Source organism: Methylobacterium sp. CB376, assembly GCF_029714205.1.
Taxonomy (GTDB): Bacteria; Pseudomonadota; Alphaproteobacteria; order Rhizobiales; family Beijerinckiaceae; genus Methylobacterium.
On the sequence record NZ_CP121648.1, the window covers coordinates 2,214,052 to 2,665,111 of the forward strand.

Consider the following 451,060-nt stretch of genomic DNA (forward strand, 5'->3'; position numbering starts at 1 on the left):
TCAGAACAATTGCCGTCTATTCCTTCATTCTCCGTGTATCTCCTGCCTTTCCAGCACGGGAACCATACCCAGTTCTGGGAGATGTTTTTCATGTTTGGTGTTCGCACCGACCCAGAATGAGGAGGAGCCCATGCGAGCGGCTTCAACGCTGGTGAGCACTGTTGCCATCCTAACCCTCTCGGCGGCCGCCGCGCTGGCCGGACCGTGCACGACGGGTACGACCGGGCGCAGCGGGCAGCAGGCGGGCAATCCGGCGAGTTCGAGCGCGGATCATTCCACCAAGAACCTCGCGGACGGCCAGCAGCCCAGCTCGGCCAAGACCGTGGGGGCGATGAACAACGTGGCGAGCGACCGGGCGACTTCCCCGGCCGACGTCACGCTCCAGGCCCAGGGCAAGCCCACGATGGCGCAGCAGGGCCGGGGCGAGACGGCCGCGAACGACCGGAGTTCGGATGCCGACCGCTCGACGCGCAACACCGCGGGCGGCCAGCAGCCGAGTTCGCCGAAGACGGTCGGCGCCATGAACAACGTGGGAGCCAACGAATTGCCGGCCGGTCAAGCCGGCCAAGCGGGCGGGGGCAGCGACGAGGGCTGCTGACGCGGGAAGGCCCTGATCGGGGCGGGTCGCGCCCCGGCGCCGCGCGGACCACGACCGGCCTCGTGCAACCAAAGCCGGACCGGCGCGATTGACTCCACTGGTCTGCTCCGGACCAAGGGAGGTGCGTCATGGGTTTGGTGTTCTTCCTCGTCTTCATCGGGCCCTGGCTGGCCCTGGCCGTGCTGAGCGCGCTCGGCGTCGCCAAGCCGAAGCCCTACTGACGGTCGCGAGGCGTTCGCGACGCGACGGCGTCCGGTCCGGATCCGGGCCCTCGGGCCGGCGGGCGCATCCTCGGCCGCCGGGGGCCCGCTCCGGCGACGCCCCGGCCGCCGCCTTCGGGCGGATGAGGCCGGCCCGGCGGGCCGGCCGTCTCGCGGCGGGCCGGATCGGCGCTCATCGTCCGCGAGGGCGCCGCCCGAGCGTTCCCCGGCCGAGCGTTCGCAGCCCGAGAATTCCCTCGAGAATTCCCCTCGAGAATTCCCCCAATGACGCCCGCCCTGCCCGAGGCCCGGGCGTACCGCCTCGGCGATGCCCGCATCCCGGCCGCCTTCCTGACGGACGGCGTTCCCGCGGGGGCCGCGCGCGACCCGGACGGCAGCGCGCGCCTCGACCTCGCGGTCGGGGAGGGGCGCATCGCCGCCCTGGTCCCGGCGGGGATCATGGGATTGCCTAGCCGGCGCCCGCCCCGCTCCGCAGCGTCGCGGCGATCTCCTGCACCGCCTCCCAGGCGATCTCGACGTCCCGCCACGTGGTCGTGGTCTGACCGATCTGGAAGCGGATCACGAAGTGCCCGTCGTGCCGGGTCTGGGTCAGGTAGGTGCGCCCGTCGTCGTTGATGCGCGCCACCAGCCGCTCGTTCAGCGCGTCGAGGTCCTGCGCCCCCGCGGGCGCGTACCGGAAGGTGAGGAGCGACAGGATCGGCCCGGTCACGAGTTCGAAATCCGGATGCGCCGCGATGCGCGCCGCGAGGTCCCGCGCGAAGGCGACGTGGCGGCGGATCATCTCCCGCAGGGCCTCCACCCCGTAGGAGCGGATCACGAACCACAGCTTCAGGGCGCGGAAGCGCCGACCGAGCGGGACCGACCACTCGCTGTAATCGACCACGCCCTCGCGCTCGAGGGTGCGCAGGAAGGGTGGGCGCAGGCCGAGCGTGTCGGTGAGCATCCGCGGGTCCTTCACGAAATGCGCCGAACAGTCGAAATGCGTGAACAGCCACTTGTGCGGGTTGAAGACGAGGCTGTCGGCCAGCGCGGCGCCCCGCATCAGGTCGCGGAATTCGGGGCAGATCATCGCGCTGCCGGCCCAGGCGGCGTCGACGTGCAGGAACAGGCCGTGGCGCCGCGCCACCTCCGCCACGGCGTCGATCGGGTCGCAAGCCCCGATGCTGGTCCCGCCGAGGCAGGCCACCACGGCGGCCGGGAGATGGCCCTCCTCCCGGTCCGCTGCGACCGCCGCCTCGAGCGCCGCCGGGTCCATGCCGTGGAGCGGGCCGCGCACCGGGATGCGCACGAGGTTGCCGTCGCCGATCCCGGCGATCCGCACCGCCTTGTCGACGGAGGAATGCACCTGCGCCGAGGCGTAGACCCGCACCGCGCGCTGGCCGCTCAGGCCCTCCCGGTTGCCCGCGAAGCCGAGCGCCCGCTCGCGGGCGGTGAGCAGGGCCGCGAGCGTCGCGCCCGAGGCGGAATCCTGGATCACCCCGGAGAACTCGCCGGGCAGGCCGATCATGTCCCGCAGCCAGTCGGTGACGCGGCTCTCCAGCTCGGTGGCGGCCGGCGAGGTTTGCCAGAGCATGCACTGCGCCGCCATCGCGGCGGTGACGACCTCCGCCACCAGCGAGGGCGGGCTGGCATTGGCCGGGAAATAGGCGAAGAAGCGCGGGTGCTGCCAATGCGTCATGCCCGGCAGGATGACGCGGTCGAGATCGGCGAAGATCGCCTCCATCGGCTCGCCCGCCTCGGGCGGCGCGGCCGGGATCTGCCGGAAGACCTCGCCCGGCGCGACCTGGGCGCGCACCGGACGCTCGCCCACGCCCGCCAGATACGCCGCCGACCAATCCGCGGCCCGGTGCATCCAGGCGCGGAGATCCTGCTCGTCCATGCGGCCCTCCAGATGAGAAAATACTCGTTACAGCGGCAGGGCGCTCCTCCCGCGAGGAGGGGCTTGTACGGCATTTCGCGGGGCGGTGAAGGGCAGGCGGCCGGGGCCCGCCGGTCGACAGCAGCGTCCGAATTGTCTTCGACGAACCGGCATCCCCGTCGTCGGACAAGGCTCTATCCCGCCCGGCCGGTCCACTTGCGGGAGAAGTCGTGCGCCTCGAAATGCGCGGTCATGAACGCGATGAAGGAGCGCACCTTGGCCGAGAGGTGCTTGCGCGTCGGATAGGCGAAGTTGATCCGCAGGCGCGGCAGGTCCCAGGCATCGAGCACGGGCACGAGGCGTCCCGCCGCGACGTCGTCGTGCACGATGTAGGTGGGCTGGACCAGGAGGCCGAGCCCGTTGAGGGCGGCGGCGCGCAGGATCTGGCCGTCGTTCGATTCGAGCAGGCCGTGGGCCGGCACCCGCACGGTCTCCTCGCCGCGGGTGAAGGTCAGCTCGTTCGGATTGTTGGCGTAGACGTAGATCAGCAGGGCGTGGCGCGCGAGGTCGCGCGGGTGGGCCGGACAGCCCGCCCGGGCGAGGTAGGACGGCGCCCCCGTCAGGATGCGGCGGGTCTCGGCGAGGCGGCGGATCGTGATGGCCCGGTCCGGCTCGAACTCGCGGGTGCGGATGGCGACGTCGATCCCGGCATCGATCAGGTCCACGTAGCGGTTGGAGATTTCGACGTGCACGCGCACGTTCGGATAGCGGGCGTGGTAGGCGGGCAGGAGCGGCGCGATGTGCAGCAGCCCGAAGGAGAGCGAGGCGCTGACCCGCAGGAGCCCGCTCGGATCGAGCGCCGCCCCGGTGACCTCGGCCTCGCTGTCGGCGACGTCCGCGAGGATGCCGCGGGCGCGGGCCAGGAACTTCCCGCCCTCGTCGGTGAGCGAGAGGGTGCGGGTGTTGCGCCGCACCAGCAGCACGCCGAGCCGCTCCTCCAGCGCCGCGAGCGTCCGGCTCGCCGCCGCGACCGAGAGGCCGCGCGCCTGCGCGGCGCCGCTGATCGTCCCGGCTTCGGCGATCGCCACGAGGAGTTCGAGCTGGCCGAGCCGGTCCACGTTTCTCGCCTGCCGCAAAACTGATTCACGTTCGGCCCATCTTATCGCGCGTTTCCGAAAAACTTAAACATGCCGGCAAGGCGTGCCGGGACCACCGGCTCGCGAAGGAAGGCGTGCCGGAACCGCCGGCTCGGGGAGGAGCGCGATGATCAAGCACATCGTCATGTGGCGGGTTGCCGGGACCTCCGCGGCCGAGCAGGCCGGCAATGCCCAGCGGATCCGCGCGGCCTTCGAGGGGCTGCGGGGCCGCATCCCCGGCCTCCGGCACCTGGAGGTCGGGGTCGATCGGAGCCGCGTCGCGGAAGCCTGCGACGTCGTCCTCTACAGCGAGTTCGACACGCAGGCGGCCCTCGACCTCTACCGCGACCATCCCGAGCACGGCCGGGTGCGGGCCGAGCTGCAGGGCCTGCGGATCAGCCGCCACCAAGTCGACTACGCGGTGGGAGGGTGAGCCCATGGACCCGTTCCGGTTCGGCGGCATCCCGACCCGCGTGGTCTTCGGCCACGGGACCCTGGCGGAGCTGCCGGGGGAGATCGAGCGGCTCGGCCGCTCCCGGGCGGTGGTGGTCGCGACTCCCCGCCAGCGCGCCCGGGCCGAGGCGCTCGCCGCCCGGCTCGGGGCCCGGGCCGCGGGCGTGATCGCCGCGGCCGCGATGCACACGCCGGTCGCCGTGACCGAGGCGGCGCTGGCCGAGCTGCGGAGGCTCGACGCGGATTGCGTGGTGGCGCTCGGCGGCGGCTCGACGACCGGCCTCGCCAAGGCGATCGCGCTGCGCACCGACCTCGACCAGATCATCGTGCCGACGACCTACGCGGGCTCCGAGATGACGCCGATCCTCGGCGAGACCCGCGACGGCGTGAAGACGACGCAGCGCTCGGACCGGATCCTGCCCGAGACCGTGATCTACGACGTCGATCTCACCCTCGGGCTTCCGGTCGGGCTCAGCGCGACCTCGGGCATGAACGCGATCGCCCACGCCGTCGAGGCGCTCTACGCGCGGGACCGCAACCCGATCGTCTCGCTCATGGCCGAGGAGGCGATCCGGGCGCTCGCCGGGGCCCTGCCGGCGATCCTGCGCGATCCGGGGGACCGCGCCGCCCGCGCGGACGCGCTCTACGGGGCGTGGCTCGCCGGCACCTGCCTCGGCGCGGTCGGCATGGCGCTGCACCACAAGCTCTGCCACGTGCTCGGCGGCTCCTTCGACCTGCCCCATGCCGAGACCCACACGGTCGTGCTGCCCCACGCCGTCGCCTACAACGCGGCGGCGGCGCCCGACGCGATGGCGCGGGTCGCCCGGGCCCTCGATGCGCCGGAGGCGGCGCGGGGCCTGTTCGACCTCGCGGCCTCGCTCGGGGCGCCGACCGGGCTCGCGGCTCTCGGCATGCCGGCGGAGGGACTCGACCGCGCCGCCGATCTCGCGGCGGCGGGCTCCTCCTGGAATCCGCGGCCGGTGGAGCGCGCCCCGATCCGGCGCCTCCTCGAGGACGCCTATCACGGTCGCAGGCCCGCGGGCGCCGCCTGAGCATCCTTTGCCGAAGGGGTCACCGGTCCGGCGGCGAACATGATGCGAGAACGAGGCGTCCAGGCAAAATTGCCCCGCGCCGTTCCGCTTGGCATCGCGGACCGGACGCGGCGCGGGCGCGGCCCCGCGATGGCGAGGCGCCGCGGGGGCCGGTCAGGCGCGGCGCCGCCGGAGGAACCGAGACGAGGGACAGGCCGATGCGCGACTTCGACGAGTTCACCATCACCCGGGCGGTGATCGACCGCTTCGCCGACACGCCCGATCCGCGCCTGAGGCAGGTGATGACCAGCCTCGTGCGGCACCTGCACGACTTCGTGCGCGACGTCGACCTCAGCTTCGCGGAGTGGCAGCAGGCGATCGCCTTCCTGACCCGCACCGGCCAGATGTGCGACGCGCACCGGCAGGAATTCATCCTGCTGTCCGACACGCTCGGCGTCTCGATGCTGGTGGACGCGATCAACCACCGGATGCCGGAGGGCGCCACCGAGACGACGGTGCTCGGCCCCTTCTACGTGAAGGAGGCCCCCGAACTCCCCAACGGCGCCGACATCGCCGGGCTGCTCGAGGGCACGCCCCTCCTCGTCACCGGCTCGGTCGCCTCGGCGGGCGGAGGCATGCTCGCCGGGGCCACGGTCGATGTCTGGCACGCGGACGAGGACGGCGCCTACGACGTGCAGCAGCTCGACGCGCTCGGCGGGCTCGCCGGCCGCGCCCGCTTCCGCACCGACGCGGAGGGGCGGTTCCACTTCTGGACCATCATGCCGGCCTGGTACCCGATCCCGGATGACGGGCCGGTCGGCGACATGCTGAAGGCCGCGGCCCGTCACCCGAACCGGCCGGCCCACGTCCACTTCATGATCGCGGCCGAGGGCCACGAGACGCTGATCACCCACGTCTTCGCGGCCGACAGCCCCTGGCTCGACTCCGACGCCGTCTTCGGGGTCAAGAATTCCCTGATCGCCGAATTCGCCGCGCACCCGGCCGGCCCCGCCCCGGACGGGCGGCGCATGGAGCGGCCGTTCCGGCACCTCGCCTACGATTTCGGGCTCAAACCGGTCCGCACGCGGGACTGAGACCCCGGTCCACGGGGCACCCGCACCACGCAAGCATCACGGCAAGCATCACGGCAAGCATCACGGCAAGCACCACGGGAGGTCACCACCATGAGCGAGGCAACGACCGGCGCCGTCGGCGCCGTCCCGGCCGCGGGCCGGGGCACCTGGATCTCCGAACTCGGGACCAAGGAGAAGCGGGCGCTCGGCGCCTGCGTGGGCGGCTGGGCGCTCGACGCCATGGACGTCCAGCTCTACAGCTTCGTCATCCCGACGCTGATCGCCACCTGGGGCGTGACCCGGGCCGAGGCCGGGGCGCTCGGCACCGCCGCCCTGCTGACCTCCGCCATCGGCGGCTGGCTCGCGGGCTTCCTGGCGGATCGCTGGGGGCGGGTGCACACCCTGCAGATCGCCATCCTGTGGTTCGCCGGCTTCACCTTCCTGTCGGGCCTCGCGCAGAGCTTCGAGCAGCTCTTCGCGGCCCGCGCGCTGATGGGCCTCGGCTTCGGCGGCGAGTGGGCGGCGGGCGCGGTGCTGCTCGGCGAGACGATCCGGCCCGAGCATCGCGGCAAGGCGCTGGGCACCATGCAGTCGGGCTGGGCGCTCGGCTGGGGCGCGGCTGCGCTGCTCTACACCCTGTTCTTCTCGCTGATGCCGCCCGAGACGGCGTGGCGCGCCCTGTTCTTCGTCGGCATCGCCCCGGCGCTCCTCGTCTTCGTGCTGCGCCGCTACGTCGAGGAGCCGGACGTCTACCGGGAATCGCAGGCGAAGATCGCCGAGACCGGCGACAAGCCGTCCTTCTTCGAGATCTTCCGGCCGCCGCTCCTGCGCATCACGGTCCTGGGCGCCCTGATGGGCACCGGGGCCCAGGGCGGCTACTTCGCGGTCACGACCTGGCTGCCGACCTTCCTGCGCACCGAGCGGGGCCTGTCGGTGCTGAATTCCGGCGGCTACCTCGCGGTGCTGATCGTCGGCTCCTTCTGCGGCTACCTGTCGGGGGCCTACCTCGCCGACCGGATCGGCCGGCGCGCCACCTTCCTGGTCTTCGCCATCGGGGCGGGGGTCATCGTGACGACCTACACGATGGTGCCCTTCGGCAATGCCGCCATGCTGGTGCTGGGCTTCCCCCTCGGCTTCTTCGCCTCGGGCGTGTTCAGCGCCATGGGCGCCTTCTTCACCGAGCAGTTCCCGACGCGGGTGCGCGGTGTCGGCCAGGGCTTCGCCTACAATTTCGGCCGGGCGATCGGGGCGATCTTCCCGACCCTGGTCGGGCTGCTCTCGGCCTCGATGCCGCTCGGGCAGGCGATCGGCCTGTTCGCGGCCGCCGCCTACGCCACCATGGCGGTCGCGGCCTTCCTCCTGCCCGAGACCAAGGGCAAGGCCCTCACCGCCTGATCGGAGGCTCACCCATGCGGATCGGCTGGATCGGCCTCGGCAAACTCGGCGCGCCCATGGCGCGCCACCTCGTGGCGGCGGGACACGCCGTCCTGGCTTTCGACCGGGATCCCGGCCGGCTCGCCGCGGTCCCGGGCGCCGAGGCCGCGGACCTGCCCGGCGTCGCCGCCTGCGGCGTCGTGGTCACGAGCCTGCCCGACGACGCGGCCCTCGCGGCCGTCGCCCTCGGGCCCGAGGGGCTCCTCGCCCGGATGGCCCCGGACGGGGTCCTGGTCGAGACCAGCACCGTCTCCCCGGAGACGAGCGCGGCATTGCGCGAGGCCGCCGAGGCGGGAGGGATCCTCTACCTCGCCGCGCCGGTCTCGGGCTCGACCGCGACGGCCGAGGCCGCCACCCTCACCCTGTTCTGCTCCGGGCCGGAGACCGCCCTGGAGCGGGCCCGGCCCCTCCTCGCGACATTCGCCCGGACCATCCACGCGGTCGGTCCCGGCGAGGAGGCGCGCTTCCTCAAGCTCGCCATCAACCACTTCGTCGGCTCGACCGCGCAGGTCGCCGCCGAGGCGCTGACGCTCGCGCGCCGGGGCGGGGTCGCCTGGGACACGGTCCTGGCGGTGCTCGGCAGCTCGGTCGCGGCCTCGCCGCTCGTCGCCTACAAGCTCGACCCGCTGCGGCGGCGCGACTTCTCGCCCGCCTTCTCGATCGCCCAGATGCTCAAGGACATGAGCCTCGGCGTGGCGGCCGGGGAAGCGGTGGGCGTCGCCATGCCGGTGGCGGCCCTGGTGCGCGACCTCTACGCGGCCCAGGCCGGGACCGACCTGCGGGACCTCGACTTCTTCGCCGCCCTGCTCGCCGCCGAGCGCGGCGCCGGCCTCGGCGAGCCCGACTGATCCGCGGTCCGGACGATCACGTCCGGACCGCGGATGAGAAGCCCGCGCGGCGCGTGAGATGCCGACATCCGCATGGCGACGCAATCCGCCGGATATCGTATGACCCTCCGGGAGACGACCATGCCCCACTACGCGATCCACGCCCTCGACCACGCGGGCGCCCTGGAGCGGCGCCTCGCCCATTACGAGGCCCACAAGACCTATCTCGGCGGGACGCTGCCGGTGCGCATCGTGGTGTCCGGACCCCTCCTGGCGGAGGACGGCGAGACGATGATCGGCAGCCTGTTCGTGGTCGAGGCGCCCGACCGCGCCGCCGTGGAGGCCTTCCACGCCGCCGACCCGTTCAGGGAGGCGGGGATCTGGGAGCGGGTGACGATCACGGGCTTCCGCCTGCGCCAGGCGGCCCTGCCGGCCTGACGCCGGCGGGACTCGGGTCCCGACCAGGCGGCGGAGCAGGACCATCGGCTCGCTCTGCCGCGACGTGCCGGCCTCCGCCGGGATGTTCGTCGGGTGCGCCCTTGCCGTCGCGATGCCGCTTCGACGCCGACGCGCGCGCCCCGTCTCCGCGGGCGGCGCGACCCCCGAGGCCGTCCGGTCGACCCGCGCCTCCGGGGAGCGCGGGCCGCGGCGCGGCCCGCGGCGCTTGCAACGCGGGACGCCGATCCCGCACAGAGGCAACGACACGAGCGAGGAGAGCGCCGATGAGCTTCCATTCCGCCGAGGATCCGGTCCCGGGCGACCGCTTCTCCTGCGACGCGATCGAGACCCTGATCGTGCCGCGCGCCCGCGACATCGGCTCCTTCGAGGTGCGCCGGGCGCTGCCCTCGGCCCGGCGCCAGATGGTCGGCCCCTTCATCTTCTTCGACCAGATGGGCCCGGCCGAGTTCCTGCTCGGCGCCGGCATGGACGTGCGGCCCCACCCGCATATCGGCCTGTCCACCGTCACCTACCTGTTCGACGGCGAGATCATGCACCGCGACTCCCTCGGCACCGCCCTGCCGATCCGGCCGGGCGAGCTCAACTGGATGACGGCGGGGCGCGGCATCACCCACTCGGAGCGCACGGCGCCGGACCTGCGCGCCGCCGGCTCGCGGCTCTTCGGCATCCAGAGCTGGGTGGCGCTCTCCGCCCGGGACGAGGAGGCGGCCCCCGCCTTCGAGCATTACGACGCGGCCGACCTGCCGGTGCTCACCGGCGAGGGCAAGACCGTGCGGGTGATCGCCGGCGAGGCGCTCGGCGCCCGCTCGCCCGTGCGCACGTCGAGTCCCCTCGTCTACGCGGACGTGCAGCTGGAGCCCGGCGCGAGCCTGCCCCTCGACCCGACCTTCGAGGAGCGGGCGATCTACACGGTGTCCGGGTCGATCGAGGTCGCGGGCGACGGGTTCGGGCCGGGCCAGCTCCTGGTCTTCCGGCCGGGGGACCGCATCACCGTGCGGGCGAGCACCGCCGCGCGCCTCATGCTGCTCGGCGGCGAGCCGATGGACGGCCCGCGCCACATCTGGTGGAACTTCGTCTCCTCGCGGCCCGAGCGGATCGAGCAGGCCAAGGCCGATTGGCGCGCCGCCCGCTTCGACAGCGTGCCGGGCGAGACCGAGTTCATCTCCCTGCCCGAGGCGCCCCGCGCGCCCTGAAGGCGCGCCCCGGCGCCCTGGAGGCGCGCCTCCAGGGCCGTCACGGCACCGGCTCGGTCCGCCCGAGCAGGCAGCCCACCGCCTTGCGCCAGCCGGCGAGCTTGCGCGCGCGCACGGGCGCGTCCATGGCCGGCGCGAAGCGGCGCTCCAGGCGCCAATGGTCGGCGAAATGCTCCGGGTCCGGGTAGAGCCCGCAGGCGAGGCCGGCGAGGTAGGCGGCGCCGAGCGCCGTCGTCTCCTTCACCTCCGGCCGGTCGACCGGGGCGGCGAGGAGATCGGCGAGGCGCTGCATGGTCCAGTCCGAGGCGACCATGCCGCCGTCGACCCGCAGCACGGTGGCGCGCCCGTCCCCGTCCGGCCAATCCGCCCGCATCGCCGCGAGCAGGTCCGCGGTCTGGTAGCAGACGCTCTCCAGGGCGGCGCGGGCGAGTTCCGCCGGGCCGGTGTTGCGGGTGAGGCCGTAGAGGGCGCCGCGCACGTCCGGCTCCCAGTAGGGCGCGCCGAGCCCCACGAAGGCCGGCACGAGGTACACGTCCTGGGCCGGATCGGCCCGCTCGGCGAGGTCCCCGGTCTCCGCCGCCGAGCCCACGACCTTGAGCCCGTCGCGCAGCCACTGCACCGCCGCCCCGGCCACGAAGATCGAGCCTTCGAGGGCGTAGGTGCGCCGGCCGTCGAGCTGGTAGGCGATGGTGGTGAGGAGCTTGTTGCCCGACGCGACCGGCTGCGCGCCGGTGTTGAGGAGCGCGAAGCAGCCGGTGCCGTAGGTCGATTTCACCATGCCGGGCCGGAAGCAGGCCTGGCCCACGGTCGCGGCCTGCTGGTCGCCGGCGACGCCGCGGATCGGGATCGCGGCGCCGAACAGGTCCGGGTCCGTGGCGCCGAAATCGCCCGAGGAATCGCGCACCTCCGGCAGCATGGCGCGGGGGATGCCGAGGAGGCCGAGGAGGTCGTCGTCCCAGGTGCCGCGGTGGATGTCGAAGAGGAGCGTGCGCGCCGCGTTGGTGGCGTCCGTGACGTGGAGCCGCCCGCCGGTGAGCCGCCACAGCAGGTAGCTGTCGACCGTGCCGAAGGCGAGGTCGCCCGCTTCCGCGCGGGCCCGCGCGCCCGGCACGTTGTCGAGGATCCAGGCGATCTTGGTGCCCGAGAAGTAGGGATCGAGGATGAGGCCGGTCCGCGCGGCGACCAGGGGCTCGTGGCCCTGCGCCCTGAGGCGGGCGCAGAGCCCGGCGGTGCGCCGGTCCTGCCAGACGATCGCCCGGTGCACCGCCTCGCCGGTGCGGCGGTCCCAGACCAGGGTCGTCTCGCGCTGGTTGGTGATGCCGATCGCCGCGACGTCGCCCGCCCGCGCCCCCGCCCTCTCCAGGGCGGCCCGGCAGGTGGCGAGGGTGGTGCGCCAGAGGTCGTCCGGCTCGTGCTCGACCCAGCCCGAGGCCGGGAAGTGCTGCGGGAACTCGGCCTGGGCGAGGGCCGCCACCGACGTGTCGGCGCGGAAGAGCAGGGCCCGCGTCGAGGTGGTGCCCTGGTCGATGGCCAGGATGAGGGGAGAGTGCGGGGGCGACGCCATGGCTCGGGGCTCAGAGGGGAGGGGGCTCGGTCACCGCGAGGCCGAGGGCGAGGGCGGCCGCGCGCATCCGGACGTCGAAGGTGGCGAGGGGCAGGCCGGTCGCCTCGACGAGGGCGAGGTGGAGCGCGTCGGGCCCGCGCAGGCCGAGGGAGGCCTGCTCGACGAAGCCGCGGGCGACCGTGAAGGCCCGGCGCGTGACGACGAGGGGGCGGCCCCGGGCCTTGCGCCAGCGACCGAACAGCTCCACGTCCGTCCGTGCCTCGTCCGCCGACGCACGCCTCTCCCGAACGAGCCTGGACATCGTCGCCGAGAATTCGAGGACGACGAGGTCCGAGATGACCGGCGTGATCGCGGGGCCACGGAGCCACGCTTCAATGCGCAGACTCTCCGCCTCCGCCACGAATAGGGGAAGGAGGAGGTTGGGTCCAGGTAGACGCGGCTCAAGGGTCTTCGTCCCGCATTTCGCGGACGCGGGCGGTGAAGCCGACCGGCTCCGCGAGCGTCACCCTGTTCGCGCGCAACCACGCGATCTCGGCTTCGGTGACCGGTCCCGGCGCGACCAACTCCTGATCCTCGGCCACGAGGCGGACGGGCTCGCCGTCCGGCCGCGTGATCACCACCTCCTCGCCCTCCGCCGCCCGGTCCAGGAGTTCGGGCAGGCGCGCGGCGGCTTCCTTGGCCGTGTAGGTTGCCATGGGGGTCTCCCTGGTTCCGCCCGATCCTACCGGGGCGGTCGGTGCCGGGGAAGCGAGGGGCCGGGCGCGCCCGGCCCCGCCCGGTCAGCTGCGGCGCGGCGGCGAGGCCGGCCAGCTCTTGATCAGCGTGTCGTAATCCACCGTCTCGCCCTTCGGCTTCTCGGTGGAGAGCTTGCGCTGGGGCGCGATGGTGCCGCTCGTCTCGGCCCTCTTGTACCATTCCTCGGCCGAGGATTTGGGGTTGAGCTTCGGCCCGCACTCGCCCTGGACCTTGGAGCGTTCGAGCCGGGCCATCACGTCGTCCTGGGCGGCCGCGAGCGCGTCCATGGCCGCCTGCGGGGTCTTGGCGCCCGAGGAGGCGTCGCCGATGTTCTGCCACCAGAGCTGCGCCAGCTTCGGGTAGTCCGGCACGTTGACGCCGGTCGGCGTCCACTGCACCCGGGCCGGCGAGCGGTAGAACTCGATCAGCCCGCCGAGCCTCGGCGCCCGCTCGGTGAAGGACTTGTCCCAGATGTCGCTCTCGCGCGTGAAGGTGAGGCCGACGTGGCTCTTCTTCAGGCTCACCGATTTCGAGTTGATGAACTGGAGGTACAGCCAGGCGGCCTTGCGGCGCTCGACCGGGGTGGAGTTGAGCAGCGTGACCGAGCCGGCATCCTGGTAGCCGAGCTTCATGCCCTCCTTCCAGTAGGCGCCGTGCGGCGAGGGCGCGACGCGCCATTTCGGCGAGCCGTCCGGGTTCACCACCGGCAGGCCGGGCTTGACCATGTCGGCCGTGAAGGCGGTGTACCAGAAGATCTGCTGGGCGACGTTGCCCTGCGCCGGCACCGGCCCGGATTCCGAGAAGGTCATGCCGGCGGCCTGCGGCGGCGCGTACTTCTTCAGCCACTCGACGTACTTGGTCACGGCGTAGACGGAGGCCGGGGCGTTGGTGTCCCCGCCGCGCTCGACCGAGGAGCCGACCGGCCGGCAGCCGTCGAGGCGGATGCCCCACTCGTCCACCGGCTTGCCGTTCGGGATGCCCTTGTCGCCGTTGCCGGCCATCGAGAGCCACGCGTCGGTGAACCGCCAGCCCAGCGACGGGTCCTTCTTGCCGTAATCCATATGGCCGTAGACCCGCTGGCCATCGATCTCCTTCACGTCGTTGGTGAAGAATTCCGCGATGTCCTCGTAGGCCGACCAGTTCACCGGCACGCCGAGTTCGTAGCCGTACTTGGCCTTGAACTTCTCCTTGAGGTCGGGGCGCTGGAACCAGTCGTAACGGAACCAGTACAGGTTGGCGAATTGCTGGTCGGGCAGCTGGAACAGCTTGCCATCGGTCCAGGTGCCGAACGACTTGCCGATGAAATCCTCGACGTCGAGGCTCGGCAGGGTGACGTCCCGGCCCGCGCCGGCCATCCAGTCGGTCAGGTTGACGGTCTGGTTGTAGCGGGCGTGGGTGCCGATGAAGTCGGAATCGTTGATCCAGCCGTCGTAGATGTTCTTGCCCGACTGCATCTGCGTCTGGATCTTTTCGACGACGTCGCCCTCCTGGATGACGTCGTGGCGGATCCTGATCCCGGTGATCTCCGTGAAGGCCTTGGCCAGGGTCTTGGCCTCGTACTCGTGCGTGGTGAGGGTCTCGGAGACGACGTTGATCTCCTGGCCGACGAAGGGCTTCGCCGCGTCGACGAACCACTGCATCTCCTTGAGCTGCTCGTCCTTGGACAGCGTCGAGGGCTGGAACTCGGTCTCGACCCAGCGCCTGGCCTCCTCCATGCCGGCCCGCGCGGGGGCGGCGGGGCCGAGCGCGAGGGCGGCGCCGAGCGCGAGCGCGCTCGCACCGTGGAGCAGGGCGCGGCTGTGGCGTGTCATGGCTTTCTTCTCCTCCCTTGAAGTCTCTGCCTTGAAGTCTCTGCCTCAAGGTTGTTGCCCCGGCGGTCTCGGGTCGTCGGTGGGGTGGGCGGCGCGCGGCCTCAGGCGAAGCGGAACAGCGCCGCGCCGTACAGGAGCGAGAGGCCGAGCGCCCATTCGAGGCTCGGACCGACGAGGCCGAGCCAGGCGAGGTGGATGAAGGCGGCGCCGAGGAGCGTCAGGAACAGCCGGTCGCCCCGGGTGGTCGGGATGCGCAGGATCCCGACCCGCGGCGTCTCGGGCCGCAGGATCGCCAGCACCGTCATGACCAGGAGCAGGGACAGGATCGCCGCGAAGAAGGCGGCGGTCTCCCAGGTCCAGGCCATCCAGGCGAGATCGGGCATCGCTGTCCCCCTCACACCCGCCCGAGGGCGAAGCCCTTGGCGATGTAGTTGCGCACGAACCAGATCACGAGCGCGCCCGGAACGATGGTGAGCACGCCCGCCGCCGCCAGCAGCCCCCAATCCATGCCCGCCGCCGAGACCGTGCGGGTCATGGTGGCGGCGATCGGCTTGGCGTTCACCGAGGTGAGCGTGCGCGCGAGCAGCAGCTCGACCCAGGAGAACATGAAGCAGAAGAACGCCGCCACCCCGATGCCCGAGGCGATCAGCGGCATGAAGATCCGCACGAAGAAGCGCGGGAAGGCGTAGCCGTCGATCGCCGCCGTCTCGTCGATCTCCCGCGGCACGCCGGACATGAAGCCTTCGAGGATCCAGACCGCGAGGGGGACATTGAACAGGCAATGGGCGAGCGCCACGGACCACGGCGTATCGAACAAGCCCACCGCCGAGTACAGGTTGAAGAACGGCAGCGCGAAGACCGCGGGCGGCGCCATCCGGTTCGAGAGCAGCCAGAAGAACAGGTGCTTGTCGCCGAGGAAGCTGTAGCGCGAGAAGGCGTAGGCCGCCGGCAGCGCCAGCCCGAGCGACAGCACCGTGTTGATCGCCACGTAGGACAGCGAGTTGAGGTAGCCGCCGTACCAGCTCGGGTCGGTGAAGATCTTGCGGTAGTTGTCGAACGTGATCTCGCGCGGCCAGAGCGTCATGGCCCCGGTGATCTCGGTGTTGGCCTTCAGGCTCATGTTGACGAGCCAGTAGATCGGCAGCACCAGGAAGACGAGGTAGAGCGCCATGACGAGGGTGCGCGCGCGCATCAGGCCGCCCTCCGGTCGAGGTCGAGGCGGGCGGCGGGCGGGATCGTCGCGGCCGCTGGCTCGTCCTCCGCGCCCGCCCCGGCGCCGGTCCCGGCCTGGGTCATCACCGTGTAGAAGACCCAGCACACGCTGAGGATGATGAGGTTGTAGACGAGCGACATCGCGGCGGCGCGGCCGAGGTCGAACTGCCCGAGCGCCAGCTTCACGAGGTCGATCGACAGGAAGGTGGTAGCGTTGCCGGGGCCGCCGCCGGTGAGCACGAAGGGCTCGGTGTAGATCATGAAGGAATCCATGAAGCGCAGCAGCACGGCGATCAGCAGGACGCGGCGCATCTTGGGCAGCTGGATGGTGCGGAACACGGCGAGGCGCGAGGCCCCGTCGATGCGGGCGGCCTGGTAGTAGGCGTCCGGGATCGACTTCAGGCCGGCGTAGCAGAGGAGCGCCACCAGGCTCGTCCAGTGCCAGACATCCATGACCAGGATGGTGGCCCAGGCCGCCAGCGGGTCGCCGACGAAGTTGTAGTCGAGGCCGAGCCGGGTCAGGGCGGCGCCGAGGAGCCCGATATCGCCGCGCGCGAAGACCTGCCAGATGGTGCCGACCACGTTCCACGGGATCAGCAGCGGCAGCGCCATCACCACGAGGCAGAAGCCGACGGCGCGGCCCTCCCGCGGCATGGCCAGCGCCACCGCGATCCCGAGCGGCACCTCGGTCAGCAGCACCAGGGCAGAGAACAGCAGGTTGCGCCAGAGCGCGTCGAAGAAGCGCTCGCCGAACTGGGTCGAGGGGTCGAGCAGCTCCTGGAACCAGCCGAGCCCGTTCCAGAAGAACTGGTTGTTCCCGAACGTGTCCTGGACCGAGTAGTTCACCACGGTGATCAACGGCAGCACCGCCGAGAAGGCGACGACGAGGACGACCGGCAGGACGAGGAGCCAGGCCTTCTGGTTGACGGTCTTGGTCATGGGCGGGGCCCTCCCGGCCGTCCGACGCGCCGCGCCATCACGCCGCCTCCCCGGGCACCAGCGCCCCGTCCGCGTAGATGTGGATCCGGCGCGGATCGAGGCTGAGCGCGGCCTCGTCCCCGTCCAGGCTCTCGCCCTCGCGCAGGGTCGCCACCAGGGGCCTGCCGGCGAGTTCGACCCGGGCGAGCCGGAGGCGGCCGAGATCGTCGACGCGCCTCACCCGCACCGGCAGGCCGGGGCCGCGGGCCGTGAGCGCGGCGAATTCCGGCCGCACCCCGAGCTCGATCCGGCCCCCCGGCAGGGGCGGATAGGCGCGGGCGAGCGGGATCGCGTGGCCCTCGACCAGCGCCGTGCGGCCCTCGACCCGCGCGGGCAGCAGGTTCATGCCCGGCGAGCCGATGAAGTGGCCGACGAAGGTGTGGGCCGGGCGGTCGAACAGCTCCTCGGGCGTGCCGGTCTGGACCACGGCGCCGTCATGCATCACCACGACCGTGTCGGCGAAGGTCAGCGCCTCGGTCTGGTCGTGGGTGACGTAGATCATCGTCAGGTCGAGCTTGCGGTGCAGCTCCTTCAGCGTCGAGCGCAGGCGCCATTTCAGGTGCGGGTCGATGACGGTGAGCGGCTCGTCGAACAGGATCGCCGCCACGTCGGGCCGCACGAGGCCGCGCCCGAGGGAGATCTTCTGCTTGAGGTCCGGCGTCAGGTTCTGCGCCCGGCGGTCGAGGAGGCGGCCGAGGTCCAGGAGGCGCGCGATCTCCTCGACGCGGGCCCGGATCGTGGCCGCCGGCACCCGCCGGTTGCGCAGCGGGAAGGCGAGGTTCTCCCGCACCGTCATGGTGTCGTAGACGACCGGGAACTGGAAGACCTGGGCGATGTTGCGCGCCTCGGTCGGCAGGGCGGTCACGTCGCGGTCGTCGAACCGGATGCGCCCGCGCGTCGGCACCACCAGCCCCGAGATGATGTTGAGCAGGGTGGTCTTGCCGCAGCCGGAGGGGCCGAGCAGCGCGTAGGCCCCGCCCTGGCGCCAGACGTGATCGATTTCCCGCAGGGCGTAATCCTGCGGCCCGGCGGGGTGCGGCCGGTAGGAATGGGCGAGGTGGTCGAGGGTGATGCGGGCCATGGCCGCCCCGTCAGGCCGCCGCCTGGGCGGGCGTCGCCGCGGCCCGCCGCCCGGCCTCGTCGAACAGCAGCAGGTGGTGCGGGTCGAGGTGGACGCTCACCGCCGTGCCGGGCTCGAGCCGGCGCACGCCGGGCCGCTGCACGACGAAGCGGTGCTCCCCCGCCGCCACGTGGACGAAGCTCTCGGAGCCGGTGATCTCCGCCACCTCGACGCTGGCCGGGACCGTGATCGCCTCCGGCCCGAGCGGGTCGAGGGAGAGGTGATGGGCGCGGATGGCGAGCGTGTAGGGTCCGTCCGGCACCGCCGCGAGGGGGCCGGCGGCGCGGGCCTGCCCGCCCGTCGCGAGGGCGACGCGCCCGCCTGTCTTGGTCCCGGCGAGCGTGTTGAGGGGCGGGTCGGAGAAGACCCGCGCGGTGACGAGGTCGTCCGGCCGGCGATAGACCTCGGCCGTCGGGCCGAACTGCGTCACCCGGCCCTGGTGCAGCGTCGCGGTGTGGCCGCCGAGCAGCAGGGCCTCGGCCGGCTCGGTCGTCGCGTAGACGAAGATCGCCCCCGTCGCCGCGAAGATGCGCGGCAGCTCCTCCCGCAATTCCTCGCGCAGCTTGTAGTCGAGATTGGCCAGCGGCTCGTCCATCAGCACGAGGTCGGCCCGCTTGACCAGCGCCCGGGCGATGGCGGTGCGCTGCTGCTGGCCGCCCGACAGTTCCAGGGGCCGCCGCTGCAGGTAGGGGTCGAGCCGCAGCAGCCGCGCCGCCTCGCGCACCCGGGTCTCGATCTCCGCCCGCGGCAGCCGCGCCACCCGCAGCGGCGAGGCGATGTTCTCGAACACGGTCAGGGACGGGTAATTGATGAATTGCTGGTAGACCATCGCCACGTTGCGCCGCCGCACCGGCCAGCCGGTGACGTCCCGGCCCCCCGTGCGCACGCGGCCCTCGCTCGGGACGTCGAGCCCCGCCATCAGGCGCATCAGCGAGGTCTTGCCCGCCAGCGTCTGGCCGAGCAGCACGGTGAGCGAGCCCGCGGCGAGCGACAGGTCGACCGGGTGGAGGTGGGTCCGCGCCCCGATCCGCTTCGTCACGCCCTCCAGCACGAGGCCCATGGCGCCCTCCCTCAGGCCGCCGAGGACGCGGCCGCGTCCCCGCGCATGAACCCGTCGAGCGCCGCCGCCTCGGCCGGGCTGAGCCGCAGCCCGAGCTTCGAGCGCCGCCACAGCACGTCCTCGGCGCCGACCGCCCATTCCCGCCGCATCAGGTAACGCACCTCGCGCTCGGTCAGGTCGGCCCCGAAGACCCGGCCGAGATCGGCCGGGCCGCTGGCGCCCTGCAGGATCTCGCGCGCCTCGGTGCCGTAGGCCCGCACCAGCCGGGCGGCGTGGGCCGGGTCCAGGAAGGGGTACTCGCGCCGGATCGCCGCCGCCAGGGCCGCGTAGCCGGTCGCCGGGAAGTCGCCCCCGGGCAGCCGCGCCCGCGCCGTCCAGGCGGGCGCGCGGGCGGCGCCGAGGTGGTCGCGCAGCTGCTCCAGGGCCGCCTCGGCGAGGCGCCGGTAGGTCGTGATCTTGCCGCCGAAGACCGAGAGCAGGGGCGCGCGGTCCCCGCCCGCGTCGAGGGTCAGCACGTAGTCCCGCGTCGCCTCCTGGGCCTTGCCGGCGCCGTCGTCGTAGAGCGGGCGCACGCCCGAATAGGTCCAGACCACGTCCTGCGGCCGGATCGCCTCGCGAAAGTACTCGCTCGCGGCGGCGCACAGGTAGGCGATCTCCTCCTCGCTCGCCGCGACCGCGGCGGGGTCGCCCCGGTAGTCGCGATCGGTGGTGCCGATCAGGGTGAAGTCGCGCTCGTAGGGGATCGCGAAGACGATGCGCCCGTCCGGGTTCTGGAAGATGTAGGCGCGGTCGTGCCGGAAGAGCCGGCGCACCACGATGTGGCTGCCCTGGACGAGGCGCACCCCCGCCGCCGCGTTCGCCCGCACCACGCCGGTGAGCACCTCGGACACCCAGGGCCCGGCGGCGTTGACGAGGATGCGGGCCCGCACGGTCTCGCGCCGTCCCCCGGCCTCGACGGTCAGCTCCCAGTGCGCGGGCCCGCGCGCGGCCGCCACGACCCGGGTGCGGGTGCGGATCTCGGCCCCGCGGGCGGCCGCGTCGCGGGCGTTGAGCACGACGAGGCGCGCATCCTCGACCCAGCAATCCGAGTACTCGAAGGCCCGCCGGAACCCCGCCTTGAGGGGCGCGCCGGCCTCGTCGCGGGCGAGGTCGAGGCTGCGCGTGCCCGGCAGCAGCCTGCGGCCGCCGAGATGGTCGTAGAGGAACAGGCCGAGGCGCAAGAGCCAGGCCGGCCGCAGGCCGGGCAGGTGGGGCAGGACGAAGCGCAGCGGCCAGACGATGTGGGGGGCGCTGGCCCACAGCACCTCGCGCTCCATCAGCGCCTCGCGCACGAGGCGGAACTCGCGGTGCTCCAGGTAGCGGAGGCCGCCGTGGATCAGCTTGGTGGAGGCCGAGGAGGTGCCGCCGGCGAGGTCGCCCTGCTCGAACAGCACGACCGACGCGCCCCGTCCGGCCGCGTCGCGGGCGATGCCGGTGCCGTTGATGCCGCCGCCGATCACGGCGAGGTCGTAGAGGCCGGGCTGCTCGGGCCGCAGGCTCAAGGACGCCTCCCAGATTCAGGCCCGCCAGATTCGGGCTCGCGGGCCCTTTCGCTTCTCGCGCGAAACGAACCTAGGTGAGCCCGAAAGCGAAGACAAGCGGCGGGATGCGAAAGGCGATTGGTTTCGGATGGGCGGGCCGGCCGGGGCCCGGAGGCGCGGCGTCCCGCCCTGCCCATTCCCGCATCACGGCCCGCCCGACATTTCCGCAGCCCCACCTCTTGCGCTCGCCCCGGAGCATCGTATCGTTCGTACACGAACGACTTGCAGACATTCGGCGACGCGCCCGATAGTCGTGTCGACACCCGTCGATGCCGGAGATTCGTGTCATGAGCCTGCCCCCGCTCTCTCGCCGCGCCGTGGTCGGCGGGCTCGCCGCGGCCCCGTTCGGGCTGCGGGCCGCGCGGGCCGCCGAGGGCCCGATCCGCATCGGCGAGCTCAATTCCTACGGGCGCATGGCGGCCTTCGCGGGTCCCTACCGGAACGCGATGCTGCTCGCGCAGGACGCGATCAACCGGGCCGGCGGCATCAAGGCCCTCGGCGGACGCCCGATCGAGATGGTCTTCCGGGACGACGGCTCCACGCCGGGCGACGCCGTGCGGGTGGCCGAGGAGCTCCTCACCCGCGAGAACGTCGCCTTCCTGTGCGGCACCTTCCTGTCGAACGTGGGCCTCGCGGTGGCGGATTTCGCCAACCAGCGCAAGGTGATGTTCCTGGCCACCGAGCCCCTCACCGACGCGCTGACGATGGGCGGGGGCAACCGCTACACCTTCCGGGTCCGGCCCAGCACCTACATGCAGACGAAGATGCTCGTCGAGGCCGTGAAGGGGCGGGGCGTCAAGCGCTGGGCGATCGTCGCCCCGAACTACGAGTACGGCCAATCGGCCGCGGCGAATTTCAAGCGGCTGATGGGCGCGGCGGTGCCGGGCTTCGAGGTCGTGGGCGAGCAATATCCGGCCCTGGGCAAGATCGACGCCGGCGCGACGGTCGGGGCCCTGGCGCAGACGAGGGCGGACGGGCTGTTCAACGTGCTGTTCGCGGCCGACCTCACGGCCTTCGTGCGCGAGGGCAACACCCGCGGCCTGTTCGAGAAGCGGACCGTGGCGAGCCTGCTCACCGGCGAGCCCGAATACATGATCCCGCTCGGCGACGAGACGCCGGAGGGCTGGATCACCACGGGCTATCCGTGGGAGACCATCGCCACCCCCGGCCACCGGGAATTCGTGGCCGCCTACCGGGCCCGGTTCTCCGACACGCCGCGGCTCGGCTCGCTCCTCGGCTACGTCGTGGTCCACATGATCCGCGACCTCCTGGAGACGGCGAAGTCCACCGACACGGAGGCGCTGATCGCCGCCCTCGAGGGGCTGACCTCCGAGACCATCGCCGGGAAGGTCACGATGCGCGCCCTCGACCACCAATCGACGCTCGGCGCCTGGATCGGCGAGACGGCCCTCGACGGGCGCAAGGGCACGATGCGCAATGTCCGCTACGCGGACGGGGCGGATTACCTGTTTCCCGAGGCGGAGGTGAGGGCGGCCCGCAAGGCCTGACCCGGGATGCCGGACCCCCCTCCCGGCCGGGAGGAGGGGACACGATGAGCGACGCGAGCGCATGGACCCTTCCTTCCTCGTCCTGCAAGCCCTGTCCGGCCTCGCCAGCGCCGCGTCGCTGTTCGTGATCGCCTCGGGCCTGACCCTGGTCTTCGGCGTCACCCGCATCGTGAACTTCGCGCACGGCTCCTTCACGATGCTCGGGGCCTACCTGGCGGTCTCGCTCGTCCCGCGCCTCCTCGACCTGAGCTACACGCCCGCCTCCTTCTTCCTCGGCGTGCTGCTCGCGGCCCTCCTCGTCGGGCTGATCGGCGTCGCGGTGGAGGTGCTGCTGCTGCGCCGCCTCTACCGGGTGCCCGAACTGTTCCAGCTCCTCGCCACCTTCGGCGTGGTGCTGATCGTCGAGGATCTGGTGCTGGCGATCTGGGGGCCGGTCGACCTCGCCGGGCCGCGGGCGCCCTCCCTGCGCCACGGCGTCGAGATCCTGGGCCAGCGCTTCCCGGCCTACGACCTCGTGCTGATCGGGATCGGGCCGGCCCTGCTCGGGCTGCTCTGGCTCCTGATGCACCGCACCCGCTTCGGCATCCTGATCCGCGCCGCCACCCAGGACCGCGACATGGTCGGGGCGCTCGGCGTCAACCAGGCGCGGCTCTTCACCCTCACGCTGTTCCTCGGCGCGGCTCTGGCCGGGCTCGGCGGCGCGCTGCAGATCCCCCGCGTGCCGGCCAACGGCCACATGGACCTCGCGGTGATCACCGACGCCTTCGTGGTCACGGTGATCGGCGGCATGGGCTCGGTGCCGGGCGCCTTCCTCGCTGCCCTGCTGATCGGCGAATTGCAGGCCTTCGGCATCCTGCTCCTGCCCAAGGCCACCCTGGTCCTCGTCTTCGCCCTGATGGCAGTGGTGCTGGTGGTCAAGCCCTGGGGCCTGCTCGGCCGGCCCGAGATCGCCGCGTCGGGCCGCTTGCCCGAGGGCATCCTGCACCTGCGGCCCTTCCGCCCCGCCGAGGCGGCGCTGACCGGGCTCGCGGTCGCGGCCCTGCTGGCGGTCCCGCTCGTCGGCGACGCCTACCTCGTCAAGGTCGCGACCGAGATCCTGGTCTTCGCGCTCGCCGCCTTCTCGCTGCAATTCCTGGTCGGCGTCGGCGGCCTCGTCTCCTTCGGCCACGCCGCCTATTTCGGCCTCGGCGCCTACGCGGCCGGGCTCCTCGTCACCGGGCCGCTGCGGGCGCCGATGGAGCTCGCGCTCCTCGCCGCGCCGCTCGCGGGCGCGCTCGGGGCCGCCCTGTTCGGCTTCTTCATCGTCCGGCTGTCGGGGATCTACCTCGCCATGCTGACCCTGGCCTTCGCGCAGATCGTCTACGCGATCGGCTTCCAGTGGGTGGAGGTGACGGGGGGCGACAACGGCCTCGTCGGCGTCTGGCCCTCCGCCTGGGCCGCCGGCCGCACCACCTACTTCTACCTCGTGGCGGCCGCGACCCTCGCGTGCATCGCGGCGCTGCGCCGGATCGTCTTCGCGCCCTTCGGCTACGGCCTGCGGGCCGCCCGCGATTCCGCCACCCGCGCCGAGGCGATCGGGCTCGACACCCGCACGCATCGCTGGCTCGCCTTCACCCTGGCGGGCGGCGCGGCCGGCCTCGCCGGGGGGCTCTACGCCTTCCAGAAGGGCTCGATCGACCCGACCCTCGCGGCGATCCCGACCTCGATCGACTTCCTGGTCATGGTGCTGGTCGGCGGCATCCGCACCCTGATGGGTCCCCTGGTCGGGGCGGGCTTCTTCCACGCGCTCAAGGACGCGGTGATGCCGCTCGCGGCCTATTGGCGCCTGCTGCTCGGCCTCGCCATCATCGCCACCGTGCTGGCCCTGCCGCACGGCCTCGCCGGGGCGGCCGACCTCCTGCGCCGGCGCCGCCGGCCCGTCCCCGCGGAGGCGCGCGCGTGACCCTGCTCGCCGTCGACCGCCTGACCAAGTCCTTCGGCGGGGTCGCCGCCGCCCGGGACGTGTCCTTCACGCTGGCGGCGGGCGAGATGCTGGCGATCATCGGCCCGAACGGGGCGGGCAAATCCACCACCTTCAACATGGTGGGCGGGCAGCTGAGGCCCAATTCCGGCCGCGTGACCCTGGCGGGGCGGGACGTCACCGGCCTGCCGGCCCGGGCGATCGGGCGGGCCGGGGTCGGGCGCACCTTCCAGGTCGCCCAGACCTTCGTGTCGATGAGCGTCGCCGAGAACGTCCAGATGGCGCTCGTCGCGCATCGCGGCCGCAGCCGGGCGCTCTTCGCCGACGCGCGCCGCCTGTACCGGGACGACGCGCTCGCTCTCCTCGGCGAGGTCGGGCTCGGGGCGGAGGCCGACCGGCCGGTGGCCGAACTCGCCTACGGCGACGTGAAGCGGGTGGAGCTCGCGGTGGCGCTGGCCGCGCGGCCGAAGCTCCTGCTGATGGACGAGCCCACCGCCGGCATGGCGCCGCGCGAGCGCGGCGGCCTGATGGCCCTCACCGCCCGCCTCGCCCGCGGCCAGGGCATCGGGGTGCTCTACACCGAGCACGACATGGAGGCGGTGTTCGGCCATGCCGATCGGGTGCTGGTCCTGGTGCGCGGCGAGATCATCGCCGCCGGGCCGCCCGAGGCGGTGCGGGCCGACGCCCGGGTGCGCCAGGTCTATCTCGGCGAGGCGGGGAGTGCCGCGGCCCTGCGCGCCCGCCGGGAGGTGGCCTGATGGAGGCGCTCCTCGACGTGACCGGGCTTCGCGCCGCCTACGGGCAGGCAGAGGTGCTGTTCGGCGTGACGCTCAGCCTGCGCCGCGGCGAGGTGGCGGCGCTGATGGGGCGCAACGGGGCCGGGAAATCCACGACCCTCAAGGCGATCATGGGGCTCCTGGTGCCGACGGCAGGCCGCGTCGCCTTCGAGGGCCGCGCCGTGACCGGCTGGGAGCCCTTCCGCATCGCCCGCCTCGGCCTCGGCTACGTGCCGGAGGAGCGGCGCATCTTCACGGATCTCTCGGTCGAGGAGAACCTGGAGGTCGGCCGCAAGGGCCCGACCGACGGGCGGGCGCCCTGGACCCTGGAGCGCCTGTTCGCGATCTTCCCCAACCTCGCCGAGATGCGCCGCCGCCGGGCCTCGGCCATGTCGGGGGGCGAGCAGCAGATGCTCACCATCGCCCGCACCCTGATGGGCAACCCGCACGCGGTCCTCCTCGACGAGCCCTCCGAGGGGCTGGCGCCGGTCATCGTCGAGCAGATGGCCGAGGCGGTGCTGCGCATGAAGCGGGAGGGGCTGGCGGTGCTGCTCTCCGAGCAGAACCTGACCTTCGCGGCGGCGGTCTGCGACCGGGCCTTCGTGATCGAGAAGGGCGCGGTCCGCTTCGAGGGCGCGATGGCCGAGCTGGAGGCGAACGAGGCGGTGCGGGACGCGTACCTGACGGTGTGAGGCGGGGAAGGCGGGGCGGGACCGCGCGGCGGGACCGTTCGTAGACGAACGATCGGGGTTGCGGGATGGCCGGTCACGGAACGGGAACGGGATGCGCGACGGGCCGACGGGGCCGCGCGGGCGGAGCCGCCCGATGAGGCGCGTCGCCGGCATCGATGTCGGGGGCACCTTCACGGACCTCCTCCTCACCGAGACCGGGCCGGACGGGACCCTGCGGGTGCGGCTCGCCAAGGTGCCGACCACGGCGCGCAACCAGGCCGAGGGCGTGCTCGCCGCGATCGCGGCGGCCGGGACCGCGCCCGCCGCCCTCGACCTCGTCATCCACGGCACCACCGCCACCACCAACGCGGTGCTGGAGCGCAAGACCGCCCGGGTCGGGCTCGTCACCACGGCGGGGTTCCGGGACGTGCTCGAACTCGGCCGCCGCACCCGGCCGAAGCCCTACGGTCTGTTCGGCACCTTCGAGCCGCTGATCCCCCGCGAGCTGCGCCGCGAGGTGCCCGAGCGCATGCGGGCGGACGGGCAGGTGCACATCCCCCTCGACGAGGCGGCCGTGGAGGCGGCCGTGCGGGCGCTCCTGGCCGAGGGCTGCGAGGCCCTCGTCATCCACTTCCTGCACGCCTACGCCAACCCGGCCCACGAGCGGCGGGCGGGCGAGATCGCCCGGGCGCTGTGGCCCAACCCCTACGTCACCCTCGGCCACGCGCTCCTGTCGGAGTTCCGCGAGTACGAGCGCGGCACCACCGCGGCGGTCAACGCCGCCGTGCAGCCGATCCTCGACCGCTACCTGCGCCGCCTGCAGGACGAACTCGGGGCGGGGGCTTCGCCCGCGACCTCCTCGTGATGAACGGCAACGGCGGCACGGTGCCGGCCGCCCGGGTGGTCGAGGCGGCCGCCAAGACCGTGATGTCGGGCCCGGCCTCCGGCGTGATGGCCGCCGCCGCGACGCTCGCGCAGGCGGGCCTGTCGAACGCCGTCACGTACGACATGGGCGGCACCTCGACCGACGTCGCCCTGATCGCCGGCGGCGTGCCGGAAGTCTCGGCGGAACTGACCCTCGCCTACGGCCTGCCCATCCACCTGCCGATGGTGGACGTGCACACGGTCGGGGCCGGCGGCGGCTCGATCGCCGCGGTGAACCGGGCCGGGATGCTGCAGGTCGGCCCCGAGAGCGCCGGCTCCGAGCCCGGCCCGGTCGGCTACGGGCGCGGCGGCGCGCGGCCCACGGTGACGGACGCCAACCTCGTGCTCGGCCGCCTCGACCCCGAGGGGCTCACCGCCGTGCGGGAGCGCGTTCCCCTCGGGGCGATCCGCGACGCCTTCGCGCGCGACCTCGCCCGCCCCCTCGGCCTCTCCGTCGAGGAGGCGGCCGCGGCGGTGATCCGGCTCGGCAACGTCCACATGGCGGGGGCGATCCGGATGGTCTCCCTCGCCCGCGGCTACGACCCGCGCGACTTCGTGCTCTTCGCCTTCGGGGGGGCCGGGCCGCTCCACGCGGTGGCGCTGGCGCGCGAACTCGGCATCCCGGAGGTGCTGGTGCCGGCCCGCCCCGGCCTCACCAACGCCCTCGGCTGCCTGGTGGCGGACCTGCGCCAGGACCGGGTCAACACCCTCAACCGCCCCCTCGACGGCCTCGCCATGGACGAGGTCCGCGCCGTGCTGGCCGCGCAGGAGGCGCAGGCGCGCGCGCTGATCGAGGCCGAGCGGGCCGAGATCGAGGCGGTCACGGTGACCTACGGCGCCGACATGCAGTTCCGCGGCCAGACCCACCTGATCCGGGTCGCGCTGCCGCGGCCCGACCTCGGCCGCGCGGCGCTGCAGGAGCTGTTCGAGGCCGCCTATTTCCGGCGCTTCCAGGTCCGGCTGCCGGAGATCCGCGCCGTCCTCGTCAACCTCGTCACCTCGGTGATCGGCCGCCGCCGCGCCTTCCCGCTCGGGAGCCTGCTCGATCCCGCCGCGCGCACCGACCTCGCGGGGGCCCGGCTCGGGACCCGGCCCCTCCACGCCGAGGGGCGCTGGCACGAGGCCGCCATCTACGCCCGCGAGCGCCTGCCCGAGGGCGCGCGCATCGCCGGTCCGGCCGTCATCCAGCAGGTCGACGCCACCACGGTGATCGAGCCCGGCGCGCACGCGACCGTCGACGCCATCGGCAACCTGAGGATCCGCGCATGAGCGCCCTCGACCCCCTCACCCTGGCGGTGATCCAGGCGGGATTGCAGCAGGTCTGCAACGAGATGGACATCGCCTTCTCGCGCTCGGCCTTCTCGCCGGTGATCGCGGAGGCCGACGACCGCTCGGACGGCATCTACGACCGCGACACCGGCGCGCTCATCGCCCAGGGCGAGTACGGGCTGCCGGTCTTCGTCGGCACGATGCAGCACTCGACCGGCGAGCTGATCCGGCTGATCCGCGAGGGCCGGGCCGGCGCCCCGGAGCCCGGCGACGTCTACATCGTCAACGACCCCTACCTGGGCGGCACGCACCTGATGGACGTGCGCTTCGTGCGCCCGGTCTTCGTCGAGGGCGAGCTGTTCTGCTGGCTCCAGAATACCGGCCACTGGCCGGATATCGGCGGCATGGTGCCGGGCGGCTTCTCGGCCCACGCCACCGAGGTCGAGCAGGAGGGGCTGCGCCTGCCCCCGGTCAAGCTGTTCAAGCGCGGCGCGATGGATCCGGAGATCTTCTCCATCATCACCTCGAACATCCGCGTCGCGGACCAGCGGATCGGCGACATCCGGGCCCAGGCCGCGTCCCTCGCGGTCGGCGAGGCCCGGCTGCGGGAGCTCCTGGAGAAGGTCGGCCGCGCCACCCTCGACGCGGCGATCCGCGAGATCCGCATCCGCTCGGCCGAGCGGATGCGGGCCGAGATCCGCCGCATCCCGGACGGCACCTACGCCAGCGAGGCCTTCGTCGATTCGGACGGGGTGGTGGACGCGCCTTTGCGCATCGCCCTCACGCTGACCAAGCGGGACGACACCCTGCACTTCGACTTCTCCGGCTCCTCGCCGCCGTGCCGGGGGCCGATGAACTCGGTCCTGGCGACCACCGTCTCGTCGGTCTACCTCGCGGTGAAGCACGTCTTCCCGGACGTGCCGATCAATGCCGGCACCTTCGAGCCCCTGGTGATCCGCCGGCCCGAGGGGACCTTCCTGGATGCCCGCTACCCGCGCCCGGTCTCGGGCTGCGCCGCGGAGGTGAGCCAGCGCATCGCGGAAGCCGTGTTCCTGGCCCTGGTCCAGGCGATCCCCGACCGGGTGACGGCGGCGCCGGCCGGCACCTCGGGCAATTTCGCCCTCGGCGGCTTCGACCCGCAGAAGCAATCCCCCTACGTCATGTACCAGATCACCGGCGGCGGCTACGGCGGCAATGCCGCGCATGACGGGCTGTCGAACGGCTGCTCGACCATCGGCATCTCGAAGACCGCGCCCGTCGAGGTGATGGAGCAGTATTACCCGGTGCTGTTCCGCCGCTTCGCGCTGCGGGAGGGCTCGGGCGGGGCCGGCGCGCACAGGGGCGGCTTCGGCGTGCATTACGAGGTCGAATTGCTGCGCGGGGAGGCGCGGGCCTCCTTCGTGATGGATCACGGCCGCTTCGGCCCGCCCGGGGTGCGCGGCGGCGGCGACGGGGCGCCGAACGTGGTGCGCATCCACCGCGACGGGGAGACCTTCACGCCGGCCCACCTGTCGAAGGACCAGAACATCGCCATCCGGGCCGGCGACCGGGTCGAGATCATGACCCCCGGGGGAGGGGGCTACGGCGATCCGCGGGAGCGCGATCCGGCCCTGATCGCGCGGGACGTGCGGCGCGGCTACTACACGGCCGAGGAGGCCGAGGCGCTGTGGGGGAGGCGGGAATGAGGGCGGGATCTCCGATGCGCGGCATTCCGGTCTCCCGCCCGCCGGCCGCGGAGGCCGCCTGATGCGCTACTTCCGCCCCACCACCCTCGCGGAGGCCCTGGCGATCCGCCGCGCGCAGGCCGTCACGGTTCTGGCCGGCGGCACCGACCTCTACCCGGCCGCCGCCTCCCGGCGGGCCTGGGGCGACCCCGCGCAGCCCGACATCCTCGACATCTCCGCCATCCCCGAACTGCGCGGCATCGCCGAGGAGGGCGGCCACTGGCGCATCGGGGCGCTCGCGACCTGGACCGACCTGATCCGCGCCGACCTGCCGCCCCTCCTCGACGGGCTCAAGCGGGCGGGCCGGGCGGTCGGAGGGGTGCAGATCCAGAACCGGGGCACCCTCGTCGGCAATGCCTGCACGGCCTCGCCGGCGGGGGACGGCATCCCGAACCTGCTCGCCCTCGACGCGGTCTTCGAGGTCTCCGGCCGGGACGTCCCGGCGCGGGATTTCTTCACCGGCTACCGGACCAATGCGGTCGGGCCGCAGGACCTCGTCACGGCGATCCGCATCCCGAAGCGCGCCGGGCGCGGCCATTTCGAGAAGCTCGGGGCGCGGCGCTACCTCGTGATCTCCATCGCCATGGCGGCCCTCGCGGTCGAGACCGGGCCGGACGGGCGCGTCCGGGAGGCCCGGATCGCGGTCGGCGCCTGCGGGCCGGTGGCGCGCCGCCTCACCGCCCTCGAGGCCGATCTGCGCGGGGTGCCCCTGGCGGCGGCGCCCGGCCTCGTCGCCGCCCATCACCTCGCGGATCTCGCGCCGATCGACGACGTGCGGGCGAGCGCCGCCTACCGGCGCGCCGCCGCCCGTGCCCTGGTGGCGGACGGCCTCTCCGCCCTGATCGAGACCGACCGGAGGGCTGCCTGATGCGCGTCACGCTCCTCGTCAACGGCGTCTCCCACGTCGTCGAGGCGCCGCCCCTGGCGACCCTCGCCGACACGCTGCGCGAGCGCCTGCACCTCACCGGCACCAAGATCGGCTGCGAGGCCGGCGATTGCGGCACCTGCACGGTGCTCCTCGACGGCGAGCAGGTCTGCGCCTGCCTGGTGCCGATCGCCCAGGCCGAGGGCCGCGCCGTGACCACCATCGAGGGCCGCGACCCCGAGGGCTGGATCGACCGGCTGCGCGAGGCCTTCCTGGCCCGCGGGGCGGCGCAATGCGGGATCTGCACCCCGGCCATGATCCTCGCGGCCGCGGACGGCCTGCGGCGCCAGCCGCGGCCGGACCGGCGCGCGATCGAGGACGCGATCGGCGGCGTGCTCTGCCGCTGCACCGGCTACGCGGCGATCGTCGAGGCGATCATGGACGTGGCCCGCGGCGGCGGCGCCGCCGCGCCCGCGCCGGAACCCGGCGCCGCGGTCGGAACCCGGATGGCGCGCGTCGACGGCCGGCCGAAGGTCGAGGGCACCGACCTGTTCGGCGCCGACCACCAGCCCGAGGGCGCGCTCTGGCTGCGCCTCGTGCGCGCGCCGCACGCCGCCGCCCGCTTCACCCTCGGGGAGCTCGCCCCCGTCCTCGCCCGGCATCCGGGCCTCGCCCGCATCCTCACCGCCCGCGACATCCCGGGCGAGAATTCCTTCGGGGTCTTCCCCCACATCAAGGACCAGCCGGTCCTGGCGGACGGCCTCGTGCGGATGCGCGGCGATCCGGTCGCGGCGCTGGTCGGCAGCCGCGAGGCCGTCGAGGGCTTCCCCGATTCCGACCTTCCGATCGCCTACGCGCTGCTCCCGGCCCTCTCCGGCACCGCGGCGGCGCTCGCCCCCGGCGCCCCGTCCCTGCACGCTTGCGTCCCCGACAACGTGCTCACCCACGGCAGGCTGACCCGCGGCGACGTCGAGGCCGGCCACGCCGAGGCCGCCGCCACCGCCTCGGGCAGCTTCGAGACCGCCTTCGTCGAGCACGCCTACCTGGAGCCCGAGGCCGGCTTCGCGCGCCGGGTCGGCGAGCGCATCGAGGTGACCGCCTGCACCCAGGCCCCGGTGATGGACCAGGAGGACGTCGCCCGCGTCCTCGGCCTGCCCGCGGCCGCGGTGCGGATCGTGCCCACCGCCTGCGGCGGCGGCTTCGGCGGCAAGCTCGACGTCTCGCTGCAGCCGATCCTGGCGGTCGCGGCCTGGCTGACCGGGCGCCCGGTGCGGATGGTCTTCACGCGCACCGAGAGCATGGCCGCGACCACCAAGCGCCATCCGGCGACGATCCGCGCCCGGCTCTCGGCGGATGCGCGGGGGCGCTTCACCGCCTTCGAGCTCGACGCCGATTTCAACACCGGCGCCTACGCCTCCTGGGGGCCGACGGTCGCCAACCGGGTGCCGGTCCACGCGCCCGGCCCCTACCGGGTGGCGCATGTCCGCAACCGCACCCGGGCCGTCTACACCAACGACACCCCGGCCGGCGCCTTCCGGGGCTTCGGCGTGCCCCAGGCCACGATCGCGGCCGAGACGCTGATCGACGACCTCGCCCGGGATCTCGGGATCGACCGCTGGACCATCCGGCGCCGCAACGCCCTCGACCACGGCGACGCGACGGCGTCCGGGCAGGTGCTGCACGCCTCGGCCGGCCTGCCGCAATGCCTCGATGCCCTGCGCGACGATTTCTTCCGGCTCGTCGCCGAGGCCGAGGCCGCCAATGCCGGGGGCGGCCGGATCCGGCGCGGGGTCGGGCTCGCCTGCATGTGGTACGGCTGCGGCAACACCTCGATGTCGAATCCGTCGCGGATGCGCATCGCGCTCGGGCCGGACGGCGCGCTCACCCTCCTCAACGGCGCCGTCGATATCGGGCAGGGCTCCTCCACGGTGCTGCTCCAGATCGCCGCCGACGCGCTCGGGCTGCCGCCGGACCGCTTCCGCCAAGTGGTCGGCGACACGGACCTGACCTACGACGCGGGGAAGACCTCGGCCTCCCGCCAGACCTTCGTGTCGGGCAACGCGGCGCGGCGCGCCGGGGAGGATCTGCGGCGGCGCATCCTGGCGCTCGCCAATGCGGGGCCGGCGGCGCGGCTCTCCCTCGACGGGGCCTGGCTCACCATCGCGGACGGGCCGGCGAGCCGCCGCATCGACCTCGCGCGCCTGACCCCCGACGCCACCGGCGCGGTGCTGGCCGGCGAGGGCTGGTACGACCCGCCGACCACGGCGCTCGACGCCGAGGGCCAGGGCATCCCCTACGCCACCTACGGCTTCGCCGCGCAGCTCGCGGAGGTCGCGGTCGACACGGTGCTGGCCACCGTGCGGGTGAGCCGGATCATCGCCGCGCACGATGTCGGGCGGGCGATCAACCCGACCCTGGTCGAGGGCCAGATCCACGGCGGCATCGCGCAGGGCCTCGGCCTCGCCCTGATGGAGGAGTTCATCCCCGGCCGCACCGAGAACCTGCACGACTACCTGATCCCGACCGTCGGCGACGTGCCGGAGATCGCGGTGCGGATCATCGAGGATCCCGACCCGGAAGGCCCCTACGGCGCCAAGGGTGTCGGCGAGCCGGCCCTGGTGGCGACCGCGCCCGCGATCCTGTCGGCCATCCGCCACGCCACCGGGGCGCGGCTCACCCGGGTGCCGGTGCTGCCGCACCGGCTGCACGCGGCGCTCAACCGGAGGGAGGCGGCGGAATGAGACTCGCAGGCGCGCCCGCGCCGTCCGGACCCCGGCCGCACCGCGCCCGGAGCCGGCCATGAGCGCCGATCCCCTCTCCCCGGACGCCCGCGCGAACAAGTTCGGCGCCGCCGAGGGCGACGGCATCGTGCGCTGCGATGCCTGCCCGGTGCTGTGCCGGATCCGGCCCGGGCGCGCCGGCGCCTGCGCGCGCTACGCCAACCGCGACGGGCGGCTCGTGCGCACCGACCCGGTCGTGCTCCTGCACGACACCGTCGAGGCGGGCGGCCGGCTGGTGCCGTTCGGGGCCGCCGCCTGGGACGGGCACGGGGCCGATCCGGCCCGAACCTTCGTGACCGGGATCGGCGCGGGCACGACCTATCCGGACTACAAGCCCGCCCCCTTCATCGTCGCGAGCGAGCACGAGGGCGTCGAGACCGTCACGGTCGTGACCGAGGGCATCTTCAGCTATTGCGGCGTGAAGGTGAAGATCGACACCGACCGCCATCTCGGGCCCGAGCGCGCCGCGGTCCGGGCCGGCGCCGAGGAGGTCGGCCACGTCACCACCGCCGAGTACGGCTCGCAGATGCTCTCGATCGGGGGCGTGCGCCACCTGACCGGCGGCTCCAAGAAGGAGGGGCAGGTCACCTGCGAGACGCTGCTCGCCCTCTGCTCCGGCGCGCCGGCGACGCTCGCCATCGACGGGGGCCACGCGGTCGTGGTCCAGGCCGGCCGCGCGCCGATCGTCGACGGCGTGCCGGAGCGCCGCATGCGGGTCGGCTGCGGCTCGGCCACGGTCGGCATCTTCGCCCGCCAGTGGCTCGGCCACGCCGACGAGGTCATCGTCGTGGACGACCACATCACCGGGGTCCTGACCGAGCATCAGGCCGGCAAGGTGCTGGGCATGCGCCCCGCGGGGATCCGCGTGCGGGGCCGGCGCTCGACGCCGGGGCGCTACTTCCAGGTGGCGAATCCCGGCACCGGCTGGGGCGGCACCGACATCGCCGACCCACTCGCCATCATCCAGGCGATCGATCCGGCCGTGGCCTGGCCGGGCCTGCGGCTGCTGATGACCTCGACCACCGGCGAGCACGCCCTCTGGCTCGTCCTCGACGAGCGCCTCACCCCGGTCCCGGCCGAGATGCCGCCGGCGATCCGCGCGGTGGTCGCGCGCATCGGCGAGAATTGCGAGCCCTCCCTCTGCACGGTGCTGTTCGTGGCCGGCGCGGGCGGGTCCCTGCGGGCGGGGGTGACCGAGAACCCGGTGCGCCTCACCCGCTCGGTCGCCTCGGGCGAGACCCGCGTGACCATGGGCGGCGCGCCGGTCACGGTCTGGCCGGGCGGGGGCATCACCGTGATGGCGGACGTCACGCGCCTGCCCGGCAACGCCTTCGGCGCCGTGCCGACGCCCGCGCTCGTCGCCCCGATCGAGTTCACCCTGCCGCGCGCCCTCTACGCCGATCTCGGCGGCCACCTGGGCGAGGTCGTCGCCATGGCGGACCTCCTGCGGGAGGTGGGGCCGGGCGCCCGCCACGAGGCGTGGCGGCCGGACAATCCCTGGCCCGCCCGCCCCGCCGCGAAGGGAGGGGGGCCGTGAGCGAGCCCCGGCGCCGCGAGGGGCTGCGCGTCGACCCGGAGGCGGTGCGGATCTACCGGCTCGAGGAGCAGATCGGCTACCTGATCCGCCGGGCGCACCAGCGCGCCTCGGCGATCTTCGAGAGCGTGATGCGCGACTTCGACGTGACGCCGGTGCAGTTCGCCGCCCTGGCGAAGCTCCACGACCTCGGGCCGACCTCGCAGAACCAGCTCGGGCGGCAGGTCGGCATCGATCCGGCGACGATGAACGGGGTGGCCCGCCGGCTCGCCGCCCGCGGCCTCCTGCGGCCCTCCCCCGACCCGGACGATGCCCGCCTCGTGCGCCTCGCCCTGACGGCGGAGGGGCGCGGCGTGGTCGAGGCCATGAAGAACCGGGGCGCCGAGGTCACGGCCCGCACCCTCGATCCCCTGACCCAGGCGGAGGCGAAGGATCTCACCCGCCTCCTCGCCAAGCTCGGCTGAGCGCCGTGGAGGGGCCGCGCGTCCAGGCGCTGCCCGGCGGGCGGGTCCACCTCCAGCACGGGCCGATCGACGTGGTGCTGCGGGCCCACGGCGCCGAGGCGGCGGTGCGGGAGGCCTACCGGGCGGCGGCGGCGCGCTTCGCGCCGCTGCTCGGCGAACTCGTCGCCGAATTGCCGGCCCTGCGCCGGCCGATGCGCGCGCGGCCGCGCGTCGAGGGGGCGGTGGCGCGCCGCATGGTGGCGGCCTGCCGCCCGCACCGGGAGTTCCTCACCCCCATGGCGGCCGTGGCCGGGGCGGTGGCGGACGAACTCCTCGCCGCCATGCTGGCCGCGGCGCCCCTCGCCAAGGCCTTCGTCAACGACGGCGGCGACATCGCCCTCCACCTCGCCGAGGGCGAATCGATCGCGGTGGGCGTGGCGGGGGATTTCTCCCGCGGCCCGGTGCCGGCGCTGAACGGCCGGGTGCGGCTCTCGCACGCGGACGGGATCGGGGGGCTCGCGACCTCCGGGCGGCAGGGCCGCTCCTTCTCGCGCGGCATCGCCGATTCGGTGACGGTCCTCGCCCGCGACGCGGCCGCGGCGGACGCGGCCGCGACGCTCATCGCCAACGCGGTCGACCTCAAGGGCCATCCCGGCATCCGCCGCGCGCCGGCCGACAGCCTCGATCCCGATTCGGATCTCGGCGCGCGGCTCGTCACGGTGGGGGTCGATCCGCTGCCGCCCGAGGCGGTGGCGGCGGCGCTGGAGGCGGGCCGCGCCCGCGCCGCCGCGATGCGCGCCGCCGGCCTGATCCGCGACGCCGCCCTGATGCTGCAGGGGCGGAGCGTCGTCCTCGGCGGGATCGGGCGGATCGGCGCGGGCGCCTGAGCGGCGCGGTCGATCCACCTATCGCAGCTGCTCCAGGTTCTTGGCGGCCGCGAGGTTGCCGTTGGCCTTGGCTTGGCTGAACCAGGCCCGCGCCTGGGCGAGGTCCCTCGGCACGCCCGCGCCGCGCGCGTAGGCCACGCCGAGGGCGTTCTGGGCGGCGGCGTTGCCGTTGCGCGCCGCGCGCTGGTACCAGGAGACCGCCTCGGCCGGGTTGGCCGCCACGCCGTTGCCCTGGTCGTACATCGTGCCGAGATAGTACTGCGCGAGCGGCTGGTTCTGCTGCGCGGCGCGCTGGAGCAGGGGCAGGGCCGCGGCCGGATCGCGGGGCCCGCCCGTGCCCAGGAGCAGCGCCTCGCCGGTCCTGGCCTGCCCCAGCGGGTCGCCGTGCTCCGCGGCGCGGCGATAGAGGGCGAGGGCCTGGCCCGGGTCGCGGGGCAGGCCGGTGCCGGTCTCGTAGGCCGCGCCGAGTTCGGCCTCCGCGAACCCGTCGCCCGCCTCGGCGGCGCGGCGGAACCATTGCAGGGACAGGCCGCGGTCGGCCGGCACGCCGGACCCGTCGCGGTAGGCGAGGCCCATGCGCCGCTGCGCGAAGGTGTTGCCCTGGTCCGCCGCCTTCTGGAACCAGGACACCGCCTCCTTCGGGTCCATCGGCTTGCCGTCGCCGGTGAGGAAGGCGTAGCCGAGCCGGGCCTGGGCCTCCGCGTCGCCCCGTCCCGCCGCCCGGGCGAGGTGCTCCATCGCCTGGGCCTTGTTGGCGGCGATGCCGCGCCCCTCCAGCAGGTGCACCCCGAGCAGCCGCTCGGCCCCGGCATTCCCCTGCGCGGCGGCCTTCTGGTACCAGCCCACCGCCGCGGCCTGATCGGCGGGGAGCCCGCCGAGCCCCCGCTCGTAGGCCCAGCCGAGCTCGGCCTGCGCGAAGGCGTCCCCCGCCTCCGCGGCCCGGCGGAACCACGACGCGGCGCGGGCCGGATCGGCCGCCATGCCGACGCCGCGCTGCGCCGCGAGGCCGGCGAGGCGCTGGGCCGGCACGACGCCCTGCTGCGCCGCCTTCTCGATCCAGGGCAGGGAGGCGGCCGGGTCGGCCGGCACGCCGCCGATACCCCAGTAGAGCGCGTTGCCGAGGTTGAACTGCGCCGCCGCGTGGCCCTGCTCGGCCGCGGCCCGGTAATGCGCCAGCGCTTGGCGCATGTCCGGCGCCGTGGTGGCGCGCCGCAGCGAGAGGGTCGGATCGAACAGGGTGCCGAGGCTGAACTGCGCCTCCGCGCCGCCCTCCGCCGCCGCCGCCCGCAGCTGCGCGAGCGCGGCCGGGTCGCCGAGGGCGCGGTCGCGCAGGGCCGTGCTCTCCGGGCCGGTGAGCGGCGCCTTCGGGCGCGCCCAGGGGGCGGCCGGCTCGGGGACGGGGAGCGCGCCGCCGAGGACGAGCCAGCCGGCGGCGAGCAGGGCCGCGGCCTGCGGCCAGATGATCCAGGCCCCGCGGTACCAGGGATCGCCGCTCCACAGGAGCGCGTGCTTGAGGGCGAGGGACGAGCCGGCCATGCCGTCAGCTCCTCATGCCGATGGCCGCGTCCAGGTCCGCCGCCTCGATCCGGCGCAGGTCGGCCTCGGGCTCGCGGGCGAGCCGCACGGCCTGGGCCTCGCGGGCGCGCTCCAGCAGCGTGCGCATCGCGCGGGCGTTGCCCCAATCCTCGCGCCTGGCATTCTCGGCGAGCCAGCCGGACAGCCGCGGCCCGAGCGGGTCGGGCAGCGCGTAGGCCTGGGCCGCCGCCATGCGCCGGAGGATCTCCTCCAGCTCCGCGACCGAGTAGGCCGGGAAATCGATGGTCTTGGTGAAGCGGCTGGCGAGGCCCGGATTGGTGCCGATGAACCGGCGCATCTCGCTCGGGTAGCCCGCCACGATCACGATGATGCGGTCGCGGTGGTCCTCCATGAACTTCAGCAGCGTGTCGATCGCCTCGCGCCCGAACGAGCCGCCCTCCTGCCCGTCGGCGAGGGCGTAGGCCTCGTCGATGAACAGGATGCCGTCGAGCGCCTCCTTGCACTTGTCCAGGGTCTTGGTGGCGGTCTGGCCGACGTAGCCGGCCACCAGCCCCGCGCGGTCCGTCTCGACGAGGTGGCCCTTGCGCAGGACGCCGACGCCCCGGAAGATCTCGCCGAGCGCGCGCGCGACCTGGGTCTTGCCGACCCCGGGCGGGCCGGTGAACACCATGTGCAGGCTCATGGCCGAGACCGGCAGGCCCTGCTCGCGCCGCTTCTGCTCGACCTGCAGCCGGGAGATCAGGGTGTTGACCTCCTCCTTCACCGGCGCGAGGCCCACCATCGCGTCGAGGTCGGCCAGCGCCGCCTCGGCCGGGCGGGCGCCCTGCGCCCGGGTCGGCACGCGCAGCAGCGGCAGCGGCGCGGTCGCCTGCCGGGCCTGGCCGGGGAGGGCGAAGCCGAGCGCGCTCTGGAAATCCTCGATCTCGATCCGGGAGAGATCGGCCTGCGGCTGGCCGGCGATGCGCAGCGCCTGGGCCTCGCGGGCCTTCTCCAAGAGGGTGCGCATCTCGCGGGCATTGCCCCAATCCTCGCGCCTGGCGTTCTCGGCGAGCCAGCCGGACAGCCGCGCCTCGATGTCCTCGGGCAGCTGGAAGGATTGCTTGGCCGCCATGGCGCGCAGGATCGCCCCCAGCTCGGCCGGGTCGTAGGCCGGGAAGGCGATGGTCTTGGTGAAGCGGCTGGCGAGGCCCGGATTGGTGCCGATGAACCGGCGCATCTCGCTCGGGTAGCCCGCCACGATCACGATGATGCGGTCGCGGTGGTCCTCCATGAACTTCAGCAGCGTGTCGATCGCCTCGCGCCCGAACGAGCCGCCCTCCTGCCCGTCGGCGAGGGCGTAGGCCTCGTCGATGAACAGGATGCCGTCGAGCGCCTCCTTGCACTTGTCCAGGGTCTTGGTGGCGGTCTGGCCGACGTAGCCGGCCACCAGCCCCGCGCGGTCCGTCTCGACGAGGTGGCCCTTGCGCAGGACGCCGACGCCCCGGAAGATCTCGCCGAGCGCGCGCGCGACCTGGGTCTTGCCGACCCCGGGCGGGCCGGTGAACACCATGTGCAGGCTCATCGGCGCGCCGGCATGGCCCTGCTCGCGCCGCTTCTGCTCGACCTGCAGCCGGGAGATCAGCTTGTTGACCTCCTCCTTCACCGGCGCGAGGCCGATCATCCCGTCGAGTTCGTCGAGGGCGTCCTGGATCGGGCGCACCGGCGGCTTCTGGGAGGTGCGCAGGAGCCGCAGCGAGCCGACGGCCGCCCCGCCCGTGGCGAGGAGCACGTCCTGGCTCTGCGCGAGCCGGGCCGCCACGTAGGTGAGGGCCGCGCCCGCCGCCAGGATCGCCAGCACCGTCGCGACCTTGAGCAGGAGCGGGCCGGCCGTGCTGCCGGCCGCCGCGAAGTAGGCGAGCGGGCTGCTCTGCGGGTTGATGAGCCACGCGCTCAGCACCGCGGCCGCCACGGAAATCAGGAAGAAGCCGAGCATCGGCCGGTCCCGGAAGAACGTCTTCATCGCCGAGTCCTCGTCGTGTCGGGGCGGAAACCGGGTCGGAAACCGGCGCGCCGCGGCGTCAGCAGATCTTGCCAGGCATCCAGACGACCGGGATCGAGGCCGCCCCGGTCGCCGGATCGAAGCGCCAGCCGGGCGACAGGAAGAGCCCGAGGCCGGCGAGGTCGCCCTCGACCGACAGGCTGCCGCGCCCGGCCGGGTAGGGGGACGGGAACGGGAGGGCGACCCGCTGGGGCGCCTCCCCCGGGACGATCTCGGGCGAGACGTAGGGGCCCGAGCGGATCCGGATGCCGCCCCGGCCCGCGCCCGCCCGGGTCACGCTCACCACCGCCAGGGGCGCCGCGCAGCTCCTCGCCTCCTGGACGAGCTGAGGCGCCCGCGCGACCGCGAGCGTCCCGGCCGCCGCGGCGATCTCGCCGGGGGCGACCTGCGCGAGCGTGAAGGAGGCCGGCCCCGCGGCGGTGCCGAACAGGGTCACCAGCAGGGCCGCGGTCGCGAGACCACCCGCGCCGGCGACCAGGGCCGGCGCGACCGGGCCGGCTTTCCGATCTCGCTCCTTCCCAGGCTCCCGAGACCCGGCGACTTGCGCGATCATCCGAGCATCCTCCCAAGCGAAGGCGGCGGGTTGCACGCGACGATTACGACGATGATAGGCGAAAAGCCTGTCGGTGAGAATGTGCGCCCGCGGAGACTTGCTGAATCCTGGGATCGACTTGCGCCCGTCGGGCGCGACGCGGCGATCCCGCCCGCCGCCGCGGCCGCATTCGCGCCGGCCGAGGATACTCCCCTAGAGGATACTCGCCGGGCTCGGCCCTCCCCTCGCCCGAACGGGCACGATTTCCTTTGGGAACTATTCCATCGCGCCCTCGATTAGTGCGGCGCGACGTCGACCGGTCCGCCGGGTCACCCTCGCTCCCGTCCTGCACACCCCCTCGCGGAGATCGTCATGAGCGACCTGCGCCCCTCCGCACGCGCCGCGGAGCCGAGCCCGTCGCGCCGGGCGCTGCGCGGCCTCGACGCGCTGAACTTCTTCCTCGCCGACGTGCGCGACGGCCTCGGGCCCTACCTCGCGATCTACCTGCTGGCCGTGCGCGGCCCCGCCCAGGGCTGGAACGAGGCGACGATCGGCCTCGTCATGACGGTGGCGGGCGTCGCCGGCCTGGCGGCGCAGACGCCCGCGGGCGCGCTCATCGACCGGACCCGGCGCAAGCCGGCCATCGTCATCGCGGCGGCCCTCGCCGTGACGGCGAGCTGCCTCGTCCTGCCCTGGATCTCCAACGTCTACCTCGTGGCCGGCACGCAGGCCCTCGCCCACGTGGCCGGCGCGGTCTTCCCGCCGGCCCTCACCGGCATCACCCTCGGCCTCGTCGGGCCGCGGCTCTTCGCGCGGCGGATCGGCCGCAACGAGGGCTTCAACCACGCCGGCAACGCGGTCTCGGCCCTCCTCGCGGCGGGCCTCGCCACCGTGTTCGGGCCGGCCATCGTGTTCTGGCTGATGGGCCTCCTCGCGGCGCTCAGCATCGGCGCGATGCTGGTGGTGCCGCGGGCGGAGATCGACGACGACCTCGCCCGGGGCCTTGACGGCCGCCAGCACGATCCCTGCGAGCAGCCCTCGGGCCTCGCGGTGCTGCTGCGCAACCGCCCCCTCCTGCTCTTCGCCGCGCTCTGCGCCGCCTTCCACCTCGCCAACGCGGCGATGCTGCCCTCGGTCGGCCAGCTGCTCACGAAGGTGGTGGGCAAGGACTACGCCACCTCGCTCATCGCGATCTGCATCGTGGCGGCCCAATGCGTGATGGTGCCGATGGCGATTCTGGTCGGCGCCAAGGCCGACCGTTTCGGGCGCAAGCCGATCTTCCTCGCCGCCTTCGGCATCCTGGCCCTGCGCGGCATTCTCTACACGCTCTCGGACGATCCCGTCTTCCTCGTGGCGGTGCAGTGCCTCGACGGGGTAGGGGCCGGGATCTACGGGGCCCTCTTCCCGATCGTGGTCGCCGACCTGACCCGCGGCAGCGGCCGCTTCAACGTCGCGCAGGGCGCGGTCGCCACCGCGCAGGGCGTCGGCGCCTCCCTCAGCGCCGCCCTGGCGGGACTCGTGATCGTCTCGGCCGGCTACGCGGCGGCCTTCCTGGTCCTGGCCGGGATCGCGGCCCTCGGCTTCGCCCTCTACCTCTTCGCCATGCCGGAGACGCGCGGCCTCGCTCCGGGCCATCCGTCCCCGGCCGCGGCCCCGCTCGCCGTCCCGGCAGAGTGAGGGATCCCGCGCGGGCGCGACGCGACGCCGGGGCACCCGAACCAGGCGCGTCCTGGGCAGGCTTGGCCTTCGATGGCTTGGCCCTCGATGGCTTGGCCTTTGACGGCTTGGCCTTACAAGGCTTGGCCTTGGAAGGTTTGGCCGGAGCCGCGAAGGCCGGCACGGCTGGCCCCACCGCACCGATCCGGGAGATCCGTCACCATGGGCGCGCTCGGCGTCACACCCCACCTCGCCACCTGGGGCATCGCCGCGCTGGCGACGCTCGGCGTGATCCTGCGCCCCCTCGGCTGGCCGGAAGCGGTCTGGGCCGTGCTCGGGGCGATCGTGCTCGTCGCCCTCGGCCTGCTCCCCGCCGGCACCGCCTGGGACGGGGTCCTGAAGGGCACGGACGTCTACCTCTTCCTGATCGGCATGATGCTGCTCGCCGAGGTCGCCCGGAAGGAGGGGCTGTTCGACTGGCTCGCCGGCATCGCGGTGCGGCGGGCGCGGGGCTCGGCGACGCGGCTCTTCACCCTCGTCTACGCGGTCGGCACGGTCGTGACGGTGTTCCTGTCGAACGATGCCTGCGCGGTGGTGCTGACGCCGGCGGTCGCGTGCGCCGCCAAGGCCGCCCGGGTGCGCGACCCGCTGCCCTACCTGCTGGTCTGCGCCTTCATCGCCAACGCGGCGAGCTTCGTGCTGCCGATCTCGAACCCGGCCAACCTCGTCGTCTACGCGGCGCACATGCCCCCGCTCGCCGAGTGGCTCGCCCGCTTCACCTTGCCCTCCGCGCTGGCGATCCTGGCGACCTACGCGGCCTTGCGCCTCACGCAGGGCCCCACCCTGCGCGCCCAGGAGGTGGCGACCGACGTGCCGCGCGCCGACCTGTCCCGCACCGGGCTCGTCGCCGGGCTCGGCATCCTGGCGACGGGGCTCGTGCTGATCGCCGCCTCGGCGCGCGGCCTCGCTCTCGGCCCGCCGACCTGCCTTGCGGGACTCGCCACCGCGCTCCTCGTCCTGGCGCTGCGGCGGGAGGGTTTGGCCGAACTGGTCCGGGACGTGTCCTGGAGCGTGCTGCCACTCGTCGCCGGGCTGTTCGTGCTGGTCGAGGCCCTGGAGAGGACCGGGGTGCTGCGCCTCGTCGCCGACACCCTGAGGGTGCAGGCGGGCGCCCATCCGGCCGGCACCGCCTGGGGGGCGGGCGCGCTCGTCGCTTTGCTCTGCAACCTCCTCAACAATCTGCCGGCCGGGCTGATCGCCGGCGCGGCGGTGCAGGCGGCGGAGGTCTCCGACAGGATCGCGGGCGCGATCCTGATCGGGGTCGATCTCGGCCCCAACCTCTCGGTCACGGGCTCCCTCGCCACGATCCTCTGGCTCACCGCGATCCGGCGGGAGGGGCAGCATGTCGGGGCGTGGCGCTTCCTGGCGCTGGGAGCGCTGGTGATGCCGCCCGCCCTCCTGCTGGCGCTCGCCGGCCTCCTCCTCGTGCCCTGAGGCCGCCCCCGACCGCCGCGCGCCCGTATCCCCTCATCCTGGCGGCGGGCGCGCTCCGGGCGCGGCAAGCCCGTGAAGGCGCAGCCGCGCGGGGCGCCGGCCACCGAAGGCCCTTCGGTCCCTCAGTGCTTCTCCTCGCCCGGCCGGTGCGTCTGCGGCCGATGGCCGTCCTGGCCGGGATTGTTGTGCTTGTTGTGGTCGCGGCTCTCCTGATGGGTCGTCGGCGGCCGCGCCGGGTCCGCGCTGCTGCGGACGCGGTCGCCGCCCGCCGGGACGTTCCGCCCCTCCCGGTGCTCGATGATCCGCTGGTGCTGGGCGTGGGTCTTGTCGCCGTGCGGCTTCTCGCCGGCCATGGGTGTCTCCGTCGCGCGAGGGGTCAGGCCGCCCCAACCCCCGGCGCGCCGCGCCTGTTCCGGCCACCCCGCGCGGCCCTCAGGAGGCGAGGGGGACGGCGCCCGGGCAGGGCGGCAGCGGCGCGCGCAGGACCTCGAAGGCGGAGAGGATCGGCTTCGGCTTGCCGAGGAAGTAGCCCTGCGCCTCCCGGCAGCCGACCTTGCGCACGAAATCCAGGTGGTCGGCGGTCTCGATGCCCTCCGCCGTCGTCGCCATCCCGAGTTCGTCGGCGAGCCCCACGATGGCGCTCACGATCGCGAGCGAGTTCGCCCGCGTCGTCATCTCGCGCACGAAGGATTGGTCGATCTTGATCTTGTGGAACGGGAAGGTGCGCAGGTAGCTCAGCGAGGAGTAGCCGGTGCCGAAATCGTCGAGCACGATCCGTACCCCGAGGGCGCGGATGCGCTCCAGGAGCTGCACCATCCGCTCGCTGTCCTCCATCAGCGCCGTCTCGGTGATCTCCAGTTCGAGCCGGGCCGGAGCGAGCCCGGATTCGGCGAGGGCGGTCGCGATCCGCTCGACGATGTCCTCCGCCCGCAGCTGCACCGGCGAGAGGTTGACCGCGACGCGGATGCCGGGCGGCAGGGCGGCCGCATCCCGGCAGGCCCGGTCGAGCACGAAGGCGCCGATCGCCTCGATCTGCCCGGTCTGCTCGGCGATCGGGATGAACTGCGCCGGGCTGACGAAGCCCCGCACCGGGTGGTTCCAGCGCACCAGGGCCTCGAAGCCGCTGACCCGCCCCCCGGCGAGGTCGAAGACCGGCTGGTAGGCGAGGACGAGCTGGCCGCCCGGAACCGCCTCGGCGAGGTCGGATTGCAGGGCCAGCCGCTCGTGCAGGCGCGCGGCGATCGACTTCTCGAACACGCAGGCCAAGCCCCGGCCCCGCCCCTTGGCCTCGTAGAGGGCCATGTCGGCGTGGCGCAGCAGCGTGTCGGCGTCCCGCGCCTCCGGCCCGGACACCGCGATGCCGACGCTCGCCCCGACCTGCACGGTCCGGCCCGCGAGCGCGTAGGGCGCGCTCAGCTGCGCGATGATCCGCGTCGCCAGCGCCTGCGCGGCGGCCTCGCCCTCCGCGCAGGCGACCGCGAATTCGTCGCCCCCGAGGCGCGCGACGACCCCGCCCTCGCCCACGCAGGCGCCGAGCCGCGCCCCCACCGCTGCCAGCAGCGCGTCGCCGACCGGATGGCCGAGCGTGTCGTTCACGTTCTTGAAGGCGTCGAGGTCGAGGTAGAGCAGCGCGGTCGCGTCCGGCGCGTCGGCGCGCATCATCGCGTCCAGGCGCTCGCGGAACAGGACGCGGTTCGGCAAACGCGTCAGCGGATCGTGCTGGGCGAGGAAGCGGATGCGGTCCTCGGCCTGCTGCTGCTCGGTGACGTCCTCGTAGATCGCCACCGAGCCGCCATCGGCCATCGGCCGCTGGGTGATCGAGAGGGTGCGCCCGTCCTGACCCGAGATCTTGAAGGTGCCGGCACCCTCGCGGGTCGCGATGTCGCGCTGCAGCGCGCGCATCCGGGCGAGGGCGCGCCGGCCCAGGGAGCAGCGGGCCCCGATCTCGGCGAAGATCACCTCCATGCTCTCGCCCGGCGCCAGGGTCTCGGGCGCGGTCCCGAGGAGTTCGGCGAGGCGGCGGTTCGCCACGATCAGGCGGCCTGCCGCGTCCGCCATCAGGAGCCCGTGCGACATGTTGCCGAGGGCGGCGTCGAACAGCCGGTTCTGGGTGCGCAGGGAGCGGTCGCGCTCCAGGAGGGCCGTGTTCTGCGCCTGGACCTCGGCCATGGCCTGCCCCGCCCGGGCATTCGCCGCCGCGAGATCCTCCAGGGCGGCCTTGAGGGCGGTGATGTCGGTGCGAATGCCGACGGTCTCCCCGGTCGCCGTGCGGCGCTCGGTGATCAGCACCCAGCGGCCGCCGGGCAGCAGGCGTTCGAGCGTGCCGTGATCGTCGCGGTGCCACGCCACCACGTTGCGCACGAAGGCGTCGAGGTCGCTGCCGGCCTGCGGGTACTGGCCGCGCTCCGCCCCGTACCGGATGATGTCCTCGAAGCGCGCGCCGGGCCGCAGTGCCGGTTCGCTGAGGGCGTAGAGCGCGCGGTAGCGGCTGTTGCAGGTGACGAAGCGGTCGTCGCGGTCCCACATCACGAAGCCGTCCGCCATGGCCTCGATGGCGTTCTCCAGCATCCTGTGAGCGCGGTCGCGCGCCGCCTGAAGCTCGTGGTAGACGCGCCACCCCGCCAGCAGAGCCGCGGCCGCCGCGAGGAGCAGCGCCTCGATGAGGCATGTCACCGCGACGATGCGGGCGCGGTCGCGCGACCAATCCGCGAAGGCCTGCGCGGTCTCCAGCGTCACCGCCACCGCGACGTCGCCGTACAGGGTGGACCGCGCCGCCGCCAGGACGGGGCCGTGCCCGGGGCCGGCCGGGAGGGCGAAGGCCCGGTCGTCGCGCTCCCGCGCGCTGATCCGCTGGGGCAGGATCCGGCCGGTGGCGAGTTCATCGTGCGGCAGGCTCGCCAGCAGCCGCCCGTCCGCGCGCTCGAGCGTCACCCGCTGCCCGGGCGCGTCGCCCGCCTCGGCGAGCAGGCCCTGCACGGAGGAGAGCGGCACCTCGGCCACGGCCACGAGCTCGCCCTCGCCCGGCAGCGTGACGGTGCGGGCGAGGTGGAGCACCCACTCGCCCGTGCGCCGGTTGTGGGTCGGGCCGGCCAGGGTCATCATGCCCCGGCTGCGGTCCGGGATCGTTTCGTCGAGCGGGAAGCGGGCCGAGCGGGCGCGGGCCGACGTCCACAGCGTGCCGTCGCGCCGCACCAGCATCAGGTCGCGGAAGGCGAAGCTCTGCACGTTGAGGCCGCGCAGGAGCCGGCCCGCCCGTTCGGGCGAGATCGCCCCCGGCGTCGCGGCCAGCGTCGAGAGCAGGACCGGCAGGCTCGCGAGCGCGCTGTCGATCTGCAGGAACTGCCGGTTGATCGTGTGGGCCAGGGTCTGGGCGGTGCGCTCGACCGAGCGCTCCGCCGCCACCCGGACGGTCTCGTGGGTCTGCTGCAGCAGGAGGACGCTGCCCCCGAGCAGCGCGCCGGACACCAGCGCGACGACGCCCAGCACCGTCAGGACGAGGCGCCGCGGCAGCCTGGCGCGGGCCGCCTCAGCGCTCATCGGCCCGGATCCCGGTCGTGGCGGCGAGCGCGGCGTTCCAGGCGGCGCCGCAATCGCGGCCGCAGCGCTCGATCCAGTCCGGCAGCACCCGGCGCTGGAGGAGGCGCAGGCGGCGCTCCTCGTCCTCCGCGCTGACCGGCACGAGGGTGAGACCGGCCCGCGACCCGGGCGGGCACTCCGCCGCCCCGGTGCTGCAGGCGAGGCCCCGGGCCGTGTCCGCCTCGGCCATGCGCCAGATGCGCTCCTCGAGGTCACCGACCCCGCGCCGGATCGCCTCGCGCAGGTCCGGCGCGATGGCGCCCCAGGCGTCGCGGTTGGCGCCGAAGATCGAGAGCCCCCAGTTGATCGGCAGCGCGTGGACGTGGGAGGTCACCGCCGTCAGCCCGATCTCCAGGCCGCTCAGGGTGCCGGTGATCGCGCAATCCGCCACGCCGCGCGCCACCGCGCCGGTCGTCTCGCTGAACGGGACGATGATCGGCACCCCCCTGAGCGCCCGCACGAACTCGGACTGGTTCACCGAGGAGATGCGCACCCGGCGCCCCGCCAGGTCGTCGAGGCCCCGGAACGCCTCGGCGCAGTAGAGCACCTGCGCCGGATAGGCGTAGACGCCGAGGAGCTCGATGCCGTAGCGCTCGTCCAGCACCCGCCGCATATGCGGGCGGAAGGCCGCCAGGCTGCGCCGCAGCGCCCGCGTGTCGGGGTTCAGGCCGGGCAGGTCGACCGCGGTCAGCTCCGGGTCCTCTCCGGCGGCGAGGGACAGGAGCACCGTGCCGAACGGGACGACGCCGAGCCGCATCAGCTGCAGCATGTCCTCGCCGCGCAGGCCGCTGCGGTCGAAGGCGTGGATGCTGGCGACGACGCGCCCGCCCGAGCGCTCCGCGATCTCGCGCGACCAGAACGGCTCCTCGAACTGGGTGAATTGCCGGACGCCGGCGAGGCCGCCGACCACGCGCAGCGCCAGGGGGGTTTGCGCGGCGCCAGCCCCGGTGGCCGCGAACAGCATCAGGGACGCGCCGACGCCCCGCGCCCGGACGCGCCCCAGCCAGCCTCGTCGCCCCGCGCTGACGCTCATCGAACGCCGCTCCCGACGGAGCCCCCGCATGGCGGCAGGCCCTCTTCGCCCTCGTCAGACGCACCATGCGCGGCGGGCGTTAAGGAATCCCCCATCGGGCGGAGACGAGCAACGAAGAGCGGCCGGTCGTCTCCGATCCGGCCAAGTCGGTCCCAGATTTCTCCGGATGATCCTGGACTTCTGAGAACTCGCGGTTGTGGTGCGATGTAAGATCCCGCCGGAGTTTACCTGGGAAGGGGCGATGCCCGGGAGCGGTCACCCTGGCTTTACGTGAGGGCGCGACTCGCCGCAGGCCGGGCGCCCGCCGCGGCCCCGCCTGGTCATCCGACATCCGGTTGATTGCTTCGCCATGCGGATGTCGGCTTCGCTCAGGCGCCGCGCGGGCTTGGCATACGACATCCGGTTGATGGCTTCGCCATCTCCGATTTCGGCCATGCGGATGTCGGCTTCGCTCAGGCGCCGCGCTCGGGCGCCGCGCGGGCTCGTGAGACGGGAGCCGCTTCGATCGAGCGGATCCCGGATCAGGCCACCCCGACCTGGAGCAGGTCGTGGATGTGCAGGATGCCGATCGGCCTTCCGCCCTCGACCACGAACATCGCGGTGATCTGGCGGCGGTTCATCATCTCCAGGGCCGCGCTCGCGAGCCCGCCCGGCAGCACCGTGATCGGGGCGGGGGTCATGATCGCGTCGACCGGCCGGTGCAGCAGGTCGCTGCCCATGTGGCGGCGCAGGTCGCCGTTGGTGATGATCCCGACGAGCCGCCCGGCCTCGTCGACCACGCCCGCGCAGCCGAAGCGCTTGCCCATGATCGCCAGCAGCGCCTCGGACATCGGGATGCCGCGGGGCACCAGGGGCATCTCGTCGTCGGTGTGCATGAGCTGGCGCACGGTCTTGAGCCGGGCCGCGAGCTTGCCGCCCGGATGGAAGACCTTGAAGTCGCTCGCCGAGAAGCCGCGGCGCTCGAGCAGCGCGATGGCGAGCGCGTCGCCGAGCGCGAGCTGCATCACGCTCGACGACGTCGGCGCGAGGTTGTGCGGGCAGGCCTCCTTGACCAGGGGCAGCGGCAGCAGGATGTCGGCCGCGAGCCCCAGCGTGCTCTGCGGGTTCGAGGTCAGGGCGATCAGCGGCACCGTGAAGCGCTTGGCGAAGCTCACGATGTCGCCGAGTTCCGCCGTCTCCCCCGACCACGACAGGGCGATGACGATGTCCTGCGCGGTGATCATGCCGAGGTCGCCGTGGCTGGCCTCGGAGGGGTGGATGAAGGTGGCCGGCGTGCCCGTCGAGGCCAGCGTCGCGGCGATCTTGCGGGCGATGTGGCCGCTCTTGCCGATGCCCGACACGAAGACGCGCCCGGGGCTCGCGTGGATCGCCGCCACCGCCTCCGCGAAGCCGGCCCGCAGCTCGCCGTCGAGGGCGCGGGCCAGCGTGTGGAGGGCCTCCGCCTCGGTGCGGATGGTGCGGATGGCCGAGAAATGGCCGGCCTCGACGATCTGCGCGGCGCTGCTCTCCGCGGTCTCGGCCGTGTGGGTACGCTCCATCCTGCTTCCTCGTCGCGACGGGCCCGCGCCGATTCGGCGCGGCCCGGGAAAGGCGGGAGCTTAGCGCCGGATTTGCGGCCAGATTGCGTGCGCGACGTCAGGGCACCTCGACGGCGATGTTGGGCAGGCGGATCGCGAAGGTCGAGCCGGCCCCGGGGGCGTGGCTCTCGGCGGTGGCCCGGCCGCCGTGCAGTTCGGCGATGCGCTTGACGATCGACAGGCCGAGGCCCGTCGAGCCCTCGCCGCCGGTCGGCTTGGCCGAGAGCCGCTGGAAGCGCCCGAACAGCCGGCCCTGATCCTCCGGCGACAGGCCGGGGCCGAAATCCCGCACCGCGAAGACCGTGTCGGTCTCGTCCTGGGCCACCCCCACGACGATCTCGCCGCCGTTCGGGCTGTACTTGATGGCGTTGGAGACCAGGTTGTCCATCGCCTCGCGCAGGCGCTCGCCGTCGCCGCAGATGAACAGGCTCGCGGGGATCTCGGTGCGCAGGTGCTGCGCCTTGGTCTCGGCGAGGGGGGCGTTCGATTGCGCGACCTCGCGGGCCAGGGCGGCGAAGTCGACCGGCTCGCGCCGCAGCGTGATGTCGAGGGCGTCGTTCATCGCGTCGGCGATCAGGCTCTCGATCATGCCGGTCAGGCGCCGGGCCGATTCGCGGATGTGGCCGACCTGGGCGCGCATCGCCTCCACGGGCTGGGGCAGGGTGCCGACGAGGTCGCCCAGCATCTCGGCCCGCCCGAGGATCACCGCGAGCGGGTTCTTGAGGTCGTGCGCGACCGTGCCGAGGATCTCGGTCTTGAGCTGGTTGGCCCGCCGGAGGTCCGAGCGCTGCAGGGCGAGGCGGCGGTTGGCCCGCATCAGCTCGGCGGTGCGCTCCACCACCCGCTGCTCCAGACCGACATTCGCCCGCTGCAATTGCTCGTACAGGATGACGTTGTCGAAGGCGATCGACAGGCGCGAGGTGAAGAGCGCGATCAGCGCCCGGTCGGTCTCGGACAGCGAGCGGTCGGCCTTGAGGAGGGCCACGATCTCGCTGCCGCTCGCGGTGTGCACGTAGAGCGTCGACCACCGGTCGCCGAAAGTGTGGCTCCGCTCCGCGAAGGCCCGCTCGACGATCCCGCGCACCTCCCCGTCGAGGGCCACGGCCCGGGCGGGCGCGACGAGGTGCTGGTAGCAGCCCGAGCCCGCCAGGACGCAGAAGCTCTCGTCCGGCGCGGCGCGTTCGCGCAGGACCAGGATGCCCTCGCAGGCGACGTTGAGCAGCGAGGCGACCTGCGTCAGCACGCCCTCGGCCAGCCGCTGCATCGACTTGTGGTCGAGCAGCATCGGCGCCGCATCGATGATGATCTCCAGTCCCCGCCGCGTCTCCTCCAGGCGCTTGAGCTGCTGGTAGGCCCGGAGGGCGGCCGTCAGGCTGGTGAACAGCTTGTCGGCCGTGAGCTCGGTCTTCGCCTTGTAGTCGTTGATGTCGTAATCGACGATGACGCGGCGCTCGGGGGCCTGCCCCGGCTGGCCGGTGCGCAGGATGATGCGGACGGTCTCGTCGCGCAGGTCGCGGCGGATGTAATCGACCAGGGTGAGGCCGGCATCCTCGGTCTCCATCACCACGTCGAGGAGGATCACCGCCACGCCGCCGCGCCGCGCGGCGAGCAGCGCCCGCGCCTCCGCGGCCGAGTGGGCCGACAGGATGTCGAGCCGGGCCCCGTCGAGGGCGTAGCCCGCCAGCGCGAAGCGGGTGCCCTCGTGCACCGCCGGGTCGTCGTCCACCACCACCACCGACCATTGCGGCGAGGCGGCCTCCTCCGGCGCGGCCTCGTCGTCGGGTACCAGAAACAAGAAATCGTCGTCGCTCATCGACCGTCCGCCAGCATCCTTCCAAGGTGCGCGGCCGCATCCTGACCGGACGGGGCCGCCCGAACAAGCTTACCTTGCCGAAAATGCCGGAATGACATCGCCGAGCGCGCGATCTGATCGATGACGGGCGGTCGAGGCGGCGGCCCGCATGGTCGATCGCGGCCGAATCGGGTCGGAATGTGCGTCAGAGCACAGCCCAGGGTTGGCGATCGGACGCAATCCGCTTGTAACAGTCCTTGCTTACATCGCGCCGTCGTCGCGACGCGCGACGGGCCAAGCACGGGAGATCGGCGATGCTCTGCACGACCCAGTCAGGTCTTCACGCGACGCAGAGGCCCGCGACCCCGGGAGCCGAGCCCTGGCGCGCGGATCTGGAGGCCCTGCGCCGCCTGCTGCAGGATTCGCGGCCGGCCGAGCCGAGCCGCGGCGAGATCGCCGACCTGATCGAGGACGAGGCGCCCGGCGCCCTGCCGCGCCGGGCCCGCGAGCGGATCGCGGAGCGGCTGACGGCCACGCTGCGCCGCCTCGCCTGAGGGACCCGGGCGCGGCGTCGCGCCCGCCCCCGCCGTGATCGCCGGCCCACTAGACGAGCCCGCGGCCGGGACTGATCAAGACTGTAAACCTCTCGGAAAAGGGCGCGGGCACAAGGTTCGAACCGTCATGCCCGCCCGCAAGCGTCCGTGACAATGCTGGCTTGATCTGTTATCGCCAGCGCGTCCAAGCCTGGACACGCCCTGCTTTGTCATTTGCCATGATGCTCACCTCGGATGCTCTCGCGGGAGCCGGCCTCGGTCCCTGGCGCCGACGCCGCATGATCGCGCGCGGGGCCGGCATGGACGCCGGCCCGGTTCGGCGCCATTGTGGTGCGCGGCCTCTCGACGCGCGCGTGTTGTTTCCGGTGCCGATCAGACCCGATTTCCTCCGCCCGGCCCTCGTGGTTCCACCGGAGGCCGCGCCATGACGGGCGCCGCCCAGCGGATCTACGTGGTCGACGACGAGCCGGACGCCCGCGCGATGGTCGGCGACTACCTGCGCCTGCACGGGTTCGAGGTGGATCTCTGCGACGGCGGCGCCTCCCTGCGCCGCCTTCTCGCCGCGCGCCCCCCCGACCTCATCGTCCTCGACCTCAACATGCCGGACGAGGACGGGCTCTCCATCGTGCGGGACCTCAAGGCGCGCAGTCAGATCCCCATCATCATGCTCACCGCCACGGCGAGTCCCATCGACCGGGTGGTCGGCCTCGAACTCGGGGCCGACGACTACCTGCCCAAGCCCTGCGAGCTGCGCGAGCTCGTGGCCCGGGTGCGCTCCGTCCTGCGCCGCGCCGCGCAGACCCGTCCGGCCGGGGCGCCCGAGCCCCGCGAGCCCGGCGGCGTCCGCTTCGGGCGGATGCGGGTCGATACCGAGACCCTGCGGCTGCGCGACGAGAGCGGGGCCGAGCAGCTCCTCACCCGCTCCGAATTCGCCCTGCTCAAGGCCTTCCTCGACAATCCCAAGCGGGTGATGAGCCGCGAGCGGCTCCTCGACCTCGCCGATGCCCGCGACCCGGACGCCTTCGACCGCGCCATCGACGTGCGGATCAACCGCATCCGCAAGAAGATCGAGCCCGATCCGGCCAACCCCCGCTTCATCAAGACCGTGCGCGGCCTCGGCTACGTGTTCCGTCCCGACGGCGATTGACCCTCCCGCCGCGATCCGGTGGAACTCAAGTCTCGCTTCCCCGTTCATGCTCCAATCTCGGCATTGAATTCGATGGAGGCGAAGATGCTGAAAGGCGGACTCCTGTGGCTGATCGGAATTCCCCTGCCGATCATCCTGATCCTGTTCTTCCTCGGCTACCTGCATTGAGGTTCTGAACCTGGCCTGAGCGGTCGGCGGTGTCCGGGCGGAGCAGCCCGGGCACCGTCTCGGCGCGCGCCTCGGCCGCCGCGCGCCGCCGCGTGGAATCCCGCTTCCCCTCCTCTTGAAACCGCGCGGGGGCACCCGCATGTAAATGTCGTTCACATTCACATCTCCTCGGGAGACACGACGTGACCTTTTCCTCCGCCCCCTGGTCGAACGGCCGCTCCTGCCGAGGCGCCGGTCCGTTCCCGCGCCGCTCCCTGGAGATCGGCGCGATCGTCCTCGGTTTCATCTATGTCTGGCCCGTCGCGGCCGGCTACGTGGTGTGGAAGCTCATGGGATACCCGGCCCTCGACGAACTGAAATCCTTCGCTGAGCGCAACCTCCGCGGCGGGTTCGTCCGCCGGGAGGCGTTCCGGCAGGGCACCGGCAACTCGGCCTTCGAGGAGTACCGCCGGCGCGAGCTGGACCGCCTCGAGGAGGAGCGCCGCCGCCTGGAGGAGGAGAGCCGCGCCTTCATGGACTTCGTGGAGGAACTGAAGCGCGCCCGCGACCGCGAGCAGTTCGACGCCTTCATGGCCCGCCGCAAGGCCGGCACGAACTACTGAGGGCCCGGGCGGGCTCGCACCGTCCCAACTTGACGCTCCGGCCGGCATCGGCCATCGTCAGCAAGGTCAAGCCAACGAGGCTCTCCGCGCGGACAGCGCGGAGAGCCTTCGCCGTTCAGGATGAGGCGGGACCGCATGACCACGTCCAACCGCTCGACGCATATCCGGCTCACCTCGCATCCGGAGCCGGGCGCCGCCCGCTGGCCGATCCGCTGGGGCGCCGCCGATCCGCGCGAGCGCGGCCCCGTGATCGGCACCGTCACCAACCCGGCCGACCGCAACGTGATCGGGGCGAATGGCGGGGCCTATTCCCTCTACCGGGCGCTCGCCATCGCCGGGCGCGCCCTCAACCCGCTGGCCCGGCCCGACCTGACGAACACCCATCCGGTCGTGCCGATCGGCCCGCACCCGCAATGGAGCGAGCCGGACCGCATCGTCTCCCTCGACCCCTGGGGCCACCTGCCGGGCGAGGTCTTCGCCCGCGAGATCGCCACCGGCGCCGACATCCGCCCGACCATCGCGATCACCAAGGCGCGGCTCTCGCTGCCGGAGATCCTGGCGGCGATCGGCGCCCACCGCCTCGCGCCGGACGGCGCGATCCTGCATCCGGGCGGCGACATCTCGGTGGTGAAGATCGCGGTCGATCCGGTCTGGCACCTGCCGGGCGTCGCGGCGCGGTTCGGGACCAGCGAGACGGCCCTGCGCCGCACGCTCTTCGAGCAGACCGGCGGCATGTTCCCGGAACTGGTGACGCGGCCCGACATGCAGGTCTTCCTGCCGCCGATCGGCGGCTGCACGATCTACATCATGGGCGACGCGGCGCGCATCGCCGAGCCGCGCACCCGCATCGCCTGCCGGGTCCACGACGAGTGCAACGGCTCGGACGTGTTCGGCTCGGACATCTGCACCTGCCGGCCCTATCTCACCCACGGCATCGAGGAATGCGTGCGGGAGGCGCAGGCGGGCGGCGTCGGCGTCATCGTGTACAATCGCAAGGAGGGGCGGGCCCTCGGCGAGGTGACGAAGTTCCTGGTCTACAACGCCCGCAAGCGCCAGGAGGGCGGCGATTCCGCGGCCACCTACTTCGAGCGCACGGAATGCGTGGCCGGCGTGCAGGATGCGCGCTTCCAGCAGCTGATGCCCGACGTGCTGCACTGGCTCGGCATCCGCCGCATCGACCGGCTGATGTCGATGTCGAACATGAAGTACGACGCGATCACCGGTTCGGGGATCGCGGTCGGCGAGCGGGTGCCGATCCCGCCGGAACTGATCCCCCCGGACGCGGCGGTGGAGATCGAGGCCAAGAAGGCGGCCGGCTACTACACGCCCGGCGAGGCGCCCGATGCGGGGGCGCTCGACGCCGTGAAGGGGCGCGACCTGGAGCGGTTCTGAGCCGGACCGCCGCCCGGCCGGCCGGGGCTGTCCGGCACGCTCCCGGAACCCGCACCGGGCCCCGCGCCGGCGGCGTCCCCGATCCCGAGTGCAAGGAGAGTGTCGTGAGCGGACAGCCCGTCAGCATCGAGGCCGCCCCGGGGGTGCGCTGGCTCCTCACCCCGGAGGCCGTGCGCGCCCGCGCCGAGGGCCTGCTCGCGCTCGGGCTCGACGGGGCGCTCGATCACTTCGCGGTCCATCCCGAGAAGCTCGGGGCCTGCGCGGACGCGGTCGTGGAGACGATCCGGGCGAGCTACCCGGACCTCGCCATCCCGTACCACGCCCGCTGGCGGCACTTCTCGGTCGGCGGCTTCGACCGCTGGGGCAGCCTCGCCGAGGCGGCGCCCTGGGAGGAGGCGGCCGCGCGGGCGCGGGCGGCCTTCGACCTCGTCATCGTCAGCGTGCTCCTCGACGCCGGCGCCGGCCCGACCTGGCGCTACGAGGAGGGCCGGACGGGCGAGACCTACGCCCGCTCGGAGGGGCTCGCGGTGGCGAGCTTCGACCTCTTCATCTCCGGCCTGTTCTCCGAGGTGCCGGAGGATCCGTTCCGGGTCGATGCCCGGGCGCTGGCGAGCCTCTCCGTCGCGGACCTCGCCCGGGGCTTCCAGGTCTCGCCGACGAACCCGCTCGTGGGTCTCGACGGGCGCACTGCCCTCCTCAACCGGCTGGGGCAGGTCGTGGCGGCCGACCCGGACGGGTTCGGGCCGCAGGCCCGGCCCGGCGGCCTCTACGACCTCCTCGCGGCGCGGGCGGTGGACGGGGCCCTGCCCGCCACCGCGCTCCTCGCCGCGCTCCTCACCCATCTCGGGCCGATCTGGCCGGGCCGCATCGCCCTCGATGGGGTCGATCTCGGCGACACGTGGCGCCACCCGAAGGCGGGAGGGGAGGGGGAGACGGCCGGGCTCGTGCCCTTCCACAAGCTCTCGCAGTGGCTCGCCTACTCGCTGCTGGAGCCCCTGGAGGCGGCGGGCCTCTCCGTGACCGGCCTCGACGCGCTCACCGGCCTGCCGGAATACCGCAACGGCGGCCTGTTCCTCGACAGCGGCGTGCTCTCCCTCAAGCGCCCGGACGAGGCCGCGCGGGCGCATCCGGTCGAGTCCGAGCTGGTGGTCGAGTGGCGGGCGCTCACCGTGGCGCTCCTCGACCGGCTGGCGCCGCTCGTGCGCGAGCGGCTCGGGATCGCGGATCCGGCGGCGCTGCCGCTCGCCAAGGTGCTGGAGGGCGGGACCTGGGCGACGGGGCGGCGGCTGGCCCGGTCCCTGCGTCCCGACGGGACGCCGCCGCTCACCATCGCGAGCGACGGCACGGTGTTCTGAGATGCCGGACCGGCCTAAGCTTCGGCCAGGAATCCGGCAGCTTCGGCCAAGAATCCGGTCAAGAATCCGGCCAAGGCTGTTTCGAGGGCGCGCCTGCTTCGAGGGCAAGGCTGCTGCAGGGGGATGACGAGGATGCAGGTTGCGAGCACGCGGGAGACGACGGGCGCCGCCCCGGTGACGGTCGTTTCGCATCCGCTGGTGCAGCACAAGCTGACGCTGATGCGGGACAAGGCGCGCTCGACCAAGGGCTTCCGCCAACTCCTGAACGAGATCGGCACGCTGCTCGCCTACGAGGTGACGCGCGACCTGCCCCTGGAGCCGGTCGAGATCGAGACCCCGCTCACGACCATGCAGGGCGTGCAGATTGCCGGCAAGAAGCTGGTCCTGGCCCCGATCCTGCGCGCCGGCATCGGCTTCCTGGACGGGATGCTCTCGCTCCTGCCCTCGGCCCGCGTGGCGCATGTGGGCCTCTACCGCGACCCGGACTCCCTGGAGGCGGTCGAGTACTACTTCAAGGCCCCGTCCGACCTCGCCGACCGCACGGTGCTGGTCCTCGATCCGATGCTCGCCACCGCCAACTCGGCCATCGCGGCGGTGGACCGGCTGAAGGAGCGCGGCGCCCGCGACCTGCGCTTCGTCTGCCTGCTCGCGGCGCCCGAGGGGCTCGCCAAGTTCCAGGGCGCGCATCCCGACGTGCCGGTCTGGACCGCCTCGGTCGACAGCCACCTCAACGAGCACGGCTACATCATCCCGGGCCTCGGCGACGCCGGTGACCGGATGTACGGCACGCGCTGAGGCGCGCGGGCCGAGGGACTTGCGCCGAGGGACTTGCACCGAGGGACTTGCGGGCTGAGGGGCTTGCCAACCTCGGCCGAGCTGTCAGGTAGTGCGGCGAACGACCCGCGAGGAGACGCCCCATGCCCGCCATCCCCGAGACGATGCGCCAGGTCCGCTTCACCGGGGCCGGCGGGCCGGAGGTGATTGGCATCGAGACCGCCCCGGTGCCGAGGCCCGGCCCCGGCCAGGTGCTGATCGCCGTCGCGGCCGCGGGCGTGAACCGGCCCGATTGCCAGCAGCGCGCCGGCAAGTACCCGCCGCCCCCCGGCGCCACCGAGATCCCCGGTCTCGAGGTGGCGGGCCGCGTCGTCGCGCGCGGCGAGGGCGTGACCGGGCTGTCCGAGGGCGACGAGGTCTGCGCCCTGGTGATCAGCGGCGGCTATGCCGAGTACTGCGTCGCCGAGGCGCCGCTCTGCCTGCCCCGGCCCCGCCCGCTCTCGCTCCTCGAAGCCGCGAGCCTGCCGGAGAACATCTACACCGTCTGGACCAACGTGTTCGAGCGCGGGCGGCTCGCGCCGGGCGAGCGCTTCCTCGTCCATGGCGGATCGAGCGGCATCGGCTACACGGCGATCCAGCTCGCCAAGCACGCCGGCGCCACAATCTACGCCACGGCCGGCTCGGCGGAGAAGTGCGCCTTCTGCGAGACGATGGGGGCGGACGCGGCCATCAATTACAGGGAGGCGGATTTCGCCGAGGAGGTGAAGCGCCTGACCGGCGGCAAGGGGGTCGACCTGATCCTCGACATGGTCGGGGCCGCCTACCTGGAGCGCAACCTGAAATCCCTGGCCCTGGAGGGCCGGCTCGTCGTGATCGCCTTCATGCAGGGCTTCAAGGTCGACGGCTTCAACATGACGCCGATCATGGTGAAGCGCCTGACCTTCACCGGCTCGACGTTGCGCCCCCGCACCACCGCCCAGAAGGCCGCCATCGCCGAGGGGCTGCGCCGCGAGGTCTGGCCCTGGCTCGAATCCGGCGGCTTCAGGCCGGTGATCCACGCGACCTTCCCGCTGGAGCAGGCGCGGGAGGCCCACGCGCTGATGGAATCGAGCGCGCATCTCGGCAAGATCATGCTGACGACCGGCGCCTGAGGCCACCGCTCCGAGGAACCGTGGCTGCCCGGCATCCGTTGCCCGGGCAGAGCGCCGCCCGCGAGCGGCCCCCATTCCCGGAGAGATCCCATGGCCCTTGACGATCGCGCCCGCATCGAGACGGCGACCGAAGCCCGCCAGGGCGCCCGCGGCAAGCCCGTCCTCTACGTGCTCCTCGGCAGCCTCGCGCTCCTGGCGATCGCCACCGTGGCGCTGCTGACCTGGAACGGCGCCAACGCGCCCAAGGATTACGCCAGCAAGAGCCAGGACGCCTCGCGCGCCCAGATCACCGGCTCGGCGGACGGCAAGGGCAACGCCGCGAACCCCTCGGCGAACAGCGCCGGCGTCCCGGCCGGCAACCCGGCCTACCCGTCCCCCTCGCAGCCGGCGACGACGGGTTCGACCAACCAGCGCTGAGGGGCTGACACCAACGGCCCGGGATGCCGAGGCATCGGGCCGTTGACCGCCTCGCATTTTCGACGGGCGCCATCTCGACAGGCGCCGAGAGCGTGACGACACGTCGAGAACGAACCCGACGGTCATGTTTCATGACCGTCGATGTTCGATCGCCCTGCCGCCTGCGTGGGACGGGGCCGGACGGTGCCCGGCCCGCCGGCGCGTCGGGATCCCGCCCGCCTCAGCGCGTCGGCACCGGCTCCGGCCCGCGGTAATCGTAGAAGCCGCGCTTGGTCTTGCGGCCGAGCCAGCCGGCCTCGACGTACTTCACCAGGAGCGGGCAGGGCCGGTACTTCGAATCCGCCAAGCCCTCGTAGAGCACCTGCATGATCGACAGGCAGGTGTCGAGGCCGATGAAGTCGGCGAGCTGCAGCGGCCCCATCGGGTGGTTCGCCCCGAGCCGCATCGCCGTGTCGATCGAATCCACCGAGCCGACGCCCTCGTAGAGCGTGTAGATCGCCTCGTTGATCATCGGCAGCAGGATGCGGTTGACGATGAAGGCCGGAAAATCCTCCGACACCGTCACGGTCTTGCCGAGCCGGCTGACGAAGGCCCGGGCCGACTCGAAGGTCGGGTCCTCCGTGGCGATGCCGCGGATCAGCTCGACGAGCTGCATCACCGGCACCGGGTTCATGAAGTGGATGCCGATGAAGCGCTCCGGCCGGTCCGTCGAGGCGGCGAGCCGGGTGATCGAGATCGACGAGGTGTTGGTCGCCACCATCGTCTCGGGCCGCAGCGACGGGCACAGGGCCGAGAAGATGGTGCGCTTGATCGCCTCGTCCTCGGTCGCCGCCTCGATGACGAGGTCGCAGGGGCCGAAATCGTCGAAGCTCTCGACCGGGAGGATCCGCTCGATCGCCGTGCGGCGGCCCTCCTCCGAGATCGTGCCCTTGCCGACCTGGCGCTGCAGATTGCCGTTCACCGTGGCGAGCCCGTTCTTCAGGCGCTCCGGGTCGCGGTCGTTGAGGCGCACGTTGAGCCCGGACAGCGCGCAGACATGCGCGATGCCGCTGCCCATCTGGCCGGCCCCGATGATCCCCACGGTCTTGATCTCGATGCCCATCGCCCCGCACCTCACAGGGACCCAACCCGCAGCGGGGCCCTCTCGCACATCACGATTCTATCACGCCATGCGGGGCCGCGCCGTCGCAGCAACACGACAGCCGGCCCCGCTCTCATCATCCGCGAGCCGCCCCGCGCGGGGCCGTGCCCGTCAACCCTTGGCCCGTCAACCCTTGGCCATCAACCCTTGGCCATCAACCCTTGGCCCATCAACCCTTGGCCTTGGCGATCTCCTGGCGCAGCTCCGGCACGATCTGGAACAGGTCGCCGACCAGGCCGTAATCCGCGACCTGGAAGATCGGCGCCTCCTCGTCCTTGTTGATCGCCACGATCACCTTCGAGTCCTTCATGCCGGCGAGGTGCTGGATCGCCCCCGAGATGCCGACCGCCACGTAGAGGTCGGGCGCCACGACCTTGCCGGTCTGGCCGACCTGCCAGTCGTTGGGCGCGTAGCCCGCATCCACCGCGGCCCGCGAGGCGCCCACCGCCGCCCCGAGCGCGTCCGCCAGCGGCTCGATCAGCTCCTTGAACTTCTCCGCGGAGCCGAGCGAGCGCCCGCCCGAGACCACGAACTTGGCGGAGGCCAGTTCCGGACGATCCGATTTGGCGATCTCCTCGCCCTTGAACGCGGATTTCGCCTCCGGCGCCGCCGCGGCGGCCGCCGCCTCGATCGGAGCCGCCGCGCCGCCCGCCTCCGCCGCCTTGAAGGCGGCCGTGCGCACGGTGATCACCTTCTTGGCGTCGGTCGCCTGCACGGTCTGGATCGCGTTGCCGGCGTAGATCGGCCGCTCGAACGTGTCGGGCGACACGACCTTGATGATGTCCGACACCTGCGCCACGTCGAGGAGGGCGGCCACGCGCGGCAGCACGTTCTTGCCCTCGGTGGTCGCGGCCGCGATCACCGCGTCGTAGCCCGCCGCGACCTCGGCCATCAGGGCGGCGGTCGGCTCGGCGAGCAGGTGGTCGAAGGCGGAGTCCTCGGCCAGCAGCACCTTCTCGACGCCGTCGAGGGCGGCGGCGGCCTCGGCGGCCTGCCGGCCTCCCGCGCCGGCCACGAGGGCGTGAACGGGGGCGCCGAGCTGCTTGGCGGCGGTCAGCGCCTTGAGGCTGGCATCCTTGAGCTTGCCATCGGCGTGCTCGACCAGGAGGAGGGTGGCCATGTCGCTTGTCCTCGATCTCGGGAGGCGCGTCAGAGGACGCCGGCCTCGACCTTCAGCTTGTTGACGAGTTCGGCCGGCGAGCCGACCTTGACGCCCGCCTGCCGGCCGCCGGGCTCCACGGTCTTGAGCACCTTGAGCCGCGGGCTCACGTCGACGCCGAGCGCCTCGGGCTCGACCGTGTCGAGGGGCTTCTTCTTGGCCTTCATGATGTTGGGAAGGCTGGCGTAGCGCGGCTCGTTGAGGCGCAGGTCGGTGGTGACGATGGCCGGCAGCTGCAGCGTGAGCGTCTGCAACCCGCCGTCGATTTCGCGGGTCACGTCGAGGGCGCCCTCGCCGGCCTCGATCCGGTAGGCGAAGGTGCCCTGGGGCCAGCCCAGCAGCGCCGCGAGCATCTGCCCGGTCTGGTTGGAATCGTCGTCGATCGCCTGCTTGCCGAGGATGACGAGGCTCGGACCCTCCTTGTCGACCAGCGCCTTCAGGATCTTGGCGACGCCCAGCGGCTCCACCGCGGCGTCGGTCTTGACCAGGATGCCGCGGTCGGCACCCATCGCCAGCGCGGTGCGGATGGTCTCCTGGGCCTGCTGCGGCCCGATCGAGACGGCGACGATCTCGGTGACCTTGCCCTTCTCCTTCAGGCGGATCGCCTCCTCGACGGCGATCTCGTCGAAGGGGTTCATCGACATCTTGACGTTGGCGAGCTCGACGCCCGAGCCGTCCGGCTTGACCCGGATCTTCACGTTGTAATCGACGACCCGCTTCACGGGCACCAGGACCTTCATGACCGTCGTTTCCTTCCGGGCCGGGAGGCCGTGCCGTCGCGCGCGCCGCGCGCAAGCCCGCCGACCATCCCTTTTGGGAGCAAGGTGCCGGACCGTAACGGCCGATTTTCCGAAATGTCAACGCGGGCGAAAGCCCGGGCCGGGGCCGCCGCGCGGGCGGCGGGGGCCCGGCCGGGGGTTGGTTTCGAAAGATCGGTACGGTCCCGGCAGGGCGGCGGCGGCGCCTCAGGCGCGGTTCTGGCCGGGCACCCAGAGCACGTCCCTGGCGCCGCCGTCGTTGGCGACGCGCGAGGCCACGAACAGGAAGTCGGAGAGGCGGTTCAGGTACTGGATCGCCACCGGCGAGACCCGCTCGCCCGGCGTGGCGGCGAGCGCCACCGCGAGCCGCTCGGCCCGGCGGCAGACCGTGCGGGCGAGGTGCAGGGCGGCCGCGGCGGGCGTGCCGCCCGGCAGCACGAAGGAGCGCAGGGGCGTCAGCGCGGCGTTGAGCGCGTCGATCTCCCGCTCCACGCGCTCGACCTGGGCGGCGACGAGGCGCAGGGGCTCGTAGGGCAGGGGCTGGTCGCTCTCGGGCGTCGCGAGGTCCGCCCCGAGATCGAACAGGTCGTTCTGGGCGCGCGAGAGCATCGCGTCGAGCTCGCCGGTCGTGTGCTGGCGGGCGAGCCCCAGGCAGGCATTGGTCTCGTCGACGGTGCCGTAGGTCTCGATGCGCAGGTCCGCCTTGGAGCGGCGCTCGCCACTCGCCAGGGCGGTGGTGCCGGCATCGCCGGTGCGCGTGTAGATGCGGTTGAGGACGACCACGGCTTCTCGCTTCCCGACGCTTGGCGGCTGTCGGGACCGTCTACACGAGGGGGCGCGCGCTTCCAATTGGACAGAGGGCGCGCGGCCGCTGCCGTCCGGCCGGCGAGCGGAGGGTCAGAACGTGTAGGCCACCTTGCCGCCGACATTGGTCAGGCCGCGATTGGCGACGCAGAGCCCCGCATTGGACTGGTGCTCGATCGTGGCGAGCACGCTCCAGTGCTCGGTCAGGCGGAAGCCGAGCGAGGCGGCCTCGCGGAAGAGCGGCGAGCAGCCGAGCGCGTTGAAGTTCGGCGGCACGAAGCGGCCGGTGGCGCCGTTGTGGAACGAGGCGCCGAAGAAGCCCTCGACGAAGATCCGGTCCGTGATGTCGAAGGTCCAGGTCGCGCCCAGATAGGCGTAGCTGGTGCGGCCCGCGGTGTTGTAGCTGCCGCCGACGGTGGGCCGCGGCACGAACTGGCTCCAAAACGGGTCCGCCGGGACCACCGGCTTGGCGAACAGCACCTCGCTCACGACGTTGCCGCTGCCGGCCTCGGGACTCCAGGGGTCCTGCGCCGAGCCGCCGATGCGGAACTCCGACACGATGCTGAGCGGCTGCACCGGCGGCCGATAGGCCGGCACCGGCACCGGCGCCGCGAGATCGGCCGCGACGGCCGGCACCGCCGCCGCCGCGGCGGCAAGACCCAGAAGGTTGGCACGCATGTCGTCGAGAACCCGAAGCAGCCCTGCGGGGAGCCGGGGCGAGCCTAGCCCCGGCCCGGTCCCGGCGTCCCAGGGATGCGTGCCCGCCCGCGTCCTTTTCCTCTGGTTGCGTCCGGCATGCCACACTACTCCTGGGTCAGGTCCGGCGCCGCCGAGGACCCGGGCTCAGCGGCCCGGCGCGCGCAGCCCCAGGATCCGGATGACGAGGTAGACCGCGAGCGCCGAGCCCCCGGCGATGCCGAGGGCGAAGAGGGAGGCCGCCTCGTGCTCGGCGAAGAACAGGCCCTTGGTGTTCATGCCGAACACGCCCGTCACCAGGGTGGGCGGCAGGAACAGGGCGGTGAGCACCGACAGGGTGAAGAGCTGCCGGTTCGTCTCCTCGGCGAGCCGCGCCGAGAGCTCCTCCTGCAGGAGGCGGCTGCGATCGGCCATGGCCAGCATGTCGCGGTCGAGGGAATCGAGCCGCTGGGCGATGCGGGCCGCCGCGGCGACCTCGCGGTCGGGCAGGCCCTCCGCCTCGCCCTCCTCCTCGAAGCGGTGGAAGACCGCCCGCAGGCCGAGGAGCTGGCGGTGCAGGCGCACGGCGTCGCGGCGGATCGGGCCGAGGCGGCGGCGCTCGACGCGCGAGGTCTCCTCGATGACGTGGTCCTCGATGGCGTCGAGCTCCTCCGAGAGGGCCGCGCCCTCCTTCGCCATGGCGCCCACGACGTGGCCGATCAGCGCCTCCAGCAGGCGCACCGGCGAGGTGATCGGCAGGCCTTCCTGGGCGGCGTCGCGGGTCGCGTCGGGGCCGACGACCGGGTGGCGGCGGCCGCTCACCAGGAAGCGCGGCCCCATCACGACGTGCAGGCGCCCGGCCGGGTCGACCTTCGCCCGCGCGCCGTCGCGGGCGAGGTCCGCCACGACCCCGCCGACGAAGCCGCCCTCGACGGCGATGCGCTGGTGCGCGTCGCGCCCCAAGGCCGAGGCGGCGAGCCGCGGCGGGCCGAGCCGGCCCTCCGCGATCATCGTGTCGAGGCGCGCGTCGACGAGGTTGAGGTGCAGCCAGAGGAAGCCCTCGCCGAAGCTGCCGAGGGCCGGCAGATCCTCGTCGTGCCCGACGAGCCGGCCGCGCCCCGTCTCGTCGAAGATCATCGCGAAGAGCAGGCCCGGCAGGGCCGGCTCGTCGCACAGGAGCCGCGGCAAGGCGGCCGGGGCCGGCGCCGCCATGCTCAGAACACCTGCGAGGAGACCGCGTAGAGCAGGCCCGACAGGAGCATGGCGACCGGCAGGGTGAGCAGCCACGCCATGGCGAGGTTGCGCAGGGTGCCGGGCTGCAGCCCCGAGCGGTTCGCCGCCATGGTGCCGGCGGCGCCCGAGGACAGGACGTGCGTGGTCGAGACCGGCAGCACGCCCAGGAAGTTGAACAAGCCCGACCAGACCACCGCGACGGTGGCGGGCAGCGAGTGGCTGCAGATGACGGTGGCGACGGCGTTGGCGGTGTCGTGGAAGCCGGTCACGAACTCGAAGGCGAGCGCGATGGTCAGTGCCACGAAGGGCAGGATGACGGGCAGGGAGGTGACGACCGCCGTTCCGGTCTCGATGACGTCGATGCGGATGCCGCAGGCCGCGCAGAGCAGCGCGCCGCCGAGCACCGCGACGAAGATCGCGGCGGCGAGGACGGAGGTCCGGCCGTCGAGATTCGGCCGCCCCTCCTTCGGTTGCGGCGTTCCGGAGGGACCCGCCACCGGACCCAAGCCGCCGACCGCCGAACGCGACATCGCCGCTCCCCCGTTCTGGCCGGACTCACGCGCGAGTCCTTGCGCGGACCCTGATCCGCGGGGGGCGACACCCGTGTGACAGGCGCGGGCAGGTGCCGCGGGGGCCGGAGGGATCAGGGCAGGCGCGGCCGTCATCCGAAATCCGGCGGATTGCTTCGCCATCTCCCATTTCGGCCATGCGGATGTCGGGTCGGCTTCGCTCAGGCGCCGCGCGGGCGTGTCATCCGCTGCCCGGAACTGATCGTCCGGAAAGCGGATCGCGGGCCGTGAGGCGGGGCCGCCGCGGCCCTCGCCGCGGCGGCCCTTCAGCCCCGTCCTGCGTCATGCCGGCGGGACGCGCCTACTCCATCATGCCCATCAGGTCGCCGACGCGCATGTTGCGGATGGAGTCGAGGGACATGCCGCCCATGCCGCCTCCCATCCCGCCCATCATGCCGCCGATCTGGCGCATCCAGTAATTGGCCTGCCGCATGGCCGAGCGGCTGCCGGGCCCGCCGAGCCCGGCGAGGCCGGCCGGGATGCCGTAGCCGCGCCCGGCGACGTGCCGTCGCGACGCCGCGCGCGGGACCGGGCGGTCCATCATCGCGGTATGGGCGTAGCCGCGCCGCATCGCCAAGCGCGTCGGAGCCGGCCGGGGCGTCATCATCCGGGGGACGGGCCGGGCGGTCATCAGGCGCGGGGCGGGCCGGGCCTGGGCCATGCGGCGGAGCTGGACCGGCCGCGCGGCGGCTTGACGCTCCGCGATCCGCCGCTCGGCGACTCGGTGCCTGGTGATTTGGCGCTCGGCGACTTGCCGCTCGGGGCCACGCGCGACCGGGCGCGGCGCCGCTGCCTGCTGGGTCGGGGCCTGCACCTCGTTCATCACGGTGCGGCAGGCGGGACTCAGATTCGCGGATTCCCGCCGCAGGCAGGAGGTGATCGCCCCGATATTGGGGATCGCCGAGGCGCAGAGGCGCCAGACGTCCGGCGTGCAGGCAGCCCGCTGCTGGGCGGTGCCCTGCGCGAAGGCGGGCGGGCCCGCGAGCAGCAGCGTGACCGCTGCGAGGACCGAAGAGGATCTCATGCGCGTGTTCCTCTACCAAGTGAGGCTGACAGCTTCCTCGAAGAAGCCGCCCTTGTCTCGCGCCCCCTCAACAACGCGGCGGTGTGGCGGCGCACGGCCTGCGGCGCTTTTCTTCGAACAACACAGTCCGATCTGGTCGTATCGAGCGCCCGTGGTCAGGCCGTGCGGGTCCGCGGGCGGGCGGCGTGGCCGACGCGGCTGTAGCGGCGGCCGTAGCCGAAATAGATAGCCCCCGAGCAGCGCGGCGAAGACCATGAAGAACAGGTTCGAGCGGTAGGGCGTGCGCCAGGTCGGGTGGATCGCCGCGAAGAAGCGCGGCAGCAGCCGGTCCTGCGCCATGGCGTAGAAGACCCGCGACTGGCCGTAGAGCAGCACCAGCATGACGGTGCTGAAGCCCGCGATGACGCCGAGCGTCACCAGCGCCTGCAGGGACGGGAAGGGTGTGCGCGCGATGGCGGTGGCGACCGGGGCGGCATCGCCCCGCATCGCGTCGGAGCGCACGAGGCCGGTCAGCACGGCCGCGAAGGCGATGTACAGGACGGTGCAGATCGCGAGGGAGCCGAGGATCCCCACCATCATGGTGCGCTGGGGGTTCTTCACCTCCTGTGCCGCCGTCGAGACCGCGTCGAAGCCGATATAGGCGAAGAACACCACCCCGGCCGCCCGCATGATCCCGCTGCAGCCGTACTCCCCGAAGGTGCCCGTATCGTCCGGAACGAAGGGGACGTAGTTCTGCGCCTTGACGTAGAACAGGCCCACCCCGCTCACGGTGAGCACCACCGCGACCTTGACGACGACGACCACGGCGTTGACCCGGGCCGACTCGCGCGCGCCGCGCATCAGCCGGAGGGAGATCACGCAGACGATCAGCACCGCCGGCAGGTTGACGAGGCCGCTGGTCCGGGTGCCGTCGGCGAGCGCGACCGTCTCGAAGGGCGAGTGCAGCAGCCGCGGCGGCAGGGCGATGCCCCAGCCCTGCAGCAGCGTCGCGACGGATGTCGACCGGCTCACCGAGACCGTGGCGGCCCCGACCGCGTATTCGAGCACGAGATCCCAGCCGATGATCCAGGCGACGAACTCGCCCATCGTGGCGTAGGCGTAGGTGTAGGCGCTGCCCGAGACCGGGATCATGCTGGCGAGTTCGCTGTAGCACATGCCCGCGAAGGCGCAGCAGAGGGCCGCGATGGCGAAGGAGATGACGACCGCCGGCCCGGCATGCTCGGCCGCCGCGATGCCGGCGAGCGAGAACAGGCCCGCCCCGATGATCGCCCCGATCCCGAGCCCCACGAGACTCCAGGGGCCGAGGCTGCGGTGGAGCCCGTTCTCGCCCGCCGCCGCGTCGGCGTTGAGCCGCGCGAGCGGCTTCGTCCGCAGCAGCCCGCCCGTCGCGCTCGCCATCGCCACCTCCCCGGACGATCAGCGCGCGCGGATGATGGGCCGGCCGATCAGCCGCTCAACGCGCGAGCTGCCGCAGGGACCGCCGGACTTCGCCGGTCCGGGGCGGGTGCCTCAGGGGGCGGCGGCGAGGTCCGCCGGCGCGCCCGCCTCCTCCTCCGCCTCCGGCTCCTCGTCCCAGATCGCGGCGCGCGCGGGCAGCAGCCGGGCGACCAGGGCAGCGATCTCCTCCGGGAACGTGCCGCTGCGGTCGAGGGCGAAGGCCGTGTCGAGGGCGGGGACGAGGCTGTCGATCAGGGGGCCGGGCGATCGGTCGGCGCGCGGACTCGCCGCCGTCTCGGACAGGGGCGCGCGGGCGAGCATGGCGGGGCCGCTCCTGGGCACGCGCCGCCGCGCGCGCCGGGCCGGGGCGGCGCGCGGGAGGCTGCGACTGACGACGATCGATGAAGCGGGACTATAGGGGCGCTGCATGAACGGCGGCTGACACGACCGGCCCGGCGGCGTTCAGGGAGCGTGGCTCCGGGGATGTCGCGCGGGATTCCGCGCCGCGGCGCGCCCCGGGGCCGGTCGGGCGAGGGGCCGGCGATGAGCGGGCGGAGCCGCGACCCCGCCCTCGCCGCCCCTCAGGGGAACTGGACCGCGTCCACCACCTGGCGGAACCGCGGCAGGGTGGCGTCGCGGTCCTGCGCCCGCACCACCCCCACCGCCCGGAAGTAGCCGTCGGGCTTGAAGCGGATCGTCTGCGACACCACCACCGCCATGCCGGAGGGGATGTCGGTCGCCCGCGCCACCAATTCGTGCCAGTCGGCGCCGCCCTGCCGGAAGCTCTGCGCGCGCTCGATGGCGAAATCCTTGAGGGTCTGGTTGGAGTAGAGCGCCGCCTTGGCGAAGGCGTCGCGCTGGTCGGGCGGGAGCGGCGGCTGCACCGCCTCGGCCAGAACCAGGATGGGCTGCTCCAGGCTGGTCATCTGGTCCTTCGGCCCGTCGGTGTAGAGCACCGAGTTGCCGGCCAGCACCCGGACCGGCCGGAAGCCCGCCGTCTCGGTCACCCGGAAGGGCAGGGCGGCGACCTGCTGGTCGAGGCTGAGCGCCGCCCGCACCCGCACGCTGGTGAGCATCTTGCGCATCGCCTCGTCGGTCTCGGCGCCGGGCAGCATCTGGCCGATCACCAGCCCGGTCACGGTCGGGTCGGCCACCAGCAGCACCCACTTGGCGATGGTCGGGGCCCCGGGCTGCTCGATCGGCTGCTCGCCCGTGAACAGGATGCCCTTGGCCTCGCCGGCGAGGGTCAGCTCCTCGCGGTTCTTCACGGTGAGCCCCTGGGCCTTCAGGCTCTCGGCCGTGAAGCTCGCCGTGAGGGCGGAGAAGTCCTGCGGCGGCAATTCGACCACCGAGACCGTGGCGCCGCCGCCCGGCCGCTCGAATCCGGTGAAGCGGCGGGAGACCTGCATGTCCTGGATCGGCTCGAAGCCGAAGCGGGAGCCGGGCGGATAGACCGGCTCGGCGGCGTGGGCCGCGCCCGCCAGGACGAGGCTCACGAACAGGGCGGCGAGGACGCGCAGGGACATGGTCGCGATCTCCTGCGGACGGCTCTGCGAGCCGACCGGGTGCAGGGCGCGATGCGTCGCCGCCCGGCCGCTGTCAAGCGCGGCCGGACAGGGTGACGCGTCGCAGTGTCAGGTTCACCCGCCCGCCCGGCGGCACCGGCTCCGGCAGGGGCGGCGCCCCGAGCAGGTCGGGCGGCTCCGGGACGATCCGGTCCACGCCGTGGAAGATCAGCCGCGAGGCGCCGCCGATGACGAGGGCGTCGCCGCTGCGCAGGCGCAGGGAGCGGGTCGGATCCCCCCGCCGCGGGCCCCCGTGGCGGAACAGCGCCGTCGCCCCGAGGGAGAGCGAGAGCACGGGGGCGTCGAGCGCGTCCTCGTCCCGGTCCTGGTGCAGCCCCATCCGGGCCCCCGGCGCGTAGAGGTTCACGAGGCAGGCCTCCGGCGGGTCGGGATAGGCCGCGAGGTCGCTCCAGGCCGCCAGCAGGGCGGGCGGGATCGGCGGCCAGGGCGCCCCGGTCCCGGGATGCGCGGGCTGGTAGCGGTAGCCGGCTTGGTCCGAGACCCAGCCGAGGCGGCCGCAATTCGTCATCCGCACCGAGAAGGGCTTGCCCGTCCGCGGCATGGTCGGGGTGAAGGCGGGCGCCCGCGCGAGCACGCGGGCGAGGTCGGCGGCGAGCGCCGCCTGGCCGGCGGCGTCGAGGTAGCCCGGATAATGGATCAGGCCCGGCGCGAGTTCGATCAGGAGCGGCCCCCTCGGCGTTCGCTCGAGCCTCCATAGCACGTCCTGCCGAAGCGGATGCCGGTTCGGCGTAGACCATGCGGCGCAATCAAACACCTGGAGCAGCGCCCGAGTGCACCGTGATCGGGCTCCGCTCCACGCAGAATCGCATGGGGCAATTCCGCTCGGTCCCTTGGTGTCGCATCATGCCTCGCCGACGCGGTCCTTCGGCTCGCCGCCGAACCGGTGACCCCCTCGGCACCGGCCGGTCCCGGCCGGCGGAAGGATGCTGAGGCCCCGGGCGGCGCCTGTCCCGCCCCTCAGCCCGGCAGCCGGGGCGATCCCTCGTCGGTCTGGCCCGCCTCGCGGGCGGCGCGGGCGCGCTCGGCCCTCAGCTCGCGCTCCGCCAGCAGCCAGAATTCCAGGTCGAAGCCGTCCGGGCGGTGGTTGCGCTCCCAGAGCTCGTGGGCCCGCTCCCGGATCTGCTCGGGCGTGATGTCGGGAAGGCTTGCCATCTCGGTTCCGATTGCCGCGCGGCGGCCGGCGGCCGCCGGGCCTGACGAGGATGCGCCGCCCGGCGCCGCGGAGCCTCGCGGCTGCGGCGGGCAGGCTCCGTCCTAACGAGGAACGCATGCCGTCGGGTCCCCGTCCGTCTCGATCCTTTCCGCGCGGGGACCCGGGTTGCGGCGGCGGCCGCGAGGGCCGCGCGATCCCCCCTCCATCCTCGCCCGGGCGAGCCCGAGGGGGCGGCCCCGGTCTCGGGCCGTCCCGGCCAAGCGCGCCGGGCAGCCATGTCCGAAAGCCCGATGGATCCTGCCGGCCGCTCCGGTTATTGACATAGGTGAAATCCGGCCCAACGGCGCAGTCTTGCCGCTCAGGTGACGACCATGACCGACCCGGTGACCCACTGCCTGCGCAAGCTCGACCACGCCTCCGGCGTGACCGCGGCGGGCGCCAGCGCCCTCGTGACCGAGGCGCTCGACGAGCTCGAATCGGCCTATGGCCGCGCGTCCGAGCGCATCGTCGCCCTGGAGGCCGTGCTCCACGACTACGACGACCGGGTCTCGCACCGGCGGGGCACGCCCTTCCACCGCTTCCTCGTCACCGCGATCGACCGCCGGCAGGGCCGGCTGGTCGAGGGCCGCCTGATCGAGGGCGACCGGTCGACGAAGCGGGCCGGCCGCCCCCTCGCGGCGATCCGGCACGGCTGAGAGGTGGAGATCCCTCGACCTCCGTCACACCACTCCGCGGTGATGCCAGAACGATAGCGTGGCCTGTCCGGTCCGCCTGTCGCGACGGGGCGGGGCCCGACAGGGGCGCGACCTCGCGGCGGCCGCCGTGATCGAGCGACGCGCTCGCGACGCGAATCGCGCGATGTCCAGCCGCTGAGGCTCCCTGACCCCTGACCCCGCCGCGTCGCGGGCCGCCGGAGCGGCGCGCCGGCCGGTCAAGGTTTTGTCCGATGCCGGTGTATCCTCGGCCCCGCGCCGCCGCGGGACGGCAGGCGACGCTGCGACCGGAGGAGAGGCATGCAGCCCGTCACGCCGGCGATCTGGTCCCCCGCCGAGGCCGCCCTGTGGGACCGGATCGCCGCCCATCCCTTCGAGGTGCCGGGCCGGAACCTCGACTTCACCCGCCGCCTCGCCCGCGACCGGGGCTGGTCCCTGGCCTTCGCCCGCGGCGCCGTGGCGGAGTATCGCCGCTTCTGCTTCCTCGCCTGCCTCGGGGCGGGTCCCGTCACGCCGAGCGAGGAGGTGGACGAGGTCTGGCACCTCCACCTCACCGACTCGCGCGACTACTGGGACGTCTGGTGCCGCGACGTGCTGCGCACCCCCCTCCACCACGAGCCGGCGGCGGGCGGACCGGCCGAGCGGGCCCGCCTCGTGCGCCAGTACGCCGAGACCCTCGCCCGCTACGAGGCCCGCTTCGGCCCGCCCGGCCCGCTGTTCTGGCCGGGCACGCGGGCGCGGTTCCGCAGGACCCCCCGCTACCGCACCGTCGACACCGACCGGACGATCGTGCTCGCCCGCCCGCGCCTGCTGCGCGGGCCCCTGCGCGCGGCCGCTGCCCTGGCGGCCCTGCTCGCGGGGCTGGGCGCGCCGCAGGCCGCGGCCCTGCCGGCCGATCCCCTCGACTTGCCCGGACCGCCCTTCCTCCAGCTCTACGCGGGGCTCGCGGCGGCCGCCCTCCTGATCGCCCTGGCGCTGCGCGCCGCCTGCCGGGGCGGCGAGGCGCCGGCCATGCCGAAGCTGAGCCTGCCCGACCTCGCCTACCTGGCGGGGGGGCCGCAGCGCGTCGCCGACGTGGTGGCGCTGGCCCTCTACGAGCGGGGCGGCGCCTCGGTCGACCCGGCGAGCCGGCGCATCCTGGTCTGGCCGCACCGCCCGCCGCTCCCCTCGGAGCTCGAACCGTTCCGGCCGCCCGCGGGGGACCGCAGCCGCGCGGAGCTGCGGGCCGCCCTCGACGCCCCGGTCGAGCGGCTCTCGCACGCGCTGGCCGCGCGCGGCCTCGCGCCGCCGCGGGAGCGGGTGCGCCTGCTGCGGGGGATCGGTCTGGCGGTGCTGGGGGCGGTGCTCGCCCTCGGCCTCGCCAAGCTCGGGGTCGGCCTGTCGCGGGACCGGCCGGTCGGCTTCCTGGCCCTGATGATGGGCGCGACGGCGCTCCTCGGGCACTGGACCCTGCTGCATCCCGTGACGCGCACCCGGGCGGGCGACCGCGTCCTGGAGGTCTACCGCTCCCACCACGCGCGGGCGGCGCGGGCCCCGCTGCCGAGCGAGGTGCTGTTCGCCTTCGCGGTCTCCGGCGCGCTCGCGCTGGTCGGCACCGAGCTGACCGGCTTCGTCGCCTTCCTGCGCCCGCCCGGCGGCAGCGACGGCGGCGGGGGCGGCGACGGCGGCGGTGACGGGGGCGGCGGGGGAGGGGGCTGCGGCGGCTGCGGCGGTGGCGGCGGGGATTAGCCCCGGGGCGCGGCGCCGGCGGGCGCGGCCCTGCGCTCCTCCTCGAAGGGGCAGAGCCGGATCGTCTCGAGGGCCAGCGCGCCGCGGGCGGTCTCGACCTCGATCCGCTCGCGCAGCGGCACCCAGCGGATCGCCGGCTCCCGGTCCGGCGGGCGCGGGACCGGCGGCACCGGCTCGGGCGGCGGCGGCGGCAGGGGGAGCGCCACGGGGCTGAGCCGCACCCGGAAGCGGCGCCCGTCCGCCTCCTCCCAGCCGCCCGCCGCGGCCTGGGCGAGGTTCACCGGCTGGACGAGGAGCGAGCGCGCCACCCGCGCGGCCGCGACCCGGTCGTCGATCCACAGCCAGCCGAGGCGCGACTGCACCAGGCCGCGCTGGAGGGCGAGGCTCAGCATCGCCACGATGGCGAAGGCCGCCAGCGCCTCGACCAGGGTGAAGCCGGCCCGGCCCGCCTCGCCCGAGATCCGGCCGGCCGCGGCGCGGATGCCGGCCCCGCGCGGGCGCCGCGCGGGGCCGGGACGCGCGTCACTCGCGGCCGATCGGGGCACCGCCGCGCTGCCCTTCGGGCCCCAGGGAGAGGATCGCGTAGGGGCCCGCCTTGCCGGGGGCCCGGTACTCGTAGGGACGTCCCCAGGGGTCGGGCGGCACATTGGTCTGCTTCAGGTAGGGACCGCCCCAGCTCTCGGCGGAGGGCGGGCGCTGCACCAGGGCCTGCAGGCCCTCGCTCGTCGAGGGATAGCGCCCGTTGTCGAGGAAGAAGAGGTCGAGGGCCGAGGCGAAGGACTCGATCTGCAGCTTCGCGGTCCGCTCGCGGGAACTCGACAGGTAGCCGAGCACCCGCGGGCCGGCGAGGCCCATCACGAGGCCGAGGATCACCAGCACGACGAGGAGTTCGACGAGGGTGAAGCCGGCGCGCGCGTCGCGGCGCGCGGGCGGCGGGGACGAGGGGCGGTCGAGGATCATGCGCCGGAACCCGGGATCATCATGGCAGCGGAGCATCCGGTGAGGGAAGAATAAGGCATCGTGTGGACAGGTCGCGGCCACGGCAGGATCAGACCAGAAGGTCGTTGATGCTCATCAGCGCCGTCATCACCGAGATGATCAGCCAGGCGATCAGGACGCTGACCAGCACCATGACGGCCGGGCCGACGATCGCGATCAGCCGGCCGAGGGCGGACTCGAGCTTGACCTCGTAGAAGGCGGCGACCCGCTCGGCGCTGTCGGGCAACTCGCCCGCCTCCTCGCCCACCCGCAGCATCTGGACGACGTGGCGCGGGAACAGCGGGCGCTGGCCGAGCGCCTCGGACAGGCGCTGCCCCTGGCGCACGTCGGCGATGACCCGGTCGATCTCCGCGCCCGCCCCGGGCAGGCGCACGACGCCGCGGATCAGCCGCAGCGCCGTCGAGATGTCGACTCCGCCGCCGACCAGGATCGCCAGCGTCCGGCAGAAGGTCACGGTGAGTTCGTGCGCGAGCAGCGTGCGCACGACCGGCAGCCGGGCGAGGAGCCCGATCCACAGGCCGCGCTCGCGCCCGAGCCGCGCCAGCACCAGGGTGCCGCCGAGCAGGCCCGCGAGCCCGATCCCGATCAGGTCGAGATGGGCGTTCACCGCCGCCGAGAGATTGAACACGAACAGGGCGGCCGGATCGATGCGGTCGCGGAAGCCCTGCAGCGCCACCTCGAATTTCGGGATCAGGTAGATCAGCACGAAGGCCAGCACCGCGAAGGCGGCCGCGACCAGGAAGAGCGGGTAGGCGATGGCCGAGACGAAGCGGCGGCGCAGGCGCTCGCCGCGCTGCCGCTCGGCCGCGAGGCTCCCCAGCGCCCCTTCGAGGCGCCCCGCCGCCTCCGCCACCTCCACCATCTTGCGATAGATCGGCGGGAACAGGCGCGGGTGCCGGGCCACCGCCTGGGAGAGGCTCCTTCCCTGGCCGAGGGAGAGGTGGAGGTCGCGCAGCACGCCGACCAGCCAGCGCCGCGTCTCCAGCTGCGCCAGGATCTGGAGCGCGTCGGTCAGCGTCACGCCGCCCCGCAGGAGCATGGCGAGGTCGAGGGTCATGGCGGTGATGTCGTCCGGCCGCGGCTCGGGCCGCAGCAGGTCGCGCCAGCCCCGGCCCCCGGCCGGCCGCGCCGTCGCCGAGAGCGGCGTGAAGCCGGCCCGGTCGAGCTGGGCGATCACCTCGGCGCGGCTCTCGGCCTCGATCGCCCCGGTCTGGACGCGTCCGGCCGGGTCGAGGGCGCGGTACTCGTAGGTCGTGCTCACGGCGGCCCGCCCGCGAACCAGACGGCGAGGAGGGCCGGCGCCAGGAAGGCCCCGAACGGGATCTTGTCCCCGCGGCCGATCGGGCGCGCCCGCAGGCGGCTCGCGGCCACGACCGCGAGCCCGCCGAGGCTCGCCAGCAGCAGCGCCCAGGCGAAGCCTTCGAGCCCGGTGAGGAGTCCCCCCGCCGCCGCGAGCTTCACGTCGCCGAGGCCGATGCCGTCATGGCCGCGCCGGCGGTAATAGGCCTCGCGGATCAGCCAGAGGCCGCCGCCGCAGACGAGGCCGTCGACCGCGAGCGCCGCCGCCTCGGCGCGCGGCTCCCCGGCGCCCAGGCGCGCCGCCGCGGCGACGAGCCCGATCGCCGCGACGGTGCCGTCCGCGATGGTGAGGCTGACCACGTCCTGCCAGACGACCTGCGCCACCGCGGCGAGGAGCGCGAGGGCGAGGACGAGGCTCAGCGCCTCGGGCGAGCCGAGCCACAGGGTCGGGGCGAGGGCGAGGGCCACCCCGGGCAGGACGAGGCGCCCGGCCCTGCGCGCGAGCGCGGCGGTGCCCGTCGGATCAGCTGCGTGCACGGCCGCTCCCCACCGGATCGTCCCGCCGATTCATGCCACGCGCGCCGCGATCCCGCACCAGGTCGGGTCCGGCGCACCACCCTCCCGGCGCACGCCGCCCGTCAGCGCTTGAGCACCGGGGCCGCCGCGCGGGCGCCGCGGCGCACGCCCGCGTCCAGGAGCTGGCCGCGGTAATCCTCGGCCACCCGCTGCGCGTCGCGGCCGCTGCGCACCACCACCGGGCGGATGAACACGACCAGCTCCGTCCGCTCGTCGGCATTGTTGGTCGAGCTGAACAGGGCGCCGATCTGCGGCAGCCGGCCGAGGATCGGGATGCCGTCGCGCTCGCGCTGGTGCTTGTCGCTGATCAGCCCGGCGAGCAGCACCGTCTGGCCGTTCGCCACCGAGATCGTGCTCGCCACCCGGCGCTTCGAGATCGTCGGCGTGAGCGTGTCGGAGCCGCCCACCACCGCGGAGATCTCCTGCTCGATCTGCATCGTCACCGCGTCGTTCTGGCCGATGCGCGGGATCACGTTGAGGATGATGCCGGTGTCGCGGAACTCGACCTGGTTGATCAGCGGCGCGTTGGCGAAGTCCACGCTCTGGGCCTGACGCGTCGTGATCGGCACCGAATCGCCCACCTGCAGCGTCGCCGGCTGGTTCTCCAGCACCACGAGCGAGGGCGAGGACAGCACCTTCACGTCCGTGAAGCCGTCGAGCGCGTTGATCACCACGTCCGGCCCGGAATAGCCGCCCACCAGGAAGTTGAAGCCGTTGCCGGGCTTGAGGACGTTGCTGGCGCCGCTCGCCGCCGCGCTGACCAGACCGACCGAGCCCTTGTTGCGGCCGAGCCCCAGGCTGCGGCTGTCGAGGAAGAACTGGACGCCGTGCTTGAGCTCGTCGTTGAGCTTCACCTCCGCGATGGTGACGTTGACGGCGACCTGGGCCGGCACCGCGTCGAGGCGGCGCAGGGCGGCGTAGACCTTCTTGTACGTGTCGCCGTCCGCGTAGGTGACGACCGCGTTGTTGGCCGGGTCGGCGCTGATCGCCACGCCGCGCCCGCGCCCGTTCGGCTGCGTCGTCAGGTCGATCATGGCGCTGTTCATGCCGCCGCCAGCCAAGCCGCCGCCCATGCCCCCGCCCATGCCCCCGCCCATGCCGCCGCCCGGATCCGCCGGGGCGGCCGGCACCGCGTCGCCGAAGGCCGAGGCGAAGCGCGCCCGCAGGAGCTCGTTGCCGTTGCCGCCCGGCTGCGAGGCCGGCAGCCCGGAGCCGCCCGGGCTCGACAGGCCGCCCCCGCCGAAGCCGGAGCCGAGCCCGCCCTGGCCCGACGATCCCGCGCCGCCGAGCCCAGACCGGCCCTGCTGGCCGAGGCCCGGCCCTGTCGGCCCCGCCGCGAGGCCGCCCTGGCCGTTGCCGAACAGGCCGTTCACGACCCGGGCGAGCTCCCGCGCGTCCCGGTAGCGCGCCTTGTAGACGAAGACGTTCTCCTCGGCCGCCTCGGTGACGTTGTCGAGCTTGCGGATGAAGGTCTCGGCACGGCGGATCAGGGCCGGGTTCTTCGACAGGACCAGCACCGCCCGCAGCCGCGAGACCGGCTTGAACTGGATCAGCCCCGAGCCGGCGCCGTTCTCCGAGGTGTCGAAGAGCTGGGCGAGTTCGGCCACCACGGCCTCGGGCCGCACGCGGCGCAGCTCGAACAGGCTGACCGACTGGCCGCGCATCCAGTCGCCGTCGAGGGACAGGATGGCGCTCACCGCCTCCTGGCGCTTGGGGCCCGGGCCCTTCAGCACGATGGTGTTGCGGGAGATGTCGAAGCGGACCCCGTCCGCCTCGGTGACGAAGCCGGAGACGAGGCGCGACATCACCGCGGCCGAGACGTGGCGCAGGGGCACGACCGACACGCCGTAGCCCGCCTGCGCGCCCGAGCCGAAATTCACCGAGCCGGAGCCCAGGGCGGTCGGGGCGATCAGGTAGCCGCTGCCGTTGCGGGTCAGGGCCAGCCCGTGGCTCGCCAGCACGCTCTCGATCGCGCCCAGCATCTCGGCCCGGGTCAGGGGCCGCGGCGAGGAGATCGTCACCTGCCCGGCGACGTCCGCCCCGAGCGTGTAGCTGAGGCCGAGCGTCTCGTTCAGGACCGTGTGCAGCACGTCCTTGATCTCGGCCCGCTCGAAGTTGAGCCGGAAGCTGCCCTCGCCCGTCGCCGCATTGCCGACGTCGAGGGGCTCGCCGAGATCGACCGGCAGGCCGCCCGTCGTCTCGATCGGCTCCGGCGGGAAATGGTAGCTGCGCCCCGGCGCGCGGTCGCGCGGGACGAGGCCGCCCTCCCGCCCCGCCTTCGCGCCGACCGGCGGGGTCGCGCGGGCGGTGAGGTCGAGGTTGAGCTCCGGCCCGGCCAGCGTCGCGCGGCCCGCTTCCTGCGACCGCAGCGGCCCGACGAAGCCCAGGAGCCCTGCAATCAACAGCGCTCCGGAGACAATGCGCGCCCTGTGCATGTGAGTTCGGTCCGAAGTGGGTTGGCGCAACCCTAGGCAGGGCCCCCGGGGGTGTCAATTTGTTTCCACTTATTAGGACTTGTGGCGAAGCGCCTGTGACTGTTTTATCACGCCATCATGAAATTGTTAGACTGCAATACTGGATAGGAAATTCGGCATTGACTGCCGAACGAGGATCTCTTGGTGCGGCGGACCTGTCGCAAGTGTTCCGCAAGTCGGAGCGTCTATCTCAGCGCGTGGCCGGGCTGCGTGGATAACATTCGCGCCAAGCCGGCCGCAGGGGCTCCGGTGGCGGAGCTTTTGGCGAACAGACGATATTCCTGCTCGCGCGGGCCGTCGCGCAGGAGGAGGCGGTCGCCCTCGATGCGGGCCACCTCCCAGCCCTCGACGCGGTCGCCGGCCCGCAGGGTGGCGGCCTTGTCGGCCGCCGCTCCCCGCACGACCGCGAAGGGCTGCTCGCTCCCCTCCACGATGCCGACGAGCCGCAGCTGCGGCGGCGGCCTCGGCGGCTCGGGCGGCGGGGGAACGAAGGCCACGACCGGCGGCGGCGCGGCGACCGGGATCGCGGGCGGCCGCCGGCTCGCCGAGAAGAGCGGGCGGGCGCGGGCCGGCCGGGCCGCCGCGCCGCTCGCCTCGGCGGAGGGCGAGGGCGAGGGCGCGGCCTGGTCGGGCAGCGCCGGCTGGCTTGGCAGCGCCGCTTGGCTTGGCAGCGCCGCTTGGCTTGGCAGCGCCGCTTGGCTTGGCAGCGCCGGCTGGCCGGGCTCGGCCGGCCCGGGCGGCGGAGCCGCGGCCGCGGGCGGGCCCGGCGCGACCGAGCCGGGAAAGAGCATCGCGCCGATCGACCCCGCCTGCGCGAGGGCGGGGCCGGAGAGGGCGAGGAGCGCCAGGGCGGCGGGCGGGCAGGCTCTCACGGTCGCTCCTCCGCGCGGTAACCCCTCACCGCGAGGGCGACGCGCAGCATCGGATCCTCCTCGGCCGCGGCTCCGCGCGCTTGGCTGCCGTACCCTTGGCCTCCATACCCTTGGCCGCCGTACCCTTGGGCACCGTACCCTTGGGCACCGTGCCCTTGCGCCGGGCGCAGGTTGAGGCCCTCGACGGTGAGGAGCGGCCGGCCGTTCTCCACGGCGGTGAGCAGGTCGAGGAGGCCGGGATTGCGGGTCTCCAGGGTGACGCGGGCGAGCAGGCTCAGGGGATCGGCGGCGGCCGGCTCCTCCTCGACCTGCACCTCGATCAGGCGCCCGCCCGCCCGCTCCACCAGGGCGACGAGGCGGGTCTGCAGCTCGGCCCGGGCGAGGCTCGGGCTGCGGGCTTCGAGGAACGGGGAGGCGGTCTCGGCCGGCGCGGCGGCCGGCGCGGCGGCGAGGCCGCGCACCTTCGCCTCCAGCCGGGCGAGCTGCGCGCCGCGCTCCCCGGCAGCCTCCGCGGCCTGCGACCAGCGCAGGGCGTTGGCGAGCGTCGTCGCGGCGAGCAGGCCCGGGAGGCCGAGGAAGAGCGCGAGCGCGGCCGGCCCGAGCCAGCGCCGGGCGGGAGTCTCGGTCACGGCACGCCTCCCGGGGGCGCCGCGCGCGTGGCGGCGAGATCGAACAGGTCGCGCCCCTCGCCGTCCCGCACGACCGGGGCGGCGAAGCGCAGGCCCGACAGGCCCGCCTGGGTCTCCAGCAGGCCCACCAGGGCCGGCGCATCGGCCGAGCGCCCGAGGAGATGCAGCGTGCCCCGGCCCGCGTCGAGTTCCCGCAGCACCGTGTGGTCCGGCAGGGCCGCGCTCAGGCGGTCGAGGAGGGAGCCCATTCCCGCCTCGGGGCGATTCGCGGCGAGCAGCGCCTGCGCGCGGCTCGCCCGCGGCCTGGTCCGGGCCTGAACCCGGGCCTGCAGGGCGGCGAGCCGCTCCTCCGTGGCCTGCAGCTCGGCCTCCGCCGAGGCCGCGAGCCAGGCCGTGCCCGCGCAGGCGAGCGCGAGGAGCGCGAGCGCGCCCGCGAGGCCGCGGCCGAGCCGTCGCCGCAGGACGGGATCGCCCGCCTCCGCCCGGCCGGCATAGAGGTCGATCGCCAGCGGCGCCGCGAGGGGCTCCTCGGCGCTGCCGAGGGCCGTCGGGCGCAGGCCCGCCGCCGCGACCCGCGCCAGGAGGGGCTCGGCCCGCTCCCGCGCGGTGACGAGGAGGTCGACCGTGACGTCGCCCCCCGGGGCGGGCGGCGCGACCCGGAACCCGTAGAGCACCCGGTCGGGCTGCCAGGGCGTGAGGCGTTCGAGCCGGTGCTCGATGATCGGCCGCAGGTAGGCGCGGCCCGCCTCCGGCACCGAGAGCGAGCGGCGCAGGAAGCAGCCGGCCGGGAGGCGTGCCTCGAGGGGCCCGCCGCGCAGGCGCTCGGGGGCGGCCTCGCCCGGCCCGAGCCGCGCGGCCAGCACCGCCTCGCCCCCGCGCGCGACGCCGTAGACGAGGAGCGCGTCCTCCTCCACCACGACCACCCGCCGGCCGCCGCCGAGGCGCGCCGCCACGGGGCCGAGTCGCCGGACGGCCTCGTCGAGCAGCGCCGCGAGGAGGTCGCGCAGGGGGCGGAGCGGCGGTCCGGCATGCCGGATCCAGGGGAGGGCCAGGGCCACGCGCGCCTCCCTAGCCGGTCATCCGCATCACCTCGTCGAGCGAGGTGAGCCCGTCGGCGGCCTTGGCGAGGCCGTCCTCCAGCATCGTCGTCATCCCGGCCTCGCGGGCGGCGCGCAGCAGCACCAGCGGGTCGGGCTCGCGCCGGATCAGGCCGGTGAGCGCCTCGTCCACCGGCATCACCTCGAAGACCCCGACCCGGCCGCGAAAGCCGCTGCCGCCGCAATGCGGGCAGCCGACCGGGCGATGGACCCGCCCGCCCCCCGGCCGCGCGAAGCCCCGGCGGGCGCAGACCGCGTCGAGCGCCGCGCCCCCGTCCGGATCCGGCGCCCGGCAGCGCTCGCACAGGCGCCGCACCAGGCGCTGCCCGACGACCCCCCGCAGGGACGCGGCGATCAGGTAGGGTTCGACGCCCATGTCGGCGAGGCGGATGACCGCGTCCGGGGCGCTGTTGGTATGGAGGGTGGTCAGCACGAGGTGGCCGGTGAGCGCCGCCTGGATGCCGATCGCCGCCGTCTCGCGGTCGCGCATCTCGCCGACCATGATCACGTCCGGATCGTGGCGCAGGAAGGAGCGCAGCGCGTTCGCGAAGGTGAGCCCGATGCCGGGCTTGATCTGGGTCTGGTGGATGCCGGGGATCTGGTACTCGATCGGGTCCTCGACCGTGACGATCTTGCGGGCCGGGTCGTTGAGGAGCGAGACCGCGGTGGCGAGCGTGGTGGTCTTGCCGCTGCCGGTCGGCCCGGTGACGATGATCAGCCCGTGCGGCTCGCCGAGCATCCGCTCCAGCGCGTCCCGGTCGCGGGCCGAGAGGCCGACCCGGGCGAAGTCGAGGAGGCGCGCGTCCTTCACCAGGATGCGCAGCACCGCCGTCTCGCCGTAGAGGGTCGGCATCACGGCGACGCGCAGATCCGCCTCGCTCGCGCGCACCCGCACATTGGTGCGCCCGTCCTGCGGCAGGCGCCGCTCGGCGATGTCGAGCCCGGCCAGGATCTTCACCCGCGAGATGATCGCCGGGGCCATGTCCTTCGGCAGGGTCTGGTGCAGGCGCAGCCGCCCGTCGATCCGCAGCCGCACCCGCAACTCCTCGCGGCCGGTCTCCAGGTGGATGTCGGTCGCCCCGACCTCGACGGCGCGCTCCAGGAGCGCGTCGATGGCCCGCACGATCGGGGCGCCCCGGGCGAGGTCCTGCAGCGCCTCGACGTCGTCCGTGAGGCCGAGATCCGCGTGGGCGGGGCGCGCCCGCGCCTCGGGCGCGGCGGTGGCGCCCTCGGCCCGGGCGATGAGTTCGCCGATCTCCTCGAAGGAGAGGACCCCGAGCCGGGGCGCGCAGCCGAGGGCGAGCGCCACGGCGCGGATCGCCTCCTCGTTTCCGGGATCGGCCACCAGGAGGAGCGGCCCCTCCGGCCCGGCGACCGGGTACAGGAAGGCGTCGGCGAGGAAGCGGCGGGACAGCCCGGCGGTCAGGTCCGGCAGGGCCGCGACCGCGTCGCGGTCGAGGCGGGGCAGGCCGTGATGCGCGGCGAGCGCCTGGGCGAGGTCCCCCGCCGGGACGCCGCCCGCGCGCCAGAGCGCCTCCGCGCCCCCCGCCTCCGGCGGCAGGGCCTCTCCCGTGACGGACCGCTCGAACGCCCCCACCCTCGCCACCCCCGGTGCCGGGCCCCGGTGCCGGCCGGCTCGACTCGTCAGCTTGCTTGTCCGGTGAAGTCTAACGGCGATCTGCCGGCCCGCGGAGGCCGGCCACGCGCCGTTAAGAGAAAAGCAAGACGTGTGTCACGGGCAGCACAGGCGGTCCCGGTGCGCCGGGGCGGCGCCTTGTGCTGGTCATTCGCGCCACTCGGTGATGAAGTACGGGGCCTCGTCGGCGGGCGCGCGGATCAGGATTGCCGAGACGGCGCCCGTGGTGGCGCCGCGCCGGGCCTCGACGCGCACCCGGAAGGCGCCGCCGGGCTTGGCGCCGACATAGGCCTGCTGGCGCGCGAACAGCCGCGGCACCTCGCCGGCGGCCCGCTCGGCCGGCATCCGGCGCAGGGCCGCCGCCGCCGCGACGAGCTGGGGCGTCGCCTCCGGCAGGGCGAGGATCACCGGATCGGGCGCGGCGAGCACGTTCACCTTCCCGGACGGATTGTGCACGGTGACGATCTCGGCCAGGGCCGCGACGTCCTCGTCGGTGAGGCCGGGGAGCCAGCGCAGGTCCTCGACCGCGCGGAAGCCGTCGCGCTTGACCGCCTGCGCCCCCGGGGCCGCCGTCCCGGCGGCCGCGCGCGCCGTCCCGGCGGCCGCGCGCGCCGCCGCGGTGGCCCCGGCGGGCGCGGGCTCGTTGCGGCCGCGCCACGCCACCACGGCGGCCGCGAAATCGGCCGGGGCCAGGCCGCGCAGGCGCAGGGCGGCGGCCGCCGCCGCCAGCAGGGCGGGCTCGGACCAGTTCAGGTCGATGAGCCCGCTCTCGTCGCGCGCCGCGATCCGCACGGTGCCGTCGTCGAGGCGGATCTCGCCGGCGATGCGGTCGGGCGCGAGCCGCAGGCCGAGGAGCTGGTGGGCGGCAAGCTCGATCCCGGCCCGGATCAGCGCGTCGCGCCGCAGCACCTCGCCCTCGGTCCAGGCGCCCTCGACGCTGCCGCGGGTGACGAGGGCCGCCCCCCCGGCGAGGCTCGCGAGCAGGGCCAGGACGCCGAGCGTCGCCACCAGGATGAAGCCCTCGCGGCCGCCCCTCATCGGCGCACCTGGTAGGGGAGGGCGCCGAGGATCGAGGCCACGGAGGGCGCGTCGTCCTCGGGCGCCTTGCGCTCGTCGAAGCGGCTGCACAGGGCCTTGCGCGGCGACAGGCAGCCGGGCTCGGCGGCGGCCCGCAGGGGCACGCGCAGGCTCCCGCGGATCTCGCCCGAGGCCGGATCGGTGAGGGCGAGGCGCACCGCCTCGGGCAGGGCGTCCTCGGCCGGCCACTCGTCGGTCAGCAGCTCGGGCAGGCGCGGCGTGCCGGGGGTGACGTAGGCGAAGCGCAGCCGCGCCCCCCCGGTCGAGAGGCGCCGCGCCTCCCCGAAGGCGACCGCGTCGAGGTCCCGCAGCGACGGGACGAAGGCGCCCTCGCGCCACAGCAGCGCCCCGCCCTCCGGCGCCGGGACGCTCTCGGCCCGCACCACCACGATGCGCAGGGCGGCGCCCTCCCGGCGCTGCGCGGCGAAGACCAGCGTGTCGCGCGTGCCGGCGAAGACGAAGCCGCGGCGCGGGGCGTCCCAGCGCGCGCGGGCCGCGCCCTCGACGGCGCGCGCGAGGGTGGCGAGGCTGCGCCCGGCGCGCTCGCGCGCCTCGGCCCCGGCCGCGACCCGCTCGGCCTGACGGGTGAGGAGGGCGACGGCCGAGGCGAGGGCGGCCAGGACCGCCCCCGCGACCGCGAGGCTCGCCAGCACCTCGACCAGCGAGAAGCCGCCCCGCGCCCTCCGCTCAGCGGCCATGGCGGCCCTCCCGCGTCACCGTGACGGCGCCCGTGAGGTCGTCCACCTCCACGGCCGCGAGGCTGCCCCCGCCGGGCCCGGCGAGGAAGACCGTGCCGCCGGAGGCGCTGCCGTCCGGCCGGAAGCGGATCGCTGTCTCGCGGGCCGCGACGCGCATGGCGTAGGCGGTCGGCACCGGCACCTCGCCGTTCGCCGCGCCCGAGCGCACCGCGCGGCGCGCGAGGTCGATCTCGGTGCGGATCGTCGTCTGCCCGCGCAGGGCCGCGTCCCGGTCGCGCCGCAGCAGCGCGGCGATCTCCTGCGCCTTCAGCCCGAGGCGGGCCGGCCCGTCGAACGGCCGCGCGCGGGGCAGGGCGAGCGCGGCGAGCAGCGCCAGGATCAGGAGCGCCAGCGCGAGTTCGAGCAGCACGAAGCCGCCGGCTCTCTCCCGCGCGGGTCCGCGGCCGGGCGGGCGGGGGCGGGCATGGGGCGAATCGGGATCATCCGGTGGTGGCCGCGCGGGGCCGCGATCCTGCCCGGGCGGCGCCTCGGGCGCCAGCCCGGCGGTGCGCCGGGCCGCTCAAGCTCTCGCCGACGAACACTCGCCGACGAACACTCGCCGACGAACGCTCGCCGACGAACACTCGCCGACGAATAGGCCGCCGGTTCGTCGCGGACGATGCGGCACGATCAAGAATCTCGGGCAGGATCCGATCGCGCCGCGATCGGATCCTGCTCTGGCCGGGAGCGGGCCGCGCCCGCCCCCGGTCTCGTCCGACCTTACGAGTTCGGCGGGAACACCGCGCCCTGGGTGCCGGTGTCGTTCGGGCAGCGCGGATGGCCGCCGGTGGCCGGCGTCGCGTTGTTGACGAAGGTCAGCTTGTCGGTCTCCGGGCCCTGCAGGTTGAGGAGCCGGCGGGTGCGCCACGCCACCGAGTGGTCGGCGCAGGCCGTGTCGCCCGACAGGCCGAGGCCGCCGACGCGGAACGGGCCGCTGTAGAGCGCGAGGCCGCCGCCGAAGGTGATCGTGCCGCCGACGCGCTGCGTCAGCATCGGGTCCTGCGTGGTGCCGAACTTGGCGTAGTCGCCCGCGTAGACGAGGCTGCTCTCGACGTTGCCGCCCTCGAGCCCGAAGAGCGGGTTGCCGCCGCTCGGGGCCGGCTGCACGAAGCCGTAGAGCTGGGCCGTCGAGAGCGGGCCCTTGGGCAGGTTGAGGCTGAAGGCGTTCGCCGTGTAGGCCTTCGCGGCCGCGATCTGGCGGCTGCCCAGCCACTGCGATTCCTGGAACGGCCCGGACTTCGCCACCGCGCAGACCTGGCCGGTCAGGTTCACCACCACCGCCCAGAAATCGTTGTCGAGGCCGGTGGAATCCGCCGCCGCCGCCTGGCGCACCGCCGATTCCAGCTGCGCCTGCTCGACCGGGCAGGGCGACTGCAGCGTGTTCAGGGTCGGAGCGGCCTGCGCCCGCGCCTCCTGCCCCCAGGCGAGCGCCCCGAGCAGCGTTCCGGCCAGCGCGGCAGTCACTCCGTGCAGAGTGCTCTTTGTCATGTGTCGCGTCCCCTATTTTGCCAGCTGATGAGCAGAGTTGCGCCCGCAGCGAACGCTCTAGCTTGGCAGCACCAATGCATCCTCGTTTCCCGAGCCGAAATCCATACGCCTCGACTGATGGAGCGCAGGTCGCGCCGGAGCCGCCCGGGCGCCGCCCTGACCGAAAAACCGCAATGGTTGAGGCATGTTAACCCTTTTCCAAGCCGGATCGGACAGGATCGGGCGGGTCCTGGCCCGCAAAAGTCGAAGCCAAGTGTTGCAACGTAGCAACAAAGCCGCATGACTCGGAGATGTTGTAGTCGATTTGCTTATTAATTATTCGTGAACATGAATTTCAGCTGCGGGCCTGACGCAAGCTGCTGATTCCCGGTGGATTCCCGGAGATTGGCTGATAAACAGCCTTCGTTCAGGATGCGAAATCGGCGGCACCAGATCACGCGGCCGTGATCCCGCGCCGTCCACTCAGCTTTGATTGTCGGTCGGCAGCGGCGCGATCTGTCGAGGAAGTGAACTGGACGACAGCGAGGGGCGGTCAGGAGCGCTCTGCCGGCGCGCCGCCGCCGCCGGATCGAGCGATCCGGCCGCCGCCGGTCTGGCCTCGGCCTCGCTCCGGCGGTATCCCGGCAATCCTGCGCGTCCCGGGTGAGGCCGCCGCCCGGTCCGGGCGGCGGGTCCGGCGGCCGGCGGACATGCGCGCGAGACGGCCCTCCGGCCGGGGGATGCCCGTGAAGAGAAGCCTCGTCATCCTGATGAACTGCCACGGTCGGGAGGTGGGACGCTACCTCGCCTCGCACCCCGTCATCCGCGAGCAGTACGAGATCACCACCTTCGTCACCTACCTGAGCGCCGACGACGCCGCGGCCCGCGCGGCCATCGAGGCGGCGGTGGCCGCCGCCGACGTCGTCATCTGCCAGAACGTCAAGAGCATCCCGTGGCTGCGCAACGAGGCCCTGCGGGCGCTCACCGGGAAGGGCTGCGCCTTCCTGCCGCTCGAGTTCTGGCGCTGCAACGGGTTCTGGCCGATCCCGCTCGAACCCTTCTCGAACTGGCTGAAATTCCCGCCGGACGACGCGCCGGGCCGCAGCTTCGCCGAGTACATCGCGCATGATCCCGGTCGGACCTGGACATTCCAGCACTTCGATCGCGCCCTCGACACCTTCCGGGAGGTCGACGCGCTCTCGGAGATCCCGATGTTCGATTACTTCGTGAACAATTACCGCAGCGACAACCTGTTCACGGAACACTTCCATCCGACTTCGCTGTTCTTCCTCGAACTGTGCCGGCGGATCCTGCGCTGGCTCGGCCTGTCGGACGCGATCGGCCTGCTGCCGAACGACGCGATCGGCGCCGACAGCTACCGGCTGATCCTGGACCCGGTGGCCGAGACGCTCGGCCTGCGGTTCGATCGGACGCTCCTGCACTTCCACGACACGGTGATCGACCGGCAGACCTACTTCGAGTTCGCCCGCCACGCGCAGCGGCAGCTCCCGCCCGACACCTCCTACGAGGCGGCGCTGCGGGCCTTCTACGCCTGGGCGGCGGACCAGGGCATGCGCAGGGAGCTGCGCGACGTGGCGGGGCTCGGCCGGCAGGGCCGGGACCCGGCCGGGCGCGCCCCGGCCGAGATCGACCTGGGCGAGATCCGCGACCTGCGGGCCGTCACCTTCACGGCGCCGGCCCCCCTCGGGCCGGGTCTCGAGGCCTACGGGTCGGTGGACGGCGTCCGCTGGGAGCGCCTCGGCCCCCCGGAGGCGACGGGGCCGCGCGAGGTCCGCTTCGCGGCCGCCCGCGCGGCGGATGGCGGCGCGGCGGATGGCGGCGCGGCCGGGGGCTCGGCCTGCTTCCGCCACCTGCGGGTCGGCGGCGGGGCGCCGCTGCCGGCGGGCGGGCGGATCGGCGCCCTCGTGGAGGCCCTGGTCCATCCCGCCTGCGACCTCTCCGCCCCGCGTCCGGGCGGCCCGGTCGCGGCGCCCCTGCGGGTCGACAGCCCGCAGGACTGCTTCTTCACGCACACGATCGAGCTGCCCGGCCACGGCCTGATGCGGGGCGAGTGGGACGCGCGGGGCCGCGTCGAATCCTGCCTCGGCCACGTCGACGTCGCGGGAAAGCGGGTGCTCGACATCGGCTGCGCCAGCGGCTTCCTCAGCTTCGAGCTGGAGGCGCGCGGGGCCGAGATCGTCTCGCTGGACATCCCGGGCGCCCGGCACTGGGACGTCGTTCCCTTCCCGGAACTCGACGGCGACGCGGCCCTCGACCTCCTCGGGCGGCACCTCGACGCGATCCGGCGGGCCTATTGGCTGTCGCACCGGGCCCTGGGATCGCGGGCGCGCTACGTGCAGGGCACGGCCTACGCCATCCCGGCCGAGGTCGGCCCCGTCGACGTCGCGCTCCTCGGCAGCGTGCTGCCCCACCTGCGCGACCCGTTCCGGGCGCTGCACGCCGCCGCCCGGATCGCGCGCGACAGCCTGATCGTGATCGAGGTCGCCCCCCGGCGCCGCTGGCCCTTCGGGTCCCCGGACCGGCCGCCGGCCTTCCTGCCCCGGGCCTCGCGGCCCGACCGCTGGGAATCCTGGTGGCGCCTCGCCCCGGGGACGATCCGCGAGATGCTCGCCGTCCTGGGCTTCGCGGACGCGGCGCTGCATCGCCACCGCCTGATCCATGCCGGCCGGCCGCGGGACTGCACCACGCTGGTGGCGCACCGCACGGCGCCGACCAACGCCGCCTTCGGCCCGGACTAGAGCAGCGCCCGATCACGCCGCACTCGGGGGCTGCTCTCGGTCCGTCATGCTGCCGTGTTGTCTCCGACGGACCGGCATCCACGTCGTCGGAGAACGCTCTCGCCGCGGGCGCCCGCTCAGTGCCGCGCGCCGGCCAGGACCGCGACCGCGTCCCCGTCCCGCCGGGCGCGGCGCGGGATGCCGATCACCCGGCCTAGATCCTCCGGCCGCGGCAGCCGGGCGTGGCACGCCCGCATCACCGCGAGGTTGGCGAGGATGTCGGGCGGGAAGGGCGTCACCCGGCGGCTCGTCGCGTCGACGTGCAGCGCCATGTTCTCGGACGACGCCGCCACCCAGCCCTCCTGGGCGTGGCGGATCTCCAGGTAGAAGTGCAGGCGCTTCTCGTCGAAATCGACCAGCTGCAGCGTCACGCGCACCCGGTCGTCCGCCGTCAGCTCCCGCCGATAGCGCACGTGAACCTCGGCGGCGAAGTAGGTGGCGCCGCGCTCCGCGATATATTCGGGCCCGAGCCCGACGATTTCGAAGGCCTCGTCGACCGCGCGATCGAAGATCACGTGGTAGTAGGCCATGTTGAGATGGCCGTTATAGTCGATCCAGGCCGGTTCGATCGGCATCGTCGACGAGACGAATGGCGCGAAGAAGAATACCGATGCGGAACGCTCGTCTGCCATGGCGGACTCCTGGCAAGCGCGGCGGGATCTCGGGACAGCGTCACCCGAGGTAGCACGCTCGGCCAAAAGGTCTACCCCCCAGGAGGAGGGGGCCGATGCGGCCAAGCCGGCCCTCAAAGACTTGACCGTGATATTTGCACAACAAATCAGCAGGCGCGACATTCCGCCGCAAAAGCAGCGGGATGGGTTCGCGGCCGGCAAGCCCCCGGCAGGTCCCCCGGCAAGCCCCCGGCAGGTCCCCCGGCAAGCCCCCGGCAGGTGCCCCGGCAAGCCCCCGGCGGGATTTCGTATGACACCGGGATGAAGGGCGCGTAGAGGGCTTTGGAAGAATCGAGGCCCGGGGACCGGACCGGGCGCGCCGGCCGCGCCCGGAGAGCCATGAGGGAGACGAGCATGAACGCCGCGAGCCCCGCCCCCCTGCCCGCGCTGCGCGAGCGCCCGAGCCCGGAGACCGTGGCGGCCGTCACGGCGGCGCTGGCGGCGCAGTTCGGCAACCGCCTCGTCACTTCCCAGGCGGTGCGCGAGCAGCACGGCAGCACCCTGACCTGGGTGCCGAACCAGCCGCCGGACGCGGTCGTGTTCGTCGACAGCACCGAGGAGGTGCAGGCGGTCGTGCGGGTCTGCGCGGCCCACCGCATGCCGGTCGTCGCCTTCGGCACCGGCACCTCGCTGGAGGGCCACGTGAACGCCCCCTACGGCGGCGTCTCGGTCGACCTCTCGGGCATGAACCGGGTGCTGGCCGTGCACGCGGAGGATCTCGACTGCGTGGTGCAGCCGGGCGTCACCCGCAAGGCGCTGAACGAGCACCTGCGCGACCAGGGGCTGTTCTTCCCGATCGATCCCGGCGCGGACGCCTCCCTGGGCGGCATGGCGGCGACGCGGGCCTCGGGCACCAACGCGGTGCGCTACGGCACCATGAAGGACAACGTCCTGGCGCTGACCGCGGTGCTGCCGAACGGCGAGATCCTGCGCACCGGCTCGCGGGCGCGCAAGAGCTCGGCCGGCTACGACCTCACCCGCCTGCTCGTGGGTTCGGAGGGCACGCTCGGCATCATCACGGAGCTGACGCTGCGGCTCTCGGGCATCCCGGAGGCGATCTCGGCGGGGATCTGCCCCTTCCCGACCATCAAGGCCGCCTGCGACGCGGTGATCCTGACCATCCAGTCCGGGCTGCCGGTGGCGCGGATCGAACTCCTCGACGAGGTGCAGGTGGCGGCCTGCAACGCCTACTCGAAGCTCTCGCTGCCCGAGACGCCGCTGCTCCTCGTGGAGTTCCACGGCTCGGAGGCCAGCGTCGCCGAGCAGGCCGAGCGCTTCGGCGAGATCGCGGCCGAGTTCGACGGCGGCCCCTACGAGTGGGCGACGAAGGCCGAGGAGCGCTCGCGCCTCTGGCAGGCCCGGCACGACGTCTACTGGGCCGCGAGCGGGATGCGCCCCGGCGCCAAGGTGATCGCCACCGACGTCTGCGTGCCGATCTCGCGCCTCGCCGAATGCGTCGACGCGACCAAGCGGGACATCGTCGAGAGCGGGATCATCGCGCCGATCGCCGGCCATGTCGGGGACGGCAACTTCCACACCTCGCCGCTGGTGATGATGGACGATGCCGACGAGATCGCCCGCGTGACGGGCTTCATCGAGCGCCTCGTCGCCCGGGCGATCGCCATGGAGGGCACCTGCACGGGCGAGCACGGCATCGGCCAGAAGAAGATGCGCTTCATGGAGATCGAGCACGGCGCCCCGGCCCTCGCCCTGATGCGCGGCCTCAAGCGGACGATCGACCCGGACAACATCATGAATCCGGGCAAGGTCCTCCCGCTCTAAGCGGCGGCCCGCCTACCCGCCCGGGGCGTGCAGGCTCAGCACCCGCGCGGCCCGCTCGCGCGGCGCCTCCTCGCCCCGCGCGCCCCGGCAATCGGCGATGGCCGCCCGGGCCGCGTCCACCGCCAGGATCAGCGCGCTCATCGTGCGGATGTCGGTGTCGTGGGCGCGGGCATGCCCGACCACGTCGACCACGAGCCCGTCGATCTCGACCGCGAGCGCGTCGAGCGCGGCCGGGTCCGGGGCGGTGCGGGCCTCCCTCAGGATGCCGAGCAGCCGGTCGAGCACGGCGTCGACGCGCGCCCGCTTCTCCCGCGCCAGCCGCTGGCCGATCCAGGCCCCGGCCGAGCCCAGCCCGCCCCCGAAGAAGGCCACGAGGTAGATCAGGTCCTCGTAGCGCTGCAGGAAGGTCTGCTGCTCGCGCTCGAAGTAATCCACCGCCCCCGGGTGGTTGGGGAGCCGCGCGCTCGTCGCCGCGACGGAACTGTCGAAATCCGGCGCCTTGACGAGGTTCGCGGTCGTGGTGCGGGCCGCGAGCCGGGAGCGCAGCTCGAACAGGTGCTGGGTCACCCGCGCGGCGGTGTCCCGGTCGAGGGAGGCCCGCGCCATCAGCCGGTAGGAGGCGCCGACCGTGCGCACGTCCTCGTCGGGGCGCTTGGGGCGTCCCCCGAAGGTGCCGGCCGGGATGGTCACGCTCTGCAGTTCGGGCAGGCGCTGGAGGATCGCCTCGCCGTCCGGCACCGCGACGAAGCTCGCGCGGTGCTCCGGCGAGGCGGCCTCCACGGCCCGGACCACGTGCCCCGCCCAGCGCGAGGACGGGGCGGCGATCACCGCGACCGCGTCGATGCGCCCGCCCGTCAGCGCCGCCGTCACCTCCTCGGCCCGCAGGGGCACCAGCGCCACGGTCCCGGGCGCGCCGGCCCGCTCCGCCGGAGCCTGGGCGAGGTCGTAATAGGTGAGGAGGCTGGCCATGAAGGGCAGGTCGGCGCCGTGCCGGGCGACGAGGCCGAGGCGCTTGCCGGTGAGTTCGGGGAGCTCGCCGAGGCCGGCGCCCGCGGGAGCGGCGATGATCAGCGCCTCGTCGTGCAGCACCGCGAGCGTGAGCCCGTTCTCGGGCAGCTTCACGTCCGGCCGCACCACCGCGAGGTCGGCGCGCCCCTCCTGCAGGGCCGCGGCGCTGTCGCGCACGTCGTCGTAGGGCACGACCTTGAGGCGTATATCCTCCTGGCCGCGGGCGAGCGCCTCCGCGTAGGCTCCGATCAGCCGGGCCTCGACGCCGTCGCGCGGCCCGACCGCGACCCGCAGCGTCGTCGGGCGGGTGAGGACGAAGGCGAGGGCGGTCACGGCCACCAGCAGGAGGCCGACCGTCAGGAAGAGGATATCGCGCCTGTGCAGTATCGTGGGCATCGCTCCTCGCAACGGATGCGCCCTATGAACCCGGACGAGCCCCGCGCGATCCCTGCTCCCGGCCAGGATGCCGACCGGGATGGCGGAAAGACGGCGCGGCCGATCACCCCGGCCTCCCTGGAGCGCGCGGCCCTGGCCTACCTGGAGCGCTACGGCGCCTCGACGGAGATGCTGCGGCGGGTGCTGCTGCGGCGCGTGGAGGCGCGCTGCCGGCTGCGGGGCGAGGCGCCGGAGGATTTCGCCGCGATGGTGGAGGCGGTGGTGGCGCGGGCCGGGCGGGCCGGGCTCGTCGACGACGCCTCCTTCGCGGATGCCAAGGTCCGCAGCCTGCGCCGCCGCGGCGGCTCCGCCCGGGCGATCCAGGCCAAGCTCGCCGCCAAGGGGGTCGACCGCGACACGGTGCGGGCGGCCCTGGCCGCGCATGCGGGCGAGGGGCAGGAAGGCCCCGAGGAGGACGAGGAAGCGGCGGCGCGCGCCTATGCGCGGCGGCGGCGGCTCGGGCCCTGGCGGCGATCTCAGGACCGGGTCGAGGCGCGCCAGCGCGACATCGCCGCGCTGGCGCGGGCGGGTTTCGCGCCGGCCCTCGCCCGCCGCATCGTCGACGAGGAGGACGAGCCGGCCCCGTGAGCGCGGGTCAGAGCGGGCGGGCCCGCAGGATCGCCGCGCGCACGGCGTTGCGCCGCGCCGTCGCGACGATCGCCTCGTCGGCGACCACGCGGCAGGCCCATTCGTGCGCCGCCACCGCCGCCGCAATGTCGAGGCGGATGCCGCGGGCGATCTCGCGCGGACCGGGCCGCGGATCGGCGAAGAAGGACGTCACGGCGGCGCTCAATTCGCCATCGGTGACAGCCCGGACCCGGAACAGCTCGCCCAGCGTCGGAATCTCGTTGCCCGTCATCAGCCCTCCTGACGGATGCCGCCGGTCCCCGCCGGCCCGCCAGCTCCTGCCCGAGTTGCGTTGCAGCAGGATTGCGTGGGCCGGGCGCCGCGTCCCTGCGCTGGCGCACGGGGCGGATCAGCGCCCCATGCTGCGGAAGACGCAGGCCCGCCCGGTATCCTCGAAGCCGCCCGGGCAGCTGCGCACGCAGGCCCCGGCCGCGACCTTGTAGCCCGGCGGGCAGGAGGAGGCCTGCGCCGCGGCGGGACCGGGCCCGGCGGCGAGCAGGGAAGCGGTGAGGGCGAGTGCGCACCGGAGGCTCGAGAGCATGACGCATCCTCTTCGGCGGGGCGCGGGCCGCGCGGCCCGGCGCCCTCTGCTGCGCGCTCCCTCCTTGGCCGCCCGGCCGGCGTGGTAGTTTAGGGCCGGCCCGGGAAAAAGGGACCCCGCTCAGCCCCGGCGGCTGACGAGGGAGCGATAGGGGCGCAGGCGCGCGTTGAGGATCGCGCGGCCCGCGACCTGCCGGCCCTCGCGGGTCTGGGCGCGGGCCTCGTGCGACCGCGCGTCCTGCGCCCGCAGCGTCTCGGCGGCGGCGAGCGGCACGATCGCGAGGCCGGCCGAGGCCAGCGCGTCGCCGTAGGCGGCGATGGCCGCGCGGGCGAGCGCCTGCGCGTCGCGGGGCTCGATCCCGTAGGGAATGACGAACTGCGCGTCCACCTCCCGGATCGCCTCCGCCACGAGATCGGTGATGACGGTGCTCATTCCCACCTCGTCCGGTATGCGCCAGGGCTGACATGAGGACAGGGTGTGACCCGGCCATGACCGTGCGCGCGAGGTCGGTGCGCCAGCGCACCGATCGCGCCCGCGCCGGGACGCCGCATCCCGCGTCGAACCCGCGGGCCCGTCCCGTCGTTTGTAGGCGGATCGTGGAGACGGAGACCTGGCGATGGCAGCTACCGGGAGGGCGCGCGCGCCCGGACGAATCGTCGAGATCGGCACCTACGGGCTCGCCCGCTACGCGCGGATGAGCAGCGGCGAGACGATCTGGTGGGGCTCCGAGGAGGACGTGCCCGACCAGGTCGCGCTCGCGGCCGGCCGGAGCGGCGCCGGGCCGGGCCGGGCGGAGGCGGGCCGCGCCGGGTCCGACGCGGCCGCCTGAGAGGCCCGGGCGGAGGGGCCGTCCCTTACCCTTAGGCCACGCCGTGCTGCCGGAACCAGGCCTGCAGCCGCTGCCAGCCGTCCCGGGCCGGCCCGGGACGGTAGCTCGGCCGGTAATCGGCATTGAAGGCGTGGGGGGTGTCGGGATAGACCACGAGATCGCAGGTCTTGGCCGCCGCCCGGCAGGCCTCCCGCATCTGGTCGACCGTGCTCACCGGGATGCCCGGGTCGGCGCCGCCGTAGAGGCCGAGCACCGGCGCCTTCAGCGCGGTCACGAGGTCGAGCGGGTTCTTCGGCTGCAGCGGCGTGGTGGCGCCCGCGAGCCGCCCGTACCAAGCGACGCCGGCCTTCAGGGCGGGGTTGTGCGCCGCGTAGAGCCAGACGATGCGCCCGCCCCAGCAGAAGCCGGTGATCCCGAGCCGCGCCGTGTCGGCCTGCCCGGATTCCTTGGCGAAGGCGACCGTCGCGTCGAGGTCGCCGAGCACCTGCGCGTCCGGCACCTTCGCGACCACGTCGCGGACGATCGCCTGGATGTCGGTCATGCCCGAGACGTCGCCCTGCCGGGCGTAGAGTTCCGGCGCCACCGCGTAGAAGCCGAGCTTGGCCAGGCGGCGGCAGACATCCTTGATGTGCTCGTGGACGCCGAAGATCTCCTGGACCACCAGCACGACCGGGAAGGGGCCGCCGCTCGCCGGCATCGCCCGGTAGGCCGGGATCGCGCCATCCTGCGTCGGGACCTTCACCTCGCTGGCGGTGAGGCCGTTCGCGTCGGTGGCGATGGCGGTCTGCGCGGCGATGGGCTGCGCGGCCAGCGCGAAGCCGGTGGCGAGGCTCGTCACCATCACGGCGCGGCGAGACGGCCGGGTCTCGCCCGCGAGGCTGCGCAGATCGGGCTCGAAGATGCTCATCGGGGTTCCCCTCAAGACAGCGGGACGGGCGGCGCCGCTCGCGCCGCGAAGCGAGGCGGAATTGCGCCGTGCAATTCTGCCTCGCCACTTGGTGTCGCATTATTCTTCGCTGACGCGGTCCTTCGGTTCGCCGCCGAAGCGGTCACCGCTTCGGCGCATGATGCGCGAGCCGTGGCGGAGGCGGCGGGGCCGGTCCGTCCTCGGGTCAGCGCGCCTGCGGCAGCAGCGGCTCGGCCGGGGGCGGCGGGGCCGGCGCCGCGACGAGCCGGCCCGCCGCCAGGAGCCGCAGCGTCCCGAGCACCAGCCAGCCGACGAGCAGATTGGCGCCGAGGAAGACCGGCGGCGCCAGGGCCGCGACCGCGGGCGCCTGCCCGGTCGCGCCGATCCGCAGGCCGAGGGACGCCAGCGCCGTCGCGCCGAACGAGAAGCTCCAGAAGGCCGGGGAGAAGCCCTGCCCGCGCAGGAAGGGGACGAGCCGCAGCATCACCAATCCCTGCAGCAGGCCGTAGCCGAACAGCCCCAGCGCCACCGGCCCGGCCGGATCGCCCCCGAGGCTCAGGAAGGCGACGCCCCCGACCGCCGGCGGCGCGAGCTGGATGCCCAGCGTCGGGCGCAGGGCCGCGCCGAGGGTCGGGCCGGTGTAGAGCCGGTGCAGCAGCACCGATTCGATCGCCAGCCACGACAGCAGCGCCGCCCCGAAGGCGAGCTGCGCGAGGTCGTGCAGGCCGAAGGCCGAGGCGGCCGCCGCCGTGACGAAGCCGCCCGCCACGGTCGGCAGGTAGAGGACCGGGGTCGTCGCGGCGACGTCGCGCCCGCCTTGCCAGAGGCCCCCCGTGCGCCAGACCGCGAAGCCGAGCGTGAACAGGCCGCCGAACCCGAACAGCACGAAGGCGAGGGGCCGCGCGTACGGGAGGGCGGCCAGGGCGACCAGCATGGTCGAGACCCCGGCGAGCCCGATGAAGCAGCACTGGACCGGGTGAAGCGCCTCGTCGAGGGCGGCCGGGCGGGCGCGCAGCCACTTGGCCCCGTAGAGCGCCGCCACGGCGGCCCAGACCGCCACCCCGAGCAGCATCACGGCCTCGCCGACGAGGGACGGGGCGCCCCAGAGCTGGGCGGCCGCCCGCCACGCATTGCCGAGCCCCACGAGGCCCAGCACCATGCCGAAGAACGAGGCCGGAACGGCCGGAAACGAACGGGGCATCACACTCTCCTGCCGAGGCGAGGCGGCGCGGACGCTGCCAGATCAACCTCGAGTTGGCGAGAGGCCGAACAGACAGCCAGTGGTCTGGGCGGCCCCGGCCCGTCCGGAGATGACCCCACCCTCGGCCTGGCCCCGGACGGGGAGCGCCTGCTGGTCGCCGCCCGCCACGTGCTGGAATTCAACGACTGGGTGATGCGGGAATGGCGCGAGCCCGCCGCCACCGGCACGCTGCGGCTCGGCGTCTCGGAGGATTTCATCCCCGGCCAGCTGCCCAAGCTCCTCGCCCGCTTCGGGCGCCTCTATCCGGGCGTGCATATCGAGCCGATGACCGGCCTCAGCTGCACCCTGATCGCGGCCTACGAGGACAAGTGCCTCGACGCGGTGATCGCCAAGCGCAGCGGAGGCAGTCCGCGCGGCCGGGTCATCTGGCGCGAGCTCCTGGTCTGGCTCGCCGCGGCCGATTACCAGCCCGACGTCGCGCGACCGGCCCGCCTCGTGATGCTGGCGCCGCCCTGCAGCGATCGGGAGATGATGATCGCCGCCCTCGATTCGGTGCGCCGGGAATGGGTGGCGGCCTGCACGGCGTCGAGCCTGATGGGCATCCAGGCGGCGGTGGCGGGGGGCTCGGCGTGACCCTGCTCGGGCGCTCCTTCGTGCAGGCGGGCATGCAGATCCTGCGCGCCCCCGAATTCTGGCCGGCCTGCCGACGACCGAACTGGTGGCGATGGGCGAGGACCGGGCCCCCGACCGGGTGCAGCCGCTCATCAGCTTCCTGACCGAGAGCCTCGCCGGCCACGACGCGCTCGCGACCTGAGGCCGCCGACTATACGCTGTCCGGACGATCACGTCCGGACAGCGTCTGCCAAGCCCGCGCGGCGCCTGAGCGAGGCCGACATCCGCATGGCGGAGCAATCCGTCGGATGTCGGATCAGGTCTCGAAGATCGCCCGGATCCTGGTGGCGAGCGCGTCGACCGCGAAGGGCTTTGTGATCATCTGCATGCCGGGCGCGATCTGGCCGTTGCCGAAGGCGGCGTTCTCGGCGTAGCCGGTCATGAACAGCACCTTCAGCTGCGCGCGCGACAGCCGGGCCTGATCGGCGAGCTGGCGGCCGTTGATGCCGGGCAGGCCCACATCGGTGATCAGCAGGTCGACATGGGCGTCGGATTGCAGGACGCGCAGGCCCGCCGGCCCATCCGGCGCCTCGAGGGCCTGATAGCCGAGTTCCTGCAGCACCTCCGTCACCAGGGCGCGCACCGTGGCATCGTCCTCCACCACCAGCACGGTCTCCCCGCGCTCGGCCCGCGGCGCCTCCCCGCGGTGGTCGCCCGCGGACTCGATCTCGCCGCGGTAGCGCGGCAGGTAGAGCTTCACCGTCGTGCCCTGGCCGGGCTCCGAGTAGATCTTGACGGTGCCCTCGGATTGCTTGGCGAAGCCGTAGATCATCGACAGGCCGAGCCCCGTGCCCTGGCCCAGCGGCTTCGTCGTGAAGAACGGGTCGAAGGCGCGGGCGATCACGTCGGGCGGCATGCCGGTGCCGGTGTCGCTGACCCCGATGCAGACGTATTGCCCGGCCCTGACGCCGATCTCGCGCGCCGCGTAGGCCTCGTCCAGGTGGGCGTTGGCCGTCTCGATGGTCAGGCGCCCGCCGTCCGGCATCGCGTCGCGGGCGTTGATCGCGAGGTTGAGGACCGCGTTCTCCAGCTGGTTCGGGTCGCACAGGGTGAGCCAGAGGCCGCCCGCCACCACGATCTCCAGCCGGACCTGCTCGCCGAGGGTCCGGCGCAGCAGCTCGTCCATCGAATTGACCAGCCGGTTCACGTCGACCGGCCTCGATTCGAGGGGCTGCCGGCGCGAGAAGGCGAGGAGCCGGTGGGTCAGCGCGGCGGCGCGCTGGGCCGAGGTCATGGCGAGGCCCGCGTAGCGGGACAGGTTCTCGGTGCGCCCCTCGGCGATCCGGGTCTGCATCAGGTCGAGGGAGCCCACGATGCCGGTGAGGAGGTTGTTGAAGTCGTGGGCGATGCCGCCCGTGAGCTGGCCCACCGCCTCCATCTTCTGCGACTGGCGCAGCTGCTCCTCGGCCTGCTCGCGCTCGGCGATCGCCTCGCGGACCCTGGCCTCCAGCGTGTCGTTGAGCTCGCGCAGCGCGACCTCGGCCCGCTTGGTCGCGGTCACGTCGTAGATCACGCCGACGTGGCGCAGGTCGGCGGTCTCGTTGTCGCGGATCGCCTCGCCCCGCCGCGCGAGCCAGCGCGTCTCGCCGCTGTCGGCGAGGCGCACCCGCATCTCCGCGTGGGGCAGTTCGCCGACCTCGCAGAGGCCGGGATCGAGGAGCGCCGGATCACCCTCGACCACGAGGGCGTTGACCGCGCTCACGGCGAGCGTCTCGGCCGGCATCAGGCCGAGCAGGCTGCAGAATTGCGGCGAGACCGCCACCGTGGCGAAGCCCGGCACGTACTCGAAGGCGCCGACCCGGCCCGCCGTCTGGGCGATGCGCAGGCGCTCCTCGACGCGCTTCTGGTCCGTCACCTCGACGAGGACGCCCGTGAAGCGAAGCGGCGCCTCGTCCGCCCCGTACAGGCAGCGCCCGCGCGCGTGGACCCAGCGCACCGCCCCGTCCGGGGTGCGCAGGCGGAACTCCTTGTCGAACACCTCGGCGCCGTTGAGCATCCCGCTCACCGCGAGGCGGATGCGGGCGCGGTCGAGGGGGTGGATGCTGGCGAAGAAGGATGCGGTCGGCACCCCCGCCGGGTCGACCGGCAGGGGAAGGCCGGTGAGGAGCGCGAAGCGCTCGTCGACGTGAAGGCGCCGGTTCGGGATGTCCCAGTCCCAGGTGCCGGCGATTCCGGCCGCCGAGAGCGTGAGGGCGAGGTGGCGCTGCACCTCGGCGAGCCGTGCCTCGGCGGCGCCGAGCCGCTCGTGGGCGGATTGCGCCGCGTGGGCCTGGCTGGCGTCGATCTGCGAGGCGAAGAAGTTGATCAGCCGGCCGGCCTCGTCGAAGACCGGGCAGACGAAGAGCTCGTTCCAGAAGCTGGTGCCGTCCCGGCGGTAGTTCAGGATCGCGACCCGCGCCTCGCGGCCCTCCGCGACCGCGGCCCGGATGCGGGCGACGGTCTGCGGGTCGGTGCCCGGACCCTGCAGCAGGCGGCAGTTGCGCCCGACGAGGTCCGCCTCCCCGTAGCCGGTGAGCGCCTGGAAGGCGGGGTTGGCGAAGACGATCGGGTTGTCGGGCAGCCGCGGGTCCGTGAAGATCATCGGCTGGCGCGTCCGCTCCAGCACGGTGAAGAACGGCCCGGCATGGCGGCGCAGGGCCGCCGCCGCCGCGGCGAGGTCGGCCACGCCCTGCGGCTCGCACCGCTCTGCGCTCATGACCTGCCGCGCCCTGGCATGCCGCGCCCTGGCATGCCGCGCCCTGGCATGCCGCGCCTTGGCGCGACCGGCCCTGGCCGCGGCGGAGCGCCCGCCCGCCGCTCGCGCCCGACGCCCATCACTCCCCCGTCTCGCCGATCGCCCGCACGATGAAGTCGTCGATGAGAATCCTCAGGTTCTCCAGCGAGGGCAGGTCCATCAGCATCGCGATATAGCCCCGGATGTCGCGCTCGCGGACCGAGAAGTTGATGTAGAGGAACAGCACCAGCGTGTCCGCGTCGGCCGCGTCGCCGGGGCGGAAGATCTGGCGTCCGTCGCCCCGCATCACCGCCGGCAGCGACATGGTCAGCGTGCGCTGGAGCATGTTCGCCATGGTGGCGAGGCAGCCGTTGAGGATGATGTTGCCGGTCTCGGTCAGCGCCTCGTCCTCCAGGGCCTCGACCTCCTCGGCCGAGAGCTCCTCGCCCGTGACGGCGCGGACGAGCTCGCGGCTGGTCTCCTGGGGAAAGATCAGCAGGGCGCGCCCCGAGAAGGCGCCCGCGAAGCTCTGATGCACCACGACGAGGTCGCTCGCCTCGCGCTCGGCGACGAGGCGGGCGGCGTCGCGGCGCGACACGATCTCGACCGACGGCACCGAGAGCAGCACCTGCACGCCGATCATCTTGCGCAGGCTCGCGGCGGCGCGGCTGACCCCGATATTCACGAGTTCCGTGAAGGCGTCCTGCTGGAGCGGCGTCAGTTCGACCGGCGCGGGGCTCACGGAGCGCCCCTGCGCAGGCGCAGGGAGGCGCCCGAGACGAAGCCGCCGAGGGATTCCTCGGTCAGGGGCTTGGCCAGGAAGGTGGCGTCGACGCTGCGCGCCCGCGCCACGACCTCGTCCTGGATGTTGGCCGAGATCACCGCGATCGGCATCTCGGGCCGGGCCGCGCGCAGGTCGGCGGCGAGGTCGAGCCCGTCCCGGCCCGGCATGTTGAAGTCGAGGAGGGCGACGTCGATCCGCTCCGCCTCCATCCGGGCGACCGCCTCCTCGGCATTGCCCGCCTCGGCGAGCGTCCAGTCCGGCCGGAGCTGGCGCAGGAGCTTGGCCACCACGAGGCGGGCGAGCTTGCTGTCGTCGACGATCAGGGCAGTCACGGACATGGGGTCATCACAGGCGGGAGCGACGTCGGGCAATGCGAGCGGTCAGCGGCGTATATGCGCCCGCGATCCGCTCAGGTGAAGCCGCAATCGAGCCGGGCGGCCTCGTCCGGGCTCGATTGGCCGGGATCGAGGAAGCGGGCGACCAGGGGATCGCCGCAGGGGCCGCGCAGCGGCGGCCGCAGGCGCAGGAGCACCTGGAGCACGGCGGTGTGGAGTCGCGTGCAGGCCGTCCAGTCGACGCGCGCGCCCGGGCGCGCCAGGAGGAGCGCGGCGAGTGTCTCCGCCTCCTCGACCGGGCAGGGGCCTTCGAGGCGGATCAGGGCGGGGTCGTCGGGATCGGGTTGGACGCTCATCGCTCACGCCTCTCCGGGCCGCGACCTGACGGCCGCACTTGGTCGCCGCACTTGGTCGCCGAATTTGGCGGTCGCACCCCGTGTCGCCCGCGCACCGCGCTCACGCCGCGCCCTCCCCGAGCGCCAGGGCGAGCAGGGCCGGGGGATCGAGGACGAGCAGCACCCGGCCGTCGCCGAGGAGCGCCGTGCCGCCGAGGCCCGGCGCCGCGGCGAGGGCCGGGAGGGGCCGCGTCAGCACGTCGAGTCGCTCGCCGAAGCGGTCGACCTCCAGCGCGAGGGCGTCGGCGCCGCTGCCGAGGACGACGAGGCGCGCCTCCCCGGACGCCTCCGCCCCCGGCGCGCCGAGCAGGGAAGCGAGCCGGACCACCGGCACGGTCCGCCCGCGCAGGACGGCGGCGCGGCCGGGACCGACCGCGCGGATCTGCGCGCGCGGCACCCGCGCCGCCTCCGCCACCGCCTCCAGGGGCAGGCCGTAGAGGTCGGGTCCGACGCCGACCAGCACGATCCGCGTCAGGGCGAGGCGCTGCGGCAGGAGCAGGCGGATCGCGGTGCCGCGGCCGACCTCGCTCTCGATCGCGACCCGCCCGCCGAGGCGCTCGGCCGCCGCCCGCACCGCGTCCATGCCGACCCCGCGGCCGGACAGGTCGCTGACCCGCTCGGCGGTCGAGAAGCCGGGGGCGAAGACGAGGTCGATCGCGGCCGCGTCGCTCATCGCCGCCAGGGCCTCGGGGGCGCGCAGGCCCGCGGCGGCGGCCCGGCGGCGCAGCCGCTCCGGATCGATGCCGCGCCCGTCATCCGCGACCGTCACCGCCAGCGTCTCGCCGACGAGCGCCGCCCGCAGGGTGATCCGCCCCGCGGCGGGCTTGCCGGCGGCGAGACGCACCTGCGGCTCCTCCAGCCCGTGATCGACGGCGTTGCGGATCACGTGGAGCAGGGGCTCGAACAGCGCATCCACCAGCGCCCGGTCCGCCGCGACCTCCTCGCCCTCCTGCACCAGCACGACCTCCTTGCCGAGGCTGCGGGCGATCTCGCGCAGGGGCCGGGGGAAGCGCCGGAACAGGGGGCCGAGCGGCACGAGGCGCAGGGCCGCCAAGCCCCGGTGCAATTCCCCGGCGAGGCGACCGAGCTGCGCGTCGGTCTCGCGCAGGGCCCGGGCCAGGGCGGCGGCCTCCGTCCCGGCCTCGGCCCGGGCCGCGAGGTGGCCGAGGCCGGTGCGGGCCGTCACGAGGTCGCCGGCGAGCGCGACGAGCCGGTCGATCCGGGCCGCCTCGACCCGAAGCAGGCGCTCGCCCGGCGCGGCCTGCGCCGCGCCCGGCGCGGCCCTCGGCCCGTCCGGGGTGGTTTCCACCCCGCCCGGGGTGGCTTGCACCCCGCCCGGGGTGGTTTGCACCCCGCCCGGGGTGGTTTGCACCCCGCCCGGGGTGGTTTGCACCCCGCGCGCGAGCAGCGCCGCGAGGCAGGCGGACAGGGCCTGCGTGCCCTGCGCGGCGGCGTCGAGGACCGCCAGGGAGGCCGCTGCCAGCCCCGCCGCCCGCAGGGCGTTGGCGGCGGACCGGGACGCGGCCTCGCGCCGGCCCGCCTCCCCCTCCGCCTCGCCCGGCGCGCCGACGAGGTCGAGCTGCTCGCGCAGGATCGCCGCGGCGAGCGGCGGCAGGGCGGGGGCGGCGGGGGCCGGGAAGGCCGCCACGCGGGTCTGGTCGCGCACGAGGCGGAACGGCGCCTCGACCTCGGCCAGGGGGGCGGCGCTGAGGAGCGCGATGTCGAGGTTGCAGGCGAAGACGTCGACCTCTTCCGGCCAGGGCCCGGCCGGGGCGAGGCGCAGGGCCAGGAGCGCGGGGACGCGCCGCACCAGGCCGATCGGGTCGTCGCCCGCGAAGAAGCAATCCGCCCGCGGGCGGTAGCGCAGGGCGACGAGGCCCGTGCCGGGCGCGACCGGCTGCGCGCCCGCCAGGAGCGCCTCCGCCCAGTCCGGCACCGCCGCGTCCGGCGGGTCGGGCGGGGCCTCGGCCTCGGTCCCGCCGCGCAGGAGCCGCCCGAGCCCGTCCGCCTCCCGGGCGGCGCCGGGCGGCAGCGCGCCGGACGCGGCGATCGCCTCGGTGAAGCGGGAGGCGGCGTCGAGGGCCTGCAGCGCGCGGTCGACCAGCCCGTCCTCCGCGCGCCGCGCGGCTCGCGCCGCCGCGAACCCGTCCTCGGCCGCGTGCAGGAGGGCCAGGAAGGGCGGGAAGTCGAACAGGCCGACCGACCCTTTCAGGGTATGGAAGGCCCGGAAGACCCGGTCGAGGGCCGCCGCGTCGTCCGGCGCCCGCTCGAGGGCGATGAGGTCGTCGGCGGCGCCCTCGATCAGGTCCCGCGCCTCGATCAGGAACTGGGCGAGGAGGTCGCTCACGACGGCTGTCCGGTCAGGGCCGCCGCGTGCGCGCGCAGCACCTCGGCGGCGATCGGCTTGACGAGGTAGAGATTCGCCCCCGCGGCCCGGGCGGCCGCCCGGTCGGCGGCGCCGGCCTCCGTGCTGGTGACGAGGACCGGCAGGCCGCGCAGCGGCGCCTCGCGGGCGCGCAGGGCGCGCAGGAAGGTGAGCCCGTCCATCTTCGGCATGTTCACGTCCACCACCAGGAGGTCGTAGGGCCCCGAGAGCAGCCGCTCCAGGGCCTCGATGCCGTTGATCGCCTCGTCCACGGCGAAGCCGCCGGCCTCCAGCACCTCGCGGTAGTAGCGGCGCACGAGGCTCGCGTCGTCCACCACGAGGATGCGCGCCGGTCCGGTCTCAGCCATCGTCCTGCTCCGGGCGCTGGTAGACGATCGCGTCCGCCAGCCGGCAGACGCGGAACAGCGGCGAGATCCGGCTCATCGACTCGGTGTGGCCGAGGCACACGAAGCCCCCCGGCGCGAGCGCGTCGTAGAGGTGGTCGGCGGCGACCCGGCGGGACGCGTCGTCGAAGTAGATCAGCACGTTGCGGCAGAAGACGACGTCGAAGCGGCCCTCCGCCGCCATGGCGGCCCGGTCCATCAGGTTGCAGGGCGAGAAGCGCACCGAGCGGCGCAGCTCCTCGATGATGCGCCAGCGCGGCGGGGAGCGCGGCCCGGGGCGCGGCCCGGGGCGTGCCGCCGCTTCCGGCGCGAAGTAGCGGCCCACGAGGTCCGGCGTCAGCCGCATCAGCGCCCTCTCCCCGTAGGAGCCCCGCGCGGCGGCGGCGAGCGCCGCGGTGTCGATGTCGGATCCCACGATCTCCACCTCGTAGCGGTCCACCTCCGGCCAATGCTCCAGCAGCCAGATCGCGATCGAGTAGGGCTCCTCGCCGGTGGCGCAGGGCATCGACCAGATCCGCACCGCGTCGCCGGGCCGCTTGCGCGCGGTCACGAGCCCCATCAGCGAGGCCGTCAGGCAGCGCAGCTGGTACTCCTCGCGGAGGAAGTAGGTCTCGTTGACGGTGAGCGCGTTGATGAGGTGCTCGACCTCGCGGTCGAGATCGGCCCGCAGCCGCGCGAAGTACTCCGCGAAGGTGGCGGTCCCGGCCTCCCGCATGCGCTCCGCGACCCGCCGCTCGACCATGCCGCGCTGGCCGGGCGCGAAGCGCAGGCCCGTGCGCCGGTAGACGAACTCGCCGAAGCGCGCGAGATCCGCCTCCGCCAGGGCCGGGATCGCGGAGGGGGCAGGGAGGGTCACGGCGCCTCGGCGAGGCGGGACAGGACGTGGTCGATCGCGCCCGGCAGGAAGGGCTCGGCGGAGAAGCGCGCCCGGGCCGCCCGCAGCGCCGGAACCGCCAGGGCGGTGCCGGTCTCGGCCAGCACCTCCACGGCCGCCCCGCAGACGTTCGGGTGCGTCTCCCCGTCGAGGAGTCCGGCGAGGAGCCGGGTCGCGGTCTCGGGCGGCTGCGCGCGCGCCACCCCGGCCGCGAGCAGCCGCACGTCCGGATCGGGATCGGCGAGGAGGTCCGGCAGGAGCGGCAGCACCGCCGCCGGCATGTCCTGCAGCGCCTCCACGCAGGCATTGCGCAGGGCCGGGTCCTGCGCGCCGAGATGGGCCGCCAGCGCCGCCGCGGCCTGCGGGTCGGCGCAGGCGATCAGCGCGCTGAGCAGGGCCTCCCGCACCCGCGGCACTCCCTCGCGGCCGAGCGCCTCGCCGAGCGCGCCCGCGGCCTCGCGGCGGCCGGACAGCGCCCGGATCGCGGCGAGGCGGCGCTCGGGCTCGGGCGCCGTCAGGTCGTCGGGCGCGGCCGGGCCGGGCGGCGCGCAGCCGGGGGGATCGCGGCGGATCAGCGGCATGGGGGGACGCCCCCTGGAGGAACCACGCTTGCGGGCACGAGGGCTGGGCGCACCAGGGTCAGGAGTTCGGCCGCGATCCCGTCGAGGGGCACGACGCGGCTCGCGCCCCCCGCCCGCACCAGCTCCCCGGGCATGCCCCAGACCACGGCGCTCTCCTCGGCCTCCGCGATGGTGCGCCCGCCCCGCGCCTTGAGCGCCGCCATGGCGCGGGCCCCGTCGCGCCCCATCCCGGTCATCAGGATGCCGATCAGGCTGGCGGGGTCGAGATGGGCGAGGGCGCTCTCGACCAGGCGGTCCACGCTCGGGTGCCAGGGATGGTCGGGATGGGCCGGGGCCGGCGCCACGGCGAGGCCCGCCGGCCGGCGGGTGACGATCACGTCCGCGTCGCCGCGCCCGAGATAGACGTGGCCCGGCGCGAGCGGCGTCGGCCGCGTCACCTCCCGGACGGCGAGCGGGGAGAGGCGGTCGAGGCGCTGGGCGAGCGGACCCGTGAAGGTGCCCGGCATGTGCTGGGCGACGACGATCGGCCAGGGGAAGCCGGCAGGGAGGCCCGACAGCAGCGCGTCGAGGGCCGGCGGGCCGCCCGTCGAGGTGCCGACGAGGACGAGCCCGGCGAGGGGGCCCGGCGCCGGGTCGGGTGCGGGGTCGAGGGGCGGCGCCTCCCGGCGGGCGGGCGCCTCGAGGCCGGCGTGGCGCGCCCGCAGCCGCGCGGCGAGGCGCAGGGCCGGGGAGAGCCGGGCGCGGGACGCCGCCCGCACCTTCTGGACCAGGGTGGGCGCGAGCGCGTCGCTGGTCAGGGAGGCGACGCCCTCGGGCTTGGCGAGGACGTCGACGGCGCCGCGGGCGAGGGCGTCGAGGCTGGTCTCGGCGCCCTCGGCGGTCAGGCCCGACAGCATCACCACCGGGCAGGGCCGCTCCAGCATGATGCGATCGAGGCAGGCGAGTCCGTCGAGCCCCGGCATGGTGACGTCGAGGGTGATCACGTCCGGCCGGAACCGCTTGAGCATCCCCAGCGCCTCGACGCCGTCCCGCGCCGAGGCGACCTCGAAATCGCCCTCGGCCGCGAAGATGCCGCCGATGACCTTCCGCATCAGCGCCGAATCGTCGACCACGAGCAGGCGGATCATGCGGCCGCCCCGGGCGGGAGGCCGGTCGGGAGCCGCCGCTCGCGCGCCACGGCCTCGCGCAGCTGCGCCGGATCGAGGCGCCGCGGGGGCCCCGCCGCCGCGTCGGGCGCCGGGCGCATGTCCCGCCCCAGGCCCGCCACCGCGTCGACCATGAGGCCGAGGCGCTCCCGCCCGTCGAGGACGAGGATGGGCCGGCCGGGGACCGCGGCGCCCGGCGGGTGGCCGAGGAGGCGGCGCAGGTCGATGACGGGAAGCGCCTCGCCGCGCCGGCCGATCAGGCCGAGGCAGGAGGCGGGGGCGTGGGGCAGCCGCGTGATCATGCCGGACCAACGCAGCACCTCGGCGAGCGCACCGGCCGGCAGGCCGTAGCGCGTGCCCGCGAGGTCGAAGGCGAGGACCGGCTCCCGCGCCGCGCCCGGGACCGGCGCCGCCCGATCGGGCGCGGCCTCGGGACGCGGCAGGCGCTCGGGCGCGAGGAGCGGGACGAGGTCGCCGTCATCGAGCCGGGCGACCGCGGCGAGCGCTCCCCCGGCGCGGCGCAGCACCCGCGGCAGCGGATCGATCGCCTCGTCCGGCAGGCGCAGCACCGGGCCGAGCGCCTCGGCCACGAGGCCGAGCGGGGCGCCCCCGATGCGCAGGACGATCACCGGGCTCCCCGGCCGCGGCGGCCCGGCCTCCTCCTCCAGGAGGGCGGCGAGGCCCAGGAGCGGCAGCCACGCCCCGCGCCGCCGCATGCGGCCGAGGGCGCCGGGCGCCGGCCCCGCCGCCGGGAACCACTCCGCCGGCAGGCGCAGGACCTCCTCCACGGCGTCGAGGGGGAGGGCGTAGGGGCGCCCGCCGGCGCGCAGGCGCAGCAGGCCGACGGCCGCGGCGCGCGCCTCGGCCTGCGCCCGGGCGAGGGCGAGCCCGGCCCGGCGCGGCGCCTCCCGGGCCGGCAGGGCGGCGAGGCGCCCGGGCAGGTCGAGCCGCTCGGCGTCCCCGGCCGCGGCCGCGAAGCCGAGGACGCGCTCGACCAGCAGGCCGACCGGGTCTCCGGCCTCCGCCACGATCAGGCGGCCGGGGGCGGCCGCCTCCCGGCCGAGCAGCCGACCGAGGTCGAGCACGGGCAGCGCGAGGCCGCGATGGGCGCAGAGGCCGAGGAGCGGCGCGGGGCTGCCGGGACAGGGGGTGAGCGGCCCCGGTTGGCGGATCTCCCGGACGAGCCCGGCCGGCACGGCGACGAGGCCGGGGCCGTGCCCGACCAGGAGGACGCGGCCGCCGGCCGGGCCGGGGCCCGCCTCAGCCATTCGCCCCCCGCAGCGCCTCGGAGAGGGCCGCGATCTCCTCGACCGCGGCGGCGAGGTCCTCGGCGGCGCGCGCCTGCTGGCGGGCGGCGGTGGCGGCCTCGCTGGCGGCCCGGTCGGCCTGCTCGGCGGCGGCCGCGATCTGCGCGGCGCCCTGCGCGGTCTCGCGGGCCGCGAGGAGGATCTCGTCGGCGCCCTCGGCGATCGCGGCATTCGCGCGCTCCAGCGCGTCCACGTCCTGCGCCACGGCGTCGAGGCTCTCCATGAGGGCGCGGTTGCGCAGCACCTCGGCCTCGGCGGCGGCGCCGACCTGCTCCAGGGCGCGCCGGATGGCGGCGGCGCCGTCCTGGATCGCCCGCACGGTCCCGCGGATGCGCTCCGCGCTCGCCCCGGCCTCGCGGGCGAGCGCCCGGATGTCGCCCGACACCATCGCGAAGCCCTGGCCGCCCTCCCCGGCGCGGGCGGCCTCGATGGCGCCGCTCACCGCCAGCATGCTGATCTGCACCGCCACCAGGGCGAGCGTGTCGACGATCGTCTCGATGCGGCGATTGTGCCCCTCCAGGGCGGCGACGCGCTCCAGGCCGGCCAGGGTCTCGGCGAGGCTCCGCGCCACCGCCGCCGCCAGCCCGTCGAGGATCCCGCGGATCTCCCGGATCGTCCCCGCCAGGGCCGCGACGCGGGCGAGCGCCGCCGCGGCGCTCTCCCGGGTGCGGCCCGCCCCGCGCTCCACCTCCACCATCGCGGCGCTCGATTGCCGGGCCGCCGCGCTCTGGATGGCGGTGCCGCGGCTGATCTGGTCGACGGCCGCGAGGATCTGGGTGGCGGTGCCCGAGAGTTCCTGGATCGTCGCCGCCAGGGTCTCGCTCGCGCCGGCGATCTCGGCGGCCCCCTCCCGCCGGCCCCGGCGGCGCCGGAGCGCGTCGGCGAGGTCCGACAGGGCCTGGGCGGTCGCTTGGCTCTCGTCGAGGGAGGCGGTCTGCTGCCCGACCGCCGCCTGGGCCTGCGCGGCGGCGGCGGATTGCTCCTCGGCGGCGGCGGCGGTCTGCCCGGCGCCGCGCTCGGCCTCCCGCACCATCGTCTCGGCCTCGACCGCGGCGGCGAGGATCGCCTGGGCGCCCTCCGCCACCACCCCGAGCCCGCTCCGCGCCTCGTCGAGGGCGTGCGCGACCCGGGTGCCGGCCGCGGCCTCGTCGGCGGCGCGGCTCGCCGCCGCCCGGACCGTGGCGCCGATCTCCCGCACCTCGGCCCGGATCGCCTCGGCGAGGGGCAGGACGTCCCGCGCATGGCTCTCTGCGGTCTCCGCGAGGGCGCGCACCTCGTCCGCCACCACGGTGAAGCCGCGCCCCTCCGCCCCCGCCCGCACCGCCTCGATCGCCGCGTTGAGGGCGAGGAGGTTGGTCTGCTCGGCGACGTAGCCGACCGCCCCCGTGACCTCGCCGATGGTGGCGGCGCCGCGGTCGAGCGCGTCCACGATCGCGACGATGCCGCTCTGGCGCTCGGCGCTGGCCCGGATCGCCGCGACCGAGCCCGTGACCTGGGTGTTCGCCTCGATCAGCAGCGCCTGGAAGGCGTGGGTGCGCTGGCGGGAGAGGTCGGCCCGGGCGCGGGCCTCGGTGAGCCGCCCGGCCATGGTGGTGACGGCGGCGAGCGATTCCTGGGCCGCGCCCGCGGCCTCGGCGGCGCCGCCCGCGATCTCCTCCATGGCGCGCCGGAGTTCCTCGGCCGCCGCGGAGGCTTCGCCCAGGCCCGCCGCGAGTTCCTGGGTGGCGGCGGCGAGGCGCTCGGTCGCCTTCTGGTGGATCGCGGGGCGCGGCGCCGGGCGGGGTGCGGGGGGCTGCGCGGGCGCGGTCTCGTCCCGGGCCGGGTTCCCGGCGGTCTCCCGGGCCGCGAGTTTCGCCTTCTTGACCAACGCCATCGCGCACCTTCACCGCCCCCGCCCGGGACGCGGCCGGACCTGATCGGACCGGTTTGCCGGAGCTTGGGCGGAGGAGCAAGCCGCCGGGGCGGGGCGGGGGTTATGGCGGGGTATGGCGCAGCCCCGGACCGGGAGAGGCCGGCCGATCCGCGCTGGCGCGGCCCGCGCCGCGCGCGACAGCTGCGCCCGATCACGGTGTTCGTCGGAAAATGCTCTAGGATGGCGCCGACCGGAGGCCCGACCGTGCGACCGAGGGGAACTGCCGCCGCCATCGGGCGCTCGCTGCGCCTCTATCACGGGCCCGGGGCGCCGCGGGACGCCATGGACGCGCTCTACGGGCGCTTCCTGCGGCCGGGCGATCTCGCCTTCGACATCGGCGCCCATGTCGGGGACCGGGTCGCCTCGTTCCGGCGGCTGGGCGCCCGGGTCGTCGCCGTCGAGCCGCAGGCCGGCCCGCTGCGTGCCCTGCGCCTCCTCCACGGCCGCGATCCGGGCGTGACGCTCGTCGCGGCGGCCGTCGCGGAGGCGGAGGGCGAGGTCACCCTCGCCATCAACCGCCGCAACCCGACGGTCTCCTCCGCCTCGGCGGAATTCGTCGCGGCGGCGCGCGGGGCGCCCGGCTGGGAGGGTCAGGTCTGGGACGAGGCGGCGGCCTGCCCGGCCACGACCCTCGACCGGCTGATCGCCCGCCACGGTGCCCCGGCCTTCGTGAAGATCGACGTCGAGGGCGTCGAGGACCGGGTGCTGGCGGGGCTGGGCAGGCCGCTGCCGGCCCTCTCCTTCGAGTTCACCACCATCGCGCGCGGGCCGGCCCGGCGCGCCCTCGACCGCCTCGACGCGCTCGGGCCCTACCGGGTCGACTACTCCCTCGGCGAGGAGCACCGCCTGCGCCTCGGCCGCTTCGTCCCGGTCGCGGCGATGCGCGGGATCCTGGAGGACCTGCCGCACGAGGCCAATTCGGGGGACGTCTACGCGGTCCTCGCGGCCTGACGGGCGCGGGCGGTCCGCGAGGGCGGGGGCGCGGCCTTCGCCCGATCGGGCGGGCGCCGCCGATGACGCCCCCGCCCGGGTTGCGATGCTGAGCCGAGCGCCGGATCATGCCAACGGCTCAGGATGCCGGCGCATCGAGCCGTTGCTCCATCTCGAATTTTCGATTTCAAGCCAGAGGCTTGGCGAACCAGAGGCTTGGCGAGCCAGAGGCTTGGCGAGCCAGAGGCTTGGCGAAAATTCGAGAGCCGCACCACCGGTACCACCGGTCATGAGAAATGACCGGTGGTATCAGCCCGCCCGCAGGGCCGAGATCCGCTCGTCCCGGCTCGCCGCGAGCGCCGCCTCGATCGTGCGGGCGAGGGTCGCCTGGTCGAACGGTTTGGCGAGCCGGGTCACCGCCGGGGCCGCCCCGCTCGGGATCTCGGCGAAGCCGGAGGCCAGGATCGCTCCGATTTCCGGCCGCGCCGCCCGCACCTGTTCCAGGAGCTGGAGCCCGGTCATCGCCGGCATGATCTGGTCGGTCAGGACGAGGTCCAGGGGCATCGCGGAGGCGAGCAGGCCGAGCGCCTCCGCGCCCGAGCGCGCCTCGATCACGCGGTGGCCGAGATCCTCCAGCATCGCCGCCGTGTTCTCCAGCACCAGGAGATCGTCGTCCACGACCAGCACGGTGAGCGCGCGCTCGGCGGCGCGGGGCAGGCTCCGCGCCGGGGCCGGCCTCTCGCTGCGCTGCGGCCTCGGCGCCGCCGGCAGCCAGATCTCCGCCAGCGTGCCCTCCCCGGGACGGCTGCGCAGCACCAGCCGCCCGCCCGATTGCTCGGCGAGCCCGTGCACCATCGACAGGCCGAGCCCGGTGCCCTTGCCGACCCCCTTGGTCGTGAAGAAGGGCTCCCGCGCCCGGGCGAGGGTGGCCTCGTCCATTCCTTGCCCGGTGTCGCGCACCGACAGGCAGACGTAGCGGCCGGGCGGCAAGCCCTCCGGGGCGGCTTCGCCGCCAGGGGCCTCGTCCGCCGCGCGCTCGCGCGCCGCGATGGTGAGCTGCCCGCCCTCCGGCATGGCGTCGCGGGCATTCACCGCGAGGTTGAGAAGCGCCAGTTCGAGCTGGTGGGCATCGGCCGTCGCCGCGGACAGGTCGGGGGGAAAGCGGGTCTCGATCCGCACCGCCGGGCCGAGGGAGCGCTCCAGCAGGTCCGACATGCCCTGGACGAGGTCGGGCAGGATCACGGTCTCGGGCCTCAGGTCCTGGCGCCGGGCGAAGGCGAGCATGCGCTGGGTCAGCGCCGCGCCGCGCTGCGCCCCCTGGACGGCGTTGTCGAGGAGGCGGGTGAGCTTCGGGTCGTCGGGGAGGCGCTTGCGCAGGAGTTCCAGGCTGCCGAGCACCGCCATCAGCAGGTTGTTGAAATCGTGCGCGACGCCGCCCGTGAGCTGGCCCAGCGCCTCCATCTTCTGCGCCTGGAACAGGGCGACGCGGGCCTGTTCGAGCGCCTCCAGCGCCTGGCGCCGCTCGGTGATGTCGCGGGTGACCTTGGCGTAGCCGATGAGGCGGCCCTCGGGGTCGCGCACCGGGTCGATGACCACGCTCGCGAAGAAGCGGCTGCCGTCCTTGCGCAGGCGCCAGCCCTCGGTCTCGAACTTGCCCGCGCCCGCGGCGATCCGCAGGGCCTGTCCGGGCAGGTCGCGGGCCCGGTCCTCCTGCGTGGAGAAGCGCGAGACGTGGGTGCCGATCACCTCGTGGTCGCGGTAGCCCATGATGCGCTCGGCGCCGGCGTTCCAGTTCGCGACCCGCCCCTCCCCGTCGAGCATGAAGATGGCGTAGTCCGTCACGCTGCGCAGGAGCAGGCGGAAACGCTCCTCGCTCTCCCGCAGGGCGATCGCCTCGCGGGAGGCCCGGTCGGCGAGGTGGCGGTCGAACGTCGCCGCGATCAGGGCGAGCATCAGGATCAGGAAGGTGGTGCCGGTGACCCACAGGGCGAGGTGGGTCTGGCGCAGGCTCGCGGCCCCGTGCCCGGGATCGATCGGGGCGCTGGCCGAGAATTCCGCGCCCTGCATCGCCGCGTAGTGCATGCCCGCGACGGCGAGCCCCATCAGGGTCGCGGCCGCGATGCGCTCGGCGAAGCCGACCGTGCGGGCGGAGAGCCGGAGGGCGGCGGTCGCGGCGCCCACCGCGATCAGGAGCGAGACGGCGACCCAGGCGGGGGCGTGCTGCAGGTCCGCCCGCATCCGCATCGCGCGCATCCCCGTATAGTGCATGGCCGCCACCCCGAGGCCCATGACGAGCCCGCTCGCCGCCAGCGCCGGCAGGCTCCGCGGCCAGCGATGGGCCACCAGGAAGCCGAGGGCGGTGACGCCGATCGGCAGCGCGAGGGAGATCAGCGTGAGGGTGAGGTCGTAGCTCACCTCCAGCCCGGGCAGGGTGAAGGCCAGCATGCCGACGAAGTGCATCGACCAGACGCCGCCGCCCATGGCGAGCGCCGCGGTGGCGAGCCATGCCAGGGCCGCCCAGCCGCTCGCCGCCCGCATCCGCGCGGCGAGGTCGAGCGCGGTGTAGGAGGCGATCATCGCGATCACGACCGAGAGCGCAACGAGCGTGGTGTCGTGGGTACCCGGATGCGGCATGAAGCCCGTGTCGGACGATCGGCGATCGCGCGTCGTTAACGATCCGTGTGGGTTGTATCAATCGCTCTCAGGTGAGGGCGGCGCACGCCGCCGGCCCGCGCCGCGCGCCGGCTGGAAACGGCCCGTGCGATCCGGTGTGCGCGGCGCGGTGTCCCGGCGTTCCATTCCGCATCGACTGCTCGGGTCGGCACCGCCGATGGCTGCCTTGTGGCAGCCTTGCCAAGGTGCGATGCCGACCGGGCCTCAGGCGCCGGTCTCGCCGCCCGGCAGCGCCGCCGGGTCCTTCACCAGCAGCCAATCCTCGACCACCAGCGCGTCCAGCCCGGTGGTGTAGAACATCAGGATCGCGTCCTCCGCCGTGTGGAGGATCGGCTTGCCCATCACGTTGAAGCTGGTGTTGAGCAGGATCGGCACGCCGGTGCGGGCCGCGAAGGCCTCGATCAGGGCCGCGTAGGCCGGGTTGCGCGCCCGCGTGACGCTCTGGAGCCGGCCGGTGCCGTCCTCGTGCACCACCGCCGGCACCCGCCCCCGCACCGCCTCGCGCCAGACCAGGGTCCGCTCCATGTAGGGACTGTCCTGGTAATCCTCGAACCAGGCGGGCCCGGCCTCGGCCAGGATGGAGGGCGCGAAGGGCCGAAAGGCCTCGCGGTACTTCACCTTGGCATTGAGAATAGCCTTCGCGTCGGCCGGGCGCGGATCCGCCAGGATCGAGCGGTTGCCGAGCGCGCGCGGCCCGAACTCCGCCCGGCCCTGCACCCAGCCGACGAGGCCCCCCGCCGCCAGGATCGCGGCCGCGGCCTCCGTCACGCCGGCCCGCCCGAGCTGCCGCAGGCGCGGCTCGGAGCCGGCCATGCGGGCGAGGGGCTCCGTCGAGACGGTCGAGCCGAGATAGGGGGTCAGCGCCGCGCCGTCCCCGGGGCCGGTCCAGTCGGGGTGGTCCTCCGCGAAGGCGAGCCACGCGGCCCCTACCGCGTTGCCGTCGTCGGCCGGCGCCGAGGGCACGTGCAGGGCGCGGTAGCCGCTGCGGGCGAGCGCCCGTCCGTTGTAGGACGAGTTGAGCGCGCAGCCCCCGGTCAGCACGAGGTTCTCGCCCGGCGCCAGGGCCTCGGCCTGGCCGAGCAGCGCGTCCATCATCTCCCCGAAGGCGTCCTGGCCGCAGCGGGCGAGGTCGGCCCAGCCGGTCTCGATCGCGTCGGCGGGGCGCATGGCCAGGATCTCCGCCACCGTCGCCCGCACCGTCTCGGCCGGGGCGAAGCGCAGCCGGCCGTCCTCGACCCGGTAGAGGCGGCGCAGCAGCCCCATCAGCGCGGGATCGGCCCGGCCGTAGGGGGCGAGCCCCATGATCTTCCATTCCTCGCCCTTCGCCTGGTCGAAGCCCGCGAGGTCGGTGACGAGGCCGAAGAAGAAGCCGACCGAGTCCCGGCCCCGGTGGCGCTTCACCTCGGCGAGGCGGCCTGCCGCCATCCGGTAGATGGCCGAGGCGCCGGTCTCGCCCATGCCGTCGACGACGAGGCAGGTCGCGTCCCGGAACGGGCTGCCCCAGAGCCCGTAGGCCGCGTGGGTCAGGTGGTGCGGGTAGCGCCGCAGGCCCGCGAGGCGGCTCGCCCCGCCATGCGCCCGGTCGAGCCCGAGCAGCGTGCCGTAGCCCGCCCGCGCCTGCGCGAGGCCGAGCTGCGCGATGAAGGTGCGCTCGGCCCGCTCGGGCACCAGCGAGCGGTTGAGCTCGGGCGAATGGGCGGCGAGCACGTCGAGCCCGAAGGCGCCCGCGGCCGCCGACTGGGCCAGGAAGGCCGAGAAATCCGGCCCCCAGCTCGTCGCCACCACCAGCTCCGCCCCGGCCGGCAGGTACCGGGCGAGCAGCTCGGCCATGCGCGGCGCTGAATCCGGCTCGCAATTGGGCGCGCGCTTGTACTGCAGGTAGCGCTCCGTCGCCTCGGCGAACAGGATTCGTCCGTCCGGCCCGACCAGGGCGAGGGCCGGGTCGTGGAAGGTGGTCGCGAGGCCGAGATAGAAGCGCATCGGTGCGGGCCAGGTCTCCGGGGGCGTGAGGCGCGCTTAACAGGCCGCTGCGGCGCTGTCAGGCCGTGGCATTCCGGCATCGCCCCCGCGAAGACGCGGGGCGCCGCCCGTGGCAGGCTGCGGATTGGGCGCTGCCGCCGATGCCGATATGCTAGCGGTGTCAGGATTCTACGGCCGCGGCCGGGTCCCGGCGGAAGGGGAGGGGAAGGCTTCTTCGTGCGCGACATCCTGACCGCCCTGGCGGGTCTCGTCATCGTCGTCCTGGTCGCCGCGCTGGCGGTGCCGCCCTTCGTGAACTGGGAGGGGCATCGGGCCGCGGTGGACGCGGCGGTCAGCCGCTCCCTCGGGCTGCCCGTGCGCAGCGACGGCCGCCTGGAGATCCGCCTCCTGCCCTCGCCCCGCCTGAGGATGGACCACGTCGTCCTCGGCAGCCCCGGCCGGACCTCCCTCGACGCCCGCTACGTCAAGGCCGAGGTGGCGCTGACGCCGCTCCTGTCCGGCGAGATCCGCTTCACCGAGACCAAGATCGGCCGCGCCGAGGTGACGGTGCCGGTGAGCGAGGCCGGCGCCCTCGTCCTGTCCCCGGATCTGGGCGCCGTCCTGGGCGGGCGCGACCTCGCCGTCGAGGACCTGCGCATCGCCCAGCTCCTCCTCACCACGGTGGTGCCGGCGACCGGGCGCACCGACCAGTTCTACGCCGAGGCGGTGCGCCTCTCCGCGCCGCGCCTCGCCGGTCCCTGGCGGGCCGAGGGGATGGCGGGCGCCCTGCCGTTCCGCCTCGCCACCGGCATGCCGCTCCCGGACGGGGCCCTGCCGGTCAAGGCGACGGCCGGGGGCGAGACCCTGCCGCGGATCGAGATCGACGCCCGGCTCGCCCTTGTGGGCGATGCCGTGCGGGGCCTCGCGCCCGAGGCGAGCGGCACCGCGCGGCTGACGGTGGCGTCGCCCCCGCCCGCCGCGGGCCCGCCCGGGGCGGGCGGGGCCGGCAGGCACGCCCCCGTCCTGCCCTTCACCCTCCAGGGCGGTTTCAAGGCGAAGGGCCGGGTCGCCACGTTCGACGCCCTGACCCTGGAGATCGACGGAGGCGGCGCGCCCCTGCGCCTCGGCGGCCGCGGCACGCTCGAATTGCCGAGCCTGAAGGCGGCCCTCGCCCTCGACGCGCGGCGCCTCGACCTCGACGCCTTCCTGGCCTCGCCCAACGGGCAGGCCCTCCTCGCCCGCGGCTTCACCGCCTTCGGCCCGCCGCTGCCCGGCACGGTCGCCCTCGACCTCGCCGTCGAGAGCGCGGCGATCGCGCAGGGCGAATGGTCCGAGATCGCGGCGGCGGCGATCCTGCGCCCCTCGGGCGCCCTGGCGCTGCGCCGCGTCGAGGCGACGGCGCCCGGCGGCGCCCGGCTCTCCCTCGACGGCGACCTCTCGGGACCGGGCAGCTTCGCGGGCCGCGTCTCGGTCAGGGCGCCGGCCTCCGAGCGGTTCGCGCGCCTCCTCCACCGCTTCGGGTTCGGCAGCCCGCTCCTGCGCCTCCTCGACGGGCGTCCCTTCGAGGCCGCCGCCGACGTAACGGCGGCCCTGCCGGTCCTCTCCCTGCGCAACGCGCGGGTGGCGCTCGGGGAGGCGCGGCTGACCGGCAGCGCCCGCTATAGCCCGGCCGCCGAGGAGGGCGGGCGCCCGCGCCTGGACGCCCAGATCGTCGCGGACGGCCTCGACCTCGCGGAACTGCCGCCGCTGCGCGGCCTGTTCGAGACCCTGCACGACCACGATCTCGGCCTGACGCTCCAGGCCCGCGACCTGCGCTACGGCCCGGGCGGGCCTCGCACGGGCGCCATCGCGGCGAGCCTGCAATCCGAAGGGACTGCTCTGCGGGTCGGCAGCCTGGAGGTGCGCGGCCTCGCGGGGGCGGAGGCGAGCCTCGCGGGCCGGATCGCCGCCGACGGATCCGGGCGCATCGCCGGGCGCATCACCGCGCCGGTGGCCGCGCCGCTAATCGACCTCCTGGAGCGCAACCTCGTCGCCGAGGCGGAGGCGGTCCCGGACTTCCTGCGCGCCGCGCCGCTCGCCCTCGACGTCACGCTGGAGCGCGACCCGGGCGGCGGGAGCGGGCGCCTGCGCAGCCACGCCCGCGGCGAGGCGGGCGGCGGGCGCCTCGGCCTCTCGATCGTGACGAGCGCCGGGCGCCTGGAGAGCGTCGAGGCGCGCCTCGACCGGGTCCGCTCGGGCGCATGGCTCGGCCGCCCGAACGACCCCGCCCTCGCCATGCCGGCCGCCCTGCGGGTCAGCGGGCGGCGCGGCGATCCGGCCTCGCCCCTCGCCGTGACCGTCGCGGGCGATCTCGCGGGCGTGCGGATCGCCACGAGCCGCCCCCTCGCCCTCGACGGGATCGCGCTCCCGCGGGACGGCGAACTGACCCTCGACAGCCCGGACCTGCGCCCGCTGGCGGGCTTCCTCGGGCCCGGCGCCGCCCCGCCGGGCCCGGTCCCGGCCCGGCTCACCATCGGGCTCGGCCGCGAGGGCGAGGTGCCGCGCCTGTCCCTGGCGGGGAGCGTGCTCGGCAGCGCGGTCTCGGCGACGGTGCTGCGGCCGGAGGAGGGCGGGCTCTCGGGGAGCGCGCGGCTGGACCAGCTCTCGCTGCCCTGGCTCGCCTCCGCGCTCGTGCTCGACGCGCGCGGCGGCCCGGCCGATCCCTGGCCGGAGACCCGCTTCGGCCCGGCGCCCGCCCCGGCCTTCCGGGGCCGCCTCGCCGTGACCGCGCAGCGCCTCGCGCTCGGGCGCGGGCTCACCGCCGAGGGCGCCCGCTTCGACCTCGGCCTCGGGCCGGACGGCCTGTCGCTCGGCCAGTTCGAGGGCGCCGTCGCGGGCGGGCGGCTCTCCGGGCGCGTCACCCTGGCCCGCCAGGGCGGGCAGGCGACGGTCTCGGGCGAGGGCTTGTTCGAGGACCTGGCGATCCCGGTCCTGACGGGTGGGGAGGCCGTGCGCGGCCGGCTGTCGGGCCGGCTGCGCGTCGGGGCCGCGGGCGACTCGCCGGCCGCCCTGGTGGGCAATCTCGCGGGAAGCGGCGAGGTCGGCTTCTCCGACCTGACGATCCGCGAGATCGACCCGTCCGGGGTCGAGCGGGCGCTGGTGCGGCTGCTCGCGGAGGAGGATCCGCTGCGCGCGGGTCGGGTCGAGCAGGTGGTGTCGGAGGAGTTCGGGCGCGGGATGCTGAGGCTGACCGGCTCGGTCTCGGTGCCCGCGGCGCTCGTCGGCGGCGTCCTGCGCACCGGCACCTTCACGGTCGATCCCGGCCCCTTCACCTGGGCCGGCATGGTGCAGCTGGACCTGCGGACGCTGCGGCTCGACGCCCGCGGCACCTTCACGGCCGAGCGCACGCCGCGGGCCTGGACGGCGCCGCCGCCGAGCCTCGCCCTCTCGCTCTCGGGCCCGCTGGCGCGCCCCGCCCGCGACGCGGACGTGACGACCCTGACGACGGCGCTCGCCGCCGTGGTGCTGCAGCGCGAACTCGACAAGATCGACACGGTCGAGGCCGACCGCAGCGAGCAGGCCCGCCGCCGCAGCCGCCTGGAGATGGACCGCGCCCGCGCCGCCGCCGAGGTGGAGTGGGCGCGCCGGCAGGCCGAGGAGGCGAAGGCCGCCGCCGCGCGGGCCGCCGAGGAGGCGCGGCGTCGGGCGGAGGAGGAGGCCCGGCGCCAAGCCGAGGAGGCCCGGCGCCAAGCCGAGGAGTTGCGGCGCCAAGCCGAGGAGTCGCGGCGGCGGGTGGAGGAGGAGTCGCGGCGCCAGGCCGAGGAGGCGCGCCGGCGGGCCGAGGAGGCCGCCCGGGCCCGCGAGGCGATGCCGGCCGAGACCAGCCAGTAGCGTCCCTCGCGGGGGCGCGGCGACCGAGCGGGTTGCGCGGCCGCTCGGCCGTCCCGCTCGCGAACCCGCCGGAGACCTCACCGGCGAAACCGGGTGCGCCCGAGCCCTGCCCCGTGATAGGCGCGGGCCATGACCGTCCGCACCGCCACCCTCACCGGCTCTGGGGCGATCCTGCTCTGGTCGCTCCTCGCCCTGTTCACGGCGGCCTCGGGCCGCGTGCCGCCCTTCCAGCTCGCCGCGATGACCTTCCTGCTCGGCGGGCTGATCGGCTGCGCCAGCTGGATCCTGCGGCCCTCCGGCATCGCCGCCCTGCGCCAGCCGCCCGCCATCTGGGCGCTGGGGCTCGCGGGGCTGTTCGGCTACCACGCCCTCTACTTCGCGGCCCTGCGCCTCGCGCCCCCGGCCGAGGCGGGGCTGATCAGCTATCTCTGGCCGCTCCTGATCGTGCTGTTCTCGGCCCTGCTGCCCGGAGAGGGCGGCCTGCGGCCGGCGCACCTGATCGGGGCGCTGCTCGGGCTCGCCGGCGTCGTCGCGCTGTTCCTCGGGCGCGGCAGCCTGAGCTTCGAGGCGGCGGCGCTGCCGGGCTACCTCGCGGCCCTGGCCTGCGCCTTCCTGTGGTCGGGCTACTCGGTGCTGTCGCGGCGGGTCGGCGCGGTGCCGACCGACGCGGTGGCGGGCTTCTGCCTCGCCACCGCATTCCTGAGCCTCCTCTGCCACCTCGCCTTCGAGACCACGGTCTGGCCCGCGACGCCGGGCCAGTGGGGGGCGGTCGCGGCGCTCGGCCTCGGGCCGGTCGGGGCGGCCTTCTATCTCTGGGACATCGGCGTGAAGCGCGGCGACATCCGGCTCCTCGGCGTCGGCTCCTACGCCGCCCCGGTCCTCTCGACGCTGATCCTGGTCGCGGCCGGCTACGCGCCCGCCACGCTGTCGCTGGCGCTCGCCTGCGCGCTGATCGTGGCGGGGGCGCTCGTCGCCACGCGGGCGGACCGAGCGGAGCGGGCGCGGGCGGCGTAGCCGGCGGCCGCGCGCCTCGCGCGCTTCCTCGGGAGGCCGCGCAGGTGCCGGCGGCTCAGCCCGAGCGGACGAACGTCCACTCGCCCAGTGCGCCGGGAAGACCGGCTCCCGACGTGCTCACGCCGTTCGCGGGCGTCTGGGCATGGCCGGATGTGAGGTCATCGAGCGCCCGTTGCGGCGTGAGGTAAGCGCCCAGATTCTCGCCGTCGCAGATGGCGAGCCAGCGCCCGTCCCGGGATAGCCGGATCGCGAAGGTTCCCCACCGTGTCCGCCGCACCCAGTAACCTCTCATTGCCAAGCCTCCAATTGCCAAGCTTCCAATTGTCGAGCCTCCAGCGGCAGTGACGAGTCCGAGATTCGCAATTTCGAGATAGTTTCCGCAGATCTGCGCTGCCAAGCCTTGATCATATCGTGGCCGGCAACGACAATGGGGATCTATGGCGGGATATGCCTGAAGTGTAGGCCCCAATCGGCAATTGATTTCGGCGCACGAAGCGGGGACGAACCCTCTCGGGTTGGTCCGGGGACCGGCGGGCGCGGCCCGGGCGGGCGCGGCATCAAGGGCACCCGCGCGTCCGCGGCGCGCGGAGCCGGGCGGTCGATCGAGGTCATCCGCCATCCAGTTGATGGCTTCGCCATCTTCCATTTCGGCCATGCGGATGCCGGCTTCGTTCGGGCGCCGCGCGGGCTCGTGATCCGGGACCCGCTTCGATCAGGCGGAGCCCGGATCGGACCCTCATCGCCGCGGCAGCGGGCGCCAGTCCTTCGGCGCCATTTCGAACCCCTCGAAGCGGAAGCCCGGCGCCACGGTGCAACTCACCAGCGTCCAGGCGCCGAGGCTGGTCGCGGTCTGCCAATGGCCGGCCGGCACCACGGCCTGCGGCCGCTGACGGTGGGCGAGGTCGGGGCCGAGATGCACCGCCTCGGCGTCGTGGCCGTTCGGGCTCACCGTCAGCACGAGCGGCGCGCCCGCGTGCCAGAACCACAGCTCGGCCGCATCGACCCGGTGCCATTCCGAGGTCTCGCCGACGTCGAGCAGGTAGTAGATCGCCGTCGAGGCGGCCCGACCCTCGATCTGGTGCGGGTCGCGGAAGGTCTCGCGGTAATGGCCGCCCTCCGGATGCGGCTTGAGGTCGAGGAGGCGGATCACCTCGGCGGCGGTGAGGCTGGAGGCTGTCACGGAACGGGGTCCTCGGCGCGGGATGAGGCGGGTTCGGGGCGGAGCCGCGCGCGATGCTGCGCGACGGGCCCGGCCAGCGGCGGCCGGCGCCGCGCCGGCCGGTCCGCCGTCAGAACCGGTTCTTCCATTCGCGCAGGGCCGTGAACACCGCGGCCGGGTCGGAGCCCGGGGCCATGCCGACGGCGCGGGCGAGGGCGGGCTCGGTGGCGCGCAGGAAGGGGTTCGTCGCCTTCTCCTCCCCGAGCGTGGTCGGGATCAGGAAGCGGCCGTCCCGCTTCACCCGCTCGGCCAGTTCGGCCCGGGCCTTGAGGTTCGGGTTGTCCGGATCCGCCGCCAGCGCGAAGCGGGCGTTCGAGAGCACGTAATCGTGGCCCGAATAGATCGCGGTCTCGTCCGGCAGGGCGAGGAAGCGGCTGAGCGAGCGCCACAGCACCTCGGGGGGGCTCTCCATCACCCGCCCGCAGCCGAGCGTGAACAGGGTGTCGCCCGCGAAGGCGATGCGCTCGCGCTCGAACCAGTAGGTGACGTGGTCGGCGCAATGGCCCGGCGTCTCCCAGACCGCCGCCACGAGGGAGCCGAGCCTGACCGCGTCGCCTTCCCGCACCGTGGCGTCGACCTCCGGCACGGCGTCGCCGGCCTTGGCGGGGGCGGTGACCCGGGCCCCGGTGCGCGCCTTCACCTCGGGAGTGCCCTCGACGTGGTCGAAGTGGCGGTGCGTGACCAGGATGTCGGTGAGCGACCAGCCGGTCTCCCCGAGGACGCGCAGCACCGCCCCCGCCTCCGGCACGTCGATCGCCGCGCAGGCGCCCGTGGCGGGGTCGCGGATCAGCACGCCGATATTGTCGCTCCGGCACAGGAAGGTGCGGATCTCGGGCATGGGCGTCTCCGTCGAATCGTCTGGCCGGGAAGGTAGGGCGGCGGGCCCGCGCGGGGATTCCGGCGGGCAGATTCGCGGCGAGTCAAGGCGGCGCCTCCCCCGACGCCTTGCCGCCGGGCCTGACAGCGCCCATTGATGACCACGACGCGACCGGCGGCGGCGCCGCGTCGCGCCCCCGGGTGCCCAGTCGTATCGCATGAGTGTCGACGTCACGGATCTTCGCGCCTTCTACGGCGGTCCCCTGGGCGCCGTGGCGCAGCGCCATGTCGGGCGCGCCGTCCACCGCTTCCTCGGCTCGGTGGCGGGGCTGCGCGTGCTCGGGCTCGGCTACGCGGTGCCCTATCTCGGCCCGGTGCGGCACGCGGCGGAGCGGACCCTCGCCTTCATGCCGGCGACGCAGGGCGTGGTGAACTGGCCGACGACCGGGCGCACCGCCTCGGCCCTCGTCGATCCGACCATGATGCCGCTCCCGGAGGCGGCGGTGGACCGGGTGATCGTCATCCACGCCATCGAGGCGGTCGAGAGCCCGGCCGAGCTGCTGCAGGAGGTCTGGCGGGTGCTCACGCCGGGCGGGCGCCTCGTGCTGGTGGTGCCGAACCGCCGCGGCCTGTGGGCGCGCCGGGACGCGACGCCGTTCGGGCACGGCCAGCCCTACAGCCGCTCGCAGCTGAGCCGGCTGATGCGCGAGACGCTGTTCTCGGCCGAGGGCTGGGCCGAGACGCTCTACATGCCGCCGGTCGAGGGCTGGGTCACCCTGCGCACCGCCAGCGCCTGGGAGCGGGTCGGGACCGGCCTGTCGCTCCCCTTCGCGGGGCTGCACGTGGTCGACGCGATCAAGCAGCTGCACCGGCCGGTCGCCGTCTTCGCCCGCCGGGCGGCGCGGCTGCGGGCACCGGTGCTGGTGCCCGCCCCCGCGCCCGCCCCGGTGCCGGGCGGGGTCTGACGCGCGATGCTGCCCGTCCCCGGGCTCGACGCGGCCCTGCAGAGCTTCCTCCTCGCCCTCCCGGCCCTGTTCTCGATCGTCAACCCGCTCGGCGCCGCCCTGATCTTCGCCGAGGTGACGGGCGGGCGCAGCCACGGAGAGCGGGCGCTGCTGGCGCGGCGCATCGGCCTCTACGCGGCGGCCGTGATGCTGATCTCCCTGTGGATGGGCGCGGCGCTCCTCAGCTTCTTCGGCATCACGCTGGCGGCCCTGCGCATCGCCGGCGGCCTCGTGGTGGCCGCGCAGGCCTGGCGCCTCCTCGCCGCGCCGGAGGAGCGCGAGGCCCGCAAGGCCGCGCAGGCCGAGCCGGCCAAGTCCCGGATCCCGAACCCCTCCCGGATCCCGGACCCGTCCCGTATCCCGGACCCGTCCCGCGCCCCCGACCGCGGCCCCGAGGGCGTCGCCGGGGCGGGCCTCGACGAGATCGCGTTCTTCCCCCTGACGCTGCCCTTCACCACCGGCCCCGGCACGATCTCGGTCGCCATCGCGCTCGGGGCGAGCCGGCCGGAGAGCGGGGCGGCGCGCTACGGCTTCCTCCTCGGCGCCTCGCTGGCGGCGCTGGTGATCGCGCTGTCGGTGCACCTCGCCTACGCCTCCGCCGACCGGGTGGTCGCGCGCATCGGCCCTGCCCGCGCCCGGGTGCTCGGGCGGCTCTCGGCCTTCCTGCTGCTCTGCGTCGGCACGCAGATCACGCTCACCGGCGTCGTCGACGTCCTGGCGCCGCTGCTCGCCGCGCGGGCGGGCTGAGCACCGGCGCCTTGGCAGAGGGGCTGCCGCCCTGTAGGAGGCACGCGGCCGGATTGGCCTTTTGGGGGAGCGAGAGCGCGATGCGTCTCGTGGTGGTGGGCGCCTCCGGGCGCATGGGCCGGATGCTGATCCAGGCCGTGACGAGCACCGAGGGCTGCACGCTCGCCGGCGCGGTCGAGCGCGAGGGCGCGGAGGCGGTCGGCACGGATGCGGGCCTGCTCGCCGGCCTGCCCCCCCTCGGCCTGGCGGTCACGGACGACCCCCTGCGGGCCTTCGCGGAGGCCGACGGCGTCCTCGACTTCACCGCCCCGGCCGCCACCGTGTTCTACGCCGAACTCGCCGCGCAGGCGCGGCTCGTGCACGTGGTCGGCACGACCGGCCTGTCGCCGGACGATCTGCGCAGGCTGGAGGCGGCCTCCCGCCACGCCCGCATCGTGCGCTCGGGCAACATGTCTCTCGGCGTCAACCTGCTCGCCGGCCTCGTGCGCAAGGTCGCCGCGGCGCTCGGCGAGGACTTCGACATCGAGATCCTGGAGATGCATCATCGCCACAAGGTCGACGCGCCCTCCGGCACCGCCCTGCTCCTGGGCGAGGCGGCGGCCCAGGGCCGGGCGGTGGCCCTGGCGGAGCGCAAGGTCGCGGTGCGCGACGGCCAGACCGGCCCCCGCGTGCCCGGCACGATCGGCTTCGCGACCCTGCGCGGGGGCAGCGTGGTCGGCGAGCACAGCGTGATCTTCGCCGGGGCGGGCGAGCGGATCGAACTCACCCACCGGGCCGAGGATCGCGGGCTCTTCGCGCGCGGGGCGATCCGGGCCGCCCTCTGGGCCGCGCCGCAGAAGCCCGGCCTCTACGACATGGACGACGTCCTGGGCCTCTGAGGGCCTCAGGCTTCACGGAGCGATACGGAAGATCATGGAGCGCCTTCTCGTCCTCGCGCGGCACGGCCAGAGCGAGTGGAACCTGAAAAACCTCTTCACCGGCTGGCGCGATCCCGACCTGACCGAGGTCGGCATTGCCGAGGCGCGGGCGGCGGGCCGCCGGCTGAAGGCGAAGGGCATCCGGTTCGATATCTGCTTCACCTCGGCGCTGACCCGCGCGCAGCGCACCGCCGCCCTGATCCTGGAGGAGCTCGGCCAGCCGGACCTGCCGACCATCGCCGACGAGGCGCTCAACGAGCGCGATTACGGCGACCTGTCGGGGCTCAACAAGGACGATGCGCGCGCGCGCTGGGGCAAGGACCAGGTCCATATCTGGCGCCGCTCCTACGACGTGCCCCCGCCCGGCGGCGAGAGCCTGAAGGACACGGTGGCCCGCGTCCTGCCCTACACGATGCGGGAGATTCTGCCCCGGGTGATGCGCGGCGAGCGCGTGCTGGTCGCGGCCCACGGCAATTCCCTGCGGGCGCTGGTCATGGTGCTCGACGGGCTCACCACCGAGACGATCCCCGGCCTGGAATTGTGGACCGGCGTGCCGCTGGTCTACCGCCTCAAGGCCGACACCACGGTCGAGAGCAAAGAGGTGCTCGACAAGGACGCGTGAGCGGGATGGTGTGGCGCGGCGGCGGCGCGCGGCCTGCTGCGCGCCAGCATCCCACGCCGTGAGACGCGGCGTTCGTACGCGGCTGCGGCACGCCCCTGTCCGGCGTGCCGCAGCCCGGCCATGGCCGGTCTCAAGCCGGTCGCTCCTCGACGCTGGAGCAGGGTTCGATCAAGTTGCAACGGAACCCTGCTCTAGGTCTTTGATTTTGCTGCATTCTCTTCGACGAACCGGCATCCGCTTCGTCGGAAAATGCTCTATACGCGAACGAAATATCAGCTATCATGTCCGTAGTTCCTGAGTCCGTTATAAAATTACTTGAGCCGCGCATCTTTGCGCCATCTGGAAGGAGGAATTTCTTTTCATCTGATGACAGATTTATTTTTGGTATGTTGTGTGCGGCGAGTGTCGTCAGCTCCCCGTTCTGAGCAAACCCATCGTGATTTGCGTCTACCCATGTTCGAGTTTTTTTGCTTCCATCGTCATTATTTACACATCGGCTCGCCTTTTACGTTTCCATCTATACGGCGTAGCCAAGTTCAAATCGGGCTTGACCGTGCAAGCAGATAACGAGATCACCAACCACCCAGTCGTCATGTTTTATGCCGTTTCTGTCCAACATATCTACCGTGACAGAGGCGAAATTAACTTCATATGTTGCATCTATAACATCGCTTATATTTGTTAACTGGCTGTTCGTGAGAACGGTGCTCTCCGCTTCAGTCTCTAGTGCTTTAAATCTAGTCCAAAAATCAGAATCTTGTTTTGCTATACGGCTCCAAAGTTTGATTTCCTCCTCAGTTGGATATCTTAGTACTTTCATATTTATCTCGTCTTTTCTTTTAAAACTTCTGGCGATGTTCGGGTTCACCCACCCTCCCGTTATCGTCCTGTCGGGGCTAAGATGCGCGTCCGTGTGCACATGCGCGATTGGCACCACATCAGGCTATTTGGTCTATGATTCTCCTCGTCTCCAGAGAACACAAACGATCTAATTGGCAAATCTAACGAGATATACGTCGAGAAATCAAGAATGTCGAAACCCTCTTCCATTTCAGGGTCGTCGCAAGTTACATTAATTTCCTTACGATGTGCAAGCGAGATACGTTGCATCCTGTGCCGAGGCGAACGGACAATCTGTTCGCCGTGCCTCCAAGTCCGTGGTGCCGATCCACGACGCGCCGAGAGGGCGCTCCCGATGGGCCTGTCCCGCGCGGTTTCGGAGGGACCGCGCACGCGAGGGCGGAAGCGCCTCGGCGGTGACGGCGACGGCCGGGCGGCCCGCGCGTCGGGCCTTCCCTGGGCTTCAACCTCAGCGGAGGCGGGACCGGCCCATCCTCCGGGCCGGACGGGCCGGGATGAGGCCGGAACGGCCGGCCGGGCCCCGCGCCGGTCAACGGGCGCACGGCTCCGGCGGCTCGCACCGAAGCGGCCCCTGGCCCGGCGGCGGGAATGATGCGAGGACGAGGACCATGGCCGAGATGCGCCGCGCCGTCTCGCTCGCGAGGGCGTCGTACCCTTGCCGGCGCGATGCACCCCGCCACATCGCCTGCCTGAGAGGCGCGCGACGAACCGCCCCCGCCCGACGGCGGATGCGCCGTGAGAAGGAGCCCGCATGATCGAAGCGGCGATGATCTGGAACGAGCCCAACAACAAGTCGCACTGGGATCCCGAGATCGATCCGGGCTGGCACCTCTTCGCCGACACCCTCGCCTGCGCGGCCCGCGCCCTGAAGCAGGAGGCGCCGACGCTGCCCACCGTGCTCGGCGGCCTCTCGCCGATCGACCCGACCTTCGTGCAGTTCCTCGAGTCCAAGCGCGCCCTCGACCACGTCGACGTGGTGGCGGTGCACGGCTTTCCCCTCGACTGGAATCTCTGGCAGATCGACGAGTGGCCCCGGAAGCTCGCCGAGATCCGGGCCGTCACCCCCAAGCCGGTCTGGGTGACCGAGGTCGGGGTCTCGACCTTCGGGGCCGAGGAGGTGCAGGTCTTCGGGCTCGACCGCACCGCCGAGTTGCTGATCGGCCGCACCCCGCGCATCCACTGGTACAGTCTCTACGACCTGCCCCAGGCCTGGGGCGCCACCACCCGGCACCGGGAGGCGGAGGGCTCCTCCTACTACCGGCACTTCTACATGGGGCTGCTGCGCGAGGACGGCGCGCCCAAGCCCGCCCTGGAGCACTTCGCCCGCCACACCCCGGCGATGGGTCTGTGCCAGTGGTTCCACTTCGAGGACCACCGGCTCGACGACGCGGTGGCCTGGATGCGCCGCCTCGGCGTGCGCTCCCTGCGCACCGGGCTCTCCTGGGCGGATTCCTTCCGGCCGAACGCCCTCGACTGGTTCGACCGGCAGATGGAGGCCCTGGCGGAGTTCGACGTGACGGTGACGTTCTGCTTCACCCCCGAGCACCGGGGCATCGCGCCCCACCACACCAGCCCGCCCCAGGTGAAGGAGGAATTCGCGGAGTTCTGCGCCGCGATGATCCGGCGCTACGCCGCCCAGCTCCGCCCGCGTCCGGAGGCGCTGGTGATGCCGGCGCCCCTCCTGTGAGCCAAGTGGTCACCGGCCCGCTGGCGCCCTCCTCGCCGGAGGCCGAGTCCTTCCTGAGCGCCCTGGCGCATCCGGCCCGCGGCCGGATCGAGGCCGGCCGGGCGGCCCTGGTCGTGGCGCATCCCGACGACGAGAGCATCGGCTGCGGGGCGCAGCTCCCGCGCCTCGCCGGGCTGACGGTGATCCACGTCACCGACGGGGCGCCGCGCGACGGCCGGGACGCGGCGCGCCGCGGCTTCCCCGACCCGGCGGCCTACGCGGCGGCCCGGGCGCGCGAGCTCGACGCCGCCCTGACCCGCGCCGGCGTGCCGCCGGAGCGGCGCCTCGCCCTCGGCCTTCCCGACCAGGGCGTGGCGGAGGCGCTGGCGCCCCTGGCGCGGCGGCTCGCCGGGCTGTTCGCCGCGCGGGGCATCCGGGTCGCCCTCACGCACACCTACGAGGGCGGGCATCCGGACCACGACGCGGTGGCGCTCGCCGTGCAGGGGGCGAAGCGGCTGATGGGCGGCGCGCTCGCGGTGATCGAGATGCCCTACTACCACCGCGGCCCGGCCGGGCCGGAGGAGGGGCGCTTCCTGCCGGCCGATCCGCCGCGGCGCGCCGTCGCCCTCCACCTCGACCCGGAGGATTGCGCCCTCAAGGCCGACCTCTTCGCCGCCCATGCCAGCCAGGCCGCGATCCTCAACCGGCTGCCGATCGCCCTCGAACGCTTCCGCGAGGCGCCCGACCTCCGCTTCGACGCGCTGCCGAACGGGGGGCGGCTGCTCTACGAGGAATGGGGACTCGGCCTGACCGGCGCGCGGTTCCTCGCCCTGGCGGGGGCGGCGGAGAGCGCCCTCGGCGAGCCTCCCGCGCCCTGACCTTGCGGAAGCCTCTCCGATGGCTCATCCTCGCCGCCCTCATCGTGAGGATTCCGGGAGACGGACGATGAGCGAGCCAGTCGCGGTCGAGATGGTGAAATGCGCCTGCGAGGATTGTGTCTGCGTCGTCCCGCTCGCCAAGGCCGTGCAGCATGACGGGCGGGCCTATTGCTGCGACGAGTGCGCGACCGGTCATCCGGACCATGCCGGCTGCGGACATGCCGGCTGCACCTGTCACGGCTGATCACACCAGGGCCGCGCGGCGCTCCTCGCTGACCACCGCCCCGCGCGGTCCATCCTCCGCCTCGTCGGCGAACCACAGGATCGTGGCCTTGAGGCCCTGCTCCAGCGGCACCGCCGGCGACCAGCCGAGCAGCTCCTTCGCCCGGGCGATGTCCGGCCGGCGGCGGCGCGGGTCGTCGGTGGGGAGCGGGCGGGTCACGACCGGCGAGGCCGAGCCCGTCATCGCGAGGACGCGCGCCACGAGGTCGGACACGGTCAGCTCGACCGGGTTGCCGAGGTTGACCGGCGGCACCGCGAGGCCCGGCGCCTCGTGCAGGGAGAGCCGGATGATCCCCTCGATCAGGTCGGCCACGTAGCAGAAGGAGCGCGTCTGCGAGCCGTCCCCGTAGACCGTGATGGCGTCGCCCGCCAGCGCTTGGCAGACCACGTTCGAGACCACCCGCCCGTCATCCGCCCGCATCCGCGGCCCGTAGGTGTTGAAGATGCGCGCCACGCGCACCGCCACCCGCCCGGCCCGGGCGTAGTCGTAGCAGAGCGTCTCGCCCGCCCGCTTGCCCTCGTCGTAGCAGGCGCGCGGGCCGGTCGGGTTCACGTGGCCCCAGTAGCCCTCCGGCTGCGGATGCACCTCCGGGTCGCCGTAGACCTCCGAGGTCGAGGCCTGGAAGAAGCGGGCGCCCGACGCTTCCGCCGCCAGGAGCAGGTGGCGCGTGCCGAGCACGCTCGTGAGCAGGGTGTGCTCCGGGTCGGCCTGGTAGTGCGGCGGCGAGGCCGCGCAGGCGAGGTTGTAGACCCGGTCGAAAGTCTGGCGCCGCAGGGCGGCCGGGAGGGGGCGCACGACGTCGTGCTCGACGAGGTCGAAGCGCGGGTCGCGCTCCAGGTGGCGCAGGTTGCGGCGGCGGCCGGTGAGGAAACTGTCGAGGGCGATCACCCGGTCGCCCCGGGCCAGGAGCGCGTCGCAGAGATGGGAGCCCAGGAAACCCGCACCGCCGGCAACGAGGACGGTCGTGGACTTGCGGTGCGTCATGGTTCCTCCTGCGGTTGCAGCGGGAAGGCCCGAGAGCCCCCACCGAAAGGTACTTAGCTCCGCCCCCTAACGCCCTCGGCAAGCGGGAGTTTCGATACTTCATGCGAGTATTTGGGCGAAGGCGCCGCCGCCTCGCGCAGCGCCGCCTCGAGGAGCGCCGCCTCGAGTTCCTGGGCCCGCTGCGCGGCGCTGTGCCGGGCCAGCACCCGGCGGCGGGCCGCCTGCGCCAGGGCGGCGCGCTCGGCCGGACTCGTCCGGGTGAGCGCCGACAGCACCGCGTCGGGGCCCTCGGCCACCACGATCTCGCGGCCCGGCGCCAGGATCGTGCCGAGGCCCGGCCAGTCGTCCGAGAGGATCGGCGTGCCGCAGGCGGCGGCCTCGAACAGGCGGACGCTCGGGCTGTAGCCGGCCGCGCGCATGTCGGCGCGGGTGACGTTCAGGGTCCAGCGGCTCAGGCCGTAGAAGGCCGGGTGATCGGCGGGGCCGACGTGGTCGCGCCGCTCGACGTTCGGCGGCCAGGCGATGTCGGCGGGATATTGCGGCCCGGCGACCACGAAGCGCAGCTCGGGCGCCCGCCGCGCGGGCTCGATCAGGAGCCGCTCCAGGGTCGGCTGCCGGTCCGGGCTGTAGGTGCCGAGATAGGAGAGGTCGTAGACCGGCTCCGCGCCGGTCGGCGCGTAGAGGGCGGGATCGACCGAGCAGTAGAGGGCGCGGGCGCGGGGCGCGCCGAATTCCCGCTCCAGGCGCTCCAGCACCGGCCCGCCCGTGAAGGAGAGGTAGAGGTCGTAGGCGCGGATCAGGTCGGGGGTGAGGTACTCGTGGTCGCCCCGGGCGAGCTTGGCGAGCGTCACCGGCGTGTCGATGTCGTAGAAGGCGGCGACGCCCCCCGCCTCCCGCATCGTCGCGACCGCCAGGGCGCCGACCGCGACGCCCTCCGGCACGTAGGAGCCGACCATCACCGCGTCCGCCCGCAGCAGGCGCGGGCGCAGGTCGCGCAGGGCCGCGAGGTCGGGATAGAGGACGAGGTCGCAGTAATCCGGCGCGGCGAGGTCGCGATGGGCCGCGTACCAGGGCACGTCCCGTTCCAGGAAGGTGACGCGGTGGCCGCGCGCCGCGAAGGCCCGCAGCAGCGCCCGGTAGGTGGTGGCGTGGCCGTTGCCCCAGGACGAGGACAGGCTGAGGCCGAGGACGACGAGGTCGAGGGGGCGGGTCACGGGGCGCGCCCTCCGCGCTTCTCCGCCAGGGCCGCGCGCAGGATCGCGTCCACCGCGGCGCCGCGGCGCGCGTAGGTGTGCTCGGCGAGGATGCGGCGGCGGGCCGCCCGCCCGATCGCCGCGGCGCGCTCGGCCGTGAGGTCGGCCAGATGCGCGGCGACGTCGGCCCCGTCGCGGGCCACCAGCACCTCCTCGCCAGGGCTCAGGAACATCTCCAGGCCCGTCCAGGCATCGGTGATCAGGCAGGCCCCGGCGCCCGCCGCCTCGAAGACCCGGGTGGCGGGCGACCAGCCGGTCGCCGCCATCGAGTCGCGGGCGATGTTGAGCACCGCGCGCGGCGTCGCGTTGAAGGCGTTGTGGTCGCGGGTGGAGACGTGGCCGAGATGCCGGACATTGGCGGGCAGCCCGCGCGACTCCCAGCCGTTGCCGCCGATCAGGAAGGCGCGTTCGGGCAGGCGCGCCGCCGGGGCCAGGAAGAACTCCTCCACCCGCGCCTCCCGGTCCGGCAGGCGGTTGCCCAGGAAGGAGAGGTCGGCGGCGAAGCGCGGATCCGGCGGCACCGGGTGGTGGGTGTCGGGATCGAGGGCGTTGTAGATCGGGATGCAGCGCCGGGCGCCGAACCCCTCGTAGGCCTCCACCACCGGCGGGCCGCCCCCGTAGGTGAGCACGAGGTCGAGGTCCGGCAGGGCCCGGCGCAGGGGGTGGTCGGGGGCGGTGCGCAGCTCCGCGAGGGTCGCCGGGGCGTCCACGTCCCAGAACAGCCGCAGGGCGTCGGGCCGGGACGCGGCGGCGAGCCCGGCGAGGAGCAGGTCGTCGAACACGCCGACGCCGGAGGCCTTCACCACCACGTCGGCCCGCGCCGCCTCGGCGATGACCGCCCGCGCCGCCTCCTCGGTCGCCGGGTAGACCGTCACGGCGGCCCAGTCCGGCGGGTCGATGTCGCGGTGCCGCTGCCGGTCGAACGCGTCCGGCTCGTAGAAGGTCGTGCGCCAGCCCCGCCCCGCGAGGTCGCGGATCAGGCCCCGATAGTAGGTCGCCGCGCCGTTCCAGTAGGAGGAGAGGAGGCTCGAGCCGTAGAAGGCGATGGTGCTCATCGGGCCCGCGCTCCGTCCGTCGATTCCACCCGCGCCCTCCTCATCCGGCCGTTCTCGCGGCCGTTCTCGCGGCCGCTTCGGCGGCCGGCCCTCGGCGCCGCGCGTCATCCGCGCCGCGCAGCCTCTCCGCCACGGCCAGCAATTCCTCGGCCCGGTGCGCGCAGGTGTGGCGCGCCCGGATCGTCGCGAGGCCGTGCGCCGCGAGCTCCGCCCGCAACGCGGGATCCTCGCGCAGCGCCCGCAGGTGGCGGGTCATCGCCGCCCCGTCCGCCGCGGTCAGGAAGTCGCGGCCCGGGGTGAACAGGCCCTCGCTGTCGCGCCAGGGCGCGCTGACGAGGGGGATGCCGCAGGCCAGCGCCTCGAAGACCCGGATGGTCGGGATGCCCGGCAGCGCCTCGACGTAGAACCGCCGCGGCACGTGGACGGTGGCGAGATGGCGGGCGAAGACCTCCGGCGCCCGGGCGTTCGGCAGCCAGCCGCAGTAGCGGATCCCGTGCCGGTCGAGGGCGGCGAGGGCCTCGGGCGGGTAGCGCACGCCCCAGACGTCGAGGGGGAGGCAAGCCGCCCCGGCCGGCCCGAACAGGAAGGTCTCCAGTTCGGCGCTGCGCTCGCCGTCGCCCCAATTGCCGATCCAGACCAGGCCCGCGCGGGCCTGCTCCCGCGGCGGCGGGCGGAACAGGCGGGTGTCGGCGGCCTCGTGCCAGACGAAGACGCGGTCGCCCCAGCCCCAGCCGCGATAGACCTCGGCCAGCGTCTCGCCGAAGGCGAGCACCCCGTCGTAGCCCGTGAGGTCGAAGGCCCGCATGGCCTCGGGCTCGCTCACCGCCCGGTGATGGGTGTCGTGGAACAGCAGCGTGAAGCGCCCGCCGGCCTTCCGGAGCGCGCCGATGCGGGCGACGAGGGCGGGCTCGTTCCACTCGTGGACCAGGACGAGGTCCGCCCCGTCGAGGAAATCGGCCGGGTCGGAGCCCGGCGGGTCGATGCGCGAGGACAGCTCCGGATAGGGCGCGAGCGAGGCGGCGGCGCCGGCCTCGCCGTGGTCGGCGCGCAGGTTGGCGAGGCTCCAGGCGCCCTCGGGCTCGTGCACGGAGACCGCGTGGCCGCGCGCGATCAGCTCGCGCAGGACGCCGCGCAGGAAATGCGCGTTGCCGTGGTTCCAGCAGGAGCGCAGGGAATGGGTGAAGACGCTGATCCTCACGCGGGGGCTCCGGCGCGAAGCGGAGCTTCGCCGAGCACGGCCTCGTAGGCCGCGAGCACGCCCGCGCCCATGGCCTCGACGGTGAGCCGGTCGGCCCTGGCCTTCGCCTCGGCGCCGAGCCGCGCCCGGATGGCCGGATCCCCGGCTACGAGCGCGACCGCCGCCGCGAAGCCCGCGTCGTCCTCCGGCTCGATGAAGATGGCGGCCTCGTCCCAGAGTTCGCGGAAGGTCGGGATGTCGGAGAGGATCAGCGGGCAGCCGGCGCTCGCCGCCTCCAGGACGCCGAGACCGAAGGGCTCGTAGCGCGCCGCCGAGACGTAGATCGGCGCGCCCGCGAGCCAGCGCGCCATGTCCTGGTCGGTGAGCCGGCCGAGGCAGCGCAGGTGCTGGGGCGAGACCCGGGCGGCGTTGGGCCCGTCGAGGGGGCCGGCGGCCAGGAAGGGGAGCGGCGCGATCCGGGCGGCGACCCGGTCGAGGGTCGCGGTGCCCTTGCCCTCGTCCCACAGGCGCCCGCCCGTGAAGGCGAAGGGCGAGGCGGCGGCGCCGCGCGGGGTGCGATGCCCGCGCTCCGCCGCGCTGCGCCGCCCGTTCGGCACCACCCGCGGCGGGCTGGCGAGCCCGTAGGTCGCCCGGGTGGCTTGCGCGAAGGCGTGGGTGGGGGCCAGCACGCAGGCGGCCCGCCGGTAGCCGGACCCCGCCAGCGCCGCCCGCCAGGCGAGGTCGGGCGGCAGCGGCCCCGGGCGATTGGCCGCCCACCACGTCGCCACGCAGGAATGCGCCACGGCGACGACCGGCCGCGGGAAGGGCACCACCCCGGCCAGCGCCGGGCTGTTGAGGTGGATGAGGTCGGCCTCGGCCCGCTCGGCCTCGCGGGCGACGCGCCAGGCCGCGGTCTCGACCTCGCTCCTCGTCAGGGCGGTCCAGTCGAGGGGGACGTCCATCACCCGCAGGTCGAGCCCCCTGATGGCCCGGGCCGCCCGCAGCTGGTCGAGGCTGGGCTCGGGGCCCAGCACCGCCAGCGTGACCCGCAGGCCCCGCCGGTCGAGGTCGAGGCAGAGGTCGAGGGCGTATTGCCAGACGCCCCCGACCGCGTCCGCGGTCATGAACAGGTTGAGGGACGGAGCGCGCGGGCGCGCGGCGGTCAGGCCGGGCAGCATGCGGATTCCAATTCGGTCAACGGGGCCGGCCGCTCCTCCTGGATCTCGCTGAAGCGGTCGAACTGCGCGAGGTAATGGGCGTGGGCCCGCTCCCAGGCCTGCCCGTCCGGCGCGCCCCACAGGCGGCGGTAATCGGGCGACGAGGGATAGGGGTAGAGCGGGACCGGGTCGTTGGCCCAGACCCCGGCGGCGCGAAGCCGGTCGCGCCACGCCGCCACGAGGTCGGGGTCGTCGCCCGCCACCTTGATCAGGTTCGCCTGCACGAAGGGCACCGAGCGCCGGGCGTGGATCAGCCGCTCGGCGAGGTCGTCGGTCGAGGCGCGGCAATTCTTGTCGAGGAGGGCGCGGCCCTCCTCGGTCAGGCTCTCCACCCCGGCCTCGATCGAGACGCAGCCGGCCCGCCCGAGGAGGTCGAGCATGTCGGGTTTCCACAGGTCGATCCGGGTCTGCACCCCGAACGCCACCTCGCGGCCGACCAACGCCTCCAGCAGCGGCTTCTGCGGCAGGAAGATCTCGTCGATGAAGTAGATGTAGGTCACGCCCTGGGCGATCAGCCTGTCGATCTCCGCCAGCACGAGGGGGAGCTCGCGGCGGCGATACGTGTCCCGAAAATCGATCTTGGCGCAGAAGGTGCAGCTGTAGGGGCAGCCGCGGGAGGCTTCGACCTCCGCGCCCGGGCCGTCCGGGGCGCGGTCGAAGCGGTGGTGATGGTGGTGGTGCCGGGCGATCCAGCCATCCGGCCAGGCGAGCGCCGGCAGGTCGGTGAAGTGCGTCGCCGCCGGCCCGCCCGTGACCGTGATCGCGCCCTCCTCCCGGAAGGCCAGGGAGGGGACCCGGGCGGGGGCGGCGAGGCCGCCGGCGGCCAGGGCCGCCACCACCTCCTCGCACTCGCCCCGCACCACGAGGTCGCAGCCGAGCTTGGCGAGCGTGGTCTCGGGCGTCACCGAGCCGTGCGGGCCGACCGCGACCGTGGTGCCGCCGCGGTCGCCGAGGGCCTCCAGGAAGGCCCGGGGCACCCGCAGCTCCGGCTGGGCACAGCGCCAGAACAGGTAGGTGGGGGCGGTCGTCACCACCGTCATGGCCGGGCGGAAGGCCGCGACCTCCTCCGCCAGCGCGTCCAGGCCGAGCCCGTCCAGGGCCCCGTCCCGCATCAGCACCTCGTGGCCCGCCGCCTCCAGCAGCACCTTGCAGGCGCCGAGCTCGATCGGCAGATGCGCCTCGCGGCAGCCGAAATAGATGCTTTGCGTGAAGGTCCAGGTCGGGTTGACGAGGGCAATTCTCACCGATTGAGGTCCTGACGCCGGCTGAATACGCGTTGCGGGAACTGGTGGGGCGATCTTCGGCGACAAGGCCTTTTCGCCCGATCCTGGTTAAGCGGAAGATACCGGCTCGGGTTCGCGGCGCGGGGCGGATTCCGGCAGGGCGAGGCCGCGCGCCTCGGCGAGCCAGCGGGCGAGGTCGGCGAGACCCCGCCGCCACGGGATCGGCGCGGCGAGGTCGAGATCGGCGCCGGCGCGGCGCGTGTCGGAGACATAGTAGCGCTGATCCCCCGCGCGCCAGTCGTGGAAGCTGAGGTCGAGGGGGCGGCCGACGATGTCGCGGATCGCGGCGAGCACCTGGCGCAGGCTCACCGCGTTGGCCGGTCCGCCGCCGAGATTGTAGGCGCGCCCGCTCACGAGGTCGATCCGGGCGAGCGCCGCCCGGTAGGCCGCCACCGCGTCCGCCACGTGCAGGATGTCGCGCACCTGGCAGCCGTCGCCGTAGATGGCGATCGGCTGGCCCTCCAGGGCGCGGATCAGGAAATGCGCCACCCAGCCCTGGTCCTCGGTGCCCATCTGGCGCGGGCCGTAGATGCAGCTCATGCGCATCACGCAGGTCGGCACGCCGAAGCTGCGGGCGTAATCGAGCACGTACTGGTCGGCGCCGCCCTTCGAGCAGCCGTAGGGGGTGTGGAAGTCCAGGGAGCGGTCCTCGCCGATGCCGTGGCGGTGCAGCCGCTCCTCCGCCGGCCGGTAGGCCTCGCCCTCGCGCCGGAAGGCGAGGTCGCCGAGGTCCCCGTAGACCTTGTTGGTCGAGGAAAACAGCAGCGGGGCGGGATCGGGCCGGCCGCGCAGGGCTTCGAGCAGGGCGAGCGTCGCCCCGAGATTGACGGCGAAATCCTCCGCCGGCGCGACGAGGCTCGTCGTCACGGCGACCTGGGCGGCGAAGTGGAACACCGCCCCCGCCCGCGCGGCGGCGGCCGAGAGGGAGGCGGTGTCGCGCACGTCCGCCACCACGGCCGAGACGCGGCGCGGGTGCCGGCGCTTGAGCCAGTCGAGATTGGCCTCGACGCCGGGCCGCAGCAGCGCGTCGTAGATCAGCACGTCGCGGCCCTCGGCCGCGAGCGCGTCCGCGAGGTTCGCGCCGATGAAGCCGGCGCCGCCGGTGATCAGGATAGGTCCCCCGTCGCTGCGCCCGCTCATGCGACGAGCCCGTGCTTCTCGAGTTCGCGCCGGGCCTCGGCGACGCGGTCCTGCGCGTCGGATTGCGCGGCGACCCAGGCCGCGAGCTCCGCGAGCCCTTCCGCGAAGTCGCGGCGGGGCGCGTAGCCGAGCTCGGTTTGCGCCTTGGTGATGTCCGGGATGCAGTGGCGGATGTCGCCCGCCCGCAGCTTGCCGGCGATCTCCGGGCGGATCTCGCTGCGGCCCATGGCGCGGGCGAGGAGCGTCCCGACCTCGCTCACCGAGCGGGAGACGCCCGAGCCGATGTTGTAGACCTGACCGGCCGCCTCCGGCCGGTCGAGCGCGAGCAGGAAGGACTGCGCGACGTCGTCGACGTGCACGAAGTCGCGCAGCTGCTGCCCGTCCTCGAACATCACCGGGGCCGCCCCGTTGTGGAGGCGCGAGGCGAAGATCGCCAGGACGCCCGTGTAGGGGTTGGAGAGGGCCTGGCCCGGCCCGTAGGCGTTCCAGAGGCGCAGGGCGACGCCCTCCATCCCGTAGGCGGGGGCGAGCATCAGGGTGAGGCGCTCCTGCGCGTATTTCGACAGGGCGTAGACCGAGGCCAGGGCCGGGCGCTTCCATTCCGGCGTCGGCACCGGGGTGAGCGGGCGGCCCGCCGCATCGAGGGGGTCCCAGGGCGCGTCCGGCCCCGAGCGGGGCTGGCGCACGACGTCCTCCACGAGCCGGCCCTCCGCGTCGCGGTAGAGCCCCTCGCCGTAGATGCTCATCGAGGAGGCGACGACGACCCGCTCGACGGGCCGCTGGATCAGCGCCTGGAACAGCACCGCCGTCCCGACGTCGTTGACCGAGACGTAGCGCTCGACCGCGTACATGCTCTGGCCGACCCCCACCTCCGCGGCGAGGTGGATGACCTTGTCGACGCCGATCAGCACCTGCGCCACCGCGGCCGGGTCGCGCACGTCGCCGCGCCGCAGGTCGACCGCGTCCGGCAGGTCGTCCGGCATGTCGTCCGGCCGCGCGAGGCCGCCATGCACCTGCTCGATCAGGCTGTCGAGGACGCGAACCCGGTCGCCTCTCGCGACGAGGGCCCGGGCGACCGCCCGGCCGATGAAACCGGCTCCGCCGGTGATCAGGATGGTCTGCGGCACGCACACGCCCTTCCGCTGCCGATCCCGCGGGGGATCGAGGTACATACATCCCGCCCGTATCTAAGTTCCCTGATCCGGCCGGACAGGCCCGGTTCTCCACCGATTTCGACGCGCCGCCGCCCGGCTCGGCGCCGCCTGCCTCACTCGTGCCTTGGCGGCGCGCGGAAAATCGGGCTCGGTGGAGCGGGAGGTGCAGGGCAGCGATGCAGCGGCACAACACAGTGTTGCGGATCGCCATCGTGCCCGCATCCGAAGTCGAGCCGCGTCGAACGGGGCGTAGCCGTGGCCGGACGAACGGCTAAGTATGCGGAAGGACGGCCGGTCGGACGAGGTCCGCCGGGGTGAGGGAGTCTGCGATGAGCGGTGCTGGGTACGCAAAGCCCTATCTTGGGGTCGGTCTCGCGGCGTTCATGGTCGCGGCGGGCGCGGCCGAGGCCGCCCAGTGCGGCAACGGTCCGGGCGGGTTCGAGGCGTGGAAGCGGGAATTCGCCGAGGAGGCGCGGGGCCGGGCGAGCGCGGCGAGCCTCCAGGCGCTGATGGGCACCTCCTACTCCTCCCCCACCATCGCGGCGGATCGCGGCCAGAAGAGCTTCCGGCTCTCGCTGGAGCAGTTCATGGCCAAGCGCGGCGGGCCGGCCATCGTCTCGCGCGGGCGGGCGCTGAGGGCCTCGAACGCCGCCCTGTTCGCCGGGATCGAGCAGCGCTACGGCGTGCCGCCCGGGCCGCTCCTGGCGATCTGGGGCATGGAGACGGGCTTCGGCGCCGTGAAGGGCAACGTGAACACCCTCTCGGCGGTGGCGACGCTCGCCTACGATTGCCGCCGCTCGGCCTATTTCACGGACCAGCTCTACGCCGCGCTGGCGCTGATCGACCGGGGCGTCATGTCGCCGAGCACCCGCGGCGCCGCGCATGGCGAGGTCGGCCACACCCAGTTCCTGCCCAAGAACGTGCTGAATTACGGCACGGGCGGCAGCCTCGACAACGTGTCGAACGCGCTCAATTCGACGGCGAACTTCCTGCGCGCGCATGGCTGGCAGCGCGGCGCCGGCTACCAGCCGGGCGAGCCGAACTTCGCGGCGATCCAGGGCTGGAACGCCGCCTCCGTCTACCAGCGCGCCATCGCCATCATCGGCAAGCGCATCGACGGAGGGGAGTAGGGGCGGTCCCGGCGCCCTCGCCCGCGCGGGCGATCGACGTCCGTCGCGCACGCCGCGGCGCGAGGGCGGCCGAGGCGGGGCCTAGGCATCATTCCGCCGGCCGGGCCCGGCCGGTGCCGAAATGGTCACCGGTTCGGCGGCCAAAACGATGCAGGAACAAGAGTTAAGCAGAGTTGCCGGGCGCAATTCCGCTTAGGCGCCCCCGCCGGTGGCAGGCCGCTCCGACAGGCCGATGCGGCGGTCGGGCGCGGCGGGCGGCCCGTCCGGGCCGCGCCCCGCCACCACGACGAGGCGCTGCACCTCGCCGCGCAGGAAGGCCTGCAGGAAGCGGTCGTAGTTGCGGAACGAGACGCAGCCGTTCGAGGCGCCGGTCGGGCCGAGCATGTAGGTGTGGGCGAGGAGCCCGACCCGGCCGTGGACGGCCCCGTTGCCGCCGACCGGGGTCAGCCGGATCGCCCGGACGCCGTGGAACAGGCTCTCGCGCTCGGTGAGGTCGTAGGTGCCGGGCGGGGTGGCGCCGCGCATCGGCACGTGGACGAAGCGGGGATCGTCCATCTTGTCGCCGAGCCCGGAATGGGCCTCCAGCCGCTCGCCGCTCGGCAGCGTCACGATGCGGGCGCTGATGTCGTAGATCGCCGTCGCCCGCGCCGCGTCGGGGCCCGGCATCGGGGCGACGAGCCGCCGGCTCGGCGCCGGGGCGGGGCTGGTCTCCAGGGCCGCGTAGGCGAGGCCGGGGCCCGCGGAGGGGCTGGCCGGGAGGCCGAACAGCTTCTCGAACAGGTTGCGGGTGTCCTCGGCCGGGGTCGCCGGGGCCGAGGCGGGACGGGCCGCGCGGCGCGCGGCGCGCTCTGCGAGGCGGCCGTCCCGCGGCCGGCGCAGCTCCGGCGGGCGCGGCACCGGCAGCGGCACCGGCTCGGCGAGCCTCGCCGCCTCCTGCGCGGGCGCCTCCTGGGCGGGCGTTGGTTCCGCCGCCGCGTCGGCGATGTCGGACGGCGCCTCGGCCGGGTCGGCGGGCCTGTCCGGGCTGGGGCGCAGCAGGGGATCGAGGAGGGCGGTCTGCCACGCGGCGGGGTTCGGTGCGGCGAGCAGCGGATCGCGCCTCGCCGCCCAGGCCGCGGGCGCCGGCAGCGCCGCTCCGGGTTCCGGCAGCGCCGCCTCCGACAGCGCAGCCTCCGGCGGCGGCGCGACGGGCGCCGGGTCGGCAGCCTCCCCCGAGGTCATCTCCCCCAAGGTCAGCTCCCCCGAGGCCAGCACCGGCGGCGCCGGGGAGGCCTGGGCCGGGGAGGCCTGGGCCAGGACGGGCGCTTCGGCGCGCCGGGCATCCGCGACCGCGAGACCCGCGAGCGCGATCACGGCGGCGGCCAGGGGCCCGGAGCGGCGTCCGGGTGACGGCAACGCCGCCCAAGGAAAGGCCGCGGACTCGAGAACCATCTTCACGCCGCCCACCTGCTCGCCTCCCCTGACACGCCCGAGGGCTCCGGGTGCAGGAGAGAGCGCAGCTGTCCCGGCATTTCTGGGGCGAGACTATGGTCAATCGAAGGAGAGTTTCGCAGTGTTGCGAACGTGTGACGTATTGATCGAACAAGCCCGGAGTGATCGCGCTCCTGTTTGCAGGACAAGCTTGGCCATAAGAGGGCATGCGGGATGCCGAATGCTATGCTCAAGCTTCGGCGGCGGGTGCCGGCAGGGGGACTCACGGCAGCCGTCGCGCGCCGTGCGGGCGGCCTTCGGCTCCGGCCGGCCCCGCCGCTCCCGTTTAACCCTCCCTCACCCCGCCGCGCGCGACCACTCACGACAGGAAGGCAGAGGGGGATGTTTCGCCGGTCGGACCGGCCGCGTTGCTGGGGGCCGGGCCCGCGGTGCGGCGAGGCGGGGCGGGACCATCGGGGATCGACCGTTTCCCTCTTAACATTTTACATGAGCGGAGCGATACGCCAGGGTCCGCGCGGCCGGATCCGGGGGCCGGCGCGCCGGGATCGCCCGGGCGGGCCGGTATCCCGTCCGCTCGGCTGCGCTACATAAGCGTCGTTACGCCCGGGAGGCCATCATCGATCGCGCCGCCACGACTCACTCCGCCACGGTACACGGCGAGAGATCCGACGGCCCGCCCTTCCTCCTCAGGGACGCGCGGCGCCTCGCGGCGCTGCGCAGCTACGCCATCCTCGACACGCCGCCCGAGGCCGAGTTCGACGACATCGCCCAGATGGCGGCCCAGGCCTGCGGCACGCCGATGGCCCATATCAACTTCATCGACGCGGAGCGGCAGTGGATCAAGGCGGCGGTCGGGCACGACCGGCGGGAGATGCCGCTCGACCTCGGGTTCTGCGCCGAGGTGCTGCGGGCACCCGACGTGGTGGAGCTCACCGACCTCGACCGTGATCCCGCCCGCGCCGCCAACCCGCTGGTGGCCGAGACCCCGCACCTGCGCTTCTACGCGGGCGTCCCGCTCCTCACGCCCGAGGGCTACGCCATCGGGACGCTCTGCGTGCTCGACCGCGTGCCGCGGGAGCTGACCGAGCCGCAGCGCTTCATCCTGCGGGCGCTGGCCCGGACCGTGATGGCGCAGCTCGCCATGCGCCGCACCGACGCGGCCCTGCGGGTGAGCGAGGAGCGCTACCGCTCGCTGTTCAACTCGATCGATGCCGGGTTCTGCCTGATCGAGGTGCTCTTCGGCGACGGGGGCAAGGCGGAGGATTTCCGCATCCTGGAGGTGAACCCGGCCTTCGCGGGCCAGACCGGCCTCGCCGACCCGGTCGGGCGCAAGATGCGCGACCTCGCCCCGGAGAACGAGCCCTACTGGCCCGAACTGTTCGGCGAGGTGGCGCGGACCGGCCGGCCCGTCCGCGTCGAGAACGCCGCCAGGGCCCTCGGGCGCTGGTACGACGTGCATGCCTACCGGGTCGACCAGCCGGACCTCAACCGCGTCGCCGTGCTGTTCAACGACATCACCCCGCGCCGCGTCGGCGAACTCGCCCTGCGCGACAGCGAGGCGGAGCTGCGCCTCGTCGCCGACGCGATGCCGGTGCTCATCGCGGTGATCGACCGGTCCTTCACCTACCGCTTCGTGAACGCCGCCTACGAGACCTGGTTCGGGCATTCCCGCGACGCCGTGATCGGCCGCCACATGGGCGACCTCATCGGCGAGCAGGAATTCGCGATCCGCCGCCCCTCCGTGGAGCGGGCGCTGGCCGGCGAGGAGGTGCGCATCGAGCGCACCTGGCCCTGGCCGGACGGGCGCACCCGCATCGCGGACATCCGCTACCTGCCCCGCCGCAGGCCGGGCGGCGAGGTCGACGGCGTCTACGTGTTCGTCCACGACGTCACCGACCGCAAGCGCGTCGAGGAATTGCTGGAGGCGCGCACGCAGTCCCTGGAGGCGCAGATCGCCGCCCAGGCCCGCGACCGCGACCGCATCTGGACCCTCTCGCCGGTGCTGAAGGTGATCGCCTCGGCGGGCGGCGCGATCCAGTCGGTGAATCCCTCCTGGGTGCGCACGCTCGGCTGGAGCGAGGCGGAGTGCCTCGGCCGCTCCCTCCTCGACTTCGTGGTCCCGGCGGAGCGGGGCACCCTGGAGGCGGAGCTGGCGCGGCGGGCCGCCGGGGAGGGCGGCGACGTCGAGATCGCCTGCCTCACCAAGTCCGGGGAGGCGCGGCGCATCCTCTGGACCATCGTGCCGGAGGACGACACGCTCTACGGGTTCGGGCGCGACGTCTCCGAGCAGCGCCGGGCCGAGGAGGCGCTGCGCCAGTCGCAGAAGCTCGAGGCGGTGGGCCAGCTCACCGGCGGGGTGGCGCACGACTTCAACAACCTGCTCACCATCATCCGCTCCTCCGTCGATTTCCTGCGCCGGCCCGACCTGCCGGAGGAGCGGCGGCGGCGCTACCTCGACGCGGTGTCGGACACGGTCGACCGCGCCGCCAAGCTCACTGGGCAGCTCCTCGCCTTCGCGCGGCGCCAGGCGCTGCGGCTCGAAGTGATCGATGTCGGGGCGCGGCTGCGCAACGTCGGCGAGATGCTCGACGCCGTGACGGGCGCGCGCATCCGCGTGGTCACGGAGGTGCCGGACCGGCCCTGCTTCGTGCGCACCGACCAGAGCCAATTCGAGACCGCCCTCGTCAACATGGCGGTGAATGCGCGCGACGCCATGAACGGGGAGGGGACCCTGACCCTGCGCGTCAGCTGCGGCCGCTCCCTCCCGGCCATCCGCGGCCACGCGGGCGCGCCCGGCCCCTTCGCGACGGTGTCGCTGACCGATACCGGCACCGGCATCCCGCCCGACCTGCTCGGCCGGATCTTCGAGCCCTTCTTCACCACCAAGGACGTCGGCAAGGGCACGGGGCTCGGCCTGTCCCAGGTCTTCGGCTTCGCCAAGCAATCCGGCGGCGACATCGCGGTCGAGAGCACCCCGGGGACGGGGACCACCTTCACCCTCTACCTGCCGCAGGTCGAGGTGCCCGACGGGGCGCTCCGGCCGGACCTCGACCCGCAAGGCCCCTCGCCCTCGGGGGCGGGACGGCGGGTGCTCGTCGTCGAGGACAATGTCGAGGTCGGGCGCTTCGCCTGCCAGATCCTGCAGGATCTCGGCTTCACGACCGAGTGGGCCTGCAACGCCGAGGAGGCGCTCGACCGGCTCGGCGGGGAGGCGTCGGCGTTCGACGCCGTGTTCTCGGACGTGGTGATGCCCGGCATGGGCGGCATCGCCCTCGCCCGCGAGCTGCGCCGGCGGCTGCCGGACCTGCCCGTGGTGCTCGCCTCCGGCTACAGCCACGTCCTGGCCCAGGAGGGGGCGCACGGGTTCGAGCTGCTCCACAAGCCCTATTCGGGCGAGGAACTGGGGCGGATCCTCGACCGGGTCACGTCCCGCGACGGCGGCCGCGTCGCCTCGCGCTCCCGAGGCGGGTAGGGGAAGCGCCACGCTTTCGCCCGGCGGCCCGGTCAGGGCGGGGCCCCGCCAAGGATGTGCCCGATGCGTCTCCTCGTCCTCATCGCCCTGCTGCTCGCGGCGGTCCCGGCCCGGGCCGGGGACGCCGCCGCGCCGGTCCTCCAGACCCTCGACTACGCCAATACCCGCTACGCGGCGCTCGACCAGATCACCGCCGAGAATGTCGGCCGGCTCAAGGTCGCCTGGACCTTCTCGACCGGCGTGCTGCGGGGCCACGAGGGCGCGCCCCTGGTCGTCGGCCACCTGATGATCGTGCACACGCCGTTCCCGAACGTGGTCTACGCCCTCGACCTCGACCGGGACGGACGGATCGCGTGGCGCTACGCCCCGCGCCAGGAGGCGAACGTCATCCCGGTGATGTGCTGCGACACGGTCTGGCGGGGGCCGGCCGCCGCGAACGGCAAGCTCTTCCTGCAACTCGCCGACACCAGGGTGGTGGCCCTCGACCTCGAATCCGGGCGCGAAGTGTGGAGCGTGCGCAACGGCGATCCGGCCCGCGGCGAGACCAACACCGCGACGGTGCTGCCGGTGCGCGACAGGCTCATCGTCGGCCTCTCGGGAGGCGAGTACGGCGCGCGCTGCCACGTCACCGCCTACGACCAGGCGACGGGGCGCCGGCTCTGGCGCGCCTACGCGACCGGACCCGACGCCGACATGCTGGTCGACCCGGAGCGGACGACCGAACTCGGCCGCCCGATCGGGCGGGATTCCTCCCTCTCCAGCTGGCAGGGGGACCAGTGGCGGATCGGGGGCGGCTGCAGCTGGGGCTGGTTCTCCTACGACCCGGCCCTCGACCTCGTCTATTACGGGACCGGCAATCCCTCGACCTGGAACCCGGCCCAGCGCCCCGGCGCCAACCGCTGGGCCATGGCGATCATCGCCCGCGACGTCGAGACCGGGACGGCGCGCTGGGTCTACCAGATGACGCCGCACGACCAGTGGGACTATGACGGCGTCAACGAGATGATCCTGACCGACCAGGACGTCGACGGCCGCCCGCGCCGCCTCCTCACCCATTTCGACCGCAACGGCTTCGGTTACACCCTGGACCGGGAGAGCGGGGACGTGCTGGTGGCGGAGAAGTTCGATCCGAGCGTGAACTGGGCGCGCCGGATCGTGATGGATCGCGCCTCGCCCGATTACGGCCGCCCCGAGGTCGATCCGCGCTACGCCCCCGAGACGAAGGGCGAGGACGAGACCACGACCGGCATCTGCCCCGGCGCGCTCGGCGCCAAGAACCAGCAGCCCGCGGCCTACTCGCCGCGGACGCGCCTGTTCTACGTGCCGACCAACCACATGTGCATGGATTACGAGCCCTTTCAGGTGACCTACGCGGCCGGCCAGCCCTTCGTGGGCGCGACGCTGACGCTGCACCCGCCGGAGGGCAGCCGGCACACGGGGGCCTTCATCGCCTGGGACGGGATCGCGGGGCGGATCGCGTGGTCGCGGCCCGAGACCTTCTCGGTCTGGTCGGGGGCGCTCGCGACGGCCGGCGGGGTGGTGTTCTACGGGACCCTGGAGGGCGACCTGAAGGCGCTCGACGCCCGGACGGGGCGCGAGCTCTACCGGTTCCGGACCGGGTCGGGGATCGTCGGCAACGTGACGACCTACGCGTATGGAGGCCGGCAATACGTGGCGGTGCTGTCCGGGGTCGGCGGCTGGGCCGGGATCGGGCTCGCCGCCGGGCTCACCGATCCGGCGGACGGGTCGGGGGCGGTGGGCGGCTACGCGGCCCTGTCGCAGTACACGGCCCCGGGCGGGATGCTGACGGTGTTCGCGCTGCCGGAGTGATCCGGGACCCGGTTGGTCGAAGCGGATCCCGTCTCACGATCCCGCGCGGCGCTTGAGCGACGCCCCAATCCGCCATCCCGAAGGGATCGCTCGGATGTGGGACGAGGGGCGGCGCCCCTCACCGCTTCGGGACGAGGGGCGGCGCCCCTCATCGCTTTGGGACGAGGGGCGGCGCCCCTCACCGCCTCGGCCGCCGCGCGGCGAGCAGCGCCCCGCCGGCGAGCAGCCCGAGCCCGAGGGCCAGCCCGGCCTTCAGCGTGCTCGGGGCGGCCGCGACCACGCTCGCCCGCGCCCGCCCGTCGAAGCGGCCATGCGCCCCGGGATCCGTGTCGACCGGCCCGAACAGGTTGTCCGGCCGGTGCGGGTCCGCCGGCTCGGGCGTCATCTCGCCCTCGTAGGCGGCCGTGGCGAGGTAGCGGTCGAGCAGGCCGGGCGCCACCAGGGTGCCGAGGATCGCCTGCCAGGCCGGGGGACCGATCCAGAGCTCGCGCGGCGCCTCCTCCGCCGCCCGCACGACGTGCCGGGCGATCGCCTCGGGCTGGTAGATCGGCGGCACCGGCTGGAGCCGGCGCGGCAGGACCGAGCGGGCCCAGTCGAATTGCGGCGTGTTGACCGCCGGCAGCTGCACCATGGTGAGCCGCACCCGGCTGCCGTCGTGCAGGATCTCGCAGCGCAGGGAATCGACGAAGCCGCGCACCGCCGCCTTGGCGGCGCAGTAGGGCGCCTGGAGCGGGATCGACCGGTAGGCGAGCGCCGAGCCGATGCAGACGATCGTGCCGCGGTCGGCCGGTGCCATGTGCCGCAGGGCCGCCAGCGTGCCGTGCACCTGGCCCAGATAGGTCACGGCCGTGACCTGCCGGAACTCGTCCGGGCTCAGCCGCCGCACCGGCGCGTAGGCGGTCACCATCGCGTTGTTGACCCAGACGTCGATCCCCGCCCAGGCCTCCGCGACCGCGTCGGCGGCCCGCTGCACCGCGCCCGCATCCGCCACGTCGGCCTGGAAGCCGAGCGCCCGCGCGCCCGCCCGGCGCAGCTCCGCCAGGGTGCCGTCGATCCCGCGCCGGCCGCGGGCCAGCACGGCGACGTCGTAGCCCCGGCGGGCGAAGGCGAGCGCCACCGCCCGCCCGACCCCGGCGGTGCCGCCCGTCACGACGGCGCTGGGACGGCGCGGGCTCATGGCCGGGACTCCCGCGGCAGGGCCTCCCCGAAGCGGGGGCGCGGCCGGCCGCGCGGGCCGGGCCGCAGGCGCAGGACGGCGCCCGCCTGCGGGGCCGCGTCGTCCTTGCGGGCGCTCGTCACGTAGAGCGTCCCCAGATCCTCGTCGCCGAAGGCCATCATGGTCGGGTAGCGGACGGGGAGCGGCACCGCGCGGTCGAGCCGGCCGTCCGGCGCGTAGCGGTGCAGGCAGCCCCCGCCGTGGATCGCGCTCCAGTAGAAGCCCTCGGCGTCGACCGCGCCGCCATCCGGGACGCCGAGACCGGCGGGCAGCGCCGCGAAGGGCTGGCCCGGACCGAGGGCGCCCCGCGCCGGGTCGAAGGCGAGGGCGTCGATGCGGCCCTCCCGGCTGTCGGCGAGGTAGAACCTGCCGCCGTCCGGGCTCCAGGCGAAGCCGTTGGCGGTGAGCGCGGTCGCGGCGTGGCGCACGAGTCCCTCCTCCCTCGTATAGGCGTAGAGGTGGTCCGGCCGCGGCGGCGCCTCGGTGCCGGGAAGCGGCTCGAACATCGTCCCGATCCAGAGCCGCCCGGCCGGATCGCAATCGGCCTCGTTGAAGCGGTGCGTGCGCGGGTCGAAGGGCGGCGCGGCGAGGCGGTCGAGGGCGCCGCTCGCGAAGTCGAGGGCGAAGAGGCCGCCGCGGAGCGCCACCAGCGCGCCCGCGCCGTCCGGCAGGAGCGTGTAGCCGCCGATCTCCGCCGGCAGCGGCCAGCGCCGCGTCGCCCCGCTGCCCGGCTCGGTGCGGAAGAGGGCCGGCGCCTTCACGTCGATCCAGTAGAGGACCCGCTCCTGCGGCGACCAGTACGGCCCCTCGCCGATCACGGCGCCCGCCTCCACCACGATCGCGGCGTCTGCTGCCGGCATCCCGCTCCTCCTCGCCCTCACCCGGACCAAGCGCGGGAGCGGGCCGAAAGGTCCCCGCGGGCGGCGAGCGCCCCGATCCGGTCGGCGGTGCGCAGCGCGATCGCCTGGATCGTCAGGGACGGGTTGACCCCGCCCACGGTCGGGAAGACGGAGCCGTCGCAGATCCAGAGGTTCGGGATGTCCCAGGAGCGGCAATCGGCGTCGACGACGCTGGTGCGGGGATAGCTGCCCATCCGGGCGGTCCCGTTGAGGTGGCAGGTGTCGTCCTCCTGCGCCCAGATCTCGCGGGCGCCGGCCGCCGCGAGGGCCTGCCGCATGAAGGCGAGGCTGTGCCGGTTCACGGCCCTGTCGTTGTCGCACCACGAATAGGTGATCCGCGGGATCGGCAGGCCGTAGCGGTCGGTCTCCTCCGCCAGGGTCACGCCGTTGCGCTCCTGCGGCATGTATTCGGAGACGACTTTGAGCCCGGCGACGTGGTTGTAGCGCTGCATCTCGGCGATGAGCGCGTCGCCCCACAGGCCGCGGCTGCCCGCGAGCGTGCGGCTCCACAGGCTCGGCAGCGGGCCCTGGCTCATGTAGCAATAGCCGCCGAAGAAGTCCTTGCCCTCGTCCTCGTAGTTCCAGTGCTCGGTGAGGGCCAGGGAGGGCGGGCCCTTGTAGGAGCGGACCTCCTCCTCCATCACGCCCCAGACCGCCTGGTTGCCCTGCACCGTGAGGTAGCGGCCGACCAGCCCCGAGGAATTGGCGAGGCCGTCCGGGAAGTCCGGAGTGGCGGACATCAGCAGGAGGCGCGGGGTCTCGATCGCGTAGCCCGCCACCACCACGTGGCGCGCCCGCTGGAAGCGCCAGCGCCCCTCGCGGTGGTAGTGCAGCCCGGTGGCGCGGCGGTTGCGCGTCTCGATCCGGCCGACCATGGCGAGGTCGCGGATCTCGGCGCCGGCCCGCAGGGCGCGGGGCAGCCAGGTGACGAGCACGCTCTGCTTGGCGTTGGTCGAGCAGCCGAGCGTGCAGAAGCCGCGATAGACGCAGGGCGGCGAGTCGCCCCGCGGCGCCGAGACGGTGGCGAGGGGCGTCGGCGCCCAGCCGATGCCGAGCGCCTCCGCGCCGCGGGCCAGCACCCGGGCGGCCGCGTTGAGTTCGTGGGCACGGTACGGGTAGCGGGGTCGCTTGGGGCCCCACGGATAGGTCACCGGCCCGGCGATCTTCAGCGCCTGCTCGACCTGCCCGTAATAGTCCCACATCTCGCGCCAATCGAGCGGCCAGTCGGCGCCGTAGCCGAGGAGGCTGCGCGAGCGGAACCACTCGGGCCGGAAGCGCAGCGACACCATGGCGAAGTGGACGGTCGAGCCGCCCACCGCCCGGCCGGAATTGTTCGAGCCCATCTGCAGCGGGTTGTCGCCGTCGACGAGGCGCTCGTCGGTCCAGTAGAGCTTCGACTGGTGGCTCTCGTCGGAGGCGAAATCCTCCAGCGGCCGCCAGTACGGTCCGGCATCGAGGGCGACGACGGAGAAGCCCTGCTCGGCCAGCCGGCAGGCGAGGGTGCCGCCCCCGGCCCCGGTGCCCACGATGGCGAAGTCGACCTCCTCCTCGTCGCGGTGCTGGCGCATCGGCACCCACTCGCCGATCCGCATCACGTTCGGCGCCCGCCCGTCCCGGGCGCGGGGAACCTGCTCGGGATCGTCGTCCGGGACGCGGTGCGTCGGGTTGTCGGCCGCGGTGCCGATGCCGGGAATCCTCATCGCCGCCTCACACCTGCCCGACGCGCAGGTTCTCCCGCCGCGCCTCCTCCTCGCGGCCGGGCTTGGCCTCGGCCGCCTCCCAGGCGTCGCGCCGGTCGAAATCCATCCGCACGTAGCCGCGCGGGCTCGCCGGCCCGCCCCAGCCGATCTCGCTCCAGGCGGCGGGATGGGCGTAGTAGGCGCGCACGCAATCGTCGACGGCGCGCTGGCGGAAGAACAGGGCGCAGGGCATGCCGCCCCAGGCCTCGTGGCCGAGTGCCCCGCGCTCCGCCGCCCGCAGCAGCGCGTCCTGCCGGGCGGGATCGAGGGCGTGGAAGCGGGCACCGTGGGCGGCGAGCGCCTCCGCGTCGAGGGCGCGCAGGCCGCGGCGCCACGCCTCGCCCGCCTCGGGCATCGCCGCGTGGCGGTAGCCGTCGCGCTCACCCCGATCCAGGCTGTCGGCGATGAGCGCGGCGACCGGGATGCGGTCCGGCCGCGCCGCCGCCTGGGGAACGATGCGCGCGCAGACCGCCGTCAGGGTCTCCCACTCGTCGGGCGTGAAGAACCGGCGCGTGTCCGGGCGGATGGCGAGGCGCGCCGCCACCACCTCCCGGGTCTTGGCGTTCCAGGACGGCCCGTCGCGCTTGGCGAGCACGTCGTAGCCCGGATAGAGGTCGCGGCGCGGGTCAGCCATGGCCGGGTCGCTCCAGGAGATCGAGGGCGGCGAGGCCCGCGAGCGCGAGGCCCGTGAAGGCCGGCGGCGCCGGCAGGGGCGGGCCGTTGAGCAGGTTCTGGCTCCAGTTGCGCCAGCCGCCCATGTTCCGGCCGATCCCGTAGGCGTGGAACCCGACCCCGCCGAGGCCCAGGAGCGCGGTCGCCCCGACGAGGGCGCGGGCGGCGGGATGGCGCCGGCCCGGGGCGGCGGCGCAGGCGGCGAGGAGCGCGCCCGCGAGCGGCGGCACGCTCACCGGCAGCAGCATGGCCGGGTTGTGGAAGGCGCCCCGGAAATGCAGCAGCCCCGCCTCCCCGACGGTGCCGGCGAGGCCCAGCGCGGTGCCGAGCGCCAGGGCGGGCCCGGCCGCGGCGCCGAGGAGGCGCGGCTCGTCCGGGTCGGCGGCGCGGACGCGCTCCGCCGCCACGCCGAGCGCGCCCGCGAGCGTCAGCGCGAGGGGCGCGCCGATCGGGGCGGCGTAGAACAGGTTCTCCCAGGAATAGCCGCCCTCGCGCTTGCCGACGTTGTAGGCGTGGAAGCCGAGCCCGACGAACCCCGTCGCGGCCGCGAGCGCCTGCACGGCGTGGCGCGTCCGGGAGGCGCGCCCGCGCGCCTCGCCCGCCCCGTGCAGGGAGGAGGACAGGACCGCGCTCGACACCAGGATCGGCGTCACCATGGCGGGGTTGAAGAACTGGCCGCGCTCGTGCTCCAGGCCGCTGTCGAGCAGGACCGAGGTCGCGAGCAGCGTCGAGGCGTGGTTGAGGCGCTGCGCCGCGCGCGCGGTCGTCCGGTTCGCGCGGGCGGGGCCGCCGCGCCCGCGCCCGGCCGCGAGCCAGGTCAGCACGCCGATCCCCGCCGCCGCCGCGGCGAGCGCGGCCAGCGGGTGGATCCTGATCGCGAGCGGGGCCGGTGCCGCGGCCCGCGCCCCGACCGCGCCCCGGCCGCTCTCAGACAGCATAGCGCTCCGCGTCCTGGTGCTTGAAGGTGAGGCCGTGGCCGGGCCGGCCGAGGTCCGGCGCGATCCGCCCCTCCCGCGGGACCGGCGCCCCGTCGAACAGCATCGACTCGATGCGGACGTGGTCGTGGAACCATTCGAGGTGGCGGACCCGCGCGGCGGCGCAGGCCGGGTGGAGGTGGAGGGCGGGGGCGCAGTGGCCCGACAGGTCGGTGTGGTGCGCCTCGCAGAGCGCGCCCGCCGCCAGGAAGCCCGAGACCCCGCCGCAGCGCGTCGCGTCCGCCTGCTGCACGTCGACGGCGCCCGCCTCCAGCATGTGCCGGACGTCGTCGAGGGAGTAGGCGTATTCTCCGGCCGCCACGTCGATGCCGGCCGGCACCCGCTCGCGCACGAAGCGCAGGCCCGCGCGGTCGTCGCTGGAGACCGGCTCCTCGAACCAGCGCACGCCGAGGCCCGCCGCCGTCTCGGCCATGGCCAGGGCGGCGCGGGGCGAGAAGGCGCCGTTCGCGTCGATGAACAGCGCCGCCCCGCCGATCGCCGCCCGCGCCGCGCGCATCCGGTCGGGGTCGCGGTCGGGATCGCTGCCGATCTTCATCTTCACGGCGCGGCAGCCGTCCCGCTCGACGAAGCCGGCGAGCTGGGCGGTGAGCCGCGCCTCGCCGTAGCTGGTGAAGCCGCCGCTGCCGTAGATCGCGACGGCCGGCCGCGCCGCCCCGAGGAGGCGCACGAGCGGCAGGTCGAGGAGGCGGGCCTTCAGGTCCCACAGGGCCGCGTCGAGGGCCGAGATGGCGGTGGCGGCGAGGCCCGCGCGGCCGAGATTGCGCACCCGGCGCCGGAGCCGCGCGGTGAGCGCCGGGACGTCGAAGGGGTCGCCCCCCTTCAGCAGGGGGGAGAGCGTGCCCTTGACGAGCCCGGCATTCCCCGCATCCGAGTAGGTGTAGCCGAGGCCTCTCCGGTCCCCCGCCGCGACCTCGACCACCACCAGGGTGGTGCGGTGCCACGCGAAGGTGCCGTCCGCTTCGGCCGCGTCGGTCGGGACCGCGTAGGCCCGGGCCGTGACGGCGTCGATCGGGGCCTCGGGGCGCATGGCTCAGCCCCGGTCGCCGGGCAGGACGCTGGCGAGCACCTGCCGGGCCGTGTCGGCCAGCAGGTGGCTCTCGCGGGGATCGCCCTTCCAGAGCATGCCCATGAACTTGCGGGCCTGTTCCAGGCTGATGTGCGGCGGCAGCGGCGGCACCTCGGGATCGGTCTTCACCTCCAGCACCACCGGGATCGGGCTCGCCAGGGCCTCGTCCCAGGCGGCGCCGAGCTTCTCGGGATCGTCCACGTAGAGGCCCTTCAGGCCGATCAGCTCGGCGAAGCGGTGATAGGGCACGTTCGGGATCACCTGGGTGGTCTCGAATTTCGGGTTGCCCTCCTGCACCCGCTGCTCCCAGGTCACCTGGTTCAGGTCCTCGTTGTTGAACACGCAGCAGACGAAGGTCTGGTTCGGCCAGTGCTCGCGGTACTTGGCGACCGTGATCAGCTCGGCCATGTTGTTCATCTGCATGGCCCCGTCGCCCACCAGGGCGATCACCGGGCGGTCCGGATGGGCGACCTTGGCGCCGATGGCGTAGGGCACCGCCGCGCCCATCGAGGCGAGGCCGCCCGAGAGCGAGCACATCATGCCGCGGCGGATCTTCAGGTCGCGGGCGAACCAGTTGGCGCAGGAGCCGGAATCCGAGGTGATGATCGCCCGGTCCGGCAGCCGCGGCGAGAGCTCCCAGGTCACGCGCTGCGGGTTCACCGGGTTCGCCCCGGCCATGGCGCGCTCCCCGGCCTCCCGCCACCACGCGGCGACGCCCTCCTCGATGCCTCGGCGCCACGCGCCGCCGACGGGCTTGCGCTGCAGCAGTGGCAGCAGGGCGCGCAGGGTCTCGACGGAATCGCCCACCAGGGGCACCTCCATCGGGTAGCGCAGGGAGAGCATCTCGGCCTTGAGGTCGATCTGAACCCCGCGGGCCTGGCCGGGCTTGGGCAGGAACTCCGAATAGGGGAAGCCCGAGCCGATCATCAGCAGCGTGTCGCACTCCATCATCAGGTCCCAGCTCGGCTTGGTGCCGAGGAGCCCGATCGAGCCCGTGACCCAGGGCAGGTCGTCCGGCACCGCCGCCTTGCCGAGCAGGGCCTTGGCGACGCCGGCCTGGAGCGCCTCGGCCACCGCCACCACCTCGTCGGTGGCGTGCAGCGCGCCGGCGCCGACCAGGATCGCGACCTTCTCGCCCGCGTTCAGCACGGCGGCGGCCTCCTTCAGGTCGGCCTCCCTCGGCAGGACGCGCGGGTCGCTGTAGCCCACGCCCGATTGCAGGGTGCCGTGCTTGCGCGGCGGATCCTCGTAGGGCGCCTCCTGCAGGTCGTTCGGCAGGATGATCGCCGTGACCGCCCGGTTCGCCCTGGCGATGCGCACCGCCCGGTCGACGAGGTGGCGGACCTGGGCCGGGGCGCTCGCCTGCTGCACGAAGGCGCCGGCCACGTCCTTGAAGGCGCTGGTGAGGTCGAGTTCCTGCTGGTAGTGGCCGCCGAGCGCGTTGCGCGCCTGCTGGCCCGCGATGGCGAGCACCGGCATGTGGTCGAGCCGGGCGTCGTAGAGGCCGGTGATCAGATGCGTCGCCCCGGGCCCCGACGTGGCGAGGCAGACGCCGAGTTCGCCCGTGAACTTGGCGTAGGCGCAGGCCATGAAGGCCGCCATCTCCTCGTGCCGCGCCTGGATGAACTGGAAGGGTTTGTCGGCGCGCTGCATCGCCCCGAGCAGCCCGTTGATGCCGTCCCCGGGATACCCGAAGATCGTCCGCACCCCCCAGTCGGAGAGGCGCTGGCACAGGAAATCACCGACCGTCTCAGCCATGGAACACCATCCGTCGCGCGGAGAACCCCGGGGGAGTCACGTCGGCAAAGAGGCCCGGATCGCGGCCCCGGGGGAATCGCCGCGGCGCGATCGGCCGGGTCCGCAATGTCCGGCTCCGGCGCGGGGTCAACGGGCGGGATGCGGGGGCCTGTTCCTGGCCCCGGGGCCGTGCGCGGGCGGGAGCGGTACGGCAGCGGACGGAGTGCGCCCCGCGCCCCGGGGGCCGCCGATCGGTGGCGCCGCGCCCGGCGATCCTCGCCGCTGCGCGGGAGAGGTCCGGCCCGCCCGCGCGGCCCCGCAGGCGCGCCCGGGACGGGACCCGTCCCACATCGGGCTGGCCGCCGCGGGCAAGTCGGCGGATCGGGATGCGCGGAACGCGACCGGGCGAGACTCCCGCCTCGCCCCGCCGTCACTCCCCGGCCGCGGCCACCAGGGCGGGGGCGGGCCGCGCGCGGTGCAGGAGGTCGCGGGCGACCGCCCGCGCGAGCAGGTCGTAGCCGCGATCCGCCATGTGCAGGCCGTCGGGGGCGAACAGGGTCTCGCGGGTGGCCTTCCCCTCCGCGATCCAGTCCCGCATCAGCTCCGCGCGGCGGATCACCGGGATGCCGAGTTCGGCGCCGATCGCCCGCACCGCGTCGCGGAACCGGTCGGCGCCGGGCGTCGCGTCGAGCTTCGGGCACCATTGCGGCTCCATCAGCACGACGTCGCTGCCCGCGTCCCGCATCCGCGCGAGGCCCGCGAGGGTCGCGGCGCGGAAATGGGCCAGGGAGACGCCGCGCAGCGGGTCGTTGCTGCCGGTCTGCCAGATCACGAGGTCGGGCTTCGCCGCGAGCACGTCGCGGTCGAGGCGCGCCAGCATGTCGTCGGTGTGCTCGCCGCCCACGCCGCGGTTGAGCACCGCGATGCCCTCGGCGAGATGGGGCAGGGCCTGCCGCAGCGCGGCTTCCAGGCGGGCCGGATAGGCGGCGGCCGGGGAACTCGCGCCCACGCCCTCCGTCGAGGAGGAGCCGAAGGCGACGATCCGCAGGGACGCGCCCCGCGCCAGCTGCCGGGCGAGGTGCGGCAGGGGCTGGGCCGCGACCGTCGCCGTCGCGACCGGGGCGTGCCCGCTCCGGGCGGTCGGCAGCGCGGTCGCGGCGGCCGCGAGGCCGAGGACCAGCGCGAGACCGGTGGCGATCCACCGCCGGCGCCGGGGCGCGGTGGTGGCGGAGTGGGGCGTGGGCCGATGGCCGGCGCGCGTCATCTGTGGGCGTTTCCTCGATCCCCGCGGCTCTGTCGGCCGCGTGTCGCCTGATGGGGGCGAGTGGGATCGGGCCGGCGAGGCCGCGCGCACGCGCCGTCCTCGCCCCGGTCTTATCGCCGTCTGTGAGGGCTGCGGCTCCGCAGCCATCGCCGGCCCGCGGGCCGGCCCGACTGGACCGGCCGCGTTCGACGTCGTTGTCGACCCGCCGTATTGCGATGGCGCTGCGATAAACGAAGAAGATCGCGCGTGCAACCCGTTCTTCGAAAATTCAGTATGCAATCAGTAGAAGATCTGTCGATAAAGCTTAGCTTCGCGGCCGGACCGGCCGTCCGGCGCCGGTCCGAAGGGGCGACCGGCGGCCGCCCCCCGCGGTCCGCGAGCCGTCTCAGGCGGCCCGCACGGTCGCCAGGAACTGCGAGACCTCGGCCTTGAGGTGCTCGGACTGGCGCGACAATTCGGACGCCGAGGCCAGGACCTGGGAGGCCGCGGCCCCGGTCTCCTCCGAGGCGCGCGCCACGCTGATGATGTTGCTGGTGACGTCCGTGGTTCCGGTCGAGGCGAGGGCGACGTTGCGGACGATCTCCTGGGTGGCCGAACCCTGCTGCTCGACGGCGGCGGCGATCGTCGTGGCGACCGTGCTGATCTCGCGGATGCGCCCCGTGATCGACCCGATGGCCGTGACGGCCCGCCCGGTCGCACCCTGGATCTGGCCGATCTGTCCCGAGATCTCCTCGGTCGCGCGGGCGGTCTGCGAGGCGAGTTCCTTGACCTCGGCGGCCACCACCGCGAAGCCGCGTCCGGCCTCGCCCGCCCGGGCCGCCTCGATCGTCGCATTCAGCGCCAGCAGGTTGGTCTGGCTGGCGATGTTGGAGATCAGCCCAACCACGTCGCCGATCTTCGCCACCGCCCCGCTGAGCTCCTGCACGAGCGCCGCGGTCTGGTCCGCCTCGCCCACCGCCTGCTGGGCAAGGTCGCTCGCGCCGTCGGCCTGCCGGCCGATCTCCTGCACGGAGGCGCCCAGTTCCTCGGCCGCCGTCGCCACGGTGTTGACGTTGGTGGCCGCCTCCTCGGCGGCGGTCGCGACCGTCGTGGTCCGCCTCGCCGTCTCGGTCGCCGTCGCGGTCATGCTCTGGGACGTGGCCTGCAGCTCGGTCGCCGAGGAGGTGACCGTGCCGACGATCCCGCCCACCGCCGCCTCGAAGCTGTCGGCCATCTGGCGCATGCCGGCCTTGCGCTGCTCCTCGGCGGAGGCGCGGGCCAGCGCCGTCTCCTCCTCCAGCTGCCGCGTCCGGATGATGTTCTCCCGGAACACCTGCACGGCAACCGCCATCGCGCCGACCTCCTCGCGACGCTCCTGGAACGGCACCGCCGTGCCGGTCTCTCCCCTGGCGAGTTCGCCCATCACGGCCGTCATCTGCCGGATCGGGGCCGAGACGGTCCAGTTCAGCAGCACCAGTCCGAGGGCCGCCACCGCCAGCATCGCTCCCATGCCGAGCATGACGGCCTGCCGCGAGCTGCTGGCCGCCTGAGCGGCGGTGCGGGAGCGCTCCTCCAGAAGGGTGCGCTCGATCCGCGCGATCTCCGCGGCCTTGGCGCGCACCGCGTCCATCAGCACCTTTCCGGCCCCCGAGATCTCCAGCTGCCGGGCCTCTGCGCGGGTCTGCTCGTCCCTCATCAGCGCGATCTCGCGCTCGGCGATCGTGCCGCGCCAGTCCTGCGCGTGGCGCTCGAGGCCGTCCAGGCGCTGGAGCTGGGCGGGATTGTCGGAGACGAGGGCGCGGACCCTGGCCATGGCTTCCGTGAAGGCGCGGCCGCCCGCGTTGTAGGGCTCCAGGAATTTCGCATCCGCGGCCAGCAGGTAGCCGCGCACGCCCGTCTCCTGGTTGACCATCGCCGTGGTGAGCACCTCGACCTGCGCGAGCACTTGGTAAGTGTGGTCGCGCCAGTCATTCGCCTCCTCGATCGTGGCGAGGCTGCGCCAGCCGGTGAGAGAGAACAGGCCGGCCGCGCCGATGAAAGCCGCGAAGACGACGAGGAGCTTCGTGACGATGCGGAGGTTGAGGAGGACACGCATTCCGGCTGATCCCGTTGAGACGGACTGCCCCGGCGGGGCGGAATCGCCGCGCCCCGGTCGAGACGCCGGCATGATGGGCTTGGCTGGTTAAAGCGTCCTAAAGTCGCCGTCGGACCAATGCAAATCACCACGCCTTCCCTTGAGGATGGCGATGGTGAATAGGTACATGCTCCTAAAAGCCGAAGCGGTGATACGCCGGCTCAAGAGCCGTATCGTTGCGGCAGGAGCTGTCTCGCGCGAGCGAGGAGGCGGGATGACCCGCGCCACCCGGCCACCGCGGGTGTGGCGTCGCTGCAAGCCTCGACGGAGACGCGCGATCGCGGCCCTTCCGGATGACGCCGCGTCAGCATGCTGTCATGGGAGATGCGCAAGCCGGCCCCACGCTGAAGCGGGGGCGCGACGTGGATTCTGCATTCTTCCGGCTGGCCGCGCTGGCCGGCGGTCTCCTGGCCGGCGGTCTCCTGGCGGGTGGCGGCCTCGGTGCCGCGGCGCAGGCGCAGCAGCTGCGCACGCCCAACCTCGCCACCGCGGACGGGCCGGTCTCCGTCGAGGTCGGCGGGATCCCTTTCGTGAACCAGGGTCTGCAGGGCGCGGCCCGGCTGCCCGCCGCCACCCGCGACTTCCTGGGCGACACGCTGGGCTCCTTCTCGTCGCTCGCCATCGACCTCGAGACGTGGCGGCGCCGTGGGGACACCTATGCGGGCACGCTCTACACGCTGCCGGACCGTGGCTACAACAATCCGGATGGCGGCCTGTTCAGCGACTATGCCGGGCGCCTGAACCGCTTCTCGCTGACCTTCGCGCCCTATGCGGGGCCCGCGCTGCCGCAATCGCCCGGGTCGCAGCGCCAGATCACGCTCGCCCAGGATGGCGGGATCGTGCTCACCGACGCCAAGGGCCAGCGCTTCAGCGGCCTCGATCCGGGCGCCGGCACGACGACCCAGCTCGGCGCCGTCCTGCCCTCGGCCGCGAGCGGCCCGAGCGCCGGCCGCATCAGCCTCGACGCCGAGGGGCTGGTGCGCAAGCTCGACGGCTCCTTCTACGTCAGCGACGAGTACGGGCCGAACATCTACTACTTCGACCGCGACGGCCGGCTCCAGGGCGTGCTCGGGATCCCGGCGGCCCTCAAGCCGGTGACCGGCGGCGCCCTGAACTTCAACTCCGTCACTGCGCCCGACACCGGCCGGCGCAACAACCAGGGCCTCGAGGCCGTCGCGCTGACACCGGACGGGCGCGGCCTCGTCACCATCCTGCAGAGCGCGACGATGCAGGATTCCGGACCCAGCCAGCAGCAGCGGACGAACACCCGCATCCTCGTCTACGACGTCTCGGCGAACCCGACGCCGGCGGCGCCCGCGCGCGCATACGTGCTCCAGCTCCCCACCTACCAGCAGAGCGGCAATGGCGGCGCCCCGAACCGCACCGCCGCCCAGAGCGAGATGCTCGCCCTGAACGACACGCAGTTCCTGGTCCTGTCGCGGGACTCGAACGGGCTCGGCACCGGCGCGACCACCCCGATCGTCTACAAGAGCGTGCTGCTCGTCGACGTCGCGGGCGCCACCAACGTGGCGGGCACCGCCTACGACGGCACCGCGCCGCTCGCGCCGGGCGGCACGCTCGCGCCCGGCATCACGCCGGTGCACACGACCGAACTCGTCAACATGCTGAACCCGACGCAGCTCGGCCGCTTCGGCATGAACCTCTCGACCAACCCGGCGACGCCCACCACCCTCTCGGAGAAGTGGGAGGCGATGGGCCTCGTGCCCGTGCTGAGCGAGAAGGCGCCCAACGACTACTTCCTGCTCGTGGGCAACGACAACGACTTCCTGACCCGCCGGGGCCAGATCAACGGCCAGCCCTACGACGCGGGGCTCGACAACGACAGCGTGATCCTGGCCTACCGGCTGACGCTGCCGACCTACGTCGATCCGCTCTCCCTGGCCGTGATGAGGCGGACCGCCCCGGTGGTGCTCCAGGGCCTCGGCGCCGGGGCCCTGAGCGTCGCGGCCGCCGCCGTGCGCGGCCCGGCGGACCACCTCGCGGCCCTGCGCCGGGGCAGCCGCTCCCCGGAGGCCGGGGCGGGTCCCTGGGGCGCCGGGTCGGGCGTCTGGATCGGCGGCGACGTCGTCTTCGCGGATTCGCCCCGCAACGGCGGCCTCGCCTCCGACCGCACGCTCGCGCAGGGCTCGGCCGGGTTCGACCTCCCGCTCACCGGCCCGTGGCGGGCGGGCCTCGCGGTCGGAGGCGGGGGCGGCCGCCTCGACCGCCCCGGCGGCTTCCGCCAGGATCAGGCCGGCTTCACCGCCTCGGCCTATGCGGGCTATTTCGGGCCCGGCTTCTACGCCCAGGGCATCCTCGGCGGCGCGCCGTTCCTCGACTTCACGGGCCTGCGCCGGCCCGCCGCCTACGGCCTGACCGCGGAGGGCCGGACCGGCGGCAGCGGCTTCGCCCTCGACGGCGAGGCCGGCCTGCCCCTCGACGTCGGGGCGCTGCGCGCGACGCCCTTCGCGGGGATCACCTACCTGTCGGCCACGGTCGACGGCTTCACCGAGACGGGGGCGGCGGGCAACAACGTCGCCTACGCGGCGCTCACCGCCCGGCAGACCACGGCGCGCTTCGGCGCCGAACTCGCCTATCACGGCTTCGGCGGCGGCTTCGTCCCCTCCCTGCGCGTCGCCTACAGCCTCGCCGCCGGGCCGCAGCAGGCGAGCGCCTCCGTGCGCCTCGCCAGCGTGCAGCACGCGCTCGCGGCGGCGACGCTGCCGGTCGCCTTCGCCCGGCGCGACGTCGTCGGCGCCGGGATCGGTCTGCAGGGCAACCTGACCGAGCGGCTCGGCTGGCGCCTCGACTACCAGGCCTCTCTCGGCACCCGCGCCGGCATCGCCCACGGGGTCACGGCGGGGCTGCGCTACCAGTTCTGAGGCCGAAGCGGTCGCGCCAGGCCGGCAGCGCCCCCGGGAAGGGGAGGGCGGTGGCGGCGCGCACCCCGATCGCCACCGCCCGCGCCAGGGTGCGGGCGGCGGCGTCGCCGAGGCGGGCGAGGTCGCCGACCGGGTCGGCGAGGGGCGCGCGGCCCGTCGCCACGGCGAAGACCAAGTCTCCGTCGAGGGGCGTGTGGGCCGGCAGGATCGCCCGGGCGAGGCCGTCCTGCGCCATCACGGCGAGGCGCCGCGCCTGCGCCTTGCTCAGGACCGCGTCGGTCGCCACCACCGCCAGGGTCGTGCTGGCGCCGGGCGGCGCGGCGCGCGGCCAGGCCAGGGCCTCCGGCGGGATCCGCGGGGCCGGGCCGCGCCCGCCGAACTCGTCGCCGACCTCGAAGGGCCCGGCCCAGAAATGCGGCCCCTCGCCGACCGTGACGCGCCCGAAGGCGTTGACCGCGACGAGCGCCGCCACGCGGGCGTCGAGGCCCGCGACGCGCGAGGAGGCGGAGCCGAGCCCGCCCTTCAGGTTGGCCGTGGTGGCGCCGTAGCCCGCCCCGACGGTGCCGAGGGCCACCGGCCCCGCGGTCGCGGCCGCGGCCGCCGCGAAGCCGAGGTCGCGGTAGGGCGGGAGGCGGCCCCACGCCTTGTCGCCGCCGTTGAGGAGGTCGAACAGGATCGCCGCGGGCACGATCGGCACGCGCACCGGCCCGACCGCGAAGCCGCGCCCCTGCTCGGCCAGCCACGCCGTCACGCCGGCCGCCGCGTCGAGGCCGAAGGCCGAGCCGCCCGACAGGACGAGGGCGTCGATGCCCTGCACGGTCCGCTCGGGATCGAGCAGGTCGGTCTCGCGGGTGCCGGGCCCGCCGCCGCGGATGTCCACCGCCGCCGTGGCGGGCGCGTCGAACAGGATCGCGGTCACGCCGCTCGCCGCACGCGCGTCCTGCGCGTGGCCGACGCTGAGACCCGGGATGTCCGTGAGATCGTTCCTCATCTGGCGCGGCACTCCGTCACGATGGGTGGGCCGGACGGGCGGGCCGCGGAACGGGCGGCCGCCGATCCGCATTGGCCATCCCGGCCCGCGCGGCAGGCACGGCCCGCGCGGCAGGGCGTCGCGTCCCCCGCGCGGCACCCGGCCCCGTCACGCATAGCTCGGCAAACACACCAGAAACAGTCGATGCGTAGAAGACCGGCATGCGGCATGCCTTGGAATCGGTATCAATACCAGGACGGGAGAGCCCGAAGCCTCTCCCGCCGCGCTCTCGAGAGGGTCCGACCCGTCCGATGTCGTCAGGAACGAGCAGGTCCCCGCGCCGGTCGCGGCGCGGCACCGTGATCCTCATGCTCCTGCTTCTCGTCGGGGGCGGCGGCGCCTACGCGTGGCAGCGCAACCAGGCCGCCGCGCCGGCGCCGCGCGCCGCGCGGGCGCCCGCCCCGGTCCCGGTGCTCCTCGCGAGGGTGGAGCAGGGCCCCTTCAACGTGGTGCTCGGCGGGCTCGGCACCGTCCAGGCCTACAACACCGTCCAGGTGCGCAGCCGCGTGGACGGCGAGATCCAGAAGGTGGCGTTCCGGGAGGGGCAGGTCGTGCGCAAGGGCGACCTGCTCGTCCAGGTCGATCCGCGTCCCTTCCAGGCGACCCTGGACCAGGCGCGGGCGAAGAAGACCCAGGACGAGGCCAACCTGCGCAACGCCAGGGCGGACCTGGAGCGCTACACCAAGCTCGGCGAGTACGCCTCCCGCCAGCAGACCGAGACCCAGGGCGCGACGGTGGCCCAGCTCACCGCCCAGGTCGCCTCCGATCAGGCGGCGATCGACAACGCCGAGACCCAGCTCGGCTACGCCACGATCCGCGCCCCCCTGGACGGCGTCACGGGGTTCCGGCAGGTCGACGTCGGCAACATCGTCAACGCCTCGACCCAGACCGGCATTGTCACCATCACGCAGGTCGAGCCGATCTACGTCGTCTTCACGGCGCCCGAGGAGGAGCTGCAGCAGATCGCCGAGGCCCACGCGGCCGGCCCGGTGCCGGTCGAGGCGTGGTCCACCGACGGCCAGCGGAAGCTCTCGGACGGCACGCTGAGCGTGATCAACAACCAAGTCGACACGGCGACCGGCACGATCCGCCTGAAGGCGAGCTTCCCCAACCGGAACCACGCGCTCTGGCCGGGCCTTTCGGTCTCGACGCGCATGCGCATCGGGGTCGAGAAGGAGGCCGTGACCGTGCCGGAGGACGCCGTGCAGCACGGGCCGAAGGGCCTCTACGCCTTCGTGGTCGGCGAGGACGGCAAGGCGCGGGTGCAGCCGATCACGGCCGGGCATTCCAGCGAGGGCCGCACCGTCATCCGCCAGGGGCTCACCCCGGGGCAGAGCGTCGTCAAGGAGGGTCAGTCCCGCGTGCAGGACGGCGGCCCCGTGGCCGAGCGCCGGCCCACCGGGACGGCCCAGGCGCAGGCCCCCGCGACCGGAGCGCCCTGAACCATGAAGGGCGGCATCTCAGCCTATTTCATCCGCTATCCCGTCGCGACCTCACTGATCATGGCGGGGATCCTGTTCGTCGGGATCGTGGCCTACCCGCTGCTCGGCGTCGCGCCGCTGCCCCAGGTCGACTTCCCGACCATCCAGGTGACGGCGCAGTTGCCGGGCGCCAGCCCGGAGACCATGGCCTCCTCGGTGGCCCAGCCCCTGGAGCGCCAGTTCTCCCAGATCCCCGGCGTCAGCCAGATGACGTCGTCGAGTTCGCTCGGCGTCTCGTCGGTCTCGGTGCAGTTCGACCTGTCGCGCAACATCGACGCGGCGGCGAACGACATCCAGGCGGCGATCAACGCCGCGGGCGGGCAATTGCCCAAGAACCTGCCGAGCCCGCCGACCTACCGGAAGGTGAACCCGGCCGATTCGCCGATCCTGATCCTGTCGGCGACCTCCGACACGCTGCCGCTGATCGAGGTCGACGACGCCGTCGACGTGCAGTTCGCCCAGCGCATCAGCCAGATCTCGGGCGTCGCGCAGGTGCTGATCGGCGGCCAGCAGAAGCCGGCGGTGCGCATCCAGGTCGATCCGGCCAAGCTCGTCGCCAAGGACCTGTCGCTCGAGGACGTGCGCGCCCAGCTGTCGATCACCACGGTCAACAACCCGAAGGGCAATTTCGACGGGCCGACCCGCAGCTTCACGGTCTACGCCAACGACCAGCTGACCGAGGCGAAGGACTGGAACAACGTCATCATCGCCTACCGCAACGGGGCGCCGCTGCGGGTGCGCGACATCGGGCAGGCGGTGGCCGGCCCCGAGGACGCCAAGCAGGCGGCCTGGACCAACGGCCAGCGCGGCGTCTTCCTGGTGATCTTCAAGCAGCCCGGCGCCAACGTGATCGACACGGTCGACCGCATCAAGGCCGAGCTGCCGCGCCTGCGCGCCGCCCTGCCGGCCGCGATCAAGGTCGAGGTGCTGAGCGACCGCACGCAGACGATCCGCGCCGCGGTCGAGGACGTGCAATTCACCCTGCTCCTGACGATCGGCCTCGTCGTGGCGGTGATCTTCGTCTTCCTGCGCAGCCTGTGGGCGACGGTGATCCCGAGCATCACCGTGCCGCTGTCGCTGCTGGGCGCCTGCGCGCTGATGTGGATGGCCGGCTACACCCTCGACAACCTCTCGCTGATGGCGCTCACCATCTCGGTCGGCTTCGTGGTCGACGACGCCATCGTGGTGCTGGAGAACATCGCCCGCTACCTGGAGGAGGGGATGAAGCCCCGCGAGGCGGCCCTCAAGGGGGCGGGCGAGATCGGCTTCACGATCGTGTCGATCTCGGTCTCGCTCGTGGCGGTGCTGATCCCGCTCCTGCTGATGGGCGGCATCATCGGGCGGCTGTTCCGCGAATTCGCCGTCACCCTGTCGATGGCGATCGGCGTCTCGGCCTTCGTGTCGCTGTCGCTGACGCCGATGATGGCCTCGCGCTTCCTGCGGCCGCACGCGGAGGAGCGGCACGGCCGGCTCTACCGCTTCAGCGAGCGCGTCTTCGAGGGGATGGTGAGCGGCTACGCGGCCGCCCTCGACGTGGCCCTGCGCCACCGCTTCATCACCCTGCTCAGCTTCCTGGCGACGGTGGCGCTCACGGTCCACCTGTTCATGATCATCCCGAAGGGCTTCTTCCCGCAGCAGGATACGGGGCTCATCACCGGCATCACCGAGGCCGGGCAGGACATCTCCTTCCGGGCCATGCAGCGGCGCCAGGAGGAGGTCGGCCGGGTGATCCAGTCCGACCCGGACGTCGCGAGCATCGCCATGGCGATCGGCGGCAACGGGCAGTCGCTCAATACCGGGCGCATGTTCATCACGCTCAAGCCCCGCGACCACCGCACGGCGGACGCCTTCGAGATCATCCGGCGGCTGCGGCCGCAGCTCGACCGGCTGATGGGCGTGAAGGTGTTCCTGCAGGCCGCCCAGGACGTGCGGACCGGCGCGCGCGCCTCGCGCACGCAGTTCGAGTACACGCTGCAGGACCCTGACCTCGACGAATTGAACACGTGGTCGCCGCGGCTCCTGGAGAAGCTGAGGACGCTGCCGGAGCTGCGGGACGTCGCCACCGACCAGCAGACCAGCGGCACCACGCTGACCCTGCGGATCGACCGCGACGCGGCCTCCCGCTTCGGCATCACGCCGCAGCTGATCGACGACACGCTCTACGACGCGATCGGCCAGCGCCAGATCGCCCAGTACTTCACGCAGCTCAACAGCTACCACGTGGTCCTGGAGATCCTGCCGGCCCTGCAGGGCACGCCGGAGACGCTGCGCAGCATCTACGTGAAGTCGCCGACGACGGGCGGGCAGGTGCCGCTCGCGGCCTTCGCCTCCTGGTCCACCGACCCGGTCCGCCCGCTCTCGATCAGCCACCAGGGCCAGTTCCCGGCGGTGACGATCAGCTTCAACCTCGCGCCGAACGTGGCGCTGGGCCAGGCGACGGCGGCGATCGAGCAGGCGAGCCGCGACCTCGGGGTGCCGCCGACCGTGATGGGCGGCTTCCAGGGCACGGCCCAGGCCTTCCAGCAATCGCTCAGCACGGTGCCGCTGCTCATCGTGGCGGCCCTGATCGTGGTCTACCTGATCCTGGGCGTGCTCTACGAGAGCTACATCCACCCGCTCACGATCCTCTCGACGCTGCCCTCGGCGGGCGTGGGCGCGCTGGCGATGCTGCTCGGCTTCGGCTTCGACTTCAGCCTGATCGCCCTCATCGGCATCATCCTGCTGATCGGCATCGTGAAGAAGAACGGGATCATGATGGTCGACTTCGCCATCGCGGCGGAGCGGGCCGAGCACCTCTCCTCCGAGGAGGCGATCCGGCGGGCGGCGATCCTGCGCTTCCGCCCGATCCTGATGACCACGATGGCGGCCCTGCTCGGCGGCATCCCGCTGATGTTCGGCACCGGCACCGGCGCGGAGATCCGCCAGCCCCTCGGCTACGCCATGGTCGGCGGGCTCGCGGTGAGCCAGGTGCTGACCCTGTTCACGACGCCGGTGATCTACGTCTACCTCGACACGCTCGCGCAGTACCTGTCCGGATCGAGGCCGGACAGGCCCCAGGGCGGGGAGGGCGAGGCGGACCCTGCCGATCCCTACCGGCGCGAGCGGGAATTGCAGGCGGCGGAGTGAGGCGGTTCTCGATCGATGGGCGCGGCAGCGAGCCTGCGCGCGGCTATCCTCCGAACCGCCCCGCCAGCGCCGTGCTCAGCCGCTCGCCCTCCGCGATGAAGCGGGCGGAGGCCTCCTGGGCCGAGGGCGTGCAGATCCGGTAATTGACCGCGTAACCCCGATAGCCGCGATTGTAGGCGCCCGCGAGCCGGTCGCGGCGGCCGGGCGTGGTCCCCTCCGCCTCGAGGAGGGCCTTCATCCGGGCCGGCCACTCGGCCGCGTCCGCCTGCCCGCAGAGGTCGCGCAGGAAGCTCAGCGCCCCGATGATCTCGGACAGGCGCAGCAGGTCCTTGTCGTAGGGGGCCGGCGCTTCCGGCGGCGGGGGAGGCTCCTTCTCGGGCGGTTTGGCGGGCGCGGCGGGCTTCGCCCGCCCCTGCTGCGCGAGAACCGGGGCCGGCGCGAGCCCGAGCAGAGCCGCGAGCCCGAGGGCGAGCAGCCGCCTCACGGCGGGCCCTCCACCGCCGCCACCGCCTCGGCCAGGATCGCGAGCAGCCCGTCCGTGGTCGGCAGGGCGGCCGCCTCCGCCACCGTCACCCAGCGCACGTCGAGGGCCTCGTCGCCCGGGGCGGGCTCGTGGCGCAGCCAGCGCGCCGCGTGCGCCATGATCACGAAGTGGTGCAGCACGCGGCCGTCGCCGTCGCGCTCGATCACCTCGGTCGGCGACAGGCCGGCCACGATCTCCGCCTCGACCCCGACCTCCTCCCGCAACTCGCGCAGGGCCGTCTCGGCGAGGCGCTCGCCCGGCTCGACCAGCCCTCCGGGCAGCGAGTAGAGCCCGTGCAGGGGCGAGCCGCCCCGGGAGGCGACGAGCACCCGGCCCCCGCGCACCACCGCCACGGAGGCGGCGAGGTAGGGGCGGGCCGGGTAGCGCCGGCCCTGCGGGTCGCTCGCCGTCACGGACGCAGGTCGGCGACGCGGCCGTCCTCGAGCGCGACCAGGATGTGGAGGCCGCGCCCGCGGCCCAGCACCACCGGCGCGGCCCGCGCCGGGGAAGGCAGGGCGATGCGGGCGCGCTCGACGATGCCGCCCTTCAGGGAGAGCAGGGCGAGGGCGGAGCGGTCGCGGGTCGGCACCGCGAGCGCCGGCACGCCGTCGCCGTCGAGATCCGCCGCCGCGCCGGCCTCGGCATAGCCGGGCGCCTCGCCCGCCAGGACGGCGCCGCCGGGACCGATCCGCCAATGCTGCAGGCGGCCCTCGCCCGGCGCGCCCCGCACCAGCGCCAGGGTGACGCGGCCCGATCCCTCGAAATCGCCCGAAGCCGCGGGGCCCGGCACGCCGCCCTCGGCCGGGGTCTCGGCGGCGACGCCCCAGCTCTCGCCCTCGCGGGCGATCACCACGAGGCTCGCCTTGTCGGCCCGGACCTTGGCGGCGAGCAGGCAGAGCCGCCCGTCGAGGTCGACGGCCTGGACCGTCCCGCCGGCGAAGACCGCGTCCTCGCCCGCCGCCACCGTCGAGGTGGCGATCGGGACCGGCTTCGGGTCGGCGCTGCGGGCCACCGGCTGGCGCTCGCGCACCGTCACGGTCGCGGCGGCGGGGCGGCCGTCCGGGGCGCTGCGCGGATGGCTGAGGAAGGCCGAGACCGGGCCGGACAGGGCCCGCCGGGAGCCCGGCACCGCCCCCCGCGGCGTCTCGGAGGCGGAGAGACCCTCGGCAGCCCAGGCCGGGATCGGCGTCGCGGCGACGCCGCCCTCGTCGAGCGACACGATCGCGCCGCCCTCGGCGCCCCAGGCAACGGCGACGCCGCCCGGGCGGCCGCGCGGCATCAGCCCGGAGGTCTCGGCGGCGAGGGAGACCTCGCTGCCGGGGCCGCGGATCTCGGTCACCCGGAAGGGCAGGGGCAGGAGCGAGACGGCGGGCTCGGCCCGCGCGGCGGCGGTGAGGCCGGCCGCGAGACCGACCAGCAGGGCGAGCGCGAGCGCCGCCCGCTCAGACATGCTGGCCGCCGTTGATGTGCAGCTCCGCCCCGTTCACGTAGGACGAGGCCTCGGTGCACAGGAAGTAGATCGCCTTCGCCACCTCGTCGGGGGTGCCGAGCCGCCGCTGCGGAATCTGGGCCACGAGCTTGTCGGTGCCCGGCGACAGGATCGAGGTGTCGATCTCGCCCGGCGAGATCGCGTTCACGCGCACGCCGAGTGGCCCGAAATCCGACGCCATCTCGCGGGTCAGCCCGGCGAGCGCCGCCTTCGAGGTGGCGTAGGCCGCCCCCGCGAAGGGATGCACCCGCGAGCCGGCGATCGAGGTGACGTTCACGATCGAGCCCCGCGCCCGGGTGAGCTCGTTGCACAGGCCGCGGGCGAGCAGGATCGGCGCGAAGAAATTGACCTGGAACACCCGCTGCCAATCGTCGAACGGGGTCGCGATGGCGCCCATCCGCTCGCCGCCGGGGGCCTTGGGCGAGATGCCGGCATTGTTGACGAGGGCGTGCAGCAGGCCGCCCTCCTCCTCCAGGCGCCGCGCCACCTCCTCGACCCCCCGCACGGTGTCGGCGGGGTCGGCGAGGTCGACCTGGAGGTGGTCCTCCGGCCCCATCTCCCAGGGGCAGTTCTCCGGGAAGGGGTGGCGCGAGCAGGTGATCACCCGCCAGCCCGCCGCGGAGAACCGCTTGACGGTGGCGTGGCCGATGCCGCGGCTGGCGCCCGTGAGCAGCATCACGCGCCGGCGTTCGTTGCTGGACTGGGCCAAGGCTTGTCTCGAATCCGGTGCGGGGCGCGCCGCCCCTCGGCGGCGCGGGTCGTGCGTCAGGTCTAAGCCCGGGTCGGGCGGAAATCCAGCCTCGCGGTGCCGCAGCGCAGCATCACGGGAAGAGCCGGCTGCGCTCCCAGCCCTCGCCGGCCCGGGTGAAGCGGACGCGGTCGTGCAGCCGGAAGTCGCCGTTCTGCCAGAACTCGATCGTGACGGGCGTCACCCGGAAGCCGGTCCAGTGGGGCGGCCGGGGCACCTCGTCCTCGCCGAAGCGCGCGGCGGCCTCCGCCACGGCCCGCTCCAGGGCGCCCCGGCTCTCCAGGGGCTCGGATTGCCGGCTCGCCCAGGCGCCGATCCGGCTGTCGCGGGGCCGCGTGGCGAAGTAGGCGTCGGCCTCCGCATCCTCGACGCGCCCCACGGCGCCCCGCACCCGCACCTGCCGGCGCAGGCTCTTCCAGTGGAACAGCAGCGCCGCCTGCGGGTTCTCGGCGAGTTCGAGCCCCTTGGCGGAGCGGGAATTGGTGTAGAAGACGAAGCCCTGCGCGTCCAAGCCCTTCAGCAGGACGATGCGCGCATCCGGCAGCCCGTCGCGGCCGGCCGTGGCGAGCGTCATGGCGTTGGGATCCTCCGGCTCGGACCCCTGCGCCTGCTCGAACCACTCGGTGAACAGCGCCCAGGGATCCGTGCGCTCGGTGAAATCACCGTTCGTTAACGCGGCCACGGCATCGTCCCTTTCATGTGACATCGGATGCGAGGACAGGCCGGCGTCGCAGGCTCGCGTCGCGGCGCTGGGGCCGGTCCCGCGGTGGGTACAGGTGGTATGCGTCGTCACGTGTGTAAAGCGAATTCCCCAGCGACACGGCGCCCGGCGGCACGCCTCCTCCGCGCGGCGCTGACCGGCGGCCTGCTCGTCGCCGGGGCGGGTTGCAGCCAGCCGCTGCTCGTCTTCCAGGCCAAGCCGCAGGCCGAGGCGCCGGCGCCCGAGCCGACCAGCACCGGCAGCATCGGGCCGGTCGCGCCCCGCAGCTTCGGGGGCGACCTCACGGCCGAGGATTGGCGCCGCGCCAGGGCCGCCCTCGCGGTGGCCCTCGATCCCCAGGGCAACGGCCGGCCGGTGAAGTGGGACAACCCGGATTCCAAGATGCGCGGCATGGTCAACCCGACCGGCCTGCCCTACGTCGCGCAGGACGAGATCTGCCGCAACTTCCTGGCGACGGTGATCGCGCCCACCGGCAGCCGCTTCGTGCGCGGCACCGGCTGCCGGCCCTCGGGAGGCTCCTGGGAGCTCAAGAGCCTGAAGGCGACGCGCGCCCCGGCCTGACCGGGCGGGGCCCCGGCCCGAATGGCCGGCCCGGCGGTCCCGCCGCCCGCGGGGTCGCCAAGGCGTTGCAAACCGGCAACACATCTCCCACATTGGCGGCAGAGATCATCACGGAGCGCCACCGCCCGGGCTCCGCAACGGCACCGGATCCCCATGCGCAATCCCTACGACGTGCTCGGCGTCAGCCGCACCGCCGACGAGGCCGAGATCAAGAAGGCCTTCCGCAAGCTCGCGAAAACCTATCATCCCGACCGCAACAAGAACGACGCCAAGGCCAAGGACCGCTTCGCCGAGGTCAACCAGGCCTACGAGATCCTGGGCGACGCCAAGAAGCGGGCGGAGTTCGACCGCGGCGCCATCGACGCCGAGGGCAAGCCGCGCTTCCAGGGCTTCGAGGGTTTCACGGGCGGCGGCGGCGGGCCGCGGGGCGGCTTCTCGGGCTTCGACTTCGAGTCGATGGCGCGCGGGCGCGGCGGCGCGGGCGGCGCGGGCGGCTTCGGCGAGGACATCTTCTCGCACCTGTTCGGCGACGCCTTCCGCGGCGCGGCCGGGGCCGGCGCCCGGACCACGGCCCAGAAGGGCGACGACGTCGCGGCGGAACTCACCGTGACCCTCGACCAGGTCGCCAGCGAGGCGAAGCTGCGGCTGAGCCTGCCCACCGGCCGCGAGGTCGAGGTGGTGGTGCCCAAGGGCGTCACCGACGGGCAGGCGATCCGCCTGCGTGGCCTCGGCCATCCCGGCCGGGGCGGCGGCGAGGCGGGGGACGCGCTCCTCACCATCCGGTTCGCGGCGGATTCGCGCTTCCAGGTCGAGGGCGCGGACCTGCGCACCAGCGTCGAGGTGCCGCTGGAGGACGCCGTGCTGGGCGGGCCGGTGCGGATCCAGACCCTGACCGGCGCGGTCGAGATGAAGATCCCGGCCATGACCAGTTCCGGCCGCACCTTCCGCCTGCGCGGCAAGGGCCTGCCGAGGAAGGACGGCACGCGGGGCGACCTCCTCGCCAGCGTGGCGATCATCCTGCCCGAGGGCGCCGACGAGGCGCTCCTCGATTACGCCCGCAAGCGGCGCAGCGCCCGGGCGACGACGGGCTGAGCCGCGGGCCGGACCGGACCGGCCCCGGGCGGTGGACGCCTCACGCGGCCCGCCGTCCCGGCGGCGCCCGCCGCCCGAATTCCAGCGCGCCGTCCTCCACCGCGCCGAAGCGCAGGGCCGCGAGATCGAGCACGTAGTTCTGGTGCAGCCGCCACGGCTTGCGCGTGCCCTGCTTGGGCAGCAGCGCCAAGCCGCGCTGGATGTAGCCCGAGGTGAAGTCGATCACCGGCTCCTCGCCCTCCGCCGCGCCCCGGCGCGGCGCGCACCACTCGTCGCCCCGCGCCTCCATGCGGGCGATCAGCCGGCAGACGAAGCGGGCGGTGAGCTCGGATTTCAGCGTCCAGGACGCGTTGGTGTAGCCGATCGAGACCGCGAGGTTCGGCACCCCGCTCAGCATCATGCCCTTGTACAGGAAGGTCTCGCTGGCCACGACCGGCCGACCGTCGACGCTGAGCGTCATGCCGCCCAGCATCTTCAGCCGCAGCCCGGTCGCCGCCACGATGACGTCCGCCTCGATCTCCGTGCCCGAGCGCAGCCGCAGGCCCGTCTCCGTGAAGGTCTCGACGTGATCGGTCACCACCGAGGCCCGGCCTGAGCGGATCGCCTTGAACAGGTCGCCGTCCGGCACGAAGCAGAGCCGCTGATCCCAGGGCTTGTAGCGCGGCGTGAAATGCGTCGCGACGTCGTAGTCGGGGCCGAGCTGGGCCTGGACGCCCTTGCGCAGCAGGCCGGCGAGCTGCTCGGGCCGGCGGCGGGCGAACTGGAAGAGGACGATCGCGAGCGCGATGTTCTTCCAGCGCGCGAGGCCGTGGGCGAGGGCCGCGGGCAGCCGCTTCCTCATCCAGGTCGCGACCCGGTCCTCCGCCGGCAGCGACATCACGTAGGAGGGCGAGCGCTGCAGCATCGTCACGTGCGCGGCGGTGCGGGCGAGTTCGGGCACCAGGGTGACGGCGGTCGCGCCGCTGCCGATCACCACGACGCGCTTGCCCGCATGGTCGAGATCGGCCGGCCAATCCTGCGGATGCACCAGGCGCCCGCGGAAGCGGTCCATGCCCGGCCAGTCGGGCAGGTAGCCCCGGTCGTAATCGTAGTAGCCGGTGCAGAGGAACAGGAAACGGCAGCTGAAGCGGGCGGCCCGCCGCTGCGGCCCCGCCTCCGCCTCCACGGTCCAGCGCGCCTCCTCCGAGCGCCACGCCGCGCTCACGACCCGGTGGCCGAAGCGGATCTTCCGGTCGATGCCGGCGGCGGCGGCGGTCTCGCGCAGATAGGCCAGGATCGCCGCGCCCTCGGCGATCGAGCGCTCCTCCCGCCAGGGCCGGAACGAGTAGCCGAACGTGTAGAGGTCGGAATCCGAGCGCAGGCCGGGATAGCGGAACAGGTCCCAGGTCCCGCCGATCGCCTCGCGGCCCTCCAGGATCGCGTAGCGCGCCCCGGGCAGAAGCGTCTGCAGGTAGTGGCCGGCCGCGATGCCCGAGATGCCCGCACCGACGACCAGCACGTCGAGTGCCTCCGAGCCTCCTGCCTCGCGCGGGGCCGCGCCGAGGTCGGTCTGATCCATGCTCTCTCCTCCCGATCGGCTCCGAGGCCCTGCATGGGCCGAAACCGGCGCTCAGGTCCAGGGACCTTCGTGCCTCAGGTCCAGGGACCTTCGTGCCTCAGGTCGGGGTCGCCACGGGGCCCGCGGCATGGGATATCGGCCCGTCGAGCTGCGCGGGGAAGGCGCCCATGATCGAGGTCCGCAAGATCGTCGTCACCGTCGAGGAGGTGCGCCACGACGGCGGCCCGATCCTCGCCGCGCCCGTGCTGAAGGGCGCCCTCGCCTGCGTGGTCCGCAATCCCTTCGCGGGGCGCTACGAGCCCGAGATCACCCCGATGATGGAGGCGCTGAAGCCGCTCGGGCTCGAATGCGCCGACAAGCTGCTGCGGGCCCTCGGGGGCGATCCGGGCCGGATCGAGGCCTACGGCAAGGGCTCGCTGGTCGGCGCGGCGGGGGAGCTGGAGCACGGCGCCCTCTGGCACGTTCCGGGCGGCTACGCCATGCGCGAGCGCCTCGGGCAGGCCCTCGCCATCGTGCCCTCGATGACCAAGGTCGGGCCGATGGGGGCGATCCTCGACGTGCCGATCCACCACAAGGACGCGGCCTATGTCCGCTCGCATTTCGACGGGATCACCGTCTGCGTCGCCGACGCGCCGCGGGCCGACGAGATCCTGTTCGCCCTCGCCATGACGACCGGCGGGCGGCCGCACGCGCGCGTGGGCGGCCTCGCCAAGGGGGACATCTCCCAGTGGAACGGCCTGCGCTGAGCCCTCAGGCGAAGATCCGCCCCAGCGCGGCGGCATCGAGGATCCGGTAGGCGCCGGGCGCGAGGTCCTCGGGCAGGGTCAGCCCCCCGACCCGGTCCCGGTGCAGGGCCGTGACGTGGTTGCCGAGCGCCGCGAACATCCGGCGCACCTGGTGGTAGCGCCCCTCGGTGAGGACGACGCGCGCCTGCCGCGGCCCCTGGGCCGTGAAGCCGACCGGCAGCAGGGGCGCCTCCTCGCCCTCCAGCATCAGGGTGCCCGAGACGAGGATCGCGCCCTCGTCGCCGCGCAGGGGCCGGTCCAGCTCCACCCTGTACTGCTTCTCGATCTTCGCCTTGGGCGAGATGATGCGGTGGAGGAGCGCCCCGTCATCCGTGACGAGGAGCAGGCCGGAGGTGTCCTTGTCGAGGCGGCCCACCGTGGAGAGGGCCGGCTCCCGGCGGCGCCAGCGCTCCGGCAGCAGCCCGTAGACGAGCGGTCCGGCCTCCTTGTGCGAGCAGGTGACGCCGGTCGGCTTGTGCAGCATCAGGGCGAGCGGGGCAGGGGGGTCGAGGGGCTCGCCCGAGACGGTGAGCCGCGCGGGCAGGTCCGCCGTCGCGGCGATCCGCCCGTCCGCCTCGCGCAGGGCCTCGCCGTCGAGGCGGATGCGTCCGGCCCGGGCCAGCGCCTGGATCTCCCGCCGGGAGCCGTAGCCGAGATTGGCGAGGAGCCTGTCGAGGCGGATGGTGGGGGTGCGGCTCATCGGATCGCCTCGTAGACCTTGTAGCCGTGGCCGCTCGCGCGCGCCGTGACCGTCCGGAACGCCTCGGCCAGCACGGCCTCGTAGGGCAGGTGAAGGTTGGCGGTCAGCCAGAGCGCGCCGCCGGGGCGCAGCACCTCCGCGGCGCGGCGGATGAAGGCCTGGCCGAGCCCCTGGTCCTCGCTCCCCTTCAGGTGGAAGGGCGGGTTCGTCACCACGAAGTCGAGCCGCCCGGGCAGGGCGTCGGCGCGGCGCGCATCCGCCCAGGCGACGTGCGCGCGCGGATCCTCGACGTTGCGGCGCGCGGCCGCCACCGCCCGGCGGTCGATGTCCGCGAGGGTCAGCGCCGTCACCGCGGGCGAGGCCAGCACCGCCCGGGCGATCACGCCGAGGCCGCAGCCGAGATCGGCGCCGCGTCCCTTGAGCGGCGGCAGGGTGTCGAGCAGGAGCGCCGTCCCGGGATCGATCCGGTTCCAGCTGAAGATGCCGGGCTGCGTCCACAGCCCGAGGTCCGGGAGGTAGCGCGGGGCGCCCTCCGCGAGCGCGGCCTCGATCCCGACCGGCGCCGCCGGCCGCTCCGCCCGGCAGATCCGGTGATGGCGCTTGGCGGTCTCGGCGACGGCGCAGCCGAAGCCGGCCATCTCCCGCCCGAGTCGCGACCCGCCGCGGTCCTTCGGCGCCAGCGCGGTGAGGCGGCCGGAGGGGCGCAGCACCCGCAACCCCTGCGCGAGTACCGCCCGCCGCTCCGCGGTGCCCGGCGGCGCCAGGATCACCACCTCGTCGAGCGTGTCCGCGGCGAAGTCCTCCAGCGCCGCGGCGCCCGGGACCAGCGGGGAGACTTGGCGTGCGCCCTCGCAGGTCGGAACCAGGTCCGGCGGCGGGGCTCCGTACACGGCGCGGGTGACGGCAGGTCGCGTCGAGGGGGTAGTCTCATCCATGTCCGGTCCCATCCGGACGAAGGTCCGGGCCCGGCTGCGATAGAACGGGCGGCACCCCGACCGCAACGTGATCTGCGCCGATGCAACCCGCAGGTGCTATAACGCAGGGTTAATGTCTGATAACATATGTGAACGGGTCACGCTGTCTCGGACCCTCGGACGGCCCCGATGCGCTTCCCGCTGCCTCTCGCCGGCGCTTTCACAGGTCTCGCCGTGGTGGCGGCGCTCGCGCTCCTGCAGCTCCTGGAGCACAATCGCCTGCTGGAGGTCGGCCTCAAGGAGCTGGAGATCGCCGGGCCGGCGGCGCTGGCCGCGACCCTCGCCGCCCTCGCCTGCGCGGCCGCCGCGGCGATCGGCCGGCTGACGTGCCAGAACCGGGCCTTGGCCGCGACCGCGCGCGAGCTCGAGCGGGATCTGGCGGCCCGGTCCTGGGAGGAGGCCCGGGGCCGGAGCATCCTGGCGGCCCTGCTGCGCGCGAGCGGGGAGGGCGTCGCGCTCCTGGACGGGGAGCTTCGCCTGACCTTCGTGAGCGCTCGCTGGGCCGGCCTCGTCGGCTGCGGCCCGCCGCGGGCGGTCTCGGGCCGCCGCGTCGAGGAGGTGTTGCCGGAGGCGGTCCGCGCGGCCTGCCTGGCGCTGCTCGAGGATCTGCGGGAGGGACGGGCGGGCGAGGCGATCCTGCCCTGCCCGCGCGAGGCCGCGGACTCGCGCGAGGCTCGGCCGGCGCGCATCGGCCTCGCGCTGCTTTCCCTGCCCGACGGCCCGCAGCCCGAGCGCTACGTCATCCTCTGCCGGCCGCTCGGCCCCGGGGAGCGGGCCGCCCCGGCGCCGCGCCCGGAGGCCGACTTCCTCGCCATGATGGGCCACGAGCTCCGCACGCCCCTCAACGTCGTGCAGGGCTACGTGGACCTCCTCGGCGCGCAATCCGGTCTGACGGCGACGCAGCGCCGCTACGTCGAGGCCGCCGGCGCCGCCACCGCCAGCCTCTGCACCATCGTCGACGACGTCGTCGACCTCGCCCGGATCGAGGGCGGCCTGGTTCAGCTCGACCCGCGCGGCTTTGCCCTGCACGCCCTGACCGCGGAACTGCGCATGCTGCTGCGCCACGCCGGCGGGGCCGAGATCGAGGTCGAGATCGATCCCGCCGTCGCGCCGCGGCGTCGCGGGGATCCGGACCGCCTGCGCCAAGTGCTGCTGTACCTGCTCGGCGGCCCGCCGGCCGAGCGTATCCGCGTGGTGATCCGCAACGGATCCGCGCCGGGCGCGGTCCGATTCTCGCTGACCGGGCCGGGCACGCGGGGCTGGGCCGGCCGGATCCGGGACTTCGAGCGGCTCCTCCCGCCCGCGAGCGGAACGCGGCTGGGCGGCAGGAATCTGCGCGTCTCGATCGCGGGCCGCCTGATCGCCCTCATGCAGGGGAGGACCGGCACCGCGTCGGACCGTGACGAGGAGGTCTTCTGGCTCGAATTCGATCTCCCGCCCGAGCTTCCTGCCGCGGCGCGGGCCCCGGGTCCTCCGGAGAGATCCGCGCGCGCCGCACCTGCCCGGCTCCTCCTCGCGGAGGACGTGGCGATCAACCGCGAACTCGGGCGCGTGCTCCTGGAGCGGGGCGGCTACCACGTGGACGTGGTCGGGGACGGAGACGCCGCCCTGGCCGCCGCCACGACGGGCCGCTACGACCTCGTCCTCCTGGACATGCGCCTGCCCGGCACCGACGGGTTCGCGGTGGTCCGGGAGATCCGCGCCCTCGCGGCGCCGCACTGCGCCGTGCCGGTCGTCGCGCTGAGCGCCGACGTCACGCCCGAGCAGGTGGCGCGCTGCCGCGCCGCCGGCATGGACGAGTGCCTCGGCAAGCCCTTCTCCCGGGCCGACCTCTACGCCGTGATCGAGCGGCTGCTCTCCGCGCGGGTGCCCGTCCCGGCCTCCGGGTGAGGCCGGGGTCTCAGACGCTGTCGGGACGATCACGTCCGGACAGCGTCTGAGAAGCCCGCGCGGCGCTTGAGCGAAGCCGAAATCCGCATTGCGCCGCAATCCGTCGGATCACGAGCCCGCGCGGCGCTTGAGCGAAGCCGAAATCCGCATTGCGACGCAATCCGTCGGATTTCGGATCACGCCCCCCGGCCGTCCAGGGCGGCGGGGCGACGCGGTCGCGACCGGCGCGCTTGGCCGCGTAGAGGGCCGCGTCGGCCCCTCGCACGCGCTCCTCGACGGAGACGGCCCCGGCATGCCCGGCCGCGACCCCGAGGCTCACTGTCACCACCTCCGAGCGGCCGCCGCCCGCGTGCGGGATCGCCAGCGCCACGAATGCCGCCCGGAGGCGCTCGGCCGCGGCGAGCGAGGCAGGCGGCTCGATTGCATCCGGTGCCCGCGGCCCGCAGGATGGCCCGGATGGCGACCCACGACGTCCTCAACCAGAGCACGCCTTTCGCGGACGTGAACCTGATCGCCGCCGACGCGCCCCTGCGGGGCGCCCTGCGGGCGAACGGGGTCGATCCCGACGAGCCCGGGCTGGCCGCCTTCGGGGCGGAGTGGGGCGCGGCGGAGCGCCTCGAGGGCGGCCGCCTCGCCAACGAGAATCCGCCGCGGCTGCGCACCCACGACGCGAGCGGCCGCCGCGCCGACCGGGTGGAGTTCCACCCCGCCTATCACGCCCTGATGCGGGCGAGCGTGGGGGCGGGCCTGCACGCCTCGCTCTGGGACGGCGCGGCGCCGGCCCTGCCGTTCGGCCGGGGCCACGTGGCGCGGGCCGCCCGCCTCTACGCCGTCGCGGGTGTCGAGAGCGGCCATCTCTGCCCCATGACCATGACCAGCGCCGCGGTGGCGGCCCTCGCCGCCGCGCCCGACCACCTCGCCGCGTGGTGGCCGCGCCTCACCTCCCGCCGCTACGATCCGGAGTTCCGGCCGTGGTTCGAGAAGGCGGGCGTCACCCTCGGCATGGGGATGACGGAGAAGCAGGGCGGCACGGACGTGCGCGCCAACACCACGGCGGCGCGGCCCGCGGGCGACGACGTCTACCACCTCACCGGGCACAAGTGGTTCTTCTCGGCCCCGATGTGCGACGCCTTCCTGGTCCTGGCGCAGGCTCCCGACGGGCTCTCCTGCTTCCTGGTGCCCCGGCACCGGCCCGACAGGAGCGTCAACGCCCTGCGGCTGCAGCGCCTGAAGGACAAGCTCGGCAACCGCTCGAACGCCTCCGCGGAGGTCGAGTTCGAGGAGGCCTTCGGCTGGCGCCTCGGCGAGGAGGGGCGGGGGCTGCGCACCATCCTGGCGATGGTGCAGCTCACGCGGCTCGACTGCGCGGTGGCCTCGGCCGGGCTCGGCCGCATGGCCCTCGCGCTTGCGCTCCACCACGCCCGCCACCGCAGCGCGTTCGGGCGGCCCCTCGCCGACCAGCCCGCCATGCGGGCGGTGCTGGCGGATCTCGCCCTCGCCGTCGAGGCGCAGGTCGCCCTCGTGATGCGGCTCTCCGCCAGTTTCGACCGGGGCGAGGCGGTCCGCGCCCGTCTGCTCACCCCCGCCGCGAAGTACGCGGTCTGCAAGGCGGCGCCCGGCCTCGTCGCCGAGGCGATGGAGTGCCTCGGCGGCAACGGCTACGTGGAGGAGAATCCGCTCCCCCGCCTCTACCGCGAGGCGCCGGTCAACGCGATCTGGGAGGGGTCGGGCAACGTCATGGCCCTCGACGTGCTGCGCGCGGCCTCCCGCGCGCCCGAGGAGGCGCGGGCCGTCCTCGCCGCGCTCGCGGCGGAGGCGCGGGACCTGCCGGGCGCCGCCCGGGCCGCCCGCGACGTGGCGGAGGGCCTCGCGGCGCCGGACGCGCCGGCGCGGGCGCGCTTCGTCACCGGGCGCCTCGCCGCCCTCGCGGCGGCGGCGGCCCTGGCGACCTCAGCGCCCCCCGCCCTCGCCGAGGCCTATGCGCGCACGCGCCTCGCCGGGGAGCATGCCCTCTTCGGCAGCGCGGATCTCGGGCGGGAGGCGGACCTCCTGCTCGCCCGCGCCCTCCCGTGAGGCGGCGGGCGCCGGCCCGTCGGTGAACAGCACCCGGTGCATGATCCGCCCCGGCAGCAGGGTGAACAGGCCCGTCACCACCAATCCCCCGGCGAAGAGCGAGGTCATGGTCAGGCGATGGGCCGCGATGCGGCCCCGGCGGGCATGCGCCACCGCGGCGACGAGGGAGGCCAGCGTCGCCGCGGAGAGTCCGTGGATCCAGCCGAACGGCCCGAACTGCCGCACCTGCCAGATCCCGAACGAGCTGAGCGCGACGAGCGCCATCAACCCGACCCAGACCCATCCGAGCCCGCGATGACGGGCACCGCCCCTCGGCAGGACGAGCTGCGCCGCGCCGAGCCCGAGGGCGGCGAGGGCGGCCGCGGCGTGGATCTGGATCAGCGGCGAGGCGGTGAGCAGGGGGTGCAGCGTCATGGCGGGCCCGGGCTGGACCGCCGCGCGGGGCCGTGGCCGCCCGGGGCGCCGGCCCTATGATGGCGCCGTCACCATCCGGGGAGGATGTTGTCATTGTCAACATCGCGGCGGGGCGGGGCGGCGCCCTATCACCACGGCGACCTGCGCCGGGCCCTGCTGGCGGCGGCGCGGGCGCTCCTTGAGGCGGGCGGTCCGGAGGCGGTGACGCTTCGCGAGGCGGCCCGGACGGCGTACGTGTCGCACAACGCGCCCTATCGCCACTTCGCGAGTCGGGACGCGCTGCTGGCCGCGCTGGCGGCCGAAGGGTTCGTCGCCCTGGCTGAGCGGCTGCGCGACGCCCGGGCGCGCGCCGCCTCCGAGCCACTCCCGGCGCTGGGCCGCGCCTATCTGGGCTTCGCCGAGAAGGAGCGGGCGCGGTTCCGCCTGATGTTCGGCGGCTCCCTGGAGCGCGCCGCGCATCCCGCCCTCGCGGCCGGGGCGGCGGAGGCGTTCGGGGTGCTGCGCGATTCGGTGGCGTCGGGCACCCCGCCGGAGCGGGTCGGCCCCGCGGCGATCCACGCCTGGGGCTTGGTGCACGGCCTCGCGACGCTGGTGGCGGACGGCCAGATCGGCCGGGAGGAGGCGGATGCGGCGCTCGGGCGGGGCGCGGGGCCGGGCTGAGGCCGAGGATCTCCCTCGACGGCGGCGCGGGCTCGCCTAGAGCAGCACCCGATCACGTTGCAATCGGGTGCTGCTCTCGATCTTTGATCTTGCCGCATTTTCTGCGACGAACCGGCATCCACTTCGTCGGAAAATGCTCTAGATCGGCCGCATGCTGCCGCGATTGCTCCTCTGCGCCCTCCTCGCCGCCCTGGCCTGCCTCGTCGAGGCGCGGGCGCAGGCCCCCGTCCGCAACGTCCTGCCCGGAACCTGCGAGACGCTGGTGCTCGGTGGGCGGGATGCCAGCGCCACCTGCGCGAACGAGCTCGTCAACGGCGTCGAGGGCCGCCGCACGATCTTCGAGTTCCGGTCGAGCGACGGGAACGCGGTCGCCTTCAGCGGCACGGGCGCGCCGCAGGAGCGGCAGGAGGAATTCGGAGTCGACGCGACCCAGCCGGTGAGCGTGCTGATCCTGACGAGCAAGGGACCGGACGGCGCGGTCCTGCGCGACACGCTGATGACGGTCGGCTCCTGCCGCTTCCCTCCGGCGGAGCCCGGCACCTCGCGGGTGGTCTGCGCCGCCGACACGCAGCGCGGGCGCTTCGAGGGCGTCTTCGTCACCAGGGCCGGCGCGAAGCCGTGACGGCGGCGCGGCCGGCCGGCCTCAGGCCGCCGACCCCGCCCGTGCCACCGCGCGCTTGACGACCTGCTGCACCTCGGGATTCGACAGGAACAGGTCGTGGTTGATGAGGCCGCCGCCGTAATCCGAGGCGTCGGCCACCCGCACGCCGAGGGCTTCGAGCCGCGCCCGGTCCACCGCGCCCGCCCGCGGCACGCCGCCCGCGAGGCTGCCCGAGACCGCGAGCGCCCGGTCGTGCGTGGAGGAGATCACCGTGATCCTGGCCGCGTCCGGGCCGAGCCGCTCGACGCCCTTGGTGAAGAGGTCGATGTCGATGTCGGGCGCGGCCAGGACCACGGCGCCGATCCGGCCAATCGCGGCCTCGCCGGCATCGGCGCGCAGCATGCGCAGCGTCTCCAGGGTGATGAGCGTGCCCATGGAATGCGCCACCACGTGGACGCGCCCGCCCCCGAGCGGGCCGCTCAGCGCGCGCAGCAGGTCCTCCAGCGCGTCCCGCGACCACAGCGCGCTCTCGCGGTCGTAGCCGTAATCGAGGGTCGAGCCGGCCGAGGGCCAGGTGAACAGGCCCGAGACCCCGCGGAAGCGGATGCCGTCCGACAGCCGCGCCGCGCTGATCGCGGCGGATTCGAAGGATTCCCGGTAGCCGTGCACGTAGAGCAGCACGTCCCGGCCCAGCGTGGCATCCGCGAAGGCCGTGGCGGCGTTCGGCCCGGTCTCGATGCGCGGGGCGGAGGCGATCGACCAGTCGCCGCTCACCGCGGCCGCGACCTTGCCGACCAGCGACCGGTCCGGTCCCGACAGGCGCAGCTCCGCGAAGGCGAGGCCGGCCCCGCGCTCCTCGGTGAAGTAGGGCGGCGCCTTCGGGTCGGCGGCGGGGCGCCGGGTCGTCGCGACGAGGAGGACCGGGCTGACCCCGAGGGCCGATTGCCGCTCCGGCACCGGTCCCGCCCCGGTGACGAGACCCTCGGCGAGGCAGCCGCCGAGGGCGGGCGCAGCGAGCGCGGCGGCGCCGAGCCGCAGCAGGCCGCGCCGGGTCGGCCGCGGGGATAGGATCGGGACGTCAGGCACGTTCGGGTCTCCGCGGCCGCGCTCTCGGGATAGGCGTGATGGCGGGTGATTCTGACCGCGGCGGGGCGAAGCGCGGTGCCGGAGCATCATTCGCCCGACCGATCGCCGGCTCGCCGCCGCGAAGGACGCGCGGCCGGGCCGGATTCCCGCGCCGGGCGGCTCCGCCAAAGGCGGCCCTCGACGGGGCGGCGGCGAGCCGGCAGAAAGACCCGATGACGCGCGTGCCGGCTCCCGACCTCGACCAACTCCTCAAGGGCAACCGGGCCGCGCTCGCCCGGGCCATCACGCTCGCCGAATCGAAGCGCGCGGATCACCGCGCCGCCGCCCGCGACCTCCTCGACGCGGCCCTGCCCCATACCGGCCGGGCCGTGCGGGTCGGCATCACCGGCGTGCCGGGGGTCGGCAAGTCCACCACCATCGACGCGCTCGGCGCCAACCTCACGGCGCAGGGCCACCGGGTCGCGGTGCTCGCGGTCGACCCGAGTTCGACCCGCACCGGCGGCTCGATCCTCGGCGACAAGACCCGCATGGCGCGGCTCGCGGTCGATCCGAACGCCTATATCCGGCCCTCGCCCTCGTCCGGGACGCTCGGGGGCGTCGCCGCCAAGACCCGCGAGACGATGCTGCTCTGCGAGGCGGCGGGCTTCGACGTGATCCTGGTCGAGACGGTCGGGGTCGGCCAGTCGGAGACGGCGGTGGCCGACCTCACCGACTTCTTCCTGGTGCTGATGCTGCCGGGGGCGGGCGACGAGCTGCAGGGCATCAAGAAGGGCATCCTCGAACTCGCCGACATGATCGCGGTCAACAAGGCGGACGGCGAGGAGGGGATGCGCCGGGCCAGGGCCGCGGCGGCGGAGTACCGGGCGGCGCTCCACATCCTGACGCCCGCGAGCGCCACCTGGACGCCCCCCGTGGTGACGATCTCCGGGCTCGCCAATCAGGGCCTCGACGGGCTCTGGGCCGCGATCCTCGACCACCGCGCCAAGATGACGGCCTCCGGCGAACTCGCGGCGCGGCGGCGGGCGCAGGACGTGAAGTGGATGTGGGCGATGGTGCACGAGCGCCTGCACCAGCGCCTCGTCGGCAGCGCGGAGGTGCGGGCGCGGACGGCCGAGGCCGAGCGGGCCGTGGCGGCGGGGGAGCGCTCGGCCGCCGCGGGGGCGGACCTCATCGCCGCGATGATCGGCTTGTGAGCCGGCGCTCGGGCGGGCCGGCGCCCGGCCTCGCCCACCGCGCTCCGACGCCGCGAAGGCCGGCCCGCCCATGGCCACGGCGCCGCGCGCGCCTATCTGCCTTCGGCACCCGTGGGGAGTATCTCTCCCACGGCAGGCGGGAGGGTTTCGGCCGCATGACGACCACGTTCTTCCTCGTGCGGCACGCCGCGCACGGCCATCTCGACCGCACGCTGTGCGGGCGAATGCCGGGCATCCGCCTGGGCGAGGAGGGGCGGGCGCAGGCGCGGGCCCTGGCGCTGCGGCTCACGCCGGAGCGGCTCGACGCCGTCTATGCCAGCCCGCTCGAACGCGCCCAGGAGACCGCCGCGCCGATCGCCGCGGCGGCGGGCCTCGGCGTGGACACGCTGCCGGGGCTGAACGAGATCGATTTCGGCGAGTGGTCCGGCCGCAGCTTCGAGGACTTGCACGGCGATCCGCGCTGGACCTACTGGAACACCGCCCGGCACGTCACCCGGCCCCCCGGCGGCGAGACGGTCCTGGAGGCGCAGGCCCGGGCCGTCGGCACCCTGGAGGCGCTGCGCGCGCGCCACGGCGAGGCGCGCCTCGCCCTCGTCAGCCACGCCGACGTCATCAAGCTCGTCCTCGCCTACGCGCTCGGCCTCGCCCCGGACGCGATGGGACGGTTCGAGGTCAGTCCCGCCTCGGTCAGCGCCGTCATCCTGGGGGAATGGGGCGCCAAGGTCGAGCGCATCAACGAGAGGGTTGCGGCATGAGCCGGCTCGACGACCTGCGCGACCGGGCCGCGTCGCTCGGCCCCTGGTTCCACAACATCGAGATCGCGCCGGGCCTGTTCACGGCGCCCGACCACTTCCTCGGCGACTACCCGACCGTGAAGTGGCGCGGCTTCGCGCACGCGATCCCCGCCGACCTCACCGGCAAGAGCGTGCTCGACATCGGCTGCAATGGCGGCTTCTACGCGATCGAGATGAAGCGCCGGGGCGCCGCCCGCGTGCTCGGCCTCGACGAGGATCCCGACTACCTCGCCCAGGCCCGCTTCGCCGCCGAGGCCCTCGGGGCGGAGATCGAGTTCCGCGAGGGCTCCGTCTACGACGTGGCGGCGCTCGGCGAGCGCTTCGACCTCGTCCTGTTCATGGGCGTGCTCTACCACCTGCGCCACCCGCTCCTCGCCCTCGACCTGATCCACGCCCACGCGGCGGCGGACATGCTGGTGTTCCAGTCGATGCAGCGCGGCGCCAGGACCGTGGCGGAGGTCGCGCCGGACTACGACTTCTTCGAGATGGAGCATTTCGACCGGCCGGACTACCCGAAGCTGCACTTCATCGAGCGCTCCTACGCGGGCGACCCGACCAACTGGTGGGCGCCCAACCGCGCCTGCACGGAGGCGATGCTGCGCGCGGCCGGCTTCGCCATCGAGAGCCATCCGGAGGAGGAGGTCTATGTCTGCCGCCGGGTGGAGGCGCCCCCCTTCGCGGGGCCGGTCTACCCGGCGCGGCCGGGGCGGTAGCGCCTGGAGCATGTGCCGACGAAGCGGATGCCGCCGCGTCGGACCATGCGGCGCCATCAACGGCCGAGAGCAGCGTCCGATCGCACCCTGATCGGGCGCTGCCCTAGAGCCCGCCCGCCTCGATCACGAACCGGGCGACGGCCTCGACGCCGTCGCCCCGGCGCAGGCTGGTGAAGACGTAGGGGCGCCCGCCGCGCATGCGCTGCGTGTCGGCCTCCATCACCGCGAGGTCGGCGCCGACCAGGGGCGCGAGGTCGGTCTTGTTGATGACGAGGAGGTCCGAGCGCGTGATGCCGGGACCGCCCTTGCGCGGGATCTTCTCGCCGCCCGCCACGTCGATGACGTAGAGCGTCAGGTCGGCGAGTTCGGGCGAGAACGTCGCCGCGAGGTTGTCGCCGCCCGACTCGATCAGGATGAGGTCGAGGGAGGGGAAGCGGCGGCGCATCTCGGCCACCGCCGCGAGGTTGATCGAGGCGTCCTCGCGGATCGCCGTGTGCGGGCAGCCGCCGGTCTCGACGCCCATGATCCGCTCCTCGGGGAGCGCGCCCGCCACGGTGAGCAGCCGCGCATCCTCCTTGGTGTAGATGTCGTTGGTGATGGCGCAGAGGTCGAAGCGGCCGCGCAGGGCCTTGCAGAGACCCTCCATCAGGGCCGTCTTGCCCGACCCGACCGGGCCGCCGATGCCGACCCGCAGGGGGCCGTGGTGAGGTGTCGTCATGCTGCCGCGCCGGAGGATGTCCGCGAGTGTCGGGTCGAGGGGCCGGGAGGCCGGCGCCGCCCGCACCCTGCCATCGCGGCGCGCGCCCGGCAACGCGGCGGACCGGCCGGCATCAGGGAGGGGATCCGGCCCGCCGCCGCTCCTCGGCGCAGAGGGCGGCGATGTCCGCCTCCTCCACCTCGGCGAGCGGACGGGGGATGCGCAGGGCGCGGCTGGGCTCGCCCTCCCGCATGACCAGCACGATCGTCTCCACGTCCGGGCAGCCCGGATCCGCGCAGGCGAGTTCCGTGACGCTGAGCGCGTCCCGCGGGCCGAGACCGAGGCCGGGCGCGAGCAGCGCCTTGAGGGCGGCGCTCCGGGCCGCGTGGGCGGCCGCCCGCGCCCGCCACTCCTTCAGGGAGGTCAGCCCCATGGTCAGGCGGCCGTGTCCCAGGCCGGGAACGGATCGGGCAGGTCGCGGTAGAGCTGCGGCCGGAAGCGGGTGACCCCGACCGGTCCGACAAGGCAGGCGTCGAGATCCGCCCGGATCGCGGCCTCGTCGAGACCCATGCCGATGATGACGAGCTCCTGGCGCCGGTCGCCCCAGACGGCGCTCCAGTGCCGGTTCAAGAGACGGCGCCACTCGGGGTGGTCCGGCCAGTGCCGGCGCGGGATCGCCGCCCACCAGCGGCCCATCAGCCCGGTGCGGACGATCGCCCCGGCGAGCGAGAACTCCCCCACGAGGTCCGGTCGCGTGGCGAGCCAGAAATGGCCCTTGGCGCGGATCAGCCCCGGCCAGGTCCGCCGCAGGAAACGGTCGAAGGCCTCCGGATGAAACGGCCGGCGCGCCCGGTAGACGAAGGAGCCGATGCCGTATTCCTCGGTCTCCGGGGTGTGGGTCTCCGGCGCGTGGAGCTGCCGGAACCAGAGGGCGTGGCGCTCCGCCCGCTCCTCGCTGAACGCGCCGGTGTCGAGGACAGCGTCCAGCGGCACGCGGCCGTGGGCGGCGGTGAGGATCCTCGCATCGGCGTTGAGCCCGCGGATCACCGCGAGCACCTGCGTCAGCTGCGCGTCGCCGACGTCCTCGGCCTTGTTCACCACGACGACGTCCGCGAACTCGATCTGCTCGACCAGCAGATCGACCAGGGTGCGGGCGTCCTCCGGCCCCGCCGCGTCGCCGCGCTCGCGCAGGAACTCGTGGGAGCCGTAATCGCGCAGCAGGTTCACCGCGTCCACGACGGTGACCATCGTGTCGAGCCGCGCGACGTCCGACAGGCTCGCCCCGGCCTCGTCCCGGAACGAGAAGGTGCTCGCCACGGGGAGCGGCTCGGCGATCCCGGTGCTCTCGATCAGCAGGTAGTCGAAGCGACCCTCCTCGGCGAGGCGGCGCACCTCCCGCAGCAGGTCCTCGCGCAGGGTGCAGCAGATGCAGCCGTTCGTCATCTCGACCTGCGTCTCCTCGGTCCGCGACAGGCCGGAAGCGGCGCGCACGAGATCGGCGTCGATGTTCACCTCGCTCATGTCGTTGACGATCACGGCGACGCGCCGGCCCTCCCGGTTGTTCAGCACGTGGTTGAGGAGCGTGGTCTTGCCCGCGCCGAGGAAGCCGGACAGCACGGTGACGGGGAGGCGGGGGACGGAGCGGGCGACATCGGCATACCGTACGTTATAACGTTACGACGATCGGCATGAAGCGGCGGCGCGGTCCCGCTGTCAAGCGGCCGGCTCACGAGCGGAAGATGCGGCTGTACTGCGTCTCGTGCCGGAAGCTGCCGAGGTCGAGGCGCAGGGTCGCGGCGCCGAGCGCGTCGAGGGGCGCCCCCTCGGCCTCCGCCGCCAGGGCCGCGACCAGGGGGCTCAGGGCCGCGACGACCCGGGTGCCGGCGCTCTGGCCGACCGGCGCCAGCCGCAACGCCGCCGAGACCTGGTTCTGCAGGAAGGCCGACAGGTAGCCGGTGACGAGGCTGCGCCGGGCGATCCGGTGCGCCCCGGCCGCGAGCCCGACCGCGACCGGGTAGGCGACCGGGCCCGGCAGGCGGGTGGCGAGCGCCTCCAGCCCAGGCGCCGGCCAGGCCGCCACGGTGGCGTCGAGGAAGGAGCGGCCCTGCTGGCTGGTTTCCAGGTGCAGCTCGCGCGAGGGCGCCAGCGCGAGCGCGAGGTCGTTCAGGGCCTCGGCCGCCCGCGGATCGCCCGCGAGGCCCGCCCCGTGCGCGTGCGCCGCCAGGATCGCGTCGTTGCGGGCGGCCCCGTGGCTCAGCACATCGGCGAGCCATGCGCCGAGGCTCGCCTCGTCGCGCACGTCGCCCGCCTCCGCCGCCCATTCGAGGCCGTGCGAATAGGCGTAGGCGCCGACCGGATAGCCGGGCGAGAGCCAGGACAGCAGCAGCAGCGCGTCGCGGGCGGCCCCGTCCTGGGCGGCCCCGTCCTGGGCCGCCTCAGCCTGGGCCGCCTCGGCCTCGCCCGGGTCCGCCTCATCCATGGGCGTGGTCGTGAGGGTGGCCGTGGGAGTGGCCCCCCGCATAGGCGCCGCCCTCGGGCCGGAACGGCCGCACCACCGGGGTCGCGGTGCCGCCGAGGCCCTCGACCATGGCGGCCAGTACGTGATCCTCGGCGATGAACACCGCGTCCTCGCCGATCTCGGCCGGGATGTGCCGGTTGCCGATGTGCCAGATCAGGCGCGCGAGGGCGCGGGGCGAGGCGCCCCGGATCTCGAGGAGCCGCTCCGGCGCCGCCTCGACCCAGACCAGCCGCCCGTCCTCCAGGCGCAGCGCGTCGCCGTCCTCCAGCACGGTCGCCTCGGGGAGGTCGAGCAGGAAGGCGAGGCCGCCGAGTCCGCGCAGCGCGACGCGGCGCCGGTGCCGCTCGCCGTGGTCGAGGACGATGCGGTCGACGATCTCGCCGGAGCAGAGCGCGTCCCGGCGCACCACGCGGGTCGCGCGGGGAGGGAGGTGGGGTGGGACACGGGGCTTCATCCTGGGATCCCGCGCCACCGGGCGCGGGCGGGTTCGCGCCCCTTATACCCAAGTTCCGTGCCGGACGCCTCAGGCCGCCCGGCGGTAGCGCCGCTCCGCGAAATCCTCGTGCGCGATCTCCGGGTGGCGGCCCGTGATCAGGTCGGCGAGCATCCGGCCCGAGCCGCAGGCCATGGTCCAGCCGAGCGTCCCGTGCCCCGTATTGGTGTAGAGATTCCCGTAGGCCGTGGCGCCGACGATCGGGGTCCCGTCCGGGGTCATCGGGCGCAGGCCCGTCCAGAACGTCGCCCGGGAGAGGTCGCCGCCCGCCGGGAACAGGTCCGTCAGCGAGCGCTCCAGGGTCGCGCGGCGGGGCCCCCGCAGCGCCTGGCTGAACCCCGCCAGTTCCGCCGTGCCGCCGACCCGGATCCGGTCGCCGAGCCGCGTGATCGCGACCTTGTAGGTCTCGTCCATGACGGTCGAGACCGGGGCCGAGCCCTCGTCCGTCACCGGCAGGGTGAGCGAGTAGCCCTTGACCGGATAGACCGGCAGCGACAGGCCGAGGGGGCGCAGGAGCGCGGGCGTGTAGCTGCCCATGGCGGCCACGTAGGCCTCCGCCCGCAGCACCTCGCCGGTGGCGGTCTCGACGCCGGTGACGCGCCCGGCCTCGTGGTGCAGCCGCGCCACCGCGACCCCGAAGCGGAAGCGCACGCCGCGGTCCGCGCAGAGGGCGGCGAGGCGCTGCGTGAAGAGGTGCGCGTCGCCGGTCTCGTCGCCGGGCAGGCGCAGACCCCCGACGAACGTGTCCCTCACCCGCGCGAGCGCGGGCTCGGCGGCGATGCAGCCCTCCGGATCCAGCACCTCGTAGGCGACCCCGTAGGCGTCGAGGACGCGGGTGTCGTCGCCGACATGGTCGAGCTGCTTGCGGGTGCGGAAGAGCTGGAGCGTGCCCTTCTCGCGGTGGTCGTAGGCGATGCCGGTCTCCCCGCGCAGGTCGCGAAGGGCGTCGCGGCTGAACTCGGCGAGGCGGACCATGCGGCCCTTGTTGCGCTGATAGGCCTCCTGCGTGCAATTGGCGAGCATCCGGGCGAGCCAGCCGTAGAGGCGCGGCTCGAGCTGCGGCCAGAGCACCAGCGGCCGGTGGCGCATCATCAGCCACTTCATGGCCTTGAGCGGGATGCCGGGGGCCGCCCAGGGGGCCGAGTAGCCGGGCGAGACCTGGCCCGCATTGGCAAAGCTGGTCTCCAGCCCCGCGCCGGGCTGGCGGTCGAGCACCGTGACCTCGTGCCCGGCCCGGGCGAGGTAATAGGCCGAGGTCACACCCACAACGCCGCCACCCAGGACGAGAACGCGCATCGCACGGCCCCCAAACGTTCGGAACGAGCAGGGCGCCAGTCTCGCGCAAGGATCGTCGAATGTCCCGCCTGACAGGCGCAGGATCTGCGGTACGATGGCCTCACACGCAATCTCCTGGCGCGACGCGAGAGAATCTGCCGATGGTGCGGGACGAGGTCGATGCGCGCATCCTGCGCGTCCTGCGCGGCGACGGCCGCATCAGCAACGCGGACCTCGCCGCCTCGGTCGGGCTGTCGCCCTCCGCCACGCTGCGGCGGCTGCGGCTCCTGGAGCGCAGCGGCGTCATCCGCGGCTACACGGCGCTGATCGACGAGCCGGACGCCGCCGCGCCGCTCGTGGTGCTGACGCAGATCACCCTCGACCGGCAGACGGAGGAGTTCCTCAACCGCTTCGAGGCGGCGGTGCGCCGCTGCCCGGAGGTGCGCGAGTGCTACCTGATGACGGGCCTCGCCGATTACCTGATGCGGATCGAGGTGCGGGACGCGGGCGATTACGAGCGCCTGCACAAGGAGGTGCTCTCCCGCCTGCCCGGCGTCGCGCGCATCCAGTCGAGCTTCGCGATCCGCACGGTGGTCCGCGGCCCGCGCTGAGGCTGGTCCCGGTACGGTCCTTGCTGCGGCACCCCGGCTGCAGGATCCTGCAGTCAGGATCCTGCGGCCCGGGCCGCCGGGGGGCGCGATGGTGGATCTGAGGAGCCTCGAAGTCTTCTACTGGACGGCGACGTTGTGCAGCTTCCGCCAAGCGGCCGAGCGGCTCAACACGACCCAGCCCGCCGTGTCGCAGCGGATCGCGGCCCTGGAGGAGACCTTCGGCGTCAGATTGTTCGAGCGGCGGGCGCGCTCCGTCTGCCTCACCGCCAAGGGGCGGGACCTCCTGGTCTACGCCGAGCGCTTCCTGCGCCTGCGCACCGAGATGATGGGCGCCATCGCGAGCCCCGAGACCATGCGGGGCGTGCTGCGGCTCGGGGTCTCCGAGACCATCGTGCACACGTGGCTGATGCGCTTCATCGAGGCGATGAGCCAGGCCTATCCGGGCGTGACGGTGGATCTCTCGGTCGACATCTCGCCCAACATGCGCGACGCGCTGATCCGCCGCGAACTCGACCTCGACTTCCTGGTCGGGCCGATCACCATGCCGAGCCTCGTCAACCTGCCACTCTGCCGCTACGCGGTGGCCTGGATCGCCGCGCCGCAGCTCGATCTCGGCGAGGGCGAGGTGGCGCTCACCGACCTCGTGCGCCACCCGATCATCACCTACCCGAAGAACACCAACCCCTACGTCCAGCTCCACGACCTGCTGGCGCGCTCGAACCTGCCGCCGCCGCGGCTCTACAGCAACGCCTCGCTCTCCACGATCGTGCGCATGACGCTCGAAGGCATCGGCATCTGTGTGATCCCGCCCGACATCGTCCGGCGCGAGATCGAGAGCGGGCAGCTGCGGGTGCTCAACACCCAGGCGCGCCTGCCCGACATCGACTTCACGGCCACCTACGCCAACACCCCGGATTGCGGCCTCGCCGCGCCCGCCGCCCGCCTCGCCTGCGCGGTGGCGGCGGGGATCGCCGTGGAATAAGCTCCGCTTATCGATTTCGATGCGAAATCGCGATTGGCACTTAACCGCACAGAATGTGACCATGCCGCATTCCTGGGCATAGGGGTGCCCGGGCAGAGGGAGTGCCGCCACCGATGACGTTCCTCCGGAACCCGGCCGACCGCGCCCGCCTGACCGGCCACGAGGCCCGGCTCGCCTGCCGCCGCGGCGAGATCGTCGGCAGCACGGCCGGTCTCGCGCACGGCTACGTGCAGGCCAACCTCGCGGTCCTGCCCAAGGACCTCGCCACCGACTTCCTGCTCTTCGCGCAGCGCAACCCGAAGCCCTGCCCGATCATCGGCGTCTCGGCGCCCGGCGACCGGCGCATCCCGGAACTCGGCGAGGATCTCGACATCGCCACCGACGTCTCGGGCTACCGGGTCTGGCGGCACGGCGAGATGGTGGAGGAGCGCCTCGACGTCGCGGATCTCTGGCGCGACGACCTCGTGGCCTTCGCGATCGGCTGCTCCTTCTCGTTCGAGGCCGCGATGGTCGAGGACGGCCTGCCCCTGCGCCACGTCGAGATGGGCGTGCGGGTGCCGATGTACCGCACCACCGTCCCGTGCCGGCCGGCCGGCCCCTTCGCCGGCCCGATGGTGGTCTCGATGCGCCCGCTGACCCCCGCCCAGGCGATCCGCGCGGTGCAGATCACCTCGCGCTTCCCCGCCGTGCACGGGGCGCCGGTCCATCTCGGCCTGCCGGAGGCGATCGGCATCCGCGACCTCGGCCGGCCCGATTACGGCGACCCGGTCCGGGTCGCGCCGGACGAGATCCCGGTCTTCTGGGCCTGCGGCGTCACCCCGCAATCGGTGATCGCCGCCTCGAAACCGTCCTTCGCGATCACGCACGCGCCGGGCGCGATGCTCGTCACCGACCGCCGCAACAGCGAGTTCGCGGTGCTCTGACCCTGTCCCACTCACACCCTGGAGGCACGCGCATGATTCGTCGTCGGGATCTACTGGTCGGGGGCGCGGGCGCCCTGGCCCTCTCCGGGATGGGCGCGGCGCCCGCCCGCGCCGCGGACGAGGTCGTCGTCGGCGTCCTCTACGCGATGTCGGGAGCGAGCGCGCAGGTGGGCGTGGATGCCCGCCACGCCATCGAGACCGCCCTCGACATCGTCAACCAGAACCACGACCTCGACCTGCCGCTCGCCCGCGGCACCGGCCTGCCGGGGCTCGGCGGCGCCAGGATCCGCCTCGTCTTCGCCGACCACCAGGCCGATCCCCAGAAGGGCCGCGCCGAGGCCGAGCGCCTGATCACCCAGGACAAGGTCGCGGCCCTGGTCGGCTGCTACCAGTCGGCGGTCTCCGCCACGGTCTCGGCCACGGCCGAGCGCTACGGCGTGCCCTTCGTCTGCGCGGATTCCTCCTCGCCCAGCCTGCATCGCAAGAACCTGAAGTACTTCTTCCGTCCGGCCGCCCACGACGAGATGTTCTCGGCCGCGATGTTCGATTTCCTGGACGCGATGCGCAAGAAGGGCCAGAAGATCGACTCGGTCGCGCTGTTCTTCGAGGACACGATCTACGGGGTCGATTCCTCGACCGTGCAGCGCAAGCTGGCCGGCGAGCGCGGCTACAAGGTGGCCGCGGATGTCAAGTACAAGACCAACTCGCCCTCCCTGACCGCCGAAGTGCAGCAGCTCAAGAGCGCCAACGCCGACGTGCTGCTGCCGACGAGCTACACGACCGACGCGATCCTGCTCACCAAGACCATGGCGGAACTCGGCTACAAGCCGAAGAGCATGATCGCGCAGGCGGCGGGTTTCGCCGAGAAGGTCACCTACGACACGGTCGGAGACAAGCTCCAGGGCCTGATCTCGCGGGGCAGCTTCTCCCTCGACCTCGCGGCCAAGCGCCCCTCGGTCGGGGCCGTGAACGACCTCTACCGGGCGCGGGCGAACCGCGACCTCAACGACAATTCCTCGCGCCAGTTCATGGCGATGCTGGTGCTGGCGGAGGCCCTGAACCGCGCCGGGTCGACCGACGGCCAGAAGATCCGCGCCGCGCTGGCGGCCACCGATATCCCGGGCACCCAGACCATCATGCCCTGGAAGCGGGTCGCCTTCGGGCCGGACGGCCAGAACACCGATGCAGATCCGGTGCTGCTGCAATGGGTCGGCACGAAGTTCGTCACGGTCTTCCCCGAGCAGGCCGCCGTCGCCCCCGCGCTCTGGCCGATGAACGCGTGATCCGGCCCGCCCGGGGATGACGGGCGGGCGCGCCCCTCCCGCGGGGAGGGGCGGCCGCCCGCGCGAGCGGGAGCCCCCGGACCCGATCGCAGAGGAGATCCCGATGACCACCCAAGCGCTCGCGCAGGTGCTGGCGAGCGGCCTCTTGATGGGCCTGATCTACGCCCTGATCGCGGTCGGCCTGTCGCTGATCTTCGGCCTCATGGACGTGGTGAACTTCGCCCACGGCGAGTTCCTGATGCTGGCCATGTACGCGACCTTCGGGCTCGTGCTCCTGACGCACCTCGATCCCGTGGTGCTGATGCCGCTGGTGGCGGCCCTGCTCTTCGTGCTCGGGGCGGCCGCCTATCTGGGCGTCGTGCGCTTCGCCATGCGGGCCAAGGCCAACCAGGGCATGGTGCAGATCTTCGCGACCTTCGGGCTCGCCATCCTGCTCCAGGGCGCCGCGCAGTACCTGTTCACGCCCGATTACCGCAATGTCCAGAACACGTGGCTCGGCGGGCGCACCCTCGACCTCGGCGGCGTCTTCCTGCCCTGGCCGCAGATCTTCGGCGCCGTGGTCTCGCTCGCCGCCTTCGGGGGGCTGCACCTCCTGATGAGCCGGACCGATTTCGGGCGCGCGCTCGAAGCCACCCGCGAGGACCAGGGCGCCGTCGCCCTGGTGGGGATCGACCGCACCCGGGTCTTCGCCCTCGGCTGGGGCCTCGGGGCCGCCCTGGTCGGCCTCGCCGGGGCGGTGCTGGCGGTGTTCTACTACATCCACCCCCAGGTCGGGGCGAGCTTCGCGCTGATCGCCTACGTCACGGTGGCGCTCGGCGGCTTCGGCAGCGTCGCGGGCGCCCTGGTGGCCGGCATCGTGGTCGGCCTCGTCGAGGCCTTCACGGCCGTTATCCTGCCGCCCTCCCTCAAGTCGGTCGGCGTCTACGCCCTCTACCTCGCGGTCGTGTTCGTGCGCCCGCAGGGCCTGTTCGGGAGGCTCTGATGAGTTCGACCACCCTCGCGCCCGTCGCGGCCGCCGCGCGCGCCCCGGACGGCCACGCCGCCCGGCGCCGCCGCACGCTCCTCGTCGGGCTCGCGGTCCTCGCCGCGCTCGCCGCCCTGCCCTACGGCATCAGGGACGTCTACCTGCAGAACGTCCTGATCCTCACCCTGATGTACGCGGCCCTGGCGCAGAGCTGGAACATCCTGGGCGGCTATTGCGGCCAGATCTCGCTCGGCCACGCGCTCTATTTCGGAATCGGCGCCTACTTCACCAGCGTGCTGTTTGTGACCTACGGCCTGCTGCCCTGGGCCGGCATGCTGGCGGGGGGCGTCGCCTCGGCGCTGGTGGCGCTGCTCCTCGGCTATCCGTGCTTCCGCCTCGCCGGCCACTACTTCTCGATCGCCACCATCGTGATCGCCGAGATCGGCCTCCTCCTCGTGCACAACTGGGACTTCGTCGGCGGCGCCATGGGCATCCAGTGGCCCTTCAACCCGGATTCCTGGTGGAGCCTGCAATTCGCCCGCGACAAGGTCCCGTACGCCCATTTCGCGCTGGGCCTGCTCGCGGCGGTCTGGCTCGTCACCTACCTGATCGAGGGATCCCGCTGGGGCTATTGGTGGCGGGCCGTGAAGGACGACGCGGAGGCGGCGCGCAGCCTCGGCGTCGAGGTCTTCCGCTCGAAGATGGCCGCCGCCGCGGTCTCGGCCTTCTTCACGGCGGTCGGCGGCGGCTTCTACGCGGCCTACGTCTCCTACATCGACCCGGAGAGCGTGATGAGCTTCCGCTTCTCCCTGCTCTTCGCGCTGCCGGCCGTGCTCGGCGGGATCGGCACGCTCTGGGGGCCGCTCGTCGGGGCGGCGATCCTGATCCCGCTCACCGAGATCAGCCGCTCCTACCTGGGCGGCTCCGGCAACGGCCTCGACCTGATGCTCTACGGGGCGCTGGTGATGGTGGTCGCCCTCGCCCGGCCCGAGGGGGTGCTGAGCCTGTTCGCCCGCAGCCGCGCGGCCCGCAACCAGGAGGCGACGCCGTGAGCGAGACCCCGATCCTCCAGGCCGACCACGTGACCCTTCGCTTCGGCGGCCACGTCGCCAACGACGACGTCTGCCTCGACGTGCGCCGGGGCGAGATCCTCGGACTGATCGGGCCGAACGGCGCCGGCAAGTCGACCCTGTTCAACCTGATCTCGGGCGTCTACCGGCCGACGCGCGGGCGCATCCTGTTCGAGGGGCGCGACATCACCGGCCTGCCGGCGCCCGAGCGCTGCCGGGCGGGCATCGCCCGCACCTTCCAGGTCCCGCGCTCCTTCGACTCCATGAACGTCGTCGAGAACGTGACGGTGGGCAGCCTCGTGCGCCGCGCCCGCGCCGCCGAGGCCCGCGCGGCGGCGCTCGCCACCCTGGAGACGGTCGGCCTCGCCCACCGGGCCGAGGCGGTGGCGGGGGAACTCACCCCGCCCGAGAAGCGCCGGCTGGAGGTCGCCCGGGCGCTGGCCACGGAGCCGCGGCTCCTCCTCCTCGACGAGGTGCTGACCGGCCTCACCCCGAGCGAGGCCAAGGCCGGGGTCGAGCTGATCCGCCGCGTGGCCGAGCGCGGCATCACCGTGATCATGGTCGAGCACGTCATGGAGGTGGTGATGCCCCTCGTCGACCGCGCCGTCGTGCTGCATCTCGGCCGGGTGCTGGCGGAGGGGCCGCCCCGGGCGGTCGTGCGCGACGAGGCCGTGATCGGCGCCTATCTGGGGGATCGCCACCGTGCTGCTTGAGGTCCGCTCCCTCTCGACGGCCTATCAGGGCCTGCTCGCCCTCCAGGACGTGTCCCTGGAGGTGGCCAGGGGCGAGATCGTCGTGGTCGCGGGCGCCAACGGGGCCGGCAAGTCGACCCTGCTGAAGTCGATCGCCGGCATGGAGCGCCCGCGCGCGGGCGAGGTGCTGTTCGACGGGGCGCGCCTCGACGGGTTGCCGGGCCACCTGATCACCGCCCGCGGCGTCGCCTACGTGCCGGAGAACAAGCGCCTGTTCCCGCGCCTCTCGGTCGCCGACAACCTCCGGCTCGGGCGCTACCTCTACCGGGGCCAGCCCGACGCGGACGGGCCCCTGGAGCGGGTCTTCGCCCTGTTCCCGCGCCTGAAGGAGCGGCTGCCGCAGCGGGCCGGCACCCTGTCGGGGGGCGAGCAGCAGATGCTGGCGATCGGCCGCGCCCTGATGACCCGGCCGCGGCTCCTGATGCTGGACGAGCCCTCGCAGGGGATCATGCCGAAGCTCGTGGACGAGATCTTCTCCGCCGTGGAGACGATCCGGGCCGACGGGATGACGATCCTGCTGGTCGAGCAGCGGCTCGCCGAATCGCTCGCGATCGCGGACCGGGCCTACGTGCTCCAGACCGGCCGCCTGATCCTCTCCGGCCCCGCCGCGACCCTGCGCGACGATCCGGAGGTGCGGCGGGCCTATCTGGGGATCTGAGGTGGCGGGCGCGCCGCGCCGGCTTCGGCAAGGCCCGACCTCGGCGGAGGACGCGCGGCCGCAGCCGCGGCGCGGGCGGCGCCGTCGCGGCCTCACAATCGGGAGGCGAGGGCCGGTGCTCCAGTATACGGTCGGTTGTCCCTGGGCCGGGCACCGGCTCGGAGTCGAACCCGACGGCCGGCAGCACGGTTGGCACGAGGTATCCGACGCGGGACGGACCGAGGAGATCGAGCGATGCGGCGACGCGATCCTGCGGTTTCGCAACGAGGTTCCGAGGGACCCCGACGCGGTGCTCCGGCGCAGCGTCGGATCCGCGGGCCCCGCCGCTTGAGGCACGGGGATCCCCTCTCCGGTGCGGGGCAGGGGTGAGGGGCCCGGACCGGACGGCCGGCGGGTTGAAGCGGCGGTGCCGGCCACGGCACGCCTTCCTCCTCATGCTCAACCACCTCGGCCCTCACCCCTGCCCCGCACCGGAGAGGGGATCCCCGCGCACCGGCGGGGCCCGCGGAAGGAGACGGACGATCCCATGCCCACCATCGACCTCAACTCCGATCTCGGCGAAGGCTTCGGCGATTACCGCTGCGGGGACGATGCCGCGATGCTCGCCATCGTCACCTCGGCGAACGTCGCCTGCGGGATGCACGCGGGCGACCCGCAGATCATGGCGCGCACCTTCGCGCTCGCGGCGGAGAACGGCGTCGCCGTCGGGGCGCATCCCGGCTTCCCGGACCTCTGGGGCTTCGGCCGGCGCGTCCTGCCCTACAGCCCGGCCGAGATCGAGCGGATCGTCGCCTACCAGGTCGGCGCCGCCCAGGCCCTCGCCGCCTATGCGGGCCACCGCGTCACCTACGTGAAGACCCACGGGGCGCTCGCCAACCACGCCGCGGCCCACGAGGAGGTGGCGCGCGCCATCGCCCGCGCCGTGCGCGCCGTCGACCGCGACCTCGCGCTCCTCGCCATCGCGCTCACCGCCCAGGTCCGGGCCGGCGAGGCCCTCGGCCTCGAGATCCACCAGGAGATCTTCGCCGATCGCGGCTACACCGAGGAGGGCCAGCTCATCCCCCGCGGTCAGCCCGGCGCCCTGATCGAGGAGCCGCGGGAGGCCGCCGCCCGCGTCGCCGCCATGGTGGAGGAGGGCGCGATCATCGCCGCCTCCGGCAAGCGCCTGCAGACCCCGATCCGCTCGATCTGCGTCCACGGCGATTCCCCGAACGCCGTCGCCACCGCCCGGGCGGTGCGGGCGACGCTCGAAGCGGCCGGCGTCACCCTCGCGCCGTTCCGGCCGGCGCCGGTCCGGCCCGCACCATGACCGCCCCGCGCCTCCTCGATTCCGGCGAGGCGGCCCTCGTCGCCGAGTTCGGCGACCGGGTCGACCCGGCGATCAGCGACCGGGTGCTCGCCCTCGACGACGCGCTCCGGGCCGACCCGCCCGAGGGCCTGCGCGAGACGGTGCCGACCTACCGCTCGCTGATGATCCACTACGATCCCCTGGTCCTCGACCGAGAGACCCTGGCGGCGCGGGTGCGGGACCTCGCGCAGCAGTGGCCCGGGCAGGTCCGGCACACCGGCGCGGCCTGGATCCTGCCCTGCTGCTACGATCCGGTCTGCGCCGAGGACATCGCGGCGGTGGCGGAGGCGGTCGGGCGCCCGGTGGAGGAGGTGGTGGCGCTCCACAGCGGCGCGCGCTACCGCGTCTACATGTACGGCTTCGCCCCGGGCTTCGCCTATCTGGGCGGATTGCCGCCGGAACTGGCGCTGCCGCGCCGCAAGGCGCCGCGCCCGCCCCACCCGGCCAATGCCCTGATGATCGGCGGCGGCCTCGCGGCGGTGGCGAGCGTGCCGATGCCGACCGGCTGGTACGTGATCGGCCGCACGCCCGAGCGGCTCTACGCGCCCGCCCGCGAGAACCCCTTCCCGGTCGCGGTCGGCGACACGCTGCGCTTCGAGCCCGTCGACGCCGCGACCTTCGCGCGCCTCGACGCGCGGGCGGAGGCGGGGGAGCCGGTCCGGCGCCGGGAGGCCGCATGAGCGCGGGCCTGCGCGTCCTCTCGGCCGGTGCGGGCGCCACCCTGCAGGATGCCGGGCGCCACGGCTACCTGCGCTACGGCATCACCGCGGCCGGGCCGATGGACCCGCTCGCGCACGCCACCGCCAACCGCGCCCTCGACCGGCCCGCCGGTGCGACCGCGATCGAAGTCTCGCTCGCCGGCATCGAGGTGACGGCCGAGGGCGCCCCGCTCGGCGTGGCCCTCGCGGGCGGGGCCTTCCGCGTCAGCCTCGACGGCGAGCCGGTGCCGCCCGCCGCTTCCCTGACGCTGCGCCCCGGCGCCACCCTCGCGCTGCGGGCCGGCCGCGACGGGGCGTGGTGCTACCTCGCGCTCGCCGGCCGGATCGACGTGCCGCCGGTGCTCGGCGCCACCGCGACCCACACCCGCTCGCGGATCGGGGGCTTCGACGGCCGCGCCCTGCGGGCGGGCGACCTGCTGCCGGTGCGCGATCCCCGGCCCGGCCCGGCGGAGATCCACCGCCTCGCCGCCCCCTGGCTCGACCGGCCGCCCGAGGTGATCCGCGTCGTGCCGGGGCCGCAGGACGATTACTTCGCCCCGGACCAGTTCGCCGCCTTCCTGGCCGGTCCCTGGACGGTGACGCCGCGGGGCGACCGCATGGCCTGCTTCCTCGACGGAGCCCCCCTCGTCCACGCGCGCGGCTTCGACATCGTGTCGGACGGCATCGCCATGGGGGCCGTGCAGGTGCCCGGCGAGGGCAGGCCGATCGTCCTGATGGCCGACCGGCAATCCACCGGCGGCTACCCCAAGATCGCGACCGTGATCGGGCCGGATCTCGGCCGCCTCGCCCAGGCCCAGGCCGGCACGCGCCTGCGCTTCCAGGCCGTCTCGGTCGCCGAGGCGGTCGCCGCGCGCCGGGCCGAGGCCGCGGCCCTGGCGCCGCCGGTCGCCCTGGAGCCCCTGGTGCGGACGCGGTTCAGCCCGGAATTCCTGCTCGGGCGCAACCTGATCGGCGGCGTCGTGGATGGGGGGCCTCGGATGGAGGGGCCTCGGACGGGGGAGCCTCGGATGGGGGAGCCTCGGACGGGGGGCCTGAGGCAGGGCTGGCATGTCGCTCCCCGCCTTGCCGGGGCGGGCCGCCTCCGGCATCGCTCCGCCGCCGGCGCGCCGCCGGCGGCGGAGCGCCCCATGACGGCTGAGCCAAGCAAGGATTCGACGCTTATCCCCGCGCGGGTCATCGCGCCGAAGCCCTGGACCGGCCCCAGCTTCGTCGAGTTCGTGGCGCTCACCGCCTTCGTGATGGGGCTCACCGCGGTCACCATCGACAGCTTCCTGCCGGCCTTCCCGGCGATCGCCCGCGACTTCGCCCTCACGGACCCGAACCGGCCCCAGCTCCTGGTCTACGTCTACATGCTGGGCTTCGGGCTGGCGCAGATCGCCTACGGGCCGCTCTCGGACTCGGTCGGGCGCCGTCCGGCCCTCATCGGCGGCACCGTGATCTACCTCGCGGGAAGCGTGCTCGCCATGCTGGCGCCGAGCTTCGAACTCCTCCTCCTCGCCCGGGCCGTGCAGGGGGTCGGCGGCGCCGCCGGGCGCATCCTGGCGGTCGCCATCGTGCGCGACCGCTTCGAGGGGCGCGACATGGCCCGGGTCATGTCCTTCTGCATGATGGTGTTCCTGATCGTCCCGATCCTCGCCCCGGCGATGGGCGGCGTCCTCCTGGAGGTCGGGCACTGGCGCCTGATCTTCGGGGCGATGCTGGCCCTCGCGGTGGTGGCGCTGCTCTGGTTCGGCTGGCGCATGCCCGAGACCCTGCACCCGGCCTATCGGCGGTCCCTGCATCTCGGGGCGGTGGCGGGCGGCATCGCCACCGTGGCGGCGACCCGCGCCTCCCTCGGCTACGCCACGGCCTTGGGCCTGCTCACCGGCTGCATCATGGCCTATGTGGGCTCAGCCCAGGCGATCTTCGACACCGGCATCTACCAGCTCGGCCGCCTGTTCCCGGTCGCCTTCGGGCTCATCGCGGGCGCGATGGGCGTCGCCACCCTGATCAACGCCCGGCTCGTGCGCCGCTTCGGCATGCGGCGCCTCTCGCATGGCGGCCTCGTCGGCCTGTGCGGGATGGCGCTGCTGCAGCTCGGCCTGATGCTCGCCTTCGCGGGGCGGCCGCCGCTGCCGCTCCTGATCCTCACCCTCGCCGGCTGCCAGTTCCTGCTCAGCTTCGCCATGCCGAACTTTAACGCGATCGCCATGGAGCCGCAGGCGGCGATCGCCGGCACCGCCTCGTCCTTCATCGGCTTCTACACGACCCTGCTGGCGGCCTTCTGCGGCCTCCTCGTCGGGCAATCCTTCAACGGGACCGTGATCCCGCTCGGCATCGGCTACTGCGTCCTCAGCGGCGCGGCCCTCGCGGTGGTGCTCTGGACGGAGCGCGGCCGCCTGTTCGGATCGGGCGCGATGTCCCACCCGGCCCGCGGCTGAGGCCGGCCCGGGCGGGGCGGCTCAGGGCTGCTCGAAGCGCACGCCGACCTGGTTCGGCTGGCGCCACATCACCCGGCACGGCGCCTTGTCGCGCCGGTACTTCAGCGTGAAGGCTTCCGGCAGCGCGTAGGGGTTGTCGACGATGATCACGGCTCCGGCCTCCGTGATGGATTCCAGGCTGACCGGGATCGACTGCTCCGTCTCGAGGATGATTTGGGCCTTCTTACTGACTAAGGAGGAGGTGAGCATGATCTATCTCTCTTTCGCCAGGATGCGCGCATGACGATAGGTAAGTGATAAGGATCTCAAGTAAACGATGCATGAAAAGCGACCCGCGTGCGCCGCCGCCGGGAGCCGCCGCCCGTTAACGGGCCCTTGAGGCGGGCGGGCGAGAATGGCGCCGGAGAAGCGGGGATCGGCGCATGGCTGGCGAGGGACGCAATCGCGACGGGATCCTGCTCGCCGGGCGCGTGCTGCTCGCCGCGGCGCTGCTCCCGCCCGGGATCGCCCGGGCGCTGAACCCTTCGGGCTTCGCCCTGACGCTCGCCTCGGTCGGCATGCCGGCCCCGCACGCGGTCGCGACCGGCTCGGTCATCGTCACGATCTTCGGGCCGCTCGCCCTCGCCCTCGGCGTGCTGCCGCGCCTGACCGGGTGGACGCTGGCGGCGCACACGCTGGTGATGGGCCTGCTGCTGCACCGGTTCTGGGACTTCACCGGCGCCAGCGCGCTCATCGAGCGGGAGCTCTTCCTCGCGCAGGCGGGCCTCGCGGGCGGCCTCCTGCTCGCGGCGGCGGCCGGGCCCGGGGCGTGGAGCTGGGAGGGCTGGCGGCAGGGGGCCCGCACGGCCCCGCCGCCGGCTCCGGCCGCGAGGAAGCGCGCGGCGCCTCGTCCCAAGGCCGCCCGGGCGGCGGCCTGATCCGGGATCCGGTCGATCGAAGCGGATCCCGGATCCCGAGCCCGCGGCGGCGCGTGAGCCCGCGCGGCGCGTGAGCGAAGCCCCGATCGGCCATGCCGAAGGGACCAAGCGGATCGGGAATGACGGGCGCCCGACGGCGTCGCGCCGGCGCGCGGTCGGGCGATCAGGCGGAGGCCGGCTGAACCAGGCCCTTGCGCTCGCGCACCAGCCGGGCGAGCACTGCCCGGTGGAAGCGCTTCGGCGGAAGCCGTGCCAGGAAGCGCTCCGCGAATTCGCTGACCACCACGTCGGGCCTGACCTTCCGCAGGTATTCGTAGTCGATCCCCGGGGTCCACAGGAAATGGACCTCCCGGAAGGTCTCGGCCAGCATGCCGGTGAGAAAGCCGCTATAGACCTCCCAGCGGAAATGGGAGCACGAATCGCCGAACAGGACGATGCGGCGCGGATCCGCGGCGGGCGAGTCGTTGCTGAAGACGATGTGCGTGCCGAGATGGAGTTCCCCCACCCGGTCCATCGCCTCGAAGTCGCGCACGAGGTCGCTCGCGTAGACCCGCGCCGCGTCCCGCTGCAGCGCGTGCGGCACGAAGCTCTCGAAGCGAAGCGGGGTCAGCTTGTCGCCGAGGTCGCCGCAGAGCGGCTTCTCCGGCAGGGTTCGGTCGAGGCGGAGATCCTCGCGGGGCGCCACGCCGAGGCGCCGGCAGAGCACCTCGTAGGCGATGTAGCAGCCGGCATGCGTCCAGTGGCTGTCCGTGCGGAAGTAGAGCTGCTGCGCGTCCCGCTGCGCCCGCAGCGGCCCGACGAGGTCCACGTAGGCGCCCGCGGCGCCCGACCCCGCCAGCCAGCGGCGCAGGCGGTGCGCCGGGGAGGCCTCGACATCGACGGCGAGCCCCTTGGTCAGGTTGTCGTAGATCGTCAGCTTCTCGGGCACCACGACGTGGAGATAGCGGATCCCGAGGCGGCGGCAGCGATCGGCGCGCTCGACGACGACCCGGCGCCAGCGCCAGTCATGGGCCCAGCTGCGCCAGGAGCGCCTGTACTGGGCGAGGACGTCGTTGTTCCCGCCGACCAGGAACAGCCAGCCGTCCCGCCCCTCGTGCACCATGCCGCCGTCCACGATCGACCCTCCGCCGGGGCTCCCTGGCGCCCCGCCATGGCGCGGTCAAGGCAGCGGCGACGCGCGCCCGGTGACATCCGCCACGACGCCGGCGAGGCGCGCCTCGCCGCGGGCGTTGCGCACGAGGCCGCCGCGGCAGGCGAGGCGGCGGGGCCGCTCGGCCGGCGCGCGGCTGCGGTAGACGAGATCGACGTCGCCCCCGCCCCGCAGGGCGCGTTCCAGGGCCGCGACCAGGCGCGGCCCGTCCGCGGGGTCGAGCCGCGCCACCCACGCGTCGAGCGGCTCCTCCTCGGCCGGCCCGCCCCGGGGCGCGGCCTCGCCGGGCGGTTCGATCCGGTCCGGCGGCGGCTGCGACCAGCACACCGACCGGGTCTCGGGGTCGAGCTCCCAGGCGGCGAGGCCGGCGGCCGTGAGGGCGAGCCGCAGGCCCTCGCTGCGGGCGCGCTGCGCCTCCTCGGCCGTCTCCTGCTCGTGGATGTCCGACAGCGTGCCCACCCATTCGCGGATGCTGCCGTCGAGATTCTCGATCGGGATGCCGCGCGCCAGCATCCAGCGGTAATGCCCGCCCCGGTGCCGGACCCGGTAGGCGATCTCGAGGGGCTCGCCGGTGCGCCGGGCCTGCGCCCAGGCCTCGGTGGCCCGGCCCCGGTCTTCGGGGTGGAGCGCGTCGAGCCAGCCCTCGTCGCGCAGCCGGTCCTCGGGCTCGCCGGTCCGCGCGGTCCAGCCGAAGCTGCGGATGAAGCGTCCGTCGGGGCTCGCCCGCCACTCGATGGCGGCGCTCGCCTCCACGAGGGCGCGGTAGCGCTGCTCGCTCTCGCGCAGGCTCGCCTCGGGGTCGGGGACGGGATTGCGGGAGGTCGCCGGCGTGATCCGCGTGAAGGTCGGCTCGTAGCGCCCGAGCGGCAGCTCGATCCGCACGCTGAGGGGGCAGGCGGGATCCTCGTAGATCTGCTGCAGCACCTGGCGCAGCCGCCGCGCCTCCACCCGCACGATGGCGTCGGTCGCCGGATCGAAATTGGCCGGCCGGCCGAGGGCGTCCGTGGCGATGGTGTAGGATTTCAGCAGGCTGCCGCGTCCCGCGAGGCTCTCGCCCACCACGTAGGACAGGAAGGTCGAGAGCTGGGGCGACTTGCGCAGCTGAGGCTGCTGCAGCAGGAGGGCGAGCGCGGCCCGGATGGCGTCGGATCCTATCGCATCCTGGTCCATCGCCGCGCTCTGGCCTTCGTCCCGCCTCATGCTCCGCGGCGCACACCGCCCGCCGCCGGCTCGCGGTCGACCGGTGACCCGCCTTGTCCCATGCGGGGACGGGTAGCACAACCAGAACGTATCATACGGTCGGTACTGTCGGCCTGGATGCGGGCGGGCTCGCGCCGGAGGGCGCTCCGGGAGTTAGCGCGAGGCGGGGCGGATGGTTCCGGCGCGCCGCGGGTGGGGGCAGTCGCGGCGCCCCGACGGCCTACAGCCTTCGGGCGCCGGAGCGGCGCAGCTCATGATCCCCGCGGACGCACCACCGGTCCCGGACCCGACCGTGCGGAGAGGATCGGCGGCCCGGAGCCGCGCGCCGGGCGGGCCGCCCGGACCCGTCAGCCGGACAGGAGCCGCGCGCCCACCACCGCGGCGGCGGCGCGGTTCTGCACGCCGAGGCTGCGCAGGAGCGCCGCCATGTGCACCTTCACGGTGCCCTCGCCGAGCTGCAATTGCCGGGCGATCTCCTTGTTCGACTTCCCCTCGACGAGCAGGGCCAGCACGTCGCGCTGCCGCGGCGTGAGTTCGACCGTGCGCCCGGGGCGCAGGCTCTCCGAGTCGGGCGCGGCGCGCGGCGCCGCCGGGCGGGCCGGCCCGTCGAGCACCGCCAGGGAGGGCGGCACGTAGATCTGCCCGTCGAGGATCATGCCCACCGCCCGGGTCAGTTCCGAGGAGCCGAGCCCCTTGGGCACGTAGCCGTGCACGCCCACTTCCAGGGCCGCCAGGATCTTGTGCCGCTCGCTGGATCCCGAGACCACCGCCACCTTCACCCACGGGAAGCACTCCCGCACCGCGCTCAGGCTGCCCGGCCCCTCCATGCCCGGCATCGCCAGGTCGAACAGGGCGAGGGTGATGCCGTTCGCCCGCTGGGCGAGCTGGTCCAGGGCTGCGTCCAGCGACCCGGTCTCGACGACCTCGCCGAAGCCAAGGCTCCGATTGAGGATCGCCACCATCGCCAGACGGAAGAACTCGTCGTCGTCGGCGATCAGGGCCACGGGCGCCGTCTGTTGAACCATGCTCAGATCTTTCATCTCCCTGGGCTGTTGTATGGGCAGGAGGGGCATACCGTCCATAGTGTCGCGTCTTCCTCCACCGGGACGATGGCTGCGGCGGTGCCGCATCGGGATCCGGCGGGAGATGGTCCGTCCCTTGCTCCCGGGGGCGGCGGAGCAGGCGATCCTGCAGGAGGCATGCCGTGACCGAGACCCCGCCCCCACCCGCGGCGCTCGCCGCCTACCTGGACGCGGCCGCGCCGCTCCTCGGCCTCGATGTGCGGCCGGAATGGCGCGAGGGCGTCCTCGGCCACCTCGCGACGCTGCTGGCCGCCGCCGCGCGAGCGGCGGGGCATCCCCTGCCGGACGAGCTCGAAGCCGCCCCGGTCTTCGAGGCCGCGCCGTGACGCCGGACTTCGCCGCCGCCATCGCGGGGCGCGTCGCGCGGCGCGAGCTCGGCGCCCGGGCGGTCGTCGCGGCCGCCCTCGACCGCATCGCCGCGCTCGACCCGCGCGTCGGCGCCTTCACGGACGTGACCGCCGCGCGGGCGCTCGCCGCCGCGGAGGCGCTCGACGCGCGGCTCGACCGCGGCGAGGCCGCGGGTCCCCTCGCGGGGGTGCCGTTCGCGGTCAAGAACCTGATCGACGTCGCGGGATTGCCGACCCGGGCCGGTTCGCGCATCAACCGCGAGCGGGTGCCGGCCGCCCGGGACGGGGCCCTGGTGCGGCGCCTCGAGGCGGCCGGGGCGATCCTCGTCGGCGCCCTCAACATGGGCGAGTACGCCTACGACTTCACCGGCGAGAACGTCCATGACGGGCCGAGCCGCAACCCGCACGCCCTCGCCCACATGAGCGGCGGCTCGTCGGGCGGCTCGGGGGCGGCGCTCGCCGCGGGCCTCGTGCCCCTCACCCTCGGCTCGGACACCAACGGGTCGATCCGGGTCCCCAGCGCCTTCTGCGGCGTGTTCGGCCTCAAGCCGACCTACGGCCGCCTCACCCGGGCCGGCAGCTTCCCCTTCGTCGGCAGCCTCGACCACCTGGGTCCGATGGCGCGCAGCGTCGCCGACCTCGCCCTGGCCTACGACGCCATGCAGGGACCGGATCCGGAGGACCCGGTCGCGACGCGGCGCCCGCCCGAGCCCGTCACCCCGCTCCTGGGGCGCGGGGCCGAGGGCCTGCGCGTCGCGGTGGCGGGAGGCTACTTCGCCCGCGGCGGCGACCCGGAGGCCTTCGAGGCGGTCGCCCGGGTCGCCCGGGCGCTCGGCGCCGACGCCACCGTCGAGATCCCCGAGGCGGCGCGCGCCCGCGCGGCGGCCTACCTGATCTCCGCGGCCGAGGGCGCCGCCCTGCACCTCGACCGGCTGCGCGCGCGCCCCGGGGATTTCGACCCGGCGGTGCGCGACCGGCTCCTCGCCGGCGCCATGATCCCGGCCCCGCACGTCGAGCGCGCCCAGCGCTTCCGGCGCTGGTACGCCGGGGCGGTGGCGGAGGTCTTCGCCGGCGTGGACGCGATCCTCGCCCCCGCAACGCCCTGCCGGGCGCCGCGCGGCGGCGAGACGGTGCTGGTCCTCGACGGGGTCGCGATGCCGCTGCGGCCGAACCTGGGCGTCTTCACCCAGCCGATCTCCTTCGTCGGCCTCCCGGTCGCGGCGGTGCCGGTCTGGCTCGACGACGGCCTCCCCCTCGGCGTTCAGGTCATCGCGGCGCCCTGGCGCGAGGACGTGGCCCTGCGGATCGCCCACGCCCTCGAACAGGCCGGCGTCGCGCGCGCGCCGGTCGCCCCGCTCTGAAGGATCCCGCCGATGCCGCTCCCCGCCGATCCGGACGCGCGCGCGGTCGACGACCCGGCCGTGAAGGCCGAGGTCGAGGCGGCCTTCGCCGCCTACGAGGCCGCCCTGGTGTCGAACGACGTCGCCACCCTGGAATCCCTGTTCTGGGACGATCCCCGCACCATCCGGTACGGCGGGGGCGAGAACCTCTACGGCATGGACGCGATCCGGGCCTTCCGGCGCGCCCGCTCGCCCGCCGGCCTCGCCCGGACCCTGGCGCGGACCGTGATCACCACCCACGGCCGCGACTGCGCGACTGCCATGACATTGTTCTTTCGTGCCGGAAATCCGGGCATGGTCGGGCGCCAGAGCCAGACTTGGTGCCGCTTCGCGGATGGGTGGAAGGTCGTCGCGGCCCATGTGAGCGTCATTCCCGATCCCAACCCCGCCGGAGACTGATCCATATCTGTGTCACGACTGCACCATGCCGGGATGGCCGCGGCCGGGGCGCGGATCGTGGCACGGACGTTGCCCTGACCCTGGGGAGTGACGCAGGGGAATGGGAGACGGGGATGGTCAAGCGGGGGCTCGTGGCGCCGGGGCTTGTGGCGCCGGGGCTTGTGGCGCCGGGGCTCGTGGCGCCGGGGCTCGTGGCGATGGCGACCGGCATCGCCATGCTGGCTCAGGCGCAGGCGGCGGACGTGCCGGCCAAAGCGCCGGTCGCGCCGGCGCCGGTGCCGGACTCGATCTTCCTGTTCGCCGACACTCAGGTGAGCTACCGCTACGTCTTCCCGGCCTCGGAGCCCGGCATCCCGAACCGCAAGACCGCCGACCCGCTCGACGGGCGCGGGATTCCCAAGCACGTCCTCAACATCTCGCACGCGGATGCCTGGGCCTACGGCACGAACTTCTTCTCCCTCGACATCCTGAAATCCGGCTCGCAGGACCCGTCGGGCTACGCCTTCCCGCGGCTCGGCATCGCCACCGGAATCGGCGCGACCGAGGCCTACGGCCTCTACCGCGGCACCCTCTCGGGCAACGCGCTCAGCAGCAGCAAGGCTTTCGCCATCCCGGGTGTCGTCAAGGACGTGTCGATCTCCTTCGGCGCCGACATGAATTCGAAGAACACGTCGTTCGGCTCCGAGAAGCGCCTGATGGTGGCGGGCGTGAGCTTCGCCTTCGACGTGCCGGCCGGCTTCATGAACCTCGCGGTCCACGCCTCGAAGGAGTGGAACCGCAACGGCATCGTGCCGCTGCCGGCGCGCGACGTCGAGTTTCAGGTCACGCCGGAATTCGAGCTGGTCTACAACTTCCCGCTCGATTTCACCGGGCTGCCGCTCAGCCTCGCGGGCTTCAACAACGTCGTGCTGCCGAAAGGCAGGGACGGCTTCGGCGCCAAGACCGTCACCGAATTCCTGTCGCGCACCAACCTCGTCCTTGATGTCGGAAAGCTGATCTACGACAAGCCGAACCGCGTCAACGTGTTCGTGGGCTTCCAGTACTGGCGCAACAAGTTCGGCAATGACCAGAGCAGGGTGCCCGGGTCCGAGGAAAAAGCCTTCCTGGCCGGCGTCGCGTTCCATATCTTCTGAGGGTTGCGGCGGATCGCGGGGACCGGGATGCAGCGGGACGACACGGGGGCGGGCGCGCGGCTCTGGCTGCGCGACCCGCTGGCGATCCTGGCGGAGGGGGCCGGCGGCGGCCTCGTGGTGCAGGGCAGCCGCATCGTGGAGCGGGTGCCCGCCGGAGGCGCGCCGGCCGTGCCGGCCGACGCGGCGGTCGATTGCTCGCGCCACGTGGTGATCCCCGGGCTCGTCAACACGCACCACCACGTCTTCCAGACGCTGACGCGCGCCCATCCGGCGGCGATCAACAAGCCGCTCTTCCCGTGGCTGAAGGCGCTCTACCCGATCTGGGCGCGGCTCACCCCGGATTCGTTCCGGCTGGCGACCCGGCTCGCCTACACGGAATTGCTGCTCTCGGGCTGCACCACCGCGGCCGACCACCACTACCTGTTCCCGCGGGGGCTCGAGGCGGCGGTCGACATCCAGGTCGAGGAGGCGCGGGCCCTCGGCATCCGCGCCTGCGTGACCCGCGGCTCCATGAGCCTGTCGGAGAAGGACGGCGGCCTGCCGCCCGAGAGCGTGGTCCAGGACGACGACACCATCCTGGCGGATTGCGAGCGGGTGCTCGGGCTGTTCCACGACCCCGCGCCGGGCGCGATGGTGCAGATCGCGCTCAGCCCCTGCTCGCCTTTCGCGGTGACCAAGCGCCTGATGCGCGAGACGGCGGCGCTCGCGGCGCGGCACGGGTGCCGGCTCCACACCCATCTGGGGGAGACCCGCGACGAGAACGCCTACTGCCTGTCCGCCTTCGGGCAGCGGCCGGTCGACTACCTGGAGGAGGTCGGCTGGCTCTCCTCGCGGACCTGGCTCGCCCACGGCATCCACTTCGACGACGGGGAGGTGGCGCGGCTCGGGCGAGCGGGGGTCGGCATCTGCCACTGCCCGACCTCGAACATGACCCTGGCCTCGGGCTTCTGCCGGACCTGCGAGCTCGAAGCCGCCGGGAGCCCGGTCGGGCTCGGGGTCGACGGCTCGGCCTCGAACGACGCGTCGAACCTGATCGAGGAGGTGCGCCACGCCGTGATGCTGAACCGGCTGACCTACGGGGCCGAGAGGGTGACCCATCGCGACGCCCTGCGCTGGGCCACCGAGGGCTCGGCGGGCTGCCTCGGGCGCCGGGACATCGGCCGCCTGGAGGAGGGCTGCGAGGCGGACCTCGCCCTCTTCACGCTCGACGAGCTGCGCTTCTCCGGCGGGCACGACCCGCTCGCCGCCCTGGTCCTGTGCGGCGCGAGCCGGGCCGACCGGGTGATGGTGGCGGGCCGATGGCGGGTGATCGACGGGGCGCCGGTCGGGCTCGACCTGCGCGCCCTGCGCGAGGCCCACGGCGACGCGGCCCGCTCGCTGTTCGGGGCCGCGTGACCGGCATGGCCGAGGCCACCCCCCTGTTCGGCGCCTACGGGATCGTCAAGCGGTTCGGCGCCTTCGCGGCCAATGACGGCGTCGACCTGGAGATCCGCGCGGGCGAGATCCACGCCCTGCTCGGCGAGAACGGGGCCGGCAAGTCGACCCTGATGAAGATGCTCTACGGCCTCCTGGAGCCGACCTCCGGGGCGCTGACCCATCGGGGCGAGCGGATCCGCATCCCGAGCCCGGAGGCCGCTCGGGCGCTCGGCATCGGCATGGTGTTCCAGCACTTCTCGCTGTGCGAGAACCTGACGGTGATCGAGAACATCGCGCTGGTGATGCCCCGCAGGTTGGCGAGGGCGGCCCTGCGCGGGCGGCTCGCGGCGGTGACGGCCGCCTACGGGCTCCCGCTCGATCCCGACCGGCCGGTCTGGTCGCTCTCGGCGGGGGAGCGCCAGCGCATCGAGATCGTCCGCTGCCTCCTCCAGGATCCGGTCCTCGTCATCCTGGACGAGCCGACCTCGGTGCTCACCCCCGGCGAGGCCGAGGGCCTGTTCCGGGTGCTGGAGCGGCTGCGCGACGAGGGCAGGGCGATCCTCTACATCTCGCACAAGCTCGACGAGGTGCGCCGGCTCTGCAGCCGGGCGACGATCCTGCGCGGCGGCAAGGTGGTGGGCGCCTGCGACCCCCGCCGGGAGAGCGCCCGCTCCCTCGCCGCCCTGATGGTCGGCGAGCAGGTGGCGGAGGTGCGCCCGCCCGCCCGCCCGCCCGGCGCCCGCGCGCGCCTCGTGGTCGACGGCCTGTCGCTTCCCGCCCCGGGCCTCCACGGCACGCCGCTCCGCGACGTCTCGCTCCGCGTGCGCGAGGGCGAGGTGGTGGGGATCGCGGGCATCGCCGGGAACGGCCAGGCCGAGCTCTTCGCCGCCCTCTCGGGCGAGACCCTGGCCGAGCGCGCCGATTCGGTGCAGGTCGACGGGGCGCCGGTCGGGCGGCTCGGCATCACGGCCCGGCGGCGGCGCGGTGCCGCCTTCGTGCCCGAGGAGCGCAACGGCCACGGCGCGGCGCCGGACCTCGGCCTGACCGACAACGCCATCCTGTCGCGCCACGCCGATGCGGGGCTCGCGCGGGCCGGGTTCCTGCGCCTCGGCGCGGCCCGCGCGCTGATGCAGGCGATCGTCGCGGCCTTCGACGTGCGCAAGGCCGGGCCCGACCCGGCCGCCCGCACCCTGTCGGGCGGCAACCTGCAGAAATTCCTGGTCGGGCGCGAGATCCTGGCCGAGCCCGGGATCCTCGTCATCAACCAGCCGACCTGGGGCGTGGACGCGGCGGCGGCGGCGCGCATCCGCCAAGCGCTGCTCGACCTCGCCGGGCGGGGCGCCGCCGTCCTCGTCATCAGCCAGGACCTCGACGAGCTGTTCGAGGTGGCCGGGCGCATCGCCGTGCTGCACGAGGGCCGGCTCTCCCCCGCCCGGCCGGCGGGCGACCTCACCCGCGAGGCGATCGGCCTGATGATGGGCGGGGCCGCCGGCCCGGAGGTGCAGGCCCATTCGGGCGACGCCCGCGAGGCCGAAGCCCGCACGGGCGGTGCCCATGCGGGCGGTGTCCACGCGGGCGGTGCCCATGCGGGCGGTGCCCGCCAGGAGGATGTGCGTGCGCCTTGACCTCGCTCCCCGGCCGCGCCGCTCGCGGCTCATGGAGGCGCTGAGCCCGGCCCTGGCCTTCGCGCTCGCGGTGGCCATCGGCGGCCTCGCGGTGGCGGCGATGGGCCGCTCGCCCGCGGCCGCCTTCGCGATCTACTTCGTCGCCCCGCTGACCGAGTTCTGGTCCCTGCAGGAGGTGGCCCTGAAGGCGGCGCCGCTGGCGCTGATCGCGACGGGCCTCGCCTTCTGCTACCGGGCCAATCTCTGGAATATCGGCGCCGAGGGCCAGTTCGTGATCGGCGGGCTGGCCGGCGGGTGCATCGCCGTCGCCACGCACGGGATCGAGGGCGGGCCGCTCGGCACGTCCTGGATCCTGCCCGCGATGCTGGCGGCGGGCACGCTCGCCGGCATGGCCTACGCGCTGATCCCGGCGATCCTCAGGGTCGCCCTCGGCGTCTCGGAGATCCTGACCAGCCTGATGCTCGTCTACGTCGCCGAACTCCTGCTCGACTACCTCGTGCGCGGGCCCCTGCGCGACCCGGCGGGCTACAACTTCCCCCAGAGCGTCGGCTTCGACGACGCGGCCCGCCTCGCCCCGCTGATCGAGGGCGAGAACCTGCACGCGGGCGTGCTGATCGCGCTGGCCGTCGTGCTCCTCGCGGTCGTCGTCCTGTCCCGCACCCTGTTCGGCTTCCGGGTGCGGGTGGTCGGCGCCGCGCCGCGGGCGGCGCGCTTCGCCGGCTTCAGCGAGGCGCGGCTGACGCTGGCGGCGTTCGCGGTCTCCGGCGGCGCGGCGGGGCTCGCCGGCATCGCCGAGGTCGCCGGCAGGATCGGCCAGCTGCAACCCTCGATCTCCCCCGGCTACGGCTTCACGGCGATCATCGTGGCCTTCCTCGGCCGGCTCTCGCCGATCGGGATCGCCCTGGCCTCCCTCGTCATCGCCCTCACGACGATCGGGGCCGAGGGGGCGCAGATCGCCCTCAAGCTGCCCCTCGACCTCACCCGCGCCTTCCAGGGCCTGCTGCTCGCCCTGGTCCTCGGCGCCGACGTGCTGGCGCGCTACCGGGTGCGCCTCGTGCCGGGAGGGCGTGCGGCGTGAGTCTCGACCTCGTCCAGATGGTGCTGTTCACCATCGTCACCGCGTCGACCCCGCTCCTGCTCGCCGCCACCGGGGAACTCGTGGCGGAGCGCGCGGGCGTGCTCAACCTCGGCGTCGAGGGCATGATGGTGCTCGGCGCCGCCCTCGGCTTCGCGGCGGCGGTGGAGAGCGGCTCGACCCTGGTCGGGGCGCTCGCCGGCATCGCGGCCGGCATCGCCCTGGCGGGGCTGTTCGCCCTGCTGACGATCGGTCTCGCCGCCAACCAGGTCGCCTCCGGGCTCGCGCTCACGATCCTCGGCCTCGGCCTCTCGGGGCTGGTCGGGGCGCCCTATATCGGCCTCAAGCGCGAGGCGGCGCCGCACCTGCACCTGCCCCTGCTCTCCGACCTGCCGGGCATCGGCCGCCTGGTCTTCGGCCAGGACGCCTTCGTGTACGCCGCCGCCCTCCTGGTCGCCGGGGTCTGGGTCTTCCTGTGGCGCACGCGGGCGGGCTTGGCGCTGCGGGCGATCGGCGACGACCACGCCGCCACCCACGGCCTCGGACTGCCCGTGCGGCGGGTGCGGCTGCTCGCGGTGCTGTTCGGGGGCGGCTGCGCCGGGCTCGGCGGCGCCTACCTGTCCCTGGCCTACACGCCGTTCTGGGCGCCCGCCATGACGGCGGGCCGCGGCTGGATCGCGCTCGCGCTGGTGGTCTTCGCCTCCTGGCGGCTCGGGCGCCTCGTCGCGGGCGCGCTGCTCTTCGGCGGCGCCACGGTGCTGCAGCTGCACGCCCAGGCGGCCGGCATCGGCCTGCCGGGGCAGGCCCTCTCGGCGCTGCCCTACCTCGCCACGATCCTGGCCCTCGTCATCCTCTCGCTCGGCCGGCGGGCCGGCGGCTCGACCGCCCCGGCCTCGCTCGGGCGCGTCTTCATCCCGCCGCGCTGATCCGCGGCCTCCCAAGGAGCACGTCATGAAACGGATCGTCCAGGGCGCCCTGCACGCGGCCGCGGCGGGCCTCGTCGCCCTCGGCCTCGCCTCCGCGCCCGCGCGGGCGGCCGACAGGCTGAAGGTCGGCTTCGTCTATGTCGGGCCGGTGAGCGATTACGGCTACTCCTACCAGCACGACCAGGGCCGCAAGGCGCTCGAGGCCGCCCTCGGCGACAAGGTCCAGACCACGTACCTCGAATCGGTGCCCGAGGCCGACAGCGAGCGCGCGATCGAGAGCCTCGCCCGCTCCGGCCAGGACCTGATCTTCACCACCTCGTTCGGCTTCATGGAGCCGACCCTCAAGGTCGCCAGGAAATTCCCCAAGCTGAAATTCGAGCACGCCACCGGCTACAAGCGGGCGCCCAACGTCGGCACCTACTCGGCCCGGTTCTACGAGGGCCGCTACGTCTGCGGCGAGATCGCCGCCAGGATGACCAAGACGGGCGTGCTCGGCTACATCGCCTCCTTCCCGATCCCCGAAGTGGTGAGCGGCATCAACGCCTTCATGCTGGGCGCGCAATCCGTGAAGCCCGACATCAAGGTCAAGATCGTCTGGGTCAACACGTGGTTCGATCCGGGCAAGGAGGCGGAGGCGGCCAAGGCGCTGCTGGCCCAGGGGGCCGACATCCTCTCGCAGCACACCGACTCCGCGGCGCCCCTGCAGGAGGCCGAGAAGCAGGGCAAGCTCGGCTTCGGCCAATCCTCCGACATGATGCGCTTCGCGCCCAAGGCCCAGCTCACCTCGATCGTGGACGATTGGGGGCCGCACTACGTCGGCGCCGCCAAGGCGGTCCTCGGCGGAACCTGGAAGAGCGCCGATGTCTGGGACGGCATGAAGGAGGGGGCCGTGGTGCTCGCCCCCTTCGCCAACATGCCCGACGACGTGAAGGCCGCCGCCGAGGCGCGCACGAAGGCGATCAAGGACGGCAGCTTCCACGTCTTCACCGGCCCGATCACCAAGCAGGACGGGACGCTGGCCGTGAAGGCCGGGGAGGTCGCGCCCGACCCGATGATCCTGGGCATGAACTGGTACGTGAAGGGGATCGACGACAAGCTCCCGAACTGAACCGTTCCCCGCGGGCGCGGACCGGGAGACGCTCCGGCATCGGGGCCCCCGACGTCGGCGCGGCCCGGCCCCGCGGTACCCCGCCCCGGGCAACCGGTCGCCGTCGCAGGTCCCGGCGCGTGCGCGGGCGCACAGGCCGGGTCGTCGGCGGCGCGGCCCGGGGGCCGGCCCGGATGCCGCGGACCTCGCGCAAGGGGTTGGCGCGACAGCGTTGTGCGCGGCGGGCGTGCCCCGAGGACCGACCCGGGCGCGACGGAACTGCCTCAAACTTGGCCAGCGATTGCCTTACGCTGGGTCAAGCAGCCTTCCCGAAGGGCGGAACCGCTCCTATCTCGACCGGTTGAGGGGCGACCCGCTCGACGGGGAGGACAGACGATCATGCGCGCTTCACTTCTTGCCGGCGCCGCGGCGCTCAAGCTGGCGCTCTCGGCCGGCACCGCTCTCGCCCAGAGCTACACGGCCCCGGCCGGTATCCCGCCCGCCACGGCGCCCGGCGGCCTCAGCGGCGCCGCGGGCTGGCGCAACGCGGCGGAGGCGATCGATTCCGGTCAGGGCATCGCGGTGCGCGGCGGCTGGGCCGACCGCGACGTCGCGACCGGCGCCGCGGCGGCGCGTCCCCCGCGCGCCCATCGCAGCGGGTTCGGCGGCGTGGAGGAGTGATCCCGCCGGTCATGTCCCGTGACCGCTGGGTCGGGTCTCGAATGCGCCGCCGCGCCTTCGGCGTGGTGTCGCCCATTCGAGAGGGTCGACGGCCCGATGCGTCGGCATCCCGGGCCGTTGACGTGAGCGGGCCCCGGCCGCCCGCGCGAGGCTAACCGCGCCGCTTGCCGCGCTTCTTCTCCCGGCCGGCGGCGGCGCGGATCAGGGCGGCGAGGCCGGGCTCCGTCACGGCCTCGGCCGCGTCCGAGGGGCTGAACCAGCGACCGTCGCGCTCCTGCTGCTCGGGCCAGGCCTTGAGCTGCCGCCTGACATGCAGGGGGAAGACCTGCACTTGGCACAGGACCGTGTCCCGGCTCTTGAGGCGCTTCTGGTAGAGGTAGCTGCCGAGCGCGTGCTTCTCGACCCGGCCGATGACGCCGGCCTCCTCGTAGGCCTCGCGGGCGGCGGCCTCGTGATTCTTGAGGCCCTTCATGGGCCAGCCCTTGGGGATCACCCAGCGGCGGGTCTCGCGCGACGTGATGAGGAGCACCTGCGCGCCGTCCGGCCCGTGGCGCAGCGGCAGCACGCCGACCTGCCGGCGCGGAGCCTCGGCGCCTTCCACCCAGCCGGTGAGCGCGGCCGTGAGGTTGCGCAGACTCTTCATCCGGCGCGCGGGCCCTGCACGGTCCGGTCGGCGGGAGGCGGGACAGGCATCACGAGGGTGGCGAGACCGTGCGGGGGTGACCGGGGCGCCGAGGCGGCGGCCCCTCCATAGGCGCGGCCCCGGGGGGGACTCAAGCCGAATTAATTTCCCGGCAAACTATCTCGCCCTCAGGCCTCGGCGCCGAGGGTCGTGATGAGGTCGTCCAGCCGGATCCGGAGCTCGGCAATCTCGGCCTCGCTCATCTTGAGCTGGCGAACGATCTCCTGGCGCACCGCCACCGCCTCGTCGCGCAGGGCCAAGCCCTCCGGGGTGAGACTGATCTCGACCTCGCGCTCGTCCTGCTGGCGGCGGGTGCGGCGCACGTAGCGCGCGGATTCCAGCCGCTTGAGCACGGGGGTGAGCGTGCCGGAATCCAGGCGCAGCCGCCGGCCGATCTCCGACACGGTCAGGCCGTCCGTCTCCCACAGCACGATCAGGACGAGGTATTGCGGATAGGTGATGCCGAGGCGCTCCAGCAGGGGCCTGTAGCACTTCGTCATCCGGTGCGAGGCCGCGTAGAGCGCGTAGCAGAGCTGGTTGTCGAGGCGGAGCGTGTCAAAGCCCGACACGATGGGCTCGAGAGACGTCATTCGTCACACCATACTGTCGCGCGCGGGCACCGCGAGCCTGCCGCGCCGGTCAAGAACTCGCGCGCGCAAAGGGAACGCATACCACGAACTCGACGGTCGAAGAACCGCGCGCGGGTCATTTTTGCCCGGAATATAACACGTCGATAGCCTTTTGGTCCTAGAACGGACGGAGTAGGATCTGGTCCGCGAAGGCATCCGCGTCGTCCAGGGTGCGCAGGTCGAGGCGGTAGGCCCCCTCCGCGACGCGCCCGAGCACCGGGACGGGAAGCGCCCGGAACCGCGCCGCGAGGCGCTCGGGCCAAGCGCCCGCCCCCTTGCCGGAGGTGCCCGCCCCCTTGACGGAGGCGGGACGCAGGACGAGGGCGGCGCTCGGCAGGCTCTCGACCGGCAGCGACCCGGAGCCGACCTGGCTGAGGCAGGGCTCGACCGCGACGCGCGCCTGCGCGCCGAGGGCCCGCGCCACGATCGGGGCCAGGGCCTCGGCCTGCGCCCGGATCTCCGCCTGGGGGCGGGTCAGCAGCCGCAGGGTGGGCAGCCGCTCGCGTAGGCGCTCGGGCTCCCGGTAGAGCCGCAGCACCGCCTCCAGGGCCGCGAGGGTCATCTTGTCGACCCGCAGCGCCCGCTTCAGCGGGTCCCGGCGCAGCCGCGCCACCAGGTCGGCGCGGCCCGCGACGATCCCGCACTGCACGCCGCCCATCAGCTTGTCGCCGCTGAACAGCACGAGGTCGGCATCGGCCAGCGCCTCGCGGACCACGGGCTCGCGCGGCAGGCCGTAAGCCGCGAGGTCGACGAGCGCGCCGCTGCCGAGATCGACGCAGAAGGGCAGGCCGCGCTCCCGGCACAGGGCGTGCAGCGCCGCGGGATCGGGCGCGGCCGTGAATCCCTGGATCGCGTAATTGCTCGGATGCACCCGCATCACCAGGCCGGTGCGCGGCCCGATCGCCGCCGCGTAATCGGCGAGGTGGGTGCGGTTGGTGGTGCCGATCTCGACGAGGCGGCTGCCGGCCCGGGCCATCACGTCCGGCATCCGGAAGGCGCCGCCGATCTCGACCAGCTCCCCGCGGGAGACCGGCACCTCCCGCCGCCGCGCCAGGGCCGTGAGGACGAGGAGCACCGCCGCCGCGTTGTTGTTGACGACCGTCGCCGCCTCCGCCCCGGTGAGGCGGCAGATCAGCGCCTCCGCGTGGGCGTCGCGCTCGCCGCGGCGCCCGGTGGCGAGGTCGAGCTCGAGGTTGGTCGGCCGGGTCATCGCGGCGACGACCGCCTCCGCCGCCTCGCGGGGCAGCAGGGCCCGGCCGAGATTGGTGTGCAGCACCGTCCCGGTGAGGTTGAAGACCGGCCGCAGCGAGGGCGTGAGCCACGCGTCGAGCCGCGCGCCGACGGCCTCCGCGAGGGCGTCCGCGGGCGGGGCGGGCAGCCGGGCCTGCCGGATCTCGCCGAGCACCGCCCGAACCGCCTCGGTCACCAGGGTGCGGCCGTGCGCGGCCGCGCGCCGCGCGAGGTCGGGATGGCCGAGGAGGCGCTCGACGGCGGGCAGGCGGGCGGGGGAGGGGGCGTCCACGGGGGCGGTCAGGCGGCGACCCGGCCCCCTCCGGGACGGCGCTCGCCCCGAAGCGGGCCGCATTCCGGGAGAAGGTCGCGTCCATCGGCTCGCTCCGGGCGCCCTCGGCGCACCACGCCGCGCGGAGCCGGCACGCCTGCCCGAGCCAGCGGATCAGGCCCCGCCGCTCGGGCCCAGGGCATATCTGGAGAGGGGGCGGCCGCCCGCAAGGGCCGGTCCGCCTCCGCGTCAGCGGCGGCCGTCGAGGGGGCGGATGCGGCGCTCGACGAGCGGCCGGCCGACCTTGCGCTCCACGATCACGGTGCGGGGGCCCCGCATGCCGCTGCCGGTGCTGATGATCCGCTCGGGCGCGCGATCGGATTTCGGCTTGACGGCCTTCAGCACGTGGGGCCGGACCTCGTCCGGCGGCAGGCCGATCAGGCCGGCGGCGATCTCGACCTGCTGCTCGATGTCGTCGGCGAGATCCTGCGCCGCGGCCACGGCCTCGGCGACCGTCGGCGGCTCCTTGCGGACGCGGATCGGCGGCAGGGGGCGGTTCTTGTCGGTCGGCTTCTTCACGGGGCGGCCCATCGTCATGAGGGGGGTTATAGCGCGTCCGCGCCGGATTTTGCAGTGCAGCACGACGATCCGGGCGCCGGCGACGCCGCGCGCCCGCCCGGACAGGCCGCCTCGGTCGGCGCTATCGGCCGTGCCCGCCTCGCGAATCCGCCCGACACAGCAGTGCCGGGGCGGTCGCAGAACGGGACTTGGGCATTGTGTCGCAGGTGGGACAGGCGCAGCATCGTCGCGGTAATCCTCGCTCGTCCGCCCTTGTGCGGCCGCGAAGGCGTTGCAAGAGTCGCGCCCGTGACCGCTCCCGCACATTCCGCCCCCGCCCGGGACCCGCGCCTGACCGCGGCCCGCCCCGACCTCGCCGATGCGCGCCTGCGCGGCGCCGTGCAGGCCGCCCGATTCGTCGCCGGCACGACGCGGCGGGTCGGCGCGCCCCTCGCGCCCCTGCGCCGGGCCCCGCGCGACGACGCCGCCCTCGACACCGAGGCCCTGCGCGGCGAGGCCGTGACGGTGTTCGAGGTGGCGGCGGGCTGGGCCTACGCGCAGCTCGAGGCGGACGGCTACGTCGGCTACCTGCCGGCCGCCTGCCTGGGCGACCCCGACCCGGCGCCGACCCATCGCGTCACCGCGCTGCGCAGCTTCGTGTTCCCGGCGCCCGACCTGAAGCGGCCGCCGCTCGCGCATCTGAGCCTCTCGGCCGCCGTCGCGGTCGAGGGCGAGGAGGGCGCCTATGCCCGCCTCGCCGGGGGCGGCTACGTCTACGCGGCCCATCTCGCCGACCTCTCGGCCCGCGCGCCCGACTACGCCGCCACCGCCACCCGCCTCCTCGGCACGCCCTACCTGTGGGGCGGGCGCTCCAGCCTCGGCCTCGACTGCTCGGGCCTGGTGCAGATCGCGCTCGGGGCGGCCGGGATCGCCGCGCCGCGCGACGCGGACCTGCAGGAGGCCGCGCTCGGGATCCCGGTCCCGGTGACGCCCGGCCTCGACGGGCTCGCGCGCGGCGACCTCGTGTTCTGGCGCGGCCATGTCGGGCTGATGCTCGATCCGGCCACCCTGATCCACGCGAACGGCCACCACATGGCCGTGGCGATCGAGCCGCTCGCGCAGGCGCGGGCGCGCATCGCCGCGGCCGGGGCCGGGCCGATCACCTCGATCCGGCGCCTCGCGTCGGCCGCCTGAGGGGCGCCCGGCTCCCGCACGCGATGCTGCCGACCGCCGCCCCCTTCACGCGCGCCGGAATCCTGGCGGGCATCCGCCTCGGCCTGCCGGTCTGGCCGAGCATCGCGGTGTTCGGCGCCGCCTTCGGGGCCGCGGCGGCGCAGCGCGGCCTCACCCTGTCGGAGGCGCTCGGCATGAGCGCCTTCGTGTACGCGGGCGCGGCCCAGATGGTGACGCTGGAGGTCTGGGGCCGGCCCTGGACCCTGAGCGCGCTCCTCGCGGCCATGACCGTGACGGCGCTGATCAATGCGCGGATGATCCTGATGGGCGCCACGGTGCAGCCCTGGCTGCGCGGCACGCCGTTCTGGCGCACCGCCCTGACGCTGTTCTTCCTCGTCGATGCGGGCTGGCTCATCGGCATGCGCCATCGCGCGGAGGGCGGGCGCGACCTCGGAATCCTGTTCGGGGCCGGGTTCGGGATGTGGCCGCTCTGGATCGCCACGACCGGGCTCGGGCACCTCGCCGGCGGATTGGTGGCGCAGCCCCGGGCCTACGCCCTCGACATGATCATGCCGATCTTCTTCGCCGCCATGCTGGCGCCGCTCTGGCGCGGCGTCCGCCCGGCCCTGCCCTGGCTCGTCTCGGGCGCGGTCGCGCTCGCGGTGCAGCGCCTCGTGCCGGGCTACGGCTTCATCGCCGCGGGGGCGCTCGCGGGCCTCGTCACCGGGGCGCTCGTCGATGACGGGGCGGCGCGGTGAGCGCGCAGTGGCTCGCCGGGCCGGCCGGCTCGCTCCTCGCCGTCGCGGCGCTCACCGCCGTCACCTACCTGTGCCGCGCCTCCGGCGTGCTGCTGATGAGCCGCGTGCGGCTGACGCCGCGCGTCGAGCGGGGCCTGCGGGCCCTGCCCGGCTCGATCGTGGTGGCGACCGCGCTCCCGACCGGCCTCGCGGCCGGGGCGCCCGGGATCGCCGGCCTCGCCGCGGCCGCCGCCGTGATGGCGCTCACCCGGTTCGAACTCGCGGCGATCGCCGCGGGCCTCGCCGTGGTGGCGCTCGGGCGGGCGGCGGGCCTGTAATCCGACATCCGACGGATCGCGTCGCAACGCGGATCTCGGCGTCGCTCACGCGCCGCGCGGGCTTGGCATTCGCTTCCCGGACGTGATCGTCCGGACGGCGGATGACGGCTCACCAGGGCAGCGTCTCGCCCCGGTAGTCGAGATAGGCGATGCCCTTGCGGCCGAGCTGGCGCTCCAGCACCGCGGCCATGCCCTCGGCGCTGGTCGCCACGTCGATATCGGCCTCCGGCCCGCCCATCTCGGTGCGCACCCAGCCCGGATGCATCAGCACGACGCCGAAGGGCGCGTCGCCGTGGCGCGCCTCGAAGCTGCGGGCGAGGCTGTTGAGGGCGGCCTTGCTGGCGCGGTAGGTCTCCCAGGTGCCGCCGTCGTTGAGGGCGACGCTGCCCAGGATCGAGCTCATCAGCACGACGAGGCCGCCCGGCGCCACCAGCGGCGCCAGGGTCTCGGCCGCCCGGACCGGGCTCAGGGCGTTGGTCTCGTAGACCCGGAGCGCCACCGCGCGGTCGATCTGCGGCGCCGGCACCTGCGCGTCCGGCGCGATGCCGGCCACGATGAAGACGACGTCGAAGCTTCGTCCGTCGAGGCGCCTGCGCAGACCCCTCACCGCCTCGTCGTCGTCGATGTCGACCCGCTCGACATGCGGGGCCGCCGGCCCGACCGCTTCCAGCTGCGGAGCGGGGCCGCGGGCCGTGGCGGTCACGTCCCAGCCCCGCTTCAGCAGCGCCTGCACCAGCCCGAGCCCGAGTCCCCGCGAGGCGCCGACGATCAGCGCCGTCCTGTCCTGCCTGGCCATGTCCGAGATCCTTCCGCGAGATCCGCCTGTGGGTGCCGCCCAGATAGGGCGGCGGGGGCCGTCGCGTCAGTCCGGCCCGGCGCGGGCTCAGGCGGCGCGCTGCGCCGCGCGGGGCTGGAACGCCGCCAGCATCGCGTCGATGAGCCCGTCGAGGCTCTCGGCCCAGTGCGAGAGGGCGGTCGCGGGCGCGATGGGGACGATCGCGTGGGCCTCGCCGCCGGAGAGGACCGGCTCCGCGCCGAGCCGCCGGGCGAGGGCCAGGAGGGGGCGGTTTCCGGCGAGCGCGCGCAGATGCACCTGGCCCACGGCCGCGTGGCGCGCGGCGGTGCAGAGGCGTTCGGCGAGGGCGGTGCCGAGGCCGCGCTGCCGGTAGCCGGGCTCCACGGAGAAGGCGGCCTCGGCCTCGGGCCCGAGGCCGGCGGGGCCGGTCGGGCGCAGCTCCCCGACGCCGCGCAGGATCCCGTCGACGAAGGCGCCGTAGACGAGGCCGTCGCGGGCGAGGGCGGCCGCGCCGTAGGAGCGCGCCCCCGCCTCGCTCACCGCGGCCATGAAGCGGTTGAACCGGGTCTCCCGGTCGAGCCGGCCGAAATGCGCCTCGACCGCCGCGCGGTCGCTCGGCCACAGGCGGCGGATCACCGCCGCGCCGCTCACGGAATGGGTCATGTGTGTGACGACTCCAGGACTGCGCTGACGCGCTCCCGGGCGTTGCTCTCCCGGCCGGACGAATCCCGCCCGGCGCCGTTGTGCAATGCAGCACGGGCGCGGCCGTTCCGGCCGGGCCGCCCTGCGGCGGACGCATGGTTTCGCCTCGAAAGCACCGCATTGCGCCGGCGCGGCCGCCGGTCTAAGCGGGGCGGGTGACGCACTGCACCGCTTCCTCCGGCCCCGTGGCGGCCCGCTACGAGGCGCTCGTGGCCGAGGGCGCCATCGAGCGCGATCCCGCCCAGACGCACCTCGTGGCCCATCTCGACGCCCTGGTGGCCGAGCTCGCGGAGGCGCCCGCGCCGCAAAAGCTCGGCCCGCTCGGCCGGCTGCTCGGGCGCAGGCCCGAGCCGGCGACCGGGCCGCGCGGCCTCTACGTCTGGGGCCTCGTCGGGCGCGGCAAGACGATGCTGATGGACCTCTTCCACGAGGCGGCGCCGGGGTCGAAGCGGCGGGTCCACTTCCACGCCTTCATGGCGGACGTGCACGAGCGCATCCACCAGCACCGGCAGGCCGTGAAGGCGGGGCGCGCCAAGGGCGACGACCCGATCGCTCCGGTGGCCGAGGCGCTGGCCGAGCAGGCGAGGCTGCTCTGCTTCGACGAGTTCACGGTGACCGACATCGCCGACGCGATGATCCTCGGCCGCCTGTTCACGGCCCTGTTCGGCCAGGGCGTCGTGATGGTGGCGACCTCGAACGTCGAGCCCGACCGGCTCTACGAGGGCGGCCTCAACCGGGCGCTGTTCCTGCCCTTCATCGCGCTCCTGAAGGAGCAGGTCGCGGTGGTCCGGCTCGATTCCCGCACGGATTTCCGCCTGGAGAAGCTCGGCGGCTCGCCGGTCTACCACGTGCCGGCCGACGAGGCCGCCGCCACGGCGCTGACGCGGGCCTTCCGGGCGCTCACCGGCCACAAGCAGGGACATCCGGCCACGATCGCCGTGAAGGGCCATGACGTGTTCATCCCGGAGGCCGCCGCCGGGGTGGCGCGCTTCACCTTCGCGGATCTCTGCGCGCGACCGCTCGGCGCCTCCGACTACCTCGCCCTTGCCCAGCGCTTCCACACCCTGATCGTGGAGGCGATCCCGGTCATGGGCCTGGCGCAGCGCAACGAGGCCAAGCGCTTCATCACGCTGGTGGACGCGCTCTACGACACCCGCACCAAGCTCCTCGCCTCCGCGCAGGCCGAGGCCCCCGACCTCTACCGGGCCGAGACGGGCCGCGAGGCCTTCGAGTTCGAGCGCACGGTGTCGCGCCTGATCGAGATGCGCTCGGAGGAGTACCTCGCCCTGCCGCACGGCCGGCCGGATTCCGAGGCCTCGGGCAGCACGACCGGGCTGGTGGAGACCTGATCCGCGCCCGGCCGCGGAACTCCCCCTGCCCAGGCGGACTCTCCTCGTCCCGGGAGGGCTTCCCGCCCCCCGCACTCCCGGCTAATTTCGAGGCGCGGCAAGGAGCGGGCCGTCGCGCAAGACCTCTCCATCCAAAGGTCGACAACGCCCGCATGCGTCGCACCCGCTCCGGCGCCGGTTCGAGAGACGAGGCCGACCCGCCGCGCGGCGGCCGGGCGCGGGCCGGCGCCGTGCGCCTCTCGCCGGACGGCCAGCTCCTCGTCGCGCCCGCCGCCCGCGCCCGCGCGGCGCCGCCCTCCGCCGATGCGCGGCTCCTCGCCATCGCGAGCGAGCACCTGCGCCGCCTCGGCCACCGGCAGGTGACCGTGGTCGGGGTCGCGGCGGAAGCCGGCATGACGCACGCCAACGTCTACCGCTACTTCCCCTCGAAGACCGCCCTTGTCGACGCGGTCGCCGGGCGCTGGCTGCGCGAGGTCGAGACCGAACTCGCCGCGATCGCCGACGCGCCCGACCCCGCCGACGACAAGCTGGAGCGCCTGCTCCTCGCCCTCTCGACCCTGCAGCGCGAGGTGCTGGCCAAGGATCCCCACCTGTTCGCGGTGCATCTCGACGCCACCGTGGAGTCCAGGCCCATCACCCGGCGCCACCGCGGGCGCCTGAGGCTCCTCGTCGAGCGCGTGGTCGACGAGGGCATCGCCGGCGGCGCCTTCCACCTCCGCGACCGGGAGCGCGCCCTCGCCTTCGTGTTCGACGCCAGCCACCGCTTCACGCACCCGGCCTCGATCCAGCTCGACGCCGAAGTGCCCCGCGACCTGATCGAGGCCCGGTTCGGCGCGGTCATCCGGGCGATCCTGCGGGTCCTGCGCACCGGCGCGCTGTGACGGAATAACATTCGCTATCATTTGTAACAAACGCTGAGGCAGCAGCTAAGCTGCTCTGCACACGTGAAAAATTTCACCGGCTGGCCTCCCCGCGCGCGCTCCGGGCGGGTGCTGCCCTGCATCTTGCCGGAGGATCGGGTTGTCCGCCCCTGGCTTTTCGGCCAAACAGGCCGCGCCGGCGCGGGGTTCCTCGCGAGGCGGACCCCGGCCCCAGACGGTTCCACCCAAAGCCGCGAAGGATCGGTTCTCACATGGCACGCAAGAAGATCGCGCTGATTGGCGCCGGGCAGATCGGCGGAACCCTCGCGCACCTCGCCGGCCTCAAGGAACTCGGCGACGTCGTTCTGTTCGACATCGCCGACGGCGTGCCGCAGGGCAAGGGCCTCGACATCGCCGAATCCGCTCCCGTGGACGGGTTCGACGCCAAGTACGCGGGCGCGAGCGACTACGCGGCCATCGCGGGCGCCGACGTGGTGATCGTGACGGCCGGCGTGCCGCGCAAGCCGGGCATGAGCCGCGACGACCTCATCGGCATCAACCTGCAGGTGATGGAGAAGGTCGGCGCCGGCATCAGGACCCACGCCCCGAACGCCTTCGTGATCTGCATCACCAACCCGCTCGACGCGATGGTCTGGGCGCTGCAGAAATTCTCCGGCCTCGCCCCCAACAAGATCGTCGGCATGGCGGGCGTGCTCGACTCGGCCCGCTTCCGCCACTTCCTGGCCGAGGAGTTCCAGGTCTCGGTCGAGGACGTCACCGCCTTCGTGCTCGGCGGCCACGGCGACGACATGGTGCCGCTGGTGCGCTACTCGACGGTGGCCGGCGTCCCGCTGCCCGACCTCGTCAAGATGGGCTGGACCACGCAGGAGAAGCTCGACGCCATGGTCGAGCGCACCCGCAAGGGCGGCGGCGAGATCGTCAACCTGCTCAAGACCGGCTCGGCCTTCTACGCGCCGGCGGCCTCGGCCATCGCCATGGCGGAGAGCTACCTCAAGGACAAGAGGCGCGTGCTCCCCTGCGCCGCCTACCTGACCGGCCAGTACGGCATCGACGGCCTGTTCATCGGCGTGCCGATCGTGATCGGCGAGAACGGCGTCGAGCGCGTCGTCGAGGTCGAATTCTCGGCCGAGGAGAAGGCGATGTTCGACAAGTCGGTCGCCTCGGTGAAGGGTCTCGTCGAGGCCTGCAAGGGCATCAACGCGGCCCTGGCCTAGTCGCCCAGGGGGCGAGTGGCGGGCGGCGGATGGCGAAGGGGGCCGCGCGCGGCACCACCGTTCCGCCATCCCTCCGGCCCGCCACGCGCCCTTCGCCATTCGCCACTCGCCTACCCGGAAACGTCCATGAACATCCACGAATACCAAGCCAAGGCGGTGCTGAAGGAGTTCGGCCTGCCGGTCTCCAACGGCAAGGCCATCTTCAAGGCCGCGGAAGCCGAGGCCGCCGCCCGCGAACTCGGCGGGCCGCTCTGGGTGGTCAAGTCCCAGATCCACGCCGGCGGGCGCGGCAAGGGCAAATTCAAGGAGGCCAAGGCCGGCGAGAAGGGCGGCGTGCGCCTCGCCAAGTCGATCGACGAGGTCAAGACCTTCGCCGAGCAGATGCTCGGGCGCACCCTCGTGACGGTGCAGACCGGCGAGGCCGGCAAGCAGGTCAACCGCCTCTACATCGAGGACGGCTCGGACATCGACACCGAGTTCTACCTCTCGATGCTGGTCGACCGCGCGACCGGCCGGGTCGCCTACGTGGTCTCGACCGAGGGCGGCATGGATATCGAGCAGGTCGCCCACGACACGCCCGAGAAGATCGTGACCTTCTCGGTCGATCCGGCGACGGGCGTGATGCCCCATCACGGCCGCGCGGTCGCCAAGGCGCTCGGCCTCTCGGGCCCGCTCGCCAAGGAGGCGGAGGATCTCACCGCCCGGCTCTACCAGGCGTTCACCGCCAAGGACATGAGCATGCTGGAGATCAACCCGCTGATCGTGACCAAGGACGGGCACCTGAAGTGCCTGGACGCCAAGATCTCCTTCGACTCGAACGCCCTCTACCGCCACCCGGAGATCGTGCAGCTGCGCGACACGACCGAGGAGGACGAGAAGGAGATCGAGGCCTCGAAGTACGACCTCGCCTACATCGCGCTCGAGGGCACGATCGGCTGCATGGTCAACGGCGCCGGCCTCGCCATGGCGACGCTCGACATCATCAAGCTCTACGGCGAGGAGCCGGCGAACTTCCTCGACGTCGGCGGCGGCGCCTCCGAGGAGAAGGTGACGGCGGCCTTCAAGATCATCACGGCCGACCCGAACGTGAAGGGGATCCTCGTCAACATCTTCGGCGGGATCATGAAGTGCGACGTGATCGCCAACGGCGTGATCGCGGCCGTCAAGGCGGTGGGCCTGCAGGTGCCCCTGGTGGTGCGCCTCGAAGGCACCAACGTCGAGAAGGGCAAGGAGATCATCCGCTCCTCGGGGCTCAACGTCATCCCGGCGGACGATCTCGACGACGCAGCCCAGAAGATCGTCGCGGCCGTGCGCCAGCGCTGACGCCCGAAGAACGCTAAGCACCGGAGTTCACGTCCGTGTCCATCCTGATCGACAAGAACACCAAGGTGATCTGCCAGGGCTTCACCGGCAAGAACGGCACCTTCCATTCCGAGCAGGCGATCGCCTACGGCACCAAGATGGTCGGCGGCACCAGCCCCGGCAAAGGCGGCTCGACCCATCTCGGGCTGCCGGTCTTCGACACGGTCCAGGAGGCGCGCGAGGCGACCGGCGCCGACGCCTCGGTCGTCTACGTGCCGCCGCCGGGCGCCGCGGACGCGATCTGCGAGGCGATCCAGGCCGAGATCCCGCTCATCGTCTGCATCACCGAGGGCATTCCCGTCCTCGACATGGTGCGGGTGAAGCGGGCCCTGGAGGGCTCGAAGTCGCGCCTCGTCGGCCCGAACTGCCCCGGCATCGTCACGGCGGGCGAGTCGAAGATCGGCATCATGCCGGCCAACATCTTCAAGCCCGGCTCGGTCGGCATCGTGTCGCGTTCCGGCACGCTCACCTACGAGGCGGTGTTCCAGACCTCGAACGAGGGCCTGGGCCAGACCACGGCGGTCGGCATCGGCGGCGACCCGGTCAAGGGCACCGAGTTCATCGACATGCTGGAGTTGTTCCTCGCGGACGAGAAGACCGAGTCGATCGTGATGATCGGCGAGATCGGCGGCTCGGCCGAGGAGGAGGCGGCCCAGTTCATCCGGGACGAGGCCAAGCGCGGGCGCAAGAAGCCGATGGTGGGTTTCATCGCCGGCCGCACCGCGCCCCCGGGCCGCCGCATGGGCCATGCCGGCGCGATCATCTCGGGCGGCAAGGGCGGCGCCGAGGACAAGATCGCCGCCATGGAGGAGGCCGGCATCCGCGTCTCCCCGTCGCCGGCCCGCCTCGGCAAGACCCTGGTCGACGTGCTCAAGGGCTGAGTTCAGCCCGAGATTGATGCGTCCCGCGCATGGCTGAGCCCCGCGCGGGGCGTCTTTCCGGATCCCATATCGGGGCTCCTCCCGGGCGGCAGCGCTCCCGAGGGGCCGCACGCCCCGAGAGGCCCCGAGGGACCCCAACCGGCTGCTCGCCCGCTCCCCCCGGAGCCCGACCGAGCCCAAACCGCGGGTAGACCAACGCCATGGCACGCCAGGACGCGAACGAAACCCTTCTCGGCACCTCGTTCCTCTACGGGGCGAACGCCGCCTACATCGAGGACCTCTACGCGGCCTACACGAAGGATCCGAACTCCGTCGATCCGGAGTGGCGGAGCTTCTTCGCCGGCCTGAAGGAGGAGAAGGCCATCGTCGTCAAGAACGCCGAGGGGGCGTCCTGGACGAAGCCGAACTGGCCGGTCGCCGCCAACGGCGAGCTGGTCTCGGCCCTCGACGGCAACTGGTCGACCCTGGAGAAGGCGGTCGGCGACAAGATCAAGTCCCGCGCCGAGGCCAAGGGCGCGCCGATTGCACCGGCCGACGTGCAGCAGGCGACCAAGGATTCCGTGCGCGCGATCATGCTGATCCGCGCCTACCGCATGCGCGGCCACCTGCACGCCAAGCTCGACCCGCTCGGCCTGCAGCTGCGCGGCGACCACGAGGAGCTGCACCCGCAGCATTACGGGTTCACGGACGCCGATTACGACCGGCCGATCTTCCTCGACAACGTGCTGGGCCTCGAATTCTCGACGATCCGCGAGATCGTCGCGATCCTGCGGCGCACCTACTGCCAGACGCTCGGCGTCGAGTTCATGCACATCTCCGACCCCGAGGAGAAGGCCTGGATCCAGGAGCGCATCGAGGGCAAGGACAAGGAGATCTCCTTCACCGAGCAGGGCAGGCGGGCCATCCTCAACAAGCTCATCGAGGCGGAGGGCTTCGAGAAGTTCCTCGACCTCAAGTACACGGGCACCAAGCGCTTCGGCCTCGACGGCTCCGAGGCGATGGTCCCGGCGCTGGAGCAGATCATCAAGCGCGGCGGCGCGCTCGGCGTGAAGGAGATCGTGGTCGGCATGGCCCATCGCGGCCGGCTGAACGTGCTCGCCAACGTGATGAGCAAGCCGTTCCGGGCGATCTTCCACGAGTTCAAGGGCGGCTCGGCCTCGCCGGAGGAGGTCGAGGGGTCGGGCGACGTGAAGTACCACCTCGGCGCGTCGAGCGACCGCAGCTTCGACGGCAACGGCGTCCACCTGTCGCTCACCGCCAACCCGTCGCACCTGGAGATCGTCGATCCGGTCGTGCTCGGCAAGGTCCGCGCCAAGCAGGACCAGCACAACGACGCGCCCGACCAGCGCACCTCGGTGCTGCCGCTCCTCATCCACGGCGACGCCGCCTTCGCGGGCCAGGGCGTGGTGGCGGAGTGCCTCGGCCTCTCGGGGCTGAAGGGCCACCGCACCGGCGGCTCGATCCACTTCATCATCAACAACCAGATCGGCTTCACCACCGATCCGCGCTTCTCGCGCTCCTCGCCCTATCCGTCCGACGTCGCCAAGATGGTCGAGGCGCCGATCTTCCACTGCAACGGCGACGACCCCGAGGCCGTGGTCTTCGCCGCCAAGGTCGCGACCGAGTACCGGCAGAAGTTCCACAAGCCGGTGGTCATCGACATGCTGTGCTACCGCCGCTTCGGCCACAACGAGGGCGACGAGCCGGCGTTCACGCAGCCGAAGATGTACAAGATCATCCGCAAGCACCCCTCGACGCTGGAGATCTACGGCAAGCGGCTGGTCGAGGCCGGGGCCGTCAAGGAGGCGGACCTCGAAGCCCGCAAGTCCGAGTTCCGGTCGACGCTCGACAGCGAGTTCGACGTCGCCAACGCCTACAAGGCCAACAAGGCGGATTGGCTCGACGGCCGCTGGTCGGGCCTGAAGTCGGTGCGCGAGGACGAGGACGACCCGCGCCGCGGCCGCACCGGCGTGCCGGCCGAGACCCTGCGCGAGATCGCCCGCCAGATCACCAAGGTCCCGGCGAATTTCCGCCTCCACCGCACGATCCAGCGCTTCCTCGACAACCGCGCCAAGGCGATCGAGACCGGAGAGGGGCTCGACTGGGCGACCGCCGAGGCCCTCGCCTACGGCTCGCTGCTGACCGAGCATCACCGGGTCCGGCTCTCCGGCCAGGACGTGGAGCGCGGCACCTTCTCGCAGCGCCACTCGGTGCTGATCGACCAGGAGACCGAGGAGCGCTACACGCCCCTCAACCACATCCGCGAGGGGCAGGCCCGCTACGAGGTCATCAACTCGATGCTCTCGGAGGAGGCGGTGCTCGGCTTCGAGTACGGCTACTCGCTCGCCGAGCCCAACGCCCTGGTACTGTGGGAGGCGCAGTTCGGCGACTTCGCCAACGGCGCGCAGGTCGTGATCGACCAGTTCATCTCCAGCGGCGAGCGCAAGTGGCTGCGCATGTCGGGTCTCGTGATGCTGCTGCCGCACGGCTACGAGGGCCAGGGGCCGGAGCATTCCTCGGCCCGGCTGGAGCGCTACCTGCAGCTCTGCGCCGAGGACAACATGCAGGTCGCCAACTGCACGACGCCCTCGAACTACTTCCACATCCTGCGCCGGCAGCTGAAGCGCGACTTCCGCAAGCCGCTCGTGCTGATGACCCCGAAGTCGCTCCTGCGCCACAAGCGCGCGGTGTCGCGGCTCGACGAACTCACCGAGGGGTCGAGCTTCCACCGGGTGCTCTGGGACGATGCCGAGAAGACGCCGGACGGCATCAGGCTCGTCAAGGACGACAAGATCCGTCGCGTCGTGCTCTGCTCGGGCAAGGTCTACTACGACCTGTTCGAGGAGCGCGAGAAGCGGGGCATCAACGACGTCTACCTGATGCGCGTCGAGCAGCTCTACCCGTTCCCGCTGAAGTCGCTGGCCGGGGAGGTGTCGCGCTTCCGCAACGCCGAGGTGATCTGGTGTCAGGAGGAGCCCAAGAACATGGGCGCCTGGACCTTCGTCGAGCCCTATCTCGAGTGGGTCCTCAACCAGGCGGGCGTGGCCTCGAAGCGGCCGCGCTACGTCGGGCGCCCGGCCTCGGCCTCGACGGCGGTCGGCCTGATGTCGAAGCACATGGCTCAGCTCCAGGCCTTCCTCAACGAGGCCCTGGCGGTCTGACCCTCCGAGGGCTCGCGCGATGGCGTATTTCTTCTGCCGGCTGATCGCGCCCCGCGCGACGTTCCCGGCCGACATGACGCCGGAGGAGGGCGCCGCCATGCGGGCCCACGCCGCCCATTGGCGCGCCCTCGCGGAAGAGGGGAGGGCGGTCGCCTTCGGTCCCGTCCTCGACCCCGCGGGCGCCTGGGGCCTCGGCCTCCTCTGCGTCGCGGATGCGCAGGAGGCGCGCGCCGTCACCGAGGCCGACCCGGTCGTGGCGGCCGGGCTCGGCTTCCGCACCGTGATCCACCCGATGCCGCAGCTCAGCCTCGGGCGCGCTGCGGCGCCCCACCCCGCACCCGCTGTCTGAAAGAGGAGGCGCCCCGTCCGGGGCGCGATGCCATGGCCACCGAAATCCGCGTCCCGACCCTGGGCGAGTCCGTGAACGAGGCCACGATCGGCCGCTGGTTCAAGAAGCCGGGCGACACCGTGAAGGCCGACGAGCCGCTGGTCGAGCTCGAGACCGACAAGGTGACGCTCGAGGTCAACGCCCCGGCCGCCGGCAAGCTCGGCGACATCGTCGCCAAGGACGGCGAGACCGTCGAGCCCGGCGCGCTCCTCGGCTCGATCGTCGAGGGCGCCGGCAACGGCGCGGCCGAGGCCGCCCCCGCCCCGAAGGCGGCCCCGGCGCCCGCCGCGGCCCCGGCCCAGACCTCCTCGGCCTCCTACGGCAGCCACGGCGACGCCGCCCCCCGGCGCCCGCGCCGCCCAGGACCACGGCCCGGCGGTGGCCCGCCTCGCCCAGGAGACCGGCGTCGACCCCGCCTCCCTGCAGGGCAGCGGCAAGGACGGCCGCGTGACCAAGGGCGACATGCTGGCGGCGGCCTCCGGCGCCGCGGCCCCGGCCCCGGCGCCCCTGCCGCAGGTCGCCCGCGCCCCCTCGGCGCCCGACGACGCCGCGCGCGAGGAGCGCGTGCGGATGACCAAGCTGCGCCAGACCATCGCCCGCCGGCTCAAGGACGCGCAGAACATCGCCGCCATGCTGACGACGTTCAACGACGTCGACATGAGCGCCGTCATGGCCCTGCGCCAGCAGTACAAGGACGTCTTCGAGAAGAAGCACGGCACCAAGCTCGGCTTCATGGGCTTCTTCACCAAGGCGGTGATCCAGGCCCTGAAGGACGTGCCGGCCGTGAACGCCGAGATCGACGGTCAGGATATCGTCTACAAGAACTACTACCACATCGGCATCGCGGTCGGGACCGACAAGGGCCTGGTCGTGCCGGTGGTGCGCGACGCCGACAACCTGTCGATCGCCGGCATCGAGAAGACGATCGCGAATTTCGGCCGCAAGGCGCGCGACGGCAAGCTCTCGATCGACGAGATGCAGGGCGGCACCTTCACGATCACCAATGGCGGCATCTACGGCTCGCTGATGTCGACGCCGATCCTGAACGCGCCGCAATCGGGCATCCTCGGCATGCACCGCATCGAGGAGCGGCCGGTGGTGCGCGGCGGCAAGATCGAGGCGCGGCCGATGATGTACCTCGCCCTGTCCTACGATCACCGGATCGTCGACGGGAAGGAGGCCGTGACCTTCCTGGTGCGGGTCAAGGAGGCACTGGAGGATCCGGCGCGGCTCGTGCTCGACCTCTGATCGGAACCAGCGGCGCGACGGCGAACCCCTCCCCGGCCGGGAGGGGATCCCGCGCCCGGCCGCGGCCGGAGGCGGGGAGGCGGAAGGACCGGGCATGATGGACAAGGTGTTGGTCGTCACCGGAGGCAGCCGCGGGATCGGGCGGGCGGTGTCCCTGCTCGCCGCGCGGCGCGGCTGGGCCGTCTGCCTCTCCTACGTGGCGAACGCGGAGGCGGCGGACGCGGTCGTGCGCGAGATCGAGGCGTCCGGCGGCCGGGCGCTCGCGGTGCGCAGCGACGTCGCGGTCGAGGCGGAGGTGGCCGCCCTGTTCGAGGCGGCGGACCGGCTCGGGCCCCTCGGCGGGCTCGTCAACAACGCGGGCGTCGTCGACCACCCGGCCCGCGTCGAGGACATGACGGCCGCCCGCCTGACCCGGATGATGGCGACGAACGTCGTCGGCTCCTTCCTCTGCGCCGCCCAGGCCGTGCGGCGGATGTCGACCAAGCGCGGCGGGCGGGGCGGCGCCATCGTCAACCTGTCCTCGGTGGCGGCGCGCCTCGGCGCCCCCCACCAGTACGTCGATTACGCGGCCTCGAAGGGCGCCATCGACACCTTCACGACCGGCCTCGCGGTCGAGGTCGCCGAGGAGGGGATCCGCGTCAACGCGGTGGCGCCGGGGCTGATCGACACCGAGATCCACGCCAGCGGCGGGCAGCCGGACCGGGCCCATCGCCTCGCCCCCTCGGTGCCGATGCGGCGCGTCGGCACGGCGGAGGAGATCGCCGCGCCGATCCTCTGGCTGCTCTCCGACGAGGCCTCCTACACGACCGGCACCATCGTCACGGTCTCGGGCGGCCGCTGAATCCTCCCCTCCTTCCTCCGATGCCGGCCCGGCGCCCCCACGGCGCCGCCGGCCCACTTGCGGGTTCTCGACCATGTCCTACGATCTCGTCGTCATCGGCACCGGCCCCGGCGGCTACGTCTGCGCCCTCCGCGCGGCGCAGCTCGGCCTCAAGACCGCCGTGGTGGAGAAGCGGGCGGCCCACGGCGGCACCTGCCTGAACGTCGGCTGCATCCCGTCCAAGGCGCTGCTCCACGCCTCCGAGGCCTTCGAGGAGACGACGAAGCACCTGCCGGTGCTCGGCATCACGGTCGGCCAGCCGCAGCTCGACCTCGCCCGGATGATGGCCTTCAAGCAGGAGGGCGTGGACGGCAACACCAAGGGCGTCGCCTACCTGCTCAAGAAGAACGGGGTCGAGAGCTTCCAGGGCGTCGGGCGCCTCGCCGGGGCGGGCCGGGTCGAGGTGCGCTCCGAGGACGGCGGCAACCACCTGCTGGAGACCCGGAACATCGTCATCGCCACCGGCTCGGACGTGGCGAACCTGCCGGGCGTGACCATCGACGAGGAGGTGGTGGTCTCCTCGACGGGCGCCCTCGACCTCAAGGCGGTGCCGGAGAGGCTCCTGATCATCGGGGCGGGCGTGATCGGCCTCGAACTCGGCTCGGTCTGGCGCCGCCTCGGCTCGCAGGTGACGGTGGTCGAGTATCTCGACCGCATCCTGCCCGGCATGGACGGGGAGGTCGGCAAGCAGTTCCAGCGCATCCTGGAGAAGCAGGGCGTGACGTTCCGCCTCTCCTCGAAGGTGACCGGGGTCGAGCGCACCAACGCGGGCGCCAAGGTCACGGTGGAGCCGGCGGCCGGCGGCGCGGCCGAGGCCCTGGAGGCCGACGTGGTCCTGGTGGCGATCGGCCGCGTGCCCTACACGGCCGGCCTCGGCCTCGACACGGTCGGCGTGCAGGTCGACAACAAGGGCCGCATCCTCACCGACAACCACTACGCCACGAACGTCACCGGCATCTACGCGATCGGCGACGTGATCGCCGGGCCGATGCTGGCCCACAAGGCGGAGGACGAGGGCGTCGCGGTGGCGGAGATCCTCGCCGGCAAGGCGGGCCACGTGAATTACGGCGTGATCCCGAACGTGGTCTACACCACGCCGGAGGTCGCCTCGGTCGGCAAGTCCGAGGAGGAGCTCAAGACGGACGGGATCGCCTACAAGACCGGCAAGTTCCCCTTCACGGCCAACGGCCGCGCCAAGGTCAACCACACCACGGACGGGTTCGTGAAGGTGCTGGCCGACGCCAAGACCGACCGGGTCCTCGGCGTGCACATCGTCGGGCCGGAGGCGGGCAACCTGATCATGGAGGTGGCCGTGGCGATGGAGTTCGGCGCCTCCTCGGAGGACATCGCCCGCACCTGCCACGCGCACCCGACCCTCACCGAGGCGGTGAAGGAGGCGGCCCTCGCCGTGGAGAAGCGCGCCCTGCACATGTGATCCGGGATCCGGTTGATCAACCGGATCCCGGATCAGCCCCTCATCTCCTCCGCCAGGAAGTCCCGCACACGCTCCGGGTCGATGCCGGGCGCGATGAAGCTCTGGCCGATCCCCCGGGCCAGGATGAAGGTCAGGGCGCCGTCGCGCACCTTCTTGTCCTGACGCATGGCGTCGAGCAGCTCCTCGGCCGTGCCGCAGCCGCCCGGCACCTGCCGCAGGGTGGTCGGCAGGCCCGCGAGGGCGAGGTGGTTGGCCACCCGCCCCGCATCCTGGCCCGGGCAGAGGCCGAGCCGGGCCGAGAACCGGAAGGCCAGCGCGAGGCCGATCGCCACCGCCTCGCCGTGGACGAGCCGGGCCGAGTCGTAGCGGGTCAGGCGCTCGAGGGCGTGCCCGAAGGTGTGGCCGAGATTCAGGAGCGCCCGCTCCCCGTCCTCGCGCTCGTCGCGCACCACGACGCCGGCCTTGGCCCGGCAGCAGGAGGCCACCGCCTCGTCCCGGGCCGGCCCGCCGGCGAAGATCTCGGCGAAATGCGCCTCGCACCAGCCGAAAAAGCCCGGGTCGTCGATCAGCCCGTACTTGGCAACCTCGGCGTAGCCCGCCCGCATCTCGCGGGGCGAGAGCGTGTCGAGGGCGGCGGTGTCGGCGAGGACCAGGCTCGGCTGGTGGAAGGCGCCGATCAGGTTCTTGCCGTGGGGCGAGTTGATCCCGGTCTTGCCGCCGACCGAGGAATCGACCTGGGCGAGCAGCGTCGTCGGTGCCTGCACGAAGCGCACGCCCCGCCGCAGGACCGCCGCCGCGAAGCCCGCGAGGTCGCCCACCACCCCGCCGCCGAGCGCCAGGACGAGGTCGCCCCGCTCGATCCGGTGGGTGAGGAGCGCGTCGCACACCTGCGTGAAGCAGGGAAAGCTCTTCGAGCCCTCGCCCGGCGGCACCGTGATCAGCACGGCGCGCAGGCCCGCCTCCCGCAGGGAGGCCAGCACCGCCTCCCCGTAGAGGCCGGCCACGGTGGCGTCGCTCACCACCGCCACGGCCCGGGCGCCCAGGTCGGCGCAGTGGCGCCCGACCGCGGCCAGGAGGCCGCGGCCGACCAGGATGTCGTAGGCGCGCCCGCCGTCGAGGGGCACGCGGACCGTGCGGGGGGCGCTCATTGGGCGGCGACGCTCCGGAGCGAGGGATCGCCCTGGAAATGGGTGTCGAGGGCTTCGAGCACGTCCTGCACCACCCGGTCGTGCGAGACGTCCCGGGACAGCACCACCACGTCGGCGCTGCCGTAGACGGGGTGGCGGAGGTCCATGAGGCGGCGCATGGTTCCTTCGGGATCCTCGTTCTGCAGGAGAGGCCGGCCCGGCCGCTTGCGCACCCGCCGCATCAGCACGTCGAGTTCCGCCTTCAGCCAGACCGAGACGCCGGCCTCCGCGATGCGGCGGCGCGTCTCGGGGCGCATGAAGGCGCCGCCACCGGTCGCCAGCACCATCGGCCCGTCGCGCAGCAGGCGCGCGATCACCCGCTCCTCGCCGTCGCGGAAGCTCGTCTCGCCGTAGATCGCGAAGATGTCCGCGATGGTGAGGCCCGCCGCCGCCTCGATCTCGTGGTCGGCGTCCATGAAGATCATGCCGAGCCGCCCGGCCAGCCGCCGGCCGACCGTGCTCTTGCCGGCTCCCATCAATCCGACGAGGACGATCGAGCGCTGCCCGAGCCCGCGGCGCACGCGGGCCTCGATCGTCTCGTCCGGGGAGGATGGCTCAATCATGCGGCGTTCTTAGCGTGTTTTGCGGGCGGCGGGAAACGCGGGACATTGCCGGTTCGGGCAGGGGCGCAACAGGCGCCGCGTTTCCACCGCGGCCCACAGGAGGGTCCCCTTGCCACCGGCCCCGGTGCATGGTCGAACCGTGCCGCACTGCAACCGCAAAGACGCGTCACGCCGCGCCGACATCCGAACCCCAGCGAGGCCCGCCCGACGTGCCGACCCTCTTCCGCTTCCTGGCCATCGCGGCGATCCTGGCCGGGCTCGTGTTCGCGGCCTTGTTCGCGCTCGCCACCTTCGTCGAGCCGACGCCCCGGGAGATCACCGTGACGATCCCGAGTTCGAAGCTCCAGCCCGCGAACCGATGAGCCGGGCGGCGGAGCGGCGCGCGGGGCTGATGCAGCCCTATCTCGACATGCTGGCGGCCGAGCGCGGCGCCTCGGCGAACACCCTGGCCGCCTACCGGCGCGACCTCGACGACTACCTCGCCCACTTGGCGGCGGAGGGGCTCGATCCCGCCTCGGTGGCGCCGGCGGGCGTGCGCGCCTACGTGGCGGACCTCGCCGCGCGCGGCCTGAAACCCTCCTCGGCGGCGCGGCGCCTCTCCTGCATCCGCGGCTTCCACCGCTTCCTCTACGCGGAGGGCCACGCGCCGAGCGACCCGACCGCCCCGGTCTCGGGGCCGAAACGGGGCAGGGCGCTGCCGAAGGTGCTGTCGGTGGCGGAGGTCGACACTCTGCTCGCCGTCGCCAAGGAGGCGGTCGCGCGGGCGCCGAATCCCGGCGAGGCGGCCCGGGCGCAGCGCCTGCTCTGCCTGCTCGAACTCCTCTACGCCACGGGCCTGCGCGTGTCCGAGCTGGTCTCGCTGCCGCGGGCGGCGGCCCTGACCAAGGAGCGCTTCCTGGTGGTGCGCGGCAAGGGCGGGCGCGAGCGGCTGGTGCCGCTCACCGACATCGCCCGCGCCGCGATGGCCGCCCATCTCGCGCACCTCGCCGTTCCGGGGCCCTGGCTGTTCCCCGCCGACAGCGAGAGCGGCCACCTCACCCGGCAGGCCTTCGCCCGCGACCTCAAGGCGGTGGCGGGGGCGGCCGGGATCCGGGCCGACCGGATCAGCCCCCACGTCCTGCGCCACGCCTTCGCGAGCCACCTGCTCCAGAACGGCGCCGACCTGCGCGTCGTGCAGGAGCTGCTCGGCCATGCCGACATCTCCACGACGCAGATCTACACCCACATCCTCGACGAGCGCCTGAAGAGCATGGTGCGCGACCTCCACCCGCTGGCGGACGAGCGATAGGGCCGCGGGCGCCGGTCGCGCCCGCATCCGCGCCGGAAGGCGGGCTTGCCTGCGCGCCGCGTTCCGGCGAGGGACGTCGCGTCGGGCGCGCCCGCACCCCGAACGCAAGGAGATCCGCCGCGATGCCGCATTGGCTCTTCAAGTCCGAGCCGTCCACGTGGTCGTGGGACCAGCAGGAGGCGGCCGGGGAGGCGGGCACGTTCTGGAACGGCGTGCGCAACCACCTCGCCAAGAAGCACCTGCAGGCCATGCGGACCGGCGAGCAGGGCTTCTTCTACCATTCCAACGAGGGCAAGGCGGTGGTCGGCCTCGTCGAGGTGATCCGTCCCTACTACCCGGACCACACCGACGAGAGCGGCAAGTTCGGAATGGTGGACGTCAGGGCGGTGGCGCGCCTGCCCCGGCCGGTCACCCTCGATGCGATCAAGGCCGAGCCGCGCTTGAAGGACATGGTCCTCGTCAACAATTCCCGCCTGTCGGTGCAGCCGGTGACGGAGGAGGAATGGGCGGTGATCCGCGCCATGGGGGGATTGTGAGGCTTTGCCCGGCGCGGCCCGCACCGCGAGCCCGGCCCGCCCGCCGGCCGCGCGGCGCCGTCCTGGGCGGCCTCCTCCTCGCGCCCGCCCTCGCGGCGGCGTCCCTCGCGGCGGAGCGCGGCCGGCCGGCGGTGCACAAACCCGCACCGCCGATCCTCACCTGCGCGGCGCTCGCCAACCTGCGCATGCTCCTGCGCGAGGCGAACGGCGATCACGCCGCCGCCGCGGCCCGGTTCGCCGACCCGAGGGCGGATCATCTCGGCTGCGCCATGACGCCCGCCGACCGCGTCGAGGGGGTGGCCGACCGGGTCACGATCGGCGGCGCCCCCTATCGCTGCCTCAAGGTCAAGGACAGCAGCCTCTGCCGCTGGGCCGAGAATCAGGACGTCCAGTAGGGATGCGCGTTGTAGTAGCGGTGGACGTGCTCCTCCCAGGTCCGGTCGAAGGACGGGTCCTGCCCCTCGGCGGTGCGCTGGGGCGCGTTGCGCAGCTGGTCCTCGGAGACCTCGATCTCGTAGGCGTCGAGCTCCGGGTTGAAGCGCAGGGCCCCCCAGGGCACGGTGTAGTAGCCCTCGCCGAGGCCCAGGAAGCCGCCGAAGCTCATCACCGCGTAGGCGACGCGGCCGCTCCTCTTCTCGATCATCAGGCGCTCGATGCGGCCGAGGCTGTCGCCGTTCGGGCGGCGCACCGCCGTGCCCTCGACCCGGTCGCTGGCGATCAGCGCGCTGGTCTCGTTGGTGCTGGTGCTGCCCATGTCGGAGCGGTCGCCGACGGTCGGCGCTTCGGTGGTCATCGGGATCCTCCAAGGTCCGGTCCGGGTGCCCGAGCAACGCCGCGCGCGCGGCGCGCGTTCCGGCCCGCCCCATCGCCCTCGGGGGTTTCCCGGGAGGTTTCGTTGCCGTCCGGCCCGGTCTAGCGTTCGGCCATGCCGATTCGCTCGCTCGTCCTCGCCCTCCCGCTCCTCGTCGCGCCCCTCCTGGCTCTGGCGCCGCCCGCCGGCGCCCAGGACCGCGGCACGCTCGACCCGAAGCCGCTGCCGCCGCTCGCCAACCCGGACGATCCTCAGACCCCCGCCAAGGCCCTGTTCGGGCGCGCCACCACGCCCGCGAGCCTGCCGGCGCAGGCGATCGGCTCCTACGCCCGCGGCTGCGTCGCGGGTGCCGAGGCGCTGCCCACCAACGGCCCGACCTGGCAGGTGATGCGCCTGTCGCGCAACCGGAACTGGGGGCACCCCGTCCTGGTCGCCTTCCTGGAGCGGATCGCCAGCAAGGCGCCCGGCCGGGCGGGCTGGCCGGGCCTCCTCGTCGGGGACATGTCGCAGCCCAGGGGCGGGCCGATGCTGACCGGCCACGCCTCCCACCAACTCGGCCTCGATGCCGATGTCTGGCTCACCCCGATGCCGGACCGCACCCTGAGCCGGGCCGAGCGGGAGGAGATCTCGGCGACGAACGTGGTGCGGGCCGACCGGCGCGACATCGACCCGGCGGTCTGGCGGCCGGAGCACGGGCGGCTGATCAGGATGGTGGCCGAGCAGCCCGAGGTCGCCCGGATCTTCGTGAACCCGGCGATCAAGCTCGCGCTCTGCCGCGAGGCGGGATCGGAGCGGCGCTGGCTCACCAAGGTGCGGCCGATGTACGGCCACAACTACCACTTCCATATCCGGCTCGAATGCCCCTCGGGCGACCATGCCTGCAAGGACCAGGAGCCGCCGCCCTCCGGCGACGGCTGCGGGGCGGAACTCGATTACTGGTTCAGCGACGCGGTGCTGAACCCCAAGCCCGGCCCAAAGGGCAAGCCGAAGCCCCCGATGACCATGGCGGCCCTGCCGGAGGCCTGCCGCGGGGTGCTGAAGGCGAAGTGATCCGGCGGCCGGGCGGCGGACCGCCCTACTCGGCGGCGCTGCGCACGCCGGTGCCGACCGGGCAGGCGACGCCGGTGCCGCCGAGCCCGCAATAGCCCGCCGGGTTCTTGGCGAGGTATTGCTGGTGGTAGGCCTCGGCGAAGTAGAAGGGGCCGGGGTCGCGGATCTCGGTAGTGATCGACCCGAATCCCTTCGCCCTCAGCGCCTGCGCGTAGGCGTCGCGGGAGGCCTCCGCCTCGGCCCGGCGCTCCGGGTCGGAGACGTAGAGGCCCGAGCGGTACTGGGTGCCGACATCGTTGCCCTGGCGCATGCCCTGGGTCGGGTCGTGGCTCTCCCAGAAGGTCCTGAGGAGCTGCCCGAACGGCAGCACGGCCGGGTCGTAGGCGACGAGCACGACCTCGTTGTGGCCGGTGAGCCCGGTGCAGACCTCCTCGTAGGTCGGGTTCGGGGTCGTGCCGGCGGCGTAGCCCACGGCGGTCACCCAGATCCCGTCGCCGAGCTGCCAGAACTTGCGCTCCGCGCCCCAGAAGCAGCCGAGGCCGAAGAGCGCCGTCTCGATCCCCTCCGGGTAGGGCCCCTTCAGGGCCCGCCCGTTGACGAAATGGCGCTCGGCGGTCGGAAGCGGCGTCGGGCGGCCCGGCAGGATCTGGTCGGGCGCCGGCATCTCGGCGCGCTTGCGGAAGAACAGCATCGGCTCGCTCCGTGTCGAACGCGACTCGTTCGCGGACGCGCCCGATATGGTGACGCGCGGCCCCGCCCTCCAGGGCGGGGCGGGTGCGGTCAGGGTCGCACCACCGTCCCGATCCCGGCGCGCGGCGGCTGGCCGAGCCAGAGCAGGGCGAGCCCGATGCCGAGGGCGATCGGCGCGGCCGGGGAGAGGGTCAGCGGCAGGCCGAGCAGCTTCCAGAGGGCCGGCTGGCTGCCCTCGGCGGCCGCCTGCAGGCTCGCCGCCCGGTCCTTCAGCAGGGCGAGCGCCACGTCGCTCACGGAGGTGACGAGGAGCGTGTTGTTGGCGATCGACCGCGCCCCGTCGTAGACGCAGCCGACGAAGCCCGCGGCGAGGAACAGGAGCCCGACGAAGCGGGCCAGGAAGCGGATCATGCGCGGCTCTCGTCTGGCGTCGGACGGCAGTAGAGAGCCGGCCGCCGCCGCGCAAGCGCCGGGCGCCGGTCCGGCGCGCGCCTCCGCCCGCTAGGGGCGCGATCTCGCCGCCCGGGCCGCCTTGATCCGCACCCGGCCCCGTGCGAGGGCGGGGCCTCGCGAAGGATGGAACCGGGCATGGACGGGACGGGACGGCCGGACCTCGTGATCTTCGATTGCGACGGGGTCCTGATCGACAGCGAGCCGATCAGCCTCGCGCGGCTCACCGCCAACCTCAACCGCATCGGCGTGCCGATCGACCGCGAGACCGTGGGGCGGCGCTTCACCGGCACCAGCATGACCTCGATCATGGCGCATATCGCGGCGGATTACGGGGTGGCGGCGCCCGAGGGCTTCGTGCGGGAGGTCCGGGCCGACACGCTGCGGGCCTTCGAGGCGGAACTGACCGCGATCGCCGGGGTGGCCGAGGTGCTGGCCCGCCTGCCCGGTCGCCGCTGCGTGGCGTCGAGCAGCGACCCGACGCGGCTCGCCCACGCCCTCACCCTGACGGGCCTGCTGCCGCTCTTCGACGGCCACGTCTTCAGCGCCAGCATGGTCGCCCGCGGCAAGCCGCATCCGGACCTGTTCCTGTTCGCGGCCGAGCGGATGCGGGCCGATCCGGCCGCCTGCCTGGTGATCGAGGACAGCGTCCCGGGCGTGACGGCGGCCCGCGCGGCGGGGATGCGCGTGTTCGGCTTCTCGGGCGGCGGCCATTGGCGCCACGACCCCGCGGCCACCGCTCTCCTGGCCGCGGGCGCCGCCCTCGTCTTCGACGATTTCCTCCAACTGCCCGACCTGATCGGAGCGTGACCCTTCGCATCGCGGGCGCCCTCGCAACGCCCCGTTCGCCATATCGGGCGAGCCGGCGCCCGCGTTGCGATTGACTTAACCCCGGGCCATCAACATCTCGACATCGGACCGGGGCGATGCTTGACGGCGGTGCGGGGCGCGGCGAAGGGGAGCGGGGTGGTCGCGGCGGGGCGCGACGGCCGCTCCGCCGAACCCGAGGGGGCCGGGTCGGGTTGCCTCGACACAATGCGCAGCCGGGTCTCGCCCGCGAACGGAGCCATGCCGTGAGACATCCCCGCATCGTCGCCTTCTCCGGCAATGCCCACCGGCCCTCGCGCACGCGCGTTCTGGTCGAGGCCATCGCGGCCGAACTGGCGCGCCAGCGGCGCATCGAGCTCAAGGTGCTGGATCTGGTCGATGCCGGTCCGGGCCTCGGGGTCACCAGCCGCGACGCGCTGCCGCTCCCGGCCGCCCGCCTGATCGAGGCGATCGAGGGGGCGGACGGGCTGATCGTCGGCTCGCCGGTCTACAAGGGATCCTATTCGGGGCTGTTCAAGCACGTCATCGACTTCCTGGCCCCCGACGCGCTGGTGGGCAAGCCGGTGGCGATCGCCGCGACGGGCGGCGGTCCGCGCCACGCCCTGATGGTGGAGCACCAGCTGCGGCCCCTGTTCGGCTTCTTCACCGCCCACGTGGCCCCGACCGCCGTCTATGCCGGCGAGGCGGAGATCCAGGACGGGGCGGTCACGGATGCCCGGGTGGCGGAGCGCGTCGCCGCGGCCGCGACGGAACTCGCCCACCTGCTCGACACGGCCGAGGCGGCGCGCCGCGCCCGCACCCTGCCGCCGGCGGCCGCCGCGCTCTGACGGCGCGGCGGGACCGGGGGCGGCGCCCCACCTCCTACGCCACCACCCGCAGGCTCGCCTTCTGGCGGGCGCGCTCGACCGCCTCGCGCAGCGCCGGCGCGTCGAAGGGCTTGCGCAGGATCGGGAATCCCTCGCTCGCCGCCGACCGCGCCACCTCGCTGTAGCCGGTGGCGAGCAGCACCGCGACCCGCGGCCCGCGCTCGCGGCGCACGAGGCGCGCGAGGTCGAGCCCGTTCTGATCGCCCGGCATCACGATGTCCGAGAAGACGAGGTCGACCTTCTCCATCCCGCGCAGCAGGGCGAGGGCGGAGGCGACGTCCCGCGCGTGCGTGACCGCGTAGCCGAGTTCCTCCAGGTGCGCCCGCGAGACCTCGGCGACCTCCGGGTTGTCCTCGACGAGGAGGGCCCGCCCGCTCCCCTGGCCCGGCCCCGGAGGCGCCGCGGCGCCCCGCGCCGGCTCGGCGGGCTCGGGCCGCTCCGCCGTGCGGGGCAGGTAGAGCGTGACGGTGGTGCCGCGCCCCGGCTCGCTCGCGATCGTGGCGGTGCCGCCCGACTGGCGGGCGAAGCCGTAGACCTGGGAGAGGCCGAGCCCCGTCCCCTTGCCGACCTCCTTCGTGGTGAAGAACGGCTCGAACACCCGGGACAACAGGTCGGGCGGGATGCCGGCGCCGGTATCCGACAGGCTGAGCGCGACGAACTCGCCCGGAAGCCCGAGCGCGGCCGATTCCGCCGCGCCCACGTTCCGCGCCGCGATGGTGAGGCGCCCGCCCCCCGGCATGGCGTCGCGGGCATTCACCGCGAGGTTGAGGACCGCGAGTTCCAGCTCGTTGAGATCGAGTTTCGTCGGCCAGAGCCCGGGGGCGAGCCGCAGCTCCACGGCGATGTCGCCCCGCAGGCTCGACCGCAGCATGTCCTCGCACAGGGGCAGGCGCTGGGCGAGGTCGACCGCCACCGGCTCGTGGGTCTGCCGGCGCGAGAAGGAGAGGAGCTGGCGCGTCAGGCTGGCCCCGCGCTTGGCGGCCGCCTCGATCGCGTCGAGGGCGCGGCGCTGGCGCTCGTCCGCGACCGGGTAGCGCTTGAGGCGCTCCACGTTGCCGTTCACCACCATCAGCAGGTTGTTGAAGTCGTGGGCCACCCCGCCGGTGAGCTGGCCCACCGCCTCCAGGCGCTGCGCCTGCTTGAGGGCCGCCTCGGCGATCTCCCGGCGCGAGACTTCCGCCTCGAAGCGCTCGGTCCGGCGCAGGGCGTAGACCGCGAGGGCGAAGAGCGCCAGGGTGGCCGGGAGCCCGAAGGCGAGGTGGCCGAGCAGCCTGTCGCGCAGTTCGGCCGCGTTCGCCGCCGTCTCGATCCCCGCCTGGACGTAGAGCGGATAGCCCGGGATCAGCCTGTAGCCGATCCGCCGCTCGGCCCCGTCGATCTGCGAGACCGCCGTGAGCCGGCCCTCGCCGGGTGCCCCGGCCACCGCCCGCAGGAAGGCGCTCTGGGGGGTGAGGCGGTCCGGCCAGTCGGGCCCGTACGGGTAGCGGGCCAGGAAGGCCCCGTCCGCGCGCACGAGGCCGAAGGAATCGGCCACCCCGCGCGCGAGCCGGGTGTAGAATTGACGGAAATGATCGGGCAGCACGCTGATCGCCACGATGCCGGAAAAGCCGCCGTCCGGTCGCGGCGGGCGCCGGGCGCTCATCACGAAGAAGCGGTACCCCCCGAGCTTGGCCCGCACGATCTCGCCGACGAAGGTGCCCGCCGGCCCGTCGCGCTGCGCCCGGAAATAGTCCCGGTCCGAATTGTCGATGTCGCGCGGGACCGGCTGGACCGTGCTCGACACGAGGGGATGGCCGGCCGCGTCGAAGGCCCAGATCGCCTGGATCTGCGGAAGGGCCTCCTGGCTCTGCCGCAGGCGCATGGAGAGCCGCGCCTCGTCGGCGCGGATCGCCGCGTCGTCGAGGCCGCGCAGCACCTCGTTCGTCTCCGCCAGCGTGCGCTCGACGGTCTGCAGCGCCTTCAGCGCCTGTTCCTGCAGGATGTCGAGGGCGCGCTCGATGCGCTCGTCGGTCCGCGCCGCGATCGCGACGCTCTCCGACCACGCCGCGTAGGCGAAGACCAGGGCCGGCGCGATCAGGCTCAGGGCCGCGATCAGCCGGAGGGGCCAGACGACGCTCGACTGAACGGGGCGCACCGGGGAATGTCGCGGCTACGGCGGAGGGTCGGAATCCGGCCGGAGCCGGGGCCCATCTACAATCCCGCCCGCCCGGATTGGTTCCATACTCCCGGGCAGTTTTAGCGCACGGCCAGGGCGGCGCGCTCGCGGCGGCGCTCGATCGAGGAGGGGATGCGCAGGGATTCCCGGTACTTCGCCACGGTGCGGCGGGCGATGTCGACGCCCTCGCCGCGCAGGCGCTGGACGAGCGCGTCGTCCGACAGCACGTCGTCGGCCTCGGCGTCGATCAGCTGCTTGATGCGGTGGCGCACGGCCTCGGAGGAGTGGGCGGCGGCGCCCGCCGCGCCGGGGATCGCCGCCGTGAAGAAGTACTTCATCTCGAAGGTGCCGCGGCTGGTGCCGATCGACTTGTTCGAGGTGACCCGCGACACGGTCGATTCGTGCATGCCGATCGCGTCCGCCACGGTCTTGAGGTTGAGCGGGCGCAGATGCGCGACGCCGTTGAGGAAGAAGCCGTCCTGCTGGCGCACGATCTCGCTCGCCACCTTCAGGATGGTGCGGGCGCGCTGCTCCAGGCTGCGGGTCAGCCAGTTGGCCGTCTGGAGGCAATCCGATAGGAAGGCCTTGTCGGTGTCGCTCTTCGCCCCGCGCGAGACGGTGGCATAGTAGATCTGGTTGACGAGGACGCGCGGCAGCGCCTCGCTGTTGAGCTCCACCAGCCAGGAGCCGTCCGGCGCCGGGCGCACGAACACGTCCGGCACCAGCACCTCGACCGGGCCGCTGCCGAAGGCGCGGCCGGGCTTGGGGTCGAGCTGGCGCAGCTCGGCCAGCATGTCGGCGAGGTCCTCGTCGTCGACGCCGCAGAGCCGGCGCAGGGCCGCGAGGTCGCGCTTGGCGACGAGGTCGAGGCGCGAGACCAGGGCCTGCATGGCCGGATCGAGGCGGTCGCGCTCGCGCAGCTGGATGCTCAGGCACTCGGCGAGGTCGCGGGCGCCGATCCCGGCCGGGTCGAAGGTCTGAACGAGGGCGAGCACCCGCTCGACCAGGGGCAGGCCGACGCCGAGGCGCGCCGCCACCGCGGCGAGGTCCTCGCGCAGGTAGCCGGCCTCGTCGACGGCGTCGATGAGGAACCCGCCGACCAGGCGCTCGACCGGATCGCGGGTGGCGAGGTCGAGCTGGGCCGACAGGTGGTCGCGGAGCGAGGATTCGGTGGTGAGGGTCGCCTCGAAATCCGGCGCCTCGCCGTCGAAGCTGCCGCCCGTGCTGCCCCAGGGCGCGGGGGTGAGCGAGAGGGTGTCGCCCACCGGCTGCTCGCGGACCGTCGGGCCGTCATCCGGGAAGACGTTGTCGAGATGGGTGCCGAGATCGCTCTCGATGTCGGCGCGGCTGGGATTGAGGTCCTGCGAGAGCCACGGCTCCGCCGCCTCGCCGGCCTCGAATCCGCCCTCGCCGCCGCCCTCGCCGTCATAGGCCTCCGGAACCGGCGCCTCCGCGGCCTCGCCGCGCGGCTCCTCGGCCTCGGCCCTCTCCAGCAGCGGGTTGCGCTCCAGCTCCGCATCCACGTAGGCCGCGAGGTCGAGATGCGAGAGCTGCAAGAGCTTGATCGCCTGCAGGAGCTGCGGCGTCATCACCAGGGCTTGGCCCTGACGCATCTCGAGCCGTTGCAACAATCCCATCTGCCTGCCCCGGTGTGCCGTTCCGGCTCTTGCCGGATTAGGCACGATTCTTGCTTTGATTCGTGTACCGAGGTTTAAACCGAAGTGGGGCTCCCGTCAAAGCGGGCCGGCGGCATCATCCACCGGCGGGGCGGTTCGGGGAAGGATGCCCCCGCGGCCGGGGCGGCGCCAGGGGAAAGATGCCGACGCCGGGAAGCGCCGGGCGCCCGCGCGTCCCGCGCCCCGCCGCCCGGATGGCGAGGCGCGCCGGCCGCCGAACGATGCCAGCGGGCCCGCCCGGGAGGGGACCGCGTCGGGCCCGTGGGATCAGAGGCGGAAATCCTCGCCCAGATACAGCCGGCGCACGTCGTCGTTGGCGACGATCTCCGCGGGCGTGCCTTCGGTGAGGATCCGGCCCGAATGCACGATGTAGGCGCGGTCGATCAGGCCGAGCGTCTCGCGCACGTTGTGATCGGTGATCAGCACGCCGATGCCGCGGCCCTTCAGGTGCATCACCAGGTCCTGGATGTCCCCGACCGCGATCGGGTCGATGCCCGCGAAGGGTTCGTCGAGGAGCACGAAGGAGGGGGAGGAGGCGAGGGCCCGGGCGATCTCCAGCCGGCGGCGCTCGCCGCCCGAGAGCGCGATCGCGGGCGACTTGCGCAGCCGCGCGATGTTGAACTCGTCGAGGAGCGCGTCGAGGCGGCGCTCCCGCTCCCTGCGGTCCGGCTCCACCACCTCGAGCACCGCCCGGATATTGTCCTCGACGTTGAGCCCGCGGAAGATCGAGGCCTCCTGCGGCAGGTAGCCGATGCCGAGCCGCGCCCGCTGGTACATCGGCAGGCGCGTGATCTCGCGCCCGTCCAGGGTGATGAGGCCCCGGTCGGCCGTGACGAGGCCGGTGATCATGTAGAAGATCGTGGTCTTGCCGGCGCCGTTGGGGCCGAGCAGCCCCACGGCCTCGCCGGTCTGAACGGTGAGCCCGGCCTCGTGCACGACCGTGCGGGCCCCGTAGCTCTTGCGCAGCCCGTGCACCGCCAGGATGCCGGGGCCGCCGAAGGTCTCGGCCGCGTCGCCGGACGCGGCCTCGGCGCGGCCGCGGCCGAGGATGCGCGACAGGCGGGACAGGAACGGGACGGCCTGGGCTCGCACCGGCAGGACGGAGGACGACGTCAACGGGGCGCTCTCTCGCTTCCACCGTGCCGGCCCCTCCGCCCCGAGCGGCCACGCCGATGATCGACCGCGTGTTATCGGACCCGCCGCGCCGCCGCAACGCGGCGCTGTGCGCAGGCCCGGGTCGCGCCGGCCGGGATCAGGCCTCGGCGGGCTTGCCGGCCTCGCCCGCCTTCGGGCCGCCCTTGGCGACGCCGACCAGGGCGGGGCGCAGCACGCGCTCGCCGATCACGTAGCCGGTCTGCACCACCTGCACGACGGTGCCGCTCGCCACGTCGGGATTGGGCACCTCGAACATCGCCTGGTGCAGGTTCGGGTCGAAGCGCTGGCCCTGCGGGTCGACCGGGCGCACGCCGTGGCGCTCCAGGGTCTTGGCGAGGTCGCGGCCCGTGAGGTCGATCCCGTCGAGCAGCGCCTTGAAGGGGCCCTCCGCCGCCGCGCGGGCCTCCGCCGGCACGCTGTCGAGGGCGCGCCGCACGTTGTCGGCGACGTTGAGCATGTCGCGGGCGAAGTTCGTCACCGCGTAGGTGCGGGCATCCGCCACCTCGCGCTCGGTGCGGCGGCGCAGGTTCTCCATGTCGGCGAGCGTGCGGAGGAGCTTGTCCTTGAGGTCGAGCTTCTCGGCTTCCAGCGCCGCCAGCGCGTCGGCCCGCGCGGCCGCACCTTGGGCGGCAGTCTCGGGCGCGCCGGCCGCGTCCTGGGCCGGGTCCGACACTCCCTCGGGCAGCGGGCGCGCGGCAGTCTCCGTGTCGTTCGGCGTCATCGTCAATCCACAACGAGGATCGGGAAGGCGGTGATATCAGGTCTCACCGCTCCGAAATCAAGCTTCGCCAGCGGGTTCGCCGGGCACGGCGGCCTTCGGGCGGGGCGCGGCGGCGCGCCGGCCGGGCGGGCGGGCGGCCGCGGCGTCGCCCTCGAACACGCCCATCACGGCCCGGCGGATCGTCGCCTGCCGGTCGGGCTGGGTGATCTTGGTGCCGGTGAGGTCGGTGACGTAGAAGACGTCCACCGCCCGCTCGCCGAAGGTCGCCACGTGGGCCGAGGTGATGTTGAGGTTGAGCCGGCTCAGCGCCGTGGTGAGGTCGTAGAGCAGGCCCGGCCGGTCGAGGCCGGAGATCTCCAGCACCGTCTCGCGGGAGGAGAGCGCGTTGTCGATCGAGAGGTCGGGCGCGACCTGGAAGGTGCGCGGCCGGTCCTTGCGCGGGTGGCGGTCGGCGACGAGGTCGGCGATGCGGATCTCGCCCTTGAGCGCCCGCTCGATCGCGGTGGCGATGCGGCCGGCGCGGCGCATCTCGTCCTCGTCCTGATCGAAGGCCCGCGACAGCACGATCGTGTCGAGGACGAAGCCGTCGGCCGTGGTGAAGATCTGCGCGTCGACGATGTTGCCGCCCGCCGCCGCGCAGGCGCCGGTCAGGATGGCGAGGAGCCGCGGGTGGTCCGGGGAGTAGACCGTGAGCTCGGTCACGCCGCGGGAGGCGTCGGTCTCGACGTGGGTCGCCACCGTGCGGCCCGCCGCCACCGTGGCGCGCAGGAAATGCGCGTTCTTGAGCTGGCGCGCGGCGTCGACCTTGAGCCAGTAGGGGGCGTAGAGCCGCGCCGCGTAGGCGTCGAATTCCTCGGCGCTCCAGTCGGGGAGCTGCTCGCGCAGGCGCATCTGCAGGAGGCGCACCCGGTCCGTGCGGGCGATCTCCGAGTGCCCGCCGGAGAGCACGACCTCGGTCTCGTAGAACAGGGTGCGCAGCAGCGTCGCCTTCCAGGCGGTCCAGACGCCCGGGCCGACCGCCTTGATGTCGGCGATGGTCAGCACGAACAGCAGCTTCAGCCGCTCCAGGCTCTGCACCGCGGCCGCGAAGGTCTCGATCGTCTTCGGGTCGGAGAGGTCGCGGCTCTGGGCCGTGATCGACATCAGCAGGTGGTGCTCGATCAGCCAGGCCACGGTGTCGGTCTCGGCCGGTTCGAGGCCGAAGCGCGGCCCGAGCTTGCGCGCCACCGCGGCGCCCGCGATCGAGTGGTCCTCCTTCCGGCCCTTGGCAATGTCGTGCAGGAAGGTGGCGACGAAGAGCGCGCGGCGGTTCTGGATCGTGCCGACGATCCGGTGCGCCACCGGATGCTCGTCCTTCGCCTCGCCGCTCATGATCTTGGCCAGCACGCCGAGCGAGCGGATCAGGTGCTCATCCACCGTGAAGTGGTGGTACATGTTGAACTGCATCATCGCGACGATGCGGCCGAAATCCGGCACGAACCGCCCGAGCACCCCGGTCTCGTTCATGTGCCGCAGCACGGTCTCGGGGGCGTTCTCCGAGGTCAGGAGCTCGAGGAAGAGGCGGTTCGCCTCGCGGTCGACCCGCACCATCGGGCCGATCAGGCTGAGCGAGCGGGTCGCGAGCCGGCTCGCATCCGGGTGGATGGGCACGTCGTGGTGGTCGGAGAGCCAGAACAGGCGGATCAGGTTGACCGGGTCGCGCTCGAAGGCGGCGTCGTCGCGCAGGTTCAGCCGGCCGTTGTCGATGCGGAAAGCGTCCGCGTCGAGGTCGGGGGCGCGGAAGCGCTCCTTGAAGCGCCCGAACCAGCGGTTCAGCGCCGGCGGGCGCTTGGCGTGGCGCGCCTCCATCTCGGCGCAGACGATGGCGGTGAGGTCGCCCACGTCTTTGGCGATCAGGAAGTAGGATTTCATGAAGCGCTCGACGGCGGTCAGCCCGCCGCGGGGCGCGTAGCCGAGCCGCTCGGCGATGCGCGGCTGCAGCCCGAAGGAGAGCCGCTCCTCCGCCCGCCCGGTCGCGAAATGCATGTGGCAGCGCACCCGCCACAGGAATTCCTCGCAGCGGTCGAACAGCCTGACTTCGTCGAGGGTGAACAGCCCGGCCTCCACGAGGTCGCGGGTCCGCGTCACCCGGAACGTGTACTTGGCGATCCAGAACAGGGTGTTGAGGTCGCGCAGGCCCCCCTTGCCGTCCTTGACGTTCGGCTCGACGAGGTAGCGGGAGGCCCCGCCCTTCGAGACCCGCGTGTCGCGCTCCTTGAGCTTGGCCTCGACGAATTCCGCCGCCGTGCCCTGCACGACCTCGCGGTCGAAGCGCTCGACGAGTTCGTCGAACAGGGCGCGGTCCCCGAACAGGAACCGCGCCTCCAGCAGGGCGGTGCGGATCGTCATGTCGGCCCGCCCCTCGCGCAGGCACTCGGCGACCGAGCGGGTCGCGTGGCCGACCTTCAGCTTGAGGTCCCACAGGACGTAGAGCATCGCCTCGACGACGCTCTCGCCCCAGGCGGTCTGCTTGTAGGGGAGCAGGAACAGGAGGTCGATGTCGGAGCCCGGCGCCAGCGTGCCGCGGCCGTAGCCGCCCGTCGCCACCACGGCGACGTGCTCGCCCGCGGTCGGGTTGTCGGCCCGGTAGAGCCGCTTGACCACCGCCTGGTAGATCGCCTGCACGACCGCGTCCATCAGGGCGCAGATCTCGCGGGCGCAGGCGAGCCCGTCGCGGTGGCGCAGCAGGTTCTGCTCGGCCTCGGCGCGCCCCTCCTCGATGATCCGCCGCAGCCCGGGCACGAGCCGCTCGCGAAGCTTGGTCGGGTCGCTGGTCGTCTGGTCGATGCCGGACAGCAGTTGGGCGAGGGCGGCGGCGGTGTCGGGCATAGGGCCCCGGTTCGGATGGGTTGAGCCAGCGGGCGAGGGACCCGCATGATCCCACCAGGGGGTTGTCTATCCGTTGGCGCGCGGGCAATCCACAGGAACCCGCCGCGGGAACCCGGCCGCATCCGGCTTGCCGGACCGATCGTTTGACAAAAAGAACGACGTCGCCTAGAGGCTGCGGGCTCGGGCCGAATGCCCGGAATGGGCGACCGGGACCGCCGGGCGCACGGCCGGCGCGGGTCGGCATCAGGGAGTGAGACCATGCGCATCCATCGCCGCGCGCTGATCGGCGCCGCGTTCGGCCTCGCCGGCCTGTTCTCTTTACAGAACCCGGCCGCGGCCCAGGCCGCCAAGGAGGTCCGGCTCGACTGGGCGACCTACAACCCGGTGAGCCTGCTCCTGAAGGAGAAGGGGCTCGTCGAGAAGGCGCTGGCGGCCGACGGCGTCAGCGTGCGCTGGGTGCAGTCGCTCGGCTCCAACAAGGCCCTGGAATTCCTCAACGCAGGCTCGCTCGATTTCGGCTCGACGGCGGGGGCGGCGGCCCTGCTCGGGCGGATCAACGGCAACCCGATCAAGTCCGTCTACGTCTATTCCCGACCGGAATGGACCGCCCTCGTCACGCGCCCGAATACCGGCATCGCGGCGGTGAAGGACCTGAAGGGCAGGCGCGTCGCGGTCACCCGCGGCACCGACCCGCACATCTTCCTGATCCGCGCCCTGCAGGGGGCCGGGCTGACCGAGCGGGACGTGAAGCTCGTGCTGCTCCAGCACCCGGACGGGCGCACGGCCCTCGACCGCGGCGACGTCGATGCCTGGGCGGGCCTCGACCCGATCATGGCGGCGGCCGAGATCGAGACCGGCGACGTGCTGTTCCACCGCGATCCGGCCGCCAATACCTGGGGCGTGCTGAACGTGCGGGAGGATTTCGCCAAGGCGAACCCGGACCTGACCCGCAAGGTGCTGGCGGCCTACGAGGAGGCGCGCGCCCTCGCGGTGAGCCGGCCCGAGGAACTGCGGCGCGCGCTCGTGGCGGCGACGAAGCTGCCCGAGCCGGTGGTCGCCCGCCAGCTGGAGCGCACCGACGTGTCCCAGCCGAATATCGGGCCGGCCCAGGCCGAGTCGATCCTGGCGGCCGGCAAGGCCCTGCGCGAGGCCGGCGTGATCCCGGCCGGCACCGACGTCGAGGCGGCCGTCGACGCCCTGATCGACCGGCGCTTCAACACCGCCGCGCGCTGAAGGCGCCGCCCCGCGATCGCGCGGAAGGCCCCCGCCCGGGCGGGGGAGGCCCGCCGTCTCGCCCCAGCCCCGGTTCAGACATCCAGAATGGACGCGACCGCGCCCCCCGCCCTCGCCGCGACGCGGCCCGAGCCCGCAGCGAAGCCCGCCCGGGGCCGGGGGGGCACTGCCCTGCTCGGCCTCGTCCTGCCCCTCGGCCTCGCCCTCGGCTGGGAGGCCGCCGTGCGGCTCGGCCTCGCGCAGGGCCGCCTGGTCCCGCCGCCGAGCCGCATCCTGGCCACCCTGTGGGCGCTCGCGGCCACGGGCGAGCTCTGGATCCACGTCGCCGCGAGCCTGACCCGGGTCGCGGCGGGCTTCGCCTGCGGGGCCGCCGCCGGGATCCTGCTCGGCGCGGTCACCGGAACCCTGCCGGTCATCCGCCGCATGCTCGATCCGAGCCTGCAGGCCCTGCGCGCCATCCCGTCGATCGCCTGGGTGCCGCTCTTCATCCTGTGGTTCGGGATCTTCGAGGCCTCGAAGATCACCCTGATCGCGGTCGGGGTGTTCTTCCCGGTCTATCTCGGGGTGGCGGGGGCGATCGCCTCGGTGGACCGCAAGCTCGTCGAGGTGGGCCGCGTCTTCCGCCTGTCGCGGACCGACCTCGCCCGGCGCATCCTGCTGCCGGCCGTGCTCCCGGCGACCCTGCTGGCCCTGCGCACCGGGCTCGGCCTCGGCTTCATGTTCGTGGCGGCCGCCGAGCTGCTCGGCGCCTCGGAGGGGCTCGGCTACCTCCTCCTCGACGGGCAGCAGCTCGGCAAGCCGGAGCAGATCGTGGCCGCCATCATCGCCTTCGCGGCGGTCGGCAAGCTCTGCGACGCCGCCCTGGTGGCGCTGACGCGCCCGCTGGTGCGCTGGCAGGACACGGTGCGGGAGGCGCTCTGACATGCTCGTCCTCGACCGGCTCTCGAAGACCTACGCGGACGGCACCCGCGCCCTCCACGACATCTCCCTGTCGGTGCGCGCCGCCGAGATCGTCGCCCTGGTGGGCGGGTCGGGCTGCGGCAAGACCACGCTGCTGCGCCTGATCGCCGGGCTCGACACGGCGACCGGCGGGGCGATCAGCCTCGACGGCGAGGCGATCGGCGGCCCGCATCCGGGCGTCGGCATCGTGTTCCAGGAGCCGCGGCTCCTGCCCTGGCTCACCGTCGCCGACAACGTCGCCTTCGGCCTCGCGGCCCTGCCCCGGGCCGAGCGGCGGGAGCGCGTCGGCCACGCCCTCGACCGGGTCGGCCTCGCCGAGCATGCCGGGCGCTGGCCGCGGGAACTCTCCGGCGGGCAGCAGCAGCGGGTCGCGATCGCCCGCGCCTTCGTGGCCGCCCCGAAGGTGCTCCTCCTCGACGAGCCCTTCTCGGCGCTCGACGCCTTCACGCGGCTCGACCTGCACAAGCACCTCCTCGCCCTCTGGGAGGAGAGCCGCCCGACCGTGCTGATCGTCACCCACGACGTCTCCGAGGCGGTGGCGCTCGCCGACCGGGCCGTGGTGCTGCGGCCCAAGCCCGGGCGCATCGACGACGCGATCCCGCTGCCGCTGAGCCGTCCCCGCCAGCCGACCTCGCCCGGCAGCGAGGCGGCGGTGCGCAGCATCCTGGCGAGCCTCGACCGCTCCCTGCGCCCGCCCGGGGAGGCGCGCGGCGACCGGGCGGAGGCCGCCGCCCATTGGTGGTGAGGCTGGCCTCGCGCGCCGCCGAGGTGGTAAGGCCGGTCGCCTACAACTTCATCGACCGATCCCGAGGAGACGCCATGGACGCCACCGCGCTTCGCGCCCTGCAGGCCCCGATCAAGGACCGCTACCGCGCGGATCCGGACGCCGCCATCATCACCCTGAAGGCGCAGGGCTCCCTCGACGACACCGCCATCGCCTGCAAGGTCGAGACCGGCCGGGCCCTCGCGGTGGCGGGGCTGCACCCGGCCAGCGGCGGCTCGGGCGCCGAACTCTGCTCGGGCGACATGCTGCTGGAGGCGCTCGTCGCCTGCGCGGGCGTGACGCTCAAGGCCGTCGCCACCGCCCTGGAGATCCCCCTCCGCAAGGGGGTGGTCAGGGCCGAGGGCGACCTCGACTTCCGCGGCACGCTCGGGGTCGACAAGGAGGCCCCGGTCGGCTTCCGGGCGATCCGCCTCGCCTTCGAGGTCGAGAGCGACGCGCCCCAGGAGAAGATCGACCAGCTCCTGAAACTCACCGAGCGCTACTGCGTGGTGTTCCAGACCCTGAATCACCGGCCCGCCCTCGACGTCAGCCTGAATCGTGCCTGAGCCGGGCGCCGCCGGGGTCTCCCCGGCCGCGGGGAGCCGGCCGGTGACGCTGCGGCCGGTGGCGCGTTGACTTCGCATCGGGCGATTCTTAGCTCTTCAACCACCGCCTCCCGGGCTTCCGCCCGGGTCGGCGGCGGCAGAACCGGAGGAATCGATGGCGGGCTTGCGCGTGTCGGGTCGCGGCATGGACCTGGGGGAGACCCTGCGGTCGCGGGTGGAGGAGCGGCTCGCCTCCACCCTGTCGAAGTACTTCGACGGCTCCTACTCGGGCCACGTCGCCGTGGGCCGGGACGGGGGCGCCTACCGCACCGACTGCGTCCTCCACCTCGCCTCAGGCATCACCCTCGAAGCCTCGGCGAGCGCCCACGACCCGCACGCGAGCTTCGAGCAGACCGCCGACCGGATCGAGCGCCGCCTGCGCCGCTACAAGCACCGGCTCAAAACCCACGCCAATGGCGGGGGCCGGCGGGCCGAGCCGCCCACGGCGGTGATGGAGGCGGCCTACTCGGTCCTGGAGGCGCCCGAGGAGGATTCCGGCGACCACCCGCCGGTGATCGCGGAGAGCACCCGCGCCCTGCACCGCCGCTCGGTGAGCGAGGCGGTGGTGGAGCTGGATCTCACAGGCGCGCCCGTCCTGGTCTTCGTTCATGCTGGCACCGATCGGGTCAACGTCGTATACCGTCGATCCGACGGCGCGATCGGCTGGATCGATCCGCCCGAACGCGGCACTCCGTGACCGGGCGAACCGGCCCACGGCTTGCCTCCGGTCCTGGGGAGCAAGCGGGACCGTTCCGTCCCGTCGATGAGGCAGCGGTCTCGATGCCATTGCTGGAATTTCTCAAGCCGGAGGCCGTCCTCCCGGCGTTGCGTGCGCCCGGCAAGAAGCAGGTCCTGCAGGAGCTTGCGGTCCAGGCCGGCAAGCACCTGCCCGGGCTCGACGAGCGGGAGATCTTCGAGACGCTGCTGCAGCGCGAGCGGCTCGGCTCGACCGGGATCGGCGAGGGCGTGGCGATCCCGCACGGCAAGCTGCCGGGGCTCGACCACCTCTTCGGCCTCGTCGCCCGCTTGGAGAAGCCGGTGGATTTCGAGGCGCTCGACGGGCAGCCCGTGGACATCGCCTTCCTGCTCCTCGCCCCCGAGGGGGCGGGGGCCGACCACCTCAAGGCCCTGGCCCGGGTGGCCCGGGTGCTGCGCGAGCCCGGGATCATCGACCGGATGCGGGCGGCCCGCGACGGCGACGCGCTCTACGCGCTGCTGACGCAGGCGCCGGCCCCGCGGGCCGCCTGACGCGGGCGGCCGATGCCCCGCTCCCTGCGCCGCTTGGCCCTGCTCCGCTTGGCCCTGCTCCGCTTGGCCCTGCTTCGCTTAACCTTGCTTCCCTTGGGCCTGCTCCTCTTGCCCGGCCCCGCCGCGGCGGCGGAGGGGACCTGCGCGCGCGACCTCCTCGTCGCGCAATCCTCCCAGCGCGTCGCCCTCGACCGGCTCGACGCGCTCGGGGACAACGAGGCCGACCGCTGCCGCGGCTGGCGCCAGCACGTCGACACGATGCGGCGGGCCGCCAGCGTCTACGGGCGCTGCCTCGCCGGCCAGGAGCGGGCCGAGCGCCTCGCCCAGGTGCAGGGATCCGAGCGCGAATTCAGCGACCTGCTGCGCAGCCGCTGCCGCGGCAAGTAGCGGCAAGGCGGCAAGTCGCGGCGGCTCAGCGCAGGAGCGGCTCGGCCACGACCTTGACCGGCCGCCCCCGGCTCATCAGCACGGCGGCGCGGGAATCCTCGGGATCCGCCTCGATGCGGGTGCGCAGCCACGCCACCAGGAACTTGACGTATTCGGAGGCGAGGAGCCGCGCCGAGGCCGGGTGGTGCCACCACGCATCGGCGTCGAACCCCTCGTGCACGACCGGGTGCGGCACCACGCGGTCGCCGCTCGTCAGGGCGTGGTCGAGTTCGAGCAGCGTGCGCGGCATGTGGTAGTTCGAGGTCACGACCGCGATCGTGCGGAAGCCGTTCTCGCGCATCCAGCGCCGCGTCTCGATGGCGTTGCCGATCGTGTTGCGCGCCCGGTAGTCGAGGTCGACGCAGCAGGAGATCAGGTGCTGCTGGCCCGGATTGAGCCGCGCGATCTCGTCCCGGCTGGTCCGCTCGTTCACGCCGGTGATGAGCAGGCGCCGGCCGAAGCCGGCCGCCAGCAGGTCGATGGCGTCGCCGATGCGCTGCGCGCCCCCGGTGAGGACCACGATCCCGTCCGCCCGGGCATAGGGCTGCTGCTCGGTGCGCGCGAGGCCGCCCACGAAGACCAGGAACCCGCCCGCGAGGGCGGCCGCCCCGACGCCGCCGAGGGCGAGGAGGCCGAGGAGGGCGCGCCGCCAGCGCCGCGGCCGGACAGCCGGATCCGCTCCGGTCCAGTCCTGCGCGGCCGCATCGGCGCCTCGCGTCCACATTGCGCGCTTCATCCGCCTCATCATCCCGTAGGCCCGAGGATAGTGCCGATTGCGGCGGGTCGGAGGCAACGGGTCATCGCGGGGTTCGTTCGGGGAATCGCGGGGACATCTCGTCAGTCGAGGAAGCGCCGCACCGTCACCCGGGAGACGATGCCGGTGACGATCGACGCGATGACGCCGATCAGGAGGACGCTGGCATAGCCGCGCCAGCCGATCTCGAAGCCGCCGAACAGCGCCTCGATCTCCTCGCCCGCCGGGCTGGTGCGCCAGAACCGGGCGATGATCCCGCCGAGGGCGAGGGCGCCGATCGCCGCCCCGGCGCCGATCCCCCCGCCGCGCAGGCCGAGGCGGAAGAAGCGGCGCTGGAACTCGCGCGCGATGAAATCGTCGTCGGCGCCGACGAAGTGGAGCACCTCCACCACCTCGCGGTTGCCCGCCATGGCGCCCCGGGTCGCGAAGGTGACGGCGAGGCCGGTCGCCAGGAGGACGAGGGCGACGATCGCCACCCCCACCCCCACGAAAGTGGTCGCCATCGTGGACAGGCGCGAGATCCAGAGCGCGTGATCGTCGAGGCTCGCGACCCCCGGCAGAGTCTGCCGGAGGCGCTCGCGCAGGGCGGGCAGGTCGGCCGGCGGATCGCCCGCGAGCCGCACCGCGATGAGGCGCGGCACCGGCAGGTCGCCGAGGTCGAGCCCGCTGCCGAGCCAGGGCTCGAGCAGGCGCTCCGAATCTCCCTTCGACAGGGCCCGCGCCTCGGCGATGCCCCGCGCCGCGCGGGCGAGGTCGAGGGCCTTGGCGACGTCCGCCTCCGTGTCGCGCCCGGGGCCGGGCCGGACCTGGATCGTCACCTCGTTGGCCACCGCCCCCTGCCATTGGGCGGCGCTCGACGCCACGATCTCGGCGGCGCCCGCGCAGAGCGCGGCGAGGAAGGTCAGGATGGCGATCACCGCGGCGAGGGCGCGGCTCGCGCTCGAATCCGTGGGGACGAGGGGCGCGTCCCGGCGCAGGCCCGCCGGCAGCTCCTCCGCCTTCCTGCTCCGCACCGGCGACGCCGCATCGGTCATGGCGCGCTCACTCCTCGATCCGCAGGTGACGGTCGCCCAGGATGAGGCGCCTCGCATCGACCAGGTCCATCAGCGCGTAGTCGTGGGTCGCGATCAGCACCGACGTGCCGAGGCGGTTCAGTTCGATGAACAGCCGCAGCAGGCGCCGCCCGAGCTGCGGGTCGACGTTGCCGGTGGGCTCGTCGGCGAGCAGCAATTCGGGACGCGCGATGAGGGCGCGGGCGATCGCCGCGCGCTGCTTCTCGCCGCCCGAGAGCAGGGGAGGGAGCACGTGCATCCGCTCGCCGAGCCCGACCCAGCGCAGCAGCTCCACCACCTCGGCCCGGTAGCTCGCCTCCGCGCGGCCCTGCACCCGCAGCGGCAGCGCCACGTTCTCGTAGGTGGTGAGGTGGTCGAGCAGGCGGAAATCCTGGAAGACGACGCCCATCCGCCGCCGCAGGCCGGTGAGCGCCCGGCTCGAGATGCCGCTCACCTCCTCCCCGAAGACCGACACGAGCCCGCGGCTCGGCCGCGCCGAGAGCAGGATCAGGCGCAGGAGCGTCGTCTTGCCGGCGCCCGAGGGGCCCGTGAGGAACTGGAAGGAGTGCGGGGCGATCGTGAAGCTGATGTCGCTCAGCACCTCGGGGCCGAGCCCGTAGCGCATGCCCACGTTCTCGAACCGGACGACGGGTTCTTCCATCCCGGAGAGGAGGCTCTCGCCCGTCACCCTGTATGGTCCGGCTGCCATGCGCTCCCCATTGCCACTCCCGGTCCCTGCCCGCCGGACCTTGCGCGGGCGTTGCGCGCGGCCCCATGGCCCTGCACGCACCGCGCGCTGCAGGCGCCGCGCCGGCGCCGGCCGCTTTACCATGCCTTAACGCTGGCGCGAGAGAACCGGGGATATCCGGCCCTGCAGGTCTTGTCGCGAGTTGCCATGCTGATCGTCTGCCCGGCCTGCGCGGCCGAGTACCGGCTCGCACCCGACCGCGTCGGGCCGCAGGGGCGCACGGTGCGCTGCGCGGCCTGCCGCGCCTCCTGGTTCGTGGCCCCGCCGCGTGCCGAGGCAGGGGAGTTGTCGCCCCCGGGCGAGGCGGTGTTCACCGCCGCGCCGCCGCCCCCGCGCCGCCGCGCCCCCGGCCCCCGGGCCGCGGCCGCCGCTGCGGTTCCTGGCGGGCTGCGTCCTCCTCCTCGGCCTTGCCCTGCTCGGGGCCGCCGTGATCGGTCGCGCCGGCGTGGTGCGCGCCCTGCCGCAGACCGCCCGCCTCTACGCCGCCATCGGGCTGCCGGTGAACCTGCGCGGCCTCGATTTCCGCGACGTGGTCGCCTTCCAGCTGCCGGCCGAGGGGGCGGCCGAGGGCCGGCTCGTCGTCGAGGGCGACCTCGTGAGCGCCGCCGCCACTCCCCGCCCGGTGCCGCCGCTCGCCCTGGAACTGCGCGACGAGGCCGGCCAGGTCGTCTACCGCTGGACCGCCGAGGCCCCGCGCGAGCGGCTCGAACCGCAGGAATCGGCCCGGTTTCGGGCCGAATTGGCGACTCCCCCCGCCCGGGCGCGGCGCGTCCTGGTCCGATTCGCCGCGGTTGACACGGAGAATTCTGCGGTCAGCGTAGGGACGCAGCCTTCGTCCACGAATGAGACCCGATGACATCTCCGGTCCTTCCCCGCGTCCGCGTCCTGTTCGAGGAGGCGGCGATCGCGCAGCGCAACGAGGAGATGGCGCGCGCCATCGCGGCCGAGCCGCTCAAGGATCTCCTGGTCGTCGCGGTCCTCAAGGGCAGCTTCATGTTCGCGGCCGACCTGATCCGCGCCCTGCACCGGGCCGGGCTCAGCCCGCAGGTGGAGTTCATCCACCTGTCGAGCTACCGGGCCGCCACGGTCTCCTCCGGTCAGGTGGCGATCCTGCGCGACGTCGAGAGCGAGGTGCGCGGCCGCGACGTCCTGCTGATCGACGACATCCTGGAATCGGGCCGCACCCTCGTCTACGCCAAGGACCTGCTGATGGCCCGCGGCGCCCGGCGGGTGCTGACCACGGTCCTGCTGGAGAAGCCCGGCAAGCGCGCCGTGACGATCGACGCGGATTACGTCGGCTTCATCTGCCCGGACGTGTTCGTGGTCGGCTACGGGATGGACGTGGCGCACGCCTTCCGGCAATTGCCCTTCGTGGGCTTGGTCGATTACGGCGACGGCGAGCCCGACCTGTTCGATCGCGCCGCAACGTCGCCGGCCGCGTGAAACCTTGGCTGTTGCGCGGACTTGACACAAGATGAAGCGATTCGCTCCCGCGGCCGAGAGTTGAAGGACATGGCGACCATCCTGCTTGTCGACGACGAGGAGTCGATCCGGGGCTTTCTCAAGCGGGGCCTCGAGATGGACGGGCATTCGGTGGTGACGGCGGTCGACGGCAGCGACGGGCTCGACCGCCTGTCGGAGGCGGAGGGCGCCTTCGACCTGATGCTGACCGACATCCGCATGCCGCTGATGGACGGCATCGCGCTGGCGCTGGCGGCCAAGCGCGACTATCCGCAACTCACCATCCTGCTGATGACCGGCTTCGCCGACCAGCGCGAGCGCGCCCGCGGCCTCGACGCCATCGTGTCGGACGTGCTCACCAAGCCCTTCACCCTGGCCGACATGCGCGCGACCGTGCGGCGGGCGCTGACGGCGGAGGCGCGCTGCGCGGGGTGAGGGCGCGTCCGGCGCTCTCCCTCCTTCCCGTGCTCGGACGGAGGCGATCGAGGATCCTCCCGACACGCGAGACGCGGAGCAGGGCCGCGAGGTCTCCGATCCGGTTGGATGAGCGTTCGGGCTGCTTCGAGGCCGGCTTCGCGCGTGCCTCGGCGTGAGGAGGGGGAGATCTCCGAGATCCGCCCTCCCGACCGGGCCGGGCCACCTCCGGCTCAGCCCTCGTCCCGCAGCACCCTCCGGATGATCTTCCCCGTCGTGGTGAGCGGCAGGCTGGAGCGGAACGCGATCTCGCGGGGATATTCGTGGGCCGAGAGGTGCCGGCGCACGAAATCCTGGATCTCGGTCGCCAGCGCGGCGGAGGCGGCGAAGCCGGGCCGCAGCACCACGAAGGCCTTGACGATCTCGGTCCGCACCGGATCGGGCTTGCCCACCGCCGCCGCGAGGGCCACCGCCGGATGGCGCAGGAGGCAATCCTCGATCTCGCCCGGCCCGATCCGGTAGCCCGACGAGGTGATGACGTCGTCGTCGCGCCCGACGAAGTGCACGTAGCCGTCCGCGTCCACCCGCCCCTGGTCGCCCGTCGTCATCCAGTCACCGAGGAATTTCCGCGCGGTCGCCGCCTCGTCGCGCCAGTAGCCCAGGAACATCACCGGGTCGGGCCGCGCCACCGCGATCTGGCCGATCTCGTCGGGATCCGCCGCCGTCCCGTCCGGGCGGATCACCGCGACCCGGTGGCCCGGGACGGGCTTGCCCGTCGAGCCGGCCCGGGCGAGGCCGAGCGCCGCGCAGGAGGCCAGGACGAGGTTGCACTCGGTCTGGCCGTAGGCCTCGTTGACCGTCAGGCCGAGGGCGTCCCGCGCCCAGGCGAAGGTCTCCGGCCCGAGCATCTCCCCCGCCGAGGCGAGGGTGCGCAGGCGCGAGAGGTCGAACCGGGCGCGCGGCCGCGCCACCGTGCGCAGCATCCGCAGGGCCGTCGGCGGCACGAAGGCGTTGGCGACCGCGTGGTCCGCGATCAGCCGCAGCGCCTCCTCGGGCTCGAACTTCTCGGCCTTGCGCGCCACCACCGCCACCCCGTGATGCAGGCTCGGCAGCAGCGCGTTGAGGAGGCCGCCGGCCCAGGCCCAGTCGGCCGGGGTCCACATCCGGTCGCCCGGGCGCGGCATGAAGTCATGCATCATGGCGAAGCCCGGCAGGTGGCCGAGCAGCACCCGGTGCCCGTGGAGCGCGCCCTTGGGCGGCCCCGTCGTGCCCGAGGTGTAGATCATCAGCGCCGGGTCGTCGGGGCCGGTCTCGACCGGTGCGAGGGCCGGCGCGGCGGCCTCCAGGAGCGCGGCGAAGCCGAGCGCGCCGTCCCCCGGCCCGTCCGTCGAGACGACGAGGGCGAGCTCGGGCAGCGCGTCGCGCAGGGGCAGGAGCTTGGCGACCCCGCCCGCATGGGTGACGACGGCCTTCGCCCCGGAATCGCCGAGGCGGTGGAGGAGCGCGTCCGGGCCGAACACCACCGCGAGCGGCAGCGCCACGGCCCCGAGCTTGTAGACCGCGAGATGCGCGATCAGCACGGCGGGCGATTGCGGCAGCAGCACCGCCACCCGGTCGCCGCGGGCGATTCCGAGCGCCCGGAGCGCGTTGGCGAAGCGGTCGGAGGCCTCGCGCAGGGCCGCGAAGCTCCAGGTCTCGACCCGGCCGTCCGCCGAGACGTCGAGGAGGGCCGGTCGCTGCGGATCCGCCGCCGCCCAGCGGTCGCAGACGTCGACCGCGATGTTGTAGCGCTCCGGGATCCGCCAGCGGAACCCGGAGCGGAACGCCTCGTAGGTGGCGGCCGCGCTCACGCCTCGCGCGCCGGGAAGGCGCCCGCGAAGGCGAAGTCGCCGATCGGGTGGCGGCCGTTCGGGGTCTCGCGGGCGCGCAGCTCCTCCGGCAGCGTCGCCGGATCGGACCGGCGCCCGACCGCGAAAGCGGCCTCGACGCGGTGGTTCGCCGGCAGGTTGAGCGCGACCGGCGCCCGCTCCTTGTCGAAGCCGGTCATGCCGTGGGCGTGCCAGCCGAGCTTGATCGCCTGGAGCTGGAACAGGGCCGAGGCGGTGCCGGTGTCGAAGGAGGCGCTCCAGGAGGGCTGGAGCCCGTCCTTGGTGTTCATCATCTGGTTCGAGACCAGGAACAGCAGCGCCCCCGCGCCCTTCACCCAGCCCTGGTTGAAGGGCACGAGCAGGTCGAAGAGCGGGCCCCATTCGGGCGTGTCGCGCAGCGCGTAGACGAAGCGCCAGGGCTGCGAATTGTAGCTCGACGGGGCCCAGCGCGCCGCCTCGATCATGGTGAGGAGGTCGGCCCGCGTCAGCGCCTCGCCCGTGAAGGCGCGGGGCGACCAGCGCTCGAGGAAGAGGGGATCGATCGGGTGGTCGGCGGTGCGGGAATTGGCTGACGTCACGGCAGTCTCCGGAACGGACGCGCCTTCCTGCCAGCCCGGCGCGCCCTTGTCACGCTCGCGGGGACAGACCTGCCCTACAGCGGCAGAAGGCCGTCGCTCTTGACCTCCTCCATCACCGCGTAGGTGCGCGTCTCGGTCACGCCCGGCAGGGCGAGCAGCACCTCGCCGAGGAAGCGGCGATAGGCCGGCATGTCGGCGACCCGGGTCTTGACGAGGTAGTCGAAGCCGCCCCCGACCATGTGGCACTCCAGCACCTCCGGCGCCCGCCGCACGGCCGCGGCGAAGCGCGCGAAGATGTCCGGGGTCGTCTTGTCGAGGGAGACTTCCACGAAGACGAGGAGGCTGAGGCCGAGCCGGTGCGGGTCGAGCCGCGCGCCGAAGCCGGTGATGACCCCCTCCTTCTGCAGGCGCCGCAGCCGCTCCCCGGTCGCGGTCGGGGACAGCCCGATCCGCTCCGCGAGGTCCACGGTGGCGATCCGCCCCTCCCGCTGCAGCACGCCGAGGATCCGCCTGTCGGTGCGGTCGAGTCCTCCCGCGGATGTCACGGCCGAATGCTCCTATTGCCGCCGATCCGGCGCCTCGGCCGGGTTTATCGCCGTCGAACGGCGGCGTCACCGGGGTTAGGCTGGGACTCGCCGCTCTCCCAGGGTCCCCCCGATGCCCGCCCCGCTTCCGCTCTTCCAGGCCCCCTACGCCTCCGACGACGTCGCCCTCGCGCGCGCCCTCTTCGCGGGCGCCGCCCTGCCGCCTTCCCGCGAGGCGCGGGTCGATGCCCTCGCCCGCGACCTCGTCGGGGCGATCCGGGCCGAGGCCGGGCGGATCGGCGGCGTCGAGGCGCTGCTGCGCGAATACGCGCTGTCCACCAAGGAGGGCCTCGCCCTGATGGTGCTGGCCGAGGCGCTGCTGCGGGTGCCGGACGCCGCCACCGCCGACCGGCTGATCGAGGACAAGCTGCGGCTCGGGGGCTTCGACCTCCACGCCACCCGCTCGGAGGCGCTGCTCGTCCACGCCTCCGCCTGGGCCCTCGGCCTCTCGGCCCGGATCATCCAGCCCGGCGAGACCCCCGAGGGCATCCTGCACGGCCTCGCCCGCCGCCTCGGCCTGCCCGCCGTGCGCCAGGCCGCGCGCCAGGCCATGCGGGTGATGGGCAACCACTTCGTCCTCGGCGAGACGATCGAGGCGGCGCTCAAGCGCGCCGGCAGCGGTCAGGGCCGGCTCTACCGCTACTCCTTCGACATGCTCGGGGAGGGGGCGCGCACGGCCGAGGACGCGGCCGGCTACGCGGAGGCCTACCGGGCGGCGATCGAGGCGATCGGCCGCGCCGCCGGCAACCGGCCGCTGCCGGACCGGCCCGGCATCTCGGTCAAGCTCTCGGCCCTGAACCCGCGCTACGAGCCCCTGAGCCGCGGCCGGGTGATGGACGAACTCGTGCCGGTGCTGCTCTCCCTGGCGCGGGCGGCCCGCGCCCACGACCTCAACTTCACGGTCGATGCCGAGGAGGCGGACCGGCTCGAACTCTCCCTCGACGTCGTCGCGGCGGTGCTGGCCGATCCCTCCCTCGCCGGCTGGGACGGGTTCGGCCTCGCGGTCCAGGCCTATCAGAAGCGCTGCCTGGCGGTGATCGACCACGTGGCGCTGCTGGCCGAGCGCCTGGACCGGCGCCTGATGGTCCGCCTCGTCAAGGGCGCCTACTGGGACACCGAGGTGAAGCGCGCCCAGGAGCGGGGGCTTGCCGACTTCCCCGTCTTCACCCGCAAGAGCATGACGGACCTGAACTACCTCGCGGCCGCCGAGCGGCTGCTGGCGCACCGGCCGCGGCTCTTCCCGCAATTCGCCACCCACAACGCGCTCACGGTCGCCTCCATCGTCGAGCGGGCGGGGCCCGATCCGGGCAGCTACGAGTTCCAGCGCCTGCACGGCATGGGCGAGGCGCTCTACGCGCACCTGCTCGCGGCCGTGCCCGGGACGGCCTGCCGCACCTACGCGCCCGTCGGGGGCCACCGCGACCTCCTCGCCTACCTGGTGCGCCGCCTCCTGGAGAACGGGGCCAATTCCTCCTTCGTCTCGCAGGCGGCGGATCCCGCGGTGCCGGTGGCGACGCTGCTGCGCCGGCCGGCCGAGAGCGTCGGCGCGCCCGAGCAGGCCCGCCACGCGGGTCTGCGCCGGGCGCGCGACCTGTTCGCCCCCGACCGTGCGAACTCCGCGGGCGTCGAGTTCGGGGATCGGCGCGCCCTCGCGGCGCTGCTCGGCGAGATCCGCGCGGCCGCCGGCCCGGGCGAGGCCGCGCCGCTCGTCGACGGCCGCGCCGAGGCCGGGGCCGCGCGCCCGGTCCTCAGCCCGATCGACGGGGGCCCTCTCGGCCGCGTCGCGGAAGCCTCCCCGGAGACCGCCGACCGGGCCGTCGCGGCGGCGCGCGCGGGGTTCCGGAGCTGGAGCCGCGTGCCGGCCGAGAGCCGCGCCGCCGCGCTCGACCGCGCCGCCGACGCGCTGGAGGCGGCGCGCGGACGGCTCCTCCACCTGCTCCAGGCCGAGGCCGGCAAGACCCTCGACGACGCCCAGGCCGAGCTGCGCGAGGCGGTGGATTTCTGCCGCTACTACGCCTGCGAGGGACGGCGCCTGTTCGGCGAGCCCCTCGCCCTGCCGGGGCCGGCCGGGGAGAGCAACCGCCTCGCCCTGCGCGGCCGGGGCGTGTTCGTGGCGATCTCGCCCTGGAACTTCCCGCTCGCCATCTTCACCGGGCAGGTCGCCGCGGCCCTGATGGCCGGCAACGCCGTGGTGGCCAAGCCCGCCGAGCAGACCCCCCTCGTCGCCGCCGAGGCCGTGCGCCTCCTCCACGGCGCCGGCATCCCGCCCGCCGCCCTGCAGTTCGTGCCCGGGGACGGCGCGGTGGGCGCGCGGCTCGTCGCCCATCCGGCCGTGGCGGGCGTCGCCTTCACGGGCTCGACCGAGGTGGCGCGCGCCATCAACCGCGCGCTCGCCGCCAAGGACGGCCCGATCGTGCCGCTGATCGCCGAGACCGGCGGCATCAACGCGATGCTGGTCGACGCGACGGCCCTGCCCGAGCAGGTCGCGGACGACGTCGTCACCTCGGCCTTCCGCTCCGCCGGTCAGCGCTGCTCGGCCCTGCGCCTGCTCCTGGTGCAGGAGGACGTCGCCGACCGGATGATCCGCATGATCGCGGGCGCGGCCCGGGAGCTGCGCCTCGGCGATCCCCGCGACCCGGCCGTGCAGATCGGCCCGGTGATCGACGGGGAGGCCAAGGCGCGGCTCGACGCGCACGCGGCCGCCATGCGGCGCTCGGCCCGCCCGCACCACGTCGGCGAGGCCCCGGCGGGCGGCTTCTACGTGGCGCCCCAGATCTACGAGATCCCCGGTCCCGAAGCCCTGCGCGAGGAGGTGTTCGGGCCGATCCTGCACGTCGCCCGCTACGCGGCGGCGGATCTCGACCGGGTCCTGGAGGCGATCGAGGCCACCGGCTACGGGCTCACCCTCGGCGTCCATTCGCGCATCGAGGCGACGGTCGCCCGGGTGGTGGACCGGCTCTCCACCGGCAACGTCTACGTCAACCGCAACATCATCGGGGCGGTGGTGGGCGTGCAGCCCTTCGGCGGCAGCGGCCTCTCCGGCACGGGTCCGAAGGCCGGCGGGCCGCACTACCTCGCGCGCTTCGCCACCGAGCAGACCGTCACGGTCAACACCGCCGCGGCCGGGGGCGACGCGGCGCTCCTGGCGACCGAGGGGTGAGCGGTCGACCATCCCTCGACCCCCGGCAGGACGACCCTGCCGGGATGACGGCTTGCACGAGGTCGAGGGCCTGGATCGACCGCGAAGACCGGGCCATGCGGCCGGACGCCGATCGCCCTCGCACCGTTCCCCCTGCTGAGGTGCGCGCAACGCGAGCCTCGAAGCAGCCCGAACGGTGATCCGGTGAGACGGGATGAGCGGTCAGGGTGCGGTCAGCACATCACCCGAACATTGCCGTCGGCCGCGCCGACGCGATCGCCGGAAGTCGTGCACGTCCCCTGCGCGACCGGGTCCGAGGATCCATCGTCAGTCTCCGGCGACGGCGGGGGCGCTGGGCCGACGCCGCTCGGCCGGACCGAGATGGGCGCCTCGCCGCGCCCGGGCGGGGCCGCCCGTCGTCATCGCGGTTCGGCCGCTCCGCGCGCCCGCGACTGCTCGGATCGGTCGCGCAGCACTTCCATTCCCAACGAATTCGCCGTCGGAATGGCCGATAGTCTGGTTAAATATTGCGCTGTGTTGCTTGCCATTGCTGAGTTAGGATCAAAATCCATCGTATTCCCGCACCGAGACTTACTCGAATTTGAGTGAATGATCGGATGTTAATGGCTGGCCGCTACGCCTCGGGCTCGGCTCGATGGCGGAACACGGCGGATATGGGGCGCGACATCCTCTGCTCGACCGGGCGGCACCACGGACGGGTGCCGCTCATCGCCCGCGTGGCGGCAGGCCTCTGCCTCGGCCGTCCCGGCGAGCCGGCCCGGCCGCGGCGCGGTGCGGCCGCGCGGGCCGCGGCCGGGCTCGCGGCGCTCTCCCTGGCCGCGAGCCCCGCGGCGGGCGCGGGTCCGGAGGCGGCCGCGCCGCGCCGGGAGCAGCGCGGCGGCCCGCTCGCCCTCGGCATCGTCGTCACCGCGACGACGATCCTCGGCTTCGCGGCGGCGGCGCTGGTGGCCGAGCGGCTGCGGCTCGCCAACCGGGCGCTCCGCGGGCGCGAGGAGGATCTCACGCGCCAGACGGCGCAGTTCGACGCCGCCCTCGCGGCAATGTCGCAGGGCCTGTGCCTGTTCGATCCCGCCGGCCGGCTCGTCATCGCGAACCGGCGCGTGCGGGAGATCTACCGGCTCGGTCCCGACGACCTCGCCGTCGGCGATACGCTGGAGGAGGTGCTGCGGGCGCTCTGCCCCACGCAGGGCGAGCGGGACGCCCTCGCGGCCTTCCACGGCGGCGCCGGCCGATCCGGGCCGTCTCCCCTCTACCACCAGGCGGTGGCGCCGGATCGGATCGTGGCGATCTCCCACGCGCAGGTCGCCGACGGGGGCTTCCTCGCGACCTACGAGGAGGTGACCGAGCGCTGCCGCGCGGAAGCGGCCCTGCGCGCCAGCGCGGCGGCGCTGCGGGCGAGCGAGGAGCGCCTCGCCTTCGCCCTCGACAGCGGCACCGACGGGCACTGGGACTGGAACCTGGCGAGCGGGGAGATCTGGTTCTCGGACCGCTGGCTGGCGATGCTCGGCTACGCGCCGGGGGAACTCGCCGGGACGCGGGAGAGCTGGGAGCAGCTCTGCCATCCGGAGGACCGCCCGCGGGTGCTGCGGCAGCTCGCCGCCCATCTCGAGGGGCGCGAGCCCGCCTTCGTCTGCGAGCAGCGGCTGCGGCACCGGAACGGCACCTACGCGTGGATCCTCGCCCGCGGCCGGGTGATGCGCCGCAGCCCGGCCGGCGCGCCGCTCACGATGGTGGGGACTCATCTCGACATCACGCACCGCAAGGAGGCCGAGGCGCGCGCGGCCCATCTGGCGAGCCACGACCCGCTCACCGGATTGCCCAACCGCCTGCTGTTCCAGGAGCGCCTCGCGCGCCACCTCGCCGAGACCCGCAGCCGCGGCGTCCCCTGCGCGGTGCTCTGCCTCGATCTCGACGGCTTCAAGGCGGTCAACGACAGCCTCGGCCACCCGATCGGCGACGCGCTCCTGCGCGAGGTGGCGGACCGCATCCGGGCGACCCTGCGGGCGAGCGACACGGTCGCGCGCCTGGGCGGCGACGAGTTCGCCGTGCTGCTGCCGGGCCACCAGCCGCGCGAGCGCTCCGGCCGGGTCGCCGAGCGGCTGATCGACGCCGTGCGCGAGCCCCTGCGGCTGAAGGAGATGCAGGTCGTCGTCGGGGTGAGCATCGGCATCGCGGTCGCGCCGGAGGACGGGCTCGACGAGGACGATCTGATCCGCCGGGCCGACGTGGCGCTCTACCGGGCGAAGGGCGGGGGCCGGAACACCTACCGGTTCCACGAGGCGGAGGCGGCGCAGGACCGGCTGCGCGCCGCGGGGTGAGCCGGACGCGGGTCCGGCTCAGGCGCGCGCCACCCCGGGGGCGCGGGGCGCCGGCGCGCCGAGCGCCACGAGGCGCAGGGCCGGGCGCGGCCGGGCGAGGGCGGCCACCTTGCGCTCGAGCTCGCCGTCGCGGAACGGCTTCTGGACGATGCGCTCCTCGCCCGCCATGCCGATCGCCTGCAGCGCCTCGGTGTCGGCGAAGCCCGTCACGAACAGCACCGGCAGGCCCGGCCAGCGCCGGCCGATCTCGGCCGCCACCTCGGCGCCGTTCATGCCCGGCATGGCGAAGTCGAGCACCACGCCGTCGACCGGCCCGTCGCGCTCCAGCGCCTGGAGGGCCGAGAGCCCCGAGCCGGCCTCGCGCACCGCGTAGCCGAGGCCGCCGAGCTTGGCGGCCGTCACCTCCCGCACCGCGCTGTCGTCGTCCACCACGAGCAGCACCGGCGCCCGCCCGTCCCGCCCGATCTCGGCGCCGGCCGGGCGCAGCGGCGCGCGTTCCGCCACGAGCCCCGGCAGGGCGGCCCGCGGCAGGTAGACCTTCACCGAGGTGCCCTCGCCGACCCGCGTGTCGATGCGCACGCCCCCGCCCGATTGCTTGGCGAAGCCGTAGACCTGGGCGAGGCCGAGGCCCGAGCCCTTGCCGACCTCCTTTGTGGTGAAGAAGGGCTCGAAGACCCGCGCCAGCACGGCGGGCGGGATGCCCGATCCCGTGTCGCAGACCGCCACCATCACGTAGTCCCCGGGCGGTGGTTCCTCGGCGCGGTGGGGCTCGTCGAGGAGGCGGACATTCGCCGTCTCGATGGTGAGCCCGCCCCCCACCGGCATCGCGTCCCGGGCATTGATGCAGAGGTTGAGGATGACGAGTTCGATCTGGGTCGCGTCGACCAGGGCCGGCCAGAGATCGGGCTGCAGCGAGGTCTCGATGCGGACCGCCCCGCCGATCGAGCTCTGCAGGAGGTCGCGCATCGCCGCCACCGTCTGGTTGAGCTGGACCGGCGTCGGCTCGAGGCGCTGGCGGCGCGAGAAGGCCAGGAGCTGCGAGGTCAGCCGCGCCCCCCGCTCGGCCGCCCCCCGCATCATCGCGAGGCGCCGGCGCGTGCGCTCGTCGGTGGCGAGCGGCTCCAGGAACTCGATATTGCCGACGATCACGGTGAGGAGGTTGTTGAAGTCGTGGGCGACGCCGCTCGTCAGCTGGCCGATCGCCTCCAGGCGCTGGGCCTGCCGCAGCGCCTCCTCGGCCCGCTCGCGCTCGACGATCTGCGACTGGAGCGCGAGGTTGGCGGCGGCGAGTTCGGCCGTGCGGGCGGCCACCCGCGCCTCCAGGGTCTCGTTGAGGTCGCGCAGGGCCTGCTCGGCCGCCCGCCTCTCCGCGAGCGCCCGGGCCTCCGCCAGGGCGCGGATCAGCACGCGCGGCAGCCGGTCGAGGCGCTGCTTGGTGACGTAGTCGGTGGCGCCGTTCTTCAGGGCCTCCACCGCCACGTCCTCCCCGAGCGTGCCGGAGACGAACACGAAGGGGATGTCCGGGCAGAGCCGGCGGGCGATGGTGAGGGCGCTCAGGCCGTCGAAGGCCGGCAGCACGTAATCGGCGAGGATGAGGTCGCTGCCGCTTCGGGCGGCGGCGGCCTCGAAGGCCTCCCGGGTCATCACCCGCTCGATCGCGTGGTCGATCCGCGCGTCGTCGAGGACGACGCACAGCAATTCGGCGTCGAGGTCGCTGTCCTCCAGCAGGAGGATGCGCAGCGGCCCGTCGCCGAGGGAGCCGTCCGTCAGGCGTTCGATGGCCAACCTCCCTTGCGCGGCGGCGGCTCGTTGAGCACGGCCCAGAACACGCCGAGGTCCTGGATCGCCTCGAAGAACTCCTTGAACCCCACGGGCTTCACCACGAAGGCGTTCACCCCGAGTTCGTAGGAGCGCACGAGGTCGGTCTCTTCCCGGGAGGAGGTCAGCATGACGATCGGGACGAGGCGCATCCGCGCGTCGCCCTTCACGGCGGCGAGCACTTCGAGCCCGTCGACCTTGGGCAGCTTCAGGTCGAGCAGCACCACGGCCGGGTCGCGCGGGTCCCGGTCCTCGTAGCGGCCGCGCCGGAAGAGGTAGTCGAGCGCCTCCGCGCCGTCGCGGCAGATCACGATCTCGTTGGCGAGCTGGCTCTTGTCCAGGGCCGCCAGGGTCAGTTCGATGTCGTTGGGATTGTCCTCCACCAGGAGGATCGGCTTCAGATCAGCCACGGTGCCGGGCCTCCGGGCGGGTGGGCAGGGTGAAGTGGAACGTGGCGCCCGCGCCGAGCGAGCCCTCCGCCCAGGTCCGGCCGCCGTGCCGCTCGACGATGCGGCGGACATTGGCGAGGCCGATCCCCGTTCCCTCGAACTCCTCGACGCGATGCAGCCGCTGGAACACGCCGAACAGCTTGTTCACATAGGCCATATCGAAGCCCACGCCATTATCGCGCACAAAGAAAATCGCCTCGCCCTCGGCGTCCGGGCCGCGGCCGACCTCGATCACCGCCTCGTCGCGGCCGCGCGTGTACTTCACGGCGTTGGAGAGCAGGTTCTCCACCACGAGGCGCAGCATCAGCGGGTCGGCATAGACCCGCCCGAGGGAGCCCACCTGCCAGCGGATGCTGCGCTCCGGGGGCACGTCGCGCATCACTTTGCGCCGCACCTCCTCCACCAGGAGGTTCATGTCGCCGGAGACCCGGTTGAGGGCGTTGCGCCCCATCTGCGAGAAGGTGAGCAGGTTGTCGACCAGGGTCCCGGCCGAGAAGGCGGCCTCGATGATCGTGTCGACGTAGTGCCGCCCCTTCTCGGTGAGCCGGTCGCCCTCCCGCGAGCGCAGGAGTTCCGAGTAGCCGACGATGTGGCGGAACGGCGCGCGCAGGTCGTGGCTCACCGAGTACGAGAAGGCCTCGAGCTCCTTGTTGGAGCGCGTCAGCTCGTCGGTCATGGCGGCGAGCTCCTCGGCCCGGCGCAGCACGATCCCGAGCACCGCCGCGCGCAGGTCCTTGGCCGCGTCGATCTCGGCCTCCGACCACGGCAGCGAGCGGCCCTGCACGGTCTCCTTCCAGATCTCGAAGGAGCGGCGCGGATGCAGCCGGACGGAGCCGTCGGCCTCGTTGCGGGTGGCGGGCTTGGCGGGGTTGCCGCCCCACCGCACGGTGCGCACCACCTCGGGCCTGAACCAGAGGACGTAGCTCGCGTATCTCTTCGAGATCGAGATCGCCAGGAGTCCGCTCGCCCGGGCCGCGTGGATGCGGGCCTCGGGCAGGGCCTCGCCGAGCGCGTCGGTGACGACCACGTCCTCGTCCGGATGGGCGTGGGCGAGCCAGGCGTAGAGGCCGCGCACCGCGTCCTCGCCGGGCGTCTCGCCGAGCAGCCGGCACTGCTCGCCGGTGACGATCGCCGCGCCCGCCGCGTCCGCGAGGGCGAGCACGTCCTCCGGGTGGCGCAGCAGCCCGTCCAGGAAGCTCTCCTCCTCGGCCATGTGGCCGAGGAGCCGGGCCGCGATGCCGCCGAGGCGCAGGCGCTGCTCCGCCAGGGCGCCGCGCTCCTTGGAGGCGAGCTGCAGGGCGAAGATCCGGGTGAGGAAGTCGCAGGCGTTGCGGGCCTGCAGGGGTACCCGGCGCGGAATCTTGTTGTGGCAGGAGATCAGCCCCCAGAGCGCCCCGTCGACCAGGATCGAGACCGACATCGAGGCCATCGTGCCCATGTTGCGCATGTACTCGACGTGGACGGGCGAGACGCTGCGCAGGATCGACTGGCTGAGGTCGAGGGGGCGCCCGCTCGACGGGGTCAGCGTCGGGCGGATCGGGACGGGCGCGTAGGCCGCGTCCGGGATGATGCGCAGGCGGTTGCGCCGGTAGAGTTCGCGGGCCTGGGCCGGGATGTCGGAGGCGGGGAAGCGCAGGTCGAGGTAGGAGGGCAGGACGCCGTTGCCGTCCTCGGCCACGACCGTACCGTTCCAGTCCCGGTCGAAGCGGTAGACCAGGGCGCGGTCGAACCCCGTGATGTGGCGGATGTCCCGGGCCAGGAGTGCGCAGAGCTCGGGCACCGAACCCGCCCCGTGCAGCCCCTCCACGAAGGCGTTGAGCCGGGGATGGAGCGCGTCCAGGCTCGCATCCGTGCCCGCGGCCTCGGAGGATTCCTCCAGTTCGAGGACGATGAGTCCTTCGGAGCGATGCAGCGCGAGGTCGTACGCGGTCGGGCCGGCCCGGTTGGCGAGGGTGAGGGTGCGCAGGTAGCGCGCGCCCTCGCGCTCCGCGTGCTCGGCCATGCCGGACGCGACCGCGTCGCGCAGTTCCGGGAAAGCCTCCCGCAGGGGCTGGCCGAGCAGCGCGGCGACCGGCCGGCCCGACCGATCCGGCACGTTGTCGCTGATCTGCACGATGCGCAGGTCCGGTCCCTGGACCGCGAGGAGGAATCCGTGGGGCTGGATGGTCCCGAGGATGTGGATCGGTTCCCGGTCGCAAGCGGTCAACTCGACCGTCTCGGGCAGCCGCGCGGCCGAGCTCAACGTCTCGCCTCCATGATCATCCCCCCTCGGTCACCCGAGCATATATAGGTCATGTGGCTTAGGCGACCCGTGGCGATCGAACTTCAGTCGGGGGAGGGGCTCTGGGGATAACGCCCGCCGGCGGCGGATGGACGCGCACGGCGTCGCCGCGTCCGCGGGCGGAACGCGGGGTCGCTCTCCGGTGAGATGGGCGCCGCGGTCCGACGATTCAGGAGGTCCGCGCCCTCAGCGGGAGCAGCACGGCGAAGGCGACGCGGTTCTTCGTGGAGGCCGGCCCTCAACTGCACAAGGACCAGAATGGCCTCCTCACCATCCGCATCCTCGGCCTCGATCGTTGCGACGTGTGCACGCCGAAGCGGCCGCGTTCGTCGCGAACGACCCGCTCGATCGTATCGTGAAGCGTCGCGCTGCTCTCGGAAGCCGTCATCTGCCCACATTCCCGCTGGAGGCCCGAGAGGAGCCATCCGCGTCAGGCCCGCCGCCCCTCAGCGGCGCCCCGTGGGTGTGTTCCGCGACGCCTCCCCCGCCGCGAGCGCGGCCCCGCCCGGCGCCGCCGCGAACAGGGCGCGGGTGTAGGCGTGGCGCGGCGCCGCGAACAGCGCGGCGGTCTCGCCCTCCTCGACCACCTGCCCGTCCCGCATCACGATCAGCCGGTCGCAGAGCCGCGCCGCCACCCGCAGGTCGTGGGTGATGAACAGGATCGCGAGGCCGAGCCGCTCGCGCACCGCCTCCAGCAGGTCGAGCACCTGCGCCTGGACCGAGACGTCGAGGGCCGAGACCGCCTCGTCGGCGATGAGCAGGTCCGGCTCCATGGCGAGCGCCCGCGCGATGGCGATGCGCTGGCGCTGGCCGCCGGAGAATTCGTGCGGGAAACGGTCGAGCGCGCCCGCGTCGAGGCCGACGAGGCCGACCAGCCGCCGCGCCCGGGCGAGGGCCTCCTCCCGCGGCAGGCCGTAATTGCGCGGTCCCTCGGTGATCGACTGCCCCACGGTCCGGCGCGGGTTGAGGGAGCGGTAGGGGTCCTGGAAGATCACCTGCACCCGCCGCCGGTACGGGTGGAGGGCCCGCCCCGAGAGCCGGGCGATGTCGGTCCCGTCGAGCCGGATCTCGCCGCCGCTCGGATCGACGAAGCGGGCGATGCAGCGGGCGAGCGTCGACTTGCCCGAGCCCGACTCGCCCACGATGCCGAGGGTCTCGCCGGGCTGGAGGGCGAGGCCGACGCCGTCGAGCGCGCGCACGTGGCGCCCGGCGCGCCCGAGCAGCCCCCCGCCATAGGTCTTCTCCAGCCGCCGCACGGCCAGGACCGGGTCCGTAGCGGGCGGGCGGCGGCGCGGCGGGGGCGGCACCGCGGAGGGCACCGCCGCGATCAGCATCCGCGTGTAGGGATCCTGCGGCCGGCGCAGGACCGCGCGGGCGGGGCCGGTCTCGACGAGGCGGCCGCCCCGCATCACCGCGACCCGGTCGGCGATCTCCGCGACCACCCCGAAATCGTGGGTGATGAACAGGATCCCGGTCCCCCGCCGGGCCTGCAATTCGCGCAGCAGCCGCAGGATCTGGGCCTGGGTGGTGACGTCGAGGGCGGTCGTCGGCTCGTCCGCGATGAGCAGCGCCGGATCGTTGGCGAGCGCCATGGCGATCATCGCCCGCTGGCGCTGCCCGCCCGAGAGCTGGTGCGGGTAGGCCCCCGCCATCCGGGCGGGGTCGGGCAGGTGCACGTCGCCCATCAGGGCGAGCACCCGGGCGCGGCGCTCGGCCGCGCTCAGGCGCCCGGCATGCGCCTCCAGGATCTCGTCGATCTGCGCCCCGACGGTCAGGACCGGGTTCAGCGCCGTCATCGGCTCCTGGAACACCATCGCCATCCGGCCGCCGCGCAGGGCGCGCAGGCGCGTAGGCGTCGCCCGCAGCACGTCCTCGCCCTGGAGCAGGATGGCGCCGCGCGACGGTCTCAGGATCGGGGGCAGCAGCCCCATCACGGCGTGGGCCGTCACCGACTTGCCGGAGCCCGATTCGCCGACGACGCAGAGGATCTCCCCCGGCGCGACCGCGAGGCTCAGCGCCTCGACGGCGTGGGCCCGATCGGACAGGCGGGGCAGCGGGATCGTGAGGTCGCGGATCTCCAGGACCGGCGCCGTCATCGCAGGCTCCCGACGCGGCGGGCGAGGCGCGGGTCGAGGGCGTCGCGCAGCCCGTCGCCCAGGATGTTGACGGCGAGCACCGTCGCGGCGACGCAGAGGCCCGGGAAGAGGATCACCCAGGGGGCGAGCTGGAAGCTCTGGCGGCCCTCCGCCATGACGTTGCCCCAGCTCGGCACCTCGGTCGGGATGCCGGCCCCGAGGAAGCTCAGGATCGCCTCGGTGAGCACCGCCGAGGCGCAGACGTAGGTGCCCTGGACGATGAGCGGCGCGATGGTGTTCGGCAGGACGTGGCGCCAGAGCAGCGGGACGAGCCGGGTGCCGGCGCCGATCGCGGCCTCGACGTAGGGCTCCTCGCGCACGGACAGCACCACGCCGCGCACCAGCCGCGCCACCCGGGGGATCTCCGGGATCGCGATCGCCCCGATCACGGTGCCGATCCCGGCGCCCGAGAGCGTCACCAGGGCGATGGCGAGCAGGATCGAGGGGATCGCCATCACCCCGTCCATCACCCGCATGACGATCGCGTCGAGCCAGCGCACGAAGCCCGCGACGAGGCCGATCGCGAGCCCGGCCGCCACCGCGATCGCCGCCACCGCCGCGCCGATGGCGAGCGACACCCGGGCCCCGTAGACGACCCGGCTGTAGACGTCGCGCCCGAAGGCGTCGGTGCCGAACCAGGCGGCGCCCGAGGGCGGGCGCAGGCGCATGCGCGGGCGCAGCTGGATCGGGTCGAGGGTGCCGAGCCAGGGCGCCGCGAGGGCGGCGGCCAGCACCAGCGCGAGCACCGCGAGGCCGAACAGCACGCCCGGATGGCGCAGGGCCGGGGAGCGCGCGGGGACGGGGGCGGCCGCGGCGCTCAATAGCGGATCCTCGGGTCGACCAGCAGGTAGGCGACGTCGATGGCGAGGTTGATCAGCACGTAGAGCCCGGAGAAGAACAGGATCAGGCCCTGGATGACCGGGTAGTCGCGCGAGAGCACCGCGTCGACGGTCAGGCGCCCGAGCCCGGGCAGGTTGAACACGCTCTCCGTGACGACGACGCCGCTGATCAGGAGCGCGATGCCGAGGCCGATCACCGAGATCACCGGCACGGCGGCGTTGCGCAGGGCGTGGCGGCCGAGCACGCGGCGCTCGCTCACGCCCTTGGCCCGGGCGGTGCGGATGTAATCCTCCCCCAGCACCTCCAGCACGCTCGCCCGCGTGGTCCGGGCGATCAGGGCGACGTAGATCACCGAGAGGGTCAGGGTCGGCAGGATCAGCCGCTCGAGGAAGGGCCCGATCCCCTGCGAGGGGCCGACATAGCCCTGGACCGGCAGCAGCCCGAGCTTCATGGCGGCGCCGAAGATCCACAGGTAGCCGAGCACGAACACCGGCACCGAGAAGCCGAGCACCGAGAAGGCCATCACGCCGCGGTCGATCCAGGTGCCGTGCCGCCACGCGGCCACCACCCCGAGCGGCACCGCGACGATCACGGCGAACAGGATCGTGCTGGTGGCGAGCGCCAGGGTCGGCTCGATGCGCTCGCCGATGAGCCGGGTCACCGGCTGGTTCGAGATGATCGAGGTGCCGAGATCCCCGTGCAGCAGGCGCCAGAGCCAGGTGCCGAATTGCTGCAGCACCGGCGCGTCGAGCCCGAGCCGGGCGCGGATCGCGGCGATCTGCTCGGGGCTCGCGGCGTCCCCGGCCAGGATCGCGGCCGGGTCGCCGGGGGCGAGGCGCAGGAGCGCGAACACCACCACCGCCACCACGCCCATCACCGGCAGCGTGGCGGCGAGCCGCCCGGCGATGAACCGGCTCATCGCGCCGCCCTCACGGCTTCTCGATGTTCCAGAACACCGGCGCCGGCCCCTGCAGGATCCCCTTGAGGCTGGCCCGCACCGCCAGCGGCGCCGTGTACTGCCCGGTCGGGTAGTACATGCCGACCTCGAAGGCCCGCTTCTGCACGTCGGCGGCGATCTGCTTCTGCTTGGCCGGGTCGGTCTCGCGGGCATAGGCGTCCCGCATCGCCTCGATCTCCTTGTCCTCGGCCCAGCCGAACCAGCCGCCGGTCCTGCCCTTGCCGTTCACCCCGACATTGGCGATCGGGTTCAGCATGTCGGCGTTGACCCAGGTGGTGTGGAAGATGTTCCAGCCGCCCTGGTCGACGGGATCCTGCTTGGCCCGGCGCCCGACCAGGGTCTGCCAGTCCATCGATTGCAGGTCGACCTTCATGCCGATGGCGCGCAGGGCCTGGGCGGTGACGGGGCCGAGCGGCGCCACGATGGCGAGGTCGGTCGGCTGCATGATCACCACCGGCCGCCCGTCATAGCCGCCCTCCTTGAGGAGCTGCTTGGCGCGGGCGAGGTCGGTCTTGGGCGCGCCCGCCTCTGTGGCGTTCGGCGTGCCGCAGACGAACAGCGCCATGCAGAGCTGCATGTAGTCCGGATTGCCGATCTGCGCGTCGAGGTAATCCTGCTGGGTGAGCGCGAGCATCACCGCCTGCCGGATCTTGGGATTGTCGAAGGGCGGGTTGAGCCAGTTCATCCGCACCATGCCGGAGAAGCCGAGCGGATTGTAGTTGTTGATCACGACGCCCTTGGCGTCCTTCAGGATCGGCAGGAAGTCGTGCGGGGGCTGCTCGATGTAGTCGATTTCGCCGTTGATGAGGGCGTTCACGGCGGTCTGGTAGTCTGGGATGTTGATCCACTCGACGCGGTCGAGCTTGACGACCTTGCCGCCCGCGAGCCAGCTCGGCGGCTCGGCGCGCGGCACGTAGTCGGGGTTCTTCTCGTAGACGGCCTTGAGGCCGGGCTGGAACTCGGCCTTGACGAAGCGGAACGGGCCGGAGCCGATCTCCTCCGGCACGTTCCTGTCGGCCGGGGTCTCGGCGATGCGCCTGGGCATGATGAAGGGCACGTTCGACGACGGCTTGCCCAGGGAGGCGAGCACGAGGCCGTAGGGCTGCTTCAGGGTGAGCGTGAAGGTCCTGTCGTCCACGGCCTTCAGGGCGGCGGTGTACTCCATCAGCTTCTGGCCCATGCCGTCGCGCTTGCCCCAGCGCTGGATCGACGCGATGCAATCCTCGGCCGTGACGGGCGCCCCGTCATGGAACTTGAGCCCGTCGCGCAGGGTGAACGTGTAGGTCAGCTTGTCGTCGCTGACGGCGTAGTCCTTGACCATCTGGGGCTTGATCTCGAACCGCTCGTCGGTGGCGAAGAGCGTGTCGTAGATCATGTAGCCGTGATTGCGGGCGATGTAGGCGGTGGTGATGATCGGGTCGGTGATGCGCAGGCCCGAATGCATCACGACCTTGAGCACCTTCCCGCCCTGGGCGGCCCCGCCCTGCGCGGCGGCCGGGCCGCCCGTCAGTGCCAGCGCCGCCGCGGCCGCCACCGCCATCCGCCTCGTCAGACCCGCCCGCATGCCCGCACTCCCCGCCGAAAGCGTCCCGCGCGCCATGCGCGCCCCGGACCCGTGCCGCCCGGAGCCATCGGACCGGATCGCGCGGCGGGAGTCCAGGGGGGTGGCGGATCCCGGGAGGGATCGGCGGAGGTGCCCGGCCGTCGCAGAGTCGCGGCCGCCACGATTCCATGGCGCGGGATCGGGCTGCGGTGGCGGCGGGCGCGCCGGCGCACGCGCCCCTGAACAGGAAACGCGCGGCCGCCCGGTCCCGGGCGGGGCGCGGGCCGCGATGAATCCGACGATCCCCACGCCGACCGTGTCACCAGGGGCGGGCCGGCGCTCGGCCGCTGGCCAACTCAGAACAGGAAGTAGCGCTGCGCCATCGGCACGATGTCGGCCGGCTCGCAGACCAGCAGCTGCCCGTCCGCCCGCACGTCGTAGGTCTCGGGATCGACCTCGATCACCGGGGTGGCGTCGTTGAGGATCATGCTGCGCTTGCCGATGCCGCCGCGCACGTTCTCGACCGCGACCAGGGGCTTTCGCACCCGCAGCGCCTCCGCGAGCCCGTCCTCCACCGCCGCCCGCGACACGAAGGTGAGGGAGGTCGCGGCCGGCACCCGCCCGAAGGAGCCGAACATCGGCCGGTAATGCACCGGCTGGGGCGTCGGGATCGAGGCGTTGGGGTCGCCCATCGGCGCGGTCGCGATGGCGCCGCCCTTGATCACGAGGTCGGGCTTCACGCCGAAGAAGGCGGGCGACCACAGGACGAGGTCGGCGAGCTTGCCCGGCTCGATCGAGCCGACGTGCCGCGAGACGCCGTGCGCGATGGCCGGGTTGATCGTGTACTTGGCCACGTAGCGCCGGGCGCGCAGGTTGTCGTTGTCGCCCGCCTCGCCCGGCAGGGCGCCGCGCTGGCGCTTCATCTTGTCGGCGGTCTGCCAGGTGCGGATCACCACCTCGCCGACCCGGCCCATCGCCTGGCTGTCGGAGGACATGATCGAGAGCGCGCCGAGATCGTGCAGGATGTCCTCGGCCGCGATCGTCTCCTTGCGGATGCGGCTCTCGGCGAAGGCGAGATCCTCGGGGATCGACGGCGACAGGTGATGGCAGACCATCAGCATGTCGAGGTGCTCGTCGATCGTGTTGCGCGTGTAGGGCCGCGTCGGGTTGGTGGAGGAGGGCAGCACGTTCGGCAGCCCCGCCACCTTGATGATGTCGGGCGCGTGGCCGCCGCCCGCCCCCTCGGTGTGGAAGGCGTGGATGGTGCGGCCCTTGAAGGCCGCGATCGTGTCCTCGACGAAGCCCGATTCGTTGAGCGTGTCGGTGTGGATCATGACCTGCACGTCGTGGGCGTCCGCGACGGTGAGGCAGCAATCGATCGCGGCGGGCGTGGTGCCCCAATCCTCGTGCAGCTTGAGCGCGCAGGCGCCGGCCCGGATCATCTCCTCCAGGCTCTCCGGCCGCGAGGCGTTGCCCTTGCCCGCGAAGGCGAGGTTCATCGGGAAGGCATCGGCCGCCTCGATCATCCGGGCGATGTGCCAGGGACCGGGCGTGCAGGTCGTCGCGAAGGTGCCGTGGGCCGGGCCGGTGCCGCCGCCCAGCATGGTGGTGACGCCGGAATTCAGCGCCTCCTCGATCTGCTGCGGGCAGATGTAGTGGATGTGGCTGTCGAAGCCGCCCGCGGTCAGGATCTTGCCCTCGCCGGCGATCACCTCGGTGCCCGGCCCGACCACGATGGTGACGCCGTCCTGGATGTCCGGGTTGCCGGCCTTGCCGAGGGCCGCGATCCGCCCGCCCTTGAGCCCGACATCGCACTTCACGATGCCCCAATGGTCGAGCACGACCGCGTTGGTGATCACCGTGTCGACGGCGCCCGCTTGGTTGCTCGCCTGGGCCTGGCCCATCCCGTCGCGGATGACCTTGCCGCCGCCGAACTTCACCTCCTCGCCGTAGCGGGTGTGGTCGTGCTCGACCTCGATGATCAGGCAGGTATCGGCGAGCCGGATGCGGTCACCCTTGGTCGGGCCGAACATGCCCGCGTAGGCGGCGCGGGACAAGCTCGCGGGTTTGGGCGTGTTGGACATGGGCTCAGGCGTCCGCTGCGTGAAGTGGGGCCGAATTGACGTAGGGAGAATTGCAGAAACTGCCGTAGACTGCGCGGCGATTCGGCACCGGGCCGGGCCGCGTCACCGTCCGCGGAGGGGATTGCGTGAGATTCGCCACCATCCGCACGCTCGATGACGTGCTGCCGCACGTCTCGTTCGAGCGCGGCTTCGTCGTCGCGCGGGGCCGGGATTGCACGGTCGTCGATCACGTCCGCCCGGTCCCGGAGACGTTCGGTTCGCCGGTCTCGCTCGAATGCCGCGGCCTGAAATTCGACCGGGACGGGCAGATCATCGCCCGCCCGTTCCACAAGTTCTTCGAACTCGGCGAGCGCCAGCGCCTGGAGGAGGTCGACTGGTCGGCGCCGCACGCGGTGCTCGACAAGCTCGACGGCGTGATGGTGCACCCGGTGCTCCTGGACGGGCGCATGGTGTTCATGACCCGCGCGGGCGCCACCGCGCCGGCCCGGGCGGCGCAGGCCGAGGCGAACGCCGCCATCCTCGACCTGTCGCGCTTCCTGGTCGAGGGCGGCATCACCCCGCTCTTCGAGTTCACGTCGCCGGAGGCGCCGGCCATCCTGGCCTGCGAGCGGCCGCTCCTGACGCTGCTCGCCGCGCGCGAGATGGTGTCGGGCGCCTACCTGACCCAGCCCGACCTCGCCGGGTTCGGCATCCGCTTCGGGGTGCGGGTCGTCGCCGCGCGCGGGATGGTCGACGATCCCCGCGCCTTCGTCGCGCGGGCGCGCCGGGAAGAGGGGATCGAGGGCTACGTGGTCGCCTTCGACGACGGCCACCGCGTCAAGGTCAAGACCGAGGCCTACCGGCTGCGCCTGCGCGCGATCACCGGTCTCCAGCGGGAGCGGACCGTGCTCGCCTGGGTGGCGACCGGGGCGGTGGACGAGGTCGCGGCCCTGCTGCCCGCCGAGGCCGCCGCGCGCCTGCGCGACCACGCGGCGGCGTGGTGCGCCGGCCTCGCCACCCAGGCTCGCGCCATCCGGGCCTTCGTGGCGGAGCATGCCGGCCTGCCCGTCGAGGAGGCCGCGGCGCGCGCCCGGGCGCGGTTCGATCCGCGGCTTCACCGCGCGGTCCGCTCGGCCCTCGGCGGCAGGGAGCCCGGCAGCGCGCTGCGCGAGACGCTCCTGCGGGCCGCCGCGAGCGACGCCCAGGCCGATTCCCTGCGCGGTCTCTTCGGCCCGTCCTGGTCCCCGCGCGGCTTGGCGCTGCCCGAGCTGGAACCCTAGGGACCGGCCCGAGGCGGGTCCGGTCACAGCGATCCCATCACGTCGCCGCGGAAGCCGTAGACCGCCCGCGCGCCGCCGAGCGGCACCAGGGCCACCTCGCGGGTGGCGCCCGGCTCGAAGCGCACCGCCGTGCCGGGGGCGATGTCGAGGCGCTGGCCGCGGGCCTTGTCGCGGTCGAAGCGCAGGGCCGGGTTGACCTCGAAGAAGTGGTAGTGCGAGCCGACCTGGATCGGCCGGTCGCCGGTATTCGCCACCTCGACCACCGTGCGCGGCGCGCCCGCGTTGAACACGATCTCGCCGGGCGGGGTCGTGACGGCGCCGGGCACCTCCGGGGAGGGCGCGCCGCGGATCGGGTGGTGCACGGTGACGAGCTTGGTGCCGTCCGGGAAGGTCGCCTCGACCTGGATGTCGTGGATCATCTCCGGCACCCCCTCCATCACCTGGGAGGCGTCGAGCACCTGGGCGCCGGCCTGCATCAGCTCGGCCACCGTGCGGCCGTCGCGGGCGCCCTCGACCACGACATCGGTGATCAGGGCCACCGCCTCGGGGAAGTTGAGCTTCACGCCGCGGGCGAGCCGGTTGCGGGCCACCTGCGCCGCCATGGCGACGAGGAGCTTGTCCTTCTCCCGGGGGGTCAGCAGCACGGGCCATCCTCTCGATTCGGTGCCGCGGTATCGTCGACGAGGCTCCCCGGTGACGCAAGAACCGCGCCGCGCATCCTCAGGTCTGCCAGACCCGCGGCAGCGGGAGGCCCCGGAATCCCTCGAGGATCCGCGTCGCGGCGCGGCGCAGGGGCGCGCTCTCGGGCGCGAGGAGGCGCAGGACCAGGAGGCCGTTCCAGGCGCTCGCGCCGGCCTCGACCCCGAGCGCCGCGCAGCCCGCCGCCGCGATCAGCCCGCGCAGCCCGTCGAGGCGGGACTCGGCGTCGGGCGCCGCGTGCACCAGGGTGGCGACGGCCCGGGCCCCGCCCGCGATGGCCGGGCGGGCGAGGTGCGCCGCGACCGCGCCGTCGAGGCGCAGCGTGTCGGCGTAGACGAGGCGCCCGCCCCGCGCGAGGCGCCACGCGTCGCGGATCTCGCCCTCCCGCACCGTCTCGCCCCTCGCCGAGCGCCCGAAGACCAGCGCCTCGAACAGGGTGAGCGCGGCGTCCGGCGCGATCTCGGCCGTGAGCCGCCGCGACAGGCGGGCGCCGTCGTACAGGATCGTCTCCTGCGGCAGCCAGGCGAGGCGGGCGCGCGGGCCCAGGCGCAGCTCCGCCGCGATCTCCGTGACCGGACCGTCCGAACGGTAGATCTTCTCCGCCGCCGTGGTGGTGAGGACCATGTCGGCGCCCTCGCCGATCTCAGCCGCGACGGCGAAGCGGTCGCCGCAGGCGAGGCCGCCCGCGCTGTTGAGGAGGACGCCTTCGAGCGCCGCGCCCTCGACCCGCGGCAGCCGCAGGCGGAGCGGCCCGGTCTCGGCGAGATCGGTGAGCCGGGTCGTGCCGCCCGCCACCAATCCGGCGCCGAGGGCGACGCGGCCCTCCGAGCGCTGCCGCCGCGGCCAGGACGGGGTGGGGTGGGAGGACATCGGCCCGTTAGACTTGGCCGCGGCCGCGGGCGCAAGTCGCCCCCGCGCAAGACGCCCCCGCGCAAGTCGGCCCGGCGCAAGTCGGCCCGGCGCAAATCGCCTCGGGCCGGCCGCGGGAGTAGAATGCCGGCACGGTCCGCTTTCGGGAGGAGCCCATGTCCGACCTCACCGACTCTTCCACCTGCCGCGTCGTGGGCGCGGGCGACGCCTTCGTGGGCAAGCAGGCCCTGACCTACCGGCCCGGCATCTCGGCCGAGTCGGTCGGGGCGCGGGGCATCCATCTCCAGTCCGTGAACATGCCGCCCGGCGCGCGGGCCAAGGCCCACCTGCACGAGGGCCACGAGACGGCGCTCCACGTGCTGAGCGGCGTCGCCGGGATGTGGTACGGGCCGCGGCTCGAGCACCACATGTGGAACCGGGCCGGCGACTACGTCTACATCCCGGCCGGGATGCCCCACCTGCCCTACAATGCCAGCCGCACCGAGACCGTCGTCGCCGTCATCGCGCGCACGGACCCGAACGAGCAGGAGAGCGTGGTGCTGCGGCCCGATCTCGACGCGCTGCGCCCGGCGGGCGAGGACCCGATGGCGTGACGCCGCCGAACCGGCGGCCGCCCTCGCGCCGCCTGCTCATCCCACATCCGCTTAATCCCTTCGGGATGGCGGATGTGGGATTCGCTCAGGCGCCGCGCGGGCTGGTGATCCGCTTGATCCCTTCGGGGATGGCGGATGTGGGCGTCGCTCAAGCGCCGCGCGGGCGCGGGATCCGCTTGGATCAACCGTATCCCGGATCAGATCTCGCCCGGACGGCCGGCCGCCACCACCAGGAGCTTGCCGTCGCCGAGGGTGCGGCGGGCGGCGCGGCGGATATCCTCCTGCGTCACCGCGGCGATCAGCCCGTTGCGGCGGCCGATATAGTCGATGCCGAGCCCCTCGAAGGCCACCTGCACCAGCTGGTGGGCGATCTTCGTCGAGGTGTCGAAGCCGAGCGCGTAGGAGCCGGTGAGGTAGTCCTTGGCCTTCTGCAACTCGTCGTCGCTCGGGCCGTCCCGGGTGAGCCGCGCGATCTCCTCGCCGATCACCGACAGGGCCTCGCCGACGCGCTCGTTCTTGGTGGCGGTGGAGCCCCAGGTGATCGAGGCTGCCCGGTGGCTCACCAGGGAAGTGCCCACCGAATAGGCAAGTCCGCGCTTCTCGCGCACTTCCTGGAACAGCCGCGACGTGAAGGCGCCGCCGCCCAGGATGTGGTTGAGCACGTAGGCCGGGATGAAGTCCGGGTCGCGCCACGGCACGCCGTCGGTGCCGAAGCGGATCACCGATTGCGGCACGTCGAGATCCACCACCACCCGGCGGCCGAGGCCGGTGATCCGCGTCGGCGGCACCGGCGCGAGCGGCCCGCCGTCGGAGAGGCGGCCGAAGGCCGCGTCGAGGGCGCGCTGCAGGGCCGCCTCGCCGATCGCGCCCACCGCCGCCACCTTCACGCGGGCGCGGCTGATCAGCCGGGCGTGCATGGCGAGCAGATCGTCGCGCGTGATGCTGGCCACGCTCTCGAGCGTGCCGCCCGAGGGCCGGCCGTAGGGGTGGTTCGGATAGGCCTCGGCGAAGAAGCGGCGCGAGGCCATCACGCCCGGGTCGTTCTGCTGGTAGCGGATGCCGGCGAGCATCTGGGCCCGCACCCGCTCGATCGCCGCCTCGTCGAAGCGGGGCTCGGCGAGCGCGAGGGCGAGGAGTTCGATCGCCTCGTCCGCGTGCTTGACCAGCATCTTGAGGGAGCCGCCGATCGCGTCCGGCCCGGCGTGGAAGCTCAGTTCGATCGCCCGGGCGGCGAGCCGCTCCTGGAAGGCGTCGGAGCCGTAGGGGCCCGCCCCCTCGTCGAGCAGGCGCGACAGCATCTGCACCACCCCGGACTTGCCCTCCGGATCCTGCGCGGCGCCGCCCTCGAAGGTGAAGGCGAGGGCGATCAGCGGCACGACCGGCGACTCGACGTGCCACGCCTCCACCCCGCTCGCGGCGATCACGGACCGGCCTTGCGCCGGGGAGGTGGCGGTGGCGAGGAGGCGGAGCGGGAGGGGGCGTCGGCGGCCAGGGTCATGGGGACCTCGTGTGTCGTTCGGGGCGCGAGGGGAGGGGCGTCGGGTGGCGCGCGCGCGTCACCCCTCGCGGGCCTTGGTCAGGTAACCGGTCACCGAGCGGGCCGGAACGAGGTAGCGCTCCGCCGCGGCCGCGAGCCGGTCGGCCCCGACCGCCTCGATGTCGGTGGGCCAGCGCCGCACCTCCTCGATGCTCTCGCCGATCGCCAGCGCCGAGCCGAAGATGCGGGCGAGGGAGGATTGGCTGTCGGAGGAATAGACCGTCTCGGCGATGAGGCGGGTCTTGCCGCGCTCCACCGCCTCGGGGGCCAGCGCCTCGGCGGGCAGGTTCCGCAGGGTGGCGTCCAGCGCCTCCTCCAGCTTCTCCAGGGAGACGCCCTCCGCCGGCACCGCGTAGACCGAGAAGCGGGTGTCGTCCATGGCCGAGCCCATGTACCAGGCGCCGGCATTCACCGCGACGCCCTGCTCCATCACGAGGGCCCGGTAGAGGTAGGAGGTCGGCCCGCCGCCCATGACCTCGGCGAGGAGTTCGAGGGCGTGCCCCTCGCCCTCCCGGGCGGTGATGCAGGAGGGCGCGAGGTAGAGGCGCTGCAGCGTGGGCTGCTCCACCTTCGGGTCCGCGACGCTGAGGCGCCGGGCGGCGCGGGGCTCGGGCTCGCGCGGGCGCAGGCGCACCGGGCGCTCGCCGCGGGGCGCCACCTGCCCGTAGGTGGCTTCGGCGAGGCGGCGCACCTCGTCGGCGGTCACGTCGCCCGCCACGACCAGGATCGCGTTCTCGGGCGTGTAGAAGCGGCGGTAATAGGCGAGCGCGTGGGCGCGGTCGAGCTCCTCGATCTCGTGCATCCAGCCGATGATCGGGATGCCGTAGGGGTGGTGGACGAAGAGCGAGGCGGCCATCGCCTCGGAGAGCTGCGCGCTCGGGTCGGTCTCGACCCGCATGCGGCGCTCCTCCAGCACCACGTCCCGCTCAGGCGCGACGACGGAATCGTCGAGGACGAGGCCGGTCATCCGGTCGGCCTCGAATTCCATCATGGTCCTCAGGTTGTCGCGGGCGACGCGCTGGAAGTAGGACGTGTAGTCGAAGGACGTGAAGGCGTTCTCCTGCCCGCCCAGGCTCGACACCGCCTTGGAGAAGGCCCCGACCGGGTTCTTCTCGGTGCCCTTGAACATCAGGTGCTCGAGGAAGTGGGCGATGCCCGACTGGCCGAGCGGATCGTCCGCCGAACCGTTGCGGTACCAGATCATGTGGGTCGCGACCGGTGCCCGGTGGTCCGGGATGACCACGACGTCGAGGCCGTTGTCGAGCACGAAGGAGGCGACCTCCGGCCCGCCCGCCTCCGCCCGCCCGGATGCGCCGGCATCGAGGCGCAGGGCCGGACCGGGAAAGCTCATCGGGCGATGGAGGGGGCGCGTCCGTGAATGCATCCTGATGTCCCTTGGAAGAGGGCCGCCGCAACCGCCCGCGATGATGGTGGAGCGCCTCCGATAACGGAAGCCCTCCCGGCCGGCGCCCCTTGCAAGGTGCGGACCGGATGCCTGCGGTTCAACACGGGGTTCTGGAATATTTTAAGGCGGAGGCAACGCCTCCGCCCTCAGCACGGTGAGTCCCGGCGCGGGCCCGGCGGCGCGGCCGCGGGGCCCCGGGCGGCGCCCGGTCACTGCTGACGCGAGCGCAGATAGGCGCGCGGATCGGCCTCCTCGCGGTCGCTGATCGGCATGCCCTTCGGCGCGCTGTCGGAGCGCACCAGCCTGCCGTTCGGCGGGGCGCGGTAGCCCGTCGGCGGATCGGTCAGCATGTCGCGGCTCGGCTCGACCGGGGAAGGCTCCGCCGATTCGTCCTTCTTGCCCTTGAACAGCTCGAAGGGGCTGAGCCAGGTCGCCTCGCGGACGTTGTCGCCGGGCTTGTAGACCGGCTCCTTCTGGATCCCGGCACCCTCGCGCCGGCCGGCGCGCATCTCCTGGATCGACAGGGTCGTGTTGTTGTCGCTCATCCGGCCCTGCTCGCCGCGCATGCCGCGCGGCTTCGCATCCTCCGCGGCGCGGCGCGCCCGGGCGACCGATTCGGGATCGGTCGGCCATTGCGGCGCGGCCTCGCGCACGGCGCTTCGCTCCGCGGGCGGGGGCAGGGCGGCCTTGTCCATCTTGGGCGGCAGCACGAGGGGCGCGCGCTCGCGGTAGGTGATCGGCGGGCGCTCCGGCTCGATCAGTCCGATCGACGACAGCGCCTTCTTCATGAACACGCCGTCCTCGGCGCGGGCCGCCGGGGCCGCGCCGCAGAGCGGGGCCACGCCGCAGAGGATCGCCGCGAGGGTGAGGATCTTGCGCTGATCGACCATGCTGACTCCCGATGCGCGCTGCGCCGCGCGAGGCTCACGGCCTGGGAGCGGTTTCGGGCGAAGGTATGGCGCCGGCCGCCCCGGCGCGACGCGGCCGCGGGCCTGTGTCGGGCGAGGCACAGGGGGGCTCGCCGCGCGGGCGGCCGTCAGCCGTCCGGACGCATCGCGGCGTCGCCGCGCGCCTCGCTCCAGACCGTCTCGACCAGGAGCCCGGCGACGCCCGCGACGATGCCCGCATCCGCCACGTTGAAGACGTACCAGGACCAGCCGCCGGCATGCAGGTGGACGAAGTCGAACACCGCCCCGTAGGCGACGCGGTCGACGGCGTTGCCGACCGCCCCCCCGACGATCAGGCCGAGCGACAGGACGAGCAGGCGCGAGCCGGCCCGCGCCATCCAGGCGCCGAGGGCGGCCGCGGCCAGCACCGCCACGCCGACGAGCAGCCAGCGCCCGAGCTCGGTGTGCTGCTGGAACAGCCCGTAGGAGACGCCGCGATTCCAGACCACGACGAGCTGCGCGAAGGGCGCCAGCACGACGGGCTGGCGGGCCGGCAGGTCGGCGAGGAGGAGCAGGCCGAGCTTCGTCGCCTGGTCGAGGACCAGGGTCGCGGCGGCGGTCGCGAGGCCGAGGATCAGGGGACGCATGCGGGCGGGGCTCCGGGCGGGGCGGGCGGCGGGCCCTCGGGAGGGTGGCGGTGCGGCGGAGCCGGCCGGAGCGCGGCCCGGCGCCGCCACGCCGCGGCTGGCGGGACGGGACGGTCCGCGACCGCCCCGCGCCCCTATTACCAAATCCGCTTGATCCCTTCGGGACGGCGGATTTGGGCTTCGCTCAAGCGCCGCGCGGGCTCCTGATCCGCTTGATCCCTTCGGGACGGCGGGTTCGGGCTTCGCTCAAGCGCCGCGCGGCCTCGTGATTCGGGATCCGCTGCGATCAACCGGATTCCGGATCACTCCGCCGCCCGGGCGTGGAGTGCGTCCCACTCGCGCAGGGCTTGCGCGTCGCGGGGCGTCACGTCCGGGTATTCCGGGTCGCTGCCGACGCTCGGCAGCACCTTCCAGGAGCGGGCGCATTTGCGGCCCTCGGCCAGCGCCGGCTCCACGGACACGCCGCGCACCTCGTCGAGGCGGAAGGCCTCCGCAGGGCCCTCGCCGGCGACGACCCGGATGCCCGAGGTGATGCAGATCTCCGCGAAGTCGATGCCGTCGAGGGCGGCGCGCAGCTCCGCATCGGCCACGTGCACGACCGGCGCCGCCTCCAGGCTCGCCCCGATGCGCTTCTTCGCCCGCTCGATCTCCAGCGCCCCGGTCACCACCCGGCGCACGCGGCGGATCTTGGCCCAGCGCGCGGCGAGCGCCTCGTCGCGCCACGCCTGCGGGGTCTCGGGAAGGGTCTGCAGGTGGACCGAGCCGTCCTGCGAGGGAGTGCGGGCGAGCCACGCCTCCTCGGCCGTGAAGGCCAGGACCGGCGCGAGCCAGATCACCACGCGCCGGAAGGCCTCGTCCACGACCGTGAGCGAGGCCTTGCGCACCAGGCTCGACAGGGGATCGCAGTAGAGCGCGTCCTTGCGCACGTCGAAGTAGAAGGACGACAGGTCGCCCGTCATGAAGCCGTTCAGCAGCGCCACGACCCGCTTGAAGTCGTAGGCGGCGTAGGCCTCGCGGATCTCCCCGTCGAGCTCGGCGAGGCGGTGCAGGATGAAGCGCTCCAGCTCCGGCATCTCGGCCGGGGCCACGCGGTCCTCCGGCCGGTGATGGGCCAGGGTGCCGAGCATCCAGCGCAGCGAGTTGCGCAGCTTCCGGTAGGTTTCCGAGAAGGTCTTGATGATCGGCGGCCCGATGCGCAGGTCGTCGGTATAGTCGGACGCCGCCACCCAGAGCCGCAGGATGTCGGCGCCGGAGGCCGCGATCACGTCCTGGGGCGCCACCACGTTGCCGCGCGACTTCGACATCTTCTCGCCCTTGGGGTCGAGGACGAAGCCGTGGGTGAGCACCACGTCGTAGGGCGCGCGGCCGCGGGTGCCGCAGGATTCCAGCAGCGAGGAGTGGAACCAGCCCCGGTGCTGGTCGGACCCCTCCAGGTACATGACGGTGTCGTCCCCGCCGTCGCGGCGGCGGCGGATGCCCGCGAGGCCCGGGAAGGCGACCGGGTCCTCCAGCGTGAAGGCGTGGGTCGAGCCGGAATCGAACCAGACGTCGAGGACGTCCGTCACCTTCTCGTAATCGGCCGGGTCGTGGTCGGGCGCGAGGAAGCGCGCGCCGTCCGGGTCGGCGAACCACGCGTCGGCCCCCTCGGCCGCGAAGGCCTCAGCGATGCGGGCGTTGACGCGCGGATCGCGCAGGATCTCGCTCGTCCCCCGGCGCACGAAGACCGTGATCGGCACGCCCCAGGCGCGCTGGCGCGACACCACCCAGTCCGGGCGGTTGGCGATCATGCCGGTGATGCGGTTCTGGCCCTGCGGCGGCACCCACTCGGTGGCGGCGATCTCGGCGAGCGCCACCTCCCGCAGCGTCCGCTCCCGCAGCGCCGCGACCGGCGCGTCGAGGGCGATGAACCATTGCGGCGTGTTGCGGAAGATGACGGGCTTCTTCGAGCGCCAGGAATGCGGGTAGCTGTGCTTGAGGGTGCCGCGCGCGACGGCGGTCCCGGCCGCGCTCAGGGCCGCGATCACCGCCCGGTTGGCGTCGCCCTTCTCGCCCTTCTCGGTGAGGACGCGCGTCCCGGCGAGGCCCGGGGCCTCCTCGGTGAGCACGCCGTCCGCGTCGACCGTGTAGGGGATCCGCACGTCGATGCCGCGCTCCCGCAGGGCCCGGCCATTCGCCATCCAGACCTCGAAATCCTCGCGGCCGTGGCTCGGCGCGGTGTGGACGAAGCCCGTGCCGGCCTCGTCCGTCACGTGCTCGCCCTCCAGCGTCGGCACCGGGAAGCCGTAGCCGGCGTTCCAGCCCGCCAGCGGGTGGGCGAGCGTCAGGCCCGCCAGCGCCTCGGGCGCCACGTCGGCCAGGCGCTCATAAGCATCGACCCGAGCGGCCTTGAACACGTCGCCCGAGAGTTTGTCAGCAACAATGCAACGAAAATCAGGTTGTACCCAGTTCTCTTCAGGAGCGGCGGTAACACGATAGAGCCCGTATTCGACTTTTCTTGAGTAGGCCACGGCCCGATTGGCCGGGATGGTCCAGGGTGTGGTGGTCCAGATGACGACGTGGGCAGCCGCCAGGGCGGGGTCCGCGGAGGTCACGACCGGGAAGGCGGCCCAGATCGTGTCGCTGACGTGGTCCTCGTACTCGACCTCGGCCTCGGCGAGGGCGGTCTTCTCGACGACGGACCACATCACCGGCTTCGAGCCGCGGTAGAGCTGGCCCGTCATCGCGAAGGTCATCAGCTCGCGGGCGATCTGCGCCTCGGCCGCGAAGGCCATGGTCGAGTAGGGGTGGTCCCAGTCGCCGGTGACGCCGAGCCGCTTGAACTCCTCGCGCTGCACCGAGAGCCAGTGCTCCGCGAAGGCGCGGCACTCGCGGCGGAACTCGACGACCGGCACCTCGTCCTTGTTGCGGCCCTTGGCGCGGTACTGCTCCTCGATCTTCCACTCGATCGGCAGGCCGTGGCAATCCCAGCCCGGCACGTAGTTGGCGTCGTGCCCGAGCGCGCCGGCCGCGCGCACCACCAGGTCCTTGAGGATCTTGTTGAGCGCGGTGCCGATGTGGATGTGGCCGTTGGCGTAGGGCGGGCCGTCGTGGAGCACGAATTTCGGGCGGCCCGCGGCGGCGGCGCGGATGCGGCCGTAGAGGTCGATCGCCTGCCAGCGCCGCAGGATCTCCGGCTCGCGCTCCGGCAGCCCGGCCCGCATCGGGAATTCCGTCTGCGGCAGGAACAGGGTCTCGGAATAGTCGCGCCCGGAAACGGGCTTGGTCTCGGTCATGGAAGAGGGCTCGCATGGCGGGCGCCGCGGCGGGAGAGGCCGGGACCCTTGTCGGACAATCGCGCGCAGATCGACGATCGCGCGGCGTACGCTATCCCGGCCCCCGCAGGAAAGCCGTCGCGGCCCTCAGGCGGAAGCCGGGCTCGTAATTCGCCGCGCGGGAAGGTGACGCGAGTCGGACATCCCGTCCTCATAGCAGGGGCGACCGGGCGGGGGAAGCGGGCGCGGCGACGCGCCGTCCTGCCGCCGGGGAACCGCGCGCGCACCCGGGACTTGGTGTCGGGAAGGATCCCGATCCCTTGCCGGGAGGTCCGACGATGGTCCGCGCCGCGCTCATCCTCCTCGCCCTCGCCGCAGGGCCGGTCCTCCCCGCCGCGGCGGCCGCCTCGTTCGAGCGCGCGATGCCCGCGCGGCCCGAGATCGGCACGCCCTCCGACGAGATCGACGCGACGGGCAGCCTCGGGCCGACCGACCCGTTCCTGGTGCCCGATTACGACGGTCCCGAGATCGACGTCGACCGGCCGCGCCGCGACCCCGCCGAGCGGGCGATCCGCGAGTTCATCCCCGAATAGGGCCGAGCATCGACGGGCAGGTGTCGCGGGCCAGGACGAGTCTGGCCTCGGCGGCGTCCCTGTGCATCTGCGCCACCAGCGCCTCGGCGCTGTCGAAGCGGGCCTCGCCGCGCAGGTAGGCCACGAACTCGACGGCGAGGCGCCGGCCGTAGAGGTCGCCCGAGAAGTCGAACAGGGTGGTCTCGAGCAGGGGGGCGCCGTTGTCGAAGGTCGGGCGCCGGCCGTAGCTCGCGGCGCCGTCGCGCATCGTGCCGTCGGGAAGCCGCGCCCGCACCGCGTAGATGCCGTGGGCGAGGCCGCAGGCCGGCAGCGCGAGGTTGGCGGTCGGGAAGCCGAGGACCCGCCCGCGCTTGTCGCCGTGCCGCACCTCGCCCTCGACGAACCAGCGGAAGCCGAGCAGGTGGTTGGCAAGCGCGATGTCGCCCGCGGCGAGCGCCGCCCGGATCGCGCTCGACGAGACCGGGGCCTCGCCGCCCCCCGCCGCCACCGGGTCGATCACCCGGCAGGCGAGGCCGTTCTCCGCGCAGAGCGCCCGCAGCAGCCCGGGCGTGCCCTCGCGCCCGCGGCCGAAATGGAAGTCGTGCCCGATCACCACGCCCGCGAGCCCGAGGTCGCGCTTCAGCAGGCCGGTCACGAAGCCGGCCGCGCTCGTGCCGGCGAGGGCCGAATCGAAGCGGCGCAGGAACACCCCGTCGAGGCCGAGCCGGGCCAGGATGGCGAGCTTGGCGCCCTCGCCCGTCAGGCGGAAGACCGGCCGGTCGGGCGCGAAGAAGTCGCGCGGATGCGGCTCGAAGGTCAGCACGGCGCTCGGGCCGCCCCGATCCGCCGCCATCTCCCGGACGGCCGCCACCAGGGCGAGGTGGCCGCGATGGAGGCCGTCGAAATTGCCGATCGCCGCGACGGCGCCCCGCAGGGCCGCCGGCACCGGCTCGCCGTCCCGGTTGACGATCATGGCAGGAGGGGATTGGACGCCGCGGCGCCCGGCGCGGCGGTCTCGTCGCTCGACGGCATGAGGGTCCGATCGTGTCAGCGCGGCACTCGCGACAGCCCGGCGGGCCGAAGAGGCTGCGGGCCGAGGCCGGGCGACCCTGTCGAAAACCGCCCCGAGGGTCAAGCAGGGCTGCGAACCGGACCGCCCGCGCGGCCCGCCAGTCGCGGCCCGCTCCCGGACGGTCGGTAAATTTCCCGTTCCCAGCGTCACCTGCGACGGATTGCCTAGGTCGGAAGGCGGGGCGAGCGCATTGCCTTGAATCGGCGGTGATTTCCGGGGATCGCGGCCTCCGCGTCCTGACCACTCGACTGATCCCGCTTGCGATTAACCGCTTCGCAAGGCGCCCGGACTACACGTCTGATCAGAAGCGCCGCCCGGTGCTTCCCCTCATCATCGTACGGGCCGCGGCGCGCGCTGAACGCGTCCTGCCTGCTAACGGAGCCGGACTGATGGCCCTTGACCTCAGCATGCCGATCCTCGTCGTGGACGATTACCAGACGATGGTCCGCATCATTCGCAACCTTCTGAAGCAGCTGGGCTTCGAGGACGTGGACGACGCGTCCGACGGCACGGGCGCGCTCGCGAAGCTCAAGCAGAAGAAGTACGGCCTCGTGATCTCCGACTGGAACATGGAGCCGATGACGGGCTACGAGTTGCTGCGCCACGTCCGCGCCGACGACGCGCTGCGCACGACCCCCTTCATCATGGTGACGGCCGAGTCGAAGACCGAGAACGTCATCGCCGCCAAGAAGGCCGGCGTGAACAACTACATCGTGAAACCCTTCAACGCGCAGACGCTGAAGACGAAGATCGAGGCGGTGTGCGGCGCCTGACGGTCGGGCCCGGAGGGCTGCGCGGCGCGCGCCGGGGGACGCCCGCCGCACTGGAAGGCCGGCGCGGCCCGCCGGGCCGCGCCCGCCGCGCCGGCCCCGGGGCCGCGGCCTCCCGTGAAGGAGCGGTGCCTTGATCAAGGACACGACGGCGCGGCTGATCACGATGCTCATGCGACAGAAGTCCCGCAAGACGGCTTCGCGCGGCGAGGCCGACCCGCCCGCCGGGGTGGATCCGTCCACGATCGTCCGCGACCTCGTGGAGATCGCCGAGTACATCAAGCGGCTGAAGCAGGCGATCGCCCATCTGCGGGCGAACGAGCTGCGCCGCGACCGCCTGCCGATGGCGCATGACGAGCTCGGCAGCGTCGTGACCGCGACCGCGAGCGCGACCAACCGGATCATGGAGGTCGCCGAGGGCATCCTGGCGATCGAGGACGACACGCTCGAGGGCTACCGGGCCAAGGTCGAGGCGGAGGTCTTCCAGATCTTCGAGGCCTGCTCGTTCCAGGACATTACCGGCCAGCGGATCGCCAAGGTGGTCGACGCCCTCGGGCAGGTGGAGAAGCGCCTGAACCACTTCGCGACGGTGGTGAAGGTCGGCGACGGCGAGGTCGACCAGGACGAGGCCCAGCGCCAGGCCCGCCGCGAGACGCTGCTCCTCAACGGGCCGCAGCTGAAGGGGCCGGAGACGCCCCAGGACGCGATCGACGCGCTCTTCGCCTGATCACCAGCGCAGCAGGTCGATCACCGCGTCCGGGTGGACGGGTTGCCCCTCCAGCCAATGGGCGATCTCGCCGACCGGCTCGCCGGCGTGGCAGCCGAGCTCCTCCGCGTGGATGCCGCGCGCCACCAGCACCGAGGCGATGCCGAACCCGCTCGCCCCGGCGATGTCGGTGCGGATCGCGTCGCCGACCGCCAGGACGCGCTCCGGGGCCGCCGGCGCCGCGCCGTCCACGGCCGCGGCCTTCGCCAGCGCGGCCTCGTAGACCGGCCGGTGCGGCTTGCCGGCATAGATCACCTCCCCGCCGAGCGCCTCGTAGAGGCCCGCCAGCGCCCCCGCGCAGGGGATGAGCCGCGCCCCCCGCTCCACGACGAGGTCGGGATTGGCGCAGATCATCGGCAGGCCGCGGGCGCTGAGGCCCGCCAGGACCGGGCGGTAATCCTCGGCCGTCTCGACCTCGTCGTCGAACAGCCCGGTACAGACCACCTGCGCGGCCTCCTCGGGCGGGGCGCGGCGCACCGACAGCCCCTCGAAGATCGGCAGGTCGCGCTCGGGCCCGAGATGGTAGAGCGGCGCCCCCGGCCGCGCCTCGATCAGGGCGCGCGTCAGGTCGCCGGAGGTGACGATCCCGTCATAGGCCTCGCGCGGGACGCCGAACCCGTCGAGCTGCGCCCTCACGGCCTCGCCGGGACGGGGCGCGTTCGAGACCAGCACGACCCGGCGCGGGCGCTCACCCGGCAGCGCCCGGAACCGGGACAGCGCCTCGCTCGCGGAGCGGTGGGCCCGCAGGCCGTCGTGCAGCACGCCCCAGACGTCGCAGAGGATCACGTCGAAGCCGGAGGCGAGCTCCGCGATGCCGTCGATGACCGGGACCTCGCGCGGGGCGGGCCTGGGGGTGCGGGTCGCCATCCGGATTCCTCTCTGCTGCGCCGCAGCAGCGCGCCGCCCCGAGTTAGGCGGCCCCGACGCCGAACACAACCGCCGGCGCGGCCCTCACGGCAGGATCCGCATCCGGTCGACGTCGACGAGGCCCCTGTCGGTGATCTTGAGGTGCGGGATCACCGGGAGGGGCAGGAAGGCGACCTGCAGGAAGGGCTCGGGCAGGGTGCAGCCGAGGCCGCGCGCCGCCTCGCGCAAGGGGTGCAGCGCGTCCCGCACCGCCTCGAAGGGCAGGTCGCTCATCAGCCCGGCGATCGGGAGCGCGAGCTCCGCCCGCACCGCGCCGCCCTCGGCGACGACGAAGCCGCCCTGGAGCGCGATCAGCCGGTTGACGGCCAGCGCCATGTCCGCCTCGTCGGCGCCGACCACGCAGAGATTGTGGCTGTCGTGCCCGACCGAGGAGGCGATGGCGCCCCGCCTCAGCCCGAAGCCCTGGACGAAGCCGCAGGCCATGCCGGGCGCGCCGTGGCGGGCGATCACCGCCACCTTCACGGCGTCCTGCGCGAGGTCGCACAGGGCCGCCCCGTCCCGGGCGGGCAGCGTCAGGCGGCGGTGCTCGGTGATGATGCGGCCGGGCACGACCCCGATCACCGAGGTCTCGCCCGGGGCCGCCGCGACCCGGAAGGCCTCGGGCGCGACCGGCGCGGCCTTGACGCTGCCGCGCCCCGGCGCCGGGGTGCGGGTCCGCGGCGCGGCGAGCGCCTCCTCGGCGGGCCGCCCGCCCGCGATCACCCGCGCCACCGCGCAGGTCTCGACGTCGTCGAGGAGCACGATGTCGGCCCGCCGCCCCGGGGCGATCATGCCCCGGTCCGCGAGGCCGAAGGCCGTCGCGGCGCTGAGCGAGGCGGCCCGGTAGGCGGCGAGGGGCGCCACCCCGAGCCCGATCGCCATGCGGATGAGGGCGTCGAGGTGCCCCTCCTCGGCAATGTCGAGCGGGTTGCGGTCATCCGTGCAGAAGGCGAGGAAGGGCGAGGTCGCCACCGTGAGCAGGGGGGCGAGGGCGCGCAGGTCCTTGGAGACCGAGCCCTCGCGGATCAGCACGGTCATGCCTTTGCGGATCTTCTCCAGGGCCTCGGCCGGGCCCGTGGTCTCGTGGTCGGTGCGGATGCCCGCCGCCACGTAGGCGTTGAGGTCGCGGCCCGACAGGAGCGGGGCGTGGCCGTCGACGTGGCGGCCGGCGAAGAGCGCGAGCTTGGCGAGGCAGGCGGGATCGCCGGCCACGATTCCGGGGAAGTTCATGAACTCGGCGAGGCCGAGGGAGCCCGGATGGTCGCGGTAGGGGCGGAGGGCCTCCGCCTCGATCCGGGCACCGGAGGATTCGAGATCGGTCGCCGGCACGCAGGAGGAGAGCTGGACGCGGATGTCCATCACGGTCTCGCGCGCGGCCTGGAGCGCGTAGTCGAAGGCCGCGGTGCCGAGCACGTTGGCGAGTTCGTGCGGATCCCAGATCGCCGTGGTGACCCCGTGCGGCAGCACGCAGCGGTCGAATTCGTGCGGGGTGATGAGCGAGGATTCGACGTGGAGGTGGGTGTCGATGAAGCCGGGCACCGCGACGCGGCCCTCGGCCTCGATCACCCGGGTGCCCGCGTATTCCCCGTAGGTGCCGACGATCCCGTCGCCGCAGACCGCGATGTCGGTGTCGACGAGGTCGCCCGTGACGAGGTCGAGGAGCCGCGCGTCCCGAATCACCAGGTCGGCGGGCGCGCGGCCGGCGCCTTGCGCGATCCGGCGGGCGATCTCATCGGACATGGGCGAGGCTCCTGACGCAGCGCCGCCGCGAGCTTCGCAGAGCGCCCGCGGCGGCGCCAGACGCTATTCCGCGTCGCCGCTGCGCAGGGAAGGCCCGCGCGGGGCGGCCTCAATCCCCCACCACGCCCGCGTCGTCCTGCGCCTTCAGCACCGCCGGGCGGGGCATCGCGATGATGTTGAAGCCGGAATCGACGAAGTGGACCTCCCCCGTGACCCCGCCCGACAGGTCGGACAGCAGGTAGAGGGCCGCCCCGCCGATCTCCTCGATCGTCGCGTTGCGGCGCAGGGGCGAATGGGCGCGCTGGTGGTTGAACATGAGCCGCGCATCCGCGATGCCCGCCCCCGCGAGCGTGCGCACCGGCCCCGCCGAGATGGCGTTGACCCGGATCCCGTCCGGGCCGAGATCGGCCGCGAGGTAGCGCACCGAGGCTTCGAGCGCCGCCTTGGCGAGCCCCATCACGTTGTAGTTCGGCATCACCCGCGTCGCGCCGCCGAAGGTGAGGGTCAGGAGCGTGCCGCCCGGCCGCAGCCTCTTCGCCGCCCGCTGCGCCAGCTCCGTGAAGGAGAAGCAGGAGATCACCATCGTGCGGGAGAAGTTCTCGCGCGTGGTGACGTCGACGTAGCGGCCCTTGAGCTGCGCCTTGTCGGAATAGCCGATGGCGTGGACCAGGAAGTCGAATCCCTCCGGCCAGTGGTCGTCGAGGGCGGAGAAGACCGCCGCGACGCTCGCCGGATCCTCCACGTCGCAGGGCAGCACGATGCGCGACCCGAGGGAGTGCGCGAGGGGCGTCACCCGCCGCCCCAGCGCCTCGCCCTGATACGTGAAGGCGAGCTCCGCCCCCTGCGCCGCGAGGGCCTTGGCGATGCCCCAGGCGATGGAGTGGTCGTTCGCGACCCCCAGCACGAGGCCGCGCTTGCCTGCCATCAAACCTGTCACGCCGGCTCTCCTGGTTGCGGTTCCGTCAGGTCTCGTCAGGCGTCGACGTGCTTGAGCACGAGCGTGGCGTTGGTGCCGCCGAAGCCGAAGGAGTTCGACAGCACGTGGCCGAGCCGGGCATCGTCCACCCGGCGGCGCAGGATCGGCATGTCGGCGAAGGCCGGGTCGAGCTCCTCGATGTTGGCGCTCTCGCAGATGAAGCCGTTGTTCATCATCAGCAGCGAGTAGATCGCCTCCTGCACCCCGGTCGCGCCGAGCGAGTGCCCGGTGAGCGACTTGGTGGCGGCGATCGGCGGGCAGGATTCGCCGCTGCCGAACACCTCGCGGATCGCCTCGATCTCCTTCTCGTCGCCGACCGGCGTCGAGGTGGCGTGCGGGTTGATGTAGTCGATCTTGACGCCCTTGAGCCCCTCCAGGGCCTGGCGCATGCAGCGCACGGCGCCCTCGCCCGAGGGCGCCACCATGTCGTGCCCGTCCGAGGTGGCGCCGTAGCCGGCGATCTCGCCGTAGATGCGCGCGCCGCGGGCCTTGGCGTGCTCCAATTCCTCCAGCACCAGCACCCCGGCTCCGCCGGCGATCACGAAGCCGTCGCGCGCCGCGTCGTAGGCGCGCGAGGCCCGCGCCGGCGTGTCGTTGTACTTCGCCGACATCGCGCCCATCGCGTCGAACAGCACGGACAGCGTCCAGTCGAGCTCCTCGCAGCCGCCCGCGAAGATGATGTCCTGGCGCCCGGCCTGGATGATCTCGGCGGCGTTGCCGATGCAGTGGTTCGACGTGGCGCAGGCGGACGAGATCGAGTAGTTCACGCCCTTGATCTTGAACCAAGTGGCGAGCGTGGCGGAGGCGGTGGAGGACATCGCCTTGGGCACCGCGAAGGGGCCGACGCGCTTGGGGCCCTTGGCCCGCGCGATGTCGGCCGCCTCCACGATGGCGTGGGTCGAGGGTCCGCCCGAGCCCATGATGATGCCGGTCCGCTCGTGCGAGACCTCGCTCTCCTCGAGGCCCGCGTCCCGGATCGCCTGCTCCATCGCCACGTGGTTCCAGGCGGTGCCGCCGCCGTGGAAGCGCATGGCGCGCCGGTCGACCACCGTCTCGGGATCGAGGGTCGGTGCGCCCTGGACCTGGCAGCGGAAGCCGTGGGCGGCGAAGGGCTCGGCCCGGGTGATGCCGGAGCGCGCCTCGCGGAGGGATGCCAGCACCTCCTGGGTGGTGTTGCCGATGGATGAGACGATGCCCATCCCGGTGATCGCGACGCGCCTCATGACGATCGCAGCCCTCCTTCGCGGCGTGGAAAGCGCCGTCTCCTTGTCACCTAGGCCCGTCCCGGGCCGATCTCAACCGTCCGTTGGGGCAGGTCTGTCAGCCGCCCGCCGGCGTGACCGCCTGAAACAGCCCGACCCGCAGGTCCTTGGCGTCGTAGACGCGCTCCCCGTCGGCTTCGAGCCAGCCATCCGCGATGCCGAGCACGAGGCGGCCCTGGCGCACGCGCTTGAGATCGACGCCGTAGACGACCCGCTTCACGCTCGGCAGGACCTGGCCCGCGAGCTTGACCTCGCCGACGCCGAGCGCCCGGCCGCGGCCGGGCGCGCCGAGCCAGCCGAGATAGAAGCCGACCATCTGCCAGAGCGCGTCGAGGCCGAGGCAGCCGGGCATGACCGGGTCGCCGTGGAAGTGGCAGGGGAAGAACCAGAGGTCCGGCCGCACATCGAGCTCCGCCCGCACGTGCCCCTTGCCGTGCACCCCGCCCTCCTGGCCGATCGACGTGATCCGGTCGAACATCAGCATCGGGGGCAGCGGCAGCTGCGCGTTGCCGGCACCGAACATCTCCCCACGGCCGCAGGCGAGCAGGTCCTCGTAGGAGAACTGCGAGGGCCGGTTCGGGGCGTCGGCGGCGGGTGTGTCGGCGGCCATGGAGACGGAGCGATCCTTGGTCTGGAGTGGGGAACGGGCGGGTCTCGCGACCCGCCGCGAACCGTCCGGCCCGCGGCGAGGCGCGGCCCGCAGAGCGGCGCCTGTAGCATAGGGTGCCCTGCGCTTCAAAGCCGCCGCCGCAAAGCCGCCGCCGTGCCCCGCAGGCCGGAACTATAACATTTCTGATCTGCGGAGTGGGGGCCCTGTTCGGGTTGCGGCGGTGGCGCCCTGTCCGTATAACCGTACCGTATCACCGCCCGCTCGAACGCTGATTGTCTGGCTGATGAACGACCTGACGCCCCTGCATGCCGTGCTCAGCGCCCGCGCCCCGGCCTCGCCGTCCGACGGCGCGGCGGGACAGCGTCGCGGCTGTCCGCTCTCGGAGCTGCGCGACCGCCTGCGCCGCGCGGGCCTGCGCCCGACGCGTCAGCGCCTCTCGCTCGGCTGGCTGCTGTTCGGCAAGGGCGACCGGCACCTGACGGCGGAGATGCTCTACGACGAGGCGATGCGGGCGAAGGTGCCGGTGTCGCTCGCCACCGTCTACAACACGCTGCACCAGTTCACCGAGGCGGGGCTGCTGCGCCAGCTCGCGCTCGACGGCTCGAAGGCCTATTTCGACACCAACCCGAGCGAGCACCACCATTTCTTCCTGGAGGAGGAAGGGCAGGTGCTCGACATGCCGGATTGCGGCATCACCGTCGACGCGCTTCCCCAGCCTCCCGAGGGCATGGAGATCGCGGGCGTCGAGGTGATCGTGCGGCTGCGCCGCCGGACCTGACGGCTTTTCCCAGGATCCGAGTCCCAGGATCCGAGCGCGGGTCCTGCGCGGGCGGCCTGGCTCCGCCCGGGCGGGCACGCCGCCGTGGCGCAGCGCCCTGAGAGCATCCTGGTTCGGCCGCGGAGAGGGCGGATCCGGCGCGGGAATCGCGGCGCGCAGCCGCCCTCGCGTCGCGGGCGCCCCGCGCTACTCCACTTTCTCGTTCGGATACACGCCCCAGAGGCGGTCCTGGCGCATGTAGCCGTCCACGTCCCCGCGCTTCTGCGGCAGCGCGACGATCAGGCGGCACCAGGTGCCGTTGCACGATTTCACGCTGCCGATGACCCCGGCCTGGAGCTGGGCCACGACTCCGCCGCCGCCCTCCCGCTCGGCGTAGAGCGGCACCGGTGCGGCCTTGTCGCCCGGCGCCAGCACGACGGCGGTGCGCCGCCCGGAGAGCAGCGAGTGCAGCACCCAGCCCTCGGTCCCCTCCGAGTCGCGGATGCGCCGCCAATTCTCGAATTCCGCCACGATCTCGACCGGCAGCCCCGCCCGCTGGAACACCCAGAGGGTGCGGTGGTCCTTCGAGGGACCCTCGCGCAGGTTGACGCGGTCGGTCTTGAGGCTGACGTAGCGGGGCACCGGCAGCCCGCTGCGCGAGCCCAGGGTGACGTCCGGCCCCTTCGCGGACGCGGCCGCGCCGGCCGGGCCCGCGGCGAGCAGGGCCGCCAGGGTTCCGGCGAGGAGTGCCGGGAGAGCGGTGAAGAGGGCACCCGCGCGCGCGAAGGGCATCGGATCTCGTCTCCGTCGTCGGACCAAAGGTCCGCATCACTTTTTGCAGCGGGGCGGTAGCCTCGGCCGCCAGAGATGCGTAGAGAGGCCGGCGCGGACGGCGCGGCGCCGTGCTTCGGCCCGGCTTCTCGTCTGCGTGTGTGGCCGAATGAGGGTTAACGGAGCGTAGCGGTCCGGACTCGGTCGCTCGGCGCGGACGCGCGGGTATGGCAAGGGTCGGTTTGGCGAGCGTCGGTTCGGCAAGGGTCGGTTTGGCATGGGTCAAAGCCCGTCGCCCTCGGCCCGTGGCAGAGGTCGACGGCTTTGCCGCACGGCAAAGTCGCCGGAGGGGTTTCCGGCGGGCTGCGCCATCGCCTATCGTGGGCGCGAGCAGGCCGGGACAAGGGCTGCCGGGCCCGCGTCGGCACGGGTCGGGGACGGGGAGGGTTCAGTGTCGTCGTTGAAGCGCAAGCCGCTCGTGGTCGTGACAAGGCGCCTGCCGGACGTGGTGGAGACGCGCATGCGCGAGCTCTTCGACACGCGGCTCAACCACGACGACAAGCCGCTCTCGCCGGCCGCCCTGGCGCAGGCCGTCCAGGAGGCGGACGTGCTCGTTCCGACCGTCACGGACGAGATCGACGCCTCGGTCCTGGCCCAGGCCGGGCCGAACCTGCGGCTGATCGCGAATTTCGGCAACGGCGTCGACCACATCGACGTCGACACCGCCCTGCAGCGCGGGATCACGGTCACCAACACGCCGGGCGTGCTGACCGAGGACACCGCCGACATGACGATGGCGCTGATCCTCGCGGTGGCCCGGCGGCTCACCGAGGGCGCGCGCATCATCCCGGAGGATGCCTGGACCTCCGGCTGGTCGCCGACCTGGATGCTCGGGCGGCGCATCACCGGCAAGCGCCTCGGCATCGTCGGCATGGGGCGCATCGGCCAGGCGCTGGCGCGCCGCGCCAAGGCCTTCGGCCTGTCGATCCACTACCACAACCGCCGCCGGGTCGCGGCCCGCACCGAGGCCGAGCTCGAGGCGACCTACTGGGAATCGCTCGACCAGATGCTGGCGCGGGTGGACATCGTGTCGGTGAACTGCCCGCACACGCCCGCGACCTATCACCTGCTCTCGGCGCGCCGCCTCAAGCTCCTGAAGCCCGAGGCCGTGGTGGTGAACACCGCCCGCGGCGAGATCATCGACGAGACCGCCCTCGCTCGCCTGATCGAGGTCGGCGACATCGCCGGGGCGGGGCTCGACGTGTTCGAGCAGGAGCCGGCGGTGAGCCCCCGCCTCGTCAAGCTCGCCAAGGCCGGCAAGGTCGTGCTGCTGCCCCACATGGGCTCGGCCACGCAGGAGAGCCGCGTCGACATGGGCGAGAAGGTCATCATCAACATCAAGACCTTCCTGGACGGGCACCGCCCGCCGGACCGCGTCCTGCCGAGCATGCTCTGAGGGCCGCGGCCGGGGCCAGGCCGGGGGTCAGGCCAGGGCCGCCGCGATCGCGGCGGCGGCCCGCTCGCCCTCCTGGTAGGCGCCGCCCGCCGTGCCCCATTGCAGCCGCGACAGGGCCTCGCCGGCGAACCAGATCCGGTCGCCGACCGGCGCCTTGAGCGTCTCGCGGGCGGGCGCGTGGCCCGGCGGCACCACGGCCCAGGAGCCGCGCGACCAGGGATCGTGCCGCCACTCGCTCACTGCCGGGACCGCGAGGTCGGCGAGGCGCCCGGCCCCGAGATGGGCGGCGAGCGCCGCGCGGGCGAGGCGCCGGGCGCCGTCCGGCCCGGCCCGGGCGGCGTCGAGCGCCGCGGCCAGCGGACGGTCGAGCTCGAAATAGTGGAAGGCCTTACCGTCGACCCGGGTCAGGAGCCCGGGCGGCTGCAGGCGCCCGCCGGTGAGGCCCGCCAGCCGGTCGCGGCCGCGGAACGGGGCCGAGGGCCAGTGCAGCACCACGTGCTCGTAGATCCCCGGCAGGAACCCGTCGATCGCCCGCCGCACCGCCCGCGGCAGGGGAGGGGAGAAGCGCAGGCCGTCCTCATCCTGAAGCACCATCACGGGGACCGTGACGAGGCAGGCCCGCGCCCGCAGGCGCCCGGCCGGGCCCGCGTCGATGGCGACGCCGGGCCCCGACCAGTCGATCGCCCGCACGGGCGCGCCGAGCGCGATCGGCAGCCCGCGCGCGAGCCGGGCGAGGTAGGCGCCGTAGCCGCCCGCGACGAAGAAATTGTCCCCGTACTCCATGCTGGGGAAGTCGTGCAGGCTCACCTCGCCCAGCGGCCGGCCGGAGACGAGGCCGTGCACCAGGGCGACCCGCGCGCCCCAGGGGCCGAGCCCGGGCGGCAGGGCGGTCGCGGCCGGCCGGTCCGGCCCGCCCCGCGCGGCGCCCGCGGTCATCGCCCGGTCGGCGAGCGCGAAGGCGCGGCCGTAGGCGGCGTCCTCGGCCGGGCGCGCCCGGCGCCGCCCCACCATCAGGTGGCTCTCCTGCGCGGCCCGGCGCAGGGGTTCGCCCCGCGCGCGGCCGAGCGCCACCAGCGGATTGATCGGCCCGGCATGCAGCCAGTGGGCGCCGAGATCGACGGGGTGGCCGCGCAGGGTCGTGGTGAAGGTCCGCCCGCCGACGCGGTCGCGCGCCTCCAGCACCGCGACCGCGAGGCCCCGCGCCGCCAAGTGCCGCGCGGCCGCGATCCCGGCCGCCCCGGCCCCGACCACGACCACGTCCGGATCCCGCGGCGGCGCGGCGAGCGGCGGCACGGTGTGGGGGCGGAAGCGCGCGTGGTCCGGGCGTCTCATCGCAGAATCGTCCTCACGCCGTCTAGCCAGCGGGCCAGCCGGGCGTGGTTGTCGGAGAGGAGGCCCGCCCCGACCTGGCCGCGGGCGTGGAGCGCGAGCGTCGAGGCGCCCTCGCCGCGCCCGACGATCTCGACCGTCACCGTGTCGGGGAAACGCATCAGGCGGGAACGCGCGACGAAGCGATCCTGCTCCCCCCAGCGGTCGGTGAAGACGAGCTCGGTGTCCGGCTCGGCCGCCGCGACCCTGCGGACGACCTCGCGAAGCGCCGCGCCCGCCACCGGCCAGGTCGGGGGCACGAGGTCCGCCGCGGCGCGCGGGCAGACATCCGGCGCGCAGGCGAGGGCGTCGCCCGGCCGGCGGGTGAGCGTGGCGAAATCGACCGGGCCGAGATCCGGCGGGCCGTAGAGCAGCATCCACAGCTCCTCGATCCCGCCCGGCTCCGGGCCCCGCGCCACTGCGAGGCCGCCCGCCCCGAGGAGGCAGAGGAGGAAAGCCGCGAGCAGGGCCCGGGGCGCCGGCATCCTCAAGGGGGCCGGCGGCCTCACGGCGTCGGGCGCAGGCGCCACGCCTTCAGGGCGGCGTGCGGCATCGGGATCGGCTCCAGCCAGGACGGGGCGACCTTGCCGCGGGCGAGGTCGCGGACGAGCGGCGGACCGCCCTCCTCGTCCTCCCCCGGCGGGCAGATCGCGATGTAGGCGGCGCGCCGCTCGGCCGCCACGCGGCGCAAGGCCGCCTCGTCCCGGAAGGCGTCGAGCGCGGCCGCGATCCCCTCGCCGGCGCGGTGATACGGCGCGGCCACGACCCCGTGCGGGGTGTGGAGGAGCAGGAAGGGGCCGAGATCGACCGGGGCCAGCACCGTCCCGGGCGGCGCGGCGGCGAGCGCCGCCGCGGCGTCCCGCGTGGTGCAGGCGCCCCAGCCGCCCTCGCCGGGGGGCGGCGCCGTCAGCCCGGCGAGCGCCGGGAGGGCCGCCGCGACGAGCCACACCTTGCCGATCAGGCCGAGGCCGGCGGCGAGGAGCGCCGCCCGCGCGCGCGGATCGGCCTCCGGGGCGCGCAGCAGGCCGAGGACGCGGTCGAACACGGCCCCGCCCGCGAGCGCCACGAAGCCGGAGGCCACGTAGAGGCCGCGGAACTGCAGCGTGCCGAGCAGGGTGCCGAGCCAGAAGGCCCCCGCGAGCACGGTCCAGGCCCGCCGCTCCCCGGCCGGGCCGCGCCGCGCCAGGGAAGTGGCGACCAGCGCGCCGACGAGTTCGGGGCCGTAGGCCGAGAGGGCCGGACCCGGCATCTCGGCGAGGTGGCGCCAGATCGGCAGCATCTCGCTGACCTTGGCGAGCCAGCCCTGGCGCACGCTCTCGGGCATGCCCGCGAAGGGGCCGCCGAGGCAGGCGGGCGCGACGAGCGCGAATCCCGCCGCCATCAGGGCAGCGCCGAGCGCCGCGACGGCGAGCCGGCCGGCGCGGGTGGGGAGGCGCCCGCCCAGGGACGCCGCCGCGAGGCCGGTGGCGCCCGCGCAGGCGGCGATCCACAGCCAGGGCGGCGAGAGCGCGTCGCAGGCGGGCGCTCCCCACTGCGCGGGCGCGGTGGTGAGGGCGAACAGCCCGAGGCTCCCGGCGGCGAGCGCCGCCGCGAACCCCGCGAAGGCCCCGAGCGCCCGCGCCCCGGAGAGGATCCAGGACCCGCAGACGAGGAGCCCGGCGGCCGCGATGAAGGGCAGGGTCTCCAGCCCGACCGCGAGCGAGAGGGCCGCGAGCGCGCCGGCCGCCGCCCCGTCCCGCCAGCCCGGCGCCGGCCCCATCAGCCGCAGGGCGAGGGCGAGCACGGCGCAGATCTGCACGTTGTGATGGTCGATGCGACCGGGCGCGAACAGGCCGGTGACGAGGGCGGCCTGCGTGGCGAGGAACAGGGCGAGGAGGGCGGCCCGGGCGCCGAACAGGCGCCGCGCCCCGCCCAGCAGGCAGGCCCCGTAGAGGCAGAACAGCAGGGGCGGCCAGAGTGCCGCGGCGAGCGCCTCGGCCTGGCCGCCCGCGAGCGGGCGCAGAAGCAGGAGCAGCGCCGCGACCGGCAGGTCGACGAGGCGGGACCAGTGCATCGAGGCGCCGGCGGGCGGCAGCAGCCGGTGCTGGCCGACGTCGAACCAGGACTGGCCGGCGAGGAAGTCCCGCACCTGGACGAGGCGCATGGCGTCGTCGGTGTCCGGCAGGTGGAGGTCGCGCAGGACCGGCACGAAGGCTTGGGCCCCGAAGGCGCCCGCCGCCCCGACCGCCACGAGGCCCCAGAGGACCGGCCGGCTCTCGAAGAGCGACGGCCGGCCGGCGCGCGGCTGGGCGGGGAGGAGGGCGGTGGGGAGCATCGGTCGATCCCGGGGAGCGCCCCCTGCCTGCCACGCCGCCCTTACCCCCGGTTACGGCCCGCGATCCCGCCCCGGATACGCGGCGCGCCGCCCGCCCGCGGAGAGGTGTTGTTTACCCATTCATCCTTAATGTCCCGGGCAGCCGAGATCCGTCGCGACCTGCCGCGCCCCCCGGCGACACCGGAGCCGAACCCGATGAGTCTGCACACCGAGACGCTGGTCATCGGCGCCGGGCCGGCCGGCCTGACGGCCGCCTACCTTCTCGCGAAGGCGGGCCGCGACGTCACGGTTCTGGAGAAGGATCCGGAGCGCGTCGGCGGCATCAGCCGCACCGTCGATTACAAGGGCTACCTGTTCGACATCGGCGGCCACCGCTTCTTCTCGAAGTCGAAGGAGGTGGTGGACCTCTGGAACGAGATCCTGCCGGACGACTTCATCGAGCGGCCGCGCCTGTCGCGGATCTACTACAAGGGCCGCTACTACGCCTACCCGCTGAAGGCGTTCGAGGCCCTGCGCAATCTCGGCCTGTGGCAGAGCGCGGCCTGCGTCGCCTCCTACCTCTACGCCCGCGCCCGGCCGGTGCGGGAGCCGCGGAGCTTCCATGAGTGGGTGCGCAACCAGTTCGGCGAGCGCCTGTTCTCGATCTTCTTCAAGACCTACACCGAGAAGGTGTGGGGCATGTCCTGCGACGCGATCTCGGCCGATTGGGCGGCCCAGCGCATCAAGGGGCTCGACCTCGGCGCGGCGATCCGCGACGCGCTCGTGCGCTCGCTCGGCCTGCGGGGTCGGCCGAAGCCGGGCGAGCCGGTGATCAAGACGCTGATCGAGTCCTTCCGCTATCCGCGCCGCGGCCCCGGCATGATGTGGGACGCGGCGACCGCCGCGATCCACGGCTTCGGCGGGCGGGTCCTCCTCGACCGCGGCGTCGAGAGCCTGTCCTTCGACCAGGGCAGCGGCCTGTGGACGGTGGGCGCCCGCCGCCGGGACGGCAGCCGCGAGACCTTCACGGCCCGCCACGTGATCTCCTCGGCGGCGATCCAGGACCTCGTGCGGGCGATCCGGCCCGCGCCGCTCTCCACCTTCCACGCCCGCGCGCTCGCCTACCGCGACTTCATCACGGTGGCGCTGATCGCCCGCGGTGCCGAGGACTTTCCCGACAACTGGATCTACATCCACGACCCGAGCGTGAAGGTCGGACGGGTGCAGAACTTCCGCTCCTGGTCGCCCGAGATGGTTCCGGACCCGGCCTATACCTGCCTGGGGCTGGAATATTTCTGCTTCGAGGGCGACGGCCTGTGGAGCGCGCCGGACGAGGAGCTGGTGGCTCTGGCCAAGCGCGAGATCGCGCAGATCGGCCTGATCCGGGCCGAGGACGTGGTGGATGCCTGCGTGGTGCGCCAGCCCAAGGCCTATCCGGTCTACGACGAGGCCTATCGCGACAACGTCGCGGCGATCCGCCGGGACCTGGAGGGAGCCTACCCGACCCTGCACCTCGTCGGGCGCAACGGCATGCACAAGTACAACAACCAGGACCACGCCATGATGACCGCCATGCTGACGGCGCGGAACATCCTGGCCGGCCAGCGCCTCTACGACGTCTGGGGCGTGAACGAGGACGCCGAGTACGCCGAGGCCGGCATCGCCGGGGCGCGCGAGGCGCTCCAGAGCGAGCGGCTGGTGCCGCGCAAGGTCGCCTGAGCGGCCCTCCTCCGCCTCGACCTGCACCGCGCGGGGAGCGGCCCGCGGCCTCACGGCCCGCAGCGGATCGCCAGCAGGGCGTCGAGGCTCGGCGCCGCGCCGAGGAGCGCCACCCGCCAGGCCGGCGCGGTGGCGGCGCCCAGCCCGAGACCCAGGACCAGCCAGGGCAGAGCCGCCCGCAGCCGCGGGGCCGTCAGCGCGAGGCGGCGCGCCGGCGGCCCGCCCGCAGCAGGGCCGCCCCGGCCATCAGCATCACCGCACCCCAGGCCAGGAACCCCAGATCCCACGCCAGCCATCGCGACCGCTCCACGCTCTCGTTGACATGGTGCACGCCGAGGATCTGGTGATCGACCACACCCTCCACGAGGTTGAACAGGCCCCAGCCTGCCAGCACCGCACCCGCCATCTGCAGGCCCGACCAGCGCAGGCGGTCACGATGCGCCCGTCGCCAGAGCAGGAACAGGCCCAGCACCACGAAGACGTAGGTCGTGCTGTGGAAGATCCCGTCCCACAGGGTGTTGCGCTCGAGCGCGGCGAGCGAGGTGATCGGGTACCAGCTGCTCAGCATGTGGTGCCATTGCAGCACCTGATGCAGCACGATGCCGTCGAAGAAGCCGCCCAGGCCGAGGCCGAACAGGATCCCGGCGGCGACCGGGAAGGCGGGCCTGGGATCGGCCTCCGGCATCGGGCCCTCCGTCTGGCTGCGCGTCCCGAGTGAACGGATGCGGGGGACCGCCGTTCCGCGCGTGCCGGGCCGCACCGCGGCCGTGCGGCGTCTCGGCGACAGGTGCGCGCCCGGCTATCATCGCGCCCGGAAGCCGGGCCGTGAGGGAGCGTCGCCAGCCGCCATGCCGTTGAGCTACCGCGACCGCGTTCTCGCCGACATCCGCGCCTGGGCCGCCCGCGGCCTCATCGACGCCGAGCAGCAGCGCCTGCTGGAGGCCGAGCTGCGGCGGGAGCCGGGCCTCGCCGGCCTCCAGGTCGCCCTCGGCGCCGTCGCGGCCCTGCTCGTCGCCGTCGCGGCGATCACCTTCGTGGCCTCGAACTGGGCCGGGATGCCGCCCCTCTGGCGCCTCGTCCTCCTGGTGGCGGCGGATGCCCTCGCGGTCGGGCTCGCCGCCCTCGCCACCCTCCGGCATCGCCGCAGCGGGGACGTCACGCTGCGGCGCCTCGCCGACGCCCTGGCCGGGCTCTCGGTCGCCGTCTCCGCCGCCGCGCTCGCCCTGATGGGCCAGACCTTCCACCTGCCGCCGGACCTGCCGGGCTACGCCGTCACCGTCGCGGTCGTTGCCACCGCGACCGCCCTCGCACTGCGCTCCGGCAGCGCGGGCGGCCTCGCCGCCGCGGGGCTGGCGCTCGCCGCCTGGGCGGATTTCCTCCAGGACGGCGCCGAGGCCGCGCCGGGCCTGCCGCATCCGGCCTGGCCCTGCCTCGTCGTGCTGGCGACCGGCCAGCTGTCGGGGCGCATCCCGGCACGGACCGCCGGGTTCTTCCTCCTGCTCCTGCCGCTCGCCAGCGCGGTCGCGGTGCCGGCCGCGGGCCCGCGCATCGATGCGGGCCGGCTCGCGCTCTTCGCCCTCGCGGTCGTCACCGCGGCGCAGGCCGCCTCCCGCCTGCCGCGCCTCGGTCCGGGGGTCGCGCGCCGGCTCGCGCGGCTCGCGCGGGCGGCCGGGGGCTTCGTGCTCCTCGCCCTGCTGGCGCGGGCCGCGGGCCTGCTCGGCGCCGAACCGGCCGGGAGCGCGCCCTCGTTCCCGCGCCTCCTCGCCGGACTCGCCCTGGTCGGGCTCGGCCTCGCGCTGCCGCGGCCGCGCGGGACACCCGTCCCGATCGGGCCCGCGATCCTCGCCGGGGCGGCGCTGGTTCCCCTGGCGCTCGGCGCCGGTCCGCCGTCCCGCGGCGCCGCGGCCGCCCCGGCCCTGGTCTGGACGGTGCTGCTCCCCCTCCTCGCCGTGGCGGTGGCGGCCCGGCTCGACGGGCGCCGCGCCCTCGGGGCCGTCAGCCTGGCCGCCTGCGCCGCCATGACCCTCGGCGTGCTGCTCCTCGGCGACGACCTGATCGGCGTCGCCCTCCACCTGCTCGCCGCGGGCGCTCTCGCGGCCCTCGCCCTCGCGGCGACCCGCCGCCTCGGCGCGATGCGGCCGGCCCGGCCGGGAAACGGGCCGAGGGCGGGGCCCAAGGACGAGCCGAGGGACGGGCCATGATCCGCGACCTCCTGCCGCGCCTGCGCGGCGCCCCGGCGAGCGCCGCGCTGTTCGGCCTCGTCTTCCTCGTGCAGGCGCTGCCCGCCGTGACCGTCGCGGTCGAGCAGTCCCGGCGGCTGACCACCGGGCGGCCGGTCCTGCTCGCCACCGCCACCCGCGATCCGCGCGACCTGTTGCGGGGCGAGTACAGCGTGCTGTCCTACGAGATCGGCCAGCCCGCGAACCTGCCCGCCGCCCCGGACCTCGCCGCGTCCTGCCCCGCGCAGGGCGCGTGCCCGCTCGCCGCCGGCACCACCGTGTACGTCACGCTCGTGCCGGGGGAGGACGGCCTGTCCCGCGCCGCGGCCGTCGCGGCCGCACCGCCCGCGGACGGCGCCCTCGCCCTGCGCGGCACGGTCCGGTTCGGCACCCTGGTGCCGGGCGGCTCCGCCGTCTGTCCGGCCGCGCGCTGCCTCGCGGGCGCGGTCACCTACGGCATCGAGCGCTGGTACGGGCCGCAGGGCGCGCCCGCGGCGCTCGACCGCCTCGACCGCGGCCGGATCCGCATCCGCGCCCGGGTCGATGCCGCGGGCGGGGCCGTCCTCGACGCCGTCCTGGTCGACGGCCGGGAGGTGGCGCGCACCCCGCGGCTCTGAGCCCCGCGGCCCCGCGGGCGCTTCACAGCTTCGGTGCCTTTGACTAAGGAGCCGGGACGCCTCCGCACAGGATCCCGACCATGCCCGACCCCGTCGGCCCGACCCGGCCCGCCTCGCAGCTCGTGACCGTGTTCGGCGGCTCGGGCTTCCTGGGACGGCACGTGGTGCGGGCGCTCGCCAAGCGCGGCTACCGCATCCGCGTCGCCGTCCGCCGGCCCGACCTCGCGCAGTTCCTGCAGCCCCTCGGCCGCGTCGGCCAGATCGTCGCCGTGCAGGCGAACCTGCGCGACCCCGCCTCGGTCGCCCGCGCCGTCGAGCACGCGGACGTGGTGGTCAACCTCGTCGGCATCCTGCAGGAGAGCGGGAACCAGCGCTTCCAGCGCCTCCAGGCGGAGGGGCCGGGGGTCATCGCCCGGGCCGCCGCGGCGATCGGCGCCCGGATGGTGCACGTCTCGGCGATCGGCGCCGATGCGGGCTCGCCCTCGGCCTACGCGCGCTCGAAGGCGGCCGGCGAGGCCGGCGTGCTCGCCGCCCGCCCCGACGCGGTCATCGTCCGGCCGTCGATCATCTTCGGCCACGGCGACAGCTTCTTCAACCGCTTCGCCGCCCTCGTCGGCCTGCTGCCGGTGCTGCCGCTCGCCGGGGCCGAGACCCGCATGCAGCCGGTCTTCGTCGGCGACGTCGCCGAGGTGATCGCCCTCGCCGTGGACGGCAAGGCGCGGCCCGGCACCACCTACGAACTCGGCGGCCCGGAGATCCTCACCCTGCGCCAGCTCGTGGAGTACACGCTGCAGGTCACGATGCGCCGCCGCCTCGTCCTGCCGATCCCGGCCCCGGCCGCCCGCCTCCAGGCCTGGGCCCTCGAGACCGTCGACGCGCTCACCCTCGGCCTCCTGCCCGACAGCCTCAAGCTCACCCGCGACCAAGTCTTGCTGCTGGCGCGGGACAACGTCGTCTCGGAGGCGGCCAAGGCGGAGGGGCGCAGCTTCGAGGCCTTCGGTATCGTCCCGACCGCCATCGAGGCGGTGGTGCCCGGCTATCTCTGGCGCTTCCGCAAGGCGGGGCAGTTCGCCGTCGGCCGCGGCAGCCCCGGCATGGCAGCCGTGCCGGACCTGCTCGCCGCCGCGCCGATGGGCGAGCATTCCGCCCATCACCCCGAGCAGGCCGGCGGCCCCGCGATCGGCCAGAAGGCCGCGGGCGCCGGTCAGGCGCCCGGCATGCGCTGAGGCGCGGGCGCCCGCTCGGCGGGGCCCGCGCCCCGCCCCGCGGGGTTCGCGCCGGGGCCTCAGCGGATCTGCCGGCGGCCCTGCGGCGGCACGAGCAGCCGCTCGCGGCTGAGCCCCTTGTGGACATGGACCATGAGGGCGATGCCGAAGAGCGGGGTGAGCAGGTTCAGCACCGGCACCACCATCAGGCCGGCGAGGAGCGCGCCGGCCGCCAGCACCGTCGCCGAGTGGTGGCGGCGCATGGCCTGCGCCTCGCCGAGCGGCCGGAACCGCGCCGCGGCGAGTTCGAAATACTCCCGGCCCAGCAGGTAGGTGTTCGCGCCGAAGAAGGCGATCAGGTTCACGCCGGGCACGAAGAACAGCGCCAGCGCGACCAGGTTGACGAGGAGCGCCAGCCCCGCGAAGCGCAGGGCGTAGAGCAGGGCCTGGCCCAGCGCCATGGCTTGGCCTGGCACCTCGTCCGGGAAGTCGGTGCGCTCGACGATGTCGGCGGCGTCGTCCACGAAGTAGCCGGCGACCAGGATCGAGACCGGCGGCAGGATGTAGGCGAGCGCCACGAACAGCCCGGCCCCGGCCAGGAAGAACGCGAAGCTGTTGACGATCGGGTACTGCGCCGAGATCGGATGCCCGATCAGGAAGGCGTCGATCAGCCGGGTGAGCCCGAACCAGACCAGCACCAGCAGGCCGATCGTCAGGCCGAGCGACCGCCACAGGATGCGCCGCAGGGATGGGGAGAGCACCTGCCGCAGGGCCGCGGCGGCGGCGGAGAGGAGCATCGTGACCTCGCGCGATGAGGAAAGCCGCGCCCGGGGACCCGGGCCGCGCCTCGCGGGTTGAAGGGGCAGCCGCCGCGCCGGCGGCGCTGCGTGGCAGGAGATACGCATGGACATCGCCGTCGAGAAGGTCTGTGAATTCATCCTGCGGGTGCGGGCCCTCGACGTGAAAGAAGGCCCGACGGATGCGGATTCGGGCTCGAACCCGATCGACGATGGCGCCCGCGACGTGCTCATCGAGGATCCCGACGACGCCACCGAGGAGGAGCTGCGCGAGGTGATCGCGGGCCTCAACGACGACGAACGGGCCGAGCTGGTGGCCCTGCTCTATGTCGGGCGCGGCGACATGGAGCCAGAGGAGTTCCCGGACGCGGTGCGCCTCGCCCGCGAGCGCGAGGCGGCCGGCACCGATCCGGCCAATTACCTGCTCGGCATCCCCAACCTGGGCGACCTGCTGGCCGAGGGGCTGGAGGGGATGGGGCTGCGCTGCGACGTGTGATCGCAACGGCCCGGGAGGCCGACGCCTCGGGCCGTTGATCGATCCCCCGTCCCCGGCTCATGGCCGGGGGCTTGGCCGGACGCTTGGCCGAGGGCTTGGCCGAGGGCTTGGCCGGGGGGTTGGCGGAGATCCGGCGATCGGCTCGGCGTGGCCGTCGGGCAGCCGATAGCCGCCTCCGCCGGCTTCGATGCCGAACCGACTACCAGGATTGCCGATGACGGGCCGCGCCGGAGCCGCCCCGGGGCGGGCGCCCGCGCCCGGCGGCGGGCCTCAATGCCAGCTCGGATTGGCGCCGATCGTCTCGGCCGAGAGCCAGTCCACCACGCAGGCCAGGGCCTCCCGGACCGGCAGGCCGCGGCCCTGCGCCTCCGTGAACAGGGCGAGCTGGCGGTCCGCGCTGGTGCCGCGGGCGACGATCCAGCGGGCGAGGTCGAGTTCGGCCGTGCAGCCGAGGGCGGCCCCGTCCTCGGCGACGAGGGCGAGGGTGCGGGAGAGCAGCGCCGGCACGGGCTCGGCCTCGCCCGATTCCGTCATCAGGCTGCCGTGGATGCCGGAGCGCTGCGCCCGCCAGCAATTCTCCGCCGTGATCGCGTGGGTGGCGCCGGTGAGGTCGCGCTGGAGCGACGGGTCCCGGGCGAGCCGCCGCACGAGGCAGCGCGTCAGGGCGGCGATCGCCAGGGTGTCGTCGAGGCGCGTGCAGCTGTCGGCGATGCGCAGGTCGAGGGCATGCGCCTCGCCGGCGGGCCGGATCACCCACCAGACATGGGCGAGGTCGGCGATCGCCCCGGCGCGCATCAGGGCCGCGAGGTAGCGCGCGTGGTCGTCCTCGTCGCGGAAGTAGGGTGGCAGGCCGCTGCGGGGCAATTCGCGCGAGGCCGCGAGCCGGTAGCCCATCAGCCCGGTGCGCTGCGCCTGCCAGAAGGGCGAGGAGGTCGAGAGCGCCAGGATCAGCGGCAGGAAGGGCTGGATCCGGTTCATCACGTCGATGCGCGACACGCCCTCCGGCAGCCCGACCCGGATCGACAGGCCGCAGACCACGGTGCGGCTGCCGACCATCTGCAGGTCGCGCTGCACGCGGTCGCGGGCGGCGGCGTCGCGCGGGCGCACCCGGCTCCACAGGGCGATCGGGTGGGTGCCCGCCGCCATGACGGTGAGGCCGCGCGCGGCGGCGAGCGCCCCGATCCCGCCCCGCAGCGCCTCCAGCGCCCGGCGGGCCTCGGCGAGGTCCGCGACCGGCGGTGTCGACCAGATCAGCCGGGGCTCGATCAGGTCGTGGCGCGCGGCCGGGAAGTCCCGGCGGCAGACGCCGAGGAAGTCCCGCATCCGCGCGCGCGCGGCGTCCCGCTTCTGCGCGTCGTTGAGAAAGACGTCTTCCTCGATGCAGAGCGCGAAATCTGCGGCCATGCGCGATTCCTCCGGGCGCGGGGCCGCGAGGCCGCCGGCGCGTGTCATCGGTCGGGTGTGTGGCGGCGTCAGGGCGCCGGCGGTTCGCCCCGCGCATCGCCCAGGACGGCCTGGACCAGGGCGAGCACGGCGACCGCGGCCGTGTCGGCGCGCAGGATCCTGGGGCCGAGCGAGAGGCGGATCGTGGTCGGACGTTCCAAGATGAGGGCGCGCTCCTCCGGCGTGAACCCCCCCTCCGGCCCGATCACAACGGCGAGCGGGAGCGGGACGTTCCCGCCCCGGCCGGCGCCCGCCGGGGGCCGGGCCACGCCCTGCCGGAGCGCCGCGACCGGGTCGCGCACCGGCGCGTCCTCGTCGCAGAAGACCAGCAGGCGGTCCGCCTCAAGGGCGGCGAGCGCTTCCGTCAGCGGCGCCGCCTCGGCGATCTCCGGGATCGCCAGGATGCCGCATTGCTCCGCCGCCTCGACGGCGTTGGCGCGCAGGCGGTCGAGCTTGATCCGGTCGCCCTGGGTGCGGCGCGTGATCACGGGGCGGATCAGGCTCGCGCCCATCTCCACAGCCTTCTGGGCGACGTAGTCGAGCCGCGCCGCCTTCAGGGGGGCGAAGAGGTAGTGCAGGTCCCCGGGCTCCGTCTGCGGCCGGGTCCGGCGGCGCAGGACGAGGTCGCCCGCCTTGCGGCCGGTCGGCCTGATCTCCGCCCACCATTCCCCGTCGCGCCCGTTGAACACCAGCACGCCGTCCCCCTCGCCCCGGCGCAGGACCCCGAGCAGGTAATTCGCCTGGGCGCGGTCGAGGCCGTGGACCACCCCCTCGGCCATCGGCACGTCGAGGAACAGGCGCGGTGCGCTGAAATCATAGGCCGCCATGCGCCCTGGTCGCCGAGCGGGGCCGTGCCTGTCAATGGCGCCGCCGCGCGCCCCCGTTCGGGGAGGGACGCGGCGGCGCGCTCGAATCACGCCACAATCCTGTGCAGAACCTCCGCAACCGCCGCATGCGGCAAGGAACTGTTTGGGGACGGCCGGGCCGGGCCTGGTCGTCGCGTCTCGCGCTGCCCGGGCGGTGGTGATAGAGCCGGCGAGGGGGTTGAGGGATGGTTCGCATGGAGAAGCGCGCCGTGGCGGCACTCGCCGCCGGCTTGTTCGGGGTCGTGCTGCTCGGCGGGGCGGCCCGCGCCCAGGGCGTCGATTGCGGGGCGATCCAGAAGACGCTCACCGAGCGCAAGGACATCGTCGCGCGGGTGAACGCGGCCTCGAAGGGCAAGAACAAGCTCACCGCCGCCCAGGCCTGCTCGCTGTTCACGCGGCTCCAGGCGAACGGCAACGAGGGCCTGAAGTGGATCAGCGCCAACAAGGATTGGTGCTCGATCCCGGATTCCTTCGCGGAGGGCTTCAAGGCCGACCACACCCGGGTCGGCGCCCTGCGCGGCAAGATCTGCGGCGCCGCCCAGCAGCAGGCGGTGATGGAGAAGCGCGCCCGCGCCCAGGCCGAGAATTCTGGGGGCGGGCTCCTCGGCGGGCCCGGCCTGACGGGCAGCTTCAAGCTGCCGCAGGGAGCCCTGTGAGGCCGGCGCAGGTGGCGGAGGAGCCGGCGCCCGGCCTCACGGGTGCCGCCGACCGGCCGGTCGCGGACGCGGTGACCGGACACTGGGTCGACCGGCACGCCCCCGCTTCGGTGCGGCCCTACCTGCGGCTCGCGCGCATCGAGCGCCCGATCGGCTGGTGGCTCCTGCTCCTGCCCTGCTGGTGGTCGGCGTCCCTCGCCGCCGTCGCGACCGGGCGGTTGGGGCCGAATCTCTGGCACCTCGCCCTCTTCCTCGTCGGCGCGATCGCCATGCGGGGGGCAGGCTCGACCTACAACGACATCGCGGACCGTGACCTCGACGCGCGGGTCGAGCGCACGCGGCTGCGGCCGCTGCCCTCGGGGCGCCTGCGGGTGCGGCACGCCCTCGCCTTCCTGGTGGCGCAAGCCCTCGTCGGCCTCGCGGTGCTGCTGCAGTTCAACGCCTTCGCGATCGGGGTCGGGCTCGTCTCGCTCGTGCCGGTCGCCTTCTACCCGTTCATGAAGCGGGTGATGCCGGTGCCCCAGCTGGTCCTCGGGCTCGCCTTCGCCTGGGGCGCGCTGATGGGCTGGGCCGGGCTGGTCGGGCGGCTCGATCCGGCGCCGCTCTGGCTCTACGCCGGGGCGATCGCCTGGGTCATCGGCTACGACACGATCTACGCGGTCCAGGACATCGAGGACGACGAGATCGCCGGCATCAAGTCCTCGGCGCGCTTCTTCGGCACCCACGTGCGGGCGGCGGTGGCGGCCTGCTTCGCCGGCGCGGTCGCCTGCATCGGCGTTGCCGCGGCGCAGAGCGGGGTGGGTCCCCTCGGCTTCCTCGGCCTCGTCCTGTTCGCGGGCCACCTCGCCTGGCAGGTGCACCGCCTCGATCCGCGCGACGGGGCCCTGGCCCTGCGGCTCTTCCGCTCCAACCGCGATGCCGGGCTGATCCTGTTCGCCGGCCTCACCCTCGACGCGCTCTGGCAGGGGCTCGCCTGACCGCCGGGCTCAGACGCTCCGGTCGGTGAGGGGGGCCTCCTCCCGGTACACGGCCGGGCGCAGGGGCAGCTTGCCGGTCTTGCGGCGGCACAGGAAGCGCGGCCGGCGGTGGTTGAGGAGCCCGTGGCGGCGGCGGATGCGCACCGCGCCGAGCTTGACCCGGCCGATCTGCGCGCCCATCGCGGTCACCGCGCCGTCCTCCTGGATCACCAGGAGCGGCAGGCCGGTCTCGGCCCCGAGGCGGCGCCACACCGCGACGACGTCCGCGTCGCCGTAGAGGCCGAGCTGCATCAGCGGGTCGCCGTCCCGGTCGAGCAGCATCACGGCGAAGCGATCCTCCCCGGCCGCGTCGCTCGCCTCGGCGTCGAGGCAGAGCGCCACGCTCGCCGCCCGGCCCGCGCCGGGCATCCGGCCGACGATCGGGAGCGGGGACGGCTCGGCCTGGACCGGCCCGCGATGGATCGTGGGCAGCGGGCCGAAGGGCCGGCGCGGGGTGGCTTGGCGATTCGTGCGGTTCGATCTCGTGGCCATGGTTCTGCTCGACGCCCTGTCCGCGTGAGGCGGCGGTCTCTGACGGACCGTCCGCTGTTGAGGGCAGATTGCCTCGTCGGCGCTCAGAAGGCCTTAAAGCGCAGCGTTAAGCGATGGTTCGCGCCGCCTCTCCGCCGCGGATGCTCAATAGTTCCTTCCCCGGTCCGGCATCATTTCGCATTGATCCTGGCGCTGACCCATGGGTCGTCCTTGTGGCGGGGCGGCACGGCGCCTAAAACGGGACCCTCGTTCTGCACCGCCCTCCCGCGGGTTCCGGTCGGCGCGGGCTGCCCCCTGGTCCACTCGCACGGTCCCGTCCCCATGGCCTCCCCCCTCGACCCGCGCGCGCTCCTCCCCCAGGTCCGCGCCACCGTGCGCGAGGCGGCGCTGCTGGCGCTGCCCTTCTTCCGCGCGGGCGAGCGCACGACCGCGCGCGTCTGGAGCAAGTCGGGCGGCTCGCCGGTGACCGAGGCGGACGTCGCGGTGGACACGTTCCTGAAGATCCGGCTGAGCGAACTCGCCCCGCGGGCGGCGTGGCTCTCGGAGGAGACGCGCGACGACCCGGTCCGGCTCGCGCACGACCTCGTCTGGATCGTCGACCCGATCGACGGCACCCGGGCCTTCCTGTCGGGGGATCCCGACTGGTCGATCGCGATCGCGCTCCTGGCGGAGGGCGAGCCGGTGCTCGGCATGGTGGCGGCGCCCGTGACCGGGCTCCTCTACGAGGCCGTGGCCGGGGAGGGGGCGCGGCGCAACGGCGAGCCGATCCGGGTCACCGATCAGGCGGACCTCGCCCGCGCCCGGGTCGCCGGCCCCAAGCCGATGGTGGACCACCTGGAGCGCGCGCTCGGCCTCGGCGGGACGCCGGACGCGCTGGTTCGCCTGCGACGCATCCCCTCGCTGGCGCTGCGGGTGGCGCGGGTGGCCGAGGGGCTGGTCGATGTCGGGCTGATCTCGTCGGATGCCCGCGACTGGGACCTCGCCGGGGCGGACCTGATCCTGCGCGAGGCGGGCGGGGCGATGCTGGATCTCGCCGGCCGCGTGCCGTCCTACAATCGCCGCGAGCCGGTCCACGGCGAACTCGTCGCCGCGCCGCAATCGATGCAGGCAGCACTCCTGTCGGCGATGCGCTGAGGGCGCGCCTGCCAAGAGGCGCGCCGAAAATCGTGCGAAGAGACGCGCCAAGAAACCCGGGAAGAGACGCGCGAGGCAGCGCGCCAAGAAAACGGCCAAGAAAACGGCCGAGAAGACGGCCAAGAAAAAGGGCGGGCGCCGTTCGGCACCCGCCCGCGTCGAGACCCCGCGGCCTCGGATCAGCGCGAGTAGAACTCGATGACCTGGTTCGGCTCCATGTGCACCGGGTAGGGCACCTCGGAGAGGGTCGGCACGCGGGTGAAGCGCGCGGTCATCTTGCCGTGATCCGCCTCGATGTAGTCCGGCACGTCGCGCTCGGCGAGCTGCGAGGCCACGACCACGATCTCCAGCTGCTTGGAGGATTCCTTCACCTCGATCACGTCGCCCGGCTTCACGAGGTAGCTCGGGATGTTGACGCGCTGGCCGTTCACCCGGATGTGGCCGTGGTTCACGAACTGGCGGGCCGCGAAGGGGGTCGCCACGAATTTCGACCGGTACACGACCGCGTCGAGGCGGCGCTCCAGCAGGCCGACGAGGTTCTCGCCCGAGTCGCCGCGCAGGCGGATCGCCTCCGCGTAGTAGCGGCGGAACTGCTTCTCGGTGATGTTGGCGTAGTAGCCCTTCAGCTTCTGCTTCGCGCGCAGCTGCGTGCCGAAGTCGGAGAGCTTGCCCTTGCGGCGCTGTCCGTGCTGGCCGGGGCCGTATTCGCGCCGGTTGACGGGGCTCTTGGGGCGGCCCCAGATGTTCTGGCCCAAGCGGCGATCGAGCTTGTGCTTGGCCTGGATACGTTTTGACATCGCGTGTCCTCAGGGAACGAACGATTGGCGAGGAACGCGCCCTCCTCTTCCCTGGCGGGACGACAGACCGGCCGGACGACCGTTCACGGGTGCGCTGAAACAGCCGCGGGGCCCCGAAGGACCCCGCAAGCCGGGCGCTGTTACGCGGGAACGGCGCGAAGGTCAAGGGTTGATCAGCCGGCGACGCATCCCGCGGGGATCGCGGCCCGGAACAGCGCCTCGGCCTCCGCGTCCCGCTGTCCGAGCAGGCTGACGTGGTCGCCCGGCACCGGGAGGAAGCGCGTGCCGGGGGGCGCCGCCCGCGCGAGGCGCTCGGCGAGGGCGAGGGGAATCAGCGGGTCGGCGTCGCCGTGCACGATCAGGATCGGGCCCGCCACCGCGCCGATGCGCGCGTCCGAGCGCCAGGTGTCGCGCAGCACGAAGGCCGGCAGAGCGGGAAAGAACAGCCGCGCCATCGAGAGCATCGAGTCGAACGGCGCCTCCAGGTAGAGCCCGAGATGCGGGCGCGTGGCGGCCACCGCCACCGCGACCGCCGTGCCGAGCGAGTGGCCGTGCAGCAGGACGGGTGCCCCGGGCGCGCGCCGCGCCGCCTCGGCGAGGGCCGCGAGGCCGTCCGCCACCAGGCCGCGCTCGCTCGGGCGGCCGGTCGAGCCCGCATAGCCCCGATAGGCCAGGGCGAGCAGGCCCCAGCCCCGCGCCCGCCACGGACCGGCCGCGAAGCGGGCGGCGTGACGCTCCGGGAGCGAGGCGTTGCCGTGGAACGTCACGACCACGCCGCAGCCCGGGGCGGGCGGGCGCCAGAGGGCGCGCAGGATCTCGCCGTCCGCAGTCGGCACCCGGATCGCGGCGGTGCCCTCCGGCGGAGCGGGCAGGGCGTCGTAGGTGAAGGAGGCGCCCGGGTAGATCATCCGCCGCTGCACCGCGACGAGGCCGGGCGGCAGCGCCGCGACGAGGAGCGTCGCGGCGGCGACGAGGAGGAGCACGGTCCGGCGCCGCCTCATTGCCGCGGGCTGGGCATCGCCGTCACGGCGACCTTCCCGAGCCCGCGGGCGGCGAGGGCCGCGCGCAGAGGGGCGGTCAGGCCCTCGCCGCCGGTGAACACCGCGAGCCCGGGCGTCGCCTCAGGGTCGGTTCCCCGCGGCGCGGGCCCGAGCAGCGCGGCCATGCGCCGGGCGACGGCCGGGGCGGGGTCGATCCAGGTCACCGGCCAGGGCGCCAGCCGCTCGAAGCGGGCGAGGAGCAGCGGGTAATGGGTGCAGCCGAGCACCACCACGTCGGTGCGCGCCGATCCCTCACCGACGAAGCAGGGAGCGATCTCCTCGCGCAGCACGTCGTCGTCGACCGGGCACCCGGCGAGGTCGGCCTCCGCGAGCGCCGCGAGCCGGGTCGCCCCGACCAGCGTCACCGCGCAGGTCCCCGCATAGGCGTCGATCAACTCGCGGGTGTAGTCGCGCCGGACCGTGCCGGGCGTGGCCAGGACGCTGATCCGGCCCGTGCGCGTGGCGGCGGCGGCCGGCTTGATCGCCGGCACGGTGCCGACGAACGGGACGGCGAAGCGCGCGCGCAGGGCCGGGAGCACGAGGGTCGTGGCGGTGTTGCAGGCGACCACGACGAGGTCGGGCGCGTGAGCGGCGACGAGCCGCTCCATGACGGCGACCACGCGGGCGACGAGCATCTCCTCCGACAGGTCGCCGTACGGGAAGGCCGCGTCGTCGGCGGCGTAGACGATCCGGGCGTCCGGCCGCGCCCGCCGGAGCTCCGACAGGACCGTGAGGCCGCCGAGGCCCGAATCGAACACCAGCACCGCGGGCGCCCGCGGCCCGGGCGCGAGCGGGGCGGCGCCGGTCCCGGCCAGAAGATCGATCCGCATGCGCGTCAACTCGTTGGGGCGGGGTGCGTTTCCGGACTCTGTCGTCCGGCTCTTAAGACTTGGTCACCGCAGACTTGGTCACCGCGCCGCCCGGCCCGACGCGGCGGGGGCGCGGGGCAGGCTTGGCGGAGGATTGGGACGAGATTGCAGCGGCGGCGGCCGGCATCGGGCCTCCGCGCCGCGCGGCCCGCGCCGGGCGCCGCCGCGGAGGCGTCACCACACCCTCGCCGTCTCCCGCCGCGCGACGCAGCGTCGGGCCTCGCGTGCCGCCGTCTTCCTCAGAGGAATGGGAGTAATTTCTTCAAATCTGTCGACGAGGATGGCGCCACTCTCGCCATACTGCCGCGGTGCGGGCCAGGGATGTGGGGCCGCGCCGCGGGCCGACCGGGCTCTCGACATCATGACTCGTTTCCGCACCATCAAGGCTCGCCTCGCCTCGACCCTGGCGCTGCTGAGCGTCCTCGTGCTCCTGGCGAGCGCGCAGGGCAACATCGCCCTGTCGCTCCTGCGCGCGAGCCTCGACGCGGTGGCCAACGGGCGCGTCGCGGCCCTGGCGCGCTGCGAGGAGATCCGCAACCGCTACGACGATCTCCTCGGGCTGGCGCGCCAGATCCGCGACGCCACCCAGCCCGCCTCGGTGGCCGAGCAGAGGAGCGCGGCGATCCAGGCGCAGATCGACGCGACGTGGCGCGATGTCCCCCGCGACCTCTCCGACCCGGGCGAGCGGGCGCTGTCCGACCGCGTCGCGGAGCGGATCGAGGCCCATCGCGGCGCCCTGCGCGCGACCTTCGCGGCGCTCCGCGACGGCGCCGTCGACGGCCAGGGCGCGGTGCGCAAGGTGCTGGCCCTGTCGGAGGAGATGCAGCAGGTGATCGCGCCGCTGCTCGCCCACGAGACCGCCGCGGTGCGGCGCGAGCACGCCCGCGCCGCGCAGGCCGCGGCGTGGTCCTTCGCGGCCCTGATCGGCGTGCTGGCGCTCGCCGGGCTCGCGCTGGCCTACGCGGTCTTCGTGCTGCTCCACGGCGTCACGCGCCCGCTCGCCGCGATCACCGCCACCACGACCCGCCTCGCGGGCGGCGACCTCGACGTCGCCATCGCCGGAGCCGAGCGGCCCGACGAGGTGGGCGCGCTCGCCCGGGCGGTCGCGGTCTTCCGGGAGGCGCTGCGGGCCAAGCGGGCGGCCGAGACGGCCTCCGCCGCCGAGACGGCGGCGCGGATGCGCCGGGCGCAGAGCCTCGAGGCGGCGACGCGGAGCTTCGAGGCCGAGGTCGCCACCCTGAGCCAGTCCCTCGCGGGGGCCGCCGCCGAGATGGAGGCCACCGCCCGGTCGCTGACCGGGACCGCCACCCAGGCGAGCGCGAGCGTCGAGGCGGCGGCGGATTCCGCCGCGCGGACCGCCTCCCATGTCGGGGCGGTGGCGGCGGCGAGCGAGGAGATGACCGCCTCGATCCGGGAGATCTCCGGGCGGATCGGCCACGCCGCGCAGATGGCCGGACGGGCCGCCGAGGCGGCGGGCCGCACGGACGGCATCGTGCAGGGCCTCGCCCGCCGCGCCGAGACCGTCGGGGAGGTGACCGGGCTCATCTCCTCGATCGCGAGCCAGACCAATCTCCTGGCGCTCAACGCGACGATCGAGGCGGCGCGGGCCGGCGAATCGGGCCGCGGCTTCGCGGTCGTCGCCGCCGAGGTCAAGCAGCTCGCCGAGCAGACCGCCAAGGCCACCGAGACCATCGCCCAGCAGGTCGCCTCCGTTCAGGCGGGAACCCGCGAGGCGGTGACGTCGATCGGGGAGGTCCAGCGCACGGTGTCGGAGATGCGCGACATCGCGGCCGCGGTGGCCGCCGCCGTCGAGGAGCAGGGCGCCGTGACGCAGGACGTGGCCCTCAGCGTCGCGGAGGCGGCGCAGGGCACCGGCGGGGTCACCCGCAGCATGGAGACGGTGCGCGAGGCCGCGGCGCGGACCGGCGCGGCGGCGGGCCACGTGCTCGCCTCGGCCGGAGGCCTGTCCCGGCAAGCGGAGCGCCTGAGCGCCGAGGTGGCCGGCTTCCTGCGCGACGTGCGGCGGGCCTGAGCCGGCGGGAGCGCCCGTCGCTCCGGCGGCGCGGGGCCGCGCGCCGGGCCGGCGTCACCAAGCGTGGCAGAGAAACGAATTCCCTGCCGGGGCGTTGTCGCTGGACCAGAGGTCTACGCCCAGGGGAATTCCGAGATGGCAGCCACCGCGACCGCGCCGGCCCCGCAGACGCGTCCCGCCTTCCCGCCGCCCGCTCTCACCGCCCGCCCGATCGACCGCGCCGCCTGGATCGCCGCCTTCCGGCACGTCCGGGACGAGACCGAGGCCCGCGCCGCGCCGCTCTCGCCCGAGGACCAGCAGATCCAGTCGATGCCGGACGCCAGCCCGACCAAGTGGCACCGGGCCCACACGACCTGGTTCTTCGAGCAGTTCCTGCTGAAGGACCATGCCCCCGGATACCGGATCTTCGACGAGCGCTTCCTGTACCTGTTCAATTCCTATTACGTGGCGGCCGGCCCGCGGGCGCCGCGGATCAGCCGCGGCCTGGTCACCCGCCCGACCTGCAGCGAGGTCGAGGCCTACCGCGCCCATGTCGACCGCGCCGTCCGCGCCCTGCTCGAGGCGGCGCCGGAGGCGGCCCTGCCGCAGGTGATCGCGATCCTGGAGATCGGCCTGTTCCACGAGCAGCAGCACCAGGAATTGATGCTCACCGACATCCTGCACGCCTTCGCGCAGAACCCGCTCCTCCCGGCCTACGATCCGGCCTGGCGCTTCCCCGCCCCGGCGCCGGCCGAGGGCGTGCTGCGCCTCGATGGCGGCGTCGCGGCGATCGGCCACCAGGGCGCGGGCTTCAGCTTCGACAACGAGCATCCCCGCCACGACGTGCTGCTGCGCCCGGTCGCCCTCGACCGGGCCCTGGTCACCAACGGCGAGTGGCTCGACTTCATGCAGGATGGCGGCTACGCGCGGCCGGATCTGTGGCTGTCGGACGGCTTCGCCGCGGCGCAGGCCGAGGGCTGGGAGGCGCCCGGCTACTGGCGGCGCTGCGCGGACGGGGTCTGGTCGAGCATGACCCTGGCGGGGTTGAGGCCGGTCGACCCGGCCCTGCCGGTCACGCATGTGAGCTACTACGAGGCGGACGCCTTCGCCCGCTGGAAGGGCCGCGACCTGCCGAGCGAGGCCGAGTGGGAGGCGGCCTCGCGGGAGGGACTCGACGGCGCCTTCGGGCACGTCTGGCAGTGGACCCGCAGCAGCTATTCCGCCTATCCGGGCTACCGGCCGGTGCCGGGCGCGCTCGGCGAGTACAACGGCAAGTTCATGGTCAACCAATTCGTGCTGCGCGGGGCCTCGGTGGCGACGCCGGCGGGCCACAGCCGGGCGACCTACCGGAACTTCTTCTATCCGCACCAGCGCTGGCAGTTCACGGGAGTCAGACTATCTCACGCCCTGGCCTGAGGCGGCTGCGCCTCCCTCCCCGGAGTTGCCCGTGAACGCACCGATCCCCCACCTGCCCCCGGCGACCCCGCTCGCCGCTCCGGCGAGCTTCGCCGAGGACGTGCGCGCGGGCCTCACCGCGGCGGACAAGCACCTCGCGGCGAAGTACTTCTACGACCGCGAGGGCTCCGCCCTGTTCGAGGCGATCACGCGCCTTCCCGAATACTACCCGACCCGCACCGAGCTCGGCATCCTGGCCCGCCACGGGGCCGAGATCGCCGCGAGCCTGCCGCCGCGCGCGGCCCTCGTCGAATTCGGCAGCGGCTCGACCCAGAAGGTGCGCCGCCTGCTCCCGCACCTGCCCGACCTCTCCGCCTACGTGCCGGTCGACGTCTCGGAGGCGTTCCTGCGCAGCGAGGCCGAGGAGCTCGGGCGCGACTTCCCGGGCCTGCGCGTGCTGCCGGTCCCGGGCGACTTCACGCAGGTCGTGACCCTGCCGCGGGACGCCGCCGCGGCGCCGCGCGCCGGCTTCTTCCCCGGCTCGACCATCGGCAATTTCGAGCCCGAGGCGGCCGCCGCGCTGCTCCGCCACTTCGCCGCGACGCTCGGGCCGGACGCGGTGCTCTTGGTCGGCGTCGACCTCGTCAAGGACGAGGCCGTGCTCGAGGCCGCCTACGACGACGCGTCCGGGGTCACGGCGGCCTTCAACCTGAACCTGCTCCGGCGCATCAACCGCGAGGTCGGGGCGGATTTCGACCTCTCGGCCTTCGCGCACCGCGCCTTCTTCAACGCCGCGCAGTCGCGGATCGAGATGCACCTCGTCAGCCGGCGCGCCCAGACCGTCACGGTGGCGGGCGTCCCGATCCGCTTCCGGGAGGGCGAGACGATCCACACCGAGAACAGCTACAAGTACACGCTCGACGGGTTCCGGGCGCTGGCGGGCGCGGCGGGCTGGGAGGGCAGGGCGGTTTGGACCGATCCGGACCGGCTCTTCTCCGTCCACGCGCTGCGCGCCAGCACGATCCGGCGCCACTGACCGGGCCTGGGCTGACGGCATGGGCGCGCGCTCGGGCCCTCCCGCTCCGGCCGACCCGGCCGCGGTCGCCGCCTTCCTCGACCGGGCGCGCCGCCTCGCCCCCGCCGCGACGGCGGCGCCGCGGCTGATCTTCGCCCTCGACGCGACGATGAGCCGCCAGCCGACCTGGGACCTCGCCTGCCGGCTGCAGGCCGGGATGTTCGAGGCCACGGCCGGCCTCGGCGGGCTCGCGGTGCAGCTCGTCTACTTCCGCGGCCTCGGCGAGTGCCGGGCCTCGCGCTTCGTCGCCGACGCCCGCGCCCTCACCGACCTGATGGCCGGGATCGCCTGCCGCGGCGGCCAGACCCAGATCGCCCGCGTGCTGCGCCACGCCCGCGCCGAGGCCGCCAAGGGTCCGGTGAAGGCCCTGGTCCTGGTCGGCGACGCGGTCGAGGAGGATCTCGACGGCCTCTGCGCGCTCGCGGGGGAACTCGGCCTGCTCGGCGTGCCGGCCTTCTGCTTCCGGGAGGGGGAGGATCCCCAGGCCCTGCGGGGCTTCTCGGAGATCGCCCGGCTGTCGGGCGGCGCCCACGCGCCCTTCGACCGGGCCGCGCCCGCGACCCTGGCGGGGCTCCTGCGCGCCGTCGCGGTCTACGCGGCGCGGGGACTCGACGGACTGCGCCTCGCCGCGCGAGAAGACGCGCAGGCGCGCCGGCTCCTCGGCGCCATGACGCCGCGGTGATCGCCCCCAGCCATGATCCCTCTCGGTCTCGGCGTGCTCGTCCTCACCGGCCTGTGGTGGCTCGGCCGCAATGCCAGCACCGCCAACCCGGCCACGCTCGCCAAGCTGCTGCGGCGCCTCGGCGGGCTGCTCGCCCTGGCGGCCGCCGCGCTGCTGTTCCTCCGCGGGCGCTTCGACGCGGCGATCCTCCTCGGCCTGTTCGGCGGCTCGCTCCTCGGCTGGCGGCAGATGCCAGCCCTCCCGTTCGGCCTCGGCGGGGCGGCGGCGCCGCGCGCGGCCGGCACCGCGTCCCGGGTGCGCTCGGCCACGGTCGAGATGGAACTCGACCACGACACCGGCGCCCTGCGCGGCCGGGTGCTGACCGGGCCCCTCGCCGGGCGGGACCTCGACACGCTCGGCCTGCCGGACCTGCGCAGCCTCCTCGCCGCCGCCCGCGCGGGCGACCCGGAGGGCGAGAAGCTCCTAGAGGCGTATCTGGATCGCCGGTTTGCCGGATGGCGTGAAGACGCTGAGCGCGACGCGGACCCGCGGCCGGGCGGAGCGGCGCAGCCAGGGCCGATGGCGGAGGATGAGGCTTATCAGATCCTGGGGCTTCAGCCCGGGGCGTCCGCCGAGGAGGTGCGGCGCGCGCACCGGACCCTCATGAAGCGGCTGCACCCGGACCAGGGCGGGTCGGACTACCTCGCGGCGCGCGTCAACGCGGCCAAGGACCGGCTTCTCAACCGACATCGCTGATACTCCACGCGCGTGTCGACGGAACGGGCGGGCCGCGGCCCGCGTGACGGGCGGATCGCGGCCCGCGGTTGTTGCGGGCCGCGTCCGGCCCGCGAGACGGCACGCCCGGCGCCCCTCGCGGCCGCCGGGCCGCGGCCCTCGCAGCCTCAGCTGCGGGTCGCGAAGCAGGTGAAGCCGTTGCGCTTCAGCGCGCGGCAGGCGTCCTGGGCGCTCTCGGCCTCGCTGAAGCCGGAGAAGCGGGCGCGGAACAGGGTGGTGCCGCCGTGGGTCACCCGCTCGGTGAAGGGCGCGGCCTTGGCGAGCACTCCGCCGCTGCGCTGGCGGGCCTCGGACAGCATCGACTTCGCCTTGCCCTCGTCGTCCATGGCGCCGAGCTGGATCACCCAGGGCGTCACCGAGACGGGCTTGGCGGCGGGCTTGGCGGCCTGCGCCTCGCCGCGGGCGGGCGGCGCCGGTGCCCGCGCCTCGCCGGGCTCGGCCGAGGGCAGGCGCGCCGCGTACTTGCCGCCCGGGGCCGGGAAGGCGGGGTCGGAGGCGGGCGCGTAGGCCTGGGCGGAGGAGGGGAGGCCCTGGCCCGCCCGCCACTTGCCCCCGGACGGGGTCGCGGTGTCGCGGGAGGCCGGGGACGTCTCGGGGAGGGGCCGGCGCGGGTGGTGGAATTCGTCGTCTCCACGCCCTCGTCGTCGTCGTCCGCCGCCGCGACGAGGGTGCGGGTCGTGGCCGAGCGCTCCGCCACCACGGCCGGTCGCGAGCGCTCGGCGAGTTCGGTCACCGGCGGGGTCGTGCGCGCCCCCGCATAGGCCTTCGGCAGGTTGCCCTGGACGAGGCGGGTCATGATCGCGTCGCGGCTCGCCACCGACTTGCCGCCGAGCACCACTGCCACGATGTGGCGGTCGGCGAGCCGGGCCGAGGTCATCAGGTTGAAGCCGGAATCCCGCGTGTAGCCGGTCTTGATGCCGTCGACCCCCTCGACGCGGCCGAGCAGGTGGTTGTGGTTGCCGATGACCCGGCCGCGGAAGGCGAAGGAGCGGGTCTGGAAGTAGCGGTAATAGCGCGGGAAGCGGTCCTGGATCGCCCGCGCCAGGACCGTGAGGTCCCGCGCCGTCGTGATCTGGTCGCTGTCGGGCAGGCCCGAGGCATTGGCGTAGTGGGTCCGCGACATGCCGAGGGCGTGCGCCTTGCGGGTCATCATCTCGGCGAAGGCGCCCTCGGAGCCCGCGATGTTCTCGCCGATCGCGCAGGCGACGTCGTTGGCCGATTTCGTGACCAGCGCCTTGATCGCCTCCTCGACCGTGATGGTCGATCCGGGGCGCAGGCCGAGCTTCGAGGGCGCCTGCCGGGCGGCGTTCGCCGAGATCTCGAGGGGCGTGTCGAGGGACATCTTGCCCCGCTCCAGCTGCTCGAACAGCAGGTAGAGCGTCATCACCTTGGTGATCGAGGCGGGGTGGCGCAGGGCGTCCTCGTTCACCGCGTGGAGCACGCGGCCGCTCTTCACGTCCACCACCATCGCGGCGAAGGGCGGGTTGTAGCCCCCGCCGCCGCCGTGATGATGCCCGCGTCGGCGGGCATCCGCCGGATGCGTCATGGCGGTCAGGACGGCCGCGGCGGCGATCAGGGCGGGAAGGGAACGACCAGAGGTGCCGCGAACGCCACGCATCACGAACTCATCCTACGCCTCGCCGCGACGGAGGCTCCGGCGCGGCCGGCCCTGACGGACCGCCCCTCGCCCGCGGAGACTCGACGCCCCCGTCGCCGCGGCATCACTGTCAATCAGGCTAGGCGGGCGCAGTTACGCCCGGGTTAATGGCCACGGTGGCGTGTATTGTGCGGTGCACAAGAAACGCTTGACGGCCGGTTGTGCAGTGCACATATTCCGGCCCGCGGCAGGCCAGACGCGCGGGCGCCTCCGCTCCGACCTCCTGCAACCGCGCCCCGAGGGGCGGCGCCGAGTGCGCCGTAGACCGTGATGAGCCAGCAGTTCGACACCGCCCAGAAATTCGGCAAGGAAGCCGTCGACACCTTCCTGCGCAGCTTCGGCACCCTGTCGAAGGGCAGCCAGGCGATCGCCGTCGAGGTGGCGGACTACGCCAAGCAGTCCTTCGAGCAGACCTCCGCCACCGTCGAGAAGCTCGCCGGCGTGCGCTCGCTCGACAAGGCCATCGAGATCCAGACCGAGTACCTGAAGAGCTCCTACGAGCGCTTCCTGGCTCAGTCGACCAAGATCGCCGAGCTGTACGGCAGCCTCGCCAAGGAGATGCTGAAGCCCTACGAGACCCTGGCCGCCAAGGTTCCGGCCGCCGCGTAGGGCGGCCGCGGCGGGCCCCGCGGCCCGCGCTCGGGCCTCCCGGCCCACTCGGGCCGCCAGGCCCGCTCCCAGGCGCATCGCAGAACGGCGCGGACCGCCCGGTCCGCGCCGTTCTCGCGTTGGGCAACGGCCCCGCGCAAGCCTCAACCATGACAAGAGGGCGCAGCCGTCTGGCGCGCCCGGTCCTCGGCCTATAGATTAGGCTCGGATCCGGCACGGGGCGTGCTACGTTGATGCCGGTCTGCAGCGTCCGAGGATCATCGCCCGATCCCCGGCGCGACCGGAAGGGTGAGGTCGAACGGTCCCTATGTCTCAAGTCCCGCGGCAGGACATCGTCGTCACCACAGGGTCGGCTGCGGCCGGGAGCGCCGCAGGGCCGATCGTCGCGGCCACGCCGCGGACACCGGGAAACGGCGGGGCGGGGCAGGGCGGCGACGGCCGTTCCGGGACGGCCGTCATCACCCGCACGCGGCCGGTCACGAAACGGCCGAACCTCTACCGCGTTCTCCTCCTCAACGACGACTACACGCCCATGGAGTTCGTCGTCCACGTGGTGGAGCGCTTCTTCAACAAGTCGCGCGAGGACGCGACCCGGATCATGCTGCACGTGCACCAGAACGGCGTCGGTGAGTGCGGCGTTTTCACGTACGAGGTGGCGGAGACCAAGGTGACGCAGGTGATGGACTTTGCCCGCAAACACCAACATCCTCTCCAATGCGTCATGGAAAAGAAATAGGCACCAGCTCAGAGGCCCGCTTTGCCCAGCTTCTCACGCAGCCTTGAACAAGCCCTTCACCGCGCCCTGGCGCTCGCTGGCGAGCGCCGCCACGAATACGCCACGCTCGAACATCTCCTGCTGGCTCTCGTGGACGACCAGGACGCGGCCGCGGTCATGCGGGCCTGCAACGTCGACGTCGACGTTCTGAAGCGCAATCTCGTCGAGTATATCGACACCGAACTCGCCAACCTGACGGGCGACGGCCGCCAGGATGCCAAGCCCACCGCCGGGTTCCAGCGGGTCATCCAGCGCGCGGTGATCCACGTCCAGTCCTCCGGCCGGGAGGAGGTGACCGGGGCCAACGTGCTGGTGGCGATCTTCGCCGAGCGCGAGAGCCACGCCGCCTACTTCCTGCAAGAGCAGGACATGACCCGCTACGACGCGGTCAACTACATCAGCCACGGCATCGCCAAGCGGCCGGGCCTGTCGGAATCCAAGCCCGTGCGCGGCGCCGACGAGGAGGGCGCCTCCGAGCGGCCGAGCGGCCCCGAGGAGGAGCGCGGCCCGAAGAAGAAGGGCGACGCCCTCGACGCCTATTGCGTGAACCTCAACAAGAAGGCGCGCGAGGGCAAGATCGACCCGCTGATCGGCCGCGAAACCGAGGTCCAGCGCACGATCCAGGTGCTCTGCCGCCGGCAGAAGAACAACCCGCTCCTGGTGGGCGATCCCGGCGTCGGCAAGACGGCGATCGCCGAGGGGCTGGCGCGCAAGATCATCCAGCACGAGGTGCCGGAGGTTCTCGCCGACGCCACCGTCTTCTCCCTCGACATGGGCACGCTGCTCGCCGGCACCCGCTACCGGGGCGACTTCGAGGAGCGCCTCAAGCAGGTGATGAAGGAGATCGAGGCGCATCCGAACGCCATCATGTTCATCGACGAGATCCACACGGTGATCGGCGCCGGTGCGACCTCGGGCGGCGCGATGGATGCCTCGAACCTGCTCAAGCCGGCCCTCGCCTCGGGCACCCTGCGCTGCATCGGCTCGACCACCTACAAGGAGTACCGCCAGTACTTCGAGAAGGACCGGGCCCTGGTTCGCCGCTTCCAGAAGATCGACGTGAACGAGCCCTCGATCCCGGACGCGATCGAGATCCTCAAGGGTCTGCGGCCCTACTTCGAGGAATTCCACAAGCTCAAGTACACGACCGACGCCGTGAAGGCCGCGGTGGAGCTGTCGGCCCGCTACATCAGCGACCGCAAGCTGCCCGACAAGGCGATCGACGTGATCGACGAGACCGGCGCCTCGCAGATGCTGGTGCCGGAGGGGCGCCGCAAGCGCACGATCGGCGTGAAGGAGGTGGAGGCCACCATCGCCACGATGGCGCGCATCCCCCCGAAGACCGTGTCGAAGGACGACGCGGTGGTGCTGGCGAACCTGACCGACAGCCTCAAGCGCGTCGTCTACGGCCAGGACAACGCCATCGAGGCGCTCACCGCCTCGATCAAGCTCGCCCGCGCCGGCCTGCGCGACCCCGACAAGCCGATCGGCTCCTACCTGTTCGCCGGTCCGACCGGCGTCGGCAAGACCGAGGTGGCCAAGCAGCTCGCCTCCGCCCTCGGGGTCGAGATGCTGCGCTTCGACATGTCGGAATACATGGAGCGCCACACGGTCTCGCGGCTGATCGGCGCGCCTCCCGGCTATGTCGGCTTCGACCAGGGCGGCCTGCTCACCGACGGGGTCGACCAGCATCCGCACTGCGTCCTCCTGCTCGACGAGATCGAGAAGGCGCATCCGGACCTGTTCAACATCCTGCTGCAGGTCATGGATCACGGGAAGCTCACCGACCACAATGGCAAGCAGGTGGATTTCCGCAACGTCATCATCATCATGACGTCGAATGCGGGCGCCGCCGACCTCGCCCGGGCGGCCTTCGGCTTCACGCAGAGCAAGCGGACCGGGGACGACCACGAGGCGATCAACCGCCTGTTCGCGCCGGAATTCCGCAACCGGCTCGACGCGATCGTGTCCTTCGGCCACCTGCCCAAGGAGGTGGTCTCGAAGGTGGTGGACAAGTTCGTCCTCCAGCTGGAGGCGCAGCTCGCCGACCGCAACGTCACGATCGAGCTCTCGGACGAGGCCCGCGAGTGGCTCGTCGAGCACGGCTACGACGAGACCATGGGCGCCCGCCCGATGGCCCGCCTGATCCAGGCCACCATCAAGACCCCGCTCGCCGACGAGGTGCTGTTCGGCAAGCTCAAGGATGGCGGCGCGGTGCGGGTGATCGTGAAGCGGCCGGAGGGCGAGAAGCCGTCGCTCTGCTTCGACTTCCCGGCCGGGCCGGTGACGCCCAAGCCCGAGAAGGACGTCACCATCGCGGCCAAGAAGAAGCGCCCGCGGCCGCGGGCGGCGCCCAAGAAGCCGAAGGACAATGGCGGCTCCGGCGGCAGCGGCGGCGTCCGCACCGTTCCGAAGGTGCCGCTGGTGCGGGCCTGAGGCGCGGCCCGCCGGCCGGGCGGGCTCGCCCGCGGCCGGCGGATCGTCTATGAGCGTGTGGCGCCATGGTCGTCCCGGTGAGGTGCCTCGCCGGGACGTTCCGTTTCAGGAGAGGCTCGCGGCCCCGCTCGCCGGGGCCGGACCAGGGACGAGAGTTCACGCATGACCGGCGACCTCAACGAGGGTCCCCTCGCGCCGGCGACGACGGTCGCGCCGCCGCCGAAGCTCAGCCGCCGCGAGAAGCGCCGCCAGCGCCGCCGCCGGCGCATCATCGGCGAGGAGATCCTGGCCTGGATCCTCGTGCCCCTGATCGTGCTGGCCGGTTACTGGGCCTTCGCCGGCGCGCTTTCCTTCTTCGGCACGACCCCGACCGCGTTCTTCGACCAGATGATGCAGGTCAAGGACGCGCTCCAGAAGAAGCAGAAGCCCTGAGGCGGGCGGCCGCCCGGGCCGCGCTGGGCGGCAGGGCCGAGGCGCCGTCGGCCGCGGCAACGGCGCCGTCCCGCGAGGGGAGGGGGCCGGATCGCTCCCGCGCGGCGCCGGGCTCGCGCCCGCGCGCGACGCCGACCGTCACGCCCGCGTAGAATCCCGTGAAATCTTCGGCCCGCGCCGCGCCCGCGACCAGGCCCAGAACGCACGAAGCGGCGGCTCCGAGGAACCGCCGCTTCGTCGATGCGATCGCTCCGTGACGGATCACTCCGCGACGGTGATGCTCTGCGCCTCGCGGCCCTTCTGGCCCTCGACCACGCCCATCGTCACCTGCTGGCCCTCGGCCAGGGAGTCGAGGCCGGCGCGGGCGAGCGCCGAGCGGTGAACGAAGACGTCCTTGCCGCCGTCCTTCACCGACACGAAGCCGAAGCCCTTGGCCGGGTCGTACCACTTCACGGTGCCGCTCATCTCGGTGGAGGGGCCGCTCGCGAAGCGCCCGCCACCGCCGCCGCCACCGCCGCCAGCGCCGTAGCCGCCACCGCCGCCGCCGAAGCCGCCCGCGCGGGGCGGACGCGGCCCGCGGGCCGCCGGGGCCTCGGCCGTGCTGGTGTCGACGCTGGTGATGTTGGTGACCTGCGGGCCCTTCTGCCCCTGAGCCGTCTGGACGGTCAGGCGCGTGCCGGGCAGCAGATCCGCATGGCCGGCCGCCTCGACGGCGCGGATGTGGAGGAAGGCATCGCCCGAACCGTCACCCAGTTCGACGAAGCCGAAGCCCTTCTCCTTGTTGAACCACTTGACCGTCGCGTCACGCTCCGGCCCGGAGGGAATGCTGCTGCGGGCCGGACCGCGGTCGAACCCACCGCCGCCGAAGCCGCCGCCATAGCCACCGCCACCGTATCCCCCTGACGGAACCTGATCCGGCCACCGCGGCTCAGGCGCACCATCATCGAAGCCGCGACGACGCGGCTCCCTAAAATCACGACCACGTCCCATTTAGAAGCTCGCCAAAAACGTAACCCGCCGACCCCATTCCGTGCCACGCGCCGCTGCATCTCTCAGACGGTATCGTGACACGACTCCATTCCCGGTTGCGGTGACCAAGACGTCCGCCACAGTCCTGACGCAACTCAGACCGTACCGCAAGGCGGATCTGCCCGGCGTGGCGACGACATGGCTACTCTCTCACGATCCGTTACGGATTGACAGACCGAATCGGAGGTGGCTCGCATGGAAATGGCGCCCCCGGCGCGTCTTTGTGGCGCGGGCCGGTTGCGCGCGCCGATCCGGGGGGTGTGGCGCCTCATGGGCGATTCGGTGGCGGAGGCGATCCGCTCGCGGCGGGCGGTGCGGGCCTTCCGGCCGGATCCGGTGCCGGCCGGCACGGTGCGCGCCCTGCTCGACCTCGCCGCGCGGGCCCCGAGCGGCAGCAACATGCAGCCCTGGCGGGCCTACGCCGTGACGGGTGGCGTGCGGGAGGCGCTCTGCGAGGCGCTGGTGGCGGCCTACCTCGCCGGGGACGTGGGCGAGCCGGCCCATCGCTACTACCCGGAGGAGTTTTTCGAGCCCTATCGCGGCCGGCGGCGCGCGGTGGGTCTCGGGCTCTACGCGCTGCTCGCCATCCCGAAGGGCGATTCGGAGCGGATGCGGGCGCAGCACGCCCGCAACTTCCGCTTCTTCGACGCGCCGGTGGGGCTGGTCTTCACCATCGACCGGCGCCTCGCGGTCGGCAGCTGGCTCGATTACGGCGGCTTCCTGCAGACGCTGATGATCGCCGCCCGGGCGCGCGGCCTCGACACCTGCCCGCAGGCCGCCTTCGCGCCCTACCACGCGGTGATCCGCCGCCACCTGCCGCTCACGCCCGACGAGAGCGTGGTCTGCGGCATGGCGCTCGGCTACGCCGACCCGGAGGCGCCGGAGAACCGGCTGCTGCCGGAGCGCGAGCCGGTGGAGGGGTTCGCCACCCTGCTCGGGTTCTGACACGGGATCCGCTTCGATCAAACGGATCCCGAACAGACCTCAGGCGCTCAGCGCCTCCTTGGAGCGCTCGGCCCGCTTGCGGTCGTTGGGATCGAGCACGGCCTTGCGCAGCCGGATCGATTTCGGGGTCACCTCGACGAGTTCGTCGTCCTGGATCCAGGCCAGCGAGCGCTCGAGGGTCATGCGGATCGGCGGCGTCAGGCGCACCGCCTCGTCCTTCGAGGTGGTGCGGATGTTGGTCAGCTTCTTGCCCTTGAGCACGTTCACCTCGAGATCGTTCTCGCGGTTGTGCTCACCCACGATCATGCCCTGGTACACTTTCCAGCCCGGCTCGATCATCATCGGGCCGCGATCCTCCAGGTTCCAGAGCGCGTACGCCACCGCCTCGCCCTGGTCGTTGGAGATCAGCACGCCGTTGCGCCGGCCCGGGATCTCGCCCTTGAAGGGCTCGTAGGCCTTGAACAGGCGGTTCATGATCGCGGTGCCGCGGGTGTCGGTCAGCAGCTCGCTCTGGTAGCCGATCAGGCCGCGGGTCGGGGCGTGGAAGACGAGGCGCAGCCGGTTGCCGCCGGAGGGGCGCATCTCCAGCATGTCGCCCTTGCGCTCGGACATCTTCTGCACGACGACGCCCGAATGCTCCTCGTCGACGTCGATCACCACCTCCTCGATCGGCTCCAGGAGGTTGTCGGCCTCGTCGCGCTCGAAGACGACGCGCGGCCGCGACACCGCGAGCTCGAACCCTTCGCGCCGCATCGTCTCGATCAGGATCGAGAGCTGCAGCTCGCCGCGCCCCGAGACGTGGAACGAGTCCTTGTCGGCCGCCTCCTCGATCTTGAGCGTGATGTTGCCCTCCGCCTCCTTGAACAGGCGGTCGCGGATCATGCGGCTCGTGACCTTGTCGCCCTCGGTGCCGGCGAGCGGCGAGTCGTTGACGATGAAGGACATGGTCACGGTCGGCGGGTCGATCGGCTGGGCCTGGATCGGGGTCTCGTTCGCCGGGTCGCAGAACGTGTCCGACACCGTGCCCTTGGTGAGGCCCGCGATCGACACGATGTCGCCCGCCTCGCCGACCTCGATCGGCTGGCGCTCCAGGCCGCGGAAGGCGAGGATCTTCGAGATCCGGCCCGTCTCCACCACCTTGCCGGTGCGGTCGAGGACCTTCACGCTCTGGTTCGGCTTCACGCTGCCGGAGGCGATCCGCCCGGTGACGATGCGGCCGAGGAACGGGTTGGCCTCGAGCAGGGTGCCGAGCATCCGGAACGGCCCCTCCTCCACCTGCGGCGCCGGCACGTGGGCGAGGACGAGGTCGAAGAGCGGCCCCATGCCGTCCTGCGGCCCCTCGGGGGAAGTCGCCATCCAGCCGTTGCGGCCCGAGCCGTACAGGATCGGGAAGTCGAGCTGCTCGTCGGTGGCGTCGAGCGCCGCGAACAGGTCGAAGACCTCGTTGACCACCTCGTCGATGCGGGCATCCGGCCGGTCGACCTTGTTGATCGCGACGATCGGGCGCAGGCCGATCTTGAGCGCCTTCGAGACCACGAACTTGGTCTGCGGCATCGGCCCCTCGGCCGCGTCCACCAGCACGATCACGCCGTCGACCATCGAGAGGATGCGCTCGACCTCGCCGCCGAAATCGGCGTGGCCGGGCGTGTCGACGATGTTGATCCGGGTGTCCTTCCAGACGACCGAGGTCGCCTTGGCCAGGATGGTGATGCCCCGCTCCTTCTCGAGGTCGTTCGAGTCCATCACGCGCTCCTCGACGCGCTGGTTCTCGCGGAAGGCCCCCGATTGCTGCAGGAGCTTGTCGACCAGGGTGGTCTTCCCGTGGTCGACGTGGGCGATGATGGCGATGTTGCGCAGCTTCATGGGGGGTCCGAAGCAAAAATCGCCCGGCCTGACGCGGGCCGCGGGTCGGCAGCCGGCAGGACGGGCGGGGGACATGCTGTTGCACCGCAATATAATGCGCGACGTCCCCCGGCAAGAGGGACCGATCGTCCTACTCGGCCGCGACCCGCCCCGGCGGCTCGGCCGGATGCACGTGCCCGCTCTGGATCAGCACCCGCCGCTCGGCGATGGCGCGGCGGGCCTGATCGAGCCCGAGCGTGAAGGCCGCCACCCCGGCATTGTCGATCGCGCCGGTTCCGGCCCGCGCGAGCGCGGCCGCCAGGATCTCGTCGGCCTTGTGCTCCAGGGCGAAGAGGTCGTCCTCGTTCTCCATGTCCCGGGTCGCCCGCACGATGGCGAGGAGTTCGCGCAGCAGCTCCATGTCGCGGGCGCGGGAGCGGTTCGCCGCCCGCGACACCAGGGTGGCGCCGACCGAGCCCAGGATCGAGAGCACCATGACGAGCAGGTAGAACCAGTCGCCGTAGCGCTCGAAGAAGGTCTCGATCTCGCCGTCGTAATAGGCCTCGGCGCCGGGATGCAGGGGCAGCGAGCCGCCCTTGGCGGTGTCGGGCGCCTCGATCTGGTTGGCGAGGGGCACCTCGCCGACGATGGCCGGCCGGGTGACGAAGAGGAGGCGGGTGAGTTCCGAGACGGTGGCGTCCGGGAGCTTGGCCTGCGCGACGAGGCGGTGGCTCACCCCGAGCGTCGTGAAGGCCTCGGCCGGGCGCGAGGGCGTGCCGCCGAAGGTGCCGCGGCCGACCTCGACCGATTCGAAGGCCGGCCTGCGCCGGGCGATCGCCGCCGCCTCGCCGACCGGGATGAAGCTCAGGTGCAGGCCCGCCCGCGCGACGCCGGCCACGGCGTCGGTCATCGTCGGCCCCGTGAGGGGGGCGACCACGAGCGCCGCGTCGATCCGACCCTCCTGGAGGGCGTGCCCGACCTCCTCGCCATGCGCGAGGGGAACGGTGGCGATGCTGCCCGGCGGCACCTCGTAATGCTCCAGGATGGTGGCGAGGAGCTGCGCGTTGCCGGCCTGCGGACGCACCACGCCGACGCGCCGGCCCTTGAGGTCGGCCACCTCGGAGGGACCGCCCTCGACGGTCACCAGCACGGCCGCGTCGCGGTGCAGGATGGCCACGGTCTGCGTCGTGGCCGGAATGCCGACATCCGAGCGCACCACCGCGAGGTCGGCCTTCTCGCGCTCGGCCAGGGCCGCGCTCTCGGCGACGCCGCCCGCCGGCACGACCCGCAGGCGCACGTCCTCGTGGCCGCGGGCGAGGGATTGGGCGACGGCGCCCATCATCCGCGCGTCCTCGCCTCCCGGCGGCCCGACCGCGACGCGCAGCGTCGTCGGCTGCCACGCCCACTGGTAGGCGAGCAGCCCGGCTGCCAGCAGGGCGAGCAGCGTCGCCACGGCGATCGGGATGTGACGGCGCATCATGACCGACCAAGGTGCGGCGCCACCCGGCCCGCGGCAAGGGGCCGTGACGCGACGCCCGCGGGCCGCCATCCAGCGGGACGGCCCGGCCGGTGCCGCGATGGCCGCGGCGGGGGCGCGACCGCTCCTCCTCGGACACCACGTCCGGGACGAGGCCTAAGCGGAACGGGATTCGGCAATTCCGCTTGGCCGATTGTGTCCGCACGATTTTTCGCCGCCGACGCGGTGACCGCCTCGGCCCATGGTGCTCAGGTCAGACCGCCGCGCGGGCGGTGAGCGCGATCAGGGCGAGGAGCCCCGCGCCGAGGAGCGGCCCGAGGGAGGCCGCCACCAGGGCGGCCCTGTCGAAGGCCGGCGCCGCCGCGTAGCGCTTCGTCTCGGTCCCGTGCGGCCTGAGGAGCGGCGGCGGAGCGCCGCGCGCCGCCGCTCCCGGCGTCCAACTCTGTTGCATGCCCGCGTCCCTGCCCGCGTGGGCCGCTCGCGCGGCCGTCGCGGATCGCCGTTTCTGGTCCCCGCATCACAGACGCCGCGGGTGAAGAGGGCGTAAACCGGGCAGGCGCCGCCGGGATCGTCGTAAACGGGCCGTTCTCCCGATCGGCGAAACGCGCGTCGGCCGCCCGGTCCGGCACCGTCAGCCGACGAATTGCTTCGCAATGCGGGTTCCGGCGTCGCTCACGCGCCGCGCGGGCGTGTCATGCGCCGTCCGGACGTGATCGTTCGGACAGCGGATCAGAGGCCCAGATAGGCCGCGGTCACGGCCGGGTCGCGGGCGATCGCCGCCGCGGGGCCGCGCAGGCGGATGCGCCCGGTCTCCAGAACGTAGGCCTCGTCCGCGATGGCGAGCGCCGCCCCGGCATTCTGCTCCACGAGCAGGATGGTGCGGCCCTCAGCCCGCAGGGCCGCGATGATGGCGAAGATCTCCTCCACGATCAGCGGCGCCAGACCCATCGAGGGCTCGTCGAGGAGGAGCAGCTTCGGCTCGGCCATCAGGGCGCGGCCCATGGCGAGCATCTGCTGCTCGCCTCCCGAGAGGTAGCCCGCCTGCTGCGACAGCCGCTCCCCGAGGCGGGGGAAGCGGGCCACCACCGCCTCCTGCCGCCGCGCCGCCTCGGCGCCGCCGACGTGGTAGCCGCCCAGGCGCAGGTTCTCGGCCACGCTCATGTTGGCGAAGACCTGCCGGCCCTCCGGCACCTGCACGATGCCGCGCCGGGCGATGCGGTGGGCGGGCTCGCCCGCGAGGTCGCTGCCGTCCTCGCCCCAGCGGATCGCGCCGGCCCGGGGCGTCATCAGACCCGAGAGGCCGCGCAGGATCGTGGTCTTGCCGGCCCCGTTCGAGCCGATCAGCGAGACGATGCGGCCCCGCGGCACGGCGAGGTCGATGCCGTGGATCACGTCCGCCCGGCCGTAGCCGAGGGTCAGGCCCGTGACGCTGAGCAGCGCCGTCACGGGGCGACTCCCTCGGCGGCCTTGGTGCCCAGATAGGCCTCGATCACGGCCGGGTGGGCGCGCACCTCCGCCGGGGTGCCGTCCGCGATGCGGCGGCCGAAATTCAGGACGGTCAGGCGGTCGCACAGGCTCATGACGAGGGGCATATCGTGCTCCACGAGGAGCAGGGTGAGGCCGCGCTCGTCGCGCAGGCGGCGCAACAGGGCGAGGAGCGCGTGGGTCTCGGCCGGGTTCATCCCCGCCGCCGGCTCGTCGAGGAGGACGAGGCGCGGCTCGCAGGCGAGCGCCCGGGCGATCTCGAGCCGGCGCTGGTCGCCGTAGGGCAGGCTGCCGGCCCGGCGCTCCGCCGCCTCGGCGAGGCCCACGAAGGCGAGCAGGTCGCGGGCGCGGGCCTTGGCGGCGCGCTCCTCGGCCCGGAAGCCGGGGCTGCGCCACAGGATGCCGAGCCCGGAGGAGAGCCGCGCGTGCATGCCGGTCATCACGTTCTCCAGCACCGTCATCTCCGAGAAGATGCGGATGTTCTGGAAGGTGCGGGCGAGGCCGCGCGCCGTACGCCGGTAGGGCGGCAGCCCGTCGAGGGGCCGGCCGTCGAGCTGGATGCGGCCGGCGCTCGGCGCGAGCACGCCCGAGAGCAGGTTGAACAGGGTGGTCTTGCCGGCCCCGTTCGGGCCGATCAGCCCGTGCACCGTGCCCGGGCTGACCGTGAAGTCGACGGAATCCACCGCGACGAGGCCCTGGAAGCGGCGGGTCAGGCCCTCGACCGCGAGGAGGGGGGGGCTGCTCATCGGGCCCCCGTCCGGGCGATGCGCCAGGGCAGGATGCCCCGCGGCATGAACAGGACCGCCAGCACGATGATGAGGCCGTTCACCATCAGGCGGAAATCGGCGAGCGGGCGCAGCACCTCGGGCAGGAGCGTCAGGATCGCGGCGCCGAGCACCGGCGCCACCGGCGAGCCGATCCCGCCCAGGAGCGCGTAGCTCAGGATCGTCACCGCGGTCTCGAACCCGTACTCGTTGGGGCCGATGAAGGAGGAGACGTGGGCCGACAGGCAGCCCGCGAGGCCGGCGAGGGCCGAGGAGACCACGAGGGCGGTCATGCGGTAGCGCGGCAGGTTCACGCCCATCACGCCGGCCGCGGCCTCGTCCTCCCGCATCGCCTCCATGGCGCGCCCGATCCGCGAGCGGGCGATCAGCACGAGGGCGAGGAGCGCCGCCGCGAGCGTGCCGTAGATCGCCCCGACCCCGCCCTTCTCGGGGATGCCCGAGAGGCCGAGCGCCCCGCCCGCGTAGTCCCAGTTGAGGAAGACGATCCGGGTGATCTCGCCCAGTCCGATCGTCGCGATGGCGAGGTAGACGCCGGTGAGCCGCAGGGTCGGGCCGCCGACCACGAGGGCGATCAGCGCCGGCACCGCGGCGGCGCCCGCCATCGCGACCGGGAACGGCACGCCGGCCTTCACGGTGAGGAGCGCGCCCGTGTAGGCGCCGACCCCCATGAAGGCCGCCTGGCCGAGCGAGAGCTGGCCCACCGCCAGCACCACGTAGATCGACAGCGCCAGGATGCCGTTCACCCCGATCCCGTGGATCAGGCTCTGGTAGGTCCAGTAGAGATCGTCGAGGGTCTCCCACATGGCGGCCTCCCTCAGGCGCGCTTGGCGGCCGCGCGGCCGAACAGGCCCATCGGCCGGAACCACAGCGTGGCCACGAGGAGCGCGAAGGCGGTGAGGTCCTTGAAGGTCGAGGAGATGTAGGCGGCGGTGAGCACCTCGGCGAAGCCGAGGAGGAGGCCGGCCACCAGGGCGCCGCGCAGGTCCCCGAGCCCGCCCACGATGATCACCGCGAAGCCCCGCAGCATCATGTGCTCGCCCATGAAGGGCTGGATGGCGTTGAAGTTGAGGCCGACGAGGACGCCCGCCGCGCCGCCGATCGCCCCCGACAGGAACGAGACCACCCGCACCATCAGGCCGCCGTTGATGCCCATCAGCGCCGCCGCCTCCGGGTTCTCGGCGACGGCCCGGATGGCGAGGCCGAGGCGCGAGCCGCGCACCAGCGCCAGCAGGGCGGCGACGAACAGGAAGGCCGCGCCGATGATCAGGAGCTGGGTCGTGCCGACCCGCACGCTGCCGAGGCTGTAGGCGCCGCCGTCGAAGATCGCGGCGGGGAAGCGGCGGATCTCGGTGCCGAGCCAGGCGGCCATGCCGGCATAGAGGAAGAGCGTCGCCCCGAGCGTGACCATCAGCGAGGCCAGTTCGGGGGCCTTGGCCCGGCGCAGGCGCGTGAGGAGCAGGCTGTCGATCGCCACCGCGACGAGGCCCGCCACCAGGGCGCCGACCGGCAGGGCAGCGGCGATGCCGAGCCCGAGCCCCTGCGTGGTCCACAGGGCCGCGAAGGCCCCGAGGGCGAAGTAGACGCCGTAGGTGAGGTTGATGACCCCCATCACGCCGAACATCAGGGTGAAGCCGACGGCGAAGAGCGCGTAGGTCGCGCCGAGGACGACGCCGTTGACGAGCTGCTGCTCAAGCATGGGACGCGTTCGGCATGGAGCCTTCGAATGGAGCCCGCGATCGGGGTGCGGCGGAGCGTGTGGATGGGCGCGGGGAGCCGCGCGCCGGCCGGGCGGCGCCGCGCGCCCCACCTCCCGCGCGGGGGTCCCGCGCGGGGGAGCGCGCCGCTCCCCGCCTCACCGGCTCGCGGCCGGGCTCACTCCAGCAGCTGGAACTTGCCGCCCTTCATGGTGAGGACCACGACGCCCGACGTGTCGGCCGGGTCCCGGCTCTCCGAGAAGGAGAACGGCCCCATCACGCCGCTGTGCTTCACCTTGATGAGCGCGTCCTTGATCTTCTCGGAATCCGGCGCCCCGGCCGCGTCGATCGCCTTGGCGACGATGAACAGGGTGTCGTAGGCCTGGGCCGCGAACTGGTCGGGGCTGTCGCCGCTGTACTTCTCGCGGAAGGCGGCCACGAAGGCCTGGTTCGCCGGATCCTTCTTGCCGACGAACCAGGGGCTGCCGACGATGGTGCCGTCCGCCGCCGCGCCGGCGATCTCGCCGAGCTTGGGCGAGTTGAGGCCGTTGCCGCCGATGATGAACACCTTCGGGTCGATGCCGAGCTGCCGGGCCTGGAGCGCGATGCCGGACGCCGCCTCCACCAGCGCCGACAGCACGATCGCGTCCGGGTTCAGGCCCTTGATCTTGGTGAGCTGGGCCGAGAAGTCGGTGTCCTTCGACCCGAAGGTCTCGGTGGTCAGGGTCTCGATGCCGAGCTTCTCGAGCCCGGCCTTCATCACGTCGTAGGCCGACTTGGTGAAGGCGTCGTCGTTGCCGTACATCACGGCGACGCGCTTGACGCCGAACTTCTCCTTGGCGGTCCGCAGCGTCACCGGGATGACGTCGGCCTCGGGCAGCGAGGTGCGGAACACGTAGGGGCCGATCGCCGTGATGCCGTTGGCCGTGGTGGAGGTGCCGACGATCGGCACCTTGCGCTCGTTGGCGACCGGCCCGGCGGCGAACATCTCGTTCGACAGGGTCGGTCCGAGGATCAGCGGGACCTTGTCGCGGCCGATCAGCTTGCGGGCGGCGTTGAGCGCCTGCTCCTTGGCGCCGGCCGAGTCCTCGTAGGCGAGGGCGAGCGGCCGCCCGCCGAGCACGCCGCCGTTCCGGTTGATCTCCGCGAGCGCGAGGTCGAAGCCGCGCTGGATCGCGACGCCGTAGCGGCTGTTCGGCCCGGTCAGGATCTCGATGGCCCCGAGCTTCACCGGCGACTTGTCCTGCGCGCCCGCGCCCGCGACCGCACCGAGCAGCATCGCTGCCGCCGTCATCCCCTTCATCAGCGAGCGCATCCGCTCCTCCCTCCGCACTGCCCGCCCGCGCCGCAAACTGCCGCACAACGCGGCGCGGTGCCGGTCTTCTCGGCGGGGCGAACGCTGCCTTAGAGCAGGCGCGGGTCTCGGACAATCGTCGTATCGACCTCGAATCGCGGCGGAGCGCGCCGCGGCGGCGGCGGGCGGCCCGGTCTCGCGACCTTCGCGACGAGAAAGGCGGACCGCGACGGGTCCGCCCGCTTTCCTCACGCCGCGGCGCGGACCGTCACAGCGCCCGGTCGAAGCGCAGTTCGCCCGCCTGCGACTTGATCACCAGCTGCGACCCGACCAGGTCCCACTGCGCCGAGGTGCGTAACGCCGTGAAGAACTGCATCTCCGTGGCGGCGAGGCCCTTGTCGCAGGCTTTCTTGGTGATCGCGAGCGGGCCGACCGCGAGGTGCTGCTCCTTCAGCGGGAAGGCCGTCGCCGCGAAGGTGTTGCAGCCGCCGAAGCCGCGGGCGCGGTACTGCTTGTCGATGATGAAGCTCGGCCGCTCGCTGCTCGGGAAGGGCTTGCCGTTCAGGCTGACCGCCGTCCAGGTGGAGTCGAGCGGGAAGATCTTCTCCTGCGCCTTGGCGGGCGGGATGTACTGCTTCTGCTCCGACTTGTCGCGGTTCTTCTGGCCGTAACCCAGGATCGCCTGCGCCGACGCCGAGGTGGCGCTCGCCACCTGAGCGGCGAACGCCACGAGCGCGACGGCACCGGCCGCAGCCGCCATCCGCATCGTCATCATCATTGCCCCATCGAGCCTTGCTGTTGGGGCGGGACTCTAGTCAGGCCGGCATGGCCATGCAACCCACCGGAGCCCTGCGCATTCGCGCGCGCGGCCACCAATCGAGACTCTTCGAAGACTGTTGCAATTTTGCAGCAAGCTTGGCTGTAGGGTGGAACTTGGGATGAATAGCCGGAACGACAAGCTTGACCATGCCGCAACGAACGGCCGGCTGGCGCGGGGGCGGCGGCCTGCTATGAATCGGCGCAGTCGCAACGAGCGAGAGGGATGGCTGTGAGCGGTGGGATTGACGTGACGGGCGGTCAGGTGCGGCAGGCGCGGGACCTGCTCGGGTGGTCCGAGACGGATCTGGCGCTGCGCGCCAACGTCGATGCCGGGGTGATCCGCAGCTTCGAGTCGGGTGGTTACCCGCCCTCCCGCCACCAGCGCGACGCGCTGCGCCGCGCGCTGGTGGCGGCGGGCGTCGCCTTCAGCGCGCATGGCGAGCCCTGCGCGCGGCTGCGCGGCGCCGGCGCGGTCCAGGACGGCATCCACCCGCGCGAGCTCACCACCGAGAACGACGACGGCAGCGCCTGAGCCCCCGCGCAACGGTCCGCCGCGCGTCCCGCTGAGATCCGCGTTCCCGCATCATCTTTGCCGCCGGACCGGCGACCGCTTCGGCGCCTGATGCTCAGGCGGCGAGCGCCAGGGCCTTGAGGTCGAAGGCCGGGTCGGCCGCCTGGTCGGGGCTCGGGCTCACCCCGGCCTGGATCAGCCGGCGGGCGATCATGTGGTCGGCCGGGCGGTTGAGCGACTCGACGCAGGTGAGCCGCTCGCCGCGGTAGCGGAAGACCGAGAAGCCCGCCCCGGCCGCGCCGCGCCGCACGACCGCGTCGTCCGGGCGGCTCAGCCCCGCCATCTGCAGCTTCAGCGCGCCCTGGTCGCTCCAGAACCACGGCACCGCCGCGTAGGCGGCGGGCCGGCCGGTGAGGCGCGCGGCGACGCAGCGCGCCCCGTCGACCGCGTTCTGCACCGACTCGATGCGCACCCGCGCGCCGTCCGCGTGGGGGGAGGGGTGGGCCGCGCAATCGCCGATGGCCGAGACGGCGGGGTCCTCGGTGGCCAGCATCGCGTCGACGTGGATGCCGTTGCCGGTCGCGAGCCCGGCCGCCTCGGCGAGGTCCTGGTTGGGCAGGACGCCGATGCCGACGAGGACGAGGTCGGCCTCGACCGTGCTCCCGTCGCCGAGCACGACGCCGCGGGCGCGCGTCTCGCCGGCGATGCCCCGGACGGTCGCGCCGAAGCGGAACCGCACCCCGGCGGCCTCGTGCGCGGCCACGACCGCGCCGGCCATCTCGGGCGACAGCGCCCGGGCCAGCGCCCGGTCGAGCCCCTCGATCACCGTGACGGACAGGCCCCGCGCGGCGCAGACTGCCGCGAATTCGAGCCCGATGAACCCGGCCCCGACCACGGCGACCCGGGCGATCCCGGGGAGCGCCGCCCTCAGCGCGTCGGCCTCGGCGAGGCTGCGCAGCTGGAACAGGCCGGGCAGCTCCGCCCCGGGCACCGGGAGCGGCCGGTTGCGGGCGCCGGTGGCGAGCACGAGCTGTTCGTAGGCGACCGCCTCCCCGGAGGCGAGCAGCACCTGCCGCGCGGAGCGGTCGATCGCGCTCACGCGCTCGCCCGCGCGGACCCGGATCCCGTGCTCGGCGTAGTAGGCGGGGGGACGCAGCTGCAGGCCCTCCGCATCGGTCTTGCCAGCCAGGTAGGCCTTGGAGAGGGGCGGGCGGCCGTAGGGCAGCCCCGGCTCGTCGCCGATCAGGGTCACCGGGCCGCGATAGCCGCCCTCGCGCAGGGAGGCCCCGAGCTGGAACCCCCCCTGACCGGCGCCCACCACCACGATGCCGTCCATGCCCACCTCCCCGGTTCCGGGGCGCGGGCCGCGGCTCCCGGATCGCTACTGCGCCAGCGCGGCGAGCACCGCCTCGCCGCGGACGAGCTCCGTCAGCCGGGCCTTGAGGTCCGAGAAGGCGGGGCTCGTCTTCACCGTGTAGTGGCGCGGATGCGGAAGGTCGACCGGCACGTCGGCCTTGATGCGGCCCGGGCGGGCGGTCATGACCACGACCCGCGAGGCCATGAACACCGCCTCCTCGATGTCGTGGGTGACGAAGATCACCGTCTTGCGCTCCCGCTCCCAGAGGTCGAGCAGCAATTCCTGCATCAGGCCGCGGGTCTGGGTGTCGAGGGCGCCGAAGGGCTCGTCGAGGAGCAGGATCGCCGGATCGTTGGCGAGCGCCCGGGCGATGGCGGTGCGCTGCTGCATGCCGCCGGAGAGCTGCTTGGGGTAATGCGCCTCGAAGCCGCGCAGCCCGACCTTGTCGAGGAAGGAGGCCACGATCTCGCGCCGCTCGGGGGCGGGCAGGCCCCGCTCGCGCAGGCCGAAGCCGATATTCTCCGCGACGGTCAGCCAGGGAAACAGCGTGTAGGACTGGAACACCATGCCGCGGTCCGGCCCCGGGCGGCGCACCTCCCGCCCGCCGACGAGGACGCGCCCGCGCGTCGGCCGGTCGAGCCCGGCCACGATCCGCAGGAGCGTCGACTTCCCGCAGCCCGAGGGGCCCAGGAGGGTGATGAAGTCGTTGGGCGCCACGGCGAGGTCGGTCGGGTCGAGGGCGCGCAGGGGCGCACGCCCGGCGACGCCCGGGAAGACCCGCGCCACGCCCTCGATCGCGACGGCGGCGGGGGCGCTCACGCGAGCTTCCAGCGGAAGAGCTGCCGGTTCAGCGCCTTGAACAGGAAGTCCGAGGCGAGACCGATCAGGCCGATGACGATGATGCCGAAGATGATCTGGCCGGTGGCGAGCAGCGCCTGGCTCTCGATGATCATGTGGCCGATGCCCGAGGAGGAGCCGATCAGCTCGGCGACGATCACGTAGGTCCAGGCCCAGCCGAGCACGAGCCGCAGGGTTTCGGCGATGTCCGGCGCGGTCGCGGGGATCAGCACCCGCCGGATGATGCCGGAATCGCCCGCGCCCAGCGTGTAGGCCGCCTCGACCAGGTCGCGGCGCACCGCGCCGACCGCCACCGCCACCATCAGGACGATCTGGAACACCGAGCCGATGAAGATGACGAGCAGCTTCTGCATCTCGCCGATCCCGGCCCACAGGATCAGCAGCGGCACGAAGGCTGAGGCCGGCAGGTAGCGGGCGAAGGAGACGAAGGGTTCGAGGAAGGCCTCGACCGGCTTGTAGGCCCCCATCAGGATGCCGAGGGGCACCGCCACCGCGGAGGCGAGGAGGAAGCCGCCGAGCACCCGCCAGACCGTCATGCCGATATCCGACAGGAAGCCGAACCGCGTCAGCAGCAGCCAGCCGTCCCGCACCATCGCGATCGGGTCGGCCAGGAACGTCGCCGGCACGAAGCCGCCGAGCGTCGCGAGGCTCCAGGCGCCCACGAAGACCACGAAGAAGCCGAGCCCGAGCGCCGCGCGCGCGGCCGGACCGACCGGCTCCAGCGGACGCATCGCGCTCACTTCACGAAGCTTGCGTCGAACAGGCCGTCGATCTCCGGTTTCTGCTTGATGATCCCGACCTCCAGGAGCAGGTCGGCCGCCTCGGCGGAGAACGCCTGGAGCGGGCCGGCGAAGGCGGCCCGGTTCGCCTCCCGATCCTGCCAGCGCAGGAACTTCGCCGAGGCGGCGAAGGCCTCGCCGGTCTGCTTCACGTCGGCGCCCATGATCTCGTAGGCCTTGGCCGGATCCTTGGCGATCAGGTCGAGGGCCTCGAAGTAGCTCTCGGCGAGCGCCTTGGCGGCTTTGGGGTTCTGGGCGAGGAAGTCCGGCGTGCAGCCGAACGTGTCCATGACGATCGGGTAGTCGAGGGTGGTGGCGATGATCTTGCCCGCCTGGGGCGCCGCCCGCACCGAGGAGAGATAGGGCTCGTAGGTCATCGCCGCGTCGTTCTGGCCGGCGATGAAGGCCTGGGCGGCCGGGCCGGGCTCCAGGTTGACCACCTTCACGTCCTTGAGGGACAGGCCGTTCGCCTTCAGCATCCAGGCGAGGGCGAAGTAGGGCGAGGTGCCCGGCACCGAGGCCGCCACGGTCTTGCCCTTCAGGTCCTTGATCGAGCCGATCTCGCCGCGCACCGCCATGCCGTCGGCGCCGTAGGACTTGTCGAGCTGGAAGATCTGCTTGGTCGGCACGCCGTTCGCGTTCCAGGCCACCCAGGTCTCGACCGTGGTGGCGGCGCATTGCACGTCGCCCGAGCGGATGGCGAGGTGGCGGCTGCCCTGCGGGATCTTCTTGATGGTGACGTCGAGGCCGTTCTTCCGGAACAGGCCGGCCTCCTTGGCCAGGGTGAGCGGGGCGAAGCCCGTCCAGCCGCTGATGCCGATGGTGACCTTGGTCTCCTGCGCGTAGGCCGGCGCGGCGATCGCCGCGGCGAGACAGAACCCGATCGCTGCCCTTCTCATCCGGTGTCTCCACTGTCCCGGTGGTCAGACTTTCGTAGCGGCGCCGCCCGCTTTTGTATAGACATATTGGCGGGCAGCCTGCCTCTCGGACGGGCAGGGACGCTCCGCCCGCCCGGTGGGCCGCTTGCCGTGCCATGCCGTGCCGGCCAGCCGCTCCCCGCCGTAACATTCGATAATGTCATAGATTACGTTTTAATATAATGGCAATGCATACGTAAATATTCATTGGTCGTTGGGTGGCGGCGCGGAGTTTTGCATGGGGGATGATCCGAGCGCCGAAATTGTACGCTCGCTGATCGACGCGATCGGGCGCAGCGTCGTGATCGAGGACAGGATCGCGAACGAGTACGCGCATCTGGCGCATCTGTGCGCGACGGCGGGGGGCGAGGCGGGCGGGCCGGATTTCCGGCAACTGGCGCGCCGCTACCGCGCCCGCGCCCTGGAGAGCGCCGGCCACCTGGCCGCGCTGAACGACCGCTACGGGCACGCGCTGCGCACGCGCTGGCGCACCGGGCGAGAGGACGAGTGGTAGGGCCGGGTCGGCGAGATCGGCATCGCCCCGCCAGGGTGCCGGCCGGCGCTCCCGGCCGAATCCCGCTCAGCCGAGCGGCATCTCCAGCACGAAGCGGGCACCCGGGTGATTCGGCTCGGCCGAGAGCCGCCCGTCGAGCTGGCGGGTGAGGTTGTTGATGATCTTGAGGCCGAGGCTGCGCTGGCGCGCATGCACGTCGAAGCCCGGGGGCAGGCCGACGCCCTGGTCCGCGACGTCGACCCGCATCATGTCCTCGCTCACCCGCACGGTGACCCGCACCGGGCCGGTCCCGCCCGGATAGGCGTACTTCACCGCGTTGGTGACGAGTTCGTTCACCATCAGCCCGATCGGGATCGCCTGATCGGCGGCGATGACGTGCGGGTCGGCCTCGCAGTGGAGGGGGTGGTGCGGCGCCGCCTCCTGCAGCTTGCCGACGAGTTCGCGCACGAAGCCCGCCACCTCGACCGTGCCCACGTGCAGGCCGCGCCAGAGATGGTCGTGCACCTGCGCCACGGTGGCGATGCGCGCCCCCGCATCCTCCAGGGCGAAGCGCACCTCGTCCGAATGGGTGTCCCGCGCTTGCAGCCGCAGCAGGCCCGCCACGACCCCGAGACTGTTCTTGACCCGGTGGCTCATCTCGCGGGCGAGCAGCGCCTGGTGGTCGAGGGCGTCGCGCAGGCGCAGGTCGGCGTGGTGGCGCTCCACCGCGAGCCCGACCAGCCCGGCGAGGCCCGCGAGGAAATCCTGGTCGGTCCGGTCGAAGCCCGGCCCGTCCCGGCCGCAGACTTCGAGCACCCCGTAGGCGCGCCGCCCCTCCTCGCCGAGGGGGATGGGCACGTTGACCGCGTGGTGGATCGCCGCCCCGGCGAAGGGCGCGGGCAGCCGGAAGCGGCCGCCCTCGGACAGGCCGTTCGCCAGGATCCCGGCCCCGGTGCGGAAGGCGTAGGCGGCGGGCGCGGCCTCGTCGGCCGCCGGGCAGGTCGCCCCGGTCGTCTCCTCGGGCCAGCCGGCGGCGGCCCGGATCAGGAAGTCGTGCTCGTGCGGGCGGTATTCGAGGATGTGGGCGAAGGGGGCGCCCAGCCCCTCCGCCGCCGCCTCGCAGGCGCGCCGGAGCAGGACACCGAGGTCGCGGCTCTGGAGCAGCATCCGGGGGAGCGACCCGAGGAGCCCCTGCTGCCGGAGCCGGTAGGATGGCTCGGCGCGTCCCCCCTCCGGCGTCTCCCGGTTCGACCACTCACCCGACATCGCCAGGAACCCGCACCAAAACCCGCGCCGCGGCGAGGCTGCCCCAACTCTTACGCCATCCTGCCCGCAGGACAAGCAGCCGCCCGCCGCGCGTGCCAGCGGCGCAGGGCGTCGAGGGAGACCACGCCGTCCGGCCAGGGCTCGCCCGCGAGCAGGCGGTGCGGGCGGCCCGGCTCGCCGAGATCCGACACCACGGACCCGGCCGCGCCGAGGTCGTCGGCCGGCAGGAACCGGCTCGGGGTCGCCACCACGGGCAGGCCCGCGGCCAGGGCGGCGCGCACGCCGTTCGTCGAATCCTCGAAGGCCACCGCCTCCTCCGGTCCCAGCCCGAGCCGGTCCAGGGCGAGGGCGTAGATCGCCGGCGAGGGCTTCTTCTGCGCCACCGCGTCGCCCGCCGCCACGGCGTCGAACGGCCCGTCCCGGAACAGGGACGCGATCAGGGCCTGGACGTTGTCGGCGTGGCTCGTCGTCGCGATGGCGAGGCGCAGCCCCGCTTCCTTCGCCTCGGCGACGAGCCGGCGGATGCCGGGCCGCGCCGCGAGCCGCCCCTCCGCGACCAGGGCGACGTAGGCCCGCGTCTTGGCGTCGTAGATCTCCGGCACCAGGGCGCCGATGCGCTCGACCCCGGCCGGGCGGTAAGTGGCGAGATAGTGCAGCAGCCGCTCCCGCCCCCCCGTGACCTGGAGGAGGTCGGTGTAGAGGGCCTCGTCCCAGGTGAAGGGCAGGCCGAACCGGGCGAAGGCGCGGTTGAAGGATTCCCGGTGAACGGGTTCGGTCTCGGCCAGCGTGCCGTCGACGTCGAAGATGAGGGCTTTCAGCACCGCGCGGTCTTCCCTGGGACCTTGGTACATAGCGCGGTGACCGGGCCTTGGGGAGCCGGCAAGGTTCGCCCCGGGCGGCCGCGGCGCGCGGGCCCGCCCGGGCCTTGTTCCGACATCCGGTTGATGGCTTCGCAATGCGGATGTCGGCTTCGCTCAGGCGCCGCGCTCAGGCGCCGCGCTCAGGCGCCGCGCGGGCGCGTGATCCGGGATCCGCTTCGATCAAGCGGATCCCGGATCACAGGAGCCGGCGGCGCCGCTCCACCAGCTGGAGGATCATCGGCGTCAGGATCAGCTGCATGGCGAGGTCGAGCTTGCCGCCGGGGATGACCACCGAGTTCGCCCGCGACATGAAGCTGCCGGCGATCATCGAGATCAGGTAGGGGAAGTCGATCCCCTTGGGGTCGCGGAAGCGGATGACGACCATCGACTCGTCGGCGGTCGGGATCCAGCGGGCGATGAAGGGGTTCGAGGTGTCGACGGTCGGGATGCGCTGGAAGTTGATGTCCGTGTTGGTGAATTGCGGGCAGATGACGTTCACGTAGTCGGGCATCCGGCGCAGGATCACGTCGGTCACGGCCTCGGTCGAGTAGCCGCGGGTCGCCCGGTCGCGGTGGAGCTTCTGGATCCATTCGAGGTTGATCACCGGCACGACCCCGATCTTGAGGTCGGCGTACTGGGCGATGTTGATGCGCTCGTTGTGCACCGCCCCGTGCAGCCCCTCGTAGAAGAGCAGGTCGGAATCCGGCTCGAACTCCTCCCAGGCCGAGAAGGTGCCGGGCGCGCCGCCCCAGCGCTCGGAATCGTTGCGGTCGTGGATGTAGTGGCGTGTGCGGCCGCCGCCGGTCTCGGCATAGAGGCGGAACACGCCCTCCAGCTCGTCCAGGAGGTTCGCCCGCTCGCCGAAATGGCTGAGCGTCGGCTCGGCGGCCATGGCCTTGCGCATGGTGGCGCGGTCCATGGAGTGGAACGCGTCGCCCTCGATGTAGACCGCCGTGACGCTCTCGCGCCGGAAGATCTGCTCGAAGGTGTTGCGCACCGAGGTGGTGCCGGCCCCCGAGGAGCCGGTCACGGAGATGATCGGGTGGAGGGCGGACATCGCGCGGCCGGTCGAGACTGAAGGGTTCCCCGCTCTATGGATGCCGCCTCGCGCCGCAAAACGCGACCGGCCATAAGGGGGAGGGGCCCGCGCGGCGGGCGGCGCGTCACGCGCGCAGCAGGCCGCGCTGGCCGAACAGGGGCGAGCGGGCGCCGGTGTGGCGGCGCCCGTCATGGTACTTGCCGACGCAGGCGACCTCCTCGGCGGAGCCGAACACCAGGGGCGTGCGCTGCTGCAGGTCCAGGGTCGGCAGATCGAGGATGCGGGCGTCGCGCCCGTCCGTGGCCGCGCCCCCGGCCGCCTCCATCACGAGTGCGATCGGGGCCGCCTCGTGGATGAGCCGGGTCGCGCCGTTGGCGCGCCCGCGCCGGGTCTCGCCGGGCAGGATGTGCACCCCGCCGCGGCACAGGGCCCGCTGCGCCCCGACCGCCAGGGAGGCGCACCAGCCCATGGCGAAATCCTGCCCGCGCGGCCCCTCGCTCCCGCGCAGGCAATCCTCCACGAAGGCGCGCATCGGCGCCTCCCAGAACCGGGCATTGGCCGCGTCGATGGCGTAGAGGGTGCTCGTCGGCGGGATCGCCACCGCCTCGCGGCTCAGCCGGAACGCGCCGGAGGGATCGAGGGTGAAGATCCGGGCCCCCGCGCCCCAGGTCACGGCGAGTTCGGTCCGCGGCCCGTAGGTGACGAATCCGGCCGCCACCTGGATCCGGCCGGGCTCCCGGAAGGGCGCGCCCGCGGCGGGGCGCAGCGAGAACAGGGTTCCGGCGGGCTGGTTGCCCGCGAGGTTCTCCCGGCCGTCGAGGGGCGTGAGCGCGACCGCGATCGCGCCGTCGGGCATGAGCGCCAGCGGCGCCTCGGCCTCCGGCAGGGCGAGGAGGGCGGTCGGCGTCTCCCGCAGGGCGGCGACGAAGCGGGCCTGCACCGCGGCGTCGAGGTCGTCCGGGCCGGCATCGGCGCCGCCGTCGCGCAGGAGCCGCCCCGTCCCGGCCGCCGCCTCCGCCAGCGCCGCCAGCACGGCCGCGATCGGACGATCGCCGCCAGCCACCTCGCGCGCGAGGCAGGCGTCGAGGCGAGATCCGAGCCCCATGCCGCTGTTCCTTCCGTCCCCTGCGCCCCGCCGCGGATCCGGGCCGGTCCCGAAAGCCCGCCCCGGACGCCGCGGCCTCCTCGGCGGAATGCGGGGCGATCCGCTCGCCTGTCACCCCGCGAAAACTATGGCCGGCCGGGCTCGCGGGGGCAAATCTGAAAAAACTTGCCACCGCTTTCAAAAAAAATAAGCATGGCGCGAACGTGGCAGGACGTGATGCGCAACCTCTCGCTCAAGCAGCTTCAGGCCGTTGCCTCCATCGCGCGGCTCGGGACGATGACTCGGGCGGCCCAGGAATTGAACGTGACACCCGCGGCGCTCACCGCCCGGATCAAGGCCCTGGAGGACGAGGCGGGGCTGCTGCTGTTCGACCGCACCAGCGCCGGGCTGAAGCCGACCGATGCGGGGCGCGAGATGCTGTGGGCGATCGACAGCATCAACACGGTGCTGGAGACCTGCGCGGAACGCCTGAAGGCCCTGCGGGGCGGCAGCGGCGGGCGGGTGTCGATCGGGGTCGTGTCGACGGCGAAGTACTTCGCCCCCCAGCTGATCGGCGGCTTCGTGCACCAGCATCCCTCGGTCGAGATCGACCTCGTGGTCGGCAACCGGGGAGCCACGCTCGAATCGATCCGCGACTACAAGGTCGATCTCGCGATCATGGGCCGGCCCCCGCGCGATTTCCCGATCTCGGCCGAATCCTTCGGCCCGCACCCGCTGGTGGTGATCGCCTCGCCGAGCCACCGCTTCGCCGGGCGGGTCGGCATCACCAAGGCGGAGCTCGCCGAGGAGCCGTTCCTGGTGCGCGAGTACGGGTCGGGCACCCGGACGGTGTTCGAGGAGTTCATGACCGGCGTGATGATCAAGCGGGCGCGCCTCGGCATCGACAGCGGCTCGAACGAGACCATCAAGCAGACGGTGATGGCGGGCTTCGGCATCGCGCTGATCTCCGGCCACACGGTGGCGGCGGAGGTGGCGAGCCGGCGCCTCGTCCTCCTCGACGTCGAGGGACTGCCGATCCGGCGCGAGTGGTTCGTGGTGCGCCGCGCCGACAAGGTGCTGAGCCCGGCGGCGCGGTCGCTGTGGGACTACGTGGTCAAGGAGGGCGCCTCCTGGCTGCCGACCCTGCCGCTGCGCCCGCCCGGCGCGCCGGCGGGGGCGCCGGTGGCGGCGTAGGGACGTCCTCGAAGGAGCGTGCTCCGCCATGAGACTCGGGTCGGCGCTGCACGCGAACGACACCGCGACGGGACGCAATGGGTCGCCACGACCCGCCTCATCCGCCCTGCGCATCTCAGGCAGCCCTCGGGCGACCGGCGTCGCTCCTCCGCGACTACGGTCCCGCCGGCAGGTCCTCCACCGGAACGCCCGCGGGCACGCGCCCCTGCGCCCGGAACCGCTCGCAGCCCGCCTCGGCGCGCAGGCGCGCCGCCAGCCCCTCGCGCCCGCCGAACTGGAAGCCGAGCTGGCTCGCGTAGGCGGCGCAGGCGGCCTCCTTGCGGGCCTCGTCCTCGGCCGAGAGCCGCACCGCGACGTCCGGCAGCAGGGCGAAGTCCCGGCAAAACGGCGTCTTCGGGTCGGGATGGCGCACCGTGTAGGGGAAGTCGCGCCACCACAGGACCGGCGCCGCGGGCGCGACCGCGCGCAGCGCCCGCACGAGCTGGACGTGATCGACGTGCCCCCCGATCGCCTGCGGCGCGAGGAGCAGATCGGGCGGCGTCTCGGCAGAGAGGCTGGCGAGCGCTGCGGCGAGGGCGGGGCCGATCCCGTCCTCCGGGAGGAGGTCCCCGAACAGGGCCGCGGCCGAACCGTAGCCGCGGTGCGGCGCCTCGGGCAGGGCGAGGTGGCGCGCGAGCGCCCCGAGCGACGCGCAGGCCGCCGCGTCCTCGGCCCGCCGCAGGGCCATGTAATCCACCTCCGGGCCGAGCCCCTTGTCGAGCTGGCAGGCGAGCGCGAAGCCCGTCGGACGCGCCACGCTCGCGGTGAACAGCGTCGCCACCACGACCTGCCAGCCCGCGCGGGCGAGCCGCGCCAGCGTGCCCCCGCAGGAGAAGGCCGCGTCGTCGAGATGGGGCGACAGGGCGAGGGCCAGAGGCATCAGTGCAGCATCAGAGCAGGTGCGGCTCGGCGCGGAAGCGGCAGGCGGGATCCCGCGGCAGCACCGGGTCGACCGGGTCGGGCGCGCGGCCGCGCAGGCCGGCATAGACCCCCATGATCTGCCGCCCGACCGCCGTCCAGGAATAGTCCCGGCGGCACTCCGCCAGGGCCGCCGCGGCGAGGCGGGCGCGCAGCGTCCGGTCGGTGATCACCCGGTGGAGCGCCTCCGCCAGGGCCGTCACGTCGCCCGGCTGGACCAGGAGGCCGTTCTCGCCGTCGCGCAGGCAGTCCGAGACCCCGACCGAGTGCGTCGAGACCACCGCGAGCCCGGCCGCCATCGCCTCCAGGATGGTGTTGGAGAAGCCCTCCGCGTAGGTCGGCGAGACGAAGACGTCGCCCTGCCCGTAGAGGGCCGGCACGGCGTCGTACTCCGCGTAGCCGGTGAAGCGGACCTGCGCCTCGCCGAAGCCGAGATCGGCCGCGAGCGCGCGGGCGGGCGCGACGTCGGGGCCGATCCCCGAGATCACGGCCGCGAAGGGCGTCCCGCGCAGGCGCAGCAGGCTCAGCGCGTCGAGGAAGTCGAGGACGCCTTTCCGGCGGTCGACCCGGCCGTGATAGAGGAGCCGCACCGGCTCCGCGGCCGCGCCCGGTTGCCGGCCGGGCACCGGCCGGAAGCGCTCGGTATCGACGGCGCCCGGCACGATGGTGAAGCGGGCCGGATCGGCCCCGAGCCGGTCGCAGACCTCCCGCACGAAGGAGCGCCCGCCGATCAGCAGCGCGTTGGCGCGGGCGAGCACCCGCACCATGGCGAGGCGGTGGGTCTCGCAGCAGGAGCCGACCCAGTGCCCGTCGCCGCCCTGGATCGAGACCACGTTCGGGACGCCGAGATCCTGCGAGGCGAGCAGCGTCGCCCAGCCGGTCGGGTAGCCGTACTGCGCGTGCAGGACGTCGAACGGCGCGCGCCGGTGCTCGGCCGCGATGGCCGCCACCATCGCGTCGATGTCGCGCTCGAAATCGCCCCCGTCCTGCTCGCCGCATTGTTCGAGGCCGATCACCCGCACGCCGGGAACCGGCGGCGGCGGGCCGCCGCCGTAGACCCGGGTGCCGAAGGCGTCGCCCCGGTACTGGCTCACCATCGTCACGTCGTGGCCGGCCCCGACCAATTCCCGCAGCAGGTTCTGCGCGTACACGCTCATGCCCGAAATCGCCGGGAAGTAGCGCCGGCTGACGAAGCAGATCCTCATCCCCGTCGCCCCCGACACGTCTTCAGGAAGGCCAGCGCCTCCGGGATCATGCGGTCCGCCCGGTGGCTCTCCCGCGACAGCTCCACGCAGACCAGGCGCCGGAACCCCACCGCCTCGAGCGCGTCGAGGACCCCCGGCACGTCCATGTCGCCCTCGCCGAAGGGCAGGTGGACGTGGACGCCGCGCGCCATGTCCTCGATCGCCACGGTGCCGAGCTGCCCGGCGAATTCCCGCACCGCGGCGGCCGGATCGCGCTCGCCGGTGACGAGGCAATGGCCGGTGTCGAGGGCGAGCGAGAGGCCCTCCAGCCGCAGGGCCGCGTAATCGTCCAGCGTCTCGATCAGCATCCCGGGCTCGGGTTCGAGCGCCGCCACCACGGAGCGGGCGCGGGCGTGGGAGACGACCTCCTCCAGCCCGGCGCGCAGCCAGTCGCGCGCCTCGCCCGGGGCCAGTCCGGGCCTCGGCACCCCCGCCCAGAAGGAGACCGCCTCGGAGCCGAGGATCTGCGCGACGTCGATGGCCCGGCGCAGGAAGGCGACGCGGCGCGCCCGGCCCTGCGGGTCGGCGGTCACCAGGGTCGGCTCGTGCTTGGCGCGGGGGTCGAGGAGGAAGCGCGCCCCGGTCTCGATCACCGAGCCGAGGCCCAGGGCGGTGAGGCGCCCGCGCACGCGCTCGGCCTCGCGGGCCCAGTCCTCGGCCAAGGGGTCGAGGTGGTGGATGTCCAGGGTGAGGGCGACGCCGTCGTAGCCGGCCTCGGCGATGAGCGCGAGCGCGTCGTCGAGCCGGTGGTTGGCGGCGCCGTTGGTGTTGTAGGCGAAGCGCAGGCTCACGCGGCCCTCCCGCGGCGCTCGAGCCGGAACGGCGCGTGGTGCGATTCCGGCTCGCGGTAGAGGGGGTAGAGCGGCCCGACGATCCGCTCGGCCAGGGCAACGTCGAAGAGCGGCTGGCCGCCGAAGCGCTCCAGGGCCTCGGGCGTCAGGCGCACCGGCCGCAGGGTCTCGCTCTCCTGCCCGAAGCGGATCAGCGGGTGGTCGCGGGCGATCAGCTTGGCGGTGTTGCGCTCGCCGATCCGGTAATAGCTCATGGTCTCGACTTCGAGCCCCGGCACGATCGCCTTCACCACCCCGACGCCGCCGCCCGGCGGGGATGCATCGAGGTAGAGGACGTCGAAGCCCTCCGCCTCCAGGCGCTCGCGGGCGAGCCGCCCGCGGGCCTGGCCGTCCGGCGCGGCCGCGGTCGGCAGCTCGGCGAAGGGCTTGCGGGCGCGCTCGGAGAAGACCGTGTCGGCGAGGAAGCCGCGCAGGGTCTCGGCCGGTTGCTCGATCCAGTGGAGCATGGCGGAGAGGGCGCGGCTCTCCTCCTTGTCGAGACTCGGCAGGGCCGTCTCGATGAAGGCGTCGACGTAGCCGGGCGGGGTGATGCCCCGGGCGAGCGCCAGCGGCCCGTGGCCGAAGGTCTTGCGCACCCGCGCGGCCTGGAATTCCAGCAGCGCCTTGCGCAGGGCGCGCTCGCGGTCCGGGTCGCAGGCCTCGCCGCAGGCCGAGAGCGCGATCGGCGCGGGGGCGCGGGCCGGGTCGAGGTCGTAGCCGACGCAGTAGACGTTGGCGAAGCCGAACTGGTCGGTGGCGAATTTCGGCATGGCGCGGATGCCGAGCGCCTCCAGCCGGTCGAGCATGGCGCGGGTCTCCGGCCCGACCCCCTCCGCGAGGTCGAGCAGCACGCCCTGGTCGAGGGCGCGGAACAGGAGCCCGTTCCCGTCGCGTTGCAGGAGTTCGAGCAGCCCGTGGCCGAGGGCGAAGGCCACGTCGGGTCCGGCGCCGAGTCCGTTGGTGATCAGGTTCGTGAAGGGAACGTAGTCCTCGGAGAGTTCGAAATAGTCGGTGGCCGCGATGTCGAGGGGCATCAGGACCGTCTCGCCGGTGCGGGCACGCACCACCTCGGTCCATTCGAGCACCGTGTCGCGGCCGACCGGGCTGCCGGCCGGCAGGCCGAGGGTGAGCGGGTCGGCGACCGAGCCGGCGCCGAACACCCGCGCGAGGTCGTGGTAGCTGCCGCGCTCCTTCTTGCGCGGGATCAGCGCGACGCTCGGCATCAGGTTCTCGGCGATCTCGGCGATCGAGCCGATGATCGCCTCGGCATCGGTGGCGCCGTAGCCGATGCCGCTCGGCATGGCACCGACGAAGAAGGGATCGTCGAGGAAGAGCGAGACGAACCAGGTCGGCACGCCGGTGCGGTCGAGGGGGGCGAGGGGGAAGCCGACGACGCGGCCCGGCGGCAGCACCTCCAGGTAGGCGCGGGCGGCGTCGGGCAGGTCGGCCGGCAGGCCCTCGACCACGCGCTTCTCGCCGAATCGGGTGGGGCGCGGGCGGCTCGGTCGCAGGCGGGGCGTGTCGCTCGTCACGGGGCTCCCTCTCGTCTCGGCGGTCAGGCGGCCGCGTCCGGGGCGGCGGGGGCCGCCGCGTAGGCGCGGGTGATGAGGCGCATGGTGTGGAGGTCGCGGGCGACCGACCACGCGGCCCGCTCGGACGGGTCGCGCAGGGCCCGGCCGAAGGCGCGCACCTGCTCCAGGAAGGGCGAGGCCGCCTCGTCGAAGGCGAGCGGGGTGCGCGCGCCGGTCCGGCCGTCCGTGAGCGTCACCCGGCCGCCGGCCTCCTGGCCCATCGTGTTCTCGGCGGTGACGAGCCCGGCCGTGCCGGAGACCTCCAGGCGGCGGCGCGGCAGCGCCTCCGGGTAATTGTAGGCGACGTGCAGGCTCGCCAGGACGCCCGAGCCCGTGCGCCCGATCAGGAGCGCGCCGTCATCGACCGCGTAGGCCTGCGCGCGGGCCTGGGTCAGGGCCGCGATCTCGACCAGGGGCTCGCCGAGCAGGAACTCGGCGAGATCGAGCCCGTGGGGCGCGAGGTCCATCAGCGCCCCGCCGCCCGCCTGGGCCGGGTCGATGCGCCAGTTCGCCTGGCCGGGCAGCGAGGTCCAGGCCCGGTCGAGCCAGCAGGCGTAGACGATGCGCAGGGCCGTCACGGTGCCGATCCGGCCGGCCCGGATCGCCTCCCGCAGCACCCGGTGGCCGGGATGGTGGCGCTGGTCGAAGGCCGTCCCGTACAGGATCCCGGTGCGGGCGACGCAGGCCGCCATCGCCTCCGCGTCCGCGAGCGTCGCGGCCATGGGCTTCTCGCACAGCACTGCCTTGCCGGCCCCCGCCAGGGCCTCGACGGCGCCGCGATGCAGGTGGTTCGGCGTCGCCACGTAGACGGCCTCGACCTCGGGCGCCGCGAGGAGGCCGTCCAGGGAGGCGTGGCTGCGCGCGCCGGCCCGCTCGGCGGCGGCGCGGGATTCCGGGTGGAGGTCGCAGACCGCCACGAGGCGGTGGCCGGCCCGGGCGATGGCCGGGGCCATGAAGTCGCGGGCGACCCAGCCGTAGCCGACGATGCCCCAGCCGACGGGCCGCGCGCTCGCCATCACCAGCGCTCCGGCAGGGACACGAACTCGCGCCGCCGCGCCCGCTCGGCGAGGGCGGGCCCGGCCTCGACCGCCTCGGGCCCGGGCGAGCGCGGCGGGTAGGTCGCGCGGGGACCGTACTCGGCCTCGTAGCGGGCGGAGGGCCACGCGATGGCGTAGCCGCCCGCGGAATCGGGCCCGTAGAGGGGATTGAGGACGAGGCGGGTGCCGTCGGGCGGCAGGGTCAGACCGTCGACGAGCGCCCGCGGCGCCGGCCGCATGCCCGGCCCGCAGACGACCGAGAACGCCTCGGCATGGTCGAGTTCGGAGGGGGCGGCCGGGACGGGGGCGCGGGCCTCGACCAGGGCGCGGGTGAGTTCCGCGTCGTCGTAGACGAGGCCGTCCGGAAACAGCTCCTCGATCTCGGCGGACGAGACCGCGTGCCCGGCCGAGAAGCCCGCGCGGGCGCTGTTGTGGATGTGGCCGAGGGCGAGCCAGCCCTCCTCGCCCGCATTCCTGCGCAGGCAGCCGAGGATCGCGGCCTTCCGCTCCAGGAAGTAGAAGGCGTCCTGGCACAGCACGAGGTCGGCCGGCGCCCCCTCGACCGGCCAGTGCGGCGAGCCGGCATCGAAGCAGACCAGCTGCGCGCGCTGCCCGACGACCCAGTGGCGGGCGACCCAGAGCTTGGCGAAGACGACGTCGCCGCCGGAGACGCGAAGTCCCCGGCCCTGAAGCTCGCGCAGGTAGTGGCCGATGCCGCAGGCGAGTTCGAAGGCGCAGACCGGGGCGTTCCAATGGGCTTCGAGCAGGGCGAGGCCCGCGAGGAAGGTCGGGTCCGTCCAGCGATGCACGAAGTAATCCCCGACCCGGCCCCAGCCGAGCCTCGCCACCGCCTCGCGCAGGGTGACGTATTTCAGGTCGCGCACGAGGTCGCGCAGCGCGGCCGGGTCCGGCCGCGGGCCGGTCCACCACGCGTCCTGGTCGGCGAGGAGGAGTTCGAGCGCGTGGCCCGGCGCGCCGCGGTCGAGGTGGCCGAGCGCCTCGCGGGCGAGGTCGTCGCGCCCGGTCCGCAGGAAGGGGATGCCGTCGACCACCGGCCAGCGCGGCCCGTTGCGCCCCTCGCGCAGGGAATGGGGCGTGTCGGGATGGAGCGTCTCGCCGGTGCGCGGCGAGAGGAGACCGAAGGGGATCACGCGGCAGCTCCGATGCGCGGGGTATCGGAGACCGACATGGGAGCCTGCGGGGGGAGATCCAGCGGGGCGGCCGGCAGGTCGGCGCGCATCACGGCAGCCGCATCGCCGCGAGGACGCGGTCGTGGAAGCCCTTCACCGGGCCCTCATGCACCAGTGCCATCTCGCCCAGCACGTCGTCCATGCCGAGCGAGGCGGCCCGCAGGTGCTGGGCGATCTGCAGGACGCGGTCGATCACGTCGGCGGCGTGGAAGGCGCGGCCCTCCGCGGTGCCGTCGTCCGGCAGGATCCGCCGGGCCCGCTCGACCCGGGCGCGCAGGCCCGGCTCGAGCTCCTCCAGGGCGTGGGCGCTGCTGCGGGCGATCACCCCGTCGAGGTGCGGGCCGAGCAGCACCTCGCCGGTGAAGCCGGAATCCGGCATCAGCGCGTTGTGGAGGTGGTGGGCCAGGGCCGCCACGAACACCGTGGCCGGATCGGCCCCGTAGAAGGGGCTGAGCACCACGCCGTAGATGGCCACCATCAGGCAGTGCTCGGCGTGGTTCTCCGGCGGTTCCAGGACGATGCGGGGCCGGCCCGGGCAGGTCACGCCCGCGCGCGGCTGCGCGGCGAGGAGCCCGACGAAGCCCGGCAGCGGCCCGGCCGGCACCTCCTCCGCGCCCAGGAGGGCGCGCCGCAGCGCGTCGCGCAGGGCGGGATCGAGGTCGCGCGCGACCTCGTCGAAGGCGCGCCCGAGCACCTCGCCCGCCTCGCCCGGGGCCAAGCCCAGCGCCGCCAGGAAGACCGCGTCGAGGTCGCCGAGGCGGGCGGCGGCGAGCGCCGTCGCCGTCACCTGGAGGGCGACGCCCTCGGCCTCGGCGCCCCCGCAGAGGGCGCCCCAGCTCTGGGCGAAGAGCCGCTCGGCGATCGAGCCGCGGCGGCCGGCCGAGCGCACCCGCTTGAGGTCGTTGAGTTCGACCAGGAGCGGGCGCAGCGGCGCCGGCGCCGCGGCCTCGGTGGGGCCCGCCGCCATGCTCAGTGCACGCCGAGCCAGTCGGCCAGCATCCGCTCCTGCACGCCGAAAGCGTGTTCCGGCCCGTGGCCGTTCCTCACCATCGGGGCCTTGAAGAACAGCGAGAGCTGCTCCTGCACGCCGCCGTCGCCGCGCTTCTTGGCGAGGTCGAGCACCCGGGCGATCTCGATCACCAGCGGCGCCGCCAGGATCGAGTCCTTGCACAGGAAGTTGATCTTGATCTGCATCTTCTGGCCGAGAAAGCCGGTGACGTCGATGTTGTCCCAGGCCTCCTTGTCGTCGCCGCGCGGCCGGTAGTAGTGAATGTGGACGAGGTGGTCCTCGACCGGGTAGCCGAGGATCGAATCGAGCACGGTGCCCTTGGTATTGAGCTTCGACTGCAACGAGGACGGATCGTTGAGGGCGAGGCCGTCGCGGTTGCCGAGGATGTTGGTGGAGAACCAGCCGTCGACGTGGAGGGCGCGCGCCTTGAGGGCCGGGGCCAGCACGGTCTTCATCATGGTCTGCCCGGTCTTGCCGTCCTTGCCGGCGACCGGGACGTTCAACTCGCGGGCGAGGTCGATCAGGGCCGGCACGTCGGCCGCGACGCTCGGGGTGAAGTTGGCGTAGGGGATGCCGTTCTTGATCGCCGCGTAGGCGTAGAGCATGGCGGGGCTGATCGCCTCGTCGCTCTCGTCGAGGCCGCGCTCGAACGCCGCCCGCGAGTTGAGGCTCGGGGCCGTGAGGTCGGGCCAGCGCTCGGTCGAGGCGAGGTTCACCACCACCACCTCGTCCACGCCCGCCTCCTTGCGGAAGCGCCGGAGGTCCTCGGCGATGGCCGTCACCGCCTCGCGGTGATCCTTGGCGACGATGCGGTTCTGCCCGTCGATGTTCTTGCAGAACTTGGCGCTGCCGACCGCCGGCCAGGGCCGCATCGTGTTGAGCACCTGGGCGCCGTTCTCCAGGTCCTGCTTGGTCAGGACCCCGTGGGTGCTCGCCGCGGCGCCGAGGTCGTCGCCGTTCAGGTCCCAGCCGCCGAACACCAGATCCTTGTAGCCGACCATCCCGGCAACCGCTTTGCCCGCAAGGGGCAGCCCATCGAGCCGGTTCGACCCGGACTTGATCATCTCGATGCCGGCGATGGCGGTGGTGGCGACGGCCCCACCCATGCCAACGAAAGCGACGCCGACGCGGCGACCGGTCTGCATGCTCATCGGACAGGGACTTCCTTCTGGTGAGGCGCGCGAACGGCGAGGTGTGAGGACGTCGGCGAGGGCTTGGCGTGACGACGCATGCCGTTCGGCGTGGCCCCGGGAAATGCGCGAGGAAATGCTTGGTTCCCGACAGGGTTGCGCGTTTTTTTCTCGCGCACGCGGGGCCGCCCGCCGCATTTCGGCCGAATCCGTGACCGGCCAGGACCTTACCGCGCCGCAAAATGACCCCCGGCGTTAACGCCACGCTGTCCCATTCTGGACACTTCGGGCCGTCAGACGTGCCGGCCCTGACGAAGCAAGGCGCGGCCGCGCGAGTGGCCGGGCGGTACTGAAGGCGAGGACATGGGGGTTTTCCCGGAGCCGGCGCGCCGCGCCGACGACGCGCACCGACTCGTGCCCGAGATTGGGGTCGACGACGAGGCCGCCATCCGGTGGCTGGTGCCGCTGAGCGCCAGAATGGCGGGGGCCGGGGGCGCCGTCCCGGCGACCGGGCGGCGCCCGGCGACCGGGCCGCGCTCCGCTGGCCGCGCCGGACGCTCGCTCTCCTCGCGGGTGCTCACCGCCCTGACGGTCGGGCTCGCCCTCGCGGCCGGGCTGCCGCGCGACGCGCTGGCACCCGCCGCCGCCGCGCACGACCGCGTCGACCCGAAGGCGGCGCGCCATTCCGCCCTGCCGCCGATGGCCGCCGGCGAGTGGCGCGGCCTGCCCCTGCCGCAGGAGAGCCCGAGCACCGCGGAGCTGATCCAGCTCGACCTCGATCGGCTCGCCGCCGAGGCCGGGGAGGAGGACACGGTCGCCTTCGACGGGCTGCGCGTGCCCCGGAGCCTCGTGGAGACGATCCTGCGCGCCGCCAAGGAGACGGACGTCGATCCGGTCTACCTGATGGCGCTCGCCGACAAGGAATCGAGTTTCCGGCCGCAGGCCCAGGCGGCGACCTCCTCGGCGGAGGGGCTGTTCCAGTTCCTGACCGGCACCTGGCTGGAATTGCTGCGCAGCTTCGGCCCGCAGCACGGCTACGGCGAGGAGGCGAGCCTCATCGAGCGCCGGGGCGGCCTCCTGACCGTGCCGGACGCCGCCGCCCGGCGGCGGATCCTGGCCCTGCGCCGGGATCCCTACGCGGCGAGCCTGATGGCCGGCGAGATGATGAAGCGCGACCGCGCGCGCATCGAGCAGCGGCTCGGGCGCGACCTCAAGCGCACGGAATGCTACGTGGCGCATCTGCTCGGCGCCGCCAGCGCCAGCCGCTTCATGCAACTCACCATGGAGAAGCCCGATCAGCCGGCGCCGCGCCTGTTCCGCGCCGCCGCCCGGGCCAATCGCAGCCTGTTCTTCGAGCGGCGGGGAAAGACGACGCGCAGCCTCACGGTGGCCGAAGTCTACGAGCGACTCGACCTCATGATCGATCGGCGCCTCGACCGTTTCCAGTCGGCCGCGGCCCTGGCGGAGCGCATCGACACCCGTCGCCCGGGCGACGCGCTGCCCGCCGAGGTGATGCTGGTTCCGTGAGACTCCCGACGAAGCTGTCCCGCGGAACCTGTCGGCCGCGGGGCGGTTGAGGCGCGCGGCACTGCGTTGATAATTCGTCCCGCGCCGGTCGGTTCCGCCGGCCGGCGGGATTTTCATCCCGGCAAGCGCTCAGTCAGCCCGGAAGCCCGCGGCACGTAGAGGACGTCGAGGGGGCGTCCGCTGCCGCGGATGTCGGTGGTCTCGATCCTGAGCCCGTCGAGGGCGAGGCCCGCCCGGCGGGCGGCGTCGCAGGAGGCGGCGAGCTGCACGTCCGCGGCCTTGGCGAGGGTTTCGAGGCGGCTCGCGATGTTGACCGCCGGTCCGATCGCCGACATCGGCCGGTTCTCCCCGTAGCCGAGCCGTCCGAGCACCAGCGGGCCGGCATGCAGCCCCATGGCGACCCGCAGGGAGGCGGGCAGCTCCGCGGCGATCTGACCGTTCAGCCGCTCCACCGCCCCGTCGATCTCGGCCGCCGCCGCGAAGGCGGCCCGGCAGGCTGCGTCGATCCCCTCCGGATGGGTGAAGAGCGCGAGCAGCCCGTCCCCCGCGTAGCCGCCGATCCAGCCGCCCCGCGCCACGACCGGCTGCCCGGCCGCCTCGAAGAAGCGGTTGAGGATGTAGACGACGTCGAAGGCGAATTTCCGCTCGGCGAGCGGCGTGAAGCCGCGCACGTCCACGAACAGGATCGCGACCTCGCGCTCGACGCCGGCGAGGTCGGGGTCGCCGAGGAGCGCGTCGGCGCGGTCCTGGCGGCGCGGGCGCAGGATGCGCATCACGGTGAGGTCGCCGCGCACCCGCGCCTGGCAGGCGAGGCGCACGCCGGGCGGCGCGCCGATCGCCGCCAGCGTCGCGGCCTCGTCGGGGTTCGGCGGCGCCAGCCGGTGGGCGCCCTCGGTGACCAGCACGCGGCAGGTCGAGCAGCGCCCGCGCCCGCCGCAGACCGCCACGTGCGGGATGCGGTTGGCGCGGCTGACCTCGAGGAGCGTGGCGCCGTCGAGGGCCCGCACCGCCGGGCCGTCGAGATACGTCACGGTGATCCGCCGCGCCCGCCACGCCGCCGCGACGCGCAGGGCTCCGGCCGCGAGGGCGAGGCCGGCGAGGGCGTAGAACCCCGCCCGGACCGGTCCGCCGATCGCCGCCAGCGCCTCGGGCGGGCTCCGGCGCGGCCAGCGGGCCGCGAGATCGGGCGCGTCGAAGCGCGCGGCGGCGGCGAGGTCGCGCTCCATCAGCTCGCCCTGCACGGCGATGCCGGCCGCCGCGGCGAGCGGCAGGATCAGCGCCGCCACGCCCAGCGCCGGGGCGACGCGCCGGTAGCGCGGCGACAGGCGCAGCCAATGGTGAAGCCCGAGGCAGCCATGCCCCCAGACCAGCGCGAGCAGGGCGGCCTGGTGCGGGATCGCGTCCGGCCACAGGCGGGCGATGACCGCCGGGTAGCCGGTGTCGAGGCCGTAGAGCAGGTTGGCGACCCGGGTCCCGACGATGTGCGGCAGCAGGAAGAACGGGATGGCGAGGCCGAGCGCGACCTGGCCCGCTTCCCAGGCCGGCATGCGCAGGCTGCGGCGGGCGGCGAGGCGGGCGAGGGCGAGGCCGGCATGCACGACGAGCGCGGCGGCGAGGATCCCCGTCCCGGGGGCCGAGCGGGTGACGGCGACCCGCCAGCGCGCGAAGCCGACCATGGCCTCGAGGCCGGCGAGCCCGAGCGCGTGGTTGAGGAAGTGCGTCCCCGCGAAGGCGAAGAGCACGAGGCCGGAGGCGAGCCGCAGCCGCTGCACGAGGGAGCCGCGCCACAGGCCCGCCGGCGCGGCGGGCGCGCGGCCGTCCGGCCGGGCGGCGGGAATGACGGGAGCCATGGGCGATCTTCGCTCGGCGCAAGCGTGGCCTTCGCGACCCAAGTGGGGATCGCTGGGCGCGAGGGAAGGGTGGAAGGTCCCCCGCCACGTCCTGGTCGGTCGCGGCGCCCCGGTCTTCCCTCTCCCGGACCGGGGCCGGCGCCGCGGCCGAGGGTCCGCCCCGTCACGCCGCCCCGACGGTCCGCGTTGCCTGCCGCGCCTCCTCGGCGCCGTCCTCCTCCCGCAGGTCGAGGAGCAGTTCCACGCCCGGCAGCGCGCGGCCGATCGCGGCCCGAAGCTCGCGCACGGCGCGGCGGATCGCCTCCGTGCCGAGCGAGCGGTCGAGGTCGAGGGAGACGGCGAGGAGCACCGTCGTCGTCCCGAGATGCAGGCTGCGCACCCGCGACACGCCGATCACCCGCGGGTCGGCGCGCAGGATCGCGGTCGCCTGCTCGATCAGCCGCGGCGAGGCGCTCTCGCCGGTGAGCAGGCTGCGGGTCTCGCGGAACAGCACGAAGGCGGTCGCGATCAGGAGCAGGCCGATCGCCACCGAGGCGACCCCGTCGCCCGGCGGCCAGCCGAGCCAGGACACCGCGACGCTGCCCGCCAGCGCGAAGGCGAGGCCGATCAGCGCCGCGCCGTCCTCCAGCACCACCGCGAAGGTGCTCGGATCCTTGCTGCGGGCGACCGCGCGCCACAGGGGCAGCCGCGCGAAGCGCTGCCGCATCTCCCGCCACGCGGTGCGGAACGACAATCCCTCGAAGAAGGCCGCCGCCGCGATCACCGCGACGTTGACCCAGGCCGAGTCGATCGGCTCCGGATGGCGGATCTTCTCGATGCCCTCGTAGATCGCGAAGGCGCCTCCGGCCGAGAAGATCATCAGGGCGACCACGAAGGACCAGAAGTAGAGTTCGAGACCGTGCCCGAAATTGTGGCTGTCGTCGGCCGGCCGCGCGGCCCGGCGCATCCCGTAGAGCAGCAGCCCCTGGTTGCCGGTGTCGACGAAGGAATGCACCGCCTCGGTGACCATCGCGCTCGATCCGGTGTAGAGCGCGGCCGCGAACTTGGTCGCCGCGATGGCGAGGTTGCCCGCGAGGGCGGCGTAGACGACGAAGCGCGATCCGGACTGGTTCACGGGGGGGCCTCCTCGGGCCCCAACGCCCGGGGCCGGCCTCAGTGCCCGGCGGCCGACGCGTCGAGGTCCTGCCCGCCGCGGCGCTCCGCCCGGGATCGACCATCCAGCATGTCTGATCCGGGATCCGCTTGCTCGAAGCGGTTCCCGGATCCCAAGCCCGCGCGGCGCCTGAGCGCGGCGCCTGAGCGAAGCCGGCATCCGCATGGCCGAAATCGGAGATGGCGAAGCAATCAACCGGATGTCGGATGACTTCCATGGTGCGGCCGGATACGCGGCCGTCGCACGGGCCCGCCTCGGGCAGCACAATCAGCCTTTCGGCGGCGAGGTTCCGCAGGGGCGAATGCGCGCAGGTCTTGATCCCGGGCGCCGCGACGGAACGCGGCGCGCCCGCTCGCGTTCAGCAGCAGGGGGGTGCGGCCGAGCTTGCCGGCGCCCCGGCGCCGTCCGGAGATTGCAGATGACCAGCGGACCTTCCGTTCCCACCGCCGGGACGCCGCCCGACCGCCTCGCCGCCATGAGCGCGGTGCTCGCCCGAAACTGGTGGCTGCTCGCCCTGCGCGGCGCCTTCGCGATCCTGTTCGGGATCGTCGCGCTCGTCTCGCCCTTCGCGACGCTGCTGACCCTGGTGGTCTTCTTCTCCGCCTACATGCTGGTCGACGGGATCGCCGGCATCGTGGCGGCGGTGCGCGCCGCCGAGCGGCACGAGCGCTGGGGCTTCCTCCTGGCCGAGGGGCTGCTCAACATCCTGGTCGGCATCGTGGCCTTCCTGATGCCGGGCAGCGCGCTCCTGGCCTTCGTCTACCTGACGGCGGCCTGGGCGCTGGTGACCGGTGCCCTGATGATCGCGGCGGCGTTCCGGCTGAACCTCGACCACGGGCGCTGGTGGCTGGTGCTCGGCGGCCTGTGCTCGGTCCTGTTCGGGATCGCGCTCCTCGTGAACCCGGTCGTGTCGCTCGTGGTGCTGACCTACTGGATGGCCGGCTACGCGATCGCCTTCGGGGCGCTCATGCTGGTCCTGGCCTTCCGCCTGCGCAGCCGGAACAATCCGGCCCTGCCGCCCGGCGCCGGGCGGCCGGCGTGAGGGGGGACGGATCGGAGTTCGGGCGGTGATCGCGGGCCGGTCCGGCAGCGCCGGACCTCACGGCGCCGAGATTCCCGCGCCGGCGGCATCCTTCCACAGCCACGCCGCCCCGCGCACGCCCGAGGCGTCGCCGTAGCGGCTGCGGCGGATCGGGGTGGTGAGCGTGTCCGAGACGACGTGCGGCGCCACCGCCTCGATCAACCCCGGATAGACTTCCTCGACGGTGGAGAGCCCGCCCCCGAGCACGATCACGTCCGGATCGAGCACGTTGATCACCGAGGCGAGGCCGCGGGCGAGGCGCTCGCGCCAGCGCGCGAAGCTCGCCGCGGCGCGCGGGGCGCCCGCCCGCATCGCCGCGACGATCGCCTCGCCGGTCAGGACCTCGCCCGTCACCCGCGCGTGGTCGGCCGCGAGGGCCGGCCCGGAGATCCAGGCCTCGATGCAGCCGGCGCGGCCGCAATAGCAGGGCGGCCCCGGCAATTCGTCCGGGCGGGGCGCCGGCAGGGGATTGTGGCCCCATTCCCCGGCGATGCGGTTGCGGCCGGCGAGCGCCCGGCCGTTCACCGCGATGCCGGAGCCGACCCCCGTGCCGAGGATCACGCCCCAGACCACCTCCGCCCCGGCTCCGGCCCCGTCCACCGCCTCCGAGACCGCGAGGCAATTGGCGTCGTTCTCGATCCGCACCGGCCGGCCGAGCCGCTGCTCCAGGTCGGCCAGGAAGGGGCGGCCATTGAGCCAGGTCGAGTTGGCGTTCTTAATCAGGCCCGTCGCCGGCGAGACCGCTCCCGGGATGCCGAGGCCGACGCTGCCGCGCCCGCCGGCCTCGGCCTCCAGCGCGGCCACGAGGTCGGCCATCGCCCGCAGCGAGGCCTCGTAGTCGCCCCGCGGCGTCGGCACGCGCCGCTGCGCCCGCACCCGGCCGGCGGGATCGAGGGCGACGCCCGCGATCTTGGTCCCGCCGACGTCGAGGCCGATCAGGAGCGGCGGAGCCTCGCTCACGGGGAGACCGGGACCGGCTTCTCGTCCGAGATCTCGGTGCCGATCGCGACCGGGTGGGCCATGACCTGGCGCAGCTTGACCGGATCGAGCTCACCCTCCCAGCGGCTCACCACGATGGTGGCGACGCCGTTGCCGACGAGGTTGGTCAGCGCGCGGCACTCCGACATGAACTTGTCGATGCCGAGGATCAGCGCCATGGCGGCGACCGGGACCGGGTTGCCGGGGATCGCCGCAAGCGTCGCCGCCAGGGTGACGAAGCCGGCGCCGGTCACGCCCGAGGCCCCCTTCGAGGTCAGCATCGCCACCAGGATGATAGTGGCGTACTGGCCGAAGCTCAGGTCCGCGCCGACCGCCTGCGCCAGGAACAGCGTGGCCAGCGTCATGTAGATGTTGGTGCCGTCGAGGTTGAAGGAATAGCCGGTCGGGATGACCAGGCCGACGACCGAGTCCGAGGCGCCGAGCCGCCTCATCTTCTGCATCATGTGCGGCAGCACCGTCTCGGACGACGAGGTGCCCAGCACGATCAGCAATTCGTCCTTGATGTAGGCGAGGAAGCGCAGGATCGAGAAGCCGGCGAACCGCGCGATCAGGCCGAGCACCACCAGAACGAAGAGCAGGCTGGTCAGGTAGAAGGTGCCGACGAGGCCGGCGAGGTTGCCGAGCTTGCCGATGCCGTACTGGCCGATGGTGAAGGCCATGGCGCCGAAGGCGCCGATCGGCGCGAGCTTCACGATGAGGCCGATGATGCGGAAGAAGATCTCGCCCGCCACGTCGATCGCGTGGGTGACGCCCTTGGCCCGATCGCCGAGCCCGGTCACCACCACGCCGGTCAGGATCGCCACCAGCAGCACCTGCAGCAGGTCGCCCGACGCGAAGGCGTCGAAGAAGCTCTTCGGGATGATCGCCATCAGGTGGGCGACGGCGGAGTCGTCGGCCGCCTTCTTCGCGTAGCCCGCCACCGCGCTCGCGTCGAGCTTGGCCGCGTCGGCCCCGAACCCGGCGCCGGGCTGGATCAGCTCGCCCACCAGCACCCCGATCAGCAGCGCCACCGTCGACACCACCTCGAAGTAGAGCAGCGCCTTGAGGCCGACGCGGCCGACCTTCTTGAGGTCGCCGATCGACGCGATGCCGTGCACGATCGTGCAGAAGATGACGGGCGCGATCATCATCTTGATGAGCGCGATGAAAGCGTCGCCGAGCCACTTCATCGACTTGGCGGTGTCGGGGGCGACGTAGCCGAGGAGCACGCCGAGCGCGATCGCGATCAGCACCTGGATGTAGAGCACGCGGTACCAGGGCTGGTGCGACGAGGTCGGGGCTGCGGCGGCGGGAGCGGCGGGGGGCTGCATCGGTCTCTCTCCCTCAGGACATGTGGGGCGGCTCGGGCGACCGCCTCCGGAATGCATCGGGACCGAAGGAAGGAGACCGGTCCGGCGGGGCCTGTCCTCTTCCCGGGCGGGCCCCGTCCGGGCGGAACCTGACCCGGATCTGCACCCCCGCGCAGGCGGAGGCAAGACGCGGGGATGGGCTCATCGGTGAATCGGCCGACGGAATCGATCACACAACGTCGCCGGGGAGAAGCCTCGTCTATCCGCGCGCCGCGACGTCTCGGGCTTCACGCGTCCGGCGAAGGTAATGGCCGCGGTGACGCGGGCCGATGCGACGCCGTCCCGGACCGCGGACGGGAGCGCCGCCGTCCTGGACGGCGCCCCGCGCGCCGGCCCGGAGGGACCCGGGTCGCGCTCCGCCGGACGCTCAGCTCGGCTGCGGGTTGCGCCGCGGGCGGACCGTCCAGCGCTCCAGGGGCATCCCCTCGTCGCGCCCGCCTTCTCCCGGGACGGAGGCCCCGAGGGCCTGCGAGAGGCTCTCGATCACGTCGTCGATGCGCGCCTCGGCCGGCTCGCCCTGCGCCTCCGGCGCGGGCGGGGCGGGCGCCGCCTCCGGGGCGGGGCGGGTCGCCAGCCGGCGCAGGGCATTCGCGACCGAGTTCGCCTCCTCCGGGCGGCCCGCGCCGAAACGGCCGAAGCCGTAGCGGTGCTCCACGAGGTCGAGCACCGCCTCCAGGGCGGCGTTGCTGAGCGGAACTTCCCCCGGCTGCGGGGGGCCCTGCAGCGCGATGCCCGGCCCCAGATAGGCGGGATCCGCCGTGACCTCCGGCCCGAACCAGGGCGGAGGCGCGAAGCCCGCCGCCTCGTCGGGGGCGTCGAAGGCGACCGAGACGAGATCGAGGCCGCCCGGCGCCACGTAGCGGTCGACCAGGGCGTCGCGCCCGGTCCCGAGGGCCACCACGGTGCGGTCGTAGGCGACCTTGCCGGCGCACACGTCGAGGAGCGCGTCGCCGTGGGCCCGCGGCACCTCCGTCCGCTCCTCCGCCGAGGTCCCGGCCCCGTCGCTGGTCACCAGGACGAGGTGGCACTGCCCGCCATCGACCCGCACGAACGAGGTGCGACCCGCCTGGGGCGGGAAGTAGCCCTCGGTGACGCGGGTCGCGCCACGCTCCTTCCGGATCAGCCGGACCAGGGACGAGGCTACCAGGAAACGCCGCGCGAGGCTCATGGCCGCAACTCCACTCCTACCGGGCCGGTTCGCCGGCTCAATCGCCCCGGTCCTACCCGAACCGGGCGGCCGCTCCAACAGCGACCGGCGGAGATTGCACGCAGGAGGCGACGGACGGGCGGCCGCCCCGGACGCCGCGGGGCAGATCTTCGGCGCGCGCGCCTCAGCCCGCGAGGCTCGCCGCGACCAGCGCGTCGGCGGTCCGGGTCAGGCTGCGGGCCGGGCCGCCCGCCCCGAAGATCTGCCCCGCGGCGAAGGCGCCCTCGATCAGCAGCAGCAGGCCGTCCGCCAGGACGTCCGGTTGGCGGGCGCCGAGGTCGCGGGCGACCGCCTCCAGCCGCGCGCGGAGCGCCCGCTTGCTCGCCAGCGCCGCCCGCCGCGCCGGATGATCCGGCTCGGGATGCTCGATCACCGCGTTCGACAGCCCGCAGCCGCGGTAATCCGGCCGGGCCGTGCGGTCGGCGAGGTCGGCCAGGAAGGCCATCAACCCCGCCCGCGCATCCCCCGGATGGGCGGCCAGCGCCGTGTCGAGGCGCCGCGCGAAGGCCGCCGCGAAGTCTTCCAGGCAGGCGACCGCGAGCGCGTCCTTCGACGCGAAGCCGCGATAGAGGCTGGGCTTGGTCACGCCGGCCCGCGCCACGATCTCGTCGACCCCGACCGCCCGGATGCCGCGCCGGTAGAACAGGTCGCGGGCCGCCGCCCGGATGCGGTCCCCGGCCCGCACCGGGGCGCCGTCCTCGCCGCCGCCCGCGACACCCTGGCTTGCCATCGCTGCCTCTTGCCTTTGCGCCCAGTGATGTTACTGACCGGTACGTCACACGCTAGCACGGATTCGGGGGCCGCGCCCACATGTCGAAGGCCATTGCCGCGGGGGGCGCTCCCCCGGTCTCGCGCCGGCCGTTCGGCCGGAACTACGCCTTCGTGGTGGTGGGCGTGATCTTCCTGTCCCTGCTCGCCGCGGCGGGCCTGCGGGCGGCGCCCGGCGTGCTGATCCTGCCGCTGGAGCAGGCTTTCGGCTGGAGCCGAGCCACGGTCTCGTTCTCGGTGGGCCTCGGCATCTTCCTGTACGGGCTGGTCGGGCCCTTCGCGGCGGCCCTGATGCAGAGCTTCGGCATCCGCCGCACGCTGCTGTGCGCGCTGGCGCTGATGGCGGGCTCGACGGCCCTGTCGGCGTTGATGACCGAGCCCTGGCACCTCGTCGCGACCTGGGGCGTGCTCTCGGGGCTCGGCAGCGGCTGCGTCGCCATCGTGCTCGGGGCGACCGTGGTCAACCGCTGGTTCGTCGTCCAGCGCGGCCTCGTCATGGGGCTGCTGACCGCGAGCACGGCGACCGGGACGCTCGTCTTCCTGCCCGGCCTGGCGGCGATCGCCGAGGCGGGCGGCTGGCGGCCGGTGGTGCTCACCGTCGCGGCCGCGGTGGCGGCGCTGATCCCGCTCGTGGCCTGGCTGCTGCCCGAGCGCCCGGCCGATATCGGGCTCCTGCCCTACGGGGCGCAGCCCGGGACGGTGGTGGAGCCGCCGCGGCGGGCGAACCCGTTCCGCGCCGCGATCGACGGCCTCGCCCGGGCCAGCCGCCAGTCGGATTTCTGGCTGCTGTTCGGCACCTTCTACATCTGCGGCCTCACCACGAACGGGCTCGTGGGCACGCACCTGATCTCGTTCTGCGCCGATATGGGCCTGCCGGAGGTCCGGGCGGCGGGGCTCCTCGCCATGATGGGCATCTTCGACATGGTCGGCACGACCGGCTCGGGCTGGCTCACCGACCGCTACGATCCGCGCAAGCTGCTCTTCGTCTATTACGGCGTCCGGGGCCTGTCGCTGATGGCGCTGCCCTTCACGGACTTCTCGTTCTACAGCCTGTCGCTCTTCGCGGTGTTCTACGGCCTGGACTGGATCGCGACGGTGCCGCCGACCGTGCGGCTGACGAACGAGGTGTTCGGCGAGCGCGACGCGCCGATCGTCTTCGGCTGGATCGCGGCGGGGCACCAGGCGGGCGCCGCCACGGCGGCCTTCGGGGCGGGGCTGTCGCGGGCCGTCGAGGGCCGCTACCTCGAGGCCTTTCTGGCGGCGGGCCTCACGGGCCTCGTCGCGGCGCTGATGTCCCTGATGATCGGCCGCGCCGCCAAGCGGACGCTCGCGGCGGCGTAGGGGATGCCGATCGGGGCGCGGGGCGAGGCGCGTCCGCGCCGCGGCTCCTGCCCGGAGCCGGGATCCGAGACTTTCCGCGCCCGACGTCGCGTGCCGTCAAGTGACCTCAAGACAAACGGATCGAGGCGCGGGACGGCCGCGCTGCGCCTGCTGCGGCGTCGCAGTGGGCCGGCCGGGCCGACGCGAAATCCGACGGATTTGCGTCCGCCATGCGGATGTCGGCTTCGCTCAGGCGCCGCGCGGGCTTGCGATCCGGGATCCCCTGCGATCAAGCGGATCCCGGATCACGCCGCCGCGAAGGCCTCGTCCGCTTCCGCGAAGGGGAGGTCGACCACCACCTCGCCGGCCTCGTTGGTGACGACGAGGCTGCCCTCGCGCAGGGTCTCGCGGTTGCGCAGGTCGCGCATCATCGCCGCGGCGACGGCGCGGGAGGCGTGCCAGGCCTGCTCGGCGTCGGGCAGGGGCTCACCGGCGAGGTCGGCCACCAGGGTCTCGCCGATCTGGGCATTGAAGTAGAAGCGCTGCATCGGTCTGTCTCCGGTCCGGGCACGGCCCCGGACGGCCGCTCGCGGCAGATCAAGACGCGTTCTCCCGTGAGGGGATCGAGAACGATCAAGCTCATCGGGTTCTCCGTATCAGATCCCCGTCGCCCGGAACGAATCACGACGGGGAGATGTGGCGGAGATATGGCAAATAACGAAAGATTAACGGTCGATCGACCGATCCTCGCCGGAAAAGCCCGGCGAGGCCGCGGCCGGCCGGCTCAGTAGGTCGCGAAGATCTCCGCCACGGCGCCGGGGTCGCGCGTCAGCGTGAGGGCCAGGGCAAGGAGGATGCGCGCCTTCTGGGGGGTGAGGTTGTCGGCGCTGAGGATGCCGCGCTCCCGCAGGCGGCTGGAGAGGGGCACGACGCCGCTGCCGGCGCGGGTCGATTGCACGACGAGCACGCCGGCCCTCGCCGCCGCCGCCAGGGCGTCCGCCTCGGCGGGAGGCGTCATGCCGGGGGCGAGGCCGGCCGAGACGAGGCCGCTCGCGCCCGCCGCCACGAAGGCCCGCACCGCCGTCCCGTCCGCGTCCGCGTAGGCGTAGGCGATGTCGACCCGGGGCAGGGCGGGGAGCGCGCGGATGTCGAATTGGGTGCCGGGGGCGTGCCGCCGCTCGGCGCGCCGGTAATAGGTCACGGAGGGGCCGTCGACCTGGCCGAGGATGCCGAAATCCGCCGTGCGGAAGGTCTGCAGGCGGGCGACCGAGGTCTTGGTCACCTCGCGGGCGGCCTGGATCTCGTCGTTGAGCACGACCAGCACGCCCCGTCCGCGGGATTGCGGGGACGCCGCGGTGCGGATCGCGTTCACGAGGTTGAGGGGCGCGTCGCTGGACAGGCCGCTGATCGGCCGCTGCGAGCCGACTACCACCACCGGCACGTCCACCGTCAGGGTCAGGGAGAGCGCGTAGGCGGTCTCCTCCAGCGTGGCGGTGCCGTGTCCGATGACGATGCCGGCGAGGTCCGGATGCGCGGCGACCTGATCCTCGCACAGGCGCACGAGGTCGCGCCACTCGGCGAAGCCGATGCCCGGGCTGGTCACGGCCCTGAACCGCACCGGGATCACCTCCGCGACGGCGCGGGCCTCCGGCACGGCGTCGAGGATCGCGTCGGCCTCGAGCCGCTGCTCGGTCGCGGTGTAGTCGAGGAGGTCGAGGCTGTCGCGCCCGACGGAGGAGAGCGTCCCGCCCGTCCCGATGAAGGCCACTTTCGGCCGCCGCGTCATGGTTCCGGCTCCCTGTTGTCCCGCGGGAAAGCAGAGGCGGGAAACCGGGCGCCGCGCAAGCGCCAAGATGGGGCGCGGGCGATGCGGGGCGCGAGAGCATCGTCCGACGAGGCGACCGCCGGCTCGTCGCGGCCGACGCGGCACGATCAAGGACCCGGAGCAGGCTCCCCGATCGCGGCGTAACCGGATCCTGCTCTAGTGAAGTTCGACGGCGGCCTGGATCACGTGGGCCGGCGGGAGCGTCGCGGGGTCCGGCAGCCCCGCCAGGTCCTGGCTCGGCGCGGGGGAGGGGCTCTGGACGTAGCAGCGCCGGATCGCGTGCCAGAACGCCGCGCGGGCCTCCGGGCCGAGATCCGAGAGGCGGAGGTTGAGCGCCTCCTCGCCGGCCCTGGCGCAGGCCTCGACGTCGTCGGGCGACAGGTGGGTGGTGGTCGGCATCCGCGTCTCGCTCCTCCGTGACCCCCGACAACGCGCGAGGGCCCGGAATGGTCCCGCTCGACGCGTCAGATCCAGCGCTTGCGGCGCTTGAAGCTCTTCAGGTTCTTGAAGGTCTTGCGCTGGTCACCGGCCCCGCCGAGGTAGAACTCCTTCACGTCCTCGTTGGCGCGCAGCTCCTCGACGGCGCCGTCGAGCACGACCTTGCCCTGCTCCATGATGTAGCCGCGGTCCGCGACGGCGAGCGCCGCGCGGGCGTTCTGCTCCACGAGCAGGATCGTGACGCCGAGGGCCCGGTTGATCTGCCGGATGATCGAGAAGACCTCCTTCACCAGGAGGGGCGACAGGCCCATCGAGGGCTCGTCCATCAGGATCAGGCGGGGCTTGGCCATGAGGGCGCGCCCGATCGCCAGCATCTGCTGCTCGCCGCCCGAGAGGTAGCCGGCCGCGCCGGTGCGCTCCTTCAGGCGGGGGAAGTAGGTCAGCACCCGCTCCAGGTCGTCCGCGATGCCCGACCGGTCGCGGCGCGAGAAGGCGCCGAGCCGCAGGTTCTCCAGCGGCGTCATGTCGGCGATGATCCGGCGGCCCTCCATCACCTGGAAGATGCCCCGGCGCACGATCAGGTCGGGCTCGATCCCGTCGATGCGCTCGCCCCCGAACAGGATCTCGCCGCGGGTGACCTCGCCGTTCTCGGAGCGCAGCAGCCCCGAGACGGCCTTGAGGGTGGTCGACTTGCCGGCGCCGTTCGCCCCGAGCAGCGCCGTGATCGAGCCCGCAGGCACGTCGAGGCTCAAGCCCCGCAGCACCAGGATGACGTCGTCGTAGACGACCTCGACGTTGCGCAGGGCGAGGAGCGGCGCGGAACCCGCCTCCGCGGCGGGGCGCTCCAGGGTCATGATCTCGGACATGGGGGCTCCGCGACGGTGGCAGGGGGCGGGATCCGGTCGATGCGGGGCCCCGGCGAGGGGGCCCCGCGCCTCACGCGGGACCGGACGGGGTCATCCGCTGTCCGGACGATCACGTCCGGACGGCGGATGACGAGCCCGCGCGGCGCGAGCCCGCGCGGCGTTTGAGCGAAGCCGAAATCCGCATTGCGAAGCAATCAATCGGATGTCGTATCACCAGCCGAACCAGTCCGGCTTGCGCGGCAGCTCCACCGTCTTGACCGGTTCGAGCTTCACGGTGCCGGCCTTCATCAGGTCGGCGATGGCGCCCTCGGTCGGGCCCGAGACCCTGGCGCGGTAGATCGACACCGTCATCATCCCGCGATGGTCGTTCTCGGACCAGGTCGAGGGAACGCAGACGCCCTCCATTCCGGCCGGCACCCAGTTCTTCTTCTGGTAGAAACCCTTGCGCACGTTGGGGCCGGCGATGCCGCCGTTGTCCTTGGCCCAGCCGATCGCCTCGACCATGTAGAGCGCCGCGCACACCCCCGAGAGGTAGTGGACCGGCCGGTAGACCGTGCCGTTCGGATCCGACTCCTTCGAGATCTCGGCGATCGTCTTCAGGCCCGGCGCGCTGCCGCCGGTCACCGCGGCGGTCCGCACCGGGAAGACCACGCCGTCGGCCGCCTCGCCCGCCGCCTTGGCGGCGTTCTCGTCCATGCCCCAGACGTTGCCCATGAACTGGATGTCGGCGCCCGCCGCCTTGCAGGACTTGAGCAGCGAGATGTTCGAGCCGCCGGTATTGCCCAGATAGGCGTAGTTCGCCCCGGCATTCTTGGCCGTCAGGCACTGGGCGGTGTAGTCGCCGGGCGCCAGCGCGAAGACGATGGCCGGCAGCACCTCGAAGCCGAGGTCCCGCGCCATCGCCTCGCCCGCCTCCTTGGGCGAGTTCGGGTAGGGGTGGTTGCCGCCCATGTGGACGTATTTCGGCTTGCCGGGCTTGCCCTTCGCCTTCCAGTCCTCGGCCGCCCAGAGCAGCATGGCCCGCAGCGCGTCCGAGTAGGTCGGCCCGTAGAAGAAGTTGTAGGGGGCGGCCTTGGCCTTGCCGCTGGCGCCGGTCGGGTCGCTCACCTGCGCGGCGTAGGAGCCCGAGATGTAGGGCACCTCGTCCTTGGCCACGAAGGCCGAGAGCGCCTCGGTGTCGGCGGTGCCCCAGCCCTGGATCGCCGCGACCTTGTCGCGCCCGCTCGTCCACTTCTTGTACTGCGCGACCGCGCGCGGCACCTGGTAGCCGTAATCGACCGACTCGACCGCGAGCTTCTGGCCGCCGACGCCGCCCTTGCGGTTGATCCAGGCGAGCGCGTCCGCGACGCCCTGGGCATAGGGCACGCCGACGTCGGAGGTGGCGCCGCTCTGGTCGGCGAGGTGACCGATCGGCACGTCGGCGGCGCGGGCCGGCAGCGCGAGGGCGAGGGCGAGCGCGGGGACGAGGGAGACGGGGCGAAGCATCCTTGGATTTCCTCCGGTCACGGTCTGCGGCCGTTCGGCCTGCCAAGCGGAATGGCGTGGCGTGGTTCTGCTTGGTTTCTTGTTGCCGCCTCATTCGCCGAACCGGTGACCCCTCCGGCGAACGATGCTCGGGTGTCTTGGCGTCAGTGCGAGAACGGGTAGAGCTTCCAGTAGGCCTTGATCTGGCGCCAGCGATGGGCGAGGCCGTCCGGCTCGAAGATCAGGAAGAGGACGATCACGAGGCCGATCGCCATCTCGCGCAGGAAGGAGAGGTTGTCCTTGAGCGCGAGCGCCCGGTCGACGGCCGAGCCCTTCACCGCGTCGGTGAGCCAGCCCATCGCCTCGGGCACCAGCACCATGAAGGCGGTGCCCATCAGCGTGCCCATGATCGAGCCGAGGCCGCCGATGATGATCATGCCGAGGAACTGGATCGAGAGCAGGATCCCGAAGCCCTCGACCGAGACGAACTGCAGGTAATGGGCGTAGAGCCCGCCGCCGACCCCGGCGAAGAAGGCCGAGAGGCCGAACGAGAGGGTGCGGTAGCGGGTGAGGTTGATCCCCATCATCTCGGCGGAGAGATAGTGGTCGCGCACCGCCACCAGCGCCCGGCCGTCGCGGCTGCGCATCAGGTTGGTGGCGAGCACGAAGGTCAGGACGAGGTAGGCGAGGACCACGTAGAAGTAGCGCTGGTCGGTGTCGAAGGCGAAGCCCAGGATCGAGAAGGCCTCGGCCGGCGTGCCCGCCACGCCCCCGGTGAACCAGTTCGCCCGGGCGAAGAAATCCTGCAGGATGTACTGCGCGGCGAGCGTCGCGATGGCGAGGTAGAGGCCCTTGAGCCGCGCCGCGGGCAGGCCGAAGACGAGGCCGACCGCCGTGGTGAGCACGCCCGCGAGCGGGATCGCGAAGAAGACCGGAACCGAGAAGGTGTTGGACAGCCAGGCTGACGCGAAGGCGCCGAAGCCGAAGAAGGCGGCGTGCCCGATCGAGATCTGGCCGGTGAAGCCGACCAGGATGTTGAGCCCGAGCGCCGCCACCGCGAAGTAGCCGATCTGGATGAGCAGGCTCAGCCAGTAGCGGTCGAGGACGAGGGGCGCGCAGGCCAGGAGCGCGATGCCCGCGAGGACCGCGTAGCGGCTGCCCGCGGTCGGAAAGATGGTGGTGTCGGCCGCGTAGCTGGCGCGGAAGTCGCCGGCCGGGATCAGGCTCTGGGTCGCCATCGTGTCCTCAGACGCGCTCGATGTCGCGGGTGCCGAACAGGCCGTAGGGTTTGATCATCAGGATCACCACCAGCACGTAGAAGGGCACGATCTCGTAGAGGTTGCCCCAGTGCAGGTACTGGCCGTCCACGTACTGGGCGAGGTTCTCCAGGAGCCCGATCACCAGGCCGCCGATGACGGCGCCGACGACGGAGTCGAGGCCGCCCAGGATCACCGCCGGGAAGACCTTGATGCCGTAGAGCGAGAGGGCCGAGGAGACGCCGTTGACGATGCCGACCACCACCCCGGCGACCGAGGACACCACCGCCGAGATCGCCCAGGCCATGGCGAAGACGTTGCGCACCGGGATGCCGAGGGACTGCGCCACCTGCTGGTCGAAGGCGGTGGCCCGCATGGCCAGCCCGTGCCGCGAGTAGCGGAAGAACCACGCGAAGGCGGCCATCATGGCGAGCGAGATGCCGAGACTCATCACGTAGGCGCTCTGGAACTCGAAGCCGAGCACCGAGACCTGCTGCGCGGAGAAGATCGGCGGGAAGGGCTGCGCGAACACCCCGAACAGCCACTTGCACAGGGCCTGGAAGAAGATCGAGAGCCCGATCGTGACCATGATGACCGAGATGATCGGCTCGCCGATCAGCGGGCGCAGCACCACGACTTGCAGGGCGATGCCGAAGACCAGCATGAACGCGAAGGTGACGAGCATCCCGACCCAGAAGGGCAGCTGGTAGGTGGTGAGGAGCCACCAGCAGATCCAGGCGCCGATGAGCAGGAACTCGCCCTGGGCGAAGTTCACGACCTGGCTCGCCTTGTAGATCAGGACGAAGCTCATGGCGACGACGCCGTAGAGCGCGCCCACGATGAGCCCGTTGAGGACGAGCTGGAGCAGGAGATGCGAAGTCATCGGCGCTACTCGGCGGCGGCGAGGATCGGGGCGGCCGGGCGCAGATCGATGACCGGCAGATTCGTGCGGATGCGCTGGGTCGAGCCGTCCTGGAAGCGGATCACCGTGTCGACCCGGTAGCTCGGCTGGCCCGCGTAGATCGCCGCGATGAGGTCGGCGTATTTCTCGTTGATCACGCCGCGGCGGACCTTGCGGGTGCGGGTGAGCTCGCCGTCGTCGGCGTCGAGTTCCTTGTAGAGGAGCACGACCTTGGCGATGCGCTGCGCCTCGGCGAGCGAGGCGTTGACGCGCTCGACCTCCGCGCGCAGGAGCGCGATGGTCTCGGGCTTGGCCGCAAGGTCGCTGTAGGTGGTGAAGGCGACGCGGTTCTTCTCCGCCCATTTCGCCACCACCGAGAAGCGGATGCAGATCAGAGCCGCGAGGTAGTCGCGCCCGGCCCCCAGGATCACCGCCTCGGCCACGTAGGGCGAGAACTTGAGCTTGTTCTCCAGGTATTGCGGCGAGAAGCGCTCGCCGCGGGCGTTGACCGCGAGGTCCTTGACCCGGTCGATGACGACGAGCTCGCCCTTGGCATCGAGGTAGCCGGCATCGCCGGTGTGCATCCAGCCGTCGACGACGTCGCCCGTGCCCTCCGGCATCTTGTAGTAGCCGAGGAACATGTTGGGGTGCTTGGCGTGGATCTCGCCGATGCCGTTGCGGTCGGGATCGACGATCCGCACCGTGATGCCGTCGTCGAAGGGCACGCCCACCGTGTCGAAGTCGACCGTGCCGCCCCGGTGGAGCGTGTAGGCGCCCATCGCCTCGGTCTGCCCGTAGAGCTGGCGCAGCGGCACGCCGAGGGCGCGGAAGAACCGGAACGTGTCGGGACCGAGCGCCGCCCCGCCCGTCGCCGCCGAGCGCAGGCGGGTGAAGCCGAGCCGGTCCCGCAGGGCCCGGAACAGGATCAGCTCGGCGAGCGGCGAGCGGGCGCCCGTGTCGAGGGCGGCGAGGCCCCGCTCCATCCCGCGGGCGAACAGCCACTGCTTGAGGGGCGAGGCGTCCATCATCCGGGCGCGCACATCCGCGGCGACCGCCTCCCAGACCCGGGGCGCGAAGAGCACGAAGGTCGGGGCGATCTCCCGGAAATCGTGCATCAGGGTGTCGGCTTCCTCGACGAAGTTCACCTTCATCCGCGACAGGAGGGCCTGACCGAGGGCGTAGACCTGCTCCATGATCCAGGGGAGCGGCAGCACCGAGACGTAATCGTCCTGCGGCCCCTTGGGATCCGCGGCGAGGTAGCTGGCGCAGTGGCGCAGCACCCGCCCGGCGCTCAGCATGGCGAGCTTCGGCCGCGCCGTGGTGCCCGAGGTGGTGCAGAGGATCGCCACCGTCTCGCCGTCCCCGGCCTCGACCAGCCTGTCGTAGAGGCCGGGCTCGGCCGCGTCGAGCGCGGCGCCGCGCCGGGCCAGCGCCTCGGCCGAGATCAGCCGGCGGTCGTCGTATTTGCGGATCCCGCGCGGGTCCGAGTAGACGATGTGGCGCAGGCTCGGGACGCGGTCGGCGAGGGCGAGGAGCTTGTCGACCTGCTCCTCGTCCTCGGCGAAGACCACCCGGGCCTCGCCATAGTCGAGGAGGTAGAGAACCTCGTCCTCCAGCGCGTCCCGGTAGAGGCCGAGCGAGAGGGCGCCGAGCGCGTGGGCGGCGATCTCGCCCGCCACCCAGTCGGGCCGGTTGTCGCCGATGAGGCCGATCACGTCGCCCTCGCCGATGCCGAGGTCGCGCAGCCCGAGGGCGAAGGCCCGCACCCGGTCCTGATACTGCGCCCAGGTGATCGGGCGCCACAGCCCGAGATCCTTCTCGCGCAGGGCCACGTCGTGCGGGTGCTCGCGCGCGTTGAGCCGCAGCAGCTTCGGGAAGGTGTCGGCCGCGGCCGCGCGGGCGGCGTAGTCGGTCGCGCGGGCGGCGGAGACGGCCGTGCGGGCGGCGGAGACGGCCGCCATCACGACACCGCCCGGATCGGCGCCGCCGGGGTCTCGGCCTCGTCCTCCTCGCCCAGATAGGCCCGGCGCACGTGGGGATCGGCCAGCACCGCCTCCGGGCGCCCGAGCGCGATCCGGCGCCCGAAATCGAGCACCATCACCCGGTGCGAGATGTCCATCACCACGCCCATGTCGTGCTCGATCATCACGACCGTCATCCCGAATTCCTCGTTCAGGTCGACGATGTAGCGGGCCATGTCCTCCTTCTCCTCGAGGTTCATGCCGGCCATCGGCTCGTCCAGGAGGATCAGCTTGGGTTCGAGCGCCATCGCGCGGGCGAGCTCGACCCGCTTGCGCAGCCCGTAGGACAGGGTGCCGGCCACCGCCTTGCGGTAGGGCTGCAGGTCGAGGAAGTCGATGATCTCCTCGACGCGCCGGCGATGCGCCAATTCCTCGCTCCGGACGCCCGGGATCCAGTAGAGCGCGCCGGTCAGGAAGTTGTTGCGCAAGAGGTGGTGGCGCCCGACCATGATGTTGTCGAGCACGCTCATGTGGTGGAAGAGGGCGAGGTTCTGGAAGGTGCGGCCGATGCCGAGCTTCGGCCGGGCGTTCGGGCTCGCCCGGGTGATGTCGTTGCCGCCGAACAGGACCTGCCCCTCGGTCGGCCGGTAGCGGCCCGAGATGCAGTTCAGCATCGACGTCTTGCCGGCGCCGTTCGGGCCGATGATCGAGAACAGCTCGCCGGGTTCGACCGTGAAGCCGACATCCGTCAGGGCCTTCACGCCGCCGAAACGCAGCGAGACCTGGCGAACCTCAAGGGCTCCCGCCACGCTCTTCCTCCCTCCGCTCCGGCGGCCGCCCTCATGGTCGGGGCGGCTCTGCCGTGCAGGTCCCCGCCCCGCGGGGCGGTGCCATGCAGCTGGGAAATACGTTCGACTGTTTTTTTCTGAGCGTCAAGTGATACAGTGGCGCGACGTTCGTCGAAGAGGGGCGGGGAAGCCCGCCCGCACCGGGGAGAGACCCGGCGCCTCGGCGGGCCGGTGGGACGGGGGTCGAAGCACACGATGGCGCGCATCGCCGGCTCGTCGGGGCCGAGGACCGAGGAGGCGATCCGCAGGGCGGGCCTCCAGCTCCTCTACACGCACGGCTACGCGGCCATGAGCCTGCGCCAGCTCGCGGGCGTGGTCGGCATCCAGCAGGGCTCGCTCTACAACTATTTCCGGAACAAGCAGGAATTCCTGTTCGACCTGATCCGCCGCCACATGCGCGACCTGCACGCGGCGCTCGACGCGGCGCTGCTGCCGGAGGGCAGCGCGGTGGCGCGGCTGACGCGCTTCGTCGAGTTCCACGTCGCCTACCACGTCGAGCGGCCGCAGGAGGTCTTCATCTGCTACTCCGAGCTGCGCAGCCTCGAGCCGGAGAACTACGCCGCGATCGTCGCGATGCGGCGCGACTACGAGGCCAAGCTGGTCGAGATCCTGGAATTCGGCCGGGAGACCGGCGAGTTCCGCTTCGCCGACACGAAGATGACCGCCTACGCGATCCTCGCCCTGCTGTCGGGCATCTGCACGTGGTTCCGGCCGGGCGGGCGCCTGAGCAAGGACGACGTGCGGGAGACCTTCCTCGGCATGGTCCTGTCGCTGGTGAGCGGGGCGGGGATGCGCGAGAGCTTCGCCGAGCCGCCCCGGCTCGCCGCGATCAGCCGGTCGGGCGCTCGTCGGCGATGACCTTGCCGTCGTTGGGCAGGCTGCCCGGCGGGACGAGATCGACGTCGCCGCGCAGCTTCGTCACCGCCCGCAGGGTCTCGGCCACCGCCTCGGCCAGGGCTCGGCCGGGCGCGGCGCACTCGGCCCGCAGGGTCATCGCGTCGGTCTCGTCGGCGCGGGCGACGACGAGGCGCAGGCGGCCGAGTTCCGGGTGGCGCCGGCCCAGCTCCGCCACCTGCTCTGGCCGCACGAACATGCCCTTCACCTTGGCGGCCTGATCGGCCCGGCCCATCCAGCCGCGGATCCGCGGCGCCGTGCGCCCGCAGGCGCTCGCGCCGCCGAGCGACGCGGTGAGGTCGCCGAGGGCGTAGCGGATCAGCGGCCGGTCGGGATCGAGCACCGTGACGACGATCTCGCCGACCTCCCCGTCCGGGACCGGGTCGCCCGTGCCGGGCCGGACGATCTCCAGGATCAGGTCCTCGTTGACCACGAGCCCGTCGCGGGCGCCGCTCTCGTAGGCGATGAAGCCGACATCGGCCGTCGCGTAGGCCTGGTAGGCGTCGATGCCGAAGCCGGCGACGATCTCCTGCAGGCTCTTGGGGAAGGCCGCGCCCGAGACGAGGGCGCGCCGCAGGCTCGCGACGTCGCGGCCGGCGCTCCGCCCGGCCTCGACCAGGATCCGCAGGAAGTCCGGCGTGCCGCAATAGCCGACCGGCCGGTAGGCCTCGATCAGGTCGAGCTGCTGCTCGGTCTGGCCGGGACCGGCCGGGATCACCGCGCAGCCGAGCGCCCGCGCCGCCGTGTCGAAGATGAAGCCGCCGGGCGTCAGGTGGTAGCCGAAGGTGTTGAGCACCACATCGCCGGGCCGGAACCCGGCCGCGAACAGGCAGCGCGCCCCGCCCCAGGGATCCTCGCCCGCGCGCTGCGGCTCGAAGATCGGGCCCGGCGAGGTGAAGAGCCGCGGGAAGCGCCCGGGCGCCGCCGGCACGAAGCCGCCGAACGGCGGGGCGCCGCGCTGCATCCCGGGCATCTCGCCCTTGCGCAGGACCGGCAGGCGGGCGAGGGCGGCGCGGTCGGTGACCGAATCCGGGTCGATCGCGCCGAGATGGGCCGCGTAGGCGGGGCTGTTCAGGGCCGCCGCCAGGGCGGTCGGCAGGCGGGCGAAGAGCGCGGCGTCGCGCGCCGCCGGGCTCTCGGTCTCGCGGGCGTCGTAGTGCTCGGACATGCGGTCCTCCCTGTCGGCCGGCCCGTCGCCGGTCCTTCGTCCGATGGGACGAGGCCGGGTGCCCGCTCAGGGCGCCCCCTCGCCGGTTTCACTCCGGTGACGCTCCAGCACCGCGTCCAGGAGAGCGGGCCGGCAGCGGAAGCTCGTCGCGCGCAGCTTTTGCAGCGCGAGCTCGAGGTCGACGAGCCCGCGGCGCGCCGCGAGATCGAGGAGGCCGAGCGTCCCGGTGACGGAGAGCCCGCTCGCCCGCGCCGCAGGCACGCCGGCGCGGTCATCCATCAGGAGCAGGTCGGCGCCCGTCGCGCAGGCGAGCAGAACGGCGGCGCGCTCGCCGATGTCGAGACGCGCGAGATGCGGGACGTCCTGCCCCGGACAGGTCTCCACCCTGAGCCAGGACGGCGGCTCCTGAATGCGGGTGCGTACCGCCGGTGGAGCGTCCGGGTGTCCCAGTTCGGCGGCAACCTCCTCCGGAACGACGATCACCCGGAACAGCGCCGGAAGGATGTCGATCTCTCGAATCAGGATGAGATAGTTGAGCGGCCCGGTATCGGCGACGACGCGCAAATCTCACAAGCCGAGCTTGGCGAGGTCCGACCGATCGCGATCGAGATCGGCGAGACCGAGTTCCGTGAAGATCCCACGAGCCTTGAGGAAGCCATCCAGGGCCGCCCGAGTGCCGAAGCCGAGCAGCCGACGCAATTCCGGCTCGGTCACCCGGCCCGATCGGTACTCCTCGACGGCGAAGGCCTCGAGCGCTCGCCGGGACAGATCCTCTCCGTTCGAGGCGAGACGCTTCGCCAGATCGTCCGGGATGGGGACGGTTACGTTCACGGCGCGCATTCGTTCATGGCGGAGACGGGGAAGACCTTCGCACAGGTCGCCGGTCACGGAAAGCCGCCGTGGCGCGCCAGCAGCCGCTCCGCCCGCCGCAGGTGCGGCCGGTCGAGCATCTGGCCCTCGATCCCGACCACGCCGGTCCCGGGCGCCTGCGCGAAGGCCGCGACCACCGCACGGGCCCGCGCGATCGCCTCCGGGCTCGGCGTGAAGGCGGCGTTGATCACCGGCACCTGGGCCGGGTGGATCGCCATCTTGCCGACGAACCCGTCCCGGCGCGCCTCGGCGCATTCCCGCGCGAGGCCGTCGAGGTCGCGGAAGGCGGCGTTGATCGTGTCGATCGCGTCGACCTCCGCGGCGGCGGCGGCGAGCAGCGCGAGGTGGCGGGCGAGCCGGAACGGGCCGCTCCAGCCGGTCTCGTCGCGGTTCGTCTCGGCGCCGAGATCGGCGGAGAGGTCCTCCGCCCCCCAGGTCACCCCGACGAGGCGCGGACTCGACCCCGCGAGGCTGCCGAGCGCGAAGACCGCCCGGGCGGTCTCGGTGGCGATCGGCAGGATGCGGGTGGCGCCGTCGGGCAGGCCCGCCCGCGCCTCGTGGACGGCGAGCCGCGCCCCGAGCGCCGCCACGTCCGGCCCGCCCGCCGCCTTCGGCAGCACGATCCCGTCCGGCCCCGCCGGCATCACCGCCGCGAGGTCGTCTTCGGTGAGACCGGTGTCGAGGGCGTTGACCCGCACGTAGAGGCGCGGGCCTCCCCGCCCGCGCGCCCGGGCGAGGAAGCCCGCGGTCGCCGCCCGGGCCGCCGGCTTGGCGTCGAGGGCGACCGAATCCTCCAGGTCGAGGATCAGCGCGTCGGCCCCGGATTCCAGGCCCTTGTCGAGCTTGCGGGGCGAATCCCCCGGCACGAACAGGAGCGAGCGCATCAGGCGGTCTCCGCCTCCGAAGCCGCCGGGCGGCGGCGCATGAAGGCCTGGCGGCGGCACTCGGCCACCAGGGTTCCGTCCTGCTTGTAGGCCCGGTGGACGAACTCGACGAGGCCGGCATCGGGCCGCGAGCGGGATTCGCGCTTGCCCGCCACCTCGGTCTCGACCCGGATCGTGTCGCCCTCGAAGAGCGGGGCGGGGAAGCGCACGTCGGTCATGCCGAGATTGCCGATCGTGGTGCCGAGCGTGGTGTCGTTGACCGAGATCCCGATCATCAGCCCGAGGGTGAAGAGCGAGTTCATCAGCGGGCGGCCCCACTCGGTCTCGGTGGCGCAGAAATGCGCGTCGATGTGGAGCGGCTGCGGGTTCAGGGTCATGGTGGAGAACAGCATGTTGTCCATCTGCGTCACCGTGCGGGTGAGGCGATGGTGCAGCACCCGGCCGACCTCGAAATCCTCGAAGTAGAGGCCGCCGCGCGGATGGGTCGAGACGGGAAGGGGCGGCGTCATGCGGGTTCCTCCGGGCCGGCGGCATTCGTCTCCCCGTCGGCGTCCGGGCGGATGCCGATGAGGCGCGCGCCCTCGGCGACCTGGGCGCCGGCCTGCGCCGTCACCTCGGTCACCTCGCCGTCGGACGGGGCGGTGAGGGCGTGCTCCATCTTCATCGCCTCGACGATGGCGAGGCGCTGGCCGCGGGTGACCCGGTCGCCGGGGGCGACGAAGAGCGCGACGAGGCGGCCGTGCATCGGCGCCTTCACGCTGCCGCCCTCGCCGATATGGTCGAGATCGACGTCGAACGGGTCGGGCGGGGCGAGCGCCACCTGCCGCCCGCCCGCCACCACGAGCACGCCGCGCTCGCCCGGGACGACGTGCGCCCGGTCCTGCGCCCGCGCCTCGCCGCCCACCTCGATGGTCAGCGCGCCGCCGCCCTCCGGCCAGGCCAGCACGACCTCGTGCGCCTCGCCCTCGACCAGGATCGGGAAGGCCTGGCGCCGGCCGGCGCCGAGCTGGAATCCGTCCGCGAGGTCCCAGGGGGAGGGCGGGGAAGCGGGCGCGATCCGCTCGCGCGCGAGGAGGGCGGCGACGCCCTGCCGGATCGCCCCGGGATCGATCCCGGCGCCGCGCCCGGTCAGCGCGTCGAGGTGGCGGTCGATGAAGCCCGTGTCGAAGCGCCCGGCCCGGAAATCCGGGGCGAGGGCGAGCGCCCTCAGGAAGGCGACGTTGGTCTTCGGGCCGGCCACCAGGGTGCGGTCGAGGGCCGCGGCCAGCCGGTCGAGCGCCTCGCCGCGGGTCGCCCCGTGGGCGATCACCTTGGCGATCATCGGATCGTAGAAGGGCGAGACGGTGTCGCCCTCGCGCACGCCGGCATCGACGCGCAGGCCCTCGCCGGAGGGCAGGGCGAGGGCGCGCAGCCGCCCGGTCGAGGGCAGGAAGCCTCCGGCCGGATCCTCCGCGTAGAGCCGCGCCTCGACCGCGTGGCCGTCGATGGCGAGGTCGTCCTGGCCGAGCGGCAGGGGCTCGCCCGCCGCGACGCGGAACTGCCACTCCACCAGGTCGAGCCCGGTGATCGCCTCCGTCACCGGATGCTCGACCTGCAGCCTCGTGTTCATCTCCATGAACCAGAACCCGTCCGGCCGCAGTCCCTCGCGCCCGTCGGCGATGAACTCGACGGTGCCGGCGCCGACATAGCCGACCGCGCGGGCCGCCTCGACCGCCGCCCGCCCCATCGCGGCGCGCATCTCGGGCGGCATGCCGGGGGCGGGGGCCTCCTCGATCACCTTCTGGTGGCGGCGCTGGAGCGAGCAGTCGCGCTCGAACAGGTGCAGGGCGTTGCCGTGGGCGTCGCAGAAGACCTGGATCTCCACGTGGCGCGGGCTCAGCACGTATTTCTCGACGAGCACGCGCGGGTCGCCGAAGGCGCCGAGCGCCTCGCGCTGCGCCCCTTCGAGGGCGGCCGAAAACGCCTCCGGGGCCTCGACCCGGCGCATGCCCTTGCCGCCGCCGCCCGCCACCGCCTTGATCAGCACCGGATAGCCGATCGCGGCGGCCTGCGCGGCGAGGAAGTCGGGCTCCTGGCGCGGGCCGTGATAGCCGGGCACCACCGGCACCCCGGCCCTGGCCACCAGCGCCTTGGCGGCGTCCTTGAGGCCCATGGCCCGGATCGCCGCGGCCGGCGGGCCGACGAAGACGATTCCCGCCTGCGCGCAGGCCTCGGCGAAATCCGGCCGCTCGGAGAGGAACCCGTAGCCCGGATGGATGCAATCCGCCCCCGCCCGCCGCGCCGCGTCGAGGAGGCGGTCGATCCGGAGATAGGATTCCGCGGCCGGCGCCGGGCCGATCGGATGGGCCTCGTCCGCGAGGGCGACGTGCTGGGCGGCGCGGTCGGCCTCCGAGTAGACCGCGACGGTGCGCAGGCCGAGGCGCCGCGCGGTGCGGATGATCCGGCAGGCGATCTCGCCCCGGTTGGCGATCAGGACGGAGCGGAGCCCTGTCATGCGGGCCTCCTCCGGGGCCGTCCCGCCGCCCGGGCGAGCGCGCGGCGCCCTCCTCCCGGCTGGGAGTGGGAGAGGGGAGACGGGCTCCCGCGGCCGGTCCTTCGACCCATAGGCATCGCCTCACCTGTTCGACGCGGACGCGTCGCCCTCACATCCGGAACAGCCCGAACCGCGTCTCCTCGACCGGCGCGTTGAGGCAGGCCGAGAGCGCGAGGCCCAGCACCCGCCGGGTCTCCTCCGGCAGGATGATCCCGTCGTCCCAGAGCCGCGCGGTCGCGTAGTAGGGCGAGCCCTCCGCCTCGAACTGCGCGCGGATCGGGGCCTTGAAGCCCTCCTCCTCCTCGCCGCTCCAGGCGCCGCCCGCCGCCTCGATGTTGTCGCGGCGCACCGTGGCGAGCACGCTGGCGGCCTGCTCGGCGCCCATCACCGAGATGCGCGAATTCGGCCACGCGAACAGGAAGCGCGGGCCGTAGGCGCGCCCGCACATGCCGTAATTGCCCGCCCCGTAGGAGCCGCCGACCAGCACGGTGAGCTTGGGCACCGCCGCCGTCGCCACCGCGGTGACGAGCTTGGCGCCGTTCTTGGCGATGCCGCCCGCCTCGACCTCGCGCCCGACCATGAACCCGGAGATGTTCTGCAGGAACAGCAGCGGCACCCGGCGCTGGCAGCACAGCTCGATGAAGTGGGCGCCCTTGAGCGCGCTCTCCGAGAACAGGATGCCGTTATTGGCCAGGATCCCGACCGGCATGCCCCAGATCCGGGCGAAGCCCGTCACCAGCGTGGTGGCGTAGAGCCGCTTGAACTCGTCGAAGTCCGAGCCGTCGACGAGGCGGGCGATCAGCTCGCGCGCGTCGTACTGCTTGCGCAGGTCGACCGGCACGACCGCGTCGAGATCGTCCGCCGGATGCAGCGGCTCCCGGGGCTCCGCGATGTCGAGCCCGGGCCGCTTGACGCTGTTCAGCGTGCCGACGATCCGGCGCAGGATCGCGAGCGCGTGCGCGTCGTCGGTGGCGTAGTGGTCGGCGACGCCCGACAGCCGGGCATGCACCTCCGCCCCGCCGAGATCCTCCGCCGAGACCACCTCGCCGGTCGCGGCCCGCACCAGCGGCGGGCCGCCCAGGAAGATCGTGCCCTGCCGGCGCACGATCACGCTCTCGTCGGACATCGCCGGCACGTAGGCCCCGCCCGCCGTGCAGGAGCCCATCACGCAGGCGATCTGCGGGATGCCCGCCGCCGACATCTGCGACTGGTTGTAGAAGATCCGGCCGAAATGCTCGCGGTCAGGGAAGACCTCGGTCTGCTGGGGCAGGTTGGCGCCGCCGGAATCGACGAGGTAGAGGCAGGGCAGGCGGTTCTGCGCCGCGATCTCCTGCGCCCGCAGGTGCTTCTTCACGGTGACGGGGAAGTAGGTGCCGCCCTTGATGGTCGCGTCGTTGCAGACGATCATCACCTCGCGGCCGGCCACCCGGCCGATGCCGGCGATCACGCCCGCGGCGTGGATCGCGTCGTCGTAGAGGCCGAAGGCGGCGAGCTGGCCGATCTCCAGGAAGGGCGAGCCCGGATCGAGGAGCCGCAGCACCCGGTCGCGGGGCAGGAGCTTGCCGCGGGCGAGGTGGCGCTCGCGGGCCCGGGGCGGGCCCCCCGCCGCGGCCTCGGCGCGGCGCGCCTTCAGGGTGGCGCGCAGCTCGGCCCAGGCCTCGCGGTTGCGGGCGGCCTCCGGGGAGGCGAGGTCGGCGCGGGGGGCGAGGGCCGGCATGGCGTCAGGCCGTCTTCGTGAAGAGCTCGCGGCCGATCAGCATGCGGCGGATCTCGCTCGTGCCCGCGCCGATCTCGTAGAGCTTGGCGTCGCGCAGGAGCCGCCCGGTCGGGTAATCGTTGATGTAGCCGTTGCCGCCGAGAAGCTGGATCGCGTCGAGGGCGCATTGCGTCGCCCGCTCGGCCGCGTAGAGGATCGCGCCGGCCGCGTCCTCCCGGGTGGTCTCGCCGCGGTCGCAGGCCTTGGCCACCGCGTAGACGTAGGCCTTGGCGGCATTCGTCGACACGTACATGTCGGCGAGCTTGCCCTGGACGAGCTGGAACTCGCCGATCGGCTGGCCGAACTGCTTGCGCTCGTGCACATAGGGCAGGGCGACGTCCAGGCAGGCCTGCATGATGCCGAGCGGCCCCGCCGCCAGCACGGCGCGCTCGTAGTCGAGGCCCGACATCAGCACGTTGACCCCGCGCCCGACCTCGCCGAGGACGTTCTCCTCGGGCACCTCGCACTCCTCGAAGACGAGTTCGCAGGTGTCCGAGCCGCGCATGCCGAGCTTGTCGAGCTTCTGGGCGGTGGTGAAGCCCTTCATGCCCTTCTCAACCAGGAAGGCGGTGATGCCGCGCGGCCCGGCCTGCGGGTCGGTCTTGGCGTAGACCACCAGCGTCTCGGCCACCGGGCCGTTGGTGATCCACATCTTGGAGCCGGTGAGGACGTAGCGGTCGCCGCGCTTCTCGGCCCGGGTGCGCATCGAGACCACGTCCGAGCCGGAACCCGGCTCCGACATGGCGAGCGCCCCGACATGCTCGCCCGAGATCAGCGTGGGCAGGTACTTGCGCTTCTGCGCCGCCGAGCCGTTGCGCCGGATCTGGTTGACGCAGAGGTTCGAGTGCGCGCCGTAGGACAGGCCGACCGAGGCGGAGGCGCGCGACACCTCCTCCATGGCCACGCAATGCTCCAGGTAGCCGAGGCCGAGGCCGCCATACTCCTCCTCGACCGTGATCCCGTGCAGGCCGAGCGCGCCCATCTCGGGCCAGAGGTCGCGCGGGAAGGTGTTGGTGCGGTCGATCTCCTCGGCGCGCGGCGCGATCCTGTCCTGCGCGAAGGCGCGCACGCTGTCCCGGATCGCGTCGGCCGTCTCGCCCAGGGCGAAATTGAACTCGCGCGCGGCGTTCGGGATCATGGGCGTCCTCCGATCGTTTCGGCTATCTATACGAACGATCGTTTTTAAAGCAAGGTGGTTTCGCGGCAGCGGCGCGGGAGTCGCCGCGCCGGACCCGGAGGGACTCATGACCCAGCCGCCGCAGCCGAGCTACGTCCACGGCGCCAGCGACGTCCCGCTCCTCGGCCTCACCATCGGCGAGGCGCTGCGGGAGGCGGCCGCGCGCTGGCCGGATCGCGCGGCCCTGATCGCCCCGGCCGCCGGCCTGCGCTGGAGCTGGGCCGAGCTGAACGCGCGGGCCGAGGCTTTCGCGGCCGGGCTGCTCGCCCTCGGGCTGGAGCGCGGCGACCGCATCGGGATCTGGTCGCTCAACAACGCCGAATGGGCGCTGACCCAGTTCGCGGCCGCCAAGGCGGGGCTGATCCTGGTCACCGTCAACCCGGCCTACCGGCTGGCGGAGCTCGAATTCGCGCTGAACAAGGTCGGCTGCAAGGCGCTCGTCACCGCGCGCGCCTTCAAGACCAGCGACTATCTCGGCATGCTGACGACGCTCGCGCCCGAATTGCGCGAGGCGGAGCCGGGCAGGTTGCGGGCGGCGCGCCTGCCGCAATTGCGCGTGGTGATCGAGATCGGCGGCAACTCCCTGCCCGGAACGCTGGCCTTCGAGGCGGTGGCCGAGCGGGCCGGCGCGGCGGAGCGGGCGCGCGTCGCGGCGAACCGGGCGGCGCTGCAATTCGACGACCCGGTCAACATCCAGTTCACCAGCGGCACCACCGGCAGCCCCAAGGGGGTGACGCTGAGCCACCACAACATCCTCAACAACGGCTCCTTCGTCGGGCGGGCGATGCGGCTCGGGCCGGAGGACCGGATCTGCATCCCGGTGCCGCTCTACCATTGCTTCGGCATGGTGATGGGCAACCTCGCCGCGGTCACCTCGGGGGCCGCCATGGTCTATCCGGGGGAGGGGTTCGACCCGCTCGCGACCCTGCGCGCCGTGGAGGCCGAGCGCTGCACCGCCCTCTACGGGGTGCCGACGATGTTCCTGGCCCAGCTCGACCATCTGGAATTCGCGCGCTTCGACCTGTCGAGCCTGCGCACCGGCATCATGGCGGGCTCGCCCTGCCCGATCGCCGTGATGCAGCGCGCCGTCGACCGGATGCATCTGCGGGAGCTCACGATCTGCTACGGCATGACCGAGACCAGCCCGGTGAGCTTCCAGAGCGCGGTCGACGACCCGCTGGAGCGCCGGGTCTCGACGGTGGGCCGCATCCACCCGCACACGGAGGTGAAGATCGTCGATGCCGAGGGCCGGATCGTGCCCCGCGGCACGCCGGGCGAACTCTGCACCCGCGGCTACAGCGTGATGCGGGGCTACTGGGACGACCCCGAGAAGACCGCCGAGGTGCGCGACGCCGCCGGCTGGATGCACACGGGCGATCTCGCGACCCTCGATGACCAGGGCTTCTGCAACATCGTCGGCCGCATCAAGGACCTCGTGATCCGCGGCGGCGAGAACGTCTACCCGCGCGAGGTGGAGGAATTCCTCTACCGCCACCCGGCGATCCAGGAAGTCCAGGTCTTCGGCGTGCCGGATCCCCGCTACGGGGAAGAGCTCTGCGCCTGGGTGAAGCTGCGGCCCGGCGCGACGCTGACCGCCGAGGAGCTGCGCGCCCATTGCGGGGGCCAGATCGCCCACCAGAAGATCCCGCGCTACGTGGAGTTCGTGGACGCGTTCCCGATGACCGTGACCGGCAAGATGCAGAAATACCTGATGCGCGAGGCGATGATCGAGCGGCTCGGGCTCGCGGTGGAGCGGACGGCGTAGGCAGGGTCGAGGCGCGACGCGAGATTCCGGGCGAAATCTCGCATCCGTCCGAAGCCTTCGCGGCCTTCGGAGGCTGGACGGGACTGGTTCGTTCGCAGCGTACGGGGCGTGCGATGCGGCCGTCCGGCGATCCACGCCCGTGCGGTTTCATGATCGATGCGCCAAGGCGGCGCCAAGTCATACGAAATCCGACGGATTGCTTCGCAATGCGGATTTCGGCTTCGCTCACGCGCCGCGCGGGCTTGTCGGACGCTTTCCGGAAGCGATCTTCCGGAAAGCGTCCGATCCGGGATCCGGTTGGATCAACCGGATCCCGGATCATACCAGCGGTCATGTCTCCTGAGCGCTGGTTCCGTTCTCGGATCGTCGCCAAGCCGTCTCGTCAAGCCGTCTCGCCAAGCCGTCTCGCCAAGCCTTTGGCCTGGTGCCGACCATCCGAGATGGTCGACGACCCGATGCGCGAGCATCCTGGGCGGCCGGCAACAGACGGGCGCGCCGGGACTCGACCGCGCGTCGACGTCTCATGCGAAGACGCCGCCCGGCGCCCCACCCCGACGGGAGGATGCCCGCGGGTGCCGGGAACCCGCTTGCCTTCTCATAAGCCGCCACTTATACGTTGCCCATGACCGACGCAGATCTCTTCCGTCTGCTCGCCGACCCGACGCGTCGGGCCCTGTTCGAGCGGCTCTCGGCCGCCGAGATGACGGTGTCCGACCTGAAGGCCGGGTTCACCATTTCCCAGCCCGCCATCTCGCAGCACCTCGCGGCGCTCAAGGGCGCCGGCCTCGTGCGCGAGCGGCGGGAGGGACGCTTCTCCTACTACCGGGCCGATCCGGCGGCCCTGACGCCGCTGGTGGAGTGGATCGACCGCTACCGCGCGTTCTGGCCCGAGCGCCTGGAGCGGCTCAAGGACGTCATCGCGAGGATGGATTGATGGATGCCACTCCCGACGAGGCCGCGCCGCAGGTGGTCGCGTCCTGCGACATCGCGGCGGCGCCGGCCCTGGTCTGGCGCGCGCTCACCGTGCCGGAGATCGTGGCCGAGTGGCTGGGGCCGGTTTCGCCGGCCGCTGGCGACGCGCTGCGGCTCGACCTGCCGGCCGCCGAGGGCGGCCCGGTCGCCTGCGAGATGCTGGAGGCGGTGCCGCACGAGCGGCTCTCCTACCGCTGGCGCGACGCCTTCGGCGACTCGGTCGTGACCTTCGATCTCACGCCCGGGCCGGATGGCGGGACGCATCTGCGCGTCGTGCACCGGCCCGTCGCCGCCCGCCGGGCCGCCCCCGCCCGCCCGCTCGCCCTGATGCGGCCGGCGGCCCGCCCGCGGGCCCGGACGGCGCCGCGGCTCCTCCGCCGCGCCGCCTGAAGCGGGCTCGCCGCGATCGGTTCGGACGCCGTCCCGGCAACCTGATCGCGCGGCGATCGGCCGAAGACCGATCAATCTTCCCCACATTGCCCGCCCGGCTCGCTCGCCGGCGCCGTCGCGCCGGACCGACGCGTCGCGCCTTCCTGCCGGAGAGAGACGTGCCAGACCTTGTCACCCGCTACGCCAGCCTCGTGCCGATGGTTGTCGAGCAATCGAGCCGCGGCGAACGTGCCTTCGACATCTACTCGCGGCTGCTGCGCGAGCGCATCGTCTTCTTCACCGGCGCGGTCGACGATCAGACGGCATCGCTGACGGTGGCGCAGCTGCTGTTCCTGGAGGCCGAGAATCCCAAGAAGGAGATTTCCCTCTACATCAATTCGCCGGGCGGCGTGGTCACGTCGGGCTTGGCGATCTACGACACGATGCAGTTCATCCGTTGCCCCGTCTCGACGCTCTGCGTCGGGCAAGCGGCCTCGATGGGCTCCCTGCTGCTCGCCGCCGGGGCTCCCGGCCAGCGCTTCGCCACGGCGAATGCCCGCATCATGGTCCATCAGCCGATCGGCGGGTTCCAGGGCCAGGCGACGGACATCATGATCCATGCCCGCGAGACCGAGGCCATCAAGCGGCGCATGACCGAGATCTACGCGCGGCACACGGGCCAGGATTACGCCACGGTGGAGCGGGCGCTGGAGCGCGACACCTTCCTCGACCCGGAGGCGGCCCGCGCCTTCGGGCTGATCGACGGCGTGCTCACGGGGCGCCCCGAGATCGCCGCGGATCCGTCCGGGAGGTGACGTCGGCGGCGCGGCGCCGCGCGCCGGCCGCCCCGCTCACACCAGCCCCGGATCGAGCCGCCGCGGCGCGGCGAGCCAGGCCGGCACCGGCAAGCCGCGCTCGGTCAGGAAGGCCGGGTTGAACAGCTTCGAGGCGTAGCGGGTGCCGGAATCGCACAGGATCGTCACGATCGTGTGGCCGGGGCCGAGGTCCCGCGCCAGCCGGATCGCCCCCGCCACGTTGATCCCCGACGAGCCGCCCAGGCACAGACCCTCCTCGGCCAGGAGGCCGAACACGATCGGCAGCGCCTCCGCGTCCGGGATCTCGTAGGCGACGTCCGGCACGAAGCCCTGGAGGTTGCCGGTGACGCGGCCCTGGCCGATGCCCTCGGTGATCGAGGTGCCCTCGGCCTTGAGGGTCCCGGTCGCGTAGTGGCGGTAGAGCGCCGAGCCCTGCGGGTCGGCGAGTCCGATCCGCACGGCGGGGTTGCGGGCGCGCAGCGCCTCGGCGGTGCCCGCCAGCGTGCCGCCGGTGCCCGCCGCGCAGATGAAGCCGTCGACCCGCCCGTCCGTCGCCTCCCAGATCTCCGGGCCGGTCATCGCCGCGTGGGCGGCGCGGTTGGCCGTGTTGTCGAACTGGTCGGCGAAGAAGGCCCCCGCCGGCTCGGTGGCGCTCAGGCGCGCGGCGAGGCGGCCGGCCACTTTCACGTAGTTGTTCGGGTTGGCGAAGGGCACCGCCGGCACCTCCACCAGCGTCGCGCCCGCGAGCCGCAGCGCGTCCTTCTTCTCGATCGATTGCGTCTCCGGGATCACGATCACGGTGCGGTAGCCGCGGGCATTGCCCACCATGGCGAGCCCGATGCCGGTATTGCCCGCCGTGCCCTCGACGATCGTCCCCCCCGGCCGGATCAGGCCGGCGCGCTCGGCCGCCTCCACCATGAACAGGGCCGCCCGGTCCTTCACCGACTGGCCGGGATTCATGAACTCGGCCTTGCCCAGGATCGTGCAGCCGGTCTCCGCCGAGGCGCGGCGCAGGTGGATCAGCGGCGTGGCGCCGATGGCGGCCAGGACGTCGGGTTTGGGCGGCATGGCGGGTCTCGCGGCGGGCTCGCGGGCAGGGACGGTTCCGTCTGATGCCGGCAATCGCGCCGGGCGGCAAGGCGCCGGCCGCACCGCGTCTTCCCGCGGGACGCCGGCGCGATGCGCATTGACCCCCGTACCAAAGAATGTCAGCATTGCTGACATAATCGGGTGATGAGGCAGGCCCGGCCGAACCGGACCGCCGACGCCTGCGGGGAGAGTTCTGGAGGTTTCCCGATGGGCAGCCACTCGGCGGTCGCGTCCCTTCGACCCGTCAGCCTCGACGACAAGTACGACCTCTCCCGCGAGCAGGTTTTCGTCACCGGCACCCAGGCGGTGATCCGGATGCTGCTGATGCAGCAGGCCCGGGACCGGGCCGCCGGACTGAACACCGCGGGGTTCGTGTCGGGCTACCGGGGCTCGCCGATCGCCGGGCTCGACCAGAACCTGTTCAAGGCGCGCCCCGTCCTGGAGAAGGCGAACATCGTCTTCCAGCCCGGCCTCAACGAGGAACTCGCCGCCACCGCCATCTGGGGCGCGCAGCAGGCGGAGATGCGGGGCGAGGGGCGCTACGACGGCGTCTTCGGCCTCTGGTACGGCAAGGGGCCCGGGGTCGACCGCTCGGGCGACGTCTTCCGCCACGCCAACATGGCCGGCACCTCGCGCCACGGCGGCGTGCTGGCGCTGATGGGCGACGACCACACGGCGGAATCCTCCACGGTCGCCCACCAGTCCGAATTCCACTTCGTCGACGTGATGATGCCGATCCTGAACCCGGCCGGGGTGCAGGAGATCCTCGATTACGGCCTCTACGGCTACGCCATGAGCCGCTATTGCGGCGCCTGGATCGCCTTCAAGTGCGTGAAGGAGAACATCGAATCGACCGCCAGCGTCGATGCGCGCCTCGACCGGGTGAAGATCGTGCTCCCGGACGATTTCCTGATGCCGCCGGGCGGCCTCAACATCCGCACGCCGGACGGGATCCTCGACCAGGAGGCCCGGCTCCAGGACTTCAAGCGCGACGCGATGCTGGCCTTCGTGCGGGCCAACAACCTCAACCGCATCGTCCTGTCGGGCGGGCGCCGGCCGAAGCTCGGCGTGATCACGGTGGGCAAGTCCTACCTCGACGTGCGCCAAGCCCTCGACGATCTCGGCCTCGACGAGGTCGCGGCGAACGACATGGGGCTTCGCCTCTACAAGGTCGCCTGCCCCTGGCCGCTGTCGCAGCGCGAACTCCTCGCCTTCGCGGACGGGCTCGACCTGATCATGGTGGTCGAGGAGAAGCGCTCCCTGATCGAGGTGCAGGTCCGCGAGGAGCTCTACGGCACCGCCAACCAGCCGATCTGCGTCGGCAAGAAGGACGAGCAGGGACGCTGGCTGTTCCCCGTGAAGGGCGCGCTCGATCCGAACGACATCGCGGTCGCGCTCGGCGAGCGCCTGCTGCGCTACCACCGCAACGACGCGCTCGCGGCCCGGGTCGCGAGCCTGCGCCAGGCCCAGGAAGTGCTGGCCGCGACCACCGACGTGGCGACCCGCACGCCGCATTTCTGCGCCGGCTGCCCGCACAACACCTCGACCCGGGTGCCGGAGGGCGCGCGCGCCTATGCGGGGATCGGCTGCCACTACATGGTCCAGTGGATGGACCGCGCCACCGACGGCTTCACCCAGATGGGCGGGGAGGGCGCCAACTGGATCGGCGAATCCGCCTTCTCGACGCGCCGCCACGTCTTCCAGAATCTCGGCGACGGCACCTACAACCATTCCGGGTCGCTGGCCCTGCGCTGGGCCGTCGATACCGGCACCACCATGACCTACAAGATCCTGTTCAACGACGCGGTCGCCATGACCGGCGGCCAGCCCCACGAGGGCGGGCTCACCGTGGACAGGATCGCCGCGCAGGTGCGGGCGGAGGGCGTCGGGCGCATCGCCCTGGTGACCGATGAGCCGGACAAGTACCCGGCCGGGATGCGCTGGCCGGACGGCCTGACCATCCATCACCGGGACGACCTCGACGCGGTGCAGCGCGACCTCGCGACGGTGCCGGGCGTGTCGGTGCTGATCTACGACCAGACCTGCGCCTCCGAGAAGCGGCGGCGGCGCAAGCGCGGCCGGTTCCCCGATCCCGACAAGCGGGTGATCATCAACGACCTCGTCTGCGAGGGCTGCGGCGACTGCTCGGTGCAGTCGAACTGCGTGGCGGTGCAGCCGCTGGAGACCGAGTTCGGCCGCAAGCGCCGCATCGACCAGTCGAGCTGCAACAAGGATTTCTCCTGCCTCAACGGCTTCTGCCCGTCCTTCGTGACCGTGCACGGGGCGAAGCCGCGCAGCGGCCCGCCGGTGGCCCTGGCGGGATCGCCGGACGCGGACCTGCCCGAGCCGGCGCTGCCCGCGATCGACGGCACCTACAACATCATCGTCACGGGCGTCGGCGGGACCGGGGTGGTGACGGTGGGGGCGATCCTCGGCATGGCGGCCCATCTGGAGGGCAAGGGCCTCGGCATGATCGACATGGCGGGCCTCGCCCAGAAGGGCGGGGCGGTGTTCAGCCACGTCCGCCTCGCGCGCCACCAGGACGACATCCACGCGATCCGGGTGACGGCGGGGGCCGCCGACCTGATCCTCGGCTGCGACCTCGTGGTGACCGGCACCCGCAAGGTGCTGGCGGCGGTGCGGCCCGGGCGCACCCACGTGGTGGTCAACACGGCCGAGATCATGCCGGGCGACTTCACCCGCAAGCCCGATTTCTCGCTCCCGGCCGAGCGCATCAAGCGGGTGATCCGCGACAAGGCCGGGCCGAGCCACGCGGACCTCACCGACGCGACCGGGCTGGCGCTCGCGGCGCTCGGCAACGCGCTCGCCGCCAACATGTTCATGCTCGGCTACGCGTGGCAGCGCGGGCGCATCCCGCTGTCGCGTGAGGCGATATTGCGGGCGATCGAGCTCAACCGCGAGGCGGTGCCGATGAACCTCGCGGCCTTCGCCTGGGGGCGGCGGGCGGCCGCGGACCCGGCCGCCCTCGCCGCGCTCGCGACCGCCCCGGAGGCGGATCTCCCGGACGACCTCGACACGCTGATCGCCCGGCGCGTCGCCTTCCTGACCGCCTATCAGAGCCGCGCTTACGCCCGGCGCTACGCCCGCACCGTGGCGTCCGTGCGCGAGCGCGAGGCCGCGGTGCATCCGGGCGGCACCCCGCTCTCCGAGGCGGTGGCCCGCTCGCTGTTCAAGCTGATGGCCTACAAGGACGAGTACGAGGTCGCCCGCCTCTACACGGACGGCCATTTCGAGGCGCAGGTGCGGAGCGCCTTCGAGGGCGAGTCCCTGCGCTACGAGTTCCACCTCGCGCCGCCGCTCCTCGCCCGCACCGACCCGCGCACCGGCCGGCCGCGCAAGATGAGCTTCGGCCCCTGGATGATGCGGGCCTTCCGGGTGCTCGCCCGGATGCGGCGCCTGCGCGGCACGCCCCTCGACCCGTTCGGCTACACGCGCGAGCGCCGCGAGGAGCGGCGGCTGGTCACCGCGTTCGAAACCCTGATCGCCGAGATCCTGCGCGGCCTGACGCCGGCGAACCACGCGGTCGCGGTCGGCCTCGCCAACCTGCCCCAGAGCATCCGCGGCTTCGGGCCGGTCAAGGCGAAGAACCTCGCCAAGGCCCGGGAGGAGGAGGCGGCGCTGCTGGCGCGGTTCCGGGCGCCCGAGGTGCCGCTCGCGACGGCGGCGGAGTGAGCGGGTGACGCTCTCTCAATGTCCGACGTGCCGGCCTGACTTGGCGTTGTCGTGAAGCACAGACTATGACACCGCACAGGTGTGGATGCCACACCTGTGCGGCACACCTGTGCGGATGGATTGCCGGACGGCAGCGTCGCACGCCCTGCACGACGGGAACGAACGCGTCCTGTTCAGCCTCTGAGCCCGACAGGGCTGCGGCGTGAGGGCCGCCCGCGAGCGGCGCCGCGCGACGGGCCCGACTCCCGTCATCCGACCGTCACGCGCGCGCCCGAAAGCTCTGGCCGCCCTTCCTCCGGAGCCCTCGGCCCATGGATTTCCACCGCCGCTTCACCGTGCTGATGTGCACGCCCGCCTTCGATCCGGGCGATCTCGAAGGCGCGCGCGTCGACCAGATCGTGGCGGCGGTCGAGCAGCGGGGCTTCGAGGTGGTCCGCGCCCGCCGGGTCGAGGACGCGGCCATCGCGGTCCAGACCGACGCGGCGGTCGGCTGCCTCGTGGTCGATTGGGGCAAGCGCGGCCTCGACGGCAAGGCGGCGGCGCTGATCGACATGATGCGCCGGCGCGGCCTCGAGATGCCGATCGTCATCATGGTCCGCCGCAAGCGCCTGGAGGACATCCCGGTCGAACTCCTCGACTTCATCGACGGCTACATCTTCCTCGCCGAGGAGACGCCGGAATTCATCGCCCGCGGCCTGGTCTCGCGCGTCACCCAGTATGCCGAGACGCTGAAGACGCCGTTCTTCGGCGCCCTCGTCGACTATGCCGAGAAGGGCAACCAGCTCTGGACCTGCCCGGGCCACAATGGCGGCATCTTCTACAACCGCTCGCCGATCGGCCGCATCTTCGTCGAGCACCTCGGCGAGGCGATCTTCCGCAACGACCTCGACAATTCGGTGCTCGATCTCGGCGACCTGCTCACCCACGAGGGGCCGGCGCTCAAGGCGCAGAAGGAGGCGGCCCAGATCTTCGGGGCGGAGAAGACCTACTTCGTCCTCAACGGCACCTCGGCCTCGAACAAGATCGTGCTCTCGGCCCTCGTCGCCGAGGACGACCTCGTCCTGTTCGATCGCAACAACCACAAGGCCGCGCATCACGGGGCGCTGCTCCTCGGCGGCGGCATCCCGATCTTCCTGGAGACCGACCGCAACGCCTACGGGCTGATCGGCCCGATCGACCATGCCGCCCTCGACGAGGCGGCGATCCGCGACAAGATCCGCCGCAACCCGCTCGTCCGGGACAAGGAGGCGTAGCGCCGGGAGCGCCCGTTCCGTGCCGCGGTGATCGAGCAATGCACCTATGACGGCACGATCTACGACGCGCGCGAGATCCTGGCGAGGATCGGCCCCCTCTGCGACTACATCCTGTTCGACGAGGCCTGGGCCGGGTTCATGAAGTTCCACCCGCTCTATGCGGGCCGCTTCGCCATGGGGCTGGACGGGCTCGGCCCGGATTCCCCCGGCATCATCGCCACCCAATCGACCCACAAGCAGCTCGCGAGCTTCAGCCAAGCCTCGCAGATCCACACCAAGGACGGGCATATCCGCGGCCAGGAGCGGCGCGTCGAGCACCGGCGCCTCAACGAGAGCTTCCTGGTCCACGCCTCGACCTCGCCCTTCTACCCGCTCTTCGCCTCCCTGGATGTCGGCGCCCAGATGATGAAGGGCCGCTCCGGCATGATCCTGTGGGACGACACGATCCGGCTCGGCATCGAGTGGCGCAAGAAGGTGCGGGCGATCCGGCGGGAATTCGAGGAGAACGAGGCCGATCCGGCCCGGCGCTGGTTCTTCGATCCCTTCGTGCCCGACATGGTGCGCGGCCCGGAGGGCGCCGAGGTGCCCTGGGAGAGCCTCCCCACCGACCTCCTGGCCAGCGAGCCGCGCTACTGGGAGCTCAGCCCCGGGGCGCGCTGGCACGGCTTCACCAAAGTGGCGCCGGGCTACGCCATCACCGATCCGAACAAGCTCACGGTGCTCACCCCGGGCTTCGACCGGACGAGCGGAACCTACGCCGATCACGGCGTGCCGGCCCCGATCGTCGCGCAGTACCTGCGCGAGAACCGGATCGTGGCCGAGAAGAACGACCTGAACTCGCTGCTCTTCCTGCTGACGCCGGGCGTCGAATCGTCGAAGGCCGGCACCCTGATCTCGGGCCTCGTCGCCTTCAAGCGCCTGCACGACGACAACGCGCCGCTGGAGGAGGCCATGCCCGATTTCGTGCGGCGCCGGCCGCAGCGCTACCGCGGGGTGCGCCTGCGCGACCTCTGCGCCGAGTTCCACGCCTTCCACCGCGAGGCGAACACCGCCGCGCTCCAGCGCCTGCAATTCACCGCCGACCACATCCCCGAGATGGTGCTGCCGCCCAAGGCCGCCGCCCAGATGCTGACCCGCAACAAGGTCGATTTCGTGCCGATCGCGGAGGCGGCCGGCCGCATCGCCACCACCCTGATGCTGGTCTACCCGCCGGGCATCGCGACCCTGCTGCCGGGCGAGCGGCTCGACGGGCGGGCCAAGCCGATGCTCGACTACTTCGCCAAGTTCGAGGCCTCCGCGAACCTGTTCCCGGGCTTCGAGGCCGAGATCCAGAGCGTCTACCGGCAGGTGGAGCCGGATGGGCGGATCCGGTTCTACACCTACGTCCTGCGCGAGGATCCTGCCGAGAGGTAGGGCCGGCGCATGATCCGCCGTCGCCGCTTTCCGGCCGCCGCCCCGGCGGCGGCCCTCTCGTCCCTCCGGCCCGCGCGGTCCGCCATGGCGGCCGATCCGCTTTCATCGGCGCCGGGCGACGGCGATCTCGCGGCGCGCCTCGACCGCGCCGTGGCGGAGAAGCGCGTCTGGACCTTCACGGGGTGGTCGTGCTGCGCGGCGGCCGCACCGGGCTCGAACGATGCTTCGACGGGGAGGATCAGGTCCGCGACCGCCCTCTCGGGCAGGTGAGGTTCGGGCCGCAGACCCTGCACGACCCGTGCTCGGCCTCGAGGAGCGTCGTCGCGCTTCGCTGAGGTCTTGCCCTGGAGCGGGTCCGCTCAGCGGAGCGGCAGCGCGAGGCAGACGGCGGCCAGGATCACCGCGTAGGCGATGCGCCGGAACATCCGGTCCGAGGCGGCGCGGAAGCCCCGGCTCCCGGCCAGGAGCCCGAGCCCGTAGGGGATGAGGAGCGGCAGCGCGAGGGCGGCGCGCTCGGCCGTGAGCACGCCGCCGCCAGCGAAGACCACCCCCGAGACCAGGGTCGAGAGGCCGAAATAGGCCATCAGGTTGTGACGCACCTGGGCGGCATCCGCCGTCTGGCTGGCGAGCCAGAACACCGCGAGCGGCATCCCGCCGAGCGCCGCGAAGCCGCTCGCGAGGCCCGAGGCGCCGCCGACCGCGACCGAGAGGGCGAGGGAGGGCCGGCCGCGATAGCGCCAGCCGGTCATCAGGGCGGCGAGCGCCGCCAGGATCGCCCCCGCGGCGAGCCAGCGCGCGAGGGCCGGATCGAGGCGCGTCAGCAGCCAGACCCCCGCCGGCAGCAGCGCGCTGGCGCCGGCGAGGAGCGGCAGCACCTCCCGCCATACCGCCCGCCGCGCCGAGAGCCCGCCGAGCCACAGGGCGAAGGGCGCGTCCACCAGCCAGATCAGCCCCACGGCGGCGGCCGGGCCGATGGCGGCCGCCGCGACCGGCACGAACACCATCGCGAAGCCGAAGCCCGTGAAGCCGCGCACCAGCCCCCCGGCCAGGGCGGCGGCGAGGAGGGTCGCGAGCGTCGCCGCGTCGGGGATCAGGGCCGGCATGCCGGCACGAAGGAGGGGAGGGCCATCGCCGCAGCGGTGGCCCGCCGGTCACGCTCCGTCAAGGCGCATCGCCTATGGCGGTGAGGGGCCGACCCGGCTAAAGCCCCCACCTCCTGGCGTCGCGGCGGCTTTCGGGCGATGCTGGCCGCCCGCCGCTCGCGCCGCGAAAGGGTCCGCATGGCAACGACACCGGTCCGCATCCTCGGCATCGATCCGGGCCTGCGGCGCACGGGCTGGGGCCTGATCACCGTGACGGGGACCCGGCTCGCCTTCGAGGCCTGCGGCGTGCTCACCTCGGACGGGGACGACGCGCTGGCGCTGCGCCTGCGCGACCTGCATGACGGGCTCGTGCGCGTGGTAGCGGCCCAGCGTCCCGACGAGGTCGCGGTCGAGGAGACGTTCGTCAACAAGGACGCGCAGGCGACGCTGAAGCTCGGCCATGCCCGGGCCGTCGCCCTGCTGGTGCCGGCCCTGGCCGGCCTGCCGGTGGCGGAATACGCCGCCAACCTCGTCAAGAAGACCGTCGTGGGGGTCGGCCACGCGGAGAAGGGGCAGGTCGCCGCCATGGTGCGCTTCCTGCTGCCGAAGGCGGATCCCGCCACCGCGGACGCCGCCGACGCCCTCGCCATCGCCATCACGCACGCGCAGCACCGGGCCGCGCGGGCCCGCGAGCGGGATGCGGCGGCCCCGCGCGCGCGGGCCGTGCCGGCCCCGGCGCCTAGCGCGCGAGCACCTGCATCCCCTTGCGCACCGCCGGGCGCGCGCCGAGTGCGGCGAGCCAGCGGTGCAGGGCCGGCTTGCCCTCCAGGCTCCGGCCGAGCGGCTCCTTGAGGAAGGTCGTCGCCGCCACCATCCAGGGATAGCAGGCGATGTCGGCGATCGAGTAATCCTCGCCCGCGAGGTAGGGCACCTCGGCGAGGCGCCGCTCCATCACGCCGAGCAGGCGGTCGGCCTCGTCGGTGAAGCGCCCGATGGCGAGCGGGGCCTTCTCGGGCGCGCGCACGGCGAAGTAGCCGAGCTGGCCCAGCATCGGCCCGAGGCCGCCGACCTGCCAGTGCAGCCATTCGAGCGCCTTGAACCGCGCCGCCCCGGACGGCGCCAGGAAGCGCCCCGACGTCTCGGCGAGGTAGGTCAGGATCGCGCCGCTCTCGAAGATCGTGAGCGGCCCCTCGGGCGCGTCGTCCACGACGAGCGCCGGGATCTTGTTGTTGGGCGAGATGCGCAGGAAGTCCGGCGCGAACTGCTCGTCCTTGCCGATATCGACCGGATGCACCGTGTAGGGCAGCCCGAGTTCCTCCAGCAGGATCGGGGGTTTGCGCCCGTTCGGCGTGGTCCAGGTGTAGAGGTGGATCATCGCGGCCTCGCGCAGCTTCGGTGCCTCCAGTGTAGGGCGCCGCCTCCCGGGGCCCAGCCGGGCGCCCGCACGCCCCTCGCTGATCCGGCAACGAGCCTCACGCGATTGCTGCCCGACCGATCCGCGGCGCCCTGGCAGGTCGGCGCCGACGCGGGAACCCCTCCGGCGCGGGCGACGCGATCCGCCTCCCGAACGTCCAGGCCTCGGCCCTGAGCGCGGCGCACGTCACCTTCGCCGGCCCGCCCTCACGCCTGCCAGAACGGCTTGTCGGATTCCCGGGCCACGTCGGCCCGCGACACGCCGATATCCTTGAGCAGCCCGTCCGGGAGGTGGCGCAGGTCGCGGCGCTGCCGGTGGCGCTGCCCCCAGAGTTCGAGCCGCTCCACCAGCGTGAGGAGGCGCGGCCGGGGCGAGGACCGCCGGATGGCGGGCACGAGGCGCAGATTTTCTCGGCCTCCGACCAGGGTCGTCATGGCTGTCTCCGTCGGTTCGTCGATCTGATGCGAGGCAGCTTGCGCGCGGGGGCGCCGCGGCGCAAACCAGAAGCTCTCCGCCGCCGACCAAGGATTTCTAGGCCATGGCAGGGCGCCGACTGCCCCCCCTCAACGCCGTCCGGGCCTTCGAGGCCGCCGCCCGCCACCCCACCTTCCAGGCGGCGGGCGACGAACTCGGGGTGAGCGCCGGGGCGATCGCCCAGCAGGTCAAGGCCCTGGAGGCCTGGGCGGGCATGCCGCTGTTCCGCCGCCTGCCGAGCCGCGGCGTCGTCCCGACGCGGGCGGGCCTGCGCTTCGCCGAGGAGGCGGGCCGGCTCCTCGACGGATTCGCCGCCGCCGCGCTGGTCCTGCGGCGGCAGGGCGTCGACGGCGCGCTCACGGTCAACACCACCCATTCCTTCGCGTCGCTCTGGTTGATCCCGCGGATCGGCGCCTTTCGCGAGGCCAATCCGGACCTCGACGTGCGCATCGTCGCCAACAACCAGCTCATCGACTTCACCCGCGACGAGGCCGACGTCGCGATCCGGCACGGCAGGGGCGCCTATCCGGGCCTGCGCTGCGAACTGCTCCTGCGCGACGCGGTCTTCCCGGTCTGCAGCCCCGGCCTGCGGGACGGAAACCCGCCCCTGCGCGAGTTGCGCGACCTCGCCGCCCACACGCTCCTGCACGATGGCGATCCCGTCGACGCCGACATGATCGTCTGGCCGCAATGGCTCGCGGCGGTCGGAGCGGCGGACCTGCGGCCGAAGCGCGGGCCGACCTTCACGCACACCTTCATGGTCCTGCAGGCCGCCACCGCCGGGCAGGGCGTGGCCCTGGCCACCCGCGTGCTCGGCGGCGACCTCGTCCGTCCGGGCAGCCTCGTGCGCCCCTTCGCCGAGGAGGTGCCGAGCCCCTACGCCTTCTACATCGTCACCCCCGACGAACCCGATTCGCCCAAGGTCGCCCGGTTCCGCGCCTGGCTGCACGGGCAGGCCGCCGCCGCGCTTTCGCCGCTTTGAGGCGGGACCACTCGGGGCCGCCGAATCCCGCGAGGTGGCTCCCGAGCGTGACCATGCCGTTATCCCGCCTCGCCCGCCTCACCCTCTCCCTCGGCGCCCTCCTGGCGGCCGGCGGCGCGGCCCAGGCCCATCCGCATGTCTGGATCACCACCCGGGCGGAGGTGGTCTACGGGCCTGACGGGCGCGTCGCCGCGATCCGGCACGCCTGGACCTTCGACCCCTCCTACTCGGCCTTCGCGGTGCAGGGCCTGGGCGGAGAGGCGCCGAGCCCGGACGGCCTCGCCGCCCTCGCGCGCGAGAACACCGAGAACCTCGCCGAATCGGCCTATTTCACCAGCCTGAAGATCGACGGGCGCAAGCAGGAGTTCGACGGCCCGCAGGCCGCCGCGATGACCTTCGCGGAGGGCCGGCTGACCCTGCGCTTCACCCTGCCGCTGCGCACGCCCGCGAAGGGGCCGATCTCCCTCGACGTCTACGACCCGACCTACTTCGTCGCCTTCAGCCTCGCCGAGGGCGAGGATGCCGCCACCCTCGTGGGCGCGCCGGCCTCCTGCAAGGCCCTGGCCCACCGGCCCAAGAGCGCCGCGCCGGCCCAGATGTCGGAATCCTTCTTCTCCGCGCTCACCGACGCGGCCAATTACGGCGTGCAATTCGCGAATCGGATTACAGTGACGTGCTCGTGAGATCCGCCCCCGTCGCCCTCCCCGCCGCGCGCGGGGCGCTCCTGCGGCTGGGCCTCGCCCTCGCCGCGGCGCTGGTCGCCGCCGCCCTGCTCGCGGGGCTTGTCGCGGTGCTGGCGCCGGGCTTCGCGCCCCCGCCGCGCTCGCCCTTCGGCATGGGCTTCCGCGAGGCCGCGCCCTCGGGGGCCGGCTCGCTCGGGGCCTGGCTGCTCGCCATGCAGGCGGGGTTCTCGCGCAGTCTGCAAGCGGCGGTCGCGGGGATCCGGGCCGGGCAGGGCGGCTACGGGCCGCTCGCCGGCCTCGGCTTCGCCTATGGGGTCTTCCACGCCGCGGGTCCCGGCCACGGCAAGGCGGTGATCGCGGGCTACATCGTGGCCGGCGAGCGGGCGCTGCGGCGGGGCCTCGCCCTCAGCGCCGCGGCGGCCCTGGTCCAGGCCGCCGTCGCGATCGCGCTCGTCGGCGGCGGCGCGGCGCTGCTGCGCTGGACCGCGGCGGGGATCACCGAGGCGGGCCGCGCGGTCGAGACCGCGGGCTTCGCCTGCGTGGCCCTGCTCGGGCTCGCCGTGACCTGGCGCAAGGCGGGCGCCCTCGCGTCGCGCCTCGCGGGCGCGGCGCCGGCGCCCTGCGGGCCGGAATGCGGCCACGCGGTCCTGGCGGATGCCGGCCGGATCGAGCGGCTCGGCACCTGGCGCGAGCAGGCCGGCGTCGTCCTGGCCGCGGGGGCGCGGCCCTGCGCGGGCGCGATCCTGGTCCTGGTCTTCGCCCTCTCCCAGAAGGTGTTCGCCGCCGGGATCCTCGCGGCCCTCGCCATGGCGGCGGGCACGGCACTCACCACCGCGGCGCTCGCCGCGCTCGCGGTCTTCGCCAAGGCGGCGGCCCTGCGCCTCGCCGGGGGACGGGGAGAGATCGGGGCGCTCGCGCTCGCGGGGCTCGAACTCCTGGCCGGCGCCTTCGTCCTCGTGCTCGGCGCGGCGCTCCTGACCGGCTACGCCGCCGCGATCGTCTGACCGCCGGGCCGTCGGTTCAGACGAATTCCGGCACGCAGGTCTCGGCGGCGAGGACGAGCTTCTGCCGCTCGCGGGCGATGAAGGCGGTCGGCATGGCGGCCTGCAGCGCCTTCTCCATGTCGCGCAGCTCGGCGTCGCTGTGCTGGGGATAGAGGTGGATGATGCCGAGCCGGCCGACATTCGCCGCGCGGCACAGCTCCACGCCCTTCTCCCAGGTCGAGTGGCCCCAGCCCCGGCAGGCCGGATACTCGCCCTCGGTGAACATCCCGTCATAGACGACGAGGTCGGCGTCGCGGACGAAGTTCAGGAGGTTGCGCTCGGGCCAGGGCTCGCTGTGCTCGATGTCGCTGATGTAGCAGGCGGTCCGGCCCGCGTGGCGGAAGCGGTAGCCCGTGGCGCCCTGCGGATGCTGCAGCGGCAGGGTGGCGACCGTGCTCCCGTCCGCGAAGGTCAGGGTCTCGCCGGCCCGGAATCCGTGATGGACGAAGCGGGCGGGCAGCGCGTCGAGGGTGATCGGGAAGAGCGGGGGCGAGAACAGGCGGTTCAGGGGCGCCTCGGCGCTCTCGCCGTCGAGGTTGCCGCAATAGGTGTGGATCTCGCGGGTCCGGTCGAGCACCGCCGGCTTGAAGAAGGCGAGTCCCGTGACGTGGTCGAGGTGGAGGTGGCTGAACAGCAGGTCGATTCGCTGCGGCAGATCCGCCCCGTGATAGGCTCCGAGCGCGTTGATCCCGGTCCCCGCATCGATGACGAAGAGCCGCTCGCCGCACCGGATCTCGACGCAGGGCGTGTGGCCTCCGAACTCCACGACGTTCGGACCGGACGCGCAGACAGACCCCCGCACGCCCCAGAAGCGGAGCGTCAGGCTGTCCGACGCGAGGAGACCCATATGTTTCATGCCCTCACGATGATCCGCTTCGGCGCTGAAGAATGTGCGTCTTCGCACAGCACGACCCTCGTCGACCGGCCGCGCGGGGCTCCTGACCCGGCCTCCTGATGGAGGGCCGCGCGCGTCGACGCCCAATCGCGTCGCTGCGGAACCTCGATCACTTCCACGCGGTCACTCCATCACGAACGGGTGTCTCGTGCGCGAAGTTCCCCAGAACGTGCGGCTTGCGCAAGGGGGATAGGTCGGATGCGTCACCCGAAGGTTGAATCGGCAGGGCGGTGTTTCGCTCAGCCCGCACCACGGCATCGAAGGGTGCGTCCTCCGGCAGGCTGACCGCGTCGGGCAGGCAGACGACGAGGCCGCGCCCGGCCCGGGCGGCGCGAAGCCGCGCCAGGCCGGCCCGGATCTCGGCCGGGCTGCGGTCGTCGAGGGCGAGCCCCACCACCAGGATGTCGGGCTGGCGCACGAGGCAGCGAGCGAGATCGATCGCGCTGCGCTCGGCCGCCGTGAGGGCGGCGTCGCGGTTGCCGAGCCCGCTCTCGGCCGCGCGCGGATCGACCTTGGCCGAGAGGCCGAAGCGGTAGACCGTGCGTTCGAGGCCGCGCTCGGCCAGGACCCGCTGCATCACGGCGCGCACCCGCGTGCCGGCGCCCGCCTCCGCGCCCGCGATCCGGCCGAACAGGAGGTTCTCCTCCAGGCTCGCCGCGATCGTGACCTTGGCGGGGTCGTAGAATTCCACGCTGGCGCGCAGGTTGGCCGGCAGCAGGGCCGCGAAGGTGCGGCGCGCCGCGACCAGCCGCTCCTCGAAGGCCGCGTCGATCAGGCCGAAGCGGTGCCGGCTCTCGCTGTAGCGGAGCGCGAGGCCGATCAGCCGGGCGCGGTCCCGCTGCCCGGCCGGGCCGCGCCGCCAGCCCGTCGCCTCCGGCTGGCGGGCGACGAGATCCTCGAAGAAGCCCCGCTCGGCCGCCGGGAACAGCGAGAACGCGTCGAAGAGCGGGTGGTCGTCCGGGAGGTCGGCGAAGATCTCCACCGTCGCCCGGGCGATGGCGAGCCCCATCTCGATCATCGGCCGGGTCAGGCCCTCGGCCTCCAGCACCGCGCGGGTGAAGGGGTGCCCGGCGAGCCGCTCCTCCGCGAAGGCGCGGCCGACCGGCTCGCCGAACAGCAGGTTCTCCCCGACCGTGGCCTGGGCGTTGTAGCGGTGCGGGTCGAAGGGCTCGATCAGGTGGGCAGCCTGCTCGGACGTGAGCGCCTCGCGCAGGGCCGAGCGGGTCGCCACGATCGCCGCGGCGGTATCCGGGTCGATGCTCGGCGCGACGAGGCTCGCGAGGCCCCGCGCCCGCACCAGCGCGTCGAGCCCGGTCACGGCCAGCGCCTCCACGAGCCGCTCCTCCAGGTGGGGCGAGTGGGGAGGGGGCGCGTCCGGGTCCGGCGCCGAGCCGTCCGCGAAGGCGAGGTCGCCGTAGAGCAGGTTCTGGAGGAGGCTGCCGGCCACAAGGACGGGCTCGTCCCCCGCGAAGGCGATGCGGCGCGCCCGCTCCGAGGGGTCGAGCGCCCGCAGGTCCGTGCCTGCATAGGTCACCTGGCCGGTCGTCGGCTCGAGCTGGCCGGCGACGAGCGCGGCGAGGACACGGCCGCCGCTGCCGCGGCGCCCCAGGATCGCCACGTGTCCGGGCATCGGCAGGGTCAGGTCGAGGCCGATGAGCCGCTCGCCCGAGGCGGGATCGTAGGCCGCCGCTCCCGCGAGCACGATCGGTCCGCCGCGCGGGAAGCTCGCGGCCGGCGCGAGGCGGCGCGTGGCCTTGGCCCGCGCCTCCAGGGCGGCGACGAGGCGGCCGATCTCCCCGAAGGCGGGGAGCGCCGCCCGGCGGCGCTCGTTCTGGCGCAGCAGCAGGGCGAGCAGGCTCGCCGCGAGGGCCAGCGCCCCGAAGGCGGCCGCCAGCGCCCCGGCGGTGACGGGCGGGGCCGGTCCCGCCTCGTGCCAGAGCGCGGTGGCGAGGACGAGGGCGGGCAGCAGCACGAAGAGCGCCAGGGCGGGGGCGCGGGCGCGGGCGAGCGACGCCTCCGCCCGCGCGAGGCCGCGGCGCGCCGCCAGGGCCGCGTGGCCGAGGCGCGCCCGCTCGAAGGCGGCGGTGCCGTGCGCCCGCACCGCCGGCAGGCGCCGCACGAGGTCGGTGAGCGCCCGCTCCAGGGCGAGGCTCTCGTCGCGGCGCTTCTCGATCTGACGATTCGCCCGGATGATCAGCAGGGCCCGGGCGAGGGCCGCCGCGACGACGCTCACCGCCACGGCGGGAACGAGGCGCGGCGCGGCCGCGGCCGCCACCCCGAGGGCCAGCAGCACCGCGCCCCCGGTCAGCGCCGGGACCAGCAGGCCGACCGCCAGCAGCGCGTCCACCGCCCGCAGCCCCTCGCCGACCTGGCCGGCGAGGGCCCGCGCCTCGTCGCGGCCGGCCGGTCCCGAGCGCAGGATCGCCTCGGCGGCCCCGCGGCGCAGGCGCTCCACGGCCGCGCCCTGACCCGAGAAGCAGAGCCGGGCCGTGATCCAGCCGAGGCCGGCGAGCAGGATTCCGACCAGGGCGAGTCCGCCCACGGCCCGGAGGGTCATCGCCTCCTGGCTCATCGGCCAGCCCGGCAGGAGCGTCAGCGGGCCGCCGAGCCGCTCGGGCAGCGGCAGCACGATCCGCAGGAGCAGGAGGGGGCCGTGGCCGGGATCGGCGGCGACCAGGAGTTCGTCGACGAGGTCGCGCACGAGGGCGAGCCCGAGGGCGACCACGGGCAGGCCCGCGCCCAGCGCGACGGCGACCGCGACGGCGTGCTGGCGCGGGGCGCTGCGCCACGCGAACGCGATGGGATCCCGCTCCATCCTCGATCCTGCTCGTCCGCCACCCAGCGGGCGGACCCTGCCTGTCGGGCACCAGCGCGGCAATATCGCGGCGGGCGCGGGCCCGCGGCGGGCCCGCACCCGCAGCGGGCCCGCGCCCGCAGGCCGGCCCGCGCCCCCGGCGGCGCCTACCGAATGAGCGTCGCGTCCTGCTCGCCCGGGGAGACGAGGCGGCGCGCCCGGCTGATGGCCGGCAGGAACGGGATGGCGGCGCAGGACGCGCCCGCCGCGGCCGACAGCCGCTCGACCGCCCGCACCACGTCGGGCACCCCGGCCGCGTAGACGCAATCCGCGGGGCCCAAGGGGGGCAGGTGGGCGGGGATCGGGCCGGGACGGATATCGGGCGCCCCGGCGCGGTTCGCCGAGGCCACGAGGGTGATCTGGCCGATTCCGGTGGCCCGGAGCCACGCGAGCGCCGGGCGCATGTAGAGGTCGTCCGCGTCCCGCGCGCCGGCGACGAGGACCATCTCCCGGTCCGGTTCGAGGTAGCGGGCCGCGCGGGCGATGGCCCAGATCGGCGCGAAGCCCGTCTCGGCGGAGACCAGGACGAGCCGTCCCGTCCCGGGCCGATAGGCCGCCCCGCCGACCGGCCCGCGCAGGCGCACCCCGTGCCCCGGGCCGACCGCCCCGCCGAGCGCCGCCCCGAGCGGCCCGTCGCGGCGCAGGTGGAAGACGAGTTCGTTGAGTTCCGTGCTGCCGTCGAGGCGCTGGGTCGGGCAGAGCGGGCGGGCCGGGAAGCCCGCGAAGGCCGCCTCCATGGCCAGCCCCGGCTTCAGGTCGAGGGGACGGGAGACGGTGATCACGACCTCGCGGACGTTCTCCGACAGGGCCGCGACGCTGAGCACCGTTCCGGCCCGCTTGGCGGCGCGGAGCGCCGCGAGGGGGAGGGGGCGGGGATCGGGCGGGTGGCGCCGTCGCCGAGGCGCGGCCGGGTCCGTCCGGTCTGGGGCAGGCGCGGCACCGCGTCCTGCACCACGCCGTCATGCCCGGCGGCGACGCCCGCGGTGAGCGCGGCATCGAGGGGCGTGTCGCCGGTCGCGACGCGCACGGTCTTGCCGTTGACGACGAGCGAGCAGCGCGGTCGGGTGGACATCGGCGGCCCGGCGCGTCAGCGGCCGGCGAAGAGGAGGCGCTCGACGAGCCCGGCCCAGCGGTCACGGTCGGCCCGGACATCCTCCAGGCTCTCGCTGGCGGCCGCCTCGCCGAGCCGCGCGCGCAGTTCCGCGACCTCGGCCTGCTCGGAGCGCAGGGCCGCCTTGATGATGACGTTCTCGGCCGCGAGCCGGGAGAGTTCCTCCTCCAGGACGTCCTCGTCGGCCTCGTCCGGCGCGACGGCCGGCGCGGCCGCCGCGCGCGGCAGCGGGCGCAGGAGAAGCCGCTGCAGGCGCGACGAATCCGTCGATCCCCCCTGCCACGCGTGATCCCGTGCCGCCTCGCCCATGGCCTGTTCCCCGTCCGGTTCCGGGCCGGCATCCGATCGCACCCCGGCCACGTGCGGACGGTGCCGCGTGTATGGTTAAGGAGCGTTTAAACGCGACCTGCGCGAACTGGTCGATTGACCGCGGAGCGGCGGCAACTCAGTCTGAAGCGTGGCGATTCGGCGCCCCCGGAAGCGAGGCTGGCCTCCCCCGACGACCCTGCTTCCTCCACCCCGACACCGGCTCCCGCGGAGCTTGGAGGCCCAGATGCTGACTGGCCGGCGCGTCCTGATCGTCGAGGACGAGATGCTGATCGCGCTCGAACTGAGCGACCTTGTCACCGACGCGCAGGGCAGTCCGGTCGGCCCGGCGCGCACGAACCGAGAGGCGCTGGCGCTCCTCGACCGCGAGCCGGTCGACGTGGCGATCCTCGACCTCAACCTCGCGGACGGCGAGGCGACGCCGACGGCCGAGCGCCTGATCCGCGGCGGCATCCCGGTCCTGGTCTGCACGGGGGGCGTCCTGCCCCGGGCCATGCGGCTGATGTGGCCGGACCTGCCCGTCCACCGCAAGCCGCTGCACGGGGACCGGCTGCTGCGCGCCCTCGAGGCCCTCTGCCCGCATCAGGCCGGCGAGGCGCGGGCGCCCTGAGCGTCCCGCCCGGTCGCAGCCCGCGCGCCTCCCGTGCGGCTCTCGATCGATGGGTCCGGCGTCGTCGTCCGCCGAGACCGGCCGCCCGGATCCCGGACGGGCGATGACGGCCCTGGCCGCGTCACGCCGAACCGATCAGCAGGAACCCGTGCGACGCCGCTCCGGCGCCAATCGGACCGAGACGCCGTCGGCCGAGATCGTCCTCGGGCTCGGCGCAAGTCTGACCGGATCAGGCGGAGACCTCTCATCCGCCATCCGGTTGATTGCTTGCGCAGGCTTGTGATCCGGGATCCGCTTCGATCAAGCGGATCCCGGATCAGGCCGCCGCGGGCGCCGCGCCGACGAGCTGGCGCGCCTGGTGGATCGACATCGGCTCGCCGAACGCGAAGCCCTGCGCGTAGTCGCAGCCGAGTTCGGCCAGGGCCTGCGCGTCGGCCTCGGTCTCGGCCCCCTCCGCGACGATCTCGAGCCCGAGTTCCTGCGCCATGCGGACGATCGAGCGCAGGATCACGGTCCGGCCGCTCGCCATCTGGCGCACGAAGGATTGGTCGATCTTGAGCGTGTCGAACGGGAAGCGCTGCAGGTAGGCCAGGGCCGAGTAGCCGGTGCCGAAATCGTCGAGCGACAGCCCGGCCCCGAGCTCGGCGATGCGCGCGAGCATCTGGGCGGCGTATTCCGGGTTCTCCATCACCAGGCTCTCGGTGAGTTCGAGCTTCAGCGATCCCGGGGCGACGCCGGTGCGGGCGAGCACTGTCTTGACGTCGTGCAGCAGGTCGTGGCGCAGGAGCTGGCGCGAGGAGACGTTGACCGAGGCGAAGAGCGGCGGCTCGACGACCAGCGCCTGCTGCCAGGCCGCCAGTTCGGCCGCCGTGCGCTCCAGGGCGAAGACGCCGAGATCGACGATGAGCCCGGATTCCTCGGCGATCGGGATGAAGGTCTGGGGCGAGATCCGCCCGTGCTTGGGGTGGTCCCAGCGCAGCAGCGCCTCGAATCCCGCGACGGTGCGGTCCTCCAGCCGCACGATCGGCTGGAACAGCACCTTGATCTCGTTGCGCTCCAGCGCCCGACGGAGGTCGTTCTCCAGCAGCATCCGGTCGCCCCGGTCCGCCCGCATGGTCGGCCGGTAGACCTCGATCCGGTCGCCGCCCTGGCGCTTGGCCTGGATCATGGCGATCTCGGCGTTCTTGAAGACCTGATCGCGCTTGGCGTTCGCGCCCGTCTCGTGCAGCGCGACGCCGATCGAGGGCGTCAGGAAGATCTCCCGGTCCGCGTAGGTGATCGGCGTCGTGATGGTCCGCCGGATCGATTCCGCGAAGGCGATGATCCGGTCCGGGTCGCGCTCCGAGACCAGGATGATGGCGAATTCGTCGCCGGCGATGCGGGCGAGCGTGTCCTGCGGCCGCAGCAGCCGGCCGAGGCGCCGAGACAGGGTGAGCAGGATCGAGTCGCCGGCCGAGAGCCCGATCGCGTCGTTCACCTGCTTGAAGCGGTCGATGTCGAGGACGAAGACGGTGGGCTTCAGCCGGGGATCCTGGCCCGCCAGGGTCAGGGCGGCGTCGAGCCGGTCGTGGAAGAGCTCGCGGTTCGGCAGGCCCGTGAGGTTGTCGTGGACCGCGTCGTGCAGCAGCCGCTCCTCGGCGATCTTGAGCTCCGTCACGTCCGCGATGGTGCCGACGATGCGGATCACCTCGCCATCCGCCCCGATCACCGGGCGAGCCTTGAGGCGGAACCAGAAATACGGACCCGCGGCGGCGCGCAGGCGGAAATCCTGGCTGATGCGCCCGCGCCGCTCCTCGATGACGGTGTCGAGGGCGGCCGAGTAGCGGTCGACGTCGAAAGGGTGCAGCAGGGCGAGCCAGTTCGCCGCCGGCCCTTCCAGGGCGCCGCGCTTGAGGCCGAGCTGCCCCTCGATCTCCGGCCCGACGAAGACCCGGTCCCCCGGCACGTCCCAGTCGAACACGACGTCGCCCGCGCCGGTGAGCGCGAGCGCCCGCCGCTCGGTGTCCGAGACCAGGGTCGCGCCGATGCCCCCGCCCGCGAAGGCGTGCTGCAGCACCGTGAAGCCGATCAGCATGACGATCAGCACGAGGCCGCCGATCAGCGCCGGCTGCACGAGGTCGTTGCGCAGCTGGCCGGTGATGGCGAAGCCCGCCGCCACCACCCAGGCGGTGAGGAGGAGCCAGGTCGGGATCAGCAGGATCGCCCGGTCGTAGCCGTTATGGGCCGCGAGGTAGAGGACGAGGAGGAGGCCGACCCCGGCCACGGTCGCGATCGAGATGCGCGCGACGCCCGCCGCCACCGGCGGATCGACCACCGCGAGGGCGACGAGGCCGGCGAGGAAGATCAGCCAGAGCAGGGCCACGTGGCTGTAGCGCACGTGCCAGCGGGCGAGGTTGAGATAGGCGAACAGGAACACGAGCAGGGTCGCCCCCAGCACCGCCTCGGCGGAGGCGCGGTAGATCCGCTCGGCCGCCTCCGTGACGGGGAAGATGCGCTGGAAGAAACCGAAATCGATGCAGGTATAGGCCAGGACCGACCAGGCGAGGGCCGCCGCCGCCGGGAAGATGATGGCGCCCTTCACCACGAAGACGACGGTCAGGAAGAGGGCGAGCAGGCCGGCGATGCCGATGATGATGCCCTTGTAGAGGGTGAGCCCGGTCGCCTTCTTGCGGTAGGCGTCCTGGTCCCAGAGGTAGATCTGCGGCACGTTGGGCGTGCGCAGCTCCGCCACGAAGGTGACGGTGGTGCCCGGGTCGAGGGTGACGGTGAACTGGTCCGCGTCCGGGCTCTCGTCGCGCTCGGGCCGGATGCCCTGGCTCGCCGTGATGGCGGCGATGCGCGACCCGCCGAGATCCGGCCAGACGATCCCCGACCCGACGAGCCGGAAATGCGGCGCCACCAGGATGCGGTCGATCTGCTCGTCGGTGTCGTTGGTGAGCGCGAACACGATCCAGTCCGGCCGCGCCCCGGTCTCGCGCGCCTTGACGGCGATGCGGCGCACGATGCCGTCCTTGCCGGGCGCGGTCGAGATCTGGATCAGGTCGCCGTCCGAGCGGTAGCGCTCGATCGCGGGCGTCAGGTCGATGGCCTGGGCGTCGAGGCTGACCCGCACCGCCTCCAGCGCGCGGGCCGCCGAGGGGTGCAGCGCGCCCGCGAGGGCGACCAGGAGGGCGAGGGCGAGGGTGGCGTGGCGCAACGCTGTCGAACGTCTTCAGACCGGGGAGGGAGGTGGCCCTTCGCGAGGGGCCCCGAACCGTACCGACGCCCAAGCTTCGGAGCAAGGCGCGCGGGCCCGGTCTCCCCTGCCGCCTGCCTCCGGGCGGGGGCCGTGGTGGTCCCGCTTTGCGGCCAAATCAAGTTGGCGCGGGGCGCCCCGCGCTCAGGCCGCCCGGAGCGCGCGGCCGACCGCGTCGAGGCTCTGCAGCCTCCGGATCGGGCCGATCGCCGCGAGGGTCGGGGCGCCCGCCATCACGGAGCGGCCCGCCGCCCGGACTTGGTCGAGCGTCACCGCGTCGACCTTGGCGATGATCTCCTCGGCCGGGATCACGCGCCCCCAGGCGAGGAGCTGGCGGGCGATGCGCTCGATGCGCCCGCCCGGCGTCTCCAGGGCCGAGAGGAGAGAGACCTTGAGCTGGGCCTTGGCCCGCGCCAGTTCCGCCAGCTCGATCGCGCCCGCGGCCGCGCCGAGGCACCCGATCGTCACCTCGACGAGGGCGGACAGGTCGGCGCCCGCCGTGCCGGCCCCGATCCCGAACAGGCCGCAATCCGAGAAGGGCCAGTGGAAGGCGTGGATCTCGTAGGCGAGGCCGCGGGTCTCCCGCACCTCGTGCCAGAGCCGCGAGGTCAGCCCGCCGCCGAGCACCTGCGCGAAGAGGTGGAGCGCGTAGTAGCCCTCGTCCCGGAAGGACAGGCCGGGCAGGCCGAGCACGAGATTGGCCTGTTCGAGCTTGCGCGCCATGCGCCGCTCGCCGCCCCGGTAGAGGCCGGGCACCGCCTCGGGCGCCGCGCGGGCCGGGAGAATCCCGAAATGGCGCTCGGCCGCCGCCACGATCGCCTCGTGCGAGACGGCGCCGGCCGCCGCCAGCACCATGCGGTCGGGCGTGTACTCGCGCGCGAGGTAGGCCTCGATGGCCGGGCGGTCGAATCCCTGGATCGTCTCCGGGCGCCCGAGGATCGGTCGGCCGATCGGCTGGTCCGGGAAGGCCGCCTCCGTGAAGGCGTCGTAGACCACGTCGTCGGGCGTGTCCTCGACGGCGGCGTGCTCCTGCAGGATCACGCCCTTCTCGCGGGCGAGTTCGGCCTCCTCGTAGACCGAGTTCGTCAGGATGTCGCCGATCACGTCGAGGGCGACGCCGACATCCTCGCCGAGGACGCGGGCCGTGTAGCTCGTCTGCTCGGCGCTGGTGGCGGCGTTGATGTCACCGCCGACATTCTCGATGTCCTCGGCCACGGCCCGGGCGCTGCGCGTGCGCGTGCCCTTGAAGGCCATGTGCTCGATGAGGTGGCTGAGCCCGTGCTCCTGAGGCCGCTCGTGGCGCGAGCCGGCGCCGACCCAGACCCCGAGCGTCGCGGTGGCGACCCCGGGCATCGGCTCGGTGGCGACCGTGAAGCCGTTCGGCAGGCGGGTGACGCGCAGCGTCGGCGAGGCGCCGAAGGTCGAGAAGTGCTGGTTCACGCCGCCGCCCCGCGCAGGATGCGCGCCCGCTCGCGGATGACGCGCTCGACCGCGCCCTCGTCGTTGGCCACCACGCTGAAGCGCTCGGGCCGGGTCATCAGGTCGGCGAGGTGGGGCGGCAGCGCCGGGCGGATGCCGGTCGCCGCCTCGACCGCGTCCGGGAACTTCGCCGCGTGGGCGGTCGCGAGCGCCACGACCGGCGTCGCCGGATCGGCCTCGAGCAGCCGGCGCCCCGCCCGCACGCCGATGGCGCTGTGCGGATCGAGGATCTGCCCCGTGCGCGCGTAGGTGTCGCGGATCTCGGCCGCGACCTCCGGCTCCGGCACCGCGGCGGCGTCGAACTCGCTCCGCACCCGCTTCAGCACCTCCGGCGGCAGCGTGAAGCGGCCGGATTGCTTCAGGCCGGCCATCAGCCGGGTCAGCCCCTCCGGCTCGCGGCCGAGGGCCTCGAAGAGCAGGCGCTCGAAATTCGACGAGACCTGGATGTCCATCGAGGGGGAGGTGGTGGGGGCGACGCCGCGCACCTCGTAGGTCCCGGTCGCGAGGGTACGGGCCAGGATGTCGTTGGCGTTGGTGCCGATCATCAGGCGGCCGACCGGCAGGCCCATCCGCTTGGCGACCCAGCCGGCCAGGATGTCGCCGAAATTGCCGGTCGGCACCGCGAAGGAGACCGGCCGGTGCGGCGCCCCGAGGGCGACCGCGCTGGTGAAGTAGTAGGTGGCCTGCGCGGCGACCCGCGCCCAGTTGATCGAGTTCACGCCCGAGAGCCGCACCTCCTCGGCGAAGCGGGGGTGCTGGAACAGGGCCTTCACGATCGCCTGGCAATCGTCGAAGGTGCCCTCGACCGCGAGCGCGTGAACGTTCGGCGAGTCCACACTCGTCATCTGGCGCCGCTGGACCTCCGACACGCGGCCGTGCGGGAACAGGATGAAGACGTCGACCTGGTCGAGGCCGCGGAAGGCCTCGACGGCGGCGCTGCCGGTGTCGCCCGAGGTGGCGCCCACGATGGTGGCGCGGCTGCCGCGGGCCTTGAGCACGTGGTCCATCAGCCGCCCGAGGAGCTGCATCGCCACGTCCTTGAAGGCGAGCGTCGGGCCGTGGTGGAGTTCGAGCAGGAACAGGTTCGCGTCGAGCTGGACGAGCGGGCACACGGCCGGGTGCCGGAAGCCGGCATAGGCCGCCTCGATCATCCGGTCGAGCGCGGCGCGCGGGATCTCGCCGTCGACGAGGGGCGCGAGCACGGCCTTGGCGGCCTCCGCGTAGGGCTTGCCCGCGAGGCCCGCGATGGTCTCGGGCGCGAGGCTGGGCCAGCTCTCGGGCAGGTAGAGGCCGCCGTCGCGGGCGAGGCCGGCGAGGAGCGCGTCGGTGAAGGTCAGCGGCGGGGCGGCGCCGCGCGTCGAGACATGGAGCACGGGAAAGGTCCTGAGGCTGGCGGGTGGCCTACACGAAATGAGCGGCGGCGTCAGCCGGTCGCCGTGGATGCCGCGAGATGGCCGGACGCGGGTGGGCGGCGCGGATTCGGAGATCGGGTTCGGTCTCCGCCATCGCTCTCGCTTCGGCAGGTGCACCGCACGCGCCTCGCCCGGAATGCGGGCCGCCGCGCAACGCGTGCCCGGACAGCCTCCGGCTTCAGGCCGGCGCCGACAGCGTCCTCCACGCATAGGCCCCGAACACGCCCACGAGGCAGAGCGCGATGCCGTACCACGTGAACGCGTATTGCAGGTGGTTGTTGGGCAGGTCGACCCGCAGCTGCCCGCCCTTCGGCCAGCCGCCCGGATTGGGCGTCGCGTCGGCCTCGATCAGGTAGGGCGCGGCCCCGTCGAGCCCGCGGGCGGCGACGATGCCCGGCACGTCGCGGTTGAACCACTCGCCGCGCGCCGGATCGGGGGCGGGCACGAACATCCCGCGCGCCTCGCTCGCCCGCAGGATCCCCGTCACGGTGACCGGTCCCTCGACCTGCCCGGCCGCGCGATCCCTCGGGTTCTTCAGCTCGGTCGGGACGAAGCCGCGATTGACCAGGATCGGCGGGCCGTCGTCGCGCAGGAGCGGGGTGAGCACGTAGTAGCCCTGCTGCGCCCGCCCGGGCACCTCGCCCGGAGCGAGCCCGTGCACCAGCGTCTCCTTGTCGTGCAGGAAGCGGCCGGTCGCGCGCACGCGCCTGAACTCGTCGGCGCCCGGATCCCAGGCCCCGGGAGCCGGGGGTGGGGGCGGGGGATCGATCTTCGCGCGCTCGACGATCTGGCGGATCAGGCCCTCCTTCCAGGCCTTGCGCTCGACCTGCCAGGTGCCGAGCCCGAGCAGGATCGCGAGGCAGACCAGGGTGGCGAGGCCGGGCGCCACCAGGGCGCGCCAGCGCGGCGCCCCGGCCGCAGGCTCGGCCCGCGCGCGCATCAGCGGAAGCGTCCCTGCTCGGCCCGGTTGGAGAATTGCAGCGCCGCCATCAGGCCCTTCAGGGGGCGCACCAGGATCAGGCTCAGGACGACCGAGAGCGGGACCCAGAGCACGGCGTGCAGCCAGAGCGGCGGCTCGTAGGCGAACTCGACCCACATCGCGAGGGCCACCACCACGAGGCCGACGATCGACATCACGAAGAAGGCCGGGCCGTCGGCCGAGTCGATGAACTTGAAGTCGAGGCCGCAGACCTCGCAGGACGGCCGGAAGCTCAGGAACCCCTTGAACAGGTGGCCCTCGCCGCAGCGCGGGCAGCGGCCGCGCAGTCCCGCCGTCGCCGGGGATGGAATGGTGCGGATGTCGTCCACCTGATGTCGCTCCTGCGCTGGGGAGGGCGGCCGGCTCGCGCGCCCCGGGACCGGGGGGAGCGCGGCGCCCACCCGCATATGGGGAGGGGACGCGGGCCCCGCCACGAAAAAGGGCGGCTCGCGCCGCCCTCTCCCGCACCGTTGCGTGCCGGCGCCTCATCCGCGGTCCGGACGATCACGTCCGGACCGCGGATGACGAGCCCGCGCGGAGCGAGCCCGCGCGGCGCTTGAGCGAAGCCGACATCCGCATTGCGAAAGCAATCCGTCGGATGTCGGATCAGTGCCCGGCGGCGTGGCCGAAGCCCGAGCCCCAGACGTAGATCGCCGCGAACAGGAACAGCCACACCACGTCGACGAAGTGCCAGTACCAGGCGGCGAACTCGAAGCCGAGATGCTGGCGCGGCGAGAACTGGCCGAGATAGGCGCGGTAGAGGCAGACCGCGAGGAAGATCGTGCCGATGATGACGTGAGCGCCGTGGAAGCCGGTCGCCATGAAGAAGGTCGCCGAGTAGATGCTGCCCGAGAAGCCGAAATGGGCGTGCGCGTACTCGTAGGCCTGGACGCAGCTGAACAGCACGCCGAGCGCGATGGTCAGCCACAGGCCGTACTTCAGGCCCTTGCGGTCGTCGTTGAGGAGCGCGTGGTGCGCCCAGGTCACCGTGGTGCCGGAGGTGAGCAGGATCAGGGTGTTGAGGAGCGGCAGGTGCCAGGGATCGAAGGCCTCGACGCCCTTCGGGGGCCAGTGGCCGCCGGTGAATTCGAGCCGCGAGGCCTGGATCGGCTCGGCCGCGTAAAGCGCCGCGTCGAAATAGGCCCAGAACCACGCCACGAAGAACATCACCTCGGAGGCGATGAACATCATCATCCCGTAGCGGTGGTGCAGCTGCACCACGCGGGTGTGGTCGCCGGTCTCGGCCTCGTGCACCACGTCCCGCCACCAGCTCAGCATGGTGTAGAGGACGCCGATCACGCCGGCGAAGAAGAAGTACGGCCCGATCGCGAGCTTCGCGAGGGTCAGGCTCTTCATCCAGAAGACCGCGCCGAACACCATCAGGAAGGCGCTGGCCGAGCCGACGAGCGGCCAGGGACTCGGATTGACGAGGTGGTAGTCGTGGTGCTTCGCGTGCGCCTCGGCCATCGTGATCGATCTCCTCGCCTCTCGTTCGACCCGGCGCGCGGGTCGCGGCCCCTTGCCTGCGTGTGCCGGTGCCCCCTGGTCCCCGGGGCGGCTCGGCCGGCTCACGCTTTAGTGTGCACCCTCTCGCCTGTCACCGGGCCATAGGGTCAATTCGGGCGCGGTTCGCCCGCGCTCGTTGTCGCAAGCGCGGCCGTGGGCTGGCCGTTCTTCGACGGGAAGTACGTGTAGGACAGGGTCATCTCCGCGTAATCGCGGGTGTTCGGGTCCGTCCGCACCGCCGGGTCGACGTAGAACACCACCGGCACGTCGATGGTCTCGCCCGGCTTCAGGGTCTGCTCGTTGAAGCAGAAGCACTGGATCTTCACGAAGTAGCCGCCCATCAGGCCGGGCTGGACGTTGAAGGTGGCCACCCCGGTGGTCGGCAGGCTCGCCGTGTTGGTGACCCGGAAGAAGACCGTCTGGGTGGCGCCGAGCTTGGCCTCGACGCGCGGCGCCTCGGCCTCGAAGCGCCAGGGCAGGCTCGGCGAGACGTTGGTATCGAAGTGGACGGTCATGACCTCGTCGGAGGCGGGGGCCGAGGGCGCGCGGCCGACCAGCGGCGTGCCGTCGTAGCCCGTCGTCTTGCAGAACAGGTCGTAGAGCGGCACCGACGCGAAGGCGAGCGCCGTCATCCCGACCACGGTGCCGATGCAGGCGATCAGGGTGGTGCGGATCCCCGCCCGGGCGGGCGTGCCCGCCTGCGCGGGGCTGGAACGGTGTGCGGTCATCGGGGCACCTCCCGGGTCACAGCGGCCGGTTGAGGACCTGCGGCCCGAGCTTGGCGATCGTCAGCACGTAGAAGATGGCGACGAGCGCCGCGAGGGTGAGCGCGATCGCCAGCGAGCGCTTGCGGCGGCGGCGCGCCTCTTCGGGGGTCAGGGCGGGGAAGTCGCTCATCCGAACAGCTGCGAGACCGGCCGGAACAGGCCGAGGCCCTGCTCGGCGAGCAGCGCCGAGAACAGGAGGAACAGGTAGAGGATCGAGAAGCCGAACAGGCCCATCGCGGCCTTGTCGGCGCCCTCGCCCTCGCGGCGGTGGTAGACCTGCAGGCTGAGCGCCAGCATCGCGAGGCCGCCGAGCAGCGCCACGAGGCCGTAGATCAGGCCGCCGAATCCGAGCGCCACCGGGGCGAGGCCGAGCGGCGCGAGCAGCAGCGTGTAGGCGACGATCTGGCGGCGGGTCGAGTCGGGGCCGGCCACGTTCGGCATCATCGGGATGCCGGCCTTGGCGTAGTCGCCAGACTTGACCAGGGCCAGCGCCCAGAAATGCGGCGGCGTCCAGACGAAGATGATCAGGAACAGGACGAGGCCCTCGATCCCGACCGTGCCGGTGACGACCGCCTGGCCGATCATCGGCGGCAGGGCGCCGGCGGCGCCGCCGATCACGATGTTCTGCGCCGTCGCCCGCTTCAGCCACATCGAGTAGATCACGGCGTAGAAGGCGATGGTGAAGGCGAGGAGCCCGGCCGCGAGCCAGTTGGCGGCGAGCCCGAGCATCAGCACCGAGCCGACCGAGAGCGTCATCCCGAAGGCCAGGGCCTCGTCGGGGCGGATCTTGCCCGCCGGGATCGGCCGCGTCCGGGTGCGGGACATGACCGCGTCCACGTCCGCGTCCCACCACATGTTGAGGCAGCCCGAAGCGCCCGCGCCGACCGCGATCATCAGGAGCGAGACCGCGGCGATGACCGGGTTCACGTGGCTCTTCGTCACCGTCATCCCGACGAGCGCGGTGAAGATCACGAGCGCCATCACCCGCGGCTTCAGCAGGGCGAAGAAATCCGCGACGTCGCCGTTCGAGGCCGGCGCGAGGCTCCGGGCGGGATTCAGGCTGTTCGTCAGACTCGTCATGGCCACCGGTTGCGAAGGCGAAGAACGGGGAGGGGCTTCGCTCCTCGCCGGAACCCGCGCCGCGCGGGGGTTCGGGAGAAGAGCGAGGGCCGCCCGAGGGCGGCCCTGCTCGGCTGTCCGGCTCAGTGAGCGTGCGACGGTTCGTCGACGATCACCGGCAGGGTCTCGTACTGGTGGAACGGCGGAGGAGAGGACAGGGTCCATTCCAGCGTCGTGGCGCCCTCGCCCCAGGGATTGTCCGCCGCCCGCTCCTTCGAGCGGAAGGCCAGGACCACGCCGATGACGAAGACCACCATGCCGAGGGCGAAGATGTGGCCGCCCATCGTCGCGACGTAGTGCCAGCCCGCGAAGGCGTCCGGGTAATCCGCGTAGCGCCGCGGCATGCCGGCCAGGCCCAGGAAGTGCATCGGGAAGAACAGCACGTTGGCGCCGATGAAGGCGAGCCAGAAGTGCAGCTTGCCCGCCCACTCGGGGATCATGCGGCCGGTCATCTTCGGGAACCAGTAATAGACGCCCGCGAAGATGATGAAGACCGCGCCGAGCGACAGCACGTAGTGGAAGTGGGCCACGACGTAGTACGTGTCGTGCAGGTAGCGGTCGACCGCGGCGTTGGCCAGGATCACGCCGGTGACGCCGCCGACCGTGAACAGGAAGACGAAGCCGACGGCCCAGTGCATGGCGGCGGTGAAGCGGATCGAGCCGCCCCACATCGTGGCGATCCAGGAGAAGATCTTCACGCCCGTGGGCACCGCGATGACCATGGTGGCGAAGACGAAGTAGGATTGCGTCTGCAGCGTCAGGCCGACCGTGTACATGTGGTGGGCCCAGACCACGAAGCCGACCACGCCGATCGCCACCATCGCGTAGGCCATCGCGAGGTAGCCGAAGACCGGCTTGCGCGAGAAGGTCGAGATGATGTGCGAGACGATGCCGAAGGCCGGCAGGATCATGATGTAGACTTCGGGGTGGCCGAAGAACCAGAACAGGTGCTGGTAGAGGATCGGGTCGCCGCCGCCCTGCGGGCTGAAGAACGTGGTGCCGAAGTTGCGGTCGGTGAGCAGCATGGTGATCGCGCCGGCCAGCACCGGCAGCGACAGCAGCAGCAGGAAGGCCGTGACCAGCATCGACCACGCGAACAGCGGCATCTTGTGCAGGGTCATGCCCGGCGCGCGCATGTTCAGGATGGTGGTGATGAAGTTGATGGCGCCGAGGATCGAGCCCGCGCCCGAGAGGTGCAGGGCGAAGATGCCGAAATCGACCGCCGGGCCGGGATGGCCGTCGGTGGAGAGCGGCGGGTAGACGGTCCAGCCGGTGCCGGCGCCGACCGCGCCCGGGGCGCCCTCGACGAAGAGCGAGCAGACCAGGCTCAGGAAGCCCGCCACCGTCAGCCAGAACGAGATGTTGTTCATGCGCGGGAACGCCATGTCGGGCGCCCCGATCATCAGCGGCACGAACCAGTTGCCGAAGCCGCCGATCAGCGCCGGCATCACCATGAAGAACACCATGATGAGGCCGTGGCCGGTCACGAAGACGTTGTAGGTCTGCGGGTTGGAGAAGTACTGCAGCCCGGGCTGCTCCATCTCCATGCGGATGCCGAAGGACAGGAAGGCGCCCACGATGCCCGCCGAGAAGGCGAAGAGCAGGTAGAGCGTGCCGATGTCCTTGTGGTTCGTGGAGTTGAACCAGCGCTGGAAGAAGGGTGGGGTGTGTTCGTGGGCCTCAGCGTGCCCGGCCGATGCGGCGGTTGCCATGAACGGGACCTCTTGAAACGGGACCACCGGGAAGTGGGCGTATCGTGTCGGGAGCGGCCGGGCCTCGCGGCCCGGCCGGAACGCGGGTCAGCGGGCCGAGGCGAACTTGGCGCCGGCGTCGAGGCGGGCGTACTTGGTCTTCGCCTCGGTGAGCCAGGCCTGGAAGGCCTCGTCGCTCACCACCCGCACGGTGATGGGCATGAAGGCGTGGCGCTGGCCGCACAATTCGGAGCACTGGCCGTGATAGGTGCCCTCCCGCTCCGCCTTGAACCAGAACTGGTTCAGGCGGCCCGGGATCGCATCGATCTTGAAGCCGAAGGACGGCATCGCCCAGGAATGCATCACGTCCGCGGCGGTGACCTGGATCTTCACGATCTTGTTGACCGGGACGACCATGATGTTGTCGGTGGCGAGCAGCTTGGGCTGGCCGGACTTCTCCTGGTCCTCGCCCTCCAGCAGGTTGGCGTCGAAGCCGAAGCCGCCGACCTCCTTCGGGTACTCGTAGGACCAGTACCAGGCGTGGCCGACGACCTTGACCATCAGGTCGGCCTTCGGGTCGGAGAGCTGCGTGCGCAGCACCCGGAAGGACGGGATCGCGATCGCCACCAGGATCAGCACCGGCACGATCGTCCAGGCCACCTCCAGCATCGTGTTGTGGGTGGTGCGGGACGGGACCGGCTGCTTGCGCTCGTTGAAGCGGAAGATCACCACCAGGAGCAGCGCCAGCACCAGCAGCACGATGGCCAGCATGATGACGTTCAGCAGGTGGTGGAAGTTGTAGATCTCGGTCGCCACCTGGGTGACGGGTTTCTGCAGATCCATCTGCCACGGCTCGGGCTGACCGGTGCCGGCCGCGAAGGCGGCTGTGCCGGTGAGGAAAGCCGCCAGTGCCGCGGCGCCTCCCAGAATTGCTCGGCCGAACCGCCGATGCTGCGCCCTCGCCATCCCCATATCGCCCTCGGTGCTCCCGTTGATCCGGTCTGAGACGGCCGGGGTGAGGCTCGCGCGAGCCGGTCGGCCGTCGATCGCCGCGCCGGCCGGCCGCGCAGGGTCCGGCACCCGCCGACGATCCTTCAGTGGGCGTCTCACACCACAACGCCGGAGCAAGCGCAACGGCATTGGCGTCGCATCCGGGGCCCGCAAACCCCAGGCGGCCCCGGACCTTCGTCCAGTTTCGGGCCCCTGTTGCGGCGGGATGACGGGGCCGCGGGGCGCGTCGCGGGTTGTGCCGAGGCCCCGCCTTCGGGCAGGGTCCGGCGGCAGCGGGCGCCGGGCGCGCCCCGCGCCCACGCGACCCCATCCGCGACCCCATCGCCGCGCCCACGCGATCCCATGATCGACCGGCTGGAATTCATCCTGGCGCTCGCCCGCGAGCAGCATTTCGGGCGCGCCGCCCAGGCCTGCGGCGTGTCGCAGCAGACCCTCTCGGCCGGGGTGAAGCAGCTGGAGGAGCGGCTCGGGGTGATGCTCGTGCAGCGCGGCTCGCGCTTCCAGGGCTTCACCCCGGAGGGCGAGCGCGTGCTCGACTGGGCGCGGCGGATCGTCGGGGACGCCCGCGCCATGCGCCAGGAGGTGGCGGCCCTGCGCCGCGGCCTCTCCGGCACCCTGCGCATGGCGGCGGTGCCGACCGCGACGCCGATCGTCGCCGCCCTGACGACGCCCTTCCGGGCCCGCCACCCGGCCGTGCGCTTCAGCGTGCAATCGGCCACCTCGCACGAGATCGTGCGCCAGATCGCCAATCTCGAACTCGATGCCGGGCTCACCTACCTGGAGAACGAGCCGCTCGGGCGGGTCGCGACGGTGCCGCTCTACCGCGAGCAGTACCGGCTGCTCACCGCGGCGGAGGGCATCTACGGCGGGCGCGACGAGGTCACCTGGGCCGAGGTCGCCCATATCCCGCTCTGCCTCCTCACCCCCAACATGCAGAACCGCCGCATCATCGACCGGCAATTGCGCGCCGTGGGGGCGGAGCCGGCCCCGATCCTCGAATCCAACTCGATGATCGTGCTCGTCACCCACGTGCGGACGGCGAAGTGGGCGAGCATCATGCCGGCGGCCCTGGCCGAGACCTTCAAGCTCACCGAGCGGGTGCGGGCGGTGCCGATCACGGAGCCCGACATCCGCCACACGATCGGCCTCGTCGTGCCCGACCGCGACCCGATGACGCCGCTGGTGGCGGCCTTCCTGGCCGAGGCGCGGGCCCTGGCGCCCCAGCTCGGGCGCGAGCTGGCCGGCGGGTGAGGGGATGGTCGGGGCGGGCGCGGGGGCGCCTCACCGCCCCGGCCGACGGCCCGGGTAAGCCGGCAGCCCGTCCGCCAGCACCGTCCAGCGCGGCCGCCCGGCCGCCTGCGTGTGGTCGCGGGGCGGCGCGGCGTCCGGGTCGTCGAGGCTCGCGATCGTCACGTCGATCTCCTCCGCGTGGGCCTCGGCCTCGTAGGTCAGCGAGGTCCCGCAGGTGGCGCAGAAGCCCCGGACCACGCCGGGGCTCGACGCGTAGCGGGAGGGGGCCTCCCCGGTGAACCGGAGCGCGGCCCGCGCCACGCTGAACCACGCCACCGGCGCGGCCCCCACCGCCCGGCGGCAGGAGGCGCAGTGGCACAGGGTCTCGTGGAAGGCCGGCGCGTCGGCCGCGTAGCGCACCCGGCCGCACAGACATCCGCCCGTCAGCATCGCCCCCTCCCCGTCGAGCCCCGGATCACGCGAGCAATCCGGTGGCGGCCGCGATCCTTAACAAAAAATCCCTGTCGTTCCACCGAACCGCGCGATTGATTCACCCGACGTCATCACCCACCCTGACCTTAGAACCAGAACGAATTCGGGAAGGGGACGATGCCGGGACACGAGCCCTGGGATGCCGCGCGCGCGGCCGGGATCATCGCCGAACACGCCCAGCTGGAAGGGGCCACGCTGCCGATCCTGCACGCCCTGCAGGAGAGGTTCGGCTACGTGGACCAGGGCGCGGTGGCGCTGATCGCCGACGCGCTGAACCTCTCGAAGGCCGAGGTTCACGGCTGCATCACCTTCTACCACGATTTCCGGGCGGAGCCGGCCGGGCGCCGGGTGGTCAAGCTGTGCCGCGCCGAGGCCTGCCAGGCGGTCGGCGCCGACGCGCTGCACGCGGAGATCCTGGGCCGCTACGGCGTCGGCTGGCACGGCACCACGGCGGACGGCGCGGTCACGATCGAGCCGGTCTTCTGCCTCGGCCTCTGCGCCTGCGGTCCGGCCGCCCTCGTGGACGGCGCGCCGGTGGCCCGCCTCGACGCCGAGGGCCTCGCGGCCGCCCTGACGGAGGAGGCCGCGTGACCGCCACGATCTTCCTGCCCCGCGACGCCGTCGCGATCGGCCTCGGCGCCGAGCGCGTCGCCGAGGCCCTCACCCGCGCCGCGCTCGCCCGCGGCCTCGACATCCGCCTCGTGCGCACCGGCTCCCGCGGCATGGTCTGGCTGGAGCCGCTGCTCGAGGTCGAGACGCCGGAGGGGCGGATCGCCTACGGCCCGGTGCGGGCGGGCGACGTCGAATCCCTGCTCGAATCCGGCCTGCTGGCGGGCGGGGCGCATCGCCTGCGCGTCGGCCGGCCGGAGGATCACCCGTTCCTGGCCCGCCAGCAGCGGCTGACCTTCCACCGCTGCGGCGTGATCGACCCCGTCTCGGTGGCGGATTACCGGGCCCATCGCGGGTATCGGGGCCTCGCCCGGGCGCTGGAGATCGGCGCGCCGGCCACGGTCGACGCCGTCACGCTCTCGGGCCTGCGCGGCCGCGGCGGCGCCGGCTTCCCGACCGGCATCAAGTGGAACACCGTGATGCGGGCCGAGGCCGACCGCAAATACGTGGTCTGCAACGCCGACGAGGGCGATTCCGGCACCTTCGCCGACCGGATGCTGATGGAGGGCGACCCCTTCACGCTCATCGAGGGCATGACCATCGCGGGGGTCGCGGTCGGGGCGGCGCGGGGCTACATCTACCTGCGCTCCGAGTACCCGAACGCCTGCGAGACCCTGAGGGCGGCCATCGCGGCCGGCGAGCGGGCGGGCGTCCTCGGCCGGAACGTCATGGGCTCGGGCCGGGACTTCCACCTGGAGGTCCGCCTCGGGGCCGGCGCCTACATCTGCGGGGAGGAGACCTCGCTCCTGGAGAGCCTGGAGGGCAGGCGCGGCATCGTGCGGGCCAAGCCCCCGATCCCGGCCCTCAAGGGCCTGTTCGGGCGGCCGACCCTCGTCAACAACGTGCTCTCCTTCGCGGCCGTGCCGTGGATCCTGGACCATGGCGGGGAGGCCTACGCCGCCTACGGCATGGGCCGCTCGCGCGGCACGCTGCCGATCCAGCTCGCCGGCAACGTCAGGCAGGGCGGGCTGATCGAGACCGCCTTCGGCATCACGCTGCGCGAGGTGATCGAGGATTTCGGCGGCGGCACCCGCTCGGGGCGGCCGGTCCGCGCCGCCCAGGTCGGCGGGCCCCTCGGGGCCTACTTCCCCGAGGGCCTGTTCGACACGCCGATGGATTACGAGGCCTTCGCGGCGCGGAAGGGCCTCGTCGGCCATGGCGGCGTGGTGGTGTTCGACGACAGCGTCGACATGGCCCGCCAGGCCCGCTTCGCCTTCGAGTTCTGCGCGGTCGAATCCTGCGGCAAGTGCACGCCCTGCCGGATCGGCGCGGTGCGCGGGCGCGAGACCATGGACCGGCTCCTCGCCGGCGAGGCCCCGGCCGAGCCGCTGCGCCTGATCGAGGACCTCTGCGAGGTCATGACCGACGGCTCGCTCTGCGCCATGGGCGGGCTGACGCCGGTGCCGGTGATGAGCGCCATCACCCACTTCCCCGAGGATTTCGACCGCAGCTCCCGGCTGCCGCTCGCGGCCGAGTGATCCGTCGTCCGGACGATCACCTCCGGACAACGTCTGACACCCCCGCGCGGCGCCTGAGCGACGCCGACATCCGCATGGCGAAGCAATCGGTCGGATCACGAGCCCGCGCGGCGCCTGAGCGAAGCCGATCTCCGCCTTGCGAAGCAATCAACCGGAAATCCTGAAGAGGCGTCCCATGCCGCTGATCAAGGAAATCGACTACGGCACCCCGATCCGCGTGGCCGAGAAGACCGTCACGCTGACGATCGACGGTGAGCGCGTCACGGTCCCGGCCGGCACCTCGGTGATGGCCGCCGCCGTGACGGCCGGGACCCAAATCCCGAAGCTCTGCGCCACCGACAGCCTGGAGCCCTTCGGCTCCTGCCGCCTGTGCCTCGTCGAGATCGAGGGGCGGCGCGGCACGCCCGCCTCCTGCACCACCCCGGCCGAGGACGGCATGGTGGTCCGCACCCAGTCGGACAAGCTCGCCCGGCTGCGCAAGGGGGTGATGGAGCTCTAGATCTCCGACCATCCCCTCGACTGCCTGACCTGCGCGGCCAACGGCGACTGCGAATTGCAGGACATGGCCGGCGCGGTGGGGCTGCGCGAGGTCCGCTACGAGGAGGGGGCGAACCACGTCGCCAAGTCCTCCGACCTCTACCTGCCGAAGGACGAGTCGAACCCCTACTTCACCTACGACCCGGCGAAGTGCATCGTCTGCAACCGCTGCGTCCGGGCCTGCGAGGAGGTGCAGGGCACCTTCGCGCTCACCATCGCGGGCCGCGGCTTCGACTCGCGCGTCGCGGCGGGGCCGACGACCTTCTTCGAGTCGGAATGCGTGTCCTGCGGCGCCTGCGTGCAGGCCTGCCCGACCGCCACGCTCACCGAGAAGTCGGTCATCGCGCACGGCCAGCCCGAGCACGCGGCCGTGACGACCTGCGCCTATTGCGGCGTGGGCTGCGCCTTCAAGGCCGAGATGCAGGGCACCCGCGTGGTGCGCATGGTCCCCTCCAAGGACGGCAAGGCCAACGAGGGCCATTCCTGCGTCAAGGGCCGCTTCGCCTACGGCTACGCCACCCACCGCGACCGCATCACCAAGCCGATGATCCGCGAGCGGATCACCGATCCCTGGCGCGAGGTGACCTGGGAGGAGGCGATCGCCCGCGCCGCCTCCGAGTTCAAGCGCATCCAGGCCCGGTACGGCCGCGACGCGGTCGGCGGCATCACCTCCTCGCGCTGCACCAACGAGGAGGCCTACCTCGTCCAGAAGCTGGTGCGCGCGGCCTTCGGCAACAACAACGTCGATACCTGCGCGCGGGTCTGCCACTCGCCGACCGGCTACGGGCTCAAGACCACGCTGGGCACCTCGGCCGGCACGCAGGACTTCAAGTCGGTCGAGGCCGCCGACGTGATCCTGGTGGTCGGCGCCAACCCGACCGACGGGCACCCGGTCTTCGGCTCGCGGATGAAGAAGCGGCTGCGCCAGGGCGCCAAGCTGATCGTGGCCGATCCGCGCCGGATCGACCTCGTGAAGTCGCCCCACATCCGGGCCGACTACCACCTGCCGCTCAGGCCCGGCTCCAACGTCGCCTTCGTCAACGCGATGGCGCACGTGATCGTCACCGAGGGGCTGGTGGACGAGGCCTACGTGCGCGCGCGCTGCGACCTCGTCGATTTCGAGGTCTGGGCGCGGTTCGTGGCCGAGGCGCGCCACGCGCCCGAGGTGGTCGGGCCGATGATCGGCGTCGATCCGGCGGACCTGCGGGGGGCCGCCCGGCTCTACGCGACCGGCGGGGCCGCGGCGATCTATTACGGCCTCGGCGTCACCGAGCACAGCCAGGGCTCGACGATGGTGATGGGCCTCGCCAACCTGGCGATGGCGACCGGCAACATCGGCAAGCCCGGCGCGGGCGTGAACCCGCTGCGCGGGCAGAACAACGTGCAGGGCTCCTGCGACATGGGCTCGTTCCCGCACGAGCTCTCGGGCTACCGGCACGTCTCGGACGACGCCACCCGCGAGACCTTCGAGGCCCTCTGGGGCGCGCGCCTGTCGCCGGAGCCGGGCCTGCGCATCACCAACATGCTCGACGAGGCGGTCGGCGGCGGCTTCAAGGGCCTCTACATCCAGGGCGAGGACATCGCCCAGTCGGATCCCGACACGCACCACGTCACGGCCGGCCTCCGGGCGATGGAGTGCATCGTCGTCCAGGACCTGTTCCTGAACGAGACCGCGAAGTACGCCCACGTCTTCCTGCCGGGCGCCTCGTTCCTGGAGAAGGACGGCACCTTCACCAATGCCGAGCGGCGCATCAGCCGGGTGCGCAGGGTGATGCCGCCGCTCGGGGGCTACGCCGATTGGGAGGGCACGGTGATGCTCTCGAACGCCCTCGGCTATCCGATGCGCTACGAGCACCCGTCCGAGATCATGGACGAGATCGCCCGGCTCACCCCGAGCTTCGCGGGGGTCTCCTACGCGCGGCTGGAGGAACTCGGCTCGATCCAGTGGCCCTGCGACGCGCAGGCGCCCGAGGGCACGCCGATGATGCATGTCGACCGCTTCGTGCGCGGCCTCGGGAAGTTCATGATCACCGAGTTCGTGCCCACCGACGAGCGGACGACCGCCAAGTACCCGCTGATCCTCACCACCGGCCGGATCCTCAGCCAGTACAATGTCGGGGCGCAGACCCGGCGCACCCACAATTCGCGCTGGCACGAGGAGGACGTGCTGGAGATCCACCCCTTCGACGCCGAGACCCGCGGCATCGTGGACGGGGACCTGGTGGCGCTGGAGAGCCGCTCGGGCGACATCGCCCTGCGGGCCCGCGTCACCGAGCGGATGCAGCCGGGCATCGTCTACACGACCTTCCACCACGCCAAGACCGGCGCCAACGTGATCACCACCGACTATTCGGACTGGGCCACCAACTGCCCGGAATACAAGGTGACGGCGGTGCAGGTCCGGCGTACGAACCGGCCCTCCGATTGGCAGGCCCGGTTCTATGAGGAAGACATCTCCCTCACCCGCATCGCCCAAAGCCTCGATGCGGCCGAGTAGCGGCGGCGACGCGGCGGCCGAGACGGCCTCCCGCGTCCCGACCCTGGTCGTCGCCTACGACGATCGCGCGGCGCGGGAGGACACCCGCCCGCTCGCCGTCGAGATGCCGGTCAACGTGATCTACGGCAGCGTGCCCTACGCGGTGATGATGACCACCCCCGCCGACCTCGTGGACTTCGCCTACGGGTTCAGCCTGACCGAGGGCATCGTGCGCGGCGCCGAGGAGATCCGCGGCGCCGCGGTCGAGCCGGGGGAGGGGGGCCTGCGGCTGCTGGTCGACCTCGCGCCGGGGCGGCTGCGCGAGCACCTCGCGCGCAAGCGCGCCATGAGCGGGCGCACGGGCTGCGGCGTCTGCGGCATCGACGACCTCGCCGACATCCCGCGGGCCGAGGCGCGGCCCGAGGCAGGGGTGCGGGTGGGGATCGGGGCGGTGGCGCGGGCGCTCGTCGCCCTCGACGGGCAGCAGGTCCTCAACCGCGAGACGCGGGCGGTCCACGCGGCGGCCTGGGCGGATCTCGACGGGGAGATCCTGGCCGTGCGCGAGGATGTCGGCCGCCACAACGCCCTCGACAAGCTGATCGGCGCGCTGATGCGGGCCGGCACCGACCCGGCGGCGGGGTTCCTGGTCATCACCAGCCGCTGCTCCTTCGAGATGGCCGAGAAGGCGGCGAGCTTCGGCGCTGCGGTACTCGTGGCGATCTCGGCGCCGACCTCGCTGGCGGTCGAGCGCGCCCGGGCCAACGGCCTCACCCTCGCGGCGATCGCCCGCCGCGACACCGTCACGATCTTCACGAGGCCCGAGCGCCTCGTCCTCGCGCCACCGGAGGAGACCGCATGAGCGCCGCCGACCAGACCGCGAAGCTGATCCGCATGGCGAACCAGATCGCCACCTTCTTCCATCCCTACCCGGAGGAGGAGGCGGTCGCGGGCATCGCCAGGCACGTCAAGGATTTCTGGACGCCGAAGATGCGCGACGCGCTGGCGGCCGCCTGCGCGGACGGCGCGGCCGGCCTCGATCCGCTGGTGCTGCGGGCCTTCGGCGCCGCCCCGCGGGACGCGCAGCCGCGGGCGGCGTAGCCCGGCGCCGCCCACCCGTCTCACCGGCCCCGGATGCGGACGCGCCGGGCCGTCGACCCTCGCGAACGGCCGCGACCGAGCCGACGGCTTGGGCATACCATCGCCTTGGCGACGCTTCGGGACCGGACCCGACGCTCGTGGGACATGACCCGCGGTCTCGTATCTCGGCGCGTCGGCCGCTTCCTCGCCCGGGTCGAGGGGCCGCGCACCGGGAACGTGCTGCCGCGGTGCTCATTCCTTCCGGCGTGAACGCCCGGGCGCCGGCCGGGCGCAGCCGGCTGCGCCGCGTGGCCCGTGCCTGCCTCGACGTGGGGCAGCCTGTGCAGAACTCGGTCTTCGCGTGCGAGGTCGACCCGGCCCAGTGGATGGCCCTGCGCGACCGACGCGTCGGGCTGGTCGACCCGCAGCGCGAGTCCCTGCGCTTCGACCGTCTCGGTGCCGAGGGGCGACGGCGCACCGCGCATGTCGGCGCCAAGCCCATCCCGGATCTCGACGGGCCGCTCGTCTTCTGAGGCGCGCGAACCGCAAGCGCCCAGGCGTCCTCCGGACGGTTCGCGCAGGACGTAACGCGCTGACCAACCAAGCCGATCAGGATCGCGCTCTCCACCCCGCGGGCCGCCGCACGCCGCTGTCCGGCCGGTTCGCGCGAACGGCCGGAATTGCGCTGATCCCGCCGTTGGTTAGAGTGGCGCCATCGCCCCCTCGCGGGGGCGCGGATTGAAACGTGCACGATACGACCGGCATGGGGGCGGGTGACGCATCGCCCCCTCGCGGGGGCGCGGATTGAAACTGTCTCCGTCCGCCTACAACGGGTTGATCACCCGATCGCCCCCTCGCGGGGGCGCGGATTGAAACTTGCTGCGGCCTTGATCGTCATTCGATCCTGGCATCGCCCCCTCGCGGGGGCGCGGATTGAAACGTCACGCATTGGATGCCCGTCCCTGAACCGCCGCCATCGCCCCCTCGCGGGGGCGCGGATTGAAACTGAGCATGACGGCATCGCTTCAGACACCCTCCGAGGATCGCCCCCTCGCGGGGGCGCGGATTGAAACCGCTACGAGGAGCTCAATCAGTTCATTATGGCCGGATCGCCCCCTCGCGGGGGCGCGGATTGAAACAACGCAAGCGCGACGCCGGTTCGACTTCGGCTTTATCGCCCCCTAGCGGGGGCGCGGATTGAAACCAGTCGTACCAGACCTCGGGCGGGCGGCTGCCGAGATCGCCCCCTCGCGGGGGCGCGGATTGATAAAGTAGCTTGGGCCGAGTGGCGCCCGCTCACCGGGGCCGCCCTCGCGCGGGCAGGGCAGCCAAATCGGGCGAGCGGCATTGGACGGGAGGGGTGAAGACAGACTCAGGGAGCGGCGCGACGAGCCGGAGCGCCGCCCATGAGGCCTCCGCCCATGAGCCTCACGCTCCGCCGCAAGGTCGCCGGAGGGGACCCCGCAACCATCCCCGACCCCGCTCCCCGTCACCCTCGATGCGGAACCCCGGGGCCAGGACCGTCGCCGTCACGCCCCGCGGCCCGGCAGCATCCGGCGCAGCGTCGCGTCGCGGCGCACGAAGTGGTGATGCAGGGCGGCGCCGACGTGGATCGCCACCACGGTGACCAGCAGGAAGGCCGCCGCCACGTGGACGGAGAGGATCTTCTCGCCGACCGGCATCCCGCCCGAGATCGGCAGCGTGACCGGGACCGCACCGAACCACTCCACCGGCGCGCAGCAGGCGGAGGTGCCGGCCCAGCCGAGGAGCGGCACCAGCAGGATCAGCCCGTAGAGCGCGAGGTGCGAGGCGCGCGCCGCCCGCCGCTGCCAGGCCGGCAGCCCCGGCACCAATCCGGGCGCGCCGCGCGAGACCCGCACCAGCACGCGGGCGAGGATCAGCGCCAGCGCCGTCAGCCCGAACGACTTGTGCAGCTCGAACAGCCGGTTCTGCAGTTCCCCCTCGCCGATGTTGGTCATCACGATCGCGACCGGGACGAGGCCGAAGATCAGCGCCGCGATCGTCCAGTGCAGGAATTTCTGGGCCGCGGAGTAGCGGGACGGCATCGGCTCTCCCCTCAGGTCTCGGCGCAGCGGCGCAGGTCGCAGTCGAACAGCACGTCGCCGTCGCAGAGCAGGTAGCTGCGGGTCGCCGGCCGCAAGGCCTCGCGCAGGGCGGCGATCGGCCGCAGGTCGAGGCCGGGGCGGCCGGAGCCGAGCAGCAGCGGCGCCACCATCACGTGGAGCCGGTCGATCGCCCCCGCGTCGATGAAGGCCGAGATCGTCCGCGCGCCGCCCTCGATCAGGATCCTGGCGAAGCCGAGCCGGCCGAGGGCCGCGATCACCGCCCGGGGCGGGAAGGGCGAGGGCTCCTCCATGCGCAGGACCTCGACCCCCGGCGGCACCCGCGCCTGCGGCCCGCAGACCAGGATGCGGCGCGCCCCGTCCTCCCGCAGGCACTGCGCGCCGGGCGGGATCCGTCCGGCCGGGTCGATGATCACCCGGGCGGGACTGTGCCCCGGAACCCGGCGCACGGTCAGCAGGGGATCGTCCGCCAGCACGGTGCCGATCCCGACCACGATCGCGTCCACGTGGGCGCGCAGGCGGTGGAGATGGTCGAGCGCGGCCCCCCGGTTGATGTATTTCGAGTCGCCCGACAGGGTCGCGATGCGCCCGTCGAGGGATTGACCAAGCTGGGCAATCACGAAAGGTTGAACGGTGGAACCTTCCGACAGGGGCGAGAAAAGCGTGGCCGCCACCCCATCTGTGCCCTGGCCCGCGCCGAGCCCCGTCCAGGGCTGCGCGGCCATCCATCCCTCTCCTGCGTCATCCACCCCGGCCTTCATCACGATCTCCCGACGCGGTTCGGTCCCGGGCGGCACGTCCACGAGTTGCTGATGTCCATGACCGTCACGATTGTAGAAGAGCGGCTCGGCCGCGAACAGGTCCAGGTCGAGCGCGCCGTCGCCGAGATGCGCGCCGGTCGTCCGGTGGCGATCGCGGGCGAGACCTGCGCCGTCGCCGTGAGCGCCGAGGCCGTGTCGCCCGAACTCGCGGACGCGCTCCAGCGCTTCGGCACCGGCGCGCACCTCGTCCTGCCGGCCCCGCGGCTGCGCCGGATCGGGCTGGCGAATCGCTTCGAGGCGGGCTGCGTCGCCATGCCGGAGATCGACCCGGAGCGGATCGTGTCGCTCGCCCTGCGGGTCGACGGCCGCATCGACGCGCCCGTCTGCTGCCCGGCCCGGGCCGACGCCGTCGCCCTCGAACTCGCCCGGCTCGCTCAGGTCATCCCGGCCGTGCTGGTGGTGCCGGTGCCGGCGCCGCCCGGCGATCTCGTCGCGGTCGAGCCCGGTGCGGTCGAGGCTTTCCGCACGCGCCAAGCCGCCGCCCTGCAGATCGTCAGCCGCGCGCCCGTGCCGCTCGACGGGGCGCCCGAGACGGAATTCGTGGTCTTCCGCGGCGGCGAGGGCCTGCGCGACCAGGTGGCGGTGGTGATCGGCCGGCCCGATCCGGCGCAGCCGGTCGCGGTGCGGGTGCACTCGGCCTGCCTCACGGGCGACCTGTTCGGCTCGCTGAAATGCGATTGCGGCGACCAGCTCCGCGGCACCGCCAAGTGGATGGCGCAGAACGGCGGCGGCATCATCCTGTACCTCGACCAGGAGGGCCGCGGGAACGGGCTCGCCAACAAGATCCGCGCCTACGCGCTCCAGGCCAAGGGCTACGACACCTACGCGGCCGACGAGATGCTGGGGTTCGGCCTCGACCAGCGCCGCTTCGACTTCGCGGCCGCGATGCTGCGCTGCCTCGGCGTCGCCTCGGTGCGGGTGCTCAGCAACAATCCCGAGAAGGTCGCGGCCCTGGCGGCGGCCGGGCTCGCGGTGGTGGGCGAGCAGCGGGCCCTCGGCCGGGTGACGCCCGAGAATGCGCGCTACCTCGCGGCCAAGCGCGACGTCGCCGGCCACGCCCTCGATCTCGGCGCCTTCGCCTGCGCGGAGGTCTCCGGCAGCTAGACGACGGCCCGACGGCGCGACGCGGGCGCCGTTGGGCCTGCGAACCCGGTCAGGCCGCCCGCGCCTCGACCATCAGCACGTCGAGCAGGAAGGATCCGTCCGCCTCGATCGCGAAATGCTCCCGGACCGGGGCCGAGGCCAGGGCCTGCAGGGCGCGGATCGCCGCCACATGCGCCTCGGGCGTGCGCATCCGGGCGATCCAGGTCGGGAAATCCATCCGCACGCGCCACGTCCGGCAGGCCTCGATCACGAAGCCGCAGCGGGTCAGCATGCCGGTCCATTCCGCGGCGCTGTAGTCGCGCACGTGCGAGGGGTCGCGCAGCAGCTCCACCGCCTGAAGGTGGGTGTCGAGGAGCGCGGCGCCGGGCGAGCACCCGTCCATGACGATCATCGGGGCGCCCCGCGCCGCCACGCGCCGGGCCTCGCGCAGGCCGCCCTCCACGTCGCGCCAGTGGTGGGCCGAGAAGCGGGTCGCCACGAAGTCGAAATGCCCGTCCGGGAAGGGCAGGCGCTCGGCCGGCGCCTCGACCGTCTCGATCCCCGACAGGCCGCGGGCGGCGGCATTCGCCGCCACCGCAGCCAGCATCTCGGCCGAGAGGTCGCAGGCCGTCACGGCGCGCGCGTGCCGGGCCAGCCGGTAGGCGACGTGGCCGCCGCCGCAGCCGAGATCGAGGGCGCGCCGCGGCGCGGCCGCCGCCGCGATCGCGTCGAGGGCCGCGAGGTCCTCGCCCGCGGCATGCACCGCGCTCTCCACGTAGGCCGCGGCCTGCGGGCCGAACTGCGCCGTCACCAGGGTCTCGTGCGATCTGTCCATCGGGGTCCCTCCGATCCGCATCCTGCCCGACCCGCAGCCTGGTACAAGTTGAGGGTTTATCCTGGTATGAGCGCTGCCATGCTGGGACCCGACGAGCGGCGCGACCTCGGCGCCTTCCTGCGCGCGCACCGCGAGCGCCTGCGCCCCGAGGCGCCGACCGGCCGGCGGCGCACGCCGGGGCTTCGCCGCGAGGAACTCGCCGCGCGGGCCGGCATCAGCGCGACCTGGTGCGCCTGGATCGAGCAGGGGCGGGAGGTGCAGGTCTCGGCCCAGGCCCTCGGTCGCCTCGCGAGCGCGCTCGGCCTCACCCGGGCGGAGCGGGCCTACCTGTTCGACCTCGCCGGCCGGAAGGACCCGCGGGCCGCGCCGCCCGATCCCGGGGCCGACGCGCCCGCCTCCCTGCGGGCCGCCGTCGCCGCCTTCGCATCCCCGGCCTACGGGCTCGACCGGCTCTGGACGCTGTGCTGCTGGAACGAGGCCGCCCGCCGCCTGTTCGGCGGCTGGCTCGAGACCGCGGCCGGCCCGAACCTGCTGCGCTTCGTCCTGCTCGATCCGGCGGCGCGGCGGCTGATCCCCGACTGGGACGAGCGCGTGCGGCGCGTGATCGCCGAGTTCCGGGCCGATTTCGGCCACGGCCGCGCCGATCCGCGGGCGCGGGCGCTGGTGGCGGCGCTGCGCCGCGAGAGCCCGCTCTTCGCCGTGATCTGGGAGGAGCAGGACGTCCGCGACCGCACCGGCGGCCTGCGCCGCTTCCTGCACCCGGAGGACGGCCCGGTGACCTTTCTCCAGCACAGCTTCAGCCCGGCGGACCGCCCCGATTGCAAGCTCGTCCTGCTGGTGCCGTGCGGCTGAGCGCGCCGGCGCCCGGCGCCGGGCCGCGCGCGTGACGCGTCGCGGATGCCGGGGGTCGACCCCTCGCGCATGGGCCCGGCGCGCCGGGCCGACGGCGGCAGCCGCGAGGCGCCGCCGCGGAGCGAAATTCGGCGCCGGACGCGGGCGATGATGCCGATCGATTACCAAACGTCAGGAAAATCGATCTAATCCGAATGACGTCGGCAAGCCGATAGACGGGCGGCGCGGTTGTCGGATCCCACCACGCGAGCGCGCGCGCTTCGTCGAAGGCATCTTCGAAATTCTCTGCGCGGCCGATCGCCGGGTGGTCCGCTTGGGTCCGTTGAGCAGGGGAATACAATGAGATTGGCAAGGCTGCTTCCGACGATCGTACTCGCGCTCGCCCTGCTCGGCTGCGGGCTGGCGCTCTGGATCGGCCTCGACCACGAGCGCCGCCTCGACACCTACGCGGTCGCCCTGACCCGGCTGAAGGCCGCCAAGGCGCTCGCCGAGATCCCGGCCACCGCCAATCCGGAACGCGGCGTCATCCAGCTGCAGCTCGGCACCGTGGCGCCCGGCGACACCTCCCAGAGCCAAGCCCTGACCGACGCCCGCAAGCCGACCGACGCCGCCTTCCAGGCGGCGCAGGGTGCGGTCGCAGACCTCGTCGCCGCGATGCCCGCCCTCGCGCCCGTTCGGGCCGAACTCGACCGCCAGCGGGAGGTCCTCGCCGACCTGCGCCGGCGCAGCGAGGAGGTGATCCGGACCGTACCGATCGACCAGCGGGCCAGCGCCGCGCAGGCCACGATCGACACCACGACCGGGATGAACGAGGCGATCACCGGCATGATCCAGGCGCAGCTGGAGGCGATCGCGGAGGCCGACGGCGTCGCCTACGGTGCCGGCACTCTCGCCATGAGCGTGTGGGAGCTGCGCGACGTGGGTGGACGCTCGGCGGGAATTCTCATGAACCTGCTCGCTCAGGGCAGGCCGGTGCCGGAGGCGACCCGCACGACGCTCACCCAGCTGGACGGGCAGGTGCTCTCGATCTGGACCCGCATCGCCGCGGCCGGCGCCCGCCCGACCACCGCGCCCGCCCTGCGCGAGGCGATCCGGCAGGCCACCGCCGGCTACTACGAGCCCTTCAAGGCCCTGCGCGCCACGCTCGGCACGGAATTCGCTACCGGCCGCTTCAGCGTGGATGTGAAGCGCTTCCGCGACGTCGTGCTGCCGATGTGGGGGATCGTGCTCACCATGCGCGACGCCGCCTTCGACAGCGCGATCGCGCGGATCGAGGACCTCTCGGCCCGGGCGCGGTCCGAGGCCCGGCTCGCCTGGCTCACCCTCGCGTCCATGCTGGCCATCGCCGCCGCCGCCTTCTGGCTCATCCGGACCCGCGTCACCCGGCCGCTCGCCGCCATGACCGCCAGCATGCACCGCATTGCCTCGGGCGACCTCGACGCCGCCATCCCGGGCGTCGGCCGGCGCGACGAGATCGGCTCGATGGCCGAGGCCGTCCACGTCTTCCGCGACGGGCTGGCCCGCAACCGCACCCTCGAGGCCGAGGCCGAGGCCGCCCGCCGCGACGGCGAGGCCGTGCGCCGGCGCGCCATGACCGAGCTGGCCGACGCCTTCGAGCACTCGGTCGGCGGCATCGTGCAGGTCGTGTCCTCGGCCGCCACCGAACTCCAGGCCACCGCCCAGCACCTGACCGGCTCGGCCGACCACGCCTCGCGCCAGTCGCGCACCGTCACCGCCGCCGCCGGGCAGGCCGCCGGCAACGTCACCGCGGTGGCCGGCGCCGCCGAGGAGCTCGGCAGCTCGGTCGTCGAGATCGGCCGGCAGGTCGAGCACGCGGCCCAGCTGGCGAGCGGGGCCGTCCACGAGGCCACCGCGACCGCCGCCATCGTGGCGGACCTGTCGGCGGGCGCCTCGCGGATCGGCGCGATCATCGAGATGATCTCCGGGATCGCCGGCCAGACCAACCTGCTGGCCTTGAACGCCACGATCGAGGCGGCGCGGGCCGGCGAGGCGGGGCGCGGCTTCGCGGTGGTGGCCGCGGAGGTGAAGAGCCTGGCCGAGCAGACCGGCAAGGCGGCCAGCGAGATCGCCGGGCAGGTCTCGGCGATCCAGGGGACGATGCAGCGGGCGGTTCCGGCGATCGAGGGCATCTCGCGCACGATCGCGACGATCAACGCCACGGCCGCGGCGATCGCCGCGGCGGTGACGCAGCAGAGCGCGGCCACGCGGGAGATCGTGCAGTCGGTGAGCCACGCCTCGGCCGGGACCTCGGAGGTGACGACCACGATCGCGGATGTGGCCCGGGCCGCGGCCGAGACCGGGGCGGGGGCGGACCAGATCCTGGCCTCGGCGAGCGAGCTGGCGCGCCAGGCTGAGGTGCTGCGGGCCGAGATGGTGCGCTTCGTGGCCTCGGTCCGGGCCGCCTGATTCGAATCCGACGGATTGCTTTCGCCATGCGGATGGCGGCTTCGCTCAAGCGCCGCGCGGCCTCGCATCCGCGCCCCGTTCCTCGCCCGGACCGGCGCGCGGCGCCCCGTCTTCCCACCCGGCATTAAGCTTAATCGGGTCCAGCGCGCTCACCGCGCCACCCATACTCCCCGCAAGGACTGCCCGGACGCGCAGAATCTTATGGGAACCTCTCCGTCTATGTCGCAAATACGTAGTAATTTCCGAGGGCGATTTTACCCTTGCGGGGGTTTCGACTTGCCGCCGAGCCCGGGATCCGGCTTCGATGCGGCCACGCGCGGCCTGCCGCCGCCGGCCACCGACCGTCCGATTCCCGTTAAGGAGTACCCGATGACCGCTCCGGTCGCCCGCCTTCCGCTCCTGCTCGCCGCGGCAGGCCTCGCCGCCTCCGCGCTGCCGGCCGTGGCCGGCGGCTACGGCTACGGCTGCGCCTCCGCCGAGTGCTACCGGCACGTCACCACGCCCCCGGTCTACGGGACCGTGTCCGAGCAGGTCATGGTGCGGCCGGCCCGGACCGTGACCCACGTGGTGCCGCCCGTCTACGACACGGTCGCCGAGAAGGTGATGGTCTCGCCGGGCGGTCGCGTCTGGCAGACCTCCTACGACGCCAACGGCCAGCTGGTCGGGTGCTGGGTGACCACGCCGCCGCAATTCGCCGTCCGCCAGCGGCGGGTGCTAGTGCGCCCGCCGCAGGTGGTGCCGGAGGTCATCCCGCCCGCCTACGCCACCTATCAGCGCCGCGTGCTGGTCGAGCCGGCCCGGTCCGGCTGGGTCCCGGCGGGCGGCTATGGCGGCTCCGTCGGCTATCCGGGCGTCTACGCGCCGGCCCCGACCACGCCCTTCGGCCTCACCGCGGCCTCGTTCTCGCTCGGCGGCTACTGACCCCCGGGCCGGACCTTTCGGGCCCGGGACCGCCGCGAAACGGGTGGGCGAGGCGGCGTTCCGCCTTGCCGCGACCGCGCGGGCGCCCCACAACCGCCCCTTGAAGACGGGGAGGGGCGCATGGCGCAGTTCCGGGCCATCGTGATCGAGAAGGGCGAGCAGGGGCAGACCGTGGCCCTGAAGGCGTTCGACGAGGCCGACCTGATGGAGGGTGACGTCACCGTGCGGGTGACGCACTCGACCCTCAACTACAAGGACGGGCTGGCGATCACCGGCGCGCTGCCGGTCGTGCGCCGTTTCCCGATGATCCCGGGCATCGACTTCGCCGGGGTCGTCGAGCAGTCGAACCATCCGGACTGGAAGCCGGGCGACGCGGTCGTGCTGAACG

Annotated in this window: 403 protein-coding genes, 10 pseudogenes and 1 CRISPR repeat array (1 of these 414 cut by a window edge); of the genes and pseudogenes, 175 read left to right on the forward strand and 238 right to left on the reverse strand. The window is 73.5% G+C overall.

What is annotated here, in order from left to right; all coding sequences use genetic code 11:
* Positions 1 to 130 precede the first annotated feature (130 nt).
* The gene (locus QA634_RS09920; RefSeq protein WP_036270424.1) at positions 131 to 598 is read left to right on the forward strand and encodes a hypothetical protein; all 468 of its coding nucleotides are present in this window, start codon (positions 131 to 133) and stop codon (positions 596 to 598) included.
* A 669-nt stretch (positions 599 to 1,267) separates the two neighbouring features.
* Here QA634_RS09920 and QA634_RS09925 read toward each other — a convergent pair.
* Both QA634_RS09925 and QA634_RS09930 read right to left on the reverse strand, forming a co-directional pair.
* Complete coding sequence (locus QA634_RS09925) at positions 1,268 to 2,698, reverse strand: pyridoxal phosphate-dependent decarboxylase family protein (RefSeq protein WP_012331832.1); 1,431 nt, start codon at positions 2,696 to 2,698, stop codon at positions 1,268 to 1,270.
* Between the two features lie 173 nt (positions 2,699 to 2,871).
* The gene (locus QA634_RS09930) at positions 2,872 to 3,795 is read right to left on the reverse strand and encodes a LysR family transcriptional regulator (protein ID WP_012331833.1); all 924 of its coding nucleotides are present in this window, start codon (positions 3,793 to 3,795) and stop codon (positions 2,872 to 2,874) included.
* 145 nt (positions 3,796 to 3,940) lie between these two features.
* Between QA634_RS09930 and QA634_RS09935 the strand changes: the two genes are divergently transcribed.
* The 7 genes from QA634_RS09935 to QA634_RS09965 all read left to right on the forward strand — a co-directional run bounded on the left by QA634_RS09935 (position 3,941) and on the right by QA634_RS09965 (position 10,283).
* Positions 3,941 to 4,246, forward strand: coding sequence for a Dabb family protein (locus QA634_RS09935; RefSeq protein WP_012331834.1), 306 nt, complete (start codon positions 3,941 to 3,943; stop codon positions 4,244 to 4,246).
* 4 nt (positions 4,247 to 4,250) lie between these two features.
* Complete coding sequence (locus QA634_RS09940) at positions 4,251 to 5,318, forward strand: maleylacetate reductase (RefSeq protein ID WP_012331835.1); 1,068 nt, start codon at positions 4,251 to 4,253, stop codon at positions 5,316 to 5,318.
* Between the two features lie 197 nt (positions 5,319 to 5,515).
* On the forward strand, positions 5,516 to 6,391 hold the full coding sequence (locus QA634_RS09945; RefSeq protein WP_283027468.1) for an intradiol ring-cleavage dioxygenase: 876 nt from the start codon (positions 5,516 to 5,518) through the stop codon (positions 6,389 to 6,391).
* Between the two features lie 90 nt (positions 6,392 to 6,481).
* Entirely contained in the window at positions 6,482 to 7,765 is a 1,284-nt protein-coding gene (locus QA634_RS09950) for an MFS transporter (RefSeq protein WP_012331836.1), read from the forward strand.
* Positions 7,766 to 7,779: 14 nt separating this feature from the next.
* Positions 7,780 to 8,652: an NAD(P)-dependent oxidoreductase gene (locus tag QA634_RS09955; RefSeq protein WP_012331837.1), complete on the forward strand. Its 873-nt coding sequence runs from the start codon at positions 7,780 to 7,782 to the stop codon at positions 8,650 to 8,652.
* Positions 8,653 to 8,751: 99 nt separating this feature from the next.
* Positions 8,752 to 9,069 (forward strand): YciI family protein, encoded by a 318-nt coding sequence (locus QA634_RS09960; protein ID WP_018261773.1) that lies wholly within the window; start codon positions 8,752 to 8,754, stop codon positions 9,067 to 9,069.
* Between the two features lie 284 nt (positions 9,070 to 9,353).
* Positions 9,354 to 10,283, forward strand: a complete 930-nt coding sequence (locus QA634_RS09965) for a pirin family protein (protein WP_012331839.1) — start codon at positions 9,354 to 9,356, stop codon at positions 10,281 to 10,283.
* Between the two features lie 40 nt (positions 10,284 to 10,323).
* On the opposite strand, the gene glpK is transcribed toward QA634_RS09965, so the two are convergent.
* From glpK to glpD, 10 genes are all read right to left on the reverse strand, one after another.
* Positions 10,324 to 11,847 carry a glycerol kinase GlpK gene (gene glpK, locus QA634_RS09970; RefSeq protein WP_012331840.1) on the reverse strand — a complete coding sequence of 508 codons (1,524 nt, stop codon included), beginning with the start codon at positions 11,845 to 11,847 and terminating at the stop codon, positions 10,324 to 10,326.
* A 10-nt stretch (positions 11,848 to 11,857) separates the two neighbouring features.
* The gene (locus tag QA634_RS09975) at positions 11,858 to 12,247 is read right to left on the reverse strand and encodes a type II toxin-antitoxin system VapC family toxin (protein ID WP_012331841.1); all 390 of its coding nucleotides are present in this window, start codon (positions 12,245 to 12,247) and stop codon (positions 11,858 to 11,860) included.
* A gap of 40 nt (positions 12,248 to 12,287) precedes the next feature.
* Complete coding sequence (locus QA634_RS09980; RefSeq protein ID WP_012331842.1) at positions 12,288 to 12,542, reverse strand: type II toxin-antitoxin system Phd/YefM family antitoxin; 255 nt, start codon at positions 12,540 to 12,542, stop codon at positions 12,288 to 12,290.
* A gap of 84 nt (positions 12,543 to 12,626) precedes the next feature.
* Positions 12,627 to 14,393, reverse strand: coding sequence for an ABC transporter substrate-binding protein (locus tag QA634_RS09985; protein ID WP_012331843.1), 1,767 nt, complete (start codon positions 14,391 to 14,393; stop codon positions 12,627 to 12,629).
* 101 nt (positions 14,394 to 14,494) lie between these two features.
* A complete protein-coding gene (locus tag QA634_RS09990) occupies positions 14,495 to 14,776 on the reverse strand; it encodes a DUF2160 domain-containing protein (RefSeq protein WP_012331844.1) in 282 nt (93 codons plus the stop codon).
* Positions 14,777 to 14,787: 11 nt separating this feature from the next.
* Positions 14,788 to 15,585, reverse strand: a complete 798-nt coding sequence (locus QA634_RS09995; protein WP_012331845.1) for a carbohydrate ABC transporter permease — start codon at positions 15,583 to 15,585, stop codon at positions 14,788 to 14,790.
* On the reverse strand, positions 15,585 to 16,544 hold the full coding sequence (locus tag QA634_RS10000; protein WP_012331846.1) for a carbohydrate ABC transporter permease: 960 nt from the start codon (positions 16,542 to 16,544) through the stop codon (positions 15,585 to 15,587). The genes QA634_RS09995 and QA634_RS10000 overlap by 1 nt, the downstream gene beginning before the upstream one ends.
* Positions 16,545 to 16,581: 37 nt before the next feature.
* The gene (locus QA634_RS10005) at positions 16,582 to 17,664 is read right to left on the reverse strand and encodes an ABC transporter ATP-binding protein (RefSeq protein WP_012331847.1); all 1,083 of its coding nucleotides are present in this window, start codon (positions 17,662 to 17,664) and stop codon (positions 16,582 to 16,584) included.
* Between the two features lie 10 nt (positions 17,665 to 17,674).
* Positions 17,675 to 18,763 carry an ABC transporter ATP-binding protein gene (locus QA634_RS10010; RefSeq protein ID WP_012331848.1) on the reverse strand — a complete coding sequence of 363 codons (1,089 nt, stop codon included), beginning with the start codon at positions 18,761 to 18,763 and terminating at the stop codon, positions 17,675 to 17,677.
* 11 nt (positions 18,764 to 18,774) lie between these two features.
* A complete protein-coding gene (gene glpD / locus QA634_RS10015) occupies positions 18,775 to 20,304 on the reverse strand; it encodes a glycerol-3-phosphate dehydrogenase (protein ID WP_012331849.1) in 1,530 nt (509 codons plus the stop codon).
* A 326-nt stretch (positions 20,305 to 20,630) separates the two neighbouring features.
* Between glpD and QA634_RS10020 the strand changes: the two genes are divergently transcribed.
* The 11 genes and pseudogenes from QA634_RS10020 to QA634_RS10070 all read left to right on the forward strand — a co-directional run bounded on the left by QA634_RS10020 (position 20,631) and on the right by QA634_RS10070 (position 35,684).
* Positions 20,631 to 21,851 (forward strand): ABC transporter substrate-binding protein, encoded by a 1,221-nt coding sequence (locus QA634_RS10020; protein WP_012331850.1) that lies wholly within the window; start codon positions 20,631 to 20,633, stop codon positions 21,849 to 21,851.
* A gap of 61 nt (positions 21,852 to 21,912) precedes the next feature.
* Positions 21,913 to 23,793 (forward strand): ABC transporter permease, encoded by a 1,881-nt coding sequence (locus QA634_RS10025; protein WP_012331851.1) that lies wholly within the window; start codon positions 21,913 to 21,915, stop codon positions 23,791 to 23,793.
* Entirely contained in the window at positions 23,790 to 24,569 is a 780-nt protein-coding gene (locus QA634_RS10030) for an ABC transporter ATP-binding protein (RefSeq protein ID WP_012331852.1), read from the forward strand. The genes QA634_RS10025 and QA634_RS10030 overlap by 4 nt, the downstream gene beginning before the upstream one ends.
* Positions 24,569 to 25,279 carry an ABC transporter ATP-binding protein gene (locus QA634_RS10035; protein WP_012331853.1) on the forward strand — a complete coding sequence of 237 codons (711 nt, stop codon included), beginning with the start codon at positions 24,569 to 24,571 and terminating at the stop codon, positions 25,277 to 25,279. The genes QA634_RS10030 and QA634_RS10035 overlap by 1 nt, the downstream gene beginning before the upstream one ends.
* Positions 25,280 to 25,370: 91 nt before the next feature.
* A pseudogene (locus QA634_RS10040) lies at positions 25,371 to 27,451 on the forward strand (hydantoinase/oxoprolinase family protein).
* Entirely contained in the window at positions 27,448 to 29,136 is a 1,689-nt protein-coding gene (locus QA634_RS10045; protein WP_012331855.1) for a hydantoinase B/oxoprolinase family protein, read from the forward strand. The pseudogene QA634_RS10040 and the gene QA634_RS10045 overlap by 4 nt, the downstream one beginning before the upstream one ends.
* A 61-nt stretch (positions 29,137 to 29,197) precedes the next feature.
* On the forward strand, positions 29,198 to 30,043 hold the full coding sequence (locus tag QA634_RS10050; protein ID WP_012331856.1) for an FAD binding domain-containing protein: 846 nt from the start codon (positions 29,198 to 29,200) through the stop codon (positions 30,041 to 30,043).
* On the forward strand, positions 30,043 to 32,781 hold the full coding sequence (locus QA634_RS10055) for a molybdopterin-dependent oxidoreductase (protein WP_012331857.1): 2,739 nt from the start codon (positions 30,043 to 30,045) through the stop codon (positions 32,779 to 32,781). Before QA634_RS10050 ends, QA634_RS10055 begins: the two co-directional genes overlap by 1 nt.
* 58 nt (positions 32,782 to 32,839) lie before the next feature.
* Entirely contained in the window at positions 32,840 to 34,357 is a 1,518-nt protein-coding gene (locus tag QA634_RS10060; RefSeq protein WP_012331858.1) for a hypothetical protein, read from the forward strand.
* On the forward strand, positions 34,354 to 34,818 hold the full coding sequence (locus tag QA634_RS10065) for a MarR family winged helix-turn-helix transcriptional regulator (RefSeq protein ID WP_012331859.1): 465 nt from the start codon (positions 34,354 to 34,356) through the stop codon (positions 34,816 to 34,818). Before QA634_RS10060 ends, QA634_RS10065 begins: the two co-directional genes overlap by 4 nt.
* A gap of 5 nt (positions 34,819 to 34,823) precedes the next feature.
* Positions 34,824 to 35,684: a hypothetical protein gene (locus QA634_RS10070; RefSeq protein WP_012331860.1), complete on the forward strand. Its 861-nt coding sequence runs from the start codon at positions 34,824 to 34,826 to the stop codon at positions 35,682 to 35,684.
* 18 nt (positions 35,685 to 35,702) lie between these two features.
* Here QA634_RS10070 and QA634_RS10075 read toward each other — a convergent pair whose 3' ends face one another.
* The 3 genes from QA634_RS10075 to QA634_RS10085 are packed head-to-tail and all read right to left on the reverse strand — an operon-like array spanning position 35,703 to position 39,811.
* Positions 35,703 to 37,220 carry a tetratricopeptide repeat protein gene (locus tag QA634_RS10075; RefSeq protein WP_012331861.1) on the reverse strand — a complete coding sequence of 506 codons (1,518 nt, stop codon included), beginning with the start codon at positions 37,218 to 37,220 and terminating at the stop codon, positions 35,703 to 35,705.
* A 4-nt stretch (positions 37,221 to 37,224) separates the two neighbouring features.
* Positions 37,225 to 39,219 (reverse strand): AAA family ATPase, encoded by a 1,995-nt coding sequence (locus tag QA634_RS10080; protein ID WP_012331862.1) that lies wholly within the window; start codon positions 39,217 to 39,219, stop codon positions 37,225 to 37,227.
* A gap of 58 nt (positions 39,220 to 39,277) precedes the next feature.
* Complete coding sequence (locus QA634_RS10085; RefSeq protein WP_012331863.1) at positions 39,278 to 39,811, reverse strand: hypothetical protein; 534 nt, start codon at positions 39,809 to 39,811, stop codon at positions 39,278 to 39,280.
* A 351-nt stretch (positions 39,812 to 40,162) separates the two neighbouring features.
* Here QA634_RS10085 and QA634_RS10090 point away from each other — a divergent pair, with 351 nt between their 5' ends.
* Positions 40,163 to 41,467, forward strand: a complete 1,305-nt coding sequence (locus tag QA634_RS10090) for an MFS transporter (protein ID WP_012331864.1) — start codon at positions 40,163 to 40,165, stop codon at positions 41,465 to 41,467.
* 201 nt (positions 41,468 to 41,668) lie between these two features.
* A complete protein-coding gene (locus tag QA634_RS10095; RefSeq protein ID WP_012331865.1) occupies positions 41,669 to 42,940 on the forward strand; it encodes an arsenic transporter in 1,272 nt (423 codons plus the stop codon).
* Positions 42,941 to 43,062: 122 nt separating this feature from the next.
* Here the strand turns inward: QA634_RS10095 and QA634_RS10100 are convergent, their stop codons facing one another.
* The 5 genes from QA634_RS10100 to QA634_RS10120 all read right to left on the reverse strand — a co-directional run bounded on the left by QA634_RS10100 (position 43,063) and on the right by QA634_RS10120 (position 50,939).
* Positions 43,063 to 43,293: a hypothetical protein gene (locus QA634_RS10100; protein ID WP_012331866.1), complete on the reverse strand. Its 231-nt coding sequence runs from the start codon at positions 43,291 to 43,293 to the stop codon at positions 43,063 to 43,065.
* Positions 43,294 to 43,372: 79 nt separating this feature from the next.
* Positions 43,373 to 46,477, reverse strand: a complete 3,105-nt coding sequence (locus QA634_RS10105) for a bifunctional diguanylate cyclase/phosphodiesterase (RefSeq protein WP_012331867.1) — start codon at positions 46,475 to 46,477, stop codon at positions 43,373 to 43,375.
* Complete coding sequence (locus QA634_RS10110) at positions 46,467 to 47,549, reverse strand: TRAP transporter substrate-binding protein (RefSeq protein ID WP_012331868.1); 1,083 nt, start codon at positions 47,547 to 47,549, stop codon at positions 46,467 to 46,469. The genes QA634_RS10105 and QA634_RS10110 overlap by 11 nt, the downstream gene beginning before the upstream one ends.
* 521 nt (positions 47,550 to 48,070) lie before the next feature.
* Positions 48,071 to 49,087, reverse strand: a complete 1,017-nt coding sequence (locus QA634_RS10115) for a KpsF/GutQ family sugar-phosphate isomerase (protein WP_012331869.1) — start codon at positions 49,085 to 49,087, stop codon at positions 48,071 to 48,073.
* 97 nt (positions 49,088 to 49,184) lie between these two features.
* Complete coding sequence (locus QA634_RS10120) at positions 49,185 to 50,939, reverse strand: DUF3369 domain-containing protein (RefSeq protein WP_012331870.1); 1,755 nt, start codon at positions 50,937 to 50,939, stop codon at positions 49,185 to 49,187.
* Positions 50,940 to 51,232: 293 nt separating this feature from the next.
* Between QA634_RS10120 and QA634_RS10125 the strand changes: the two genes are divergently transcribed.
* The 8 genes from QA634_RS10125 to QA634_RS10160 all read left to right on the forward strand — a co-directional run bounded on the left by QA634_RS10125 (position 51,233) and on the right by QA634_RS10160 (position 58,478).
* Entirely contained in the window at positions 51,233 to 51,472 is a 240-nt protein-coding gene (locus tag QA634_RS10125) for a hypothetical protein (RefSeq protein ID WP_012331871.1), read from the forward strand.
* Positions 51,473 to 51,896: 424 nt separating this feature from the next.
* A complete protein-coding gene (locus tag QA634_RS10130; protein ID WP_012331872.1) occupies positions 51,897 to 52,619 on the forward strand; it encodes a response regulator in 723 nt (240 codons plus the stop codon).
* Between the two features lie 350 nt (positions 52,620 to 52,969).
* Entirely contained in the window at positions 52,970 to 53,389 is a 420-nt protein-coding gene (locus QA634_RS10135; RefSeq protein ID WP_012331873.1) for a DUF2852 domain-containing protein, read from the forward strand.
* 135 nt (positions 53,390 to 53,524) lie between these two features.
* On the forward strand, positions 53,525 to 54,781 hold the full coding sequence (locus QA634_RS10140) for a GTP cyclohydrolase II (RefSeq protein ID WP_012331874.1): 1,257 nt from the start codon (positions 53,525 to 53,527) through the stop codon (positions 54,779 to 54,781).
* 104 nt (positions 54,782 to 54,885) lie between these two features.
* The gene (locus QA634_RS10145; RefSeq protein ID WP_283027486.1) at positions 54,886 to 56,136 is read left to right on the forward strand and encodes a URC4/urg3 family protein; all 1,251 of its coding nucleotides are present in this window, start codon (positions 54,886 to 54,888) and stop codon (positions 56,134 to 56,136) included.
* A 132-nt stretch (positions 56,137 to 56,268) separates the two neighbouring features.
* Positions 56,269 to 56,931, forward strand: a complete 663-nt coding sequence (gene upp / locus QA634_RS10150; RefSeq protein WP_012331875.1) for a uracil phosphoribosyltransferase — start codon at positions 56,269 to 56,271, stop codon at positions 56,929 to 56,931.
* Between the two features lie 122 nt (positions 56,932 to 57,053).
* Entirely contained in the window at positions 57,054 to 58,061 is a 1,008-nt protein-coding gene (locus tag QA634_RS10155; protein WP_012331876.1) for an NAD(P)H-quinone oxidoreductase, read from the forward strand.
* A gap of 90 nt (positions 58,062 to 58,151) precedes the next feature.
* Positions 58,152 to 58,478 carry a hypothetical protein gene (locus QA634_RS10160; protein ID WP_012331877.1) on the forward strand — a complete coding sequence of 109 codons (327 nt, stop codon included), beginning with the start codon at positions 58,152 to 58,154 and terminating at the stop codon, positions 58,476 to 58,478.
* Positions 58,479 to 58,698: 220 nt separating this feature from the next.
* Here QA634_RS10160 and QA634_RS10165 read toward each other — a convergent pair whose 3' ends face one another.
* From QA634_RS10165 to QA634_RS10225, 13 genes are all read right to left on the reverse strand, one after another.
* Positions 58,699 to 59,580 (reverse strand): 3-hydroxybutyryl-CoA dehydrogenase, encoded by an 882-nt coding sequence (locus QA634_RS10165; RefSeq protein WP_012331878.1) that lies wholly within the window; start codon positions 59,578 to 59,580, stop codon positions 58,699 to 58,701.
* Positions 59,581 to 59,788: 208 nt separating this feature from the next.
* Positions 59,789 to 60,739 carry an electron transfer flavoprotein subunit alpha/FixB family protein gene (locus QA634_RS10170; protein WP_012331879.1) on the reverse strand — a complete coding sequence of 317 codons (951 nt, stop codon included), beginning with the start codon at positions 60,737 to 60,739 and terminating at the stop codon, positions 59,789 to 59,791.
* 29 nt (positions 60,740 to 60,768) lie between these two features.
* The gene (locus tag QA634_RS10175; protein ID WP_012331880.1) at positions 60,769 to 61,518 is read right to left on the reverse strand and encodes an electron transfer flavoprotein subunit beta/FixA family protein; all 750 of its coding nucleotides are present in this window, start codon (positions 61,516 to 61,518) and stop codon (positions 60,769 to 60,771) included.
* 225 nt (positions 61,519 to 61,743) lie between these two features.
* Positions 61,744 to 62,319, reverse strand: a complete 576-nt coding sequence (locus tag QA634_RS10180; RefSeq protein WP_012331881.1) for a cob(I)yrinic acid a,c-diamide adenosyltransferase — start codon at positions 62,317 to 62,319, stop codon at positions 61,744 to 61,746.
* A gap of 114 nt (positions 62,320 to 62,433) precedes the next feature.
* Positions 62,434 to 63,018, reverse strand: coding sequence for an acyloxyacyl hydrolase (locus QA634_RS10185; RefSeq protein ID WP_012331882.1), 585 nt, complete (start codon positions 63,016 to 63,018; stop codon positions 62,434 to 62,436).
* Positions 63,019 to 63,183: 165 nt separating this feature from the next.
* Positions 63,184 to 64,227 (reverse strand): transporter, encoded by a 1,044-nt coding sequence (locus QA634_RS10190; RefSeq protein ID WP_012331883.1) that lies wholly within the window; start codon positions 64,225 to 64,227, stop codon positions 63,184 to 63,186.
* A 2-nt stretch (positions 64,228 to 64,229) separates the two neighbouring features.
* Complete coding sequence (locus QA634_RS10195) at positions 64,230 to 64,778, reverse strand: inorganic phosphate transporter (RefSeq protein ID WP_012331884.1); 549 nt, start codon at positions 64,776 to 64,778, stop codon at positions 64,230 to 64,232.
* A gap of 340 nt (positions 64,779 to 65,118) precedes the next feature.
* Positions 65,119 to 65,841 (reverse strand): hypothetical protein, encoded by a 723-nt coding sequence (locus QA634_RS10200; RefSeq protein WP_012331885.1) that lies wholly within the window; start codon positions 65,839 to 65,841, stop codon positions 65,119 to 65,121.
* Positions 65,842 to 65,853: 12 nt separating this feature from the next.
* The gene (locus QA634_RS10205; RefSeq protein WP_012331886.1) at positions 65,854 to 67,239 is read right to left on the reverse strand and encodes an amino acid permease; all 1,386 of its coding nucleotides are present in this window, start codon (positions 67,237 to 67,239) and stop codon (positions 65,854 to 65,856) included.
* Positions 67,240 to 67,350: 111 nt separating this feature from the next.
* Positions 67,351 to 67,599 carry a hypothetical protein gene (locus QA634_RS10210; protein ID WP_012331887.1) on the reverse strand — a complete coding sequence of 83 codons (249 nt, stop codon included), beginning with the start codon at positions 67,597 to 67,599 and terminating at the stop codon, positions 67,351 to 67,353.
* Between the two features lie 260 nt (positions 67,600 to 67,859).
* Positions 67,860 to 68,804 (reverse strand): hypothetical protein, encoded by a 945-nt coding sequence (locus QA634_RS10215; RefSeq protein WP_012331888.1) that lies wholly within the window; start codon positions 68,802 to 68,804, stop codon positions 67,860 to 67,862.
* 73 nt (positions 68,805 to 68,877) lie between these two features.
* Positions 68,878 to 69,564, reverse strand: a complete 687-nt coding sequence (locus QA634_RS10220) for an alpha-ketoglutarate-dependent dioxygenase AlkB (protein WP_012331889.1) — start codon at positions 69,562 to 69,564, stop codon at positions 68,878 to 68,880.
* Between the two features lie 257 nt (positions 69,565 to 69,821).
* Positions 69,822 to 70,016, reverse strand: a complete 195-nt coding sequence (locus QA634_RS10225; RefSeq protein ID WP_012331890.1) for a DUF2934 domain-containing protein — start codon at positions 70,014 to 70,016, stop codon at positions 69,822 to 69,824.
* Between the two features lie 372 nt (positions 70,017 to 70,388).
* Between QA634_RS10225 and QA634_RS10230 the strand changes: the two genes are divergently transcribed.
* Both QA634_RS10230 and QA634_RS10235 read left to right on the forward strand, forming a co-directional pair.
* On the forward strand, positions 70,389 to 70,712 hold the full coding sequence (locus QA634_RS10230) for a hypothetical protein (protein WP_012331891.1): 324 nt from the start codon (positions 70,389 to 70,391) through the stop codon (positions 70,710 to 70,712).
* A 318-nt stretch (positions 70,713 to 71,030) separates the two neighbouring features.
* On the forward strand, positions 71,031 to 72,458 hold the full coding sequence (locus QA634_RS10235) for a TIGR04222 domain-containing membrane protein (RefSeq protein ID WP_012331892.1): 1,428 nt from the start codon (positions 71,031 to 71,033) through the stop codon (positions 72,456 to 72,458).
* Here QA634_RS10235 and QA634_RS10240 read toward each other — a convergent pair.
* The 13 genes from QA634_RS10240 to QA634_RS10300 form a co-directional block, all read right to left on the reverse strand.
* A complete protein-coding gene (locus tag QA634_RS10240; RefSeq protein WP_283027487.1) occupies positions 72,455 to 73,003 on the reverse strand; it encodes a prepilin-type N-terminal cleavage/methylation domain-containing protein in 549 nt (182 codons plus the stop codon). The two genes, QA634_RS10235 and QA634_RS10240, sit on opposite strands and share 4 nt — an antisense overlap.
* On the reverse strand, positions 72,981 to 73,418 hold the full coding sequence (gene gspG, locus QA634_RS10245) for a type II secretion system major pseudopilin GspG (RefSeq protein WP_012331894.1): 438 nt from the start codon (positions 73,416 to 73,418) through the stop codon (positions 72,981 to 72,983). Before gspG ends, QA634_RS10240 begins: the two co-directional genes overlap by 23 nt.
* An 88-nt stretch (positions 73,419 to 73,506) precedes the next feature.
* A complete protein-coding gene (locus tag QA634_RS10250; RefSeq protein ID WP_012331895.1) occupies positions 73,507 to 74,718 on the reverse strand; it encodes a type II secretion system F family protein in 1,212 nt (403 codons plus the stop codon).
* Positions 74,715 to 75,293 carry a prepilin peptidase gene (locus tag QA634_RS10255; RefSeq protein ID WP_012331896.1) on the reverse strand — a complete coding sequence of 193 codons (579 nt, stop codon included), beginning with the start codon at positions 75,291 to 75,293 and terminating at the stop codon, positions 74,715 to 74,717. The genes QA634_RS10250 and QA634_RS10255 overlap by 4 nt, the downstream gene beginning before the upstream one ends.
* 101 nt (positions 75,294 to 75,394) lie before the next feature.
* Positions 75,395 to 77,734 (reverse strand): type II secretion system secretin GspD, encoded by a 2,340-nt coding sequence (gene gspD, locus QA634_RS10260; protein WP_012331897.1) that lies wholly within the window; start codon positions 77,732 to 77,734, stop codon positions 75,395 to 75,397.
* Between the two features lie 257 nt (positions 77,735 to 77,991).
* Complete coding sequence (locus QA634_RS10265) at positions 77,992 to 78,678, reverse strand: hypothetical protein (RefSeq protein WP_012331898.1); 687 nt, start codon at positions 78,676 to 78,678, stop codon at positions 77,992 to 77,994.
* Entirely contained in the window at positions 78,675 to 79,307 is a 633-nt protein-coding gene (gene gspM / locus QA634_RS10270; RefSeq protein ID WP_012331899.1) for a type II secretion system protein GspM, read from the reverse strand. The genes QA634_RS10265 and gspM overlap by 4 nt, the downstream gene beginning before the upstream one ends.
* On the reverse strand, positions 79,304 to 80,365 hold the full coding sequence (locus tag QA634_RS10275; RefSeq protein WP_012331900.1) for a PilN domain-containing protein: 1,062 nt from the start codon (positions 80,363 to 80,365) through the stop codon (positions 79,304 to 79,306). The genes gspM and QA634_RS10275 overlap by 4 nt, the downstream gene beginning before the upstream one ends.
* A gap of 10 nt (positions 80,366 to 80,375) precedes the next feature.
* Entirely contained in the window at positions 80,376 to 82,001 is a 1,626-nt protein-coding gene (locus QA634_RS10280) for a GspE/PulE family protein (protein ID WP_012331901.1), read from the reverse strand.
* Positions 82,002 to 82,187: 186 nt separating this feature from the next.
* Positions 82,188 to 83,078: a type II secretion system protein GspK gene (locus QA634_RS10285; protein ID WP_012331902.1), complete on the reverse strand. Its 891-nt coding sequence runs from the start codon at positions 83,076 to 83,078 to the stop codon at positions 82,188 to 82,190.
* Positions 83,075 to 83,815 (reverse strand): prepilin-type N-terminal cleavage/methylation domain-containing protein, encoded by a 741-nt coding sequence (locus QA634_RS10290; protein ID WP_012331903.1) that lies wholly within the window; start codon positions 83,813 to 83,815, stop codon positions 83,075 to 83,077. The genes QA634_RS10285 and QA634_RS10290 overlap by 4 nt, the downstream gene beginning before the upstream one ends.
* Positions 83,805 to 84,224: a general secretion pathway protein GspH gene (locus tag QA634_RS10295; RefSeq protein ID WP_283027488.1), complete on the reverse strand. Its 420-nt coding sequence runs from the start codon at positions 84,222 to 84,224 to the stop codon at positions 83,805 to 83,807. Before QA634_RS10295 ends, QA634_RS10290 begins: the two co-directional genes overlap by 11 nt.
* Before the next feature lie 350 nt (positions 84,225 to 84,574).
* On the reverse strand, positions 84,575 to 85,342 hold the full coding sequence (locus tag QA634_RS10300) for a heme-binding protein (RefSeq protein WP_012331905.1): 768 nt from the start codon (positions 85,340 to 85,342) through the stop codon (positions 84,575 to 84,577).
* 719 nt (positions 85,343 to 86,061) lie between these two features.
* Between QA634_RS10300 and QA634_RS10305 the strand changes: the two genes are divergently transcribed.
* Complete coding sequence (locus tag QA634_RS10305) at positions 86,062 to 88,080, forward strand: class I SAM-dependent methyltransferase (RefSeq protein WP_012331906.1); 2,019 nt, start codon at positions 86,062 to 86,064, stop codon at positions 88,078 to 88,080.
* 116 nt (positions 88,081 to 88,196) lie between these two features.
* On the opposite strand, the gene QA634_RS10310 is transcribed toward QA634_RS10305, so the two are convergent.
* Positions 88,197 to 88,751, reverse strand: a complete 555-nt coding sequence (locus QA634_RS10310; protein WP_012331907.1) for a thioesterase family protein — start codon at positions 88,749 to 88,751, stop codon at positions 88,197 to 88,199.
* Positions 88,752 to 89,144: 393 nt separating this feature from the next.
* On the opposite strand from QA634_RS10310, the gene QA634_RS10315 reads away from it, so the two are divergent.
* On the forward strand, positions 89,145 to 90,572 hold the full coding sequence (locus QA634_RS10315) for an FAD-binding oxidoreductase (protein ID WP_012331908.1): 1,428 nt from the start codon (positions 89,145 to 89,147) through the stop codon (positions 90,570 to 90,572).
* A gap of 12 nt (positions 90,573 to 90,584) precedes the next feature.
* On the opposite strand, the gene QA634_RS10320 is transcribed toward QA634_RS10315, so the two are convergent.
* Complete coding sequence (locus QA634_RS10320) at positions 90,585 to 91,976, reverse strand: TAXI family TRAP transporter solute-binding subunit (protein WP_012331909.1); 1,392 nt, start codon at positions 91,974 to 91,976, stop codon at positions 90,585 to 90,587.
* Between the two features lie 24 nt (positions 91,977 to 92,000).
* Here QA634_RS10320 and QA634_RS10325 point away from each other — a divergent pair, with 24 nt between their 5' ends.
* Positions 92,001 to 92,603 (forward strand): regulatory protein RecX, encoded by a 603-nt coding sequence (locus QA634_RS10325; protein WP_012331910.1) that lies wholly within the window; start codon positions 92,001 to 92,003, stop codon positions 92,601 to 92,603.
* Between the two features lie 7 nt (positions 92,604 to 92,610).
* Here the strand turns inward: QA634_RS10325 and QA634_RS10330 are convergent, their stop codons facing one another.
* The 3 genes from QA634_RS10330 to QA634_RS10340 all read right to left on the reverse strand — a co-directional run bounded on the left by QA634_RS10330 (position 92,611) and on the right by QA634_RS10340 (position 93,615).
* Positions 92,611 to 92,874, reverse strand: a complete 264-nt coding sequence (locus QA634_RS10330; RefSeq protein WP_012331911.1) for a hypothetical protein — start codon at positions 92,872 to 92,874, stop codon at positions 92,611 to 92,613.
* 117 nt (positions 92,875 to 92,991) lie between these two features.
* The gene (locus tag QA634_RS10335) at positions 92,992 to 93,183 is read right to left on the reverse strand and encodes a hypothetical protein (RefSeq protein ID WP_012331912.1); all 192 of its coding nucleotides are present in this window, start codon (positions 93,181 to 93,183) and stop codon (positions 92,992 to 92,994) included.
* 120 nt (positions 93,184 to 93,303) lie between these two features.
* Positions 93,304 to 93,615, reverse strand: coding sequence for a hypothetical protein (locus QA634_RS10340; RefSeq protein WP_012331913.1), 312 nt, complete (start codon positions 93,613 to 93,615; stop codon positions 93,304 to 93,306).
* 184 nt (positions 93,616 to 93,799) lie between these two features.
* Between QA634_RS10340 and QA634_RS10345 the strand changes: the two genes are divergently transcribed.
* Positions 93,800 to 94,012, forward strand: coding sequence for a hypothetical protein (locus QA634_RS10345; RefSeq protein ID WP_012331914.1), 213 nt, complete (start codon positions 93,800 to 93,802; stop codon positions 94,010 to 94,012).
* 31 nt (positions 94,013 to 94,043) lie between these two features.
* Here the strand turns inward: QA634_RS10345 and QA634_RS10350 are convergent, their stop codons facing one another.
* Both QA634_RS10350 and tehA read right to left on the reverse strand, forming a co-directional pair.
* Complete coding sequence (locus QA634_RS10350) at positions 94,044 to 94,919, reverse strand: dienelactone hydrolase family protein (protein ID WP_012331915.1); 876 nt, start codon at positions 94,917 to 94,919, stop codon at positions 94,044 to 94,046.
* Positions 94,920 to 95,124: 205 nt separating this feature from the next.
* Positions 95,125 to 96,120: a dicarboxylate transporter/tellurite-resistance protein TehA gene (gene tehA / locus QA634_RS10355; RefSeq protein ID WP_012331916.1), complete on the reverse strand. Its 996-nt coding sequence runs from the start codon at positions 96,118 to 96,120 to the stop codon at positions 95,125 to 95,127.
* A 120-nt stretch (positions 96,121 to 96,240) separates the two neighbouring features.
* Here tehA and QA634_RS10360 point away from each other — a divergent pair.
* Positions 96,241 to 96,934 (forward strand): annotated as a pseudogene (locus tag QA634_RS10360) (LysR substrate-binding domain-containing protein); the annotation flags it as partial.
* Positions 96,935 to 97,048: 114 nt separating this feature from the next.
* On the opposite strand, the gene QA634_RS10365 reads toward QA634_RS10360, so the two are convergent.
* The 11 genes from QA634_RS10365 to QA634_RS10415 all read right to left on the reverse strand — a co-directional run bounded on the left by QA634_RS10365 (position 97,049) and on the right by QA634_RS10415 (position 109,568).
* Entirely contained in the window at positions 97,049 to 99,487 is a 2,439-nt protein-coding gene (locus tag QA634_RS10365; protein WP_012331917.1) for a PAS domain-containing protein, read from the reverse strand.
* A gap of 118 nt (positions 99,488 to 99,605) precedes the next feature.
* Positions 99,606 to 100,247 (reverse strand): chemotaxis protein CheX, encoded by a 642-nt coding sequence (locus tag QA634_RS10370; protein WP_012331918.1) that lies wholly within the window; start codon positions 100,245 to 100,247, stop codon positions 99,606 to 99,608.
* The gene (locus tag QA634_RS10375) at positions 100,244 to 100,627 is read right to left on the reverse strand and encodes a response regulator transcription factor (RefSeq protein WP_012331919.1); all 384 of its coding nucleotides are present in this window, start codon (positions 100,625 to 100,627) and stop codon (positions 100,244 to 100,246) included. Before QA634_RS10375 ends, QA634_RS10370 begins: the two co-directional genes overlap by 4 nt.
* A 71-nt stretch (positions 100,628 to 100,698) precedes the next feature.
* Entirely contained in the window at positions 100,699 to 100,980 is a 282-nt protein-coding gene (locus QA634_RS10380) for a hypothetical protein (RefSeq protein ID WP_012331920.1), read from the reverse strand.
* A gap of 100 nt (positions 100,981 to 101,080) precedes the next feature.
* A complete protein-coding gene (locus QA634_RS10385) occupies positions 101,081 to 103,366 on the reverse strand; it encodes a chemotaxis protein CheA (protein WP_012331921.1) in 2,286 nt (761 codons plus the stop codon).
* The gene (locus tag QA634_RS10390) at positions 103,363 to 103,752 is read right to left on the reverse strand and encodes a response regulator (RefSeq protein WP_012331922.1); all 390 of its coding nucleotides are present in this window, start codon (positions 103,750 to 103,752) and stop codon (positions 103,363 to 103,365) included. The genes QA634_RS10385 and QA634_RS10390 overlap by 4 nt, the downstream gene beginning before the upstream one ends.
* Entirely contained in the window at positions 103,745 to 104,644 is a 900-nt protein-coding gene (locus QA634_RS10395) for a CheR family methyltransferase (protein ID WP_012331923.1), read from the reverse strand. The genes QA634_RS10390 and QA634_RS10395 overlap by 8 nt, the downstream gene beginning before the upstream one ends.
* Entirely contained in the window at positions 104,641 to 105,243 is a 603-nt protein-coding gene (locus QA634_RS10400; RefSeq protein ID WP_012331924.1) for a HEAT repeat domain-containing protein, read from the reverse strand. Before QA634_RS10400 ends, QA634_RS10395 begins: the two co-directional genes overlap by 4 nt.
* Positions 105,234 to 106,370 (reverse strand): chemotaxis-specific protein-glutamate methyltransferase CheB, encoded by a 1,137-nt coding sequence (gene cheB / locus QA634_RS10405; protein WP_012331925.1) that lies wholly within the window; start codon positions 106,368 to 106,370, stop codon positions 105,234 to 105,236. The genes QA634_RS10400 and cheB overlap by 10 nt, the downstream gene beginning before the upstream one ends.
* Positions 106,367 to 107,656 (reverse strand): chemotaxis protein CheW, encoded by a 1,290-nt coding sequence (locus QA634_RS10410; protein ID WP_012331926.1) that lies wholly within the window; start codon positions 107,654 to 107,656, stop codon positions 106,367 to 106,369. The genes cheB and QA634_RS10410 overlap by 4 nt, the downstream gene beginning before the upstream one ends.
* Complete coding sequence (locus QA634_RS10415; RefSeq protein ID WP_012331927.1) at positions 107,649 to 109,568, reverse strand: methyl-accepting chemotaxis protein; 1,920 nt, start codon at positions 109,566 to 109,568, stop codon at positions 107,649 to 107,651. The genes QA634_RS10410 and QA634_RS10415 overlap by 8 nt, the downstream gene beginning before the upstream one ends.
* A gap of 219 nt (positions 109,569 to 109,787) precedes the next feature.
* On the opposite strand from QA634_RS10415, the gene QA634_RS10420 reads away from it, so the two are divergent.
* Positions 109,788 to 110,558 carry an FkbM family methyltransferase gene (locus tag QA634_RS10420; protein WP_012331928.1) on the forward strand — a complete coding sequence of 257 codons (771 nt, stop codon included), beginning with the start codon at positions 109,788 to 109,790 and terminating at the stop codon, positions 110,556 to 110,558.
* 288 nt (positions 110,559 to 110,846) lie between these two features.
* Here QA634_RS10420 and QA634_RS10425 read toward each other — a convergent pair whose 3' ends face one another.
* Positions 110,847 to 113,171, reverse strand: a complete 2,325-nt coding sequence (locus QA634_RS10425) for an MHYT domain-containing protein (protein ID WP_012331929.1) — start codon at positions 113,169 to 113,171, stop codon at positions 110,847 to 110,849.
* A 243-nt stretch (positions 113,172 to 113,414) separates the two neighbouring features.
* On the reverse strand, positions 113,415 to 115,190 hold the full coding sequence (locus QA634_RS10430) for a carbamoyltransferase family protein (RefSeq protein WP_012331930.1): 1,776 nt from the start codon (positions 115,188 to 115,190) through the stop codon (positions 113,415 to 113,417).
* Positions 115,191 to 115,406: 216 nt separating this feature from the next.
* Between QA634_RS10430 and QA634_RS10435 the strand changes: the two genes are divergently transcribed.
* Together QA634_RS10435 and yddG are read left to right on the forward strand one after the other, a co-directional pair.
* A complete protein-coding gene (locus QA634_RS10435) occupies positions 115,407 to 119,039 on the forward strand; it encodes an AsmA family protein (protein ID WP_012331931.1) in 3,633 nt (1,210 codons plus the stop codon).
* Between the two features lie 129 nt (positions 119,040 to 119,168).
* Positions 119,169 to 120,053: an aromatic amino acid exporter YddG gene (yddG, locus tag QA634_RS10440; RefSeq protein WP_012331932.1), complete on the forward strand. Its 885-nt coding sequence runs from the start codon at positions 119,169 to 119,171 to the stop codon at positions 120,051 to 120,053.
* A 55-nt stretch (positions 120,054 to 120,108) separates the two neighbouring features.
* On the opposite strand, the gene QA634_RS10445 is transcribed toward yddG, so the two are convergent.
* The 3 genes from QA634_RS10445 to gloB form a co-directional block, all read right to left on the reverse strand.
* Positions 120,109 to 120,345, reverse strand: coding sequence for a hypothetical protein (locus QA634_RS10445; RefSeq protein WP_012331933.1), 237 nt, complete (start codon positions 120,343 to 120,345; stop codon positions 120,109 to 120,111).
* Between the two features lie 444 nt (positions 120,346 to 120,789).
* The gene (locus tag QA634_RS10450; RefSeq protein WP_012331934.1) at positions 120,790 to 121,233 is read right to left on the reverse strand and encodes a cupin domain-containing protein; all 444 of its coding nucleotides are present in this window, start codon (positions 121,231 to 121,233) and stop codon (positions 120,790 to 120,792) included.
* Positions 121,234 to 121,342: 109 nt separating this feature from the next.
* Positions 121,343 to 122,110: a hydroxyacylglutathione hydrolase gene (gloB, locus tag QA634_RS10455; RefSeq protein ID WP_012331935.1), complete on the reverse strand. Its 768-nt coding sequence runs from the start codon at positions 122,108 to 122,110 to the stop codon at positions 121,343 to 121,345.
* A 196-nt stretch (positions 122,111 to 122,306) separates the two neighbouring features.
* Here gloB and QA634_RS10460 point away from each other — a divergent pair, with 196 nt between their 5' ends.
* The 4 genes from QA634_RS10460 to QA634_RS10475 all read left to right on the forward strand — a co-directional run bounded on the left by QA634_RS10460 (position 122,307) and on the right by QA634_RS10475 (position 125,378).
* The gene (locus QA634_RS10460) at positions 122,307 to 123,053 is read left to right on the forward strand and encodes a class I SAM-dependent methyltransferase (protein ID WP_012331936.1); all 747 of its coding nucleotides are present in this window, start codon (positions 122,307 to 122,309) and stop codon (positions 123,051 to 123,053) included.
* A 6-nt stretch (positions 123,054 to 123,059) separates the two neighbouring features.
* Positions 123,060 to 123,839 carry a MarC family protein gene (locus QA634_RS10465; protein ID WP_012331937.1) on the forward strand — a complete coding sequence of 260 codons (780 nt, stop codon included), beginning with the start codon at positions 123,060 to 123,062 and terminating at the stop codon, positions 123,837 to 123,839.
* 80 nt (positions 123,840 to 123,919) lie between these two features.
* Positions 123,920 to 124,717, forward strand: a complete 798-nt coding sequence (gene dapB, locus QA634_RS10470; RefSeq protein ID WP_012331938.1) for a 4-hydroxy-tetrahydrodipicolinate reductase — start codon at positions 123,920 to 123,922, stop codon at positions 124,715 to 124,717.
* A gap of 34 nt (positions 124,718 to 124,751) precedes the next feature.
* Positions 124,752 to 125,378 carry a 2,3-bisphosphoglycerate-dependent phosphoglycerate mutase gene (locus QA634_RS10475; protein ID WP_012331939.1) on the forward strand — a complete coding sequence of 209 codons (627 nt, stop codon included), beginning with the start codon at positions 124,752 to 124,754 and terminating at the stop codon, positions 125,376 to 125,378.
* A gap of 517 nt (positions 125,379 to 125,895) precedes the next feature.
* On the opposite strand, the gene QA634_RS10480 is transcribed toward QA634_RS10475, so the two are convergent.
* Complete coding sequence (locus tag QA634_RS10480) at positions 125,896 to 126,246, reverse strand: hypothetical protein (RefSeq protein WP_150108624.1); 351 nt, start codon at positions 126,244 to 126,246, stop codon at positions 125,896 to 125,898.
* A 744-nt stretch (positions 126,247 to 126,990) separates the two neighbouring features.
* Here QA634_RS10480 and QA634_RS10485 point away from each other — a divergent pair.
* From QA634_RS10485 to QA634_RS10495, 3 genes are all read left to right on the forward strand, one after another.
* A complete protein-coding gene (locus tag QA634_RS10485) occupies positions 126,991 to 127,926 on the forward strand; it encodes a glycosyl hydrolase (RefSeq protein WP_012331940.1) in 936 nt (311 codons plus the stop codon).
* The gene (locus QA634_RS10490) at positions 127,923 to 128,783 is read left to right on the forward strand and encodes a PIG-L deacetylase family protein (RefSeq protein WP_265576578.1); all 861 of its coding nucleotides are present in this window, start codon (positions 127,923 to 127,925) and stop codon (positions 128,781 to 128,783) included. The genes QA634_RS10485 and QA634_RS10490 overlap by 4 nt, the downstream gene beginning before the upstream one ends.
* A 67-nt stretch (positions 128,784 to 128,850) precedes the next feature.
* A complete protein-coding gene (locus QA634_RS10495; protein WP_012331942.1) occupies positions 128,851 to 129,027 on the forward strand; it encodes a metallothionein in 177 nt (58 codons plus the stop codon).
* On the opposite strand, the gene QA634_RS10500 is transcribed toward QA634_RS10495, so the two are convergent.
* From QA634_RS10500 to QA634_RS10535, 8 genes are all read right to left on the reverse strand, one after another.
* Positions 129,028 to 130,050 carry a UDP-glucuronic acid decarboxylase family protein gene (locus tag QA634_RS10500; protein ID WP_012331943.1) on the reverse strand — a complete coding sequence of 341 codons (1,023 nt, stop codon included), beginning with the start codon at positions 130,048 to 130,050 and terminating at the stop codon, positions 129,028 to 129,030. It abuts the gene before it with no gap.
* A 53-nt stretch (positions 130,051 to 130,103) separates the two neighbouring features.
* The gene (locus QA634_RS10505; RefSeq protein WP_012331944.1) at positions 130,104 to 131,264 is read right to left on the reverse strand and encodes a CgeB family protein; all 1,161 of its coding nucleotides are present in this window, start codon (positions 131,262 to 131,264) and stop codon (positions 130,104 to 130,106) included.
* Positions 131,261 to 132,358, reverse strand: coding sequence for a CgeB family protein (locus QA634_RS10510; protein ID WP_012331945.1), 1,098 nt, complete (start codon positions 132,356 to 132,358; stop codon positions 131,261 to 131,263). The genes QA634_RS10505 and QA634_RS10510 overlap by 4 nt, the downstream gene beginning before the upstream one ends.
* A 40-nt stretch (positions 132,359 to 132,398) precedes the next feature.
* Positions 132,399 to 133,556 carry a CgeB family protein gene (locus QA634_RS10515; protein WP_012331946.1) on the reverse strand — a complete coding sequence of 386 codons (1,158 nt, stop codon included), beginning with the start codon at positions 133,554 to 133,556 and terminating at the stop codon, positions 132,399 to 132,401.
* On the reverse strand, positions 133,553 to 134,713 hold the full coding sequence (locus tag QA634_RS10520; RefSeq protein WP_012331947.1) for a glycosyltransferase family 4 protein: 1,161 nt from the start codon (positions 134,711 to 134,713) through the stop codon (positions 133,553 to 133,555). Before QA634_RS10520 ends, QA634_RS10515 begins: the two co-directional genes overlap by 4 nt.
* Complete coding sequence (locus tag QA634_RS10525) at positions 134,698 to 135,996, reverse strand: TIGR04295 family B12-binding domain-containing radical SAM protein (RefSeq protein WP_012331948.1); 1,299 nt, start codon at positions 135,994 to 135,996, stop codon at positions 134,698 to 134,700. The genes QA634_RS10520 and QA634_RS10525 overlap by 16 nt, the downstream gene beginning before the upstream one ends.
* 87 nt (positions 135,997 to 136,083) lie before the next feature.
* Positions 136,084 to 137,175 carry an NAD-dependent epimerase/dehydratase family protein gene (locus tag QA634_RS10530; protein WP_012331949.1) on the reverse strand — a complete coding sequence of 364 codons (1,092 nt, stop codon included), beginning with the start codon at positions 137,173 to 137,175 and terminating at the stop codon, positions 136,084 to 136,086.
* The gene (locus tag QA634_RS10535) at positions 137,172 to 138,347 is read right to left on the reverse strand and encodes an NAD-dependent epimerase/dehydratase family protein (RefSeq protein ID WP_012331950.1); all 1,176 of its coding nucleotides are present in this window, start codon (positions 138,345 to 138,347) and stop codon (positions 137,172 to 137,174) included. The genes QA634_RS10530 and QA634_RS10535 overlap by 4 nt, the downstream gene beginning before the upstream one ends.
* A 311-nt stretch (positions 138,348 to 138,658) precedes the next feature.
* Between QA634_RS10535 and QA634_RS10540 the strand changes: the two genes are divergently transcribed.
* Positions 138,659 to 139,459: a lytic murein transglycosylase gene (locus tag QA634_RS10540; RefSeq protein ID WP_012331951.1), complete on the forward strand. Its 801-nt coding sequence runs from the start codon at positions 138,659 to 138,661 to the stop codon at positions 139,457 to 139,459.
* A 192-nt stretch (positions 139,460 to 139,651) separates the two neighbouring features.
* Here QA634_RS10540 and QA634_RS10545 read toward each other — a convergent pair whose 3' ends face one another.
* Entirely contained in the window at positions 139,652 to 140,905 is a 1,254-nt protein-coding gene (locus QA634_RS10545) for a DUF2778 domain-containing protein (protein WP_012331952.1), read from the reverse strand.
* A gap of 757 nt (positions 140,906 to 141,662) precedes the next feature.
* On the opposite strand from QA634_RS10545, the gene QA634_RS10550 reads away from it, so the two are divergent.
* Both QA634_RS10550 and QA634_RS10555 read left to right on the forward strand, forming a co-directional pair.
* Positions 141,663 to 144,362, forward strand: coding sequence for a PAS domain-containing protein (locus QA634_RS10550; RefSeq protein WP_012331953.1), 2,700 nt, complete (start codon positions 141,663 to 141,665; stop codon positions 144,360 to 144,362).
* A 63-nt stretch (positions 144,363 to 144,425) separates the two neighbouring features.
* Entirely contained in the window at positions 144,426 to 146,192 is a 1,767-nt protein-coding gene (locus QA634_RS10555) for a methanol/ethanol family PQQ-dependent dehydrogenase (RefSeq protein WP_012331954.1), read from the forward strand.
* A gap of 178 nt (positions 146,193 to 146,370) precedes the next feature.
* Here the strand turns inward: QA634_RS10555 and QA634_RS10560 are convergent, their stop codons facing one another.
* The 9 genes from QA634_RS10560 to QA634_RS10600 form a co-directional block, all read right to left on the reverse strand.
* Positions 146,371 to 147,369, reverse strand: coding sequence for an SDR family oxidoreductase (locus QA634_RS10560; protein WP_012331955.1), 999 nt, complete (start codon positions 147,367 to 147,369; stop codon positions 146,371 to 146,373).
* On the reverse strand, positions 147,366 to 148,268 hold the full coding sequence (locus tag QA634_RS10565) for an SMP-30/gluconolactonase/LRE family protein (RefSeq protein WP_012331956.1): 903 nt from the start codon (positions 148,266 to 148,268) through the stop codon (positions 147,366 to 147,368). Before QA634_RS10565 ends, QA634_RS10560 begins: the two co-directional genes overlap by 4 nt.
* A gap of 17 nt (positions 148,269 to 148,285) precedes the next feature.
* Positions 148,286 to 150,007, reverse strand: coding sequence for a GMC family oxidoreductase (locus QA634_RS10570; RefSeq protein ID WP_012331957.1), 1,722 nt, complete (start codon positions 150,005 to 150,007; stop codon positions 148,286 to 148,288).
* A gap of 7 nt (positions 150,008 to 150,014) precedes the next feature.
* On the reverse strand, positions 150,015 to 150,680 hold the full coding sequence (locus tag QA634_RS10575) for a gluconate 2-dehydrogenase subunit 3 family protein (protein WP_012331958.1): 666 nt from the start codon (positions 150,678 to 150,680) through the stop codon (positions 150,015 to 150,017).
* Positions 150,673 to 151,656, reverse strand: a complete 984-nt coding sequence (locus QA634_RS10580) for a hypothetical protein (RefSeq protein WP_012331959.1) — start codon at positions 151,654 to 151,656, stop codon at positions 150,673 to 150,675. Before QA634_RS10580 ends, QA634_RS10575 begins: the two co-directional genes overlap by 8 nt.
* A complete protein-coding gene (locus QA634_RS10585) occupies positions 151,646 to 152,740 on the reverse strand; it encodes an enolase C-terminal domain-like protein (RefSeq protein ID WP_012331960.1) in 1,095 nt (364 codons plus the stop codon). Before QA634_RS10585 ends, QA634_RS10580 begins: the two co-directional genes overlap by 11 nt.
* 3 nt (positions 152,741 to 152,743) lie before the next feature.
* On the reverse strand, positions 152,744 to 154,537 hold the full coding sequence (locus QA634_RS10590; RefSeq protein WP_012331961.1) for a thiamine pyrophosphate-requiring protein: 1,794 nt from the start codon (positions 154,535 to 154,537) through the stop codon (positions 152,744 to 152,746).
* Between the two features lie 409 nt (positions 154,538 to 154,946).
* On the reverse strand, positions 154,947 to 155,780 hold the full coding sequence (locus QA634_RS10595) for an SGNH/GDSL hydrolase family protein (RefSeq protein WP_012331962.1): 834 nt from the start codon (positions 155,778 to 155,780) through the stop codon (positions 154,947 to 154,949).
* A 385-nt stretch (positions 155,781 to 156,165) separates the two neighbouring features.
* Positions 156,166 to 157,854 (reverse strand): methyl-accepting chemotaxis protein, encoded by a 1,689-nt coding sequence (locus QA634_RS10600; RefSeq protein WP_012331963.1) that lies wholly within the window; start codon positions 157,852 to 157,854, stop codon positions 156,166 to 156,168.
* A gap of 401 nt (positions 157,855 to 158,255) precedes the next feature.
* Here QA634_RS10600 and QA634_RS10605 point away from each other — a divergent pair, with 401 nt between their 5' ends.
* On the forward strand, positions 158,256 to 160,775 hold the full coding sequence (locus QA634_RS10605) for an esterase-like activity of phytase family protein (RefSeq protein ID WP_043702201.1): 2,520 nt from the start codon (positions 158,256 to 158,258) through the stop codon (positions 160,773 to 160,775).
* Here the strand turns inward: QA634_RS10605 and QA634_RS10610 are convergent.
* On the reverse strand, positions 160,747 to 161,766 hold the full coding sequence (locus QA634_RS10610; protein WP_043702204.1) for a P1 family peptidase: 1,020 nt from the start codon (positions 161,764 to 161,766) through the stop codon (positions 160,747 to 160,749). The two genes, QA634_RS10605 and QA634_RS10610, sit on opposite strands and share 29 nt — an antisense overlap.
* Positions 161,767 to 162,113: 347 nt before the next feature.
* Between QA634_RS10610 and QA634_RS10615 the strand changes: the two genes are divergently transcribed.
* Together QA634_RS10615 and QA634_RS10620 are read left to right on the forward strand one after the other, a co-directional pair.
* Positions 162,114 to 163,247 carry an efflux RND transporter periplasmic adaptor subunit gene (locus tag QA634_RS10615; RefSeq protein WP_012331966.1) on the forward strand — a complete coding sequence of 378 codons (1,134 nt, stop codon included), beginning with the start codon at positions 162,114 to 162,116 and terminating at the stop codon, positions 163,245 to 163,247.
* Between the two features lie 3 nt (positions 163,248 to 163,250).
* The gene (locus tag QA634_RS10620) at positions 163,251 to 166,412 is read left to right on the forward strand and encodes a multidrug efflux RND transporter permease subunit (protein ID WP_012331967.1); all 3,162 of its coding nucleotides are present in this window, start codon (positions 163,251 to 163,253) and stop codon (positions 166,410 to 166,412) included.
* A gap of 43 nt (positions 166,413 to 166,455) precedes the next feature.
* On the opposite strand, the gene QA634_RS10625 is transcribed toward QA634_RS10620, so the two are convergent.
* The 5 genes from QA634_RS10625 to pdxH form a co-directional block, all read right to left on the reverse strand.
* Positions 166,456 to 166,896, reverse strand: coding sequence for a TIGR02301 family protein (locus QA634_RS10625; RefSeq protein WP_012331968.1), 441 nt, complete (start codon positions 166,894 to 166,896; stop codon positions 166,456 to 166,458).
* Positions 166,893 to 167,348 carry an NUDIX hydrolase gene (locus QA634_RS10630; protein ID WP_012331969.1) on the reverse strand — a complete coding sequence of 152 codons (456 nt, stop codon included), beginning with the start codon at positions 167,346 to 167,348 and terminating at the stop codon, positions 166,893 to 166,895. The genes QA634_RS10625 and QA634_RS10630 overlap by 4 nt, the downstream gene beginning before the upstream one ends.
* Complete coding sequence (locus tag QA634_RS10635; protein ID WP_012331970.1) at positions 167,345 to 168,385, reverse strand: hypothetical protein; 1,041 nt, start codon at positions 168,383 to 168,385, stop codon at positions 167,345 to 167,347. Before QA634_RS10635 ends, QA634_RS10630 begins: the two co-directional genes overlap by 4 nt.
* Complete coding sequence (locus tag QA634_RS10640; RefSeq protein WP_043701057.1) at positions 168,378 to 169,100, reverse strand: SDR family NAD(P)-dependent oxidoreductase; 723 nt, start codon at positions 169,098 to 169,100, stop codon at positions 168,378 to 168,380. Before QA634_RS10640 ends, QA634_RS10635 begins: the two co-directional genes overlap by 8 nt.
* Positions 169,101 to 169,245: 145 nt before the next feature.
* Entirely contained in the window at positions 169,246 to 169,878 is a 633-nt protein-coding gene (gene pdxH, locus QA634_RS10645) for a pyridoxamine 5'-phosphate oxidase (protein WP_012331971.1), read from the reverse strand.
* Positions 169,879 to 169,953: 75 nt separating this feature from the next.
* Between pdxH and QA634_RS10650 the strand changes: the two genes are divergently transcribed.
* Positions 169,954 to 170,454 carry an RT0821/Lpp0805 family surface protein gene (locus QA634_RS10650; RefSeq protein ID WP_043701060.1) on the forward strand — a complete coding sequence of 167 codons (501 nt, stop codon included), beginning with the start codon at positions 169,954 to 169,956 and terminating at the stop codon, positions 170,452 to 170,454.
* A gap of 153 nt (positions 170,455 to 170,607) precedes the next feature.
* Positions 170,608 to 171,546: a DnaJ C-terminal domain-containing protein gene (locus tag QA634_RS10655; protein ID WP_012331973.1), complete on the forward strand. Its 939-nt coding sequence runs from the start codon at positions 170,608 to 170,610 to the stop codon at positions 171,544 to 171,546.
* Positions 171,547 to 171,586: 40 nt separating this feature from the next.
* On the opposite strand, the gene QA634_RS10660 is transcribed toward QA634_RS10655, so the two are convergent.
* Positions 171,587 to 173,104 carry a flavin-containing monooxygenase gene (locus QA634_RS10660; protein ID WP_012331974.1) on the reverse strand — a complete coding sequence of 506 codons (1,518 nt, stop codon included), beginning with the start codon at positions 173,102 to 173,104 and terminating at the stop codon, positions 171,587 to 171,589.
* A gap of 167 nt (positions 173,105 to 173,271) precedes the next feature.
* On the opposite strand from QA634_RS10660, the gene QA634_RS10665 reads away from it, so the two are divergent.
* Positions 173,272 to 173,850 (forward strand): amino acid synthesis family protein, encoded by a 579-nt coding sequence (locus QA634_RS10665; protein ID WP_012331975.1) that lies wholly within the window; start codon positions 173,272 to 173,274, stop codon positions 173,848 to 173,850.
* 4 nt (positions 173,851 to 173,854) lie between these two features.
* On the opposite strand, the gene QA634_RS10670 is transcribed toward QA634_RS10665, so the two are convergent.
* Together QA634_RS10670 and QA634_RS10675 are read right to left on the reverse strand one after the other, a co-directional pair.
* Complete coding sequence (locus QA634_RS10670; protein WP_012331976.1) at positions 173,855 to 174,589, reverse strand: pseudouridine synthase; 735 nt, start codon at positions 174,587 to 174,589, stop codon at positions 173,855 to 173,857.
* Positions 174,586 to 175,524, reverse strand: a complete 939-nt coding sequence (locus QA634_RS10675) for a class I SAM-dependent methyltransferase (RefSeq protein ID WP_012331977.1) — start codon at positions 175,522 to 175,524, stop codon at positions 174,586 to 174,588. The genes QA634_RS10670 and QA634_RS10675 overlap by 4 nt, the downstream gene beginning before the upstream one ends.
* A gap of 168 nt (positions 175,525 to 175,692) precedes the next feature.
* Between QA634_RS10675 and QA634_RS10680 the strand changes: the two genes are divergently transcribed.
* Complete coding sequence (locus QA634_RS10680; RefSeq protein ID WP_012331978.1) at positions 175,693 to 177,453, forward strand: response regulator; 1,761 nt, start codon at positions 175,693 to 175,695, stop codon at positions 177,451 to 177,453.
* A gap of 10 nt (positions 177,454 to 177,463) precedes the next feature.
* Here the strand turns inward: QA634_RS10680 and QA634_RS10685 are convergent, their stop codons facing one another.
* A complete protein-coding gene (locus tag QA634_RS10685; protein ID WP_012331979.1) occupies positions 177,464 to 177,823 on the reverse strand; it encodes a diguanylate cyclase domain-containing protein in 360 nt (119 codons plus the stop codon).
* An 86-nt stretch (positions 177,824 to 177,909) separates the two neighbouring features.
* On the opposite strand from QA634_RS10685, the gene QA634_RS10690 reads away from it, so the two are divergent.
* The gene (locus QA634_RS10690; protein WP_012331980.1) at positions 177,910 to 179,526 is read left to right on the forward strand and encodes an isovaleryl-CoA dehydrogenase; all 1,617 of its coding nucleotides are present in this window, start codon (positions 177,910 to 177,912) and stop codon (positions 179,524 to 179,526) included.
* A 141-nt stretch (positions 179,527 to 179,667) separates the two neighbouring features.
* Here the strand turns inward: QA634_RS10690 and QA634_RS10695 are convergent.
* Positions 179,668 to 179,940 (reverse strand): annotated as a pseudogene (locus tag QA634_RS10695) (DUF2306 domain-containing protein); the annotation flags it as partial.
* Positions 179,941 to 180,033: 93 nt separating this feature from the next.
* On the opposite strand from QA634_RS10695, the gene QA634_RS10700 reads away from it, so the two are divergent.
* Both QA634_RS10700 and QA634_RS10705 read left to right on the forward strand, forming a co-directional pair.
* Positions 180,034 to 180,600 (forward strand): TetR-like C-terminal domain-containing protein, encoded by a 567-nt coding sequence (locus QA634_RS10700; protein WP_012331982.1) that lies wholly within the window; start codon positions 180,034 to 180,036, stop codon positions 180,598 to 180,600.
* 151 nt (positions 180,601 to 180,751) lie between these two features.
* Positions 180,752 to 181,222, forward strand: a complete 471-nt coding sequence (locus QA634_RS10705) for a hypothetical protein (RefSeq protein WP_012331983.1) — start codon at positions 180,752 to 180,754, stop codon at positions 181,220 to 181,222.
* A 21-nt stretch (positions 181,223 to 181,243) separates the two neighbouring features.
* Here QA634_RS10705 and QA634_RS10710 read toward each other — a convergent pair whose 3' ends face one another.
* Positions 181,244 to 182,287 (reverse strand): alpha/beta hydrolase, encoded by a 1,044-nt coding sequence (locus QA634_RS10710; RefSeq protein ID WP_012331984.1) that lies wholly within the window; start codon positions 182,285 to 182,287, stop codon positions 181,244 to 181,246.
* A 212-nt stretch (positions 182,288 to 182,499) separates the two neighbouring features.
* Between QA634_RS10710 and meaB the strand changes: the two genes are divergently transcribed.
* The 3 genes from meaB (at position 182,500) to QA634_RS10725 (ending at position 184,987) form a co-directional block, all read left to right on the forward strand.
* On the forward strand, positions 182,500 to 183,480 hold the full coding sequence (gene meaB / locus QA634_RS10715) for a methylmalonyl Co-A mutase-associated GTPase MeaB (RefSeq protein ID WP_012331985.1): 981 nt from the start codon (positions 182,500 to 182,502) through the stop codon (positions 183,478 to 183,480).
* Between the two features lie 155 nt (positions 183,481 to 183,635).
* Positions 183,636 to 184,235, forward strand: a complete 600-nt coding sequence (locus QA634_RS10720) for a histidine phosphatase family protein (RefSeq protein ID WP_012331986.1) — start codon at positions 183,636 to 183,638, stop codon at positions 184,233 to 184,235.
* A complete protein-coding gene (locus QA634_RS10725) occupies positions 184,232 to 184,987 on the forward strand; it encodes a TIGR04290 family methyltransferase (protein ID WP_012331987.1) in 756 nt (251 codons plus the stop codon). The genes QA634_RS10720 and QA634_RS10725 overlap by 4 nt, the downstream gene beginning before the upstream one ends.
* Before the next feature lie 103 nt (positions 184,988 to 185,090).
* Here the strand turns inward: QA634_RS10725 and ureG are convergent, their stop codons facing one another.
* The 6 genes from ureG to QA634_RS10755 form a co-directional block, all read right to left on the reverse strand.
* On the reverse strand, positions 185,091 to 185,705 hold the full coding sequence (gene ureG, locus QA634_RS10730; protein WP_012331988.1) for an urease accessory protein UreG: 615 nt from the start codon (positions 185,703 to 185,705) through the stop codon (positions 185,091 to 185,093).
* A gap of 112 nt (positions 185,706 to 185,817) precedes the next feature.
* Positions 185,818 to 186,117, reverse strand: coding sequence for a hypothetical protein (locus tag QA634_RS10735; protein ID WP_012331989.1), 300 nt, complete (start codon positions 186,115 to 186,117; stop codon positions 185,818 to 185,820).
* A 2-nt stretch (positions 186,118 to 186,119) separates the two neighbouring features.
* Complete coding sequence (locus tag QA634_RS10740; protein WP_012331990.1) at positions 186,120 to 187,301, reverse strand: GTP-binding protein; 1,182 nt, start codon at positions 187,299 to 187,301, stop codon at positions 186,120 to 186,122.
* A 109-nt stretch (positions 187,302 to 187,410) separates the two neighbouring features.
* Positions 187,411 to 188,163 (reverse strand): urease accessory protein UreF, encoded by a 753-nt coding sequence (locus tag QA634_RS10745; protein ID WP_012331991.1) that lies wholly within the window; start codon positions 188,161 to 188,163, stop codon positions 187,411 to 187,413.
* Positions 188,156 to 188,656 (reverse strand): urease accessory protein UreE, encoded by a 501-nt coding sequence (locus tag QA634_RS10750; protein ID WP_283027489.1) that lies wholly within the window; start codon positions 188,654 to 188,656, stop codon positions 188,156 to 188,158. The genes QA634_RS10745 and QA634_RS10750 overlap by 8 nt, the downstream gene beginning before the upstream one ends.
* 69 nt (positions 188,657 to 188,725) lie before the next feature.
* The gene (locus tag QA634_RS10755) at positions 188,726 to 189,991 is read right to left on the reverse strand and encodes a D-amino acid dehydrogenase (RefSeq protein WP_012331993.1); all 1,266 of its coding nucleotides are present in this window, start codon (positions 189,989 to 189,991) and stop codon (positions 188,726 to 188,728) included.
* 140 nt (positions 189,992 to 190,131) lie between these two features.
* Here QA634_RS10755 and QA634_RS10760 point away from each other — a divergent pair, with 140 nt between their 5' ends.
* The 13 genes and pseudogenes from QA634_RS10760 (at position 190,132) to QA634_RS10815 (ending at position 201,700) form a co-directional block, all read left to right on the forward strand.
* A complete protein-coding gene (locus QA634_RS10760; protein ID WP_012331994.1) occupies positions 190,132 to 190,581 on the forward strand; it encodes an Lrp/AsnC family transcriptional regulator in 450 nt (149 codons plus the stop codon).
* 88 nt (positions 190,582 to 190,669) lie between these two features.
* Entirely contained in the window at positions 190,670 to 191,563 is an 894-nt protein-coding gene (locus QA634_RS10765) for a LysR family transcriptional regulator (RefSeq protein ID WP_012331995.1), read from the forward strand.
* Between the two features lie 113 nt (positions 191,564 to 191,676).
* The gene (locus tag QA634_RS10770) at positions 191,677 to 192,486 is read left to right on the forward strand and encodes a putative hydro-lyase (protein ID WP_012331996.1); all 810 of its coding nucleotides are present in this window, start codon (positions 191,677 to 191,679) and stop codon (positions 192,484 to 192,486) included.
* Between the two features lie 32 nt (positions 192,487 to 192,518).
* A complete protein-coding gene (locus QA634_RS10775; RefSeq protein ID WP_012331997.1) occupies positions 192,519 to 193,769 on the forward strand; it encodes an ABC transporter substrate-binding protein in 1,251 nt (416 codons plus the stop codon).
* A 103-nt stretch (positions 193,770 to 193,872) separates the two neighbouring features.
* Positions 193,873 to 194,751, forward strand: a complete 879-nt coding sequence (locus QA634_RS10780) for a branched-chain amino acid ABC transporter permease (RefSeq protein WP_012331998.1) — start codon at positions 193,873 to 193,875, stop codon at positions 194,749 to 194,751.
* Positions 194,751 to 195,785, forward strand: coding sequence for a branched-chain amino acid ABC transporter permease (locus QA634_RS10785; RefSeq protein ID WP_012331999.1), 1,035 nt, complete (start codon positions 194,751 to 194,753; stop codon positions 195,783 to 195,785). Before QA634_RS10780 ends, QA634_RS10785 begins: the two co-directional genes overlap by 1 nt.
* On the forward strand, positions 195,782 to 196,516 hold the full coding sequence (locus QA634_RS10790) for an ABC transporter ATP-binding protein (RefSeq protein WP_012332000.1): 735 nt from the start codon (positions 195,782 to 195,784) through the stop codon (positions 196,514 to 196,516). Before QA634_RS10785 ends, QA634_RS10790 begins: the two co-directional genes overlap by 4 nt.
* Positions 196,509 to 197,213: an ABC transporter ATP-binding protein gene (locus tag QA634_RS10795; protein ID WP_043702219.1), complete on the forward strand. Its 705-nt coding sequence runs from the start codon at positions 196,509 to 196,511 to the stop codon at positions 197,211 to 197,213. Before QA634_RS10790 ends, QA634_RS10795 begins: the two co-directional genes overlap by 8 nt.
* Position 197,214: 1 nt before the next feature.
* On the forward strand, positions 197,215 to 197,544 hold the full coding sequence (locus QA634_RS35845; RefSeq protein ID WP_083784659.1) for a DUF559 domain-containing protein: 330 nt from the start codon (positions 197,215 to 197,217) through the stop codon (positions 197,542 to 197,544).
* 195 nt (positions 197,545 to 197,739) lie between these two features.
* On the forward strand, positions 197,740 to 198,522 hold the full coding sequence (locus tag QA634_RS10800) for a LamB/YcsF family protein (RefSeq protein ID WP_012332002.1): 783 nt from the start codon (positions 197,740 to 197,742) through the stop codon (positions 198,520 to 198,522).
* The gene (locus QA634_RS10805; protein ID WP_012332003.1) at positions 198,519 to 199,241 is read left to right on the forward strand and encodes a 5-oxoprolinase subunit B family protein; all 723 of its coding nucleotides are present in this window, start codon (positions 198,519 to 198,521) and stop codon (positions 199,239 to 199,241) included. Before QA634_RS10800 ends, QA634_RS10805 begins: the two co-directional genes overlap by 4 nt.
* Positions 199,238 to 200,248: pseudogene (locus QA634_RS10810) on the forward strand (5-oxoprolinase subunit C family protein); the annotation flags it as partial. The gene QA634_RS10805 and the pseudogene QA634_RS10810, both read left to right, overlap by 4 nt.
* Before the next feature lie 159 nt (positions 200,249 to 200,407).
* Complete coding sequence (locus tag QA634_RS10815) at positions 200,408 to 201,700, forward strand: multidrug effflux MFS transporter (protein WP_012332005.1); 1,293 nt, start codon at positions 200,408 to 200,410, stop codon at positions 201,698 to 201,700.
* A gap of 21 nt (positions 201,701 to 201,721) precedes the next feature.
* On the opposite strand, the gene QA634_RS10820 is transcribed toward QA634_RS10815, so the two are convergent.
* Positions 201,722 to 201,949, reverse strand: a complete 228-nt coding sequence (locus QA634_RS10820) for a hypothetical protein (protein WP_012332006.1) — start codon at positions 201,947 to 201,949, stop codon at positions 201,722 to 201,724.
* A gap of 173 nt (positions 201,950 to 202,122) precedes the next feature.
* Between QA634_RS10820 and QA634_RS10825 the strand changes: the two genes are divergently transcribed.
* Positions 202,123 to 202,617: a DoxX family protein gene (locus QA634_RS10825; protein ID WP_012332007.1), complete on the forward strand. Its 495-nt coding sequence runs from the start codon at positions 202,123 to 202,125 to the stop codon at positions 202,615 to 202,617.
* 163 nt (positions 202,618 to 202,780) lie between these two features.
* Here the strand turns inward: QA634_RS10825 and QA634_RS10830 are convergent, their stop codons facing one another.
* The 3 genes from QA634_RS10830 to QA634_RS10840 all read right to left on the reverse strand — a co-directional run bounded on the left by QA634_RS10830 (position 202,781) and on the right by QA634_RS10840 (position 205,992).
* Positions 202,781 to 203,731 (reverse strand): alginate O-acetyltransferase AlgX-related protein, encoded by a 951-nt coding sequence (locus tag QA634_RS10830; RefSeq protein ID WP_012332008.1) that lies wholly within the window; start codon positions 203,729 to 203,731, stop codon positions 202,781 to 202,783.
* Positions 203,732 to 203,776: 45 nt separating this feature from the next.
* Positions 203,777 to 204,937 carry a PAS domain-containing protein gene (locus QA634_RS10835; protein WP_012332009.1) on the reverse strand — a complete coding sequence of 387 codons (1,161 nt, stop codon included), beginning with the start codon at positions 204,935 to 204,937 and terminating at the stop codon, positions 203,777 to 203,779.
* Between the two features lie 377 nt (positions 204,938 to 205,314).
* Positions 205,315 to 205,992 (reverse strand): LuxR C-terminal-related transcriptional regulator, encoded by a 678-nt coding sequence (locus QA634_RS10840; protein ID WP_043701070.1) that lies wholly within the window; start codon positions 205,990 to 205,992, stop codon positions 205,315 to 205,317.
* Positions 205,993 to 206,171: 179 nt separating this feature from the next.
* On the opposite strand from QA634_RS10840, the gene QA634_RS10845 reads away from it, so the two are divergent.
* The 10 genes from QA634_RS10845 (at position 206,172) to QA634_RS10890 (ending at position 216,138) form a co-directional block, all read left to right on the forward strand.
* Complete coding sequence (locus QA634_RS10845; protein WP_012332011.1) at positions 206,172 to 206,375, forward strand: DUF4089 domain-containing protein; 204 nt, start codon at positions 206,172 to 206,174, stop codon at positions 206,373 to 206,375.
* On the forward strand, positions 206,372 to 207,757 hold the full coding sequence (locus tag QA634_RS10850) for an AtzE family amidohydrolase (protein ID WP_012332012.1): 1,386 nt from the start codon (positions 206,372 to 206,374) through the stop codon (positions 207,755 to 207,757). The genes QA634_RS10845 and QA634_RS10850 overlap by 4 nt, the downstream gene beginning before the upstream one ends.
* Before the next feature lie 12 nt (positions 207,758 to 207,769).
* Positions 207,770 to 208,195: an oxalurate catabolism protein HpxZ gene (hpxZ, locus tag QA634_RS10855; protein WP_012332013.1), complete on the forward strand. Its 426-nt coding sequence runs from the start codon at positions 207,770 to 207,772 to the stop codon at positions 208,193 to 208,195.
* 197 nt (positions 208,196 to 208,392) lie between these two features.
* Entirely contained in the window at positions 208,393 to 209,328 is a 936-nt protein-coding gene (locus QA634_RS10860; protein WP_043702224.1) for a hypothetical protein, read from the forward strand.
* Positions 209,329 to 209,355: 27 nt separating this feature from the next.
* A complete protein-coding gene (locus tag QA634_RS10865) occupies positions 209,356 to 210,723 on the forward strand; it encodes an 8-oxoguanine deaminase (protein WP_012332015.1) in 1,368 nt (455 codons plus the stop codon).
* A 5-nt stretch (positions 210,724 to 210,728) separates the two neighbouring features.
* On the forward strand, positions 210,729 to 212,369 hold the full coding sequence (locus QA634_RS10870) for an ABC transporter ATP-binding protein (RefSeq protein ID WP_012332016.1): 1,641 nt from the start codon (positions 210,729 to 210,731) through the stop codon (positions 212,367 to 212,369).
* A complete protein-coding gene (locus QA634_RS10875; RefSeq protein WP_012332017.1) occupies positions 212,359 to 213,447 on the forward strand; it encodes an ABC transporter permease in 1,089 nt (362 codons plus the stop codon). The genes QA634_RS10870 and QA634_RS10875 overlap by 11 nt, the downstream gene beginning before the upstream one ends.
* On the forward strand, positions 213,444 to 214,370 hold the full coding sequence (locus tag QA634_RS10880; protein ID WP_012332018.1) for an ABC transporter permease: 927 nt from the start codon (positions 213,444 to 213,446) through the stop codon (positions 214,368 to 214,370). Before QA634_RS10875 ends, QA634_RS10880 begins: the two co-directional genes overlap by 4 nt.
* Positions 214,371 to 214,395: 25 nt before the next feature.
* Positions 214,396 to 215,478 carry a BMP family ABC transporter substrate-binding protein gene (locus QA634_RS10885; RefSeq protein WP_012332019.1) on the forward strand — a complete coding sequence of 361 codons (1,083 nt, stop codon included), beginning with the start codon at positions 214,396 to 214,398 and terminating at the stop codon, positions 215,476 to 215,478.
* Positions 215,479 to 215,856: 378 nt separating this feature from the next.
* The gene (locus QA634_RS10890) at positions 215,857 to 216,138 is read left to right on the forward strand and encodes a hypothetical protein (protein WP_012332020.1); all 282 of its coding nucleotides are present in this window, start codon (positions 215,857 to 215,859) and stop codon (positions 216,136 to 216,138) included.
* 151 nt (positions 216,139 to 216,289) lie between these two features.
* On the opposite strand, the gene QA634_RS10895 is transcribed toward QA634_RS10890, so the two are convergent.
* The 4 genes from QA634_RS10895 to QA634_RS10910 form a co-directional block, all read right to left on the reverse strand.
* Positions 216,290 to 216,781, reverse strand: a complete 492-nt coding sequence (locus QA634_RS10895) for an NUDIX hydrolase (protein ID WP_012332021.1) — start codon at positions 216,779 to 216,781, stop codon at positions 216,290 to 216,292.
* A gap of 167 nt (positions 216,782 to 216,948) precedes the next feature.
* On the reverse strand, positions 216,949 to 217,410 hold the full coding sequence (locus QA634_RS10900; protein WP_012332022.1) for a MarR family winged helix-turn-helix transcriptional regulator: 462 nt from the start codon (positions 217,408 to 217,410) through the stop codon (positions 216,949 to 216,951).
* A 157-nt stretch (positions 217,411 to 217,567) separates the two neighbouring features.
* Positions 217,568 to 218,971: an L-seryl-tRNA(Sec) selenium transferase gene (gene selA, locus QA634_RS10905; RefSeq protein ID WP_012332023.1), complete on the reverse strand. Its 1,404-nt coding sequence runs from the start codon at positions 218,969 to 218,971 to the stop codon at positions 217,568 to 217,570.
* Between the two features lie 228 nt (positions 218,972 to 219,199).
* Positions 219,200 to 219,547, reverse strand: a complete 348-nt coding sequence (locus QA634_RS10910; protein WP_012332024.1) for a hypothetical protein — start codon at positions 219,545 to 219,547, stop codon at positions 219,200 to 219,202.
* 270 nt (positions 219,548 to 219,817) lie between these two features.
* On the opposite strand from QA634_RS10910, the gene QA634_RS10915 reads away from it, so the two are divergent.
* Genes QA634_RS10915 through QA634_RS10925 form a run of 3 tightly spaced genes read left to right on the forward strand, consistent with a single transcriptional unit; the run spans position 219,818 to position 221,756 of the window.
* On the forward strand, positions 219,818 to 220,702 hold the full coding sequence (locus tag QA634_RS10915; protein WP_012332025.1) for a C40 family peptidase: 885 nt from the start codon (positions 219,818 to 219,820) through the stop codon (positions 220,700 to 220,702).
* Positions 220,703 to 220,725: 23 nt separating this feature from the next.
* Positions 220,726 to 221,439: an AzlC family ABC transporter permease gene (locus tag QA634_RS10920; protein WP_012332026.1), complete on the forward strand. Its 714-nt coding sequence runs from the start codon at positions 220,726 to 220,728 to the stop codon at positions 221,437 to 221,439.
* A complete protein-coding gene (locus QA634_RS10925) occupies positions 221,436 to 221,756 on the forward strand; it encodes an AzlD family protein (RefSeq protein WP_012332027.1) in 321 nt (106 codons plus the stop codon). Before QA634_RS10920 ends, QA634_RS10925 begins: the two co-directional genes overlap by 4 nt.
* A gap of 109 nt (positions 221,757 to 221,865) precedes the next feature.
* On the opposite strand, the gene QA634_RS10930 is transcribed toward QA634_RS10925, so the two are convergent.
* A complete protein-coding gene (locus QA634_RS10930) occupies positions 221,866 to 222,552 on the reverse strand; it encodes an SDR family oxidoreductase (protein ID WP_012332028.1) in 687 nt (228 codons plus the stop codon).
* An 87-nt stretch (positions 222,553 to 222,639) separates the two neighbouring features.
* Positions 222,640 to 223,215 (reverse strand): GNAT family N-acetyltransferase, encoded by a 576-nt coding sequence (locus tag QA634_RS10935; RefSeq protein WP_012332029.1) that lies wholly within the window; start codon positions 223,213 to 223,215, stop codon positions 222,640 to 222,642.
* A 194-nt stretch (positions 223,216 to 223,409) separates the two neighbouring features.
* Here QA634_RS10935 and zapE point away from each other — a divergent pair, with 194 nt between their 5' ends.
* The 10 genes and pseudogenes from zapE (at position 223,410) to lpdA (ending at position 236,053) form a co-directional block, all read left to right on the forward strand.
* Positions 223,410 to 224,603, forward strand: coding sequence for a cell division protein ZapE (gene zapE / locus QA634_RS10940; protein WP_012332030.1), 1,194 nt, complete (start codon positions 223,410 to 223,412; stop codon positions 224,601 to 224,603).
* A gap of 152 nt (positions 224,604 to 224,755) precedes the next feature.
* Entirely contained in the window at positions 224,756 to 225,484 is a 729-nt protein-coding gene (locus tag QA634_RS10945; RefSeq protein WP_012332031.1) for a TetR/AcrR family transcriptional regulator, read from the forward strand.
* 251 nt (positions 225,485 to 225,735) lie between these two features.
* Positions 225,736 to 226,698: a malate dehydrogenase gene (gene mdh, locus QA634_RS10950; RefSeq protein WP_012332032.1), complete on the forward strand. Its 963-nt coding sequence runs from the start codon at positions 225,736 to 225,738 to the stop codon at positions 226,696 to 226,698.
* A gap of 126 nt (positions 226,699 to 226,824) precedes the next feature.
* Complete coding sequence (gene sucC, locus QA634_RS10955) at positions 226,825 to 228,021, forward strand: ADP-forming succinate--CoA ligase subunit beta (protein WP_012332033.1); 1,197 nt, start codon at positions 226,825 to 226,827, stop codon at positions 228,019 to 228,021.
* A gap of 35 nt (positions 228,022 to 228,056) precedes the next feature.
* Complete coding sequence (sucD, locus tag QA634_RS10960; protein ID WP_012332034.1) at positions 228,057 to 228,941, forward strand: succinate--CoA ligase subunit alpha; 885 nt, start codon at positions 228,057 to 228,059, stop codon at positions 228,939 to 228,941.
* Between the two features lie 200 nt (positions 228,942 to 229,141).
* Entirely contained in the window at positions 229,142 to 232,102 is a 2,961-nt protein-coding gene (locus QA634_RS10965; protein ID WP_012332035.1) for a 2-oxoglutarate dehydrogenase E1 component, read from the forward strand.
* Positions 232,103 to 232,121: 19 nt separating this feature from the next.
* Positions 232,122 to 232,451, forward strand: coding sequence for a YciI family protein (locus QA634_RS10970; RefSeq protein WP_012332036.1), 330 nt, complete (start codon positions 232,122 to 232,124; stop codon positions 232,449 to 232,451).
* Between the two features lie 32 nt (positions 232,452 to 232,483).
* Positions 232,484 to 233,738, forward strand: a pseudogene (gene odhB / locus QA634_RS10975) (2-oxoglutarate dehydrogenase complex dihydrolipoyllysine-residue succinyltransferase).
* 94 nt (positions 233,739 to 233,832) lie between these two features.
* Positions 233,833 to 234,579: an SDR family oxidoreductase gene (locus tag QA634_RS10980; RefSeq protein ID WP_012332038.1), complete on the forward strand. Its 747-nt coding sequence runs from the start codon at positions 233,833 to 233,835 to the stop codon at positions 234,577 to 234,579.
* A 73-nt stretch (positions 234,580 to 234,652) separates the two neighbouring features.
* Complete coding sequence (gene lpdA / locus QA634_RS10985; RefSeq protein ID WP_012332039.1) at positions 234,653 to 236,053, forward strand: dihydrolipoyl dehydrogenase; 1,401 nt, start codon at positions 234,653 to 234,655, stop codon at positions 236,051 to 236,053.
* A 32-nt stretch (positions 236,054 to 236,085) separates the two neighbouring features.
* Here the strand turns inward: lpdA and aroB are convergent, their stop codons facing one another.
* Together aroB and QA634_RS10995 are read right to left on the reverse strand one after the other, a co-directional pair.
* Positions 236,086 to 237,201 (reverse strand): 3-dehydroquinate synthase, encoded by a 1,116-nt coding sequence (gene aroB / locus QA634_RS10990; RefSeq protein ID WP_012332040.1) that lies wholly within the window; start codon positions 237,199 to 237,201, stop codon positions 236,086 to 236,088.
* Positions 237,198 to 237,803 carry a shikimate kinase gene (locus tag QA634_RS10995; protein ID WP_012332041.1) on the reverse strand — a complete coding sequence of 202 codons (606 nt, stop codon included), beginning with the start codon at positions 237,801 to 237,803 and terminating at the stop codon, positions 237,198 to 237,200. Before QA634_RS10995 ends, aroB begins: the two co-directional genes overlap by 4 nt.
* A gap of 209 nt (positions 237,804 to 238,012) precedes the next feature.
* On the opposite strand from QA634_RS10995, the gene QA634_RS11000 reads away from it, so the two are divergent.
* From QA634_RS11000 to QA634_RS11015, 4 genes are all read left to right on the forward strand, one after another.
* A complete protein-coding gene (locus tag QA634_RS11000; protein WP_043701076.1) occupies positions 238,013 to 238,165 on the forward strand; it encodes a hypothetical protein in 153 nt (50 codons plus the stop codon).
* The gene (locus QA634_RS11005; protein WP_012332042.1) at positions 238,162 to 239,091 is read left to right on the forward strand and encodes a site-specific tyrosine recombinase XerD; all 930 of its coding nucleotides are present in this window, start codon (positions 238,162 to 238,164) and stop codon (positions 239,089 to 239,091) included. Before QA634_RS11000 ends, QA634_RS11005 begins: the two co-directional genes overlap by 4 nt.
* A gap of 122 nt (positions 239,092 to 239,213) precedes the next feature.
* Positions 239,214 to 239,627 carry an EVE domain-containing protein gene (locus tag QA634_RS11010; RefSeq protein ID WP_012332043.1) on the forward strand — a complete coding sequence of 138 codons (414 nt, stop codon included), beginning with the start codon at positions 239,214 to 239,216 and terminating at the stop codon, positions 239,625 to 239,627.
* On the forward strand, positions 239,624 to 240,022 hold the full coding sequence (locus QA634_RS11015) for a hypothetical protein (RefSeq protein ID WP_012332044.1): 399 nt from the start codon (positions 239,624 to 239,626) through the stop codon (positions 240,020 to 240,022). Before QA634_RS11010 ends, QA634_RS11015 begins: the two co-directional genes overlap by 4 nt.
* Here the strand turns inward: QA634_RS11015 and QA634_RS11020 are convergent.
* Positions 240,007 to 240,381, reverse strand: coding sequence for a PRC-barrel domain-containing protein (locus QA634_RS11020; protein WP_043702233.1), 375 nt, complete (start codon positions 240,379 to 240,381; stop codon positions 240,007 to 240,009). The two genes, QA634_RS11015 and QA634_RS11020, sit on opposite strands and share 16 nt — an antisense overlap.
* Before the next feature lie 171 nt (positions 240,382 to 240,552).
* Here QA634_RS11020 and mepA point away from each other — a divergent pair, with 171 nt between their 5' ends.
* Positions 240,553 to 241,488, forward strand: a complete 936-nt coding sequence (gene mepA, locus QA634_RS11025) for a penicillin-insensitive murein endopeptidase (protein ID WP_012332046.1) — start codon at positions 240,553 to 240,555, stop codon at positions 241,486 to 241,488.
* Between the two features lie 25 nt (positions 241,489 to 241,513).
* Here mepA and msrA read toward each other — a convergent pair whose 3' ends face one another.
* Positions 241,514 to 242,179 carry a peptide-methionine (S)-S-oxide reductase MsrA gene (msrA, locus tag QA634_RS11030; RefSeq protein ID WP_012332047.1) on the reverse strand — a complete coding sequence of 222 codons (666 nt, stop codon included), beginning with the start codon at positions 242,177 to 242,179 and terminating at the stop codon, positions 241,514 to 241,516.
* A gap of 89 nt (positions 242,180 to 242,268) precedes the next feature.
* Positions 242,269 to 242,589, reverse strand: a complete 321-nt coding sequence (locus QA634_RS11035; protein ID WP_012332048.1) for a hypothetical protein — start codon at positions 242,587 to 242,589, stop codon at positions 242,269 to 242,271.
* A gap of 177 nt (positions 242,590 to 242,766) precedes the next feature.
* Here QA634_RS11035 and QA634_RS11040 point away from each other — a divergent pair, with 177 nt between their 5' ends.
* Both QA634_RS11040 and msuE read left to right on the forward strand, forming a co-directional pair.
* Positions 242,767 to 243,438 carry an HAD family hydrolase gene (locus QA634_RS11040; RefSeq protein ID WP_012332049.1) on the forward strand — a complete coding sequence of 224 codons (672 nt, stop codon included), beginning with the start codon at positions 242,767 to 242,769 and terminating at the stop codon, positions 243,436 to 243,438.
* Between the two features lie 263 nt (positions 243,439 to 243,701).
* Positions 243,702 to 244,283, forward strand: coding sequence for an FMN reductase (gene msuE / locus QA634_RS11045; RefSeq protein WP_012332050.1), 582 nt, complete (start codon positions 243,702 to 243,704; stop codon positions 244,281 to 244,283).
* Positions 244,284 to 244,317: 34 nt separating this feature from the next.
* Here msuE and QA634_RS11050 read toward each other — a convergent pair whose 3' ends face one another.
* The 5 genes from QA634_RS11050 to QA634_RS11070 all read right to left on the reverse strand — a co-directional run bounded on the left by QA634_RS11050 (position 244,318) and on the right by QA634_RS11070 (position 252,897).
* Positions 244,318 to 246,456, reverse strand: coding sequence for an ATP-binding protein (locus tag QA634_RS11050; protein WP_012332051.1), 2,139 nt, complete (start codon positions 246,454 to 246,456; stop codon positions 244,318 to 244,320).
* 101 nt (positions 246,457 to 246,557) lie between these two features.
* Positions 246,558 to 248,114: an RNA polymerase factor sigma-54 gene (gene rpoN, locus QA634_RS11055; protein ID WP_012332052.1), complete on the reverse strand. Its 1,557-nt coding sequence runs from the start codon at positions 248,112 to 248,114 to the stop codon at positions 246,558 to 246,560.
* 306 nt (positions 248,115 to 248,420) lie between these two features.
* On the reverse strand, positions 248,421 to 249,269 hold the full coding sequence (lptB, locus tag QA634_RS11060) for an LPS export ABC transporter ATP-binding protein (protein WP_012332053.1): 849 nt from the start codon (positions 249,267 to 249,269) through the stop codon (positions 248,421 to 248,423).
* A 136-nt stretch (positions 249,270 to 249,405) separates the two neighbouring features.
* Complete coding sequence (gene grpE / locus QA634_RS11065) at positions 249,406 to 250,029, reverse strand: nucleotide exchange factor GrpE (RefSeq protein WP_012332054.1); 624 nt, start codon at positions 250,027 to 250,029, stop codon at positions 249,406 to 249,408.
* Between the two features lie 57 nt (positions 250,030 to 250,086).
* Positions 250,087 to 252,897: a [protein-PII] uridylyltransferase gene (locus tag QA634_RS11070; RefSeq protein WP_012332055.1), complete on the reverse strand. Its 2,811-nt coding sequence runs from the start codon at positions 252,895 to 252,897 to the stop codon at positions 250,087 to 250,089.
* A 258-nt stretch (positions 252,898 to 253,155) separates the two neighbouring features.
* Here QA634_RS11070 and QA634_RS11075 point away from each other — a divergent pair, with 258 nt between their 5' ends.
* The 7 genes from QA634_RS11075 (at position 253,156) to QA634_RS11105 (ending at position 258,093) form a co-directional block, all read left to right on the forward strand.
* The gene (locus tag QA634_RS11075; protein ID WP_012332056.1) at positions 253,156 to 254,130 is read left to right on the forward strand and encodes an aliphatic sulfonate ABC transporter substrate-binding protein; all 975 of its coding nucleotides are present in this window, start codon (positions 253,156 to 253,158) and stop codon (positions 254,128 to 254,130) included.
* Positions 254,131 to 254,217: 87 nt separating this feature from the next.
* A complete protein-coding gene (locus tag QA634_RS11080) occupies positions 254,218 to 255,051 on the forward strand; it encodes an ABC transporter permease (RefSeq protein WP_012332057.1) in 834 nt (277 codons plus the stop codon).
* Between the two features lies 1 nt (position 255,052).
* Positions 255,053 to 255,835 carry an ABC transporter ATP-binding protein gene (locus QA634_RS11085; RefSeq protein WP_012332058.1) on the forward strand — a complete coding sequence of 261 codons (783 nt, stop codon included), beginning with the start codon at positions 255,053 to 255,055 and terminating at the stop codon, positions 255,833 to 255,835.
* Positions 255,836 to 255,909: 74 nt separating this feature from the next.
* The gene (locus QA634_RS11090; protein WP_012332059.1) at positions 255,910 to 256,419 is read left to right on the forward strand and encodes an OsmC family protein; all 510 of its coding nucleotides are present in this window, start codon (positions 255,910 to 255,912) and stop codon (positions 256,417 to 256,419) included.
* Between the two features lie 154 nt (positions 256,420 to 256,573).
* On the forward strand, positions 256,574 to 257,155 hold the full coding sequence (gene hpf, locus QA634_RS11095) for a ribosome hibernation-promoting factor, HPF/YfiA family (RefSeq protein ID WP_012332060.1): 582 nt from the start codon (positions 256,574 to 256,576) through the stop codon (positions 257,153 to 257,155).
* 83 nt (positions 257,156 to 257,238) lie between these two features.
* On the forward strand, positions 257,239 to 257,706 hold the full coding sequence (gene ptsN, locus QA634_RS11100) for a PTS IIA-like nitrogen regulatory protein PtsN (protein WP_012332061.1): 468 nt from the start codon (positions 257,239 to 257,241) through the stop codon (positions 257,704 to 257,706).
* Between the two features lie 12 nt (positions 257,707 to 257,718).
* Complete coding sequence (locus QA634_RS11105; protein WP_012332062.1) at positions 257,719 to 258,093, forward strand: hypothetical protein; 375 nt, start codon at positions 257,719 to 257,721, stop codon at positions 258,091 to 258,093.
* Positions 258,094 to 258,118: 25 nt separating this feature from the next.
* Here QA634_RS11105 and QA634_RS11110 read toward each other — a convergent pair whose 3' ends face one another.
* From QA634_RS11110 to ftsE, 3 genes are all read right to left on the reverse strand, one after another.
* Entirely contained in the window at positions 258,119 to 258,856 is a 738-nt protein-coding gene (locus QA634_RS11110) for a YdcF family protein (protein ID WP_012332063.1), read from the reverse strand.
* A 113-nt stretch (positions 258,857 to 258,969) separates the two neighbouring features.
* On the reverse strand, positions 258,970 to 259,920 hold the full coding sequence (locus QA634_RS11115) for a cell division protein FtsX (RefSeq protein WP_012332064.1): 951 nt from the start codon (positions 259,918 to 259,920) through the stop codon (positions 258,970 to 258,972).
* A 7-nt stretch (positions 259,921 to 259,927) separates the two neighbouring features.
* Positions 259,928 to 260,647, reverse strand: coding sequence for a cell division ATP-binding protein FtsE (ftsE, locus tag QA634_RS11120; protein WP_043701093.1), 720 nt, complete (start codon positions 260,645 to 260,647; stop codon positions 259,928 to 259,930).
* A gap of 186 nt (positions 260,648 to 260,833) precedes the next feature.
* On the opposite strand from ftsE, the pseudogene QA634_RS11125 reads away from it, so the two are divergent.
* The 4 genes and pseudogenes from QA634_RS11125 to QA634_RS11140 all read left to right on the forward strand — a co-directional run.
* A pseudogene (locus QA634_RS11125) lies at positions 260,834 to 260,890 on the forward strand (hypothetical protein); the annotation flags it as partial.
* A gap of 223 nt (positions 260,891 to 261,113) precedes the next feature.
* Positions 261,114 to 261,542, forward strand: coding sequence for a DUF3426 domain-containing protein (locus QA634_RS11130; RefSeq protein ID WP_283027490.1), 429 nt, complete (start codon positions 261,114 to 261,116; stop codon positions 261,540 to 261,542).
* Complete coding sequence (hpt, locus tag QA634_RS11135) at positions 261,539 to 262,129, forward strand: hypoxanthine phosphoribosyltransferase (RefSeq protein WP_012332067.1); 591 nt, start codon at positions 261,539 to 261,541, stop codon at positions 262,127 to 262,129. Before QA634_RS11130 ends, hpt begins: the two co-directional genes overlap by 4 nt.
* 69 nt (positions 262,130 to 262,198) lie before the next feature.
* Entirely contained in the window at positions 262,199 to 262,582 is a 384-nt protein-coding gene (locus QA634_RS11140) for a response regulator (protein ID WP_012332068.1), read from the forward strand.
* A 212-nt stretch (positions 262,583 to 262,794) separates the two neighbouring features.
* Here QA634_RS11140 and QA634_RS11145 read toward each other — a convergent pair whose 3' ends face one another.
* The 3 genes from QA634_RS11145 to QA634_RS11155 all read right to left on the reverse strand — a co-directional run bounded on the left by QA634_RS11145 (position 262,795) and on the right by QA634_RS11155 (position 265,552).
* Entirely contained in the window at positions 262,795 to 264,411 is a 1,617-nt protein-coding gene (locus QA634_RS11145; protein WP_012332069.1) for an AMP-binding protein, read from the reverse strand.
* A complete protein-coding gene (locus QA634_RS11150; protein WP_012332070.1) occupies positions 264,408 to 265,007 on the reverse strand; it encodes a nitroreductase family protein in 600 nt (199 codons plus the stop codon). Before QA634_RS11150 ends, QA634_RS11145 begins: the two co-directional genes overlap by 4 nt.
* A gap of 74 nt (positions 265,008 to 265,081) precedes the next feature.
* Positions 265,082 to 265,552 (reverse strand): Lrp/AsnC ligand binding domain-containing protein, encoded by a 471-nt coding sequence (locus tag QA634_RS11155; RefSeq protein ID WP_012332071.1) that lies wholly within the window; start codon positions 265,550 to 265,552, stop codon positions 265,082 to 265,084.
* Positions 265,553 to 265,664: 112 nt separating this feature from the next.
* On the opposite strand from QA634_RS11155, the gene putA reads away from it, so the two are divergent.
* Positions 265,665 to 268,751 (forward strand): bifunctional proline dehydrogenase/L-glutamate gamma-semialdehyde dehydrogenase PutA, encoded by a 3,087-nt coding sequence (putA, locus tag QA634_RS11160; protein ID WP_012332072.1) that lies wholly within the window; start codon positions 265,665 to 265,667, stop codon positions 268,749 to 268,751.
* A gap of 653 nt (positions 268,752 to 269,404) precedes the next feature.
* Positions 269,405 to 271,069: a diguanylate cyclase domain-containing protein gene (locus QA634_RS11165; protein ID WP_012332073.1), complete on the forward strand. Its 1,665-nt coding sequence runs from the start codon at positions 269,405 to 269,407 to the stop codon at positions 271,067 to 271,069.
* A gap of 18 nt (positions 271,070 to 271,087) precedes the next feature.
* Here the strand turns inward: QA634_RS11165 and QA634_RS11170 are convergent, their stop codons facing one another.
* The 8 genes from QA634_RS11170 to ureC all read right to left on the reverse strand — a co-directional run bounded on the left by QA634_RS11170 (position 271,088) and on the right by ureC (position 283,177).
* Positions 271,088 to 272,854 (reverse strand): hybrid sensor histidine kinase/response regulator, encoded by a 1,767-nt coding sequence (locus QA634_RS11170; RefSeq protein ID WP_012332074.1) that lies wholly within the window; start codon positions 272,852 to 272,854, stop codon positions 271,088 to 271,090.
* Entirely contained in the window at positions 272,836 to 273,297 is a 462-nt protein-coding gene (locus QA634_RS11175) for a response regulator (protein ID WP_012332075.1), read from the reverse strand. Before QA634_RS11175 ends, QA634_RS11170 begins: the two co-directional genes overlap by 19 nt.
* Positions 273,290 to 275,578, reverse strand: coding sequence for an ATP-binding protein (locus tag QA634_RS11180; protein ID WP_012332076.1), 2,289 nt, complete (start codon positions 275,576 to 275,578; stop codon positions 273,290 to 273,292). The genes QA634_RS11175 and QA634_RS11180 overlap by 8 nt, the downstream gene beginning before the upstream one ends.
* A gap of 485 nt (positions 275,579 to 276,063) precedes the next feature.
* Positions 276,064 to 277,713 carry an ABC transporter ATP-binding protein gene (locus QA634_RS11185; protein WP_012332077.1) on the reverse strand — a complete coding sequence of 550 codons (1,650 nt, stop codon included), beginning with the start codon at positions 277,711 to 277,713 and terminating at the stop codon, positions 276,064 to 276,066.
* A complete protein-coding gene (locus QA634_RS11190) occupies positions 277,710 to 278,573 on the reverse strand; it encodes an ABC transporter permease (protein ID WP_283027491.1) in 864 nt (287 codons plus the stop codon). Before QA634_RS11190 ends, QA634_RS11185 begins: the two co-directional genes overlap by 4 nt.
* Positions 278,570 to 279,511 carry an ABC transporter permease gene (locus tag QA634_RS11195; protein WP_012332079.1) on the reverse strand — a complete coding sequence of 314 codons (942 nt, stop codon included), beginning with the start codon at positions 279,509 to 279,511 and terminating at the stop codon, positions 278,570 to 278,572. Before QA634_RS11195 ends, QA634_RS11190 begins: the two co-directional genes overlap by 4 nt.
* Positions 279,512 to 279,521: 10 nt before the next feature.
* Positions 279,522 to 281,114: an ABC transporter substrate-binding protein gene (locus QA634_RS11200; protein WP_012332080.1), complete on the reverse strand. Its 1,593-nt coding sequence runs from the start codon at positions 281,112 to 281,114 to the stop codon at positions 279,522 to 279,524.
* A gap of 335 nt (positions 281,115 to 281,449) precedes the next feature.
* Positions 281,450 to 283,177, reverse strand: coding sequence for an urease subunit alpha (gene ureC / locus QA634_RS11205; protein WP_012332081.1), 1,728 nt, complete (start codon positions 283,175 to 283,177; stop codon positions 281,450 to 281,452).
* A 125-nt stretch (positions 283,178 to 283,302) separates the two neighbouring features.
* Between ureC and QA634_RS11210 the strand changes: the two genes are divergently transcribed.
* Positions 283,303 to 284,436, forward strand: coding sequence for a T4 RnlA family RNA ligase (locus QA634_RS11210; RefSeq protein ID WP_012332082.1), 1,134 nt, complete (start codon positions 283,303 to 283,305; stop codon positions 284,434 to 284,436).
* Positions 284,437 to 284,459: 23 nt separating this feature from the next.
* Here the strand turns inward: QA634_RS11210 and QA634_RS11215 are convergent, their stop codons facing one another.
* Positions 284,460 to 285,080 (reverse strand): urease subunit gamma, encoded by a 621-nt coding sequence (locus QA634_RS11215; protein WP_012332083.1) that lies wholly within the window; start codon positions 285,078 to 285,080, stop codon positions 284,460 to 284,462.
* Positions 285,081 to 285,156: 76 nt separating this feature from the next.
* On the reverse strand, positions 285,157 to 286,005 hold the full coding sequence (locus QA634_RS11220; protein ID WP_012332084.1) for an urease accessory protein UreD: 849 nt from the start codon (positions 286,003 to 286,005) through the stop codon (positions 285,157 to 285,159).
* A gap of 155 nt (positions 286,006 to 286,160) precedes the next feature.
* Between QA634_RS11220 and QA634_RS11225 the strand changes: the two genes are divergently transcribed.
* The gene (locus QA634_RS11225; protein WP_012332085.1) at positions 286,161 to 286,598 is read left to right on the forward strand and encodes a cupin domain-containing protein; all 438 of its coding nucleotides are present in this window, start codon (positions 286,161 to 286,163) and stop codon (positions 286,596 to 286,598) included.
* 197 nt (positions 286,599 to 286,795) lie between these two features.
* Here the strand turns inward: QA634_RS11225 and QA634_RS11230 are convergent, their stop codons facing one another.
* The 5 genes from QA634_RS11230 to ileS form a co-directional block, all read right to left on the reverse strand.
* On the reverse strand, positions 286,796 to 288,022 hold the full coding sequence (locus QA634_RS11230; protein WP_283027492.1) for a M16 family metallopeptidase: 1,227 nt from the start codon (positions 288,020 to 288,022) through the stop codon (positions 286,796 to 286,798).
* Positions 288,023 to 288,154: 132 nt separating this feature from the next.
* On the reverse strand, positions 288,155 to 289,486 hold the full coding sequence (locus tag QA634_RS11235; RefSeq protein WP_085984462.1) for a M16 family metallopeptidase: 1,332 nt from the start codon (positions 289,484 to 289,486) through the stop codon (positions 288,155 to 288,157).
* A 263-nt stretch (positions 289,487 to 289,749) separates the two neighbouring features.
* Positions 289,750 to 290,430 (reverse strand): hypothetical protein, encoded by a 681-nt coding sequence (locus QA634_RS11240; RefSeq protein WP_012332088.1) that lies wholly within the window; start codon positions 290,428 to 290,430, stop codon positions 289,750 to 289,752.
* A 146-nt stretch (positions 290,431 to 290,576) separates the two neighbouring features.
* Positions 290,577 to 291,074 (reverse strand): signal peptidase II, encoded by a 498-nt coding sequence (gene lspA, locus QA634_RS11245; protein WP_012332089.1) that lies wholly within the window; start codon positions 291,072 to 291,074, stop codon positions 290,577 to 290,579.
* Positions 291,075 to 291,376: 302 nt separating this feature from the next.
* Entirely contained in the window at positions 291,377 to 294,346 is a 2,970-nt protein-coding gene (gene ileS / locus QA634_RS11250; RefSeq protein WP_012332090.1) for an isoleucine--tRNA ligase, read from the reverse strand.
* Positions 294,347 to 294,663: 317 nt separating this feature from the next.
* Between ileS and QA634_RS11255 the strand changes: the two genes are divergently transcribed.
* Complete coding sequence (locus QA634_RS11255; protein ID WP_012332091.1) at positions 294,664 to 294,918, forward strand: hypothetical protein; 255 nt, start codon at positions 294,664 to 294,666, stop codon at positions 294,916 to 294,918.
* Here QA634_RS11255 and QA634_RS11260 read toward each other — a convergent pair.
* Positions 294,905 to 295,929: pseudogene (locus tag QA634_RS11260) on the reverse strand (bifunctional riboflavin kinase/FAD synthetase). The gene QA634_RS11255 and the pseudogene QA634_RS11260 overlap by 14 nt on opposite strands.
* Positions 295,930 to 296,358: 429 nt before the next feature.
* Between QA634_RS11260 and QA634_RS11265 the strand changes: the two are divergent.
* Together QA634_RS11265 and QA634_RS11270 are read left to right on the forward strand one after the other, a co-directional pair.
* Positions 296,359 to 296,742: a response regulator gene (locus tag QA634_RS11265; protein ID WP_012332093.1), complete on the forward strand. Its 384-nt coding sequence runs from the start codon at positions 296,359 to 296,361 to the stop codon at positions 296,740 to 296,742.
* A gap of 130 nt (positions 296,743 to 296,872) precedes the next feature.
* Complete coding sequence (locus tag QA634_RS11270; RefSeq protein ID WP_012332094.1) at positions 296,873 to 297,466, forward strand: protein phosphatase CheZ; 594 nt, start codon at positions 296,873 to 296,875, stop codon at positions 297,464 to 297,466.
* Here the strand turns inward: QA634_RS11270 and QA634_RS11275 are convergent, their stop codons facing one another.
* The 5 genes from QA634_RS11275 to fabA all read right to left on the reverse strand — a co-directional run bounded on the left by QA634_RS11275 (position 297,467) and on the right by fabA (position 302,999).
* Positions 297,467 to 298,372, reverse strand: coding sequence for a TIGR01459 family HAD-type hydrolase (locus tag QA634_RS11275; protein ID WP_012332095.1), 906 nt, complete (start codon positions 298,370 to 298,372; stop codon positions 297,467 to 297,469).
* An 84-nt stretch (positions 298,373 to 298,456) separates the two neighbouring features.
* Complete coding sequence (ade, locus tag QA634_RS11280; RefSeq protein WP_283027493.1) at positions 298,457 to 300,151, reverse strand: adenine deaminase; 1,695 nt, start codon at positions 300,149 to 300,151, stop codon at positions 298,457 to 298,459.
* A 109-nt stretch (positions 300,152 to 300,260) separates the two neighbouring features.
* Positions 300,261 to 301,088: an enoyl-ACP reductase FabI gene (gene fabI / locus QA634_RS11285; RefSeq protein ID WP_012332097.1), complete on the reverse strand. Its 828-nt coding sequence runs from the start codon at positions 301,086 to 301,088 to the stop codon at positions 300,261 to 300,263.
* Positions 301,089 to 301,123: 35 nt separating this feature from the next.
* A complete protein-coding gene (gene fabB, locus QA634_RS11290; RefSeq protein ID WP_012332098.1) occupies positions 301,124 to 302,350 on the reverse strand; it encodes a beta-ketoacyl-ACP synthase I in 1,227 nt (408 codons plus the stop codon).
* A gap of 97 nt (positions 302,351 to 302,447) precedes the next feature.
* Complete coding sequence (gene fabA, locus QA634_RS11295; protein ID WP_012332099.1) at positions 302,448 to 302,999, reverse strand: 3-hydroxyacyl-[acyl-carrier-protein] dehydratase FabA; 552 nt, start codon at positions 302,997 to 302,999, stop codon at positions 302,448 to 302,450.
* 283 nt (positions 303,000 to 303,282) lie between these two features.
* Here fabA and irrA point away from each other — a divergent pair, with 283 nt between their 5' ends.
* Positions 303,283 to 303,777, forward strand: a complete 495-nt coding sequence (gene irrA / locus QA634_RS11300) for an iron response transcriptional regulator IrrA (RefSeq protein ID WP_012332100.1) — start codon at positions 303,283 to 303,285, stop codon at positions 303,775 to 303,777.
* 186 nt (positions 303,778 to 303,963) lie between these two features.
* On the opposite strand, the gene QA634_RS11305 is transcribed toward irrA, so the two are convergent.
* On the reverse strand, positions 303,964 to 304,548 hold the full coding sequence (locus QA634_RS11305) for an SH3 domain-containing protein (RefSeq protein WP_012332101.1): 585 nt from the start codon (positions 304,546 to 304,548) through the stop codon (positions 303,964 to 303,966).
* 430 nt (positions 304,549 to 304,978) lie between these two features.
* Between QA634_RS11305 and QA634_RS11310 the strand changes: the two genes are divergently transcribed.
* Positions 304,979 to 305,983, forward strand: a complete 1,005-nt coding sequence (locus tag QA634_RS11310; RefSeq protein WP_012332102.1) for a 2-hydroxyacid dehydrogenase — start codon at positions 304,979 to 304,981, stop codon at positions 305,981 to 305,983.
* A 27-nt stretch (positions 305,984 to 306,010) separates the two neighbouring features.
* Here QA634_RS11310 and QA634_RS11315 read toward each other — a convergent pair whose 3' ends face one another.
* Genes QA634_RS11315 through QA634_RS11325 form a run of 3 tightly spaced genes read right to left on the reverse strand, consistent with a single transcriptional unit; the run spans position 306,011 to position 309,665 of the window.
* Entirely contained in the window at positions 306,011 to 307,315 is a 1,305-nt protein-coding gene (locus QA634_RS11315) for a flavin monoamine oxidase family protein (RefSeq protein ID WP_012332103.1), read from the reverse strand.
* Positions 307,312 to 307,836: a hypothetical protein gene (locus tag QA634_RS11320; RefSeq protein ID WP_012332104.1), complete on the reverse strand. Its 525-nt coding sequence runs from the start codon at positions 307,834 to 307,836 to the stop codon at positions 307,312 to 307,314. The genes QA634_RS11315 and QA634_RS11320 overlap by 4 nt, the downstream gene beginning before the upstream one ends.
* Before the next feature lie 20 nt (positions 307,837 to 307,856).
* On the reverse strand, positions 307,857 to 309,665 hold the full coding sequence (locus tag QA634_RS11325) for a hypothetical protein (RefSeq protein ID WP_012332105.1): 1,809 nt from the start codon (positions 309,663 to 309,665) through the stop codon (positions 307,857 to 307,859).
* Between the two features lie 195 nt (positions 309,666 to 309,860).
* Between QA634_RS11325 and QA634_RS11330 the strand changes: the two genes are divergently transcribed.
* Positions 309,861 to 311,363 (forward strand): NAD(P)/FAD-dependent oxidoreductase, encoded by a 1,503-nt coding sequence (locus QA634_RS11330; RefSeq protein ID WP_012332106.1) that lies wholly within the window; start codon positions 309,861 to 309,863, stop codon positions 311,361 to 311,363.
* 193 nt (positions 311,364 to 311,556) lie between these two features.
* On the opposite strand, the gene QA634_RS11335 is transcribed toward QA634_RS11330, so the two are convergent.
* Positions 311,557 to 312,048: a DUF2243 domain-containing protein gene (locus tag QA634_RS11335; protein ID WP_012332107.1), complete on the reverse strand. Its 492-nt coding sequence runs from the start codon at positions 312,046 to 312,048 to the stop codon at positions 311,557 to 311,559.
* 163 nt (positions 312,049 to 312,211) lie between these two features.
* Here QA634_RS11335 and QA634_RS11340 point away from each other — a divergent pair, with 163 nt between their 5' ends.
* The 3 genes from QA634_RS11340 (at position 312,212) to QA634_RS11350 (ending at position 315,425) form a co-directional block, all read left to right on the forward strand.
* Positions 312,212 to 313,564 carry a DUF2157 domain-containing protein gene (locus QA634_RS11340; protein WP_012332108.1) on the forward strand — a complete coding sequence of 451 codons (1,353 nt, stop codon included), beginning with the start codon at positions 312,212 to 312,214 and terminating at the stop codon, positions 313,562 to 313,564.
* Positions 313,561 to 314,199: a GDYXXLXY domain-containing protein gene (locus QA634_RS11345; protein WP_012332109.1), complete on the forward strand. Its 639-nt coding sequence runs from the start codon at positions 313,561 to 313,563 to the stop codon at positions 314,197 to 314,199. Before QA634_RS11340 ends, QA634_RS11345 begins: the two co-directional genes overlap by 4 nt.
* A gap of 80 nt (positions 314,200 to 314,279) precedes the next feature.
* Positions 314,280 to 315,425 carry a complex I NDUFA9 subunit family protein gene (locus QA634_RS11350; protein WP_012332110.1) on the forward strand — a complete coding sequence of 382 codons (1,146 nt, stop codon included), beginning with the start codon at positions 314,280 to 314,282 and terminating at the stop codon, positions 315,423 to 315,425.
* A gap of 59 nt (positions 315,426 to 315,484) precedes the next feature.
* On the opposite strand, the gene QA634_RS11355 is transcribed toward QA634_RS11350, so the two are convergent.
* The gene (locus QA634_RS11355) at positions 315,485 to 316,201 is read right to left on the reverse strand and encodes a sulfate transporter family protein (protein ID WP_012332111.1); all 717 of its coding nucleotides are present in this window, start codon (positions 316,199 to 316,201) and stop codon (positions 315,485 to 315,487) included.
* Positions 316,202 to 316,307: 106 nt separating this feature from the next.
* Between QA634_RS11355 and QA634_RS11360 the strand changes: the two genes are divergently transcribed.
* Entirely contained in the window at positions 316,308 to 316,697 is a 390-nt protein-coding gene (locus QA634_RS11360; protein ID WP_012332112.1) for a DUF3775 domain-containing protein, read from the forward strand.
* Between the two features lie 270 nt (positions 316,698 to 316,967).
* Here QA634_RS11360 and QA634_RS11365 read toward each other — a convergent pair whose 3' ends face one another.
* Together QA634_RS11365 and QA634_RS11370 are read right to left on the reverse strand one after the other, a co-directional pair.
* On the reverse strand, positions 316,968 to 318,101 hold the full coding sequence (locus QA634_RS11365; protein ID WP_012332113.1) for a carboxylate-amine ligase: 1,134 nt from the start codon (positions 318,099 to 318,101) through the stop codon (positions 316,968 to 316,970).
* A 68-nt stretch (positions 318,102 to 318,169) separates the two neighbouring features.
* Positions 318,170 to 318,967, reverse strand: coding sequence for a 16S rRNA (uracil(1498)-N(3))-methyltransferase (locus QA634_RS11370; protein ID WP_012332114.1), 798 nt, complete (start codon positions 318,965 to 318,967; stop codon positions 318,170 to 318,172).
* A gap of 233 nt (positions 318,968 to 319,200) precedes the next feature.
* On the opposite strand from QA634_RS11370, the gene QA634_RS11375 reads away from it, so the two are divergent.
* Entirely contained in the window at positions 319,201 to 319,662 is a 462-nt protein-coding gene (locus QA634_RS11375) for a hypothetical protein (protein ID WP_043701098.1), read from the forward strand.
* Positions 319,659 to 320,639 (forward strand): 4-hydroxybenzoate octaprenyltransferase, encoded by a 981-nt coding sequence (gene ubiA, locus QA634_RS11380; protein ID WP_012332115.1) that lies wholly within the window; start codon positions 319,659 to 319,661, stop codon positions 320,637 to 320,639. Before QA634_RS11375 ends, ubiA begins: the two co-directional genes overlap by 4 nt.
* Positions 320,640 to 320,648: 9 nt before the next feature.
* On the opposite strand, the gene QA634_RS11385 is transcribed toward ubiA, so the two are convergent.
* The gene (locus QA634_RS11385) at positions 320,649 to 321,170 is read right to left on the reverse strand and encodes a DUF6101 family protein (protein ID WP_012332116.1); all 522 of its coding nucleotides are present in this window, start codon (positions 321,168 to 321,170) and stop codon (positions 320,649 to 320,651) included.
* Positions 321,171 to 321,491: 321 nt separating this feature from the next.
* Between QA634_RS11385 and QA634_RS11390 the strand changes: the two genes are divergently transcribed.
* Complete coding sequence (locus QA634_RS11390) at positions 321,492 to 322,304, forward strand: inositol monophosphatase family protein (protein ID WP_012332117.1); 813 nt, start codon at positions 321,492 to 321,494, stop codon at positions 322,302 to 322,304.
* 179 nt (positions 322,305 to 322,483) lie between these two features.
* On the opposite strand, the gene rpsD is transcribed toward QA634_RS11390, so the two are convergent.
* The 3 genes from rpsD to murI form a co-directional block, all read right to left on the reverse strand.
* Entirely contained in the window at positions 322,484 to 323,101 is a 618-nt protein-coding gene (gene rpsD, locus QA634_RS11395; protein WP_012332118.1) for a 30S ribosomal protein S4, read from the reverse strand.
* 173 nt (positions 323,102 to 323,274) lie between these two features.
* Positions 323,275 to 324,084: an alpha/beta hydrolase gene (locus QA634_RS11400; RefSeq protein ID WP_012332119.1), complete on the reverse strand. Its 810-nt coding sequence runs from the start codon at positions 324,082 to 324,084 to the stop codon at positions 323,275 to 323,277.
* A gap of 14 nt (positions 324,085 to 324,098) precedes the next feature.
* Positions 324,099 to 324,971, reverse strand: a complete 873-nt coding sequence (gene murI, locus QA634_RS11405) for a glutamate racemase (protein WP_012332120.1) — start codon at positions 324,969 to 324,971, stop codon at positions 324,099 to 324,101.
* 400 nt (positions 324,972 to 325,371) lie between these two features.
* Here murI and QA634_RS11410 point away from each other — a divergent pair, with 400 nt between their 5' ends.
* The 5 genes from QA634_RS11410 to QA634_RS11430 all read left to right on the forward strand — a co-directional run bounded on the left by QA634_RS11410 (position 325,372) and on the right by QA634_RS11430 (position 330,908).
* Positions 325,372 to 327,042, forward strand: a complete 1,671-nt coding sequence (locus QA634_RS11410) for a methyl-accepting chemotaxis protein (RefSeq protein ID WP_012332121.1) — start codon at positions 325,372 to 325,374, stop codon at positions 327,040 to 327,042.
* Positions 327,043 to 327,177: 135 nt separating this feature from the next.
* Positions 327,178 to 328,437, forward strand: coding sequence for an ergothioneine biosynthesis protein EgtB (gene egtB, locus QA634_RS11415; protein WP_012332122.1), 1,260 nt, complete (start codon positions 327,178 to 327,180; stop codon positions 328,435 to 328,437).
* Positions 328,438 to 328,468: 31 nt separating this feature from the next.
* Complete coding sequence (gene egtD, locus QA634_RS11420) at positions 328,469 to 329,452, forward strand: L-histidine N(alpha)-methyltransferase (RefSeq protein WP_012332123.1); 984 nt, start codon at positions 328,469 to 328,471, stop codon at positions 329,450 to 329,452.
* Positions 329,453 to 329,471: 19 nt separating this feature from the next.
* Complete coding sequence (locus tag QA634_RS11425; protein ID WP_012332124.1) at positions 329,472 to 330,173, forward strand: hypothetical protein; 702 nt, start codon at positions 329,472 to 329,474, stop codon at positions 330,171 to 330,173.
* Positions 330,174 to 330,185: 12 nt separating this feature from the next.
* A complete protein-coding gene (locus QA634_RS11430; RefSeq protein WP_012332125.1) occupies positions 330,186 to 330,908 on the forward strand; it encodes a DnaJ domain-containing protein in 723 nt (240 codons plus the stop codon).
* Between the two features lie 146 nt (positions 330,909 to 331,054).
* Here QA634_RS11430 and QA634_RS11440 read toward each other — a convergent pair.
* Positions 331,055 to 332,565 (reverse strand): annotated as a pseudogene (locus QA634_RS11440) (serine hydrolase).
* 309 nt (positions 332,566 to 332,874) lie between these two features.
* Here QA634_RS11440 and QA634_RS11445 point away from each other — a divergent pair.
* From QA634_RS11445 to QA634_RS11460, 4 genes are all read left to right on the forward strand, one after another.
* Entirely contained in the window at positions 332,875 to 333,213 is a 339-nt protein-coding gene (locus tag QA634_RS11445) for a phasin family protein (RefSeq protein WP_012332127.1), read from the forward strand.
* Between the two features lie 307 nt (positions 333,214 to 333,520).
* Positions 333,521 to 333,949, forward strand: a complete 429-nt coding sequence (clpS, locus tag QA634_RS11450; RefSeq protein WP_012332128.1) for an ATP-dependent Clp protease adapter ClpS — start codon at positions 333,521 to 333,523, stop codon at positions 333,947 to 333,949.
* Positions 333,950 to 333,970: 21 nt separating this feature from the next.
* The gene (gene clpA / locus QA634_RS11455; protein ID WP_012332129.1) at positions 333,971 to 336,424 is read left to right on the forward strand and encodes an ATP-dependent Clp protease ATP-binding subunit ClpA; all 2,454 of its coding nucleotides are present in this window, start codon (positions 333,971 to 333,973) and stop codon (positions 336,422 to 336,424) included.
* A 162-nt stretch (positions 336,425 to 336,586) separates the two neighbouring features.
* Positions 336,587 to 336,856, forward strand: a complete 270-nt coding sequence (locus QA634_RS11460) for a hypothetical protein (protein ID WP_012332130.1) — start codon at positions 336,587 to 336,589, stop codon at positions 336,854 to 336,856.
* Positions 336,857 to 337,117: 261 nt separating this feature from the next.
* Here the strand turns inward: QA634_RS11460 and QA634_RS11465 are convergent, their stop codons facing one another.
* Positions 337,118 to 337,846, reverse strand: coding sequence for a cold-shock protein (locus QA634_RS11465; protein WP_012332131.1), 729 nt, complete (start codon positions 337,844 to 337,846; stop codon positions 337,118 to 337,120).
* A gap of 309 nt (positions 337,847 to 338,155) precedes the next feature.
* Between QA634_RS11465 and QA634_RS11470 the strand changes: the two genes are divergently transcribed.
* Positions 338,156 to 338,830 carry a nitroreductase gene (locus tag QA634_RS11470; protein ID WP_012332132.1) on the forward strand — a complete coding sequence of 225 codons (675 nt, stop codon included), beginning with the start codon at positions 338,156 to 338,158 and terminating at the stop codon, positions 338,828 to 338,830.
* A gap of 39 nt (positions 338,831 to 338,869) precedes the next feature.
* Here the strand turns inward: QA634_RS11470 and typA are convergent, their stop codons facing one another.
* The 9 genes from typA to QA634_RS11515 all read right to left on the reverse strand — a co-directional run bounded on the left by typA (position 338,870) and on the right by QA634_RS11515 (position 348,182).
* On the reverse strand, positions 338,870 to 340,693 hold the full coding sequence (gene typA / locus QA634_RS11475; protein WP_012332133.1) for a translational GTPase TypA: 1,824 nt from the start codon (positions 340,691 to 340,693) through the stop codon (positions 338,870 to 338,872).
* A gap of 130 nt (positions 340,694 to 340,823) precedes the next feature.
* The gene (locus QA634_RS11480; protein WP_012332134.1) at positions 340,824 to 342,152 is read right to left on the reverse strand and encodes a TAXI family TRAP transporter solute-binding subunit; all 1,329 of its coding nucleotides are present in this window, start codon (positions 342,150 to 342,152) and stop codon (positions 340,824 to 340,826) included.
* A 250-nt stretch (positions 342,153 to 342,402) separates the two neighbouring features.
* Entirely contained in the window at positions 342,403 to 342,600 is a 198-nt protein-coding gene (locus QA634_RS11485; protein WP_012332135.1) for a hypothetical protein, read from the reverse strand.
* A 278-nt stretch (positions 342,601 to 342,878) separates the two neighbouring features.
* Positions 342,879 to 343,586, reverse strand: a complete 708-nt coding sequence (locus QA634_RS11490) for an ABC transporter ATP-binding protein (protein WP_043702263.1) — start codon at positions 343,584 to 343,586, stop codon at positions 342,879 to 342,881.
* Positions 343,587 to 343,591: 5 nt separating this feature from the next.
* The gene (locus QA634_RS11495; protein WP_012332137.1) at positions 343,592 to 344,380 is read right to left on the reverse strand and encodes an ABC transporter ATP-binding protein; all 789 of its coding nucleotides are present in this window, start codon (positions 344,378 to 344,380) and stop codon (positions 343,592 to 343,594) included.
* The gene (locus QA634_RS11500; protein ID WP_012332138.1) at positions 344,377 to 345,222 is read right to left on the reverse strand and encodes a branched-chain amino acid ABC transporter permease; all 846 of its coding nucleotides are present in this window, start codon (positions 345,220 to 345,222) and stop codon (positions 344,377 to 344,379) included. The genes QA634_RS11495 and QA634_RS11500 overlap by 4 nt, the downstream gene beginning before the upstream one ends.
* An 11-nt stretch (positions 345,223 to 345,233) precedes the next feature.
* A complete protein-coding gene (locus QA634_RS11505; protein WP_012332139.1) occupies positions 345,234 to 346,115 on the reverse strand; it encodes a branched-chain amino acid ABC transporter permease in 882 nt (293 codons plus the stop codon).
* Between the two features lie 176 nt (positions 346,116 to 346,291).
* The gene (locus QA634_RS11510) at positions 346,292 to 347,428 is read right to left on the reverse strand and encodes an ABC transporter substrate-binding protein (protein ID WP_012332140.1); all 1,137 of its coding nucleotides are present in this window, start codon (positions 347,426 to 347,428) and stop codon (positions 346,292 to 346,294) included.
* Positions 347,429 to 347,675: 247 nt separating this feature from the next.
* Positions 347,676 to 348,182 (reverse strand): META domain-containing protein, encoded by a 507-nt coding sequence (locus QA634_RS11515; RefSeq protein ID WP_150108824.1) that lies wholly within the window; start codon positions 348,180 to 348,182, stop codon positions 347,676 to 347,678.
* A 267-nt stretch (positions 348,183 to 348,449) separates the two neighbouring features.
* Between QA634_RS11515 and QA634_RS11520 the strand changes: the two genes are divergently transcribed.
* Complete coding sequence (locus QA634_RS11520) at positions 348,450 to 348,758, forward strand: helix-turn-helix domain-containing protein (protein ID WP_063826000.1); 309 nt, start codon at positions 348,450 to 348,452, stop codon at positions 348,756 to 348,758.
* A gap of 94 nt (positions 348,759 to 348,852) precedes the next feature.
* On the opposite strand, the gene QA634_RS11525 is transcribed toward QA634_RS11520, so the two are convergent.
* The 4 genes from QA634_RS11525 to QA634_RS11540 are packed head-to-tail and all read right to left on the reverse strand — an operon-like array spanning position 348,853 to position 352,630.
* On the reverse strand, positions 348,853 to 350,073 hold the full coding sequence (locus QA634_RS11525; RefSeq protein ID WP_012332143.1) for an NAD(P)/FAD-dependent oxidoreductase: 1,221 nt from the start codon (positions 350,071 to 350,073) through the stop codon (positions 348,853 to 348,855).
* Positions 350,074 to 350,118: 45 nt separating this feature from the next.
* Complete coding sequence (locus QA634_RS11530; protein WP_012332144.1) at positions 350,119 to 350,913, reverse strand: ABC transporter ATP-binding protein; 795 nt, start codon at positions 350,911 to 350,913, stop codon at positions 350,119 to 350,121.
* Positions 350,910 to 351,683 (reverse strand): ABC transporter permease, encoded by a 774-nt coding sequence (locus QA634_RS11535; protein WP_012332145.1) that lies wholly within the window; start codon positions 351,681 to 351,683, stop codon positions 350,910 to 350,912. Before QA634_RS11535 ends, QA634_RS11530 begins: the two co-directional genes overlap by 4 nt.
* Before the next feature lie 5 nt (positions 351,684 to 351,688).
* Positions 351,689 to 352,630 carry an ABC transporter substrate-binding protein gene (locus tag QA634_RS11540; protein ID WP_012332146.1) on the reverse strand — a complete coding sequence of 314 codons (942 nt, stop codon included), beginning with the start codon at positions 352,628 to 352,630 and terminating at the stop codon, positions 351,689 to 351,691.
* A gap of 256 nt (positions 352,631 to 352,886) precedes the next feature.
* Between QA634_RS11540 and QA634_RS11545 the strand changes: the two genes are divergently transcribed.
* Positions 352,887 to 353,162 (forward strand): hypothetical protein, encoded by a 276-nt coding sequence (locus QA634_RS11545; RefSeq protein ID WP_012332147.1) that lies wholly within the window; start codon positions 352,887 to 352,889, stop codon positions 353,160 to 353,162.
* A 66-nt stretch (positions 353,163 to 353,228) separates the two neighbouring features.
* Here QA634_RS11545 and QA634_RS11550 read toward each other — a convergent pair whose 3' ends face one another.
* The 4 genes from QA634_RS11550 to QA634_RS11565 form a co-directional block, all read right to left on the reverse strand.
* On the reverse strand, positions 353,229 to 354,407 hold the full coding sequence (locus tag QA634_RS11550) for a sensor histidine kinase (RefSeq protein WP_012332148.1): 1,179 nt from the start codon (positions 354,405 to 354,407) through the stop codon (positions 353,229 to 353,231).
* Between the two features lie 50 nt (positions 354,408 to 354,457).
* A complete protein-coding gene (locus QA634_RS11555) occupies positions 354,458 to 355,228 on the reverse strand; it encodes an HAD-IA family hydrolase (protein WP_012332149.1) in 771 nt (256 codons plus the stop codon).
* Between the two features lie 235 nt (positions 355,229 to 355,463).
* Positions 355,464 to 356,324, reverse strand: a complete 861-nt coding sequence (locus QA634_RS11560; RefSeq protein WP_012332150.1) for a phosphoribulokinase — start codon at positions 356,322 to 356,324, stop codon at positions 355,464 to 355,466.
* A gap of 106 nt (positions 356,325 to 356,430) precedes the next feature.
* Positions 356,431 to 357,411: a fructose 1,6-bisphosphatase gene (locus QA634_RS11565; RefSeq protein WP_012332151.1), complete on the reverse strand. Its 981-nt coding sequence runs from the start codon at positions 357,409 to 357,411 to the stop codon at positions 356,431 to 356,433.
* A gap of 216 nt (positions 357,412 to 357,627) precedes the next feature.
* Here QA634_RS11565 and QA634_RS11570 point away from each other — a divergent pair, with 216 nt between their 5' ends.
* Positions 357,628 to 358,584 (forward strand): LysR family transcriptional regulator, encoded by a 957-nt coding sequence (locus QA634_RS11570; RefSeq protein ID WP_012332152.1) that lies wholly within the window; start codon positions 357,628 to 357,630, stop codon positions 358,582 to 358,584.
* Positions 358,585 to 358,738: 154 nt separating this feature from the next.
* Here QA634_RS11570 and QA634_RS11575 read toward each other — a convergent pair whose 3' ends face one another.
* The 8 genes from QA634_RS11575 to QA634_RS11610 form a co-directional block, all read right to left on the reverse strand.
* Positions 358,739 to 359,503 (reverse strand): PIG-L deacetylase family protein, encoded by a 765-nt coding sequence (locus QA634_RS11575; RefSeq protein WP_012332153.1) that lies wholly within the window; start codon positions 359,501 to 359,503, stop codon positions 358,739 to 358,741.
* Between the two features lie 10 nt (positions 359,504 to 359,513).
* Positions 359,514 to 360,746 (reverse strand): glycosyltransferase family 4 protein, encoded by a 1,233-nt coding sequence (locus QA634_RS11580; RefSeq protein ID WP_012332154.1) that lies wholly within the window; start codon positions 360,744 to 360,746, stop codon positions 359,514 to 359,516.
* Positions 360,743 to 361,576: a sugar phosphate isomerase/epimerase family protein gene (locus QA634_RS11585; protein ID WP_012332155.1), complete on the reverse strand. Its 834-nt coding sequence runs from the start codon at positions 361,574 to 361,576 to the stop codon at positions 360,743 to 360,745. The genes QA634_RS11580 and QA634_RS11585 overlap by 4 nt, the downstream gene beginning before the upstream one ends.
* Entirely contained in the window at positions 361,573 to 363,147 is a 1,575-nt protein-coding gene (locus QA634_RS11590; protein WP_012332156.1) for a YcaO-like family protein, read from the reverse strand. Before QA634_RS11590 ends, QA634_RS11585 begins: the two co-directional genes overlap by 4 nt.
* 23 nt (positions 363,148 to 363,170) lie before the next feature.
* Positions 363,171 to 364,202 carry a Gfo/Idh/MocA family protein gene (locus QA634_RS11595; RefSeq protein WP_012332157.1) on the reverse strand — a complete coding sequence of 344 codons (1,032 nt, stop codon included), beginning with the start codon at positions 364,200 to 364,202 and terminating at the stop codon, positions 363,171 to 363,173.
* Positions 364,202 to 365,374, reverse strand: a complete 1,173-nt coding sequence (locus QA634_RS11600) for a class I SAM-dependent methyltransferase (RefSeq protein WP_012332158.1) — start codon at positions 365,372 to 365,374, stop codon at positions 364,202 to 364,204. The genes QA634_RS11595 and QA634_RS11600 overlap by 1 nt, the downstream gene beginning before the upstream one ends.
* An 88-nt stretch (positions 365,375 to 365,462) precedes the next feature.
* The gene (locus QA634_RS11605) at positions 365,463 to 366,380 is read right to left on the reverse strand and encodes a hypothetical protein (RefSeq protein ID WP_012332159.1); all 918 of its coding nucleotides are present in this window, start codon (positions 366,378 to 366,380) and stop codon (positions 365,463 to 365,465) included.
* A 2-nt stretch (positions 366,381 to 366,382) separates the two neighbouring features.
* On the reverse strand, positions 366,383 to 367,573 hold the full coding sequence (locus QA634_RS11610; protein ID WP_012332160.1) for an inositol-3-phosphate synthase: 1,191 nt from the start codon (positions 367,571 to 367,573) through the stop codon (positions 366,383 to 366,385).
* 342 nt (positions 367,574 to 367,915) lie between these two features.
* On the opposite strand from QA634_RS11610, the gene QA634_RS11615 reads away from it, so the two are divergent.
* The gene (locus QA634_RS11615) at positions 367,916 to 369,079 is read left to right on the forward strand and encodes a transglycosylase SLT domain-containing protein (RefSeq protein ID WP_012332161.1); all 1,164 of its coding nucleotides are present in this window, start codon (positions 367,916 to 367,918) and stop codon (positions 369,077 to 369,079) included.
* A gap of 113 nt (positions 369,080 to 369,192) precedes the next feature.
* On the opposite strand, the gene QA634_RS11620 is transcribed toward QA634_RS11615, so the two are convergent.
* Both QA634_RS11620 and QA634_RS11625 read right to left on the reverse strand, forming a co-directional pair.
* Positions 369,193 to 370,929 (reverse strand): adenylate/guanylate cyclase domain-containing protein, encoded by a 1,737-nt coding sequence (locus tag QA634_RS11620; RefSeq protein ID WP_012332162.1) that lies wholly within the window; start codon positions 370,927 to 370,929, stop codon positions 369,193 to 369,195.
* 163 nt (positions 370,930 to 371,092) lie between these two features.
* Complete coding sequence (locus tag QA634_RS11625) at positions 371,093 to 372,043, reverse strand: cation diffusion facilitator family transporter (RefSeq protein WP_012332163.1); 951 nt, start codon at positions 372,041 to 372,043, stop codon at positions 371,093 to 371,095.
* 457 nt (positions 372,044 to 372,500) lie between these two features.
* Between QA634_RS11625 and QA634_RS11630 the strand changes: the two genes are divergently transcribed.
* Positions 372,501 to 373,124, forward strand: a complete 624-nt coding sequence (locus QA634_RS11630) for an HdeD family acid-resistance protein (RefSeq protein WP_012332164.1) — start codon at positions 372,501 to 372,503, stop codon at positions 373,122 to 373,124.
* A gap of 57 nt (positions 373,125 to 373,181) precedes the next feature.
* On the opposite strand, the gene QA634_RS11635 is transcribed toward QA634_RS11630, so the two are convergent.
* From QA634_RS11635 to QA634_RS11650, 4 genes are all read right to left on the reverse strand, one after another.
* Entirely contained in the window at positions 373,182 to 374,123 is a 942-nt protein-coding gene (locus QA634_RS11635) for an ROK family protein (protein WP_012332165.1), read from the reverse strand.
* On the reverse strand, positions 374,120 to 375,472 hold the full coding sequence (locus tag QA634_RS11640) for a dicarboxylate/amino acid:cation symporter (protein WP_012332166.1): 1,353 nt from the start codon (positions 375,470 to 375,472) through the stop codon (positions 374,120 to 374,122). Before QA634_RS11640 ends, QA634_RS11635 begins: the two co-directional genes overlap by 4 nt.
* 406 nt (positions 375,473 to 375,878) lie before the next feature.
* On the reverse strand, positions 375,879 to 376,679 hold the full coding sequence (locus tag QA634_RS11645; protein WP_012332167.1) for a hypothetical protein: 801 nt from the start codon (positions 376,677 to 376,679) through the stop codon (positions 375,879 to 375,881).
* A gap of 163 nt (positions 376,680 to 376,842) precedes the next feature.
* Entirely contained in the window at positions 376,843 to 377,448 is a 606-nt protein-coding gene (locus tag QA634_RS11650; RefSeq protein WP_012332168.1) for a TetR/AcrR family transcriptional regulator, read from the reverse strand.
* An 80-nt stretch (positions 377,449 to 377,528) separates the two neighbouring features.
* Here QA634_RS11650 and QA634_RS11655 point away from each other — a divergent pair, with 80 nt between their 5' ends.
* The gene (locus QA634_RS11655) at positions 377,529 to 378,827 is read left to right on the forward strand and encodes an MFS transporter (protein WP_012332169.1); all 1,299 of its coding nucleotides are present in this window, start codon (positions 377,529 to 377,531) and stop codon (positions 378,825 to 378,827) included.
* A gap of 284 nt (positions 378,828 to 379,111) precedes the next feature.
* Here QA634_RS11655 and QA634_RS11660 read toward each other — a convergent pair whose 3' ends face one another.
* The 9 genes from QA634_RS11660 to QA634_RS11700 all read right to left on the reverse strand — a co-directional run bounded on the left by QA634_RS11660 (position 379,112) and on the right by QA634_RS11700 (position 388,326).
* Positions 379,112 to 379,354 (reverse strand): DUF6894 family protein, encoded by a 243-nt coding sequence (locus QA634_RS11660; RefSeq protein WP_012332170.1) that lies wholly within the window; start codon positions 379,352 to 379,354, stop codon positions 379,112 to 379,114.
* A gap of 236 nt (positions 379,355 to 379,590) precedes the next feature.
* A complete protein-coding gene (locus QA634_RS11665) occupies positions 379,591 to 380,592 on the reverse strand; it encodes an asparaginase (RefSeq protein WP_012332171.1) in 1,002 nt (333 codons plus the stop codon).
* Between the two features lie 195 nt (positions 380,593 to 380,787).
* Entirely contained in the window at positions 380,788 to 381,030 is a 243-nt protein-coding gene (locus tag QA634_RS11670) for a hypothetical protein (protein WP_012332172.1), read from the reverse strand.
* Positions 381,031 to 381,095: 65 nt separating this feature from the next.
* The gene (locus QA634_RS11675; protein WP_012332173.1) at positions 381,096 to 381,935 is read right to left on the reverse strand and encodes an ABC transporter ATP-binding protein; all 840 of its coding nucleotides are present in this window, start codon (positions 381,933 to 381,935) and stop codon (positions 381,096 to 381,098) included.
* A gap of 210 nt (positions 381,936 to 382,145) precedes the next feature.
* Positions 382,146 to 383,420, reverse strand: a complete 1,275-nt coding sequence (locus QA634_RS11680) for an ABC transporter substrate-binding protein (protein ID WP_012332174.1) — start codon at positions 383,418 to 383,420, stop codon at positions 382,146 to 382,148.
* A 143-nt stretch (positions 383,421 to 383,563) separates the two neighbouring features.
* The gene (locus QA634_RS11685) at positions 383,564 to 384,637 is read right to left on the reverse strand and encodes a branched-chain amino acid ABC transporter permease (RefSeq protein WP_012332175.1); all 1,074 of its coding nucleotides are present in this window, start codon (positions 384,635 to 384,637) and stop codon (positions 383,564 to 383,566) included.
* A gap of 7 nt (positions 384,638 to 384,644) precedes the next feature.
* Complete coding sequence (locus QA634_RS11690) at positions 384,645 to 385,538, reverse strand: branched-chain amino acid ABC transporter permease (RefSeq protein WP_012332176.1); 894 nt, start codon at positions 385,536 to 385,538, stop codon at positions 384,645 to 384,647.
* A gap of 5 nt (positions 385,539 to 385,543) precedes the next feature.
* Complete coding sequence (locus QA634_RS11695; protein WP_012332177.1) at positions 385,544 to 387,517, reverse strand: long-chain fatty acid--CoA ligase; 1,974 nt, start codon at positions 387,515 to 387,517, stop codon at positions 385,544 to 385,546.
* Entirely contained in the window at positions 387,517 to 388,326 is an 810-nt protein-coding gene (locus tag QA634_RS11700; protein ID WP_012332178.1) for an ABC transporter ATP-binding protein, read from the reverse strand. The genes QA634_RS11695 and QA634_RS11700 overlap by 1 nt, the downstream gene beginning before the upstream one ends.
* A 234-nt stretch (positions 388,327 to 388,560) precedes the next feature.
* On the opposite strand from QA634_RS11700, the gene QA634_RS11705 reads away from it, so the two are divergent.
* Positions 388,561 to 389,223 carry a TetR/AcrR family transcriptional regulator gene (locus tag QA634_RS11705; RefSeq protein WP_012332179.1) on the forward strand — a complete coding sequence of 221 codons (663 nt, stop codon included), beginning with the start codon at positions 388,561 to 388,563 and terminating at the stop codon, positions 389,221 to 389,223.
* Here the strand turns inward: QA634_RS11705 and QA634_RS11710 are convergent.
* The 8 genes from QA634_RS11710 to QA634_RS11745 form a co-directional block, all read right to left on the reverse strand.
* Positions 389,195 to 390,427 (reverse strand): phenylacetate--CoA ligase family protein, encoded by a 1,233-nt coding sequence (locus QA634_RS11710; protein WP_012332180.1) that lies wholly within the window; start codon positions 390,425 to 390,427, stop codon positions 389,195 to 389,197. The genes QA634_RS11705 and QA634_RS11710 overlap by 29 nt on opposite strands.
* Positions 390,428 to 390,493: 66 nt before the next feature.
* Positions 390,494 to 390,991 (reverse strand): DUF3368 domain-containing protein, encoded by a 498-nt coding sequence (locus QA634_RS11715; protein ID WP_012332181.1) that lies wholly within the window; start codon positions 390,989 to 390,991, stop codon positions 390,494 to 390,496.
* Positions 390,992 to 390,994: 3 nt separating this feature from the next.
* Positions 390,995 to 391,315 carry a UPF0175 family protein gene (locus QA634_RS11720; protein ID WP_265576588.1) on the reverse strand — a complete coding sequence of 107 codons (321 nt, stop codon included), beginning with the start codon at positions 391,313 to 391,315 and terminating at the stop codon, positions 390,995 to 390,997.
* Positions 391,312 to 392,181, reverse strand: a complete 870-nt coding sequence (locus tag QA634_RS11725; RefSeq protein ID WP_012332183.1) for an HpcH/HpaI aldolase/citrate lyase family protein — start codon at positions 392,179 to 392,181, stop codon at positions 391,312 to 391,314. The genes QA634_RS11720 and QA634_RS11725 overlap by 4 nt, the downstream gene beginning before the upstream one ends.
* A complete protein-coding gene (locus tag QA634_RS11730) occupies positions 392,181 to 392,690 on the reverse strand; it encodes a MaoC family dehydratase (RefSeq protein WP_012332184.1) in 510 nt (169 codons plus the stop codon). The genes QA634_RS11725 and QA634_RS11730 overlap by 1 nt, the downstream gene beginning before the upstream one ends.
* A complete protein-coding gene (locus QA634_RS11735) occupies positions 392,687 to 394,675 on the reverse strand; it encodes an acetyl-CoA carboxylase biotin carboxylase subunit (protein ID WP_012332185.1) in 1,989 nt (662 codons plus the stop codon). The genes QA634_RS11730 and QA634_RS11735 overlap by 4 nt, the downstream gene beginning before the upstream one ends.
* A 148-nt stretch (positions 394,676 to 394,823) precedes the next feature.
* Positions 394,824 to 396,431, reverse strand: coding sequence for a carboxyl transferase domain-containing protein (locus QA634_RS11740; RefSeq protein WP_012332186.1), 1,608 nt, complete (start codon positions 396,429 to 396,431; stop codon positions 394,824 to 394,826).
* Positions 396,432 to 396,435: 4 nt separating this feature from the next.
* Positions 396,436 to 397,608, reverse strand: a complete 1,173-nt coding sequence (locus tag QA634_RS11745) for an isovaleryl-CoA dehydrogenase (protein WP_012332187.1) — start codon at positions 397,606 to 397,608, stop codon at positions 396,436 to 396,438.
* A 106-nt stretch (positions 397,609 to 397,714) separates the two neighbouring features.
* Here QA634_RS11745 and QA634_RS11750 point away from each other — a divergent pair, with 106 nt between their 5' ends.
* The 4 genes from QA634_RS11750 (at position 397,715) to QA634_RS11765 (ending at position 401,568) form a co-directional block, all read left to right on the forward strand.
* The gene (locus tag QA634_RS11750) at positions 397,715 to 399,412 is read left to right on the forward strand and encodes an AMP-binding protein (protein ID WP_012332188.1); all 1,698 of its coding nucleotides are present in this window, start codon (positions 397,715 to 397,717) and stop codon (positions 399,410 to 399,412) included.
* 622 nt (positions 399,413 to 400,034) lie between these two features.
* On the forward strand, positions 400,035 to 400,346 hold the full coding sequence (locus QA634_RS11755; RefSeq protein WP_012332189.1) for an ArsR/SmtB family transcription factor: 312 nt from the start codon (positions 400,035 to 400,037) through the stop codon (positions 400,344 to 400,346).
* A complete protein-coding gene (locus QA634_RS11760; protein WP_012332190.1) occupies positions 400,346 to 400,774 on the forward strand; it encodes an SRPBCC family protein in 429 nt (142 codons plus the stop codon). The genes QA634_RS11755 and QA634_RS11760 overlap by 1 nt, the downstream gene beginning before the upstream one ends.
* A gap of 158 nt (positions 400,775 to 400,932) precedes the next feature.
* Entirely contained in the window at positions 400,933 to 401,568 is a 636-nt protein-coding gene (locus QA634_RS11765) for an ATP-dependent Clp protease proteolytic subunit (RefSeq protein WP_012332191.1), read from the forward strand.
* A gap of 36 nt (positions 401,569 to 401,604) precedes the next feature.
* Here QA634_RS11765 and QA634_RS11770 read toward each other — a convergent pair whose 3' ends face one another.
* Positions 401,605 to 402,636 (reverse strand): cysteine synthase A, encoded by a 1,032-nt coding sequence (locus tag QA634_RS11770; protein WP_012332192.1) that lies wholly within the window; start codon positions 402,634 to 402,636, stop codon positions 401,605 to 401,607.
* Between the two features lie 228 nt (positions 402,637 to 402,864).
* Between QA634_RS11770 and QA634_RS11775 the strand changes: the two genes are divergently transcribed.
* From QA634_RS11775 to QA634_RS11785, 3 genes and pseudogenes are all read left to right on the forward strand, one after another.
* On the forward strand, positions 402,865 to 406,350 hold the full coding sequence (locus QA634_RS11775) for an indolepyruvate ferredoxin oxidoreductase family protein (protein WP_012332193.1): 3,486 nt from the start codon (positions 402,865 to 402,867) through the stop codon (positions 406,348 to 406,350).
* A gap of 311 nt (positions 406,351 to 406,661) precedes the next feature.
* A pseudogene (locus QA634_RS11780) lies at positions 406,662 to 409,016 on the forward strand (Orn/Lys/Arg family decarboxylase).
* A gap of 9 nt (positions 409,017 to 409,025) precedes the next feature.
* Positions 409,026 to 409,286, forward strand: a complete 261-nt coding sequence (locus QA634_RS11785) for a hypothetical protein (RefSeq protein ID WP_012332194.1) — start codon at positions 409,026 to 409,028, stop codon at positions 409,284 to 409,286.
* Between the two features lie 89 nt (positions 409,287 to 409,375).
* Here the strand turns inward: QA634_RS11785 and QA634_RS11790 are convergent, their stop codons facing one another.
* The gene (locus QA634_RS11790; protein ID WP_012332195.1) at positions 409,376 to 410,119 is read right to left on the reverse strand and encodes a TSUP family transporter; all 744 of its coding nucleotides are present in this window, start codon (positions 410,117 to 410,119) and stop codon (positions 409,376 to 409,378) included.
* Between the two features lie 177 nt (positions 410,120 to 410,296).
* On the opposite strand from QA634_RS11790, the gene ruvC reads away from it, so the two are divergent.
* Positions 410,297 to 410,950 (forward strand): crossover junction endodeoxyribonuclease RuvC, encoded by a 654-nt coding sequence (gene ruvC / locus QA634_RS11795; RefSeq protein WP_012332196.1) that lies wholly within the window; start codon positions 410,297 to 410,299, stop codon positions 410,948 to 410,950.
* Here ruvC and QA634_RS11800 read toward each other — a convergent pair.
* Positions 410,838 to 411,473 carry a glutathione S-transferase N-terminal domain-containing protein gene (locus tag QA634_RS11800; protein WP_012332197.1) on the reverse strand — a complete coding sequence of 212 codons (636 nt, stop codon included), beginning with the start codon at positions 411,471 to 411,473 and terminating at the stop codon, positions 410,838 to 410,840. The two genes, ruvC and QA634_RS11800, sit on opposite strands and share 113 nt — an antisense overlap.
* A 245-nt stretch (positions 411,474 to 411,718) precedes the next feature.
* Positions 411,719 to 411,946 (reverse strand): DUF1127 domain-containing protein, encoded by a 228-nt coding sequence (locus tag QA634_RS11805; protein WP_012332198.1) that lies wholly within the window; start codon positions 411,944 to 411,946, stop codon positions 411,719 to 411,721.
* 104 nt (positions 411,947 to 412,050) lie between these two features.
* Between QA634_RS11805 and gcvA the strand changes: the two genes are divergently transcribed.
* The 3 genes from gcvA to QA634_RS11820 are packed head-to-tail and all read left to right on the forward strand — an operon-like array spanning position 412,051 to position 414,655.
* Entirely contained in the window at positions 412,051 to 412,968 is a 918-nt protein-coding gene (gcvA, locus tag QA634_RS11810; protein ID WP_012332199.1) for a transcriptional regulator GcvA, read from the forward strand.
* 53 nt (positions 412,969 to 413,021) lie between these two features.
* Positions 413,022 to 413,651: a DUF1007 family protein gene (locus tag QA634_RS11815; protein WP_012332200.1), complete on the forward strand. Its 630-nt coding sequence runs from the start codon at positions 413,022 to 413,024 to the stop codon at positions 413,649 to 413,651.
* Positions 413,642 to 414,655 (forward strand): nickel/cobalt transporter, encoded by a 1,014-nt coding sequence (locus QA634_RS11820; protein WP_012332201.1) that lies wholly within the window; start codon positions 413,642 to 413,644, stop codon positions 414,653 to 414,655. The genes QA634_RS11815 and QA634_RS11820 overlap by 10 nt, the downstream gene beginning before the upstream one ends.
* Positions 414,656 to 414,671: 16 nt before the next feature.
* Here the strand turns inward: QA634_RS11820 and QA634_RS11825 are convergent, their stop codons facing one another.
* The 4 genes from QA634_RS11825 to QA634_RS11840 all read right to left on the reverse strand — a co-directional run bounded on the left by QA634_RS11825 (position 414,672) and on the right by QA634_RS11840 (position 419,863).
* Positions 414,672 to 415,541 (reverse strand): MBL fold metallo-hydrolase, encoded by an 870-nt coding sequence (locus tag QA634_RS11825; protein WP_012332202.1) that lies wholly within the window; start codon positions 415,539 to 415,541, stop codon positions 414,672 to 414,674.
* Between the two features lie 157 nt (positions 415,542 to 415,698).
* Complete coding sequence (locus tag QA634_RS11830) at positions 415,699 to 418,404, reverse strand: ATP-binding cassette domain-containing protein (protein ID WP_012332203.1); 2,706 nt, start codon at positions 418,402 to 418,404, stop codon at positions 415,699 to 415,701.
* Between the two features lie 146 nt (positions 418,405 to 418,550).
* Positions 418,551 to 419,267, reverse strand: a complete 717-nt coding sequence (locus tag QA634_RS11835) for an oxidoreductase (protein WP_283027496.1) — start codon at positions 419,265 to 419,267, stop codon at positions 418,551 to 418,553.
* Positions 419,268 to 419,530: 263 nt separating this feature from the next.
* A complete protein-coding gene (locus QA634_RS11840; RefSeq protein ID WP_012332205.1) occupies positions 419,531 to 419,863 on the reverse strand; it encodes a hypothetical protein in 333 nt (110 codons plus the stop codon).
* 244 nt (positions 419,864 to 420,107) lie between these two features.
* On the opposite strand from QA634_RS11840, the gene QA634_RS11845 reads away from it, so the two are divergent.
* Positions 420,108 to 420,491, forward strand: coding sequence for a response regulator (locus QA634_RS11845; RefSeq protein ID WP_012332206.1), 384 nt, complete (start codon positions 420,108 to 420,110; stop codon positions 420,489 to 420,491).
* A 316-nt stretch (positions 420,492 to 420,807) separates the two neighbouring features.
* On the opposite strand, the gene QA634_RS11850 is transcribed toward QA634_RS11845, so the two are convergent.
* The 11 genes from QA634_RS11850 to coxB all read right to left on the reverse strand — a co-directional run bounded on the left by QA634_RS11850 (position 420,808) and on the right by coxB (position 433,651).
* Positions 420,808 to 423,687, reverse strand: a complete 2,880-nt coding sequence (locus tag QA634_RS11850; protein WP_012332207.1) for an EAL domain-containing protein — start codon at positions 423,685 to 423,687, stop codon at positions 420,808 to 420,810.
* 183 nt (positions 423,688 to 423,870) lie between these two features.
* On the reverse strand, positions 423,871 to 425,166 hold the full coding sequence (locus QA634_RS11855; RefSeq protein WP_012332208.1) for a M16 family metallopeptidase: 1,296 nt from the start codon (positions 425,164 to 425,166) through the stop codon (positions 423,871 to 423,873).
* Entirely contained in the window at positions 425,163 to 426,578 is a 1,416-nt protein-coding gene (thrC, locus tag QA634_RS11860; protein ID WP_012332209.1) for a threonine synthase, read from the reverse strand. Before thrC ends, QA634_RS11855 begins: the two co-directional genes overlap by 4 nt.
* Positions 426,579 to 426,795: 217 nt before the next feature.
* Positions 426,796 to 427,557 (reverse strand): SURF1 family protein, encoded by a 762-nt coding sequence (locus QA634_RS11865; protein ID WP_012332210.1) that lies wholly within the window; start codon positions 427,555 to 427,557, stop codon positions 426,796 to 426,798.
* Positions 427,557 to 427,925, reverse strand: a complete 369-nt coding sequence (locus QA634_RS11870) for a DUF983 domain-containing protein (RefSeq protein WP_012332211.1) — start codon at positions 427,923 to 427,925, stop codon at positions 427,557 to 427,559. The genes QA634_RS11865 and QA634_RS11870 overlap by 1 nt, the downstream gene beginning before the upstream one ends.
* Before the next feature lie 277 nt (positions 427,926 to 428,202).
* Positions 428,203 to 429,063: a cytochrome c oxidase subunit 3 gene (locus QA634_RS11875; protein WP_012332212.1), complete on the reverse strand. Its 861-nt coding sequence runs from the start codon at positions 429,061 to 429,063 to the stop codon at positions 428,203 to 428,205.
* Between the two features lie 146 nt (positions 429,064 to 429,209).
* Positions 429,210 to 429,830 (reverse strand): cytochrome c oxidase assembly protein, encoded by a 621-nt coding sequence (locus tag QA634_RS11880; protein WP_012332213.1) that lies wholly within the window; start codon positions 429,828 to 429,830, stop codon positions 429,210 to 429,212.
* 16 nt (positions 429,831 to 429,846) lie between these two features.
* Positions 429,847 to 429,999, reverse strand: coding sequence for a hypothetical protein (locus tag QA634_RS11885; protein WP_012332214.1), 153 nt, complete (start codon positions 429,997 to 429,999; stop codon positions 429,847 to 429,849).
* The gene (locus QA634_RS11890) at positions 429,996 to 430,949 is read right to left on the reverse strand and encodes a heme o synthase (protein ID WP_012332215.1); all 954 of its coding nucleotides are present in this window, start codon (positions 430,947 to 430,949) and stop codon (positions 429,996 to 429,998) included. The genes QA634_RS11885 and QA634_RS11890 overlap by 4 nt, the downstream gene beginning before the upstream one ends.
* Positions 430,950 to 431,071: 122 nt before the next feature.
* Positions 431,072 to 432,700, reverse strand: coding sequence for a cytochrome c oxidase subunit I (gene ctaD, locus QA634_RS11895; RefSeq protein ID WP_012332216.1), 1,629 nt, complete (start codon positions 432,698 to 432,700; stop codon positions 431,072 to 431,074).
* Between the two features lie 87 nt (positions 432,701 to 432,787).
* Positions 432,788 to 433,651 carry a cytochrome c oxidase subunit II gene (gene coxB / locus QA634_RS11900; RefSeq protein WP_043702277.1) on the reverse strand — a complete coding sequence of 288 codons (864 nt, stop codon included), beginning with the start codon at positions 433,649 to 433,651 and terminating at the stop codon, positions 432,788 to 432,790.
* A gap of 381 nt (positions 433,652 to 434,032) precedes the next feature.
* Between coxB and QA634_RS11905 the strand changes: the two genes are divergently transcribed.
* On the forward strand, positions 434,033 to 434,941 hold the full coding sequence (locus QA634_RS11905) for a LysR family transcriptional regulator (RefSeq protein WP_012332218.1): 909 nt from the start codon (positions 434,033 to 434,035) through the stop codon (positions 434,939 to 434,941).
* A 30-nt stretch (positions 434,942 to 434,971) separates the two neighbouring features.
* Here the strand turns inward: QA634_RS11905 and QA634_RS11910 are convergent, their stop codons facing one another.
* Positions 434,972 to 435,370: a GFA family protein gene (locus QA634_RS11910; RefSeq protein WP_012332219.1), complete on the reverse strand. Its 399-nt coding sequence runs from the start codon at positions 435,368 to 435,370 to the stop codon at positions 434,972 to 434,974.
* A gap of 159 nt (positions 435,371 to 435,529) precedes the next feature.
* On the opposite strand from QA634_RS11910, the gene QA634_RS11915 reads away from it, so the two are divergent.
* From QA634_RS11915 to cas2, 6 genes and pseudogenes are all read left to right on the forward strand, one after another.
* Positions 435,530 to 436,003 (forward strand): formate dehydrogenase subunit gamma, encoded by a 474-nt coding sequence (locus tag QA634_RS11915; RefSeq protein WP_012332220.1) that lies wholly within the window; start codon positions 435,530 to 435,532, stop codon positions 436,001 to 436,003.
* Entirely contained in the window at positions 436,000 to 437,559 is a 1,560-nt protein-coding gene (locus QA634_RS11920) for a formate dehydrogenase beta subunit (RefSeq protein ID WP_012332221.1), read from the forward strand. Before QA634_RS11915 ends, QA634_RS11920 begins: the two co-directional genes overlap by 4 nt.
* A gap of 175 nt (positions 437,560 to 437,734) precedes the next feature.
* Positions 437,735 to 440,593 (forward strand): annotated as a pseudogene (fdhF, locus tag QA634_RS11925) (formate dehydrogenase subunit alpha).
* Positions 440,580 to 441,431 carry a formate dehydrogenase accessory sulfurtransferase FdhD gene (gene fdhD, locus QA634_RS11930; RefSeq protein ID WP_012332222.1) on the forward strand — a complete coding sequence of 284 codons (852 nt, stop codon included), beginning with the start codon at positions 440,580 to 440,582 and terminating at the stop codon, positions 441,429 to 441,431. The pseudogene fdhF and the gene fdhD overlap by 14 nt, the downstream one beginning before the upstream one ends.
* Entirely contained in the window at positions 441,428 to 441,670 is a 243-nt protein-coding gene (locus QA634_RS11935; protein ID WP_012332223.1) for a formate dehydrogenase subunit delta, read from the forward strand. The genes fdhD and QA634_RS11935 overlap by 4 nt, the downstream gene beginning before the upstream one ends.
* Before the next feature lie 227 nt (positions 441,671 to 441,897).
* Complete coding sequence (gene cas2, locus QA634_RS11940; RefSeq protein WP_012332224.1) at positions 441,898 to 442,182, forward strand: CRISPR-associated endonuclease Cas2; 285 nt, start codon at positions 441,898 to 441,900, stop codon at positions 442,180 to 442,182.
* Between the two features lie 181 nt (positions 442,183 to 442,363).
* A CRISPR array of direct repeats spans positions 442,364 to 442,919; the repeat unit is 31 nt; unit sequence ATCGCCCCCTCGCGGGGGCGCGGATTGAAAC.
* Between the two features lie 259 nt (positions 442,920 to 443,178).
* Here cas2 and QA634_RS11945 read toward each other — a convergent pair.
* Both QA634_RS11945 and QA634_RS11950 read right to left on the reverse strand, forming a co-directional pair.
* Entirely contained in the window at positions 443,179 to 443,715 is a 537-nt protein-coding gene (locus QA634_RS11945) for a cytochrome b (RefSeq protein WP_012332225.1), read from the reverse strand.
* Positions 443,716 to 443,726: 11 nt separating this feature from the next.
* Positions 443,727 to 444,458 carry a RibD family protein gene (locus QA634_RS11950; RefSeq protein WP_012332226.1) on the reverse strand — a complete coding sequence of 244 codons (732 nt, stop codon included), beginning with the start codon at positions 444,456 to 444,458 and terminating at the stop codon, positions 443,727 to 443,729.
* A gap of 87 nt (positions 444,459 to 444,545) precedes the next feature.
* Between QA634_RS11950 and ribA the strand changes: the two genes are divergently transcribed.
* Complete coding sequence (gene ribA / locus QA634_RS11955) at positions 444,546 to 445,658, forward strand: GTP cyclohydrolase II RibA (protein ID WP_012332227.1); 1,113 nt, start codon at positions 444,546 to 444,548, stop codon at positions 445,656 to 445,658.
* 49 nt (positions 445,659 to 445,707) lie between these two features.
* On the opposite strand, the gene QA634_RS11960 is transcribed toward ribA, so the two are convergent.
* On the reverse strand, positions 445,708 to 446,472 hold the full coding sequence (locus QA634_RS11960; protein WP_012332228.1) for a class I SAM-dependent methyltransferase: 765 nt from the start codon (positions 446,470 to 446,472) through the stop codon (positions 445,708 to 445,710).
* A gap of 78 nt (positions 446,473 to 446,550) precedes the next feature.
* On the opposite strand from QA634_RS11960, the gene QA634_RS11965 reads away from it, so the two are divergent.
* The 4 genes from QA634_RS11965 to acuI form a co-directional block, all read left to right on the forward strand.
* Positions 446,551 to 447,324: a helix-turn-helix transcriptional regulator gene (locus QA634_RS11965; RefSeq protein WP_012332229.1), complete on the forward strand. Its 774-nt coding sequence runs from the start codon at positions 446,551 to 446,553 to the stop codon at positions 447,322 to 447,324.
* A 339-nt stretch (positions 447,325 to 447,663) separates the two neighbouring features.
* Positions 447,664 to 449,751 carry a methyl-accepting chemotaxis protein gene (locus QA634_RS11970; protein WP_012332230.1) on the forward strand — a complete coding sequence of 696 codons (2,088 nt, stop codon included), beginning with the start codon at positions 447,664 to 447,666 and terminating at the stop codon, positions 449,749 to 449,751.
* 369 nt (positions 449,752 to 450,120) lie between these two features.
* Positions 450,121 to 450,672: a hypothetical protein gene (locus QA634_RS11975; protein ID WP_012332231.1), complete on the forward strand. Its 552-nt coding sequence runs from the start codon at positions 450,121 to 450,123 to the stop codon at positions 450,670 to 450,672.
* A 120-nt stretch (positions 450,673 to 450,792) separates the two neighbouring features.
* Positions 450,793 to 451,060 carry the 5' portion of an acrylyl-CoA reductase (NADPH) gene (gene acuI / locus QA634_RS11980; RefSeq protein WP_012332232.1) on the forward strand. The gene runs 719 nt beyond the window's last position, so 268 of the gene's 987 nt are visible here — the first part of the coding sequence; it begins with the start codon at positions 450,793 to 450,795; the stop codon falls past the right edge of the window.

Coding starts and splice junctions, on each gene's coding strand:
- QA634_RS09920 (WP_036270424.1), top strand. CDS start 131: ATGCGAGCGGCTTCAACGCTGGTGAGCACTGTTGCCATCCTAACCCTC.
- QA634_RS09925 (WP_012331832.1), bottom strand. CDS start 2,698: ATGGACGAGCAGGATCTCCGCGCCTGGATGCACCGGGCCGCGGATTGG.
- QA634_RS09935 (WP_012331834.1), top strand. CDS start 3,941: ATGATCAAGCACATCGTCATGTGGCGGGTTGCCGGGACCTCCGCGGCC.
- QA634_RS09940 (WP_012331835.1), top strand. CDS start 4,251: ATGGACCCGTTCCGGTTCGGCGGCATCCCGACCCGCGTGGTCTTCGGC.
- QA634_RS09945 (WP_283027468.1), top strand. CDS start 5,516: ATGCGCGACTTCGACGAGTTCACCATCACCCGGGCGGTGATCGACCGC.
- QA634_RS09950 (WP_012331836.1), top strand. CDS start 6,482: ATGAGCGAGGCAACGACCGGCGCCGTCGGCGCCGTCCCGGCCGCGGGC.
- QA634_RS09955 (WP_012331837.1), top strand. CDS start 7,780: ATGCGGATCGGCTGGATCGGCCTCGGCAAACTCGGCGCGCCCATGGCG.
- QA634_RS09960 (WP_018261773.1), top strand. CDS start 8,752: ATGACCCTCCGGGAGACGACCATGCCCCACTACGCGATCCACGCCCTC.
- QA634_RS09965 (WP_012331839.1), top strand. CDS start 9,354: ATGAGCTTCCATTCCGCCGAGGATCCGGTCCCGGGCGACCGCTTCTCC.
- glpK (WP_012331840.1), bottom strand. CDS start 11,847: ATGGCGTCGCCCCCGCACTCTCCCCTCATCCTGGCCATCGACCAGGGC.
- QA634_RS09980 (WP_012331842.1), bottom strand. CDS start 12,542: ATGGCAACCTACACGGCCAAGGAAGCCGCCGCGCGCCTGCCCGAACTC.
- QA634_RS09985 (WP_012331843.1), bottom strand. CDS start 14,393: ATGACACGCCACAGCCGCGCCCTGCTCCACGGTGCGAGCGCGCTCGCG.
- QA634_RS09990 (WP_012331844.1), bottom strand. CDS start 14,776: ATGCCCGATCTCGCCTGGATGGCCTGGACCTGGGAGACCGCCGCCTTC.
- QA634_RS09995 (WP_012331845.1), bottom strand. CDS start 15,585: ATGCGCGCGCGCACCCTCGTCATGGCGCTCTACCTCGTCTTCCTGGTG.
- QA634_RS10000 (WP_012331846.1), bottom strand. CDS start 16,544: ATGACCAAGACCGTCAACCAGAAGGCCTGGCTCCTCGTCCTGCCGGTC.
- QA634_RS10005 (WP_012331847.1), bottom strand. CDS start 17,664: ATGGCCCGCATCACCCTCGACCACCTCGCCCATTCCTACCGGCCGCAC.
- QA634_RS10010 (WP_012331848.1), bottom strand. CDS start 18,763: ATGGGCCTCGTGCTGGAGGGCGTGACGAAGCGGATCGGGGCGCGGACC.
- QA634_RS10020 (WP_012331850.1), top strand. CDS start 20,631: ATGAGCCTGCCCCCGCTCTCTCGCCGCGCCGTGGTCGGCGGGCTCGCC.
- QA634_RS10025 (WP_012331851.1), top strand. CDS start 21,913: ATGGACCCTTCCTTCCTCGTCCTGCAAGCCCTGTCCGGCCTCGCCAGC.
- QA634_RS10035 (WP_012331853.1), top strand. CDS start 24,569: ATGGAGGCGCTCCTCGACGTGACCGGGCTTCGCGCCGCCTACGGGCAG.
- QA634_RS10045 (WP_012331855.1), top strand. CDS start 27,448: ATGAGCGCCCTCGACCCCCTCACCCTGGCGGTGATCCAGGCGGGATTG.
- QA634_RS10050 (WP_012331856.1), top strand. CDS start 29,198: ATGCGCTACTTCCGCCCCACCACCCTCGCGGAGGCCCTGGCGATCCGC.
- QA634_RS10055 (WP_012331857.1), top strand. CDS start 30,043: ATGCGCGTCACGCTCCTCGTCAACGGCGTCTCCCACGTCGTCGAGGCG.
- QA634_RS10060 (WP_012331858.1), top strand. CDS start 32,840: ATGAGCGCCGATCCCCTCTCCCCGGACGCCCGCGCGAACAAGTTCGGC.
- QA634_RS10075 (WP_012331861.1), bottom strand. CDS start 37,220: ATGGCCGGCTCGTCCCTCGCCCTCAAGCACGCGCTCCTGTGGAGCGGC.
- QA634_RS10080 (WP_012331862.1), bottom strand. CDS start 39,219: ATGAAGACGTTCTTCCGGGACCGGCCGATGCTCGGCTTCTTCCTGATT.
- QA634_RS10085 (WP_012331863.1), bottom strand. CDS start 39,811: ATGATCGCGCAAGTCGCCGGGTCTCGGGAGCCTGGGAAGGAGCGAGAT.
- QA634_RS10090 (WP_012331864.1), top strand. CDS start 40,163: ATGAGCGACCTGCGCCCCTCCGCACGCGCCGCGGAGCCGAGCCCGTCG.
- QA634_RS10095 (WP_012331865.1), top strand. CDS start 41,669: ATGGGCGCGCTCGGCGTCACACCCCACCTCGCCACCTGGGGCATCGCC.
- QA634_RS10100 (WP_012331866.1), bottom strand. CDS start 43,293: ATGGCCGGCGAGAAGCCGCACGGCGACAAGACCCACGCCCAGCACCAG.
- QA634_RS10105 (WP_012331867.1), bottom strand. CDS start 46,477: ATGAGCGCTGAGGCGGCCCGCGCCAGGCTGCCGCGGCGCCTCGTCCTG.
- QA634_RS10110 (WP_012331868.1), bottom strand. CDS start 47,549: ATGAGCGTCAGCGCGGGGCGACGAGGCTGGCTGGGGCGCGTCCGGGCG.
- QA634_RS10115 (WP_012331869.1), bottom strand. CDS start 49,087: ATGGAGCGTACCCACACGGCCGAGACCGCGGAGAGCAGCGCCGCGCAG.
- QA634_RS10120 (WP_012331870.1), bottom strand. CDS start 50,939: ATGAGCGACGACGATTTCTTGTTTCTGGTACCCGACGACGAGGCCGCG.
- QA634_RS10125 (WP_012331871.1), top strand. CDS start 51,233: ATGCTCTGCACGACCCAGTCAGGTCTTCACGCGACGCAGAGGCCCGCG.
- QA634_RS10130 (WP_012331872.1), top strand. CDS start 51,897: ATGACGGGCGCCGCCCAGCGGATCTACGTGGTCGACGACGAGCCGGAC.
- QA634_RS10140 (WP_012331874.1), top strand. CDS start 53,525: ATGACCACGTCCAACCGCTCGACGCATATCCGGCTCACCTCGCATCCG.
- upp (WP_012331875.1), top strand. CDS start 56,269: ATGCAGGTTGCGAGCACGCGGGAGACGACGGGCGCCGCCCCGGTGACG.
- QA634_RS10155 (WP_012331876.1), top strand. CDS start 57,054: ATGCCCGCCATCCCCGAGACGATGCGCCAGGTCCGCTTCACCGGGGCC.
- QA634_RS10160 (WP_012331877.1), top strand. CDS start 58,152: ATGGCCCTTGACGATCGCGCCCGCATCGAGACGGCGACCGAAGCCCGC.
- QA634_RS10165 (WP_012331878.1), bottom strand. CDS start 59,580: ATGGGCATCGAGATCAAGACCGTGGGGATCATCGGGGCCGGCCAGATG.
- QA634_RS10170 (WP_012331879.1), bottom strand. CDS start 60,739: ATGGCCACCCTCCTCCTGGTCGAGCACGCCGATGGCAAGCTCAAGGAT.
- QA634_RS10175 (WP_012331880.1), bottom strand. CDS start 61,518: ATGAAGGTCCTGGTGCCCGTGAAGCGGGTCGTCGATTACAACGTGAAG.
- QA634_RS10185 (WP_012331882.1), bottom strand. CDS start 63,018: ATGCGTGCCAACCTTCTGGGTCTTGCCGCCGCGGCGGCGGCGGTGCCG.
- QA634_RS10190 (WP_012331883.1), bottom strand. CDS start 64,227: ATGGCGGCGCCGGCCCCGGCCGCCTTGCCGCGGCTCCTGTGCGACGAG.
- QA634_RS10195 (WP_012331884.1), bottom strand. CDS start 64,778: ATGTCGCGTTCGGCGGTCGGCGGCTTGGGTCCGGTGGCGGGTCCCTCC.
- QA634_RS10200 (WP_012331885.1), bottom strand. CDS start 65,841: ATGAGATCCTCTTCGGTCCTCGCAGCGGTCACGCTGCTGCTCGCGGGC.
- QA634_RS10205 (WP_012331886.1), bottom strand. CDS start 67,239: ATGGCGAGCGCGACGGGCGGGCTGCTGCGGACGAAGCCGCTCGCGCGG.
- QA634_RS10210 (WP_012331887.1), bottom strand. CDS start 67,599: ATGCTCGCCCGCGCGCCCCTGTCCGAGACGGCGGCGAGTCCGCGCGCC.
- QA634_RS10215 (WP_012331888.1), bottom strand. CDS start 68,804: ATGTCCCTGCGCGTCCTCGCCGCCCTGTTCGTGAGCCTCGTCCTGGCG.
- QA634_RS10225 (WP_012331890.1), bottom strand. CDS start 70,016: ATGGCAAGCCTTCCCGACATCACGCCCGAGCAGATCCGGGAGCGGGCC.
- QA634_RS10230 (WP_012331891.1), top strand. CDS start 70,389: ATGACCGACCCGGTGACCCACTGCCTGCGCAAGCTCGACCACGCCTCC.
- QA634_RS10235 (WP_012331892.1), top strand. CDS start 71,031: ATGCAGCCCGTCACGCCGGCGATCTGGTCCCCCGCCGAGGCCGCCCTG.
- gspG (WP_012331894.1), bottom strand. CDS start 73,418: ATGATCCTCGACCGCCCCTCGTCCCCGCCGCCCGCGCGCCGCGACGCG.
- QA634_RS10285 (WP_012331902.1), bottom strand. CDS start 83,078: ATGAGGGGCGGCCGCGAGGGCTTCATCCTGGTGGCGACGCTCGGCGTC.
- QA634_RS10290 (WP_012331903.1), bottom strand. CDS start 83,815: ATGGCCGCTGAGCGGAGGGCGCGGGGCGGCTTCTCGCTGGTCGAGGTG.
- QA634_RS10300 (WP_012331905.1), bottom strand. CDS start 85,342: ATGACAAAGAGCACTCTGCACGGAGTGACTGCCGCGCTGGCCGGAACG.
- QA634_RS10305 (WP_012331906.1), top strand. CDS start 86,062: ATGCCCGTGAAGAGAAGCCTCGTCATCCTGATGAACTGCCACGGTCGG.
- QA634_RS10310 (WP_012331907.1), bottom strand. CDS start 88,751: ATGGCAGACGAGCGTTCCGCATCGGTATTCTTCTTCGCGCCATTCGTC.
- QA634_RS10315 (WP_012331908.1), top strand. CDS start 89,145: ATGAACGCCGCGAGCCCCGCCCCCCTGCCCGCGCTGCGCGAGCGCCCG.
- QA634_RS10320 (WP_012331909.1), bottom strand. CDS start 91,976: ATGCCCACGATACTGCACAGGCGCGATATCCTCTTCCTGACGGTCGGC.
- QA634_RS10325 (WP_012331910.1), top strand. CDS start 92,001: ATGAACCCGGACGAGCCCCGCGCGATCCCTGCTCCCGGCCAGGATGCC.
- QA634_RS10330 (WP_012331911.1), bottom strand. CDS start 92,874: ATGACGGGCAACGAGATTCCGACGCTGGGCGAGCTGTTCCGGGTCCGG.
- QA634_RS10335 (WP_012331912.1), bottom strand. CDS start 93,183: ATGCTCTCGAGCCTCCGGTGCGCACTCGCCCTCACCGCTTCCCTGCTC.
- QA634_RS10340 (WP_012331913.1), bottom strand. CDS start 93,615: ATGAGCACCGTCATCACCGATCTCGTGGCGGAGGCGATCCGGGAGGTG.
- QA634_RS10345 (WP_012331914.1), top strand. CDS start 93,800: ATGGCAGCTACCGGGAGGGCGCGCGCGCCCGGACGAATCGTCGAGATC.
- QA634_RS10350 (WP_012331915.1), bottom strand. CDS start 94,919: ATGAGCATCTTCGAGCCCGATCTGCGCAGCCTCGCGGGCGAGACCCGG.
- tehA (WP_012331916.1), bottom strand. CDS start 96,120: ATGCCCCGTTCGTTTCCGGCCGTTCCGGCCTCGTTCTTCGGCATGGTG.
- QA634_RS10365 (WP_012331917.1), bottom strand. CDS start 99,487: ATGAGCGCAGAGCGGTGCGAGCCGCAGGGCGTGGCCGACCTCGCCGCG.
- QA634_RS10375 (WP_012331919.1), bottom strand. CDS start 100,627: ATGTCCGTGACTGCCCTGATCGTCGACGACAGCAAGCTCGCCCGCCTC.
- QA634_RS10380 (WP_012331920.1), bottom strand. CDS start 100,980: ATGAGCGTCCAACCCGATCCCGACGACCCCGCCCTGATCCGCCTCGAA.
- QA634_RS10390 (WP_012331922.1), bottom strand. CDS start 103,752: ATGGCTGAGACCGGACCGGCGCGCATCCTCGTGGTGGACGACGCGAGC.
- QA634_RS10400 (WP_012331924.1), bottom strand. CDS start 105,243: ATGCCGCTGATCCGCCGCGATCCCCCCGGCTGCGCGCCGCCCGGCCCG.
- cheB (WP_012331925.1), bottom strand. CDS start 106,370: ATGATCCGCCTGCTCGTGGTCGACGATTCGGCGCTGATGCGGAAGGTC.
- QA634_RS10410 (WP_012331926.1), bottom strand. CDS start 107,656: ATGGCTGAGGCGGGCCCCGGCCCGGCCGGCGGCCGCGTCCTCCTGGTC.
- QA634_RS10415 (WP_012331927.1), bottom strand. CDS start 109,568: ATGGCGTTGGTCAAGAAGGCGAAACTCGCGGCCCGGGAGACCGCCGGG.
- QA634_RS10420 (WP_012331928.1), top strand. CDS start 109,788: ATGGCGCCGACCGGAGGCCCGACCGTGCGACCGAGGGGAACTGCCGCC.
- QA634_RS10425 (WP_012331929.1), bottom strand. CDS start 113,171: ATGCCGCATCCGGGTACCCACGACACCACGCTCGTTGCGCTCTCGGTC.
- QA634_RS10430 (WP_012331930.1), bottom strand. CDS start 115,190: ATGCGCTTCTATCTCGGCCTCGCGACCACCTTCCACGACCCGGCCCTC.
- yddG (WP_012331932.1), top strand. CDS start 119,169: ATGACCGTCCGCACCGCCACCCTCACCGGCTCTGGGGCGATCCTGCTC.
- QA634_RS10445 (WP_012331933.1), bottom strand. CDS start 120,345: ATGAGAGGTTACTGGGTGCGGCGGACACGGTGGGGAACCTTCGCGATC.
- gloB (WP_012331935.1), bottom strand. CDS start 122,110: ATGCCCGAGATCCGCACCTTCCTGTGCCGGAGCGACAATATCGGCGTG.
- QA634_RS10460 (WP_012331936.1), top strand. CDS start 122,307: ATGAGTGTCGACGTCACGGATCTTCGCGCCTTCTACGGCGGTCCCCTG.
- QA634_RS10465 (WP_012331937.1), top strand. CDS start 123,060: ATGCTGCCCGTCCCCGGGCTCGACGCGGCCCTGCAGAGCTTCCTCCTC.
- dapB (WP_012331938.1), top strand. CDS start 123,920: ATGCGTCTCGTGGTGGTGGGCGCCTCCGGGCGCATGGGCCGGATGCTG.
- QA634_RS10475 (WP_012331939.1), top strand. CDS start 124,752: ATGGAGCGCCTTCTCGTCCTCGCGCGGCACGGCCAGAGCGAGTGGAAC.
- QA634_RS10485 (WP_012331940.1), top strand. CDS start 126,991: ATGATCGAAGCGGCGATGATCTGGAACGAGCCCAACAACAAGTCGCAC.
- QA634_RS10495 (WP_012331942.1), top strand. CDS start 128,851: ATGAGCGAGCCAGTCGCGGTCGAGATGGTGAAATGCGCCTGCGAGGAT.
- QA634_RS10500 (WP_012331943.1), bottom strand. CDS start 130,050: ATGACGCACCGCAAGTCCACGACCGTCCTCGTTGCCGGCGGTGCGGGT.
- QA634_RS10510 (WP_012331945.1), bottom strand. CDS start 132,358: ATGAGCACCATCGCCTTCTACGGCTCGAGCCTCCTCTCCTCCTACTGG.
- QA634_RS10520 (WP_012331947.1), bottom strand. CDS start 134,713: ATGCTGCCCGGCCTGACCGCCGCGCGCCCGCGCGCTCCGTCCCTCAAC.
- QA634_RS10530 (WP_012331949.1), bottom strand. CDS start 137,175: ATGAGCGGGCGCAGCGACGGGGGACCTATCCTGATCACCGGCGGCGCC.
- QA634_RS10535 (WP_012331950.1), bottom strand. CDS start 138,347: ATGTACCTCGATCCCCCGCGGGATCGGCAGCGGAAGGGCGTGTGCGTG.
- QA634_RS10540 (WP_012331951.1), top strand. CDS start 138,659: ATGAGCGGTGCTGGGTACGCAAAGCCCTATCTTGGGGTCGGTCTCGCG.
- QA634_RS10550 (WP_012331953.1), top strand. CDS start 141,663: ATGGCGGCCCAGGCCTGCGGCACGCCGATGGCCCATATCAACTTCATC.
- QA634_RS10555 (WP_012331954.1), top strand. CDS start 144,426: ATGCGTCTCCTCGTCCTCATCGCCCTGCTGCTCGCGGCGGTCCCGGCC.
- QA634_RS10560 (WP_012331955.1), bottom strand. CDS start 147,369: ATGAGCCCGCGCCGTCCCAGCGCCGTCGTGACGGGCGGCACCGCCGGG.
- QA634_RS10565 (WP_012331956.1), bottom strand. CDS start 148,268: ATGCCGGCAGCAGACGCCGCGATCGTGGTGGAGGCGGGCGCCGTGATC.
- QA634_RS10570 (WP_012331957.1), bottom strand. CDS start 150,007: ATGAGGATTCCCGGCATCGGCACCGCGGCCGACAACCCGACGCACCGC.
- QA634_RS10575 (WP_012331958.1), bottom strand. CDS start 150,680: ATGGCTGACCCGCGCCGCGACCTCTATCCGGGCTACGACGTGCTCGCC.
- QA634_RS10580 (WP_012331959.1), bottom strand. CDS start 151,656: ATGCTGTCTGAGAGCGGCCGGGGCGCGGTCGGGGCGCGGGCCGCGGCA.
- QA634_RS10585 (WP_012331960.1), bottom strand. CDS start 152,740: ATGCGCCCCGAGGCCCCGATCGACGCCGTCACGGCCCGGGCCTACGCG.
- QA634_RS10590 (WP_012331961.1), bottom strand. CDS start 154,537: ATGGCTGAGACGGTCGGTGATTTCCTGTGCCAGCGCCTCTCCGACTGG.
- QA634_RS10595 (WP_012331962.1), bottom strand. CDS start 155,780: ATGACGCGCGCCGGCCATCGGCCCACGCCCCACTCCGCCACCACCGCG.
- QA634_RS10600 (WP_012331963.1), bottom strand. CDS start 157,854: ATGCGTGTCCTCCTCAACCTCCGCATCGTCACGAAGCTCCTCGTCGTC.
- QA634_RS10610 (WP_043702204.1), bottom strand. CDS start 161,766: ATGAGGAACGATCTCACGGACATCCCGGGTCTCAGCGTCGGCCACGCG.
- QA634_RS10615 (WP_012331966.1), top strand. CDS start 162,114: ATGCTCCTGCTTCTCGTCGGGGGCGGCGGCGCCTACGCGTGGCAGCGC.
- QA634_RS10620 (WP_012331967.1), top strand. CDS start 163,251: ATGAAGGGCGGCATCTCAGCCTATTTCATCCGCTATCCCGTCGCGACC.
- QA634_RS10635 (WP_012331970.1), bottom strand. CDS start 168,385: ATGTCTGAGCGGGCGGCGCTCGCGCTCGCCCTGCTGGTCGGTCTCGCG.
- QA634_RS10640 (WP_043701057.1), bottom strand. CDS start 169,100: ATGCTGCTCACGGGCGCCAGCCGCGGCATCGGCCACGCCACCGTCAAG.
- pdxH (WP_012331971.1), bottom strand. CDS start 169,878: ATGTCACATGAAAGGGACGATGCCGTGGCCGCGTTAACGAACGGTGAT.
- QA634_RS10650 (WP_043701060.1), top strand. CDS start 169,954: ATGCGTCGTCACGTGTGTAAAGCGAATTCCCCAGCGACACGGCGCCCG.
- QA634_RS10655 (WP_012331973.1), top strand. CDS start 170,608: ATGCGCAATCCCTACGACGTGCTCGGCGTCAGCCGCACCGCCGACGAG.
- QA634_RS10660 (WP_012331974.1), bottom strand. CDS start 173,104: ATGGATCAGACCGACCTCGGCGCGGCCCCGCGCGAGGCAGGAGGCTCG.
- QA634_RS10665 (WP_012331975.1), top strand. CDS start 173,272: ATGATCGAGGTCCGCAAGATCGTCGTCACCGTCGAGGAGGTGCGCCAC.
- QA634_RS10670 (WP_012331976.1), bottom strand. CDS start 174,589: ATGAGCCGCACCCCCACCATCCGCCTCGACAGGCTCCTCGCCAATCTC.
- QA634_RS10675 (WP_012331977.1), bottom strand. CDS start 175,524: ATGGATGAGACTACCCCCTCGACGCGACCTGCCGTCACCCGCGCCGTG.
- QA634_RS10680 (WP_012331978.1), top strand. CDS start 175,693: ATGCGCTTCCCGCTGCCTCTCGCCGGCGCTTTCACAGGTCTCGCCGTG.
- QA634_RS10690 (WP_012331980.1), top strand. CDS start 177,910: ATGGCGACCCACGACGTCCTCAACCAGAGCACGCCTTTCGCGGACGTG.
- QA634_RS10705 (WP_012331983.1), top strand. CDS start 180,752: ATGCTGCCGCGATTGCTCCTCTGCGCCCTCCTCGCCGCCCTGGCCTGC.
- meaB (WP_012331985.1), top strand. CDS start 182,500: ATGACGCGCGTGCCGGCTCCCGACCTCGACCAACTCCTCAAGGGCAAC.
- QA634_RS10720 (WP_012331986.1), top strand. CDS start 183,636: ATGACGACCACGTTCTTCCTCGTGCGGCACGCCGCGCACGGCCATCTC.
- QA634_RS10725 (WP_012331987.1), top strand. CDS start 184,232: ATGAGCCGGCTCGACGACCTGCGCGACCGGGCCGCGTCGCTCGGCCCC.
- ureG (WP_012331988.1), bottom strand. CDS start 185,705: ATGACGACACCTCACCACGGCCCCCTGCGGGTCGGCATCGGCGGCCCG.
- QA634_RS10735 (WP_012331989.1), bottom strand. CDS start 186,117: ATGGGGCTGACCTCCCTGAAGGAGTGGCGGGCGCGGGCGGCCGCCCAC.
- QA634_RS10745 (WP_012331991.1), bottom strand. CDS start 188,163: ATGGATGAGGCGGACCCGGGCGAGGCCGAGGCGGCCCAGGCTGAGGCG.
- QA634_RS10750 (WP_283027489.1), bottom strand. CDS start 188,656: ATGAAGCCCCGTGTCCCACCCCACCTCCCTCCCCGCGCGACCCGCGTG.
- QA634_RS10755 (WP_012331993.1), bottom strand. CDS start 189,991: ATGCGCGTTCTCGTCCTGGGTGGCGGCGTTGTGGGTGTGACCTCGGCC.
- QA634_RS10760 (WP_012331994.1), top strand. CDS start 190,132: ATGGTGCGGGACGAGGTCGATGCGCGCATCCTGCGCGTCCTGCGCGGC.
- QA634_RS10765 (WP_012331995.1), top strand. CDS start 190,670: ATGGTGGATCTGAGGAGCCTCGAAGTCTTCTACTGGACGGCGACGTTG.
- QA634_RS10770 (WP_012331996.1), top strand. CDS start 191,677: ATGACGTTCCTCCGGAACCCGGCCGACCGCGCCCGCCTGACCGGCCAC.
- QA634_RS10775 (WP_012331997.1), top strand. CDS start 192,519: ATGATTCGTCGTCGGGATCTACTGGTCGGGGGCGCGGGCGCCCTGGCC.
- QA634_RS10780 (WP_012331998.1), top strand. CDS start 193,873: ATGACCACCCAAGCGCTCGCGCAGGTGCTGGCGAGCGGCCTCTTGATG.
- QA634_RS10785 (WP_012331999.1), top strand. CDS start 194,751: ATGAGTTCGACCACCCTCGCGCCCGTCGCGGCCGCCGCGCGCGCCCCG.
- QA634_RS10800 (WP_012332002.1), top strand. CDS start 197,740: ATGCCCACCATCGACCTCAACTCCGATCTCGGCGAAGGCTTCGGCGAT.
- QA634_RS10805 (WP_012332003.1), top strand. CDS start 198,519: ATGACCGCCCCGCGCCTCCTCGATTCCGGCGAGGCGGCCCTCGTCGCC.
- QA634_RS10815 (WP_012332005.1), top strand. CDS start 200,408: ATGACGGCTGAGCCAAGCAAGGATTCGACGCTTATCCCCGCGCGGGTC.
- QA634_RS10820 (WP_012332006.1), bottom strand. CDS start 201,949: ATGCTCACCTCCTCCTTAGTCAGTAAGAAGGCCCAAATCATCCTCGAG.
- QA634_RS10825 (WP_012332007.1), top strand. CDS start 202,123: ATGGCTGGCGAGGGACGCAATCGCGACGGGATCCTGCTCGCCGGGCGC.
- QA634_RS10835 (WP_012332009.1), bottom strand. CDS start 204,937: ATGGACCAGGATGCGATAGGATCCGACGCCATCCGGGCCGCGCTCGCC.
- QA634_RS10840 (WP_043701070.1), bottom strand. CDS start 205,992: ATGGTTCAACAGACGGCGCCCGTGGCCCTGATCGCCGACGACGACGAG.
- hpxZ (WP_012332013.1), top strand. CDS start 207,770: ATGCCGCTCCCCGCCGATCCGGACGCGCGCGCGGTCGACGACCCGGCC.
- QA634_RS10860 (WP_043702224.1), top strand. CDS start 208,393: ATGGCGACCGGCATCGCCATGCTGGCTCAGGCGCAGGCGGCGGACGTG.
- QA634_RS10865 (WP_012332015.1), top strand. CDS start 209,356: ATGCAGCGGGACGACACGGGGGCGGGCGCGCGGCTCTGGCTGCGCGAC.
- QA634_RS10870 (WP_012332016.1), top strand. CDS start 210,729: ATGGCCGAGGCCACCCCCCTGTTCGGCGCCTACGGGATCGTCAAGCGG.
- QA634_RS10885 (WP_012332019.1), top strand. CDS start 214,396: ATGAAACGGATCGTCCAGGGCGCCCTGCACGCGGCCGCGGCGGGCCTC.
- QA634_RS10890 (WP_012332020.1), top strand. CDS start 215,857: ATGCGCGCTTCACTTCTTGCCGGCGCCGCGGCGCTCAAGCTGGCGCTC.
- QA634_RS10895 (WP_012332021.1), bottom strand. CDS start 216,781: ATGAAGAGTCTGCGCAACCTCACGGCCGCGCTCACCGGCTGGGTGGAA.
- QA634_RS10900 (WP_012332022.1), bottom strand. CDS start 217,410: ATGACGTCTCTCGAGCCCATCGTGTCGGGCTTTGACACGCTCCGCCTC.
- QA634_RS10910 (WP_012332024.1), bottom strand. CDS start 219,547: ATGACGATGGGCCGCCCCGTGAAGAAGCCGACCGACAAGAACCGCCCC.
- QA634_RS10920 (WP_012332026.1), top strand. CDS start 220,726: ATGCTGCCGACCGCCGCCCCCTTCACGCGCGCCGGAATCCTGGCGGGC.
- QA634_RS10930 (WP_012332028.1), bottom strand. CDS start 222,552: ATGGCCAGGCAGGACAGGACGGCGCTGATCGTCGGCGCCTCGCGGGGA.
- QA634_RS10935 (WP_012332029.1), bottom strand. CDS start 223,215: ATGACCCATTCCGTGAGCGGCGCGGCGGTGATCCGCCGCCTGTGGCCG.
- QA634_RS10945 (WP_012332031.1), top strand. CDS start 224,756: ATGCGTCGCACCCGCTCCGGCGCCGGTTCGAGAGACGAGGCCGACCCG.
- mdh (WP_012332032.1), top strand. CDS start 225,736: ATGGCACGCAAGAAGATCGCGCTGATTGGCGCCGGGCAGATCGGCGGA.
- sucC (WP_012332033.1), top strand. CDS start 226,825: ATGAACATCCACGAATACCAAGCCAAGGCGGTGCTGAAGGAGTTCGGC.
- QA634_RS10965 (WP_012332035.1), top strand. CDS start 229,142: ATGGCACGCCAGGACGCGAACGAAACCCTTCTCGGCACCTCGTTCCTC.
- QA634_RS10970 (WP_012332036.1), top strand. CDS start 232,122: ATGGCGTATTTCTTCTGCCGGCTGATCGCGCCCCGCGCGACGTTCCCG.
- QA634_RS10980 (WP_012332038.1), top strand. CDS start 233,833: ATGATGGACAAGGTGTTGGTCGTCACCGGAGGCAGCCGCGGGATCGGG.
- lpdA (WP_012332039.1), top strand. CDS start 234,653: ATGTCCTACGATCTCGTCGTCATCGGCACCGGCCCCGGCGGCTACGTC.
- aroB (WP_012332040.1), bottom strand. CDS start 237,201: ATGAGCGCCCCCCGCACGGTCCGCGTGCCCCTCGACGGCGGGCGCGCC.
- QA634_RS10995 (WP_012332041.1), bottom strand. CDS start 237,803: ATGATTGAGCCATCCTCCCCGGACGAGACGATCGAGGCCCGCGTGCGC.
- QA634_RS11005 (WP_012332042.1), top strand. CDS start 238,162: ATGAGCCGGGCGGCGGAGCGGCGCGCGGGGCTGATGCAGCCCTATCTC.
- QA634_RS11010 (WP_012332043.1), top strand. CDS start 239,214: ATGCCGCATTGGCTCTTCAAGTCCGAGCCGTCCACGTGGTCGTGGGAC.
- QA634_RS11020 (WP_043702233.1), bottom strand. CDS start 240,381: ATGGGCAGCACCAGCACCAACGAGACCAGCGCGCTGATCGCCAGCGAC.
- mepA (WP_012332046.1), top strand. CDS start 240,553: ATGCCGATTCGCTCGCTCGTCCTCGCCCTCCCGCTCCTCGTCGCGCCC.
- msrA (WP_012332047.1), bottom strand. CDS start 242,179: ATGCTGTTCTTCCGCAAGCGCGCCGAGATGCCGGCGCCCGACCAGATC.
- QA634_RS11035 (WP_012332048.1), bottom strand. CDS start 242,589: ATGATCCGCTTCCTGGCCCGCTTCGTCGGGCTCCTGTTCCTCGCCGCG.
- QA634_RS11040 (WP_012332049.1), top strand. CDS start 242,767: ATGGACGGGACGGGACGGCCGGACCTCGTGATCTTCGATTGCGACGGG.
- rpoN (WP_012332052.1), bottom strand. CDS start 248,114: ATGGGATTGTTGCAACGGCTCGAGATGCGTCAGGGCCAAGCCCTGGTG.
- grpE (WP_012332054.1), bottom strand. CDS start 250,029: ATGACGCCGAACGACACGGAGACTGCCGCGCGCCCGCTGCCCGAGGGA.
- QA634_RS11070 (WP_012332055.1), bottom strand. CDS start 252,897: ATGCCCGACACCGCCGCCGCCCTCGCCCAACTGCTGTCCGGCATCGAC.
- QA634_RS11075 (WP_012332056.1), top strand. CDS start 253,156: ATGCGCATCCATCGCCGCGCGCTGATCGGCGCCGCGTTCGGCCTCGCC.
- QA634_RS11080 (WP_012332057.1), top strand. CDS start 254,218: ATGGACGCGACCGCGCCCCCCGCCCTCGCCGCGACGCGGCCCGAGCCC.
- QA634_RS11085 (WP_012332058.1), top strand. CDS start 255,053: ATGCTCGTCCTCGACCGGCTCTCGAAGACCTACGCGGACGGCACCCGC.
- QA634_RS11090 (WP_012332059.1), top strand. CDS start 255,910: ATGGACGCCACCGCGCTTCGCGCCCTGCAGGCCCCGATCAAGGACCGC.
- hpf (WP_012332060.1), top strand. CDS start 256,574: ATGGCGGGCTTGCGCGTGTCGGGTCGCGGCATGGACCTGGGGGAGACC.
- ptsN (WP_012332061.1), top strand. CDS start 257,239: ATGCCATTGCTGGAATTTCTCAAGCCGGAGGCCGTCCTCCCGGCGTTG.
- QA634_RS11105 (WP_012332062.1), top strand. CDS start 257,719: ATGCCCCGCTCCCTGCGCCGCTTGGCCCTGCTCCGCTTGGCCCTGCTC.
- QA634_RS11110 (WP_012332063.1), bottom strand. CDS start 258,856: ATGTGGACGCGAGGCGCCGATGCGGCCGCGCAGGACTGGACCGGAGCG.
- QA634_RS11115 (WP_012332064.1), bottom strand. CDS start 259,920: ATGACCGATGCGGCGTCGCCGGTGCGGAGCAGGAAGGCGGAGGAGCTG.
- ftsE (WP_043701093.1), bottom strand. CDS start 260,647: ATGGCAGCCGGACCATACAGGGTGACGGGCGAGAGCCTCCTCTCCGGG.
- hpt (WP_012332067.1), top strand. CDS start 261,539: ATGACATCTCCGGTCCTTCCCCGCGTCCGCGTCCTGTTCGAGGAGGCG.
- QA634_RS11140 (WP_012332068.1), top strand. CDS start 262,199: ATGGCGACCATCCTGCTTGTCGACGACGAGGAGTCGATCCGGGGCTTT.
- putA (WP_012332072.1), top strand. CDS start 265,665: ATGCCCGCCCCGCTTCCGCTCTTCCAGGCCCCCTACGCCTCCGACGAC.
- QA634_RS11165 (WP_012332073.1), top strand. CDS start 269,405: ATGGGGCGCGACATCCTCTGCTCGACCGGGCGGCACCACGGACGGGTG.
- QA634_RS11185 (WP_012332077.1), bottom strand. CDS start 277,713: ATGACGGCGCCGGTCCTGGAGATCCGCGACCTCACGATCCCGCTGCCC.
- QA634_RS11195 (WP_012332079.1), bottom strand. CDS start 279,511: ATGAGCCGGTTCATCGCCGGGCGGCTCGCCGCCACGCTGCCGGTGATG.
- QA634_RS11200 (WP_012332080.1), bottom strand. CDS start 281,114: ATGCGGGCGGGTCTGACGAGGCGGATGGCGGTGGCGGCCGCGGCGGCG.
- ureC (WP_012332081.1), bottom strand. CDS start 283,177: ATGTCCAACACGCCCAAACCCGCGAGCTTGTCCCGCGCCGCCTACGCG.
- QA634_RS11220 (WP_012332084.1), bottom strand. CDS start 286,005: ATGTCCTCCCACCCCACCCCGTCCTGGCCGCGGCGGCAGCGCTCGGAG.
- QA634_RS11225 (WP_012332085.1), top strand. CDS start 286,161: ATGTCCGACCTCACCGACTCTTCCACCTGCCGCGTCGTGGGCGCGGGC.
- QA634_RS11235 (WP_085984462.1), bottom strand. CDS start 289,486: ATGAGCTTTCCCGGTCCGGCCCTGCGCCTCGATGCCGGCGCATCCGGG.
- QA634_RS11240 (WP_012332088.1), bottom strand. CDS start 290,430: ATGGTCGATCAGCGCAAGATCCTCACCCTCGCGGCGATCCTCTGCGGC.
- lspA (WP_012332089.1), bottom strand. CDS start 291,074: ATGCGTCCCCTGATCCTCGGCCTCGCGACCGCCGCCGCGACCCTGGTC.
- ileS (WP_012332090.1), bottom strand. CDS start 294,346: ATGACCGAGACCAAGCCCGTTTCCGGGCGCGACTATTCCGAGACCCTG.
- QA634_RS11255 (WP_012332091.1), top strand. CDS start 294,664: ATGGTCCGCGCCGCGCTCATCCTCCTCGCCCTCGCCGCAGGGCCGGTC.
- QA634_RS11265 (WP_012332093.1), top strand. CDS start 296,359: ATGGCCCTTGACCTCAGCATGCCGATCCTCGTCGTGGACGATTACCAG.
- QA634_RS11275 (WP_012332095.1), bottom strand. CDS start 298,372: ATGGCGACCCGCACCCCCAGGCCCGCCCCGCGCGAGGTCCCGGTCATC.
- ade (WP_283027493.1), bottom strand. CDS start 300,151: ATGTCCGATGAGATCGCCCGCCGGATCGCGCAAGGCGCCGGCCGCGCG.
- fabB (WP_012332098.1), bottom strand. CDS start 302,350: ATGAGGCGCGTCGCGATCACCGGGATGGGCATCGTCTCATCCATCGGC.
- fabA (WP_012332099.1), bottom strand. CDS start 302,999: ATGGCCGCCGACACACCCGCCGCCGACGCCCCGAACCGGCCCTCGCAG.
- irrA (WP_012332100.1), top strand. CDS start 303,283: ATGAACGACCTGACGCCCCTGCATGCCGTGCTCAGCGCCCGCGCCCCG.
- QA634_RS11305 (WP_012332101.1), bottom strand. CDS start 304,548: ATGCCCTTCGCGCGCGCGGGTGCCCTCTTCACCGCTCTCCCGGCACTC.
- QA634_RS11315 (WP_012332103.1), bottom strand. CDS start 307,315: ATGAGACGCCCGGACCACGCGCGCTTCCGCCCCCACACCGTGCCGCCG.
- QA634_RS11320 (WP_012332104.1), bottom strand. CDS start 307,836: ATGCCGGCGCCCCGGGCCCTGCTCGCGGCTTTCCTCCTCTGCCTCCTC.
- QA634_RS11325 (WP_012332105.1), bottom strand. CDS start 309,665: ATGCTCCCCACCGCCCTCCTCCCCGCCCAGCCGCGCGCCGGCCGGCCG.
- QA634_RS11330 (WP_012332106.1), top strand. CDS start 309,861: ATGAGTCTGCACACCGAGACGCTGGTCATCGGCGCCGGGCCGGCCGGC.
- QA634_RS11335 (WP_012332107.1), bottom strand. CDS start 312,048: ATGCCGGAGGCCGATCCCAGGCCCGCCTTCCCGGTCGCCGCCGGGATC.
- QA634_RS11340 (WP_012332108.1), top strand. CDS start 312,212: ATGCCGTTGAGCTACCGCGACCGCGTTCTCGCCGACATCCGCGCCTGG.
- QA634_RS11345 (WP_012332109.1), top strand. CDS start 313,561: ATGATCCGCGACCTCCTGCCGCGCCTGCGCGGCGCCCCGGCGAGCGCC.
- QA634_RS11350 (WP_012332110.1), top strand. CDS start 314,280: ATGCCCGACCCCGTCGGCCCGACCCGGCCCGCCTCGCAGCTCGTGACC.
- QA634_RS11355 (WP_012332111.1), bottom strand. CDS start 316,201: ATGCTCCTCTCCGCCGCCGCCGCGGCCCTGCGGCAGGTGCTCTCCCCA.
- QA634_RS11360 (WP_012332112.1), top strand. CDS start 316,308: ATGGACATCGCCGTCGAGAAGGTCTGTGAATTCATCCTGCGGGTGCGG.
- QA634_RS11365 (WP_012332113.1), bottom strand. CDS start 318,101: ATGGCCGCAGATTTCGCGCTCTGCATCGAGGAAGACGTCTTTCTCAAC.
- QA634_RS11370 (WP_012332114.1), bottom strand. CDS start 318,967: ATGGCGGCCTATGATTTCAGCGCACCGCGCCTGTTCCTCGACGTGCCG.
- QA634_RS11375 (WP_043701098.1), top strand. CDS start 319,201: ATGGAGAAGCGCGCCGTGGCGGCACTCGCCGCCGGCTTGTTCGGGGTC.
- QA634_RS11385 (WP_012332116.1), bottom strand. CDS start 321,170: ATGGCCACGAGATCGAACCGCACGAATCGCCAAGCCACCCCGCGCCGG.
- QA634_RS11390 (WP_012332117.1), top strand. CDS start 321,492: ATGGCCTCCCCCCTCGACCCGCGCGCGCTCCTCCCCCAGGTCCGCGCC.
- rpsD (WP_012332118.1), bottom strand. CDS start 323,101: ATGTCAAAACGTATCCAGGCCAAGCACAAGCTCGATCGCCGCTTGGGC.
- murI (WP_012332120.1), bottom strand. CDS start 324,971: ATGCGGATCGATCTTCTGGCCGGGACCGGCGCCGCCCCGCTCGCGCCC.
- QA634_RS11410 (WP_012332121.1), top strand. CDS start 325,372: ATGACTCGTTTCCGCACCATCAAGGCTCGCCTCGCCTCGACCCTGGCG.
- egtB (WP_012332122.1), top strand. CDS start 327,178: ATGGCAGCCACCGCGACCGCGCCGGCCCCGCAGACGCGTCCCGCCTTC.
- QA634_RS11425 (WP_012332124.1), top strand. CDS start 329,472: ATGGGCGCGCGCTCGGGCCCTCCCGCTCCGGCCGACCCGGCCGCGGTC.
- QA634_RS11430 (WP_012332125.1), top strand. CDS start 330,186: ATGATCCCTCTCGGTCTCGGCGTGCTCGTCCTCACCGGCCTGTGGTGG.
- QA634_RS11445 (WP_012332127.1), top strand. CDS start 332,875: ATGAGCCAGCAGTTCGACACCGCCCAGAAATTCGGCAAGGAAGCCGTC.
- clpS (WP_012332128.1), top strand. CDS start 333,521: ATGTCTCAAGTCCCGCGGCAGGACATCGTCGTCACCACAGGGTCGGCT.
- QA634_RS11460 (WP_012332130.1), top strand. CDS start 336,587: ATGACCGGCGACCTCAACGAGGGTCCCCTCGCGCCGGCGACGACGGTC.
- QA634_RS11465 (WP_012332131.1), bottom strand. CDS start 337,846: ATGGGACGTGGTCGTGATTTTAGGGAGCCGCGTCGTCGCGGCTTCGAT.
- QA634_RS11470 (WP_012332132.1), top strand. CDS start 338,156: ATGGGCGATTCGGTGGCGGAGGCGATCCGCTCGCGGCGGGCGGTGCGG.
- typA (WP_012332133.1), bottom strand. CDS start 340,693: ATGAAGCTGCGCAACATCGCCATCATCGCCCACGTCGACCACGGGAAG.
- QA634_RS11480 (WP_012332134.1), bottom strand. CDS start 342,152: ATGATGCGCCGTCACATCCCGATCGCCGTGGCGACGCTGCTCGCCCTG.
- QA634_RS11485 (WP_012332135.1), bottom strand. CDS start 342,600: ATGCAACAGAGTTGGACGCCGGGAGCGGCGGCGCGCGGCGCTCCGCCG.
- QA634_RS11495 (WP_012332137.1), bottom strand. CDS start 344,380: ATGAGCAGCCCCCCCCTCCTCGCGGTCGAGGGCCTGACCCGCCGCTTC.
- QA634_RS11500 (WP_012332138.1), bottom strand. CDS start 345,222: ATGTGGGAGACCCTCGACGATCTCTACTGGACCTACCAGAGCCTGATC.
- QA634_RS11505 (WP_012332139.1), bottom strand. CDS start 346,115: ATGCTTGAGCAGCAGCTCGTCAACGGCGTCGTCCTCGGCGCGACCTAC.
- QA634_RS11510 (WP_012332140.1), bottom strand. CDS start 347,428: ATGCGCTCGCTGATGAAGGGGATGACGGCGGCAGCGATGCTGCTCGGT.
- QA634_RS11515 (WP_150108824.1), bottom strand. CDS start 348,182: ATGATGACGATGCGGATGGCGGCTGCGGCCGGTGCCGTCGCGCTCGTG.
- QA634_RS11520 (WP_063826000.1), top strand. CDS start 348,450: ATGGCTGTGAGCGGTGGGATTGACGTGACGGGCGGTCAGGTGCGGCAG.
- QA634_RS11525 (WP_012332143.1), bottom strand. CDS start 350,073: ATGGACGGCATCGTGGTGGTGGGCGCCGGTCAGGGGGGGTTCCAGCTC.
- QA634_RS11535 (WP_012332145.1), bottom strand. CDS start 351,683: ATGCGTCCGCTGGAGCCGGTCGGTCCGGCCGCGCGCGCGGCGCTCGGG.
- QA634_RS11540 (WP_012332146.1), bottom strand. CDS start 352,630: ATGAGAAGGGCAGCGATCGGGTTCTGTCTCGCCGCGGCGATCGCCGCG.
- QA634_RS11545 (WP_012332147.1), top strand. CDS start 352,887: ATGGGGGATGATCCGAGCGCCGAAATTGTACGCTCGCTGATCGACGCG.
- QA634_RS11550 (WP_012332148.1), bottom strand. CDS start 354,407: ATGTCGGGTGAGTGGTCGAACCGGGAGACGCCGGAGGGGGGACGCGCC.
- QA634_RS11560 (WP_012332150.1), bottom strand. CDS start 356,324: ATGTCCGCCCTCCACCCGATCATCTCCGTGACCGGCTCCTCGGGGGCC.
- QA634_RS11565 (WP_012332151.1), bottom strand. CDS start 357,411: ATGGGGCTCGGATCTCGCCTCGACGCCTGCCTCGCGCGCGAGGTGGCT.
- QA634_RS11570 (WP_012332152.1), top strand. CDS start 357,628: ATGCGCAACCTCTCGCTCAAGCAGCTTCAGGCCGTTGCCTCCATCGCG.
- QA634_RS11575 (WP_012332153.1), bottom strand. CDS start 359,503: ATGCCTCTGGCCCTCGCCCTGTCGCCCCATCTCGACGACGCGGCCTTC.
- QA634_RS11580 (WP_012332154.1), bottom strand. CDS start 360,746: ATGAGGATCTGCTTCGTCAGCCGGCGCTACTTCCCGGCGATTTCGGGC.
- QA634_RS11595 (WP_012332157.1), bottom strand. CDS start 364,202: ATGGCGAGCGCGCGGCCCGTCGGCTGGGGCATCGTCGGCTACGGCTGG.
- QA634_RS11605 (WP_012332159.1), bottom strand. CDS start 366,380: ATGGCGGCGGGCCCCACCGAGGCCGCGGCGCCGGCGCCGCTGCGCCCG.
- QA634_RS11610 (WP_012332160.1), bottom strand. CDS start 367,573: ATGAGCATGCAGACCGGTCGCCGCGTCGGCGTCGCTTTCGTTGGCATG.
- QA634_RS11615 (WP_012332161.1), top strand. CDS start 367,916: ATGGGGGTTTTCCCGGAGCCGGCGCGCCGCGCCGACGACGCGCACCGA.
- QA634_RS11620 (WP_012332162.1), bottom strand. CDS start 370,929: ATGGCTCCCGTCATTCCCGCCGCCCGGCCGGACGGCCGCGCGCCCGCC.
- QA634_RS11630 (WP_012332164.1), top strand. CDS start 372,501: ATGACCAGCGGACCTTCCGTTCCCACCGCCGGGACGCCGCCCGACCGC.
- QA634_RS11640 (WP_012332166.1), bottom strand. CDS start 375,472: ATGCAGCCCCCCGCCGCTCCCGCCGCCGCAGCCCCGACCTCGTCGCAC.
- QA634_RS11645 (WP_012332167.1), bottom strand. CDS start 376,679: ATGAGCCTCGCGCGGCGTTTCCTGGTAGCCTCGTCCCTGGTCCGGCTG.
- QA634_RS11650 (WP_012332168.1), bottom strand. CDS start 377,448: ATGGCAAGCCAGGGTGTCGCGGGCGGCGGCGAGGACGGCGCCCCGGTG.
- QA634_RS11655 (WP_012332169.1), top strand. CDS start 377,529: ATGTCGAAGGCCATTGCCGCGGGGGGCGCTCCCCCGGTCTCGCGCCGG.
- QA634_RS11660 (WP_012332170.1), bottom strand. CDS start 379,354: ATGCAGCGCTTCTACTTCAATGCCCAGATCGGCGAGACCCTGGTGGCC.
- QA634_RS11665 (WP_012332171.1), bottom strand. CDS start 380,592: ATGACGCGGCGGCCGAAAGTGGCCTTCATCGGGACGGGCGGGACGCTC.
- QA634_RS11670 (WP_012332172.1), bottom strand. CDS start 381,030: ATGCCGACCACCACCCACCTGTCGCCCGACGACGTCGAGGCCTGCGCC.
- QA634_RS11675 (WP_012332173.1), bottom strand. CDS start 381,935: ATGTCCGAGATCATGACCCTGGAGCGCCCCGCCGCGGAGGCGGGTTCC.
- QA634_RS11680 (WP_012332174.1), bottom strand. CDS start 383,420: ATGCTTCGCCCCGTCTCCCTCGTCCCCGCGCTCGCCCTCGCCCTCGCG.
- QA634_RS11685 (WP_012332175.1), bottom strand. CDS start 384,637: ATGGCGACCCAGAGCCTGATCCCGGCCGGCGACTTCCGCGCCAGCTAC.
- QA634_RS11690 (WP_012332176.1), bottom strand. CDS start 385,538: ATGACTTCGCATCTCCTGCTCCAGCTCGTCCTCAACGGGCTCATCGTG.
- QA634_RS11695 (WP_012332177.1), bottom strand. CDS start 387,517: ATGGCGGCCGTCTCCGCCGCCCGCACGGCCGTCTCCGCCGCCCGCGCG.
- QA634_RS11705 (WP_012332179.1), top strand. CDS start 388,561: ATGGCGCGCATCGCCGGCTCGTCGGGGCCGAGGACCGAGGAGGCGATC.
- QA634_RS11710 (WP_012332180.1), bottom strand. CDS start 390,427: ATGTCCGAGCACTACGACGCCCGCGAGACCGAGAGCCCGGCGGCGCGC.
- QA634_RS11725 (WP_012332183.1), bottom strand. CDS start 392,181: ATGCGCTCGCTCCTGTTCGTGCCGGGGGATTCGCCCCGCAAGCTCGAC.
- QA634_RS11730 (WP_012332184.1), bottom strand. CDS start 392,690: ATGACGCCGCCCCTTCCCGTCTCGACCCATCCGCGCGGCGGCCTCTAC.
- QA634_RS11735 (WP_012332185.1), bottom strand. CDS start 394,675: ATGACAGGGCTCCGCTCCGTCCTGATCGCCAACCGGGGCGAGATCGCC.
- QA634_RS11740 (WP_012332186.1), bottom strand. CDS start 396,431: ATGCCGGCCCTCGCCCCCCGCGCCGACCTCGCCTCCCCGGAGGCCGCC.
- QA634_RS11745 (WP_012332187.1), bottom strand. CDS start 397,608: ATGATCCCGAACGCCGCGCGCGAGTTCAATTTCGCCCTGGGCGAGACG.
- QA634_RS11750 (WP_012332188.1), top strand. CDS start 397,715: ATGACCCAGCCGCCGCAGCCGAGCTACGTCCACGGCGCCAGCGACGTC.
- QA634_RS11755 (WP_012332189.1), top strand. CDS start 400,035: ATGACCGACGCAGATCTCTTCCGTCTGCTCGCCGACCCGACGCGTCGG.
- QA634_RS11760 (WP_012332190.1), top strand. CDS start 400,346: ATGGATGCCACTCCCGACGAGGCCGCGCCGCAGGTGGTCGCGTCCTGC.
- QA634_RS11770 (WP_012332192.1), bottom strand. CDS start 402,636: ATGCCGCCCAAACCCGACGTCCTGGCCGCCATCGGCGCCACGCCGCTG.
- QA634_RS11775 (WP_012332193.1), top strand. CDS start 402,865: ATGGGCAGCCACTCGGCGGTCGCGTCCCTTCGACCCGTCAGCCTCGAC.
- QA634_RS11785 (WP_012332194.1), top strand. CDS start 409,026: ATGATCCGCCGTCGCCGCTTTCCGGCCGCCGCCCCGGCGGCGGCCCTC.
- QA634_RS11790 (WP_012332195.1), bottom strand. CDS start 410,119: ATGCCGGCCCTGATCCCCGACGCGGCGACGCTCGCGACCCTCCTCGCC.
- ruvC (WP_012332196.1), top strand. CDS start 410,297: ATGGCAACGACACCGGTCCGCATCCTCGGCATCGATCCGGGCCTGCGG.
- QA634_RS11800 (WP_012332197.1), bottom strand. CDS start 411,473: ATGATCCACCTCTACACCTGGACCACGCCGAACGGGCGCAAACCCCCG.
- QA634_RS11805 (WP_012332198.1), bottom strand. CDS start 411,946: ATGACGACCCTGGTCGGAGGCCGAGAAAATCTGCGCCTCGTGCCCGCC.
- gcvA (WP_012332199.1), top strand. CDS start 412,051: ATGGCAGGGCGCCGACTGCCCCCCCTCAACGCCGTCCGGGCCTTCGAG.
- QA634_RS11815 (WP_012332200.1), top strand. CDS start 413,022: ATGCCGTTATCCCGCCTCGCCCGCCTCACCCTCTCCCTCGGCGCCCTC.
- QA634_RS11825 (WP_012332202.1), bottom strand. CDS start 415,541: ATGGGTCTCCTCGCGTCGGACAGCCTGACGCTCCGCTTCTGGGGCGTG.
- QA634_RS11830 (WP_012332203.1), bottom strand. CDS start 418,404: ATGGAGCGGGATCCCATCGCGTTCGCGTGGCGCAGCGCCCCGCGCCAG.
- QA634_RS11840 (WP_012332205.1), bottom strand. CDS start 419,863: ATGGGCGAGGCGGCACGGGATCACGCGTGGCAGGGGGGATCGACGGAT.
- QA634_RS11845 (WP_012332206.1), top strand. CDS start 420,108: ATGCTGACTGGCCGGCGCGTCCTGATCGTCGAGGACGAGATGCTGATC.
- QA634_RS11865 (WP_012332210.1), bottom strand. CDS start 427,557: ATGCGCGCGCGGGCCGAGCCTGCGGCCGGGGCGCCGCGCTGGCGCGCC.
- QA634_RS11875 (WP_012332212.1), bottom strand. CDS start 429,063: ATGGCCGAGGCGCACGCGAAGCACCACGACTACCACCTCGTCAATCCG.
- QA634_RS11880 (WP_012332213.1), bottom strand. CDS start 429,830: ATGACCGCACACCGTTCCAGCCCCGCGCAGGCGGGCACGCCCGCCCGG.
- QA634_RS11885 (WP_012332214.1), bottom strand. CDS start 429,999: ATGAGCGACTTCCCCGCCCTGACCCCCGAAGAGGCGCGCCGCCGCCGC.
- QA634_RS11890 (WP_012332215.1), bottom strand. CDS start 430,949: ATGACGAGTCTGACGAACAGCCTGAATCCCGCCCGGAGCCTCGCGCCG.
- ctaD (WP_012332216.1), bottom strand. CDS start 432,700: ATGGCAACCGCCGCATCGGCCGGGCACGCTGAGGCCCACGAACACACC.
- coxB (WP_043702277.1), bottom strand. CDS start 433,651: ATGGGGATGGCGAGGGCGCAGCATCGGCGGTTCGGCCGAGCAATTCTG.
- QA634_RS11905 (WP_012332218.1), top strand. CDS start 434,033: ATGATCGACCGGCTGGAATTCATCCTGGCGCTCGCCCGCGAGCAGCAT.
- QA634_RS11910 (WP_012332219.1), bottom strand. CDS start 435,370: ATGCTGACGGGCGGATGTCTGTGCGGCCGGGTGCGCTACGCGGCCGAC.
- QA634_RS11915 (WP_012332220.1), top strand. CDS start 435,530: ATGCCGGGACACGAGCCCTGGGATGCCGCGCGCGCGGCCGGGATCATC.
- fdhD (WP_012332222.1), top strand. CDS start 440,580: ATGCGGCCGAGTAGCGGCGGCGACGCGGCGGCCGAGACGGCCTCCCGC.
- QA634_RS11935 (WP_012332223.1), top strand. CDS start 441,428: ATGAGCGCCGCCGACCAGACCGCGAAGCTGATCCGCATGGCGAACCAG.
- QA634_RS11945 (WP_012332225.1), bottom strand. CDS start 443,715: ATGCCGTCCCGCTACTCCGCGGCCCAGAAATTCCTGCACTGGACGATC.
- QA634_RS11950 (WP_012332226.1), bottom strand. CDS start 444,458: ATGGCCGCGCAGCCCTGGACGGGGCTCGGCGCGGGCCAGGGCACAGAT.
- ribA (WP_012332227.1), top strand. CDS start 444,546: ATGTCCATGACCGTCACGATTGTAGAAGAGCGGCTCGGCCGCGAACAG.
- QA634_RS11960 (WP_012332228.1), bottom strand. CDS start 446,472: ATGGACAGATCGCACGAGACCCTGGTGACGGCGCAGTTCGGCCCGCAG.
- QA634_RS11965 (WP_012332229.1), top strand. CDS start 446,551: ATGCTGGGACCCGACGAGCGGCGCGACCTCGGCGCCTTCCTGCGCGCG.
- QA634_RS11970 (WP_012332230.1), top strand. CDS start 447,664: ATGAGATTGGCAAGGCTGCTTCCGACGATCGTACTCGCGCTCGCCCTG.
- QA634_RS11975 (WP_012332231.1), top strand. CDS start 450,121: ATGACCGCTCCGGTCGCCCGCCTTCCGCTCCTGCTCGCCGCGGCAGGC.